General features: G+C 50.8%; 468 protein-coding genes, 21 pseudogenes, 1 riboswitch and 1 other annotated feature (2 of these 491 only partly in view). Of the genes and pseudogenes, 231 read left to right on the top strand and 258 right to left on the bottom strand.

Annotation, left to right across the window (positions count from 1 at the left end; genetic code table 11):
- The 34 genes and pseudogenes from traI (ESM_RS0117625) to traM (ESM_RS0117785) all read right to left on the bottom strand — a co-directional run.
- Positions 1-2,198, bottom strand: the 5' end (the start) of a protein-coding gene (traI, locus tag ESM_RS0117625) for a conjugative transfer relaxase/helicase TraI (protein WP_000948642.1). Its footprint begins 3,019 nt before the window's first position; the window shows 2,198 of its 5,217 coding nt (coding positions 1-2,198); it begins with the start codon at positions 2,196-2,198; its stop codon lies off the left edge, out of view.
- Positions 2,198-4,384 carry a type IV conjugative transfer system coupling protein TraD gene (gene traD / locus ESM_RS0117630; protein ID WP_000099426.1) on the bottom strand — a complete coding sequence of 729 codons (2,187 nt, stop codon included), beginning with the start codon at positions 4,382-4,384 and terminating at the stop codon, positions 2,198-2,200. The genes traI (ESM_RS0117625) and traD (ESM_RS0117630) overlap by 1 nt, the downstream gene beginning before the upstream one ends.
- A 40-nt stretch (positions 4,385-4,424) precedes the next feature.
- A complete protein-coding gene (locus ESM_RS0117635) occupies positions 4,425-4,793 on the bottom strand; it encodes a DUF2726 domain-containing protein (protein ID WP_237708211.1) in 369 nt (122 codons plus the stop codon).
- Between the two features lie 141 nt (positions 4,794-4,934).
- The gene (locus ESM_RS0117640; RefSeq protein WP_000235175.1) at positions 4,935-5,627 is read right to left on the bottom strand and encodes a hypothetical protein; all 693 of its coding nucleotides are present in this window, start codon (positions 5,625-5,627) and stop codon (positions 4,935-4,937) included.
- 127 nt (positions 5,628-5,754) lie between these two features.
- On the bottom strand, positions 5,755-6,492 hold the full coding sequence (gene traT, locus ESM_RS0117645; RefSeq protein WP_000926075.1) for a conjugal transfer complement resistance protein TraT: 738 nt from the start codon (positions 6,490-6,492) through the stop codon (positions 5,755-5,757).
- A gap of 71 nt (positions 6,493-6,563) precedes the next feature.
- Positions 6,564-7,457 carry a hypothetical protein gene (locus ESM_RS01000000125245; protein ID WP_001119421.1) on the bottom strand — a complete coding sequence of 298 codons (894 nt, stop codon included), beginning with the start codon at positions 7,455-7,457 and terminating at the stop codon, positions 6,564-6,566.
- A gap of 14 nt (positions 7,458-7,471) precedes the next feature.
- Positions 7,472-10,345 carry a conjugal transfer mating-pair stabilization protein TraG gene (gene traG, locus ESM_RS0117655; RefSeq protein WP_000063116.1) on the bottom strand — a complete coding sequence of 958 codons (2,874 nt, stop codon included), beginning with the start codon at positions 10,343-10,345 and terminating at the stop codon, positions 7,472-7,474.
- Entirely contained in the window at positions 10,345-11,751 is a 1,407-nt protein-coding gene (gene traH, locus ESM_RS0117660; RefSeq protein ID WP_024257697.1) for a conjugal transfer pilus assembly protein TraH, read from the bottom strand. Before traH (ESM_RS0117660) ends, traG (ESM_RS0117655) begins: the two co-directional genes overlap by 1 nt.
- 63 nt (positions 11,752-11,814) lie before the next feature.
- The gene (locus tag ESM_RS0117665; RefSeq protein ID WP_000159734.1) at positions 11,815-12,192 is read right to left on the bottom strand and encodes a hypothetical protein; all 378 of its coding nucleotides are present in this window, start codon (positions 12,190-12,192) and stop codon (positions 11,815-11,817) included.
- Between the two features lie 411 nt (positions 12,193-12,603).
- Positions 12,604-12,825, bottom strand: coding sequence for a hypothetical protein (locus ESM_RS0117675; RefSeq protein ID WP_000010053.1), 222 nt, complete (start codon positions 12,823-12,825; stop codon positions 12,604-12,606).
- 92 nt (positions 12,826-12,917) lie between these two features.
- Positions 12,918-13,037, bottom strand: a pseudogene (locus tag ESM_RS1000000129535) (type-F conjugative transfer system pilin assembly thiol-disulfide isomerase TrbB); the annotation flags it as partial.
- A 38-nt stretch (positions 13,038-13,075) separates the two neighbouring features.
- Entirely contained in the window at positions 13,076-13,465 is a 390-nt protein-coding gene (locus ESM_RS0117680) for a hypothetical protein (RefSeq protein ID WP_001202475.1), read from the bottom strand.
- Positions 13,462-14,037, bottom strand: coding sequence for a type-F conjugative transfer system pilin assembly thiol-disulfide isomerase TrbB (gene trbB / locus ESM_RS0117685; protein ID WP_000265824.1), 576 nt, complete (start codon positions 14,035-14,037; stop codon positions 13,462-13,464). The genes ESM_RS0117680 and trbB (ESM_RS0117685) overlap by 4 nt, the downstream gene beginning before the upstream one ends.
- Position 14,038: 1 nt before the next feature.
- The gene (locus tag ESM_RS0117690) at positions 14,039-14,311 is read right to left on the bottom strand and encodes a hypothetical protein (protein ID WP_000196433.1); all 273 of its coding nucleotides are present in this window, start codon (positions 14,309-14,311) and stop codon (positions 14,039-14,041) included.
- Between the two features lie 17 nt (positions 14,312-14,328).
- On the bottom strand, positions 14,329-15,114 hold the full coding sequence (traF, locus tag ESM_RS0117695) for a type-F conjugative transfer system pilin assembly protein TraF (RefSeq protein ID WP_000833559.1): 786 nt from the start codon (positions 15,112-15,114) through the stop codon (positions 14,329-14,331).
- A 1-nt stretch (position 15,115) separates the two neighbouring features.
- A complete protein-coding gene (gene traN, locus ESM_RS0117700; protein ID WP_000832271.1) occupies positions 15,116-17,050 on the bottom strand; it encodes a type-F conjugative transfer system mating-pair stabilization protein TraN in 1,935 nt (644 codons plus the stop codon).
- The gene (gene trbC / locus ESM_RS0117705) at positions 17,047-17,652 is read right to left on the bottom strand and encodes a type-F conjugative transfer system pilin assembly protein TrbC (RefSeq protein ID WP_000265505.1); all 606 of its coding nucleotides are present in this window, start codon (positions 17,650-17,652) and stop codon (positions 17,047-17,049) included. The genes traN (ESM_RS0117700) and trbC (ESM_RS0117705) overlap by 4 nt, the downstream gene beginning before the upstream one ends.
- A gap of 173 nt (positions 17,653-17,825) precedes the next feature.
- A pseudogene (locus tag ESM_RS01000000125250) lies at positions 17,826-18,137 on the bottom strand (conjugal transfer protein TrbD); the annotation flags it as partial.
- Positions 18,124-18,372, bottom strand: a pseudogene (locus ESM_RS1000000127910) (conjugal transfer protein TraP); the annotation flags it as partial. The pseudogenes ESM_RS1000000127910 and ESM_RS01000000125250, both read right to left, overlap by 14 nt.
- Positions 18,373-18,553: 181 nt before the next feature.
- A complete protein-coding gene (locus ESM_RS0117715; protein ID WP_000216829.1) occupies positions 18,554-19,039 on the bottom strand; it encodes a hypothetical protein in 486 nt (161 codons plus the stop codon).
- Between the two features lie 8 nt (positions 19,040-19,047).
- Entirely contained in the window at positions 19,048-20,043 is a 996-nt protein-coding gene (gene traU / locus ESM_RS0117720) for a conjugal transfer pilus assembly protein TraU (RefSeq protein ID WP_237708221.1), read from the bottom strand.
- Complete coding sequence (gene traW / locus ESM_RS0117725; protein WP_000871842.1) at positions 20,043-20,660, bottom strand: type-F conjugative transfer system protein TraW; 618 nt, start codon at positions 20,658-20,660, stop codon at positions 20,043-20,045. Before traW (ESM_RS0117725) ends, traU (ESM_RS0117720) begins: the two co-directional genes overlap by 1 nt.
- Entirely contained in the window at positions 20,657-20,881 is a 225-nt protein-coding gene (locus tag ESM_RS0117730) for a TraR/DksA C4-type zinc finger protein (protein ID WP_000752803.1), read from the bottom strand. Before ESM_RS0117730 ends, traW (ESM_RS0117725) begins: the two co-directional genes overlap by 4 nt.
- A gap of 2 nt (positions 20,882-20,883) precedes the next feature.
- Positions 20,884-21,300 carry a type-F conjugative transfer system protein TrbI gene (trbI, locus tag ESM_RS0117735; protein ID WP_000361870.1) on the bottom strand — a complete coding sequence of 139 codons (417 nt, stop codon included), beginning with the start codon at positions 21,298-21,300 and terminating at the stop codon, positions 20,884-20,886.
- Positions 21,279-23,918, bottom strand: a complete 2,640-nt coding sequence (traC, locus tag ESM_RS0117740; protein ID WP_000085829.1) for a type IV secretion system protein TraC — start codon at positions 23,916-23,918, stop codon at positions 21,279-21,281. The genes trbI (ESM_RS0117735) and traC (ESM_RS0117740) overlap by 22 nt, the downstream gene beginning before the upstream one ends.
- Complete coding sequence (gene traV, locus ESM_RS0117745) at positions 23,915-24,427, bottom strand: type IV conjugative transfer system lipoprotein TraV (protein WP_000699801.1); 513 nt, start codon at positions 24,425-24,427, stop codon at positions 23,915-23,917. The genes traC (ESM_RS0117740) and traV (ESM_RS0117745) overlap by 4 nt, the downstream gene beginning before the upstream one ends.
- An 11-nt stretch (positions 24,428-24,438) precedes the next feature.
- Positions 24,439-25,719 carry an F-type conjugal transfer pilus assembly protein TraB gene (traB, locus tag ESM_RS0117750; protein WP_237708222.1) on the bottom strand — a complete coding sequence of 427 codons (1,281 nt, stop codon included), beginning with the start codon at positions 25,717-25,719 and terminating at the stop codon, positions 24,439-24,441.
- Positions 25,608-26,543 carry a type-F conjugative transfer system secretin TraK gene (traK, locus tag ESM_RS01000000125255; RefSeq protein ID WP_010379555.1) on the bottom strand — a complete coding sequence of 312 codons (936 nt, stop codon included), beginning with the start codon at positions 26,541-26,543 and terminating at the stop codon, positions 25,608-25,610. Before traK (ESM_RS01000000125255) ends, traB (ESM_RS0117750) begins: the two co-directional genes overlap by 112 nt.
- A complete protein-coding gene (gene traE, locus ESM_RS0117760; RefSeq protein ID WP_000365869.1) occupies positions 26,518-27,096 on the bottom strand; it encodes a type IV conjugative transfer system protein TraE in 579 nt (192 codons plus the stop codon). Before traE (ESM_RS0117760) ends, traK (ESM_RS01000000125255) begins: the two co-directional genes overlap by 26 nt.
- Before the next feature lie 10 nt (positions 27,097-27,106).
- Positions 27,107-27,406, bottom strand: a complete 300-nt coding sequence (gene traL, locus ESM_RS0117765) for a type IV conjugative transfer system protein TraL (RefSeq protein ID WP_001204091.1) — start codon at positions 27,404-27,406, stop codon at positions 27,107-27,109.
- 30 nt (positions 27,407-27,436) lie between these two features.
- Positions 27,437-27,820: a type IV conjugative transfer system pilin TraA gene (locus ESM_RS0117770; protein ID WP_000829551.1), complete on the bottom strand. Its 384-nt coding sequence runs from the start codon at positions 27,818-27,820 to the stop codon at positions 27,437-27,439.
- 301 nt (positions 27,821-28,121) lie between these two features.
- Positions 28,122-28,328 (bottom strand): TraY domain-containing protein, encoded by a 207-nt coding sequence (locus tag ESM_RS0117775; RefSeq protein WP_001287348.1) that lies wholly within the window; start codon positions 28,326-28,328, stop codon positions 28,122-28,124.
- An 83-nt stretch (positions 28,329-28,411) separates the two neighbouring features.
- Entirely contained in the window at positions 28,412-29,143 is a 732-nt protein-coding gene (locus tag ESM_RS0117780) for a hypothetical protein (RefSeq protein ID WP_001062164.1), read from the bottom strand.
- A gap of 161 nt (positions 29,144-29,304) precedes the next feature.
- Positions 29,305-29,700, bottom strand: coding sequence for a conjugal transfer relaxosome DNA-binding protein TraM (gene traM, locus ESM_RS0117785; RefSeq protein WP_001137965.1), 396 nt, complete (start codon positions 29,698-29,700; stop codon positions 29,305-29,307).
- Between the two features lie 512 nt (positions 29,701-30,212).
- Here traM (ESM_RS0117785) and ESM_RS0117790 point away from each other — a divergent pair.
- From ESM_RS0117790 to ESM_RS0117810, 5 genes are all read left to right on the top strand, one after another.
- Positions 30,213-30,665, top strand: a complete 453-nt coding sequence (locus ESM_RS0117790; RefSeq protein ID WP_001469955.1) for a transglycosylase SLT domain-containing protein — start codon at positions 30,213-30,215, stop codon at positions 30,663-30,665.
- 86 nt (positions 30,666-30,751) lie between these two features.
- Positions 30,752-32,740: a biofilm formation regulator HmsP gene (gene hmsP / locus ESM_RS0117795; RefSeq protein WP_001266370.1), complete on the top strand. Its 1,989-nt coding sequence runs from the start codon at positions 30,752-30,754 to the stop codon at positions 32,738-32,740.
- A gap of 182 nt (positions 32,741-32,922) precedes the next feature.
- Positions 32,923-34,209, top strand: a complete 1,287-nt coding sequence (gene dctA, locus ESM_RS0117800; RefSeq protein WP_000858222.1) for a C4-dicarboxylate transporter DctC — start codon at positions 32,923-32,925, stop codon at positions 34,207-34,209.
- Positions 34,210-34,428: 219 nt separating this feature from the next.
- Positions 34,429-35,925: a M16 family metallopeptidase gene (locus ESM_RS0117805; protein WP_001163174.1), complete on the top strand. Its 1,497-nt coding sequence runs from the start codon at positions 34,429-34,431 to the stop codon at positions 35,923-35,925.
- Between the two features lie 182 nt (positions 35,926-36,107).
- Positions 36,108-36,638, top strand: coding sequence for a hypothetical protein (locus ESM_RS0117810; RefSeq protein ID WP_001269541.1), 531 nt, complete (start codon positions 36,108-36,110; stop codon positions 36,636-36,638).
- On the opposite strand, the gene ESM_RS0117815 is transcribed toward ESM_RS0117810, so the two are convergent.
- The 3 genes from ESM_RS0117815 to kdgK all read right to left on the bottom strand — a co-directional run bounded on the left by ESM_RS0117815 (position 36,616) and on the right by kdgK (position 40,865).
- A complete protein-coding gene (locus tag ESM_RS0117815) occupies positions 36,616-38,649 on the bottom strand; it encodes a hypothetical protein (protein WP_000950829.1) in 2,034 nt (677 codons plus the stop codon). The two genes, ESM_RS0117810 and ESM_RS0117815, sit on opposite strands and share 23 nt — an antisense overlap.
- Positions 38,636-39,841, bottom strand: coding sequence for a DUF3142 domain-containing protein (locus ESM_RS0117820; RefSeq protein WP_001115604.1), 1,206 nt, complete (start codon positions 39,839-39,841; stop codon positions 38,636-38,638). The genes ESM_RS0117815 and ESM_RS0117820 overlap by 14 nt, the downstream gene beginning before the upstream one ends.
- A 94-nt stretch (positions 39,842-39,935) precedes the next feature.
- The gene (gene kdgK / locus ESM_RS0117825; protein WP_001517301.1) at positions 39,936-40,865 is read right to left on the bottom strand and encodes a 2-dehydro-3-deoxygluconokinase; all 930 of its coding nucleotides are present in this window, start codon (positions 40,863-40,865) and stop codon (positions 39,936-39,938) included.
- A gap of 231 nt (positions 40,866-41,096) precedes the next feature.
- Between kdgK and pdeH the strand changes: the two genes are divergently transcribed.
- Both pdeH and ESM_RS0117835 read left to right on the top strand, forming a co-directional pair.
- Positions 41,097-41,864: a cyclic-guanylate-specific phosphodiesterase gene (gene pdeH, locus ESM_RS0117830; RefSeq protein WP_000621117.1), complete on the top strand. Its 768-nt coding sequence runs from the start codon at positions 41,097-41,099 to the stop codon at positions 41,862-41,864.
- A 69-nt stretch (positions 41,865-41,933) separates the two neighbouring features.
- Positions 41,934-43,994 (top strand): AsmA family protein, encoded by a 2,061-nt coding sequence (locus tag ESM_RS0117835; protein ID WP_010379568.1) that lies wholly within the window; start codon positions 41,934-41,936, stop codon positions 43,992-43,994.
- A 183-nt stretch (positions 43,995-44,177) separates the two neighbouring features.
- Here ESM_RS0117835 and ESM_RS0117840 read toward each other — a convergent pair whose 3' ends face one another.
- From ESM_RS0117840 to ESM_RS0117850, 3 genes are all read right to left on the bottom strand, one after another.
- Complete coding sequence (locus tag ESM_RS0117840; RefSeq protein WP_001149022.1) at positions 44,178-45,500, bottom strand: MFS transporter; 1,323 nt, start codon at positions 45,498-45,500, stop codon at positions 44,178-44,180.
- 410 nt (positions 45,501-45,910) lie between these two features.
- Positions 45,911-46,924: an inner membrane protein YhjD gene (gene yhjD / locus ESM_RS0117845; protein WP_000191245.1), complete on the bottom strand. Its 1,014-nt coding sequence runs from the start codon at positions 46,922-46,924 to the stop codon at positions 45,911-45,913.
- A gap of 48 nt (positions 46,925-46,972) precedes the next feature.
- Entirely contained in the window at positions 46,973-47,872 is a 900-nt protein-coding gene (locus ESM_RS0117850) for a LysR family transcriptional regulator (protein ID WP_032159445.1), read from the bottom strand.
- A gap of 518 nt (positions 47,873-48,390) precedes the next feature.
- Here ESM_RS0117850 and ESM_RS0117855 point away from each other — a divergent pair.
- A complete protein-coding gene (locus ESM_RS0117855; RefSeq protein WP_001165765.1) occupies positions 48,391-48,993 on the top strand; it encodes a helix-turn-helix transcriptional regulator in 603 nt (200 codons plus the stop codon).
- A gap of 51 nt (positions 48,994-49,044) precedes the next feature.
- Here ESM_RS0117855 and ESM_RS0117860 read toward each other — a convergent pair whose 3' ends face one another.
- Complete coding sequence (locus tag ESM_RS0117860) at positions 49,045-50,694, bottom strand: alpha,alpha-trehalase (protein ID WP_000934243.1); 1,650 nt, start codon at positions 50,692-50,694, stop codon at positions 49,045-49,047.
- Positions 50,695-51,189: 495 nt separating this feature from the next.
- Here ESM_RS0117860 and ESM_RS1000000127140 point away from each other — a divergent pair.
- From ESM_RS1000000127140 to ESM_RS1000000129160, 10 genes and pseudogenes are all read left to right on the top strand, one after another.
- Positions 51,190-51,480: pseudogene (locus ESM_RS1000000127140) on the top strand (pyridoxal-dependent decarboxylase); the annotation flags it as partial.
- 17 nt (positions 51,481-51,497) lie between these two features.
- Positions 51,498-52,037 (top strand): single-stranded DNA-binding protein, encoded by a 540-nt coding sequence (locus ESM_RS0117865; protein ID WP_000290855.1) that lies wholly within the window; start codon positions 51,498-51,500, stop codon positions 52,035-52,037.
- Positions 52,038-52,094: 57 nt separating this feature from the next.
- Positions 52,095-52,328 carry a DUF905 family protein gene (locus tag ESM_RS0117870; RefSeq protein ID WP_000005998.1) on the top strand — a complete coding sequence of 78 codons (234 nt, stop codon included), beginning with the start codon at positions 52,095-52,097 and terminating at the stop codon, positions 52,326-52,328.
- A 65-nt stretch (positions 52,329-52,393) separates the two neighbouring features.
- On the top strand, positions 52,394-54,352 hold the full coding sequence (locus ESM_RS0117875; protein ID WP_000117102.1) for a ParB/RepB/Spo0J family partition protein: 1,959 nt from the start codon (positions 52,394-52,396) through the stop codon (positions 54,350-54,352).
- 54 nt (positions 54,353-54,406) lie between these two features.
- Entirely contained in the window at positions 54,407-54,841 is a 435-nt protein-coding gene (gene psiB, locus ESM_RS0117880) for a conjugation system SOS inhibitor PsiB (protein WP_000845922.1), read from the top strand.
- Positions 54,838-55,600 (top strand): annotated as a pseudogene (locus ESM_RS0117885) (plasmid SOS inhibition protein A). Before psiB ends, ESM_RS0117885 begins: the two are co-directional and overlap by 4 nt.
- 173 nt (positions 55,601-55,773) lie before the next feature.
- Positions 55,774-55,926, top strand: a pseudogene (locus tag ESM_RS1000000129155) (DUF5431 family protein); the annotation flags it as partial.
- Entirely contained in the window at positions 55,871-55,993 is a 123-nt protein-coding gene (locus ESM_RS0117895) for a Hok/Gef family protein (RefSeq protein ID WP_223200913.1), read from the top strand. The pseudogene ESM_RS1000000129155 and the gene ESM_RS0117895, both read left to right, overlap by 56 nt.
- Before the next feature lie 372 nt (positions 55,994-56,365).
- Positions 56,366-56,662: a hypothetical protein gene (locus tag ESM_RS0117900; RefSeq protein WP_001272244.1), complete on the top strand. Its 297-nt coding sequence runs from the start codon at positions 56,366-56,368 to the stop codon at positions 56,660-56,662.
- 105 nt (positions 56,663-56,767) lie between these two features.
- Positions 56,768-57,611: pseudogene (locus tag ESM_RS1000000129160) on the top strand (DUF932 domain-containing protein).
- A gap of 190 nt (positions 57,612-57,801) precedes the next feature.
- Here the strand turns inward: ESM_RS1000000129160 and queG are convergent.
- On the bottom strand, positions 57,802-58,941 hold the full coding sequence (queG, locus tag ESM_RS0117910) for a tRNA epoxyqueuosine(34) reductase QueG (RefSeq protein WP_001294210.1): 1,140 nt from the start codon (positions 58,939-58,941) through the stop codon (positions 57,802-57,804).
- Here queG and nnr point away from each other — a divergent pair.
- From nnr to ESM_RS0118015, 21 genes are all read left to right on the top strand, one after another.
- Complete coding sequence (gene nnr / locus ESM_RS0117915) at positions 58,940-60,487, top strand: bifunctional ADP-dependent NAD(P)H-hydrate dehydratase/NAD(P)H-hydrate epimerase (protein ID WP_010379592.1); 1,548 nt, start codon at positions 58,940-58,942, stop codon at positions 60,485-60,487. The genes queG and nnr overlap by 2 nt on opposite strands.
- A complete protein-coding gene (tsaE, locus tag ESM_RS0117920) occupies positions 60,459-60,920 on the top strand; it encodes a tRNA (adenosine(37)-N6)-threonylcarbamoyltransferase complex ATPase subunit type 1 TsaE (RefSeq protein ID WP_000981973.1) in 462 nt (153 codons plus the stop codon). Before nnr ends, tsaE begins: the two co-directional genes overlap by 29 nt.
- Positions 60,921-60,938: 18 nt before the next feature.
- On the top strand, positions 60,939-62,276 hold the full coding sequence (gene amiB / locus ESM_RS0117925) for an N-acetylmuramoyl-L-alanine amidase AmiB (RefSeq protein WP_000990259.1): 1,338 nt from the start codon (positions 60,939-60,941) through the stop codon (positions 62,274-62,276).
- Between the two features lie 9 nt (positions 62,277-62,285).
- Positions 62,286-64,133, top strand: a complete 1,848-nt coding sequence (gene mutL / locus ESM_RS0117930) for a DNA mismatch repair endonuclease MutL (protein ID WP_001122492.1) — start codon at positions 62,286-62,288, stop codon at positions 64,131-64,133.
- Positions 64,126-65,076: a tRNA (adenosine(37)-N6)-dimethylallyltransferase MiaA gene (gene miaA / locus ESM_RS0117935; RefSeq protein WP_001280339.1), complete on the top strand. Its 951-nt coding sequence runs from the start codon at positions 64,126-64,128 to the stop codon at positions 65,074-65,076. The genes mutL and miaA overlap by 8 nt, the downstream gene beginning before the upstream one ends.
- 85 nt (positions 65,077-65,161) lie before the next feature.
- Positions 65,162-65,470 (top strand): RNA chaperone Hfq, encoded by a 309-nt coding sequence (gene hfq / locus ESM_RS0117940; RefSeq protein WP_001051887.1) that lies wholly within the window; start codon positions 65,162-65,164, stop codon positions 65,468-65,470.
- Between the two features lie 75 nt (positions 65,471-65,545).
- Positions 65,546-66,826, top strand: a complete 1,281-nt coding sequence (gene hflX / locus ESM_RS0117945; RefSeq protein ID WP_000460354.1) for a ribosome rescue GTPase HflX — start codon at positions 65,546-65,548, stop codon at positions 66,824-66,826.
- 86 nt (positions 66,827-66,912) lie between these two features.
- Positions 66,913-68,172, top strand: a complete 1,260-nt coding sequence (gene hflK, locus ESM_RS0117950; protein ID WP_000312488.1) for an FtsH protease activity modulator HflK — start codon at positions 66,913-66,915, stop codon at positions 68,170-68,172.
- Positions 68,173-68,174: 2 nt separating this feature from the next.
- A complete protein-coding gene (gene hflC, locus ESM_RS0117955; protein WP_001232407.1) occupies positions 68,175-69,179 on the top strand; it encodes a protease modulator HflC in 1,005 nt (334 codons plus the stop codon).
- Between the two features lie 77 nt (positions 69,180-69,256).
- The gene (locus ESM_RS1000000128525; RefSeq protein ID WP_237708212.1) at positions 69,257-69,457 is read left to right on the top strand and encodes a DUF2065 family protein; all 201 of its coding nucleotides are present in this window, start codon (positions 69,257-69,259) and stop codon (positions 69,455-69,457) included.
- Positions 69,458-69,560: 103 nt separating this feature from the next.
- Positions 69,561-70,859: an adenylosuccinate synthase gene (gene purA, locus ESM_RS0117965; protein WP_000527967.1), complete on the top strand. Its 1,299-nt coding sequence runs from the start codon at positions 69,561-69,563 to the stop codon at positions 70,857-70,859.
- A gap of 206 nt (positions 70,860-71,065) precedes the next feature.
- Positions 71,066-71,491 (top strand): nitric oxide-sensing transcriptional repressor NsrR, encoded by a 426-nt coding sequence (gene nsrR / locus ESM_RS0117970; protein ID WP_001177639.1) that lies wholly within the window; start codon positions 71,066-71,068, stop codon positions 71,489-71,491.
- 38 nt (positions 71,492-71,529) lie between these two features.
- Positions 71,530-73,971: a ribonuclease R gene (gene rnr, locus ESM_RS0117975; RefSeq protein WP_000076295.1), complete on the top strand. Its 2,442-nt coding sequence runs from the start codon at positions 71,530-71,532 to the stop codon at positions 73,969-73,971.
- A 179-nt stretch (positions 73,972-74,150) separates the two neighbouring features.
- Complete coding sequence (gene rlmB / locus ESM_RS0117980; RefSeq protein ID WP_001293269.1) at positions 74,151-74,882, top strand: 23S rRNA (guanosine(2251)-2'-O)-methyltransferase RlmB; 732 nt, start codon at positions 74,151-74,153, stop codon at positions 74,880-74,882.
- Between the two features lie 126 nt (positions 74,883-75,008).
- On the top strand, positions 75,009-75,410 hold the full coding sequence (locus tag ESM_RS0117985) for a DUF2170 family protein (protein ID WP_000220117.1): 402 nt from the start codon (positions 75,009-75,011) through the stop codon (positions 75,408-75,410).
- An 18-nt stretch (positions 75,411-75,428) separates the two neighbouring features.
- On the top strand, positions 75,429-76,127 hold the full coding sequence (locus ESM_RS0117990) for a PspA/IM30 family protein (RefSeq protein ID WP_000511941.1): 699 nt from the start codon (positions 75,429-75,431) through the stop codon (positions 76,125-76,127).
- Between the two features lie 50 nt (positions 76,128-76,177).
- Positions 76,178-76,837 carry a YjfK family protein gene (locus ESM_RS0117995; RefSeq protein WP_000012579.1) on the top strand — a complete coding sequence of 220 codons (660 nt, stop codon included), beginning with the start codon at positions 76,178-76,180 and terminating at the stop codon, positions 76,835-76,837.
- Between the two features lie 17 nt (positions 76,838-76,854).
- Positions 76,855-77,253 (top strand): DUF350 domain-containing protein, encoded by a 399-nt coding sequence (locus ESM_RS0118000; protein WP_000547750.1) that lies wholly within the window; start codon positions 76,855-76,857, stop codon positions 77,251-77,253.
- A 9-nt stretch (positions 77,254-77,262) separates the two neighbouring features.
- Complete coding sequence (locus ESM_RS0118005; protein ID WP_000101693.1) at positions 77,263-77,901, top strand: DUF1190 domain-containing protein; 639 nt, start codon at positions 77,263-77,265, stop codon at positions 77,899-77,901.
- A 2-nt stretch (positions 77,902-77,903) separates the two neighbouring features.
- Positions 77,904-79,067: a glutathionylspermidine synthase family protein gene (locus ESM_RS0118010; protein WP_000943972.1), complete on the top strand. Its 1,164-nt coding sequence runs from the start codon at positions 77,904-77,906 to the stop codon at positions 79,065-79,067.
- A gap of 83 nt (positions 79,068-79,150) precedes the next feature.
- A complete protein-coding gene (locus ESM_RS0118015; RefSeq protein ID WP_010379610.1) occupies positions 79,151-80,776 on the top strand; it encodes an isovaleryl-CoA dehydrogenase in 1,626 nt (541 codons plus the stop codon).
- A 90-nt stretch (positions 80,777-80,866) separates the two neighbouring features.
- On the opposite strand, the gene yjfN is transcribed toward ESM_RS0118015, so the two are convergent.
- Entirely contained in the window at positions 80,867-81,142 is a 276-nt protein-coding gene (gene yjfN, locus ESM_RS0118020) for a DUF1471 family protease activator YjfN (protein ID WP_001517630.1), read from the bottom strand.
- A 148-nt stretch (positions 81,143-81,290) separates the two neighbouring features.
- Positions 81,291-81,620 carry a biofilm peroxide resistance protein BsmA gene (gene bsmA, locus ESM_RS0118025; RefSeq protein WP_000254648.1) on the bottom strand — a complete coding sequence of 110 codons (330 nt, stop codon included), beginning with the start codon at positions 81,618-81,620 and terminating at the stop codon, positions 81,291-81,293.
- Between the two features lie 181 nt (positions 81,621-81,801).
- Here bsmA and yjfP point away from each other — a divergent pair, with 181 nt between their 5' ends.
- Positions 81,802-82,551 (top strand): esterase, encoded by a 750-nt coding sequence (gene yjfP / locus ESM_RS0118030; RefSeq protein WP_000571047.1) that lies wholly within the window; start codon positions 81,802-81,804, stop codon positions 82,549-82,551.
- Here the strand turns inward: yjfP and ulaR are convergent.
- Entirely contained in the window at positions 82,548-83,303 is a 756-nt protein-coding gene (ulaR, locus tag ESM_RS0118035; protein ID WP_000133636.1) for an HTH-type transcriptional regulator UlaR, read from the bottom strand. The genes yjfP and ulaR overlap by 4 nt on opposite strands.
- A gap of 107 nt (positions 83,304-83,410) precedes the next feature.
- Entirely contained in the window at positions 83,411-84,475 is a 1,065-nt protein-coding gene (gene ulaG / locus ESM_RS0118040; protein ID WP_001517631.1) for an L-ascorbate 6-phosphate lactonase, read from the bottom strand.
- Positions 84,476-84,829: 354 nt separating this feature from the next.
- Here ulaG and ulaA point away from each other — a divergent pair, with 354 nt between their 5' ends.
- The 6 genes from ulaA to ulaF are packed head-to-tail and all read left to right on the top strand — an operon-like array spanning position 84,830 to position 89,236.
- The gene (ulaA, locus tag ESM_RS0118045) at positions 84,830-86,227 is read left to right on the top strand and encodes a PTS ascorbate transporter subunit IIC (protein WP_001517632.1); all 1,398 of its coding nucleotides are present in this window, start codon (positions 84,830-84,832) and stop codon (positions 86,225-86,227) included.
- Between the two features lie 15 nt (positions 86,228-86,242).
- Positions 86,243-86,548: a PTS ascorbate transporter subunit IIB gene (ulaB, locus tag ESM_RS0118050; protein ID WP_000218363.1), complete on the top strand. Its 306-nt coding sequence runs from the start codon at positions 86,243-86,245 to the stop codon at positions 86,546-86,548.
- A 9-nt stretch (positions 86,549-86,557) separates the two neighbouring features.
- Positions 86,558-87,022, top strand: a complete 465-nt coding sequence (gene ulaC, locus ESM_RS0118055) for a PTS ascorbate transporter subunit IIA (RefSeq protein WP_000776497.1) — start codon at positions 86,558-86,560, stop codon at positions 87,020-87,022.
- A 13-nt stretch (positions 87,023-87,035) separates the two neighbouring features.
- Entirely contained in the window at positions 87,036-87,686 is a 651-nt protein-coding gene (gene ulaD, locus ESM_RS0118060; RefSeq protein WP_000056742.1) for a 3-keto-L-gulonate-6-phosphate decarboxylase UlaD, read from the top strand.
- Between the two features lie 9 nt (positions 87,687-87,695).
- The gene (ulaE, locus tag ESM_RS0118065; RefSeq protein WP_000949556.1) at positions 87,696-88,550 is read left to right on the top strand and encodes an L-ribulose-5-phosphate 3-epimerase UlaE; all 855 of its coding nucleotides are present in this window, start codon (positions 87,696-87,698) and stop codon (positions 88,548-88,550) included.
- On the top strand, positions 88,550-89,236 hold the full coding sequence (gene ulaF / locus ESM_RS0118070; protein WP_001170833.1) for an L-ribulose-5-phosphate 4-epimerase UlaF: 687 nt from the start codon (positions 88,550-88,552) through the stop codon (positions 89,234-89,236). The genes ulaE and ulaF overlap by 1 nt, the downstream gene beginning before the upstream one ends.
- A 129-nt stretch (positions 89,237-89,365) precedes the next feature.
- On the opposite strand, the gene yjfY is transcribed toward ulaF, so the two are convergent.
- The gene (gene yjfY, locus ESM_RS0118075; RefSeq protein ID WP_000492914.1) at positions 89,366-89,641 is read right to left on the bottom strand and encodes a DUF1471 family protein YjfY; all 276 of its coding nucleotides are present in this window, start codon (positions 89,639-89,641) and stop codon (positions 89,366-89,368) included.
- A 326-nt stretch (positions 89,642-89,967) separates the two neighbouring features.
- Between yjfY and rpsF the strand changes: the two genes are divergently transcribed.
- The 4 genes from rpsF to rplI are packed head-to-tail and all read left to right on the top strand — an operon-like array spanning position 89,968 to position 91,407.
- Positions 89,968-90,363 (top strand): 30S ribosomal protein S6, encoded by a 396-nt coding sequence (gene rpsF, locus ESM_RS0118080; RefSeq protein ID WP_001216676.1) that lies wholly within the window; start codon positions 89,968-89,970, stop codon positions 90,361-90,363.
- 6 nt (positions 90,364-90,369) lie between these two features.
- A complete protein-coding gene (gene priB, locus ESM_RS0118085) occupies positions 90,370-90,684 on the top strand; it encodes a primosomal replication protein N (protein ID WP_001517634.1) in 315 nt (104 codons plus the stop codon).
- A gap of 4 nt (positions 90,685-90,688) precedes the next feature.
- Positions 90,689-90,916: a 30S ribosomal protein S18 gene (rpsR, locus tag ESM_RS0118090; protein ID WP_000135199.1), complete on the top strand. Its 228-nt coding sequence runs from the start codon at positions 90,689-90,691 to the stop codon at positions 90,914-90,916.
- Positions 90,917-90,957: 41 nt separating this feature from the next.
- Positions 90,958-91,407, top strand: a complete 450-nt coding sequence (gene rplI, locus ESM_RS0118095; RefSeq protein ID WP_001196062.1) for a 50S ribosomal protein L9 — start codon at positions 90,958-90,960, stop codon at positions 91,405-91,407.
- A 100-nt stretch (positions 91,408-91,507) separates the two neighbouring features.
- On the opposite strand, the gene ESM_RS0118100 is transcribed toward rplI, so the two are convergent.
- The 6 genes from ESM_RS0118100 to ESM_RS0118125 all read right to left on the bottom strand — a co-directional run bounded on the left by ESM_RS0118100 (position 91,508) and on the right by ESM_RS0118125 (position 98,926).
- Complete coding sequence (locus tag ESM_RS0118100) at positions 91,508-92,785, bottom strand: MFS transporter (protein WP_001033611.1); 1,278 nt, start codon at positions 92,783-92,785, stop codon at positions 91,508-91,510.
- A 91-nt stretch (positions 92,786-92,876) separates the two neighbouring features.
- Positions 92,877-94,949 carry an FAD-dependent oxidoreductase gene (locus ESM_RS0118105; protein WP_000081831.1) on the bottom strand — a complete coding sequence of 691 codons (2,073 nt, stop codon included), beginning with the start codon at positions 94,947-94,949 and terminating at the stop codon, positions 92,877-92,879.
- Positions 94,946-96,487 carry an acyl CoA:acetate/3-ketoacid CoA transferase gene (locus ESM_RS0118110; protein ID WP_001226987.1) on the bottom strand — a complete coding sequence of 514 codons (1,542 nt, stop codon included), beginning with the start codon at positions 96,485-96,487 and terminating at the stop codon, positions 94,946-94,948. The genes ESM_RS0118105 and ESM_RS0118110 overlap by 4 nt, the downstream gene beginning before the upstream one ends.
- A gap of 9 nt (positions 96,488-96,496) precedes the next feature.
- Positions 96,497-97,273, bottom strand: coding sequence for an enoyl-CoA hydratase/isomerase family protein (locus tag ESM_RS0118115; protein WP_000999672.1), 777 nt, complete (start codon positions 97,271-97,273; stop codon positions 96,497-96,499).
- A gap of 9 nt (positions 97,274-97,282) precedes the next feature.
- Positions 97,283-98,125, bottom strand: coding sequence for a sugar phosphate isomerase/epimerase family protein (locus tag ESM_RS0118120; RefSeq protein ID WP_001205218.1), 843 nt, complete (start codon positions 98,123-98,125; stop codon positions 97,283-97,285).
- A gap of 9 nt (positions 98,126-98,134) precedes the next feature.
- A complete protein-coding gene (locus ESM_RS0118125; protein WP_000843394.1) occupies positions 98,135-98,926 on the bottom strand; it encodes a 3-ketoacyl-ACP reductase in 792 nt (263 codons plus the stop codon).
- Positions 98,927-99,136: 210 nt separating this feature from the next.
- Here ESM_RS0118125 and ESM_RS0118130 point away from each other — a divergent pair, with 210 nt between their 5' ends.
- Complete coding sequence (locus ESM_RS0118130) at positions 99,137-99,784, top strand: TetR/AcrR family transcriptional regulator (RefSeq protein WP_001517639.1); 648 nt, start codon at positions 99,137-99,139, stop codon at positions 99,782-99,784.
- Here ESM_RS0118130 and ytfB read toward each other — a convergent pair.
- The gene (ytfB, locus tag ESM_RS0118135; RefSeq protein ID WP_001119463.1) at positions 99,768-100,406 is read right to left on the bottom strand and encodes a cell division protein YtfB; all 639 of its coding nucleotides are present in this window, start codon (positions 100,404-100,406) and stop codon (positions 99,768-99,770) included. The genes ESM_RS0118130 and ytfB overlap by 17 nt on opposite strands.
- A 217-nt stretch (positions 100,407-100,623) precedes the next feature.
- Here ytfB and fklB point away from each other — a divergent pair, with 217 nt between their 5' ends.
- The 4 genes and pseudogenes from fklB to ESM_RS0118155 all read left to right on the top strand — a co-directional run bounded on the left by fklB (position 100,624) and on the right by ESM_RS0118155 (position 105,899).
- The gene (gene fklB, locus ESM_RS0118140; protein ID WP_000211229.1) at positions 100,624-101,244 is read left to right on the top strand and encodes an FKBP-type peptidyl-prolyl cis-trans isomerase; all 621 of its coding nucleotides are present in this window, start codon (positions 100,624-100,626) and stop codon (positions 101,242-101,244) included.
- 301 nt (positions 101,245-101,545) lie between these two features.
- A complete protein-coding gene (gene cycA / locus ESM_RS0118145; protein WP_000228359.1) occupies positions 101,546-102,949 on the top strand; it encodes a D-serine/D-alanine/glycine transporter in 1,404 nt (467 codons plus the stop codon).
- Positions 102,950-103,215: 266 nt separating this feature from the next.
- A pseudogene (locus ESM_RS1000000129540) lies at positions 103,216-104,373 on the top strand (hypothetical protein).
- A 32-nt stretch (positions 104,374-104,405) separates the two neighbouring features.
- On the top strand, positions 104,406-105,899 hold the full coding sequence (locus ESM_RS0118155; RefSeq protein WP_000944314.1) for a hypothetical protein: 1,494 nt from the start codon (positions 104,406-104,408) through the stop codon (positions 105,897-105,899).
- Positions 105,900-105,951: 52 nt separating this feature from the next.
- On the opposite strand, the gene ytfE is transcribed toward ESM_RS0118155, so the two are convergent.
- The 3 genes from ytfE to ESM_RS0118170 all read right to left on the bottom strand — a co-directional run bounded on the left by ytfE (position 105,952) and on the right by ESM_RS0118170 (position 108,656).
- Positions 105,952-106,614: an iron-sulfur cluster repair protein YtfE gene (gene ytfE, locus ESM_RS0118160; protein ID WP_000331472.1), complete on the bottom strand. Its 663-nt coding sequence runs from the start codon at positions 106,612-106,614 to the stop codon at positions 105,952-105,954.
- Between the two features lie 107 nt (positions 106,615-106,721).
- The gene (locus ESM_RS0118165) at positions 106,722-107,687 is read right to left on the bottom strand and encodes a DMT family transporter (protein WP_010379620.1); all 966 of its coding nucleotides are present in this window, start codon (positions 107,685-107,687) and stop codon (positions 106,722-106,724) included.
- Positions 107,688-107,795: 108 nt separating this feature from the next.
- Entirely contained in the window at positions 107,796-108,656 is an 861-nt protein-coding gene (locus tag ESM_RS0118170) for an SDR family oxidoreductase (RefSeq protein WP_000560543.1), read from the bottom strand.
- An 88-nt stretch (positions 108,657-108,744) separates the two neighbouring features.
- Here ESM_RS0118170 and ESM_RS0118175 point away from each other — a divergent pair, with 88 nt between their 5' ends.
- The gene (locus tag ESM_RS0118175; protein ID WP_010379622.1) at positions 108,745-109,125 is read left to right on the top strand and encodes a winged helix-turn-helix transcriptional regulator; all 381 of its coding nucleotides are present in this window, start codon (positions 108,745-108,747) and stop codon (positions 109,123-109,125) included.
- A 112-nt stretch (positions 109,126-109,237) separates the two neighbouring features.
- On the opposite strand, the gene cpdB is transcribed toward ESM_RS0118175, so the two are convergent.
- Complete coding sequence (gene cpdB, locus ESM_RS0118180) at positions 109,238-111,181, bottom strand: 2',3'-cyclic-nucleotide 2'-phosphodiesterase (protein WP_000589370.1); 1,944 nt, start codon at positions 111,179-111,181, stop codon at positions 109,238-109,240.
- A 171-nt stretch (positions 111,182-111,352) separates the two neighbouring features.
- On the opposite strand from cpdB, the gene cysQ reads away from it, so the two are divergent.
- On the top strand, positions 111,353-112,093 hold the full coding sequence (cysQ, locus tag ESM_RS0118185; RefSeq protein WP_000886881.1) for a 3'(2'),5'-bisphosphate nucleotidase CysQ: 741 nt from the start codon (positions 111,353-111,355) through the stop codon (positions 112,091-112,093).
- Here cysQ and ESM_RS0118190 read toward each other — a convergent pair.
- Complete coding sequence (locus ESM_RS0118190; RefSeq protein ID WP_000175266.1) at positions 112,083-112,640, bottom strand: YtfJ family protein; 558 nt, start codon at positions 112,638-112,640, stop codon at positions 112,083-112,085. The two genes, cysQ and ESM_RS0118190, sit on opposite strands and share 11 nt — an antisense overlap.
- A 324-nt stretch (positions 112,641-112,964) precedes the next feature.
- Here ESM_RS0118190 and ESM_RS0118195 point away from each other — a divergent pair, with 324 nt between their 5' ends.
- Complete coding sequence (locus tag ESM_RS0118195) at positions 112,965-113,171, top strand: DUF1107 domain-containing protein (RefSeq protein ID WP_000689228.1); 207 nt, start codon at positions 112,965-112,967, stop codon at positions 113,169-113,171.
- Between the two features lie 60 nt (positions 113,172-113,231).
- On the opposite strand, the gene ESM_RS0118200 is transcribed toward ESM_RS0118195, so the two are convergent.
- Complete coding sequence (locus tag ESM_RS0118200) at positions 113,232-114,581, bottom strand: hemolysin family protein (RefSeq protein ID WP_000935033.1); 1,350 nt, start codon at positions 114,579-114,581, stop codon at positions 113,232-113,234.
- A gap of 187 nt (positions 114,582-114,768) precedes the next feature.
- Positions 114,769-115,407 (bottom strand): peptide-methionine (S)-S-oxide reductase MsrA, encoded by a 639-nt coding sequence (gene msrA / locus ESM_RS0118205; RefSeq protein WP_000051462.1) that lies wholly within the window; start codon positions 115,405-115,407, stop codon positions 114,769-114,771.
- A gap of 205 nt (positions 115,408-115,612) precedes the next feature.
- On the opposite strand from msrA, the gene tamA reads away from it, so the two are divergent.
- From tamA to ESM_RS0118220, 3 genes are read left to right on the top strand one after another with little or no spacing between them, the layout of a single operon-like run.
- Positions 115,613-117,346 (top strand): autotransporter assembly complex protein TamA, encoded by a 1,734-nt coding sequence (tamA, locus tag ESM_RS0118210; RefSeq protein WP_001269290.1) that lies wholly within the window; start codon positions 115,613-115,615, stop codon positions 117,344-117,346.
- Positions 117,343-121,122: an autotransporter assembly complex protein TamB gene (tamB, locus tag ESM_RS0118215; RefSeq protein WP_000060863.1), complete on the top strand. Its 3,780-nt coding sequence runs from the start codon at positions 117,343-117,345 to the stop codon at positions 121,120-121,122. The genes tamA and tamB overlap by 4 nt, the downstream gene beginning before the upstream one ends.
- 2 nt (positions 121,123-121,124) lie before the next feature.
- On the top strand, positions 121,125-121,469 hold the full coding sequence (locus ESM_RS0118220) for a gamma-glutamylcyclotransferase family protein (protein ID WP_001219159.1): 345 nt from the start codon (positions 121,125-121,127) through the stop codon (positions 121,467-121,469).
- A gap of 282 nt (positions 121,470-121,751) precedes the next feature.
- On the opposite strand, the gene licT is transcribed toward ESM_RS0118220, so the two are convergent.
- The 4 genes from licT to ppa all read right to left on the bottom strand — a co-directional run bounded on the left by licT (position 121,752) and on the right by ppa (position 126,931).
- Positions 121,752-122,591, bottom strand: coding sequence for a BglG family transcription antiterminator LicT (licT, locus tag ESM_RS0118225; RefSeq protein WP_000636962.1), 840 nt, complete (start codon positions 122,589-122,591; stop codon positions 121,752-121,754).
- Complete coding sequence (locus ESM_RS0118230) at positions 122,588-124,012, bottom strand: glycoside hydrolase family 1 protein (protein ID WP_000640262.1); 1,425 nt, start codon at positions 124,010-124,012, stop codon at positions 122,588-122,590. Before ESM_RS0118230 ends, licT begins: the two co-directional genes overlap by 4 nt.
- Positions 124,009-125,889 carry a beta-glucoside-specific PTS transporter subunit IIABC gene (locus ESM_RS0118235; RefSeq protein ID WP_001108705.1) on the bottom strand — a complete coding sequence of 627 codons (1,881 nt, stop codon included), beginning with the start codon at positions 125,887-125,889 and terminating at the stop codon, positions 124,009-124,011. Before ESM_RS0118235 ends, ESM_RS0118230 begins: the two co-directional genes overlap by 4 nt.
- Positions 125,890-126,400: 511 nt before the next feature.
- A complete protein-coding gene (gene ppa / locus ESM_RS0118240) occupies positions 126,401-126,931 on the bottom strand; it encodes an inorganic diphosphatase (RefSeq protein WP_000055070.1) in 531 nt (176 codons plus the stop codon).
- Positions 126,932-127,239: 308 nt separating this feature from the next.
- On the opposite strand from ppa, the gene ytfQ reads away from it, so the two are divergent.
- The 5 genes from ytfQ to ESM_RS0118265 all read left to right on the top strand — a co-directional run bounded on the left by ytfQ (position 127,240) and on the right by ESM_RS0118265 (position 132,403).
- Positions 127,240-128,196, top strand: a complete 957-nt coding sequence (ytfQ, locus tag ESM_RS0118245) for a galactofuranose ABC transporter substrate-binding protein YtfQ (protein ID WP_000265933.1) — start codon at positions 127,240-127,242, stop codon at positions 128,194-128,196.
- A gap of 135 nt (positions 128,197-128,331) precedes the next feature.
- The gene (ytfR, locus tag ESM_RS0118250) at positions 128,332-129,834 is read left to right on the top strand and encodes a galactofuranose ABC transporter, ATP-binding protein YtfR (protein ID WP_000205820.1); all 1,503 of its coding nucleotides are present in this window, start codon (positions 128,332-128,334) and stop codon (positions 129,832-129,834) included.
- A gap of 13 nt (positions 129,835-129,847) precedes the next feature.
- Positions 129,848-130,870, top strand: a complete 1,023-nt coding sequence (gene ytfT, locus ESM_RS0118255) for a galactofuranose ABC transporter, ATP-binding protein YtfT (RefSeq protein WP_001468307.1) — start codon at positions 129,848-129,850, stop codon at positions 130,868-130,870.
- On the top strand, positions 130,857-131,861 hold the full coding sequence (gene yjfF, locus ESM_RS0118260; RefSeq protein WP_000595988.1) for a galactofuranose ABC transporter, permease protein YjfF: 1,005 nt from the start codon (positions 130,857-130,859) through the stop codon (positions 131,859-131,861). The genes ytfT and yjfF overlap by 14 nt, the downstream gene beginning before the upstream one ends.
- 26 nt (positions 131,862-131,887) lie before the next feature.
- Positions 131,888-132,403 (top strand): DUF2569 domain-containing protein, encoded by a 516-nt coding sequence (locus tag ESM_RS0118265; RefSeq protein ID WP_000263316.1) that lies wholly within the window; start codon positions 131,888-131,890, stop codon positions 132,401-132,403.
- 39 nt (positions 132,404-132,442) lie between these two features.
- Here the strand turns inward: ESM_RS0118265 and fbp are convergent, their stop codons facing one another.
- Complete coding sequence (gene fbp, locus ESM_RS0118270; protein ID WP_000853758.1) at positions 132,443-133,441, bottom strand: class 1 fructose-bisphosphatase; 999 nt, start codon at positions 133,439-133,441, stop codon at positions 132,443-132,445.
- A gap of 175 nt (positions 133,442-133,616) precedes the next feature.
- Between fbp and mpl the strand changes: the two genes are divergently transcribed.
- Positions 133,617-134,990, top strand: coding sequence for a UDP-N-acetylmuramate:L-alanyl-gamma-D-glutamyl-meso-diaminopimelate ligase (gene mpl / locus ESM_RS0118275; protein ID WP_001219774.1), 1,374 nt, complete (start codon positions 133,617-133,619; stop codon positions 134,988-134,990).
- Between the two features lie 179 nt (positions 134,991-135,169).
- Here the strand turns inward: mpl and yjgA are convergent, their stop codons facing one another.
- A complete protein-coding gene (gene yjgA, locus ESM_RS0118280; RefSeq protein ID WP_000166266.1) occupies positions 135,170-135,721 on the bottom strand; it encodes a ribosome biogenesis factor YjgA in 552 nt (183 codons plus the stop codon).
- A 93-nt stretch (positions 135,722-135,814) separates the two neighbouring features.
- Between yjgA and pmbA the strand changes: the two genes are divergently transcribed.
- The 4 genes and pseudogenes from pmbA (at position 135,815) to ESM_RS0118305 (ending at position 138,323) form a co-directional block, all read left to right on the top strand.
- Positions 135,815-137,167: a metalloprotease PmbA gene (gene pmbA, locus ESM_RS0118285; RefSeq protein ID WP_001162190.1), complete on the top strand. Its 1,353-nt coding sequence runs from the start codon at positions 135,815-135,817 to the stop codon at positions 137,165-137,167.
- Positions 137,168-137,225: 58 nt separating this feature from the next.
- Positions 137,226-137,612 (top strand): cytochrome b562, encoded by a 387-nt coding sequence (cybC, locus tag ESM_RS0118290; protein WP_001232260.1) that lies wholly within the window; start codon positions 137,226-137,228, stop codon positions 137,610-137,612.
- A gap of 189 nt (positions 137,613-137,801) precedes the next feature.
- The gene (locus ESM_RS0118300) at positions 137,802-138,044 is read left to right on the top strand and encodes a type II toxin-antitoxin system RelB/DinJ family antitoxin (protein WP_000212715.1); all 243 of its coding nucleotides are present in this window, start codon (positions 137,802-137,804) and stop codon (positions 138,042-138,044) included.
- Positions 138,034-138,323: pseudogene (locus ESM_RS0118305) on the top strand (type II toxin-antitoxin system RelE family toxin). Before ESM_RS0118300 ends, ESM_RS0118305 begins: the two are co-directional and overlap by 11 nt.
- Here the strand turns inward: ESM_RS0118305 and nrdG are convergent.
- From nrdG to treR, 5 genes are all read right to left on the bottom strand, one after another.
- Positions 138,324-138,788 (bottom strand): anaerobic ribonucleoside-triphosphate reductase-activating protein, encoded by a 465-nt coding sequence (gene nrdG / locus ESM_RS0118310; RefSeq protein WP_001106237.1) that lies wholly within the window; start codon positions 138,786-138,788, stop codon positions 138,324-138,326.
- A gap of 84 nt (positions 138,789-138,872) precedes the next feature.
- Positions 138,873-141,011, bottom strand: a complete 2,139-nt coding sequence (gene nrdD, locus ESM_RS0118315) for an anaerobic ribonucleoside-triphosphate reductase (RefSeq protein ID WP_000187807.1) — start codon at positions 141,009-141,011, stop codon at positions 138,873-138,875.
- A gap of 392 nt (positions 141,012-141,403) precedes the next feature.
- On the bottom strand, positions 141,404-143,059 hold the full coding sequence (treC, locus tag ESM_RS0118320; protein WP_001468311.1) for an alpha,alpha-phosphotrehalase: 1,656 nt from the start codon (positions 143,057-143,059) through the stop codon (positions 141,404-141,406).
- Positions 143,060-143,108: 49 nt separating this feature from the next.
- Positions 143,109-144,527: a PTS trehalose transporter subunit IIBC gene (gene treB, locus ESM_RS0118325; RefSeq protein ID WP_000049038.1), complete on the bottom strand. Its 1,419-nt coding sequence runs from the start codon at positions 144,525-144,527 to the stop codon at positions 143,109-143,111.
- Between the two features lie 121 nt (positions 144,528-144,648).
- Positions 144,649-145,596 carry a trehalose operon repressor TreR gene (gene treR, locus ESM_RS0118330; protein ID WP_001181341.1) on the bottom strand — a complete coding sequence of 316 codons (948 nt, stop codon included), beginning with the start codon at positions 145,594-145,596 and terminating at the stop codon, positions 144,649-144,651.
- Positions 145,597-145,769: 173 nt separating this feature from the next.
- Here treR and mgtL point away from each other — a divergent pair, with 173 nt between their 5' ends.
- Both mgtL and mgtA read left to right on the top strand, forming a co-directional pair.
- Positions 145,770-145,823: a mgtA regulatory leader peptide MgtL gene (gene mgtL, locus ESM_RS1000000128530; protein ID WP_001387276.1), complete on the top strand. Its 54-nt coding sequence runs from the start codon at positions 145,770-145,772 to the stop codon at positions 145,821-145,823.
- A gap of 142 nt (positions 145,824-145,965) precedes the next feature.
- A complete protein-coding gene (gene mgtA, locus ESM_RS0118335; protein ID WP_000471856.1) occupies positions 145,966-148,662 on the top strand; it encodes a magnesium-translocating P-type ATPase in 2,697 nt (898 codons plus the stop codon).
- Between the two features lie 44 nt (positions 148,663-148,706).
- Here mgtA and ESM_RS0118340 read toward each other — a convergent pair whose 3' ends face one another.
- The 5 genes from ESM_RS0118340 to pyrL form a co-directional block, all read right to left on the bottom strand.
- Positions 148,707-149,162 (bottom strand): transposase, encoded by a 456-nt coding sequence (locus tag ESM_RS0118340; RefSeq protein ID WP_001029764.1) that lies wholly within the window; start codon positions 149,160-149,162, stop codon positions 148,707-148,709.
- Positions 149,163-149,228: 66 nt separating this feature from the next.
- Positions 149,229-149,615, bottom strand: a complete 387-nt coding sequence (locus tag ESM_RS0118345) for an enamine/imine deaminase (RefSeq protein ID WP_000047542.1) — start codon at positions 149,613-149,615, stop codon at positions 149,229-149,231.
- Positions 149,616-149,687: 72 nt separating this feature from the next.
- Entirely contained in the window at positions 149,688-150,149 is a 462-nt protein-coding gene (pyrI, locus tag ESM_RS0118350; RefSeq protein WP_000148581.1) for an aspartate carbamoyltransferase regulatory subunit, read from the bottom strand.
- A 12-nt stretch (positions 150,150-150,161) separates the two neighbouring features.
- Positions 150,162-151,097: an aspartate carbamoyltransferase gene (gene pyrB, locus ESM_RS0118355; protein ID WP_000013036.1), complete on the bottom strand. Its 936-nt coding sequence runs from the start codon at positions 151,095-151,097 to the stop codon at positions 150,162-150,164.
- Positions 151,098-151,100: 3 nt separating this feature from the next.
- A complete protein-coding gene (gene pyrL, locus ESM_RS01000000125295; protein ID WP_032141493.1) occupies positions 151,101-151,235 on the bottom strand; it encodes a pyr operon leader peptide in 135 nt (44 codons plus the stop codon).
- A 262-nt stretch (positions 151,236-151,497) separates the two neighbouring features.
- Between pyrL and tabA the strand changes: the two genes are divergently transcribed.
- Complete coding sequence (gene tabA, locus ESM_RS0118360) at positions 151,498-151,950, top strand: toxin-antitoxin biofilm protein TabA (protein ID WP_000583473.1); 453 nt, start codon at positions 151,498-151,500, stop codon at positions 151,948-151,950.
- A gap of 45 nt (positions 151,951-151,995) precedes the next feature.
- Here tabA and argF read toward each other — a convergent pair whose 3' ends face one another.
- Positions 151,996-153,000, bottom strand: a complete 1,005-nt coding sequence (gene argF / locus ESM_RS0118365; RefSeq protein ID WP_000012892.1) for an ornithine carbamoyltransferase — start codon at positions 152,998-153,000, stop codon at positions 151,996-151,998.
- Positions 153,001-153,160: 160 nt separating this feature from the next.
- On the opposite strand from argF, the gene rraB reads away from it, so the two are divergent.
- A complete protein-coding gene (gene rraB, locus ESM_RS0118370; RefSeq protein WP_000002962.1) occupies positions 153,161-153,577 on the top strand; it encodes a ribonuclease E inhibitor RraB in 417 nt (138 codons plus the stop codon).
- Between the two features lie 45 nt (positions 153,578-153,622).
- Here rraB and ESM_RS0118375 read toward each other — a convergent pair whose 3' ends face one another.
- Positions 153,623-154,126, bottom strand: a complete 504-nt coding sequence (locus tag ESM_RS0118375; protein WP_001468314.1) for a GNAT family N-acetyltransferase — start codon at positions 154,124-154,126, stop codon at positions 153,623-153,625.
- A gap of 192 nt (positions 154,127-154,318) precedes the next feature.
- Between ESM_RS0118375 and ESM_RS0118380 the strand changes: the two genes are divergently transcribed.
- Positions 154,319-155,506, top strand: a complete 1,188-nt coding sequence (locus tag ESM_RS0118380) for a YjgN family protein (RefSeq protein ID WP_001014712.1) — start codon at positions 154,319-154,321, stop codon at positions 155,504-155,506.
- A 46-nt stretch (positions 155,507-155,552) separates the two neighbouring features.
- Here the strand turns inward: ESM_RS0118380 and valS are convergent, their stop codons facing one another.
- The 5 genes from valS to bioA form a co-directional block, all read right to left on the bottom strand.
- On the bottom strand, positions 155,553-158,408 hold the full coding sequence (valS, locus tag ESM_RS0118385; RefSeq protein ID WP_000416370.1) for a valine--tRNA ligase: 2,856 nt from the start codon (positions 158,406-158,408) through the stop codon (positions 155,553-155,555).
- Positions 158,408-158,851 (bottom strand): DNA polymerase III subunit chi, encoded by a 444-nt coding sequence (gene holC / locus ESM_RS0118390; RefSeq protein ID WP_000786399.1) that lies wholly within the window; start codon positions 158,849-158,851, stop codon positions 158,408-158,410. Before holC ends, valS begins: the two co-directional genes overlap by 1 nt.
- A gap of 64 nt (positions 158,852-158,915) precedes the next feature.
- A complete protein-coding gene (locus ESM_RS0118395; protein WP_001091591.1) occupies positions 158,916-160,199 on the bottom strand; it encodes a putative acyl-CoA thioester hydrolase in 1,284 nt (427 codons plus the stop codon).
- 151 nt (positions 160,200-160,350) lie between these two features.
- On the bottom strand, positions 160,351-160,827 hold the full coding sequence (locus tag ESM_RS0118400; protein ID WP_000767421.1) for a kinase inhibitor: 477 nt from the start codon (positions 160,825-160,827) through the stop codon (positions 160,351-160,353).
- A gap of 58 nt (positions 160,828-160,885) precedes the next feature.
- A complete protein-coding gene (gene bioA / locus ESM_RS0118405) occupies positions 160,886-162,175 on the bottom strand; it encodes an adenosylmethionine--8-amino-7-oxononanoate transaminase (protein WP_010379649.1) in 1,290 nt (429 codons plus the stop codon).
- Positions 162,176-162,261: 86 nt separating this feature from the next.
- Between bioA and bioB the strand changes: the two genes are divergently transcribed.
- The 5 genes from bioB (at position 162,262) to uvrB (ending at position 168,463) form a co-directional block, all read left to right on the top strand.
- Entirely contained in the window at positions 162,262-163,302 is a 1,041-nt protein-coding gene (bioB, locus tag ESM_RS0118410) for a biotin synthase BioB (protein WP_000951216.1), read from the top strand.
- Entirely contained in the window at positions 163,299-164,453 is a 1,155-nt protein-coding gene (bioF, locus tag ESM_RS0118415) for an 8-amino-7-oxononanoate synthase (protein WP_000220206.1), read from the top strand. The genes bioB and bioF overlap by 4 nt, the downstream gene beginning before the upstream one ends.
- A complete protein-coding gene (gene bioC, locus ESM_RS0118420) occupies positions 164,440-165,195 on the top strand; it encodes a malonyl-ACP O-methyltransferase BioC (RefSeq protein ID WP_000246810.1) in 756 nt (251 codons plus the stop codon). The genes bioF and bioC overlap by 14 nt, the downstream gene beginning before the upstream one ends.
- The gene (gene bioD / locus ESM_RS0118425; protein ID WP_000043999.1) at positions 165,188-165,868 is read left to right on the top strand and encodes a dethiobiotin synthase; all 681 of its coding nucleotides are present in this window, start codon (positions 165,188-165,190) and stop codon (positions 165,866-165,868) included. The genes bioC and bioD overlap by 8 nt, the downstream gene beginning before the upstream one ends.
- A 573-nt stretch (positions 165,869-166,441) precedes the next feature.
- A complete protein-coding gene (gene uvrB, locus ESM_RS0118430; protein WP_000042544.1) occupies positions 166,442-168,463 on the top strand; it encodes an excinuclease ABC subunit UvrB in 2,022 nt (673 codons plus the stop codon).
- Between the two features lie 192 nt (positions 168,464-168,655).
- On the opposite strand, the gene yvcK is transcribed toward uvrB, so the two are convergent.
- Positions 168,656-169,564, bottom strand: coding sequence for a uridine diphosphate-N-acetylglucosamine-binding protein YvcK (yvcK, locus tag ESM_RS0118435; RefSeq protein WP_001246027.1), 909 nt, complete (start codon positions 169,562-169,564; stop codon positions 168,656-168,658).
- Between the two features lie 264 nt (positions 169,565-169,828).
- Positions 169,829-169,973: riboswitch (molybdenum cofactor riboswitch) on the top strand.
- On the opposite strand from yvcK, the gene moaA reads away from it, so the two are divergent.
- From moaA to ESM_RS1000000129690, 7 genes and pseudogenes are all read left to right on the top strand, one after another.
- Positions 169,961-170,950, top strand: a complete 990-nt coding sequence (gene moaA / locus ESM_RS0118440) for a GTP 3',8-cyclase MoaA (protein WP_010379654.1) — start codon at positions 169,961-169,963, stop codon at positions 170,948-170,950. (Overlaps the previous riboswitch by 13 nt.)
- A gap of 21 nt (positions 170,951-170,971) precedes the next feature.
- Positions 170,972-171,484, top strand: coding sequence for a molybdenum cofactor biosynthesis protein B (moaB, locus tag ESM_RS0118445; RefSeq protein WP_000084628.1), 513 nt, complete (start codon positions 170,972-170,974; stop codon positions 171,482-171,484).
- 2 nt (positions 171,485-171,486) lie between these two features.
- Complete coding sequence (moaC, locus tag ESM_RS0118450; RefSeq protein ID WP_000080885.1) at positions 171,487-171,972, top strand: cyclic pyranopterin monophosphate synthase MoaC; 486 nt, start codon at positions 171,487-171,489, stop codon at positions 171,970-171,972.
- 18 nt (positions 171,973-171,990) lie between these two features.
- Positions 171,991-172,209 (top strand): molybdopterin synthase sulfur carrier subunit, encoded by a 219-nt coding sequence (gene moaD, locus ESM_RS0118455; RefSeq protein WP_001208764.1) that lies wholly within the window; start codon positions 171,991-171,993, stop codon positions 172,207-172,209.
- 1 nt (position 172,210) lies between these two features.
- Complete coding sequence (gene moaE / locus ESM_RS0118460) at positions 172,211-172,663, top strand: molybdopterin synthase catalytic subunit MoaE (RefSeq protein WP_000852287.1); 453 nt, start codon at positions 172,211-172,213, stop codon at positions 172,661-172,663.
- Between the two features lie 137 nt (positions 172,664-172,800).
- Positions 172,801-173,505, top strand: a complete 705-nt coding sequence (locus tag ESM_RS0118465; RefSeq protein WP_000373618.1) for a Bax inhibitor-1/YccA family protein — start codon at positions 172,801-172,803, stop codon at positions 173,503-173,505.
- Positions 173,506-173,719: 214 nt separating this feature from the next.
- Positions 173,720-173,836: pseudogene (locus ESM_RS1000000129690) on the top strand (Bax inhibitor-1/YccA family protein); the annotation flags it as partial.
- Positions 173,837-174,047: 211 nt separating this feature from the next.
- Here ESM_RS1000000129690 and ESM_RS0118470 read toward each other — a convergent pair.
- From ESM_RS0118470 to ESM_RS0118480, 3 genes are read right to left on the bottom strand one after another with little or no spacing between them, the layout of a single operon-like run.
- Complete coding sequence (locus ESM_RS0118470) at positions 174,048-175,004, bottom strand: lysylphosphatidylglycerol synthase domain-containing protein (RefSeq protein WP_000045470.1); 957 nt, start codon at positions 175,002-175,004, stop codon at positions 174,048-174,050.
- Complete coding sequence (gene clsB, locus ESM_RS0118475; RefSeq protein WP_000649633.1) at positions 175,004-176,245, bottom strand: cardiolipin synthase ClsB; 1,242 nt, start codon at positions 176,243-176,245, stop codon at positions 175,004-175,006. Before clsB ends, ESM_RS0118470 begins: the two co-directional genes overlap by 1 nt.
- Positions 176,242-177,003, bottom strand: a complete 762-nt coding sequence (locus ESM_RS0118480) for an endonuclease/exonuclease/phosphatase family protein (RefSeq protein ID WP_001113330.1) — start codon at positions 177,001-177,003, stop codon at positions 176,242-176,244. The genes clsB and ESM_RS0118480 overlap by 4 nt, the downstream gene beginning before the upstream one ends.
- Positions 177,004-177,135: 132 nt before the next feature.
- Here ESM_RS0118480 and ESM_RS0118485 point away from each other — a divergent pair, with 132 nt between their 5' ends.
- Positions 177,136-177,546 carry a YbhQ family protein gene (locus ESM_RS0118485; protein ID WP_000871975.1) on the top strand — a complete coding sequence of 137 codons (411 nt, stop codon included), beginning with the start codon at positions 177,136-177,138 and terminating at the stop codon, positions 177,544-177,546.
- Here the strand turns inward: ESM_RS0118485 and ESM_RS0118490 are convergent.
- The 5 genes from ESM_RS0118490 to cecR are packed head-to-tail and all read right to left on the bottom strand — an operon-like array spanning position 177,508 to position 183,149.
- Complete coding sequence (locus ESM_RS0118490; RefSeq protein ID WP_000469021.1) at positions 177,508-178,614, bottom strand: ABC transporter permease; 1,107 nt, start codon at positions 178,612-178,614, stop codon at positions 177,508-177,510. The two genes, ESM_RS0118485 and ESM_RS0118490, sit on opposite strands and share 39 nt — an antisense overlap.
- Before the next feature lie 10 nt (positions 178,615-178,624).
- Positions 178,625-179,758 carry an ABC transporter permease gene (locus tag ESM_RS0118495; RefSeq protein ID WP_000070110.1) on the bottom strand — a complete coding sequence of 378 codons (1,134 nt, stop codon included), beginning with the start codon at positions 179,756-179,758 and terminating at the stop codon, positions 178,625-178,627.
- Positions 179,751-181,487, bottom strand: coding sequence for an ATP-binding cassette domain-containing protein (locus tag ESM_RS0118500; protein ID WP_000997115.1), 1,737 nt, complete (start codon positions 181,485-181,487; stop codon positions 179,751-179,753). The genes ESM_RS0118495 and ESM_RS0118500 overlap by 8 nt, the downstream gene beginning before the upstream one ends.
- Positions 181,480-182,475 carry a secretion protein HlyD gene (gene hlyD / locus ESM_RS0118505; protein ID WP_001516038.1) on the bottom strand — a complete coding sequence of 332 codons (996 nt, stop codon included), beginning with the start codon at positions 182,473-182,475 and terminating at the stop codon, positions 181,480-181,482. The genes ESM_RS0118500 and hlyD overlap by 8 nt, the downstream gene beginning before the upstream one ends.
- 2 nt (positions 182,476-182,477) lie before the next feature.
- Positions 182,478-183,149: a DNA-binding transcriptional regulator CecR gene (gene cecR, locus ESM_RS0118510; protein WP_010379660.1), complete on the bottom strand. Its 672-nt coding sequence runs from the start codon at positions 183,147-183,149 to the stop codon at positions 182,478-182,480.
- A 228-nt stretch (positions 183,150-183,377) separates the two neighbouring features.
- On the opposite strand from cecR, the gene rhlE reads away from it, so the two are divergent.
- Entirely contained in the window at positions 183,378-184,742 is a 1,365-nt protein-coding gene (gene rhlE / locus ESM_RS0118515; protein ID WP_000007078.1) for an ATP-dependent RNA helicase RhlE, read from the top strand.
- A 233-nt stretch (positions 184,743-184,975) separates the two neighbouring features.
- Here the strand turns inward: rhlE and ESM_RS0118520 are convergent, their stop codons facing one another.
- Positions 184,976-185,458 (bottom strand): NADAR family protein, encoded by a 483-nt coding sequence (locus ESM_RS0118520; protein WP_072274915.1) that lies wholly within the window; start codon positions 185,456-185,458, stop codon positions 184,976-184,978.
- 119 nt (positions 185,459-185,577) lie between these two features.
- On the opposite strand from ESM_RS0118520, the gene dinG reads away from it, so the two are divergent.
- The 3 genes from dinG (at position 185,578) to ESM_RS0118535 (ending at position 189,938) form a co-directional block, all read left to right on the top strand.
- A complete protein-coding gene (gene dinG / locus ESM_RS0118525; protein WP_001218667.1) occupies positions 185,578-187,728 on the top strand; it encodes an ATP-dependent DNA helicase DinG in 2,151 nt (716 codons plus the stop codon).
- Between the two features lie 27 nt (positions 187,729-187,755).
- Positions 187,756-188,724, top strand: coding sequence for a DNA-binding protein YbiB (gene ybiB, locus ESM_RS0118530; RefSeq protein WP_000386506.1), 969 nt, complete (start codon positions 187,756-187,758; stop codon positions 188,722-188,724).
- Between the two features lie 140 nt (positions 188,725-188,864).
- Entirely contained in the window at positions 188,865-189,938 is a 1,074-nt protein-coding gene (locus tag ESM_RS0118535; protein ID WP_000146184.1) for a malate/lactate/ureidoglycolate dehydrogenase, read from the top strand.
- Positions 189,939-190,160: 222 nt separating this feature from the next.
- Here ESM_RS0118535 and ybiJ read toward each other — a convergent pair whose 3' ends face one another.
- The 5 genes from ybiJ to mcbA all read right to left on the bottom strand — a co-directional run bounded on the left by ybiJ (position 190,161) and on the right by mcbA (position 194,720).
- Positions 190,161-190,421 (bottom strand): DUF1471 family protein YbiJ, encoded by a 261-nt coding sequence (ybiJ, locus tag ESM_RS0118540; RefSeq protein ID WP_000849310.1) that lies wholly within the window; start codon positions 190,419-190,421, stop codon positions 190,161-190,163.
- Positions 190,422-190,684: 263 nt separating this feature from the next.
- Positions 190,685-190,951: a C4-type zinc finger protein YbiI gene (ybiI, locus tag ESM_RS0118545; protein ID WP_000146371.1), complete on the bottom strand. Its 267-nt coding sequence runs from the start codon at positions 190,949-190,951 to the stop codon at positions 190,685-190,687.
- Between the two features lie 73 nt (positions 190,952-191,024).
- The gene (ybiX, locus tag ESM_RS0118550) at positions 191,025-191,702 is read right to left on the bottom strand and encodes a PKHD-type hydroxylase YbiX (protein ID WP_000990187.1); all 678 of its coding nucleotides are present in this window, start codon (positions 191,700-191,702) and stop codon (positions 191,025-191,027) included.
- A gap of 211 nt (positions 191,703-191,913) precedes the next feature.
- Positions 191,914-194,196, bottom strand: coding sequence for a catecholate siderophore receptor Fiu (locus ESM_RS0118555; protein ID WP_000429983.1), 2,283 nt, complete (start codon positions 194,194-194,196; stop codon positions 191,914-191,916).
- Between the two features lie 263 nt (positions 194,197-194,459).
- Entirely contained in the window at positions 194,460-194,720 is a 261-nt protein-coding gene (gene mcbA / locus ESM_RS1000000128535; protein ID WP_001516045.1) for a DUF1471 family periplasmic protein McbA, read from the bottom strand.
- Positions 194,721-194,995: 275 nt separating this feature from the next.
- On the opposite strand from mcbA, the gene rlmF reads away from it, so the two are divergent.
- Complete coding sequence (gene rlmF, locus ESM_RS0118565) at positions 194,996-195,922, top strand: 23S rRNA (adenine(1618)-N(6))-methyltransferase RlmF (protein WP_010379667.1); 927 nt, start codon at positions 194,996-194,998, stop codon at positions 195,920-195,922.
- Here the strand turns inward: rlmF and ybiO are convergent.
- The 6 genes from ybiO to rhtA form a co-directional block, all read right to left on the bottom strand.
- Positions 195,919-198,144, bottom strand: coding sequence for a mechanosensitive channel protein (ybiO, locus tag ESM_RS0118570; RefSeq protein ID WP_001267202.1), 2,226 nt, complete (start codon positions 198,142-198,144; stop codon positions 195,919-195,921). The genes rlmF and ybiO overlap by 4 nt on opposite strands.
- Before the next feature lie 252 nt (positions 198,145-198,396).
- Positions 198,397-199,119: a glutamine ABC transporter ATP-binding protein GlnQ gene (glnQ, locus tag ESM_RS0118575; protein WP_000569100.1), complete on the bottom strand. Its 723-nt coding sequence runs from the start codon at positions 199,117-199,119 to the stop codon at positions 198,397-198,399.
- Positions 199,116-199,775 (bottom strand): glutamine ABC transporter permease GlnP, encoded by a 660-nt coding sequence (glnP, locus tag ESM_RS0118580; protein WP_001159054.1) that lies wholly within the window; start codon positions 199,773-199,775, stop codon positions 199,116-199,118. Before glnP ends, glnQ begins: the two co-directional genes overlap by 4 nt.
- A 108-nt stretch (positions 199,776-199,883) precedes the next feature.
- The gene (glnH, locus tag ESM_RS0118585; protein WP_000843858.1) at positions 199,884-200,630 is read right to left on the bottom strand and encodes a glutamine ABC transporter substrate-binding protein GlnH; all 747 of its coding nucleotides are present in this window, start codon (positions 200,628-200,630) and stop codon (positions 199,884-199,886) included.
- Positions 200,631-201,032: 402 nt separating this feature from the next.
- Positions 201,033-201,536 carry a DNA starvation/stationary phase protection protein Dps gene (gene dps / locus ESM_RS0118590; protein ID WP_000100800.1) on the bottom strand — a complete coding sequence of 168 codons (504 nt, stop codon included), beginning with the start codon at positions 201,534-201,536 and terminating at the stop codon, positions 201,033-201,035.
- A gap of 299 nt (positions 201,537-201,835) precedes the next feature.
- A complete protein-coding gene (gene rhtA / locus ESM_RS0118595) occupies positions 201,836-202,723 on the bottom strand; it encodes a threonine/homoserine exporter RhtA (protein ID WP_001119539.1) in 888 nt (295 codons plus the stop codon).
- Positions 202,724-202,956: 233 nt separating this feature from the next.
- On the opposite strand from rhtA, the gene ESM_RS1000000128540 reads away from it, so the two are divergent.
- Both ESM_RS1000000128540 and ompX read left to right on the top strand, forming a co-directional pair.
- On the top strand, positions 202,957-203,022 hold the full coding sequence (locus tag ESM_RS1000000128540; protein ID WP_120795379.1) for a protein YliM: 66 nt from the start codon (positions 202,957-202,959) through the stop codon (positions 203,020-203,022).
- A 52-nt stretch (positions 203,023-203,074) separates the two neighbouring features.
- Positions 203,075-203,590, top strand: coding sequence for an outer membrane protein OmpX (gene ompX / locus ESM_RS0118600; protein ID WP_001516050.1), 516 nt, complete (start codon positions 203,075-203,077; stop codon positions 203,588-203,590).
- 50 nt (positions 203,591-203,640) lie between these two features.
- Here the strand turns inward: ompX and opgE are convergent, their stop codons facing one another.
- Positions 203,641-205,224, bottom strand: coding sequence for a phosphoethanolamine transferase (gene opgE / locus ESM_RS0118605; protein ID WP_001054649.1), 1,584 nt, complete (start codon positions 205,222-205,224; stop codon positions 203,641-203,643).
- 267 nt (positions 205,225-205,491) lie between these two features.
- Positions 205,492-205,620 carry a manganase accumulation protein MntS gene (gene mntS, locus ESM_RS01000000125310; protein WP_001001759.1) on the bottom strand — a complete coding sequence of 43 codons (129 nt, stop codon included), beginning with the start codon at positions 205,618-205,620 and terminating at the stop codon, positions 205,492-205,494.
- Between the two features lie 185 nt (positions 205,621-205,805).
- Between mntS and mntR the strand changes: the two genes are divergently transcribed.
- Positions 205,806-206,273 carry a manganese-binding transcriptional regulator MntR gene (gene mntR, locus ESM_RS0118615; RefSeq protein WP_000091026.1) on the top strand — a complete coding sequence of 156 codons (468 nt, stop codon included), beginning with the start codon at positions 205,806-205,808 and terminating at the stop codon, positions 206,271-206,273.
- Positions 206,270-207,388, top strand: coding sequence for an anion transporter (locus ESM_RS0118620; RefSeq protein WP_000056401.1), 1,119 nt, complete (start codon positions 206,270-206,272; stop codon positions 207,386-207,388). Before mntR ends, ESM_RS0118620 begins: the two co-directional genes overlap by 4 nt.
- 57 nt (positions 207,389-207,445) lie before the next feature.
- On the opposite strand, the gene ldtB is transcribed toward ESM_RS0118620, so the two are convergent.
- On the bottom strand, positions 207,446-208,366 hold the full coding sequence (gene ldtB, locus ESM_RS0118625) for a L,D-transpeptidase (RefSeq protein WP_001056379.1): 921 nt from the start codon (positions 208,364-208,366) through the stop codon (positions 207,446-207,448).
- Positions 208,367-208,584: 218 nt separating this feature from the next.
- Here ldtB and ESM_RS0118630 point away from each other — a divergent pair, with 218 nt between their 5' ends.
- Positions 208,585-210,177: an ABC-F family ATPase gene (locus ESM_RS0118630; protein WP_000961451.1), complete on the top strand. Its 1,593-nt coding sequence runs from the start codon at positions 208,585-208,587 to the stop codon at positions 210,175-210,177.
- Between the two features lie 221 nt (positions 210,178-210,398).
- Here ESM_RS0118630 and ESM_RS0118640 read toward each other — a convergent pair whose 3' ends face one another.
- From ESM_RS0118640 to ESM_RS0118655, 4 genes are all read right to left on the bottom strand, one after another.
- Positions 210,399-211,658: a DUF1479 domain-containing protein gene (locus ESM_RS0118640; RefSeq protein ID WP_000144645.1), complete on the bottom strand. Its 1,260-nt coding sequence runs from the start codon at positions 211,656-211,658 to the stop codon at positions 210,399-210,401.
- Positions 211,659-211,808: 150 nt separating this feature from the next.
- A complete protein-coding gene (gene ybiV / locus ESM_RS0118645; RefSeq protein ID WP_000114282.1) occupies positions 211,809-212,624 on the bottom strand; it encodes a sugar-phosphatase YbiV in 816 nt (271 codons plus the stop codon).
- Between the two features lie 145 nt (positions 212,625-212,769).
- The gene (locus tag ESM_RS0118650; protein WP_000209339.1) at positions 212,770-215,202 is read right to left on the bottom strand and encodes a glycyl radical protein; all 2,433 of its coding nucleotides are present in this window, start codon (positions 215,200-215,202) and stop codon (positions 212,770-212,772) included.
- A gap of 5 nt (positions 215,203-215,207) precedes the next feature.
- Positions 215,208-216,107 (bottom strand): glycyl-radical enzyme activating protein, encoded by a 900-nt coding sequence (locus ESM_RS0118655; RefSeq protein ID WP_001516054.1) that lies wholly within the window; start codon positions 216,105-216,107, stop codon positions 215,208-215,210.
- 128 nt (positions 216,108-216,235) lie between these two features.
- Here ESM_RS0118655 and fsa point away from each other — a divergent pair, with 128 nt between their 5' ends.
- Entirely contained in the window at positions 216,236-216,898 is a 663-nt protein-coding gene (gene fsa, locus ESM_RS0118660) for a fructose-6-phosphate aldolase (protein ID WP_000424886.1), read from the top strand.
- Positions 216,899-216,966: 68 nt separating this feature from the next.
- Here the strand turns inward: fsa and ESM_RS1000000129430 are convergent, their stop codons facing one another.
- Genes ESM_RS1000000129430 through moeA form a run of 3 tightly spaced genes read right to left on the bottom strand, consistent with a single transcriptional unit; the run spans position 216,967 to position 219,070 of the window.
- On the bottom strand, positions 216,967-217,098 hold the full coding sequence (locus tag ESM_RS1000000129430) for a hypothetical protein (RefSeq protein ID WP_258291521.1): 132 nt from the start codon (positions 217,096-217,098) through the stop codon (positions 216,967-216,969).
- Positions 217,086-217,835 (bottom strand): molybdopterin-synthase adenylyltransferase MoeB, encoded by a 750-nt coding sequence (gene moeB / locus ESM_RS0118665; protein ID WP_000829226.1) that lies wholly within the window; start codon positions 217,833-217,835, stop codon positions 217,086-217,088. The genes ESM_RS1000000129430 and moeB overlap by 13 nt, the downstream gene beginning before the upstream one ends.
- Positions 217,835-219,070 carry a molybdopterin molybdotransferase MoeA gene (moeA, locus tag ESM_RS0118670; RefSeq protein ID WP_000397321.1) on the bottom strand — a complete coding sequence of 412 codons (1,236 nt, stop codon included), beginning with the start codon at positions 219,068-219,070 and terminating at the stop codon, positions 217,835-217,837. Before moeA ends, moeB begins: the two co-directional genes overlap by 1 nt.
- Positions 219,071-219,274: 204 nt before the next feature.
- On the opposite strand from moeA, the gene iaaA reads away from it, so the two are divergent.
- The 7 genes from iaaA to ESM_RS0118705 all read left to right on the top strand — a co-directional run bounded on the left by iaaA (position 219,275) and on the right by ESM_RS0118705 (position 229,370).
- The gene (gene iaaA / locus ESM_RS0118675) at positions 219,275-220,240 is read left to right on the top strand and encodes a beta-aspartyl-peptidase (RefSeq protein WP_000513756.1); all 966 of its coding nucleotides are present in this window, start codon (positions 219,275-219,277) and stop codon (positions 220,238-220,240) included.
- Entirely contained in the window at positions 220,227-222,098 is a 1,872-nt protein-coding gene (gene gsiA / locus ESM_RS0118680; RefSeq protein WP_010379674.1) for a glutathione ABC transporter ATP-binding protein GsiA, read from the top strand. Before iaaA ends, gsiA begins: the two co-directional genes overlap by 14 nt.
- 19 nt (positions 222,099-222,117) lie before the next feature.
- On the top strand, positions 222,118-223,656 hold the full coding sequence (gsiB, locus tag ESM_RS0118685; protein WP_000090123.1) for a glutathione ABC transporter substrate-binding protein GsiB: 1,539 nt from the start codon (positions 222,118-222,120) through the stop codon (positions 223,654-223,656).
- A gap of 17 nt (positions 223,657-223,673) precedes the next feature.
- Entirely contained in the window at positions 223,674-224,594 is a 921-nt protein-coding gene (gene gsiC / locus ESM_RS0118690) for a glutathione ABC transporter permease GsiC (RefSeq protein ID WP_000936055.1), read from the top strand.
- A gap of 2 nt (positions 224,595-224,596) precedes the next feature.
- Entirely contained in the window at positions 224,597-225,508 is a 912-nt protein-coding gene (gene gsiD, locus ESM_RS0118695; RefSeq protein WP_001236032.1) for a glutathione ABC transporter permease GsiD, read from the top strand.
- 177 nt (positions 225,509-225,685) lie between these two features.
- On the top strand, positions 225,686-228,034 hold the full coding sequence (locus tag ESM_RS0118700; protein ID WP_000950316.1) for a sensor domain-containing phosphodiesterase: 2,349 nt from the start codon (positions 225,686-225,688) through the stop codon (positions 228,032-228,034).
- Between the two features lie 7 nt (positions 228,035-228,041).
- A complete protein-coding gene (locus tag ESM_RS0118705; RefSeq protein ID WP_000086889.1) occupies positions 228,042-229,370 on the top strand; it encodes a GGDEF domain-containing protein in 1,329 nt (442 codons plus the stop codon).
- Positions 229,371-229,416: 46 nt separating this feature from the next.
- Here the strand turns inward: ESM_RS0118705 and rimO are convergent, their stop codons facing one another.
- From rimO to ESM_RS0118720, 3 genes are all read right to left on the bottom strand, one after another.
- Positions 229,417-230,742 (bottom strand): 30S ribosomal protein S12 methylthiotransferase RimO, encoded by a 1,326-nt coding sequence (gene rimO, locus ESM_RS0118710; protein WP_000049369.1) that lies wholly within the window; start codon positions 230,740-230,742, stop codon positions 229,417-229,419.
- A gap of 127 nt (positions 230,743-230,869) precedes the next feature.
- Positions 230,870-232,105 carry an oligosaccharide MFS transporter gene (locus ESM_RS0118715; protein ID WP_000926280.1) on the bottom strand — a complete coding sequence of 412 codons (1,236 nt, stop codon included), beginning with the start codon at positions 232,103-232,105 and terminating at the stop codon, positions 230,870-230,872.
- A 254-nt stretch (positions 232,106-232,359) separates the two neighbouring features.
- On the bottom strand, positions 232,360-233,442 hold the full coding sequence (locus ESM_RS0118720) for a LacI family DNA-binding transcriptional regulator (RefSeq protein WP_000849774.1): 1,083 nt from the start codon (positions 233,440-233,442) through the stop codon (positions 232,360-232,362).
- A gap of 233 nt (positions 233,443-233,675) precedes the next feature.
- On the opposite strand from ESM_RS0118720, the gene ESM_RS0118725 reads away from it, so the two are divergent.
- The 3 genes from ESM_RS0118725 to ESM_RS0118735 all read left to right on the top strand — a co-directional run bounded on the left by ESM_RS0118725 (position 233,676) and on the right by ESM_RS0118735 (position 237,447).
- Positions 233,676-235,730 (top strand): beta-galactosidase, encoded by a 2,055-nt coding sequence (locus ESM_RS0118725; RefSeq protein ID WP_000357592.1) that lies wholly within the window; start codon positions 233,676-233,678, stop codon positions 235,728-235,730.
- 104 nt (positions 235,731-235,834) lie between these two features.
- The gene (gene bssR, locus ESM_RS0118730; protein ID WP_000497146.1) at positions 235,835-236,218 is read left to right on the top strand and encodes a biofilm formation regulator BssR; all 384 of its coding nucleotides are present in this window, start codon (positions 235,835-235,837) and stop codon (positions 236,216-236,218) included.
- Positions 236,219-236,328: 110 nt separating this feature from the next.
- Positions 236,329-237,447 (top strand): PQQ-dependent sugar dehydrogenase, encoded by a 1,119-nt coding sequence (locus tag ESM_RS0118735; RefSeq protein ID WP_000286235.1) that lies wholly within the window; start codon positions 236,329-236,331, stop codon positions 237,445-237,447.
- On the opposite strand, the gene gstB is transcribed toward ESM_RS0118735, so the two are convergent.
- Positions 237,444-238,070, bottom strand: a complete 627-nt coding sequence (gene gstB / locus ESM_RS0118740) for a glutathione S-transferase GstB (protein ID WP_010379678.1) — start codon at positions 238,068-238,070, stop codon at positions 237,444-237,446. The two genes, ESM_RS0118735 and gstB, sit on opposite strands and share 4 nt — an antisense overlap.
- Before the next feature lie 245 nt (positions 238,071-238,315).
- Here gstB and dacC point away from each other — a divergent pair, with 245 nt between their 5' ends.
- A complete protein-coding gene (dacC, locus tag ESM_RS0118745; protein WP_001516066.1) occupies positions 238,316-239,518 on the top strand; it encodes a serine-type D-Ala-D-Ala carboxypeptidase in 1,203 nt (400 codons plus the stop codon).
- A 47-nt stretch (positions 239,519-239,565) separates the two neighbouring features.
- Here dacC and deoR read toward each other — a convergent pair whose 3' ends face one another.
- Positions 239,566-240,324 (bottom strand): DNA-binding transcriptional repressor DeoR, encoded by a 759-nt coding sequence (gene deoR / locus ESM_RS0118750; protein ID WP_000450142.1) that lies wholly within the window; start codon positions 240,322-240,324, stop codon positions 239,566-239,568.
- Between the two features lie 57 nt (positions 240,325-240,381).
- On the bottom strand, positions 240,382-240,978 hold the full coding sequence (ybjG, locus tag ESM_RS0118755) for an undecaprenyl-diphosphate phosphatase (RefSeq protein WP_000892326.1): 597 nt from the start codon (positions 240,976-240,978) through the stop codon (positions 240,382-240,384).
- Positions 240,979-241,263: 285 nt separating this feature from the next.
- Here ybjG and mdfA point away from each other — a divergent pair, with 285 nt between their 5' ends.
- The gene (gene mdfA / locus ESM_RS0118760; RefSeq protein WP_001516067.1) at positions 241,264-242,496 is read left to right on the top strand and encodes a multidrug efflux MFS transporter MdfA; all 1,233 of its coding nucleotides are present in this window, start codon (positions 241,264-241,266) and stop codon (positions 242,494-242,496) included.
- Positions 242,497-242,536: 40 nt separating this feature from the next.
- Here mdfA and ybjH read toward each other — a convergent pair whose 3' ends face one another.
- From ybjH to ESM_RS0118960, 41 genes and pseudogenes are all read right to left on the bottom strand, one after another.
- Positions 242,537-242,821, bottom strand: coding sequence for a protein YbjH (ybjH, locus tag ESM_RS0118765; RefSeq protein ID WP_010379680.1), 285 nt, complete (start codon positions 242,819-242,821; stop codon positions 242,537-242,539).
- 84 nt (positions 242,822-242,905) lie between these two features.
- Positions 242,906-243,211 (bottom strand): annotated as a pseudogene (locus ESM_RS0118770) (HAD hydrolase family protein); the annotation flags it as partial.
- A 126-nt stretch (positions 243,212-243,337) separates the two neighbouring features.
- Positions 243,338-244,063, bottom strand: a complete 726-nt coding sequence (locus ESM_RS0118775; protein WP_443134855.1) for a Mom family adenine methylcarbamoylation protein — start codon at positions 244,061-244,063, stop codon at positions 243,338-243,340.
- The gene (locus ESM_RS1000000127165) at positions 243,984-244,169 is read right to left on the bottom strand and encodes a Com family DNA-binding transcriptional regulator (protein ID WP_001372435.1); all 186 of its coding nucleotides are present in this window, start codon (positions 244,167-244,169) and stop codon (positions 243,984-243,986) included. Before ESM_RS1000000127165 ends, ESM_RS0118775 begins: the two co-directional genes overlap by 80 nt.
- Before the next feature lie 123 nt (positions 244,170-244,292).
- Positions 244,293-244,868, bottom strand: a complete 576-nt coding sequence (locus ESM_RS0118780; RefSeq protein ID WP_000701878.1) for a DUF4376 domain-containing protein — start codon at positions 244,866-244,868, stop codon at positions 244,293-244,295.
- 14 nt (positions 244,869-244,882) lie between these two features.
- Positions 244,883-248,005, bottom strand: coding sequence for a prophage tail fiber N-terminal domain-containing protein (locus ESM_RS01000000125320; protein ID WP_001135848.1), 3,123 nt, complete (start codon positions 248,003-248,005; stop codon positions 244,883-244,885).
- Positions 247,992-248,432, bottom strand: a complete 441-nt coding sequence (locus ESM_RS0118795) for a tail fiber assembly protein (RefSeq protein ID WP_000988326.1) — start codon at positions 248,430-248,432, stop codon at positions 247,992-247,994. The genes ESM_RS01000000125320 and ESM_RS0118795 overlap by 14 nt, the downstream gene beginning before the upstream one ends.
- Complete coding sequence (locus tag ESM_RS0118800; protein ID WP_000469175.1) at positions 248,432-249,319, bottom strand: gp53-like domain-containing protein; 888 nt, start codon at positions 249,317-249,319, stop codon at positions 248,432-248,434. The genes ESM_RS0118795 and ESM_RS0118800 overlap by 1 nt, the downstream gene beginning before the upstream one ends.
- 3 nt (positions 249,320-249,322) lie before the next feature.
- On the bottom strand, positions 249,323-249,907 hold the full coding sequence (locus tag ESM_RS0118805; protein ID WP_000951402.1) for a YmfQ family protein: 585 nt from the start codon (positions 249,905-249,907) through the stop codon (positions 249,323-249,325).
- On the bottom strand, positions 249,892-250,968 hold the full coding sequence (locus tag ESM_RS0118810) for a baseplate J/gp47 family protein (protein ID WP_001146188.1): 1,077 nt from the start codon (positions 250,966-250,968) through the stop codon (positions 249,892-249,894). The genes ESM_RS0118805 and ESM_RS0118810 overlap by 16 nt, the downstream gene beginning before the upstream one ends.
- Positions 250,958-251,410 (bottom strand): phage GP46 family protein, encoded by a 453-nt coding sequence (locus tag ESM_RS0118815; protein ID WP_000206926.1) that lies wholly within the window; start codon positions 251,408-251,410, stop codon positions 250,958-250,960. Before ESM_RS0118815 ends, ESM_RS0118810 begins: the two co-directional genes overlap by 11 nt.
- The gene (locus ESM_RS0118820; RefSeq protein ID WP_000523890.1) at positions 251,407-251,943 is read right to left on the bottom strand and encodes a phage baseplate assembly protein V; all 537 of its coding nucleotides are present in this window, start codon (positions 251,941-251,943) and stop codon (positions 251,407-251,409) included. The genes ESM_RS0118815 and ESM_RS0118820 overlap by 4 nt, the downstream gene beginning before the upstream one ends.
- The gene (locus ESM_RS0118825; protein ID WP_000446555.1) at positions 251,934-253,004 is read right to left on the bottom strand and encodes a phage baseplate assembly protein; all 1,071 of its coding nucleotides are present in this window, start codon (positions 253,002-253,004) and stop codon (positions 251,934-251,936) included. Before ESM_RS0118825 ends, ESM_RS0118820 begins: the two co-directional genes overlap by 10 nt.
- On the bottom strand, positions 253,004-253,255 hold the full coding sequence (locus tag ESM_RS1000000129180; protein WP_237708214.1) for a hypothetical protein: 252 nt from the start codon (positions 253,253-253,255) through the stop codon (positions 253,004-253,006). The genes ESM_RS0118825 and ESM_RS1000000129180 overlap by 1 nt, the downstream gene beginning before the upstream one ends.
- Entirely contained in the window at positions 253,198-254,277 is a 1,080-nt protein-coding gene (locus tag ESM_RS01000000125325; RefSeq protein ID WP_237708215.1) for a DNA circularization protein, read from the bottom strand. Before ESM_RS01000000125325 ends, ESM_RS1000000129180 begins: the two co-directional genes overlap by 58 nt.
- Complete coding sequence (locus ESM_RS0118835) at positions 254,277-256,133, bottom strand: hypothetical protein (protein WP_000190547.1); 1,857 nt, start codon at positions 256,131-256,133, stop codon at positions 254,277-254,279. The genes ESM_RS01000000125325 and ESM_RS0118835 overlap by 1 nt, the downstream gene beginning before the upstream one ends.
- 86 nt (positions 256,134-256,219) lie before the next feature.
- Positions 256,220-256,615, bottom strand: a complete 396-nt coding sequence (locus ESM_RS0118845) for a phage tail assembly protein (protein WP_000829451.1) — start codon at positions 256,613-256,615, stop codon at positions 256,220-256,222.
- 1 nt (position 256,616) lies between these two features.
- On the bottom strand, positions 256,617-256,973 hold the full coding sequence (locus ESM_RS0118850) for a phage tail tube protein (RefSeq protein ID WP_001062748.1): 357 nt from the start codon (positions 256,971-256,973) through the stop codon (positions 256,617-256,619).
- A 9-nt stretch (positions 256,974-256,982) separates the two neighbouring features.
- Positions 256,983-258,458, bottom strand: a complete 1,476-nt coding sequence (locus ESM_RS0118855; RefSeq protein ID WP_000052046.1) for a phage tail sheath subtilisin-like domain-containing protein — start codon at positions 258,456-258,458, stop codon at positions 256,983-256,985.
- A complete protein-coding gene (locus tag ESM_RS0118860; protein WP_000435845.1) occupies positions 258,458-258,643 on the bottom strand; it encodes a DUF2635 domain-containing protein in 186 nt (61 codons plus the stop codon). The genes ESM_RS0118855 and ESM_RS0118860 overlap by 1 nt, the downstream gene beginning before the upstream one ends.
- Complete coding sequence (locus tag ESM_RS0118865) at positions 258,624-259,235, bottom strand: hypothetical protein (protein ID WP_000139652.1); 612 nt, start codon at positions 259,233-259,235, stop codon at positions 258,624-258,626. The genes ESM_RS0118860 and ESM_RS0118865 overlap by 20 nt, the downstream gene beginning before the upstream one ends.
- The gene (locus tag ESM_RS0118870; protein ID WP_000513058.1) at positions 259,232-259,774 is read right to left on the bottom strand and encodes a phage virion morphogenesis protein; all 543 of its coding nucleotides are present in this window, start codon (positions 259,772-259,774) and stop codon (positions 259,232-259,234) included. The genes ESM_RS0118865 and ESM_RS0118870 overlap by 4 nt, the downstream gene beginning before the upstream one ends.
- Entirely contained in the window at positions 259,774-260,211 is a 438-nt protein-coding gene (locus ESM_RS0118875; RefSeq protein WP_000540583.1) for a gp436 family protein, read from the bottom strand. Before ESM_RS0118875 ends, ESM_RS0118870 begins: the two co-directional genes overlap by 1 nt.
- Positions 260,211-260,522 (bottom strand): hypothetical protein, encoded by a 312-nt coding sequence (locus tag ESM_RS0118880; RefSeq protein WP_001290368.1) that lies wholly within the window; start codon positions 260,520-260,522, stop codon positions 260,211-260,213. Before ESM_RS0118880 ends, ESM_RS0118875 begins: the two co-directional genes overlap by 1 nt.
- 81 nt (positions 260,523-260,603) lie before the next feature.
- A complete protein-coding gene (locus tag ESM_RS0118885) occupies positions 260,604-261,506 on the bottom strand; it encodes a Mu-like prophage major head subunit gpT family protein (RefSeq protein ID WP_000501477.1) in 903 nt (300 codons plus the stop codon).
- Positions 261,506-262,468: a phage protease gene (locus ESM_RS0118890; protein WP_001182210.1), complete on the bottom strand. Its 963-nt coding sequence runs from the start codon at positions 262,466-262,468 to the stop codon at positions 261,506-261,508. Before ESM_RS0118890 ends, ESM_RS0118885 begins: the two co-directional genes overlap by 1 nt.
- A 213-nt stretch (positions 262,469-262,681) precedes the next feature.
- Positions 262,682-263,446 (bottom strand): phage head morphogenesis protein, encoded by a 765-nt coding sequence (locus ESM_RS0118895; protein WP_001209365.1) that lies wholly within the window; start codon positions 263,444-263,446, stop codon positions 262,682-262,684.
- Positions 263,439-264,770, bottom strand: a complete 1,332-nt coding sequence (locus ESM_RS01000000125330; protein WP_237708216.1) for a DUF935 domain-containing protein — start codon at positions 264,768-264,770, stop codon at positions 263,439-263,441. Before ESM_RS01000000125330 ends, ESM_RS0118895 begins: the two co-directional genes overlap by 8 nt.
- Positions 264,719-265,009, bottom strand: coding sequence for a hypothetical protein (locus ESM_RS1000000129185; protein WP_001049974.1), 291 nt, complete (start codon positions 265,007-265,009; stop codon positions 264,719-264,721). The genes ESM_RS01000000125330 and ESM_RS1000000129185 overlap by 52 nt, the downstream gene beginning before the upstream one ends.
- Complete coding sequence (locus ESM_RS0118905; RefSeq protein ID WP_000192879.1) at positions 265,006-266,541, bottom strand: terminase large subunit domain-containing protein; 1,536 nt, start codon at positions 266,539-266,541, stop codon at positions 265,006-265,008. Before ESM_RS0118905 ends, ESM_RS1000000129185 begins: the two co-directional genes overlap by 4 nt.
- Positions 266,538-267,119 (bottom strand): DUF3486 family protein, encoded by a 582-nt coding sequence (locus ESM_RS0118910; protein ID WP_000426825.1) that lies wholly within the window; start codon positions 267,117-267,119, stop codon positions 266,538-266,540. Before ESM_RS0118910 ends, ESM_RS0118905 begins: the two co-directional genes overlap by 4 nt.
- 136 nt (positions 267,120-267,255) lie before the next feature.
- Entirely contained in the window at positions 267,256-267,555 is a 300-nt protein-coding gene (locus tag ESM_RS0118915; RefSeq protein ID WP_000101554.1) for a hypothetical protein, read from the bottom strand.
- 2 nt (positions 267,556-267,557) lie between these two features.
- Positions 267,558-267,845 (bottom strand): VpaChn25_0724 family phage protein, encoded by a 288-nt coding sequence (locus ESM_RS0118920; protein WP_024168521.1) that lies wholly within the window; start codon positions 267,843-267,845, stop codon positions 267,558-267,560.
- 5 nt (positions 267,846-267,850) lie between these two features.
- On the bottom strand, positions 267,851-268,156 hold the full coding sequence (locus tag ESM_RS0118925; protein WP_001372558.1) for a DUF2730 family protein: 306 nt from the start codon (positions 268,154-268,156) through the stop codon (positions 267,851-267,853).
- Positions 268,141-268,368 (bottom strand): TraR/DksA family transcriptional regulator, encoded by a 228-nt coding sequence (locus ESM_RS0118930; RefSeq protein WP_000128966.1) that lies wholly within the window; start codon positions 268,366-268,368, stop codon positions 268,141-268,143. The genes ESM_RS0118925 and ESM_RS0118930 overlap by 16 nt, the downstream gene beginning before the upstream one ends.
- Positions 268,365-268,973 (bottom strand): hypothetical protein, encoded by a 609-nt coding sequence (locus ESM_RS0118935; protein WP_000371428.1) that lies wholly within the window; start codon positions 268,971-268,973, stop codon positions 268,365-268,367. Before ESM_RS0118935 ends, ESM_RS0118930 begins: the two co-directional genes overlap by 4 nt.
- Complete coding sequence (locus ESM_RS0118940) at positions 268,961-269,371, bottom strand: hypothetical protein (protein WP_001033674.1); 411 nt, start codon at positions 269,369-269,371, stop codon at positions 268,961-268,963. Before ESM_RS0118940 ends, ESM_RS0118935 begins: the two co-directional genes overlap by 13 nt.
- On the bottom strand, positions 269,346-269,597 hold the full coding sequence (locus tag ESM_RS0118945; protein ID WP_000515805.1) for a hypothetical protein: 252 nt from the start codon (positions 269,595-269,597) through the stop codon (positions 269,346-269,348). The genes ESM_RS0118940 and ESM_RS0118945 overlap by 26 nt, the downstream gene beginning before the upstream one ends.
- A 1-nt stretch (position 269,598) precedes the next feature.
- Positions 269,599-270,195 (bottom strand): glycoside hydrolase family 108 protein, encoded by a 597-nt coding sequence (locus tag ESM_RS0118950; RefSeq protein WP_000431265.1) that lies wholly within the window; start codon positions 270,193-270,195, stop codon positions 269,599-269,601.
- Between the two features lie 85 nt (positions 270,196-270,280).
- Entirely contained in the window at positions 270,281-270,730 is a 450-nt protein-coding gene (locus ESM_RS0118955) for a Mor transcription activator family protein (RefSeq protein ID WP_000812146.1), read from the bottom strand.
- A complete protein-coding gene (locus ESM_RS0118960; protein ID WP_000091780.1) occupies positions 270,727-271,278 on the bottom strand; it encodes a gp16 family protein in 552 nt (183 codons plus the stop codon). The genes ESM_RS0118955 and ESM_RS0118960 overlap by 4 nt, the downstream gene beginning before the upstream one ends.
- Positions 271,279-271,308: 30 nt before the next feature.
- Between ESM_RS0118960 and ESM_RS0118965 the strand changes: the two genes are divergently transcribed.
- Positions 271,309-271,713 (top strand): DUF2513 domain-containing protein, encoded by a 405-nt coding sequence (locus ESM_RS0118965; protein WP_000687315.1) that lies wholly within the window; start codon positions 271,309-271,311, stop codon positions 271,711-271,713.
- Here ESM_RS0118965 and ESM_RS0118970 read toward each other — a convergent pair.
- The 11 genes from ESM_RS0118970 to ESM_RS0119020 form a co-directional block, all read right to left on the bottom strand.
- Positions 271,684-271,986, bottom strand: a complete 303-nt coding sequence (locus ESM_RS0118970) for a hypothetical protein (protein ID WP_024257700.1) — start codon at positions 271,984-271,986, stop codon at positions 271,684-271,686. The two genes, ESM_RS0118965 and ESM_RS0118970, sit on opposite strands and share 30 nt — an antisense overlap.
- A complete protein-coding gene (locus ESM_RS0118975; protein WP_000597367.1) occupies positions 271,964-272,161 on the bottom strand; it encodes a hypothetical protein in 198 nt (65 codons plus the stop codon). The genes ESM_RS0118970 and ESM_RS0118975 overlap by 23 nt, the downstream gene beginning before the upstream one ends.
- Positions 272,154-272,693: a hypothetical protein gene (locus tag ESM_RS0118980; RefSeq protein ID WP_000564254.1), complete on the bottom strand. Its 540-nt coding sequence runs from the start codon at positions 272,691-272,693 to the stop codon at positions 272,154-272,156. The genes ESM_RS0118975 and ESM_RS0118980 overlap by 8 nt, the downstream gene beginning before the upstream one ends.
- Positions 272,694-272,790: 97 nt before the next feature.
- Positions 272,791-273,315, bottom strand: coding sequence for a host-nuclease inhibitor Gam family protein (locus ESM_RS0118985; protein WP_001107927.1), 525 nt, complete (start codon positions 273,313-273,315; stop codon positions 272,791-272,793).
- A gap of 20 nt (positions 273,316-273,335) precedes the next feature.
- Positions 273,336-273,623, bottom strand: a complete 288-nt coding sequence (locus ESM_RS0118990) for a hypothetical protein (protein ID WP_010379699.1) — start codon at positions 273,621-273,623, stop codon at positions 273,336-273,338.
- Positions 273,624-273,635: 12 nt separating this feature from the next.
- Positions 273,636-274,055 (bottom strand): hypothetical protein, encoded by a 420-nt coding sequence (locus ESM_RS0118995; protein WP_001101159.1) that lies wholly within the window; start codon positions 274,053-274,055, stop codon positions 273,636-273,638.
- Between the two features lie 20 nt (positions 274,056-274,075).
- A complete protein-coding gene (locus tag ESM_RS0119000) occupies positions 274,076-274,345 on the bottom strand; it encodes a hypothetical protein (protein ID WP_001151276.1) in 270 nt (89 codons plus the stop codon).
- A gap of 244 nt (positions 274,346-274,589) precedes the next feature.
- Positions 274,590-274,817 carry a hypothetical protein gene (locus ESM_RS0119005; RefSeq protein ID WP_000987805.1) on the bottom strand — a complete coding sequence of 76 codons (228 nt, stop codon included), beginning with the start codon at positions 274,815-274,817 and terminating at the stop codon, positions 274,590-274,592.
- 12 nt (positions 274,818-274,829) lie between these two features.
- Positions 274,830-275,783 (bottom strand): AAA family ATPase, encoded by a 954-nt coding sequence (locus tag ESM_RS0119010; protein WP_000129606.1) that lies wholly within the window; start codon positions 275,781-275,783, stop codon positions 274,830-274,832.
- 75 nt (positions 275,784-275,858) lie between these two features.
- Complete coding sequence (locus ESM_RS0119015; RefSeq protein ID WP_000498154.1) at positions 275,859-277,946, bottom strand: Mu transposase C-terminal domain-containing protein; 2,088 nt, start codon at positions 277,944-277,946, stop codon at positions 275,859-275,861.
- Positions 277,947-277,948: 2 nt separating this feature from the next.
- Positions 277,949-278,185: a helix-turn-helix domain-containing protein gene (locus tag ESM_RS0119020; protein ID WP_000987080.1), complete on the bottom strand. Its 237-nt coding sequence runs from the start codon at positions 278,183-278,185 to the stop codon at positions 277,949-277,951.
- A gap of 140 nt (positions 278,186-278,325) precedes the next feature.
- Between ESM_RS0119020 and ESM_RS0119025 the strand changes: the two genes are divergently transcribed.
- Entirely contained in the window at positions 278,326-278,913 is a 588-nt protein-coding gene (locus tag ESM_RS0119025) for a helix-turn-helix domain-containing protein (protein WP_001017013.1), read from the top strand.
- Between the two features lie 244 nt (positions 278,914-279,157).
- On the opposite strand, the pseudogene ESM_RS01000000125340 reads toward ESM_RS0119025, so the two are convergent.
- Together ESM_RS01000000125340 and ESM_RS0119040 are read right to left on the bottom strand one after the other, a co-directional pair.
- Positions 279,158-279,673, bottom strand: a pseudogene (locus ESM_RS01000000125340) (HAD hydrolase family protein); the annotation flags it as partial.
- On the bottom strand, positions 279,673-280,881 hold the full coding sequence (locus ESM_RS0119040; RefSeq protein ID WP_010379705.1) for an MFS transporter: 1,209 nt from the start codon (positions 280,879-280,881) through the stop codon (positions 279,673-279,675). The pseudogene ESM_RS01000000125340 and the gene ESM_RS0119040, both read right to left, overlap by 1 nt.
- Positions 280,882-280,965: 84 nt before the next feature.
- Between ESM_RS0119040 and ESM_RS0119045 the strand changes: the two genes are divergently transcribed.
- Complete coding sequence (locus tag ESM_RS0119045; RefSeq protein WP_001250442.1) at positions 280,966-281,568, top strand: TetR/AcrR family transcriptional regulator; 603 nt, start codon at positions 280,966-280,968, stop codon at positions 281,566-281,568.
- Between the two features lie 173 nt (positions 281,569-281,741).
- Here ESM_RS0119045 and ESM_RS0119050 read toward each other — a convergent pair whose 3' ends face one another.
- From ESM_RS0119050 to ESM_RS0119060, 4 genes are all read right to left on the bottom strand, one after another.
- Positions 281,742-282,725 carry a DUF4917 family protein gene (locus tag ESM_RS0119050; RefSeq protein ID WP_024257701.1) on the bottom strand — a complete coding sequence of 328 codons (984 nt, stop codon included), beginning with the start codon at positions 282,723-282,725 and terminating at the stop codon, positions 281,742-281,744.
- A 107-nt stretch (positions 282,726-282,832) separates the two neighbouring features.
- Positions 282,833-283,852 (bottom strand): phage integrase, encoded by a 1,020-nt coding sequence (locus ESM_RS1000000129435; protein ID WP_010379706.1) that lies wholly within the window; start codon positions 283,850-283,852, stop codon positions 282,833-282,835.
- Positions 283,853-284,040: 188 nt separating this feature from the next.
- Positions 284,041-284,232, bottom strand: coding sequence for a hypothetical protein (locus tag ESM_RS1000000127170; RefSeq protein ID WP_001513672.1), 192 nt, complete (start codon positions 284,230-284,232; stop codon positions 284,041-284,043).
- A gap of 15 nt (positions 284,233-284,247) precedes the next feature.
- The gene (locus ESM_RS0119060; RefSeq protein ID WP_001047316.1) at positions 284,248-284,817 is read right to left on the bottom strand and encodes a phage repressor protein CI; all 570 of its coding nucleotides are present in this window, start codon (positions 284,815-284,817) and stop codon (positions 284,248-284,250) included.
- 125 nt (positions 284,818-284,942) lie between these two features.
- On the opposite strand from ESM_RS0119060, the gene ESM_RS0119065 reads away from it, so the two are divergent.
- The 10 genes and pseudogenes from ESM_RS0119065 (at position 284,943) to ESM_RS01000000125345 (ending at position 290,600) form a co-directional block, all read left to right on the top strand.
- Positions 284,943-285,164: a hypothetical protein gene (locus tag ESM_RS0119065; RefSeq protein WP_001260024.1), complete on the top strand. Its 222-nt coding sequence runs from the start codon at positions 284,943-284,945 to the stop codon at positions 285,162-285,164.
- A gap of 32 nt (positions 285,165-285,196) precedes the next feature.
- Entirely contained in the window at positions 285,197-285,706 is a 510-nt protein-coding gene (locus ESM_RS0119070) for a phage regulatory CII family protein (protein ID WP_000460893.1), read from the top strand.
- Between the two features lie 7 nt (positions 285,707-285,713).
- A complete protein-coding gene (locus ESM_RS1000000127175; RefSeq protein ID WP_000956180.1) occupies positions 285,714-285,914 on the top strand; it encodes a phage filamentation protein Fil family protein in 201 nt (66 codons plus the stop codon).
- On the top strand, positions 285,878-286,219 hold the full coding sequence (locus ESM_RS0119075; RefSeq protein WP_000963473.1) for a DUF5347 domain-containing protein: 342 nt from the start codon (positions 285,878-285,880) through the stop codon (positions 286,217-286,219). Before ESM_RS1000000127175 ends, ESM_RS0119075 begins: the two co-directional genes overlap by 37 nt.
- Before the next feature lie 67 nt (positions 286,220-286,286).
- Entirely contained in the window at positions 286,287-286,520 is a 234-nt protein-coding gene (locus ESM_RS0119080) for a DUF2732 family protein (protein ID WP_001244162.1), read from the top strand.
- On the top strand, positions 286,520-286,747 hold the full coding sequence (locus ESM_RS0119085) for a TraR/DksA family transcriptional regulator (RefSeq protein ID WP_000752613.1): 228 nt from the start codon (positions 286,520-286,522) through the stop codon (positions 286,745-286,747). The genes ESM_RS0119080 and ESM_RS0119085 overlap by 1 nt, the downstream gene beginning before the upstream one ends.
- Positions 286,744-287,601 carry a DNA adenine methylase gene (locus tag ESM_RS0119090; protein WP_000104173.1) on the top strand — a complete coding sequence of 286 codons (858 nt, stop codon included), beginning with the start codon at positions 286,744-286,746 and terminating at the stop codon, positions 287,599-287,601. The genes ESM_RS0119085 and ESM_RS0119090 overlap by 4 nt, the downstream gene beginning before the upstream one ends.
- A complete protein-coding gene (locus ESM_RS0119095) occupies positions 287,598-290,012 on the top strand; it encodes a replication endonuclease (RefSeq protein WP_000017615.1) in 2,415 nt (804 codons plus the stop codon). Before ESM_RS0119090 ends, ESM_RS0119095 begins: the two co-directional genes overlap by 4 nt.
- Positions 290,013-290,165: 153 nt before the next feature.
- Positions 290,166-290,355: pseudogene (locus tag ESM_RS1000000127180) on the top strand (hypothetical protein).
- Positions 290,356-290,365: 10 nt separating this feature from the next.
- A pseudogene (locus ESM_RS01000000125345) lies at positions 290,366-290,600 on the top strand (DinI-like family protein).
- Between the two features lie 175 nt (positions 290,601-290,775).
- Here ESM_RS01000000125345 and ESM_RS0119105 read toward each other — a convergent pair.
- Positions 290,776-291,834, bottom strand: coding sequence for a hypothetical protein (locus tag ESM_RS0119105; RefSeq protein WP_000883169.1), 1,059 nt, complete (start codon positions 291,832-291,834; stop codon positions 290,776-290,778).
- Between the two features lie 652 nt (positions 291,835-292,486).
- On the opposite strand from ESM_RS0119105, the gene ESM_RS0119110 reads away from it, so the two are divergent.
- On the top strand, positions 292,487-294,247 hold the full coding sequence (locus tag ESM_RS0119110) for a retron Ec67 family RNA-directed DNA polymerase/endonuclease (protein ID WP_000169432.1): 1,761 nt from the start codon (positions 292,487-292,489) through the stop codon (positions 294,245-294,247).
- Between the two features lie 41 nt (positions 294,248-294,288).
- Here ESM_RS0119110 and ESM_RS0119115 read toward each other — a convergent pair whose 3' ends face one another.
- Both ESM_RS0119115 and ESM_RS0119120 read right to left on the bottom strand, forming a co-directional pair.
- A complete protein-coding gene (locus ESM_RS0119115; protein WP_000520383.1) occupies positions 294,289-295,314 on the bottom strand; it encodes a phage portal protein in 1,026 nt (341 codons plus the stop codon).
- Positions 295,314-297,080, bottom strand: a complete 1,767-nt coding sequence (locus ESM_RS0119120; RefSeq protein ID WP_001098421.1) for a terminase ATPase subunit family protein — start codon at positions 297,078-297,080, stop codon at positions 295,314-295,316. The genes ESM_RS0119115 and ESM_RS0119120 overlap by 1 nt, the downstream gene beginning before the upstream one ends.
- Before the next feature lie 142 nt (positions 297,081-297,222).
- Here ESM_RS0119120 and ESM_RS0119125 point away from each other — a divergent pair, with 142 nt between their 5' ends.
- The 17 genes and pseudogenes from ESM_RS0119125 to ESM_RS1000000129545 form a co-directional block, all read left to right on the top strand.
- Entirely contained in the window at positions 297,223-298,056 is an 834-nt protein-coding gene (locus tag ESM_RS0119125) for a GPO family capsid scaffolding protein (RefSeq protein WP_000216240.1), read from the top strand.
- A 16-nt stretch (positions 298,057-298,072) separates the two neighbouring features.
- Positions 298,073-299,131 (top strand): phage major capsid protein, P2 family, encoded by a 1,059-nt coding sequence (locus ESM_RS0119130; protein WP_000742503.1) that lies wholly within the window; start codon positions 298,073-298,075, stop codon positions 299,129-299,131.
- A gap of 3 nt (positions 299,132-299,134) precedes the next feature.
- Complete coding sequence (locus tag ESM_RS0119135) at positions 299,135-299,785, top strand: phage terminase small subunit (protein WP_000059180.1); 651 nt, start codon at positions 299,135-299,137, stop codon at positions 299,783-299,785.
- 95 nt (positions 299,786-299,880) lie between these two features.
- Positions 299,881-300,345, top strand: a complete 465-nt coding sequence (locus ESM_RS0119140) for a head completion/stabilization protein (protein WP_000673523.1) — start codon at positions 299,881-299,883, stop codon at positions 300,343-300,345.
- Positions 300,345-300,548: a tail protein X gene (locus ESM_RS0119145; protein ID WP_000868175.1), complete on the top strand. Its 204-nt coding sequence runs from the start codon at positions 300,345-300,347 to the stop codon at positions 300,546-300,548. The genes ESM_RS0119140 and ESM_RS0119145 overlap by 1 nt, the downstream gene beginning before the upstream one ends.
- A gap of 3 nt (positions 300,549-300,551) precedes the next feature.
- Entirely contained in the window at positions 300,552-300,767 is a 216-nt protein-coding gene (locus ESM_RS0119150) for an HP1 family phage holin (RefSeq protein ID WP_000171577.1), read from the top strand.
- Positions 300,748-301,260, top strand: coding sequence for a lysozyme (locus ESM_RS0119155; protein ID WP_001069929.1), 513 nt, complete (start codon positions 300,748-300,750; stop codon positions 301,258-301,260). The genes ESM_RS0119150 and ESM_RS0119155 overlap by 20 nt, the downstream gene beginning before the upstream one ends.
- Before the next feature lies 1 nt (position 301,261).
- Positions 301,262-301,639, top strand: a complete 378-nt coding sequence (locus ESM_RS0119160) for a DNZ54_00345 family protein (RefSeq protein ID WP_000730952.1) — start codon at positions 301,262-301,264, stop codon at positions 301,637-301,639.
- Positions 301,636-302,064 carry an Rz-like lysis system protein LysB gene (gene lysB, locus ESM_RS0119165; protein ID WP_001080925.1) on the top strand — a complete coding sequence of 143 codons (429 nt, stop codon included), beginning with the start codon at positions 301,636-301,638 and terminating at the stop codon, positions 302,062-302,064. The genes ESM_RS0119160 and lysB overlap by 4 nt, the downstream gene beginning before the upstream one ends.
- Positions 301,949-302,197, top strand: coding sequence for an Rz1-like lysis system protein LysC (gene lysC, locus ESM_RS1000000129200; RefSeq protein WP_223704555.1), 249 nt, complete (start codon positions 301,949-301,951; stop codon positions 302,195-302,197). The genes lysB and lysC overlap by 116 nt, the downstream gene beginning before the upstream one ends.
- Positions 302,139-302,591, top strand: coding sequence for a phage tail protein (locus tag ESM_RS0119170; RefSeq protein WP_063069738.1), 453 nt, complete (start codon positions 302,139-302,141; stop codon positions 302,589-302,591). Before lysC ends, ESM_RS0119170 begins: the two co-directional genes overlap by 59 nt.
- A complete protein-coding gene (locus ESM_RS01000000125350; RefSeq protein ID WP_000829119.1) occupies positions 302,584-303,030 on the top strand; it encodes a phage virion morphogenesis protein in 447 nt (148 codons plus the stop codon). The genes ESM_RS0119170 and ESM_RS01000000125350 overlap by 8 nt, the downstream gene beginning before the upstream one ends.
- Before the next feature lie 68 nt (positions 303,031-303,098).
- Complete coding sequence (locus tag ESM_RS0119180; protein WP_000993739.1) at positions 303,099-303,677, top strand: phage baseplate assembly protein V; 579 nt, start codon at positions 303,099-303,101, stop codon at positions 303,675-303,677.
- Positions 303,674-304,033 (top strand): GPW/gp25 family protein, encoded by a 360-nt coding sequence (locus tag ESM_RS0119185; protein ID WP_000177597.1) that lies wholly within the window; start codon positions 303,674-303,676, stop codon positions 304,031-304,033. The genes ESM_RS0119180 and ESM_RS0119185 overlap by 4 nt, the downstream gene beginning before the upstream one ends.
- Positions 304,020-304,928 carry a baseplate assembly protein gene (locus ESM_RS0119190; protein ID WP_000268297.1) on the top strand — a complete coding sequence of 303 codons (909 nt, stop codon included), beginning with the start codon at positions 304,020-304,022 and terminating at the stop codon, positions 304,926-304,928. The genes ESM_RS0119185 and ESM_RS0119190 overlap by 14 nt, the downstream gene beginning before the upstream one ends.
- Positions 304,921-305,526 (top strand): phage tail protein I, encoded by a 606-nt coding sequence (locus tag ESM_RS0119195; RefSeq protein ID WP_001086841.1) that lies wholly within the window; start codon positions 304,921-304,923, stop codon positions 305,524-305,526. The genes ESM_RS0119190 and ESM_RS0119195 overlap by 8 nt, the downstream gene beginning before the upstream one ends.
- Positions 305,523-306,599 (top strand): annotated as a pseudogene (locus tag ESM_RS1000000129545) (phage tail protein); the annotation flags it as partial. The gene ESM_RS0119195 and the pseudogene ESM_RS1000000129545, both read left to right, overlap by 4 nt.
- Here ESM_RS1000000129545 and ESM_RS1000000127185 read toward each other — a convergent pair.
- The 17 genes and pseudogenes from ESM_RS1000000127185 to ESM_RS0119290 all read right to left on the bottom strand — a co-directional run.
- Positions 306,583-306,879: pseudogene (locus ESM_RS1000000127185) on the bottom strand (lysozyme); the annotation flags it as partial. The pseudogenes ESM_RS1000000129545 and ESM_RS1000000127185 sit on opposite strands and share 17 nt — an antisense overlap.
- Positions 306,863-307,186 (bottom strand): phage holin, lambda family, encoded by a 324-nt coding sequence (locus ESM_RS0119205; protein WP_000783734.1) that lies wholly within the window; start codon positions 307,184-307,186, stop codon positions 306,863-306,865. The pseudogene ESM_RS1000000127185 and the gene ESM_RS0119205, both read right to left, overlap by 17 nt.
- Before the next feature lie 597 nt (positions 307,187-307,783).
- Complete coding sequence (locus tag ESM_RS0119210; RefSeq protein WP_000512808.1) at positions 307,784-308,302, bottom strand: antiterminator Q family protein; 519 nt, start codon at positions 308,300-308,302, stop codon at positions 307,784-307,786.
- A complete protein-coding gene (locus ESM_RS0119215; protein ID WP_001271132.1) occupies positions 308,293-308,964 on the bottom strand; it encodes a serine/threonine protein phosphatase in 672 nt (223 codons plus the stop codon). The genes ESM_RS0119210 and ESM_RS0119215 overlap by 10 nt, the downstream gene beginning before the upstream one ends.
- The gene (locus tag ESM_RS0119220) at positions 308,942-309,148 is read right to left on the bottom strand and encodes a phage NinH family protein (protein WP_000144614.1); all 207 of its coding nucleotides are present in this window, start codon (positions 309,146-309,148) and stop codon (positions 308,942-308,944) included. Before ESM_RS0119220 ends, ESM_RS0119215 begins: the two co-directional genes overlap by 23 nt.
- Positions 309,145-309,756, bottom strand: a complete 612-nt coding sequence (locus tag ESM_RS0119225; protein ID WP_001108040.1) for a recombination protein NinG — start codon at positions 309,754-309,756, stop codon at positions 309,145-309,147. The genes ESM_RS0119220 and ESM_RS0119225 overlap by 4 nt, the downstream gene beginning before the upstream one ends.
- Positions 309,749-309,925: a protein NinF gene (locus ESM_RS0119230; RefSeq protein ID WP_000950975.1), complete on the bottom strand. Its 177-nt coding sequence runs from the start codon at positions 309,923-309,925 to the stop codon at positions 309,749-309,751. Before ESM_RS0119230 ends, ESM_RS0119225 begins: the two co-directional genes overlap by 8 nt.
- The gene (locus ESM_RS0119235) at positions 309,918-310,277 is read right to left on the bottom strand and encodes a phage protein NinX family protein (protein WP_010379765.1); all 360 of its coding nucleotides are present in this window, start codon (positions 310,275-310,277) and stop codon (positions 309,918-309,920) included. The genes ESM_RS0119230 and ESM_RS0119235 overlap by 8 nt, the downstream gene beginning before the upstream one ends.
- A gap of 2 nt (positions 310,278-310,279) precedes the next feature.
- Positions 310,280-310,456 carry a NinE family protein gene (locus ESM_RS0119240; protein WP_001254220.1) on the bottom strand — a complete coding sequence of 59 codons (177 nt, stop codon included), beginning with the start codon at positions 310,454-310,456 and terminating at the stop codon, positions 310,280-310,282.
- Positions 310,453-310,980, bottom strand: a complete 528-nt coding sequence (locus ESM_RS01000000125355; RefSeq protein WP_000153306.1) for a phage N-6-adenine-methyltransferase — start codon at positions 310,978-310,980, stop codon at positions 310,453-310,455. Before ESM_RS01000000125355 ends, ESM_RS0119240 begins: the two co-directional genes overlap by 4 nt.
- Positions 310,977-311,423 (bottom strand): recombination protein NinB, encoded by a 447-nt coding sequence (locus tag ESM_RS0119255; protein WP_010379768.1) that lies wholly within the window; start codon positions 311,421-311,423, stop codon positions 310,977-310,979. The genes ESM_RS01000000125355 and ESM_RS0119255 overlap by 4 nt, the downstream gene beginning before the upstream one ends.
- A gap of 7 nt (positions 311,424-311,430) precedes the next feature.
- On the bottom strand, positions 311,431-311,637 hold the full coding sequence (locus ESM_RS1000000128545) for a hypothetical protein (RefSeq protein ID WP_000818845.1): 207 nt from the start codon (positions 311,635-311,637) through the stop codon (positions 311,431-311,433).
- Between the two features lie 72 nt (positions 311,638-311,709).
- On the bottom strand, positions 311,710-313,086 hold the full coding sequence (locus ESM_RS0119270; protein ID WP_000806603.1) for a replicative DNA helicase: 1,377 nt from the start codon (positions 313,084-313,086) through the stop codon (positions 311,710-311,712).
- Positions 313,083-313,904, bottom strand: coding sequence for a replication protein (locus ESM_RS0119275; protein WP_000539358.1), 822 nt, complete (start codon positions 313,902-313,904; stop codon positions 313,083-313,085). Before ESM_RS0119275 ends, ESM_RS0119270 begins: the two co-directional genes overlap by 4 nt.
- On the bottom strand, positions 313,891-314,052 hold the full coding sequence (locus tag ESM_RS1000000128850; RefSeq protein ID WP_000166961.1) for a hypothetical protein: 162 nt from the start codon (positions 314,050-314,052) through the stop codon (positions 313,891-313,893). The genes ESM_RS0119275 and ESM_RS1000000128850 overlap by 14 nt, the downstream gene beginning before the upstream one ends.
- Positions 314,053-314,084: 32 nt before the next feature.
- On the bottom strand, positions 314,085-314,381 hold the full coding sequence (locus ESM_RS0119285; protein WP_000035949.1) for a CII family transcriptional regulator: 297 nt from the start codon (positions 314,379-314,381) through the stop codon (positions 314,085-314,087).
- A 115-nt stretch (positions 314,382-314,496) separates the two neighbouring features.
- The gene (locus ESM_RS0119290; protein ID WP_000276885.1) at positions 314,497-314,682 is read right to left on the bottom strand and encodes a Cro/CI family transcriptional regulator; all 186 of its coding nucleotides are present in this window, start codon (positions 314,680-314,682) and stop codon (positions 314,497-314,499) included.
- A gap of 80 nt (positions 314,683-314,762) precedes the next feature.
- Between ESM_RS0119290 and ESM_RS0119295 the strand changes: the two genes are divergently transcribed.
- Both ESM_RS0119295 and ESM_RS0119300 read left to right on the top strand, forming a co-directional pair.
- On the top strand, positions 314,763-315,413 hold the full coding sequence (locus ESM_RS0119295; protein WP_001095982.1) for a LexA family protein: 651 nt from the start codon (positions 314,763-314,765) through the stop codon (positions 315,411-315,413).
- 315 nt (positions 315,414-315,728) lie between these two features.
- Positions 315,729-316,001 (top strand): transcriptional antitermination N peptide, encoded by a 273-nt coding sequence (locus ESM_RS0119300; protein ID WP_000256571.1) that lies wholly within the window; start codon positions 315,729-315,731, stop codon positions 315,999-316,001.
- Positions 316,002-316,017: 16 nt separating this feature from the next.
- Here ESM_RS0119300 and ESM_RS0119305 read toward each other — a convergent pair whose 3' ends face one another.
- Positions 316,018-316,599: a super-infection exclusion protein B gene (locus tag ESM_RS0119305; protein ID WP_001066172.1), complete on the bottom strand. Its 582-nt coding sequence runs from the start codon at positions 316,597-316,599 to the stop codon at positions 316,018-316,020.
- 207 nt (positions 316,600-316,806) lie between these two features.
- Between ESM_RS0119305 and ESM_RS0119310 the strand changes: the two genes are divergently transcribed.
- From ESM_RS0119310 to ESM_RS0119400, 19 genes and pseudogenes are all read left to right on the top strand, one after another.
- A complete protein-coding gene (locus ESM_RS0119310; RefSeq protein WP_000095083.1) occupies positions 316,807-317,430 on the top strand; it encodes an Nmad5 family putative nucleotide modification protein in 624 nt (207 codons plus the stop codon).
- A 173-nt stretch (positions 317,431-317,603) separates the two neighbouring features.
- A complete protein-coding gene (locus tag ESM_RS0119325) occupies positions 317,604-318,572 on the top strand; it encodes a hypothetical protein (RefSeq protein ID WP_000005786.1) in 969 nt (322 codons plus the stop codon).
- 24 nt (positions 318,573-318,596) lie between these two features.
- Entirely contained in the window at positions 318,597-318,728 is a 132-nt protein-coding gene (locus ESM_RS0119330) for a protease FtsH-inhibitory lysogeny factor CIII (protein WP_000638547.1), read from the top strand.
- Complete coding sequence (gene kil / locus ESM_RS0119335; protein ID WP_001243351.1) at positions 318,713-318,865, top strand: host cell division inhibitory peptide Kil; 153 nt, start codon at positions 318,713-318,715, stop codon at positions 318,863-318,865. The genes ESM_RS0119330 and kil overlap by 16 nt, the downstream gene beginning before the upstream one ends.
- Positions 318,866-318,940: 75 nt before the next feature.
- The gene (locus ESM_RS1000000128730) at positions 318,941-319,111 is read left to right on the top strand and encodes a hypothetical protein (RefSeq protein ID WP_000050551.1); all 171 of its coding nucleotides are present in this window, start codon (positions 318,941-318,943) and stop codon (positions 319,109-319,111) included.
- A 10-nt stretch (positions 319,112-319,121) separates the two neighbouring features.
- Entirely contained in the window at positions 319,122-319,727 is a 606-nt protein-coding gene (locus tag ESM_RS0119345; protein ID WP_000031370.1) for an ERF family protein, read from the top strand.
- Entirely contained in the window at positions 319,727-320,110 is a 384-nt protein-coding gene (locus ESM_RS0119350; protein ID WP_000951325.1) for a hypothetical protein, read from the top strand. The genes ESM_RS0119345 and ESM_RS0119350 overlap by 1 nt, the downstream gene beginning before the upstream one ends.
- Positions 320,111-320,132: 22 nt before the next feature.
- Positions 320,133-320,429, top strand: a complete 297-nt coding sequence (locus ESM_RS0119355; RefSeq protein WP_001111336.1) for a phage anti-RecBCD protein — start codon at positions 320,133-320,135, stop codon at positions 320,427-320,429.
- A 10-nt stretch (positions 320,430-320,439) separates the two neighbouring features.
- Positions 320,440-320,604 (top strand): DUF2737 family protein, encoded by a 165-nt coding sequence (locus ESM_RS01000000125375; RefSeq protein WP_001214456.1) that lies wholly within the window; start codon positions 320,440-320,442, stop codon positions 320,602-320,604.
- A pseudogene (locus tag ESM_RS1000000129210) lies at positions 320,601-320,738 on the top strand (hypothetical protein); the annotation flags it as partial. The gene ESM_RS01000000125375 and the pseudogene ESM_RS1000000129210, both read left to right, overlap by 4 nt.
- Before the next feature lie 33 nt (positions 320,739-320,771).
- Positions 320,772-321,218, top strand: a complete 447-nt coding sequence (locus tag ESM_RS01000000125380; protein ID WP_237708223.1) for a hypothetical protein — start codon at positions 320,772-320,774, stop codon at positions 321,216-321,218.
- Positions 321,215-322,030, top strand: a complete 816-nt coding sequence (locus tag ESM_RS0119370) for an ead/Ea22-like family protein (protein ID WP_001289902.1) — start codon at positions 321,215-321,217, stop codon at positions 322,028-322,030. The genes ESM_RS01000000125380 and ESM_RS0119370 overlap by 4 nt, the downstream gene beginning before the upstream one ends.
- Position 322,031: 1 nt before the next feature.
- Entirely contained in the window at positions 322,032-322,223 is a 192-nt protein-coding gene (locus ESM_RS0119375) for a hypothetical protein (RefSeq protein ID WP_001014294.1), read from the top strand.
- Between the two features lie 2 nt (positions 322,224-322,225).
- Positions 322,226-322,369 (top strand): annotated as a pseudogene (locus ESM_RS1000000129215) (DUF551 domain-containing protein); the annotation flags it as partial.
- Positions 322,358-323,047: a DUF551 domain-containing protein gene (locus tag ESM_RS1000000128550; protein WP_237708224.1), complete on the top strand. Its 690-nt coding sequence runs from the start codon at positions 322,358-322,360 to the stop codon at positions 323,045-323,047. The pseudogene ESM_RS1000000129215 and the gene ESM_RS1000000128550, both read left to right, overlap by 12 nt.
- Positions 323,040-323,324, top strand: coding sequence for an ASCH domain-containing protein (locus ESM_RS0119385; protein ID WP_000002107.1), 285 nt, complete (start codon positions 323,040-323,042; stop codon positions 323,322-323,324). The genes ESM_RS1000000128550 and ESM_RS0119385 overlap by 8 nt, the downstream gene beginning before the upstream one ends.
- 72 nt (positions 323,325-323,396) lie before the next feature.
- A complete protein-coding gene (locus ESM_RS01000000125385; RefSeq protein WP_000545717.1) occupies positions 323,397-323,564 on the top strand; it encodes a hypothetical protein in 168 nt (55 codons plus the stop codon).
- A gap of 26 nt (positions 323,565-323,590) precedes the next feature.
- Positions 323,591-323,935, top strand: coding sequence for a hypothetical protein (locus ESM_RS0119395; protein WP_001281192.1), 345 nt, complete (start codon positions 323,591-323,593; stop codon positions 323,933-323,935).
- Between the two features lie 77 nt (positions 323,936-324,012).
- Positions 324,013-324,204, top strand: a complete 192-nt coding sequence (locus ESM_RS0119400) for a helix-turn-helix transcriptional regulator (RefSeq protein WP_000132739.1) — start codon at positions 324,013-324,015, stop codon at positions 324,202-324,204.
- Here the strand turns inward: ESM_RS0119400 and ESM_RS0119405 are convergent.
- A complete protein-coding gene (locus tag ESM_RS0119405) occupies positions 324,185-325,363 on the bottom strand; it encodes a tyrosine-type recombinase/integrase (RefSeq protein ID WP_001007945.1) in 1,179 nt (392 codons plus the stop codon). The genes ESM_RS0119400 and ESM_RS0119405 overlap by 20 nt on opposite strands.
- Positions 325,364-325,544: 181 nt before the next feature.
- Here ESM_RS0119405 and sbcB point away from each other — a divergent pair, with 181 nt between their 5' ends.
- Positions 325,545-326,969, top strand: a complete 1,425-nt coding sequence (gene sbcB, locus ESM_RS0119410; protein WP_000132555.1) for an exodeoxyribonuclease I — start codon at positions 325,545-325,547, stop codon at positions 326,967-326,969.
- A gap of 74 nt (positions 326,970-327,043) precedes the next feature.
- On the opposite strand, the gene plaP is transcribed toward sbcB, so the two are convergent.
- From plaP to ESM_RS0119425, 4 genes are all read right to left on the bottom strand, one after another.
- Positions 327,044-328,402 (bottom strand): putrescine/proton symporter PlaP, encoded by a 1,359-nt coding sequence (gene plaP / locus ESM_RS0119415; RefSeq protein WP_000019194.1) that lies wholly within the window; start codon positions 328,400-328,402, stop codon positions 327,044-327,046.
- Positions 328,392-328,454, bottom strand: a complete 63-nt coding sequence (gene yoeI, locus ESM_RS1000000128555) for a membrane protein YoeI (RefSeq protein ID WP_097433929.1) — start codon at positions 328,452-328,454, stop codon at positions 328,392-328,394. The genes plaP and yoeI overlap by 11 nt, the downstream gene beginning before the upstream one ends.
- A gap of 214 nt (positions 328,455-328,668) precedes the next feature.
- Complete coding sequence (locus ESM_RS0119420; protein ID WP_000803328.1) at positions 328,669-329,598, bottom strand: LysR substrate-binding domain-containing protein; 930 nt, start codon at positions 329,596-329,598, stop codon at positions 328,669-328,671.
- Positions 329,599-329,643: 45 nt separating this feature from the next.
- On the bottom strand, positions 329,644-330,468 hold the full coding sequence (locus tag ESM_RS0119425) for an SDR family oxidoreductase (RefSeq protein WP_000754761.1): 825 nt from the start codon (positions 330,466-330,468) through the stop codon (positions 329,644-329,646).
- Between the two features lie 426 nt (positions 330,469-330,894).
- Between ESM_RS0119425 and hisL the strand changes: the two genes are divergently transcribed.
- From hisL to hisIE, 9 genes are all read left to right on the top strand, one after another.
- Positions 330,895-330,945 carry a his operon leader peptide gene (hisL, locus tag ESM_RS1000000127190; protein ID WP_001364200.1) on the top strand — a complete coding sequence of 17 codons (51 nt, stop codon included), beginning with the start codon at positions 330,895-330,897 and terminating at the stop codon, positions 330,943-330,945.
- Positions 330,921-331,044, top strand: a sequence feature (His leader region). Its footprint overlaps the gene before it by 25 nt.
- A 46-nt stretch (positions 331,045-331,090) precedes the next feature.
- Positions 331,091-331,990 carry an ATP phosphoribosyltransferase gene (hisG, locus tag ESM_RS0119430; protein ID WP_000131781.1) on the top strand — a complete coding sequence of 300 codons (900 nt, stop codon included), beginning with the start codon at positions 331,091-331,093 and terminating at the stop codon, positions 331,988-331,990.
- A gap of 5 nt (positions 331,991-331,995) precedes the next feature.
- The gene (gene hisD, locus ESM_RS0119435; protein WP_000009579.1) at positions 331,996-333,300 is read left to right on the top strand and encodes a histidinol dehydrogenase; all 1,305 of its coding nucleotides are present in this window, start codon (positions 331,996-331,998) and stop codon (positions 333,298-333,300) included.
- On the top strand, positions 333,297-334,367 hold the full coding sequence (hisC, locus tag ESM_RS0119440; protein ID WP_000108968.1) for a histidinol-phosphate transaminase: 1,071 nt from the start codon (positions 333,297-333,299) through the stop codon (positions 334,365-334,367). Before hisD ends, hisC begins: the two co-directional genes overlap by 4 nt.
- Positions 334,367-335,434, top strand: coding sequence for a bifunctional histidinol-phosphatase/imidazoleglycerol-phosphate dehydratase HisB (gene hisB / locus ESM_RS0119445; RefSeq protein ID WP_000080113.1), 1,068 nt, complete (start codon positions 334,367-334,369; stop codon positions 335,432-335,434). Before hisC ends, hisB begins: the two co-directional genes overlap by 1 nt.
- Entirely contained in the window at positions 335,434-336,024 is a 591-nt protein-coding gene (hisH, locus tag ESM_RS0119450; RefSeq protein WP_001103560.1) for an imidazole glycerol phosphate synthase subunit HisH, read from the top strand. The genes hisB and hisH overlap by 1 nt, the downstream gene beginning before the upstream one ends.
- Entirely contained in the window at positions 336,024-336,761 is a 738-nt protein-coding gene (hisA, locus tag ESM_RS0119455; protein ID WP_000586477.1) for a 1-(5-phosphoribosyl)-5-[(5-phosphoribosylamino)methylideneamino]imidazole-4-carboxamide isomerase, read from the top strand. The genes hisH and hisA overlap by 1 nt, the downstream gene beginning before the upstream one ends.
- Positions 336,743-337,519 (top strand): imidazole glycerol phosphate synthase subunit HisF, encoded by a 777-nt coding sequence (gene hisF / locus ESM_RS0119460; protein ID WP_000880156.1) that lies wholly within the window; start codon positions 336,743-336,745, stop codon positions 337,517-337,519. Before hisA ends, hisF begins: the two co-directional genes overlap by 19 nt.
- Positions 337,513-338,124: a bifunctional phosphoribosyl-AMP cyclohydrolase/phosphoribosyl-ATP diphosphatase HisIE gene (gene hisIE, locus ESM_RS0119465; protein ID WP_000954922.1), complete on the top strand. Its 612-nt coding sequence runs from the start codon at positions 337,513-337,515 to the stop codon at positions 338,122-338,124. The genes hisF and hisIE overlap by 7 nt, the downstream gene beginning before the upstream one ends.
- A gap of 182 nt (positions 338,125-338,306) precedes the next feature.
- Here the strand turns inward: hisIE and wzzB are convergent, their stop codons facing one another.
- The 36 genes from wzzB to wza all read right to left on the bottom strand — a co-directional run bounded on the left by wzzB (position 338,307) and on the right by wza (position 378,848).
- Positions 338,307-339,284, bottom strand: coding sequence for an LPS O-antigen chain length determinant protein WzzB (gene wzzB, locus ESM_RS0119470; protein WP_001261965.1), 978 nt, complete (start codon positions 339,282-339,284; stop codon positions 338,307-338,309).
- A gap of 145 nt (positions 339,285-339,429) precedes the next feature.
- Complete coding sequence (gene ugd / locus ESM_RS0119475; RefSeq protein ID WP_000704841.1) at positions 339,430-340,596, bottom strand: UDP-glucose 6-dehydrogenase; 1,167 nt, start codon at positions 340,594-340,596, stop codon at positions 339,430-339,432.
- A 247-nt stretch (positions 340,597-340,843) separates the two neighbouring features.
- Positions 340,844-342,250, bottom strand: coding sequence for an NADP-dependent phosphogluconate dehydrogenase (gene gndA, locus ESM_RS0119480; RefSeq protein ID WP_000043462.1), 1,407 nt, complete (start codon positions 342,248-342,250; stop codon positions 340,844-340,846).
- A gap of 368 nt (positions 342,251-342,618) precedes the next feature.
- Positions 342,619-343,506 carry a hypothetical protein gene (locus ESM_RS0119485; RefSeq protein WP_000634713.1) on the bottom strand — a complete coding sequence of 296 codons (888 nt, stop codon included), beginning with the start codon at positions 343,504-343,506 and terminating at the stop codon, positions 342,619-342,621.
- Positions 343,503-344,744 (bottom strand): lipid II flippase MurJ, encoded by a 1,242-nt coding sequence (locus ESM_RS0119490; protein ID WP_001257277.1) that lies wholly within the window; start codon positions 344,742-344,744, stop codon positions 343,503-343,505. The genes ESM_RS0119485 and ESM_RS0119490 overlap by 4 nt, the downstream gene beginning before the upstream one ends.
- Positions 344,744-345,496 carry a hypothetical protein gene (locus ESM_RS0119495; protein ID WP_000716993.1) on the bottom strand — a complete coding sequence of 251 codons (753 nt, stop codon included), beginning with the start codon at positions 345,494-345,496 and terminating at the stop codon, positions 344,744-344,746. Before ESM_RS0119495 ends, ESM_RS0119490 begins: the two co-directional genes overlap by 1 nt.
- A 98-nt stretch (positions 345,497-345,594) precedes the next feature.
- Positions 345,595-346,626 carry an NAD-dependent epimerase/dehydratase family protein gene (locus ESM_RS0119500; RefSeq protein ID WP_000199140.1) on the bottom strand — a complete coding sequence of 344 codons (1,032 nt, stop codon included), beginning with the start codon at positions 346,624-346,626 and terminating at the stop codon, positions 345,595-345,597.
- 14 nt (positions 346,627-346,640) lie between these two features.
- Entirely contained in the window at positions 346,641-347,915 is a 1,275-nt protein-coding gene (gene tviB, locus ESM_RS0119505) for a Vi polysaccharide biosynthesis UDP-N-acetylglucosamine C-6 dehydrogenase TviB (RefSeq protein WP_001017961.1), read from the bottom strand.
- Positions 347,916-348,029: 114 nt separating this feature from the next.
- Positions 348,030-349,043, bottom strand: a complete 1,014-nt coding sequence (locus ESM_RS0119510; RefSeq protein WP_000500285.1) for an EpsG family protein — start codon at positions 349,041-349,043, stop codon at positions 348,030-348,032.
- 15 nt (positions 349,044-349,058) lie between these two features.
- Positions 349,059-349,802 carry a glycosyltransferase gene (locus tag ESM_RS0119515; RefSeq protein WP_000639407.1) on the bottom strand — a complete coding sequence of 248 codons (744 nt, stop codon included), beginning with the start codon at positions 349,800-349,802 and terminating at the stop codon, positions 349,059-349,061.
- Positions 349,799-350,767 carry a glycosyltransferase family 2 protein gene (locus tag ESM_RS0119520; protein ID WP_000018519.1) on the bottom strand — a complete coding sequence of 323 codons (969 nt, stop codon included), beginning with the start codon at positions 350,765-350,767 and terminating at the stop codon, positions 349,799-349,801. Before ESM_RS0119520 ends, ESM_RS0119515 begins: the two co-directional genes overlap by 4 nt.
- A gap of 70 nt (positions 350,768-350,837) precedes the next feature.
- On the bottom strand, positions 350,838-351,386 hold the full coding sequence (gene rfbC, locus ESM_RS0119525) for a dTDP-4-dehydrorhamnose 3,5-epimerase (protein ID WP_001100790.1): 549 nt from the start codon (positions 351,384-351,386) through the stop codon (positions 350,838-350,840).
- Positions 351,387-351,390: 4 nt separating this feature from the next.
- Positions 351,391-352,269, bottom strand: a complete 879-nt coding sequence (rfbA, locus tag ESM_RS0119530; RefSeq protein ID WP_000857510.1) for a glucose-1-phosphate thymidylyltransferase RfbA — start codon at positions 352,267-352,269, stop codon at positions 351,391-351,393.
- Between the two features lie 57 nt (positions 352,270-352,326).
- Positions 352,327-353,226 (bottom strand): dTDP-4-dehydrorhamnose reductase, encoded by a 900-nt coding sequence (rfbD, locus tag ESM_RS0119535; protein WP_001023651.1) that lies wholly within the window; start codon positions 353,224-353,226, stop codon positions 352,327-352,329.
- Positions 353,226-354,311, bottom strand: coding sequence for a dTDP-glucose 4,6-dehydratase (rfbB, locus tag ESM_RS0119540; RefSeq protein ID WP_000699457.1), 1,086 nt, complete (start codon positions 354,309-354,311; stop codon positions 353,226-353,228). Before rfbB ends, rfbD begins: the two co-directional genes overlap by 1 nt.
- 372 nt (positions 354,312-354,683) lie before the next feature.
- Positions 354,684-355,577, bottom strand: a complete 894-nt coding sequence (gene galF / locus ESM_RS0119545; protein WP_000183027.1) for a UTP--glucose-1-phosphate uridylyltransferase GalF — start codon at positions 355,575-355,577, stop codon at positions 354,684-354,686.
- A gap of 174 nt (positions 355,578-355,751) precedes the next feature.
- A complete protein-coding gene (gene wcaM / locus ESM_RS0119550; RefSeq protein ID WP_001116077.1) occupies positions 355,752-357,146 on the bottom strand; it encodes a colanic acid biosynthesis protein WcaM in 1,395 nt (464 codons plus the stop codon).
- 10 nt (positions 357,147-357,156) lie between these two features.
- Positions 357,157-358,377: a colanic acid biosynthesis glycosyltransferase WcaL gene (gene wcaL, locus ESM_RS0119555; RefSeq protein ID WP_000862700.1), complete on the bottom strand. Its 1,221-nt coding sequence runs from the start codon at positions 358,375-358,377 to the stop codon at positions 357,157-357,159.
- Complete coding sequence (wcaK, locus tag ESM_RS0119560) at positions 358,374-359,654, bottom strand: colanic acid biosynthesis pyruvyl transferase WcaK (RefSeq protein WP_000770842.1); 1,281 nt, start codon at positions 359,652-359,654, stop codon at positions 358,374-358,376. The genes wcaL and wcaK overlap by 4 nt, the downstream gene beginning before the upstream one ends.
- A 267-nt stretch (positions 359,655-359,921) precedes the next feature.
- Complete coding sequence (wzxC, locus tag ESM_RS0119565; protein ID WP_000058521.1) at positions 359,922-361,400, bottom strand: colanic acid undecaprenyl disphosphate flippase WzxC; 1,479 nt, start codon at positions 361,398-361,400, stop codon at positions 359,922-359,924.
- A gap of 1 nt (position 361,401) precedes the next feature.
- On the bottom strand, positions 361,402-362,796 hold the full coding sequence (gene wcaJ, locus ESM_RS0119570; RefSeq protein ID WP_000183151.1) for an undecaprenyl-phosphate glucose phosphotransferase: 1,395 nt from the start codon (positions 362,794-362,796) through the stop codon (positions 361,402-361,404).
- A gap of 54 nt (positions 362,797-362,850) precedes the next feature.
- Positions 362,851-364,221: a colanic acid biosynthesis phosphomannomutase CpsG gene (gene cpsG, locus ESM_RS0119575; protein WP_010379828.1), complete on the bottom strand. Its 1,371-nt coding sequence runs from the start codon at positions 364,219-364,221 to the stop codon at positions 362,851-362,853.
- A 334-nt stretch (positions 364,222-364,555) separates the two neighbouring features.
- The gene (cpsB, locus tag ESM_RS0119585; RefSeq protein WP_000079312.1) at positions 364,556-365,992 is read right to left on the bottom strand and encodes a mannose-1-phosphate guanyltransferase; all 1,437 of its coding nucleotides are present in this window, start codon (positions 365,990-365,992) and stop codon (positions 364,556-364,558) included.
- 2 nt (positions 365,993-365,994) lie between these two features.
- Positions 365,995-367,218 (bottom strand): colanic acid biosynthesis fucosyltransferase WcaI, encoded by a 1,224-nt coding sequence (wcaI, locus tag ESM_RS0119590; RefSeq protein WP_000699674.1) that lies wholly within the window; start codon positions 367,216-367,218, stop codon positions 365,995-365,997.
- Positions 367,215-367,694 carry a GDP-mannose mannosyl hydrolase gene (gmm, locus tag ESM_RS0119595; RefSeq protein ID WP_000479830.1) on the bottom strand — a complete coding sequence of 160 codons (480 nt, stop codon included), beginning with the start codon at positions 367,692-367,694 and terminating at the stop codon, positions 367,215-367,217. Before gmm ends, wcaI begins: the two co-directional genes overlap by 4 nt.
- A 2-nt stretch (positions 367,695-367,696) precedes the next feature.
- On the bottom strand, positions 367,697-368,662 hold the full coding sequence (gene fcl, locus ESM_RS0119600; protein WP_000043582.1) for a GDP-L-fucose synthase: 966 nt from the start codon (positions 368,660-368,662) through the stop codon (positions 367,697-367,699).
- Positions 368,663-368,664: 2 nt separating this feature from the next.
- Positions 368,665-369,786 (bottom strand): GDP-mannose 4,6-dehydratase, encoded by a 1,122-nt coding sequence (gene gmd, locus ESM_RS0119605; RefSeq protein WP_000048206.1) that lies wholly within the window; start codon positions 369,784-369,786, stop codon positions 368,665-368,667.
- A gap of 26 nt (positions 369,787-369,812) precedes the next feature.
- Positions 369,813-370,361 carry a colanic acid biosynthesis acetyltransferase WcaF gene (gene wcaF, locus ESM_RS0119610; RefSeq protein ID WP_001153571.1) on the bottom strand — a complete coding sequence of 183 codons (549 nt, stop codon included), beginning with the start codon at positions 370,359-370,361 and terminating at the stop codon, positions 369,813-369,815.
- A 15-nt stretch (positions 370,362-370,376) separates the two neighbouring features.
- Positions 370,377-371,123 (bottom strand): colanic acid biosynthesis glycosyltransferase WcaE, encoded by a 747-nt coding sequence (wcaE, locus tag ESM_RS0119615; protein WP_000927095.1) that lies wholly within the window; start codon positions 371,121-371,123, stop codon positions 370,377-370,379.
- A 125-nt stretch (positions 371,124-371,248) separates the two neighbouring features.
- Positions 371,249-372,469: a colanic acid polymerase WcaD gene (gene wcaD / locus ESM_RS0119620; RefSeq protein ID WP_000099000.1), complete on the bottom strand. Its 1,221-nt coding sequence runs from the start codon at positions 372,467-372,469 to the stop codon at positions 371,249-371,251.
- Entirely contained in the window at positions 372,444-373,661 is a 1,218-nt protein-coding gene (wcaC, locus tag ESM_RS0119625; protein WP_001023865.1) for a colanic acid biosynthesis glycosyltransferase WcaC, read from the bottom strand. The genes wcaD and wcaC overlap by 26 nt, the downstream gene beginning before the upstream one ends.
- Positions 373,658-374,146 carry a colanic acid biosynthesis acetyltransferase WcaB gene (wcaB, locus tag ESM_RS0119630; protein ID WP_000888754.1) on the bottom strand — a complete coding sequence of 163 codons (489 nt, stop codon included), beginning with the start codon at positions 374,144-374,146 and terminating at the stop codon, positions 373,658-373,660. The genes wcaC and wcaB overlap by 4 nt, the downstream gene beginning before the upstream one ends.
- 2 nt (positions 374,147-374,148) lie before the next feature.
- Entirely contained in the window at positions 374,149-374,988 is an 840-nt protein-coding gene (wcaA, locus tag ESM_RS0119635) for a colanic acid biosynthesis glycosyltransferase WcaA (protein ID WP_001516637.1), read from the bottom strand.
- 106 nt (positions 374,989-375,094) lie between these two features.
- On the bottom strand, positions 375,095-377,257 hold the full coding sequence (wzc, locus tag ESM_RS0119640) for a tyrosine-protein kinase Wzc (RefSeq protein WP_000137202.1): 2,163 nt from the start codon (positions 377,255-377,257) through the stop codon (positions 375,095-375,097).
- A gap of 2 nt (positions 377,258-377,259) precedes the next feature.
- Positions 377,260-377,703: a low molecular weight protein-tyrosine-phosphatase Wzb gene (gene wzb, locus ESM_RS0119645; RefSeq protein WP_000482894.1), complete on the bottom strand. Its 444-nt coding sequence runs from the start codon at positions 377,701-377,703 to the stop codon at positions 377,260-377,262.
- A 5-nt stretch (positions 377,704-377,708) separates the two neighbouring features.
- The gene (gene wza / locus ESM_RS0119650; RefSeq protein ID WP_000978108.1) at positions 377,709-378,848 is read right to left on the bottom strand and encodes a polysaccharide export protein Wza; all 1,140 of its coding nucleotides are present in this window, start codon (positions 378,846-378,848) and stop codon (positions 377,709-377,711) included.
- Between the two features lie 669 nt (positions 378,849-379,517).
- Between wza and ESM_RS0119655 the strand changes: the two genes are divergently transcribed.
- A complete protein-coding gene (locus ESM_RS0119655; RefSeq protein ID WP_000454698.1) occupies positions 379,518-381,101 on the top strand; it encodes a TerC family protein in 1,584 nt (527 codons plus the stop codon).
- 459 nt (positions 381,102-381,560) lie between these two features.
- Here the strand turns inward: ESM_RS0119655 and asmA are convergent, their stop codons facing one another.
- From asmA to udk, 3 genes are all read right to left on the bottom strand, one after another.
- Complete coding sequence (gene asmA / locus ESM_RS0119660) at positions 381,561-383,414, bottom strand: outer membrane assembly protein AsmA (RefSeq protein ID WP_001252379.1); 1,854 nt, start codon at positions 383,412-383,414, stop codon at positions 381,561-381,563.
- A 21-nt stretch (positions 383,415-383,435) separates the two neighbouring features.
- Positions 383,436-384,017: a dCTP deaminase gene (gene dcd, locus ESM_RS0119665; RefSeq protein ID WP_001234771.1), complete on the bottom strand. Its 582-nt coding sequence runs from the start codon at positions 384,015-384,017 to the stop codon at positions 383,436-383,438.
- A 91-nt stretch (positions 384,018-384,108) separates the two neighbouring features.
- A complete protein-coding gene (gene udk / locus ESM_RS0119670) occupies positions 384,109-384,750 on the bottom strand; it encodes a uridine kinase (protein ID WP_000132077.1) in 642 nt (213 codons plus the stop codon).
- Between the two features lie 318 nt (positions 384,751-385,068).
- Here udk and ESM_RS0119675 point away from each other — a divergent pair, with 318 nt between their 5' ends.
- Positions 385,069-388,386, top strand: coding sequence for a diguanylate cyclase (locus ESM_RS0119675; protein WP_000044736.1), 3,318 nt, complete (start codon positions 385,069-385,071; stop codon positions 388,384-388,386).
- Positions 388,387-388,456: 70 nt separating this feature from the next.
- Here the strand turns inward: ESM_RS0119675 and alkA are convergent, their stop codons facing one another.
- Positions 388,457-389,305: a DNA-3-methyladenine glycosylase 2 gene (gene alkA, locus ESM_RS0119680; protein ID WP_000288421.1), complete on the bottom strand. Its 849-nt coding sequence runs from the start codon at positions 389,303-389,305 to the stop codon at positions 388,457-388,459.
- A gap of 133 nt (positions 389,306-389,438) precedes the next feature.
- Between alkA and yegD the strand changes: the two genes are divergently transcribed.
- Complete coding sequence (gene yegD / locus ESM_RS0119690) at positions 389,439-390,791, top strand: molecular chaperone (RefSeq protein ID WP_000469721.1); 1,353 nt, start codon at positions 389,439-389,441, stop codon at positions 390,789-390,791.
- 12 nt (positions 390,792-390,803) lie between these two features.
- Here the strand turns inward: yegD and ESM_RS0119695 are convergent, their stop codons facing one another.
- The 4 genes from ESM_RS0119695 to ESM_RS1000000128570 form a co-directional block, all read right to left on the bottom strand.
- A complete protein-coding gene (locus ESM_RS0119695) occupies positions 390,804-392,744 on the bottom strand; it encodes a helix-hairpin-helix domain-containing protein (protein ID WP_001516643.1) in 1,941 nt (646 codons plus the stop codon).
- A complete protein-coding gene (locus tag ESM_RS0119700) occupies positions 392,741-393,502 on the bottom strand; it encodes a PP2C family serine/threonine-protein phosphatase (protein WP_000119089.1) in 762 nt (253 codons plus the stop codon). Before ESM_RS0119700 ends, ESM_RS0119695 begins: the two co-directional genes overlap by 4 nt.
- A complete protein-coding gene (locus ESM_RS0119705) occupies positions 393,499-394,158 on the bottom strand; it encodes a vWA domain-containing protein (RefSeq protein WP_000003146.1) in 660 nt (219 codons plus the stop codon). Before ESM_RS0119705 ends, ESM_RS0119700 begins: the two co-directional genes overlap by 4 nt.
- Positions 394,159-394,375: 217 nt before the next feature.
- Complete coding sequence (locus ESM_RS1000000128570; RefSeq protein WP_106907789.1) at positions 394,376-394,432, bottom strand: type I toxin-antitoxin system Ibs family toxin; 57 nt, start codon at positions 394,430-394,432, stop codon at positions 394,376-394,378.
- 279 nt (positions 394,433-394,711) lie between these two features.
- Between ESM_RS1000000128570 and mdtA the strand changes: the two genes are divergently transcribed.
- On the top strand, positions 394,712-395,959 hold the full coding sequence (gene mdtA, locus ESM_RS0119710; RefSeq protein ID WP_000679018.1) for a multidrug efflux RND transporter subunit MdtA: 1,248 nt from the start codon (positions 394,712-394,714) through the stop codon (positions 395,957-395,959).
- A pseudogene (locus tag ESM_RS0119715) lies at positions 395,959-396,585 on the top strand (efflux RND transporter permease subunit); the annotation flags it as partial. The gene mdtA and the pseudogene ESM_RS0119715, both read left to right, overlap by 1 nt.
- 12 nt (positions 396,586-396,597) lie before the next feature.
- Here ESM_RS0119715 and ESM_RS0119720 read toward each other — a convergent pair.
- Complete coding sequence (locus ESM_RS0119720) at positions 396,598-397,245, bottom strand: transglycosylase SLT domain-containing protein (protein WP_000614934.1); 648 nt, start codon at positions 397,243-397,245, stop codon at positions 396,598-396,600.
- A gap of 287 nt (positions 397,246-397,532) precedes the next feature.
- On the opposite strand from ESM_RS0119720, the gene traM (ESM_RS0119725) reads away from it, so the two are divergent.
- The 40 genes and pseudogenes from traM (ESM_RS0119725) to ESM_RS01000000125400 all read left to right on the top strand — a co-directional run bounded on the left by traM (ESM_RS0119725) (position 397,533) and on the right by ESM_RS01000000125400 (position 432,290).
- Entirely contained in the window at positions 397,533-397,916 is a 384-nt protein-coding gene (gene traM / locus ESM_RS0119725) for a conjugal transfer relaxosome DNA-binding protein TraM (protein ID WP_000124981.1), read from the top strand.
- A 190-nt stretch (positions 397,917-398,106) separates the two neighbouring features.
- Positions 398,107-398,793: a PAS domain-containing protein gene (locus ESM_RS0119730; protein ID WP_000332484.1), complete on the top strand. Its 687-nt coding sequence runs from the start codon at positions 398,107-398,109 to the stop codon at positions 398,791-398,793.
- A gap of 93 nt (positions 398,794-398,886) precedes the next feature.
- Positions 398,887-399,114 (top strand): conjugal transfer relaxosome protein TraY, encoded by a 228-nt coding sequence (traY, locus tag ESM_RS0119735; protein ID WP_001254386.1) that lies wholly within the window; start codon positions 398,887-398,889, stop codon positions 399,112-399,114.
- A gap of 33 nt (positions 399,115-399,147) precedes the next feature.
- The gene (traA, locus tag ESM_RS0119740) at positions 399,148-399,507 is read left to right on the top strand and encodes a type IV conjugative transfer system pilin TraA (protein WP_000340272.1); all 360 of its coding nucleotides are present in this window, start codon (positions 399,148-399,150) and stop codon (positions 399,505-399,507) included.
- A 14-nt stretch (positions 399,508-399,521) separates the two neighbouring features.
- On the top strand, positions 399,522-399,833 hold the full coding sequence (gene traL / locus ESM_RS0119745; protein ID WP_000012103.1) for a type IV conjugative transfer system protein TraL: 312 nt from the start codon (positions 399,522-399,524) through the stop codon (positions 399,831-399,833).
- A 21-nt stretch (positions 399,834-399,854) separates the two neighbouring features.
- On the top strand, positions 399,855-400,421 hold the full coding sequence (traE, locus tag ESM_RS0119750; protein ID WP_000399792.1) for a type IV conjugative transfer system protein TraE: 567 nt from the start codon (positions 399,855-399,857) through the stop codon (positions 400,419-400,421).
- Positions 400,408-401,136 (top strand): type-F conjugative transfer system secretin TraK, encoded by a 729-nt coding sequence (gene traK / locus ESM_RS0119755; RefSeq protein ID WP_001230798.1) that lies wholly within the window; start codon positions 400,408-400,410, stop codon positions 401,134-401,136. The genes traE (ESM_RS0119750) and traK (ESM_RS0119755) overlap by 14 nt, the downstream gene beginning before the upstream one ends.
- Positions 401,136-402,563 (top strand): F-type conjugal transfer pilus assembly protein TraB, encoded by a 1,428-nt coding sequence (gene traB, locus ESM_RS0119760; protein WP_000146657.1) that lies wholly within the window; start codon positions 401,136-401,138, stop codon positions 402,561-402,563. Before traK (ESM_RS0119755) ends, traB (ESM_RS0119760) begins: the two co-directional genes overlap by 1 nt.
- Positions 402,553-403,143: a conjugal transfer pilus-stabilizing protein TraP gene (gene traP, locus ESM_RS0119765; protein WP_000002784.1), complete on the top strand. Its 591-nt coding sequence runs from the start codon at positions 402,553-402,555 to the stop codon at positions 403,141-403,143. The genes traB (ESM_RS0119760) and traP overlap by 11 nt, the downstream gene beginning before the upstream one ends.
- A complete protein-coding gene (locus ESM_RS0119770) occupies positions 403,130-403,450 on the top strand; it encodes a conjugal transfer protein TrbD (RefSeq protein WP_001057307.1) in 321 nt (106 codons plus the stop codon). Before traP ends, ESM_RS0119770 begins: the two co-directional genes overlap by 14 nt.
- Positions 403,447-403,962: a type IV conjugative transfer system lipoprotein TraV gene (traV, locus tag ESM_RS0119775; protein ID WP_000809874.1), complete on the top strand. Its 516-nt coding sequence runs from the start codon at positions 403,447-403,449 to the stop codon at positions 403,960-403,962. The genes ESM_RS0119770 and traV (ESM_RS0119775) overlap by 4 nt, the downstream gene beginning before the upstream one ends.
- A gap of 134 nt (positions 403,963-404,096) precedes the next feature.
- Complete coding sequence (gene traR / locus ESM_RS1000000127210) at positions 404,097-404,318, top strand: conjugal transfer protein TraR (protein ID WP_001278695.1); 222 nt, start codon at positions 404,097-404,099, stop codon at positions 404,316-404,318.
- Entirely contained in the window at positions 404,311-404,787 is a 477-nt protein-coding gene (locus ESM_RS0119785) for a hypothetical protein (RefSeq protein WP_000549579.1), read from the top strand. The genes traR and ESM_RS0119785 overlap by 8 nt, the downstream gene beginning before the upstream one ends.
- Before the next feature lie 79 nt (positions 404,788-404,866).
- Positions 404,867-405,084 (top strand): annotated as a pseudogene (locus tag ESM_RS0119790) (hypothetical protein).
- Between the two features lie 27 nt (positions 405,085-405,111).
- Positions 405,112-405,459 (top strand): hypothetical protein, encoded by a 348-nt coding sequence (locus ESM_RS1000000128575; RefSeq protein ID WP_000802783.1) that lies wholly within the window; start codon positions 405,112-405,114, stop codon positions 405,457-405,459.
- 126 nt (positions 405,460-405,585) lie between these two features.
- On the top strand, positions 405,586-408,216 hold the full coding sequence (gene traC, locus ESM_RS0119800) for a type IV secretion system protein TraC (protein ID WP_000069764.1): 2,631 nt from the start codon (positions 405,586-405,588) through the stop codon (positions 408,214-408,216).
- Positions 408,213-408,599 (top strand): type-F conjugative transfer system protein TrbI, encoded by a 387-nt coding sequence (trbI, locus tag ESM_RS0119805; protein ID WP_000214097.1) that lies wholly within the window; start codon positions 408,213-408,215, stop codon positions 408,597-408,599. The genes traC (ESM_RS0119800) and trbI (ESM_RS0119805) overlap by 4 nt, the downstream gene beginning before the upstream one ends.
- Positions 408,596-409,228, top strand: coding sequence for a type-F conjugative transfer system protein TraW (gene traW, locus ESM_RS0119810; RefSeq protein WP_001203720.1), 633 nt, complete (start codon positions 408,596-408,598; stop codon positions 409,226-409,228). The genes trbI (ESM_RS0119805) and traW (ESM_RS0119810) overlap by 4 nt, the downstream gene beginning before the upstream one ends.
- Positions 409,225-410,217, top strand: coding sequence for a conjugal transfer pilus assembly protein TraU (gene traU / locus ESM_RS0119815; protein ID WP_000830854.1), 993 nt, complete (start codon positions 409,225-409,227; stop codon positions 410,215-410,217). Before traW (ESM_RS0119810) ends, traU (ESM_RS0119815) begins: the two co-directional genes overlap by 4 nt.
- An 8-nt stretch (positions 410,218-410,225) precedes the next feature.
- Positions 410,226-410,864 (top strand): type-F conjugative transfer system pilin assembly protein TrbC, encoded by a 639-nt coding sequence (trbC, locus tag ESM_RS0119820; RefSeq protein WP_000777692.1) that lies wholly within the window; start codon positions 410,226-410,228, stop codon positions 410,862-410,864.
- Complete coding sequence (gene traN / locus ESM_RS0119825; protein ID WP_000821843.1) at positions 410,861-412,669, top strand: type-F conjugative transfer system mating-pair stabilization protein TraN; 1,809 nt, start codon at positions 410,861-410,863, stop codon at positions 412,667-412,669. The genes trbC (ESM_RS0119820) and traN (ESM_RS0119825) overlap by 4 nt, the downstream gene beginning before the upstream one ends.
- 25 nt (positions 412,670-412,694) lie before the next feature.
- Entirely contained in the window at positions 412,695-412,952 is a 258-nt protein-coding gene (locus ESM_RS0119830) for a conjugal transfer protein TrbE (protein WP_000864328.1), read from the top strand.
- Positions 412,945-413,688, top strand: a complete 744-nt coding sequence (gene traF / locus ESM_RS0119835; RefSeq protein ID WP_001030390.1) for a type-F conjugative transfer system pilin assembly protein TraF — start codon at positions 412,945-412,947, stop codon at positions 413,686-413,688. Before ESM_RS0119830 ends, traF (ESM_RS0119835) begins: the two co-directional genes overlap by 8 nt.
- 15 nt (positions 413,689-413,703) lie before the next feature.
- The gene (gene trbA, locus ESM_RS0119840) at positions 413,704-414,051 is read left to right on the top strand and encodes a conjugal transfer protein TrbA (protein ID WP_001287679.1); all 348 of its coding nucleotides are present in this window, start codon (positions 413,704-413,706) and stop codon (positions 414,049-414,051) included.
- Positions 414,052-414,169: 118 nt separating this feature from the next.
- Positions 414,170-414,454, top strand: coding sequence for a type-F conjugative transfer system pilin chaperone TraQ (gene traQ / locus ESM_RS0119845; protein WP_000624110.1), 285 nt, complete (start codon positions 414,170-414,172; stop codon positions 414,452-414,454).
- Entirely contained in the window at positions 414,441-414,986 is a 546-nt protein-coding gene (gene trbB / locus ESM_RS0119850) for a type-F conjugative transfer system pilin assembly thiol-disulfide isomerase TrbB (RefSeq protein WP_000052618.1), read from the top strand. Before traQ ends, trbB (ESM_RS0119850) begins: the two co-directional genes overlap by 14 nt.
- The gene (gene trbJ / locus ESM_RS0119855) at positions 414,916-415,278 is read left to right on the top strand and encodes a P-type conjugative transfer protein TrbJ (protein WP_010379880.1); all 363 of its coding nucleotides are present in this window, start codon (positions 414,916-414,918) and stop codon (positions 415,276-415,278) included. Before trbB (ESM_RS0119850) ends, trbJ begins: the two co-directional genes overlap by 71 nt.
- The gene (traH, locus tag ESM_RS0119860) at positions 415,278-416,651 is read left to right on the top strand and encodes a conjugal transfer pilus assembly protein TraH (protein ID WP_001137358.1); all 1,374 of its coding nucleotides are present in this window, start codon (positions 415,278-415,280) and stop codon (positions 416,649-416,651) included. The genes trbJ and traH (ESM_RS0119860) overlap by 1 nt, the downstream gene beginning before the upstream one ends.
- Complete coding sequence (gene traG / locus ESM_RS0119865; protein WP_001007030.1) at positions 416,648-419,473, top strand: conjugal transfer mating-pair stabilization protein TraG; 2,826 nt, start codon at positions 416,648-416,650, stop codon at positions 419,471-419,473. The genes traH (ESM_RS0119860) and traG (ESM_RS0119865) overlap by 4 nt, the downstream gene beginning before the upstream one ends.
- Positions 419,470-419,979: a conjugal transfer entry exclusion protein TraS gene (gene traS, locus ESM_RS0119870; protein WP_000628099.1), complete on the top strand. Its 510-nt coding sequence runs from the start codon at positions 419,470-419,472 to the stop codon at positions 419,977-419,979. Before traG (ESM_RS0119865) ends, traS begins: the two co-directional genes overlap by 4 nt.
- A 13-nt stretch (positions 419,980-419,992) precedes the next feature.
- Positions 419,993-420,724 (top strand): conjugal transfer complement resistance protein TraT, encoded by a 732-nt coding sequence (gene traT / locus ESM_RS0119875; protein WP_000850424.1) that lies wholly within the window; start codon positions 419,993-419,995, stop codon positions 420,722-420,724.
- Between the two features lie 251 nt (positions 420,725-420,975).
- Positions 420,976-423,201 carry a type IV conjugative transfer system coupling protein TraD gene (gene traD, locus ESM_RS0119880; protein WP_000009363.1) on the top strand — a complete coding sequence of 742 codons (2,226 nt, stop codon included), beginning with the start codon at positions 420,976-420,978 and terminating at the stop codon, positions 423,199-423,201.
- Positions 423,201-428,471 carry a conjugative transfer relaxase/helicase TraI gene (traI, locus tag ESM_RS0119885; protein ID WP_000986976.1) on the top strand — a complete coding sequence of 1,757 codons (5,271 nt, stop codon included), beginning with the start codon at positions 423,201-423,203 and terminating at the stop codon, positions 428,469-428,471. The genes traD (ESM_RS0119880) and traI (ESM_RS0119885) overlap by 1 nt, the downstream gene beginning before the upstream one ends.
- A gap of 19 nt (positions 428,472-428,490) precedes the next feature.
- Entirely contained in the window at positions 428,491-429,237 is a 747-nt protein-coding gene (traX, locus tag ESM_RS0119890) for a conjugal transfer pilus acetylase TraX (RefSeq protein ID WP_000205754.1), read from the top strand.
- A gap of 54 nt (positions 429,238-429,291) precedes the next feature.
- Positions 429,292-429,852 carry a fertility inhibition protein FinO gene (locus ESM_RS0119895; RefSeq protein WP_000139344.1) on the top strand — a complete coding sequence of 187 codons (561 nt, stop codon included), beginning with the start codon at positions 429,292-429,294 and terminating at the stop codon, positions 429,850-429,852.
- 135 nt (positions 429,853-429,987) lie between these two features.
- Positions 429,988-430,200: an ANR family transcriptional regulator gene (locus ESM_RS01000000125390; protein ID WP_001299730.1), complete on the top strand. Its 213-nt coding sequence runs from the start codon at positions 429,988-429,990 to the stop codon at positions 430,198-430,200.
- A 245-nt stretch (positions 430,201-430,445) separates the two neighbouring features.
- On the top strand, positions 430,446-430,907 hold the full coding sequence (locus ESM_RS0119900; protein ID WP_000978818.1) for a thermonuclease family protein: 462 nt from the start codon (positions 430,446-430,448) through the stop codon (positions 430,905-430,907).
- A 45-nt stretch (positions 430,908-430,952) separates the two neighbouring features.
- Positions 430,953-431,162, top strand: a complete 210-nt coding sequence (gene hha / locus ESM_RS01000000125395) for a hemolysin expression modulator Hha (protein WP_021573170.1) — start codon at positions 430,953-430,955, stop codon at positions 431,160-431,162.
- 38 nt (positions 431,163-431,200) lie between these two features.
- On the top strand, positions 431,201-431,791 hold the full coding sequence (locus ESM_RS0119910) for a DUF2726 domain-containing protein (RefSeq protein WP_000766819.1): 591 nt from the start codon (positions 431,201-431,203) through the stop codon (positions 431,789-431,791).
- 238 nt (positions 431,792-432,029) lie between these two features.
- Complete coding sequence (locus ESM_RS01000000125400; RefSeq protein ID WP_000083819.1) at positions 432,030-432,290, top strand: replication regulatory protein RepA; 261 nt, start codon at positions 432,030-432,032, stop codon at positions 432,288-432,290.
- A gap of 218 nt (positions 432,291-432,508) precedes the next feature.
- On the opposite strand, the gene birA is transcribed toward ESM_RS01000000125400, so the two are convergent.
- From birA to metA, 5 genes are all read right to left on the bottom strand, one after another.
- A complete protein-coding gene (gene birA, locus ESM_RS0119920; protein WP_000654622.1) occupies positions 432,509-433,474 on the bottom strand; it encodes a bifunctional biotin--[acetyl-CoA-carboxylase] ligase/biotin operon repressor BirA in 966 nt (321 codons plus the stop codon).
- A complete protein-coding gene (gene murB, locus ESM_RS0119925) occupies positions 433,471-434,499 on the bottom strand; it encodes a UDP-N-acetylmuramate dehydrogenase (RefSeq protein WP_001016702.1) in 1,029 nt (342 codons plus the stop codon). The genes birA and murB overlap by 4 nt, the downstream gene beginning before the upstream one ends.
- Positions 434,500-434,604: 105 nt before the next feature.
- On the bottom strand, positions 434,605-435,909 hold the full coding sequence (aceA, locus tag ESM_RS0119930; RefSeq protein ID WP_000857846.1) for an isocitrate lyase: 1,305 nt from the start codon (positions 435,907-435,909) through the stop codon (positions 434,605-434,607).
- 29 nt (positions 435,910-435,938) lie between these two features.
- Positions 435,939-437,540, bottom strand: coding sequence for a malate synthase A (gene aceB / locus ESM_RS0119935; protein ID WP_000193602.1), 1,602 nt, complete (start codon positions 437,538-437,540; stop codon positions 435,939-435,941).
- A gap of 268 nt (positions 437,541-437,808) precedes the next feature.
- Positions 437,809-438,738 (bottom strand): homoserine O-acetyltransferase MetA, encoded by a 930-nt coding sequence (gene metA / locus ESM_RS0119940; protein WP_001122799.1) that lies wholly within the window; start codon positions 438,736-438,738, stop codon positions 437,809-437,811.
- A gap of 156 nt (positions 438,739-438,894) precedes the next feature.
- Between metA and ESM_RS0119945 the strand changes: the two genes are divergently transcribed.
- The 9 genes and pseudogenes from ESM_RS0119945 to yegS all read left to right on the top strand — a co-directional run bounded on the left by ESM_RS0119945 (position 438,895) and on the right by yegS (position 451,916).
- Positions 438,895-439,338 carry an acetyltransferase gene (locus ESM_RS0119945; RefSeq protein WP_000236743.1) on the top strand — a complete coding sequence of 148 codons (444 nt, stop codon included), beginning with the start codon at positions 438,895-438,897 and terminating at the stop codon, positions 439,336-439,338.
- Between the two features lie 49 nt (positions 439,339-439,387).
- A pseudogene (gene mdtB, locus ESM_RS0119950) lies at positions 439,388-441,901 on the top strand (multidrug efflux RND transporter permease subunit MdtB); the annotation flags it as partial.
- Positions 441,902-444,979: a multidrug efflux RND transporter permease subunit MdtC gene (mdtC, locus tag ESM_RS0119955; RefSeq protein ID WP_000667491.1), complete on the top strand. Its 3,078-nt coding sequence runs from the start codon at positions 441,902-441,904 to the stop codon at positions 444,977-444,979. It abuts the pseudogene before it with no gap.
- Entirely contained in the window at positions 444,980-446,395 is a 1,416-nt protein-coding gene (locus ESM_RS0119960; RefSeq protein ID WP_000130868.1) for an MFS transporter, read from the top strand. It abuts the gene before it with no gap.
- Positions 446,392-447,795, top strand: a complete 1,404-nt coding sequence (baeS, locus tag ESM_RS0119965; protein WP_000675181.1) for a two-component system sensor histidine kinase BaeS — start codon at positions 446,392-446,394, stop codon at positions 447,793-447,795. Before ESM_RS0119960 ends, baeS begins: the two co-directional genes overlap by 4 nt.
- Complete coding sequence (gene baeR / locus ESM_RS0119970; RefSeq protein WP_000137876.1) at positions 447,792-448,514, top strand: two-component system response regulator BaeR; 723 nt, start codon at positions 447,792-447,794, stop codon at positions 448,512-448,514. Before baeS ends, baeR begins: the two co-directional genes overlap by 4 nt.
- Before the next feature lie 207 nt (positions 448,515-448,721).
- Complete coding sequence (locus tag ESM_RS0119975; protein WP_001516646.1) at positions 448,722-449,054, top strand: YegP family protein; 333 nt, start codon at positions 448,722-448,724, stop codon at positions 449,052-449,054.
- Between the two features lie 343 nt (positions 449,055-449,397).
- Complete coding sequence (trhP, locus tag ESM_RS0119980; RefSeq protein WP_000476033.1) at positions 449,398-450,759, top strand: prephenate-dependent tRNA uridine(34) hydroxylase TrhP; 1,362 nt, start codon at positions 449,398-449,400, stop codon at positions 450,757-450,759.
- Positions 450,760-451,016: 257 nt separating this feature from the next.
- On the top strand, positions 451,017-451,916 hold the full coding sequence (gene yegS, locus ESM_RS0119985; RefSeq protein WP_000753102.1) for a lipid kinase YegS: 900 nt from the start codon (positions 451,017-451,019) through the stop codon (positions 451,914-451,916).
- Positions 451,917-452,031: 115 nt separating this feature from the next.
- Here the strand turns inward: yegS and fbaB are convergent, their stop codons facing one another.
- On the bottom strand, positions 452,032-453,084 hold the full coding sequence (gene fbaB, locus ESM_RS0119990; protein ID WP_000129564.1) for a class I fructose-bisphosphate aldolase: 1,053 nt from the start codon (positions 453,082-453,084) through the stop codon (positions 452,032-452,034).
- Between the two features lie 256 nt (positions 453,085-453,340).
- Here fbaB and ESM_RS0119995 point away from each other — a divergent pair, with 256 nt between their 5' ends.
- Genes ESM_RS0119995 through ESM_RS0120005 form a run of 3 tightly spaced genes read left to right on the top strand, consistent with a single transcriptional unit; the run spans position 453,341 to position 456,581 of the window.
- Positions 453,341-454,618: a nucleoside permease gene (locus ESM_RS0119995; protein ID WP_000858530.1), complete on the top strand. Its 1,278-nt coding sequence runs from the start codon at positions 453,341-453,343 to the stop codon at positions 454,616-454,618.
- Entirely contained in the window at positions 454,615-455,619 is a 1,005-nt protein-coding gene (locus ESM_RS0120000) for an ADP-ribosylglycohydrolase family protein (RefSeq protein WP_000846195.1), read from the top strand. The genes ESM_RS0119995 and ESM_RS0120000 overlap by 4 nt, the downstream gene beginning before the upstream one ends.
- Positions 455,616-456,581, top strand: coding sequence for a carbohydrate kinase family protein (locus tag ESM_RS0120005; RefSeq protein WP_000017152.1), 966 nt, complete (start codon positions 455,616-455,618; stop codon positions 456,579-456,581). Before ESM_RS0120000 ends, ESM_RS0120005 begins: the two co-directional genes overlap by 4 nt.
- Here the strand turns inward: ESM_RS0120005 and ESM_RS0120010 are convergent.
- Together ESM_RS0120010 and ESM_RS0120015 are read right to left on the bottom strand one after the other, a co-directional pair.
- A complete protein-coding gene (locus ESM_RS0120010; protein WP_000434029.1) occupies positions 456,555-457,301 on the bottom strand; it encodes a GntR family transcriptional regulator in 747 nt (248 codons plus the stop codon). The two genes, ESM_RS0120005 and ESM_RS0120010, sit on opposite strands and share 27 nt — an antisense overlap.
- A 45-nt stretch (positions 457,302-457,346) precedes the next feature.
- On the bottom strand, positions 457,347-457,821 hold the 3' end of the coding sequence (locus ESM_RS0120015) for an SWIM zinc finger family protein (RefSeq protein ID WP_000391260.1). It continues 869 nt past the right edge of the window; 475 of the gene's 1,344 nt are visible here — the last part of the coding sequence; its start codon lies beyond the right edge, outside the window; it ends in the stop codon at positions 457,347-457,349.

Raw genomic sequence — 457,821 nt, forward strand, 5'->3', positions numbered from 1 at the left:
GGAAGCGTCCCGGGCTGATACAACCGCCAGCTGCTGTCCATGTCCCGGACCTTTATCAGCTGACTTCTGCCTTTCTCATCCGTCAGCGTCAGTGTGCGACTGCGGGCCGTCACCCGGTCAATAGTGTAACGCTCAGACGTCCGGCGTTCTGCATCATACCGCTCCAGTATCTGTCCTTCCCGGTAGCTGTCCGTCAGTCTGCGGTTTTTACTGTCGAGGAACACCGGCGTCAGCGTGGATATCGTTACATCCCTGTCGCCCAGCGCTCCGGTCGCTTTCAGTGACTGACGGATGGCCTCCGTCAGCGCCCGCTGCTCACGACCGGGAGCCTGCGCCACCACACTCTCGCCCTGTGCATGCAGAACGGCATAATCCAGGGCCAGCTGTTCATAACGCTGCCGGCGGTCGCCGTGACTTATCACCGACACCCTGACGCCCCTGTCCGTTCCCCCCTGAAGCCGCGCCACACCGGCATCTTCCAGCGTGGCCAGCGCATTTCCGGTGCCCTTACGACCACCACCATCCATCAGCACCACCTGCACATTGTTACGCAACGCCTGGTCAAGCAGCGTGACAGTCTCCTTAACAGACAGTTTTTCCGCGCCGGCAATCACCAGCGTACTGTCATGCTTCAGCCCCTCCCCGGTCAGTAAATCCTTCCCGCTCACTTTTCCGTTCAGTCCCTGCTGCTCTGCCAGAAAAGCGGTCATCTTCCTGTCCGGTGCCATCACCTGCACCTGCCGCCCCTGACCTTCTGCCATCGCCACAACAGCCTGTATCTGCTCCCGCTGTGTCGCCATTCCCCGCCCGGTGCTGATAATGGCCACCGCAGACAGGGTGTCAGCCAGAACCGCAGCCGCGCCCTGCAGGGGCATTTCAGGCCGCATGGTCACCATTACCCGGTTTTCGCGCATCGCCTGCTGCGCCAGCTGCTGCACGCTCAGCTCATCGAGCAGATGAATGGAGGAGGTGAAAAGCCCTTTTTCCTTATCAAGTGGCACCAGTTCGCCGCTGCTGATGGCCTGCTCAATCCCGGCGCGAGCCAGGGCAATACTGCCCGGTTCAGCCTCCACCAGTGCCAGCGTCCTGCTCAGGACATCGGAGTAGGTAAACTGCGCCCTGCGGTCACTCAGCAGGGAGATGGCCTGTGACACAGCATCCCGCATCACTGACGGTACGGTCACGCCTTCACGCTGGCCAGAAGTGGATGAAGACGATGTCTCCCGCTGAGAATACCCTCCGGCTTCTCCTGACAAAACAGCCTGTTCCGGTTCAGAAACAGAACGTGCAGACTGCTGCAGGGCTTCCCGTTCTGCTGCTTTCTCCCGCAATGCCTGATAACTGAATCCTGTCCGGTCAATACGCTCATGCCACTCTGTCAGCAGCTCTTCTCTGTCCGGCTCTTTCTGTTTGGCACGACGGGTATCCAGCGCAGCCACACTGCGGGATTTAGCCGATGCATCATCCCCGACCGCTTCCCGGATTTGCTGACTGCGGGTTGAGAAAATATCGACCGGAACACCTTTAATCTCCCACAGACCATTTTTCCCGGTATCCACCGTCTCATAGCCCATCGCCTCAACCTGACGGCGCAATAAATTCAGTTGTATCTGCCCCAGAGCTAACTGGTTCGCATAAACAGCTTCAATAAATCCGTCTTTCCTGACCGTACCGCTTGCCAGCGTTCGCCAGCCACTTTCCGTTGGTGTCATATTCAGGAACAATGCATGGGTATGAAGTTGCGGATCCAGATTCCGTGAAGTGTCATGATTAAATGTGGCAATAACCGCTTTCTGTGTCAGTTGTGTCTCTGTCTCTCCCTCTTTCATCACCCGGCTGGAAACCAGCGATTCAACTTCTTTTAGCGTTTCACTTACTGCCCTGTTCCAGGCCTCCAGTAAACGATTCTCACCATACAGCGCAATCAGTACAGACACACTTTTGGGGGCAGAAAATGTCAGATCATAACCGCTGCGATGCACATTAATGCCGCCTTCCATTCTCTCCAGACTGACGCCATTGGGCAGACGTCCGGCAATCAGCTCATCCAGCCGGAAAGCATCCACCGGCCCTTCCAGTTGCAGCAATTTTGCCCCTTCCCCTAACCACCGGGACTGCATGCTGCCCAGAAAATAGTAGTTATCCTGCGATGTGTAATAGCCTGCGCCACCACCGGCAATGGGTGCAATACTCAGCATTACCAGTTCACCTCGCGGTCATCATCCTGTTCACGCGCTTCATTCGTCTGGTGACTCACCAGATTGCATTCATCCTGTCGCATTGCTTCCTGTGCCTGGCCTGAATCTCTGCAGAGTTCGTCATACCGCTCATCGTCCGGATACAGGATTTCCCCGGTTTCTTTGTCCACAATTTCAGTCAGCTCCGCCACAGGTGCCTTTTCTTCCACAGGGTTGCTCTCACCCGTCCCGCCTGTCATCGCAGCCGCTGTCCCCTGAGTCACCGCTGCAGCCAGTACCGGATTGTTAAGTGATTCTGCCTGTCCGGCCTGAGACGCCGTTTTGTTCTGTTCATCATCTTTTCTGACATCGCCCTGTGCAATCCTGTCCAGTAACGCAGCAATATCGCCGTCCTCATCCTCACGACGGGTAATTTCAGATTCAATCTCCGGGTCGAGGCTGTCATTAATGTCACGCAACAGCAGCTCTTCTGCGCAGTCCTTTATCTTTTCATAAGACATACGCATCCGGACGGCCGGATACTCACCGGGAAACGTGACATAGCAGTGGAGGTTGGGCAGTTTCTGGATATCGGTGTAGTTCACCAGATAGCGGTCTTCTTCCACCTTGCTGAAGGAGACACCGTCACGCACGGTATCCGCACCGTAGCTGTACTGCTCACTGAAAACCTTATCCCGCCGCTGGCCAATCTCACGCTGTACCCATTCCGCTTCCGTACTGGAAGGTGAACGGAAGAAATAACGGGTGTTCACCAGTCCCAGCATGGCATCGGCAAACTCTTTACCGTAGGTGTAGTCCATCTGTGCTTTGGCCTGAAACCCCAGCACAAAACAGCCTCCGAATTTACGGGCTTCAGCCAGTACGCCCGGCAGTTCCGGCAGTTTGTTCAGCGACGGAAGTTCGTCGTAGATAAACCAGATCCGACGATGCTGGTTCTCTCCCATCCCCAGCAGACAGTTAGCTGCCTGGGCCAGCCACATGGAAATTAACGGCTTCAGCGACTCATGCTGACGGGCATTACTGGTGACCCATAACCAGCCGTGTCGGGTGATCTGCGGATCGTTGACCGTACTCATCCATTCACGAATGGTGAACGGACGACGTCCGGTGCGTTCAATGCCCTGCAGATAGCGTAATGCCTTGACATAGTTGGTCAGCACACTGCGGATGGAGATGGCGGTCTTTTCCACCTTCTCTTCCACCAGGTTACTGGCCTCCGTTCCGGCCAGGTAGTCACGCAGGGCCTTCAGGTCGATCGCCAGTAACGTGCGCAGCAGGGCATTGTAGGAGTGAATACCATTCTTTTTCTGGCGATACGCCACGGCAGAAAAAATGGTGCGGGCAGAACTCTGCCAGAACGGATCTTCTTTTGTCCCCATCGGGATCAGCGTACTGGCTGCGCTGTCAAAATCGGGAATGGACTCAAATTCACGGAACATATCCCAGTATGCACAGCGGCGATCCAGTGCATTAAGCAGGACGTCATCCTGTTCACTGAAATGCTTTTTAATGAGCGAGCAGCCTTTATCGTAAATAATGGCCATATCGCCACGTGCCCGGATTTGCTTCAGCAGTTTATTGAGCGTGTTGGATTTACCGGCCCCCGGCGTGCCGTACATCATCAGATACTGCACTTCACTATTCAGCAGCAGAGGTAACTTATCGATACAGATGGATGAGGCTTCACCACGACGCCGCATTTCACGCGCCACCGCTTTCACATCATCTGTCAGTTCACGTCCACCAATACGTTCATCCTGAGCCTGTTTTTCCCCCAGACGTCGCAGAAAACGGAAAATCAGAAAGGCCAGCACGCCGACCGCCACAGAGGCCCAGAACAAAGCCAGATACAGCTCCTGGAGGAACATATTGCCGGCCCAGACCATATAATCGTCTTTCAGGATCTGCTCCGACGTTGCGTGCAACACCTGCCCGTTCCAGGGAATGTCATAGACAGGCGGAACCCGGTACAGCGCCTTTTCACCCCGGGCAGTAAGTGACAACCACCAGTACAGTCCGCCATTACGGATAGTTTCCCAGGGCAGACGCAACCAGAAAAATAGCGGCAAAAAAATAACGAAAAACCAGATTAACCAGAATGAAACGCGTTTGTTTACCTGCATGAACATATTCAGCATATAGCTGAATACCTGCCCACCCTGCGTGATATGTTTGGTTGAGCTCATATAAGTACCCGGTTATTAAAGAACATCAGAAAAATAAAAATCAGATATGGCGAATAATACTGGCGGCGACGTCATTCACCTGTTTAACAGAACGGGGCCGGTGCAACGGAATACCGGCCTGAATGACAACCAGATTAAATAACGCATCCCGGCGCTGACGTTCCGGGCGCAGATGAGAGCGATCATCCAGTTCGATAATGGCCCTGACGGTAAAATCCCGCTGATCCACAACCACATAATCACAGTGCCATTGCGAAATCTGCCGGAATAACCTTCTGTTCTCTGCCTCAGAGAACCCGGGGCAAACCTGAACCACATCAACCAGACGAACCTGCGCCATCACCAGCAAAGGGTATCCCGCCAGCGCGCGGCAGAGTTCACGAAAAAATTCACGTTCGCGCGCAGTCATAAAATGCTTTGACTGATAACAACGATGTTTTTTTAAAAGCCGGTCAATGTATTTCTGATTTCCTGTATATTTCTTCGTTCTTCCGGGAAGGGTCAGGATAAGCAGTATTACTGCCAGAAAAACAACATACTCCATTTATTATCAGTCTCCATTCATATTCCACGTATATCCCTCTCCCCGGAAAATATGCCCTCCGGCACGATAGCCGCAGTTCATCATGTGCAATGCTCTTTCAATTAATCCAATGACAAACTGAATATCTTTTCCGCTTTTATACTGAATTTGCAGACACAGGCGCTGATGTGTTTCCGGGCCGCCAGATTCTTTTGGTCGAAAAAAATATCCGCCTTCCGGGTTGATTCTTCCTGAAAGTATTTCGCCGGATTTTTCATCCAGGCAGGCAGAATGCAATGCCCAGGTCACATTATCCTCCTGAATCCCGTCAATACGGCTTATTCCCGGCATCCAGACCAGCTGTTGCCCATGCTGACGAATGATATCCCCGATCTGCTGACAAAGCTGTAACAATGGTAACGTATCCGGAGCCACAACAACGAGAGTAAGGAGATGGTACTCTTTTCGCGTTGAAAGACACGCAGAATAGTCATAACACTCAACAGCGTGATTTTCTTTATTTCTCCGAAAAAAGAACCAGGCAATTATCATTACCAGAATAAAAAAACATAAAACGGTCATTATACCAATATTATCATTAATAAAATCGACAAGGTTATATGCGGGTTTATTGATATATTGTATGTGCGTGGTTGGTATTGGTGTTTCATGAATATATTCTGGCGGCGCAACAAGTTTATCTTCTACAGGAGTAGCCATAGAAACTCCATTATGTGAACAGGTCAGACACTGCGAAAAGAGAAATTATTTTTTCGCTGTTGAATAAGATTTTGTGAAATGTCAGTAAAGGCATTCCCGCTGGCGGATTCAGCGGGAATCAGAAAAATTACAGAATATTAGCAATAGATTTTGCTAACTGATCTTCAAGAACCGGTTTGGCTTCTTCAAATTTCAGGTTAACTTTGTTGGCACTGGACACAATACGCGTCTGATATTTATGCTGGTTACCTGTTTCACTGCTGGTCTGCACTTTATAACCCGACGTTCCCTGCTTCAGCGCAGCCACATTGTCAGTCGTCACCTGCGCGGAAGTGCGCTCTGCGATCTGCACATCAGTTACCATGGTGTAGTTGATATCTTCCACCATCGCATCAGCCGCCATTCCCACAAGGCCGGCAGCCAGTCCTACCCCCAGCGTGGCACCGGCAGAATTGGAGTTATAGGCTGTAATGCCTGCCCCTAACGCCGCAGCCTGAACAGCCCCCTCGTACCCCCGACTCAGAAAGCCCTGTGCTTCCCGCAAATCCATTTTATCGGCTTTCAGTACGTTCGCCTGAATCCAGTAATGCGCGTCGGCAGGATTATTCACGATACGATAGCCTTTCGCCTGCACCTGGCTGTTAATTTTTCCCTGAAGGCCACTCATGTCCTTATCGGAAGTATTTTTGATTTGCAGATAAACGGTACGATCCGTGGAAGGTTCAAGCCAGATGGTTTCACTCATCTGGGTTTTGACTTCCAGATTACGCTTTTTAATTGCAGTGCTCATCGCACCACAGCCAGAAAGGAGAAACGCCCCCAGAACAACCGCAGCGATAAAGTTATTTTTACGATTTAATAACATAGATTTATCCTTAAACGAAAAACAATTGCGGATAACACCTCTGGGTTATCGCATTAATCGTACCTGTATTTTTACCAACGGTCATCCCAGCAATGATTATCGTGACTGTGATGATAATCATCTAAGTGATATTGATCATCATAAAAATGGGATGTTGTACCAAAAACATCTCCGTTAATATCAATCGTATCATTCATCATTGGTAGCCCTGATGCAGGATTGAAATTCATTATCCCGAATTCATTATTCTCCAATAACGAAGATGTGGCCGAATCATTTTCAAATGGCAAGGATATAACTGAACCAGATTCAAATGACATATGATCATCATAAAGTCCAGAGACTCTTCCCACAACATTACCATTCGTATTAAATGAATTATTTGCCATAGAGAAACCAGTTATCGGATTAACTCCATTATCACTGGGGCGCGACGTATTTCCTTTTGAATACCGTTTCCCCCACAGATAAAAAGAGACAATTCGAACAAAATTACCAGGATATAGTTTTCGCACTTTATAAGAAAAAATGCATGTAAATATCGCACCAGATAAGGCGAACGCAGCCCCTGAGAAAAGGACAAATTGCAGTTCAACCCCAACAGCAACAGCGATAACGACCAGAGCGACTCTGCAGGCATATAATACACATCGATTTTTAAGCTGTTCTGATTTTAAAATAATATCCGTTTCAGGTTCTATTTTCCTAAAAACATGTTGAATGGAGGATGTTTCTCCCAGTTCACCAATTGTAATAATTGCAGAGAAAAAGTGCGCAACCAGAAGACATACTAACCACCCCATAGCGTTTTCACCGTAAACCAGGGCTGCACAGATCATCATAAAAAATGATACAGAAATACAACATGCTGTTATCTGCACACCAAATTTACAACCAGGCCACATACGTAGCCTGTCATCTTTCCAGTTAAACGTTTTTAATTTTTCAGTTAATTGTCCTGGCATAACTCTCTCTTCTTTTATTTATCCTTCCACTTTGCAGCATCCCTCAGACGTTGCATATTCTCTTCATCTTTATCTGAATTCCAGGCACCTGATGGCGACAACGGCAAAGGCTTCTGCTTTTCTTTCTCCTGCGCCAGAGCCTCACCGAAAGCCTTTTCGCTCTCCTTATGCTGCCCCGCGAGCGTGTTCCGTTGTGTCTTCAGTTCCTGCTGAGATGATGCCATTTCCTGCTCATTTTTCAGCACCTGTGATTCCACAGTCTGACGGGTATCACGCACCTGTTTCTGGATCTGCTCTGCACGCTGAACCGATGCGCCGGAAGCCCGTTGCTGCATATCAGCAAAATTCTCTGCATACGCTCGCTTCAGGTCACTCTGCATATCCACGGCTGGCCCGACGCTGCCCATACCTTCTGAAGCCCGCAACCGGTTTTCCCTGAATTCCTGCTCCAGCTGGGGTTTCAGTTTCTCATCCACAAATGCCTGCGCCAGTTGTTCCCGCTCCGCCCGCAGTGACGGATTTCCGGCATCGGTCAGCACGGTCGTGGCACGTCCCGGAGCAGACTGATGCACATAGTTAACAAACTCCTGGCTGTAGTTGCTGTTAATGCTCGCACTGTTGTTTTCCGCATAACTGGCCATCTGAGCATATTCATGACTGCGGTTAAGTGCATCATTATACTGCTTAATCTGGCTCTGCAAATCGCTCAGGTTGCTGGCCAGTTGCTCAGACAGGGACGAAGAGGCATTGTCAGTATGGCTGCTGTTATCCGTCGTGCGATGGTTATTAATGACATCCATGGCATCACGCACATCTTTTGTTTCCTGTGCGGTCAGGCTACGGTCATGCCCTGTTTTTGAGCTGATATCTGAATTAATTCCATGAGACGACCTGTCGGAGCCTTTATAACTGAAATCAGCCTGGGCTTTGGCACTGAGAAAACCAAACAGTTTATCTTTACCAACGCTTCCTGATACACCTGCAGTAAAGTTGCCACTTTGAGACTTATCCAGCACCTCCGTAACCGCTTCAGACGTACTGATACCGGCACGTTTTGCCAGTGAATCAGCCACGCTGTTCAGTTTGTTGATGGCCTGTGTCAGTGTGGTGGCCCGGCTGCTGTCAGCCCCGCTTACCACCGTATCGCTGTTACCCCGCTGCTGCGCCCACTGCGTCAGCTGGCTGCCAACCAGCTGGCTGCCATGACTGATACTGTTACTGAGACTCTGCACCTGGCTTTCCGCTTCACGCTGTTGTGCCTGATAACTGCTGCTGAGCATGCGACCAAACTGGATATCCGTCGCCAGACTGGAAATCGCCGATTTACCATCATGCAGAATGCCACCACCCGCTGTTTTTGTTGTTGTCGCACCACTGGCATGCTGGGTCAGCATCTGACCGTCACGCACGGACTGGTTGGTGTCCCATTTAAAACCAGAGACATTCTCCATCTGCATGTTGTTAAACGCCCACGTACCGTCTGCAGCCTGAGAGGCAGCAGACGAGGCTGTGCTGTTAATGGATGAGCCCAGATAGTTCCCTGCCTGCGAAACCACGCGCCACAAACCGAAAACCAGACCGGCAGCAATAAACGGAATCGAATTTGACAACCAGGCCGCCATCAGCCCGATATCACTGTGAGTCTGCTGGATGGTGTTCAGGTTCGACAAAGAGAAGTTCATTCCCTTCGTTTCGCCTTTCAGGTAAAACGCCATCGCGTAGTTCAGAATGGCATACAGTGGTGGCCAGCTCTGCAGATAAACAAGGGAGAACACATAGCCTTTCAGTACCGGTAGTGTCAGACCATGAATGGTGGCCAGCAGAATGATTATCGGGAACATTCCGACCAGCATGGCCATCAGGACAGTATGCATCACCGGCACAAATGTGGCCGCCAGCCCGCCAGATGCTGCCCAGCTGAGGCGCATTTTGCTGTTCGATGACTGGTCCGCCATATTCACCAGACTGGCGACGTTGCCGCTGGCTGCCGTATGGGTGGTGATGCCCTGTTTTATGGCATTCATCACCACATTCTGGCGCAGGATTTCACTGGCATCCCGTCCGCCCTGATAGTAGAAGCCATAGCTGTCTGCCATCATCAGACCGAACAGCGTATCGGCGCTGGCACGGGGGCCAATGAAGCGGTTAACATAATAATCCCAGGTCTTTCCCCCCTTTCTTGTGTCCTCTTTCAGCTCACGCTTCAGCACATTGTTGGCCAGCGCCTCGCAGGTCTGGAACCCTGCCTGTGCCAGTTTGTTGTTGCGCGGCACAATCACGCCACGCAGCGGACTGGGTTTGCGGAAGATGATTTCATAAGGGTCAGATGACTGCATCAGTTCAGCCATGCTGTATTTGTGCGACAGCATAATGTCGCCGATTACACACTGCTGCACATACTCCTTCAGCAACGTCGCCAGGTCACTGTTCTGCGCCACCACATCCGTGGTGTTGGCCATCAGGGTGGCACCAAACAACATACCGGTTTTGCTGTATGCCACGGAATCCGGCGTATGGAACACGGAGTCATAAATTTTTGTCAGGGAGCCACCAATACCGGTGATAAACCGGAACGGCACCGACAACCCGGTCGGCACATTATCCACCCGCAGCACCAGTGTGGGATTCGTCATATCGATGATATGCACGGTACGTTTCGGAATAACCAGCACACTGGTTATCAGAATGAACACCGCAATAAACTTCAGCACCTCCTTCGGGTCATGCCCCCGGATATAAACGAAGAAAAGTGCCATCGCGGAGAAGAATCCCACTATATGAAACAGGGAGTCCCATGTGGATGTGCCGATAAGCGTGGCCACGCCATTAAATGCCGCCCGGAAGAACTCACCGCCACTCATGACATAAACGGTATCCACCATGCTCATCAGTTACCTCCTGTCGTCAGCTGTGCAGAGGATACAGATGTATAGTTCAGGTTCTGCTCATAACGACTCATCAGTTGCGTGGATACTTGCTGACGCAGATAGCCCATACGCTGCTCCAGCTCCATCAGCGTGTTAGCCTTCACATCCACCTGAGCCTGCAGTCCTTCCAGCTGACGGGAGGCTTCAGAGAAGTTTTCCCGTAACATCTTCATCTGTTCTTCCGGGAAGTTTTTACTGCCGGCCTGCACCCGGGCCTGACTCAGCAGTTCGTTCAGGTACTGCAGCAGGATGTCATAAGAAATGTAATCGGAAAGTGACGGGTAGAAAGTGGAGATGTTCAGCATTTGCGGGTCCACCAGGTAACGCAGAATGGGCACACTGGTACTTTCAATAAAGCCTTTTTCCTGACTGGTCAGCGGGTCATCACTGACCAGCTTGTCAGAGATATTCTTTATCATGTTCTGCACACGCTGGTTCAGACTGTTGTTCTGGCTGACCGTCACTGTGCGATTATTTGTTTTGGTGCATTTTTTAGTATCCGTGCAACCAAAAATAGTGGCCTGTCCTCCGTACATCAGTGCACGAATGAGTCCCTGATGATTAGCCTGCGGGCCAATAAATTTAATTTCACCTTTATCATCAAAAATCAGCGTTCCGGTGATGTTCATCACCAGCTCCATCAGCTCGGTATTGCCCTTCATCATGTCGTTCTTCTGCAGGATATCCCACATCAGATTACGGTCTTTCATCACCTGGTCTTTCATGTTTTCCGGTGCCTTATCCAGCACCTTATTCATCTGGCCACCTACCGTGCATCCCTGCCTCGAGGCGGCCCAGTCGGAGAACATATTGGTTTCACCGGCAATGTCCTGACAGATTTTCTGTGACTGTACGGTGTTCTTCGGCCACAGGCCGCCGATGATGCCCTGCGCGGCCTGACAGGAGGAGACATTCATGTTGTTGAGGTCGCTGGCCAGCTTCTGCATAAAATCCTTAACCTGTTTCATCCCCGGTACGGCAGTCTGCAGAGCCAGGTCAAAAAAGTACCCCACAGCGTTCCCCATCAGCTGCTTCACAAAACGCTCAATCTGTTCGCTGTTGATAAAGGAAAAGGAGCCCAGATAAGCATCAATACCACCACAACCGGCGGTAATATGCGGTGGAGTGAAGGAGGCTATCTGCAGGGTATTCACCTGATTGCGTAAGAACAGATTGCCGCCGGTGGCATAGCCTGCCGCCTGCCCCTGCCAGACAGCTGCGCGGGTGGCATTGCCCTCGAAGCCCAGCTTGTTGAAGAATTTGTTCAGGTCATTATTGACGTCAGCCTGCGCAGGCAACGCCAGCACAGCAGCAACCAGGCATGACAACGTTACCCGCCGGAGCAGGAAAGAAGATTTTCTGTTCATAATCGCAAGGACTTAAAATCGAAATGATGGGGGAAGGAGAAAAAACAGAGCAAATATCGGCACTCAATGGCTGACATTGTGCTTCTTACTCTCTCTGGACAAACGGTATTTCAGCAAACGTATTTTTATAGCCCCTGTAGAAAAAACAGCAGCAACTGCAAGTACATATGTCGCCCAAAAACCTGCACCGATAGCCCATAACGTCCAGGGGATGGCATACATCAACACATTCCACATCTGGCGATGAAACTGAGCAGCAGGCTCTTTTATCCAGTCATCGATCCACACGTCAAATATCAGGTGCATACTGTAGTACAGTAAACCACCCGCAACCAGAGTAACTAAACCATAATCTATATACACATCTGTCTTTTTATACCGTTTATTCATATCACTGGTAATTTGTTTGATTTTCTGTTGAATTGCTTGTTCCTTAGTCATTTAACTCCACCTTATCTTTCACTTATTAAAAATATCAACAAACACATCACTCCTGCCCCCATAATCAAAAGAATGGATATTTTTCATCTCTGTGCTTTCTCATTTCTGATAAATATTATCTACAACTACCCAAATCAGTAATATCCACTCATAAAAAACCATCCAGTTGCTGTCAGAGGAACCTGTATCCAGAACTGAGGAAACACGTAAAGAAATTTATCATCCAGTTTCTCGTCCTGAATATCTCTCTGTATCAGACCGGCCAGATAACAGGAAAGGTACTGGATAACAAACAGCGCTCCTGTCAGCGCCGGCAGTGGCCACTTCCACGCCTGTACCAGTAACATACCCGCACACTGCAGAACGACTGAAACAACCACACAACACCATAATACATATCTGCTGATTTTATTATGCGGTGAGATATTGCTGAAAAAAAGCAACCCCCATACAGATAAATGCGCATAAAAAAAGAAAAGCCATCATAAAGAAATATCTGAATGGCAGTGCTGTAATACGCCCCCATAAAAACACAAAAGCCAGATAATCCCTGCATATAATGTAAATGCCACCAACAAGGCTGACTGCTAACACCATATGCGCCATACAATATTGTAGTTTTCTGAAACTCATGCATCACTCCATTCAAAATACAGCTTCACCGGTAACGGAAGGCAATATTTAATTCAGACAGCGAGATATATTTTTATGCTCCTGCGGAATATTTATTTTTGTTTTTTCATTATTTCATGTTTTCCCTTCGCCGAAACAGCAAATCCCAGCGCCTCATCAATACGCTGCCTGAGAGTCTGCTCATCCACAATGCCACACAGCAACGGTAGGGTAATGGTAAGGAATTAATCAAAACTGCCACGCTGCGGTATTACCGGCTGACGTGCTGTTTTGCCCTCAATTTTCTGAAGATACGACAAATCCCTTCATACGTAATATCCAGTAACTGTCCCGCGACACCTGTCACAATAGCACCGCAACCAAGTGCATAGAAAGTCCAGGGAATAAGGTACATCACCAGATTGATGAGAGGTTTCAGTGTTGCATATTCCCCGATAATAACAGGGTCAGTAGCCATGCCAGCAATCCCTGTATCGCCGGTATGCTGCCCATATATTGCCGCAAACATTCCCTGCCATAACCAGTTACTTATCCAGCCAGCGATCAGAAACATGGCTCCACATATTATCAACACGATACATAGCTTTTCCGTGAACATCCGGATCTGCATATCCTTCTTTTTTTCACTCATGGCTCTCATTTTTCATCTCCTGTTTTACTCTTTACTCCCGTTCCGGCAGCATTCGCAAATCCCAGCCCTTCATCAATACGCTGCCTGAGCGTCTGCTCATCCACAATGCCATACAGCAATGGCAGTGTTTTCAGGGTATTCACTTCCACCAGGAACGCTGCCGGGGTCACCGGTCGTATATTGCTCCACATATCACGAATCACAGCTTCTGTTGCCGGAATGGCATCCGGGAAAGACGCATCTCCCATGCCGTCCAGGGTGTACGGGAAAACATCCAGCCCCATCTGTGCGGTCACGCGCTTCAGTAACGGGTCAAACTGCTGGCAGTAACCACAGCGTGACTGCATGAACAACACCAGTTTGTAGTTCTTCAGATTGACTACCCGGCCGTCCGGCAGACGGTAATCCCGGCGTTCAGGGGCTGCAGGAGCCACAGGTGATGAAGAAGTGACTGCCGTCTGCACCTGGCTGGCCTTACCCGGCGTTGTCTTGTGCGCTTCAAGCTGGCGCAGCTCTTCCAGCGTGGACGCCTGTGCACCGGCAGCAATCAGCAACACGCCCGTCAGGGCCTGCTTCCACATATCACTGCTCTCCTGCCGGTGCTGCGTGCCATTTCTTCCAGGCATGAACAGCAGCCAGCCCCAGACCGGATAATCCCATCGTCGCCCCGATAACAAATATCGCCAGTGCATCACGAGCCAGCGTCATCTGGTACAGGGCGTATGCCAGTTCATCACTGACAGCCTCTGCAGGCAGGGACAGAAGACCGGCCAGATAAAACCAGATAACGGAGGCAACCATCAGCGCCATTCCCGGGTACATCAGCAGATTTTCAGTAAAACGTTCGCGTGTCATACATCTCTCCGTTTCGTTCACGACCGTGGCGCAAAATCTGTCGCCACACTTAAAAATCGTTTCATCAGGTCATCCTGCGTCATAAAGCCATAAGCCAGCGGCTGGTAACGCTCTGCCCCCGGTTCAACCAGGAAAAGTGCCGGCAGATGCGTCACGCCCAGCCGCTGAGCCTGCCCGCTGTCAGGACGCGTCTGCGGCAGTGCCTCGCTCCGGGCACCGTCCATACTGACCGGAATCAGTGCAACGTTGTATTCATCAGAGAAACGCTGCACCACCTTTGCAAGCTCACCATCCAGCGCATCATTCCCCCGGTAAAAAAAGAACAGCCCGTACTGACTGGCCAGCTGACGAATGGCAGCCACCTGACGGTTCTGGTCAGCCTGTAACTGCAGCGGGACCGTGCTGTTGTAGTGGCTGTACTGCAGGTTGTAATCCAGCTCCGGATGCATCAGCAGGGATTTGGTGGCCACGGCACTGAAGCGACTGGCCTGACTGGTCCAGAAGTTCTGCATCTTCATGTAGGCCGTAAAATTCTCCACCGTCGGGTAGAGAATGGCGGTATTCAGCCGCTCCTCCGTCATTCGCTGAAGGACCTTCATCTGTGCTGTCGGAGGAAGAGATGTCAGGGGAACAGTGGCCGGTGGCGGCGTTTCCTCCTCATCCTGTTTCTGAGGTTCGTTGTACCAGTGCCAGCCCACTATTGGTTCGTCCACATAGGTACGGACCGGTTCACGTTGCGCACCTGTCTGACCGGATATCAGCAGACTTATTGTCGCAACCAGATACAGCATCGCCGACTTCATGTTATTGCCCCTTTCCTGCGGACTGCTGCAGCGCCGAAGCAACCTGCTCTTTCACACGTTCAGCCAGTTCACTGTCTGACGGAATGGTGGTGCCGGCATTCAGGTCACTGTAGAAGTTGCTGAAATCCATCCGGTCAAACCGCAGCGACTGCAGCTCTTCCACCGTGATGCCCCGGCAGTCAGGATGCTTTCCGCTGCCAAAACCGATACCCAGCTGCCCTTTGCGCCCCTGAGCCTGAACAATCTGTGCCAGCTTCGAATCAAACTGACAGTAGGCTTTCTTCTTCTGCAGGCACACACCCAGCGCCTTCTTCGAGCAGTATGTGCCGACATAAACGGTGAGCAGTTTTTCTTTGGCTTTCCCCAGCGCCTTTTCTTCACTGTCACAGTGTGCCAGCCCAATGCCCTGCCCCCAGCCGGAGTCCTTGCAGCAGTTGTTAAATCCGGCGATGGCCATCCGGCACTCCACTGGTTTGCCGGTGAACGCCCGGACATTCACATCATTCATGGCAGCCACATCCTGTGCCGCAGCCGTGACCGCTGCCAGCGCCGATACCGCCTTACCAAAACCATCAGATGTTCCGTTCTCAATGGCGTCACATTCACCATTTGCGCAAACCAGCTGACCACTGCATAACTGCGCTTCCCCGGTCACCTTTTTCTCGCAGGAGAAAGTCACTTCTTCCTGCAGGCAGGCGCTGCCACTCTTCTCCTGGCAGTTCACGCGCGATACCGTACAGGCCGGATTTTTCATATACACATCACAACTGCCGTTATCTGCCTCCTGTTTCAGATACGTGTCTTTCCAGGCCCAGCAGTCGCTGTAAACGGTATAGGTTTTCCCGTCGATATTAATCGTTCTGTTCCCTCCGGCTTCCGTACACTGACTTCCCTGCAGGACTTCTTCAGCCTTATTAAACGGGCAGGTTTCCACCCACTCCACAGAAGGCTTATGTTCGGTAACCTCAACATCCAGAGTCAGTGTTATTGTCACCTGCACAGAGGCCATGTTTTTTAAAAATTCAAAGGACTTTGATGCCTTCACCACAGGGAATGACTGCCCGGCTGAGACCTGCATATCCGTATCAAACGCCTGATGAATCCTGCCCCATCCATTTCGCACAGGATATGTGCAGTGTGAATTCTGCCCTCCCGTACAAATAGTATCCCTGCGGGGATACATCACAACGTCGACAGGAAAATCCCGCCCCATAAGACTGATGGTCTCTCTGACAGAAGCCTTACACTTTTCTGAAATGCTTTCCCGGTTACAGTTGCTGTTCCAGGGAATAATCAGACGTTCACCATCAATGGCAACGAGCAGCAGTCGCCCCTTTTCCGGGATACTCAGTGCACCGTTCCATTTCCAGTTTGTAGTGCTGTAATCAAGCGTGACAACCTTCTGGTAAGTTTTTCGCACTGTTTTCCGGACAACATTATCCTTTATGCTGGCCTTACGGGTGCAGGTCAGTTCCGCCGCCGGCGTTCGCTCACAGACATGCGACGTGATTTCCGTTTTACTGACATTCACAGTTTCACACTTGTCGTACGTACCATTCGTGACGATATCGGCTTTATCCTGGACATCAAAACCGCCACTGATAAATGGCGCATCCATAGAAATGGGGTCTTTGGGGCGATTCATGATGACTTCTGACGTCAGTTTTCCCACTTCCGAATTATTCAGGGCGCTGGCACCTGCGCTCTCGAGGCTGGCTGAGTTTGATGATGTCACTCCGCCGTAATGCGCCGATTCCGGCGGATTTTCGGTATAGCCGGGAATCACCTCTCCCGGCTTAAAGTTATTCAGAACACCTGAGCCATTTCCCTTCAGGTTGTCCGCAAACTGCTTCCCTGAACTGTATTTATCGCTGGCCTGCAATCCCGTTCCGAAGGTGGTCAGTGCTGCCAGCATCATCACGATAACGCGTTTCATCGTTCACTCTCCCTGAGAATCGCCTCAGCCACCGGAGCACATTCCCCTTCCTTCGCCACCCGCTCCAGCGCCGCTTTCAGGCGGATATTGCCGCGAATCAGGTCATACCGTTCACCACAGGTCACCACCAGTGCCGGCACGGATGTGATGCCGTATTTTGCAAACTGCATCGGGTCTATCTGAACACCGCCTGTATTTTTCTCCCGGGTAATACGGAATACGGCCTCTGCTGTTTTCCGGAAGTCATTGTCGATAAGCCCATTAACCAGTGCGGGGATACCCAGCGCCCGTGCTTCCGGCAGCATGCGAATCAGACCGTCTTCCGGTATGGAAAACGATAAAAAATACAGCGCACGCGGCGTTTTTTTACTGCGGGCGGATGCCTGCTGTGATTTTCGGGTCAGACTCTGTATCCACGCATCATTATGTTTTCCGGGCACTGGCTGCTGCAGAAACTCCGGTACAGTGGCCTGCCGGCGCAACATATCGCTCTGGTCACGCAGGGATTCAATAAAAGCCGCACTGTCCTGCGAAGCACAGACAATGCCGGGTGACAGCATGCAGGTCATGGCTATGCTGCACACAGAGACAATCTTCCACACAGTAATACTCCTGATTAGAATTCACGGAAAAACAGTCAAAAGCAGAGGATGAGGTATACTGGCAATAGCAGATATCACTGTTTGTTCTTTTTTAAGCAATCATCTGATAATGTTTTTTTCCTGAAGGCTGCCGGGGAGATATTCCTCAGTTCGTTAAATTCAGGCCACTTCACTTCTCCTTTTTTATTATTCCCCACAACAGAAGAAATGAGTTCAACCACCAGATTCGTTTTTCCTGAACAGGGTTGTCCGAAGACTACTGTATTTCCCACAGAAGAAAATAAACTCTTCGACATACCATTCTTCATCACACCAACAGCGGCTATATTAAAATTGTGCAACAACGATTCAGGAGTGAACTTCTTCGGCACCGAAAGAAATATTCCTGTAGTGCAGTTACTGAGAACAGCATGAGTAAAATTATCTAATCTGGTTTTATTTAACACAGAGCGAGCAGTGACAACATTAATATTACGAACATTCATTTTTATCTCCGTTGTTTCTGTTTGTTCTGTCATCAGAAAAATAAATATGGCATTCCCTGATTTTTCAGGCAGGGAAGCGTCTTCCGTAAGAAATTCCTTCAGGCGTTCGCCTGTGGCTGTCACCCTGACACTCTCCATTTTTCCTGACCATTCGGATATTCCCTGGTGATCGCAGCCAGCGAGACATACATCACGCCCATAATGCAACGACCAGTTGCATCAGTGAACGGTCAGTTGAAATGTACTGGCAATAGCGGACACTACTATTTGTTCTGCTTAATGCAATTCCAGAGCATCAGTGCATAGTGGAATGCCTTGAGGAAAAGGCAAAATATTCTATTAAACATAAAATATTTTACCACATTGCTAATAATAGCAATTACAAATCAGAACACGTTATTGAAGATGCAGCAGAATCAATCTGGGGTAATATCCTCATGTTGTTGGTTTCTGTTTCTATACTGATAATATCTCTCTGCAGAAAAGAAATAGCAGAAAAATATAATCACAATCGCCGGGGAAGTGGACATCATATCAAGTGAAAATGACGTATTAATCAGTTCTTCTGCATTATCGTACAAAACATATGCAGAATAATAACTAAAAAGTGTCGGAGCCAGGAGTCGGGTATGCAGCCAGATAATCATCTTCCAGCATATTCGCTCCCCTGGCCAGCCTCTGTATAGCCCCAGAGATGCAAGAGAAATGATTACACATGTTATGTAAGGCATCATCACAAACTGCACCCCCGTAAAATCCCCCATAATCTCCCCCTGCCCAAAAACACGAAACCGGGCAGGAGACTGGACCATAAAGAGATCGTATGCCCAGCAGGCTAATCCGATCACAAATCCCCAGGCTGTCAGCATATCCAGCCATTTCAGTATCGTTTTTACTGTCATTTTTCTACTCACAAAAACACGCAGTTACGTTTACGCCAGATCAGGTAGCCGTAGTTCTTTTTGGTATTGGGGGACGCATGACCGGCCTCCCAGGCCATCACCGTTCGCCCGAACGGGTGACAGGCTTTCGTATCCGGGTGCATGTTCACCATCTGATAGCGAAAACGGTCTTTCGGCATAATCGGCGAGTAATATTCCCTGCAGATTTTCTGATCCTCACCGATGCTGTTCAGGATCATCCCCTGACGATGCAGTTTGAACGCCATACGCTCCGATAACAGCACCGACGACTGTTGTGGGCTGAATTCATCTGAAATAAAACCGGTAAACGGGTACAGACTGCCGTGAGAGCCGGCACACCAGAACAACGCATTGATGGGTTTCCCCTTCACCGTTTTAATCGCATCTGCGGCACAGGCCCCCTGTGCAATCGGGTTAGCCACCACCAGAGCTTCCGGTGAAAGAATTAACGACAGCGCATCATCATCCCAGGTCGGATCAAGTTCAGACAGATACCCAATATCCAGATCGCCACGCTGCAGACAGGCAATCGACATGATGATATTCAGCCAGTATGTCAGCGGGTATTTGTACCAGTGCACATGATAAAAACCACCTGCCACGGGTTTATCCTCCTGACCGGCACCACCTGCCCCGACTTTTCCGACCGGAATATTGAAACCGCCCAGATTAACCATGCAGTACGGCGAACGGGTCACGTCCGTCAGCGCAAAAGGCTCCCAGTACCCGATCGCCATGCCGATGCGGTAACCAATCGGCACCAGAGGACAAATCTGCAGGGGCATGGACGGGTTATCCGTATCCGGTGCATCACCGTCAAAGACCGAAACATCTCCGATGCTCATCGGAAAAATGCACTCCCAGCAGATATCGCTGATCGGGTTAACAAAATTCCCGTCACACATTTTATCCTTGTCTTCTGCCAGCACATTTCCGGCGCACAGCCCCAGCGCAATCAAAGCGGCTGTCAGCGTCTTTCTTATCACGATTTTCCCTCCGGCATAGCTGCCGATGTGACAACCAGTGAACTCCCGTCCTGACGCACCACTGCCGGTATCCAGGTCAGCCCGAAGCGACGGCTCAGGGTGCCATCCTGATCAAAATAAATTCGCGTGTTCAGCGCCTTTGTGGCATCACGGATATTTCCCCCGACCAGTATCACCTTACGGTTCAGTTCTGCCGGCTGCTGCTTAAACCATGCCACCTGTCGTTCATCATCCGCATCCAGAAAATACAACGGACCGGCTAATGACACGGTATCCAGCGGGTTAATACGCTGTCCTTTACGGGCAAAAATGCGCCCGTTCTGATCTGCCATATCGGCTGTCACGCTCACTGTCGGATCAACACGGTGTGTGTGCGACCGGGTGTCTGTCTGCAGCCCCTCCACCGGCTTCGGACGCAGCGTGTTCTGCACCACCCGTTCCTTAAACTGCGTCTGCATCTCTGCCAGTTGCCCGCTGGCCTCCATGCTCTCCAGCCGTTGATGGATCAGGGAAAGCATGCTCTGCTCCTGCACCGGCCAGAGGTCACCCTGCACACCCAGATCCTTCGCCGCCAGCGGCAGGCTGATCAGCAGCCCGCACCACATCCACTTCACTGCCACCTCCTGTAATGGCGGGCCTGAATCTCCTGTACCTCCTGGCACCCCACGCATTTCCGCACACCCGGTATCAGCCGGCGACGTTCTGCCGGGACCGGCGCACCACACTCATCGCAGAACAGGGCACTGATGCCCGTTAACTGCTGACGGATACGTTGTATGCGATCGGCTTCCAGCATCGCCTGATGAGACTGAAAACGTTCGATTTCATCTGCCATACTCACTTCCCTTCCGCCATACGTGCAGCCACTGACTGCTGAATCTCTGCCGTAATATCTTCTGCTCCGCCCACAACGGCCGGCGCCACAATAATGACGGCCCGGTGATCGCGCTGATATGCCGTCAGACTGTCAGAGAGTGCGCGGTTAAAACGTGCAGTCAGCGCCTTTATCTGAGCTTCATCCAGTGCCTGCGCCGCAGCCTGTGACATAAAACTGTTCACGGTTCCGGCCATATCAAAACTGACCGTTTTTGGCTGGCGCCACTCTGTCAGTAACAGGGAGACCGCCGCATTCAGCACCATCATGCCTGCCACCACACCGGCGACAGGCTTCAGATAACGACGGCGACGGGAGCATTTAGCGGGGGATTTTTCCGGTGTAGCGGCAGAGGAAATCAGTGATTGTGTTTTATCCATTCCGTCAGTGTCTCCATTTCCTGCGGGAACTTACGCCAGGCCAGTTCTCCGATGATGTCGTGGATATCTTTACCGGCACGGAGTCCGGCTTCACGGTAGTCAAAATCTTCACCGTCAGACGAGAACATCACCCGGCTGATGGGGTCGAGCAGCAGACGATGGAAAGAAACCTGCCCGCCGTAACGCAACATGAAGGCACTGAAATGGGCCTCACGGGCTGCCGGAAAGCCCTCAATGACCTCCCTTTCAAACCGGTTAAACTGGTCCGGGTTATCCAGGCAGTATTTACGGAACGCATCGCGGTTCTGACGCAGGATGATTTTGAAGGAGGAGTTCGCCCAGGCCGCTTTCGCCGCGCCACTGGCTTTCTGCCCGTCAAAGTCTTCAATCCCCTGGGTGATGGTGATATAAGCCCCGTTGTATTTACGCGCCGTGCGGTACCCGTTCTCGATAAAGTCCTCGGCCCGCTTGTTGTCCTTCGACAGCAGCTTCCAGGCCTCATCAATCAGACAGACCTTGTGCTGCTGACGGTCGGAGAGATACATCCGCTGCTCAACGTAAATCATCATCGAGAACATCACGGCGGCCAGCAGGTCAGGCTTGTCCTTCAGCTCGCCCATCTCCAGCACGGAGAAACGCACGTTGTCATCCAGCGACGGCTTTTCACTGTTGAAGTAATCGCCGTAAATTCCCCAGGAGCAGTACTTTTCCAGCCCGACGATAATCTCATCCATACGCGAACGCACAGTGGTGGTGTCGCGATATTCCGGCTGCTCCAGCGCTTCCCGCATGTAGAGCACAATATCGTCAATCCGTGCGCTGTTCTTTTTGCGCAACCAGACTTCATGCACCGCTTTCAGCAACAGCGACATAAAGGTGTCGTCGCAGGTACCGGACGGGTTAGCCAGCACGACCAGCAGGTTACGGATACTTTCGGCAGACGCCGTAATATCCTTGATGTTGGCAAAGGGGTTGAAGCGCAGGTCGAGCGCGTTCAGATACACCCCGCCCACATTACGGCAGAGCCCCTTGTAGGAGTCCCCCATATCAAACACCCAGGCCCTGCCACCGCTGTCCAGCACCTGCCGAATGATGCCCTGCATCAGGAATGATTTACCGCCCCCGGAGGTACCGGTGACGGAGAGATTGTTGTTATCCGTATCCAGCCCCGCATTGCGGTCGAACAGGTTCAAAAAAGAAAGTTGGTTGCGGTAAGACGGTATGGGCAGCCCCTGCAGGCAGACCTGGTTATCCGCCACCACCGGCAGAATATTGGCCACATTGCTGGCCCGCGCCCGCTGAATAGCATTTGAACGGCAGATATCACTCCACAGCCCTTCCGGCATCATGAACGGAAAGACGGAGAGGTAATTACGCAGTTGCATAAACTCCGGCATGTACATTGACAGCCCGTTACGCCGGAAGGTGTTCAGCACCGTCATCTCCGTTTCCAGCGCCACTTCATCCCTGTCTTCACAGAACAGCGTGACGTTAAAGTAAAAACGCGCCAGTGAATCCTGGTTGGTGCTGAGGGATTCCCGCAGCCCGCCCCACTCCGCAGCCTGCTTTTTCACCGACGGCACAAACTTCGCAAAGGGGGAGTTGGCCTTTTTGTCCAGCTGGATAAACTTGCGGTTAGCCTCCCGCTGGGTGCCGGCCTGCTCCTCCACTTCCAGCGCCAGCGTCATTACAAACGGGCAGGAAATGGTGCACAGCGGGTCCGTGACGTTGCTGATATTGTCCCCCATCTGCCACAGGGCATACGGTTTCTCGGGATTTTTTTCCAGCATGAAATTAAGAATGCGTGTGCGCTCACGTTCACCACCACGTTGTGACTGCAGGCTCTGTTCAATGCGATCCGGATGCAGCATCAGCCGCAGGGAACGGTCAATACATTCTGTATTCAGCGGCTCAAACTCCGCCACATCCCCGCCCGGGGGTTCAGTATTGCCATGTCGGAAATTAGCCAGTTCGCGCACCAGAGAAACCAGCCCGTGTTTATCCACCCGCGTCGACCACAGGCCGGCAGAAGCCAGACCAGCCACTACACGGTTGGCCACCTGGTTCAGCTCCGTTTTCTTCTGTTCCGTCAGGCTGCTGACCTCTTCCGCATACGAGACAAACAGACGGTAATGGCGCAGCGTCAGCGGATAGCCTTTTTTATTGGCAAATTTTGTCAGGGCGGCCCGTTCATAATAGGCGCGGGTAATGGCATTGAATTCATCTGCCCGCTTTCCCTTCCAGCGGAAATCAGCCAGCCCACGCTCCAGCATCGGACGCACACAGGGAGAACCAACCAGCATGAATGTCAGCGGAACTTTACGGGGGATTTTATCCCGTAAAAAGTAATCCAGTGATTTACTGATGGCCTCATTGGCACCGGATAACGGCGCACACTCGAGGATAAACCCTGCCGTTCTGGCATTAATGAACAACTCACTGTCCGGATCATACCGGCGGTACGGCAGCAGACTGGCGAAAGACGGATAATCCATTTCATCCAGGATTTGCTGCGCCTGCTGGCTGCCATCCGGCGTTTTCCAGCCACCCAGCAGCTGCGACAGTAATACCTGCCAGCCTTTTACCTCCTGCTGTTCAGGTTGTCTTTCCCTGCTCACCCTTTATCCCCCTGCTGATGTAACCAGCGCGACGGCGTGACCTCAAAGGCCACCAGTGACGGCTGATGCCATACATCCTGTTCATCAGTCCAGGCGGCAATCCACATCCGGGCCGTTGTCGCCTGTAACCGGACGGGTTCCTGCGCCGCGCGCCGGGATTTCTGGCGTGTGCTGTCACCGTCAGTAACAATGCGGCTCCCCGTCGCTGTGTTTCCTGATGTCCGGGATGATACCGGTGAAGCCACTGAATCCGGTGCTCCTGCAGGTGTCTTTACGGCAAAAGGGACTGTTCTGGTTAAAGGTTGTGAACCGGAAGCGGCAAGGCGGGGAAGTGAGGACTGTTTTGTTGCTTCAGAACGTTCAGAGGATGACCGGGCTTTACTGTTCGCCTCATCCATTGTCATACAGCTGTTACTGGCTGTGGCACTGCAGTCAAATTCACTCTTCATTCCCGCACAACCACTCAGCAATAAAGCCAGTGCAACGGGTGTCAGATACAGAATCTTCATTTCTTTCTCCGTTATTTGGGCGTCTGTATGGCAGGCACCGTATCCCCGAGATTAAGTTCCTGCAGCATCTGCTGTGATACCTGAATACCGTTATCCACCACCGCTTTCGCCTGACGCGCCGGCGTGGATGCCTTGTCCTCGTCCGTGTACTTCAGCTGAAAACCTTCCTGAAATACCACCGTCACTTCCGTTCCTGCCCCTACAGGGATGACCGGGTGATACTGCTCTGCCCGCTTGATGTAATAATCACTCAGCGTTTTACCGACCTGCGATGCCCCGCCACCCAGCGCGCTGTTCATCACTGAACTGCCGGAAACCGAGGCCACAGCCCCCGCACCCGGTGTTTCCTGACCAATTTTGGCCACACCGCTGCCAATACCATCCACGGCACCGGCTGCAAATGCCCAGCCAATAATTTTGCCGTTACGCATGACCGGCTCACCTTTGATGCCGTTCTTCCCTTTAAAAGAAACATGGCCTTTAAAAGGCATATCAATCACATGCCCGTTTTTATGGCAGGAAAGACGATCGGTACGGATCAGCGCCCGCTCACTGGAGATATCGCCATAGGCCCCGGCAGTGACCATACAGCCTGTCAGATCATACGTTTTATCGTTGGGCATCCTGACCAGGCCGGTCAGGCGGAACTGCATCGGGGACGGATCGCTGTTACCGGTGACGGAGGCATTGGCATCGGCCCCTTCAATAACAACCGCCGGCGCAAAGCTGGCTGACGGGATATAAGGCAGAGGTGGTTTATTGCTGACAGCAGATTTTTCACCATAATCCACGGTCATTGAGGACAGACCTTTCTCAGGCTTTGGTGTCACCTGATACTGCGTGACCGGTGCCAGATTTACGTTCTCATTACCACTGCCCGGCGGGTAAAAGGTGGTTGGAGGTGGAACAGCCGCGCCCGGGCCAAAAGAAGGTGCAGGTTGCCCGGCGGGCAATTCCGGTGCGCTGTTTTCTTTCATCGCCTCCTGTTCGGCCCGCAGGATAGCCAGCTCATTCTCCTGCTCTTCAATTTTGGCCCGGTAGTCCTGCTCCCGCTGCTCCATTTTCGCCAGACGGGATTCAAAGGCTTTCAGCTTTTTTTCCGCCTCACTGGCGGTATGCTGAATATCTGCAACCGCCGCGTCTGACACCTTTTTATCGAAGGTCTGTGAGACCACACCAGTCATATTGGGCGGCGGCGCTTTTTGCTGCTGTGTCTGCGCTGCTTTTCCTGCATGCTGCGCGGAAGACAGATACCAGGCGGCCCCACCCACTGCACTGATCCCCAGACCAATAAGCGCCATTCTGAGGTTTTGTTTACGACGAACCAGCTGATTGATATTAGCCATCCCGCGCCCGTCTGTCCGACCATCACCCAGACATCGGTGGTCGCTCCGGGTAACAGGGTTTCTGCACGGGGATAAATCACCACGCTGCGCACACCCGGCGCACTGAACTGAGATTCAGATAACACTGCCGCATGTTGTTGCCTGTTGCTTATCCGGTAGCGATATACCCGCAGAAGATCACCACTCCACATGCCGTCTGCCCGGGCAACCAGTCCGGCAGGCAGTGAGAACACCGGCGCGGCCACGACCGGAGAAAAGACATATCCCGGGGGAATATCGCCTTTCATCAGCGTCCTTTGCACATCAACCAGCAACGCCACATAATCATGGCTGCGCTCCCAGGCGGCGGCAGCCTGGTGGCGAACCGGCCGCTCACTTATCAGATGTACCACCCGCCCGTCCCGGGCCTGAGGCTGCCCGATAACGGAGACCACCAGGCCACCTTCGGTACGGATATAAAACGTGAAGGGCGCGGTTTTCTCCGTCATCAGGATCACCCCACCATTTGCAATACCTGTCTGTCCGTACTCTCCGGTATTCGTGAAGGTTCCCTGCGCACTGTCCACACCCACAATACGGTCACCCGGAACAACCAGCAGGTTAGGCTGTGTGTTGCTCAGTGCAATACGGGCCTGTGCATCAGGCGACACAGGAACCTGTACGGGTTTCTGTGCCATCGGTGCGGCCTGTACGTTACCGGCCAGACCGCACAGCAATGCGGCCATCCCCGGAAGAGTCCGCCATTTATTTCGTTGGTTTTTCTTTCTCATTCACCAGTTCCTTAAATGACCGGATAGTTGTCATCCCGTCCCTGTAACCCAGTTCCAGCCGGTATGCCTTTTCTTCCGGCAATGCCTCGCGCCGTCCAATCCACGTCTTCAGCGTCCCCCTGAAATCCACCACCCCGGCATTCGGATACACATCAATCCCGGTCATATAAAACGCAGAGCTGGCATTGTTGGTAATGATCTGACTGGCTTCACCATCCAGAATCTCTTTCATCTGAGGGCGGGTTGTTGTATCGAAATAACGCAGCAGGGCCTGATGCTGGGCTTTTACCGATTCCGGCGTGACATTAAGTCGCAGGAACATCAACGATTCCGCCACCTGCTGCAGATAGCTGGCATCAGCCACATTACGGGACAGCGAAAACGGTTGATTAAAGAACATGGGGATATAGGTTTCTTTCTGCCCCCGCGCCAGATCTTCAATTCGTAACCAGGCAAGGACATTCGCGGCCAGACTCAGACCAAGAAAAAACAACAGGATGACAAATGTCAGGGATGTGAACTTCAGGGCTGAGCGATGTGCGCTCAGATCCATAAATCTCTCCTTATTTTAACCACAGTCGCCGGCATGACTCCGGCAGCACCTTAAACTGACTGTTCAGTCCTGGCAGATGCCAGTAACACATATTAAAAAGCCAGGATGTCCCCTTTCCCTTTTTGAAGTGGGTTAACGCAAACCAGAACAGAAGCCCGACAATCAAACCGGCCAGACTCTGGTTGAAGTAAATCCCGATACACGGTGGAGTCAGTCCAACGGTAGCCTCATCGAGAGGGATCCCGATGAGGCGTTTCTGTTCGGTCAGCGTCTGAGGGAAGATGTAACGTTCTTCCACGTCATCACGCATACCGTCATCTCCTGATAAAACGGAAGCAAATTAGCCACCAATCATGGAGAAGATAACCTTGGTCACCACGATAAATACCGGGATCAACACAAAGGTGGCGGGGTTGTGGTTACGCAGATAGAGCATGAATACCAGAAAAACTTCCGCGATCATGAAGTAGTACATCATCGTGGAGTCCTGACCAAAAGTCGCCTGGACGTCCGCTTTACCGGGAGCAGCCAGGTCCGTTGCCTGTGCCATTCCCTGTGCCGCCAGCCAGAGAGCCAGCGGCGCAGCCACATATTTTACCAGGGCTTTGGCAGTTGATTTATTAACAACAGCCAAACAACGTGACAACAACCCCGGCTTACGTTTTTTCGCAGACGTTGCCATAACATTATTTAAGACATTATTTAAAACAGTCATTTCAGCCATATAAATTCCTCTTTAACGGACAATAAAAAGTTATATGGGCGGAATTGCCCTCTGAATACCCGGGAGTGGATATTCAGAATGAAACTCCGGACTGCTTCAGACACGCTACCGCCCTCGGGTGCAAATCCGATCGTGACCGGGAAATACGGTCTGCGGGGCGCAAAAGTTCCTGCCCGTAAATAACAGGGCATGACAAATGCAAAAGAAGCTCTTTCTCCGCAAAAGACAAAAGAGTATTGCTGATATTTAAACTCCCGCTACGGAGAAAATGTGTAAATACAGTTTTAGAGAAAACAGAAAATCACTTGTCTTCTGGTAAAAGGATCTCCCAGTAACTGTTCTCTCCAAGAACAGGAACAGAATTCAAATGTTGAGTCAGACGTAATGTCGCTTCCAGGCTCTTTGATCGTCCTGCTGCTTTTGCAGCAGCAACAAGTTTTTCATTAGTTTCCCGACGAAGAAGAAGTGTTACTGAAACGACACTTTTTTTCTTCTTTGCTTCTGACATAAACCCCCCTCAGATAACTGAGAGGGAATGATTTCATAAAAAAAACATTTTAGCTAGCAGGACAATTGTCGAACATTTTTGATTTATATCAAGCAAACTTCATTTAATACTGGAGACATAGATATGCGTGGCGGAATAAATTTACTCCACTGATATAAGTCAGAAAGTAATATAAAGTTTTCATAATTTTCAACAATCAAATGCGTATATATTGTTGAAGCTCTTTTTTCTATCGCTTTTACATTAACATTCATAAATTCAGCGATACTTCTTTGTGACACTCTGGCAGACATTAGCCATGCGACAAGCCAGTCATCAGGATCAAGATCCAGGAAAGGATTAACACCATAGAATCGTTGGTGTTTGTATAATTCACTAATATTTTTCTTATTGATATTGCATATCGCATCTATTATTTTCCTCTCTGTCCCGAGAAAATGTAAAGTATCAATTTTTACATATACACCGTCGAGAAATGGTTTTAATGTGCAAATATAGGGACGCGTCCTGTCTATAGATAAAAGTGAAACCAACAATATTTTTATTTTATTCTCCGCAATAGTAAGACATTCATACTCTTTTAGCTTCCTATCGTAAAAACCGAATAAATTTCCAGGCTGATTCTGTAAAAACTCATCTTGACTTACATCATTCAGGGAACAAAAAACGCGCAGAAAATCATTACTGCAATCTAAAAATTGTCCATTGCTATTTTTAATGTACCAGATACCGCCTGTCTGGCGATGATATTGATAAAAATGTGAGGAAAGATCTTGAGATCCAGCAGGTAGATCAATAGAGTTGTGTTTAGCCATAACTAGTTCCTCCAAAGGTGGCTAGATTGTGGTTAGCCCTGGTAGCGGGAGTGCTATTCCCCTGCCAGGGCGACTCAGTTAAATTTTAAAAATAGTCAGATATCGCCAACTATTTTTTCAATGCAAATTTTATCAAACACCTTTTACAGGTTCAATATCTCTCATTCTTTTTCAGGAAAAAACTCCTGCAACGATTCCTTTATTTCCTGCTTAAACTTCGAAATCATCTCATGATAGTTATGACGCGAATCCGACTTTATTTCTGTTAAATCAAACATACAATTAAGAATAGCCTGAGTGGTAAGGCGACTCTTCATACATTCTTCCAGAAGTCGCTTACGAAACAATTCCTCATCAGTTAACCCGCCATTTTTTTCCTCTTCCTGTTCACGCTTTTTTAATTGCTGTACAACGCGTAATCCTGTCTCCAGCAATTCGGAACAGACACTTGACATATTAACATCAGCCGGAGTGGCTCCTTCAGCCAGTCTTTCATCAACAAGCTGACGAATACCATCAAGTGTTTTTTGTTTCATATAAACGTTTTGTCTCGGCATTAAATATTTCCTGCTACAAAATTACAGTGCCTGATGCAGCACCGTTTAAAAAACAAGCAACAGTGCTTGATCCAGCACCGCAGCACCATAACAGGCACTATAGCATCAATATCAGGCACTGTAAGCAGCACTGCACAGGCAAAATCCAGCCACAATCCAGCACCGTAACAGGCACCGTTACAGTGCCTATCTTTCAGTAACATTATGATTAATAAGAATTAGCACTGTAACAGTGCTGCTTACAGTGCCTGACCCAGCCACAAAGCAGCACTGTTACGGTGCTGCATATGACTGAAAATCGTAAACTTTGCCACATGAAATAATCTTAATACACTGATTCTAAAGAGAAATCATGCAAAACACAGTTTTGCGTGATGTGTGAGGAAAATACTTTCAGAGGAGAGATGAGGCAAAAAGCATCCCGGGGCTGATTCGGAATTTCGGGGCATTGCCTGTAAAGCACAAAAATGGCATGCTCACGCCATAGTATTGACACTATAAATAGTAAATGCATGCATAAGATTATCGCCATTATCCTCATAATGTTTGCAGGAAATACATATTCCTCTGACTGTTTTGAACTTGCTGGCAGAGATTACAAAATAGATCCCGATTTACTGAGAGCGATTTCATGGCATGAATCCCGTAACAGAGTTAATGCTATCGGCATTAACCCTGTTACGGGATATGGCTCCGGCCTGATGCAAATCGACTCCCAGCATTTTAAGGAGTTGTCACGTTACGGAATAAAACCGGAACACCTGGTTACAGACCCGTGCATGAATATTTATACCGGTGCGTATTACCTGGCAATAGCGTTCAAAAAGTGGGGCGTAACGTGGCGGGCTGTCGGTGCTTACAATGCCGGTTTTCGCAACACAGAGGAACAGGAACGACGCAGAAAAATTTATGCTACAAAAATACAGAACATTTATCGCAATATAAAGAACAAACGAGGTTACTGAAAGATGTTTTCAGATAGCGCCTCTCTTAATGCCGCTGCGATCGGGTATACTCGGGCGGCAATCTGGGATTTCCGGGGGGAGACAATTTGCGCGTTAGTCGCTCGTTAACAATTAAGCAGATGGCAATGGTGGCGGCCGTTGTCATGGTATTCGTTTTTGTTTTTTGCACTGTTTTGCTGTTTCATCTGGTACAGCAGAACCGCTATAACACGGCTACGCAACTGGAAAGCATTGCTCGCTCTGTCCGCGAACCCTTATCTTCCGCCATTTTGAAAGGTGATATTCCGCAGGCGGAAGCTATTCTTGCCAGCATAAAACCGGCGGGTGTGGTCAGCCGCGCCGATGTTGTATTACCTAACCAGTTCCAGGCGCTACGTAAAAGTTTTATTCCAGAGCGCCCGGTGCCAGTGATGTTCACCCGATTGTTTGAGTTACCGGTACAAATCTCGCTGGGCGTCTACTCGCTGGAGCGTCCGGCCACCCCGCAGCCGATTGCCTATCTGGTGTTACAGGCAGATTCCTTCCGCATGTACAAGTTCGTGATGAGCACCGTCTCTACGTTAGTGACCATTTACTTACTTTTGTCACTCATCCTGACGGTGGCGATTAGCTGGTGCATTAACCGACTGATATTACATCCTTTACGTAATATTGCTCGCGAACTAAACGCCATTCCACCGCAAGAGATTGTTGGTCATCAACTGGCCTTGCCGCGTCTGCATCAGGACGACGAAATCGGTATGCTGGTGCGCAGTTACAACCTTAATCAGCAATTGTTGCAGCGCCATTATGAAGAACAGTGCGAAAATGCGATGCGCTTCCCGGTGTCGGATTTGCCAAACAAAGCCTTGCTGATGGAGATGCTGGAGCAGGTGGTTGCACGTAAACAAACCACCGCACTGATGATCATCACTTGTGAAACGCTGCGTGATACCGCAGGCGTGCTGAAAGAGGCACAGCGGGAAATCCTGCTACTGACGCTGGTGGAGAAAATCAAATCTGTGCTGTCGCCACGCATGATCCTCGCACAGGTCAGCGGCTATGACTTCGCTGTTATCGCCAACGGCGTACAGGAGCCGTGGCACGCCATCACATTAGGTCAGCAAGTGCTTACTATCATGAGCGAGCGTTTGCCAATTGAACGTATTCAACTGCGTCCACACTGTAGCATTGGTGTGGCGATGTTCTATGGCGATCTTACTGCCGAACAACTTTATGGTCGTGCTATTTCAGCGGCGTTTACTGCTCGTCATAAAGGGAAGAATCAAATTCAGTTCTATGATCCGCAGCAGATGGAAGAAGCTCAACAGCGGCTGACGGAAGAGAGCGATATCCTTAATGCACTGGAAAATCATCAGTTTGCTATTTGGTTGCAGCCACAGGTGGAGATGACCAGTGGCAAATTAGTCAGTGCGGAAGTGTTGTTGCGTATCCAGCAACCGGATGGTAGTTGGGAATTGCCGGATGGGCTAATCGATCGAATTGAGTCCTGTGGACTGATGGTTACCGTTGGTCATTGGGTGCTGGAGGAGTCCTGTCGGCTGCTTGCCGCCTGGCAAGAGCGCGGCATTATGCTGCCGTTGTCGGTGAACCTCTCGGCGCTACAGCTTATGCACCCGAATATGGTGCCGGATATGCTGGAGTTGTTAACCCGCTATCGCATTCAGCCGGGAACGCTGATTCTGGAAGTGACAGAGAGTCGACGTATTGATGACCCGCAAGCGGCGGTGGCGATCCTCCGTCCGCTGCGAAATGCCGGAGTACAGGTGGCACTGGATGATTTCGGCATGGGTTACGCAGGGCTACGTCAGTTGCAGCATATGAAATCGTTGCCAATAGACGTGCTGAAAATCGACAAAATGTTCGTTGAAGGCTTGCCAGAAGATAGCAGCATGATTACCGCAATTATCATGCTGGCGCAAAGTCTGAACCTACAAATGATTGCCGAAGGCGTGGAGACTGAAGCGCAACGCGACTGGCTGGCAAAAGCGGGCGTGGGTATTGCCCAGGGCTTCCTTTTTGCACGGCCACTCCCCATTGAAATCTTCGAAGAGAGTTACCTGGAAGATAAATAACTACCCCAAACTGATTACAAAACTTTAAAAAGTGCTGGTTTGTGCGAGCCAGCTCAAACTTTTTAACCTTTTTGTTTCAATTATGATCCAGGTACATTTCTGTGATGTTGTCTGGGTGTTATTTTAAGGCCGCAGGTACACCATAACCTTACAAGACCTGTGGTTTTACTAAAGGACACCCTATGAAGACCTCTCTGTTTAAAAGCCTTTACTTTCAGGTCCTGACAGCGATAGCCATTGGTATTCTCCTTGGCCATTTCTATCCTGAAATAGGCGAGCAAATGAAACCGCTTGGCGACGGATTCGTTAAGCTCATTAAGATGATCATCGCTCCCGTCATCTTTTGTACTGTCGTAACTGGCATTGCGGGCATGGAAAGCATGAAGGCGGTCGGTCGTACCGGCGCTGTCGCACTGCTTTACTTTGAAGTTGTCAGTACCATCGCGCTGATTATTGGTCTTATCATCGTTAACGTCGTGCAGCCTGGTGCCGGAATGAACGTCGATCCGGCAAGTCTTGATGCGAAAGCGGTCGCGGTTTACGCCGCGCAGGCGAAAGATCAGGGCATTGTCGCCTTCATTATGGATGTCATCCCGGCGAGTGTTATTGGCGCATTTGCCAGCGGTAACATCCTGCAGGTGCTGTTGTTTGCCGTCCTGTTTGGTTTTGCGCTCCATCGTTTGGGTAGCAAAGGCCAACTGATTTTTAACGTTATCGAAAGTTTCTCACAGGTCATCTTCGGCATTATCAATATGATCATGCGCCTGGCACCCATTGGTGCGTTTGGGGCGATGGCGTTTACTATCGGTAAATACGGCGTCGGCACACTGGTGCAACTGGGGCAGCTCATTATCTGCTTCTACATCACCTGTATCCTGTTTGTGGTGCTGGTACTGGGTTCAATCGCTAAAGCGACCGGTTTCAGTATCTTCAAATTTATCCGTTATATCCGTGAAGAATTGCTGATTGTTCTGGGGACGTCTTCTTCCGAGTCAGCGCTGCCGCGTATGCTCGACAAGATGGAGAAACTCGGTTGCCGGAAATCGGTGGTGGGGTTGGTTATCCCAACAGGCTACTCGTTTAATCTTGACGGAACATCGATATACTTGACGATGGCGGCGGTGTTTATCGCCCAGGCCACCAACAGTGAGATGGATATCGTCCACCAAATCACGCTGTTAGTTGTGTTGCTGCTTTCTTCCAAAGGGGCGGCAGGGGTAACGGGCAGTGGCTTTATCGTGCTGGCGGCGACGCTTTCAGCCGTGGGTCATTTACCGGTGGCTGGTCTGGCGCTGATCCTCGGCATCGACCGCTTTATGTCGGAAGCTCGTGCGCTGACTAATCTTGTCGGTAATGGTGTCGCAACTATCGTGGTAGCGAAGTGGGTTAAAGAACTGGACCACAAAAAACTGGATGATGTGCTGAATAATCGTGCGCCGGATGGCAAAACGCACGAATTATCCTCTTAATCTCACTACTTATGCCCGCACTCCCTTCCCCGAGTGCGGGTGTTTGCGCATAATTGACCCCTGTGCCCGAACTGACCCCCTGGGTGAGTTCGGGTTTATTTCACTTCCTCCGTGACATTTTCATGTTCTTGCGGTCTAACACGAAGTGTTTTTAACGTCATTCAGACTGACCGACAACGGGCAGTCTTTTATTACCAGGATAGTTGATCAGGGGTTCACATGCAGGGCACAAAAATTCGACTTTTAGCGGGCGGTTTGCTGGTGATGGCCACTGCTGGCTATGTGCAGGCAGATGCGCTCCAGCCTGATCCAGCATGGCAACAGGGGACGCTCTCCAACGGTTTACAGTGGCAAGTGCTGACCACGCCTCAGCGTCCCAGCGATCGTGTTGAAATTCGCCTGCTGGTTAATACCGGTTCGCTCGCTGAAAGTACACAACAGAGCGGTTACAGCCACGCTATTCCTCGTATTGCGCTAACGCAAAGCGGTGGCCTGGAAGCAGCACAGGCACGTTCATTGTGGCAACAGGGGATCGACCCTAAGCGTCCAATGCCGCCGGTGATCGTCTCTTATGACACCACGCTGTTTAATCTTAGTTTGCCAAATAACCGTAACGACCTGCTGAAAGAAGCGCTCTCTTATCTGGCGAATACGACCGGCAAGCTGACCATCACGCCAGAAACGGTAAACCATGCGTTGCAAAGCCAGGACATGGTGGCAACCTGGCCAGCCGACACCAAAGAAGGCTGGTGGCGCTATCGTTTGAAAGGATCTACCTTGCTAGGTCACGATCCTGCTGATTCGCTGAAACAACCCGTTGAGGCGGCGAAAATTAAAGATTTCTACCAGAAATGGTACACCCCAGATGCTATGACGCTGCTGGTGGTGGGTAATGTTGATGCGCGCTCGGTTGTCGACCAAATCAACAAAACCTTTGGCGAATTGAAAGGCAAACGTGAAACACCGGCACCAGTGCCGACGCTTTCTCCGCTGCGCGCCGAAGCGGTAAGCATTATGACTGACGCAGTGCGTCAGGACCGGTTATCCATTATGTGGGATACGCCGTGGCAGCCGATTCGTGAGTCAGCGGCGCTCCTGCGCTACTGGCGTGCTGATCTGGCCCGTGAGGCGCTGTTCTGGCATGTTCAGCAAGCACTAAGCGCCAATAACAGCAAAGATATCGGCCTCGGTTTTGACTGCCGTGTGCTGTATCAGCGTGCGCAATGTGCCATCAACATCGAGTCGCCAAACGACAAACTGAACAGCAACCTGAATCTGGTTGCGCGTGAACTGGCGAAAGTTCGTGATAAAGGCCTGCCAGAAGAAGAGTTCAACGCTCTGGTTGCGCAAAAGAAACTGGAGTTACAGAAACTGTTTGCTGCTTATGCGCGAGCTGATACCGATATTCTGATGGGGCAGCGGATGCGTTCACTGCAAAATCAGGTCGTCGATATCGCGCCAGAGCAATATCAGAAACTGCGTCAGGATTTTCTTAACAGCCTGACGGTAGAAATGTTAAATCAGGATCTGCGTCAGCAGTTGTCGAACGACATGGCGTTAATTCTGCTGCAGCCGAAAGGTGAGCCGGAATTTAACATGAAAGGATTGCAGGCCGCCTGGGATCAAATCATGGCACCATCTACTGCGGCTGCCGCCACATCTGTAGCCGCAGATGATGTGCATCCTGAAGTGACGGATATTCCACCCGCACAGTGATAAATAACCCGGCAGCCTTTCTTCTGGCTGCCGGGATTAACGGTGACGAATAAGTTACCGTGATATACCCGCAGATATTTTTCCTGGCACGGTGGTAGCGTGCGGATAATCATTGACGGCTGTGGTTTATGTAAAAGTAAGCAACCACACGTTTGTGAACGTAACGTGCTAAAGGGATATAAATGCGCTACAAAGCCACACTATTCTTGCTGATAATGATTCTCAGCTTAACGGGTCTCTATTCCTGCAACAAAAACTTCCTCTTGCTATGGGATGCGAATAATATTTATGTCAGTACAAGAGATAATATCGATAAAGACAAGATAAAAATAGAATTCGGTATCAGCGTCAACACGATCAACCGAGAAACGGATGCTGAATTATTTGCTGACAGAGCGAAGTATACAATTCTCTTCGGCGGTAAACTGAAAAACAGGATGATAAACGAGTACGGCGAAAATGATTTTCTAATTACCTTCGATGACCGCTGCTATTTATCATTTCGGCAATTTAAAACCAACCGTCGACATCAGCATGATTATTATTTTGACTTCTTTAACAATAATGGGAATGCCTTCGTCACGGTCGAAATTAAAGGCGAAAATCCACTTAAATTTATGCGTAGCATGAATGATATGCGTCAGCAGTTTTCGCTAACCTATAAAGATAGTACTTCTCATCTCTGCAAGGTTATTTCTTCAGTTCCTTCCTGAATACCGGTTCTGGGCAATCACGACCAAAATGTGCCGCCCAGTCAAAAGCTTTACCGTTTTTCACGTAGCGTTGATAAATTAATGCTTCAGTTTCTGGATCAAGATATCTGACCCAACTTGCAGCATGGCATAACACGGCGGCCCATGCCTGGGTTTTGGGGTGAAGTAACCTGGCAGATTGTCCGGCCCATTCCGCAGCTTGCCAGCGGTAATGCAAAAAGTGATTATTTTTGTCAGGCACTGCATTAGCAACACGACGGTTTTCTTTCTCGCCTATCCAACTGCCATTATTAGTGTAGGTATAGGGTGTTGAATATGCGCCACTGGTAATAGCATAGTCGGGATACATTTCGTAGGCGATAAGTTCGATGCCATTATATCGTAATAATCTTGCAGCCTCGTATTGCGCCTGCGCACGTTGCTTATCAGGGATATTTTTATTTTTTGCTATTGCCATTAAATCAGCCAGTTTTTGTGCGCCCTGGCGATGATCAGGAATATCAAACCAATTGATGGCCTGCTGATATTGACCATGACGTATTAATCGTCTACCTAATAGCGCACGTACTTTAACGTCCGTTGGAATAATATCTGGCGAAAGATAATAATCGTAACGGCTATTATTTAAATCTACAGGCTTTAAAGGGTGCCGAGGTGCTGGTACGTTTTTTTCAACAAACGTCTGTAACTCCGGCAAGGTTAAAACGTTTTCTGCAACCCAGGCTAAATCGGCCCAATAGAGATCTTTAGCCTGGTAAAACAATGCGGTGGCCTGAAGATAATCATCGCGTTTCAATGCCACAATCGCTTGCTCACTGGCAATACGGCAAGATGGGATGGTAACTTTATCACCATGATAATAAGGGCTTTCCGGGTTCATACTTCCCCAGACTTCATCGGTAGTGAACAGCGGGGCTGCGCGAGCATAGTGACGCGTTGCCAGTGGAATATCTCCGGCTCGTAATGCCAGTTTTGCTTTTAACCATTCGCTTAAGCCACTTTCTGGTGCATCCTGCAACAGCGTTTGTGCTAACGAATAATTTCCTGCCCGATACGCCAGTGCTGCCAGTCGATCGCTATAACTAAATCCTTTAACCCTGTGTTGACTTAGCAACTTAATTAAACGGTCGCGATGCGTCGGACAGGTATAATCTACAAGGTCTTTAGTACAGGCTTCACTGACATATCCCCAGTCTTGACGAATAAATAGCTCTGCGATTACCAGTTGCTGAACCAGTGGAGCATCAATAATCGACTCCAGCAGTGATAAATTTTTCTCCCTGGTTATATACAGCGAAATCATCCGTAGCGAAGTTTTCCCGGAGGGCGAACCCTGAGCCGCTTGTTGGGCATAAATTTTTACTGCCGCAGCTATATTGCCTTTTCTCAGATAATAATGCCCAAGCTGACCGAGACTGGCGAGAGAGAGCAGTTCAGGATCGGCTGCTCCACTACGGACTTCTTCAATGATTTGCAGATAACGCTGTACGGCCTGCTCAGCAATCTGCTGATTAAAACCACCTTTATTGATTATAAGATCGAGATCGTCGCCAGCGGCATCAAATCCCCCTCTTGCCAGACTATATAACGTAGCAAGCCGCCATTCCCCTTGCTCTGTTTTCGGCAAGGCCAATAGTTGCTGAAAGTATGGGCTATCGTATTTTCCCTGATGAAAATCCTGAGCTCCTGAATAATAAAGTCTCTGCGCATCAGATAATGGCGTCTGCAATTTTTGTGCGATTTCCAGTGTCCGATTTTGCGCAGGAGGCTCAGCATCATTATCTGAATCTGTCTTCATTGCCTCAACGGGCTGCCATATTGGTAAACCAGGATCGCGTTTAACCAATTGTTGTACTTCAAAGACAAAACTGCCATTTGGCATTTCCAGCAGTGCGTTATTGCGGTCAGTTAACAGATGATTGGGAATAAATGGTCCACAGGCATTAACGTTTGTGCTAATTAGTGAGAGCAATACAACAATGGAAAGCTGCGATATTTTAGGGGATAACATTAAACTCTCCTTGTAGTCTTTGATTGCAGCGCGCCCATCCCAGCGGGCTGCTTTCTCCGGCGCGCAGTTGCCTGGCGCTTATCCTTACAAAATGCAGGCTGGATGAGTGAGGTTGCACCTGATAGTGGCTGGCTCCATCAACGAATGGGCAATCGGCATTGGGCAGAATTACTTGTTTCGGCAACGGCGCATCAATTTTTCCGCTGTTTTTAATAGCCAGATCAAAAAGTTGCTCGTCTGCATGTTGAGTAATTATTAACGACCAGCGTGGCGTCAGTGGTTTATGCCGAATCACGGCTTCCAGCGTCGTTAGTGACCAGGCGCGACGATCGCCTGCTAACGGTAGCCGAAACCATACCAGGCCCTGTAATCCACGTGGCGGTTGCTGTTTTAAATATTGAATGAAATCGGCAAGTGTCTGCGGCGACACACTGAGTTCACGCATCTCCCCAGCAACATATAACGGAGCTTCGCTCTCAACGCGATTATCACTGGTGAGCGCGGAACCGTAAGCGGGCAATGCAATGAAAAAAGGATGCGTAGTTTGCCTGGCATATTGCTTTACCCAACGTTGCGCCAGGCTGGCATCGAACAAGCCTTTTTCGGGCGACAGCACGTTATGTACCTGTAAAACCGAAGTATCCGCAATGCGCAATAATCGTGCGAGATGTGGTGATTCAAGCCAGGTGGGCAGGGCGGTTACGCTAAGTTTTATATTTGTGGGAAGCGTCTGATGTAACGCACTAAGTAGTATCAGATAGTCCGGCAATTTTGCTGTTGGCGCGTCATAATCAATTTCCACGCCTGCCAGCGTAATTCCTGCCTTTTGCCACTCACGTTGGGTTTGTTGAATATGCTGGATAATTTGCTGGTTATTAAGCTGTGTAAGCTGACCGTCGAGTCTCGCAACCAGCCAGACCGGGCGACCATCTTGCTGAATAAGCGAAGTATTCACCGCAAAATGTCGGATGCCTTCCTGCGGATGAAATTGCATCCCGAGTATGCGCAGCGTAGAGAAAAGTGGGTGGCTTCGTTTTAATGCCTCGTTATGTTCTGCCGTCCAGATGCGTTGCCAGATATAGACTTGCTGATCAAAGCGAAGCGGCTGTGAGGGGGGAAATAAAATATGCAGCCCGTAACCCAGGCAGATCAGAAGAAGTGAAGCTGCAAAAATCCTTTTGCAAAATGGCATATTGTCACGGCATAAAGATTACCAACAGGACGATAGTGTACTGCCGAAACTATTAACGGAGAACGAATATCTGCCCGTTCTCCGCCAAAAACCATTACGCTGGCATCGCCTCACGCGGGATAATCGCGCCGCGATACTGAATCACGGTGCTGGCAGTCAAATGCCCGCGTTTTGCCGCTTCTTCTGCACTGCCGCCGGTAAGGCGTACAGCCAAATAACCGGCGCTGAAAGAGTCGCCCGCAGCGGTGGTATCGATCACTTTTTCTTTCGGCAGTTTTACCGCTGGAACGTCTACTAACCCTTCGCCCACAATGGACACCAGGCAAGAATCTGCGCCGCGTTTCACCACCACTTCTTTCACGCCCGCGTTATGGGTACGCGCAATGACGTCTTCCACCGGCTGTTGACCCCACAGCGCATCTTCATCATCCAGCGTCAGGAAAGCGATGTCCGTGCATTCCAGCATTTGCTGGTAGACCTGCTGCGTCTCTTCTTTGCTGGCCCACAGGCGTGGACGGTAGTTATTGTCGAAAATTACTTTCCCGCCATTGGCGCGGCATTCGCGCAGCAGAGAAAGCAGTTTTTCGCGACTGGTGGGGCTTAAGATCGCCAGGCTAATGCCGCTCAGATAGAGATAATCAAAATTCGCCAGTTCTGCACAAATCGCCGCCGATTGCTCGCTCTCCAGCCAGAATTTGGCCGCGGCTTCGTTACGCCAGTAGTAGAAAGTCCGTTCGCCGGTGCTGTCGGTTTCAATGTAATAAAGACCCGGCAGACGGTTTTCCATCCGTTGGGTCAGGGAAGTATCGACGTTCTCTCCGTGCCAGGCGTCCAGCATCTGCTGACTAAAACTGTCCGTTCCCAGCGCCGTTACGTAATGAACGGTTAATGCCGCAGGATCGACCTGACGAGCGATGTAGACGGAAGTGTTCAGGGTATCGCCGCCGAAACCGCGCTTAACGTCTGCGCCTTTCTCGGAAAGCTCAATCATGCATTCGCCAATCACGGCAATCTTTTTGGACATAGTCGTGAACCTGATCTGTAAAAAATTAGCGTTAGTTTGCGCTGCGGTGGTTTGTTGGTCAACTATATTAAAACACTGTTCCATTATTTTTTTGAGCCAGAACGTATTCCTGAGAAATTCCGTCGTTGCGCGGGCAAATTAACTCCTCTCTGGCGGTAAAGTTCTGCCGTAGCGCGCCGATAATATTTGTCGAGTCCGGCCAGTATCACTTTTAAACACAGGACATCTTCGATGATAAGGCAGGTTATCCAGCGAATAAGCAACCCTGAAGCAAGCATCGAGAGCTTGCAGGAACGGCGTTTTTGGTTGCAATGTGAGCGAGCTTACACCTGGCAGCCGATTTACCAGACTTCCGGGCGATTGATGGCCGTGGAGCTTTTAACGGTTGTCACGCATCCCGATAATCCTTTGCAACGACTGCCGCCAGATCGTTATTTTGCCGAAATCACCGTCAGGCATCGGATGGATGTGGTGAAAGAACAGATTGATTTACTAGCGAAAAAAGCCGCGTTCTTTGCTGAGCACGGTCTGCTGGCATCGGTTAATATTGATGGTCCTACACTTCTCGCCCTGCGTCAGCGGCCGGAGATTTTACGCCAGATTGACCGTCTTCCCTGGCTGCGCTTTGAACTGGTGGAACACATCCGCCTGCCGAAAGATTCAACATTTGCCTCAATGTGCGAATTTGGCCCGCTGTGGCTGGATGATTTTGGCACCGGGATGGCAAACTTTTCTGCGCTAAGTGAAGTGCGTTATGACTACATCAAAATCGCTCGCGAGTTGTTTGTGATGCTGCGCCAGTCTCCGGAAGGCCGCACGCTCTTTTCCCAGCTTTTGCATTTGATGAACCGCTACTGCCGCGGCGTGATTGTCGAAGGTGTCGAGACTGAGGAAGAATGGGGCGATGTGCAAAATTCTCCCGCATTCGCTGCACAAGGCTGGTTTCTTTCGCGCCCTGCGCCGATAGAAACGCTGGATTCAGTGGCGCTGGCTCTGTAAGCCGCCTCATTTTTCGCCTGGCTGGACTATCTTTAGGACTGGCACAGGAAGAACATGAGGAAGCGAACTATGAGCAAGGCAGGCAAAATAACCGCTGCGATTTCAGGGGCTTTCTTGTTGTTGGTCGTCGTGGCGATCATTTTGATTGCGACTTTTGACTGGAATCGTCTCAAACCGACCATCAACCAGAAAGTCTCTGCGGAATTGAATCGCCCCTTCGCTATTCGTGGCGATCTGGGCGTGGTGTGGGAGCGGCAAAAACAAGAAACCGGCTGGCGTAGCTGGGTGCCGTGGCCTCATGTGCACGCAGAAGACATCATTCTCGGCAACCCGCCGGATATTCCCGAAGTAACGATGGTGCATTTGCCGCGCGTAGAAGCAACGCTGGCTCCGCTGGCGCTGCTGACCAAAACGGTCTGGTTGCCGTGGATCAAGCTGGAAAAGCCTGATGCGCGCCTGATTCGCCTCTCTGAAAAGAACAACAACTGGACGTTCAACCTCGGCAACGATGACAACAAAGACGCGAATGCAAAACCGTCGGCGTGGTCGTTTCGGCTGGATAATATTCTGTTCGATCAAGGGCGGATCGCTATTGATGACAAAGTAAGCAAAGTGGATCTGGAGATTTTCGTTGATCCGTTAGGCAAGCCGTTGCCGTTCAGCGAAGTGACCGGATCGAAAGGTAAAACGGATCAAGAAAAGGTGGGCGATTACGTTTTTGGCCTGAAAGCACAAGGGCGCTATAACGGCGAACCACTCATGGGGACGGGTAAAATTGGCGGTATGCTAGCGCTGCGTGGTGAAGGGACACCGTTTCCGGTGCAGGCTGATTTTCGCTCCGGTAACACCCGTGTCGCTTTTGATGGCGTGGTGAATGACCCAATGAAAATGGGCGGCGTCGATTTACGGCTTAAATTTTCTGGCGATTCGCTGGGTGATCTCTACGAACTGACCGGCGTTCTGTTGCCCGATACGCCGCCGTTTGAAACCGATGGCCGACTGGTAGCGAAAATCGACACTGAAAAATCGTCGGTCTTTGATTATCGCGGCTTTAACGGGCGCATTGGTGATAGCGATATTCACGGTTCTCTGGTCTACACCACCGGCAAACCACGACCAAAACTGGAAGGTGACGTCGAGTCGCGGCAGTTACGGCTGGCAGATCTGGGGCCGTTGATTGGCGTTGATTCCGGGAAAGGTGCGGAAAAGTCGAAACGGTCTGAACAGAAGAAGGGCGAAAAGAATGTTCAGCCTGCGGGCAAAGTGCTGCCATATGACCGCTTCGAAACCGATAAATGGGATGCGATGGATGCCGATGTCCGTTTTAAAGGTCGGCGCATTGAGCATGGCAGCAGTCTGCCGATTAGCGATCTTTCTACCCATATCATCCTCAAAAACGCCGACCTGCGCCTGCAACCGCTGAAATTTGGCATGGCGGGCGGCAGTATTGCGGCGAACATTCATCTGGAAGGGGATAAAAAACCGATGCAGGGTCGGGCGGATATTCAGGCTCGTCGGCTGAAACTGAAAGCGTTGATGCCGGATGTGGCGCTGATGCAGAAAACACTGGGTGAAATGAACGGCGATGCTGAACTGCGCGGTAGCGGCAACTCGGTGGCGGCGCTGCTGGGAAATAGTAATGGCAACCTGAAACTGTTGATGAATGACGGGCTGGTGAGCCGTAACCTGATGGAGATTGTCGGCTTGAACGTCGGTAACTACATTGTCGGTGCGATTTTTGGTGATGACGAGGTGCGGGTGAACTGCGCGGCGGCGAATCTGGATATTGCCAACGGCGTGGCGCGTCCGCAGATTTTTGCTTTCGATACTGAGAATGCGTTGATTAATGTTACCGGCACGGCAAGTTTTGCTTCGGAGCAACTGGATTTAACTGTCGATCCAGAGAGCAAAGGTATTCGGATTATCACGCTGCGTTCGCCGCTGTATGTCCGCGGAACGTTCAAAAATCCGCAGGCAGGGGTGAAAGCAGGGCCGTTGATTGCCCGTGGTGCTGTTGCGGCGGCACTGGCAACGCTGGTGACACCTGCGGCGGCATTACTGGCGTTGATATCACCTTCAGAAGGTGAAGCTAATCAGTGCCGGATGATTTTGTCGCAGATGAAGAAGTGATGATAATTGCCGGATGTCTGGCATCCGGCAATTAAACAGATTTAGATTGTTGGCAAAGTGTGCTTTGTTCATGCCGGATGCGGCGTGAACGCCTTATCCGGCCTACTAATCCTTGCGAATTCAATACATTGTATGGAAATTCAGGCCTGATAAGCGTAGCGCATCAGGCTTTTCACTCTCTTATTACAACGACTGATGTCGCGTCTCATGCGTCAGCAGCAGAGCGATTAGCGTCAAGCCGGCCATCGCCGCCAGATATAACCCTACCGCACCTAACCCGTAGTGAGTCTGCAGCCAGGCCGCGATATACGGTGCAACGGAAGCCCCGAGAATCGACGATACGTTGTAAGAGAATGATGCTCCGGTGTAACGCACTTCCGTTGGGAACAGCTCTGGCAACAGCGCGCCCATTGGCCCGAAGGTCAGCCCCATCAGACTTAACCCCAGCAGCAGGAAGGCAAAAACCAGAATCGGGTTGCCAGAACCGAGCAGTGGGTTAAAGGCGAACAGTGCGAACAGGATGATCAGTGTGGTGATGATTACCATGCTTTTACGACGACCAAAGGCATCAGCCAGCAACCCGGCTACCGGCACCATCACGCCAAAACCGATTACTGCCATCATCAGCATCCACAGCACTTCATTGCGCGGCAGGCCAAGCCCGACTGGCGCGGCGGCGGTACTGAAGGTCATTGAATAGACGGTCATGATGTAAAACAGCGTATAGGTCGCCAGCATGATAAAGGTGCCGAGTACCGTAACGCGTACGTGTTTGGTCAGCAGCGTACCCAGCGGGATCTTCACCTGCTTTTTCGCTTTAGCGACTTTCTCAAACACCGGCGACTCATGCAGCGACACGCGAACATACAGGCCGATAATCACCAGCACCGCCGAGAAGATAAACGGCACGCGCCAGCCCCAGCTCATAAACTGCTCGTCGGTTAGCAGCCAGGAAAGCAGCAGGAAAGTGCCGTTGGCAAAGAAGAAGCCAATCGGTGCGCCCAACTGCGGGAAGGAGCCATACAGCGCACGTTTACGCGGCGGCGCATTTTCGGTCGCCAGCAGCGCTGCGCCGCCCCATTCACCGCCTAATCCCAGGCCCTGACCAAATCGAGCCAGCGCCAGCAGCAGCGGGGCGAAAATACCAATCGTTGCGTAGCCAGGCAGCAGGCCGATGACCACCGTCGAAATTCCCATCGTTAGCAAAGAGGCGACCAGCGTCGCTTTACGCCCAACGCGATCGCCAAAATGACCAAACACGGCAGAGCCGATGGGGCGCGCGACGAAAGCGATAGCGAAGGTCGCGAGCGACTGTAGTGTCGCCGCCGCCGGATCGCCCTGCGGGAAGAAGATATGCGGGAATACAATAACGGCCGCAGTGGCGTAAATGTAGAAGTCGAAAAACTCAATGGCCGTGCCAATGAGGGAGGCGACAAGGACTTTATTACGCGAGTTGATCGGCGTGTATTCTTGCTCGTTGTCGAGTGTTGTGGCTGTTGCTTGCATAATCTTTTCTTATTTTTTGTCTAACGAATAGCCATATTACGCACAGCAAAAGTGATATTTCAATGTGTAACAAACCACGAAAACGACTAAAAACCAGGCAAAAAGGGGATAATGTTTAGGCTGGTGATTTTTCTTCTATGAAATGCTTCACATAATTTCATAAATAGTCGATAAAACTGGTTTTAGGTTAAATAAAAGTTACCAACTGGATTTATATGCTGAGCTTATGAGTTGGCATGAAATTGTTTGCTCCTGAAGCGATACTGAAGAGGCGCAGGGGGAAGAGTTTCAGGAGGTTATGTGCGCGTTATAGCCGGATGCGATGCTGGAGCATCTTACCCGGCCAGGGGGGAGCCAGACCGAATAAATTCGTAGGCCGGATAAAGCGTTTGCGCCGCATCCGGCATATTTTAATGTTGTGTTTTACCCGGCATTCGCGGGTCATCTTTGTACTCGGCGGTGGCAATCCACGCCGCGCAAAACAGCGTCAGACGGGCGAAGAAGTAGAAAAATGCCATCAGCCCCAGCACGGAACCAAAGGCTGCGCCGGAGGGGGATTTCATCAGCGATGGCAGGGTGTAGGTCATCACAATTTTAATCACTTCAAAACCAATAGCTGCGATGAATGTCCCGCGAATTAGCGCCTTTTTCCGTGGGCGGTGACGCGGCAGCCGCCAGAAGATCCAGAAGAAAAGCAGATAGTTGGCGAAGATGGAAATCGCCAGGCCAATCAATCGCCACGTCGGTTTCAGCCACTCAATGCTATTAAGGTGTAATGCGCTAATAATCATTTGCTGCGCAGAACCGGCAACGGAGGTGATTGAGAGCGTCACAATCAGCGCAATCAACAAGCCAATCAGCGAAATAAAATCACGCAGATATTTAACCCAGAATTTTTCTTGATCTTGCGGCGAACGTTCCCAGACATCACGCGACTGGGCGCGAATCGCTTCACGTAAATTGCCCATCCAGTTGATGCCGGAATAAAGTGCCACCGCCAGGCCAACAAGACCTACGGTAGTACGCTGCTGAACAGCGGTGTTGATGGTGTTTTTCAACGTGGCGGCAAGCGTTGGATCGCTGATGTTTTGCAGAATTTTGTCGAAGATATCCTGTAACAGCATCGGATGCGAAGCCAGCACAAAACCCCCAGCGGCAAACGACACCATCAAAATCGGGATCATCGACAAAAACGAGAAATAGGTGATCGCTGCGCCAAACTGATTACCCAGTCGATCGTTAAAGCGTTCAGTCGCGCGAATCAGGTGCGCGATGATCGGTTGGCGTTGGACTTTTTCGGCGGTGGTGGTGACAGTTTCCAGCACCTGGCTGACTTTGCCGCCTTTATCGCTATTATCCAGATGCTTAATCGGCTCATGCTCCAGATCCTGGGTGGGACGTTTGATCTCGTTTTCCTGCGTCATCCGCTCTTTAGTCCTTCAGTCGTTGTCTGTCTTAAAAAGTATAGTCTGTCAGTCCAGGTGCTCTTTCATTACGCCTGCGACCCACTGCATAAACAGGTTTACACGGCGGGAAAGCTCCCGACGCTGAGGGTAAACCAGGGAAATGGAGAGTGGAGCGGCGCGATAGCTGGGCAACACTTCAATAAGCCGTCCGGCGCGCAGGGCTTCGCGCACGGCGATGCGGGGGATCTGAATAATCCCCAGCCCCGCCAGACCGGCGGCGAGATAGGTTTCGCTACTGTTTACCGTCAACATGCCGCCGGACTTAAACCACTGGACGCCATGACCACTGGCAACCTCAAAACCCAATGGGTGCACGCCCAGATGTGGCGTGTAATGCACTACCGCGTGTGAAGTCAGATCGTCGGGATTTTGCGGATAACCAAAGCGCGTCAGATAGTGCGGACTGGCACAGTTGACCATCGTCAGTTTGCCGAGTGGACGGGTGATGAGTCCATCGTCGGGTAACGTACCTGTGCGAACCACACAATCAAAGCCATCATGAAGAATATCTACCTGACGGTCGCTGCTGCTTAATTCGAGTTCAATACCCGGATACTGATACAGAAAATCGGGTAACCGCGGCAGCAACAAATTTTTCGCCATTCCGACCGGGATATCGACGCGCAATTTACCGCTGATGCTGGTGGTATCCTGCAAAAACAGGCCGTCCAGTTCGTTGAGATTACTCAACACATCTTTCGCCCGTTGATAATAGGTCATACCATCCGGCGTCAGTTGTACCCGCCGCGTGGTACGCTGGAGGAGCTGGGTGCCAAGCTGGTTTTCCAGTGCCTGGATTTGACGCGAGACGCTACCTTTCGGCAGAGCAAAGAAATCTGCCGCGCGGGAAAAACTTTCCAGCTCCGCGACTTTGATGAACAACTGCATTGCGTGAATTTTATCCATTTCTTTGACCGATTGTTGTTCACAGCGAAACAGTAACGCGCATATCGCATTATTTATTGTTTTTTCTAACATCTAATGCATGATTTCACAACGGTGCAACGCAGAAAGTGAGGATATTTTAGAGAATAAAGGGTGGATTAGCGTTCCCTGAATAGAGAAATAACCAGCAGAAGGTCATAATTTTGACTCATTTCATAAAATGCACAAACAGCGTATTGCGGATTAGTGCGCAATCTAATCATTTTCTTTAACCGTAGACGTTATTAAAACGAGCGATAAATCTACTTTACTTGCCTGAATGCGGTGCAAAATATAAGGAATTCCTTAAGAATTTTTTAAATAGTGCCCTCGACATGTAATTTCGGGCATTTAGCTGTAACTATTTATATCGGTAACTATTTTCTACGTTTCATCTCTGTAGAATGGCCACCGCCAAATGGCGAATTCTTATTTTGTCTCTCGGGTAATACCCTTCCACTACTTAAGTCTTTTTAACGTATTCAGGTGGAGATTCAGTAATGCAAATAATCATGTTTGACAGGCAGTCAATATTTATTCATGGAATGAAAATCAGTTTACAACAGCGTATTCCAGGGGTAGGTATTCAGGGCGTCAGTCAGGCAGATGAGCTATGGCAAAGACTTGAAAGCTATCCCGAAGCCTTAGTGATGTTGGATGGCGATCAAGACGGTGAATTTTGCCAGTGGTTATTGCAAAAAACCGTGGTGCAATTTCCTGATATTAAAGTGTTAATCACGGCGACGGATTGCAACAAACGATGGTTGCAGGAGGTTATCCACTTTAATGTGATGGCCATTGTGCCGCGTGATTCAACCGTTGAGACGTTCGTATTGGCGGTAAACAGTGCGGTGATGGGCATGATGTTTCTGCCCGGCGACTGGCGAACAGCGCCGGAAAAAGAGTCGAAAGATCTCGCATCATTAAGCGCCCGCCAGCGGGAAATTTTAACCATGCTGGCGGCAGGCGAATCGAATAAAGAGATTGGCCGGGCGTTAAATATCAGCACCGGAACGGTAAAGGCGCATCTGGAATCGCTTTATCGACGTCTGGAAGTGAAAAACCGAACCCAGGCGGCAATGATGTTAAATATCTCCTCCTGAAGAGGATAATTTTACAGCCAGCAGGATATTAGCGGCTGGCTGTAAAAAATATTACGGTTCGCCGTATAAACCAATTAAACGGCGTGCCACACCGTTGGTCCAGCCAAACCCGTCCTGTAACGGATATTCACCGCCGCCGCCTTCGCGGGAGATACCATCGGCAATATGGTATTTCTCGATCAGTTTGTGGTGTTCCTGGTAGAACTGATTCACCGTCTTCAGCCAGCTACGAGCGATCTCATCACCCAGATGGTCATCTCCGTACATTTTAAATCCCTGAATCGCCATCCATTGTAACGGTGCCCAGCCGTTGGGTTTATCCCACTGCTCACCGGTTTCATACTCGCTTGCCAGAATCCCGCCAGGTGTCAGTAAACGGCTTCGCACGGCATTTGCCAGACGATCGGCCTGTTCGTGGTTTGCCATGCCGACATATAACGGCACGATGGCCGCAGCGGAAAAGAGAGCCTGTTGTTCGCGCCGCCAGTCGTAATCGCGGTAGATTCCGTTTTCATCATCCCAGAGATAACGGTTTACCGCATCGCGGCGGGCGCAGGCTTTCTGGCGAAACAGCGCTTCTGTCTCTTTATCACCTTTCAGCGCCGAGATGTTGGCGATGGTACTCTCCAGTTTAAACAGGAAAGCGTTCAGGTCGATGGGGATGAACTGGGTGGTGCGAATACTCGCCAGACGACCCGCGTCACGCAGCCAGCGGGAGGAGTAATCCCAGCCAGAAGCCGCGCCCGCACGTAAATCGCGATACACTTCGTTGGGGGGGCGACCGGAATGTTTTGCGGTTTCTACGTCCTCAAGCCAGGATTCGTCGCGCGGTGTGTCACGGTCATCCCAGTAGCGGTTAAGCAGCGAACCGTCCGGCATCCTAACAACATGGCGATAGGCCTGATTGGGGATCAGCGATTCTGCACCGTCCATCCAGAAGGCATATTCCATTTTCAGATGATCAAGATAACGGCGTGCGCCGCGTACCCCATCTTCTTCAAACAGCTCCACCATCAGAGCGAAAACCGGTGGCTGTGAGCGGCTCAAATAGTAGGTGCGGTTGCCGTTGGGGATGTGGCCGTAGTTTTCGATCATCCAGGCGAAGTTATCGGCCATGCATTTCAGTAAATCTTCGCGTCCGCTTTCCGCCAGCCCCAGCATGGTGAAATAGGAATCCCAGTAGTAGGTTTCGCTAAAACGGCCTCCGGGGACAATGTACGACTGCGGCAGCGCCAGCAGAGAAGACCACGGGATGTGATCTTGCGGTTCGCGGGTTAACACTGGCCATAGCTGGTCGATATGCTCTTTTAGTGAATTTTGTGGGTCCGATACATACTCGCTGGAGTAGACTTCCGGTAACCAGAAGTGATTTTCAACGAATCGGCGCAAGTCAAAATCACGGTGGCGGCGAACCTTACGGTAGCGGATTAATATATCCAGCGGGTCCATTTTCGGCGCACAATCGGGAAAGGTTTTACTGTCGGGGAAAATTTTTGCCGACTGAACATGTTCGAACAGTTCGAGATAGCGGTCAGCAGGCGTTAGCGCGTCAGAGGCAGGCAATCCCTCAATCATTTCGGGTTCTGGCTCTGCCTCGAGCATCTCATCCAGTTTTAATTCATACGGATCCAGCTCATAACAGAGATCGACTTCGATCGTCAGTTCGTCTGGATTAGGGGTTTGAATTTTCTGATTGAGCATAAGGATCCGACCTCCGAAATTCGTCGCTAATTATCGGGCTTTCCTTTAAGGGTAGTCATTCGTTCCGCCTGGTGGGCGACAAAGCGTGCGGTAGATCACGTTTATTAATGGAGAAAAAATATAACTCACTAATATTCAAAGAGAATATTATATATGTTGTTTCCCGTCATTCTTCACTTTCGGAATATTCATGTAATCTGTTGAGAAATCAGGATATGTCATTGTTGTTACGAATAAGAGTAGCGGCTACCTGTGTAACAATACAGAAGGTCACCAACTTTTTTGTAATTAAAATAAAAATTAATAAAGAAATGCCAAAATATACATTTGTTTTAATAAGCTATAAATATAATATTATTAGCGATAACTGATTATATAAATAACGTTATTTCACTCTTAGGATTTTGTTATTTAAATTACACCGGCAACTCCTTGCGTCTATTACAGATAAATCCTACTTTTTTATTGCCTTCAAATAAATTTAAGGAGTTCGAAATGGACCAGAAGTTGTTAACGGATTTCCGCTCAGAACTACTAGATTCACGTTTTGGCGCAAAGGCAATTTCCACTATCGCGGAATCGAAACGTTTTCCGCTGCATGAAATACGCGATGACATCGCATTCCAGATTATCAATGATGAATTATTTCTCGACGGTAACGCCCGTCAGAATCTGGCGACTTTCTGCCAGACCTGGGACGATGAAAATGTCCATAAATTGATGGATTTGTCGATAAATAAAAACTGGATCGACAAAGAAGAATACCCGCAATCTGCAGCAATTGACCCAGAAGGAGACACATTATGGCAGTTCGTGGAATTAACAAGGTTGTACTCATTGGTCGCCTGGGTAAAGACCCGGAAGTCCGTTACATCCCCAACGGGGGCGCAGTGGCAAACCTGCAGGTGGCCACGTCTGAAAGCTGGCGCGACAAACAGACGGGGGAGATGCGGGAGCAGACGGAATGGCACCGCGTGGTGCTGTTCGGCAAGCTCGCGGAAGTGGCAGGTGAATATCTGCGCAAGGGCGCGCAGGTCTACATCGAAGGTCAGCTTCGCACCCGTAGCTGGGAGGATAACGGTATCACCCGTTATGTCACCGAAATTCTTGTTAAGACCACGGGCACCATGCAGATGCTGGGACGTGCCGCAGGTGCTCAGACTCAGCCGGAAGAGGGGCAACAGTTCAGCGGTCAGCCTCAGCCGGAACCACAGTCGGAGGCCGGTACGAAAAAAGGAGGCGCAAAAACGAAAGGTCGTGGACGTAAAGCCGCGCAGCCGGAGCCTCAGCCGCAACCGCCGGAGGGGGAGGATTACGGGTTTTCAGACGATATCCCGTTCTGACTGGCCTGAATGTGATAACCGCCCCGCCCTGTGCGGGGCATCACCGGAGAGATGAGGATGAGCGAATATTTCAGAATACTTCAGGGGCTGCCTGATGGTCCTTTTACCCGCAAACATGCCGAAGCTGTTGCTGAACAGTACCGGAACGTCTTTATCGAGGATGACCACGGAGAACAGTTTCGCCTGGTTGTCCGTAATAACGGTGCAATGGTCTGGCGTACCTGGAATTTTGAGGACGGTGCCGGGTACTGGATGAACCATGTCATCCGGGATTTCGGGATTCTTAAGTAAGAGAGGTGCCGGACGGGGACACGTCCGGCAGACAATCATTATTACCGTTTTGGGAGGTACTAACTATGTCAGTTACAGAGTTTAAGGCAAAAACGGGGCGTAAATCCAGCCGTAAACCGTCAAAAGAGCAGGAGACTGCACTGTCTGCCCTGCTGGCGCAGACGGAGGAAGTGAGCGTGCCGCTGGCCTCACTGATTAAATCACCGCTGAATGTGCGCACGGTGCCGTATTCTGCGGAGTCCGTCAGCGAACTGGCAGGGTCCATTCAGGGCGTCGGCCTGCTGCAGAATCTGGTCGTGCATGCCCTGCCTGGTGACCGCTACGGTGTCGCCGCAGGTGGCCGCAGACTGGCAGCACTCAATATGCTGGCAGAGCGTGGCATCATTCCGGCTGACTGGCCTGTCCGCGTGAAAATTATTCCGCAGGAACTGGCGACGGCGGCATCGATGACCGAGAACGGTCATCGTCGGGATATGCATCCTGCCGAGCAGATTGCCGGATTCCGTGCAATGGCGCAGGAAGGCAAAACACCGGCACAAATCGGTGATTTGCTGGGCTATTCACCCCGCCACGTTCAGCGAATGCTGAAACTGGCAGACCTTGCGCCTGTCATCCTCGATGCGCTGGCAGAAGACCGCATCACCACCGAACACTGTCAGGCGCTGGCGCTGGAGAACGACACCGCGCGTCAGGTGCAGGTGTTTGAAGCCGCCTGCCAGTCAGGATGGGGTGGAAAACCGGAAGTACAGACCATTCGTCGTCTGGTGACTGAAAGTGAAGTGGCGGTGGCGGGGAACAGTAAATTCCGCTTCGTGGGGGCTGATGCCTTCTCGCCAGATGAACTGCGCACTGACCTGTTCAGCGACGACGAGGGTGGCTATGTGGACTGCGTTGCGCTCGATGCCGCCCTGCTGGAAAAACTCCAGGCTGTCGCTGAACACCTTCGGGAAGCCGAAGGCTGGGAATGGTGCGCCGGACGCATGGAGCCTGTCGGTGAGTGCCGTGAGGATGCCGGAACATACCGCTGTCTGCCGGAGCCGGAAGCGGTGCTGACGGAGGCGGAAGAAGAACGCCTGAACGAACTGATGACGCGTTACGACGCGCCGGAAAATCAGTGTGAGGAATCCGACTTGCTGGAAGCAGAAATGAAGCTGATGCGCTGCATGGCGAAGGTCAGAGCGTGGACGCCGGAGATGCGTGCCGGAAGCGGTGTGGTGGTGTCCTGGCGTTACGGTAATGTGTGTGTCCAGCGTGGTGTGCAGTTGCGCAGTGAGGATGACGTGGCTGACGACGCTGACCGCACGGAACAGGTGCAGGAGAAAGCGTCAGTGGAGGAAATCAGTCTGCCACTGCTGACGAAAATGTCTTCCGAACGCACGCTGGCAGTCCAGGCAGCACTGATGCAGCAACCGGACAAATCTCTGGCACTGCTGGCATGGACGCTCTGCCTGAATGTATTTGGCAGCGGAGCGTACAGTAAACCAGCACAAATCAGCCTGGAATGTAAACATTATTCGCTGACCAGCGATGCGCCATCGGGGAAGGAAGGTGCCGCATTCATGGCGATGATGGCAGAAAAAGCCCGTCTTGCTGCCCTGTTACCGGAGGGATGGGCATGGGATATGACGACGTTCCTGTCACTCAGCCAGGAGTTGCTGTTATCCCTGCTCAGTTTCTGCACCGCATGCAGCATCCACGGCGTTCAGACCCGTGAGTGTGGTCACACGTCACGCAGTCCGCTTGACCCGCTGGAAACCGCTATCGGATTCCACATGCGCGACTGGTGGCAGCCGACAAAAGCAAACTTCTTCGGACACCTGAAAAAGCCGCAGATTATCGCAGCCCTGAATGAGGCAGGACTGTCCGGTGCTGCACGGGACGCGGAGAAGATGAAGAAAGGCGATGCGGCTGAACATGCAGAGCACCATATGAAAGACAACCGCTGGGTGCCTGGCTGGATGTGTGCACCACGTCCACAGACGGATACCACTGAACGCACCGATAACCTGGCTGATGCCGCCTGATGAACAACCACACCGCCCCGCCGGAGACGGGGCGGCAGCAAGGGAGATACCGTGATGAAAACTGAACTGACCCTGAATGTATTACAGACCATGAACGCACAGGAATATGAAGATATCCGGGCTGCCGGAAGTGATGAACGCCGTGAGCTGACACACGCCGTGATGCGGGAGCTGGATGCGCCGGACAACTGGACGATGAACGGCGAGTACGGCAGCGAGTTTGGCGGATTTTTCCCCGTCCAGGTCCGTTTCACGCCTGCCCACGAACGTTTTCACCTGGCGTTATGTTCACCGGGTGACGTCTCTCAGGTCTGGGTGCTGGTTCTGGTGAATGCCGGTGGTGAGCCGTTTGCAGTGGTTCAGGTACAGCGACGGTTTGCACCGGAAGCCGTCAGCCATTCACTGGCACTGGCGGCGTCACTGGATGCGCAGGGGTACAGCGTTAACGACATCATCCATATCCTGATGGCGGAAGGAGGTCAGGTATGAGCGCACGTTCACAGGCACTGGTTCCCCTCAGTACAGAGCAACAGGCCGCATGGCGGGCGGTGGCGGAGACGGAAAAACGCCGCCATCAGGGAAACATGCTGGCGGAATATCCGTATGCGGGGGCATTTTTCCGCTGTCTGAACGGAAGCCGCAGGATATCGCTGTCTGACCTGCGATTTTTCATGCCATCCCTGACCGCAGAAGAACTGCGCGGCAACCGTTCTCAGTGGCTGTATGCCGTCGATGTGCTGATTGAAACACAGGGCGAGGTCTGCCTTCTTCCCCTTCCCGGTGATGCAGCAGAGCGGCTGTTCCCGTCGGTACGGTTCCGCGTCAGGGAGCGCAGTCGCCATAAATCCGCGCTGGTCATGCAGAAGTACAGCCGTCAGCAGGCACGGGAGGCAGAGCAGAAAGCCCGTGCGTACCAGGCGCTGGTCGCTCAGGCGGAAATCGAACTGGCATTCCATTCGCCGGAAACAGTCGGAAGCTGGCATGCACGCTGGAGTGACCGGGTGGCAGAGCATGACCTGGAAACCCTGTTCTGGCAGTGGGGCGAGCGTTTTCCGTCACTGGCCGGAATGGAACGCTGGCAGTGGCAGGATATGCCGTTCTGGCAGGTCATCGCGGAAGCCAGTCTGGCAGCCAGAGAGGCCGGTCATGCCGTCCGTGAGATGGAGCGATGGATGGTGCCGAACAAACTCAGGGAGGCAGCGTGATGCGGCAACAATCACACGGATTTCCCGTGAACGGTCTGAATGAGCGGGTTATTTTCAGGAAAAGTGAGTGTGGTCAGCGTGCAGGTATATGGGCTATGATGTGCCCGGCGCTTGAGGCTTTCTGCCTCATGACGTGAAGGTGGTTTGTTATCCTGTCGTGTGGCAGAAAGCAGAAAGCCCCGTAGTTAATTTTCATTAACCCACGAGGCCCACTGTATGTCTCATCCACGTCAGTATGGCCTCTTACCGTGCAAATTGCAAGGAGGAGTAAACCATGAAACTACCGGGAAACGCCCTTATCTGGTGCGTATTAATCGTGTGCTGCACGTTGTTGATATTCACACTCCTGACCCGGAATCGTCTGTGCGAAGTCCGGCTGAAGGACGGATACAGGGAGGTTACGGCAACAATGGCTTACGAATCCGGCGGTAAGTAGCAACCTGGAGGCGGGCGCAGGCCCGCCTTTTCAGGGCTGATGCTGGCCTGACTGCACTGAAGCGCCTTTATGAAGGGACTGCTGGTTTATCCGTTTTCCGGCAGTCCCTTTTTCCTTACTGGCATTGTGCGGGCATGAACAACCAGGCAGCCAGGAAGGCCGTTTCCCTTCGGGAACGGGGATGAACGCGCGCCTGCGGCGCCCGTTCTTCTCCCCCGCCTTCTCTGGTTATGGCCAGTCAGAAATCACATCACCTTCCCTGTGATTATTCTCTTTTCCCTCCTGTTCTGATTCTGATTACTGCTGCCCTGATTACTGTCTGTTTTGTTGTTCTCCTGCCTGTGTCTTTCCCGGGCCGATGCAGGAGGAATTATGAGCGCATTTTCTTTTAACACCACTTATCAGCCAACCGGCGATCAGCAGAAGGACGCAATCGCACAAATCGACATCATGCAGAGTCGTGCTGTTCAGGCAAATCTTGTATACCAGAGCAGCCTGGATGCGGAAACGCTGATGAAACAGTTAGGGCAAATCAATGATGAACTGGGGGCGCTGTTGGATAGCCTGGAAAATCACACGCCAGTTATCAGAAAAAAAGCCAGTGATTTGAGTGCACTGATGATGCTTTTCAGCCAACAGGCCGGTCAGCCCATGACCAGTCCGGTGTGATGATTTTTCCCCTGATTGTTGTCGATTTGTTAATAATAATCAGGGGCAGGAAATTAAGCGAAAAAATTTTTGACTTATTTTTTCTTTCAGCGAGGAGTGAATATTATGCGACTGGCTTCCCGTTTTGGCCGATATAATTCCATTCGCCGTGAGCGCCCGTTAACGGATGACGAATTAATGCAGTTTGTGCCGTCTGTTTTTTCTGATGACAAACATGAATCCCGGAGTGAGCGTTATACATATATCCCAACCATCAATATCATCAATAAGTTACGTGATGAAGGTTTCCAGCCGTTCTTTGCCTGTCAGAGTCGGGTTCGTGATTTGGGGCGTCGCGAATGCAGTAAACATATGTTACGTCTTCGCAGGGAAGGGCATATTAATGGGCAGGAAGTTCCTGAAATTATCCTGCTTAATTCACATGATGGTTCATCCAGTTATCAGATGATCCCCGGAATTTTTCGTTTTGTCTGCACAAATGGCCTGGTGTGCGGGAATAATTTTGGTGAAATCCGCATTCCGCATAAAGGCGATATTGTCGGGCAGGTTATCGAGGGAGCATATGAAGTGCTCGATGTCTTTGATAAGGTCACTGGCGCTAACAGAGGCGATGAAAGAAATTCATCTTAACAGTGACGAGCAACATTTATTTGGCAGGGCTGCACTGATGGTCAGGTATGAGGATGAAAATAAAACGCCAGTGACGCCTGAACAAATAATTACTCCCCGTCGTCGGGAGGATAAACAGAACGATCTCTGGACGACCTGGCAGCGGGTTCAGGAGAATATGATAAAAGGTGGATTACCGGGAAAAAGTGCCTCCGGTAAAAATACAAGGACAAGAGCCATTACAGGCATTGATGGTGACATCCTTCTCCTCTCAATAAAATATCCACAGCGACGCGATGCGTTATTGCTGGTTTTTGTTATCTCTGACAAACTCTTGTAAACAGAGTTATCCACAGTGTCGGGCTGTAATCTTAATTTCAGGAAAACTTCGCACGGTGAATAGTAATTTTTTAACGTGTTGATATTTAAGTTGAAAAATAAGGTTGTGATTTGTCGTATTGATCACTTGACGATTTTTTCTGGCTTGAATTGCAATGTGTTTTTAATTTTATTCACAAGCTGTGGATGAATCAGGCGTCACGTGGTAGGCCTTTTTCTATCACGCGAACCAGACGCTGTTTTTTCGGTAGTTGCACCTCGACCACGCAGGCATTTCGTCGCTCGATTTGCTGCGCAATCGCCCACTCTATGTGTTCATCGAGAAGTGGGTGTTCACCTTTCCGACTGTTCAGTGCAGCCAGAATCGCTTCATCCCAGGGCGCATTTCCTAGTGCTACGGCGATATTTCGCAGCCAGCGTAAGTGACCAATCCGCCTAATCGCTGATCCTTCCGTGACTTTTAAAAACTTCTCTTCGCTCCAGGCAAAAAGCTCAATGAGCTCCGGCGCATGTAACGGTTTACGCGGGCTGAAATCATCTTCAGTTGTCAGTTGTGAATAGCGATTCCACGGGCAGATAAGCTGACAATCATCGCAACCGTAAATACGGTTTCCCATTAATGGCCGTAGTTCTTCCGGGATTGCTCCTTCCAGTTCAATGGTGAGATAAGAGATACAGCGGCGAGCATCGACGGTATATGGTTCCACGATGGCTCCGGTCGGGCAAATCGTCATGCAGGCAACGCATTTACCACATCCTTCCTCAACCGGTTGATCCACAGGTAGCGGAATATCAACCAGCAGTTCGCCTAAAAAGAAGAACGAACCAGCTTCGCGATTAAGAATAAGTGAGTGCTTACCTGTCCAGCCAAGACCTGCTTTTTCAGCTAACGGACGCTCAAGAATAGGCGCAGAGTCGACAAACGGTCTAAAATTCAGCGAAACACAATGTTGCTGAATCATCTCGCCCAGCTTTTTGAGTCGGTTGCGCAGAAGTTTGTGATAGTCACGGCCCAGCGCATAACGGCTAACATAGCCGAGTTTGGGATTTTTCAGCGTGCTGGCAAATGCGGCGTTGGCAGGAAGATAATTCATCCGCACGCTGATCACGCGCAGTGTACCGGGCAATAACTCGTGGGGGCGGGCGCGCAGCATACCGTGACGCGCCATCCAGTCCATTTCGCCATGGTATTGTTTGTCCAGCCATGCTTGCAGTTTTGGCTCGGACTCGCTGAGATCGGTATCGGTAATACCTACTTGCTGAAAGCCCAGTTCCAGCCCCCACTGTTTAATTTTTTGCGCTAACTGATTGAGATCGAGGGGCTCTGACATGACGGACCATACAATGAAGAAAAACCCCGTAAGTATACCACACACCGTCTGGCACGCCGACGATATCCGCCGTGGCGAACGCGAGGCGGCGGATGCGCTGGGGCTAACGCTCTATGAACTGATGCTTCGTGCGGGGGAAGCCGCGTTTCAGGTGTGTCGTACCGCTTATCCTGACGCCCGTCATTGGCTGGTGCTGTGCGGTCATGGCAATAACGGTGGCGATGGGTATGTGGTCGCGCGGCGGGCAAAAGCCATCGGCATTGAGGTCACGCTGCTGGCCCAGGAGAGCGACAAACCGTTGCCAGAAGAGGCCGCACAAGCGCGCGATGCATGGTTAAACGCGGGAGGCGAGATTCATGCTTCGAATATTGTCTGGCCTGAGTCGGTGGATCTGATAGTTGATGCGCTGCTCGGCACCGGATTGCAGCAAGCGCCCCGTGAACCCATCAGTAAATTAATCGATCATGCCAATACTCATCCTGCGCCGATTGTGGCAGTTGATATTCCTTCCGGCCTGTTAGCACAAACCGGAGCCACGCCAGGTGCGGTGATCAACGCCTCTCACACCGTGACCTTTATTGCCCTGAAACCAGGCTTGCTAACCGGGAAAGCGCGGGATGTAACCGGGGATCTGCATTTTGACTCGCTGGGGCTGGATAGGTGGCTGGCAACTCAGGAGGCGAAAATTCAGCGCTTTTCCGCATCGCAACTTTCTCACTGGCTGAAACCGCGTCGCCCGACATCACATAAAGGCGATCACGGGCGACTGGTGATTATCGGTGGCGATCACGGCACGGCGGGCGCGATCCGTATGGCGGGCGAAGCGGCGCTGCGTGCTGGTGCTGGTTTGGTCAGAGTGCTGACGCGCAGTGAAAACATTGCGCCGTTGCTGACCGCGCGCCCGGAATTGATGGTATACGAACTGACTGCGGAATCCTTAGCTGATAGCCTGGAATGGGCCGATGTGGTGGTGATTGGCCCTGGTCTGGGTCAGCAAGAGTGGGGGAAAAAAGCCCTACAAAAAGTCGAGAATTTTCGCAAACCGATGTTGTGGGATGCCGATGCATTGAACCTGCTGGCAATCAATCCCGATAAGCGTCACAATCGCGTGATCACGCCGCATCCTGGCGAGGCTGCACGGTTGTTGGGCTGTTCCGTGGCTGAAATTGAAAGTGACCGCTTACATTACGCACAACGTCTGGTACAACGTTATGGTGGTGTAGCGGTGCTGAAAGGTGCCGGAACCGTGGTCGCTGCACATCCTGATGCGTTAGGTATTGTTGACGCCGGAAATGCAGGTATGGCCAGTGGCGGCATGGGCGATGTGCTCTCTGGTATTATTGGCGCATTGTTAGGGCAGAAACTGACGCCGTATGATGCTGCCTGTGCCGGTTGTGTTGCGCACGGTGCGGCGGCCGATGTGCTGGCAGCGCGTTTTGGTACGCGCGGGATGCTGGCAACCGATCTCTTTTCCACGCTACAGCGTATTGTTAACCCGGAAGTGACTGATAAAAACCATGATGAATCGAGTAATTCCGCTCCCTGACGAGCAGGCAACATTAGACCTGGGCGAACGGGTAGCTAAAGCCTGCGATGGCGCTACCGTAATCTATCTGTATGGCGATTTAGGTGCAGGTAAAACCACCTTCAGCCGGGGTTTTTTACAAGCTCTGGGCCATCAGGGTAATGTCAAAAGCCCCACCTATACGCTGGTCGAACCCTATACGCTCGACAAATTAATGGTTTATCACTTTGATTTGTACCGCCTTGCCGATCCCGAGGAGCTGGAGTTTATGGGGATCCGCGATTATTTTGCCCACGATGCCATCTGCCTGGTGGAATGGCCACAACAAGGTACAGGTGTTCTTCCTGACCCGGATGTCGAAATACACATTGATTATCAGGCACAAGGCCGTGAGGCGCGCGTGAGTGCTGTTTCCTCTGCGGGTGAATTGTTGCTGGCGCGTTTAGCCGGTTAACCTTTAAAAGGTGGCGGGATGATGTATCGCATCAAAAATTGGTTGGTGGCGGCATTGGTGCTGTTGTGCGCACAGGCTGGTGCCGCTACGCTCTCTGATATTCAGGTTTCTAATGGCAGTGAGCAGGCGCGGATAACGTTGAGTTTTATTGGCGATCCTGATTATGCCTTTAGCCATCAAAGCAAACGCACTGTGGCGCTGGATATTAAACAAACCGGTGTAATTCAGGGGCTACCGTTGTTGTTCAGTGGCAATAATTTGGTAAAAGCTATTCGCTCTGGCACGCCAAAAGATGCGCAAACGCTGCGGTTGGTGGTCGATCTTACCGAAAACGGTAAAACCGAAGCGGTGAAGCGGCAGAATGGTAGCAATTACACAGTCGTCTTTACGATTAACGCCGATGTACCGCCACCGCCCCCTCCGCCGCCTGTGGTTGCTAAACGCGTTGAAACACCTACGGTTGTCGCACCGCGCGTAAGTGAACCTGCGCGCAATCCGTTTAAAACTGAAAGCAACCGCACAACAGGTGTCATCAGCAGCAATACGGTAACGCGTCCGGCAGCGCGCGCGACGGCTAACACTGGCGATAAAATTGTCATCGCCATTGATGCCGGGCACGGCGGTCAGGACCCAGGCGCTATCGGCCCTGGCGGTACGCGGGAGAAAAATGTCACCATCGCCATTGCGCGTAAATTGCGTACTTTGCTCAATGCCGATCCGATGTTTAAGGGGGTTTTAACCCGTGACGGGGATTACTTTATTTCGGTGATGGGGCGTAGTGACGTCGCACGTAAGCAAAACGCCAATTTCCTCGTGTCGATTCACGCCGATGCCGCACCGAACCGCAGTGCCACCGGCGCTTCTGTATGGGTGCTCTCGAACCGTCGCGCAAACAGTGAAATGGCAAGCTGGCTGGAACAGCACGAGAAACAGTCAGAGTTGCTGGGCGGTGCTGGTGATGTGCTGGCAAACAGCCAGTCGGATCCGTACTTAAGCCAGGCAGTGCTGGATTTACAGTTCGGTCATTCCCAGCGGGTAGGGTATGATGTGGCGACCAGTATGATCAGCCAGTTACAACGCATTGGCGAAATTCATAAACGTCGACCAGAACACGCCAGCCTTGGCGTTCTGCGTTCGCCGGATATCCCGTCAGTACTGGTCGAAACCGGTTTTATCAGCAATAACAGCGAAGAGCGTTTGCTGGCGAGCGACGATTATCAACAGCAGTTAGCAGAAGCCATTTACAACGGCCTGCGCAATTATTTCCTTGCGCATCCGATGCAGTCTGCGCCGCAGGGCGCAACTGCGCAGACAGCCAGTACTGCCACGACGTCAGATCGCACGCTGCCAAACTAAGGATTATTGATGCCAATTCAGGTCTTACCGCCACAACTGGCGAACCAGATTGCCGCAGGTGAGGTGGTCGAGCGACCTGCGTCGGTAGTCAAAGAACTGGTGGAAAACAGCCTCGATGCGGGGGCGACGCGCATTGATATTGATATCGAACGTGGCGGGGCGAAACTTATCCGCATTCGTGATAACGGCTGCGGTATCAAAAAAGATGAACTGGCGCTGGCGCTGGCGCGTCATGCCACCAGTAAAATCGCCTCTCTGGACGATCTCGAAGCCATTATCAGCCTGGGCTTTCGCGGTGAGGCGTTGGCGAGTATCAGTTCGGTTTCCCGCCTGACACTCACTTCGCGCACCGCGGAACAGCAGGAAGCCTGGCAGGCTTATGCCGAAGGGCGTGATATGGATGTGACGGTTAAACCTGCTGCCCATCCGGTGGGAACGACGCTGGAAGTGTTGGATCTGTTCTACAACACCCCGGCGCGGCGCAAATTCATGCGCACCGAGAAAACGGAATTTAACCATATTGATGAGATTATCCGGCGTATTGCACTGGCGCGTTTCGATGTGACCATCAACCTGTCACATAACGGAAAAATCATGCGCCAGTACCGCGCGGTGCCGGAAGGCGGGCAAAAAGAGCGCCGTTTAGGGGCGATTTGTGGCACCGCTTTTCTCGAACATGCGCTGGCGATTGAATGGCAGCACGGTGACCTCACGCTGCACGGCTGGGTCGTAGATCCGACTCACACCACGCCCGCGCTGGCAGAAATTCAGTATTGCTACGTGAATGGGCGCATGATGCGCGATCGCCTGATCAATCACGCGATCCGCCAGGCCTGCGAAGATAAACTGGGGGCCGACCAACAACCGGCGTTTGTGTTGTATCTTGAGATCGACCCGCATCAGGTGGATGTTAACGTGCACCCTGCCAAACACGAAGTGCGTTTTCATCAGTCGCGCCTGGTGCATGATTTTATCTATCAGGGTGTGTTAAGCGTGCTGCAACAGCAACTGGAAACGCCTTTGCCGTTGGAGGGTAACGCTCAGCCAGCACCGCGTCCTGTACCAGAAAACCGCGTGGCAGCAGGGCGTAATCATTTTGCTGAACCGGCAGTTCGTGAGCCAGCAGCCCAGCGCTACTCTCCTGCTCCAGCAACAGGCAGCCGCCAGGCCGCTCCGTGGCCGAACGCACAGCCAGGCTACCAGAAACAGCAAGGCGAAGTGTATCGCCAGCTTTTGCAAACGCCTGCGCCAATGCACAAACCAAAAGCGTCAGAACCGCAGGAACTTACGCTGGCAGCGAATGGTCAAAGCTTTGGTCGGGTGCTGACTATCGTCCATTCTGACTGTGCGCTGCTGGAACGCGACGGCAAAATTTCACTTTTAGCCCTGCCGGTAGCGGAACGCTGGTTGCGTCAGGTGCAACTGACACCGGGTGAATCGCCAGTTTGCGCCCAGCCGTTGCTTATTCCGTTGCGGCTAAAAGTCTCTGGCGAAGAAAAATCGGCATTAGAAAAAGCGCAGTCTGCCCTGGCAGAGTTAGGCATTGAATATCAGTCCGATGCGCAGCATGTGACCATCAGGGCCGTGCCTTTACCCTTACGCCAACAAAATTTACAAATCTTGATTCCTGAACTGATAGGCTACCTGGCAAAGCAGTCCGTATTCGAACATGGCAATATTGCGCAGTGGATTGCACGAAATCTGACGAGCGAACATGCACAGTGGTCAATGGCACAAGCCATTACCCTACTGGCGGACGTAGAACGGTTATGTCCTCAGCTTGTGAAAACGCCGCCGGGTGGTCTGTTACAATCTGTTGATTTACATCCGGCGATAAAAGCCCTGAAAGATGAGTGATATCAGTAAGGCGAGCCTGCCTAAGGCAATTTTTTTGATGGGGCCAACGGCCTCCGGTAAAACGGCGCTGGCTATTGAGCTGCGTAAAATTTTACCAGTAGAGTTGATAAGCGTTGATTCTGCCCTTATTTACAAAGGGATGGATATCGGGACGGCGAAGCCGAACGCTGAAGAGTTACTCGCCGCGCCGCACCGATTGCTGGATATTCGCGATCCGTCGCAGGCTTATTCGGCTGCTGATTTTCGCCGCGATGCGCTGGCGGAAATGGCCGATATCACCGCGGCGGGGCGGATCCCGCTGTTGGTAGGCGGTACGATGTTGTATTTCAAGGCGTTACTGGAAGGGTTGTCGCCGCTACCGTCGGCGGACCCGGAAGTACGGGCCAGAATTGAGCAACAGGCGGCAGAGCAAGGTTGGGAGTCATTGCACCGTCAACTTCAGGAGATCGATCCGGTTGCGGCAGCAAGGATTCATCCAAATGATCCACAAAGGCTTTCCCGGGCACTGGAAGTTTTTTTCATTTCGGGTAAAACTTTAACGGAACTGACGCAAACGTCAGGAGACGCTCTACCGTATCAGGTGCATCAGTTCGCCATCGCCCCGGCGAGCCGTGAACTGCTCCATCAACGAATTGAGCAGCGTTTTCATCAGATGTTGGCTTCAGGTTTTGAAGCAGAAGTCCGGGCGCTTTTTGCCCGAGGAGATTTGCATACGGATTTGCCTTCCATTCGTTGCGTGGGTTATCGCCAGATGTGGTCTTACCTTGAAGGCGAAATCTCATACGATGAAATGGTTTATCGAGGTGTTTGCGCCACGAGACAGTTGGCGAAGCGGCAAATAACCTGGCTGCGTGGTTGGGAAGGGGTTCACTGGCTTGACAGTGAAAAACCAGAACAGGCGCGTGACGAAGTATTACAGGTTGTTGGTGCTATCGCAGGCTGAATGTGTACAATTGAGACGTATCGTGCGCAATTTTTTCAGAATCGAAAGGTTCAAAGTACAAATAAGCATATAAGGAAAAGAGAGAATGGCTAAGGGGCAATCTTTACAAGATCCGTTCCTGAACGCACTGCGTCGGGAACGTGTTCCAGTTTCTATTTATTTGGTGAATGGTATTAAGCTGCAAGGACAAATCGAGTCTTTTGATCAGTTCGTGATCCTGTTGAAAAACACGGTCAGCCAGATGGTTTATAAGCACGCGATTTCTACTGTTGTCCCGTCTCGCCCGGTTTCTCATCACAGTAACAACGCCGGTGGCAGTACCAGCAGTAACTACCATCATGGTAGCAGCGCGCAGAATACTTCCGCGCAACAGGACAGCGAAGAAACCGAATAAGGTTTTGGGCTGTTTTTTTACACGGGGAGCCAGCGATCCTGCGTTCCCCGCTGATCTATTTAGAGGGTTATACGCTTGTTTGACCGTTATGATGCTGGTGAGCAGGCGGTGCTGGTACACATCTATTTTACGCAAGACAAAGATATGGAAGACCTCCAGGAGTTTGAATCTCTGGTCTCTTCCGCCGGTGTCGAAGCATTGCAGGTGATTACCGGTAGCCGTAAAGCGCCGCACCCAAAGTATTTTGTTGGTGAAGGTAAAGCCGTTGAAATTGCGGAAGCCGTAAAAGCGACGGGTGCTTCGGTCGTTCTTTTTGACCATGCACTGAGTCCGGCGCAGGAGCGTAACCTGGAGCGTTTGTGCGAATGTCGTGTTATCGACCGCACTGGTCTTATTTTAGATATTTTCGCCCAACGTGCACGTACTCATGAGGGTAAGTTGCAGGTTGAGCTGGCGCAGTTGCGCCATCTGGCCACGCGCCTGGTGCGTGGTTGGACCCACCTTGAAAGACAGAAAGGCGGGATCGGTTTGCGTGGGCCGGGCGAAACCCAGCTCGAAACCGACCGTCGTTTGTTGCGTAATCGCATTGTGCAGATACAGTCGCGCCTGGAAAAAGTTGAAAAGCAGCGTGAGCAGGGGCGGCAATCGCGCATCAAAGCCGACGTTCCTACAGTTTCGCTGGTGGGATATACCAACGCCGGTAAATCTACCCTTTTCAATCGCATCACCGAAGCACGGGTTTATGCGGCAGACCAGTTGTTTGCCACCCTCGACCCTACGTTGCGGCGTATTGACGTCGCGGATGTCGGTGAAACCGTACTGGCGGATACCGTAGGGTTCATTCGCCACTTGCCGCACGATCTGGTGGCGGCGTTTAAAGCCACGTTGCAAGAGACGCGGCAAGCCACATTGCTGCTGCACGTCATTGATGCGGCAGATGTGCGCGTACAGGAGAACATCGAAGCGGTGAATACGGTTCTTGAAGAGATCGATGCTCACGAGATCCCAACCCTGCTGGTGATGAACAAGATCGATATGCTGGACGATTTCGAACCGCGTATTGATCGAGATGAAGAGAACAAACCGATTCGTGTCTGGCTTTCCGCGCAGACCGGAGCGGGGATACCACAGCTTTTTCAGGCTTTGACGGAGCGGCTTTCCGGTGAGGTGGCGCAGCATACATTGCGTTTGCCGCCGCAGGAAGGGCGTCTGAGAAGCCGTTTTTATCAGCTTCAGGCAATAGAAAAAGAGTGGATGGAGGAGGACGGCAGCGTAAGTCTGCAAGTTCGTATGCCGATCATTGACTGGCGTCGCCTCTGTAAACAAGAACCGGCGTTGATCGATTACCTGATCTAACCGGCAAAGCGTCTGAAGCGTGGAGTCATATCCTCTGGCGTCGAAAGACAACAGGGATCACCGCATAACAAATATGGAGCACAAACATGGCGTGGAATCAGCCCGGTAATAACGGACAAGACCGCGACCCGTGGGGAAGCAGCAAACCTGGCGGCAACTCTGAGGGAAATGGAAACAAAGGCGGTCGTGATCAAGGGCCACCTGATTTAGATGATATCTTCCGCAAACTGAGCAAAAAGCTCGGTGGACTGGGCGGCGGCAAAGGCACTGGATCTGGCGGTGGTAGTTCATCGCAAGGTCCGCGCCCGCAGCTTGGCGGTCGTGTCGTTACCATCGCAGCGGCAGCGATTGTCATTATCTGGGCGGCCAGTGGTTTCTACACCATTAAAGAAGCCGAACGTGGCGTGGTAACACGCTTTGGTAAATTCAGCCATCTGGTTGAGCCGGGTCTGAACTGGAAACCGACGTTTATCGACGAAGTCAAACCGGTGAACGTAGAAGCCGTGCGTGAACTGGCTGCTTCCGGTGTGATGCTGACGTCGGACGAAAACGTGGTGCGCGTTGAGATGAACGTGCAGTACCGCGTAACCAATCCGGAAAAATACCTGTATAGCGTGACCAGCCCGGATGACAGTCTGCGTCAGGCAACCGACAGCGCCCTGCGTGGAGTTATCGGTAAATACACCATGGACCGCATTCTGACGGAAGGTCGTACTGTGATTCGTAGCGATACCCAGCGCGAACTGGAAGAGACGATTCGTCCGTATGACATGGGTATCACGCTGCTGGACGTCAACTTCCAGGCCGCTCGTCCGCCGGAAGAAGTAAAAGCCGCGTTTGACGATGCGATTGCTGCGCGTGAAAACGAACAGCAATACATTCGTGAAGCAGAGGCGTATACCAACGAAGTTCAGCCGCGTGCGAACGGTCAGGCGCAACGTATCCTCGAAGAGGCGCGTGCGTACAAGGCTCAGACTATCCTGGAAGCCCAGGGTGAAGTGGCGCGCTTTGCTAAACTTCTGCCGGAATATAAAGCCGCGCCGGAAATTACTCGCGAGCGTCTGTATATCGAGACGATGGAAAAAGTGTTGGGTAACACCCGCAAAGTGCTGGTTAACGATAAAGGTGGCAACCTGATGGTTCTGCCGTTAGACCAGATGCTGAAAGGCGGCAACGCGCCTGCGGCGAAGAGCGACAACGGTGCCAGCAACCTGCTGCGTCTGCCGCCAGCCTCTTCCTCCACAACCAGTGGAGCAAGCAACACGTCGTCCACCAGTCAGGGCGATATTATGGACCAACGCCGCGCCAACGCGCAGCGTAACGACTACCAGCGTCAGGGGGAATAACGATGCGTAAGTCAGTTATCGCGATTATCATCATCGTGCTGGTAGTGCTTTACATGTCTGTCTTTGTCGTCAAAGAAGGTGAGCGCGGTATTACGCTGCGTTTTGGTAAGGTACTGCGTGACGATGACAACAAACCTCTGGTTTATGAACCGGGTCTGCATTTCAAGATACCGTTCATTGAAACGGTGAAAATGCTCGACGCACGTATTCAGACCATGGACAACCAGGCAGACCGCTTTGTGACCAAAGAGAAGAAAGACCTGATCGTCGACTCTTACATCAAATGGCGCATCAGCGATTTCAGCCGTTACTACCTGGCAACGGGCGGCGGCGATATTTCGCAAGCAGAAGTGCTGCTGAAACGTAAGTTCTCTGACCGTCTGCGTTCTGAAATTGGTCGTCTGGATGTGAAAGACATCGTCACTGATTCTCGTGGTCGTCTGACCCTCGAAGTGCGTGACGCGCTGAACTCTGGTTCTGCGGGGACGGAAGATGAAGTGTCTACGCCTGCGGCAGATAACGCTATCGCAGAAGCCGCTGAACGTGTAACGGCAGAGACTAAGGGCAAGGTTCCGGTCATCAACCCGAACAGTATGGCTGCGCTGGGTATTGAAGTTGTCGATGTGCGTATCAAGCAGATCAACCTGCCGACCGAAGTGTCTGAAGCGATTTACAACCGTATGCGCGCCGAGCGTGAAGCGGTAGCGCGTCGTCACCGTTCACAAGGTCAGGAAGAAGCGGAAAAACTGCGCGCGACTGCCGACTATGAAGTGACCAGAACGCTGGCAGAAGCAGAGCGTCAGGGTCGTATCATGCGCGGTGAAGGTGATGCCGAAGCGGCTAAACTGTTTGCTGATGCATTCAGCAAGGACCCAGACTTCTACGCGTTCATCCGTAGCCTGCGTGCCTACGAGAATAGCTTCTCCGGTAATCAGGACGTGATGGTCATGAGCCCGGACAGCGATTTCTTCCGCTACATGAAGACGCCGAGCTCCGCGACGCGTTAAGATAACGACCGCGGTACAGGTAAATAAAGCCACCGCATCCTCAGGGATGCCGGTGGTTTTCTTTTTCTATAAGGACAATGAATGAATTCGACAATCTGGCTGGCGCTTGCTCTGGTTTTGGTGCTGGAAGGTTTAGGGCCGATGCTTTACCCACAGGCGTGGAAGAAATGATCTCCGCGATGACCAATTTACCCGATAATATTTTACGCCGTTTTGGCGGTGGACTTGTGGTTGCGGGCGTTGTGGTCTACTACATGTTGAGGAAAACGATTGGCTGAGCAAAAAATAGACTGACTAAGGTCATTTTTGGATGCAAAAAGTGCTGTAACTCTGAAAAAGCGATGGTAGAATCCATTTTTAAGCAAACGGTGATTTTGAAAAATGGGTAACAACGTCGTCGTACTGGGCACCCAATGGGGTGACGAAGGTAAAGGTAAGATCGTCGATCTTCTGACTGAACGGGCTAAATATGTTGTACGCTACCAGGGCGGTCACAACGCAGGCCATACTCTCGTAATCAACGGTGAAAAAACCGTTCTCCATCTTATTCCATCAGGTATTCTTCGCGAGAATGTAACCAGCATCATCGGTAACGGTGTTGTGCTGTCTCCGGCTGCGCTGATGAAAGAGATGAAAGAACTGGAAGACCGTGGCATCCCCGTTCGTGAGCGTCTGCTGTTGTCTGAAGCATGTCCGCTGATCCTTGATTATCACGTGGCGCTGGATAACGCACGTGAGAAAGCGCGTGGTGCGAAAGCGATCGGCACCACGGGTCGTGGTATCGGGCCGGCCTACGAAGATAAAGTAGCACGTCGCGGTTTGCGTGTTGGCGACCTTTTCGACAAAGAAACCTTCGCTGAAAAACTGAAAGAAGTGATGGAATATCACAACTTCCAGTTGGTTAACTACTACAAAGTTGAAGCGGTTGATTACCAGAAAGTTCTGGATGATGTGATGGCGGTTGCTGACATCCTGACTTCTATGGTGGTTGACGTTTCTGACCTGCTCGACCAGGCGCGTCAACGTGGCGATTTCGTCATGTTCGAAGGTGCGCAGGGTACGCTGCTGGATATCGACCACGGTACTTATCCGTACGTAACTTCTTCCAACACCACTGCGGGTGGCGTGGCGACCGGTTCCGGCTTGGGGCCGCGTTATGTTGATTACGTTCTGGGTATCCTCAAAGCTTACTCCACTCGCGTTGGCGCAGGTCCGTTCCCGACTGAACTGTTTGATGAAACCGGCGAGTTCCTCTGCAAGCAGGGTAACGAATTTGGCGCGACAACGGGTCGTCGCCGTCGTACCGGCTGGTTGGACACCGTTGCTGTTCGTCGTGCGGTACAGTTGAACTCTCTGTCTGGCTTCTGCCTGACCAAACTGGACGTTCTGGACGGCCTGAAAGAGGTGAAACTCTGCGTGGCCTACCGTATGCCGGATGGTCGCGAAGTGACCACCACTCCGCTGGCAGCAGATGACTGGAAAGGCGTTGAGCCGATTTACGAAACCATGCCGGGTTGGTCTGAATCCACCTTTGGCGTGAAAGATCGTAGCGGTCTGCCGCAGGCAGCGCTGAACTACATCAAGCGTATTGAAGAGCTGACCGGTGTGCCGATCGATATCATCTCTACTGGTCCGGATCGTACTGAAACCATGATTCTGCGCGACCCGTTCGACGCGTAATTCTGGTACGCCCGGCAGATCTTTTGCCTGCCGGGCTAGCAGTGTGATACATTACTGTGTCGGGTAAGCCATTACGCTATCCGACACAGTGTTAAATCCTCGCTTTTTTCCTTCCCCAAACTGAAATAAATTAGCGACACAGCTTGTGGCTGGTTTATCATCAATGTAAATGTATTTTTTCCCGCTTTCCCTTTTTTGAGGTTGATGTGCAGTTAACGAGTTTCACTGATTACGGATTACGCGCGCTGATCTACATGGCATCATTGCCAGAAGGGCGGATGACCAGCATTTCTGAAGTGACTGACGTCTACGGCGTTTCCCGTAATCATATGGTCAAAATAATCAATCAACTTAGTCGTGCCGGCTACGTGACTGCTGTTCGTGGAAAAAATGGCGGCATTCGCCTGGGTAAACCGGCGAGTGCTATACGTATTGGTGATGTGGTGCGCGAGCTGGAACCCTTATCGTTGGTGAATTGCAGCAGTGAGTTTTGCCACATCACACCTGCCTGTCGGTTGAAGCAGGCACTTTCAAAGGCCGTGCAAAGTTTTCTTACGGAACTGGATAACTACACGCTTGCCGATTTGGTTGAAGAGAATCAACCGCTTTATAAATTATTGCTGGTGGAGTGACGAAAATCTTCATCAGAGATGACAACGGAGGAACCGAGATGTCACAAGATCCTTTCCAGGAACGCGAAGCTGAAAAATACGCGAATCCCATCCCTAGTCGGGAATTTATCCTCGAACATTTAACCAAACGTGAAAAACCGGCCAGCCGTGATGAGCTGGCGGTAGAGCTGCACATTGAAGGCGAAGAGCAGCTTGAAGGCCTGCGTCGTCGCCTGCGCGCGATGGAGCGCGACGGTCAACTGGTCTTCACTCGCCGTCAGTGCTATGCGCTGCCGGAACGTCTCGATCTGGTGAAAGGTACTGTTATTGGCCACCGTGATGGCTACGGCTTTCTGCGGGTTGAAGGGCGTAAAGATGATTTGTATCTTTCCAGCGAGCAGATGAAAACCTGCATTCATGGCGATCAGGTTCTGGCGCAACCGCTTGGTGCTGACCGTAAAGGCCGCCGTGAAGCGCGTATTGTCCGCGTACTGGTGCCAAAAACGAGCCAGATTGTGGGTCGTTACTTTACCGAAGCGGGCGTCGGCTTTGTGGTTCCTGACGACAGCCGTTTGAGCTTCGATATCTTAATCCCACCTGATCAGATCATGGGCGCACGCATGGGCTTTGTCGTTGTTGTCGAACTGACTCAACGCCCGACACGTCGTACCAAAGCGGTGGGTAAAATCGTCGAAGTACTTGGCGACAATATGGGCACCGGCATGGCGGTTGATATCGCCCTGCGCACCCATGAAATTCCGTACATCTGGCCGCAGGCTGTTGAGCAACAGGTTGCCGGGCTGAAAGAAGAAGTGCCGGAAGAGGCAAAAGCAGGCCGTGTCGATCTGCGTGATTTACCGTTGGTCACCATTGATGGCGAAGACGCCCGTGACTTTGACGATGCGGTTTACTGCGAGAAGAAACGCGGCGGTGGCTGGCGTTTATGGGTCGCAATTGCCGACGTCAGTTACTATGTGCGTCCACCAACACCGCTGGACAGAGAAGCACGTAACCGCGGTACGTCGGTCTACTTCCCGTCGCAGGTTATCCCGATGCTGCCGGAAGTACTCTCTAACGGCCTGTGCTCGCTCAATCCGCAGGTAGACCGCCTGTGTATGGTGTGCGAGATGACCATTTCGTCGAAAGGTCGCCTGACCGGCTATAAATTCTACGAAGCGGTGATGAGCTCTCATGCGCGTCTGACTTACACCAAAGTTTGGCATATTCTGCAGGGCGATCAGGAACTGCGTGAACAATACGCGCCGCTGGTTAAGCATCTCGAAGAGCTGCATAACCTCTATAAAGTGCTGGATAAAGCCCGCGAAGAGCGCGGTGGGATCTCGTTTGAGAGTGAAGAAGCGAAGTTTATTTTCAACGCTGAACGTCGTATTGAACGTATCGAACAGACTCAGCGTAACGACGCGCACAAATTAATTGAAGAGTGTATGATTCTGGCGAATATCTCGGCGGCGCGTTTCGTTGAGAAAGCCAAAGAACCGGCACTGTTCCGTATTCACGACAAGCCGAGCACCGAAGCGATTACCTCTTTCCGTTCAGTGCTGGCGGAACTGGGGCTGGAATTGCCGGGTGGTAACAAGCCAGAACCGCGCGACTACGCAGAACTGCTGGAGTCGGTTGCCGACCGTCCTGACGCAGAAATGCTACAAACCATGCTGCTGCGCTCAATGAAACAGGCGATTTACGATCCGGAAAACCGCGGTCACTTTGGTCTGGCATTGCAGTCTTATGCCCACTTTACCTCACCGATTCGTCGTTATCCTGACCTGACGCTGCATCGTGCCATTAAGTATCTGTTGGCGAAAGAGCAGGGGCATCAGGGGAACACGACTGAAACCGGTGGCTACCATTATTCAATGGAAGAGATGCTGCAACTGGGTCAGCACTGTTCGATGGCGGAACGTCGTGCCGATGAAGCAACGCGTGATGTGGCAGACTGGCTGAAGTGTGACTTTATGCTCGACCAGGTGGGCAACGTCTTTAAAGGCGTAATTTCCAGCGTCACTGGATTCGGTTTCTTTGTTCGCCTGGATGATCTGTTTATTGATGGCCTGGTCCACGTTTCTTCGCTGGATAACGACTACTATCGCTTTGATCAGGTTGGTCAACGTCTGATGGGGGAATCCAGCGGCCAGACTTATCGCCTGGGCGACCGCGTGGAAGTTCGCGTCGAAGCGGTTAATATGGACGAGCGCAAGATCGACTTTAGCCTGATCTCCAGCGAACGCGCGCCACGCAACGTCGGTAAAACGGCGCGCGAGAAAGCGAAAAAAGGTGATGTAGGTAAAAAAGCCGGTAAGCGTCGTCAGGTGGGCAAAAAGGTAAACTTTGAGCCAGACAGTGCTTTCCGTGGTGAGAAAAAAGCGAAGCCGAAAGCGGCGAAAAAAGACGCGAGAAAAGCGAAAAAGCCATCGGCTAAAACGCAGAAAATAGCTGCAGCGACCAAAGCGAAGCGTGCAGCGAAGAAAAAAGTAGCTGAGTGATCAAAACCCTCTTCAAAAAGAAGAGGGTCAGATTGCTGACAAAGTGCGCTTTGTTCATGCCGGATGCGGCGTGAACGCCTTATCAGGCCTACATAATCACGCAAATTCAATATATTGCAGAATCATGTAGGCCTGATAAGCGTAGCGTATCAGGCAAAACGTTAACAACGAGTACATTAATGAGCGAAATGATTTACGGCATCCACGCAGTGCAGGCCCTGCTGGAGCGCGCCCCTGAACGTTTTCAGGAAGTCTTTATTTTAAAAGGCCGTGAAGATAAACGTCTGTTACCGCTGATTCACGCCCTCGAATCTCATGGCGTGGTTATCCAGTTGGCAAATCGTCAATATCTCGACGAGAAAAGCGACGGTGCCGTGCATCAGGGCATTATCGCCCGCGTGAAGCCTGGACGTCAGTATCAGGAAAGCGATCTGCCGGATCTGATCGCTTCGCTCGAACAACCGTTCCTGCTGATCCTCGACGGCGTTACCGATCCACACAACCTCGGTGCGTGCCTGCGTAGCGCAGACGCCGCTGGCGTTCATGCGGTGATTGTACCGAAAGATCGTTCCGCTCAACTCAATGCAACGGCGAAAAAAGTGGCCTGTGGCGCGGCAGAAAGCGTTCCTCTGATTCGGGTGACTAACCTGGCGCGCACCATGCGTATGTTGCAGGAAGAGAATATCTGGATCGTCGGTACGGCGGGTGAAGCGGATCATACTCTCTATCAGAGCAAAATGACCGGGCGTCTGGCACTGGTGATGGGCGCGGAAGGTGAAGGCATGCGTCGCCTGACTCGTGAACATTGCGATGAGTTGATCAGCATCCCGATGGCAGGAAGCGTTTCTTCCCTGAACGTTTCGGTAGCGACCGGCATTTGTTTATTTGAAGCAGTACGCCAGCGTAGCTAATTCCTCTGAATTATGAAAAACCATCCATATTTGGATGGTTTTTTTTTACCTGGAGCTGGTAAGATAATTACGTGCTACAAATATTCATATTATTAATATTTTAACTTAATCACTATGGAATAATATATGACATGGAATCCGTTGGCGCTGGCGACGGCGCTGCAAACTGTACCTGAACAAAATATTGATATAACAAATAATGAAAACGCATTAATTATTAAAATGAATGATTATGGCGATTTGCAAATCAATATTCTTTTTACTTCCCGCCAGATGATTATCGAAACATTTATTTGCCCGGTAAGTTGTATCAGTAATCCAGATGAATTTAATACCTTCTTATTAAGAAATCAGAAGATTATGCCACTGTCATCGGTAGGGATCTCCAGTGTGGAGCAGGAAGAGTATTACATTGTTTTTGGTGCATTATCGCTTAACTCTTCCCTTGATGATCTCCTGCTGGAGATAACCACGCTGGTAGATAATGCATTGGATTTAGCTGAAATTACTGAAGAATATTCATATTAATCACGAAGACAGGTATTTATGGGGATTTTAAAAAGTTTATTTACATTAGGTAAGTCTTTTATTTCACAGGCGGAAGAATCCATTGAAGAAAACCAGGGTGTGCGGATGCTGGAACAACATATTCGCGACGCCAAAGCTGAACTGGATAAAGCCGGAAAATCACGCGTCGATCTGCTGGCGCGAGTGAAATTAAGTAACGATAAACTGAAAGATTTACGTGAGCGTAAAGCCACTCTGGAAGCCCGTGCGCTGGAAGCATTAAGTAAGAACGTCAACCCGTCGTTGATTAACGAAGTCGCTGAAGAAATCGCGCGCCTTGAGAATCTCATTACCGCTGAAGAGCAAGTGTTGTCGAATCTTGAAGTCTCCCGTGATGGTGTGGAAAAAGCGGTAACGGCAACGGCACAGCGTATTGCTCAATTTGAGCAACAGATGGAAGTCGTTAAGGCCACTGAAGCCATGCAGCGTGCGCAACAGGCAGTAACGACCTCTACCGTTGGAGCATCTTCCAGCGTCTCTACAGCGGCTGAATCCTTAAAACGCCTGCAAGCGCGTCAGGCCGAACGTCAGGCACGGCTGGATGCCGCTGCACAACTGGAGAAAGTGGCAGACGGCCGCGATCTCGACGAAAAACTGGCGGAAGCGGGGATTGGTGGAGTTAACAAAAGCAGTGCTCAGGATGTGCTGGCAAGGCTGCAACGCCAACAGGGTGAGTAATTTTTTTGCCAGCCTCACTAAAAGGCTGGCAGCTATTTTAAGGGTAAAATATGTCTGGTTTTTTCCAGCGCCTGTTTGGCAATGATGATAAGCCTGCTGTCGCTCGTGGTCCGCTGGGGTTGCATCTCCATAATGGTTTTACGCTCGATACGTTAGCGTTTCGTTTACTGGAAGATGAATTACTGATTGCGTTACCGGGGGAAGAATACACTGTAGCTGCAGCCAGTCGCATCGATCTGGGGGGCGGTAGTCAGATATTCCGTTACTACACTTCCGGTGATGAATTCCTGCAAATCAATACCACTGGCGGCGAAGACATTGATGACATTGATGATATCAAGCTCTTTGTCTATGAAGAGAGTTACGGTATCAGCAAAGAGAGCCACTGGCGCGAGGCAATTAATGCCAAAGCAATGGGGATGATGACCTTAAACTGGCAGGAAAAACGCTGGCAGCGATTTTTTAATAGCGAAGAACCAGGTAATATTGCGCCGGTCTACATGCTGGAAAAAATAGAAAATCAAAACCATACCAAATGGGAAGTGCATAACTTTATGATGGGTTACCAGCGACAGGTGACCGAAGATACTTACGAATATTTGCTGTTAAATGGTGAGGAATCCTTTAACGAACTCGGTGAACCGGAGTGGTTATTTTCGCGTGCGCTGGGTGTCGATATCCCACTAACATCACTTCATATTATTGGTTAATTACAGGGAAGTTTATAATGCATATTCTTGATTCACTCCTTGCTTTTAGCGCCTATTTTTTTATTGGCGTGGCTATGGTGATTATCTTTCTGTTTATTTATTCCAAAATTACTCCGCATAATGAATGGCAGTTAATCAAAAACAATAATATCGCGGCGTCACTGGCGTTCAGCGGGACATTGCTGGGTTATGTTATTCCATTATCCAGTGCGGCAATCAATGCGGTGAGTATTCCTGATTATTTTGCCTGGGGTGGGATCGCACTGGTGATTCAATTACTCATTTTTTCTGGCGTCAGACTTTATATACCCGCATTAAGCGACAAAATTATTAATCACAATACCGCCGCAGGAATGTTTATGGGAACCGCCGCGCTGGCTGGTGGTATTTTTAACGCAGCTTGTATGACATGGTAATGGACGATCATGGCCAGAAAACGCAAATCAAGAAATAGCAGTAAACCAGCTCACGGAGCCATCAGCCGTATTAATCGACCGAATAATCCCTTCGCGCCGCAGCGAAATCGCTACGCACATAAATACTTAACGTTGGCGCTAATGGGGGGAGCCGCTTTTTTCGTATTGAAAAGTTGTGGCGATAGTGGCGATGTCGATAACGACGGCGACGGAACGTTTTACTCGACAGTGCAGGATTGCATTGATGACGGTAATAATTCAGATATCTGTGCTCATGGCTGGAACAACGCCAAAGCGGCATTTTATGCCGATGTTCCGAAGAATATGACTCAGCAGAATTGTCAGTCTAAGTACGAAAATTGCTATTACGACAACGTCGAACAGAGTTGGCTCCCGGTCATTTCTGGATTTTTATTAAGTCGGGTTATTCGTAAAGATCGCGATGAGCAGTTTGTTTATAACAGTGGCGGCTCCTCTTATGCTTCGCGCCCCGTCTGGCGCAACACTTCCGGTGATTACTCCTGGCGCTCCGGTTCTGGCAAAAAAGAGTCTTACTCTTCGGGCGGCTTTACCACCAGAAAAGCATCAACCGTTTCTCGCGGCGGCTATGGTCGTTCTTCCAGCGCCCGTGGGCATTGGGGAGGCTAATCATGCTGAGACACAACGTTCCTGTGCGGCGGGATCTGGATCAGATCGCTGCCGATAACGGATTTGACTTTCATATCATCGACAATGAAATCTATTGGGATGAGAGTCGTGCTTATCGCTTTACCCTGCGGCAGATTGAAGAGCAGATCGAAAAACCGACTGCGGAACTGCATCAGATGTGCCTTGAGGTGGTGGATCGTGCGGTTAAAAATGAAGAGATCCTGACGCAACTGGCGATCCCCCCGCTGTACTGGGATGTAATTGCTGAAAGCTGGCGCGCGCGCGATCCTTCGCTGTATGGCCGTATGGATTTTGCCTGGTGTGGTAATGCGCCGGTGAAGTTGCTGGAGTACAACGCCGATACGCCGACCTCGCTGTATGAATCGGCTTATTTTCAGTGGTTGTGGCTGGAAGATGCCCGGCGCAGCGGCATTATTCCGCGTGACGCCGATCAGTACAATGTCATTCAGGAGCGTCTGATTTCGCGCTTTAGCGAGATTTATAGCCGTGAACCGTTTTATTTTTGTTGCTGTCAGGATACCGACGAAGACAGGACTACCGTGCTGTACTTGCAGGACTGCGCCCAGCAGGCAGGACAGGAATCGCGGTTTATCTATATTGAAGATCTCGGCCTGGGCGTCGGCGGTGTGCTGACCGATCTCGATGATAACGTCATCCAGCGTGCGTTTAAGCTGTATCCGCTGGAGTGGATGATGCGTGACGATAACGGCCCGCTGCTGCGCAAGCGTCGTGAGCAATGGGTGGAACCGTTATGGAAAAGTATCTTGAGCAACAAAGGGTTAATGCCGCTATTGTGGCGCTTTTTCCCTGGTCATCCTAATCTTCTGGCATCCTGGTTTGAGGGCGAGAAACCGCAGATTGCTGCGGGCGAAAGCTACGTGCGTAAACCGATCTACTCACGGGAAGGCGGTAACGTCACCATTTTTGACGGTCAGAACAACGTCGTTGACCATGCTGAGGGTGATTACGCCGATGAACCGATGATCTACCAGGCTTTTCAGCCTTTGCCGCGCTTTGGCGATAGCTACACATTGATTGGTAGCTGGATTGTCGATGATGAAGCGTGCGGTATGGGGATTCGCGAAGATAACACGCTGATCACTAAAGATACTTCGCGTTTTGTTCCGCATTACATTGCGGGTTAAGAATGTTTTAGCAATCTCTTTCTGTCAGGAATCCGTGGCAGTGACCATACTAATGGTGACTGCCATTGATGGAGGGAGACACAGTGCACTGGCAAACTCACACCGTTTTTAATCAACCGATACCTTTAAATAACAGCAATCTATACCTGTCCGATGGCGCGCTTTGCGAAGCGGTAACACGTGAAGGTGCGGGCTGGGATAGTGATTTTCTCGCCAGTATTGGTCAGCAGTTAGGGACGGCTGAATCCCTTGAACTGGGGCGACTGGCGAATGTGAATCCGCCAGAATTGTTGCGCTACGATGCTCAGGGACGCCGTCTGGACGATGTGCGTTTTCATCCGGCATGGCACTTGCTGATGCAGGCACTATGTACCAATCGGGTGCACAATCTGGCCTGGGAGGAAGATGCTCGTTCTGGCGCATTTGTGGCGCGCGCGGCGCGTTTTATGTTGCACGCACAGGTTGAGGCCGGATCGTTATGTCCGATAACCATGACTTTTGCCGCCACCCCATTGTTATTGCAGATGTTACCTGCACCATTCAAGGATTGGACCACGCCGCTGTTGAGCGATCGCTACGATTCCCATTTGCTGCCAGGCGGGCAAAAACGCGGTCTGTTGATTGGCATGGGAATGACAGAAAAGCAGGGCGGCTCTGATGTGATGAGCAATACTACCAGGGCAGAGCGTCTGGACGATGGTTCTTATCGGCTGGTGGGGCATAAATGGTTTTTCTCGGTGCCGCAAAGCGACGCGCATTTGGTGCTGGCACAGACCACGGGCGGATTGTCCTGCTTCTTTGTGCCGCGTTTTTTGCCTGATGGACAACGTAACGCGATTCGCCTGGAACGCCTGAAAGATAAGCTGGGCAATCGCTCTAATGCCAGTTGCGAAGTGGAGTTTCAGGATGCTATCGGCTGGCTGTTAGGCCAGGAGGGAGAAGGCATCCGCCTGATCCTGAAAATGGGCGGGATGACGCGTTTTGATTGCGCCCTGGGTAGCCATGCCATGATGCGCCGTGCATTTTCGCTGGCGATTTATCACGCTCATCAACGACATGTATTTGGCAATCCGTTGATCGAACAGCCCCTTATGCGTCATGTCTTAAGTCGCATGGCGCTTCAGCTTGAAGGGCAAACGGCGCTGTTGTTTCGTCTGGCACGGGCGTGGGATCGGCGTGCCGATGCTAAAGAAGCCCTGTGGGCGCGTTTATTTACGCCAGCAGCGAAGTTTGTGATTTGCAAAAGTGGCGTCCCATTTGTGGCCGAAGCGATGGAGGTGTTGGGCGGTATTGGCTATTGCGAGGAGAGCGAGTTGCCGCGGCTGTACCGGGAGATGCCGGTGAACAGTATCTGGGAAGGCTCCGGCAATATTATGTGTCTGGATGTGCTGCGCGTTCTTAATAAGCAGGCTGGCGTATACGAGTTATTGACGGAAGCGTTTATGGAAGTGAAAGGACAGGATCGCTATTTTGATCGCGCGGTTCGTCGTTTACAGCAGCAACTGCGCAAACCGTCTGAAGAGCTGGGGCGAGAGATTACTCATCATCTATTCTTGCTGGGTAGTGGCGCGCAAATGTTGAAATATGCTTCTCCGCCAATGGCGCAGGCGTGGTGTCAGATGATGTTAGATACGCGCGGTGGTGTGCGGTTGTCAGGGCAGATCCAGAATGATTTGTTACTGCGGGCGACTGGTGGTGTGTGTTTGTAAGCGTTTACGCTTAATGAAATATATAGAATTTATAGGCCGGATAGGGCGCTCGCGCCGCATCCGGCATTGTTCATTCGCTGTTGATAACACTCATGCATACAGTATCGCCTGTACACGCCAGTTATCGGGCTGCTGATCCTCGTACATGGTAATAATGCGATACCATGACGCCCCCTGTTCATCGGCCTTTAACGCCACGATACGTTCCACGTCCTGCGGATCCCCTGAAATATTGCTAACTGAGATCTGACCTATTTCATTCAGGCCCGTCACGCAGTCAGCACTGGCGAATTCTGCAGACTGTGCCGTGGCGCTCGCGGGACACGTAACTAATTGCAGCGAGGGTGAGGCAAGTAATTGTTTCATCGTCAGCTCCATTTTTCGTTTCCCCACATGTTGCAGGGCATTCCATCGCGGTAATAAACGCCCGAGCTTCCAGCCGGTAATTTATTGTGCACAGGTAAACGCATAGGGACGCAAAGCAATGTAAAGCTTACTGTATAAGTTGTCTGATTTATTTACGGTACAAAATGGCTTGTGAATACCACTGTCCTGTCACAATGGTTTCATCCACCATTACGACGACGTAATAATCAGCTTTTGCCGCGGCAGCTTTCGCTCTGATTTCTGCTAATGCGTCATCCGGTGAGCCACGGACCATTGTGCTTACCGTTCCAATTCGCTGTAGCCCTTGGGTTTGGTCGCGGCGAATTTCCTGCGGATGATCCGTTACTGGTGGCGCTGGCTGTGGCGTACCTTGCAGTGCGCTACAGGCGCTTAACATCAACACCAATAATAAACTGGCAAACCGGTAAACAACGCTATTACGTTTCCTGCTAACCATAGTGTAGTGCCTTATTAATTTAACTTTGGGGGAATGTTCCCGAATTGTTACCTGGTACGCGATTTTCGAATGAAAACGTGGTGAAAGCGTAACCCATATCTCAACATTATGAACTAATACTGCCAGCGGAAACTTGTGCTAAGGATTTCTTCATGTCATACCAGACAAAAAGGAGGAATAGATGATTGAATTAGAATCGCGCGTACTGGCAGATATTCCCGTTCTACATGCTTATCCCGTTGGGCAAAAAGAAACTCCGTTACCGTGCGTGATTTTTTATCACGGTTTTACTTCATCCAGTCTGGTGTATAGCTATTTTGCCGTTGCGCTGGCACAGGCCGGTATGCGGGTAATCATGCCAGACGCACCCGATCACGGTATCCGTTTTAGTGGCGACACACCGCGACGGTTAAATCAGTTCTGGCAAATATTGCGGCAAAATATGCAAGAATTTACGCCATTACGTGCGGCTATTGTTAAAGAAAACTGGCTGCTTGATGACCGTCTGGCAGTCGGCGGCGCATCGATGGGCGCGATGACGGCCTTGGGAATTACCGCTCGCCACTCCACGGTGAAATGTACCGCCAGCATGATGGGATCGGGCTATTTCACATCGCTTGCCCGTTCACTGTTTCCACCGCTGATACCTGAAACGGCAGCGCAGCAGCGCGAATTTAATAACATTATCGCTCCGCTGGTGGAGTGGGAAGCGACAAACCACCTGGAAGAGCTGGGAAACAGACCACTGCTCTTATGGCATGGTCTTGATGATGATGTCGTACCTGCCGACGAATCAGTACGTTTGCAGCAGGCACTAAGAGAAGCGGGGCTGGATAAACAGTTAACCTGTTCATGGCAGCCAGGCGTGCGTCATCGCATTACGCCAGAAGCGTTAGATGCCGCGGTGAAATTTTTCCGCCAGCATCTTTAAACGCGCAGAATGCTGACCCCTTGCGCTTCCAGTTGTTGCAGGATTTCCGGGTTAGCATTTTTGCCAGTGATCAGCATATCGATTTGATCGGCGCGGCTAAAGAGCATACCCGCGCGCTCACCAATCTTGCTGCTATCGACCAGAACCACCAGTTTCCCCACCACGCTCAGCATCTTCTGCTCTGCCATCGCTGTTAGCATATCGGTTTTATACAACCCTTCTGCCGTCAGCCCTTTGCCACTGGTAAACATCCAGTGGCCGGCATACAAGCTGTTCTCACTGCCCTGCGGGCTTAAGGTGATGGACTGGCTTTTATTGTACTGCCCGCCCATGATGATCACGCTCTCATGTTCCTGATCGATCAGGTAATTTGCCAGCGGTAAATAATTGGTGATGATTTGCACAGGCTTGCCACACATTTCCCTTCCGAGCAGGAATGCGGTGGAACCACAGTTGATGACCACACTTTCGCCCGGATTGACCAGTTGCGATGCCGCTTTGGCGATACGCACTTTTTCATCGTGGTTCTGTGCCTGGTGGAGATTCATTGGTGTCCAGCGAGGACGCTGTTGGGTGATGGCTTCCGCGCCATTGCGCACTTTTTTCAGTTTGCCGCTCTCGTCGAGTTTATTAATGTCCCGTCGTGCGGTAGCAGGCGAAATTCCCAGGCGCTCAACAACTTTCTCTACGGTCACAAAGCCCAATTGTGCGAGCATTTCCAGGAGAATTTGATGTCTTTGTGCTTCAGTCATGAGCTATTCCGATAAAATTTGATTTTTTTAGATGATATTTGAAATAGCCAGGAAATACTACGCCGGATAGCGGGAACATCTCCACGCTATCCGGTAAAAGCGACAGATTACAGGAACGATTTGAACGGCAGATCCGGTTCAATGGTGAAGCAATCGTCAAAACCACGCGGATAGTGGTATTCGAAGTTGTCTTTATCCAGCGGCCAGGTGAACTTGCCGCCAACCTGCCAGATAAACGGCTTAAAGCCATACTTCAGACGATCTTTTTTCATCTCCCACAGTACGCGAATTTCCTGCGGATCGGCCTGGAAGTTTGACCAGATATCGTGGTGGAACGGGATCACCACTTTTGCATTTAACGCTTCACCCATACGCAACATATCGGCGCTGGTCATTTTGTCGGTAATACCGCGCGGGTTCTCGCCGTAAGATCCTAACGCCACATCGATCTGATACTCATTACCATGTTTTGCATAGTAGTTGGAGTAGTGGGAGTCGCCGCTGTGATACAGGGAACCGCCCGGCGTTTTGAACAGATAGTTCACTGCGCGATCATCCATCCCGTCCGGCAGTACGCCAGCCGCTTTTTGATCCGCAGGCAGGGTAATCAGTGCAGTACGGTCGAACGCGTCAAGGGCATGAATTTCAATGTCTTTCACTTTTACCACATCGCCTGGTTTGACCACGATGCAGCGTTCTTTCGGCACGCCCCAGCCAATCCATAAATCCACACAGGTTTTCGGCCCGATAAATGGCACATCGTCGGCGCAGTTTTGCATTACGGCTGCAGCGACGTTCACGTCGATATGATCGTTGTGATCGTGAGTCGCCAGCACAGCGTCGATCTGGCGAATGGCAAACGGATCAAGGACAAATGGTGTGGTGCGCAGGTTCGGTTGCAGTTTTTTCACCCCAGCCATGCGCTGCATCTGGTGACCCTGTTTCATCAGTGGGTTACCGTGACTTTGTTTGCCAGTACCGCACCAGAAATCGACGCACACGTTGGTGCCGCCTTCCGATTTCAACCAGATCCCGGTGCAGCCGAGCCACCACATCGCAAAGGTGCCTGGTGCGACCTGTTCTTGCTCTATTTCTTCATTCAGCCAGCTACCCCATTCCGGGAAGGTGCTCAGGATCCAGGATTCACGGGTGATACTTTTCACTTTACTCATCGCCATTTACCTTCATGATAGTTCAATTTGAATCAATGTGTGATTGGTTTTGATTAATCCTGACACTGTTTTTTCAGGAAGGCAATGACCATTTTTTGACTTTTCACCGAAAGCGTTGTTGATGATTTTGAGTATGGAAAGATTTAAAGGAGTGTGTAATTTAATTAACTAAATGAATTTAAATGAGTAATTGTTTCGTCTTGTGAACACCATACTTTCTATGTGGAATTATTTGCGTGCCGCGTCACATTTAATCACAAATAATCTTGTTGTGATTATTTTTGAAAATTAGAGTGAGTGCACAACATTCCGGGTGTGCGGAATTCCCGGTTACCTCTTCTTCAGGAGATCGTTATGGAGATCCTCTACAGCATCTTTACCGTGTTCTTTAACCAGGTCATGACCAATGCCCCGTTATTGCTGGGTATTGTGACCTGCCTGGGCTACATCCTGCTGCGTAAAAGCGTCAGCGTGATTATCAAAGGCACCATCAAAACGATTATCGGTTTTATGTTGCTGCAAGCAGGGTCCGGCATCCTGACCAGCACTTTTAAACCGGTGGTGGCAAAAATGTCGGAAGTTTATGGCATTAATGGCGCGATTTCAGATACCTACGCATCGATGATGGCAACTATTGAGCGTATGGGCGATGCCTATAGCTGGGTGGGTTATGCGGTGTTGTTGGCACTGGCGCTAAACATCTGTTACGTGCTGCTGCGTCGCATTACTGGTATTCGCACCATCATGCTGACCGGCCACATCATGTTCCAACAGGCGGGTCTGATAGCTGTCACGCTGTTTATTTTCGGCTACTCCATGTGGACTACCATTATCTGCACTGCGATTCTGGTTTCGCTTTACTGGGGCATCACCTCCAACATGATGTACAAGCCGACTCAGGAAGTGACGGACGGCTGCGGTTTCTCCATCGGTCACCAACAGCAGTTTGCTTCCTGGCTTGCCTATAAGGTCGCGCCGTATTTGGGCAAAAAAGAGGAAAGCGTTGAAGACCTCAAATTGCCCGGTTGGCTGAACATTTTCCACGACAACATCGTCTCCACGGCGATTGTGATGACCATCTTCTTTGGTGCCATTCTGCTCTCTTTCGGTATCGATACCGTGCAGGCGATGGCAGGCAAAGTGAACTGGGTGGTGTACATCCTGCAAACCGGTTTCTCCTTTGCGGTGGCGATCTTCATCATTACTCAGGGAGTGCGCATGTTTGTCGCGGAACTCTCTGAAGCATTTAACGGTATCTCTCAGCGTCTGATCCCGGGTGCGGTTCTGGCGATTGACTGTGCGGCTATCTATAGCTTTGCGCCGAATGCCGTGGTCTGGGGCTTTATGTGGGGCACCATCGGGCAACTAATAGCGGTTGGTATTCTGGTCGCCTGCGGTTCCGCGATTCTGATCATTCCTGGTTTTATCCCGATGTTTTTCTCCAACGCCACCATCGGCGTATTCGCGAACCACTTCGGCGGCTGGCGTGCGGCGCTGAAGATTTGTCTGGTGATGGGGATGATTGAAATCTTTGGCTGCGTCTGGGCGGTGAAACTCACCGGTATGAGTGCCTGGATGGGCATGGCGGACTGGTCGATTCTGGCACCGCCGATGATGCAGGGCTTCTTCTCCATCGGTATCGCCTTTATGGCCGTCATCATCGTTATTGCATTGGCTTATATGTACTTCGCTGGCCGCGCGCTGCGCGCAGAAGAAGATGCAGAAAAACAACTGGCAGAACAGTCTGCTTAATAAGGAGTTTTGATTATGACCGTACGTATTCTGGCTGTGTGTGGCAACGGACAAGGCAGTTCCATGATCATGAAAATGAAAGTGGACCAGTTTTTAACCCAATCAAACATTGACCACACGGTAAATAGCTGCGCGGTTGGCGAGTACAAAAGCGAGTTGAGCGGCGCGGATATCATCATCGCTTCTACCCATATTGCGGGCGAAATCACTGTTACCGGCAACAAATATGTGGTTGGCGTGCGCAACATGCTCTCACCCACAGACTTTGGCCCGAAACTGCTGGAAGTGATCAAAGAACATTTCCCGCAGGACATGAAGTAAGGACGCGCCATGAAATTACGTGATTCGCTGGCAGAAAATAAATCTATCTGTTTGCAGGCAGAAGCAGAGACCTGGCAGGACGCGGTAAAAATTGGCGTTGACCTGCTGGTGGCGGCGGATGTTGTTGAGCCGCGTTACTACCAGGCGATTCTGGATGCGGTTGAACAGCACGGCCCGTACTTTGTGCTCGCGCCAGGCCTGGCAATGCCACACGGACGCCCGGAAGAGGGGGTTAAGAAAACCGGTTTTGCGCTGGTGACGTTGAAAAAGCCGCTGGAGTTCAACCACGAAGATAACGACCCGGTGGATATCCTCATCACGATGGCGGCAGTCGATGCCAATACTCATCAGGAAGTGGGCATCATGCAAATCGTCAACCTGTTTGAAGATGAAGAGAATTTCGACCGTTTACGCGCCTGCCGTACCGAGCAGGAAGTACTGGATTTAATTGACCGCACCAACGCGGCTGCTTAAGAAGGAATTGAAGATGTCATTACCCATGTTGCAAGTCGCGCTGGACAACCAGACTATGGATAGCGCCTATGAAACCACTCGTCTGATTGCTGAAGAAGTCGATATTATCGAAGTGGGCACCATTCTGTGTATGGGGGAAGGTGTGCGTGCGGTGCGCGATCTGAAAGCACTCTATCCACACAAGATTGTGCTGGCAGACGCCAAAATTGCTGATGCGGGCAAAATCCTTTCTCGTATGTGCTTTGAAGCCAACGCTGACTGGGTCACCGTGATTTGCTGTGCGGATATCAACACCGCCAAAGGCGCGCTGGATGTGGCAAAAGAGTTTAACGGCGACGTACAGATTGAGCTGACTGGTTTCTGGACCTGGGAACAGGCAGATGCATGGCGTGAAGCGGGCATCCAGCAGGTGGTGTATCACCGCAGCCGTGATGCGCAAGCAGCCGGTGTAGGCTGGGGCGAATCAGATATCGCCGCGATCAAACGCCTTTCTGATATGGGCTTCAAAGTAACCATTACCGGTGGCCTGGCGCTGGAAGATTTGCCACTGTTCAAAGGTATTCCGATTCATGTCTTTATCGCTGGTCGTAGCATCCGTGATGCCGCGTCTCCGGTTGAAGCTGCGCGTCAGTTCAAACGTTCCATCGCCCAACTGTGGGGCTAAGGAGCGGATATGTTGTCCAAACAAATCCCGCTTGGCATCTATGAAAAAGCACTCCCCACCGGGGAGTGCTGGTTGGAACGGCTGCAACTGGCAAAAACGTTGGGCTTCGATTTTGTTGAGATGTCAGTAGATGAAACGGACGCTCGCCTGTCTCGCCTTGACTGGAGCCGCGAACAACGTCTGACGCTGGTGAATGCGATTGTTGAAACTGGCGTGCGCGTACCGTCCATGTGCCTTTCTGCCCATCGTCGTTTTCCGCTGGGCAGCGAAGATGACACAGTGCGGGCGCAGGGGCTGGAGATTATGCGTAAAGCTATCCAGTTCGCCCAGGATGTCGGCATTCGCGTGATCCAACTGGCGGGCTATGACGTCTACTATCAGGAAGCCAATAACGAAACGCGTCGTCGTTTTCGCGAAGGGCTGAAAGAGAGTGTTGAGATGGCGAGCCGTGCGCAGGTGACGCTGGCGATGGAGATCATGGATTACCCGTTGATGAACTCCATCAGCAAGGCGCTGGGCTATGCACACTATCTCAACAACCCGTGGTTCCAGCTCTATCCGGATATCGGCAACCTGTCGGCGTGGGATAACGACGTGCAGATGGAATTACAGGCTGGAATAGGGCACATCGTCGCGGTGCATGTGAAAGACACCAAACCGGGCGTCTTTAAAAATGTGCCGTTTGGCGAAGGCGTGGTGGACTTCGAACGTTGCTTTGAAACGCTCAAACAGAGTGGTTATTGCGGGCCTTATCTGATTGAGATGTGGAGCGAAACGGCGGAAGACCCGGCGGCAGAAGTGGCGAAAGCGCGTGATTGGGTGAAAGCGCGCATGGCCAAAGCGGGCATGGTGGAGGCCGCATAATGCAAAAGCTGAAACAGCAGGTATTTGAAGCCAACATGGATCTGCCGCGTTACGGACTGGTGACCTTTACCTGGGGCAACGTCAGCGCCATTGATCGCGGACGCGGGCTGGTGGTAATTAAGCCCAGCGGCGTCGCCTACGAAACCATGCAAGTGGACGATATGGTGGTGGTTGACATGAGTGGCAATGTGGTGGAAGGGCAGTATCGTCCATCGTCAGACACTGCAACGCATCTCGAGCTTTACCGTCGTTATCCATCTCTCGGTGGAATCGTGCATACCCACTCAACCCATGCCACCGCATGGGCGCAGGCGGGGATGGCGATCCCGGCGTTAGGCACCACACACGCTGACTATTTCTTTGGCGATATTCCGTGTACGCGCGGATTAAGCGAAGAAGAGGTGCAGGGCGAGTATGAACTGAACACCGGCAAAGTGATCATCGAAACGCTGGGCGATGCCGAGCCGCTGCATACGCCAGGGATTGTGGTTTACCAGCACGGGCCGTTCGCCTGGGGTAAAGACGCTCATGATGCGGTGCATAATGCGGTGGTGATGGAAGAAGTGGCGAAAATGGCGTGGATTGCGCGCGGCATTAACCCGCAACTGAATCCCATCGATAGTTATCTGATGAATAAGCACTTTATGCGTAAGCATGGTCCCAACGCTTATTACGGGCAGAAGTAAAACACGCGCTGCGGAAATATCCTTCTTCGGGAGATAACTGGTCTGATTCCGCAGCCGTTTTTCATAAAAAAGCCCCCGGTGAAGGGGGCAATGCAAACTATGACAATGTTTCGTTGGTTATACCTGGTGCTAGCGATAAATATCCGCGCTGGCGTGCATGTTGCCGTTACTCCCCGGTTCCCGCATCAGAATCACGTGGTAGTACGTTGCGCCCTGCGCGTCGGTTTCTTCGTTTAATGCCTGACGTGCTTCACTTTCAGTGGCAAAGTTATGATTGATATAAATCACGCCTAAGCTCTGCACATCGTCCATATTTCTGGCCTGGTGGTTATTGATTTCAATGGCTGCCCATGTATTTGCACTTAGCAAAAGCACAGCCAGAAGGGCTAAAACACGACTGAACATAAATACCTCCTCGACGGCTGTCTTTGTATGCGCTCCTCTGTGATGATCTTCTGATTTAATTTTAATCAATGATAAAGAAGTTGATGGTGACCATTTCTGATGCAGTTGTTCAAAAAAACACCGTAATGGAATGTGATGAACTTCAAATCAGCGGGTTAGTACGATTTAGCGAAAGATGAGAATTATTTGTCGGCTGGCCTTGAGTTTAGCGGGGTATACCAGTACTATAACGCGTCATTTTTCAGCCGCCCTTTAACACGTTCCTTGCCTCCATGGGCTGCGGCTGACCCAGACAGGAGGCTGAATAATCCGTAAGGAGCAATTCGATGCGTCATTACGAAATCGTTTTTATGGTCCATCCTGACCAGAGCGAACAGGTTCCGGGCATGATCGAGCGCTACACTGCTGCCATCACTGGTGCAGAAGGCAAGATCCACCGTCTGGAAGACTGGGGCCGCCGTCAGCTGGCTTACCCGATCAACAAACTGCACAAAGCTCACTACGTTCTGATGAACGTTGAAGCGCCGCAGGAAGTGATCGATGAGCTGGAAACTACCTTCCGCTTCAACGACGCCGTTATCCGTAGCATGGTAATGCGTACTAAGCACGCCGTTACCGAAGCATCTCCGATGGTTAAAGCGAAAGACGAGCGCCGTGAGCGTCGCGATGATTTCGCAAACGAAACCGCTGATGATGCTGAAGCTGGGGATTCTGAAGAGTAATTTCTGATGACCAACCGTCTGGTGTTGTCCGGCACCGTGTGCAGGATGCCCCTTCGAAAGGTCAGTCCATCAGGAATTCCTCACTGCCAGTTCGTGCTTGAGCATCGTTCTGTGCAGGAGGAAGCCGGTTTTCATCGGCAGGCGTGGTGCCAAATGCCCGTTATTATTAGCGGACACGAAAACCAGGCCATTACTCACAGTATAACGGTCGGCAGTCGCATAACCGTTCAGGGGTTCATTTCATGCCACAAGGCAAAGAACGGTCTGAGCAAAATGGTTTTGCATGCCGAGCAGATTGAATTGATAGATTCTGGAGACTAGCCATATGGCACGTTATTTCCGTCGTCGCAAGTTCTGCCGTTTCACCGCGGAAGGCGTTCAAGAGATCGACTATAAAGATATCGCTACGCTGAAAAACTACATCACCGAAAGCGGTAAGATTGTCCCAAGCCGTATCACCGGGACCCGTGCAAAATACCAGCGTCAGCTGGCTCGCGCTATCAAACGCGCTCGCTACCTGTCCCTGCTGCCGTACACTGATCGCCATCAGTAATCGGTCACGGTCCATTAATACGACTTTGAGAGGATAAGGTAATGCAAGTTATTCTGCTTGATAAAGTAGCAAACCTGGGTAGCCTGGGTGATCAGGTAAATGTTAAAGCGGGCTACGCTCGTAACTTCCTGGTACCACAGGGTAAAGCTGTTCCAGCTACCAAGAAAAACATTGAATTCTTCGAAGCACGTCGCGCTGAACTGGAAGCTAAACTGGCTGAAGTTCTGGCAGCAGCTAATGCTCGCGCTGAGAAAATCAATGCACTGGAAACTGTTACCATCGCGTCTAAAGCTGGCGACGAAGGTAAACTGTTCGGTTCCATCGGTACTCGCGACATCGCTGACGCTGTAACTGCAGCAGGCGTTGAAGTGGCTAAGAGCGAAGTTCGTCTGCCGAACGGCGTTCTGCGTACCACTGGCGAACACGAAGTAAGCTTCCAGGTTCACAGCGAAGTATTCGCGAAAGTGATCGTAAACGTAGTAGCTGAATAATTCGTTATTCAACGAGACGTAAAAACGCCGGCCATGTGCCGGCGTTTTGCTTTATTGTTGAAGCGCCATAACCATAATTACAGCGCACTCATCTTAAATATTAGCTCGTAGCTAATTGTACGTGCGGTTCTTCATCTTTGACTTTGATAAGCGCCCACAGCGCAATTGCCCCCAGGATGTCAAAGAAAGCCAGAGCAATAAAGAACGGCGCGAAGCCGATAATGTGAACGAATGCCCCGATAAACAGGTTGAAAATCAACTGACCACTCCACGCACAGGCTCCCGCCATACCAACGGCGGTGGCAACTTCATCTTTTTTGAACAAATCGCCGCCCAGTGTTGCCGCAACAGTAGAAAGACATTGATGCGAGAACGCGCCAATACTAATCAGCAATACGGCAATGTAGGGATTTTCGACAATACTCACCAGGCCGATTGTCATCATAATGACCGCAGCAATAGTGAAGGTAATTCTTCGCGAGTTAATTAAACTCACGCCGCGATCGTGGAAGAACTTCGCCACAAAACCGCTGGCTAAACAGCCGAGGTCGCCCAGCAGGAAAGGTAGCCAGACAAACATGGCAATTTCTTTCAGGCTAAAATGCAGCGTTTCAACGAAGAATATAGGCACCCAGAAATTAATGGTTCCCCATGCCGGGTCTGCGAGAAAACGCGCGATGCCGATACCCCAGAAATTACGTTGGCTGAGGATATGTTTGATTGACGTTTTTTCTTTTTTACCTGTTTTAAGATGCTGCTCTTGTCCTGATTCAATATATTGACGCTCTTCATCAGAAAGGCGTTTGGCATCTTTCGGATCTTTATAACAAAAGAACCAAAATATAGCCGCGAGCAAAGCAAGGCTACCCGAGACAATAAACGCAAATTGCCAGCTATGAAACATAATGCACCAGGCAATCAGCGGTGGCGCAAGCATTGCACCGAGTGAAGTTCCCATATTGAAAACCCCCGTAGCCACACCGCGCTCTTTTGCCGGGAACCATGTTGATGCTGTTTTAACACCCGCCGGAATTGCCGATGCTTCGCTGAAACCCATCAGGGCGCGCATAAATGCCAGACCTGACCATGTTCCGGTCAGTGCATGACCCATTGTCGCCAGGCCCCAGATTGCGGCGCAAATCGCAAAGCTTAATTTCAGACCAACGGTATCAATAAAGAAACCCATCACCGGTTGCCCTAATGTATAGGCCAACTGGAACGCACTGACGATCCATGAATATTGCTCTTTGGTTATTCCGGTGGTCTCCATAATGGTTGGAGCCGCAATACCTAATGCAGTTCTGTCCAGATAATTGATTACAGTGATAAAACATACGAGGGCAATCATATGCCACCGATAATTCTTTATTTTATTCATGTTTAAACCTTTTAATTATATTAATAAACCCTGGTTGTTGGTATTTCCGTGTAATAGGTAATAAAGTCAGGTACAGAGAACATATTAAAAATTATTGTGTGTAAATCTCTCCATTCAGAAAATCTGGCCAGTTTTTTTCAAAGAAAATACCGTTAATATGCGGTTGTTTGCGTAAAGACTTAACTTCGGTAATAAAAGAACCTTGTGAATATTGAATCGTTAATTTGTGATTTTTATCGTCGGCTTGCTCAGAGCGAAAACGCCATTCTTCTTTTGCGCCGCGACGAGTTTGTGGCAGGCATTCGCCTTGCGGATCAATAACCATCCGCGCCCCACGACTGCCGCCACCTGCGTCAATATAATGTGTGAGTTGCGTTAAAACGGCGGCAGAAGCCAGCGCCATATGCCGCCACATAAATAATTCAGCAACTTCGCCTGCGTGGTTGATGGTTAAACCGTGTTGCTGGGCAAATTCACTCAACAGCAGGGCATCGCGGGTGGCGTGGCGAACTTTATCGGCATGACAAATAAATCCAGCGTAATCAGACATTCGCGTCTGGATTTTTTCTTTCACCGTTGCCAGCGTCATACCGTTTTCGTTTGCCAGCGCCTGGGTGATGACCTCTCTTACGGTAGTCAGGGGCGAAGCTACCCGTTGCGCGATATCTCCCTCAACAGACCGCATTTGCGTACAGCCAATAAAGCGCGCCAGGCGCACGGCAAAAACCTGCCCGGCATTCAGCGCTGCGCCGCCGGGGCGAGTGACGCCGTGAGTTCCGGCCACTTCTCCCACGGCAAAACAGCCGGGGAGAGAGGTTTGCCCCCAGATATCCACCTCAATGCCGCCGTTCATGTGTTGATTATTCATGGCGAACTGCAGTGGTTGCGTGGTGAGCCCGTAACCGTGCATCTGGTACAACGAGATAGACAGCGGATTCATTCGTTGCAGGCGTTCGATGGGCGATGGTGCCAGCGCGCCGTTGTTTTCCAGATACGCGTGAACGTCAGCATCCAGTCGCGCTAATGAGAATGGCAAATCACCAGGCACCGCTTCAGGATTGCGATTGAAATCCATAAACACCAGGCGGCCTGATTGCTGCTCTTTTGCCACCGCCATATCCAGCAGGCTGGAGCCAAAATCCATCACCCGTGTGGCGTGGAACGGCCACTGATAGCCTTTACGGAAGATATTTGAAGCCAGTTCCTGGGTAGTGCGATAGTAATCCGCAAGGAAATTATACTCGTTACCCTCTGTATCCACAGAATAGATATACGGGATCACCTGCACATAGGTGCCGGATAAATTCCACGGAAACGTGCTGCGCGGCGTACCTATACCAAACTGGCTTTCGGTCAGATTGGTTAGCGTCAAACCTTCTTCCAGCGCCAGCCCCAGCGAGCCAAAGCATTTATGCGGATAAACACTGTCGCGATAAAGCTCGCCCGGTCCGCCCGTTGCCAGTACCACATTGGGCGCAGTCACAATTGCCAGCCCCCACGGGTTATGGGCGCGGGAACCGGTTGCGAGGATAGCCCCCGCCACGCGATCTTCGCCATTCTCACCGCGTTGATGCAGCAGTTTAATCACCGTTGCACTGGTCAGCAGTGGAATGGAGAGGCGCTGCACTTCTTCCAGCAGCACTTTCACCATCAGGCGAGAAGTGCGTGGTCCACAGGACGTCGCGCGTCCGGCTTCGTCATGGTCGGTCTGATAACGGAGAATTGCGCCATAGCGATCTTCCGGCAATTCCAGACCAAGATATTGCAGCCCGCCAAGGGTATGCAGGGAACCGACCGCTTCGACATATGCCGTGTCGTGATCCATCGCGCCGCCGCTCGCCAGTGCCTCGGCCAGTTTTGCGAAGTTGTCGCCGTTGCCCGCAGTAGCAGCGGTAAACAGCGTCTGTTTATCGGAACCGGAGCAGGCTGACGTTCCCATGTATAACCCGGCGGTAGCAAGCAGCACATTTTGCTGGCGACGTTTCAGCTCAACCGCTGCACGTAATCCAGCCGCGCCGCTACCAACGACCAGTGCATCAACTTGCCAGGTTGGGTAATCAACATCCTCCACGGTGACAATTGAGTGCGGTTCTGCTGACGTAAAACCTTTCGGAAAGGTGACGTGCGTCAGCGCCTCGAGGATAGCGTCATCAGGCTGGCTCATGCGTCCTCCATCGGCGTAAACAGGCTACTTTCCATCAGACGCGGCTGCCTGATAATCGGACGGAAGGCCATGAACGGCAGAATGTCGCGGTCAATCTCCACGCCCGGGGCAATCTCAATTAATTCAACACCTTCTGTCGTTAACTGAAAAACCGCGCGTTCGGTGATGTACAGCACTTCCTGACCACTTTGCTGTGCGTAAGCGGCGCTAAAGGTGATTTTTTCCACCTGAGTAACCAGTTTGGGTATTTGACCTGACTGGGTGATATGCAGACCATCTGGCGTCACGTCGAGCTTGCTGCCTTTGGCGTCGAATGTGCCGCAGAACACCACTTTACGGGCATTTTGTGCAATTTCGAGGAAGCCGCCAGGGCCGATCAGATTGCCGTTCAGGTGTGAGACATTGACGTTACCGTGCTGATCCATCTCGCCCATGCCGAGGAAAGTAATATCAATGCCGCCGCCGCTGTAGAACTCGAATTGATCCAGCGAAGGGATAATCGCGTCAGCGTTACGGGCACAGCCGAAAAACGCGTCATCCAGCATCATGCCGTTATGCACGCCTTGCTCGACACTCAACCATAAACTTTGATAAGGAACACCTTCGCGCAGTGCAACCCCAGGAATACCGCCCGGAATACCAAAGCCAAAGTTGGTAGAAGCGCCAGCCACCAGTTCGCGTGCCGCCCGACGGGCAATCAGACGGCGCACCGGATGGCTAACCAGTTCAATAGCGCCGGTAGAACTCAGACGGCGATGCTGACCGCTAATTGTCAGGTCGTAGCCGCCAAGATAGGTTTGCGGTTGTTCGCGGTGCTCAACGATGCCATCGACCAGAATCCCCGGCAGCTTGACCCGGCGTGGTTCGATGGCGCCAGCTTCCAGCACATCGCGCACCTGGACGAATACTTTGCCGCCGCTGTTGTGTGCTGCCAGCGCCATCGAATAGCTATCCATATCAATCGCTTCTTCTTCGAGGCTAACGTTGCCACGCGGATCGGCATAAGTGCCGCGCAAAATGGCATAGTCCACTTTGAAAGGGCGATAGCGGAGTTTGGTTTCGCCATCAATTTCAATCAGTTCTACCAGATCGTCAGTGGTGCAAGCGTTCGACTTTCCGCCACCATTGCGTGGATCAACAAACGATCCCAGCCCTACGTGGGTAAAAAGCCCAGGACGTCCGGCACCGATCTCCCGCAGCAGTGCCTGAATTACACCGCCAGGAAAGCAATACGCTTCGATGGCGTTATTTTTTACCAACTCCTGCATTTTGGGGGACCAGGTAAAGTGTCCGGCAATTATGCGTTTGAGCATTTCGGCATGAGCGAGGCGGTTAGTGCCTTTGCTGTCGCGATCGCCAATGCCCAGCGAGTGGATTAGTGTCAGGTTGCGCGGGTGTCCGGTTTGCAGGAAACGCGCTTCAATGGCTGCCAGAATATGGTCAGCTTCCACCATGCCGCCGCCGTTACCGCTAATGGCAATGGTTGCGCCGTCCTGAATTTGCGCCGCCAGTGCCCCGGCGGTTGTTATCTTACGCATACAATTTCCTTATTGATTATGGAAGCTGACGCTGCCTTTTTCGGCAAATGCGCGCGTGGCTTGCTGGCAATCGTGGGTGGCGGACATTAATCCCGCCAGTAACTGGTGTGAGTAATCGGCATGTTTATTTTCCAGCGCCAGAATCAGTTGCTTAATATGCGCCAGCGCCACCGGGCCACATTTTTCCAGGTGCGCTAACTGATTCGCCATCCAGCTTTCTATCTGTTCTTTTTCTACCACTTCATCAATCAAATTCGCCGCCAGGGCTTCCTGCGCCGTCAGGCGTTTACCCAACATCAGCATCTGGCGACCAACCACCGGACCGACCTGATTAAGCACACGTTCGATGCCCATCCAGCCAGGCACCATGCCAAGCATCACTTCCGGGTTAGAGAGTTTTGCGCTGGGGCGAGCGATACGAATATCGCAGCACAAGGCAAGTTCAATACCGCCGCCGATGGTGTGACCGTTTAGATTCGCAACCGTTAATTGCGGTAAATTGCGTAGGCGATTAAAAACATCATTACCGCGTTTAATCCACTTTCTGCCCATATCTAATGGAGAATAAGTCGACCATGATTTAATATCGCCGCCCGCACAAAAGAATTTATCGCCGGTTGCGGTTAATTCGACTAATCGTAATGTGGTGTCGTTTTCAATTTCATTTAAATAATGATCGAGAGATTCAATCATCTCTTCATTAATGGCATGACATTTATCTTCACGGTTCAACGTCAGACGGCAGGAAGCCGCCGCTCTGCTGAACAGAACGGGTTGGTCATTCATGATCATTCCTTAACAATAATGCGCGATGCGATCGACGCTAATATCCAGCGTGCTGTTTATATCTTGCTGCCACCAGTACGGTGAGAATATTTCCAGCTCTATAGCGCCATTAAATCCGGCGTTTTCAACCAGGCGACGGATTGACGGAATATTGATGATGCCATCTCCCGGCATTCCCCGATCATTGACCAGATCGGTGGTTGGCACTAACCAGTCGGAAACATGAAATGCGAGAATTCGTTTTCCGGCACGCAGGATTTGGCTGGCCAGTTCCGGGTCCCACCAGACGTGGTAGACATCCACCGCCACGCCGAGACCAAACTCACCATCGGGATCGAGTTCATCACACCAGTCCAGTGCCTGGCGTAGCGTACACAAACAGGAACGATCGGCGGCAGTCATCGGGTGCAGTGGCTCCAGCGCAATTGGCACGCCGACTTCTTTCGAATGTGGCAGCAACTGGCGAATCCCTTGTTTCACCTGTTCCCGCGCCTCATACAGATCTTTTGTGCCAGTTGGTAACCCGCCAACCACCTGCATGTAACAGGCGGCGTTCAGCGCAGCGGCATCGTCCAGCGCCCGACGGTTATCATCTACTGCCAGTTTGCGCTCCGCCAGCGTCGGCGCGGTGTAATAGGTGCTACGACACAAACCGGAAACGCTCATGTTACTGGCGGCAAGCTGGCGGGCGATCTGCTGGAGATCTTCGCCCTGCAACTCTCTGCGCCAGGGGGCGAGCGCGCCGATACCGCGTGCGGCGCAGGCATCAATAATGGCGGGTAGCGGCATTTTATAGCCCAGCGTCGCGGTATTAATGCTGAATAAATCCGGGCGTTGTAACAGATCTCTCATGATTCAGCCTCAGAAGCGCGGCATACTTAAGCCGCCGTCGATAGCGACCGCCTGGCCACAGGTATAAATCAGTTTGCCTTCCGCCATTGCCCGTACTGTGGAGGCGATATCAGCCGGATAACCCCAGCGTCCCCACGGCACCAGACCTTTGGCAATTAATTCATCGTAATAGGCCGTTGCCGGAATGGTCATATCGGTTTTGATTAGGCCGGGGCGCACTTCATAGACGCCAATTTGTTCATTGCAAAGGCGAGCGGCAAACAGACGAGCAGCGGCAGAAACGGCGGTTTTGGCAATGGTATATTCGCCGCGATTCATCGCCAGCATGATAGCGTTGATTGAACTGACAAAAATAATCGAGCGGTGCGGTAGCTCCGCTTCCGGTTTCGGTTGTGCCAGTAAGCGTTTACTGAATGCCTGAGCGAGGAAAAACGGCGCACGGGTGTTAATGGCAATGTTTTGGTCGAAGCTGTCAGGCTCCAGGTCGAGAAGGTCACCGCGCTTTTTCACGGAAATCCCCGCGTTGTTGAGCAGACAGTCCAGACGCCCCCACTGGTTTTGCGCCGCGTCGAGCATCTCTTCATGCAGGGAGAGATCGCCAACATCGGCAGGGAAGCAAATCACTTCCACGCCTTCTGCCAGACATTCCTGTTGCGTGGCATGTAATTTTTCTACGCTGTCGGCATCGGGGCGATCGTTAATCAGCAGGTTAAAACCGCCACGAGCAAGTTCCAGCGCACAGCCTTTTCCAATACCACGTGCGGCTCCGGTAATCACGGCAACGGGACGAGTGGACTTCATACAATAACCCTCTTTTGAATATTGTTTCCTTGAGTGACGATTAGCTTGCGACGTGTGGAAAGAAAGATCAACCATCTGGTTGGTTGATCTGCGATAGCGATCACAGGGCATTTGATAACTCGATGAAAGTACGAGTTTTTGCCCTTTTTTCTGGAGCTGAAATCAAATCAGGTTATGATAGTAATCCTGAAGAGGTCGTGGGGAAGCGTTATGTATCTTGATACCAGCAACGTACAAAGCCTGAAGGAAAAACTATTATTATGTGCGGTTAATGAATTTGCCGAATATGGTTATGAAGGGGCCAGAGTCGATAATATCGTGAAGGCTGCGGAGTGCAGTAAACAGACGGTTTACCATCACTTTGGTAATAAAGAAAATTTATTTATCGAAGTGCTGGAATATACCTGGAATGATATTCGACAAAAAGAAAAATCCCTTGATGTTTCAGGTCTCCCTCCACAAAAAGCAATTGAAAAAATCATCGATTTTACCTGGGATTATTACATTGCTAATCCCTGGTTTTTAAAAATTGTGCATAGTGAAAACCAGAGCAAAGGTGTGCATTATGCAAAATCACAGCGTCTTCAGGAAATTAACCACGCGCATTTGCAGTTAATGGAATCCTTGTTGGCTGAAGGGAAGAAACTCAATATTTTTAAGCCTGATATCGACCCGTTGCAGGTGAATATCAATATTGCCGCGCTTGGAGGATATTATTTGATCAACCAGCATACGCTTGGCCTGGTTTATCACATCAGCATGGTTTCACCGCAAGCGCTGGAAGCCAGACGTAAGGTCATTAAAGAAACGATCCTTAGCTGGCTTCTGCTTGAACCTTCATCTACCGCGCACGAATAAAACTGCCATCTGGCTGGCGGGTAAACAGAACCTGTTGATTATTCTCCGTATCAATGGTTAAGCCCGTCACCACGCCGCTGGCGTTCTGGCGAATTTTCACTATCTGCCCATTTTGCAAATTACTCAGCGGTTTACCCACGCCTTCTACCTGCGCCATTGCATAGACATCAGTGGCGGGTAGACCGTGGTCGCGGAACAGTTGCGCCATCGTTTTGCCGGGTTCGACACGGTAAGAGCGCCACTGGTTGTCAATTCCGCTATCTGGCTGGAAAGGTTGTGTTTGTGCGGTTTGCGGCTGATCTTCAGGCTGACTTTCCTGTATCGGTTCAGGGGCGACCGGTGCCACCTGATCGGGATCATTTTGTGGGATGACTAATTGCGCCCGCAGTTGTTCTTCCGTCGGCGGTTGGGATTGCGACTGAATATCCAGTTGCGCTTCACGCGTCACCACCGGCGCGTCGGGCGTATCATCAGACGGAAGTAGAAAACCGACCACCAATACAATGGCGGCAATAATGATCCCCCGACGATGCATCGGCGGCAGCGGGTCCATGAAGCGAAAATTGTCCGGCGCGTGCCAGACTTTCTCCAGGGTTGGTTTTAGTTCAAAGCGCCCGGGCATGGTTTCCTCCTGCTCCGCGTCTTGTTCCTCAATCATAGCCTATGAATAAGCTAACGCTATGATGTCCGTGGTAAACCCGCTTTTATTATATTCATACGGGATATTGCTATTGTTTCTTTTTCCCCGTGATTTGTCATCATTCCCGCGACAAAGTTTTACCCAAAGTTGTGTGGCTGATATGCTGCCCGCTACTTTTTACCCTAAGAAAGGAAATACGATGACCACCCCAACTTTTGATACCATCGAAGCGCAAGCAAGCTACGGCATTGGTTTGCAGGTAGGGCAACAACTGAGTGAATCTGGTCTGGAAGGGTTACTGCCAGAAGCACTGGTTGCAGGCATTGCTGATGCGCTGGAAGGCAAACATCCGGCTGTTCCGGTTGATGTGGTGCACCGTGCGCTACGTGAAATCCACGAACGTGCCGATGCTGTTCGTCGTCAGCGTTTCCAGACGATGGCTGCCGAAGGTGTGAAATACCTTGAAGAAAACGCCAAAAAAGAGGGTGTGAACAGCACCGAATCTGGCCTGCAATTCCGCGTGATTAATCAGGGCGAAGGCGCAATTCCGGCACGTACCGACCGCGTTCGCGTTCATTACACCGGTAAACTGATCGACGGTACTGTATTTGACAGCTCCGTTGCCCGTGGCGAACCGGCTGAATTCCCGGTTAACGGCGTGATCCCCGGCTGGATTGAAGCACTGACTCTGATGCCGGTAGGTTCTAAATGGGAACTGACTATCCCGCAGGAACTGGCTTATGGCGAGCGTGGCGCTGGCGCGTCTATTCCTCCGTTCAGCACCCTGGTGTTTGAAGTCGAACTGCTGGAAATCCTCTAAGCAGCGCATTCTGTTCCCCTCGAGCCAGAGGGGAGCAGGCATTCAGCAATAAACCCTTCAGTTTGCCAAACGGCGCTATTTTGTGTTGCAAAGACCACGTAAGCGTGTATTTTTGTGAGCTATTTCGCGTTATCACCGTGATATGACACTCACTTTAAACATTAAATTAACATTAGATCTAAATCTTAGTATTCATCCCGCGCATTGTTACCTAATATCGATGAGTCCCGATACCGATTCGTCGTATCATAGACTGACAAAAGGCCGCAGAGCCTGAACAACACAGACAGGAAGAAAAAACATGGTAGATCAGGTAAAAGTCGTTGCCGATGATCAGGCTCCGGCTGAACAGTCGCTACGGCGCAATCTCACAAACCGGCATATTCAGCTTATTGCCATTGGCGGTGCCATAGGTACAGGGTTGTTTATGGGTTCCGGTAAAACAATTAGTCTTGCCGGGCCGTCGATCATTTTTGTTTATATGATCATCGGTTTTATGCTCTTTTTCGTGATGCGGGCAATGGGGGAGTTGCTGCTTTCGAATCTGGAATATAAATCTTTTAGTGACTTCGCTTCCGATTTATTGGGGCCGTGGGCGGGTTATTTCACTGGCTGGACTTATTGGTTCTGTTGGGTGGTAACCGGTATGGCGGATGTTGTGGCGATTACCGCTTACGCGCAGTTCTGGTTTCCAGGACTTTCCGACTGGGTGGCGTCGTTGTCGGTGATCATTCTGTTGCTGGTTCTTAATCTCGCCACCGTGAAAATGTTTGGTGAGATGGAGTTCTGGTTCGCGATGATCAAAATCGTCGCTATTGTGTCGCTGATTGTTGTCGGTCTGATTATGGTGATGATGCACTTCCAGTCACCGACTGGCGTAGAAGCGTCGTTTGCGCATTTGTGGAATGACGGCGGCTGGTTCCCGAAAGGCTTAAGCGGCTTCTTTGCCGGATTCCAGATAGCGGTTTTCGCTTTTGTGGGGATTGAGCTGGTCGGCACAACGGCTGCGGAAACCAAAGATCCAGAGAAATCACTGCCGCGTGCGATTAACTCCATTCCGATCCGCATCATTATGTTCTACGTCTTCGCGCTGATTGTGATTATGTCCGTGACGCCGTGGAGTTCAGTGGTCGCGGAGAAAAGCCCGTTTGTAGAACTGTTTGTGCTGGTGGGGCTGCCTGCGGCGGCAAGTGTGATTAACTTTGTGGTGCTGACCTCTGCGGCTTCTTCTGCTAACAGTGGCGTATTCTCTACCAGCCGTATGTTGTTTGGTCTGGCACAGGAAGGCGTCGCGCCGAAAGCGTTCGCTAAACTCTCTAAACGCGCAGTACCAGCGAAAGGGCTGACCTTCTCTTGTATCTGTCTGCTCGGCGGCGTGGTGATGTTGTATGTGAATCCAAGCGTGATTGGCGCGTTCACCATGATCACCACGGTTTCAGCGATTCTGTTTATGTTCGTCTGGACTATTATCCTTTGCTCGTACCTGGTGTATCGCAAACAGCGTCCACACCTGCATGAGAAGTCGATCTACAAGATGCCGCTCGGCAAGCTGATGTGCTGGGTATGTATGGCGTTTTTTGTGTTCGTTATCGTGCTGCTGACGCTGGAAGATGACACTCGCCAGGCGCTGCTGGTTACTCCGCTGTGGTTTATCGCGCTGGGGCTGGGCTGGTTGTTTATTGGTAAGAAACGTATAGCGAAGTAATGCTGCTAAGGCACCTGCGGGTGCCTTTCAGGCTGCAAAATTGCCTGATGCGCTACGCTTATCAGGCCTACGGGAGCTCTGCCATATATTGAATTTGCGTGCTTTTGTAGGCCGGATAAGGCGTTTACGCCGCATCCGGCATGAACAAAGCACACTTTGTCTGCAATCTCTTTTGTCTTTATACATTCCTAAAAATACTTCCCGTCATCGACAGCGCCCAGGCGCGGGCTTACCGTGAATCTTTGCCACTTATTGCAGAGTTCACTATGGCTAAGCACAGTTGGTTATTAATCGCCGCATTACCTCTCTCCATTTCACCTTCCTGGGGCGCAGATTTTTATTACCGCCAGCAGGAGAAAGGTACGGTTTACATTGCCGAATAGAAGGGGGAAAAAGATGAGATCCTCTCCGAATTACCAGATATTAATTTTTCCCACCTTTGGCGCATTGCCAATTTAGCCAATAAACAAGAAACCCGCTTACTGTCCGATTTTAATCCCGATAAGTTCGATTGCGATGATGAGGGGGATTGTCAGCATACCTGGCTCACCGATGGACGCACTGTCCTTTGGGCAGGCAAAGTCCTGACAAACCCATCCGGTAAACCTAATGTCGATGCCACCAGTTTTCAGGCATTCGGCGCTTTCGCTGCCGATAAACGCAGTATCTATTTTGATGGTCAGCGTACCGATGATAATAGCGGTGATAAGCAGGTGGATATGTCAACGCTGGAAGAGACGGACATCTGGAATTTACTGCGTGATAAAAATAGTCTTTGGCATAAAGGTCGCTGGTTGGGTCATGCCGATGGATTTCAAATCGTGCGGCATGATTCAGCCATACAATTTGTTGTGCTGACAAATTCGCAGGTAATTGTTAACGGTAAGCTTCTGCCCGCCGATCGCAAAACTTTTCAGATTAAACGTTGGATGCCTGGTGAACGGTTGGTTTATCGCGATAAAAGCGGCGAGCATGACTATGAGCTTGAGGATATTGAGTATCGCTGTGCGCCATTTAATAGTGGTCTGAATAATGTGTCCTGGCTCAAACATGAAGCCACTCCAGCGGGCAGTGACTGTGTTTATGAAACGCTGGTGGGGGTTGATCCGGAATATTTTTATCTGTTTGTTTGGGACACCGGTTTATATAAGAACCAAATTTATAAAGTAACAACCAACGCCTTGGGTGAAGGTGAATTGATTAATCTTAAGTCGGAGGAACTCTCCGACTCACTTGAAGCAGGTGGTTGGCGGAGATTAATTAATACGTATATATCTCCAGACGGGCAGCTTTACGCTCAACAAGCGACTGAAATTGTGAAAGAGCGTGCCCGGCAAGGTGAATGGCTGCGTTATAACCTGGGTGTGGGAGGATGGTCATCGGTGAAGCAACCTCCGAGCGGACTAAAACCCTTATTTAAATAACCTCTTCACACTAACAGCTTCAGGATGACGCTATGTTGCGAATTAAACCCCTTTGTCTCGCCCTGGCTTTATTTTCAACCACCTCACTAGCCTGCTCCGGTGTACCTTCTGCTGCGTTTTACTACCAGCCGTGGGGGCAAGGAACAAAATATAGCGTTGAAGATAGTGACGATTATGGACTCTATTTCCCGGATATTCATTTACCGCAGGTCAAGTTTAAGCAACTTCGCCGCGTACCCAACGGCACTGATGATAAATATGATTCTCCGGATAATATCAATAATGATTTTGTACAAGTGGATGCTGGCACTTATATCAGAACTAATGGCGGCTGGCGTTTCGACTGGTTGACTGATGGCCGTCATATTTTATGGGCAGGGAAAATAGTCCAGAACCCGCCGGGAACACCGAAAGTCGATGCCGCAACATTCCGTGCCTGGGGACGTTTTGCCGCTGATAAAGACAGCCTCTATTTTGATGGCGAACGCACGGATGATAACCGCGGCGAAAAGCAGGTTGATATGGATTCGCTGCAACAAGTCGGCGGTCGCGTTCGTTCAGGTGATTCTGCGGATGTGCTCAAAGATCGCCGCAATATTTATTTTCAAGGGCGTTGGTTAGGCAGTGCACAAGGGTATTCTATTCTTGGCGTTAAATCCTGGACACGTCGCCCCATTCTTTATTCACCTAATAGTTGTGAAAGCAAAAGTAATCCTGGACCGTGGGATACCATTTGGCGAACCCAATCGCAGGTCTTTGTGAATGGAGATGCCATCAATGCCGATCCGGATACCTTTCATCTTGTGCGCTGGATGGCCGGTTCACTACTGATTTATCGCGACAAAAACGGGGAGAAACGTTATTCGTTCGGGAAAGATTGCCGGAGTACGTTTGATCTACAGCGAGATAAAGTAACATGGTTGACGCGTGATGCTTCCCGGCGCGCTAATGACTGCCGGGTTGCGACCATTCCTGATGTTGATCCGGAATATTTTCGCCCGTTGACGCAGAATGTGGCGCAATATAAAGATTCGCTCTATCTGGTGAAGTATGTTTCTGGGGTCGAAAAAACGCTTTCGGTTATTCATTTACCCGACCCCAAACAAGAATTACAGGGAGGCGTTAATATTGTAGGGAATAAAGTTTATTTCATCGCGAGCGCTGATGTGACTATTTTCGATATTAATGGGCATTGGACGTGGTATAAAAGCCCCGATGGCACAACATTAAATTATTTGGCACATGATGACCGCTATACGTATTTTATTAACGAAGACACGGTTGAGCTCTTTGAACTGAAAGGCCAATGGACGTGGTTTAAATACGCCAATGGTCAATTATCAGATACCTTTGCTCATGATGACCATTATATTTATTACGTAGGAGATGGGTTGGTTCGTGATGCGAAGCGGCGTAATGAGACTCGACAACTCAATGCGGCGCATCTTGATAAAAACGGCAGTCTGCTTACCGTTGAAGGTAAGTACACCAGTTACAATAATGAATTGCTTCCACTGAGTGACTGAATCACTTAACAATCAACGATCCTGCTCATGTCAGGATCGTTGATCAAACAAATCACTCACCCGCCAGCGCGCGTGGGAACAGTACATTATTTTCCAGACTGATGTGCTCCATTAAATCATCAATCAGTTCATTAATACCGTTATACATCGCTTTCCAGGTGGTGCAGGCTTCCGGCGGCGGTGTGACGTTATTGGTAATGTGTTTGATAACCTCCAACAGCTCACCTGCTTCATCGTGTTCGCTTTCCATTACGCTGATTGGCCCCATCGCCTGGCTGCCCATGCCTTGTTTGATCATCGGGAAGAGGATCTGCTCTTCTTTCATCATGTGGCTGGAAAGCTCTTCATGCAGCATAGTCAGGTATTTTGTCAGCCCTTTTGGCACGCTCGGTTTGTCGGCGTGAACGCGCTCTACTTTGGTGGCTTGCAGGATCAACTCTGGCAGTTGTTCACGGTGACGATCGTGGTAGCGCACGATGATATGGTCGATGATTTCTGCCAGCGGCGCGCTACGCCAGTCTTTCTCAATCGGTTGTTCAGCAAGCTTTGCCAGTTCGGCTTCAATGACGTCAACATCCAGTTCTTTACGTGCCGCCGCGCGAGCCAGCGTCTGCTTACCGCCGCAGCAGTAATCCATATCATATTGACGAAACAGAGCCGAAGCGCGAGGAATAGAGAGCGCCAGTTCACCTAAAGGTTGGTCGCGATAAGCCATAGCTGATACCTCATTCTTAATAAGATAAGATGTATTTTAAATGCATCTTTAAGTTAAAAGCTATAACCCTTACGTAGCAGAGGATTATTTAACAGACTGGCAAGGTGTCAACTTTCAGAGACAGGTTCAGCTAAGGGTTTTTCCGGTTTTGCTCTGACTGCAATGATCACGCCGGCCACTAACAGCGCGATACCGCTCAGCGTCATCAGCGGTGGAATTTGTTGGCGGAGTAAAAAGGTGTACAGCAAACCTGCCAGCGTTTCGAAAACAATCAGCGGCCCGAGGATCACCGTCGGTAATCGCTGGCTGGCGACGTTCCAGCAAAGTGCGCCGACCCATGAGCAAAGCACGGCGATAGCAATCATCAGGCTAATAAAGGCCAGTGGACGGGAGCCAAAAGGTAGAGAGAAATCAGGCATTTGCGTATTCAGCCAGAAACAAGCAACAACATAACCGATGAGCGAAACCGGCAGCGTGACCAGCGCCTGCGCCGTCGCCCACATCATTGGATGTTTGTCTGGATTTTCCCGCAGCCAGCGGGCGTTGCGCAATGCATACCACGCCCAGCAAACCACGGAGACTAATGCCAGCATGACGCCTGAGGTATAACGTGCCCAGTCAAAATTGGGGAGACCGTGGTTTAACTCAGCAATATTTACACACGCAAGGCCGATACCAATACAAACCAGCGCCGGGGCGAGTTTCCCCCACGCGAGTTTGCCGTCGCGCTGGCTGTACAGCAAATTGGCAAAGACCGGGATAACCACTGGCAGGGTGCCGATAATCATCGTGGAAACAGGCGCGCCGGTTCGCTGAATGGCACTGGCAAGGCAAAAGTAATAGATGAGATTGCCCATCATGGTGAGCATTAGCGCGGTAAGCCAGTCGCGACGTGTCAACTGGCGCAGACGCACGCGCCCCAGCCAGGCAATGGGCAGTGCAATTAAACCTAATGCCAGATAGCGTCCCATTGATTGCAGCATCGCCGGGTATTCTGGAACGATCAACGGCCCGACAAAAATAAGCCCCCACATCAACCCTGCTAACAGGGCGTACAGCACGCCGCTAATCATCACTGGCATCCATTGGTCTGTCAGAAGAAATATTCAGGGAACAGAGATGGTTGCTCCCCGCATCCCGTCATTATCAGAGAGGATGCGGGAGGATGCCACTTTAATTAACTAGTTATTAACATTAAAAAGCGCGTTTACGCTTTCGGCTAATGTTGTTGTCGGGCGGCCAATCAGCGTGCTGAGTGTTTTGCTGTCATCAAACAGACCACCTTTTGATGCGCCAACGTCAGAGTCAGCCAGCATATCCGCCAGTCCGCCAGGAAGACCAACGCTTTTCAGCGCTGCGGCGAAATCGGCTTCGCTCATATTCTGGTAGATAACTGGTTTGCCGCTCTGTTTGGTCAGCTCTGCCGCTAACTGTGTCAGCGTCCAGGCGTTGTCGCCCGCCAGCTCATAGACTTTGCCTTCGTGACCTGCTTCGCTAATTACGCGTGCCGCAGCCTCTGCGTAATCTGCACGAGTTGCTGAGGCAATTTTGCCATCGCCCGCCGCACCAATAAATACGCCGTGTTCCAGTGCTGCCGGGGCGCTGGCGAGGTAGTTTTCAGTGTACCAGCCGTTGCGCAGCAGGGTATAAGCGATGCCAGAATCAGCCAGCATTTTCTCCGTCTCGATATGCTCAGCAGCCAGGCCGAGCGGGGAGGTGTCCGCATGTAACAGGCTGGTGTAGGCGATAAATTTCACGCCAGCCACCTTTGCTGCATTAATAACATTACGATGCTGCGAGGCACGCTGTCCCACTTCGCTGGAAGAGATCAGCAGCAATTTTTCCACGCCCTGTAGCGCAGATGTCAGTGCAGCTTCATCGCCGTAGTCAGCCTGACGCACGCTAATGCCTTGTGCGCTCAAAGCATGCGCTTTTTCCGGATTACGTGCGATAGCCACTATTTGGCTGGCAGAAACGGTTTGCAGCAAAGATTCAATTACATTGTGACCAAGCTGGCCGGTCGCGCCGGTGATTGCGATCATGAGAAATCTCCATTGGTTTGTCTTGTGTTTAAATACGCTAACACCTAAACTAACTTTTAGTAAGTACATACAAAAAGGTAAGTATGAAATGAGTCGGGTAAGCCTGTCGCAACAACTGAAAGAGGGAAACCTCTTCGCTGAGCAGTGTCCGTCGCGGGATGTGTTGAAACACGTTACCAGCCGTTGGGGGGTACTGATTCTGGTGGCGCTGCGCGAAGGCACTCATCGCTTTAGCGACTTGCGGCGTAAAATGGGCGGAGTGAGCGAAAAGATGCTCGCGCAGTCGTTACAGGCGCTGGAGCAGGATGGATTTGTTAACCGTATCGCGTATCCGGTGGTGCCGCCGCATGTGGAATATAGCCTCACACCGCTGGGTGAACAGGTCAGTGAAAAGGTTGCTGCACTGGCAGACTGGATTGAGTTGAATTTGCCAGAGGTGCTGGCGGCGCGGGATGAACGTGCGGCATAACTGCCGGAGACCTACGATTCGTGGTTTGTAGGGCGGATAAGACGCGTCAGCATCGCATCCGCCAGGAAGTGCCGGATGCGATGCATGATGTGTAGACCGAAAACGGTGTGTCTTACTTACTCAAATCCACCTGATAAATCGCAAACCCGATATCATCAGTCGCGACTTTATTCATTGGATACTGACCCTTCTCTTTAATAAAGTCTGCGGCTTTATCGGACGGGGACGTTTCAAAACGAATATCCAGTTTTTTATCACCGGCAATCGGCGCTAAACGCCAGTTATTATCTGCCGCTGGGTGAATTTCTCCTGCACGCTTCGACTCTTCAGCAATCCACGCTGCCAGCACCGAACGGTTCTCATCCGGCGACGCAAAGGCGATATGGCTGTCGCCTGTTCCGGCAAATTTGCCACCGTATGCACGATAATTATTGGTAGCAACCAGGAACATCGCGTCCGGATCAATCGGTTTACCATTAAAGGTCAGATTCTTAATCCTTTCCGCATTGGCATTAATCACCTGACATTCACCGTCATAGCGGGCTGGCTGGGTAACATCAATCTGATAATTCACGCCGTCAATCACATCAAAGTTATAGGTACGGAAGCCATCCCAGTTGATTAATGACTGCGGTTTAGTGCTGTTGGGATCTATCTGGTTAAACTGCCCGGCGGAGCACTCCAGCCACTCTTTAACTTCCTTGCCGCTGGCTTTTACCACAATCAGCGTATTGGGATAGAGATAGAGATCGGCGGCATTACGGAAAGTCAGTTGGCCTTTTTCCACTTCTACATAGCTGGCAGGATCGTTCTTGCGACCGCCAACTTTAAACGGCGCAGCGGCAGAGAGCACCGGCAGTTTTGCCAGATCCGGATCGCCCTGAATGTAATGTTCGACATACGCTTTTTGCGCGTTGTTCACCACCTGCACCGTCGGATCGTCCTGTACCAGCGCCAGATAGCTATACATATTGTCGGCGGATTTCCCGATAGGTTTGCTGACAAACTGGCGTGTGGCATCGTGATCGGCTTTCAGCGTTGCAACCAACTTGCTGTCTTCAGCGGCGAGTGATTTTTTATTGGCGACATCGTAAATCGGGCGAGCTTCCGCTTTTGCTTGCGTCACCTGCCATTTCCCGCTGTCATTATTGAGTTGCAGATCGACCACGCCGAGATGATCGCCCCACATGCCTGGCATTACCGCCGGAACACCGTTAATCGTACCTTTGGCGATATCTACGCCTTTGATATCAGCAAAATCTTTGCCCGGGAAGACGGCATGGGCATGACCAAACATAATGGCATCAACGCCCGGAATTTCACTGAGATAATAAACTGAGTTTTCCGCCATTACTTTATACGGATCGGCAGACAAACCAGAATGCGCCAGAACGACAACGACATCGGCACCTTTCTCGCGCATTTCCGGCACGTACTTGCGCACTGTTTCGGTAATATCGTTAACGGTAACTTTGCCGGATAAATTGGCTTTATCCCATCCCATAATCTGCGGTGGCACGACGCCGATATAGCCAATTTTCAGCGTTTGCTTTTTCCCGTCTTTATCGACTACTTCGGTGTCTTTAATTAAATACGGTGTAAACATCGGCTGGTTGGTTTTTACGTCAATGACATTGGCATTTACATAGGGGAATTTCGCCCCCGCCAGCGCGTTTTTCAGGTAATCCAGACCGTAATTAAATTCATGATTGCCGAGTGTACCGACGGTATAATCCAGCGTATTCAGCGCCTTATAGACCGGATGAATATCACCGGCTTTTAATCCTTTAGCCGACATGTAATCCGCCAGCGGGCTGCCCTGAATCAGGTCACCGTTATCGACCAACACGCTATTTTTCACTTCATTGCGCGCGTCATTAATCAGGCTCGCGGTGCGTACCAGCCCAAATTTTTCTGTGGATGTGTCTTTGTAATAATCGAAATCCATCATGTTGCTATGCAAATCAGAGGTTTCCATTATGCGTAGATCGACTGTTGCCGCATTCACGCTGGCAGCAATCAGCGTGGCCAGGAGCGTTGCGCTAAACTTAATCATAAGGGACATCCTTTTATGAACGAGAAGATGAAACGTCTTTCATACGGAGCGTGAAGGATGCCATAAATAATAAATCAGGAAACGATGACGCCATCACAGTTGGCGGATTCTATAGCGATGGGGTATAAGTAAAACAATAAGTTAACGCCGCTCACAGAGACGAGGTGGAGAATGTTAGATCAAGTATGCCAGCTTGCACGGATTGCGGGCGATGCCATTATGCAGGTCTACGACGGGACTAAACCGATGGACGTCGCCAACAAAGCAGATGACTCTCCGGTGACGGCGGCAGATATCGCCGCGCATACCGTAATCATGGAAGGATTACGTAAACTGACGCCGGATATCCCCGTTCTTTCTGAAGAAGATCCTCCCGGTTGGGAAGTCCGCCAGCACTGGCAACGTTACTGGCTGGTGGATCCGCTGGACGGCACCAAAGAGTTTATTAAACGAAATGGCGAATTTACCGTTAACATTGCGCTGATCGACAAAGGCAAACCGATATTAGGTGTGGTGTATGCGCCGGTAATGAACGTAATGTACAGCGCGGAGGAAGGAAAAGCCTGGAAAGAAGAGTGCGGCGTGCGCAAGCAGATTCAGGTACGCGACGCTCGCCCGCCTCTGGTTGTCATTAGCCGTTCCCATGCGGATGCGGAGCTGAAAGAGTATCTGCAACAGCTTGGCGAACACCAGACGACATCCATCGGTTCTTCACTGAAATTTTGCCTGGTGGCGGAAGGGCAGGCTCAGCTCTACCCGCGTTTTGGGCCAACCAATATTTGGGACACCGCTGCCGGTCATGCTGTGGCTGCCGCTGCCGGAGCACACGTCCACGACTGGCAGGGGAAACCGCTGGATTACACTCCGCGTGAATCCTTCCTGAATCCAGGGTTCCGGGTTTCTATTTATTAAGCAACTTATGCAGCAAGTCCATCACTTGCTGCACCTCTTCCTGAGTGAGCGCTCCATCTTTTGCCCATTGCACGCGACCGTCTTTATCCAGCACTGCAATGGCGGAACTCTCTTCATCCAACTGCCAGGCGCTGCGTGCGATGCCGTTGCTGTCGACAATAAACTGTGACCACGGATAGAGCTTTTTATTGCTCTCCAGGCTGCTACGTACAAACATACCTGAACCGGGGATAGCGTCGTCGGTGTTCACAATGGTGGTCGTCTGGTAGCGATCATGCGGCAGTTTTGCCGATTTAATCGCTTCAATCAGCGTCGCATTTTTCTCTTTTGCGGAGGTGCGACCGGCAATATGTTGCAGTACCCGCACTTTCCCCACTAACTGTGCGCTGTTCCAGGTATTGTAGCTAAACTGATCTTTATCAAGTACTAACTCGCCACGATCGGCAATGCCAACTGGTGGTACTCGCTGACCGGTTTCGAATTTATGCGCGGAGGCCATCATCGGCAGTAGCAAGCAAGTCAGCGCGAGAATCTTGCGTAGGGTCATAGTGTTTCCTTCTTATCGTATGCAGGTGATCCGACCACTTGGGGCGGACTTTTAATCATATGTGCTATTTATCGAATTTCCCGCAAGTGTGGTGCCAGTTTGCGGACAAGCGCACAAATCATATGAAAAATGAATGCTTATACTGAAGATTGTGGTTAGGCGAAAAGATAATTCTGAATAACTGTAACGTTAAGGTAAAAAACTTTATACACACTGGAAACATTGCAGCGATAGACTATAGTCATCAGGCATTAAAATTTGCGCCTCATAATAGTTGGGCCGATTGTGGCACCACAAAGGCGTAATACTCAGCAGGAGATAACAATGAAAATTTTCCAACGGTACAACCCACTGCAGGTGGCGAAGTACGTGAAAATCCTGTTCCGTGGACGGTTATACATCAAGGACGTTGGCGCTTTTGAATTTGATAAGGGTAAGATTCTTATCCCAAAAGTGAAGGATAAGCTGCATTTGTCAGTGATGTCCGAAGTTAACCGTCAGGTTATGCGTCTGCAAACAGAGATGGCTTAACCAGCGTGCTATGCAGTAATAAGACGGCTCCTGATTCAGGAGCCGTTGATGTTTCTGGGGTTATGCGACGCTTTCTTCTTTATTTTTATCTTTAGCGTCAGGCAGTTTCGGTGAAAGGGCGGTGGCTTTGTTGTCGATCCGCGTCACCAGCAGTTGGTCGATGCGGTAGTTATCGATATCCACCACTTCAAATTTGTAGCCGGAGAGTTTCACTGAATCGGTGCGTTTCGGGATCTTACGCAGCATAAACATCATAAAGCCGCCGATGGTTTCGTAGTTGCCCGACTGCGGGAACTCGTCAATATCCAGCACACGCATCACGTCGTCAATCGGCGTACCGCCATCGATTAGCCATGAGTTCTCATCACGCGCGACAATCTGTTCTTCCAGCCCCTGACCGACCAGATCGCCCATCAACGTGGTCATCACGTCGTTGAGGGTAATTATCCCCACCACCAGGGCGTACTCGTTCATGATTACCGCAAAGTCTTCGCCCGCAGCTTTAAAACTTTCCAGCGCCTCAGAGAGGGTCAGAGTGTCAGGCACGATCAGCGTGTTGCGAATCTGCACGCCGCTATTCAGTGCCAGGCTTTGATTGGCCAGCACGCGGTTCAGCAGATCTTTCGAGTCCACATAGCCGATGATGTGGTCGATATCTTCATTACAGACGAGGAATTTTGAGTGTGGATGCTCCGCCACTTTATTCTTCAGACTTTGCTCATCTTCATGGAGATCGAACCAAATCACGTTTTCACGCGGCGTCATGGAAGACGGCACGGTACGGGATTCCAGTTCAAACACGTTTTCGATCAGCTCGTGTTCCTGTTTACGCAGTACTCCAGCCAGTGCACCGGCTTCCACCACCGCGTAGATGTCATCAGAAGTGATGTCATCTTTACGTACCATCGGCAATTTAAAGATACGGAAGATCATGTTTGCCAGGCCGTTGAAAAACCACACCAGAGGGGTGCAGACGAACAGGCAGAAGCGCATCGGGTTGATGATACGCAAAGCCACAGCTTCTGGCGCAATCATACCGATGCGTTTCGGGGTTAAATCCGCAAACAGAATAAACATGCCAGTCACTAATGAGAAAGAGAGAATAAAGCTCAGTTGCTCAGAGAGTTCCGCTGATATATAGCGAGAGAACAGGCTGTTAAAAGCCGGAGAGAACGCCGCATCACCGACGATACCACCGAGTATCGCCACCGCGTTCAGACCAATTTGCACCACGGTAAAGAACATGCCGGGATTTTCCTGCATATCCAGAACGCGCTGGGCGTTTATATTGCCTTCATCAGCCAGCAGTTTAAGTTTGATTTTGCGTGAGGCGGCAAGCGAGATCTCGGACATCGAGAAGAACGCACTCACAGCGATCAAGCATAGTATGACTAAAATACTGTTTAACATATCTTATCCGACCGTTCAGGTCAGATCCTCGGAAGGGGAAGTTGATTAATTTGTGCGAAATACACATTGAAAGCCGGTTCGAAGAGAGTGAACCGACATTTTCAGTGGCTAGTATAGCGTAAGGTTCTGTAAAGTCGCCAGAGGGTTAAATTTTTGCTTCATTTCGCTTTAGTTCAGCCTTTTATTGCTACGCTTCAGGCGGCAGGCAAACGCCGATCCCACCAATTCCACAATAGCCATATGGGTTTTTGTGCAGATATTGTTGGTGGTCATCTTCGGCATAATAAAACGGTGTAGCGTTGGCGATCTCGGTGGTTATCTGGCGATCGTCACCGACGGTGAGCATTGCGGCCTGAAAACGTTCCAGACTGGCGCGGGCGGCAGCGTCCTGTTCTGGTGTCAGCGGGTAAATTGCGGAACGATACTGCGTGCCGTGGTCATTGCCCTGACGCATCCCTTGTGCGGGATCGTGATTCTCCCAGAATACCTGTAACAGTTGTTCGTAGCTGATCACTGACGGATCGTAAACCACGCGTACCGCTTCGGCGTGGCCGGTATCACCAGAACACACTTCCCGATAGGTCGGGTTTGGCGTGTAACCGCCGGTATAGCCTGCGGCAGTGCTGTAAACACCGGGAAGTTGCCAGAAAAGGCGTTCCACGCCCCAGAAACAGCCCATAGAAAAAATGGCGATCTCCATTCCGTCAGGCACATTGGTCATTGAGTGGCCGTTGACCGCATGCAATGTGGCTACAGGCATCGGGGTATTACGTCCAGGAAGGGCATCGGTGGGGGAAACCAGATGCTTTTTATCAAATAAACTCATAGTGTTGCTCTCCCGAAAGTCGGCCTTTGGGGATTAGGTTGTAACAAGAGACGTATTTGCACACAATAACCCCCGTGAATGTGTATAAAGTAAACCATAAGAAATATTTTGGGTTTAGTCTGCTTTTAAATCCATATGGCTGGATTTTTGTTAAGCCGTTTAACGGAGTTCCAGGGGCAGGAACAAAGGATATTCAGGAGAAAATGTGCGCTATATCCGACAGTTATGCTGTGTAAGCTTACTCTGCTTTAGTGGAGCTGCCGTCGCCGCGAACGTCCGTCTACAGGTCGAAGGGTTATCGGGGCAGCTAGAAAAGAACGTTCGTGCGCAGCTTTCTACGATTGAAAGTGATGAAGTTACGCCAGATCGGCGCTTTCGCGCACGTGTTGATGATGCCATCCGCGAAGGTCTGAAGGCGCTGGGCTATTACCAGCCGACCATTGAATTTGATCTCCGACCACCGCCAAAGAAGGGGCGGCAGGTGTTGATCGCCAAAGTCACGCCCGGCGTGCCGGTGTTGATTGGCGGCACTGATGTGGTTTTGCGCGGCGGTGCGCGGACTGATAAAGACTATTTGAAGTTGCTCGATACCCGCCCGGCTATAGGCACGGTGCTGAATCAGGGCGACTACGAAAATTTCAAAAAGTCCTTAACCAGCATCGCGTTGCGTAAAGGCTATTTCGATAGCGAATTTACCAAAGCACAGTTGGGTATCGCACTTGGCTTGCATAAAGCCTACTGGGATATTGATTACAACAGTGGCGAACGCTACCGCTTTGGGCATGTAACCTTCGAAGGTTCACAGATCCGCGATGAGTACCTGCAAAATCTGGTGCCGTTTAAAGAGGGCGATGAGTACGAATCTAAAGATCTGGCGGAACTGAACCGCCGTCTCTCCGCTACTGGTTGGTTTAACTCGGTGGTGGTTGCACCGCAGTTTGATAAAGCGCGAGAAACTAAAGTATTGCCACTGACTGGCGTCGTTTCGCCGCGCACGGAAAACACCATTGAAACCGGGGTCGGGTACTCAACGGACGTTGGCCCACGAGTTAAAGCCTCGTGGAAAAAGCCGTGGATGAACTCTTACGGTCACAGCCTGACCACCAGCACAAGTATCTCTGCACCGGAACAGACTCTCGATTTTAGTTATAAAATGCCGCTGCTTAAGAACCCACTGGAACAATACTATCTGGTACAGGGTGGTTTTAAGCGTACTGATCTGAATGATACCGAATCCGATTCCACCACCCTGGTTGCTTCCCGTTACTGGGATCTTTCCAGTGGCTGGCAGCGTGCCATTAACCTGCGCTGGAGTCTCGACCACTTTACTCAGGGTGAAATCACTAACACCACGATGCTGTTTTATCCTGGGGTCATGATTAGCCGGACGCGATCACGCGGCGGCCTGATGCCGACCTGGGGCGACTCGCAGCGTTACTCTATCGACTACTCCAACACCGCCTGGGGATCGGACGTCGATTTCTCCGTATTCCAGGCGCAGAACGTCTGGATCCGCACACTTTACGATCGCCATCGCTTTGTCACTCGCGGCACGCTGGGCTGGATTGAAACCGGTGACTTCGACAAAGTACCGCCGGATTTACGTTTCTTCGCCGGGGGCGACCGCAGTATTCGCGGCTATAAATACAAATCGATCGCTCCGAAATACGCCAATGGTGACCTGAAAGGGGCATCAAAGCTGATTACCGGATCGCTGGAGTATCAGTACAACGTGACCGGAAAATGGTGGGGCGCGGTGTTTGTCGATAGCGGCGAAGCGGTAAGCGATATTCGCCGCAGTGACTTTAAAACCGGCACCGGGGTTGGCGTGCGTTGGGAATCGCCGGTCGGGCCGATCAAGCTCGATTTCGCCGTTCCGGTCGCTGACAAAGACGAGCATGGTTTACAGTTTTACATCGGTCTGGGGCCAGAATTATGAGTTTATGGAAAAAAATCAGCCTCGGCGTAGTCATCGTTATTTTACTGTTGCTGGGATCAGTGGCGTTTCTGGTGGGCACCACCAGCGGCCTGCATCTGGTATTTAAAGCGGCAGACCGTTGGGTGCCAGGGCTGGATATTGGCAAGGTCACCGGTGGCTGGCGCGACCTTACCTTGTCTGACGTTCGTTATGAGCAGCCAGGCGTGGCGGTAAAAGCGGGCAATCTGCATCTGGCGGTCGGGCTGGAGTGCCTGTGGGACAGCAGTGTTTGTATTAACGATTTGGCACTGAAGGATATTCAGGTCAACATCGACAGTAAAAAAATGCCCCCTTCAGAGCAAGCGGAGGAAGAGGAAGATAGCGGGCCGCTGGATCTCTCTACGCCATATCCCATCACCCTGACGCGGGTAGCGCTGGATAACGTCAACATTAAGATTGATGACACTACGGTGTCGGTGATGGACTTCACCTCCGGTCTGAACTGGCAAGAGAAAACCCTGACCCTGAAACCGACATCGCTGAAAGGGCTGTTGATTGCCCTGCCGAAAGTGGCAGAAGTGGCGCAGGAAGAAGTTGTCGAACCGAAGATTGAAAATCCGCAGCCGGATGAAAAACCGCTGGGCGAAACGCTGAAAGATCTCTTTTCTCGCCCGGTATTACCGGAGATGACCGACGTACATTTGCCGCTCAACCTGAACATTGAAGAGTTTAAGGGTGAGCAACTGCGCGTGACGGGCGACACGGACATCACCGTGCACACCATGCTGCTGAAAGTCAGTAGCATCGATGGCAATACCAAACTGGACGCACTTGATATCGACTCTAATCAGGGGAGCGTTAATGCCAGTGGCACGGCGCAACTGTCCAATAACTGGCCGGTAGATATCACCCTCAATAGCACACTGAACGTGGAGCCACTAAAAGGCGAAAAAGTGAAGCTGAAAGTGGGTGGTGCGCTGCGCGAACAACTGGAGATTGGCGTTAATCTTTCCGGTCCGGTGGATATGGATCTGCGCGCCCAGACGCGGCTGGCAGAAGTTGGATTGCCGCTCAACGTGGAAGTAAACAGCAAACAGCTTTACTGGCCGTTTACTGGCGAGAAGCAGTATCAGGCGGATGATCTGAAACTGAAACTCACCGGAAAAATGACTGATTACACGCTCTCTATGCACATGGCGGTGAAGGGGCATGAGATCCCGCCAGCGACCATTACCCTCGATGCAAAGGGCAATGAACAGCAGGTTAATCTCGACAAACTTACCGTCGCAGCGCTGGAAGGGAAAACCGAGTTGAAAGCGTTACTCGACTGGCAGCAGGCGATTAGCTGGCGTGGTGAGTTAACGCTTAACGGCATTAACACTGCGAAAGAGTTCCCGGAGTGGCCGTCAAAACTCAATGGTTTGATCAAAACCCGAGGCAGCCTGTACGGCGGCACCTGGCAGATGGACGTACCAGAGTTGAAGCTGACCGGCAATGTTAAACAGAACAAAGTGAACGTTGACGGAACGCTGAAAGGCAACAGTTATATGCAGTGGACGATCCCAGGTCTGCATCTGGAACTGGGGCCAAACAGTGCCGAAGTGAAAGGCGAGTTGGGGGTAAAAGATCTCAATCTTGATGCCACCATCAACGCGCCGGGGCTGGATAATGCGCTACCAGGACTGGGTGGTACAGCGAAAGGGTTGGTGAAAGTTCGCGGTACTGTGGAAGCGCCACAACTACTGGCAGATATTACCGCGCGCGGTTTGCGTTGGCAGGAACTCTCCGTAGCGCAGGTTCGTGTGGAAGGCGATATCAAATCCACCGATCAGATTGCGGGTAAACTCGACGTGCGCGTTGAGCAAATCTCGCAGCCGGATGTGAATATCAACCTCGTCACTCTGAACGCGAAAGGCAGCGAAAAGCAGCACGAGTTACAACTGCGGATTCAGGGCGAGCCGGTTTCCGGGCAGCTCAATCTGGCAGGGAGTTTTGATCGCAAAGAAGAACGTTGGAAGGGAACACTTAGCAATACGCGCTTCCAGACGCCGGTCGGCCCGTGGTCGCTGACGCGTGATATCGCACTGGACTACCGCAATCAGGAGCAAAAAATCAGCATCGGGCCACACTGCTGGCTTAACCCGAATGCGGAACTGTGCGTGCCGCAAACCATTGATGCCGGGGCTGAAGGGCGTGCGGTGGTGAATCTCAACCGTTTCGACCTGGCAATGCTGAAGCCGTTTATGCCGGAAACCACTCAGGCCAGCGGTATCTTTACAGGTAAAGCGGATGTCGCCTGGGATACCACCAAAGAAGGGCTGCCGCAGGGCAGTGTTACTCTTTCCGGGCGTAACGTGCAGGTGACGCAAACCGTCAACGATGCGGCGCTGCCAGTAGCGTTTCAGACGCTGAACCTGACGGCGGAGTTGCGTAATAACCGTGCCGAGCTGGGCTGGACAATCCGTCTGACTAATAACGGTCAGTTTGATGGTCAGGTGCAGGTAACCGATCCACAAGGGCGGCGTAACCTCGGCGGCAACGTGAATATCCGTAACTTCAACCTCGCGATGGTAAACCCCATCTTTACGCGTGGTGAAAAAGCGGCGGGTATGGTGAGCGCCAACTTACGTCTGGGCGGTGATGTGCAGAGCCCGCAGTTGTTTGGTCAGCTCCAGGTCACTGGTGTGGATATCGATGGCAACTTTATGCCGTTTGATATGCAGCCGAGCCAGCTTGCGGTCAACTTTAACGGTATGCGCTCGACGCTGGCGGGCACTGTGCGAACCCAGCAGGGGGAAATTTACCTGAACGGTGATGCTGACTGGAGTCAGATTGAAAACTGGCGTGCGCGGGTGACGGCAAAAGGCAGTAAGGTGCGGATCACCGTACCGCCGATGGTGCGCATGGATGTGTCGCCAGATGTCGTATTCGAAGCCACACCAAGCCTGTTTACCCTCGATGGCCGCGTGGATGTACCGTGGGCGCGCATTGTGGTGCACGATCTACCGGAAAGTGCGGTGGGCGTCTCCAGCGATGTGGTAATGCTCAACGATAACCTGCAACCGGAGGAGGCGAAAACGGCATCGATTCCGATCAACAGCAACCTGATTGTTCACGTTGGCAACAATGTGCGCATTGATGCCTTCGGCCTGAAAGCGCGACTGACGGGCGATCTCAATGTCGTACAGGACAAACAAGGTCTGGGTCTGAACGGGCAGATCAACATTCCGGAAGGTCGCTTCCATGCCTATGGTCAGGATCTGATTGTGCGTAAAGGTGAACTGCTGTTCTCTGGCCCGCCGGATCAACCGTATCTCAATATCGAAGCGATTCGTAACCCGGATGCAACAGAAGACGACGTGATCGCCGGTGTTCGTGTCACCGGGCTGGCGGATGAGCCGAAAGCGGAGATCTTCTCTGACCCGGCGATGTCACAACAGGCGGCATTGTCCTACTTGTTACGCGGACAAGGGCTGGAGAGCGATCAGAGTGACAGCGCGGCGATGACCTCGATGCTGATTGGTCTGGGGGTTGCACAAAGTGGTCAGATTGTGGGTAAAATCGGTGAGACATTTGGCGTAAGTAATTTAGCGCTCGACACCGAGGGGGTAGGCGATTCCTCCCAGGTGGTGGTCAGCGGCTATGTATTACCAGGCCTACAAGTGAAATACGGCGTGGGGATATTTGACTCTATAGCAACACTCACGTTACGTTATCGCCTGATGCCGAAGCTATATCTGGAAGCCGTGTCTGGTGTAGACCAGGCACTGGATTTGCTCTATCAGTTCGAGTTTTAGCTATGCGAATATTTGTCTACGGCAGTTTACGCCACAAACAAGGCAACAGCCACTGGATGACCAATGCCCAGTTGCTGGGCGATTTCAGTATCGATAACTACCAGTTGTATAGCCTGGGCCACTATCCAGGCGCAGTTCCGGGGAACGGAACGGTACACGGTGAAGTTTATCGTATTGACAACGCCACGCTGGCCGAACTTGATGCCTTGCGCACCAGGGGCGGTGAATACGCGCGCCAGTTGATTCAGACGCCGTACGGGAGTGCATGGATGTACGTATATCAACGACCCGTCGATGGATTAAAGCTGATTGCAAGCGGCGACTGGTTAGACAGGGATAAGCCATAATTAAACACGCCACCTTCGGGTGGCGTTGTTTTTGCGAGACGACACGCATTCTGTTTTGTAACTTTCCCGCCTGTTTCTTTTCCTTCCGAGTCGCTTTCTATATCTGTTAACGCATAAAAAACGCTGCTGGTGTTCATTAATGCGCAGGGGTAAAACATCTCGCAATTTAAATGGTGAGAATGAGCAGGAGCGGCTTATTTCCAGCAAGCGGCTCTGAACAGGCAAGATGCGTTCTCAAAAGCAAATGTTATACGTCAATTTAAACGATTAGAGGCATCCTGTTTATGCATCAAGTCCAGTTATCCTCACCAGATGGACTGTGAGCCATAGCAGTTCGTTACCTCTGAGGGTGATACCGAGTTGAACCTTGATATAATCGCGGATCAGTAGCGTACATTGCCAGGCTTCTGGATACTCTTTAATCACTTGCACTAGCAGGAAACTGTCCCGCGAGCTATCCAGTTCTCCCTCCTGTAAACGCTGAAGGAAAAACTGCATATGGATAAGAAAACGTGAGTAATTAATCGATTCAGTGTCGATCTCCTGCTTAAAGTGGTACTGCACGAGATTAAAAATATCCTTCAACATTTTCACTGACTGCATGGTTTGCGCTACGTCGTCGCCTTCGCTCTGACCATTCACAAGATGAAAAGCGATATTCCCGGCTTCCTCTTCCGGTAGTTCAATACCGTACTGCTGGCGAATAATGGTTACAGCCTCGCTGGCGATGTGGAACTGTTGTGGATAAAACCGCCTGACCTCCGGTAGTAGGCGGTTTTGAATGGTGATCCCTTTGCGGCTGCGCTCGATGGCAAAAGCCAGGTGATCGGCAAGGGTAAAGAAAATCTGCTCACGAACTTTGCTCGAAAGCTGCATGTTGGCACGGGAAATAATCATCGCAGCCATTTCGATGACTTCATCCGGTATAGCGGAAAGTGCCTCAAGATAGCCGCTGCGTTCGTCAAGCGTCTGGGTTACAAATAGCTTCTCTATCTGCTCCGGGGCGATCTCGTCCCCGGGTCTGCTGTTGAAGCCAATACCTTTCCCCATGACGATAACTTCCCTGTTATCGTCATCAAGGGAGAGCACCAGGCTATTATTGAGCACCTTCTGAACAATCATCTCTGAGACTCGTTGTGGTTACCGTTTTGCGCGATGACATCCTTATACCACCAGAAACTGCGTTTGCGGATCCTTTGCAAACTCTTCAGATCATCCTCGCCGCGATCGACATAAATAAAACCGTAGCGCTTAGCGTATCCCTGGTGAGTGCTTACCACATCAATTGCTGCCCATGGGCAGTAGCCCATCAGCTCGACGCCGTCAGCAATTGCCAGACGCATTTGCTCAATGTGCGCCTCAAGAAAAGCGATACGGTAATCGTCATTCACCGTCCCATCATGCTCCAGCTTATCCGGTGCGCCCATACCGTTTTCGCTGATCAGAATCGGCAGGCCGTAGCGCTCGCACACTTTACGCAGCGTCAGGCGCAATCCCACCGGATCAACGACCCAGCCGTAAGGCGTTTTGCCGACCCACGGATTTTCCGCTGGCCGATAAACGCCCTCTTCGCCCAGCATAATTTGTTGATCGCCCGCGCGGGGGGCAACATCGGCACCATCGCCCCGGCTGGCAGCAATCGTCGCGGTTGAGTAGTAGTTAATGGCGATAAAATCCGGCCGCCCCTGCTGCAAAATCAGCGCATCTTCTGGCTGCATTTCCGGCGCGAGGCCGCGATCCTGCAAATACGCCCACGCCAGGGCGTTGTAGCGACCATGTACCGCTACATCTAAAAAACTCCAGCAGCGCAGCGTTTCCCAGTTATGCGCGGCAATAGCGTCTTCCGGTTTGCAACTTTCGGCGTACATCGAAGTGGTGTTTATCGCCGGGCCGATGCGCAGCCCAGGGAATTCGCGGTGGCACAGGGCGAAGATCTGCGCCTGAGCCAGCATCATATGATGATTCTGCTGGTACAGCGCCTTCTTATCCGGCAGTTCACGATTGGCGGGTACGCCAATCGCGCCGGGATGCAGGATCATGGTGTTCTGTTCGTTAATCGTCAGCCATAGCGGGACTTTATCGGCAAACTCGCTGAACAGCAGACGGGCGTAACGAACAAACGCCTCCCCGGTTTTGCGGTTCAGCCAGCCGCCTTTCAACTCCAGAGCCCAGGGCAAGTCGAAATGATACAACGTGACGATGGGGGTTATTCCGTGGCGTGTCAGGGCGTCGATCAGGCGGTGATAAAAGGCTAACCCGTCCGGATTCACCGGGCCATCACCGTCAGGTATCACCCGCGACCAGGCCACCGAAAAGCGGTAGGCCTTCAGCCCCATCTGCGCCATCAGCGCTACGTCTTCCTCCACGCGATGATAGTGATCGCTGGCAATGCGGAAGTCAGCCGTTCCCGGCGGATGGCTGAGCATGTCGACTACCGACGGTCCTTTACCGTCTTCATTCCACGCGCCCTCAACCTGATAGGCCGAAGTGGACGCGCCCCACAGAAAACCGTCCGGGAACTGCGTTTTCTTTTGATAAATCATACCTGCACCTCCTTAGCGGATTGCACCATCAGTTGTTCGCCGTAATCGACCTGCGCGGCGGTGGTAAGGCGCAGGGAGTGCTGCTCGTCGCCATTGACCACAATCACCGGGGTAATCAGGTCATACCCGGCCTGTTCGATGGCGGGGATATCAAAGCGGATTAGCTCCTGTCCGACCTCCACCTTATCGCCTACTTTCAGCGATGAGCTAAAGTGCTGGCCGTTAAGATTAACGGTATCGATACCGATATGGATCAGCAGCTCAAGTCCGCTTTCACTTTGTAAACCAACGGCGTGGCAGGAAGGTAGAAACATCATTACAGTACCGTTAAACGGCGCACGCAGAACCCCTTCCTGTGGTTGGATCGCCACGCCTTCTCCCAGCAGGCCACCGGAAAAGACATCATCATTCACTTCGTTCAGCGCCATCACCTGACCGCGCAGCGGGCTGAGTACTTCAATCTCACCCTCAATTTTCGGGCTAACGACAGGCTGCGGAGCCTCGCTGACCTCTTCTTGCTCTTCAGGCGTATCTTTAAAGGCGATAAACCAGGTCAGGGCAAAGGTTACTACGATAGAAATCGCACAGGTCACTAGCGCATGGACGATATTCATCGGGTTTTCACCGATAAACGCCGGCAGCGCCGCAAGTCCTGGGGAGACAAACGCATAGCGCACCAGACCGCTCACACCAGCATAAATCCCGGCGCAGCCGCCACCGATCATCGCGGCAATCAGTACCCGGCGGAACTTGAGTAATACCCCGTACAGTGCCGGTTCGGTGATCCCCAGCAGCGCGGTAAAGCCCGATGATGAGGCCAACTGGCGCAGGTTGTTATTTTTGGTTTTCAGCGCCACGCACAGCGTCGCCGCGCCCATTGCCACGTTTGACGCCAGCATTCCCGGTCCGTTGATCATCTCAAAACCGTTTTTACTCAACTGACCGGTAGCGATTGGCGTCATCGCCCAGGCGGTGCCGGTAATAATCAGGAAGGGTTGCAGAGCGCCCATCAGCATCGGAATTAACCAACTGGCGTGGCGATCAATAGCGCCCGCGCCAGCCGCCACCAGATCGTTAAGCAAAATACCCGCAGGGCCGACGAGCACCAGCGCCAGTGGCGCGGTGATCAACAGGATCAGCATCGGCTTAACAAAGAACTTAATGATCGACGGCGAAACCTTCTCCGCGAAGCGCTCCACCCACGACATCAGCCAGACCGTCAGAATAATCGGCAGCACTGACCCGGCGTAATCGGAAAGCAGGACGTTGATACCGACAAAATCAACCGCTTTCCCCGCTGCCAGCATCTGGCCGATGCCCGGATGCAGCAGTACGCCCGCGAGGGTCATCGCCAGAATCGGGTTACATTCAAATTTCAGCGATGCCCCGTAGGCCAGCAGCACTGGCAGGAAGAAGAAGGCCGCGTCGGCAATAATGTTGAGTAGCTGATAGGTTGAACTGGTTTCGCTAATCACGCCCGTTAGTTTGAGGATAGCCAGCAGTGCCTTGATCATCCCAGCGCCGGTAATGGCCGGGATCACTGGGGTGAAGGTGGTCGAAATCACGCTGATAATGCGTGCGATGATACCGGTGGGTTTAGCGTTTTTGCCACCGCTTGAGGGGCCTTTCTTCTCCGGCAGCGCCTTATTGAGCAGGCGATAAACCTGCTGCACCTCATTGCCGATAACAATCTGGAACTGACCGCCTTTCTCCACCACGCTTATCACGCCGGGGATAGCGCCAATCTGCGTATCGTTAACCTTTGCGCGATCGTTAAACTCCATGCGCAAGCGGGTCGCGCAGTGGGTGAGCATTCGGATATTCTCCGCACCACCCACCGAGTGGAGGATTTTGTCTGCTGTTTCGTTATAGTTCATAGTGTTCCCTGGGTTGAGGCAAAAAAAAAGACCAAAATAGAAATGCTCCCCTTGGCGGGAGAGCATTTCTATTTTGGTCTTGCCTGCTTTCGCAGTAGCACGCCATCATAGAAATGGGTTATTTCGACAGATTATCTAAGTGATGTTGTTGTCTTTCAATCGGTATAGAGAAAAAACGTGATCTGCATTGAATGAAATTATGACGGTTTCAGGTGAACCTCTATGTCTTACCCAAACACGTGTCTACCATTCATGTGATAAGAAGGGCTTTGTGCCTTACCAACACCGGGTTCGGTTGTTTTTTGCAAGACAAAACAGGTGTCAATATAAAATAAAAACCCTTACTAACCGAAGCCCGGTGTTCAGGGTTATTACGATATACTCGTCATGCTGCAAGTTGCATGTACTGTGTCTGCGTTCGCTCACCCCAGTCACTTACTTATGTAGGTGCCCGGGAATTCACTCGCTTGTCGCCTTCCTGCAACTTGAATTATTTAGAGTATACAAGAACTTATTTATTCTTTGCGCGCTCGAAGGAAGCAACGATTTCAGCTTTAGCGGCTTCAGCGTTTTCCCAACCTTCAACTTTCACCCACTTGCCTTTTTCGAGGTCTTTGTAGTGCTCGAAGAAGTGAGCGATCTGCGCTTTCAGCAGTTCCGGCAGATCGTTAACGTCTTTGATGTGATCGTATTCTTTGCTCAGCTTGCTGTGCGGAACCGCAATCAGTTTTGCATCTTCACCGGCTTCGTCGGTCATTTTCAGAACGCCAACCGGACGGCAACGGATCACAGAACCCGGCTGCAGCGGGTACGGAGTCGGGACCAGTACGTCAACCGGATCACCATCCAGAGACAGAGTGTGGTTGATGTAACCGTAGTTGCATGGATAGAACATTGCGGTGGACATGAAGCGGTCAACGAACAGTGCGCCGCTTTCTTTGTCGATTTCGTATTTGATCGGATCTGCGTTAGCCGGGATCTCAATAACAACGTAGATGTCTTCCGGCAGATCTTTACCCGCAGGGACGTTGAGTAAGCTCATGTCTGTTTCCTTTAAAATATGTGGCAAACAAGTGCCGAGTATTATAGCCAACTCGCGCCGAATGTCTTCGCTTGTTTTCGTCCTCTTTTTCCTTTTTCGCCAGCTTTAAGACGGTTTACAGAGCAGGAAAATCCATAACCGTAGCCGCATTTTTCATAGCGAGATGAAAGCGATTACAAACTTGTGATTAACGATGTATTTACTTTTTTGAAGTGTGAAGTAACGCAATCTGTTACATGACCGATTGTCTATAGTTTTTTCGCGAACATCTTTTAAACAATAATAATCACCCCGACGAGGACAACCCTATGTGGAAACGCTTACTTGTAGTCTCTGCGGTCTCAGCAGCCATGTCGTCTATGGCATTGGCCGCTCCCTTAACCGTAGGATTTTCGCAGGTCGGATCGGAGTCCGGCTGGCGTGCCGCAGAAACCAACGTGGCGAAAAGTGAGGCAGAAAAGCGCGGTATCACGCTAAAAATTGCCGATGGTCAGCAAAAGCAGGAAAACCAGATTAAAGCGGTACGTTCCTTCGTCGCACAAGGTGTGGATGCGATCTTTATCGCTCCGGTGGTGGCGACGGGCTGGGAACCAGTATTAAAAGAGGCGAAAGATGCCGAAATTCCGGTCTTTTTGCTCGACCGTTCCATCGATGTGAAAGACAAATCTCTCTATATGACGACCGTTACTGCTGACAACATTCTGGAAGGCAAGTTGATTGGTGACTGGCTGGTGAAAGAGGTCAACGGTAAACCGTGTAACGTGGTTGAGTTACAAGGCACCGTTGGGGCGAGCGTTGCCATCGACCGTAAGAAAGGTTTTGCCGAAGCTATTAAGAATGCGCCAAATATCAAAATTATCCGCTCGCAATCCGGTGATTTCACCCGTAGTAAAGGCAAAGAAGTTATGGAGAGCTTTATCAAAGCGGAAAACAACGGCAAAAATATCTGCATGGTTTACGCCCATAACGACGACATGGTAATAGGCGCGATTCAGGCGATTAAAGAAGCGGGTCTGAAGCCGGGCAAAGATATTCTGACAGGCTCTATCGACGGCGTGCCGGATATCTACAAAGCGATGATTGATGGTGAAGCGAATGCCAGTGTTGAACTGACGCCAAACATGGCAGGCCCAGCTTTCGACGCGCTGGAGAAATACAAGAAAGACGGCACCATGCCTGAAAAGCTGACGCTGACTAAGTCCACCCTTTATCTGCCTGATACCGCAAAAGAAGAGTTAGAGAAGAAGAAAAATATGGGGTATTGAGGCCTACAAACCGATGCCGACTGGTAGGTTGGATAAGGCGTTCACGCCGCATCCGGCATTTGTGCGCAGATGCCTGATGCGACGCTGGTGCGTCTTATCAGGCCTACCAGGAGCCCGCTTTACACTGGGAGAGCTATGACTACCGACCAACACCAGGAAATCCTCCGTACCGAAGGATTAAGCAAATTCTTCCCCGGCGTCAAAGCGTTAGATAACGTTGACTTCAGCTTGCGTCGTGGTGAAATTATGGCACTGCTTGGTGAAAACGGGGCAGGAAAATCGACGCTGATTAAAGCATTAACCGGCGTTTACCATGCCGATCGCGGCACAATCTGGCTGGAAGGCCAGGCCATCTCACCGAAAAACACAGCCCATGCACAACAGCTTGGCATCGGCACCGTCTACCAGGAAGTCAACCTGTTACCCAATATGTCGGTTGCCGACAATCTCTTTATCGGCCGTGAGCCCAAACGTTTCGGCTTGCTACGGCGCAAAGAGATGGAAAAGCGCGCAACCGGGTTAATGGCATCCTACGGTTTCTCCCTCGACGTGCGCGAACCGCTTAACCGTTTTTCGGTGGCAATGCAGCAAATCGTCGCCATTTGCCGGGCCATCGATCTCTCCGCCAAAGTGCTGATCCTTGATGAACCCACCGCCAGCCTCGACACCCAGGAAGTGGAACTACTGTTTGGCCTGATGCGCCAGCTTCGAGATCGCGGCGTCAGCCTGATCTTCGTCACTCACTTTCTCGATCAGGTATACCAGGTCAGTGATCGGATCACCGTCTTACGCAACGGCAGCTTTGTTGGCTGTCGGGAAACCCGCGAGCTTCCGCAGATCGAACTGGTGAAAATGATGCTGGGGCGTGAACTCGACACTCATGCGCTACAGCGTGCCGGGCGAACATTGTTGAGCGACAAACCTGTTGCCGAGTTTAACAATTACGGCAAGAAAGGGACGATCGCGCCGTTTGATCTGGAAATTCGTCCCGGCGAGATCGTCGGGTTGGCAGGTTTGCTGGGATCAGGACGTACAGAAACTGCGGAAGTGATCTTCGGTATCAAACCCGCCGACAGCGGCACAGCGTTGATCAAAGGTAAACCGCAAACCCTGCGATCGCCGCATCATGCATCGGTACTGGGTATTGGTTTCTGTCCGGAAGACCGGAAAACCGATGGCATTATTGCTGCCGCTTCGGTACGGGAAAATATCATCCTTGCCTTACAAGCCCAGCGCGGCTGGCTGCGACCGATTTCACGCAAAGAACAGCAGGAAATAGCAGAACGATTTATCCGCCAGCTCGGTATTCGCACCCCTTCTACGGAACAGCCGATAGAGTTCCTCTCTGGCGGTAATCAACAAAAAGTGTTGCTTTCACGCTGGCTGCTGACTCGTCCGCAATTTCTAATTCTCGACGAGCCAACGCGCGGTATTGACGTTGGTGCCCACGCCGAGATCATCCGCCTGATTGAAACGCTGTGCGCCGATGGTCTGGCACTGCTGGTGATCTCCTCGGAACTGGAAGAACTGGTGGGCTATGCCGATCGGGTGATCATCATGCGTGATCGTAAACAAGTGGCAGAGATCCCGCTGGCAGAGCTTTCCGTTCCGGCGATCATGAACGCCATTGCGGCGTAAGGAGAACAGTGTGATGCCTCAATCTCTCCCTGACACCGCGTCGTCGAAAAGGCGTTTTCGCTGGCCGACGGGAATGCCGCAACTGGCAGCGCTATTGCTGGTGCTGCTGGTCGATAGCCTGGTCGCCCCGCATTTCTGGCAGGTGGTGCTTCAGGATGGGCGTCTGTTCGGGAGTCCCATCGATATCCTTAACCGCGCGGCTCCCGTTGCGCTGCTGGCGATCGGCATGACGCTGGTGATCGCCACTGGCGGCATCGATCTTTCCGTAGGCGCGGTGATGGCTATTGCCGGAGCCACAACGGCCGCGATGACGGTAGCGGGGTATAGCGTGCCGATTGTGCTACTCAGTGCGTTAGGCACCGGCATTCTGGCTGGATTGTGGAATGGCATTCTGGTGGCGATCCTCAAAATTCAACCGTTTGTCGCCACTCTGATCCTGATGGTTGCCGGGCGCGGCGTGGCGCAACTGATCACCTCCGGACAGATCGTTACTTTCAACTCGCCAGATCTCTCCTGGTTCGGCAGCGGATCGCTGTTGTTCCTGCCAACGCCGGTCATTATTGCAGTGCTGACACTTCTTCTGTTTTGGTTGCTGGCTCGCAAAACGGCGCTGGGGATGTTTATTGAAGCTGTTGGCATCAACATTCGGGCAGCGAAAAATGCCGGAGTGAACACGCGGATCATCGTCATGCTCACCTATGTGTTGAGCGGGCTGTGTGCGGCGATTGCGGGCATTATCGTGGCGGCGGATATTCGCGGTGCCGACGCCAATAATGCTGGATTATGGCTGGAACTGGACGCCATTCTTGCGGTGGTGATCGGCGGTGGATCACTGATGGGCGGGCGCTTTAACCTGCTGCTCTCGGTGGTGGGGGCGCTGATTATTCAGGGAATGAATACCGGGATTTTGCTCTCGGGCTTTCCGCCGGAGATGAATCAGGTGGTGAAAGCGGTGGTGGTGCTTTGCGTGCTGATTGTTCAGTCGCAACGCTTTATCAGTCTGATTAAAGGAGTGCGTAGCCGTGATAAAACGTAACTTGCCACTGATGATCACCATCGGCGTCTTTGTGTTGGGCTATATCTACTGTCTGACGCAGTTTCCCGGTTTTGCCTCCACGCGGGTGATCTGCAATATCCTGACTGATAACGCTTTTCTGGGGATCATCGCTGTCGGCATGACCTTTGTGATCCTCTCCGGTGGGATCGATCTTTCTGTCGGTTCGGTGATCGCTTTTACCGGCGTGTTTCTGGCAAAGGTGATTGGTGACTTCGGCTTTTCGCCACTATTGGCCTTCCCGCTGGTACTGGTGATGGGCTGTGCCTTCGGCGCATTTATGGGGCTTCTGATCGACGCGCTGAAGATCCCGGCATTCATCATTACCCTGGCAGGAATGTTCTTTTTGCGCGGCGTCAGCTATCTCGTTTCGGAAGAGTCGATCCCGATTAACCATCCCATTTATGAAACGCTCTCAAGCCTGGCGTGGAAAATCCCCGGCGGTGGTCGCTTAAGCGCGATGGGGCTGCTGATGCTTGCGGTGGTGGTTATTGGTATTTTCCTCGCACATCGTACCCGTTTTGGTAATCAGGTATATGCCATTGGTGGCAACGCGACTTCGGCAAACCTGATGGGAATTTCTACTCGCAGCACCACTATTCGCATTTATATGCTCTCCACCGGACTGGCGACACTGGCGGGGATTGTCTTCTCTATTTACACCCAGGCCGGATACGCGCTGGCAGGCGTAGGTGTGGAACTGGACGCTATCGCCTCCGTGGTGATTGGCGGTACACTTTTAAGCGGCGGTGTTGGGACAGTATTAGGAACGCTTTTTGGCGTAGCGATTCAGGGACTCATTCAGACTTACATAAACTTTGACGGCACGATGAGTTCATGGTGGACGAAAATCGCCATCGGCATTTTGCTGTTTATTTTCATTGCATTACAGCGTGGGTTAACGGTGCTGTGGGAGAACCGTCAGAGTTCGCCAGTAATAAGAGTGAGTCCGGAAAATACAATAAAAGAGTAAATTTACTGATATACAAGGATATTTTTATGTGGGCAAAGGAAGGCGAGGATTTAAGTACAACATGCAAAAGTTGTGGAGTAGCTGTTTTACCACCTGACGATTATTGTAAAGGTTGTGCTGATAAAAAGCTTACGGGGATTGGAGGTTGGCTGTATTTACCTGCTATTTCTTTAGTGCTGGTGATTATTTCGAGCATTTATTCTTTTGTACGAACATGGGGGCTTGCTCAGGGCAGTCAGGAAGAACCGCTCAGAACTCTGCTTTATCTGGAAGTGGTCGGATGTGCCACGATATTTCTGTTGGTGAGTTATACTACTTTTTTGTTTTTTAATAAGAAACGCCAGCTTCCTCACTACTATATTGCCCTTCTTCTGGCGCTCTTCGCATTGAATGTTGCTGATATTTGGGGAGCAGTACAATTTCTTCATGCCACAATTGATCTTTCAGACGCATGGGGTGTGCTGAAAAATATCATTCATCTGGCTATCTGGGTTCCCTATTTCCGTGTCTCTAAACGCGTCAAATTAACTTTTGTTAATTAAAACGCAAAAACGCCGGACTGCTCCGGCGTTTTTAGACCATTACGCGTCCGGGAACTCACGGATAAAGCGTTCGACATCTTCAACCATATGGTCATTGCCGACGAAGAACGAACGGCGCTGATGCAGGGTTTCCGGGATGATATCCAGAATACGCTCTTTGCCATCGCTCGCTTTACCGCCTGCTTGTTCCGCCAGGAATGCCATTGGGTTGCATTCATACAGCAAACGCAGTTTACCGTCCGGGTGACTTGCGGTGCTTGGATAGAGATAAATGCCGCCTTTCAGCAGGTTACGGTGGAAATCCGCGACCAGTGAACCGATATAACGTGAGGTGTACGGGCGGTTGGTGGACTTATCTTCTTCCTGGCAGAATTTAATGTACTTCTTCACGCCGTTAGGAAACTTAATGTAGTTTCCTTCGTTGATGGAGTAGGTTGAGCCTTTCTCCGGGAAACGCATTTTTTCCTGACACAGACAGAAAACGCCGAGTGACGGATCATAAGTAAAGGCGTGGACGCCGCAGCCAGTGGTGTAAACCAGCATGGTAGAGGAGCCGTATACCACGTAACCTGCGGCAACCTGTTTATTACCAGGCTGGAGGAAATCCTCTTCCGTTACCGGCGTACCAACAGGCGTGACGCGGCGGTAGATGGAGAATATAGTACCGACAGAGACGTTAACATCGATGTTGGACGAGCCATCCAGGGGGTCCATCAGCACAACGTATTTTGCGTGTTCACACCCATCAAAGACGACAATCCCATCCTCTTCTTCAGATGCAATGCCCGCAACGATATCGCGCGCTTTCAATGCGGCTTTCAGTTTTTCATTAGCGAACAGGTCGAGTTTTTGTTGCACCTCGCCCTGCACATTCTCAGCACCGCTGGCACCCAGGATATCAACCAGTCCGGCTTTGTTGATATCTCTATGGATAATCTTGGCGCCCAGTTTTATTGCCGACAGCAAAGCAGTGAGCTCACCGGTAGCATGAGAAAACTCGTGCTGCTTTTCGACAATAAATTCACCTAACGTTTTCATAAAACTTTCCCTGCAATGTTTATGGAGTAAAGCGACCGCAACAATCTTAACAAATAATCTGAATGTTGCGCTCAGGTGAATCGCGCCAGCAAATTACGGATTATCCTGAAATGCGTTTCTCACTTGCCCGACATATGCGTAAAATGAGCGGTAGATTAAAAAAGGATAATGACGTATGCGCATTCATATTTTAGGAATTTGTGGCACGTTTATGGGTGGTCTGGCGATTCTGGCGCGCCAGTTGGGCCATGAAGTAACGGGTTCGGACGCCAATGTGTATCCGCCGATGAGCACCTTACTTGAGAAGCAAGGCATTGAACTGATTCAGGGTTTCGATGCCAGCCAGCTCGATCCGCAGCCGGATTTGGTGATTATTGGCAATGCCATGACCCGTGGAAATCCGTGTGTGGAAGCGGTACTGGAAAAAAACATTCCGTATATGTCAGGTCCACAGTGGCTGCACGATTTTGTGCTGCGTGACCGCTGGGTTCTGGCCGTTGCTGGTACACACGGCAAAACCACTACCGCGGGAATGGCGACCTGGATTCTGGAACAGTGCGGCTATAAACCGGGTTTTGTGATCGGCGGTGTACCTGGAAACTTTGAGGTTTCGGCGCGTCTGGGCGAAAGCGACTTCTTTGTTATCGAAGCGGATGAGTATGACTGCGCCTTCTTTGACAAACGTTCTAAGTTTGTTCATTACTGCCCGCGCACGCTGATCCTCAATAATCTTGAGTTTGATCACGCCGATATTTTCGACGACCTGAAAGCGATCCAGAAACAGTTCCACCATCTGGTACGTATTGTTCCGGGGCAGGGCCGTATTATCTGGCCGGAAAACGACATCAACCTGAAACAGACCATGGCGATGGGCTGCTGGAGCGAGCAGGAGCTGGTGGGCGAGCAGGGACACTGGCAGGCGAAAAAGCTGACCACCGACGCTTCCGAATGGGAAGTTTTGCTGGATGGTGAAAAAGTGGGTGAAGTGAAATGGTCGCTGGTGGGGGAACATAACATGCACAACGGCCTGATGGCGATTGCTGCGGCCCGTCATGTTGGTGTTGCTCCGGCAGATGCTGCTAATGCGCTGGGGTCATTTATCAACGCTCGTCGTCGTCTGGAACTGCGTGGTGAAGCAAATGGCGTGACGGTATATGACGATTTTGCCCATCACCCGACGGCAATTCTGGCAACGCTGGCGGCGCTGCGCGGTAAAGTTGGTGGTACGGCGCGTATTATTGCCGTGCTGGAACCACGCTCGAACACCATGAAGATGGGCGTCTGCAAAGATGATTTAGCACCGTCGTTAGGTCGTGCCGATGAAGTCTTCCTGTTGCAACCGGCGCATATTCCGTGGCAGGTAGCCGAAGTGGCGGAAGCCTGTATTCAGCCTGCACACTGGAGTGGTGATGTCGATGCGTTGGCAGATATGGTGGTGAAAACCGCCCAGCCTGGCGACCATATTCTGGTGATGAGCAACGGCGGTTTTGGTGGTATTCATCAGAAACTGCTGGATGGTCTGGCGAAGAAGGCGGAAGCCGCGCAGTAACCCTGAGACGTTTTATAAGGCCTACAGGGGCAACGTGCTTTTGTAGGCCGGATAAGGCGTTCACGCCGCATCCGGCATTTGAGCATAGCGCCTGATGCGACGCTTGACGCGTCTTATCAGGCCTACAGATCTGGCGGTGCACTGCATCCGGCAAACCATACTCACATCAGCAACAAAACTTACCCTTCGTTCTCCGCTAACTCACGCAGATACTGGAAAATCTGTCGTGCGGATTTCGGCGGCTTGTTCCCTTCTTTCTCTTTCTTCGCGTTGCGGATCAGAGCACGTAATTGCTGACGATCGGCATCTGGCCACAAGTTCAATACCTCAGCGATGGCATCATCACCGTGGTCGATCAAACGATCGCGCAGGTTTTCCAGTTTATGGAACAGCACAACCTGCTGGTTGTGGCGGTTTTTCAGCTTATCCAGCGCCTGACGGATCGGTTCTACATCGCGCTGGCGCAGCATCTTACCGATAAGCTGCAACTGGCGGCGGCGGCCTTCCATCTTAATACGCTGGGCTAACTCGATAGCTGCGCGCAGATCCGCATCTAGCGGGATCTTATCCAGCGCGTTTTTCCCCAGATCTACAATTTCCGCACCCAGGCGTTTTAACTCCTCGGCATCGCGTTTAATTTCACTTTTACTGACCCAGATAATTTCATCGTCTTCGTCTTCGATATCATCACCGGGAACGTCGTCGAGCCAGTCTTCGGGCTGCTTAGTCATGTCAGGCTCCTTAAAAAAAGAGGCTAATGTTACCAGTTAAGATGCGCACTGAAAAACGGTTCTCTGTTAGACTTCAGAGAAACTCTCTACATTATGGCACTTGCAATGAAAGTAATCTCTCAAGTTGAAGCGCAGCGCAAGATTCTGGAAGAAGCAGTTTCGACTGCGCTGGAGTTGGCCTCAGGCAAATCGGACGGTGCAGAAGTTGCCGTCAGCAAGACCACCGGCATTAGCGTAAGCACGCGTTATGGTGAAGTGGAGAATGTCGAATTCAATAGCGATGGCGCGCTGGGGATCACCGTTTATCACCAGAACCGCAAAGGTAGTGCATCATCCACCGATTTAAGCCCGCAGGCCATTGCCCGCACCGTACAGGCGGCGCTGGATATTGCCCGTTATACCTCGCCAGATCCCTACGCAGGCGTGGCAGATAAAGAGTTGCTGGCCTTTGACGCGCCTGATCTCGACTTGTTCCACCCTGCGGAAGTCTCTCCGGATGAAGCCATTGAACTGGCGGCCCGTGCTGAACAGGCTGCGTTAAAGGCGGACAAACGCATCACCAATACCGAAGGCGGCAGCTTTAACAGCCACTACGGGGTAAAAGTATTTGGTAACAGCCACGGCATGTTGCAGGGCTACTGTTCAACGCGCCATTCACTCTCCAGTTGCGTGATTGCCGAAGAGAACGGCGATATGGAGCGTGATTATGCCTACACCATTGGTCGCGCGATGAGCGATCTACAAACGCCGGAATGGGTCGGGGCAGACTGCGCCCGCCGTACTTTATCGCGCCTGTCACCGCGTAAACTCTCCACTATGAAAGCGCCGGTAATTTTTGCCAATGAAGTTGCCACGGGGCTGTTTGGTCATCTGGTCGGCGCGATTGCCGGTGGTGCGGTCTACCGCAAATCGACTTTTCTGCTCGACTCGCTCGGTAAACAAATTTTGCCTGACTGGCTGACCATTGAAGAACACCCGCATCTGCTAAAAGGGTTGGCATCCACGCCATTCGACAGTGAAGGTGTGCGCACCGAGCGTCGCGATATCATCAAAGATGGCATCCTGACTCAGTGGCTGCTGACTTCCTACTCTGCGCGCAAGCTGGGGCTGAAAAGTACCGGTCATGCGGGCGGTATCCACAACTGGCGTATTGCCGGGCAAGGTCTGAGCTTCGAGCAGATGCTCAAAGAGATGGGCACCGGGCTGGTGGTGACAGAATTGATGGGCCAGGGCGTGAGCGCAATTACCGGTGATTATTCCCGTGGTGCCGCGGGTTTCTGGGTAGAAAACGGCGAAATTCAGTATCCGGTTAGCGAAATCACCATCGCAGGTAATTTAAAAGATATGTGGCGCAATATTGTCACCGTCGGTAACGATATTGAAACACGCAGCAATATACAGTGTGGTTCTGTACTGTTGCCGGAGATGAAAATCGCCGGGCAGTAAAAAACTGGCGCGACCTGCCGCGCCGAATCTTAATAAGAAAAATGGAAGGAAGTGAGCAATGCGTAAAAGCCTGTTAGCTATTCTTGCAGTCTCCTCGTTGGTATTCAGTTCGGCGTCGTTTTCCGCTGATCTGGAAGGCAATATGGAAACCCTCAACGACAATTTAAAAGTGGTCGAAAAAGCGGATAACGCGGCGCAAGTCAAAGATGCGTTAACCAAAATGCGCGCCGCGGCGCTGGATGCGCAAAAAGCAACGCCGCCGAAGCTGGAAGGTAAATCGCCAGACAGTCCGGAAATGAAAGATTTCCGTCACGGTTTCGACATTCTGGTCGGCCAGATTGACGACGCGCTGAAGTTGGCGAACGAAGGTAAAGTCAAAGAAGCACAGGCCGCCGCAGAGCAACTGAAAACCACCCGCAACACCTATCACAAGAAGTATCGTTAATGCTGGATTGGGCGGTGAAACATCACCGCCCAACGCTCTTCTCCTTTCATAAATCCCACGCAGAATTTACTTTCAACACGACCATTGTCTTGTGCGTAGCCCCATTTTTGCGAGGCGTTTTCCATAAATGAATGTAATGCATATGTAATGCTATAATGCATTACACTTTTCGTAATTACCGGAGGCATAATGGCCACACTTAACGTCCGCCTGGATGACAAACTGAAAAATGAGGCTTATGCGGTGCTGGAAAAATTAAATATCACGCCTACTGAAGCAGTGCGACTGCTGTTTCAGTACGTTGCGGAAAATGGGCGAATGCCGGTAAAAACGCTCACTGTCAGTGATAGCGAAGAAGCCTTGTTACGCACTGTCAGGGAACGACTGGCCAACCCACAAGAGGCCATTAAGGTCCGACTGGATGAACTATGAGCTGGCCTTTGATCCGCGAGCGCTGAAAGAGTGGCAAAAGCTGGGCATGGCAGTCCGGGAACAATTTTAAAAAAGCTTGAGAATGTGCTGAAAAGGCCGAGCAATCCATCGGCTAAACTGCGGGATTTGCCGGACTGCTACAAAATTAAGCTTCGAACACTGGGATATCGTCTGGTCTATCAGGTCAATGATAACGTGTTGCTCGTGTTGGTGATAGCTATTGGTAAGAGAGAGAACTCAGCCGTTTATGATGAGGCGGATAAACGGCTGGATGAGTGATTACCGCAAATGATGCACCACCTGGTTGCTGCTACCGCGCCAGATCAGGGACGGATCTTTTAAATCCTGCACAAATTTGCCGTCGACCAGCACGTTAATCAAGTCAACAACCTGCATTTGCGCAGCATTGAGTTCGTCGAGTTTATAGCCTGTCCATACCCAGATATCTTTACCAGGGCACTCGGCGCGGATGCGTTGTACCAGTTTTAAAATATCCGGCACGTTTTGTGGGTGTAGCGGGTCGCCGCCGGAGAGGGAAATACCCTGGCGTTTGATGCGGGTGTCGTTCAGATCGTTGATGATCTGGTCTTCCATTTCTTTGGTAAACGGTTGACCGGAATTTACCCGCCAGGTGCTTTTGTTATAGCAGCCAGGACATTCATGGACGCACCCGGAGACAAACAGGGTGCAGCGAGTGCCGGGGCCGTTAACGATGTCGACAGGATAGTATTGATGGTAATTCATTTTTGCCTGGCTTATCAGTCCGCGTGTAGGCCGGATAAGACGCTTTCGCGTCGCATCCGGCATTTGCTTACCGCAGAGTGAAGATCAACCGATTTGCCCATTGCCCAAATGTTTAACGCGGCGCTTAACTTCTTCCTGCTTACCGGCGTTAAACGGACGCGCATCAGGACTGCCTAAATACCCGCACACGCGGCGAGTCACCGACACACGGGAGGTGTCATGGTTACCACATTTCGGGCAGGTAAAGCCTTTGCTGGTGCACTCAAACTCACCGGTAAAGCCACATTCGTAGCATTCATCGATCGGCGTGTTGGTGCCGTAATACGGCACATGCTGATAGCTGTAATCCCAGACATCTTCCAGCGCCTTCAGGTTGTGCTGAATATTTGGATACTCGCCGTAGCAAATGAAGCCACCGTTCGCCAGCGGCGGATAAGGCGCTTCAAAGTCGATCTTGTCGTACGGGTTAACCTTCTTCTCAACATCGAGGTGGAAACTGTTGGTGTAGTAACCTTTATCGGTCACGCCCGGCACCACGCCAAACTCCGCAGTATCAAGACGACAGAAGCGATCGCACAGGTTTTCACTCGGCGTACTGTAGAGGCTGAAACCGTAGCCGGTTTCTTCTTTCCACTGATCCACCGCCTGACGCAGACGTTCAACAATAGCAATACCTTTCGCACGCAGTTGCTCGTTGTCGTAAACATGTTCGCCGCCGAACAGCGCATTAATCGTTTCGTGGATCCCGATATAACCCAGCGAAATCGATGCACGACCGTTTTTGAAGATTTCAGAAACGTCGTCATCAGCATTCAGACGTACTCCACAGGCACCTTCCATATAGAGGATTGGAGCCACGCGCGCTTTCACGCCTTCCAGACGGGCGATACGGGTCATCAGCGCCTTACGCGCCAGCACCAGGCGTTCATCCAGCAGCTTCCAGAAGGTGGCTTCATCACCTTTTGCTTCCAGCGCAATACGCGGCAGGTTAAGGCTGATTACGCCGAGGTTGTTACGTCCATCGTGGATCTGCTCGCCGTTTTCGTTTTCCCACACGCCGAGGAAGCTGCGGCAACCCATTGGCGTTTTAAACGACCCGGTAACTTTAACCACCTGATCGTAGTTCAGAATGTCTGGATACATGCGCTTGCTTGCACACTCCAGTGCCAGTTGTTTGATGTCGTAGTTCGGATCGCCTTTTTTATGGTTCAGGCCATCGCGGATCGCAAACACCAGTTTCGGGAACACGGCAGTTTTACGGTTTTTACCGAGGCCCGCGATACGGTTACGCAGGATAGATTCCTGAATCAGACGCGACTCCCAGCTAGTACCCAGACCAAAGCCAAAGGTGACAAACGGCGTCTGACCGTTGGCTGTGTGCAGGGTATTCACTTCATATTCCAGCGACTGGAACGCGTCGTAGCACTCTTTGATGGTACGAGAGTTGGCGTAGCCTTCAGCGTCTGGAATGCTCCACTCTTCCGCTGTTTTACGGTGCTTGTTGTAGCTGGCAGTGACGAACGGTGCCAGAACTTCGTCGATACGGTTAATGGTGGTGCCGCCATAAATATGGCTGGCAACCTGGGCGATAATCTGTGCAGTTACTGCGGTTGCCGTAGAGATCGACTTCGGCGGTTCAATCTCGGCGTTCCCCATCTTAAAGCCCTGGGTCAACATACCTTTCAGGTCGATCAACATGCAGTTGAACATCGGGAAGAACGGCGAGTAATCGAGATCGTGGTAGTGAATATCGCCACGCTCATGCGCCTGAACCACGTCACGCGGCAGCAAATGCTGGCGTGCATAGTGTTTAGCAACAATCCCGGCCAGCAGGTCGCGCTGGGTCGGAATCACCTTGCTGTCTTTGTTGGCGTTTTCATTGAGCAACGAAGAGTTGGTCTGCTCGACCAGGCCACGGATCTCCTGGTTCAGGCGACCGCGTTTTTCACGTTCAATGTCGCGATCATGACGGTACTCGATGTAAGCACGAGCCAGTTGTTTGTACGGGCCAGACATGAGCTGGTTTTCAACTGCAGTCTGGATTTCGTTGATATCGACCTGGGTGCGGCCTTGCATTTGCTCGCTGACGACAGCGGCAACAGTGGCACAATAATCTGCATCATCGACTTCCGCTGCTTTAGCTGCACGCAGAATAGCTTCTTTGATGCGCTCTGATTTAAACGGCACTTTGCAGCCGTCTCGTTTCATCACATGCGGTGTCATGATCGCTCCATATTTTTAAGAACAGGTTATACACAGAAAATTGGGAAGTGCGCCCCGGTTTATTTGGCTCTTTTTACGGGGAGTTACAGCAGTCCCAATCTGCCTTATCCACAATTATGTCGGCTTAGTTGGTGTGTATCTTGATGCAAGTATAGTCGACGGATACAACATATTGGGTTGCGATGCATTTTAAAGTCTATATATAGTGCTTTGCATTAAGGATGTTTGAGTTTTTTTTGATTTAGCTCAAAGTAAAAAGCAGAGTGTACGGATGACGGGCGCTACAGCGATGTGTAAATTTTTAATAATTTTCTGTTTAAAAAACCAACAAAAACAATGTGCTGCCATGTAAGGCCCCGAAAATGCTCGCTTTACCGGGGCCAGGAGAAGAATTATCTCTGCAACCACCAGGCAGCCTCAAAAGGCCGTAATGTCATGGCTCCCGGTTGAGAGGAGGCTTCTTCATAGTTGTGCATTAACAGTTGCCAGTCGCCGCGGATTTGCCCTGGCTGCCAGGGTTGTATGTCGCGGCTAAGGTTGGCAATCACCAATAAGGTTTGCCCCTGCCATTCGCGGCGATAGCACCACAACGCAGGGCTGTTTGGCAGCAGATCCTGGTAATCGCCCCATGTCAGAATGGGTTCTTGTTTACGCAGCGCGATTAATTTCTGATAGGTGTAAAACACCGAAGATTCATCGGCCAGCGCGGCTTCCACGTTGATTTCCCGATAGTTATCACACACGGCAATCCACGGTTCGGCGGTAGTAAACCCGGCGTTATCGCCGTTGTTCCATTGCATTGGCGTGCGGCTGTTATCGCGGGACTTGCTGGCGAGGATCGCCAATAACTCTTCGGCGTCACACCCGCAGTTGCGCAGTTCGGCAAACATGTTGAGGCTTTCCACGTCGCGGTAATCGGTAATGCGTGTGAAATGCGGATTGGTCATGCCAATCTCTTCCCCCTGGTAAATATAAGGCGTTCCCTGCATACCATGCAGCACCATCGCCAGCATTTTTGCCGCAGGCTCTCGGTAGTCACCTTCATCGCCAAAGCGAGAAACAATGCGCGGCTGATCGTGGTTACACCAGAACAAAGCATTCCACGCGACGTTATGCATTCCCTGTTGCCAGTGGCGGAACAATGTTTTTAACGCTACAAAGTCAGGTTTAGCTAGCGTCCATTTTTCACCGCCGGGATAATCGACCTTCAGGTGATGAAAATTAAAGGTCATCGACAATTCACTGCCTGTCAGCGCCGCGTATCGCTGGCAATGTTCAAGGCTGGTGGAGGACATTTCACCTACGGTCATCAACCCGCGTGGTGTAAAGACATCACGGTTCATCTCGTGCAAAAACTCATGGACTCGTGGCCCGTCGGTGTAGAAGCGACGCCCGTCGCCATCCAGATCGTCAGGGAAGCGCGGGTCTTTGGAGATCAGATTCACCACATCCAGACGCAGCCCGTCTACCCCGCGATCGGCCCAGAACTCACAGACTTTTTTCAGTTCTGTGCGTACTGCTGGGTTTTCCCAGTTGAGATCGGCCTGTTCAGGTGCAAACAGATGCAAATAATACTGTTCGCTTTCTGCGTGCCAGCGCCAGGCATTGCCGCCGAATTTAGAACGCCAGTTATTTGGTGGTATTCCTGGTTTGCCGTCACGCCAGATATAAAACTGACGATAAGGGCTTTCTTTGTTCAGCGCCTCGCGAAACCAGGCGTGTTGGGTAGAAGTATGGTTAAACACCATATCAAGAATAATGCGAATACCGCGCGATTTCGCCTGCGCCACCAGTTCGTCAAAATCATCCAGCGTGCCATACGTGGGATCAATCGCCGTATAGTTCGCCACGTCGTAACCGTTATCGACCTGGGGAGAGACATAAAAGGGGGTCAACCAGATAGCATCGACCCCCAGTTTTTGTAGATAGTCGAGGCGCAGGGTGACTCCGCGCAGATCGCCGGTGCCGCTGCCGGTGGTGTCCTGAAAACTCTTTGGATAAATCTGGTAGATAACGCCGTTTTGCCACCAGTGGGGAAGATTAGTCATTAGGTTATTCCTGCAAATGCGAGGGGGCGCAAGTGCGCCCCGAAGAAAATTAAACAATTTCAAGCGTACCCAGGCGATATTTCCGCTGGTAGATAAACGAGGTGAGTACAATCGGAATGATGATGGCGATAGCCATTGCCAGCGCAAACACCTGCCAGTAGCTCGGCTGAATAGAGAGAATGCCCGGCAGACCGCCAACACCGATGCCGTTCGCCATGACGCCGTTCAGGCCGCATAACAATCCCGCCACACCAGAACCAATCATCGCGCACAGCATCGGGAAGCGATATTTCAGGTTGATGCCGTACATTGCCGGCTCTGTGACCCCAAGCCAGGCGGAGATCGCGGCAGGCACGGAGATCTCGCGTTCATTGTGCTTGCGGCTGGAAATGATAATACCTATCACGGCGGAGCCCTGAGCGATATTCGACAGTGCAATCAGCGGCCACACTGGCGTGCCACCCATGCTTTGAATCATCTGCAAATCAATAGCAAGCGTGGTCTGGTGTACGCCGGTGATCACCAACGGGGCGTACAGGAAGCCAAACAATGCCGCACCAATCGGCGCAAAGCTGCCGGTCATCAGGTGGCGTACCGCAAAGGCAACGCCATCGCCAATCATGCGGCCAAAGGGACCAATAAGTGCATGGGCAAGGAACACCGCGAGGATCAACGAACAGACAGGCACAACCACCAGATAGAGGTAATCTGGCACGATGCGCTTAAGGCGGGTTTCAATAACGCCAAGCGCCAGCCCGGCCAGCAGTGCCGGGATCACCTGTGCCTGATAGCCCACTTTAGCGATGCTGAACATGCCAAAGTCCCATACTTCTGGCACCTGCTGCCCGAGCAGATAGGCGTTCATCAATTGTGGAGAAACCAGCGTCACGCCAAGTACGATACCGAGAATCGGTGTGCCACCCATCTTTTTCACCGCTGACCAGCAGATTCCGACTGGCAGGTAGAAGAAGATCGCTTCACCGATCAACCACAAAAAATCGTAGATCGTTTTTAGAGAAGGGTACATTTGCGCCAGCGTCTGCCCGTTGCTCATGGGTAGATCGCCAATCACATTGCGAAAACCGAGGATCAAACCACCACTAATTAGCGCCGGTAGCAACGGGAAGAAGATCTCTGCGAAATGGGAGATCAACTGTTCATGCCATTTCATATTTTGCCGTGCAGCTTTTTTCACCTGCTCTTTATCGACCTGCGCCTGACCAGTCCTCGCCAACAGCGCTTTATAGTAATCGCCAACGTTGGTGCCAATGACCACCTGAAATTGCCCGGCATTGGTGAAGCAGCCTTTCACCATTGGTAATTGTTCAATTTCTTTCGGTCTGGCATTGGTCGGTTGGTTGAGGACAAAGCGCAGGCGTGTAATACAGTGGCTCACCGTCGCGATATTGTCGCGCCCGCCGACCAGTTCAATCAACTGGTCGATATCCGTTTGGTTCACTTTGCTCATCGTAAAGCCCCGTGGCAGATGACATATTTGGTTGATGGCAGAATATCGTGGGAAGAGAATATTAAAAATGGGAACGTTCCCGAAACGCAGCGAAGATCACAAATTATCGTTCAGTCAACGATCAGGAAAGGGTGGCGGGGATGACGATTTGTTGGGGTTCGCTGCGTCCGGTTACCTGCTCGATCAACTGGCAGGCCGCCTGGCGTCCGGCTTCAGCGTAGCCGGGATCAACGGTGACGATCTCCGGATGGAGGAACTTCATCAACGGCGTATTACCAACACTCGCCAACTGTAGAGTGTCAATGCGTTTCTCTTGCAGGTATTTACTTGCGCCAAGTGCCAGCGTGTCGGTTGCGCACAGCAACGCGGTGGTTTCAGGCGTAATCACTTTTTCCACGTTATCGTAGCCTTGCTTCATGGCAAGGCCCGGCAGAGCGGCGACGGGATGCAGTTTATGCGCTTTGCAAAATGCCAGATAGGCCTCATGGCGTCGCTTACCGGTAGTGACGTCACTGTGTGGCACGCCGAGATAGCTGATATTGCGGTGCCCCTGGTCATACAGTCGCTGCATCAGGATTTTGATCGCCCCTTCGTCGTCATAACAGACTGAAGCAAAGCCTTTTGCGTCACGTGCCATCAGCACCAGTGATGACTGCCAGTGGGCTAACATCTCTTCCGTTATGCCGGTAAAACCAAACAGCACCACGCCGTCAATATTACGACGTTTCAGAACGCCCAGATGCTCTGCGACCAATTGTGGTGAAAACTGGCTTTCCATCATGATTGGGTCGTAGCCCTGTTCATAGAATGCAGGCAGCATGGTCTGAACGGCGAGATTTTCTGACAACGAATCCAGACGGGTAACGATAATGGCGACGACTTTATCGCTTTGCCCACGCATGGCGCGTGCGGAGCGGGAAGGGGAAAATCCATGCTGATTCATCACTGCTTCCACGCGCTCACGTGTGCGCTGACTCACGCCGCTTTCGTTATTCAGCACCCGGGAAACCGTGGATTTCCCCACGCCGCTTAAGCGCGCGATGTCTTTGATGGTCAGCCGATTTTGCATCCTGTTGCCCCGTAACTTGCGGTTTAATTATTTGAGCCTAACTTTACCTGTGCATACCGCAATGGGCAAAGTCTGGTTTATCGTTGGTTTAGTTGTCTGCAGGTATTATATCGGCATAAATGCTACCAATATTATTGGATTCCTGGCGCTATTTTTCACTTACCGGAGGTTATATGGAACCTGATCCCACGCCTCTCCCTCGACGGAGATTAAAACTTTTCCGGTAAGCCTGTCTTTTCACGGCGTTACCGGATGCGTAAGGCCGTGACGTTTTAACGTCCCAGCTCATTTTTATTACCTTCAGGTAAGGCTTTGCAACGCCTGAAGATATTTTCTGCACCATGCTTACAGGGTGCGGAGGGACTTCCTATGTTTAAAGAAATTTTTACCCGGCTCATTCGCCATTTACCTTCTCGTCTGGTTCATCGCGATCCGTTGCCTGGCGCGCAACAGACAGCGAATATTCCGATCCCCCCTTCCTTAAGTGCGCATTGCCTGAAAATGGCGGTAATGCCAGAAGAGGAATTATGGAAAACCTTCGACACCCATCCGGAAGGGTTAAATCAGGCGGAAGTGGAATTAGCCCGCGAACAACATGGTGAAAATAAATTACCTGCGCAACAACCGTCTCCGTGGTGGGTACATTTGTGGGTCTGTTATCGCAACCCCTTTAATATATTGCTCACCATTCTCGGCGGTATTTCTTATGCCACGGAGGATTTATTTGCTGCAGGTGTGATCGCGTTAATGGTGGCTATTTCCACGCTGCTGAACTTTATTCAGGAAGCGCGTTCCACTAAAGCGGCAGATGCCCTGAAAGCGATGGTCAGCAATACCGCGACGGTGCTGCGTGTAATTAACGACAAAGGGGAAAATGGCTGGCTGGAGATCCCAATCGACCAGTTAGTGCCTGGCGATATTATTAAACTGGCGGCGGGGGATATGATCCCGGCCGATTTACGTATTTTGCAGGTGCGCGATCTGTTCATCGCTCAGGCGTCATTAACCGGTGAGTCTCTGCCTGTTGAAAAAGCAACAACTACCCGCCAGTCAGAGCACTGTAATCCGCTGGAGTGCGACACTTTGTGTTTTATGGGCACCACCGTGGTGAGCGGCACGGCACAAGCAATGGTGATTGCTACAGGTGCCAATACCTGGTTTGGTCAACTGGCGGGGCGTGTCAGCGAGCAGGAAAACGAGCCGAACGCCTTTCAACAAGGGATCAGCCGCGTCAGCATATTGTTGATTCGCTTTATGCTGGTGATGACGCCGGTGGTGCTGCTCATCAACGGTTACACCAAAGGTGACTGGTGGGAAGCAGCGCTGTTCGCGCTTTCGGTTGCGGTAGGCTTAACGCCGGAAATGTTGCCGATGATTGTCACTTCGACGCTGGCACGTGGCGCAGTCAAGCTGTCGAAACAGAAAGTGATCGTCAAACATCTGGATGCCATTCAGAACTTTGGCGCTATGGATATTCTGTGCACTGATAAAACAGGCACCCTGACGCAAGATAAAATTGTGCTGGAGAATCATACCGATATCTCCGGTAAAACCAGCGAGCGGGTGCTACATAGTGCGTGGTTGAACAGCCATTACCAGACTGGGCTTAAAAACCTGCTCGATACGGCGGTGCTGGAAGGCATCGATGAAGAGTCTGCCCGTCTGTTGGCCAGTCGTTGGCAGAAAGTGGATGAAATTCCGTTTGATTTCGAGCGCCGCCGGATGTCGGTAGTAGTGGCAGAAAATGCCGAACACCATCAACTGGTCTGCAAAGGCGCATTGCAGGAGATCCTCAATGTGTGTTCGCAAGTGCGTCACAATGGCGAGATTGTCCCGCTTGATGACACCATGTTACGCAAGATTAAACGGGTTACTGATACGCTGAACCGTCAGGGGCTGCGTGTGGTTGCGGTGGCGACGAAATACCTGCCAGCGCGTGAAGGAGATTACCAGCGGATTGATGAATCCGATCTGATCCTCGAAGGATATATCGCTTTTCTTGATCCGCCAAAAGAGACAACGGCTCCGGCTCTGCGGGCGTTAAAAGCCAGTGGAATTACCGTGAAGATCCTTACTGGCGACAGTGAGTTAGTGGCGGCGAAAGTGTGCCATGAAGTGGGGCTGGACGCAGGAGAAGTGGTTACTGGTAGTGATATTGAAACGCTAACTGACGACGAATTGGCAAATCTCGCGCAACGTACCACGCTGTTCGCGCGCCTGACGCCGATGCATAAAGAACGCATTGTGACCTTACTGAAGCGTGAAGGGCATGTGGTTGGCTTTATGGGCGATGGAATAAATGATGCGCCCGCCTTACGCGCTGCGGATATTGGAATTTCCGTGGACGGCGCGGTAGATATTGCTCGTGAAGCGGCTGATATCATCCTGCTGGAAAAAAGCCTGATGGTGCTGGAAGAGGGGGTTATTGAGGGACGTCGCACTTTCGCCAACATGCTGAAATACATCAAAATGACGGCGAGTTCTAACTTCGGTAATGTGTTCAGCGTGCTGGTGGCGAGTGCTTTCTTGCCTTTCCTGCCGATGTTGCCGTTACACTTGCTTATTCAGAACCTGCTGTACGATGTGTCACAGGTGGCGATCCCGTTTGATAATGTCGACGACGAGCAAATTCAAAAGCCGCAGCGCTGGAATCCGGCGGATCTGGGGCGCTTTATGATCTTCTTCGGACCGATCAGTTCGATCTTCGATATTCTGACGTTTTGCCTGATGTGGTGGGTATTCCATGCCAACACACCGGAAACGCAAACGCTGTTCCAGTCGGGCTGGTTTGTGGTGGGGTTACTGTCGCAAACGCTGATTGTACATATGATCCGCACCCGCCGTGTGCCGTTTATTCAGAGCCGCGCATCGTGGCCGTTAATGATCATGACCGTGATCGTGATGGTTGTGGGGATCGCGTTGCCGTTCTCGCCGCTGGCCAGTTATCTGCAACTGCAGGCGTTGCCGTTAAGCTATTTCCCGTGGCTAATTGCGATTCTGGCAGGGTATATGACATTAACGCAACTGGTGAAAGGGTTCTATAGCCGTCGTTACGGCTGGCAGTAAGCCAGTGATGAGACTGACCTGAAATATTCTTTCAGGTCGGTCACCTACGAAAAAATCTGCACAAAAAAATAGATTACTGCAAAAATAAAAAAACAAATAAACGTCCAGCTCAAATTATAAAGGGCGCTATAGCTTTTATTTACCGAACGAGAGAGATAGATGTCTTCTTTTTTAATGTGTCTGGAGGAGATGTTGCGATACAGGCGGATATAATAAACACAATAAAGTAATAAAGGCGGTATTACCCATCCACCTGTAGGCTTGCCAAATATAAGCGTGAGTATAATGGAGACAGCAAAGAAAAGCAGAAAGACGATTTGCGCTTTGGATTCTATTTTTTTTAATTCACTTCTTACGCCTTCTGCGTGCTGTTCTTGCCAGCGCCGCAGCGTACTAACACTAAATTGATAGTGTTCACATAAATCCTTATTAGGTGCACCCTTTTTTGACTGTTGTAAAATTTCAGCAATTTGTTCATCAGTGAAACGGGCTTTAGCCATCTTCAACCCTCCGTGGTTGAATCAGATAATCCAGGCGCGAAACCTGGATTATCTTTTTGAAAGAGATTAGCGACGAACAGCGATCGCTTCGATCTCAATCTTCACGTCTTTCGGCAGACGGGCAACTTCAACGCAAGAACGTGCCGGGAAGGTGGCATTGTGTTCGGTGAAGAAGGCTTCGTAAGTGGCATTTACGGTTGCGAAGTCGTTCAGATCTTTCACAAAAACGGTGGTTTTAACGATATCGCCCACTTTCAGGCCAGCCGCTTCCACGATCGCTTTTACGTTATCCAGAGACTGACGCGCCTGTGCGGCTACGTCTGCCGGAACTTCGCCCGTTTTCGGGTTTACCGGGATCTGACCGGAGGTGATGATCATACTGCCCAGATCAACGCCCTGAACATACGGACCGATAGCTGCGGGTGCATTTTCCGTCGCGATAGTTTTGCTCATGATTTCTCCTTTATTACAGCGGTAAAAAGTCTGGCTCATTATAGGGAGCCAGACTTTTATTACCAACCGCAATTAATTGGCCAGCACCACATTATGGGAAAACTCTTTTTCGCAGTATTTGCATTTGAGCGCGATATCATTGGCGCGTTTTCTCACTGCAAAGCTGGAAGAAACCGGTTCGGCATGGCTGATACAGTTGCTGTTCGGGCAGACCAGCACATTGTCGATGCGCTCCGGCAGGCTGGGGCGCGATTTGCCAACCACTTCATAGTTGTCGATACGGTTTACCGTGGCTTGCGGTGCATACAATGCCAGTTGGTCTACCTGATCTTCACTCAAAAAGGTATTTTCGATTTTGATCAGATCCTTGCGCCCCATCTCGCCAGAAGGCAGGTTCAGACCAATGGTGATGCGCTGATCCGTTTCGGTCAGCTTGAACAGACTCAACAGCTTAAAACCGATCTGGGCGGGGATATGGTCAATTACCGTGCCGCGTTTAATAGCTTCAACCTGCAATTTATTATCGTGTGTCATCTCTATTTCCCCTTACAGTACCAGATCGCGATTCAGAACCAGTGCCAGTAACGCCTGGCGAGCGAAAATTCCGTTACCTGCCTGCTGGAAGTACCAGGCGTGCGGCGTTTTATCAACATCTGTCGCAATCTCGTCAACGCGCGGCAGCGGATGCAGCACTTTCATATTGGCTTTGGCGTTGTGGAGATCGCTGGCGCGCAGGACAAACTGCGCTTTCACGTTGGCGTATTCAGACGGATCCAGGCGCTCTTTTTGCACGCGGGTCATATACAGAATATCCACTTCCGCCATCACTTCTTCGATGGCGCTATGCAGACTCCAGGCGATACCTTTTTCATCGAGCATATCCAGAATGTATTGCGGCATTGCCAACGCATCCGGGGCGATGAAGTAAAAACGGTTGCCGTCGAATTTTGCCAGCGCCTGGGTCAGAGAGTGCACGGTACGGCCATATTTCAGGTCACCGACCATTGCGACGTGGAGATTGTCCAGACGCCCCTGAGTTTCCTTAATCGTGAACAGATCCAGCAAGGTTTGCGTCGGATGTTGGTTGGAACCATCACCGGCATTCAGTACCGGTACATTGCCGGAAAACTCGGTGGCCAGGCGTGCCGCACCTTCCTGCGGGTGGCGCATCACAATCGCATCGACATAGGTACTAATAACCGAAATGGTATCGGCCAGCGTTTCCCCTTTTTTACCCAATGACGTGTTGGCGCTGTCGGAGAATCCCACCACGCTGGCACCCAGGCGGTGCATCGAGGTTTCGAAAGAGAGGCGGGTGCGGGTTGATGCTTCGAAGAAGCAACTGGCAATCACTTTATGTTTCAACAACTCTGGTTGCGGGTTTGCTTTCAGTTTCGCCGCTGTCGCCAGCACCAGATTAAGGTCATCGCGACTAAGGTCGTTTATGGAAATGATATGTTTTTGATATAGCGGATTAGCCATCTTTTATCTCCTGACGCCTGGGCAAAAAAAAGCCCCTCGATTGAGGGGCTGGGAATAGGTGATCAACGGGAAGAAAAACGGCAGGCCAGCGTCTTTTTTCAGACGCGGTAAGACAAAATGTCGAACACACTGAACCATACATCCTCCCGGCAAATTGTCCGGCATTATACTCAGCCAGAAAGTGGGATCAAGCGATTAATGCAAAAAACTCCCCAGGTAAACGATTGTTGTGAATTTATATGCTTTAAATTTGAATTTATAACATAAGGTGGGATGGCGCGGGAACGGGCAGGAAAATATGCGCTGGCGCAATCAGGCGGCAAAAAATACTGGTATGGCTATAAGGAATTACGTATAACAAGAGAAATGAAACAATGTTTTAATTGAGGAAAGGAAAGAAATGATCATCGGAAATATTCATAATCTCCAGCAATGGTTGCCGGAAGAGTTACGCCAGGCTATTGAGCATATTAAAGCGCACGTTACGGCAGAAACGCCAAAGGGTAAGCACGATATCGAAGGCAACCGTCTGTTTTATCTTATCTCTGAAGATATGACCGAGCCGTATGAAGCGCGTCGCGCAGAGTATCATGCTCGCTATCTCGACATTCAAATTGTGTTAAAAGGGCAGGAGGGCATGACCTTTAGCACGCAACCTGCGGGTACACCGGATACTGACTGGTTAGCAGATAAAGACATCGCCTTTTTGCCGGAAGGCGTTGAAGAGAAGACCGTCATCCTCAATGAAGGGGACTTTGTCGTGTTCTATCCGGGTGAAGTGCACAAGCCACTGTGCGCAGTGGGCGAGCCAGCCAGGGTTCGCAAAGCGGTTGTGAAGATGCAGATGGTATAAGCGGATTATACCGGTGGCGACGTTACGCCGCCTCCGGTACTGGTGTTATTTGGCAAGCGTCGCGACCATCACTGCTTTGATGGTATGCATACGGTTTTCCGCCTGATCAAAAACAATGCTGGCGGCAGATTCGAAGACCTCATCCGTCACTTCCATCCCACCATGCAGGCCAAATTCTTCTGCCATTTTCTTGCCAAGCGTGGTTTGATCGTCATGAAATGCGGGCAGACAGTGCAGGAATTTGACTTCGGGATTACCCGTCAACTGCATCATTTTGCTGTTTACCTGATAATCACGCAGCAGTGCAATACGTTCTGCCCATTTCTCTTTCGCTTCCCCCATCGACACCCACACATCGGTATAGATAAAGTCTGCGCCTTTAACGCCTGCCGCGATATCTTCTGTCAGTGTAATATTCCCGCCGTTCTGTTGTGCCAGCGCGCGACATTCCGCAACCAGCGAGGCTTCTGGCCAGCACGCCTGCGGTGCCACCAGGCGTAAATCCAGGCCAGTCAGCGCAGCAGCTTCCAGCATCGAATTGCCCATGTTGTTGCGGGCATCTCCGGCGTAGACCAGCGTCATTTCATTGAACGCTTTACCCGGTAAATATTCTTGCATGGTCAGCAGATCTGCCAGCAACTGCGTTGGATGGAATTCATTGGTCAGCCCGTTCCAGACCGGCACGCCAGCGTATTCTGCCAGCGTTTCGACGATCTCCTGACCATAGCCGCGATACTGAATACCGTCATACATGCGTCCAAGCACGCGGGCAGTATCTTTAATCGACTCTTTATGACCAATCTGGCTGCCGCTGGGGCCGAGATAAGTGACGCGAGCGCCCTGGTCATATGCGGCAACTTCGAAAGAGCATCGGGTACGTGTCGAGTCTTTTTCGAAGATGAGCGCGATGTTTTTACCCGTGAGTCTGGCTTCTTCAGTACCGTTTTTCTTATCGGCTTTCAGCTTCGCGGCTAACTGAAGCAGGCTGTTGATTTCAGCGGGTGTGAAATCGAGTAATTTCAGGAAATGCTTATGATAAAACCCGGACATAGATCCCTCCTGTGGCTAACGCCTAATGAATTAAAATTCAATTTATATGTATGAATATTCATTTGCAAGCCTGAGGCATAAATCTTTATCACAAAGGTGGAGGCAATGTCAGTGGTGTGTGACAATAAGAGTATCGGCAGGACATTAAGAGGAATAAGCCATGGCAAACCCGGAACAACTGGAAGAACAGCGTGAAGAAACGCGTTTGATTATTGAAGAATTACTGGAAGATGGTAGCGATCCAGACGCGCTGTACACCATCGAGCATCACCTTTCCGCAGACGATCTGGAAACCCTGGAAAAAGCGGCGGTTGAAGCATTTAAACTCGGCTATGAAGTGACCGATCCAGAAGAGCTGGAAGTGGAAGAGGGTGATATCGTGATTTGCTGTGACATCATCAGCGAATGCGCGTTGAATGCCGATCTGATCGATGCTCAGGTTGAGCAATTGATGAACCTGGCAGAGAAATTCGACGTTGAATACGACGGTTGGGGGACTTACTTTGAAGATCCTAACGGTGAAGAAGGCGACGATGAAGATTTTGTCGACGAAGATGATGACGGTGTTCGCCATTAATTAATTGATTAAAATGCCCGATAGCACACACTAGCGGGCATTTTTTTACAGTTCGCGCAGCATCCGCACTTCACAATCGACATGGCCCGTGCAGCCAAGCGCATAGTCGATATGTTGAAAACCTAAATGTTCATACAAACCAATCGCTTCTTTCAAAAAAGCGGTTGTTTCCAGATAGCAGCGTTTGAAGCCCATTTCTCGCGCCTGCTCCATCGCCATTAAGGCCAGTTTTTTTGCCAGCCCTTTGCCGCGAATAGCAGGAAGAAAATACATTTTTTGTAATTCGCAAATGTCTGACTCACTCCCGGTTAATGGCGCAATTCCGCCGCCGCCGACCACTTCGCCATGGTATTCAACCACCCAATACGCATGGCCAGGCTGACTGTACATTTGATACAGCTCGTCGAGATTGGGATCGGCAACGGTATAGCCTTTATCAGCGGTCAGACCGTACTCTGCGGACACCTGGCGGATGACACTGGCAATAGCAGGATTATCGGTGGCGGTAAGTTTGCGCAAACGGAGCGCGGGAGAAGCGACAACATTCATAGCATAGCTCAATTTCAAATGTATGATTTATAGCTCACTTTAATACCACCCTCGCTTATGCGGTGCAAGAAGAAGATAAATCAGAAAATATTAAGCATATATCTCTTTGAGAAGGCGTATTCTAGGCGTACCAGTATTATTGTACTGGATTTATTATCTGTATGAATGGAATTTATTTTAGGGATATAGTTCATGAATGGTGTAAACGTCGGGAAAGATAATCCTCGTCACGCATTTGTTTTTACAGGCAAGGGTGGTGAGTATTTTCTTATTTGTCTTGTGAATTTTTTACTGACAATTATTACTCTGGGAATATATGGGCCGTGGGCATTAGTGAAATGCCGTCGTTATATTTATCAACATGTGACACTCAAGGGGCAACCATTTAGTTATAAGGGAACAGGTGGTGCTATTTTTGTTAGCATGTTACTTATTATGATCGTTTATTTTTTCAGTATTTTTTGTTTTTCAGGCCAACACTTTGTGCTTGGTTTTTTCCTGTTTGCCCTCTTGATCTGCGGTATTCCTTGCATGGCAGTGAAGAGTCTGCAATATCAGGCGAACATGACCTCACTGAATGGTATTCGCTTTGGCTTTAACTGCTCCATGCTCCGTGCATGGTGGGTGATGTTAGGTCTGCCTGTTCTGTTGGCGTTAGCTTTTTGGTTAGCGCTATACCTTATTGCGCAAGTTATGACATCAATAGGAGGATTAGTCTTTAATTTAGTGGTGTTAAGTTTACTTTCAGCCGTCGGATTGGGTGTTGTCCACGGTATTACCTATAGCAAATGGATGCCGTTGCTGGGTAATAACGCGACCTTTGGCACTCATCAGTTCTCTATTAAGGTAAACGTAAAAGAATGCATTAAAGGATGTATGCTCGCAATATTGACCATGGTTCCTTTCATCATTGTCATTGGTATTATGATTGCGCCAGTATTTCAGCAATTAATGATGATGACTATGTTAGGGCGGGCTGGTGCGGGTAGTGATCTTATATTGCAATATTACCCGCAGATTATGGCTTCCTATTTCCTGTATTTTGTGGCGATTCTTGTTTTTGCCAGTTATCTCTATGCCACGTTACGCGGTCTGTTTCTGAATAATCTGACACTGGCAAATGGAACAATTCATTTCCATTCGTCTGTTACCACCTTCGGTATGCTTCTGCGCATGTTTGCGATATTAATGGGGGCTTCAATCACCTGTGGACTGGCTTATCCCTGGCTGAAAATGTGGATGGTTGGCTGGATTGCCAATAATACCCATGTTCAGGGTGACCTTGATTCGCTGGAATTAACCAATGATGACAAACCGCAGGATAGCGGGCCGTTAATGTGGATATCTCGCGGTATTATGCCGTATGTTCCGTTTATCTAAATAAAAAGGCCGGAGCATGCTCCGGCCTTCGTTTTCACGGTGGGTATTACAGCGCGGCGATAACCGCCTGCTGTTCAATCAGTTTCGCTTTCGCTTCCGCATAACCTTCCAGCTTCTCACGCTCTTTCGCGATAACCGCTTCCGGTGCGCGGGATACAAAGCCTTCGTTCGCCAGCTTGTTCTCGATGCGGCTGATTTCGCCTTCGATCTTCGCCACTTCTTTTGCCAGACGTGCCAGCTCATCTTCTTTATTGATGAGGCCAGCCATCGGGATCAGCAGCTCAGCACCGTCGACGATCTTAGTAACGGAAACCGGACCTTTGTCATCGGCAGGCAGCACAGTGATGCTTTCCAGACGCGCCAGTGTTTGCAGGAAGCCACGGTTTTCATTTACGCGACGCTCTGCATCCGCACTGCAACCACGCAGCAGAAGCTCCAGCGGTTTGCCCGGTGCGATGTTCATTTCCGCGCGGATGTTACGCACCGCAATGATCGCCTGTTTCAGCCACTCGGTGTCAGCCAGCGCCGCCTCATCAACCTGAGACGCATCGTACTGCGGGAACGGTTGCAGCATGATGGTGTCGGCAGTGATGCCGCACAGTACTTTCACACGCTGCCAGATGGTTTCGGTGATGAACGGAATGATCGGATGCGCGAGGCGCAGCAGACCTTCCAGCACGGTCACCAGCGTATGGCGAGTACCACGCAGTTCGGCTTCAGTTCCACCGTTCATTACCGGCTTGGTCAGCTCCAGATACCAGTCGCAGAACTGGTTCCAGGTGAACTCATACAAAATGCCTGCGGCGATATCGAAGCGGAAGCTATCCAGCGCTTCGCGGTACGCTTTGATGGTCTGGTTGAACTCCGCCAGGATCCAGCGGTCTGCCAGTGACAGGGTCATTTCGCCGCCGTTAAAGCCGCAATCCTGACCTTCAGTGTTCATCAGCACAAAGCGGCTGGCGTTCCACAGTTTGTTACAGAAGTTACGGTAACCTTCCAGACGCTTCATATCCCAGTTGATGTCACGACCGGTAGAAGCCAGCGCAGCCAGGGTGAAGCGCAGGGCGTCAGTACCGTGCGGCTCAATACCGTTCGGGAACTGCTTCTCGGTGCGCTTACGGATTTTATCCGCCAGTTGTGGCTGCATCATATTGCCGGTACGTTTTTCCAGCAGTTCTGGCAGCGAAATACCGTCGACCATATCCAGCGGGTCAATCACGTTACCCTTGGATTTGGACATCTTCTGGCCTTCGTCATCACGAATCAGACCGGTCATGTAAACGGTGTGGAACGGCACCTGCGGCTTGCCATTTTCATCTTTGATGAAATGCATGGTCATCATGATCATGCGGGCAATCCAGAAGAAGATGATGTCGAAGCCAGATACCATCACACTGGTCGGGTGGAACTGACGCAGGGCGTCGGTGTTTTCCGGCCAGCCAAGAGTAGAGAAGGTCCACAGCGCAGAGGAGAACCAGGTATCGAGAACGTCTTCGTCCTGACGCAGAGCGACGTCGGCGGCAAGGTTATTTTCCTTGCGCACTTCATCTTCGTTGCGGCCAACATAAACGTTACCCGCTTCGTCGTACCATGCCGGAATGCGGTGACCCCACCACAGTTGACGAGAGATACACCAGTCCTGAATATCACGCATCCAGGAGAAGTACATGTTTTCGTACTGCTTCGGTACGAACTGAATGTCGCCGTTCTCAACCGCTTCAACTGCCGGTTTCGCCAGTACATCGGCACGTACATACCACTGGTCGGTCAGCATCGGTTCGATAACTACGCCGCCACGGTCGCCGTAAGGAACAGTCAGGTCGTGCGGTTTAATCTCTTCCAGCAGGCCGAGGGCATCAACGGCAGCAACGATCGCTTTGCGTGCAGCAAAACGCTCCAGTTTCTGGAATTCTGCCGGGATCTCGCTGGAATAAACGTCAGATTCGTTACCTTTGGTATCGAACACCTGGGCGCTTTCACGGATATCACCGTCAAAGGTCAGGATGTTGATCATCGGCAGAGCGTGGCGTTTACCTACTTCATAGTCGTTAAAGTCGTGCGCCGGAGTGATCTTCACGCAGCCAGTGCCTTTTTCCATGTCGGCGTGTTCGTCGCCAACGATAGGAATACGACGGTTCACCAGCGGAAGAATGACATATTTGCCAATCAGATCTTTGTAACGCGGATCTTCCGGGTTAACAGCGACGCCGGTATCGCCCAGCAGAGTTTCCGGGCGGGTGGTCGCGACGACCAGATAATCTTTACCGTCTGCGGTTTTCGCGCCGTCAGCCAGCGGATAGCGGATGTGCCACATCGAACCTTTCGATTCGCGGTTTTCCACTTCCAGGTCAGAGATAGCGGTGCGCAGTTTCGGGTCCCAGTTGACCAGGCGTTTGCCACGGTAAATCAGGTCTTCTTTATACAGACGAACGAAAACTTCTTTCACCGCATTGGAAAGCCCTTCATCCATAGTGAAGCGCTCACGCTCCCAGTCGACGGAGTTGCCGAGACGACGCATCTGACGAGTAATGGTGCCGCCGGATTCCGCTTTCCATTCCCAGATTTTATCGATGAAGGCTTCGCGGCCATAGTCGTGACGGGTTTTACCTTCTTCTGCGGCAATCTTGCGCTCAACGACCATCTGGGTAGCGATCCCGGCGTGGTCAGTACCGACCTGCCACAGGGTATTTTTACCCTGCATGCGCTGATAGCGGATCATGGTATCCATGATGGTTTGCTGGAAGGCGTGACCCATATGCAAACTGCCGGTGACGTTCGGCGGCGGGATCATGATGCAGAAACTTTCCTGGCTTTCATCGCCATTAGGCTTAAAGTAGCCCTGCTTTTCCCAGTGCTCGTAAAGCGGCTGTTCGATATCTTGTGGGTTGTATGTCTTTTCCATTATTTCCAGGTTGCCGTATTCAGGTTGAAACCAGCCACGCGGTAGGCTTTATAGCGTTCGCGCGCCAGTTGTTTCAGAGAATCTTCATAAGGGACGAAGTCTACCACTTCTGTGAAAGCGGTGGCAAAATCTGCAAAGCTTGTTCGCAGACTAATCAATATATCGCGCGGGCTGCTGCTACGTTTTTGCGGCCAGGCGATCTCCACTGGCGCACCGCCGCGCGGTCCTTCTCCCGCTAAATTGTGCGGAACAAAACTTTCTGCCGGACGCGCCCACAGGGCTTCGTCCAGCCGGTAAGCCTGTTTTTCATCTTCACAGGCGATGAGCACGCGCTTACCGCTGCGCCAACGTTCTGCGGCAATTTCACACACCAGTTGCTCAACGGCGCTTAAGCCATCAACGGTGGTGTCATTGTCCAGAAGGTAGAACGTTGCGTTTTTCATATATGGGGCTTCTTGTGGTGGATTTAAATATGCATCAGGTAATACACCGAATAGTTAACAGCGCTTACTTCTTCGCCTCTGCAACCACTTTGCTACCCACGCCGCGGTTATTGTATTCCCACATACGGTTGTAGTTTGTGTCATTCAGATTGCGCTGCACTTCGTCATCATCATCAACGCTGCCGGTGTTACCCGCAAACGGACGATTAGAGATCACCGCATCGGCCCACGGTTTGACAGTGTTGAAGCCTTCGTTGATCACACTGTCACGGATTACCACCTGACCGTTGGTATTGGCATCAACATCCAGCGAGCGGCCTAATTGCGCGACACCATCACCAGAAGCATTGAAACGGCTGTTTACCGCGAGGAAACCGTAATAGATGTTAGACAGCGTCGCCGGTGCAAAAACATACGCTTCCTGCTGGGTACGAGAGTTCACCACGCGGAATTCGGTGTTATCGAACACCACTGCGCCACGACCGGAAACGATATCCACATCCCCTTCAATGTAGCTATTTGTCACCAGTGTACGCGGCTGGCGATTGGTTTCCAGACGGTTCTGCACACCGCTGTTGGTGACAAAGAAGGTATTCTGACGACCGAGAATATTGACGTTATTGATCTGCACTTTATCGCCATCGGTACGCAGCGCCACCGCCGGATGATTACCCGCATCTACGCTATCGCCCAGGGTGTTTTCGATGGTCAGATTTTGCAGTTGCAGACCATTGTTTTGCGACCAGAAGACCGCAGAACACAGTACACCGATACTGTCGCTGCGTTTGCTCTGGCAGCTATCGTACATATACCACGCTGGTTTACCTGGCATATATTTGCCGCGTGGGTTGACGTCGTGACGCCAGTCGGCAGGACTCATTCCACCATCAAGGGAAAGCCCAATTTTGACATCAATCGGTTTTTCACCCGTACCGTACAAAGTGATTCCACCCGGAGCTGCAGGAACGTAAACCGTGCCTTCATACTCACCTGGCAGCACGGCAATATACTGGCGCTTATTGGTGCGCTTGATAATTGCCGCATCCACCGCAGCCTGAATGGTCGTGTGCGTCACACCTTGTGTACCCGCTGGTCCAACAACAAAGTCAGGTTGCGCGGGCAGGGTAATCGGTGAAGGGTTCCACGCTGCAGCACCTGGCGTCAGTGAGGAGAAATAGTGCTGCGCATCGAAATTCTGCGCTTCTTTTGCCGACAGAATCGGGCGAGAAGACGTACCAGGCGCGGTTTGATCAGAAGGACGTTGATCGGGCGGTGTTGAGCTACAGGCGGTCAGCGTCACGCCAAAAGCCAGTGCCAGCGCCAGACGGGAAACTGAAAATGTGTTCACAGGTTGCTCCGGGCTTTGAAATGGAAAAATGAATCCGTTGAAGCCTGCTTTTTTATACTAACTTTAGCGAAACGGGAAGGTAAAAAGACAAAAAGTTGTTTTTAATACCTTTAAGTGATGCCAGATGGTATCGCGCCATCTGGCAGAGTATTTAACTGAACATCGCGGTAATCGAGGCACTTGCCAGAGAGTGGAAATGGACGTTAAAGCCGACCATCGCGCCGCTGGCACCTTCATCGACATCAATACGTTCTACATCCAGTGCGTGAACGGTAAAAATGTAGCGATGGGTTTCGCCTTTCGGTGGCGCAGCGCCATCGTATCCGGTTTTACCAAAATCGGTACGCGTCTGCAAAACACCGTCTGGTATAGCCACCAGATCAGAGCCAAACCCTTGCGGCAATACGCGGGTATCGGCAGGCAAGTTAACAACTACCCAGTGCCACCAGCCAGAACCCGTTGGCGCATCCGGATCGTAACAGGTGACAACAAAACTTTTGGTTCCCGCAGGAACGTCGTCCCACTCCAGGTGCGGCGAAATATTATCGCCATCATAGCCCATGCCATTAAAGACATGACGATGCGGTAACTTATCGCCATCGCGCAGATCATTACTGATGAGTTTCATGAACCCTCCTTTCTTGTTTGCAGAAAGTGTAGCCAGAAACACTCACGCTGACTTCTCGTTATTGGCAAAAAAATGTTTCATCCTGCACCGCTCGGTTAACGGCTGCCGTCAGGCGCTGTAACTGTTCCGGGCGAATAATATAGGGTGGCATCAGGTAGATAAGTTTGCCAAATGGCCGGATCCATACCCCCTGTTCGACGAAGAATTTTTGCAGAGCCGCCATATTTACCGGGCGTGTGGTTTCGACCACACCAATAGCCCCCAGCACGCGGACATCGGCAACCATTTCGGCGTCACGGGCGGGTGTGAGTTGCTCGCGTAGTTGTGCTTCAATAACCGCTACCTGCTGCTGCCAGTCGCCAGATTCGATAATCGTCAGGCTGGCGTTTGCTGCTGCGCAGGCCAGCGGATTACCCATAAAAGTTGGCCCATGCATAAAGCAGCCAGCTTCGCCGTTACTGATGGTTTCCGCAACCAGGCGCGTAGTGAGTGTGGCGGAAAGCGTCATTGTACCGCCCGTTAAGGCTTTGCCGAGACATAAAATATCCGGTGCGATACCCGCATGTTCGCAGGCAAAAAGTTTGCCGGTACGGCCAAAACCGGTGGCAATCTCGTCAGCAATCAGCAAGATACCTTCGCGATCGCACATTTTGCGGATTCGTTTTAACCACTCCGGATGGTACATACGCATCCCGCCTGCGCCCTGAACAATAGGTTCAATGATTACGGCAGCGATTTCATGACGATGCGCCGCCATTAGCCGCGCGAAGCCCACCATATCGCGCTCATCCCATTCGCCGTCCATACGGCTTTGCGGGGCGGGAGCAAACAAGTTTTCCGGCAGGTAGCCTTTCCACAGGCTGTGCATTGAGTTGTCCGGATCGCACACCGACATCGCGCCAAAGGTATCGCCATGATAACCATTGCGGAAGGTCAGAAAACGCTGGCGCGTTTCGCCTTTGGCCTGCCAGTACTGCAACGCCATCTTCATCGCCACTTCTACCGCCACGGAACCGGAGTCCGCGAGAAAAACGCACTCCAGCGATTCCGGCGTCATTGCCACCAGTTTGCGGCACAGCTCAATGGCTGGCGCATGGGTAATACCGCCAAACATCACGTGTGACATGGCATCAATTTGCGATTTCATCGCGGCATTGAGCTGTGGGTGATTGTAGCCGTGGATCGCCGCCCACCAGGAAGACATACCGTCAACCAGGCGTCTGGCGTCAGACAAAATCAGTTCGCAACCTTCTGCGCTCGCCACTGGATAAACCGGTAGTGGGGAGGTCATGGATGTGTACGGGTGCCAGATATGGCGTTGGTCAAAGGCAAGATCATCCGTTGTCATAATCGACTTGTAAACCAAATTGAAAAGTTTTAGGTTTACAAGTCTACACCGAATTAACAACAAAAAACACGTTTTGGAGAAGCCCCATGGCTCACCGCCCACGCTGGACATTGTCGCAAGTCACAGAATTATTTGAAAAACCATTACTGGATCTGCTGTTCGAAGCGCAGCAGGTTCACCGTCAGCATTTCGATCCTCGCCAGGTACAGGTCAGCACTTTGCTGTCGATTAAAACCGGCGCTTGTCCGGAAGATTGCAAATACTGCCCGCAAAGCTCTCGCTATAAAACCGGTCTGGAAGCTGAGCGGTTGATGGAAGTCGAACAGGTACTGGAATCAGCGCGCAAAGCGAAAGCGGCTGGCTCGACGCGCTTCTGCATGGGCGCGGCGTGGAAAAATCCGCACGAGCGCGATATGCCGTACCTGGAACAAATGGTGCAGGGGGTAAAAGCGATGGGCCTGGAAGCGTGTATGACGCTGGGCACGTTGAGCGAATCCCAGGCGCAGCGCCTCGCGAATGCCGGGCTGGATTACTACAACCACAACCTTGATACCTCGCCGGAGTTTTACGGCAACATCATCACTACACGCACTTATCAGGAGCGTCTTGATACGCTGGAAAAAGTGCGCGAAGCCGGGATCAAAGTCTGTTCTGGCGGCATTGTTGGTTTAGGTGAAACGGTGAAAGATCGCGCCGGATTATTGCTACAACTGGCGAATCTACCGACGCCACCGGAAAGTGTGCCGATCAACATGCTGGTGAAGGTGAAAGGCACGCCGCTGGCAGATAACGATGATGTCGATGCCTTTGATTTTATTCGTACCATTGCAGTGGCGCGGATCATGATGCCGACCTCATATGTGCGTCTTTCTGCCGGACGCGAGCAGATGAATGAACAGACTCAGGCGATGTGCTTTATGGCTGGGGCTAACTCGATTTTCTACGGCTGCAAATTGCTGACCACGCCGAATCCGGAAGAAGATAAAGACCTGCTACTGTTCCGCAAACTGGGGCTGAATCCGCAACAAACCGCCGTTCTGGCGGGCGATAACGAACAACAGCAGCGTCTGGAGCAGGCGCTGATGACCCCGGACACTGACGAATACTACAACGCGGCAGCCCTATGACCTGGCAGGAGAAAATCGACGCGGCGCTTGATGCGCGGCGCGAAGCTGATGCCCTGCGTCGTCGCTATCCGGTAGCGCAGGGAGCCGGACGCTGGCTGGTGGCAGATGGTCGCCAGTATCTGAACTTTTCCAGTAACGATTACCTCGGTTTGAGCCATCATCCGCACATCATCCGCGCCTGGCAGCAGGGCGCGGAACAATTTGGTGTCGGTAGCGGCGGTTCCGGGCATGTCAGCGGTTATAGCGTGGTGCATCAGGCGCTGGAAGAAGAACTGGCGGAGTGGCTGGGCTATTCGCGGGCGCTACTGTTTATCTCCGGTTTCGCTGCCAATCAGGCGGTCATTGCCGCGATGATGACGAAAGAGGATCGCATCGTTGCCGACCGTCTTAGTCATGCTTCGTTGCTGGAGGCTGCCAGTTTAAGTCCGGCGCAGCTTCGCCGTTTTAGCCATAACGATGTCACTCATCTGACGCGTCTGCTTACAGCCTCCTGTCCGGGGCAGCAACTGGTGGTGACAGAAGGCGTGTTTAGCATGGACGGTGATAGCGCGCCGTTGGCAGAAATCCAGCAAGTAGCGCAACAGCACAACGCCTGGTTAATGGTCGACGATGCCCACGGGACGGGCGTTATCGGTGAGCAGGGGCGCGGCAGTTGCTGGCAGCAAAAGATGAAACCAGAATTGTTGGTGGTGACTTTTGGCAAAGGATTTGGCGTCAGTGGGGCGGCGGTACTTTGCTCCGATAGCGTGGCAGATTATCTGTTGCAGTTTGCCCGCCATCTTATCTACAGCACCAGTATGCCGCCCGCTCAGGCGCAGGCATTACGTGCATCGCTGGCGGTGATTCGTAGCGAAGAGGGTGACGCACGGCGGGAAAAACTGGCGGATCTGATTGCACGTTTTCGTAGTGGAGTACAGGGTTCGCCATTTACTCTCGCGGACTCATGCAGTGCCATCCAGCCATTAATCGTTGGTGATAACGCTCGCGCGCTACGCCTGGCAGAAAACCTGCGTCAGCAAGGTTGCTGGGTGACGGCGATTCGCCCGCCAACCGTACCCGCTGGCACCGCGCGGCTGCGCCTGACTTTAACCGCAGGGCATGAAATACCGGATATCGACCGTCTGCTGGAGGTGCTGCATGGCAACGGTTAATAAGCAGGCCATTGCGGCGGCATTTGGTCGGGCAGCCTCACAGTATGAGCAACACGCAGAGTTGCAGCGCCAGAGTGCCGACGCCTTACTGGCAATGCTCCCACAACGCCAGTACGCCCGGGTGCTGGACGCTGGTTGCGGGTCTGGCTGGATGAGCCGCCGCTGGCGTGAACGTAGCGCACAGGTGACGGCACTGGATCTCTCTCCGCTTATGCTTGTACAGGCACGTCAGCAGGATGCCGCACATCATTACCTGACGGGGGATATCGAATCCTTACCGCTGGCGAACACGACGTTTGATCTCGCGTGGAGCAACCTTGCCGTGCAATGGTGCGCTGAATTATCTACGGCATTACGCGAGCTTTATCGGGTAGTGTGTCCTGGCGGAATTGTGGCGTTTACCACCCTGGCACAAGGCTCATTACCAGAGCTACATCAGGCATGGCAGGCTGTAGACGCACGCCCCCACGCTAATCACTTTTTACCGCCAGCAGAAATTGAACGGGCGTTGAAAGGTTTTCGTCATAAATACAATATTCAACCCATTACGCTGTGGTTTGATGACGCACTCAGCGCCATGCGTTCACTGAAAGGTATTGGTGCAACGCATCTTCACGAAGGGCGCGACCAGCGAGTATTAACACGTTCACAGTTACAGCGATTGCAACTGGCCTGGCCGCAACAACAGGGGCGATACCCTCTGACTTATCATCTTTTTTTGGGAGTGATTACTCGTGAGTAAACGCTTTTTTGTTACCGGGACGGACACCGAAGTGGGGAAAACCGTTGCCAGTTGTGCGCTTTTACAGGCCGCTAAGGCTGCAGGTTACCGGACAGCAGGTTATAAACCGGTGGCCTCCGGCAGCGAAATGACTGCAGAAGGTTTACGTAACAGCGACGCGCTGGCGTTACAGCGCAACAGCAGCTTGCACCTGGATTACGCTACGGTAAATCCTTACACCTTCGCTGAACCTACTTCGCCACATATCATCAGCGCGGAAGAGGGGAGACCGATTGAGCCGAAGGTAATGAGCGCCGGATTACGCGCGCTGGAGCAACAGGCTGACTGGGTGTTAGTGGAAGGCGCTGGTGGCTGGTTTACGCCGCTTTCTGCTACTTTTACTTTTGCCGATTGGGTGAAGAGCGAACAACTGCCGGTGATTCTGGTCGTTGGGATAAAACTGGGCTGCATTAATCACGCGATGCTGACAGCACAGGCAGTACAGCAGGCTGGACTCACTCTCGCAGGCTGGGTGGCAAACGATGTCACGCCGCCAGGCAAACGGCATGGCGAATATATGGCCACTCTCACACGAATGATTCCTGCACCGCTGCTGGGGGAAATCCCCTGGCTTGAGGAAAATCCAGAAAGTGCGTTAACTGGAAGATATATCACTCTCACTTCACTGAAGTAGCAAAAAATTGGTTGAATTGCGAGCGAGCTGGCGTTTTCAGTCGTCCGTAATTTAACCAATCAAAGGCTAAAAAAATCGCGAAAAAATTTTTACCCCTGCATTATACGATTAGTATGGGAATTGCCCAGGCGGCTGGACATAGGGGCTGCAGGCAGTTATCCACTATTCCTGTGGATAACCATGTGCATTAGAGTTAGAAAACGTAATGTAAGCGAGAGAATACGCGGCCTGCACGCAAATTGGCGCTAAAGACGGCTTAAAGAAATATATGTTATTTTTTAATTGGTTAGATAAATGCAATGGCTGTCAGGAAAGTGTCATCTCCTGCAATAAATCCGTCATCAGCCATCTTGACAAATGTTAAAAAAGCCATTGCTCTGGGGATAACCCTGCAACACTGGCGTTTTATCTCGTCACTGCGTCAATTTTGCCTACGGTTGACACCTTAGTTTACGGCGTAACAGAGATATTGTGGTGTGAGCCTGTTTTTTTATCCAGTGTTATTTGTTGGCATTATTAATCATGACGAGTAAAATTACACACCTGCCCGCCCACTCCTTCAGGTAGCGACTCATGAGTAAACCATTCAAACTGAATTCCGCGTTCAAACCTTCTGGCGATCAGCCGGAGGCGATTCGCCGCCTCAAAGAGGGGCTGGAGGATGGCCTCGCGCACCAGACTCTGCTCGGTGTGACGGGGTCGGGGAAAACCTTCACCATTGCTAATGTCATTGCTGATCTGCAACGCCCAACGATGGTGCTGGCACCCAACAAAACGCTGGCAGCGCAACTTTATGGTGAGATGAAAGAATTCTTCCCGGAAAACGCGGTGGAATACTTCGTCTCCTACTACGACTACTATCAGCCGGAAGCCTACGTACCAAGCTCTGATACGTTTATTGAGAAAGATGCCTCGGTAAACGAACATATTGAACAGATGCGTCTTTCAGCAACCAAAGCGTTGCTGGAGCGGCGGGATGTTATTGTTGTTGCGTCAGTTTCCGCTATTTATGGTCTGGGTGATCCTGATTTATATCTCAAAATGATGCTGCACCTCACGGTCGGCATGATTATCGACCAACGTGCGATCCTGCGTCGCCTGGCGGAGTTGCAATATACCCGCAATGACCAGGCATTCCAGCGCGGGACCTTCCGCGTGCGTGGTGAAGTGATCGACATTTTCCCGGCGGAGTCCGACGACATTGCGCTACGCGTGGAGCTGTTTGATGAAGAAGTTGAACGATTGTCGTTGTTTGATCCATTAACCGGGCAAATCGTTTCAACAGTCCCACGTTTTACCATCTACCCGAAAACGCACTATGTTACGCCGCGTGAACGCATTGTGCAGGCGATGGAAGAGATCAAAACAGAACTGGCGGACCGACGCAAAGTGCTGCTGGAAAACAATAAACTTTTGGAAGAGCAGCGTCTGACTCAACGAACCCAGTTTGATCTGGAGATGATGAATGAGCTGGGCTACTGTTCGGGGATTGAAAACTATTCGCGCTTTCTCTCCGGGCGTGGACCTGGCGAACCACCGCCGACGTTATTTGATTACCTGCCTGCCGATGGTCTGCTGGTGGTCGATGAATCTCACGTCACCATTCCACAAATTGGCGGAATGTATCGCGGTGACAGGGCGCGTAAAGAGACTCTGGTGGAGTATGGTTTCCGATTGCCATCGGCGCTGGATAACCGTCCGCTGAAATTTGAGGAGTTTGAAGCGCTGGCTCCGCAAACGATTTATGTTTCTGCGACGCCAGGTAACTACGAACTGGAGAAATCCGGTGGTGACGTGGTGGATCAGGTGGTGCGCCCGACTGGCTTGCTCGATCCGATTATCGAAGTGCGTCCGGTAGCGACCCAGGTCGATGATCTTCTTTCGGAGATTCGCCTGCGTGCGGCAATTAACGAACGCGTTCTGGTGACGACGTTGACCAAGCGAATGGCGGAAGATCTAACGGAATATCTGGAAGAACACGGTGAGCGCGTGCGTTATCTTCACTCCGACATTGATACCGTTGAGCGTATGGAGATTATCCGCGACTTGCGTCTGGGCGAGTTCGACGTACTGGTGGGGATCAACTTACTGCGTGAAGGTCTGGATATGCCGGAGGTCTCATTGGTGGCGATCCTCGATGCTGACAAAGAAGGGTTCCTGCGTTCAGAACGTTCGCTGATCCAGACCATTGGCCGTGCGGCGCGTAACATCAACGGCAAAGCGATTCTCTACGGTGATAAGATAACCCCGTCGATGGCGAAAGCGATTGGCGAAACGGAACGTCGTCGTGAGAAACAGCAGCGGTACAACGAAGAGCATGGTATTACGCCACAAGGTCTTAATAAAAAAGTGGTCGATATCCTGGCGCTGGGGCAGAACATTGCCAAAACCAAAGCGAAGGGCAGAGGGAAATCGCGCCCGATTGTTGAGCCGGATAATGTGCCGATGGATATGTCGCCAAAAGCGTTGCAGCAGAAAATCCATGAGCTGGAAGGGCAGATGATGAAACATGCGCAAAACCTCGAATTCGAAGAGGCGGCGCAAATCCGTGACCAGTTGCATCAGTTGCGTGAGCTGTTTATTGCCGCGTCGTGACGAGATGAAGAAGCAGGAATGTTCTTCTGGTTTGAGGCTAATGAGAACGCAAAATTGCCTGATGCGCTACGCTTATCAGGCCTACATGATCTCTGCAATATATTGAATTTGCGCGGCTTGTAGGCCGCATCCGGCATGGATAACGTGCACTTTGTCAGCAATATGAATCCGGAATTCTCTTCCGGCTTCCCGTTAACCCAATGCCTGTAACGCCTTTTCCAGTGCGTTATGTAACAACTGGCGGTCATGGCGATAGGGGATATCGCTGGCCTCCAGTACGTCCTGAATCACTATTCTGTCGCTGACCGCAGAAACATCCACTTTCGGCCCAACGACTACGGCATCAATCACTTTCTTCCCGACATACTGTTCCATAATCGCCAGCTTATTTTCCAGCTTCAGATTCGCCGCAGGCAGGCTCAATTCACGCCCCAGATTGCCGATATAAACCATCGGCGCTGGCGTGCGGCGTAATGCCTGTGCCATTTCCTTAAGCAGCAGAATTGGCATCAGGCTGGTATAAAAACTGCCAGGTCCGATAAGGATCAGATCTGCGTCATTGATAGCATGAACCGCTTCACGCGTTGCGGGCACATTCGGGGTTAAGAGCAATTCCTGAATTGGCGTAGTTAACTGGTCGATATTGACCTCGCCATAAACTTCATGCCCCTGATCGTCAATGGCCATCAGATCAACGGGATGCTCTGACATCGGAATTAATTGCGCGTCCACTTTCAACAGATTACGAATTAAATTGATGGCTTCCAGAGGCCGCACGCTAAGGTGATCCAGCGCCTTTAACATCAAGTTTCCGAGATTATGACCGGAAAGCTCGCCATTGCCGCCAAAACGGTATTCAAACATCGCGGAGGCGACGCTCGGTTCCGTTATCAGTTGGTTGAGGCAGTTGCGCATGTCGCCCCAGGCAATGCCGCCTTCTGAGCGGCGAATACGGCCTGTTGAACCGCCATTATCGGTGGTGGTGACAATGCCCGTTAAACGAGAGCCTAAAGATGAAAGTGATGAAAGAACGCGTCCTAATCCATGCCCTCCGCCGAGTGCAACAACACGATCAAGGTCAGCTAGCGTACGATTGCGCATATAGATTCCTGAAGTCAGATTATCCGCGCTACAGTAGCGCAACTGACAGGGAAACGGCAATTAACCTGCCAATATTGAGGATACAAATATTTTCTTCTACCTCTAAAGGACGAGGTTCGCTGTGCATCCCTGATGATGTATATCAAAGTAAAACCGTCATATTCCCTTATTCTGTAGCGAAATAGCACGATCATGACGCTATATATATGATTACATAGCGGAAAGTGTGAATGGTAAAAATCTCATTTACACGCTAGTATCGACATAACCACTAAACACTCTAGCCTCTGCACCTGGGTCAACTGATATGGTGCTTTGGCCGTGACAATGCTCATAAAGATTGCCACCAGGGCGAAGGAAGAAATGACTTCGCCTCCCGTATCTGGAAAGGTGTACATGGCTTCACAACTGACTGATGCATTTGCGCGTAAGTTTTATTACTTGCGCCTGTCGATTACCGATGTGTGTAACTTTCGTTGCACCTACTGCCTGCCGGATGGCTATAAGCCGAGCGGCGTCACCAATAAAGGCTTTCTGACCGTCGATGAAATTCGCCGGGTTACTCGCGCCTTCGCCAGTTTGGGCACCGAAAAAGTACGTCTGACAGGCGGTGAACCGTCTTTACGCCGCGACTTTACCGATATCATCGCAGCCGTGCGGGAAAACGACGCTATTCGTCAGATTGCGGTCACCACCAATGGTTACCGCCTGGAACGCGACGTGGCGAACTGGCGCGATGCCGGACTGACGGGGATTAACGTCAGTGTCGATAGCCTCGACGCTCGCCAGTTTTATGCTATTACCGGTCAGGATAAATTCAACCAGGTGATGGCGGGGATTGATGCCGCATTTGAAGCCGGGTTTGAGAAGGTCAAAGTCAATACCGTGCTGATGCGCGATGTCAATCATCACCAGCTCGACACCTTTCTGAACTGGATCCAGCATCGCCCCATCCAGTTACGTTTCATCGAACTGATGGAAACGGGCGAGGGTAGCGAACTTTTCCGTAAGCACCATATCTCTGGTCAGATTCTGCGTGACGAACTGCTGCGTCGCGGCTGGATCCATCAACTTCGTCAACGCAGCGACGGCCCCGCGCAAGTCTTTTGTCATCCGGATTACGCCGGAGAAATCGGCCTTATCATGCCGTATGAAAAAGATTTCTGCGCCACCTGCAACCGTCTGCGCGTCTCCTCCATTGGTAAACTCCATCTCTGCCTGTTTGGTGAAGGCGGCGTTAACCTGCGCGATCTGCTGGAAGATGATGCCCAGCAACAGGCGCTGGAAGTACGTATTTCAGCGGCGCTGCGGGAGAAAAAACAGACCCATTTCCTGCATCAAAATAACACCGGTATTACGCAAAACTTATCGTACATTGGCGGCTAAAACGTCAAAAGGAGAGATCAGATGAGTCAGGTAAGCACTGAATTTATCCCGACCCGTATTGCTATTCTTACGGTTTCTAATCGTCGCGGTGAAGAAGACGATACCTCCGGTCATTATCTGCGCGATTCGGCGCAGGAAGCGGGCCATCACATTGTCGATAAAGCGATTGTTAAAGAAAACCGCTACGCCATCCGCGCGCAGGTATCTGCGTGGATCGCCAGCGACGATGTGCAAGTGGTGCTGATTACTGGCGGCACCGGACTGACGGAAGGCGATCAGGCACCAGAAGCGTTGCTGCCGCTGTTCGATCGTGAAGTCGAAGGCTTCGGTGAAGTATTCCGTATGTTGTCATTCGAAGAGATTGGCACCGCAACGTTGCAATCTCGTGCGGTAGCGGGCGTTGCTAACAAGACACTGATTTTCGCTATGCCGGGTTCGACCAAAGCGTGCCGCACCGCATGGGAAAATATCATCGCGCCGCAACTGGATGCCCGTACACGTCCATGCAATTTCCATCCACATTTGAAGAAATAAGTATGTCGCAACTGACTCATATCAACGCCGCTGGCGAAGCGCACATGGTGGATGTCTCCGCCAAAGCGGAAACTGTACGTGAAGCACGGGCGGAAGCCTTTGTCACCATGCGCAGCGAGACGCTGGCGATGATCATCGATGGTCGTCACCACAAAGGCGACGTATTTGCCACCGCGCGGATTGCCGGTATTCAGGCGGCAAAACGTACATGGGATCTGATCCCACTGTGTCACCCGCTAATGCTCAGTAAAGTTGAAGTCAATTTGCAGGCAGAGCCGGAACACAATCGGGTACGTATAGAAACCTTATGCCGCCTGACCGGGAAAACCGGCGTCGAAATGGAAGCGTTAACCGCGGCCTCGGTGGCGGCGCTGACCATTTACGATATGTGTAAAGCCGTGCAAAAAGATATGGTGATTGGCCCGGTACGCCTGCTGGCGAAGAGCGGCGGCAAGTCGGGTGACTTTAAGGTGGAAGCGGATGATTAAAGTCTTTTTTTCGCCCAGGTGCGCGAGCTGGTGGGGACCGATGCAACCGACGTTGCCGCGGATTTTCCAACCGTTGAAGCGTTACGCCAGCACCTGGCAGCGCAGAGCGATCGTTGGGCGCTGGCGCTGGAAGATGGCAAATTACTGGCTGCCGTCAACCAGACGCTGGTGAGTTTCGACCATCCGCTAACTGACGGCGACGAAGTGGCTTTCTTCCCGCCGGTAACCGGAGGCTAAGATGGCTGAAACCAAAATTGTTGTCGGACCGCAGCCGTTCAGCGTAGGGGAAGAGTATCCGTGGCTGGCTGAGCGTGATGAAGACGGTGCGGTGGTCACCTTTACCGGTAAGGTGCGTAACCATAACCTGGGTGACAGCGTAAAAGCATTAACCCTCGAACACTATCCGGGAATGACTGAAAAAGCACTGGCGGAAATCGTTGATGAAGCGCGTAACCGCTGGCCGCTGGGGCGAGTCACGGTGATTCATCGTATTGGCGAATTATGGCCGGGTGATGAAATCGTTTTTGTCGGCGTTACCAGTGCGCATCGCAGTAGTGCGTTTGAGGCCGGGCAGTTTATTATGGATTATCTCAAAACCCGCGCACCGTTCTGGAAGCGCGAAGCTACGCCGGAAGGTGACCGCTGGGTCGAAGCGCGGGAGAGCGATCAGCAGGCAGCAAAACGCTGGTAGTTTTTTGTTGGCCGGATAAGGCATAGAGCTGCATCCGGCAATTTCACCGTACCGGACATACGTTTACGCTGCGGCGATGCACACCCTCATCATTTGCAGTATCCTTTAGATATTCCTTATATCTTCAGGAGATCTTCATGGACAGATTCCCACGTTCTGATTCAATCGTACAAGCCAGGACTGGCCTGCAAACCTATATGGCACAGGTCTATGGCTGGATGACCGTTGGCCTGTTGTTGACCGCGTTTGTTGCCTGGTATGCTGCTAACTCCGCCGCCGTGATGGAGCTGCTTTTCACCAACCGCATCTTTTTAATTGGTCTGGTAATAGCGCAATTAGCTCTGGTAATTGTGTTATCAGCGATGATTCAAAAGCTCAGCGCGGGTGTGACAACCATGCTCTTTATGCTTTATTCGGCGCTGACAGGTCTGACGCTTTCCAGCATTTTCATTGTCTACACCGCCGCCTCTATCGCCAGTACTTTCGTTGTTACCGCCGGAATGTTCGGTGCGATGAGTCTGTACGGCTACACCACGAAGCGCGATTTAAGCGGCTTCGGCAATATGCTGTTTATGGCGTTAATCGGCATTGTCATCGCCTCGCTGGTGAACTTCTGGCTGAAAAGCGAGGCGTTGATGTGGGTGGTGACCTATATCGGAGTGATTGTCTTTGTCGGCCTGACCGCCTATGACACCCAGAAACTGAAAAATATGGGTGAGCAGATTGATACCCGCGACACGTCGAACCTGCGCAAATATTCAATTCTTGGCGCATTAACGTTGTATCTCGACTTCATCAACCTGTTCCTGATGTTGCTGCGGATTTTTGGCAACCGCCGTTAATTCCGTTTCCCCTCCAAATCCCGGCCTGGCGTCGGGATTTTTTCTAATTAAAACGACAATGAATAAAAGCCTGTTATAAAATGCGCCCATGACATGGGGGCGCATCCATAAATATAATTTTTTGTATATATGGTTTAAGTAAAGATATCAATAAGATAAATGCTGCCATTGCAGGTGTAATGTATCTTTTTTTAATCTCTTTGGTGGTGATTGTCGTTGCGCTTTTATAGGGGCGTTAACTCTCTATTATTATTTTATCGGCTTCTTCGGGATTCTTGCAGCAATAGCTATAACACTTGTTTGGCAAAGGCATACGCGGTTTTTTCATTAGTCATAGAAAAATAGGTAAATTTCTTTCTTGGGTAAAATTGTGAGGAAACGCAATGAGCCCGATGCGCTACGCTTAGCAGGCACAGAGTGGAATTGTAATCTATTAATTTAGCCCGGTTTTGTAGGGCGGATAAGGCGTTCACGCCGCATCCGCCATGAACAAATAGCACGTTGCTAACAATCTGCACAAACCAAAAGAACTTAATCGAACTTCACATCGCCGCTTCATTTTTCGCCCGTAGCTTCTTCGCCTGACTTTCCAGCAACAGGTAACAGATCAGCGCCAGCAGCAGCGGGATAAAGTAATACAGCACACGGTAAGCGAGTAGGGCGGCGATAATTGTGCCTTTGGATGTATTCTCTCCTGCCAGTAGCGCGAGAAACACCGCTTCCAGCACGCCAATCCCCGCCGGAATATGCACGATGACACCAGCAATACTACTAACCAGTAACACGCCTAAGACAAAGAAATAATTCACGCTTTGGTCAAGTAACAGCCAGATAATTGCCCCCATCACCATCCAGTTAACGCTGGAAATCAGCATCTGAGCGAGGGCGAATTTCCATGAAGGCAGCACCAGCTTTTGCCCTTTGATGGTCATATGGCGGTGCTTCGCGAAAGCGCAAAACCATAAATAAACCGCGATAATCATCAGTAAGCCAATGCCGAGAATACGCAGCGTGGTTTGATCGACATACCAGTGATCCGGTAACTCCACCACGCCTGCGGTAAAAATAATCCCGGCTAATAAAATATAGCCCAGCCAGTTGGTGGTAATACTCAGCGAGAAAATGCGTGTGATGGTGCCGCCCGGTAATCCCAGACGCGAATAAAGGCGATAACGCATCCCAATCCCGCCGACCCAGGTACTGAGCGTCAGGTTGAAGGCATAGCAGATAAATGACACCAGCATCACCTGGCGCTTCGCCAGTTTGTGACCGCAGTAGAAACGGGCGAGCAGGTCATAGCAGCCGTAAATCAGATAACTGACGACCACCAGCCCGACCGCACTCAATAGCACAACGCGGTTATAGTCGCGGATGACCTTCCAGACCTCTTCCCAGTCCACTTTTTTGGCGTAGACCACCAGCAACACAATCACCGCGATAAAAAATAGCCAGGTAAGGATCTTCTTTGCTAAGCGCCAGCGAGGATGGGATTTACTCATCAGGGCTTTACCCCCGTATTTTCTGTTTCTACCCGATCCTGCGTTTCCATTGCCGGTTGCGCGGGCGGCTCAACCTGTGCCAGACGCGGCGTATGCGCCGGAAGCCAGCCCACCAGCGCCGGGAAGTGGCGCAAAAAGTGGAATGCCAGCACGCTTTTAGTCAGATTCCACCAGGTGCGTTTTGGCAGCATACTTTCATCTACCTGCCGACAATCGGCGGCGATGATGCCATTAAGATTGTCGCGTAGCGTCTGGTTAAAATTACGATCGTAGATGATGACGTTAGCTTCGAGATTCAGCGACAAACTGAGCGGATCGAGATTACTGGAGCCTACCGTCGCCCAGTGATCATCCATTAACGCCACTTTGCCGTGGAGCGGGCGGCGGCGATACTCAAACACTTGAACGCCGCCTTTAACCAGATAGTTATAGAGCAAACGCGCGCCAACCCTGACAATCGGCATATCCGGTTCACCCTGAATAATCAGTTTGATCCGCACCCCGCGCCGTGCCGCTTTACGTAAGGCGTGTAAAAATCGATAGCCGGGAAAGAAGTAGGCGTTGGCGATAATCACTTCCCGCCGCGCCTGAGTGAGCATTTTCAAATAGTGGCGCTCGATATCGCTGCGATGTTCTTCGTTATCGCGCCAGACCAGCAATACCTGCGCTTCCCCCGGTTGGCGGTTTTCTTCCGCTTTATGGTGACGTCGCCACCAGCGGCGTGCCGCGCTCTGCCCAGGCAAGTTTTCCAGCTCAAACTGCAGAATATCTTCAACAATCGGCCCTTCCAGCCGCACCGCGTAATCCTGTTTGGCCTGTGGGCCGTAGCTGGACATATGCTCGGCGGAGTAATTTATCCCGCCGATAAAGGCGATTCGTGTATCGATGACCACAATTTTGCGATGCATCCGGCGGAACACATTCGTGCGCATACCGAACAGGCGAGGACGAGGATCGTAATAACGAAATACCACGCCAGCCGCGGTCAGTTCGCTGACAAATTCATCGCTGAGATCTGGCGAACCATAGCCATCCAGCAAGACTTCCGCTTTAACCCCACGTTGCGCCGCTGCCAGCAGCGCCGCATGTAGCTGTTTGCCGACGTCATCTTCAAACCAGATAAATGTCTCAAGGATGATGCGTTGCTCTGCTTCGTTAATCGCTTTAAACACAGCAGGGTAATATTGCTCGCCGTTTTCCAGTAACTGAATCTTGTTCCCTTCGCGCCAACCACATTTCATAGATGGATCTCCACACTCAAAGGGGCATGGTCAGAAAGATGTCGCCAGGTCCGCAGCGGCAACGCTGTGGGCGCACTGGCACTGGCGTTTTTGACGTAAATCCTGTCCAGACGAAGAACGGGAAATTGCACCGGAAATGTTCGCGCCGGGCGTCCGTGGGCGCGGGTAAATATCTCATCCAGCCCAGCCTGTACTTTTAAGGGATGATTGGCTTTTTGCCGCCAGTCGTTGAAATCTCCCGCGACTAATACTGGTTCGCCGTTCGGTAGTTGATTCACCCATTCAGCAAGCATCGCAAGCTGCGCCTGACGGTGCGCCTCCCGCAAGCCGAGATGCACGCACATCACATGAATCGCTTTCCCCGTGACTGGCGGAACAATGCGGCAATAAAGCACGCCGCGCTTTTCCGCGCCATCGACCGAAACATCGCGATTCTCATAATGTTCAATGGGATAGCGTGATAGCACCGCGTTCCCGTGATGCCCTTCCGGGTATACAGCATTACGTCCGTAGGCAAAATCACTCCACATGGTGTCGGCAAGAAACTCGTAGTGCGAAGTATCGGGCCAGTTCTTCACATGCAGTGGATGGACTTCGTGCGCCCCCATCACTTCCTGCAGGCAGACGATATCGGCGCTGACGGCACGCACGGCGTCGCGAAGTTCCGGCAAAATGAAGCGTCGGTTAAATGCTGTAAAGCCTTTGTGAATATTGATGGTGAGCACCTTGAACGAAAAATGTTGTGTTTGGTCGGGCATAATTTTCCTGTTTTTGCCTCTTATCTCATTGAAATAGTGTAGTCGGCGTCACAAAAAGGTGCGGTCTTACGGAATTTTCCGTAAAGTTCGGTACTCTGAATTAGTAGAGATAAATTCTTCAGGAGAGAAGCCATGAAGTGGCAACAACGCGTTCGTGTCGCAACTGGCCTAAGTTGCTGGCAGATTATGTTGCATTTACTGGTAGTGGCGCTGCTGGTTATGGGCTGGATGAGTAAGACGCTGGTTCATGTCGGCGTAGGGTTATGCGTGCTGTATTGTGTAACAGTAGTGATGATGCTGGTGTTACAGCGTCATCCTGAGCAACGCTGGCGCGAGGTAGCAGATGTGCTGGAAGAGTTGACCACCACCTGGTATTTTGGCGCGGCGCTGATTGTGCTGTGGCTGTTGTCCCGCGTGCTGGAAAATAACTATTTGCTGGCAATTGCAGGGCTGGCGATCCTTGCCGGCCCGGCGGTAGTGTCGCTACTGGCGAAAGATAAAAAGTTACATCACCTTGCGTCTAAACATCGCGTACGCCGCTGATCCTGTTGTGGCCGTTATCACCAGTAACGGCCACAAACTATTCCACACAATATCCAGACTCGCATCCTTCAAATAGATCTGCTTGGTAATGTCTGTAAAGTGGCGGATAGGGTTAATCCACGTCAGGTTTTGCAGCCATACTGGCATGTTCTCCACCGGCGAAACGTAACCGGAAAGCAGGATTGCAGGCATCATAAAGACAAATACGCCGATAAACGCCTGCTGTTGCGTTGAACAAAGTGATGAAATCAACAGACCGAAGCCCACCAGCGATAAACCGTAAATCACCATCGTAAAGTAGAACAGCGCCAGCGAACCGGCGAAGGGGATTTGATACGCCCAGATACCAATCGCCAGCACAATGGTGGCCTGGAACGTGGCGACAATTAACGCAGGGACGGCTTTACCAATAAATATCTGCCAGGTGGTGAGGGGCGAAACCAGCAACTGATCGAGCGTTCCCTGTTCACGTTCGCGGGCAACAGAAAGCGAAGTGACGATCATTACGCCGATAGTGGTGATCATGGCGATCAGTGATGGCACCACGAACCATTTGTAGTCGAGGTTCGGGTTATACCAGTTGCGCACCACCAGCTCGCTGTTGTTTGGCTTCGGCTTTCCTTCCAGCAGCTCCTGCTGATAGTTTTTGACGATTTGTTGCAGGTAGTTAGCGGCGATTTGCGCACTGTTGGAGTTACGTCCGTCGAGAATTAATTGCAACGGCGCGGTCTGGAAGGTATCCAGTTTGCGCGAGAAATCAGGCGGGAAGCGCACCAGCAATAACGCCTTTTGCGTGTCGATGGTCGGGCGGATCTCCTGTGGACTTTTCAGCAGCAACACATGGGTAAAGGCGCTGGCGCGGGCAAAACGTTGGGTCAGTTCTACCGAATGTGCGCCGTTATCTTCGTCGTAAATGGCGATGGTGGCGTTGGTTACTTCCAGCGTGGCGGCGAACGGGAACAGGATCACCTGAATCAGCACGGGTAAAATCAGAATCGCGCGCGTCTGCGGTTCGCGCAGCAGCGACTGCAACTCTTTGCGAATTAACGTCCATAAGCGATGAAACATGCTCTTCTCCCTAATCCAGTCGACGTTTGGTTTTCAGCCACGTCAGACCGATAAACATCACCGCCGAAGCGATCAAAAACAGCACATTCACGACCAGCACTACCGGAATATTCCCGGCGAGAAACAGGCTTTGCAGGGTGCTGACGAAATAACGTGCGGGAATAATGTACGTCACCGCGCGGATCACCGCAGGCATACTGTCGATCTGAAAAATAAAGCCAGAGAGCATAATCGACGGCAAGAACGCGGCGTTCAGTGCGACTTGTGCGGCGTTGAACTGGTTGCGGGTAATCGTTGAAATCAGCAGCCCCATCCCCAGCGTACTGAGTAAAAACAGGCTGGAGATAAAAAACAGAATCAGCAGCGAACCGCGATATGGCACACCGAGAATAAATACCGACACCAGCATACACAGCAGCATTGCCAGCATGCCGAGGACGTAATAGGGGAGCAGCTTACACAGCAGCAGTTCCGTGCGGGTAATCTCCGTAGAGAGCAAAGCCTCCATAGTGCCGCGTTCCCACTCCCGCGCCACCACCAGCGAGGTGAGGATCGCGCCGATCACCGTCATGATAATGGTTACAGCACCGGGAATAATAAAGTGCTGGCTAATCGCCGCCGGGTTAAACCAGTAGCGAGTCTGGACATCAATAAGCGGCTCAAAAGTCTGCCCGTTGTCTTCCGCTTGCTGCATTTGCCAGATCTGCCAGATCCCTTCGACATAACCCTGCACAAAGTTGGCGGTATTTGGCTCGCTGCCGTCGGTAATCACCTGAATTGGCGCGGTAGCGTTGGCACGCTCCATCTGTTCCGCGAAATCCACCGGAATCACCACCAGACCACGAATTTTCCCCGCCTGCATTTTGGCGATTAATTCTTGGCGATTATCGCTGATAGTGGCGTCGATATAAGGTGAGCCTGTCATGGTGTGGGTGAAATCCAGCGCCGCTTCGCTACGCTGTTCAAGCAATATTCCGACCCTCAGCTTGCTGGAGTCGAGGTTAATGCCGTAGCCAAAAATAAACAGCAGCAACAGCGGGATCACCACCGCAATCAGCCAGCTACTCGGATCGCGAATGATCTGCCGCGTCTCTTTAACGCACAGCGCTCGCACGCGACGCCAGGACAGGATCGGATTACTCATTGCCATGCTCCTTATCCCAGTCGTGGATCAACTGAATAAAGGCTTGCTCCATCGTGGGGTCGGGTTGCTCATCATTGGCCGATTGCGCTTTCAAATCGTCCGGCGTGCCGCTGGCAATCAGTTTCCCGCGATACACCAGTCCGATGCGGTCGCAATATTCCGCTTCATCCATAAAGTGGGTGGTGACCATCACCGTGACACCTTTCTCTACCATGCTGTTGATATGTAGCCAAAACTCGCGGCGGGTGAGGGGATCGACGCCGGAAGTGGGTTCATCGAGAAACAGAATATCCGGTTCATGCATCAACGAGCAGGCCAGCGCCAGCCGCTGCTTAAAACCTAATGGCAGTTCATCGGTAGCATGTGAGGCAATGCTTTTCAGGCCGAACGCCTCGCTCATACGGGTGATTTTTTCAGTCTGCGCCCGACCGCGTAAGCCATACACGCCGGAGAAAAAGCGTAAATTCTGTTCGACTGTCAGGTTGCCATACAGCGAAAATTTTTGCGCCATATAGCCGAGATGCTGGCGCGCTTTACCGGAACTCTCTTTCAGATCCATTCCCAGCACCAGCGCCTGACCGGAGGTCGGCACCAGCAAGCCGCACATCATCTTAAAGGTGGTGGATTTCCCCGCACCGTTTGGCCCCAGCAAACCAAAGATTTCACCGCGTTTGACGGCAAAATTGACGTGATCGGTGGCGGCAAAATCGCCAAACTTCTTGGTCAGCTCTTTCGCTTCGATCACCGTCTCGTCCGGTGAGCCTTCTACCGTATGCAATATTGCGCCCAGCGGTGATTCTGAGGTTCCGGCACCGCCCAGCAAATCAATAAACGCATCTTCAAAGCGAGGTGTGGTTTCGTTGATGTTGATTTCCGGCATTCCGTCGGCGCGGCGAATATCGTCTGGTGTGGCCTCTTTTTTGAGGATCAGACGTACTGATTTCCCCTGAATCATCCCGTCGCTGACCTGCGGCAGTTTCAGCGTTCGTTGCAGCAGTTTGCGGTTGCTTTCGTGCGGGCTGGTCATCAGAAAGCTACGTCCGGCCATGGTTTGCGTCAGAGCCTTCGGTTCTCCCTGATACAGCAACTCACCTTCGTTCATCAGCAATACGTCACGGCACTGTTCGGCTTCATCGAGATATGAGGTACTCCAGAGGATCAGCATCCCTTCGCCTGCCAGTTCGTGCACCATCTGCCACAGCTCGCGCCGTGAGATGGGGTCTACGCCGACGCCGGGTTCATCGAGCAGTAACACTTTCGGCTCACCCACCAGGGTACAGGCCAGCCCGAGTTTTTGTTTCATCCCGCCAGAGAGCTTACCCGCCAGGCGTCCGGTAAATGGGCCAAGAGAAGTAAACTCCAGCAGGCGAGCAAACGTCTGTTTTCGCGCTTCACCGGTTACGCTGCGCAAATCCGCGTACAGATTAAGATTCTCCATCACCGTGAGATCTTCATACAGACCGAATTTCTGCGGCATATAGCCGAGCACCGCGTGTAACGCCGCGTCGTTTTTGATCGGATCAAAGCCAATGACCGTAGCACTGCCGTTGTCGGGTTTCAGTAACCCGGCCAGCATCCGCATCAACGTGGTTTTACCCGCGCCATCCGGCCCCACCAGCCCCGTAACATAACCGGCATGAATGGTACAGTTGAGCGGTGCGACGGCGGGCTTGTCCATACCCGGAAAGCGTTTTTCCAAGCCGTTTAGCGTGATAACGGCATCATTCATGTCCTGCCTCGTCACCGAATTGCACCGTTACTGGCATTCCCTGGCGTAACGCATCATCGGCGTCGGTCACCACAATCCGCAGGCGATAGACAAGGTCGGTGCGCAGATCCGGCGTTTCGACGGTTTTCGGGGTAAATTCAGCGGTTGGCGAAACGAAACCAATCTGCCCGTGATACGGCTTGTCCGGGCGACCATCGGTATAGAGCAGCACTTTGCGGCCCGGTTGGGCCTGGTCGAGATTGCGCTCATCGACATAGGCACGCACCCACACCGGACGCGTTAGTGAAACGGTAAACACCGTGCCACCTTCATTGAGCACTGTGCCAGGCTCTACCGCGCGGGTTAACAGCGTGCCATCAGAGGGGGCTACCAACGTTGAGTCCTGTAAATTCAGCTCCGCCTGCGCCAGTTGCGCCTGCGCCTGTTCGAGGCTGGCTTTCGCCTGGGCGATGTCCTGTTCACGGTTACCGGAACGGTACTGACGCAATTTATCCTGTGCTGATTTCAGCGTTGCCTGAGCCTGGTCGCGCGAGGAGCGGGCATTTTCCAGGTCGTTTGCCGAAATAGTGCGGCTTTTCCACAATCCTTGCTGACGAGCATAGAAATTCTGCGCATAGTCGTAAGCGGCCTGCGCCTGTTTTACGGCAGCGGCAGCCTGGGCGATTTCTTCATCGCGATAACCGGCAAGCATCAGATCATATTGTGCCTGCGCCACCGAAACGCCTGCTTTCGCCTGCATCAGCGCAATCTCATACGGCTTGTGATCCAGTTCGCCCAGCACTTGACCCGCTTTGATGGCATCACCTTCGTCTACCGCCAGAGATTCAACGCGACCACCGACACGGAAGCTAAGATTAACAGTGCGAATATCCACGTTGCCATACAGCGTCAGGCCGTTATCCTGGCGGCTTTGATACCACCAGTAGCCTCCGGCAACCACGGCGGCAAGTACCACTACCGCCAGTCCAATCACGACAGGTTTTTTCATCACTACAAACTCCTTTGCGATAATCCTTGCAAAATCAGGTCGATATGACAGGTTACCGTCTGGTTAATCAGTTCGGTCTTTTCTTCATCGAACGCGGTCCAGCCGGTACGTAACAGAATCGTTTCTTTGCCGAGACGAAACGCCAGAATCTCGCCAATCAGCGCATGAGTATGGAGGATCATGCGGGTATCGTTGGCGTCACAGCCGGTCCAGGCGGCAATCAAGCGTGTAAGGTGGCTGTGTAGCGGACTAATCACCTGTTCATGCACCAGATGGTAGGCCGCCGTGGGAGAGAGCTGCTCACGGGAGATAAACTTGCTGAGGTTGACGGTATCATCCTGGGTGAGCAGTTGAATCATGTTCCTGCAAGCGCGAAGGATCAGTTCGCGGATAGCGGCGCGATCCGGCTGTGGTTGTGCGAACAAGCGTTCGGCTTCCTCGGCGTGCGGACGGAACTGCTCGCCAATAAAATCGGCAATCCACTGGGCGCAGGCGAGGTATAAATCTTCTTTCGAACCGAAGTAATAGGTGATGGCTGCGATATTCTGCCCGGCCAGGGCGGCGATATCGCGGGTGGTGGCGTTCATTCCATACTCACCAAACTGTGCCAGTGCCGCAGCAATTAGCTGTTTTTTGGCCTGTTCACCTTTGGTTGTCATGGCAGGACTATTCATCGCACAGCCCATTCTTAATCAAATGATTGATTAAGATTATGACTCATTTTTAGCGTTGTCCAGTATGGCTAAGAATTTTAGCAACGCCAGTCACAGGGATAATTTATGCGCTGCGTCACAAAAACTGCTACACTCCGCTCCCTCATGACATTGTGGTTTTTGTCATTTTCCTTTTCAGTATCTCCCTGAAAACTACACCGGTAACGGTCGGGGCGGTTCGGAGTAGTTATGTCTTTCGATTCTTTGGGTTTAAGCCCTGATATCCTGCGCGCCGTTGCCGAGCAAGGTTACCGTGAACCCACCCCTATTCAGCAGCAGGCGATCCCCGCAGTACTGGAAGGCCGTGATCTGATGGCCAGTGCCCAGACCGGCACGGGTAAAACAGCGGGCTTTACGCTGCCGCTACTGCAACACCTGATTTCCCGTGAGCCGCACGCCAAAGGGCGTCGTCCGGTTCGTGCGTTGATCCTCACCCCGACCCGTGAACTGGCGGCGCAGATTGGCGAAAACGTCCGTGATTACAGCAAATACCTGAACATTCGTTCGCTGGTGGTGTTTGGCGGCGTCAGCATTAACCCGCAGATGATGAAACTGCGCGGCGGTGTTGATGTGCTGGTGGCAACGCCCGGGCGTCTGCTGGACCTGGAACACCAGAATGCGGTGAAACTGGATCAGATAGAAATCCTCGTCCTTGATGAAGCTGACCGTATGCTCGATATGGGCTTTATCCACGATATTCGCCGTGTGTTAACAAAGCTGCCCGCGAAACGCCAGAACCTGCTGTTCTCCGCGACTTTCTCTGACGAGATTAAAGCGCTGGCAGAAAAACTGCTGCATAACCCGCTAGAAATCGAAGTGGCGCGCCGTAATACCGCCTCTGAGCAAGTGACCCAGCACGTTCATTTTGTTGATAAGAAACGCAAACGGGAATTACTGTCGCACATGATTGGTAAAGGTAACTGGCAGCAGGTGCTGGTGTTTACACGTACCAAACATGGTGCCAACCATCTGGCAGAACAGCTAAATAAAGATGGCATCCGCAGTGCGGCGATCCACGGTAATAAATCGCAAGGTGCGCGTACTCGTGCGTTGGCCGATTTTAAATCGGGTGATATTCGTGTGCTGGTGGCGACCGATATCGCCGCGCGTGGCCTGGATATCGAAGAGTTGCCACACGTCGTCAACTATGAGCTGCCAAACGTACCGGAAGATTACGTGCACCGCATCGGGCGTACCGGTCGTGCCGCAGCCACCGGCGAAGCGTTATCGCTGGTGTGTGTTGATGAGCACAAACTGTTGCGCGATATCGAAAAACTGCTGAAAAAAGAGATCCCGCGTATCGCTGTTCCGGGCTATGAGCCGGACCCGTCAATTAAAGCCGAACCGATCCAGAACGGTCGCCAGCAACGCAGCGGCGGCGGTCGTGGGCAGAGCGGTGGTCGTAGTCAACAGCAACCGCGTCGCGCAGAAAGCGGTGCGAAGGCTGGTAACGCGAAGCCTGCAGCAAAACCGTCTCGTCGTCTTGGTGATGCCAAACCGGCAGGCGAGCAACAACGTCGCCGCCGTCCGCGTAAACCTGCCGCAGCTCAGTAATCTTTTATGCCGGGTAATGCCCGGCATCTGAGACTGATGACAAACGCAAAACTGCCTGATGCGCTACGCTTATCAGGCCTACGTGGTTCCTACAATATATTGAATTTTAACAACTTGTAGGCCGGATAAGGCGTTCGCGCCGCATCCGGCATATCACTACAAGCGCTAGTCAGCAATTTGCAAGCGCGGCAAAAAGATTTCTCTGTTTTACCGCCCACAAGCCACCCGATGCGTTACTTCTCCGCAGCCAATTGTTCGCGCAGCTCCATTAAAAGGTAGCCCAGGCGATTCTTGCCCTGACCATTACCGCCATCTCCCCAGTAAGCATCATTTTTCGTATGCTCAACCAGTTTCGCTGACGCGGTTGCCAGCAGGAGCGCGCGCAGTTCTGCGTGTTGTTCGAATTTAGCGCGAAGCGCTTTGCGCATCACCTCTTCTTTTATCGACTCCCAGTTTTTACGCAGGGGCTTAGAACGGTCACGCCCCATACGCGCGGCGATCATGGGTGAGGAAATCCGGCGGATCTCTTCGTGGTATTTTTCATCAAGGAACTTTTGTGCCTGAAAATAGTGTTCTGAGGTGGGCCAGGTTTTGCCGTCAATCTTGATGGCCCAGGCGGCAAAGTTAGAAAAATCCCCGTAGTCGTCACTGGTGCTGTAGAAATTTATGATGGTGTCTTGCATGACGTGTTGAATCCTTTGTTGTCGAACAGGAATTAGACCGTATTATCCTGGCGGTTATTGCGAGCCACTTTCCAGAAACAGAAAAATCATTACCCCTGAAAACTGAAAAATGCCACAATATTGGCTGTTTATACAGTATTTCAGGTTTTCTCATGGCATTAACCGCCGCGCTTAAAGCGCAAATTGCCGCCTGGTATAAGGCGCTTCAGGAACAGATCCCCGACTTTATTCCCCGTGCGCCGCAGCGGCAGATGATTGCGGATGTCGCCAAAACACTGGCCGGAGAAGAAGGGCGGCATCTGGCGATTGAAGCCCCCACCGGCGTTGGGAAAACGCTCTCCTATTTGATCCCCGGCATCGCCATTGCCCGCGAAGAGCAAAAAACGCTGGTGGTGAGTACCGCTAACGTGGCGTTGCAGGATCAGATCTACAGCAAAGATTTGCCGCTGCTGAAAAAGATCATTCCCGATCTAAAATTCACCGCCGCTTTCGGGCGTGGGCGCTACGTTTGCCCGCGTAACCTGACGGCGCTTGCCAGTACCGAACCCACACAACAGGATCTGCTCGCGTTTCTCGACGATGAACTGACACCGAACAATCAGGAAGAACAAAAACGTTGTGCAAAGCTGAAGGGCGATCTCGATACTTATAAATGGGATGGCCTGCGCGATCACACTGATATCGCCATTGATGACGATCTCTGGCGTCGTCTGAGTACCGACAAAGCCAGTTGCCTCAACCGTAACTGTTATTACTACCGCGAATGTCCGTTTTTTGTTGCCCGCCGGGAAATTCAGGAAGCGGAAGTGGTAGTGGCAAACCATGCGCTGGTGATGGCGGCGATGGAAAGCGAAGCGGTATTGCCAGAACCGAAAAATTTGCTGCTGGTGCTGGATGAAGGTCATCACCTGCCGGACGTGGCGCGGGATGCGCTGGAAATGAGCGCGGAAATTACTGCACCCTGGTATCGGCTACAACTGGATCTGTTCACAAAACTGGTCGCCACCTGCATGGAGCAGTTTCGCCCGAAGACCATTCCACCGCTGGCGATCCCTGAACGGTTGAATGCGCATTGTGAAGAGTTGTATGAGCTTATCGCCTCTTTAAACAACATCCTCAATCTCTATATGCCTGCCGGGCAAGAGGCAGAGCACCGTTTTGCGATGGGCGAATTGCCGGATGAAGTACTGGAGATCTGCCAGCGGCTGGCAAAACTGACCGAGATGCTGCGTGGTCTGGCTGAGTTATTCCTCAATGATTTAAGTGAGAAAACCGGTAGCCATGACATTGTGCGTTTGCATCGACTGATTTTGCAGATGAACCGCGCGCTGGGGATGTTTGAGGCGCAGAGCAAACTCTGGCGGCTGGCGTCTCTGGCGCAATCTTCTGGTGCGCCGGTAACCAAATGGGCGACGCGGGAAGAACGCGACGGGCAGCTACATCTCTGGTTTCACTGTGTGGGGATCCGCGTCAGCGATCAACTCGAAAGGCTGCTGTGGCGCAGTATTCCGCACATTATTATCACTTCTGCAACCTTGCGTTCGCTGAACAGTTTTTCGCGTTTGCAGGAGATGAGTGGGTTGAAAGAGAAAGCGGGCGATCGCTTTGTGGCGCTGGATTCCCCCTTCAACCACTGCGAACAGGGCAAAATTGTCATTCCGCAGATGCGTTATGAACCGTCCATTGACAACGAAGAGCAGCATATTGCCGAAATGGCGGCCTTTTTCCGTGAGCAGGTAGAGAGCAAAAAACATCTCGGCATGTTGGTGTTGTTTGCCAGCGGGCGGGCGATGCAGCGATTTCTCGACTATGTGACGGATTTACGTCTGATGTTGCTGGTGCAGGGCGATCAGCCTCGCTACCGCTTAGTTGAACTGCATCGTAAACGCGTTGCTAACGGTGAGCGCAGTGTATTGGTAGGTTTACAGTCTTTTGCCGAAGGCCTTGATCTGAAAGGTGACCTGCTAAGTCAGGTGCATATTCATAAAATCGCCTTTCCCCCCATCGACAGCCCGGTGGTGATCACCGAAGGCGAATGGCTAAAAAGTCTTAATCGTTATCCCTTTGAGGTACAAAGCCTGCCGAGCGCCTCGTTTAACCTGATTCAGCAAGTTGGGCGTCTGATTCGAAGCCACAGTTGCTGGGGTGAAGTGGTGATTTATGATAAACGCTTGTTAACCAAAAACTACGGCAAGCGGTTACTTGATGCCTTACCGGTGTTTCCGATTGAGCAACCCGAAGTCCCTGAAGGTATAGTTAAAAAGAAAGAAAAAGCAAAATCCCCACGCCGTCGGCGGCGTTAATGATGTGAGTCAGGTAAGGAGTCATAAATGGACTATCGCAAAATCATCAAAGAGATCGGGCGCGGCAAAAACCATGCGCGCGATTTAGACCAGGATACGGCGCGCGGCCTGTATGCCCATATGCTCAACGGTGAAGTACCTGACCTTGAGTTGGGCGGCGTATTGATGGCGCTGCGTATCAAAGGGGAAGGGGAAGCAGAGATGCTCGGCTTTTACGAAGCCATGCAAAATCACACCATCAAGTTGACGCCCCCTGTTGGCAAGCCGATTCCTGTTGTTATTCCCAGTTACAACGGTGCGCGTAAACAGGCCAACCTGACGCCATTGCTGGCGATCCTGCTGCACAAACTCGGTTTTCCAGTAGTGGTTCACGGTGTTAGCGAAGATCCGACCCGCGTGCTGAGCGAAACCATTTTCGAACTGATGGGGATTACGCCAACGCTGCACGGCGGCCAGGCGCAGGCGAAGCTCGACGAACATCAACCTGTGTTTATGCCTGTAGGCGCGTTTTGCCCGCCGCTGGAAAAACAACTGGCGATGCGCTGGCGGATGGGCGTGCGTAACAGTGCGCATACGCTGGCGAAACTGGCGACGCCATTTGCTGAAGGTGATGCGCTGCGTCTTTCCAGTGTTTCGCATCCGGAATATGTCGGGCGGGTGGCGAAATTCTTTAACGACATCGGTGGGAGGGCGCTGTTAATGCACGGCACCGAAGGCGAAGTGTATGCAAATCCGCAACGCTGTCCGCAAATCAATCTGATTGATCGCGAAGGAACGCGGGTGCTGTATGAAAAACAGGACGATGCAGGCAGTGAGCTACTGATACTGCCAGAAGCAAAAGACCCGGAAACCACCGCGAAGTGGATTGAGCGTTGTCTGGCAGGCAGCGAACCGATTCCCAAATCACTAAAAATCCAGATGGCTTGCTGCCTGGTGGCGGCGGGCGAAGTGGCATCCGTTAGCGATGGCCTGGCGCGCGTTAAGCAATCATTTTAATTTCTCCCCCTGCCGGATGATGAGCGTCATCCGGCCTTTACTCCACAGCAACATGAAATTGCAGCATATTTATTGACCTTCCCGCGTGCGGCGCGCAGCATAAAAAAGCAACAGGCATATAACATAAACAGGAGTTAACTATGGCAAGTGGTCATCGCTTTCATGCCCGGACGCTGCACAACTTTATTCTGACTGTGTTTCGTCAGATGGGTAGCGAGGAACAGGAAGCAAAACTAGTAGCAGATCATTTAATTGCGGCAAATCTGGCAGGGCATGATTCACATGGGATTGGCATGATCCCGAGCTATGTGCAGTCCTGGCGACTGGGTTCTTTGCAAATCAACCATCACGCTAAAATTGTCAAAGATGCGGGGGCAGTGGTCACGCTTGATGGTGATCGTGCATTCGGTCAGGTGGCGGCGTACGAGGCCATGACACTTGGCATTGAAAAAGCGCGTCAGCACGGAATTGCTGCTGTGGCACTGCGTAACTCTCATCATATCGGGCGTATCGGTTACTGGGCGGAACAGTGCGCAGCGGCGGGGTTTGTCTCTGTTCACTTTGTGAGCGTAGTGGGGATTCCGATGGTGGCACCGTTCCATGGTCGCGATCGTCGCTTCGGCACCAATCCGTTCTGCGTGGTCTTTCCACGAAAGGATAACTTCCCGCTGTTGCTTGATTATGCCACCAGCGCCATTGCATTTGGCAAAACCCGTGTCGCCTGGCATAAAGGTGTGCCCGTACCGCCAGGCTGCCTGATTGATGTTAACGGCGTGCCAACGACCAATCCGGCAGTGATGCAGGAGTCACCGTTGGGATCACTGCTGACCTTTGCCGAACATAAAGGTTATGCCCTGGCGGCGATGTGCGAAATTCTTGGTGGTGCGCTTTCCGGCGGCAAAACGACCCATCAGGAAACGTTACAAACCAGCCCCGATACCATTCTTAACTGTATGACCACCATCATCGTTAACCCGGAATTGTTCGGCGCGCCAGATTGTGCAGAGCAGACCGAAGCCTTTGCCGAGTGGGTGAAAGCTTCGCCGCATGATGAAGATAAGCCGATTTTGCTGCCAGGCGAATGGGAAGTGAATATGCGCCGTGAACGGCAGGAGCTGGGGATCCCGTTAGATGCCGGGAGCTGGCAGGCGATTTGTGACGCGGCGCGGCAAATTGGTGTACCAGAAGCGACGTTGCAGACTTTCTGCCAATAGTCAGCCAGCGAAAAAAAGCCCGTCCAGTGACGGACGGGCAAACAAGGGTAACATAGGATCAATGAGGGTTAGAGCACATGCGTCTGTCGGTAAACAGACAGGGAAATTCTTTTGCCGGATGCCGGTCAACGGTTCGGATTTTGTAGGCCTGATAAGACGCGGTAGCGTCGCATCAGGCACTTGTTGCCGGATATGGCGTAAACACCTTATACGACCTGTGAATTACTTATAGATAACCGCAGTTCCGCTTAATTTATTGTTGTTGGTGGCAGAAGTAATGCTGTATCCACTGGCACCAGCCGCCGCAGCTTTTTCTGCCAGTTTTGCTTCCAGCGCGTCGAGGGTGGATGCGCCATCGGCAGAAACTACGCCGATTTTATTCATGCTTTGTGCCTGGGATGCCGTTACCGGTTGTGCCGCGAACACGCCAAATGACAGAGTTGAAAGAGCCATAGCAGCAACAACAGTATTGATAGTTTTCATAATTAATCTCTCGCAGGTGATTTTGTTTAAGTGACGTTGTTTCGTCGATGTGATGAGTATCACGTTTTTTCACGAGAGATAAAATCGAAGAGAATTGACCGCCTTGTTCAAATAAATTGATTGATATCTAAGATGCTGATAATTCATCTATTTGTCGTGCTTATGATTCAATTTTGTACCGCGTGTCAGTTACGGCTGCGTTAAAGGCACGGAATGCCACGCAAAATGCAAATTATACTTGCTGTACTCCATGCCAGTTGTAGTTAACGTAACTGGCTGTCCTTCGATCCTCTGCGATTATATCCTGTATAAGAATGTTTTTGTAAATCTTTCTCCTGCTGGCAGTGGATGCATAAGCGCACGCCAGGAATGGCTTCCCGACGGGCCTGCGGGATGGGAGCACCGCACTCTTCACATTCATACAGGCTTTCACCACGCGGGATTTCATCCCGAGCGCGGGCAACCGCATCTTCAATTGTACTGTTGATCTGTTCGTTGACGGCGTCATCATTAGCCCAACCGGATGCCATATCATCCTCCCCATATCAATGCTTGTACAATTAAGTGTAGCTAATATAGGGACAAACTCCGGCAGTTCAATTGTCATATCTCCGACCATTCTCGCAGCAGATTGTGATAAAGATTGAGTAGCGACAGGATTTCTTCACCTTCACCAAAGCGGTTTTTCAGCGACTGAATGTTGTTGTCCAAATCGAACAGCATGGCGCGCTTTTTATCATCGCGGATCATCGACTGGATCCACATAAACGAGGCCACCCGCACGCCGCGCGTGACGGGCGTTACGCTGTGCAGGCTACTCGAAGGATACAACACCAGATCGCCTGCCGGGAGTTTTACCCGATGCTGCCCGAAGGTGTCATTGACGACCAGTTCGCCGCCTTCATAGCTTTGTGGATCGCTCAAAAACAGCGTCGCAGAAAGGTCTGTGCGCATCCAGCCGTTTTGCGGATGACTGCGTACTGCGCCATCCACATGAAAACCATAGGTTTCATTGTTCTGATAACGATTAAACAGCGGCGTGGATAGGGTACGCGGCAAGGCAGCGGCAAAGAACAGAGCATGTTGGTTAACCGCGTTAAGCACCTCAGTTTGCAATGCGGCATATAACGCGCTGCGGGTGTCCACTTGCTGATTGCTCTTAACTTGTGCGCCCTGCGCGCCAGTGGTGACACGACCATCAATCCATTCGGCTTGTTCCAGTTGTTCACGAAGACGCGCGACGTCCTGTGGCGATAACACGCCGGGAATGTGGTACATCATACAAGTTCTCCAAAAAGTGGGGCTTCACCCCACACCGATTTTTAACAGCAGGTGCTTTGTTCATGCCGGATGCGGCGTGAATGCCTTATCCGGCCTACCAAATGATGTGAACTCAACGTGTTGCACAACCTTGTAGGCCTGATAAGCGCAGCGCATCAGGCAGTCCTGTTCTCGCCATCAATCTTAGTAAGCCCTGCGCCCCATATCTGAATCAGAAATGCATATTGGCGGTGAGCAGGAAGGTTCTTGGCTCGCCTGGATGATAGCGGTAGCCGCTCTTGTTAATCGAGGCCACGTAATTGGTATCAAACAGGTTGTAGACGTTTAACTGGAAATCGAGGTTGCGATTGACGCGATAGCCCAATTTGGCATCGGCAACCCAATAACCTTCAGTAAACGCCGGAGTTCCCACCGCGCCGTCAGAACCTTTATGCATACTGCCGATATAGCGTGCGCCTGCACCAATGGAGATATCATCCGTTGCCTGATACTGGCTCCATAAGGTAAAGGCGTGTTCTGGCGTATACGGCAGTGATGACGAACCATCCTGAGCCACGTCCGCACCATTTTTAATGGTCGCTTTTTGCTGGGTATATCCGCCAATCACCTGCCATGCGGGAGTGATATTTCCAGCCACGGAAATCTCATAGCCTTCGACGCGCTTTTTACCGTACTGCGAGTAAGTCCCGTCGTCGTTTTGCTCAACTTCATTTTCGATATCGGTACGGAACAGCGCGGCAGTTAGTAGCAGGCGTTTATCCAGCACTTGCCATTTGGTGCCAATTTCGCTGGTCTTCGCTTTTTGCGGTTTAAAGTCGGTGCGGTTGGCGCTGTTACCGCTGCCAGACTGTGCAAGAGCGAAGTTGCTGCCGCCAGGCGGTTGTTGGGAAACAGCATAGTTGACGTAGACATTGCCATTTTCCGTCAGATGATACAGCGCCCCGGCTTTCCAGTTGACCAGATTGCCCGACCTGGCGGTGTCGACGGTGGTGACCGGAGAACCGTTTGCCGCGCCAGTTGGGCAGGTGACGGCACCGCGACCACTGCCGCCGCAGGCGGTAGCACTGTCATATTCAGTATGATAATTGTCCAGACGGATCCCGCCGTTCAGCTCAAAATCACGGGTGATTTGCAGCGTATCGAAGGCATAAATCGCGAAGGTATCTGTCTGACCGTTAGCATTGGCACCGTTGCGCGTCAGACTGCCAGGATGAATGCTGCTGTCAGGATGGTAAATGTTCACCGGCGGTAACGTCACCGGATTAACGCCGTAGTTGGTCTGCGTTTCGCGGGTAAATTCCACGCCGGTACTGACATCATGGGCGATTGAACCGGTATAGAACGCCGACGTCAGGTTAGTCTGGTTGGTGAGGATTTTATTACTCACATCTTTAGTATTCGCCGTGCGTGACCACGTCCAGCTATCCACATTGCTGGTGGGCTGGGTAATATTCGATGCTCCGCCCATAATCGCCGTCATCAGATAATCCTGCTTCACGCGCGACCAGCGGGTGGTATTACGAATGGTGGTGTTATCGCTGATGTCATGTTCAAAACGCATAGTGGCGGTATCGGTGGTCGAATCGTCGTAATCGGAGTCCGTACCATAAAAGTTATGCGTATCCACTTTACCGGAATGGTTCAGTGCCGCCGTTCCTGCAGAAGGTGCGGAATAACCCGGCAAACCAATGGTCGGAATGCCGCCGTCCGGCGTGTTGTGCTGGGTAACGTGTAAATAGTTGAGATACAAACGCGTCGACGTACCGAGGCCTAATGCCACGGAAGGGGCGACGCCGTAACGTTCATTTTTAACCTTATCGCGCCCGGCATCGTGCGTTTTTTCGCCCATCACATTCAGGCGCACTGCGCTGGTGTCACCAATCACCTGATTGACGTCCAGTGTGCCGCGACGGAACCAGGCGCTACCAATACTGGCAGAGGCGTCAATACCAGAGTCATTACGTGGCTGTTTACTGATCATATTGATCGAACCCGTCGGCGCGCTGCGTCCGTAATCGGTGCCGGATGGGCCTTTAATGACTTCCACCTGTTCGGTATTGAAAGTGTCACGTGAGACACTACCAATATCGCGGATGCCATCAATATAAATGCTGTTAGAGGTATCCGCACCGCGCATATAAATGGCGTCGCCGGTAGTGGAATTACCATTCTCACCGGCAAAAAATGCGCCCACGCCAGGTACGTTTTTTAGCGCGTCAGTAAGGTTGGTTGCGCCCTGATCTTTTATCACCTGTTCAGAAATCACCGTCATTGTGCGGGTGGTATCGATGACCGGGCGGGAGAATTTTGGATCGGCAGATTTAAGTGGCGCATAAAGCGAAGGCGTCGATGCCTCGACAACCAGTGTATCATCAGTGTTTTGTTGCCCTTCTGCGGCGAGAGCCTGTGGCACAGGCGTGATGCCGATACAAAGACCGGCAAAGAACGTGAGCGAATGAAAGGGTCTGGCAGGGAAATTGCGATTGTTTTCCATTTGGCAGGTGACTTTTTCTTATATGTTTAAATTTTCACTGTCACGAGAAAGCGTCTCTGCGGATGCGATGCCACTGTTAATCCCGTAATAGTAATCTTGAAGTGATAATAATTTTGATAAGCATTATCACTTGGCGCGATTTTCTATCACCCATTGCGTGAAAAATAAATACATTTATTTACATTGTGTTCATATTTGATGTTTTTTGCTTACAAAACAGGCGAAAACTGCATCCAGAGGCGAATGCAGTTGCGTTGGTGTGGTTATTTGTAGATGGTTGCAGTACCGAACATCTGATCATTTCCGCCTGCGGAATTAATGACATAACCTTTCGCGCCTTGTTCGCGCGCTTTTTCTGCCAGTTTTTCCTCCAGATCGCTTAGGTTAGATGCACCGGTTGCCGAAACGGTTCCGGCTGGCCGTAGTTGACCGCTGTCCTGGTTACTCAGAGGTTGCGCGGCATAAGCCGTGAAGGTGATTCCGCTCAGGACGGTGGCAAGCAGTAGTGCGAGGCACTTTTTCATAATGACATCCTCATAAATACAACGAGTAGTGCCTGATAAGTGTAGGTCGCCTGCGTGATGAGAATGACGCAAAAAATTGACAGAGATGTGCTTGTTTTTTGAACGATGTATTTTTACAAAACCAGACAAATCAATGACATGCAGGGGGCTGATTTTTATGGTGAATTGCTGAAAAATGCAGTCAGGTTAAGGTTTTGAGTCATGTTAAACGCAGCCAGATATTTACCCTGCCGCGTTATGCGGGTATCTTACGCCGCTGCTTAAAGGAGAATGCTATGTCCGCCCAGAAACCGGGGTTGCACCCGCGCAACCGTCATCACAGCCGCTACGATCTCGCCACGCTCTGTCAGGTGAATCCTGAACTGAAGCAATTTCTCACGCTTACCCCTGCCGGTGAGCAAAGCGTAGACTTCGCCAATCCGCTGGCGGTGAAGGCGCTCAACAAGGCGTTGCTGGCACATTTTTATGCCGTGGCGAACTGGGATATTCCTGACGGTTTTCTGTGTCCGCCAGTACCTGGCCGGGCGGATTATATTCATCATCTTGCCGATTTACTGGCTGAGGCGACCGGAACAATTCCGGCCAGTGCCAGCATTCTGGATATCGGCGTTGGCGCGAACTGTATTTATCCGCTGATTGGCGTACATGAATATGGCTGGCGTTTTACCGGTACTGAAACTAACAGTCAGGCGTTAAGCAGCGCGCAGGCGATCATCAGCGCCAATCCGGGGCTTAACCGCGCCATCCGCCTGCGTCGGCAAAAAGAGAATAGTGCTATTTTTAACGGCATTATCCATAAAAATGAGCAATATGACGCAACCTTGTGTAACCCGCCGTTCCACGACTCTGCCGCGGCAGCGCGTGCTGGTAGCGAGCGCAAACGGCGTAATCTCGGATTAAACAGAGACGATGCGTTGAACTTTGGCGGTCAGCAGCAGGAGCTGTGGTGCGAAGGCGGTGAAGTGGCTTTCATCAAAAAGATGATTGAAGAGAGTAAAGGCTTTGCGAAGCAGGTAATGTGGTTCACCTCGCTGGTTTCTCGTGGCGAAAACTTACCGCCGTTGTATCGTGCTCTGACGGATGTTGGCTCGGTGAAAGTGGTCAAAAAAGAGATGGCCCAGGGGCAAAAGCAGAGCCGCTTCATTGCCTGGACCTTTATGAACGACGAACAGCGTCGTCGTTTTGCCAATCGTCAGCGTTAAAGTGTCGGTTCTCCCGGTAGTAATGGTTCTGCCGGGGTAACGCCCGGAGCAGGCAGCACTTGATAAGTCTGAATCGGTGCGCGAACACCCGCCTGGTCGAAATGTTTTTTTACCTGGCTGTCGAGGGCAAAACGTACCGTCCACTGTTTGAGTGGCAGCGTGGTAAACGAAACACGCAGTGTAAACGCGGTATTGCTTAAGCCAACAATTCCGGCAAAGTTAGGTTCACCGATAATCAGCCCGCGAACTTCTTCATTTTCCATCACTTCCGCCACGGCATCTTTTAGCGCCTGATTGGCTTTATCGGCATCTTCATGACGATCAACATCGTAATTCGCCACCACAGAGCCAATGCCGCGGACAAAGTTGGCAAAGGTGGTTATCGAGGACCACGGAATAATGTGATAAGCCCCGGTATCCTGGCGCACGCCCACGGATCGAATCGACATGCGTTCAACCGTGCCGGTCAGCGGCCCGATGGTGACTAAATCTCCGGTATTCATGCCGTTTTCAAACTGAATAAACACCCCGGTAATAATATCTTTCACCAGCGTTTGCGAACCGAAGGAAATCGCCAGCCCTAACGCTCCGGCTCCTGCCAGTAGCGGCGCAATATTGACGCCAATTTCCGACAACACAATCATAATGGTGATGGTACTGATTACCACCGCCAGCGCGTTGCGAAACAGTGTCAGCAGGGTACGCGTGCGGGCGCTGGGCAGCGGGCGACCATGAATATCCGAAGCCAGCCGATTTTCGATCAAACTGGCGAGTACCGTCCAGCCAACTGCCGAGAAGAAAAGGATGAGAGCGATGCGGATCAGGATATCCACCGTTTTCTGCCCCGCGCCGTTTTGCAGCCAGTTCCAGAAATCGAACAGTCCCCAGGCGCTGAATAGTAGCATCACCGCTACGCACACTGTCAGAATACGTGCCGTTTTCAGCGCCGCCGACAGCCAGCCGTTCAGCCGTTTTTGCAGTTCCGGATAGTTACGCTGAGTGTGTGGCGAAAGGGTAATGGTTTTTGCCAGCCAGCGAGAAAACATACCGGAAACAAACGCCGCGATCCCAATAATCGCCAGGCTACGCACCGTCGCGCCCATCATAAATTTCAGGCTGTTTCCTGGGTCAAATAACGAGAAGAAAAACAGCACGATAAAATAGGCGCTTGCCAGCCAGTGCCACACCAGCGCAAAAGCACGAATAAACAGACTGAAAAAGGCCAGTGAGTGTTCCGCGAAGTTGAGCAAATGCTGGGTAATCTCTTTTTTATTACGGAATATCAGATACAACGCCCACACCGTCATACACAGCATGATGATGACGTTCGCAAGTGCCCCGATTTGCACATTCACCTGGTTTGAGATAATCGGTACAGCCACAATCAGGCCATAACCAATCAGGCCGCTTAGCCAGCTAAGGCGGCGGCACCAGTAGCGGGCACTCTCATCCTGAATAGAGAATGGACGCAGTTCAGCAACGTTCGGGCAGAAAATCAGGCGTAAAACAGCTTTGAAAAATTCAATCAGGGCGAAAGCATTGAGAAACAGACTCTGTTGAAAAGCAATGGTGCGGCTGCCCGCATTCAGGTTGTCGCTTAAAACCTGACCGACAAATAATGTCAGTGCCAGTAACAGCAGGTCGATAATAAACGCACCGATAATCATCGCCGGAAGCTGTAACCAGTTACTGCGCTCACGATTTTTCTGCCGCGCCCACAGACCCATTTTGCGATATAACGGCAGTGCGCACAGGCGAACCAGCCAGTAAAAACTAAACACTAAAACGGCCAGCATGGAAAAATGGGTAAGGGCGTTGCAGAAGGTTTGCGGATTAAACGGTTTATGTGGGGAGCCAGTAATATTGCGATAAAGTTGCCCGAAGCGTGCGGAGAGAGCTTCACCATAATGGCGACTGACTTCGGTCACCTTTTGTAGCACGGTTTGCTCTTCAACCAGCGTTGGCGGCACGATCTTCGGTACGGGTTCCGCGGGGGGCGTGGCGGCGACGGTGCGTAACTGATCGACTAACTCTTTGCGCGAGGTGTCATTATCCAGCACATCCGCCAGTGCACCATAGGCCGCTTTTTTTTGTTCAATATCCGGTTCCGGAGCCGGTTCAGTCGTTGGGGCCGTTGTCGTTGTGGTTGTAACGCCGGGTATGGATACCGCGTGGGCAGGTGCGCCCAGCAGGCAGAAGAGGATGAACAGGATCCACCGCATGACTCCTCCAGTGAGAAAATAGAGCAAAAAGATAAGTATAGATGCTGGGGGAGGGGGAATTTTAAATGAGAGGAATCTGGTGTTCCTCCCTTTCGGGTGAAAGGGAGGAAGGGATATTAAGCAGGTTGCTGATAACGTGCGGGCTTTTTTGCCGAATACGGCGTGAACGCTCCTACAAATTTATGCAATTTCAATAAGTTGCTATATATTCTGTAGGACTGGTAAGCGTAACGCATCAGGCAATGTGTCTTATTAAGAGACGTGCTGTAAAAATTCCTGCAAACGCTGGCTTGGCGGATTCTTGATCAACACCTGTGGATTGCCATCTTCCGCAATCCGGCCTTTGTCGATAAAGATAAGACGTGAAGCCACTTTTTCGGCAAAACCGATTTCGTGGGTTACGATCACCATCGTCATACCTTCCTCTGCCAGATCCTGCATGACCTTCAGCACTTCATGGCGCAGTTCCGGATCAAGAGCCGATGTCGGTTCATCGAACAACATCATTTTCGGCTTCACCGCCAGCGCACGGGCAATCGCCACACGCTGTTGCTGACCACCAGAAAGCTCGGAAGGGTAGTGATGCGCGCGTTCCGCGAGGCCAACTTTCGCCAGCAGTTCACGCGCCAGTTTTTCTGCGTCTTCTTTGTTTGCACCACGCACGCGCAGCGGGCCAAACATGACGTTTTCAAGCGCAGTCAGGTGCGGGAAGAGGTAAAACTGCTGGAACACCATGCCTGCTTCCTGGCGAATCAGACGCTCGTCAACTTTCGGATCGTTAACCTTCAGGCCATCGACAATCAGATCGCCGGAGGTGATTTCTTCCAGTTTGTTGATGCAGCGCAGCAGGGTCGATTTACCCGAACCGGATGGTCCGATAATCACCACCACTTCGCCCTGGCTAATGTTCAAATCGATATTGTGCAGCACCTGGGTTGGCCCAAAGTGCTTGGAGACGTTTTTAAATTCAATCACAGGATTTTCATCCTTCTTTCCAGACGACGCAGAACAAAGCTCAGCACCAGGGTAATAATCAGATAGAACACCGCTACGGCGCTCCAGATCTCAAGGGCGCGGAAGTTACCGGCAATAATTTCTTGTCCCTGACGGGTCAGTTCCGCCACGCCGATAACAATAAACAGCGAGGTGTCTTTAATGCTGATGATCCACTGGTTGCCCAGTGGCGGCAGCATACGGCGCAGTGCCAGCGGTAAAATCACGTAGCGAATGGTTTCCCAGCGTGAAAGACCGAGCGCCAGCCCGGCTTCACGAAAACCTTTGTGGATTGACAATACCGCTCCACGGGTAATTTCCGCGATGTACGCGCCGGAGTTGATCATGATGGTGACCACCGCCGCAGTAAACGGATCGATACGTAAGTCGTTAAACGCCATCGGCAGGGCGAAGTAGATAAACATTACCTGGACGACGATAGGTGTCCCGCGGATCACTTCAATAAAGACCAGCGCGACGTGGTTGGCTATCCAACCACCGAAGGTGCGTGCAAAACCAGCCGCCAGGCCGATCACCAGGCCGCCAGCCAGACCGAGGACAGAAATCCACAGAGTCATTTTAGCGCCTTCGATCAGAAGCGGAATGGCCGGCCAGATGGCACTCCAGTCAAACTGCATATGTTGTTCCTGTTACCGTGGTGTAAATACCCTGAGCCAGAAGACTGGCTGGGCGAAACGCAGGCCCGGTATGCAAAAGGCCACCGGGCCATAAATTAAAGGCAATAATTATTTCGGCTCAGTACCGAACCATTTTTTGTAGATTTCGTTGTAAGTTCCGTTCTCGCGCAGGGTTTTCAACGCGCCGTTGACCTTGTCACGCAGTTCGTCGCTACCTTTCGGGAACGCAATACCGTATTGCTGAGCTTCCAGGGAGTCACCTACCGCTTTGAACTGGCCGTTACCGGCGGTTTTGATGAAGTACAGAATGTTTGGTGTATCGTGCAAAACAGCGTCTGCGCGGTTGGTACCCAGTTCCATATAGGCGTTATCGATGTTCGGGAACTGACGCAGATCTTTGGTTTTGATGTTCGCTTTTGCGTAATCAACGGAACCCGTGCCGCTCTTCACTGCAACGACTTTACCGTCGAGATCTTTCACGCTTTTCACATCGTTATTGTTGGCTTTTACCATCACCAACAGGCCGCTTTTGTAGTAGCCGTCAGAGAAATCGATCGCTTTTTTACGCTCGTCGGTAATAGTGATGCCCGCCAGTGCCAGATCGATGTTTTTGGTTTGTAATGCCGGAATAATGCCGCTGAAATCCATCGGTTTCAGTTCGTAATCCAACTTCAGTTCTTTAGCAATTGCCGCCCACAGATCGACATCAAAGCCCACGTATTTGTCGCCCTGTTTAAATTCAAACGGAACGAAAGCGGTATCTGTCGCGACAACTAATTTTTTATCCGCGGCATGAGAAGAAACCGCAAAAGCCAGGGTCAGTGCAGCCAGTGAAACTTTTAATACAGACTTCATAGCATTTCCTTTTTTCTATCCACGGGACGATCCCCTGCGTGACATTCATATATATGAAAAAATCGTGCCAGTTTTGCAACCCGTTGATTTTTCGAGATGCGACGAAATCTTACTGCACGATCTATGGGGCAATGCCCCCAGATTGCACCATTCTGGGGCACCAAAGTGGTGCGCTAAAATTGTGCAGTCAGCACAATGATCATTTAGCGTAAATCCTGATGAAAAAACAATCTTTATGTAACGATTGTGTGATGTTGTGGATACAAAAAATTTACTTATTCAGCCGGGGACGGTAGATGAATGCACTAAAAAAGTGCATTAAGAAGGGCAGCAAAGCAAAACGGCCTCCTGTCAGGAAGCCGTTTCATTGCGTACTAAAGTTTTGAACCATCAGCGATGGATTTATTCGATGTTAGATTCGATAAACCACAGGAATTTATCCAGGTCGCGGGAAGCGGCGGTCAGAATATCCGCAGTGTCATCATCTTTTGCTTCCCCGATTGCTTTACGTACGTCATTGGCGACAATCGCGTAACGGTCTGCCAGTTCTTTCAGGTGATCCTGAACGTTGTGGATGTCCAGCGGGTAGCTTTTCAGCGGTGTTTTGCTATTGATAACTTGAGTGGTGCCAAGGGCAACGCCGCCCAGTTGTACCGCACGTTCCGCCATGGTATCCAGGTGATCAATCAGGGCTGTACGGAAGCCATCCAGCATTTCATGTACGGCAATGAAGTTAGCGCCGCGCATATTCCAGTGCGCTTGTTTAGTAATCAAAGAAAGATCAATAAACTGGATAACCTGACGATTTAGCAACTCTACTGTTGCTTTCTTCTCGCTGTCAGAGACATCGTTGCGGGTATAAAGCAGATTGGTCGCTTTTGATTTAACTAATTTAGCGGTACTCATAATTTCATATCCTCTTGATGTTATGTCCCAGCAATTAACGGGATTAAGTATAGCACCGGCTATGTATTTCGCTATTGTGGCTGTTCCTATCGCACTAATAGCGGTAATAAACGTGAAAAATAAAATCTGATATAAATTCAGTAAGTTATATGTAATGATAAGAACGATTCTTATTTATTTGTTCATCAGAAGCTTTCGGAATAAATATGCTTTTGTATAACCGGATATATAAGGCCGTAGCAGGTGAAAAAAAGCGGAATATTCTGCATGGTTATGCATAACCATGCAGAATTGTAAATTTAAGTAATATCTAATTCTTCTATTTTGTTCTCTTTGCGTGCTGTCAGCGTGGAGCCCATTGAAGCGGCAATGATAGCGCCGAGTGCCAGAAGCTGTATCGGCGTCAGCATCTCACCGAGGAAAATCATCCCGGAAATGGCGGCCAGCGCCGGTTCCATGCTCATCAGAGTGCCAAATGTTCGCGTCGGCAAACGGGTGAGGGCAATCATCTCCAGCGAGTAGGGCAGAGCGGTCGAGAGGATTGCGACAGCCAAACCCAATGGAACCACTGCCCAGTGCCAGAGAGCCTCTCCTGCCTGTAACGCGCCAATTGGCACGAAAATTAACGCTGCAATCAGCGAGCCAACTGCCACCGTTGCAGGGCCGTGTTCAGCACCCGCACGTTGCCCACTTAATATGTAGATAGCCCAACAAGCACCGGCACCGAGAGCCAGCGCACAGCCGGTTAAATCGACATGGGAAACATCTTGCCCCAGCGGCAGCAGGAACCACAGACCGAGCACTGCCAGCAAAACCCAAACGAAATCTACCGGACGACGCGAGGAGAACAGCGCCACCGCCAGTGGTCCGGTGAACTCCAGCGCAACCGCAATTCCTAGTGGTACGGTCTGAATAGAAAGATAAAAAAGATAGTTCATTCCACCCAGCGATACACCGTAAAACAACAGTGGCAACCGTTGTTCTTTGGCAAAACGCAGCCGCCACGGCTTAAAGAAAGCGATAAGAATCAGTGTCCCCAGAGCAAGACGCAGTGCAGTAACCCCGGGCGCGCCAACCAGTGGAAAAAGAGATTTTGCTAATGAGGCTCCACCCTGAATAGATGCCATGGCAACGAGCAATATTAATATCGGTAACCACACCGGCATTTTACGTAATGACCCTGGCATCATTTCTCCCATAAGTTTGTATAGTAAGGTAAAGCGTGGAGTGTACTGGATATACCGCAGGCTGGTTGAGCATTTGTTGAAAAATTTTTCCCCGTTTTGACTAAAATGCGCCAGGATTGATTGACTCATTAGTCTGATGATTAGGAATAATCTGGATGAGTGAGAGTGAAAATATGCGTAATACTTACGCAATTCACTGAAAAAATGATTTAAATTTAGATGGATAGCGGCATGTGGAAACGTTCTGTTACATGAAATGGCCCGTTAGACATCACAAATCGCGAAGAGTTTCCCATTAATTTTTGATATATTTAAAGCTTAGGACTTATTTGAATCACATTTGAGGTGGTTATGAAAAAAATTGCATGTCTTTCAGCACTGGCCGCAGTTCTGGCTTTCACCGCAGGTACTTCCGTAGCTGCTACTTCTACCGTTACTGGTGGTTATGCTCAGAGCGACGCTCAGGGCAAAATGAACAAAATGGGCGGTTTCAACCTGAAATACCGCTATGAAGAAGACAACAGCCCGCTGGGTGTGATCGGTTCTTTCACTTACACTGAAAAAAGTCGTACTAACAGTGCAGGCGATTACAACAAAACCCAGTACTACGGCATCACCGCAGGTCCGGCATACCGTATCAATGACTGGGCGAGTATCTATGGTGTAGTCGGTGTTGGTTACGGTAAATTCCAGGATACTAACTACCCGACCTTCAAACACGACACCAGCGACTACGGCTTCTCCTACGGTGCGGGTCTGCAGTTCAACCCAATCGAAAACGTTGCTCTGGACTTCTCTTACGAGCAGAGCCGTATTCGTAACGTTGACGTAGGCACCTGGATTGCCGGTGTTGGTTACCGCTTCTAATCACTTCGGTGATATAAAAAATCCGCCTCTCGGGGCGGATTTTTTTTGTCTCAAGATTTGGGATCGAATATATCGGTTCCGAGATGGTTGTAATCCACCTTCTGTAACTGGAAGTTTGTGATGTATATCGGCCCGGCTTTCTTTTCAGAAATAAACGGGTATTTGATGTTAATTTCCTTCGCTTTTATCCCCGTCCACTGTGAGAAAAAGCCTAAGAAGTCATTGGCTGAACGGCGTGCTTTAATTACCCGATGCGCTTTATCGTCGCTTGAAATGACCATAAAAGGCACCTGGAAATTTTGCTGATATTTATCGTCGTGAGCCAGATACTGGACTTCTTTACCGCGTTCCTTAAAGGCCAGACCGTGGTCAGAAAAGTAAACCATAGAGAAACTGTTACCGCTGTTGCGTAACTGGTCATAAAGTTTGCGCAGTAAGTCGTCCGTTTGCGTCATGGTGTAGAGATAGCATGACGTTTCTTTCGATTGTACGAAGGTTTCGTATTTGCCTTGTGTCCGGTCGCAGGCCTGCGGATGTGAGCCCATCAGATGTAAAACAATCAGTTGCGGTTGCGAGTGTTCTTCGGCCAACACCTGAGCGGTCATTTGCAGCAACGCTTCGTCTTTGGTGTTCTTATCGGCTTCAAAATTCCCTTCTTTCAGGAAGTACACTTCATCCGCACGTTTGGCGATGCTGGCGATGGCGGTATCGTATTCACCAATTTGTCCCTGATTGGAAAACCACCATGTCTGAAAACCCGCGCGGTTGGCAAGGGTGACAAAGTTATCCTGAAACTGTGGCTTGCCATCGACCACGCGGTTAAGCGTTAAGCCGAGCGATTTTTGCGTGGAACCACTGGCGGCAATGTAATCAGCAAAAATCAGGCCGTTAACGCTGCTGGCAAACGGGGTGTTGTTCCAGTGGCCGCCAAAGGCACCAAGCGCGTCGCGCCGCGCACTTTCACCGATCACCACCACATAAGTGTGGTATTTCGGCTTAACTGCCGTAATCGTCCAAGTGTCTTTCATCCCGGAAAGTTTCGCCATCCGTTCTTGCTCTTCAATTACCTCGTTATTGTTAACGATGACATCCTTAGCAAAACGAAATACCGGATAGCCAGTATCTTTCAGTTTAAATACGCCGCCCCAGGCCAGGTTTTGAACCGGAGCGACAAAAAATGTCGCCACGCTGAATACCAGGCACAGGCTGTCGAATTTATTCCAGCGCGCTTTTTCACTCTCTTTTTTTCGCCGGACAGCAATCACGCCGAGCGCAAAAATAAATAAGCCGACCAGATAGCTGTACCACGGAAAAATCGTCAGGATTTCAGTCGACTCTTCCATATTTGTGGAGTGCAATGCCAGCAATGTATTGAAGTTAGGCGCGCCGTAGGCCTGAGCAAAGGGGAAATAACAAGCTGCCACTAACGAACTGACGCCGATCAGGACTTTTTGCACGCGAGGCAATGTCCGCCATAGCAAAAGCAAAATAGCCGTAAACGCGGCGGTGTAGAGCAAACTGAAGGGATAGCCTAAGCCGAGATTAATTAATAGCGACTGTAAAAAGTAGAACGCAGTCCACGGGCTAAATACCCGGCTACGGGTAACAAGCGATTCTTTGAGGGTTAAATTCATATGCCACTATCGTAACAAACGCCATGTGCTCACCCTGGCGTCAAGGGTCAATACCTGCAAGAGTGCGAGAAGAGAGTGGAGTGGTCCGCATCCGCGAGCCGCAATATACGCAGGGCTGCAAGAAGATAGAGCGAGCCGCCGCTCAGGTCAACTACTGACGAAAAAATCTTTTGCGAAGAGGATAGCAAATCCGACAAAAAGTGGGGTTTTTCAAGCCAAACAATGTTTCTGCTAAAAGCTGGAGTGAAGCGGCGTACCGCGACGCCGCTATTTATTGGAGGGTTTATCCTGCTGCGGTTTGTTGTTGACCATATCGCACAACATCGAGAGCAGCATTAACCGCACTTTAAAGGGGGAGTAACTAAACACGCGTATACACCTCTTGAACTCATTCATAAGACCTCCTGACTTGCTAATCCCGTCGATCCATGAGGGATGATTGCATTACATACAGATATAGCACAGGCTATATTATATAGCTATTGCTAAAACGTTAAATTTTTGTGCCTTCACAACTCTGGTTTACAATGTGCGCACGAAATGAGAGCGCTATATATGTGTCACCATAATGAGGAAGCACAATGAGTCGTCGCGCAGGTACGCCAACAGTAAAAAAAGTGACGCAGTTAGTGAACGTGGAAGAGCACGTTGAAGGGTTTCGCCAGGTCAGAGAGGCACATCGTCGCGAGCTTATCGACGATTACGTTGAGCTGATTTCTGATTTGATTAGAGAAGTGGGAGAAGCACGTCAGGTTGATATGGCCGCCCGTCTGGGCGTCTCTCAACCGACGGTGGCTAAAATGCTCAAGCGGCTGGCAACAATGGGGCTAATTGAAATGATCCCCTGGCGAGGCGTGTTTTTGACTGCGGAAGGGGAAAAGCTAGCGCAGGAAAGCCGTGAGCGGCATCAGATTGTCGAAAATTTCTTGCTGGTGTTGGGCGTCAGCCCGGAAATCGCCCGTCGTGACGCGGAAGGTATGGAACACCATGTCAGTGAAGAGACGCTGGACGCCTTTCGTTTGTTTACCCAGAAACACGGTGCCAAATGAGCCTGCCTTTTTTACGCACGATACAAGGCGATCGCTTTTTTCAGTTATTAATTCTTGTTGGCATCGGATTAAGTTTTTTCGTTCCTTTCGCACCAAAGTCCTGGCCTGGCGCTATCGACTGGCACACCATCATCACCTTAAGTGGCCTGATGCTGCTGACCAAAGGTGTGGAGTTAAGCGGTTATTTTGATGTGCTGGGGCGTAAAATGGTGCGCCGTTTTGCCACTGAACGTCGACTGGCAATGTTTATGGTGCTGGCGGCGGCGCTACTTTCTACGTTTCTGACCAACGATGTTGCGCTGTTCATTGTTGTTCCGCTGACCATTACGCTAAAGAGACTGTGTGAGATCCCGGTTAATCGGTTGATTATATTCGAGGCGCTGGCGGTGAATGCCGGATCGCTGCTGACGCCGATAGGCAACCCGCAAAATATTCTTATCTGGGGACGCTCTGGCCTTTCGTTCGCCGGTTTTATTGCACAAATGGCACCGCTGGCTGGCGTGATGATGCTGACACTATTGCTGCTGTGCTGGTGTTGTTTCCCTGGAAGGGCGTTGCAGTATCATACTGGTACGCAAACGCCGGAGTGGAAGCCGCGACTGGTGTGGAGTTGTCTGGGACTGTATATCGTTTTTCTTACGGCGCTTGAGTTGAAACAAGAGCTATGGGGGCTGGTGATTGTAGCAGCGGGATTTGCGCTGCTGGCACGTCGCGTGGTGTTGAGTGTGGACTGGACGCTGCTGCTGGTGTTTATGGCGATGTTTATCGACGTCCATTTGCTGACCCAACTTCCAGCTTTACAGGGCGTGTTGAGTCACGTGAGTTATTTATCCGAACCCGGATTATGGCTAACGGCAATTGGTTTATCGCAGGTGATCAGTAATGTGCCGGGCACAATTTTGCTGCTGAACTATGTGCCGCCGTCGTTGTTACTGGCCTGGGCGGTAAATGTCGGGGGTTTTGGTTTGTTACCGGGATCGCTGGCAAATTTGATTGCACTGCGTATGGCGAACGATCATCGTATCTGGTGGCGTTTCCATCTCTATTCGATACCAATGCTGTTGTGGGCGGCGCTGGTAGGATACGTTTTGTTAGTTATGCTCCCGGTTGGATAAGCGCTGGAAAATAAAAAAGGCGGATTATCAGTCCGCCTTTTGCTTAAGTTTTGAAGATTAATTCAGACGAACTGGCATCCCGGAACGGTTTTGAATAGCCTGGTCCAGAACCGCCTGATCAACATCTGGCTGACCGGTCACGGTCTGTACGCTCTTCGTCAGGGTAATTGGTACAATTTCCTGACCTTCAAACTGAGCTTCGGTCGTAGACAGCGGGTTATGGACTTCAATATAACGGCTGCCGTCTGGCTCGGTGGTCGCTTTCACTGGTTCATCAATAAACTGTACGCGCGTACCAACAGGCACTTTCTCGAACAGGAATTTGATATCTTCGTTACGCAGACGCACACAACCGTGGCTTACACGCAGGCCGATACCAAAGTTGGCGTTGGTGCCGTGGATAGCGTACAGGCGACCGATGTACAGAGCGTACAGCCCCATTGGGTTATCCGGACCAGCCGGAACAACAGCCGGAAGCGGTTCGCCTGCTGCACGGTATTCCGCATGCATTTTGGCGGTCGGTGTCCAGGTCGGGCCGGCTTTCTTACGTTCTACTTTGGTGGTCCAGTTGATAGGCGTGTCTTTACCTAACTGACCAATCCCGATCGGCAGCACGATAACGGTGTTAGTCCCTTTCGGATAGTAATACAGACGCATCTCTGCGCTGTTAATTACAATACCTTCATGAACCGTGTCTGGCAGGATCAGTTGCTGCGGAATGTTCAAGACGGTGCCGCCTTTCGGCAGGAAGGTATCCACACCAGGGTTCGCTTCCATCATATTGGAAAGCCCCATCTGATACTCGGCCGCAAAATACTCCAGCGGCTGGGTATTGCCTTCTGGAATGGTGATCACCTGATTCTGACCAACCAGGCGACTCCCGTCGGTTGGCAGAGGATAAGTTACCGCTGACGCGGTACTGCAAAAGCCGACAACAGCGAAGGCCGCTGCGAATAACGTTTTCAATTTCATATTCATGTTAAGCGAGATTTCGTGCCTGGCAGGCCATTAGGTTGAGAATATTAGAGTATTGGAAGCGCATTATATGTTCATTCCTGCTAACAGTGAAATCAGATGTGTACGAAATCACATTTTTTGCCTTTGGGAAGAGTGTAGACCTTAAGCGGCGAGCGGGATCTTCTTTCAGACTTATGGCATAATACGCGGTTTGTCATATCTCTTTTCAGGATACGCCTGTGTTAGTTTCCAGTAACGTCACCATGCAGTTCGGCAGTAAGCCGTTGTTTGAAAACATTTCCGTCAAATTTGGCGGCGGCAACCGTTACGGCCTGATTGGCGCGAACGGTAGTGGTAAATCCACCTTTATGAAGATCCTCGGCGGCGACTTAGAGCCGACGCTGGGCAACGTTTCCCTCGATCCCAACGAGCGCATTGGTAAACTGCGCCAGGATCAATTTGCCTTTGAAGAGTTCACCGTGCTGGATACGGTGATCATGGGGCATAAAGAGTTGTGGGAAGTGAAACAGGAGCGCGACCGCATCTATGCTTTGCCGGAAATGAGCGAAGAAGATGGCTACAAAGTTGCCGATCTGGAAGTGAAATACGGCGAAATGGACGGTTACTCTGCGGAAGCACGCGCCGGTGAGCTGCTGCTTGGCGTGGGTATTCCAGTGGAGCAACACTACGGTCCAATGAGCGAAGTGGCTCCAGGCTGGAAACTGCGTGTGTTGCTGGCGCAGGCGCTGTTTGCCGATCCTGATATTCTCCTGCTCGACGAACCAACCAACAACCTGGACATCGATACCATTCGTTGGCTGGAGCAGGTGCTGAACGAGCGTGACAGCACCATGATCATCATTTCGCACGACCGTCACTTCCTCAATATGGTCTGTACGCACATGGCGGATTTGGATTACGGTGAGCTGCGCGTTTATCCGGGTAACTACGATGAGTACATGACGGCGGCGACCCAGGCACGCGAACGCCTGCTGGCTGATAACGCCAAGAAGAAAGCGCAGATTGCCGAGTTGCAGTCCTTTGTAAGCCGCTTTAGCGCCAACGCGTCGAAATCTCGTCAGGCGACTTCACGTGCGCGTCAGATTGATAAAATCAAACTGGAAGAGGTGAAAGCCTCCAGCCGTCAGAACCCGTTCATTCGTTTTGAGCAGGATAAGAAGCTGTTCCGTAATGCGCTGGAAGTAGAAGGCCTGACTAAAGGGTTTGATAACGGTCCGCTGTTTAAAAATATCAACCTGCTGCTGGAAGTGGGTGAAAAGCTGGCAGTACTCGGCACCAATGGCGTCGGTAAATCGACCCTGCTGAAAACGCTGGTAGGGGATCTGGAACCGGACAATGGTACTGTAAAATGGTCAGAAAATGCGCGTATTGGTTACTACGCACAGGATCATGAATATGAGTTCGATAATGATCTGACCGTGTTTGAATGGATGAGCCAGTGGAAACAGGAAGGCGATGACGAGCAGGCGGTACGCAGCATTCTCGGTCGTTTGTTGTTCAGCCAGGACGACATCAAAAAGCCTGCTAAAGTACTTTCCGGTGGTGAAAAAGGCCGTATGTTGTTTGGTAAGTTAATGATGCAGAAACCGAATATTCTGATCATGGACGAACCGACCAACCACCTGGATATGGAATCCATCGAGTCGCTGAACATGGCACTGGAACTGTATCAGGGCACGCTGATCTTTGTTTCTCACGACCGTGAGTTCGTAAGCTCCCTGGCGACCCGTATTCTGGAAATCACTCCGGAACGCGTGATCGACTTTAGCGGCAACTACGAAGATTATCTGCGTAGCAGAGGGATCGAGTAAGTTATTGCCCGTCACCCCGATACAGTCGGGGTGACGGCGGCTGAGGACAAACGCAAGATTGCCTGATGCGCTACGCTTATAAGGCCTACGCAGTCCCTGCAATATATTGAATCTGCAAGATTTTGTAGGTCGCATCCGGCATTAACAAAGCGCACGTTGTCAGCTCTCTGAGTAACATCGAACCGACTTCCTTAACCTCACTTCCACTAATCTATCAACTTTCACACGTCCATGCCCAGCGCGCGTTTACCGTGAACGTTCAGATCCTCCAGCGTAAAGCGGCCTTCCCAGTTTGCTTCATAATCTTCACGTGGGAAGTCACCCGGCGAGACGCCTTTTTCCAGTGCCTTTCTGACCTTGTGCGCATAAGCCCGGTTTTTCTCGCACATCGGCGCGGCGGGAATATACATCACGTTCCCCCAGCCTTGTTGATTGTCTACCGGCGCGACGGAGTGAATCACATCGCAGTGCCACCAGACGGAATCCCCTGCTGTTATTGCCGGAATTGACGTGAGTGCTTTTATCAACAATGGGTGCCATTTCTCTGAAATTGGCAGAACCTTACCAGGCGCGACACCGCACAGCTCGTCGTCCGGTACGTCATCCAGTAACGGACGCAGTAAAACGTATGCCATCGCTTCCGGGATTGGCACCACATGTAATAATCCCTGGCCAGGCAACATATCGGAGAGCGCCGTCCAGCCCTGAAACGTGCGGAACACCGAACATTTGGTGGTGTTATCTACGGTGTATTCTTCTACATCGGTACGATGCGCAGCATCCCACGGATCATAATCATCAAAATTACCGTTGAAAACATTGGCAAAAACGCGCTGATAAGCGGGTAATAGCCAGCGTTCCAGAGCACCAGAATCGGTGTGTGCGCCCAGACCTTTGGACGTCGTGCCTGGTGGGCGACGGCGAATTCTGTCCGGATAAATCACGCTGACATCGGGATCAAACCATTGTTTGCCGTTGCTTTCAGATTTCCACAGGCGGTTAAGGAAAGATTGAACCGCAGACATATTGTCGCTCTGCCGCGCTTGCATCTGCGCCTGTGACCAGTAAATGGGATAGATTTCGGGGCGAGAAGCCTCCAGCGAACCGAAAAAACTGTCGCCAGGACCTCTATACACATCATCAAAGTGATTGGCATCAAGGTAGTCGAGCATTGCGCGATCCCACGCCAGCGCCTGCTCACGAGGGAAATGGCCTTTTATTACCGCACAACCGCGGCGCTTAATTTCATTGCGAGTGACATTGTTTACTGTACCGGCTGCAATATCCCTATAAGAGATCTCCGGCCAAACCGGCAATCCTTGTGCTTTCAGGGCATCTATTTCTGCTACACGCGCTTCGATTTTTGCTGAGAGTTTATCGAAGACATGTTGCACATCACCGATCTGCTGTCGCAGCTCCGCTTTCATCTTACGGATAGCCGCTTTCGTATCTGTTGGCAGTGTCTCACAGGTAAAAGTCATATCAACCTCGCATCTTTCATTCGAAAGTAAAAATTATTACGATTGATACTTTAAGTTAAAAATAAGTTAACGCAAGATAAAAATTTTGAGTCACTGCACAAAGCGAGAAAAAAGAGAGAGGCCGGAGGGGGCGCTCCGGCCAGGGGAAGATTACTTATTGAAAGGATCTGTGTTATCCAGCACCGCCTGAATCACATTCAGCGCGCCGTCATGATTATTATCATCGATAGTGTAACGGGCGATGTGTTTAATGTTTTCCGCTGCATTGCCCATCGCAAAAGAATAACGCGCCATTTTCAGCATCTCTGCGTCGTTACCGCTGTCGCCAATTGCCACCACATTTTGCGGCGACAGATCCCAGCGTTTCAGTAACCGTGAAATGCCGTTCGCTTTATGCAGGCCGGGAATAATCAGGTCGATAAACCCAAAGCCACTGGTAACGGGTTTCATTATGCCGTCGAGCGCAACGTGCAGTTTGTCAACTACCAGCGGGATCTGCTCATCCGGCAGGTTAAGTGAAAACTTGAACAGAACATCATCAATGTCCTGATAATCTTTTACCGGTTTCAGGCGATGGTAGTGTTTTGCCATCAATGCAACGAATGATTCAGGGGCATTTTCACTGATGTATGCACTTTGCAGACCGCAGGCAACAAAATTGAGCTGTTTATCTTTCAGCAGTTCACCAATGACAATTCGAGATTCATGCGGGGTCAGTTCGCCGTGGAACAACTGCTTGCCATGTTCGTAGACCAGCGCGCCATTTTCCGCGACAAAAGAGATCTCATTCTTTAGCTCAGGAAAGAAGGAAATGAGCTGGTAATACTGGTTACCGCTGGCGACAACGAACTCGATGCCGCGCTTTTTCAGCTCCTGATATTGCGCCATAAAACGTGCCCGATTGTACGTTTTGGCATCGTTAAGAAAAGTACCGTCCATGTCTGTGACGATAACTTTTACGCTCATATGTGTGCTCCTGGCTCAAAAATGAAACCGTAACAGTGTAATAACAATGTGACGTGGAGCACAAATTATATTTCGAATGAAAGTAAGGGAGAATTGATTATGTGAATGATTTAGCCCGGTAACGACGGCTACCGGGCGGAGAGGACTACAGCATATGTTCGGTACGGGCGATGATATCGTCCTGAGCGTCAGGAGAGAGCGCGGTGAAGAAGGCGGAATAGCCTGCTACACGTACCACCAGATCGCGATACTGATCAGGATGTTTTTTTGCTTCCAGCAGTGTTTCGCGGGAAACGATGTTGTACTGAATATGCCAGCCTTTATGCACTTCGAAGAAGGTACGCAGCAGAACCATCAGCTTCTGCTTGTCGGACTCATTCTCCAGTGTCGCCGGATTCAGTTTCTGGTTGAGCAGTACACCACCAAGAATCGACGCCGTAGGCAGTTTACCTACCGAACCAATCACCGCCGTTGGGCCGAGGTGGTCGGTGCCGGAGGCCGGGCTTGCACCTTCCGCCAGAGGCGTATGTGCTTTACGCCCATCCGGTGTCGCCATCGTCTGTGCACCAAACGGTACGTTCGCGGAGATAGACGACGTACCTGCGTAATAGTTACCGCCAACCGGGCCACGACCGTAGCGCGGATTATGGTACTGCTTCAGTTCATCGATATAGGTCTGATAAGCGCGAGCCAGCAGTGTATCGACGGTATCATCGTCGTTGCCGTACTTCGGCGCGCCATTAATCAGACGCTGACGCAGTTGCTCGTGAGTCAGCCCTTCAAAGTCATCCGCCAGCGCGGCAGCAAGCTGTTGCTGACCAATCGCGCCTTGTTCAAACACCAGTTTTTTCACAGCGGCCAGGCTGTTACCCAGGTTGGCAATACCGACCTGTAAGCCAGAAACCCAGTCATATTTCGCGCCGCCTTGCTTAATACTTTTCGCTCGCTCAATGCAGTCATCCACCAGCGCCGAGCAGAGAATATCGTGTACGTTCTCTTCCAGCATGGTGTCGACGACATATTCGATTTCGATCGATTTGCGCGTGTAGTAACGGATTTGTGTATCCCACGCGTCCATGACTTCATCGAAGTTGTTGAAGTTACCCGCTGACAACGCTTTTTCTTGTGGCAGGAACACTTTGCCGCTGGTGGCATCACGACCACCTTCCAGCGCCGCCAGCATTACGCGGGCGAAGTTGATAAAGCTCATGCCGGTGCAGCGATAGCCCCATTTGCCGCCGACGGCAGTTTCGATACAGCCAATTGCCGCGTAATCGTAAGCGTCCTTCGGTTCAATACCGAGTTTAATAAATTCCGGGATCACGATTTCATCGTTGTTAAATGCCGGCATCCCGAAGCCACAGCGGATCACTTGCACGCAGGCATCGAGGAAATCGTTACTCATTCCCGCGTGGTAACGCACGCTGAGGTTAGGCTGAGTTGAACGCAGGCGACCACAGGATTCGAGGATTGCGTAGGAGAGCGGATTCACTGCATCCATCGGCTGACCATCAACCAGGTTTTGCCCACCGATGGTGACGTTCTGATACAGCGGGCTACCGGCAGAGGCTTTGGAGTGCGAACCGGAGCGGATTTTGTTCACTTCCAGCAACTTCAGCCAGCAGCTATGCAGCATCTCAATGGCGTGTTCACGATCCAGCGTCTGGTTGAGTTCAACGTCGCGACGATAGTACGGATAGAGATACTGATCCATACGACCAAACGATACCGAGTGACCGTTGGATTCGATCTGCAAAATCAACTGGATGAAATAGCATAATTGCAGCGCCTGCCAGAAAGTCTGCGGTGGCTGGTGGGCGATGAGATCGCAGTTTTCGGCCATTGCCAGCAGTTCATCGCGACGGCTTTCGCGGGTTTCGGTGGCTGCCATTTCACGCGCCAGGGCGGCGAAACGTTCAATGTGTTCACTGACTGCCACCAGCACGATATCAATGGCTTTCAGGAATTGCTCGCCGTGCAAATCTTCCAGTACCGTCAGGTTAATACGCGAGCGGCGCTCCGCCACTTTTTCGCGCAGACCATCAAGCCCTTTTTCCAGCAGCAGCGGGAAATTGACCGCCAGGTGCGCATCGCCGGAGGTCATATTGCCTTCCGCTTTAATGATGCCGGTTGCCAGCAGGCCTTTTTGCTCATCGGTAAACATGCCATAGCAGCGATCCTGTACGGTTTGACCGCGCCACCACGGGCAGACTTCATGTAGAACACGTTTGTTCTCTTCGCTCACCGCAAAACCAGCGCCGGGACGATCCGCCAGATCATCAATCTCTTTTTCGATCCACGACACGGTATATTCCGGGAAGATCGGCGCGGCGCGGACTTCGCTTGCCTGGTTGCCGATGATCAACTCATCGTGTTTGATCCAGATGGTGCGATTAGCCAGGTGATGCGCCAGCGCCAGCGCGCGACGAACCGGGATTGGCTTATCGAGATGTTGTTGATACATCTCGGTATAGTGCTGTGCGCGCTCGGTACAAACCGGTGGTTTCACAATATGTACCAGCGCATTTTTGTGCGCTTTAATGCGGTCGCTGAGCGTATCCAGTTTCAGTGTTGTCATGATTGTTATCCTCGTAAGGTCGCGGTTAACCCTTTCTGGCAGGCATACTGCTGGGCAAAGTCGAGCAGTTCTGGCGCATCAAGCGGTTTTTCCGGGGCGTCATAGGGCAGATTAAGTAAGTGATATTTGTTGATGCCCAGCGTGTGGTAGGGCAGGAAATGAATTTCACCAACCTGTAGTTCATCGGCGGCAAAATCGGTAATGGCTTTCACTGCGGTTTCATCGGCATTAAAGCCCTGAATCAGCGGTACGCGGATGATGATTTTTTTCCCTGCCGCCGCAAGTTTTTTCAGGTTATCCAACACTCTGGCGGCGTTACCGTCGGTCCATTGTTTAAACGGTGCGTCGGCAACGTGTTTTAAATCGGCAAGAAACAGATCGATATAAGGCAGGGAAGGCGCGATATATTTCCACGGCACATGCAGACAGGTTTCCACAGCGGTATGAATACCGGCTTCGTGGCTGGCTTGCAGTAACGCCGCCGCCATTTCCGGCTGCATAAACGGCTCCCCGCCAGAAAGCGTTAAACCGCCGCCGCTGCGATCGTAAAACGGTTTGTCGCGCAGGACGGTCGCCATGATCTCCTCAACGTTTTTTGTTTCACCGCATACGGTCAGTGCCTGAGTTGGGCAGCAGTCGGTCAGCGCGCTCAGATGCTCAGGCGTTAACTTTTCACGATGGATAAGTAAACCATTCAGCGCTCGCTCAATCACTTCCGGGGCCGCCTTAGCGCACAGCTCGCAGCCTTCCAGGCACAGACGTGCGTCATACAGCAGATCCTGCGTGCGGGCGCGGCTTTCCGGGTTCTGACACCAGCGGCAGCCCAATGAGCAGCCTTTAAGAAAAACTACGGTGCGGATACCGGGACCGTCGTGGGTCGAGTAGCGTTGAATATTGAAGATCATAGATGCCTCTCTGTTTCGTTCAAACATTAAATAGCTTTCGAATGAAAGTTAAATTGATGTGCATCAACTGTTCAGAGGGTTTTTTCGTGATAGTCTGATTTCATACAAAAGTACATTTGAGGATGGCTATGGAACTGTATCTGGATACTTCAGACGTTGCTGCAGTGAAGGCGCTGGCGCGCGTTTTCCCGTTGGCGGGTGTGACCACTAACCCAAGCATTATCGCTGCAGGCAAAAAGCCGCTGGAGGTTGTGCTTCCGGAACTTCACGAAGCGATGGGGGGGCAGGGGCGTTTGTTTGCCCAGGTAATGGCTACCACCGCTGAAGGCATGGTGAACGATGCACGCAAACTGCGTTCTATTATTGCGGATATCGTGGTTAAAGTACCGGTGACCGCCGAGGGGCTGGCAGCCATCAAGATGTTAAAGGCGGAAGGGATCCCAACGTTGGGCACGGCGGTGTATGGCGCGGCGCAAGGCCTGCTGTCAGCGCTGGCGGGTGCGGAATATGTTGCGCCTTACGTGAACCGTATTGATGCCCAGGGCGGAAGTGGTATTCAGACCGTGACCGATTTGCATCAGTTGCTGAAAATGCATGCACCACAGGCGAAAGTGCTGGCGGCGAGTTTCAAAACCCCGCGTCAGGCGCTGGACTGCTTACTGGCAGGATGTGAGTCAATCACGCTGCCGCTGGATGTTGCGCAGCAGATGATTAGCTATCCGGCGGTCGATGCCGCCGTGGCGAAGTTTGAGCAGGACTGGCAGGGGGCGTTTGGCCGGACGTCGATTTAACAGGACGTTCACCATCCTCAAAAATTGATTATGACGTGGCGGAGTGCACCGACGCCTGCCGCGTCTTATCAGGCCTGGAAATCTGCGCCCGAACCGTAGGCCAGATAAGGCGTTCGCGCCGCATCTGGCGTCTGGAGCAAATGCCCATGCGATGCCTGCCGCGTCTTATCAGGACTACAGGCGACAATTACAGTCCGCACACCTCACATCCAGGATTGCGCATCAGCTTCATTTCGCGAAACTGACAGGTCATCGCATCGTACATCACGATTTTCCCATTGGCAGGTTTGCCATAACCTGCCAGCAGTTTGATCGCTTCCATTGCCTGCAACGAACCAATTACGCCGATCAACGGAGCCATTACGCCTGCTTCCACGCAGGTTAACGCGTTTTCGCCAAACAGACGACTCAGGCAACGGTAGCACGGTTCACCATCCTGCCAGGTAAAGACGGTGATTTGACCTTCCATACGAATCGCCGCGCCAGAAACCAGCGGCACCTTTGCGGCAAAACAGCCCGCGTTAAGTTGATTACGCACCGTGACATTATCTGTACAGTCGAGCACCAGATTGTGTTTGGCAATCAACGCAGCAAGTTCAGCGTCGTCAAGCAGCGCATTCACCGGTGTAATTGCGATGTGAGGATTGATTCGCGCCAGTGCGTCACGGGCGGATTCAACCTTCGGTTGCCCGACCGTGGCATCACTGTGTAGTGTCTGACGTTGCAGATTCGAGAGCGAAACGGTGTCAAAGTCGAGCAACGTCAGGTTGCCGATGCCCGCACTTGCCAGATATTGCGATGCTGCACACCCCAGCCCGCCCAGGCCAACGACCAACACGCGAGAATCTTTCAGCGCTTCCTGACCGTCAAAATCAAAACCACGCAGGATGATTTGCCGGTTATAGCGCAGCATCTCCTGATCGCTGAGTTCCGCCATTACAAGCCCCCGAACAACGCGTTAAATGGCTCGACTTCTACCCATTCGCCCGCTTCTACATTTCCGCGATCGCGTTCCAGCACGATAAAACAGTTACCGAGACTAAAAGAACTAAAAATATGCGAACCCTGATGTCCGGTGGTCGACACTTCCAGTTCGCCGTTGGCGTTGCGTTGTAGCACGCCACGCTGGAAATCAAGACGTCCGGGGGATTTCTTCAGTCGAGATACTGTGCGTACGCGCTGACGCGCTGGCAGGCCGCTGGCGGTGTTGCCGCTTAATTTTGCCAGTAACGGTTGTACCAGTTGATAGAAAGTCAGCGTCGCAGAAACCGGGTTGCCCGGCAGGCCACAGAACCAGCTATTAGAGAGTTTGCCGAACGCAAACGGTTTGCCTGGTTTAATCGCCAGTTTCCAGAATGCGATTTCGCCCAGCTCTTCGAGAATGTTTTTGGTGTAATCCGCTTCACCAACCGAAACGCCGCCGGAACTGATCACCACATCCGCCTGATTGTCAGCTTCAATAAATGCCGCACGTAATGCGTTCGGGTCGTCACGGATAATCCCTAAGTTAATTACCTCGCAACCTAACTGTTCCAGCATCAGGTGCACGGCGAGACGGTTGGTATCGTAGATTTGACCATCACCCAGCGGCTGACCGGGTAACTGTAACTCATCACCCGTGGAAAATAGCGCCACACGCACTTTGCGAATCACCGGAACTTCGGCAATCCCCAACGAAGCAATCACGGGCAGTTCGGCAGTAGTCAGGCGAGTACCTGTCGGGAAAACAACTGCTCCCGCGGAGATATCCTCACCGCGTCGACGAATATTTTGCCCGCGACTTACTTCAGCGGTAAAACGTACGCCATTGTCCGTTTGTTCAGTCTGTTCCTGCATTACCACAGCTTCACAGCCTTCCGGCACCGGCGCGCCGGTCATAATACGAATACAGGTGCCAGCAGGCCACTCGCCATGATACGGCTGACCCGCAAACGACTTACCGGCGACGGGCAGTGGTTGACCGGAAGCGACATCGGCTAAACGAACCGCGTAGCCGTCCATTGCGGAGTTATCAAACCCAGGGACATCCAGCGGCGAAGTGACATCGCTTGCCAGAATGCGACCAAAACACTGTACCAGTGGCAGCGTTTCCTGGGTAGTCAGAGGGGTAACGCGAGAAAGCATCTCATTAAGCGCGGTGTCGAGCGGCATCAAACCGGTGGTAAATTCCATGAAAACACTCCTGCGGAGGCAAAATCGAATTTGCTTATTATGTCAGAAAAACGCCCCGGACTGTATGCCACCTCGGGCGTAGCGTGGGTTCCTGCCTTTACATGCCATATACATCTTTCTATATTCAAAAATTGAATGAGTAATTCATAAAAATTCTGATATTTATAGCAAAAGTGGCGAGCCACCCTTTAATGGACGAAAACTATGGGCAAAGCAGTCATTGCAATTCACGGTGGCGCAGGCGCAATTAGCCGCGCGCAGATGAGTCTGCAACAGGAATTACGCTACATTGAGGCGCTGTCTGCCATTGTTGAAACCGGGCAGAAAATGCTTGAAGCGGGCGAAAGTGCGCTGGATGTGGTAACAGAAGCTGTGCGCTTGCTGGAAGAGTGCCCACTATTTAACGCCGGTATTGGTGCTGTCTTCACCCGTGATGAAACTCATGAGCTGGATGCCTGTGTGATGGATGGTAACACCCTGAAAGCCGGTGCGGTCGCGGGCGTCAGTCATCTGCGCAATCCGATTCTTGCTGCCCGTCTGGTGATGGAGCAAAGCCCGCATGTGATGATGATTGGCGAAGGAGCGGAAAATTTTGCTTTTGCTCATGACATGGAACGCGTCTCGCCGGAGATTTTTTCTACGCCTTTGCGTTATGAACAACTGATGGCGGCGCGTGAGGAAGGGGAAATGATCCTCGACCATAGCGACGCACCGCTGGATGAAAAACAGAAAATGGGCACTGTGGGCGCTGTGGCGTTGGATCAATACGGCAACCTGGCGGCAGCCACGTCCACGGGGGGAATGACTAACAAATTACCCGGTCGGGTCGGTGACAGCCCGCTTGTCGGTGCCGGGTGCTACGCCAATAACGCCAGCGTGGCGGTTTCTTGTACCGGTACGGGCGAAGTCTTCATTCGTACGCTGGCGGCATATGACATCGCTGCGTTAATGGATTACGGCGGTTTAAGTCTCGCGGAAGCCTGCGAGCGGGTAGTGATGGAAAAACTCCCTGCGCTTGATGGCAGTGGTGGGTTAATCGCTATCGATCATGAAGGTAACGTCGCGTTACCGTTTAACACCGAAGGAATGTATCGCGCCTGGGGCTATGCAGGCGATACGCCAACCACCGGTATCTACCGTGAAAAAGGGGACACCGTTGCCACACAGTGATGAGCTTGATGCCGGTGATGTGCTGGCGGTTGAGAACCTCAATATTGCCTTTATACAAGACCTGCAGAAAATGGCTGCGGTTCGCGGCCTCTCTTTTAGTCTGCAACGCGGCGAGACGCTGGCGATTGTTGGCGAATCCGGTTCCGGCAAGTCAGTTACAGCACTGGCGTTGATGCGTCTGCTGGAACAGGCGGGCGGTTTGGTACAGTGCGATAAAATGCTGTTGCGGCGGCGCAGCCATGAGGTGATTGAGCTTAGTACGCAGAGCTCCGGGCAAATGCAGCATATACGCGGCGCAGATATAGCGATGATTTTCCAGGAGCCGATGACGTCGCTAAACCCGGTATTTACTGTGGGTGAGCAGATTGCTGAGTCTATCCGTTTGCATCAAAACGCCAGTCGTGAAGAAGCGATGGTGGAGGCGAAGCGGATGCTGGATCAGGTTCGCATTCCGGAAGCACAAACCATTCTTTCACGTTATCCCCATCAACTCTCCGGAGGGATGCGCCAGCGGGTCATGATCGCAATGGCACTGTCATGTCGCCCGGCGGTGCTGATTGCCGATGAGCCGACCACCGCGCTGGATGTCACCATCCAGGCGCAGATCCTGCAATTAATCAAAGTATTGCAAAAAGAGATGTCGATGGGCGTCATCTTTATCACTCACGATATGGGCGTGGTGGCAGAGATTGCCGATCGGGTGCTGGTGATGTATCAGGGCGAGGCGGTTGAAACGGGCAGCGTCGAACAGATATTTCATGCGCCGCAGCACCCCTATACCCGTGCACTGCTGGCTGCTGTTCCGCAGCTCGGCGCTATGAAAGGGCAAGATTATCCCCGTCGTTTTCCGCTGATATCACTTGAACATCCGGCTAAACAGGAAAGTCCTGTCGAACAGAAAACGGTGGTGGATGGCGAACCTGTTTTACAGGTGCGTAATCTGGTTACCCGTTTCCCTTTGCGTAGCGGGTTGTTGAATCGCGTAACGCGAGAAGTGCACGCCGTTGAGAAAGTCAGTTTTGATCTCAGGCCAGGTGAAACACTGTCGCTGGTGGGCGAGTCTGGCAGCGGTAAATCCACTACCGGACGGGCGCTGTTGCGTCTGGTCGAATCGCAGAGCGGCGAAATTATCTTTAACGGTCAGCGAATCGATACTCTCTCGCCCGGTAAACTTCAGTCGTTGCGCCGCAATATCCAGTTTATTTTTCAGGATCCTTACGCCTCGCTGGATCCTCGCCAGACCATCGGTGATTCGATTATCGAACCGCTGCGCGTACACGGTTTATTGCAGGGTAAAGAAGCTGCTGCACGCGTTGCGTGGTTGCTGGAGCGCGTTGGCCTGTTACCTGAACACGCATGGCGTTACCCGCATGAGTTTTCTGGTGGTCAGCGTCAGCGCATCTGCATTGCCCGTGCGTTGGCGCTGAATCCGAAAGTGATTATTGCCGATGAAGCCGTGTCGGCGCTGGATGTTTCTATTCGCGGGCAAATTATCAACCTGTTGCTTGATCTTCAGCGTGATTTCGGTATCGCGTATCTATTTATCTCCCACGATATGGCAGTCGTGGAGCGGATCAGTCATCGCGTGGCGGTGATGTATCTCGGGCAAATCGTTGAGATTGGCCCACGGCGCGCGATATTTGAAAATCCGCAGCACCCTTATACGCGTAAATTACTGGCGGCAGTTCCGGTGGCGGAACCGTCCCGACTGCGACCACGGCGCGTACTGTTGTCGGACGATCTTCCCAGCAATATTCATCTGCGTGGCGAAGAGGTTGCCACCGTCTCGTTACAATGCGTCGGACCGGGGCATTACGTCGCACAACCACAATCAGAATACGCATTCATGCGTAGATAACATTCAGGCGGAGAATAAAATGGCAAGAGCTGTACACCGTAGTGGGTTAGTGGCGCTGGGCATTGCCACAGCGTTGATGGCATCTTGTGCATTCGCTGCCAAAGATGTGATTGTGGCGGTGGGGTCGAACTTCACCACGCTCGATCCGTATGACGCGAATGACACGTTATCGCAGGCTGTGGCGAAATCGTTTTATCAGGGGCTGTTCGGTCTGGATAAAGAGATGAAGCTGAAAAATGTGCTGGCAGAGAGTTATACCGTCTCTGATGACGGCCTCACTTACACCGTGAAATTGCGCGAAGGGATTAAGTTCCAGGACGGCACTGACTTCAACGCTGCGGCGGTAAAAGCGAATCTGGATCGAGCCAGCGATCCGGCGAATCATCTTAAACGCTATAACTTGTACAAAAATATTGCCAAAACTGAAGCGGTCGATCCGACAACGGTGAAGATTACGCTCAAACAGCCGTTTTCCGCGTTTATTAATATTCTCGCTCATCCGGCGACAGCAATGATTTCACCTGCGGCACTGGAAAAATATGGTAAAGAGATCGGCTTTCATCCGGTCGGAACCGGGCCGTATGCGCTGGATACCTGGAATCAGACCGATTTTGTGAAAGTGAAGAAATTTGCGGGTTACTGGCAGCCCGGTCTGCCCAAACTGGACAGCATTACCTGGCGTCCGGTGGCGGACAACAACACCCGGGCGGCAATGTTGCAAACCGGTGAAGCGCAGTTTGCTTTCCCTATTCCTTATGAACAAGCCGCGTTACTGGAGAAGAACAAAAATATCGAGCTGATGGCCAGTCCGTCGATTATGCAGCGTTATATCAGCATGAACGTGACGCAAAAGCCGTTCGATAATCCGAAAGTGCGTGAGGCGCTGAATTACGCCATCAACCGTCAGGCGCTGGTTAAGGTGGCATTTGCAGGATATGCAACGCCAGCTACCGGTGTTGTACCTCCGAGTATTGCCTACGCGCAAAGTTATCAACCGTGGCCTTACAATCCGGCTAAAGCACGTGAGTTACTGAAAGAGGCGGGGTATCCCAACGGTTTCAGTACCACGCTGTGGTCATCACATAACCACAGCACCGCGCAGAAAGTGCTGCAATTTACCCAGCAGCAGTTAGCGCAGGTAGGGATTAAAGCCCAGGTGACGGCGATGGATGCCGGACAACGGGCGGCGGAAGTGGAAGGAAAAGGGCAGAAAGAGAGCAATGTGCGGATGTTCTACACGGGGTGGTCGGCATCGACCGGCGAAGCTGACTGGGCGCTTTCGCCGCTGTTTGCTTCGCAGAACTGGCCACCGACGCTGTTTAATACCGCGTTTTACAGCAATAAGCAGGTGGATGAAGACCTTGCTCAGGCACTGAAAACCAACGATCCGGCGGAAAAGGCACGCTTGTATAAGGCGGCGCAGGATATCATCTGGCAAGAATCGCCGTGGATCCCGCTGGTGGTAGAAAAACTGGTGTCGGCACACAGTAAAAAACTGACCGGTTTTTGGATCATGCCAGATACAGGCTTTAGCTTTGAAGACGCGGATTTGCAATAAGCAACGCAGGGAGTGGAATGCTTAATTACGTTATCAAACGCTTACTGGGATTGATCCCGACGCTGTTTATCGTCTCGGTGCTGGTGTTTTTGTTTGTCCATATGCTGCCCGGCGATCCGGCGCGATTGATTGCCGGCCCCGAAGCCGATGCTCAGGTTATCGAACTGGTGCGCCAGCAACTGGGGCTGGATCAGCCGCTGTATTACCAGTTCTGGCACTACATCAGCAACGCCGTACAGGGGGATTTTGGTCTGTCGATGGTGTCGCGTCGTCCGGTTGCCGATGAGATTGCCAGCCGCTTCATGCCTACATTGTGGCTGACTATTACCAGTATGGTTTGGGCGGTGATATTTGGTATGGCGGCGGGGATTGTGGCCGCCGTCTGGCGTAACCGTTGGCCGGATCGATTGAGCATGACCATCGCGGTATCGGGGATTTCCTTCCCGGCATTTGCGCTGGGGATGCTTTTGATTCAGGTGTTCTCCGTTGAGTTGGGGTGGCTGCCGACTGTTGGTGCAGACAGTTGGCAGCACTACATTTTACCCTCCCTGACACTTGGCGCAGCGGTGGCGGCGGTGATGGCGCGTTTTACCCGTGCTTCATTTGTCGATGTCTTAAGTGAAGATTATATGCGTACCGCGAGGGCGAAAGGGGTGAGCGAAACCTGGGTCATCCTCAAACATGGGTTACGTAATGCGATGATCCCGGTGGTTACCATGATGGGCTTACAGTTTGGCTTCTTGCTCGGCGGCTCCATTGTCGTGGAGAAAGTCTTTAACTGGCCCGGACTTGGACGTTTACTGGTCGATTCGGTAGAAATGCGTGATTACCCGGTGATTCAGGCAGAAATTATGCTTTTCTCGCTGGAATTTATTCTTATCAACTTAGTGGTGGATGTGCTTTACGCAGCCATTAACCCAGCTATCAGGTACAAGTAAGGATGCGATTATTTAACTGGCGACGTCAGGCGGTGTTAAACGCTATGCCACTGGTAAAACCTGACCAGGTACGTACACCGTGGCATGAGTTCTGGCGGCGTTTTCGTCGTCAGCATATGGCGATGAGCGCCGCATTGTTCGTTATCTTATTGATTATAGTGGCTGTTTTGGCGCGCTGGATCGCTCCTTATGACGCCGAAAATTATTTTGACTATGACAACCTGAATAACGGCCCCTCTTTGCAGCACTGGTTTGGCGTCGATTCACTGGGGCGCGACATTTTCAGCCGTGTCCTGGTGGGGGCGCAAATCTCGCTGGCGGCTGGCGTATTTGCGGTGTTTATTGGTGCGGCGATTGGGACGTTGCTGGGCTTGCTGGCAGGATATTATGAAGGCTGGTGGGACCGACTGATCATGCGCATTTGCGATGTGCTGTTTGCGTTTCCCGGTATTTTGCTGGCTATCGCTGTTGTCGCGGTGTTGGGAAGTGGCATTGCTAACGTGATTATCGCCGTCGCTATCTTTTCCATTCCGGCGTTTGCCCGATTGGTGCGCGGCAACACACTAGTGTTGAAACAGCAAACCTTTATTGAATCAGCACGCAGTATTGGTGCCAGCGATGTGACTATTTTGTTGCGTCACATCTTACCGGGGACAGTCTCTTCTATCGTCGTGTTCTTCACCATGCGTATTGGCACCTCGATTATTTCCGCCGCCAGCCTGTCGTTTCTCGGCCTTGGCGCGCAGCCGCCGACGCCAGAGTGGGGGGCGATGCTCAATGAAGCGAGAGCGGATATGGTTATCGCGCCGCATGTGGCGGTTTTTCCGGCACTGGCCATTTTTCTGACCGTGCTGGCTTTCAACTTGCTGGGCGATGGTTTACGCGATGCGCTGGACCCCAAAATTAAAGGATAATCACGGTTGAATATTGCTTGAAAGGGTTATCACCTCGCAGGAAATTATTGCCTGAAGCAAGTGTTGTAACTTTTTGCTGATTTTGTAGAATCTGGTCATTTAGTTAAAAAGTCGCTGTGGGGAACTATTTATGCAGCGGCACAGCGTACTGGCAGTTATTTTGTTAAATGTATTAACATGCTGAGTTTATACGAAAAGATAAAGATAAGGCTGATAATTTTATTTTTATTGGCTGCGCTGTCATTTATTGGTCTTTTTTTCATCATTAACTATCAGTTGGTATCGGAACGTGCGGTAAAACGTGCCGATAGCCGCTTTGAACTTATTCAAAAAAACGTTGGCTATTTCTTTAAAGATATTGAACGTTCGGCCCTGACGTTAAAAGACTCACTCTATTTGTTGAAAAACAGTGAGGAGATTAAACGTGCTGTTATTCTGAAAATGGAAATGATGCCATTTTTAGATTCAGTGGGACTGGTGCTGGATAATAATAAATATTATCTTTTTTCGCGGCGGGCGAACGATAAAATCGTTGTTTATCATCAGGAAAAGGTTAATGGACCGCTTATCGATGAGGCGGGGCGCGTTATTTTTTCCGATTTTAACCCGTCGCAACGTCCGTGGTCTGTATCCTCGGATGGCTCTGACAGTAGCTGGAATCCGGCATACAATTGCTTTGATCGCCCGGGTAAAAAATGTATTTCTTTTACGCTACGAATTAACGGCAAAGATCGTGATTTGCTGGCTGTTGATAAAATTCACGTCGATTTAAATTGGCGATATCTGAACGAATACCTTGATCAAATCAGCGCAACGGATGAAGTCCTGTTTCTGAAACAAGGTCATGAAATCATTGCCAAGAATCAACTCGCTCGCGAAAAATTGATTATTTATAATAGCGAAGATAGTTATAATATTATTGATTCTGTTGATACAGAATATATCGCAAGGAAATCGGCAGTTCCTAATAATCCATTGTTCGATATCTATTTTTATTATCCTACGGGGGATTTATTTAACGCATCAGACAAACTCTTTTATTTACCATTTGCTTTCATTATTATCGTATTGCTGGTGGTTTACTTAATGACTACCCGTGTGTTCCGTCGACAATTTTCCGAAATGACAACGCTGGTCAATACGCTGGAATTTTTACCCGACTCTGCGGATCAAATGCAGGCACTGAAAATTCGTGAAGGCGATGCAAAAGAGATTATCAGCATCAAAAATTCGATCGCGGAAATGAAAGATGCAGAAGTTGAGCGTTCAAATAAATTGCTCTCGCTGATCTCCTACGATCAGGAAAGCGGGTTTATCAAAAATATGGCGATTATTGAGTCAAACAATAATCAGTATCTGGCCGTTGGGATCATCAAACTGTGCGGACTGGAAGCCGTCGAAGCGGTGTTTGGCGTTGAGGAACGCAACAAAATCGTCAGGAAACTGTGTCAGCAAATTGCCGAGAAATACGCGCAATGTTGCGATATTGTGACATTCAATGCCGATCTCTATTTATTATTGTGTCGGGAAAATGTAGAGATTTTTACCCATAAGATCGCGATGATAAACGATTTCGACAGTAGCTTTGGCTACCGCAATCTGCGTATACATAAATCTGCCATTTGTGAACCTCTGAAAGGCGAAAATGCCTGGAGCTACGCAGAAAAACTAAAACTGGCGATTTCCAGTATCCGCGATCATATGTTCTCTGAATTTATTTTCTGTGATGATGAGAAACTCAGAGAAATTGAAGAAAATATCTGGATTGCGCGCAATATCCGTAATGCAATGGAAAAAGGCGAGCTATTTTTGGTCTATCAACCGATTGTTGATATTAATACCCGCGACATTCTGGGAGCTGAGGCGCTGTGCCGCTGGGTTTCAGCAGAGCGGGGGATAATCTCGCCGCTGAAGTTTATTGCTATCGCTGAAGATATCGGTTTTATCAATGAACTGGGTTATCAAATTATTAAAACGGCGATGGGGGAATTCAGACATTTTAGCCAGCGTGCGGAACTGCAGGAAGGTTTCTTACTGCATATTAATGTTTCGCCCTGGCAGTTAAACGAGCCACACTTTCATGCGCGTTTTACAGCTATTATGGAAGAACATGAGCTGAAAGCGAATAGCATCTGTATTGAGATCACTGAAACAGTGATTGAACGTATTAATGAACATTTTTATCTCAATATTGAACAACTGCGTCAACAAGGAGTACGGATATCGATTGATGACTTTGGTACAGGTTTGTCAAACCTGAAGCGTTTTTATGAAATTAATCCTGACAGCATAAAAGTAGACTCGCAATTTACCGGCGATATTTTCGGCACTGCGGGAAAAATTGTACGCATTATCTTCGACCTGGCCCGCTATAACCGGATCCCGGTAATTGCAGAAGGTGTTGAGAGCGAAGAGGTTGCGCGTGAATTAATCAAATTAGGGTGTATTCAGGCCCAGGGGTATCTATATCAGAAGCCGTTGCCATTCTCTGCCTGGGACAAAAGTGGAAAGTTAGTAAAAGAGTAGTTTAGGTATGTCCAGAATCAATAAATTCGTACTTACAGTCAGTCTGCTGATTTTTATCATGATTTCAGCAGTTGCCTGCGGGATCTATACCCAGATGGTAAAAGAACGGGTGTATGGCCTGAAACAGTCCGTTATTGATACTGCTTTTGCGGTGGCAAATATTGCCGAATATCGGCGCAGTGTGTCAATTGATCTCATTAACACGCTTAATCCGACTGAAGAACAACTGTTGGTTGGCTTGCGCACAGCTTACGCTGACTCGGTTTCACCTTCTTATTTGTATGATGTTGGTCCTTATCTGATTCCCAGCGACGAGTGTATTCAGGTTAAGGAGTATGAAAAAAATTATTGTGCAGATATTATGCAGGTTGTTAAGTATCGGCATGTCAAAAATACGGGGTTTATCTCTTTTGACGGTAAAACCTTCGTCTATTATCTCTATCCGGTTACTCACAACCGCAGTCTGATATTTTTGCTTGGGCTGGAACGATTTTCGTTACTCTCAAAGTCGCTGGCAATGGATAGCGAGAACCTGATGTTCTCTTTATTCAAAGGTGGCAAGCCAGTTGTTGGGGATGAATATAACGCGAAAAATGCCATCTTTACTGTTTCGGAAGCGATGGAACACTTCACTTATTTACCAACGGGGTTGTATGTCTTTGCTTATAAGAAGGATGTCTATTTTCAGGTTTGTACTTTAATTATTTTCTTTGCCGCATTAGTGGCAGCGATATCGGGGATAAGTTGCATGTATCTGGTACGCAGAGTCATTAATCGCGGCATCGTTGAGAAAGAGGCTATCATTAATAACCATTTTGACCGCGTGCTGGATGGTGGGCTTTTCTTCTCGGCGGCGGATGTCAAAAAACTCTACAGCATGTATAACTCAGCGTTTCTTGACGACCTGACGAAAGCAATGGGCAGAAAATCTTTTGATGAAGATTTAAAAGCCCTGCCGGAAAAAGGTGGCTATTTGTGCCTGTTTGACGTCGATAAATTCAAAAACATTAACGATACCTTCGGGCATTTGCTGGGCGATGAAGTGTTGATGAAGGTAGTGAAAATTCTCAAATCACAGATTCCGGTAGATAAAGGCAAAGTCTACCGCTTTGGCGGCGACGAATTTGCGGTGATTTATACCGGTGGTACTCTGGAAGAGTTGCTATCAATACTAAAAGAAATCGTCCATTTCCAGGTGGGGAGCATTAACTTAAGCACCAGTATCGGCGTGGCGCATTCAAATGAATGTACTACCGTTGAACGGCTGAAAATGCTGGCAGATGAGCGGCTGTATAAAAGTAAGAAAAACGGCAGGGCGCAGATTAGCTGGCAATAATGCTTATTAGCAGGCCGGGTGGGTAATTTGCCCGGCCTGACATTAATTAAACCCGACTCCCCCACAAATCGTACTCATCGGCGTGTTCGACTTTCACACGCACAATATCACCCGGCTTAACGTTGGTTTCACCATTGAGATAAACCGCGCCGTCGATTTCCGGTGCATCTGCCATACTGCGGCCAATCGCGCCTTCTTCGTCCACTTCGTCGATGATCACCAGAATTTCACGACCCACCTTCTCCTGCAGACGCTCGGCGGAAATCTGCTGTTGCAGTTGCATGAAGCGGTTCCAGCGTTCTTCTTTCACTTCTTCCGGAACCTGGTCAGGCAGGGCATTGGCATCAGCACCTTCAACCGGGCTGTATTTAAAGCAACCAACGCGATCCAGACGAGCTTCTTTCAGGAAATCGAGCAGCATCTGGAAATCTTCTTCCGTCTCGCCAGGGAAGCCGACAATAAAGGTTGAGCGCAGTGTCAGTTCCGGGCAAATTTCGCGCCACTGTTTAATGCGCGCCAGTTGGCGATCTACAGAACCCGGACGCTTCATCAGTTTGAGAATGCGCGGGCTGGCGTGCTGTAACGGAATATCCAGATACGGCAGAATTTTGCCTTCTGCCATCAACGGGATGACGTCATCCACATGCGGGTAAGGGTAAACGTAGTGCAGGCGCGTCCAGATCCCCAGTTTTGATAGCTGTTCGCACAGGCTGACCATGCTGGTTTTTACCGGTTCACCGTTATGGAAGCCAGTGCGGTGTTTTACATCAACACCATACGCGGAAGTATCCTGGGAGATCACCAGAATCTCTTTAACACCCGCATCAACCAGACGTTTCGCTTCACTTAACACTTCGCCAATCGGGCGGCTCACCAGATCGCCGCGCATAGACGGAATAATGCAGAAGGTGCAACGATGGTTACAGCCTTCGGAAATCTTCAGATAAGCATAATGACGCGGTGTCAGCTTAACACCTTGCTCCGGCACCAGGCTCAGGAATGGGTTGTGTTTCGGTTTTGGCACGTAGTGATGAACGTGTTCCAGAACCTGCTCGTAGCTATGAGGGCCGGTGATTTCCAGCACTTTTGGATGGACTTCGCGGATTTGATCTTCTTTCGCCCCCAGACAACCGGTCACAATTACCTTGCCGTTTTCATTCAACGCTTCGCCAATGGCTTCCAGTGATTCTTGCACCGCACTGTCAATAAAGCCGCAGGTGTTGACGATCACCATATCTGCGTCGTCATAGCTCGGTACTACATCATAACCTTCAGTGCGCAGTTCAGTCAGAATGCGCTCTGAATCGACGAGGTTTTTCGGACAGCCGAGGGAAACAAAGCCGATTTTCGGCTGGGGAGTTACTTTGCTCATAGCTTAAAAAATATTCAGTTACAGGAAAGGTCAGGGCAGGGATTCTACAGAGTTCTGGATAAAATTTGTATCGCAATCTGGTCAACCGGTGAGGAAAGCGCCCCAAATAAAGGGGCGCAAATGAGGATCATGCTACAGAATTTTCAGTTAGCGTCTCCGTAGGCTGGCTGCTGGATTTGTCCCGCAGCGTAAAGACCGAAATAAGCGTGAAGCAACCGGCAATAGCCCCCAGGATTAGATAGGTTTCAGTAAAGCCAATGGTGTCATACAGATAGCCTGCAATGGGTGAATAGATTGCTGTGGCGATGGATGCCACAAAAAGCACTAGCAGGTAGACCGTTGAAGAGAGTTTATGATCAAAGTTAGCCGCGATAAATTTAAACACAGACACCAGGATCAGTGGTTTTTCGATGGCGTGCATCATTTTAACGGCTGCAATCCACACCGGTCCCAGTTGGATTGCAGAACCGGCAATGCGTAACGACATAATGGTTCCGGCAATCACTAACGCCCATTTTGCACCAGTGCGGTTAACAAACCACGGCATCAGGCAGAGAAATAAGGTTTCTCCGCAGACCTGAACAGAAGCCAGAATTCCGTACCAGCGATTGCCTTCTTCTGGTGTCGGAAATTGCAGCGAAAAATACTGTGCGAACTGTTGATCGTAGGTGTCATAAATTTGTGTTACGAACAGAGTGAACATCAATAAAAACCAGAACTGACTATTTTTTGCCAGCTCAAGGGCATGGATGGCTTTCAGCGAATTGGTTTTTTCAATTTCGGCCTCGGTAAGTTCGATTTTGGTAAACATAAAGCAGATTGCGGCGATCACAATGGCGCAGCTTGCCAGCCAGAAAGAGAGATTAGGGTTGGTATCAATATATTTACCAACAATCCACGCGGCGGCGGCCCATCCCAGAGAGCCCCACATCCTTACGCGACCATATTCAAAATGATAACGACGCGAAACTTTATCTATCCAGGAATCCAGAACGCCACAGCCAGAATTAAAAATGATCCCCAGGTAAACGCCACCCAAAACAGCGCCCAGCCAGAAGTTATGAACCAGAAGCGGGGCATACACATAAATAAAGAATGGGCCTACGGGAAGTAATAATGCGACGAGGAGCCAGATGAGTTGTTTCTTAAGACCAAATTTATCGGAGATGAAACCGAAGAACGGCTGCATTAATAACGCAATGAAAGCATTAACGGAATAAAGTAATCCTGTGCGTGTGGCGGTAATTTCCAGATGCTGTGTCGTCCATATGACAAAAAATGCCATCGTTGCCGACCAGGCGAAGAGGTACAGAAAATCGAAAATACTGAGCAAAATATAATTACGTTTACCGGGCAATAACATAGCCATATCCTCAATCACTGGCGTTGGGTCATTTACCGTTGGCACAGGCATTAGCTGTGCTTACTGGTTATTGTTTTGGTATGCATCTCCGGAAATGTCATACGTTAACAATTTCATTTTTACTCTGGCCCTGACATTGATGATTAGGCAATGTGTTAAATGAATGTTTGAGATTTACATCACATTTATTGCTGATAATAAAAAAGATTTAGCGAAATGGATCACTAAATCTTCTTTATGAGAACGTATTACTTTTATGCCTTGCGTGTTAGCTCATCTGCCAGCGTGCGAAGGTGTTCGGCAATATTCATCAGATCAGCCTGTGGTGAGTGCAGAGGGCCAGCAGAATTACGCACGACCAGACGGCTGGGAAGGATGGTTGAAGAGCGGAGCATAGCTTGTGCATCGTCCGGCTGTAAAATTTGTTGAACGGCAATTTTCCCTTGCAAATCAAAGTCGATTGCGACGGTCGTCAGTGAAGGTTCAAAAAACGCACTCTCATAGGTGTCGTCATAGCCAATGACAGAAATATCCTGCGGGATTTTACGTTTTTGTTGATGTAAGGCGCTTAACGCACCCAACGCCATCTGATCGTTCGCGATCAGAAGAGCGGTCGCCTGTGGCGTTTCACGTAGCATCTGTAATGTCGCCAGATAGCCGCTTTGAGCGTCCCAGCTACCGTAATGTATGGCCAGCGGTGTCAGTTGGAGTGAGGCGAGGGTATCGCGCCAGGTATTGAGTCGTAACCGCGCCGGTACTGAATTTTCAGGGCCAGAGATCAAGCAAAATTGACGATGCCCCAAGTCGTAAAGATATTTTACGCTGGCGCGTGCACCTTCTGCGGGATTAAAGGTGACGTTAAACACCGGGCTATAAGGGTCCACGTCGAGAAACAGACACAATACATCACTGTTTTCAGCAACCAGAGTTTCAGCCAATGCCGTTTCCAGGGGGGCGTTGATAATAATCTTTGTTACCCGTTGTGCTTTTAAGTCATTAACTGCAGCCTGAATACCTTTAATATCAACATCATCAATCATCGATATCAGCACCTGATATCCCTGCTCCCCGGCATATTTTTTTACCGCCGCCGCAATTTGTGAAGGGGCATGTAGGGCGAGTGAGGTGGTGACCAGCCCCACCGTTTTGCTCTCTTTCCCTACCAACTGTTGAGCTACGCGATTTGGAACGTACTTAAGTTCGGCAATGGCTTGTTCAATTTTTTGACGTGTTTTGGCAGACACGTTCGCTGAATTGTTAAGCACCCGCGACACTGTCTGATAAGAAACATTGGCATGACGAGCAACATCGGCAAGGGTTGCAGCTTTGGTTTTCATATTCGCCCCGGCTAAAAGATTTGTCACAGTATACCGCAGTGAATGTCATACGTATCACGCTCACGTATTTCAGCGCATGTCTGCCAAACCGTGGAGCCTGTTTGAATGGAAAAACGCGTAGTTGCTCACATTTCTACCGGACACTTCTTGCATAACGAAGCAATTAATTACTAGATGACAGTATTGTGAACGAATAACATTTTTTGTCTGTTTAAAACAATTCAGGAGTCAGCATGGACAAGCATCCACCGATCATCCCCACAGCCCCGTGGTTACTTCATGGTGCCGATTACAATCCGGAACAATGGTTACATGTCCCTGGGATCCTGGAGAAAGATATTGCCATGATGCAACAGGCTGGTTGTAACACCATGTCGGTGGGCATCTTTAGCTGGTCAATGCTGGAACCCACAGAGGGGGAATATCGCTTTGACTGGCTGGATGAGGTGTTGGATAAACTTCATGCTGGCGGGATCTCTGTCTTCCTGGCAACCCCGAGCGGAGCCAAACCCGCCTGGCTTGCAGCACGTTATCCAGAGGTTCTGAGAGTTAGCGCGTCACGCGAGAAAATGCTTCACGGCGGTCGCCATAATCACTGCCTTTCTTCGCCAGTGTATAAAGAAAAAGTGACGCAAATTAACCGTAAGCTGGCGCAGCGATACGCGAATCATCCGGCGGTTCTGGGATGGCATATCAGTAATGAGTATGGCGGTGAGTGTCATTGTAACGGATGCCAACAGGCGTTTCGCCATTGGTTGCAGACTCGTTACACCACTCTTGAGGCACTTAATCAGGCATGGTGGACAGGCTTCTGGAGCCATACATACAGTGACTGGTCACAAATTGAGTCACCTTCTCCATTAGGTGAGATGTCTAACCACGGCCTGAATCTTGACTGGCGACGCTTTGTCACATCGCAGGTAAAAGAATTCTATCAAATGGAAGTCGCGCCGCTAAAAGCAGAACGGCCTGAGTTACCCGCGACGACCAATTTTATGTGGTATTTCAATGATTACAACTACTGGTCATTAGCTGAGGTTGTCGATTTTGTAAGTTGGGATAGCTATCCCATGTGGCACAAACAGGAAGATGAACGCGCCGTAGCTTGTAAAACAGCGATGTATCACGATCTGATGCGTACCTTGAAAAATAAACCGTTCATTCTGATGGAATCCACCCCCAGCCAGACAAGTTGGCAGCCAACCAGCAAATTGAAAAAGCCGGGAATGAACATTCTTTCTTCTTTACAGGCCGTCGCTCATGGCGCAGATGGCGTGCACTATTTTCAGTGGCGTAAGAGTCGCGGAGCCGTGGAGAAGTTTCATGGTGCGGTGGTTGATCACGTCGGTCATCTGGAGACGCGTACCGGGCGCGAAGTTATACAGCTAGGGCAACGACTGGCACATCTTAAGCAATTGGTCGGGACGAAAACTCAGGCTAAAGTTGCCATTATTTTCGACTGGGAAAACCGCTGGGCGGTTAATGATGCTGCCGGGCCGCGCAATTGCGGTATCCATTACGAACAAACGGTAGTGGATCATTACCGACCTTTCTGGGAGCAGGGGGTGGCGGTCGATATTATCAACGCTGATTGTGATCTTACGGGTTATCAATTAGTTATCGCTCCAATGCTCTATATGGTTCGCGATGGATTTGCTGATCGTGCCCGTGCCTATGTCGAAGCTGGTGGCAATTTTGTCACCACTTACTGGTCCGGGATTGTCAATGAAACTGATTTATGTCACCTGGGCGGTTTTCCTGGCCCGTTGCGTGACCTGATGGGCGTGTGGGCTGAAGAGATCGATAGCCTTAATGATTATCAGCATAACGAAGTTATCTGCGAGCCGAATGCCTATGGATTGCAAGGTAAATGGCAGGCAAGGGAATTATGTGCGGTTATTCACGCCGAAGGCGCACAGGTTCTGGCGCGCTATGGTGAGGATTTTTATGCAGGTACACCTGCGTTAACGGTAAATCACGTCGGACAGGGACGTGCTTTCTATGTGGCTTCGCGTAATGATGCGTCATTTCATCAAGCGTTTGCTGCGATGTTGATCAACTCACTTAATCTTCCAAAAGCCCTTGCGACTGAACTTCCTGTTGGCGTTATTGCAACGCGTCGGACAGACGGCAATCAGGAATGGGTTTTTGTACAAAATTACACTGCTCATGTACAAAATGTGGTGCTTCCTGGTGCATGGCGAGTGGCGGAAACAGGCAAGGCTTGTTCACAAGAATTAGAACTGGCACCCTGGGGATGCGAGGTACTGGAAAGAGAAATAATGTAAATTATTATTAATAAGATGTGAAGTATTGATCCTTGACAGCACTTTGTTCAAAAAGTAGCCATACTATTTAATTGCACTAAGGCTGCAAAGAGGAGGATCGAAGTATGTTCGTTGACAGACAGCGAAGCGATCTGCTTAATCGGTTGAACGATGCTCGAGTTGACCTCGCCGCATATGTGCGACTGAGGAAGGCCAAAGGATACATGTCCGTCAGCGAAAGCAATCATCTACGAGATAACTTTTTTAAACTGAATCGCGAACTGCACGATAAATCGCTGCGGTTGAATCTTCACCTGGATCAGGAAGAGTGGAATGCTCTTCACCATGCTGAAGAAGCATTAGCGACAGCCGCAGTATGTTTGATGAGTGGGTATCATGATTGCCCAACTTTTATTACCGTCAACGCCGATAAGCTTGAAAATTGTCTGATGAGCTTAACGCTGAGTATCCAGAGCCTGGAGAAGCACGCCATGCTTGAGCAGGCCTGAAAGCTAAGGGGGAGAAGGCGTCTCCCCCTTCATATTTAAGTTTATGTAAAAATAAATTTGTCACGCCCCTGACTGACTACGCTTTAAGCCAGAGTCAATCCGGAGGTGTTATGTATCGACAATCCTTTTACCTTGTGCCCCTTCTCTGTATTCCTTCCGCTCTTTGGGCGGCACCCGAAACGGTAAATGTCGAAGTACTGCAGGATAAACTCGACCATCCGTGGGCGCTGGCCTTCTTACCGGATAATCACGGCATGTTAATCACCCTGCGCGGCGGCGAGTTACGCCACTGGCAAGCAGGAAAAGGATTATCTGCGCCGCTTGCCGGTGTGCCGAAAGTCTGGGCGCACGGGCAGGGCGGTTTGCTGGATGTGGCATTAGCGCCTGATTTTGCCCAGTCGCGCCGTATCTGGTTAAGTTTTTCTGAAGTCGGTGATGATGGTAAAGCCGGAACTGCCGTAGGTTATGGCCGCTTAACTGATGACCTCGCAAAAGTGACGGACTTCCGCACCGTTTTTCGCCAGACGCCAAAACTTTCTACCGGTAATCATTTTGGCGGGCGGCTGGTATTCGATGGTAAAGGCTATCTGTATATTGGTCTGGGTGAAAACAATCAGCGCCCGACGGCGCAGGATCTGGATAAATTGCAGGGTAAATTAGTGCGCCTGACCGACCAGGGCGAGATCCCGGATGATAATCCCTTTGTGGAGGGGTCTGGTGTGCGAGCCGGGATCTGGTCTTATGGCATTCGTAACCCGCAAGGGATGGCGATGAATCCGTGGAGTAATACGCTGTGGTTGAATGAACACGGTCCGCGCGGCGGCGATGAAATTAATATCCCGGAAAAAGGTAAAAACTACGGTTGGCCGCTGGCAACCTGGGGGATGAATTACTCAGGTTTTAAAATACCGGAAGCGAAAGGGGAAATCGTCGCCGGGACTGAACAACCCATTTTTTACTGGAAGGATTCACCGGCGGTGAGCGGCATGGCCTTCTATAACAGCGACAAATTCCCCCAGTGGCGGCAAAAATTATTTATTGGCGCGCTGAAAGATAAAAATGTCATCGTGATGAGCGTTAAAGGCAACAAGGTGGCAGAAGATGGTCGCATATTAACGGACAGGAGGCAGCGAATTCGTGATGTTCGCAGCGGACCCGACGGTTATTTATACGTTCTGACCGACGAGTCCAATGGAGAATTACTCAAAGTTAGCCCACGCAATAATTAGCTAACAGGGATCATCACAACTTTACGCACCGCGGGGCGTTCGGTGAGTTGCTGATACCAGCGTTGCAGATTCGGACGTGGTGTCCAGGTCAGGCCAACGTTAAACAAATTGTAGATAAACGGCGCGATGGCAATGTCGCCCACACCAAATGCATCGCCGGAGAACCATTTCACTTTTGCCAACTCTGCATCGAGAAGGGCAAACAGGGCGTCGCATTCCTTGCAACTGGCGTCAATGGCGGCCTGATCGCGCTCTTCCGGTGGCGTTCTGACCAATCCCATCAGGATCCCTCGATGGGCATTACTGAGCGTCTGGTTTGCCCAGTCCATCCACTTTTCGGCTTCTGCGCGGCGTGCCGGTGAGTCGATCCATAAACGGTTTTGCCCGTACTGTGCTGCAAGGTAGCGGACAATGGCGTTTGATTCCCAAAGAATTAAATTACTTTCGTCGTCACGCAACAGCGGCACCAGCCCGTTAGGATTCATCGCCAGAAAATCGGCGTCATGGTTTACCCCAAACTCACGACCCGCCAAAATTTGCTCATAAGGTAGTTCCAGTTCTTCGAGCGTCAGCAACACTTTTTTAACGTTGGTTGAATTATTCCGACCCCACAGCGTAATCATAGTCACCCCTTTTATACAGGCAGCCACAGGCTGAACAGGATTCCGATGGTGAAGTAAAGTTAACTTTTAAGCAACAGTGAGTAAAAAAATGACACCAGAAGCAGCGAAGCGGCAGGATATTGCATAAACTTTAAAAACTTTACCAACTTACGGTTTCTTTAAGCTTGTGTGTGCGTTATTAATCACCGAACTTATCATACGGCGATATAACGTATTTTTTTTGAATGGATACTCGGGTGGCATTTATGACGCAATACTCCTCTTTCCTTCGTGGTCTTGCAGCGGGTTCTGCATTTTTATTCCTTTTTGCCCCAACGGCATTTGCGGCGGAACAGACCGTTGAAGCGCCGAGCGTGGATGCGCGTGCATGGATTTTAATGGATTATGCCAGCGGCAAAGTGCTGGCAGAAGGCAATGCGGATGAGAAACTGGACCCCGCAAGCCTGACTAAAATCATGACCAGCTATGTGGTTGGGCAGGCGCTTAAGGCCGATAAGATCAAACTCACCGATATGGTGACGGTCGGCAAAGATGCCTGGGCAACGGGCAATCCAGCGCTGCGCGGTTCATCGGTCATGTTTCTCAAACCGGGCGATCAGGTCTCTGTGGCGGATTTGAATAAAGGTGTGATCATTCAGTCCGGTAATGATGCCTGTATTGCACTGGCAGATTATGTTGCGGGCAGCCAGGAGTCATTTATTGGTTTGATGAATGGTTATGCGAAGAAACTGGGCCTGACCAACACCACCTTCCAGACGGTACACGGCCTGGATGCACCGGGGCAGTTTAGTACCGCACGCGATATGGCATTGCTGGGTAAAGCGTTAATTCACGATGTACCGGAAGAGTATGCCATTCATAAAGAGAAAGAGTTTACCTTTAACAAAATTCGCCAACCTAACCGTAATCGCCTGTTGTGGAGCAGTAACGTTAATGTTGATGGTATGAAGACCGGAACCACGGCAGGTGCGGGATACAATCTGGTCGCTTCGGCTACCCAGGGTGATATGCGTTTGATCTCTGTGGTGCTGGGGGCGAAAACTGACCGTATCCGTTTTAATGAGTCTGAGAAATTACTGACCTGGGGTTTCCGCTTCTTTGAAACCGTGACACCAATTAAACCTGATGCCACCTTTGTGACTCAGCGGGTTTGGTTTGGTGATAAGAGCGAAGTGAATCTCGGTGCCGGTGAAGGGGGATCGGTGACCATCCCTCGTGGGCAACTGAAAAACCTGAAAGCCAGTTACACGTTAACGGAACCGCAGCTTACCGCACCGCTGAAAAAAGGTCAGGTCGTCGGCACTATTGATTTCCAGCTTAACGGCAAGTCGATTGAACAGCGTCCGCTGATCGTGATGGAAAATGTGGAAGAGGGCGGATTCTTTGGTCGGATGTGGGACTTCGTAATGATGAAATTCCATCAGTGGTTCGGCGGCTGGTTCTCTTAATCTTCTGATGACCGGATGACGCGTTAACGTCATCCGGTTATGCATCATCAATACATCAACTTAATATGCTGCGTCTGTGCGTACTTCACATACTCATCTTCCGGGCAACGATCGCTTACCACAATATCAAATCGTTTCAGGTCACTCATGCGTGCCGGGCGTACCTTGCCAAACTTACTGTGGTCGACAACCAGCACATGCTTTTGCGCCATCGACATGGCCCAGTGTTTTACCGGCAACTCTTCAAGATTAAAACAGGTAGCACCTTTACTGATATGCACTCCGGCTGCGGAATAAAAAGCGATATCTGGACAGAAATTATTCAACGTCAACTGAAAATCGACGGGTTTAAAAATGGCGTTACTGGCATGAAATTCACCGCCGCAAAGAAACACCCGGCAATGGGGTTTCTCTTTCAGTGCCAGAAAGGTATTTAGTGAATAACAAACGGCGGTGAAAGGGATTTCATTATCTATCGCTTCAATAATCCACGGCGTGGTAGTGCCACAGTCAAAAAAGAGGGTCTGATCGGGTTCTACCAGCGTCGCAGCCAGTTTTGCCGCCCGGCGTTTTTCTTCCACCAGACGGGATTTTTGATCGCTTAACAGGTAATGGCTGGCACTGCGCGGTTCCAGAACGATATAACCGCCGAGTAATACGACGGGGGCGCTGTTGTTATTCAAATCGCGGCGAATCGTCATCTCTGAAACCCCGAGCAGGGTGGCGGCGTCCTTCAGATGTAACTTATCGCTGCGTTTTAATTCTTGCAGTAATTGCCCGATACGCTCTTCGCGACGTGTTTCCATAATCCCTCTGAATTGTTATTGAAGCGAGCCGCCTGATATTACACTTTTTATCCGAAATCAGCCACGCACCCAGCCTTTACGTATTGGTAAGGCGAAACAGATGCGATACCACAATTGCAGCCGCTGGTAGAGCCTGGATCCCACAGCTTGCCAGATAATCTGGGCGCTAAGGCAACCAATCATTCCCGCCAACAATCCACCAAGCATGTCCAGCGGCCAGTGAACACCGAGATAAACGCGCGACCAGGCAATAACTACCGCCAGTACCATGAGGATTGCTCCTGACCACAAACGATGCCAGCATAAAAATGCCAGCGCAAAGGTAAATATCACCGTGCCATGATCGCTCGGGAAAGAGTCATCTGCTGCATGATGCAGGAAGTTATAGCCGACATTCTCGACAAATGGACGGTCATGCGGAAACAGATGGCCCATCGTCCAGGAAACAAACAGACTGACCGCTAGCGCGATGGCGATTTTTATCACCAGTTGTCGTTGCGCCGTAAATCCCCATAGCCAAAGCACCGTAGCCAACAATGGCACCACGGTAATTAAATCTTTGGCAATAAAAATTGCTAACGAAATCATCCATGCGGATGAGTCTGGCGTCGCATTAATAAGAGAGAATAATGAATAATTCAGATTTTCCAGCATAACTTTCAGACTCAAAAGGTGATTAGTGGGCAGCCATCAGGCAAGTCGATGAGAATAAATCGCTTGTTAAACAGGGTAAAGCGGCATCGTCTTATTTACCTCAACCGGATTGGCTTACAGCAGAGAATGGTAACGCGAAGAAATTAAATAAAGCTTAAAGAAAGGGGGGCTATACTCGGAATAACGTAAGAATGTGCTTAACCGTGGTTTCAGCTACAAAATTTGCTTTCTCGTTTGCCTCGCTTTTATTAAAATTTGCGCGATTATTATTGGCGAAGAAATTGCATGCAAAATAAATTAGCAACAGGTGCCAGACTTGGGCGTCAGGCATTACTTTTCCCCCTCTGTCTGGTGCTCTACGAATTCTCGACCTATATCGGCAACGATATGATTCAACCCGGTATGCTCGCCGTGGTGGAGCAGTATCAGGCGGGTATTGACTGGGTTCCTACTTCGATGACCGCTTACCTGGCGGGAGGGATGTTTTTACAGTGGCTGTTAGGACCACTGTCGGATCGTATTGGTCGCCGTCCGGTAATGTTAGCTGGCGTGGTGTGGTTCATAATCACCTGCCTGGCGATATTACTGGCGCAAAACATTGAACAATTCACGCTGTTGCGCTTTCTACAGGGGATAAGCCTCTGTTTCATTGGCGCTGTGGGTTACGCCGCGATTCAGGAATCTTTTGAAGAGGCGGTTTGTATCAAGATCACCGCGCTGATGGCGAATGTGGCGCTGATTGCTCCGTTACTCGGGCCATTGGTGGGTGCCGCGTGGATTCATGTGTTGCCCTGGGAAGGGATGTTTGTGTTGTTTGCTGCATTGGCGGCGATCTCCTTCTTCGGTCTGCAACGTGCGATGCCAGAAACGGCTACGCGCATTGGCGAGAAACTGTCGCTGAAAGAGCTTGGTCGAGACTATAAGCTGGTACTGAAGAACAGCCGCTTTGTTGCAGGAGCGCTGGCGCTGGGATTTGTCAGTCTGCCGTTACTGGCGTGGATTGCCCAGTCACCGATTATCATCATCACCGGTGAACAGTTGAGTAGCTATGAATATGGTTTGCTGCAAGTGCCCATTTTCGGCGCGTTAATTGCGGGTAATTTGCTGCTGGCACGTCTGACCTCGCGCCGTACCGTACGTTCGCTGATTATTATGGGGGGCTGGCCGATTATGATTGGTCTGCTGGTCGCCGCAGCGGCCACGGTCATCTCATCGCACGCGTATTTATGGATGACCGCCGGGTTAAGTATTTATGCTTTTGGTATTGGTCTGGCGAATGCAGGGCTGGTGCGTTTAACGTTGTTCGCCAGTGATATGAGTAAAGGGACGGTATCGGCGGCGATGGGGATGTTGCAAATGCTGATCTTTACCGTAGGTATTGAGATCAGTAAACATGCCTGGCTGAATGGCGGTAATGGATTGTTTAATCTGTTTAATCTTGCCAACGGAGTTTTGTGGCTGCTGCTGATGTTTATCTTTTTAAAAGATAAACAAACAGGAAATTCTAACGACGGATAAGAAAATGCCTGGTTGTTTTATACAATCAGGCATTCAGGGATTAGTGGTGATGGTCGTCGATCTGATGTTCGATTACCATCCCTTCGCCTACGCTGGCAAGGTGACGGACATATGGATGTGCACGGTAAGCCGGAGCTGGCGTAGGGGCCACGTATACGGTTTGCGGCACGCTGGCAACGCTGACGGCTTGCGGAACGCTGACTGAATCAGGGACCACCACCACTTTGTATCCACTCGGCACATCAACGGTGACACTTTGTGCCATTGCCACACCAGTAAAACTCAACAGAAACGCGCCCAGCAGTACACATTTTTTCATCATCATTTCGCCTGAAATAATCCAGAAGGGTAATTTCCGCGGATTATGCATCCTTCATTCAGGCATTGTGTTGCCGGGCGTGCTGCCGTTTTATTGATTAAATGGCGCTTCGTGTTTAAGAACTTTATCGATAATGTCCAGTACGCCTTCATGGTTATTGGAGCCTGCACGGTATTTCGCCGCCGCTACGACTGCGTTGCCAGCATTTTCCATTGCAAAGCTAAAGCCCGCCTGACGCAGCATCTCAATATCATTACCGCCATCGCCAAAAACCACCACTTCGCTGTCGTCTATGTCCCATAATTTCTGGAGTTGACGCAGGCCATTGGCTTTATGTACGCCGGGGATAATCAAATCGATACTACCGTTGCCGGTATGGACTGGCACCATAATATCTAAAGCGCGCAAAATTATTCAAGATAGATATGGAATTCTTTCAAGATAAGCCAGAAGCGCACATATGGAAGTTATTCAAGATAAAACAGCGGCATTGGCCGCTGCTTTTTTATTCATTAAGTGGGCTCACTTCGGGTATGGCTGAACCCTGAATAGCTTGGTGTTTAGGCGCTTTTTTGCGCGCTTATTCAGGAATCTGATGTAGCGATACTGATTAAATTTGTGTACCACGGCCCGCTCCTTATTAGCCCGCAAATACACACCTCGTTGCCCTCCGCGCTTAATCGCGTTCATCGCTATCTCGTGATACCACTCGCCGTCCAGTTCGTAGAACGTGCTTTCGTGGCTGCCTATAAAATCAAAATTCGACGCCTGATATACCACGCCAGCACGTCCGCAGCGTTCATCTGCAAAGGACTGAACCCACTCCACTGACGGGTACAGTAACCTGATGGTTTTCAGCGCGTAGCTGATGGCCCGTGATTCAGAATTGCGGGGCATGTCGTCGTGTAGCCACATGCGGTTCAGTTCCATATAGCCCCGGTTATCCGTTTCCAGCACAACACGACGCCCTGAGCTGGGGTTAAGGGCATATCCCCACTGAAGAACGCCAACCAGATCACGTCCGCTGAATACGCCCAGATGCAGGTAGGAGTTATTCACAAAACGGCGGGAATAGTGTTTTGTCTGAATGATTGTGCGGGCCAGCCAGCAGGATATGGTTTCAACGCGCAGCTCCTTTGAACCATAGCCGACAATCCGGCCTTCATACTCAATAACGCAGGGTTTTGTCAGAATGCGTGATTTCTTCTCTTTTCCCACAATACAGCTCCGTGGGATGCTCTTTGGCATTCGATATGACAATGTAACGTTTACAGCGAGGACATTTTATTTCTATATGCTTAAAACCTCCTTTAAACAGTAATTTATTGCAGTTTTTACAGCGAACAGAGTCCATGATTCCCCCTGTGTAATAACCAGACATGAGCGCCCGGAGGGCTGGGGGTATTTAATCACAACCGATGCAAACCGACGATCGATATGATGTTATCGATCGTCATAAACTATACAAACTGATTATTTAACCACCGGGCGTTAACGCTCTTACCTCGTCCAGCGTGGACAGCCGGGAAAGCTGCTCCTTCATTTCACGCTGGCGCTGATAAATCTCGTTATTGCGATCGACCTGTGCCTGAACCATTGCTGTAAGCAGTTCATCCAGTTTCTGCATCGACAGTTTCACCTGCTGGTTTTCCGCATCGCCCCATACCATGGTTTTTCGCGCTGTGTCAGACTTTGATGCCATAACTGCCGGATAAAGACGAGCCATTGAGTCGGGGCCAGCGTTCCAGGTATGACCGTTCCATTCGAACGTGAACGGCAGTGCTTCCTGTTCTGTTCGCCACGCCTCGATTTCCCGCTTTTTGGCATCCTTCGCCGCGGCGATAAGTTCGGGTGTAATAGTGAACGGGGCGATTTCACCCCATTTGCCGCTCTGTAACTCTTCCCAGATGCGCTGGCCTGTCATTGCGGTATCATCCTGCATGGCGGTATACGGGACGAATTCCGTTTCACCTTCAAATAACACCTCGCAGTCAACCGCACCATTTTCAAGATAATGCGCGCTTCTGATGCCTTTTACCGCTCTGATTTTCATGTTTTATTTCCTCATTACTCAATGCGCATGAACAGACACACATATCCGGTATCTCCACTTGATGTGGTCGACCTGCTCCCTGACAGAGCCTGATAGCGCCCTGGAAATGCTCCATGACGTGGGTCCGCTGCGCAGAATTGCGGCGTTGAGACATAATTAGAAGCCTCACTCGCTTTGCAGGTGACAACCAGTGCTCCAAGCCGTGAGCCGGGAACAATATCGCCAAGCCCTATTTTTTTCTCTTTGTCATCTGCACTGCTCCCCCTGTAAACAGCAAGAATCGGCACACCCACTGCAGGATATTTGTAATATGAGTGCGTGCCGTTGCCCGCCGTCCTGGACAGCAGGAACGCCAGCGAATCGCCGTCGTAAATAATGGGGCTTACTGTTGCATTCCAGTTGTTTCCACTCCAGCGGTAAGTCAGGCGATGAATACTGTGCTCACCTTCGTAATACTGGTTAAAACACAGCAGTGTTTTGAATTTACGCGTTGTGTCCGATTCATCGTTATCAAAGGGCGACCACATCACATCAATGATGCCGTTAAATTTCGTGGTGCCCGCCAGCAGCGTGGAAGAGTCCGCAATACTGACCGCATAACGCCCCGGCGTGGCCTCTTTCAGCCATTCAGCAAAATCGGCCTGTCCGGTAAATGTCAGGGCATCGGTGCTGGTAAATGCCTGACCGAATCCATACATGCCGGACAGCGCCAGCCTGCCTGGTGTGCGGTCGCGGATATCGCTCTGGGGCTCCATCGTAGCAGCCGCTTTCAGCTCAAGCTCCGTGCGCATGGCTTCAGGCGTGTCCAGTGCCAGTAATGCGCGGGCTTTTTCTGACAGTTGCGCCAGTAAAATCCGGCCCTCTTCACTGAAATAAGGCAGCGTGTTTTCTTCCGGTATTATCTGGCTGACAGCCGTTAACACGTCATTAAGCGGCTGTTTACCCGCCAGCGCCTTAGTGACCGTCGTCGCAAAATTAGGGTCGTTGCCCAGCGCCGCTGCCAGTTCGTTCAGCGTATCCAGGGCTTCCGGGGACGAGTCAACCAGTGCGGCAAGCAGTTTGCGGACAAACTCCGCATTGGCTATTTCATTACCTGCTGCGTCATCTGGCGGGGTTGGTGTTGTCGGTGCTCCGGTCAGTGCCGGGCTTTTCAGGGGCGCGCGTGCTTCAATCTGTGCAATGAGTGAAGCCTCATCAACCTTCAGGTTTTCCCAGCCAACCAGATAACCACCACCTGATGCCACCGCGCAACGGTTATAATAAATATGACCATTAACACCGTAATAAATAATTATCTTATAGGCATACTCATCATTCGGGCTGGTTTTAGGTTGTGGCCAGATAATTTCAATAACACCGTTTGTCTGTATGCCAGGTACCACCACATTTGTGTCCGCAAATACGGTATAACGACCGGGCTTTGCTGTTTTTACCCACCTGAGAAAATCAGTCCCTGATTTAAATTCAATTCTGTCGCTACTGGAAAATATTTTCCCGAAACCGAACATGCCAGGAATCGCCAGTCGGCCTTCGGTGCGGTCATAAATATTCTCCTGTGCATCCTTTTGTGCTGCATTGCCAAGTTGTGGCGTCAGATTCGTCCAGGTGACCGGGGCGGAGATATTATCGCCACGAACGGTCATGAGTATCCGTCCGTCTTTTCCAAAAAACAGAACCAGCTTTGTTGCTGTCTGGCTGGTTTTATCGCCCCAGCCATTATCCAGCCAGATAATTTCTGTTATTCCGGTGGTTTCTTCCGTTCGCGTGGAAAAGGTGTAATACCGCCCCGGGTGCAGGTTGTGCGCAGTTCTGGCTACAGTCGCCATATCGCTGGCAATAATTGAACGCGCTCCGGCGTCCGTCATTCCGTAACCATACGCACCGGGAAGCGCAACACGGCCTTCCGTGCTGTCGTAAAGGTCTGTCTGAATATCCCTTACCGCTGCGCTTTTCAGCTCAAGCTCATTGCGCATGGCTTCCACTGTGGCCTGTGCCAGCAGTGACCGGGCTTTTTCTGACAGCGGAGACAGTGAAGCATTCCCGTCCTGATTAAAGCACAGAAGGTTATCTGCCCGCTCTTCCAGATTGCTGATAGCTGTCAGCACGTCGTTCAGCGGTTGTTTGCCTGCCAGCGCGTTCATGATTGTTGTCGCAAACTCCGGGTCATTGCCCAGCGCCGCTGCCAGCTCGTTCAGTGTGTCCAGGGCTTCCGGTGACGAGTCAACCAGTGCAGCAAGCAGTTTGCGGACAAAAGCCGCATTCGCTGTTTCCAGACCGGCAGCATCATCCGGTGGTGTTGGTGTGGTTGGCGTGCCGGTGAACGCCGGGCTGTCCAGTGGCGCTTTTGTTTTCGTCTCGTCCATGACGGTTTTGACAGCCTTTGGTGTGGCGGCCAGTTCTTCGCTGTCGTTGTCCGTATCACTACAGAGTTGCACCAGACCTTTTTCTGTCGTGGAAGCATTGCTTCCCTTCAGGTCATCAACTATCCGTTGTGCCTCGTCCCTGTGCTGTTTCGCGCTCTGCTCGCTTTTTGCTGCCGCTTCGGCGCTGGCTTTTGCCTCGCCGGTCAGCGTTGCTGCTTCACCGAGTTTATCGACCGCTTTCTGGACTATCTTATCGGCATCTTTGACCGCCTGTTCTGCCCGGGCGGCATTCTGGTTTGTTTCAGAGGCCAGCTCTTCAGCTTTCTGGACATTACTCGCAATTTCTTCTGCATCCTGCCGTATTTCCCCTGCGAGGGTTTCTGTATCCTGGCGGGCCTGTTCAGCAGCGTCCGCATGCTCTCTGGCTTTTTCTGCGCTTTGCTGCGCCTGTTGCGCCAGTTCCTCGAATTTCTTCAGGGCTTCCGGGCGCAGGTCAATATCGGTTGCCCCCAGAAAATCATTCAGCGAACCGTCTGTCGAATCTTCATAAACGCGAATGACACCGATTTCTGAAAGGCGCTGTGTGCTTTGTGTCAGGCGAACGCTGTACACACCCGGCAGAACGGGGAAGTCGTACTCCCCGCTCTGTGTGGTGACGTGGCTGAAAACACCTTTCAGAATCCCTGCGCGGTTGTGCAGGGAGGTCAGTGTAATGGTTGCGCCGCCCAGCGGTTCTCCCGTGGGCGTTTTAATCACACCTTTAAGCTGCGGCATCGGGACGCTCCGGCCAGTTGATGGAATTAAAGGAGGCTTCATCGGTAACGGTGCTTAAATCCAGCGCCTTCAGTGATTTGATATGCGCCATCCACCGCGCCAGACGGGCTTTATCGTCATCGCTGATGATTCCCAGTTCCAGCTCAGTTTTCCAGTCGGAGGTGATTTCCCTTGCTTCAGCCAGCAGGTGCTGGCGTTGCGTTTCCGCTTTCTGCTGCCAGTTAATTACGGGTTCTTTTAATACCGGATATCCGTTTTCGCCAGATACAATAATAAAACCGTCAGTCTGGCCCTGTAACAGTCTCTGATATTCTTCATCCGTGATTTCCTGTAAATCATTCGGCCACGTTCCCGCATTTTCATAATCACCCTGAAGGCCAGAATGATAAAAACCGTTTGTTGATGGGCTGAAATAAATAGTCATCATTAATACCCTATCGCTGTCCAGTACATAACGCCGTTATTCTCGCTGTTGAATGTCGCACCTGCTGCTGATAACGATTTCAGGGAAATAGAGTAATCAGCACGGGTGTATGCGTTGGTAATAGTGATGCTGGTACATGCTGACGGAAATGATATCGGAAACGTCAGCCCGGCACTGGCATTGCCGAGATACCCCCACTGAATAATCACCCCGGTGGACGTGTCCTTAAACCAGCCATTACCGGCTTTTGACGCCGTGTTTTTTTGCTGGTAACGGTTGTCACCTTCAGTTTGTGACATTCCCGCAGAAATCGTGATATCGCGGCTGCCATCAAACAGCACATTGTTAATCCTGCGGGCCGTCTGAAGGCGGGTTGCCGTTCCGGCGTTGCCGCTGATGTTGTTGATGGTGATATCCGACATCAGAGCCATGCCGTTGACCTTGCGGGTATTCGGTACGGCATTACTGGCTTTATTTACCGTGTCACGTAATGAAAGCGCATTGATAATTTCATCGGCTGTGGTTTTCCCGAGAATACCGCGCACAAACGCACTGAGCGGCGTTAATGCCATTGTGTCTTCGCCCGTAAAATACGGGAACGTATTATTCTGACCGGTTAATCCGGCAATAGCTCCGGCTGAACCACTGTTCGTAATAAACAGTTTTTTCAGCGCCGTCATAATCTGGTCGGTGGTGTTTTTATCCGGTTTGATATTTGCCTGCCGGAGAATTTCCAGCAGTTCAGACTGAATAATATTAAACCAGTCCGGCCCCGGATAGGTGGGCGGAATACCGTTCCCGCCTTCGGTGAAATAAAGCGTTGTTTTGCTTAATTCAGCCGCGACAGGTGGCATTACCGGTACACCCGTCGGGTTATCCACATGAAACATAAATTATTCTCCGGTGTAATAATATTCATATTCCGTGCCCGCCAGCCGGTAATGCTTCAGCAGGCATTCCAGCTCGCGGGTCCGTTCGCTGATTAATGGCGTCATGACGTCATCAATACAGGTAAACCGCCCGGCATCTTTATCCGGGACTTCAACTTTCAGCAGCCAGCGATACCGTGCCGGATGCAGCGGGTACATGCAGTCACGCAGGCAGTGGTGCGGCAGAACGGCCGTCACCTTAATGGTGAAGCCCAGCGCCGCCGCAGCGGCTTCAATCTGCCAGGTTGCCAGCCCGCCTTTGCGGCGGTATTTCTCCACCACGGCCCGGCGGCGGGCTTCCGTTGTGGTGGCGGCAATTCCGCATTCCGGCAGCGCCAGATATTGCTCCCACTCCGGCAACAGCTGGAGCGTGGTTTCCGGTCGCATCTCCACATGCAGACGCGAGGCGTCGTATTCAACGCGGGTCAGACGCTCTGCAAGCGCTCTTAAAAAACGGTTTAAATCCGCGTCGTTATCACGCGGCCATGCCTTACCCCGTGGCATGACCTGTTGCAGTGCGGTCAGCCATTCCGTCACGCTGTGAGCCATGTCACCTCCCCGATGGTGATAAGCTCATCCACATCACTGGTGGTGTCTTCCCCGATGTTGAGAAAGTAATCCGTAATGCCGGACGTCATACCGATGGCCGTGCGCAGCGAGGACACCGGCAGCATCTGACCGGGGGCCAGCGTTTTCTGTAATGCGGTCAGGTTTGCCCGGACGGCGTTCCTGTTCGCCTGGCTGTCCGGTGTCAGACGGATGGACAGGTCGAGCTTCTTCAGCCTGACCTGCACCGGCCAGACCTCGATGCCGCCCGGTTTACCCACCATCACGCCGGTGGCCGGGTGTTTGTGGCAGAACAGATACTGCTCCATTGTCTTCAGGTCGTCCCGTGTGGGGATAATGTCTTCACGGTCATCATAAAGCCATGCCAGCCCGACCGTGCCGGGGCCGTGCCACGCATCCCATGCCCACGCGCGGCTGACGCCCGGCACTTCACGCGCCCAGATGACGTAATCATGTAGTGCACCGCCCACCGGGGGATTGCGGCGCACATACAGCAGACGGTCCAGCAGCTCTGCGATGGATTCAATATCTGCGCCACCGGTGATGCCACTTTCAGTCACCGCGCCGGTGCTGCCCGTTCCGGGTAGCGGGGACAACAGAGTGAGCACGGCACCGGCAGCAAGATTGCCCGCCACACCGGCTTCTTCAGCCTGCACGATGACGGTGACCTCGCCGTCCTGTACCTCGCCGGATGTGAGTACCTGATACACCTGATTCGTGTCGGACTGCATCCGGGTTTCTGCCGGAATGGGGGACTGACTGGTGAAGGTCACCGGCCCGCTGGCAAAGGTGGCCTGCTTGCGGATAACCCCTTCATACGTTGCTGTTTTGATAATGGTTTCATCATCAGACGTAGTGGACGGAATTATCTGGTCCTTAATCCAGCTCTGGTGGTCGTATAAATCCCGGACCTGACTGCTGAATGACACGTTCAGCGCCTGCTCAACACTGACAGGCGGCAGCTTTTGCAGACCGAGTTCATACGCAATATCTTTTTCGCCGTCGGCAATCAGTTTGCCCAGCGTGGGGATTTCATACGGCATTAATGGTGGCCTCCCATCGGCGGGTGATTTCGATTGTGAGCGTGGTTTTGTCCGGGCGGGTTAACACCACCTGAAAGGCAATACGGTCAGGGACGATGATTCTGGCCGTGACGGTGGCGTTACGGGCGTAACCGGCCCGCAGCAGCGGTTGCATGGACAGCCGCGCGTAATCTTCCACGCGCAGGCGGACATCTTCCGTCAGCTTTTCACGCTCAAGCAGCCACAGGCGGGAACCCCACGAAAAATCGCTGTACGTGTCGCCCGGCCAGCCGCGCGGGTCGCCAGAGCCGTCAGGAATGACATCATCGTCATCAGCACGGGCATCGGTGAAAAGGCAGATAAGAACCTGAGTGACCAGCCCCTCATCCAGTGAGAGGCCGTTATGGGTGACGGTGATGTCACCCCGTGAGAGCATGTTATTCCAGCGGATTCCTGTCGTCATACGGGCGGTGATGTATTCTCATTGTCGCCGTCCTTATGAATGTGTTCGATGAATGATTTACCGTTGATTCTGACATCTTCAGTAAATTCACAGGGACCGACGAATTTCATTTGTTTACCGATAATATTCAGCAATTCGTCGGCGGTGAGATTTACCGTTTTCCCTGAAACGTTTAATTGTTCTCCTGTGATTTCAATGACGCCGTTTTCCTTCAGGGTGATGTGTGATTTGCCGTCCCGGTGATAAAGCCGGACATCGCCGGGGGACAGTCCTTTCGGGCGACATCGCTTGTCCTCCACCGCGATGGCAACCAGCCCGTCACGCCGTCCGCCAACGGCCAGCACAATGGCTTCAGAACCTTCCGGCGGAACGGAAGTAAACCCGTAGTTCTGGAAGCGTTCCACGTCGTCGTCAGTAGCATCTGCCAGCGTCTGGATTTGCAGATTCTGCCGCTCCAGACTGTCAGACACCATGCGGACAACGGCACGATCAACCAGCAGCCGCAGACGGCGGGCAATGGCGTTTAATCCCATGTGGCCACCGCCTTTGTTTTCTTCGTCTTCGCTTTCATTTCCGGCATATCCAGTGATTCAGGCGGAACCAGCGCCAGAACCGTCATCCGCCCCTGTGCGCCATCCGTCCAGGTCACCCCGGATATCAGCCAGGTGGTTTTCAGGTTCTGAATGCTGTCGTCGATATCGACAAGGCGGTTGGTCTGCCACAGCGGGCCGCTGTCGCCCTGTTCGCGCCAGCCTGCCACCGTGATTTCCGTCGTGCGGGATTCCCCCAGCATCCGGGCTTTGTACCATTCCCCGCGAATGCTGGCCCCGCCCACGGTCAGGCTGTCTTCATTGACCAGAATGCGCGGGCGGTAACGGTTAATTTCCGGGTCTTCGGTGATGTACTGGCGACCACCCACCATCGAGGCAGGCTGGCTGTCCCACAGTTTGCCACCGGCACTGGTGGTGCCCTTGATGATGTACTGGCTGTTACGCTCCCGCCAGCTGAAGCGCCCACGGGCAGCGAGGATATTTTTCCCCAGCACCAGTGACACACCCGCGCGAACGGAAGAGGCGCGGGTGATAATCAGGTTACCTGCGCCGTCAGACGTCAGCAGAACGCCGCGCTGTTTTGCCAGCCGGTCGAGCAGTTCAAAGCCCGTTTCACCCTGTTCCAGAACAACGGACGCAAACGCCTCCCCGGTCGGGGTTTCCGTGATGACGGTTATCCCGAACGGGCGGCAGACATCAGCCGCCACCTGTTCAAGCCGCACGCCTTTCCATTTCCCGGATGAATGCACCACAGAGCAGTCCACCAGGTCACCGGTTTTGTCGCGCCCCATGACGCGGATCTCCACGTTATCTGCGTCATAGCTGGGGATAAAATCATCAATATACCCCGTCAGCACGGTATCCGCGCCCAGCCTGACCGTGCAGGGTTGCCCCTCACGAATCACGCGCGGTGCCGCCGCTGACCAGCGGGTTGTCACACTGAGATCAAACTCACCGGCAATCGCCTTCAGGGAACGACTGACGGACATTTCCGTCCAGCCTTCCCACAATTTGCCGTCAACGGTAAGAATCACGGATTCCATCAGTCGGTAATCTCCACAGGTTGCGTTGGCAGTATGAATGACGGATGGCGCAGGCGGTTACGCTGCACGATTTCATCCCGTCGGCTGGTGTCACCATGCTCGCGCCATGCCAGCAATGCGGCAGATGTGGTTGTGGTCAGCGTCACCTGCCGGGTTTCCGGCAGACGGGCGGCACGCTCGCGGGCATCCGTAATCACGGCCTGCCGTAAATCGCGCAGCGTTCGCCACAATGCCCGCTGGTTATTTTCCACCCCGCCACCGCCTGCTCATGCAGTTCAGCCGCCAGCGTGTCACCGGCAGATAATGCCGCATCACTGGTATCGAACGTCATCGAGGCCACGGCATTTGCCTGTCCCAGCAGGGTTTCCAGCACAACCACCTGGCGGAAGTCGTCAATGTTCTTCTGCAGGCTGTCAGATACCGGCTGATAATCCGGTGACAGCCCGATAGCAAAGCCTATTTCACCGTCTGCCACGCTGCCGGGCTTCACGGTGATATCTTCCGGCAGTGCGCCGGTGGCAACCTGTCGGGCACGTTCTCCGGCCCACTGGTTGCGTAATGTCGTGTAAACCGCCAGTGCTTCGGGTGGTTCCGTCACCAGATCAACCACGCCGTCGATGAACGAGAACAGCTCACTGACCAGACGCCCCGGTGTGGCAATGATGGTTCCGGCCATCTCCTTAAAATGGTTCAGCCTGTCCATCCACTGATTCAGTGCTGCCGGTAACGTGGGCAGGTTAGCCACAAGGTTTTCCATATCGGCCAGAAAGCTGTCGGCCATCTCACCCAACCCGTCGAGTGCGCCGAACCAGTCGCCATCGTCAATGGCGGCTTTCACCGCATCAATGCCCGTCAGCACTTCCTGCTGCGTGTTATCCGCCGCAGACGGGAACAGGCGCTCGCCTGCCTCAAACACTTCAAAAGTGACATACGCAATGCCGTCTTCCTCCGTGCTGAGGCGATGGGTGACCTTGCCAACCTGTACGGTCTGTATCCCGAACCACGGGTGGATAAGCTCGCCGGGGCCGGGGGTATTGAGCGCGTCTAAAAGGGCGTTTAAATCATCCTGGAAGTTTTTACCCAGCAGCTTTGCGTTAATCTGCTGTTGACCGGGAACGGCCCCGTTATCATCAGTCCAGGCGGTTTCACGCCGGGGATACGCGCGGGGAATAGCCCTGCGGCCACCGGTGCCTTCCGTATCCACCAGAAAGAAGGGGACACCGCGAAACGAGGCATCGCGCAGCCCGTCCCATTTGCCGTTACTCATTGTCATTAACCCTGCTCCACACTGGTGACGCCAGCCTGCGCACTGAGTCTGACGCCGGGTTGATCCACTCTGACACTTTTCACGCGGGCGTCACCTTCCACCACCACGCGGATTTCCCCCTGCAATTGCTGCGGAAGGAAAGGATAATTCTGTGTGGGTTGCATACCTGCCCACGGTCGCGGGTCGGCAATGTTCTTGTCACCCAGCGAGTTGAACCAGTCCGTTACCTTACGCCAGACGGACTCGAGCGCTTTCTGATTGTCCTGACTCTGTTGCGCGAACTCACGCTCCCACAGGCTGGCACTGGTATCACCGGCAACGGATTTTGTAAGGCTGTCAACCTCACCCGGCAGGGCGTATTGCGTGGTCAGAAAATCGTAAAACTCCAGAGCACCGGCAATGATGCCAGCGCCTTTACCTGCCTTTCCTCCACGGTTACCCGGACCTCGTGGATTGCGAGGGTTACGGGGATTGCGCGATGGATCCGGTGTATCCGGCAGACCGCCGGTATTACCATTCATCCCGCCACTGCCCATATTAACCACATAAACCGGCATCACACCGGAGCCGAAAACATCCGTAATGCCACCAGGTATCCCTTTGCCTTTCCCTTTGGGATTCATGATGTCGTGGATGGTTTTACCGAACTGATACGTCTTTCTGATGGCGATAATGCCACCCAGCGCGATCGCCATATATTTACCGACCTGCAACCAGTTCTGGACAGTGTTCTGGTCCACGCTGTTGAGCGCATCCGCCAGGTCCTGAACGGGCTTTGCCAGTTGTCCTTCAGCAAAACGTTGCCATTCGTTATTCAGTGATTGCATCGCAGCATTAAAGCCTTCGGCATTGGTCTGTGCGGCCTTTTGCGTGGAACCCAGCTCAATCGTGCCGTAAATCATTTGTTCCATCAGTTGCCGGTTTTCAGGGTTAAGCAGCGCCTTAATTCCCTGCATCCCGGTCTGATCAAACACATCCTGAAGTTTCAGCGGGTCGTATCTGGCCCGTTTAAGGATTTCCATCATCAGTTCATAGGGCTTTTTGATGTCTTTTGTGCCTTTGACAAAAACGTCAATGCCGTTTTTTTTCAGGAACTCAATGTTCTTTTTGTCCGACAGGGAAGCATACATGGCCTGAATACTGGTTACCGTCTCATCAATGCTGCCTTTGTTTTTGGCGAACACCTGAGCAAATGCCCCCATCTGGGCAATGGCTTCCGGTCCCTGATCCTGAATGATGGAAAACAGTTTCGGGGCAGCGCGGGCAACATCGGCAACGCTTACAGACCCCACTGCGAACTGCGAATACAGCCTGTCCATCATGTTACTGACCGCATCAGCGCCCCGGACGTTTTTTTCCCAGAACTGGGCCATCAGTCCGGCGGCAACCTGACCGTCAACGCCGAACGCCTGCATGAACACCCCCATGTTGCGCAGGTTATCCATCACATACTGATAATCACCGGTTTTCCCCAGCAGGGCATCAACCCCTTCGCCGAGGGCTGATGCATCAATACGGATATCCTGCTGATTTGACACATCCCTGATCGCAGTTCTCAGCTCGCTGACCTGCTCTTCGGTCAGTTTTGCGTTGGTCCCCATACGCCGCATCTGGGCATCAAAATCCGCAACGCCTTTTACTGTCACGCTGCCCCCAAGCCCGGCTATGACCGCCGTGTAGCGGTTACCCAGCGCATCCAGACTGCGCCCGGCAGCCTCCGTTGTGGCTTTGACAAGGCGCATGGCCTTCTGGTTATTCCGGGCGAACTGCGACATATTTGCGCCGTATTGCCGGGCTTTGGCGGTCAGGTTCCCGGCAAGGTTGATCATGATTTCCGTGCTGAGACGGTTACCTGTTGCCATGCTGTTTCTCCAGTTGCTTTATCAGGCGGAACAGCTGCCGCAAGGGCAGCTGTTCCAGGTACTGAATACTGAATCTCTGGGACAGGTTAACCAGCAGGTTCATCAGTGCCGCCGCCAGCGGCATCAGTTCGCCCCCGCGTTGCCACCTCCTCAAGCATCTCATCCAGCGCAGCAGCTTTCGTGCTGATAAGCTCAAGGTCTGCCGGGTGGAGCATTCGCAGCTGTTTCATGTCCAGTGGGCCGGGAATGCTGCCGATGGCCGCAACCTGACGGCGCATCATCTCCAGCCCCATCAGCACTTCTGAGCAGTAGGCCACCGCCTTTCCGTTCCCGCCCATGACGACGCGTTCTGCGGCCAGTTGCGCATCAATCACATCACTGGCAGTCAGTTCGCGCAGCTTCACGGTTTTATGCAGGGTTTCATCTGCCGTGCCTTTGCCGGTCAGAAGCCCGTGTTTCAGTTCAAATTCCATTTCAGCCATGTCACACCTTCACGCATTTTTCACCGATAAAGTTGGCACTGATGGTGCCGGAATCCTCGTCCAGCTCCGCCGGGTTATCCGTGGCGGAACCCGTCATCATGTAGTTCAGGCCGTTGTCGCCGTAGAACATCACCGTGACATCTTCCCAGCTGCTGATTTCAATCACGTCCATATCCGCTGCCGCTGCAATGGTCACCTTGATGGACGGCGAGGCCATCTTGCTGGAGATGCCCCAGACCTTGCCGCCGCCCATATGCTGGGTGCGGCTGAAGCCGCCCGGGTTCAGCGTGGATTTCCCCTCGGTTTTAATTTCGCGGCCATTCACGCGAATGGTCGCCATGCCAAGAATTTTTGCCATGCGGCCCCCTTAAAGTTTGAACTGAATCAGGCCTGCCAGCACACGCAGCTGGTTCACCAGATTCGGGTGGCAGATAAAGTTCAGGCGGTTTTTATCGCTGCTGTCGCGTGTCACCTGAAGCGTGTCCTTGTAATCGCTGAAGTTCTCCACAAGGCCCGCCGGGAGAAGTTCGGTCTGGCAGATATCCAGCAGCTCTGCGGTGCACAGCTTCGGCGTCATCACCGGCTGCCCCGCATCCAGCGAGTCCAGCACGTCATCATCCGCCAGCTTGTGGCGCGGATAACGGTTCGTGAAACGGTTCTTGATGATGTAACGGATACGGCCCAGCGTGGCTGGTGACTGCACATCCAGGTACGACACATCCGCATCACCGTACTGGTTAACCCGGTACATGGTGATTTCTCGCTCGATGCAGACGTTATCACCGGCGTCCACCATGTGTGTGGCAATGCCGTCATGCAGCAGCAGGTTACGTTCCGGCATATCCCAGCGAACATTACGCGCAGGCGGCAGAATGCCGGTCAGAACCAGCGTCTGAAGCGGACGTGCCGGGTCAATGGCGAGGTAATACGCTGCCGTTGCGCCGTATGACGCGGCCCACATCCACGCCGGGTGCGGTGACAGGTTGGTGCCGATACAGCTAATCAGCCAGTCATTGCGGGTTTCACCAAACGTACCGGTTTCCCCGTGTGTGCCACGAAACGCCGTCCACAGCTGCGCTTCCATCATCTTGAGCGGCCCCCAGCGGTTCAGCAGTTCATCACGCAGGGTGTTCAGGCTTTTCGTGTCGGTGAACGGGGCGATGATATCGGTAAACCACTCCGGGCCGATGGCCGCAACGGCACCCGCCATTTCCGGTGTCCCGGTGCCGCCGGTAAACGCGGTGGCTGTCACCTTCACACCTGCCGGGAAGGCTTCTCCGGTGTAGTAGTTCAGGCGAACGTCGGCACCGTTGCCGGTGACGCCGTGCCAGTTCATGGTCAGCTCCACGGTATCCGTGGCATCATCCTTCACCGCAGCGGCCACCTGCGTGGCAGGCTTTTTCGTCACCGCATCAGCAATGGCTTTTGCAATGTTTTCCTTCGTGTCCCCGGCGCTCACGCTCACCTGAACGGAGACACCGTTAATCAGCAGCGCCATCGTTCCGGCCTCAGTCGCTGTACCCAGCACGGTCAGCGTGGCTTTTGCGGCAGCGCCTTCTGGCGCGGCAACCGGCATTGCCCAGGTTTCCGTGTACGTGTTGGCACGACGCAGCATTTTGAGCATTTCAGCCAGCATCGACCCTTTGCCATAAAGCTGGTCTGCCTGGCTGTCACTGGTGATGCGGGTCAGTGACAGGGCGTCTGCGCTGCCGGACGATACCGCATGGCCCATGACCAGAATTTTTCGGCTTTGCGCGGATGCACCATCCAGCGCCTGTGAATTGTCGATATCGATCCAGACAAGCGGGACGCGGATATCATCAGGAATTGAACCCAGCGACATTATTTTTTCCCTCTGGTTTTGTTGTTATTTTTCGTAAGTGTGGTTATTTCCACATCTCCCTCGGCTTCACGGCGCAGCCAGTAAGCGCAGACGTCGAGACGTTCCCCTTCCGGAGATAAATGCGCGCCATCCGGTTTACGGACACGGACGTTTTCCCGCGCTGGCTTAATCAGTTTCTGTTCCATCGTCACCCCGTACATGGATCACGTCGTTAATTTCAGTGTATTCACCGCTACGCAGCGTTGCCCCGAGGCGCAGGAAGTCCGGGAGCGCGGCGAGATCAATCTCTTCATCCAGCTGAAATTCCTGCTCCCACGTCACCGCCCACATGGTGACGCCCAGCCCGTCGAGGCTGGCGGAGTAAATGTTGTCTGCCCGCACATCAGCAGCCAGGCGTTCAGCCCCCATGCCCCCGGTGGCATCCGACGACAACAGGCGTTTGATCACCTTTCCGGCCAGCACTTCACAGCGCACGTCGCGGGAATACCCCCACGAATCCGTCGCCATGATGTAAGCCACCCAGGTGACCAGACCGGACAGTCCGCCGCGCGGGTTGATATCCCGGACACGCAGGGCAGCTATTCGGATACAGCCGGTACGACCGGACAGATAGCGCTTCACTTCTTCCGGGCTGTTGAACTGGCCGATGTGACGCTCCACCACGTCGGCCCGGTCAGGGGTTTTCCCCTGAAGTGCTGTTTTCAGCCAGGCCACAATGCGCTCTGCGGCCGCAACGGTGCTCCCCGGTGTGCGCAGTTCAGGGCGTTGTTCTGTCATGGCAGAACCTCCTTCCAGAAATGACTGATAACCTGTTGCAGCTCCTGCTGGTTGGCAGAAGACAGCCCCAGAAATTCTCGTTGCGGAATGTTCATCATGCGGTTATGTGCGCCGACGGTCTGCCAGACCGGATATTTCAGCGCCCGCCCGAAACACTGCGAGATAAGCCGTTTGTGGGCGCTGACCGGCACACTGCCGGAAAAGCCGTCATTCATGATGCGGGCATAATCCAGCGGTGAACCGATACGCACCACGCGGTTTTCCACGATGTACTGGATACTCTCCAGCAGATGGCCTTCACCGCGCAGCAGACTCTGGTTGCCGTGGCGGGTCTTTTTGTACCCGTCAGACCAGTCTGGCCAGCGTTCGCCACCCGGACTGGTTTTCTCATCGATGATGCGGCGGCGGGTCTGTGATTCCACCACCGCACCGATGCTCTCCAGCAGCTCTGCCTGCAATGAACCATCTGCCAGCTTTTCAACGGCGCGGCGGATATCCTCCAGACGCTGGTCACCGCTGACCTGTACAGAAATCCCCATCACAGCACCCCTTTCAGGTTGTTACGGGTGAACAGCCGGGCATTGGCACCCACCACAATGATTTTCCCGTGGTCGGTTTCTGCCGGGGTGGCATACGTTGGCAGACCCAGGTCACGGGTGCCGTTCGCCATCTCACGCAGGGTTTTAATGGCGTCGTCGTAGCGTTTCTGGATCAGCTCCGTGATTTGATTGTCACGCTCTGATAGCCAGTAAAACGCCAGCGATACCGCCACGCGTTGCAGCGGGCGCGGGATTTCCGTCACCCCCAGCGGCAGCTGGTAGCGGCGGGACAGAAACGAATCAATTTCCGCTTCGGCATCACTGATGGCCTGACGGATTTTGTCTTCATCCAGTTCGTTGGTTTCCCGGTTAATCGCCATGTTCCAGACAAGATTGCCGTCCGCGCGTAACAGGTCTTCCTGCGTGATATACCCCATCAGCCTTTCTCCGCTTCCCGGACAATCAGATTCGGCTCTGCCATCAGGCGGGTGGCAACCGCAGCGGTCACCGCCACATCCTCACCGGCATGTGACCAGAAACGGCCACAGCGCCAGAACCCGTTTTCAGACACGGCCCGGACGTTCAGCCGGACAGGGGCGTCACCCTGTACAGTAACCGGGTCTTCAGCCGGACGTGGTTCATTCGCCTGACCGTCAGCCACAATAACGTCTGCCAGCGGTGCCGGGTTTTCCTGTGCTGCGCTGTTCTTTGCGGCTTTCGCGCCTTTGGTTCCTGCTTTTTCACTCATGACTCTGCCTTTTAAAAGGCAGTTAAAAGGGCATTCACAGCGCCTTTTAACTGCGGGTTACAACAGATTACGGATGACGGGTTATGCCGGGGTGGTGATGAACGGACTGACCACGATGTCCACATCCTTGTACCAGATGTTGGAATCGCCGCCGTTAACCAGCATGGCGTCAATGATGCGCTTCGCGGCTGCACGGTTTTTCGGCCCCACCACAAGGGTGGTCGGGCGGATGCCCAGCGGTTCACCGTTGGTGGCCTTCATACCCAGCAGCAGATTGCTGGCCTTCTCGTAGTTCTCCGCTGTCAGTGCCGCACGGGAACCGACGGCGGTCTGCCAGAAGCCGAAGCCCGCATTGCAGCGACCGTCCACCCCGTAAAGGAACTCGTTATTCTTGAAGGTGTGCTCGCTGTTCAGATCATCCAGGGCTTCAAACTTAAAGGCGCGTCGCGTCTGCCAGATGATGGGTTTCAGTACCTGAGAATCATCAATCAGAAACCACGGTTCCCCCTGGTCTGATGCCGGGGTGCCGACAACGTTGCTGTATGTGCCGTCGCCCAGCGGGTGGTCTTCATCAAAGAAGTTCTGACCGTCAAAACACAGGGTGTTAAACCCGGCACACAGCAGGGGGTAACACAGCTTGTCCGGGAACTCCGACGTCTGGCGGCCATAGCGTTCAGCGATAATGCTGTACTGACCAATCTGATCGTCTTCAATGTGTTCGCGTTTAACGCGGATCGAACTTTCCCAGGTTTTGTTCGCAAGGGTGTAACCATAACCGTCCAGCGTTGCCATCTGACGGGCGCTGACCCATTCCTTAATCTCCGGTAAATCTTTCATCCAGCCGTAGGTATTGGAGGCGGACGAACTCGGGATTTCAGAGGCGATGCGCTGCCACTGTGGGGTGACACCACTCAGCCCACGGGTATAAGCGGCGCTCAGACAGGTGGTCAGCGCGTGAAGGACTTCGGAAGTGACTGCTCCCATCAGTTATTCTCCTGTTTCGGTTTAGCGGCGAGGAACTCTTCCCCGGTAATACCCATGCTGCGGCACATCGCCAGTTCGGCGTCGGTCAGTGTCTGCGCGGGTTTATCCTTGCCCTGGCTGGGCTTGTCGTTGTTCACCAGCGGCTGTGCACCTTTGGTGTATTCCGCAAACTGTTTGCGGCCTTCTTCCGTGCGGCAGGTGGCAAGGAACATGTCACGGTTTGCCGGGGCCACTTTTCCGGCTTCGATGGCCGCATCCACAAGCGCTTCTGCTTCCTTCTCCTCCAGTTGCTGAAGGCGTTGTTCTGCGGTTTCGGCACGGTTCAGTGCCAGATTGTGGGTTTCCACCGGTACAAACTTCGTCAGGTCAGGTGTCTGTGCGCGGTTCAGCGCCACCTGTTCGTTCTCCTGAAGTTGTTTAATGGCAGCCACGGTATCGTCCACCGTGGCAGATTCAGCCAGCCCAAGCAGGCCGGTGATTTGCACAGGTACTGTCATCGGGTTTTTCTCCGTATTCAGTGCAGGAAAGTCCAGGTTAGGTTTGTTGGTCAGCCCGACGCTGGACAGGCGCGTCACCACACCCTCCGCGTCAAAGAAAAACGCCGGGCTGTAATAGCGGTAACGGCGTTCGCTCAGCATCCACCGGGCGTACTCGCTCCAGACAACACGGCCTTCAATGGTGCCGCTGTCCGTCACGCGCAGTTCTTCCACCCAGCCATACGCCGGGGCTTCATCACCGCGTTGCCCTTTAATTTCGGTGGCGTGTTCAATGTCCACCGGAATTTTGATGTCGGACGAGCGGGTGACCACCTCATGCGGATTGCGGTTAATCCACGTCCGGCCATCGCGCCCGGTGAACTCACCCGCAGGGACGAGTTCAAGCCATTCCGGCAGTTGAGCAGGTGTCAGCTCAGGGATGGGTTCTGGCAGGGAAAAACACAGCGCCAGCAGTTCCGGTTGCATGTCAGTCTCCGTCGTTTGGGGTTACCGACGGTAAGTATGCGGAAGGCAGAAAAAAAGCCGGATTTACCGGCTTCACTGAAAACGGGGAAATACCCCCTTCAAAACCCCTTCAAAAACGCCACAGCATCTTCAAAAACGTCAGAATGCACATTCACGCCATCAGAATAAAAAACGCGTTTCTGATGCGTTTCAGGGGGATTTACGGCGGGAGGGTTACTCACTGTCAAAACGGGCCTGTTTTGTCGCCAGCTGGCGCGCCAGCTCCTGCTCACGGTTTATGCCGGGATTGTAGTTCCAGCCCGGATCAATCCCTTCCGGCACATCTTCCTCTTCGCCCGTGCGTTTGTTCACCCAGCGGACAGTTCTGATTTCCGGCGCTTCGGTGTGAATGGTGCCCTGTGCCGCCAGTTGCGCATATTCACCACGGCTGACCTGACGGATGGTGCATTTGCAGCCCCAGCCGTTAGGGGCGAAATGCGTCTGCCAGAACGGGTGGTCTACAGGCAGACACAGACGCGCCCATTTCACATGCTCCGCCCGGTGGTCGCGGGATGGCCCCAGCTCGTAAATCAGATACGGCATGGCCCGCTTTGTCCGTTGAATGCGTTCCCACTGGCCCGCCGCGCGGGCGGTGCGCATGTTGGTATCGTAAATCGTGCGGAGGCGGCGGTCGCTGCCCAGCTGTACGGTTCGGGTTTCGCCCGTCAGCGGATCATCCATCTCCTGTACGCCCCACCATCCGCGTTTTATCAGCAGCGGTTGCAGCGCCTCCCGGAACTCGCTGAACGTCTGCCCGCTTTGCAGGGCGTCTTCCACAAGGGCTTTCACATCCGACAACAAATCCAGTTGCAGCATTTTTGCCACGGTGAAGCTGTTCCGGTGTTCTTCCCGCCATACATCCCGGTAATCAAAACCGGGGCGCAGCTTCTTCGCCTTCAGCCACGCCAGCGCCTCTTTCGGGATGAGAGTTTCACGCATGACCGGTGTCCCCCAGCGCACGCGCCTTAAAGCACACCTCCGCCAGTTGCAGGGCAAAGTCGTCCGCGTTCAGCGTTTCCTGAAGCTCAGGCAGGCGTTTCAGAAAGTCATCAAAACTGTCGCATTCCTGCGCCAGTGTCAGCACCGGGTTCGTGAACGCCTCGCCGGTTTTCTGCCAGTCACGCAGGGCATCATCCACCATCTGTGCCAGTTCATCGGGGTGTTCCCGGTTCAGGGCGACGCGCTCGCGGTTCATCGCCACATCACCTGACATTCCGGCAGACACCGGATGCAGAACATCAGCCCCGTCGTCCGGTTCAGCCAGGCCGAACCGGTCCCGCAGCTCCGATTCCTGAACCCGCATCCCCCGGTCAATCAGCGGCACCAGAGCATCTGTCAGCGCCTTCAGATCTTCCGCTTCACTGATACGCAGAACAACACGGGGGTAGTGTTCCTGTGGCCCGTAGTTGGCCTCGATGTAGGGCCGCACCAGATATTCATTCAGCGTGTTAGCCAGCTGCCGCGCGTCCCAGCGCACAATGTCCATGCGCACCTGATTGTGCACGTCCGCCTGTGAACGCGAACTGCCGTTATCCGTGGTCATGGTCTGCCCCAGCACAGCCTTACTGATTTGCGCATCACACCATTCCGCCATTTCACGGAACAGTGCGCCGCCGTTATTCCGGCTGGCGGTTTCCTTCATTTCCAGTTGCATGGACTGCGGAATGGCACACCCGGCATCCGAGGCAATGGAAGCAATCGCATCAATCAGCACGCGGATTTGCTCCTCCGTGGCGTTGGGGCCGTATTTCCCCACCGTGACCGGAATGCCGAATTTTTCCGCAAATGCCCACCAGTCGCGCACGGTAAAGGATTTCAGCATGTACATCACCGCCACCAGACGGGCCAGACCGTTACGCAGCGGCAGACCGGATTTCAGACGCGGCTGGTGAACAATGAATTTTCCCGGTGTCAGCGGTACGCCATCCACCGGTTCATCGTCAGTCAGCAGGCGGAACTGGCGCAGCGTGGGTTTTTCGGCTTTCAGAAAACGGGGATCAACCCACTCATAATCACGGGGCACCCAGTGGTTGTTGCGGGTGTTCCACAAAATTTCACAGACCGCCACGCCTTTTCCCAGCCCGTCGAGCAGATCAAACATCAGCTCAGGGATTTGCGGTGCCTCCATCAGTGCACGGATGGCGTCCGCCAGTTGCACGTCAGCATCGTCATCACTGGCGGCCACCACCACCGGTTCGATACCCGCCACCGTCAGCTTGCGGGTGCGCAGTACCGAGGCGTAATGCAAATCGCGTTCTTCCATCTCTTCAGCAAGGTAAAAAAATCACGCGTGATGCCGTCAGTAGCATTGCGCAGAATGCCTGCCAGCCTGCCGGGGTTCAGCCCGGAGGCGACGCTGATACCCGGCGAGGCCGAACGCACACCGGCATGACGCGGACGGGCCTGTGCTTCGTTGAGCGCCTCTTTTTTCAGCGTGTCTTCCTCACCGGTTGCCGGGTTCAGCAGACGGCGAACGGCCCCGGCCAGTTGTTTCAGGTTCACAGTAAACCTCCCTCATTTTTCAGGCCGCGCGTCAGCTTCATCTGGCGGCGCGCGTTGCGTTCTTCCGGTTTCGCCGGGCGGTTCAGGCGGTGCAACTCGTAACGGTGGCAGTCATCCTTGCTGGCAAGGAAGCCCAGGAAAATGGCCACAGCGGCGTCGCCGTGACGTTTGTGACCGTCGCTGCCTTTGGTTCGTGAATCATCAATGCCGGGAACGCCACGCAGTAACTGAATGGCTCCGAGGTCATTGATCACGTCTTCATGCTTCGGAAGGATCAGCTCATCATCTTCAAACGCCGCACGGAAACGGGGCATGTTTTCGCGGTAAAACGCCACGGACAGCATCACCTGTTCCACTTCATCGCCGTACCGCTCTGCCGCCTGTTCTGCCAGATACTGACCATTCCCCCGCGCATCCATTTTGATGCCGTCACGGCGGGGCAGACGATCGCAAAGCCAGAACAGCACCTGCTCCTGCTGTTTAAACGGCACATTGCCAAGCTCAACCAGGAACGGCACCTCGCGGGTGGTGTCATCGTTCACCGTCACCGGGGCCAGTACGGTCAGGTCACCCGAACGCGCAAAGTCTTCCCCCAGACAGTGGCGCAGGTTCTTCGGGAGTTTTTCCAGTTCAGGGCGCACCACTGTTTCCAGCCATTCCCGGATATCTGCCCGGCGCTGGCTTTCCGTCAGTGCGTTAAATTCCGGTGTGCCGGTAAAGCGCAACACTTTCCCGGTGCCACGGGCCGCACGTTCACGCAGTGAGCGGGGGATATACGTGCCGCCGCCGTTTTTCGGGACGCAGTAATACTCCTCCAGCGCGTCTTCGCGGGTGGCGGTATTTCGCAGCAGGCCTTCTTTCCATTCCGCCTCGGCTTCCGGTGACCACACCATGCCGCGCACCTGACAGATACGTCGGTACAGCCCGTCATTGCAGGCGTCGTCCAGCGTGATGGTGTGAATGCTGTAATCTTTTTTGCCCGCGCGGCTTTCCTGAATAAGCTGATTAAACAGGTTGTCCACGCCGTCATGGGTGGAAATAAGGCGAATTTTGCCGCCCCATGTTTTCAGCGGCAGCACCGCCTTCAGCAGCTCGTCCAGTTTTTCATGGAACGCGGCCTCGTCGATGGTGACATTCCCCTGCATCCCGCGAATGTTGCTCGGGTTGCTGGACAGTGCCTTGACCTTAAAACCGCTGGCGAAGTACACGACGAACGTCAGAATGTCCTTGTCTTCGTCGGTGATCACTTCCTCGCAGATTTCTTCCGCTGCCGCATTAAACGCTTTCGCCCACATCGCCACGGCGTCGATAAATTCGCGGGCCATCTCCTTATTCGAACCGATATAAAAGTGATCGCGCCCGCCGTCTTCCTTCTTCAGCGATGCCGTCAGTGCCGCATCTGCCGCCTCCGCCCAGGTTAAACCGGTACGGCGGGATTTCTCGGCGATTTTCAGGTCGGCATCATCCGCCACCCAGCGTTTCTGATACGGCAGCAGAACATCATATTCACTGAACGTGTCCATTTGTGTCATGCGCTAATCCCCAGAATTTCACGTTTGATGGTGTCAGCCGCACCGCCCGACAGACCGCCCGTTCTGACCAGCTCTTCGGTTTTCTCTGCCATCTCCTGCGCAAACGCATCGCGGATCGCTTTCTCGCGTTTATGGCTGGTCATGGCTGCCACTTCCAGACGCTGGGCAACCAGCGCCAGTTGGCCCAGCGCCTTCGGTGCAACAGGTTTGTCGTCTTCTGCCATCGACATGGACGTTTCAAAGGCCAGCGTTTTTACAAACTCCATCAGCAGCTTGCCGACGTCTGATGTTGGCGCGGAACCCAGCTTTGCCGCCCAGACTTCGGCCATTTCGCGGGAGGCACGGATTTTTGCCCCGACTTTTTCCATGCGGATGGCGTAGCGGTTTAAGCCCGTCCGGCTTAACTGCATCTCTTCCGGCAGGTTATGTTCGTCAATCAGGGCATTGATGGCTTCGCGGATTTCTTCCTGCGTGTGCCGCTTTTCCCGCAGCATCTGATGCAACTGCTCCCGGATGCTGTCCGGGAGTAAATCCACTTTGGAAAGACGGCCACGGGTGGGGCGTTGTTCATTTTCCATGTGTGCGCTCCTGTTGCTCACTACGCTGTAAACTTTCGTATGCAGATTTCAGTGCGCCGTTCTGGATTTCCCGCCATGTCGGTTGTGCGCCAGACGGCGGAGTTCATCACGGGACGCTTTACTTATCGGATTCTTTTTACGGTTCACGACGGCCCCCGTCTTCAGTTCCCGGTGTTTTCAGACCGGCGTATATTTCTTCGCGAACGGAGCGGATATCCTTACCCAGCAGCTTCCACAGCCGCGCACATGCCGGTGATGAACGCAGGGCACGTTTCATGGGGGTATCCGGTGCATCCGGGTTCCAGGGCTTTCCGGTCTGTTGTTCATATGCACGGGCGATGGCGTTTTTCTCAATATCCGCGAGCACAAGACAGTACGCCAGCTGCCGCACGACGGCCCGTTCTCCGCGACTTAACGGCTTCAGTTTTCGGGCCATGCTCAGTCCCTCGCACGGGGTTTTTTAACGCCCGGAACGCTGGACAGGCCGTTTGCCACATCCTCGCCGCTGCCGGTGATTTCAGCCACGTAACAGCCGCCCACATCAGACAGACGAACCAGCCCCTGCTCGCGCAGCCATGCAAGCTGGGTGCGCACCACATCACGGGATACCTTATGACCGTAGGCCTGAAGGCAGGTCTGCAACACGGATTCATTCGCGCTGTCGCCACAATCCAGCAGGGAACGCAGCAACACCAGACGACGGTCTTCAGTGAGGATCTCTTTCATCGCCATTAATTTTTTTCCTTTAACTCGTTCTCTAATAACAAATCGCTGATGCGGGATACCTGGCGGATGGATGGCCCCAGCTCTTTGATTTCTCCCCGCAGGTTGCTGATATCCAGTTGCAGGCGGTGGAACTCATCACGATCAGGTAGCTGATGTACCTGGCTTTCCATCACCGACACGCGGGAACGCAGCAAATCAAACTCTTCGCGCTTGACGTAGGTCTTTGCCAGAATCAACTGAAGCAGGTTTATTCCTGTCATCAGCAATGCCCACAGAATGGGCCAGTTGGCTCTGATCATTTCCCAGGACACGTTTTCCTCCTGCGTTCCCGCATCTGCTGACAGTCAATACAGGTCACCACATCCGGCAGCGCCGCAAGGCGCTGTGCCGGAATAACGTTCCCGCAGTCATTGCAGAAGCCCCGGCTGTGGGGCGTTTCTTTTGTCCGTGTCTGCCAGGCTTTAACGACGCTCTGACGCTCGTTCAGAACCACTTCACTGATGCGATCGATTTCGTCGGTCATTTCGGCCCCGCAGACATTTTGTGACGGCTTGATTTGCTGTAACGGGCAAAGCCGTCAAGGGTTCTTACACCGAGATAGCCCAGCGCCGGGGTAAGCAACATCAGCGTGATATCCCAGTCCGGTGATGGCATATGCAGCGTGATACCTCTGGCACCGGCAATGGCTCCGGCAATCTGGCCGCAGGAGAGCAACAGCACATAGGCCAGACTGCTGTAACAGGAAAGGCGGGCCAGCAGCGGGCGTGTCTGGCGCACATAGCTGTCCGTGGCGTTGTCACCATTGCGGATGGTTTCCTGCTGTTCGTGGTGTGCGGCCTGCTGGTCAGCCAGCACTAGCTTCTGCCGTTCCACCTCCAGCTGTTGCAACTGAATTTTCAGGGTTTCCATCTGCATCAGTTGCTCCGGTGACAGCATCACCAGTTTTTGTTCCAGAATGCGTTGCTGTTCAGCCACCGGCAGGCTTTCCCGGACACTTTCCACCATACCGGCCACCGAGTCAGCGGCGGCAGATGTGCTGCCACCAAACCAGCGCCCGACGGAACGAATCAGCCCCGGCCCGGCTTTCAGCAGAACAGAGGCGATGCCTGAAAGGGTTAACGGATCCACGGGAAACCTCCATACAGATAACGCTGAAGACAGAGCAGACCGCCGCAACTGCCACCGCACAGCCAGAACACCGGATGCACCGGTGACATCATCATCAGCGTGCTGAAGACGCAGCAGAAATATCCCAGCGCCCAGACCACCCATGACCACACGATGATGTGGCGACCAAAAGCCCGGTAACGGACCTCAGGCAGCAGGCGAAATGGCACATTCCCGAGGCTTGCGCTGTATGAAAACAACACCACCCCGGCAAAGGACAACAACATCAGCACGAACGATCGCCAGCCACATAACATGCTGATGATGAACATGCAGAGTGTCAGTCCGGCCAGTGGCCACGGCGTTCTCATCAGTCGGGAACAAAGCAGCCAGTCACACAGTTTTAAAATTTTGTTCATTACCTTTTTCCACATTGAATTTTTCCCTGTACTTCTGGCACTGCCAGAAAATGTCCCGTGTATCCACGGAGTTCCAGCCACGCATGTAGTAGCTGGCGTGTGTGCCATCATGGCCGGTATAGTCCAGCGGTTTCGGGGGCGGGCCTCCGGCCATGCGGTGCAGAACCTCCTGACGCAGGCGGTCACGCCGCCCGGTTTTCAGTGAGGCATCCCAGCCTTTGCCCATATCACCCCCGCGTGGCGGACATGATGCCCAGAGGGGTATCGATGATTTCCAGACAGGCGTCGGTCAGTTTTTCCATGCGGTTAAACCAGCCGTTCAGGTATTTGCCCTGGGCGGGTTTTGATTTGATGATGTCGGCATAAAAGCGGGAACGACGGACAATGCAGCGGGCCAGCAGCCAGTCCGGGGAGGACAGGCTCACGGCCTTGCGGGTACGCGGGCCGATGATGCCGTCAGCATCCACATCAGCGGCTTCCTGCAAAATCCTGATGGCTTTTTTAACGCCATGCTGAACCGCCGCATCGAACACAAACATCGCCACGCCATCAGGCCACTGGTCACATCCGGCAGGCAGCCAGTAATCGCGCCAGTAAATCTGCGCAACCTGTTCGCGGGTTAAATCCTTAATGCGGGTATCCGGTTTGCCGTCACCGTTGACATCGGTTTTGCCGTCAATCACACCGTCGCGGCGGTCAGAAATGCCGTATTTGGTTTCACCGCCGCTGTCTGTGGGGTCATTGACATAGCCGCCTTCAATATCAGGACGCAGAATAAAATTCAGCGCATGTTCAAAGGCCGGGGAGAATTTTTGATTTTCCATAAAAGCACCTGTGAAGCAGATTTAAACGTGGTCTGCTTCATGGTGCCGGAGGCATAAAAAAAGCCGGATTTACCGGCTTCATTGATTAAGGGCGTCGTGGCGGACGACGAACGGGATGAGGCAGATTCGGGGAGTGGTAAAACAAATCCGGCTGGTATTTATTACGCTCCAGACGTCGCATCCGTTTGATGGCCTTGTAGACAGTTTTATATGTCACTCCGTAACGCTGAACCAGTTCAGGAATATTATGGCCGTTAAAATCACGCCAGATACGCATATCCCGGACAAGATTCTCCAGAATATTCCCCCTCGGAACATAAACCTGCATCCCGCCGATATGGCGACAAATCGCCACAACCAGCTCAAGGGAATGGGCAGGGTCTGCGCCAATCCGGGCCAGCTCTTTACGCAGCAGTGCGTTCAGTTCAGAAAGTAACGCCGGATAAGCGGTGTTTTCCTGATAATCATGAAGGTATTCCAGAACGCTGTCGTCCCGGAGGTCTTCGAATAAATCCTGCTCTTTCATCTGTTTCATACAGCAATTCTCCCGCTGTTTCGTGCGCGGGCATATGCACTGGTCATTGCATCATAGCCGCGCAGTTCCCGCCCGGTTTCGCTCACAGGTAAAGGCACACCATGTCGGACAAAGGCTTCCCGGATGCAGCGCATATGCCACTGTTTGAGCGTTTCGAGCACAACATGCAACGATTCCCCGTGACACCAGGCCAGCGTGGAAACACCCTGACCACCATTACGTCTGGCCGTCAGGCGTTCAACGTATTTGTCCAGCGCGGCGTCGCTGATATCGGAGACGAAACCATCAAGAAACATCTGCTGCCAGATTTTATAAATCTTCTCGCGCGGTGTGACATGCTCCTTAAAGCGACGGCGGGGATGTTTTTTCTGCTTCTTAAAACCGCGCTCTTTCATGGCATCGAGCACCTGTTCCAGTTGTGCGACAGTCAGTTCGCGGCAACTGGTCTTGCCTGTGCACTGCACCAGAAAGGCGCGGTAAGTGTCATCGTCGAGTTGTAGATCACGACGGGCAACATGAATTAACTTAATAAGCGATGTGCGACTCATTTTGTCACCTCTCATATTAAGGAATGAGATATGAAAATTGATTACGATGAACTGGCAAGAATCCTTGATACTTTCCTGAATGCAGACAGCGCATTTATTACCCTTAAGGATGTTGGAATCGACACAACCGACGATGAAGATAAACTGATATTTCATTTATTACTGCTCGTCGAAAATGGTCTTATCGGTAACAGAGAACTGCAAACTGGCACCCCGGAGTGCATCGGTCTGAAGTTCACCACAACAGGTATTGGCTGGCGAAACGTACCAATAAGGCTGACTCAGGACGGACATGATTTTGCCAATGCATTGCATCAAAAACCTATTCTTGAACGAATCAAAAAAGAATTTGCCGAAGCCCCGTTTGATGTTGTCAAAGACCTCGGCAAGGGGTTTTTAACTCAGTTATTTAAAAAGAAACTCGGTATTGAATAACTCCTTACTCATTCGCTGTAGCACATCAAGGGCGGCAACTGCCGCCACTTTATCCTGACCGGCAATGATTTTTCGTAATTCCTCAATAATCCAGGCATGGCTTAATGATTCAGCAATCATCGTGCGTTTTTCTGAAATTAAATTTTCTCTGGCCTGCTCATAGTGCTGGTATACAACATTATCCAGAAAATAATTTACATCTTGTTCTGACATGCCACTGGAAATTAAGGTTGCAGCCATTAAATCAGCATCAGTAATCATCTGTATTTTCATTTCGTAATACCTCTTCGCAATAAAAGACTTCATTGGGATAACGTTTTTGTATGCGCTCCATCACCTGCATACATGCCTGCTCTGTGGGCCAGATTTTTTCCGTTACCGGAATGGCATCGCAGGCATCATTCCCACAAGTGCCAACCAGCAGGACAAAGCCAATTGACTTAATCATGCTCGCTGATTTCCTGTGTTTCCGCCGGAACCGGTGAATAATCAAGAATGAGATAGCGCAGGACGTGGTCGGTGATATTCCAGCCACTGGAACCACAAATAAAGCGCCCCAGCCGGATATCGATATACGCCATCACAAAACGGGGCATCCCCTGTTTGCACATCTCGTCATCCACTTCAGCAACGATGTAAACCGACTCGCAGGTCAGTACGCCTGTCGCAAATTCTTTTGCCAGTGCCGGAATGGCATTGCCTTCCAGCCAGGGCAAAGAGCGGCGGAACGCGCACCATTGAGCATCATCAACAGCGGGGTGCTCCGTTGCGTTTCGTCTTACAGGAGGCGTCGGACGAGGGCGCGGAACGTCATAAAATCCGTTGCATTCAGTGAGAACTCCGGCATCAACCGCATCACGCAGGAAATACACCATTGAGGAAGGTGGCATCTTCATTTTTTCAGCCAGAACGCCACAGGTCAGACGCCCGTAACCCCGTAGTAATGTGCTGACACCGTTCAGAATTTTTGCATCAATCATTTTTATTTCTCAGATATCAGATTCAGGCGCGAGCAATCCCCTGACGCATCGCGCCATAATTAAAAGAAAGTGAATTAATTAAATATTCGTGGTGGTATTAAATACCGGCTTCCTGTTCAAACGGAATAATAGAAAAATCTTCAATACCTGATTTGACTGTAATTCCGGCAACACCTGCGACCGCTTTCGGTTCCAGTAAAATCGCTTCCTTGTTGATTTCCTGTTTCGTGCGAATAAAGCGTTGCAGGCCAAGACGCTCCAGCGTTTCCATCACCGCATCCACACCGCGAATACTTACCGATGGTGGGCGCTGACGCCATGACACATCACCGGTTACCAGGTTTGCCGTCTTCACCTTGCCGCCGTTCGTCAGTTCGTCACGGTTCGCTTCACACCACCCCTGAACGCCTTTTGAAAGGGTTTCAATACTGGTTTTAAGGGGTGCAATCTGTGAGGCGTATTTCTCCGTAATCTCAGCGATAGCGTCATTCATCTCCGTTTCAAGCCGTGCCGCTTCGCGTTGCAGGTCACCAATCCGGCGAATATCACATACCACGGCATCGCGGGATTGTGGAACATAAGCCGCTGCGGCGTTCTTGATTCGTTTTGCTGGTTTAGCCATATAAATAAAGCTCCTGTTAATTAATATTCGCTGTATACAATGCTGGATACAGCACGATTGCTTAATTCCATCTTTTGGGCTATCACATGAATAGCCACCCCTTCTTTATAAAGTTCACGACACAAATATTTGTCGTGCTCACTGACCCGGTATGCACACAACGATATTCCGTGCCTTCTGGCATGTGCCTGTAGGGCGGTTGGGGCAACGTTCAGTTTTTTCGCCATTTCCTCGACGGTCATTTTTCCGACACTGGCTTCGATAAATTCCCGGTCTTCGCGTGACCAGCGTTTACGCTTACACATCATTCCGGTCACCACTCAGTACAACAGGGGTTCGCGCAGTGATGCCGGAATATGCCGCAGCGATAACTGAACCGCTTTCAAGGCAAGGGAAGAATACGTCCCCTGCGTCCAGCCTTTCGCCATTTGCCGGTAATCGCGCCAGATGTTCTGCCACTGCTCCCGTGCGTCCGGGTCTGACGCGCTGATGTATTCGCGGTCCATGACGTATTCCCATAAATCCTCGTTAAACGCACCGCCAAACGTGATGGCATTAGAGATGTTTTCACCACAATAACGCGCACAAATGCTGTAATGGTCAAATGTAATCAGATAAGTAGTTTCACCATGCTCATAAACTTTGCGGGTGAAAATAAACTCGCGTAATTCACCACCGTTGTTATTGCGTTCCTGAATTCGGATTAATGCCTGAATTTCATTTCGGATTTTGACGTTCATTGTCAGCGTTCCTTTGTGAATTAATGTCTGGCTGCATTCGGGTTATAGCTGAATAATTCCCCCTCGGCTTCCAGCCCAAGCTCCTTGGCTGATTTCAACAACTCCTCGGTCGCTTTTTTAATGATTTCAGGAGCCATGCTCTTGATGATGCCTGCCATTACATCATGTGGCCCGGTCTGGTCCTCAGGTGAGGATTCTTCCAGTCGCACATTCATATTTACGGCAAAACCTCCATTTTCCTGAAACTCAATATTTCTTGTATTGTTAAATTCAAAGATTACTTTTGCCATTTTGTTTCACCTTATTGATTCTGAATAATTGTGCTGACCTTTACCTTCGCGCCTTCTACCTGTTTAAAGAAAACACCACTGCACCACGGGCAACATGTGAAAGAGTCCCATACTTCATTTTCGGGGGAACTTTGCGTCATAAGCTGTTCACCACATCCCGGGCATTTATATGTCGTCAAAGGCACTCCGTGGCGCTGACAATGTTTAACCCACTCAATATATTTTCCAGACCTGATACTCATCGTTATCTCCAGATAATCTGACAACCATTAAGACGGGCCGTCCATACTGAACGGGCAACCCCTGATTTATGCTCCATAATCCTGACAGCGTTTCTGACCAGCTCCGGTGGCGGGCAGGTGATTTCAAGTACCGGGCGGGCCACGCCCAGCCAGGATTCGTTGACGTGGCTGCCGCGCTCCTGTAACCAGGTCTTTACTTCCGTCGCCATTTTGATATTACGAGACATCATGGTTTGTGTTCCTTACTGCCAGTTCAGTAACTTAGGGTTGCTGTAAGCCTCCTTAAAAGCCGCTTTAATGTGACTTTTATTCAGGGATGAACCAGCACCTTTCGCCGCCAGCCACGCATGATTCAGTGTGTGAGTTAATACACGCAATCCCCCGGGCTTTTCGGCTACCCTCATCAACAGATCCAGCTCATCTTCCTGTGTTACTCCCCATGCTTTGGCTACAGCCATCACGTCGGTTTTTTTCACTTTGCGCAGTTGTTTCGTCATGGCAAAACGGCTGAACAGACGGGCCAGCTCATCAGTCCCACGACGGGTGGCATCCGCCATCTGTTTCGGGTTGCCAATTAAAACCATCCCCACGCCAGTGGCATCCTGAATGGCGCGTAATTGCTCCAGACCATCCACACTTAAGTGATCAGCTTCATCAATAATCAGCAGGGGGTTAACACGGCCACTAATTTCTTTACCACCGCCCAGTTTTCTGCGAATGGCGCGGGTTATATTCCCCTTATTTCTTCCCGGATTATTAATTTCCAGCGCATATGCTATTTCAAGGAGACATTCCGTAACGCTCGAATGTGCCGGAGCAAGCGTCACCATCCAGGCATTAGCTGTTTTGCGGCAATATTCCCGTGCAGCAAAAGTTTTGCCGACACCCGGTACGCCAACAACAACACTGATAATCCCGAGTGAGCGCACTGTTTTAAACAGCTCATGCAAATCACAAAATGTCTGGGTCTTCACAACGCCGGGGGCACCTGACAAATTCTGCCCTTTTTGCCAGACCCGATACCATTCCTGTAATTTGTCATGCATGCCTTCAACATTGCCTCTGTACTTTCCTTTACGAAGATCAGAAAGTGTTGCCGGAGACATTCCGGCCTCATCAGCAATATCTTCCTGGGACTTGTCGCCCTCGTTAATCAAAGCGTTAATAGTGTTGAAAACATCATCAATATCAGTCATAGTATCTCCTCCATCATTACAGATTTACTTTATTTTCCTTGTTTAACAGTCCGTTACCGCGGACTGTTTTTTTATTCAGGCCAGCGGATCATCTTCTTCCTGCATGGCAAAAAGCTTTTGCATCCCCAGTCTGAAATCGCGTTCAAATTCTTCGTCATGCTCTTCTTCATATTCCGGTTGCTGAACTGCCACCACATTCCCAACCGGGCGATAAACATTATCCAGCCAGGGTTCAGCTTGTTTGTGTTCCAGAATCTGAATACCTTCATCTTCAGCATCACGAATTTTTTCCTCAGCGCGTTTGCGCATTCCTTTAATACGCTGTTGCTGTTTGTGATATTCCGCACTGACAGGGAAGGCTGCGCGTTTATTGCCGTTCCATATCGCCTCACAGATAAAGCTGCCGTCCTTGCGACGTACCGTAATTCGCTCGGCGTCATGAATGTCATAACTGATAAGCACTTTGCGACCGTGTTCGTCACGCAACTCCGGCGCGTAGTAAATATTGTTCAGCCACTGGATTTCGCAGCGTCTTACTGGACGCTCCACCATCGGGCGGAACATGTCGCGCAGCTCAAGATCACTCAGCCACTCAATTTCGGTGTCTTCTTCTGCCAGGCGTTTTTTTCTGAACTCTGCCGGGCTGTAATGCCGCCCGTTCGGTTTCATCGGCAGCTCAGAATGCGGGCGGTTGTTGTACCATTCCACGCCTTCACGAATAGCCTCAATAAGCTCCGCCCACGATGGCAGCTCGCGCATTGCAGCTTTCTGGCGGTCGTTCAGAGGCTTGTCCTGTTGCAGGGCGTTAAACGCTGAACGCAGATCACGGTTAAGTACACGCAACGATTCCCGGTCAGCACCCTTGCCAAAATAGGTGCGATACCTCCTGGCTATACGCATCGGCAGTGTCCGGTTCAGGCGTTCAATAATGCCGCGCCCCTGTGGATTACCGGCAATACCTGTTGGGTGTTTAATCCCCAGGCGGGGCAGAATACCCACGACCTCTTTGTCCAGCATGTCAGCCGTTTCACCAGAACCGTTATCCGAGTAATACAGAAACGGTTTTCCGTGGTTGCGAATGCCGTGCTGTATCGCACCGGCAACGGCGAACACGTTCTCGGCAAGGTCAAGACTCCAGCCAACAACAAACCGGGTTCCACCGTCGATCACAAATGTGACTTCCGGTGAGAATGGACGCCCGTGGATCGGATGTGCACATTTCAGCTTCATACCGTGACCGTCACCAATCCAGACATAATTCACCGGCATAGCTGTCCAGTCGCGGCGGGTGAATCCTTCAAGCTGACGGTATTCACTGCCGGTAACGCGCCCTTTTTGTTTCACCACTTCCGGCAATTTCTTCATGGCATAACGAACCACATCGTAAGAGGGCATCACCTCCAGCATGTACGGTTCGTCCGCATGGCGACACTGCCATTCCGCGACAAAATCCTCGTAGGCTTCAGACATAGGTCTGCCGTTCACCTGGCGATACTGCGCCAGAAACTCAGGTAGCCAGCTAATTTGTTCCGGTTTTATTTCGTCGCGTTTTCCTGGTGCCAGTAACAGCAGCCGTTCTGCGGCGTTCTGTGACTGGTTGTACTTCAGCACCCACTGATAAAGTGGGTCACGACTGATGGTGCGATTAGCGCCACGTTTTGCATTGGCGTTAACTGCGGCCTGTTGCAGGCGTTCCGGTAGTTCACCTTTACGGGCTTTTTCGACAAGAAAGTTAATGGCTTTCAGTCGCCCGAGATCACCCTCGCTTTCCAGCTTCAGCACTTCCACTACCAGCGCAGCTCTTGCTTCAGATACCCGACGCTGATTTTCGGTCAGCGCATTCAGGCGTTCTTCCATCAGTTGTGGCGAACCGCGATATGCTTCGATTGCCTGGACAGCATCAGGATTGCGCGCCTTCCTGGTAACGACCTGAACTTCGGAAACGTTGTTCTCCGTAGCTACCAGTTGTTCCACATAACGTTCACGCAGCGCCTTTTGAGTCGCTTCCGGCAGACAATCAATGTGGTACTCAATGGCTTTTGTACCTGCTCGTTTGCGTCGAAAATGCTCTGATGAAGCCAATTTTTTTATAGTGTACCTCACACCTTGCGCACTTCCCGGCATACCAGGCAGCCCCACGAGTTCGTTGACAGACACAAACATTTTTACGCCACCTTACGAACGTAGCGGCTGGGCCAGATCTCCTCCGGAGCCACACCGATAGCATCAGCAATAATGCGCTCATACTTAGGGCATTTGCGGTACAAGGCATTCTTTAAAGAATCCTTGTTTAAACCTGCTTCAACTGATAGTGAACGCAAAGTAAAGCCTTTCACATGCACCGCAGCGACAACATGTGCCGGGTGCCAGTCCTGTTTTACAACTTCATTTATAGACATCATTCGTTTATCCTTAAAAGTTATCTGCGCGGATAACACCGCCGGATAATCTCTACAGATAAATATTTGATCACTACAAAAGAAAAGTAAAGGGCTTTAATCTCTTTCTTTGGTGATTTTTATCTACATAAGGATAAATACTTATGAATCATACAGTTAAGAGAAAAGAAAAAAACGATAAAAAAGAAAGTGATTTTTCTTTTCCAGCATTTCAAAAAGAAAGCATCAAGGAACGACTGGCAAAGTTAATGCGTGGTCGGTCTAAAACCGCAGTTGCGAAAGCGTGGGGGCTTCCATTCTCTACACTTAATAACTATTTTGAGAAAGATGCGATACCATCTCTACAAGTAGCTAGCCAGATAGCTTTTGCAGAAGGAGTAAGTATTGATTGGCTTGTTTTTGGTAAGGTAGAGGCAGAGTCGTTACATCCTCAAACAGATAACAACGCCCAGAACCAACCACTCGATATCACACAACAACGCCTCCTGGCTATTCTGAGTGCCCTGGAATCACCGGAGGCTGAGCGGTTGTCCAAACTCCTGGCACTAAATGGAGCCAAATACTTGTCGCGCTTACTGGAACCTGAGAACCAAGAGTTGATCCAATTAGAAGGGCGAAAACGAGCAGCGGCACTACTTCTAGATAATCTATCTGATGATAGAGTTAGAGAGATTTTGGCAGAAATTGAAGCTAGTAATCTCTCGCACAGTTTAAAAGCGAAGGCAGGTTGACTTCATTGGCCTGCCTTTAGAGCTTCTTTAAAATCAAATTTAGAGCCAATACTGATGTTTTGAAGGGCTTTCAAACTATCGAAAGGTACGGCGCGCCTATCTTGAATATGTTGTCGATTGTGGCGCATTGAACTTTTTTTGATGCCTCCTATCTTGAATCTAATAGACATCTAACTTATTGAATCCCATCAAATCCCGCCTTTTCTAATCTCTTCCCGGTTATCTTGAATAAATTACCTAGTCATATATCGCCAATAGAATCATGTAACTCTTTTTGCACTTGCGGAATCAGTTCGTCAGAGAGATTTAACCCAAACTTGAAGAAGATATCGTCGATATTGTCAAAGTTATCGACATATTCCAGGCGATGATAGTACATCTCCGCCACGGCCTTCATTTCGGCGTCATACTTTTTCAGGGTATAGGCGCTATTTTTTCCACAGGCAATAATTTCCACCTCCGGGCGCGTCAGTAAATGCTCCACAATAGTGGAAAATGCGTCCTTCGACAGTTCGCCATTAAAAACATCTTTGCCTTCGTTCACCACCCAGCCGCCGTTTTCCGCCACAAAGGCAATTTCATTGGCAATTTCGGGAAAGAACGAAATTAACTGATAATATTGATTTCCACTGGCGACCACAAAGCGAATACCTTGTGCTTTCATCTGCTGATACTGGGCCATAAACCGCTCACGGTTATAGGTTTTTTGATCGCTTAAGAAAGTACCGTCCATATCTACCGCAATTAATTTAATGCCCATCAACTATTCTCCATCGCAGTTTGCGTTTTTGTATCGGGTTTGGCGACGGCTTTAGCGACAATAGCCGCAAGAATAACCAGCGCCAGCACAACCAGCATTGCACTACGTAATCCATAATGTTCTCCGAGATAGCCCAGCAGTGGCGGCCCGACGAGGAATGCCAGATAACCCGTCGTTGCCACTACGCTGACACGGGTCGGCGCATCGGGGCCGGTATCGCTGGCGGCAGAAATGGTTAGTGGGAAGCCCAGAGAAGCGCCCAATCCCCAAAGCACAACAGACACCCCAGCGACCCATGCGCTATCGACAAAAATAATTAGTCCGATACCCAACGCACCCATCAAGGCACTGGCACGTACTACGGCAACGCGGCTGTAACGGTCGATGAACCAGCCACCGGTGAAGCGTCCAACGGTCATCCCCAATGTGAAACCGGCATAAATCAGTGAGCCTGACGTTGGACTAAAACCGTGGCCATCAACCATTAATAAGGGTAACCAATCGTTGGCAGAGCCTTCTGCAAAAGCCATTGCCAGTACTACGACACCAATCAACAGCAACTGGATGTCACGGTAAAAAGGCACACCTTTTTCGTCATGCTGCGAGCCATCGGCAGCGTTTTTGCCCGTACCACCAGGGATTGCCTTAATAGCAATATAAATAGGTGCGATGCCCGCCAGTGCCGCCAACAAAATATGTACAGTTGCCGGAACACCAAAGGCTGTCAACGCCATCCCGACACCAGCGCCTGCCAGCGTGCCCAGGCTATAAAAGCCGTGCATCATAGGCAAAACCGTTTTATTCATTTCTCGCTCAACGGCTGCGCCTTCAACGTTTATCGCCACTTCAGCGGAACCAAAACTGGCTCCAAAGACACCAAGACCAACGGCAAAGAGGACGGGGGATGTCAGCCAGAGCGCCAGACTTAATATCATCATCCCGATCAAAGCGCAGGACATAGTGACCAGAATGACATTACGCGTCCCAAAGCGTTTCACTAACCACGCCGAGCAGAGGATACCGCTCATCGAACCTATCGACAGGCCAAAGAGTACACCGCCCATTTCAGCGATAGAGACAGAGAGAATATCCCGAATTGCTGGCGTGCGGGTGGCCCAGGAAGCCATTAGCAGTCCTGGCAAAAAGAAGAACATAAACAACGCCCAGGTACGGCGTTTCAAGGCATTACGTGAAGAATTTACTGTCATAGATCACGTCAAAAAAAGAAGAGGGAAGACAACCTTAGCAAGGTTGTGTACATTTGTACACAATTGCAGAGAGAGGGTAAAAATATGCGCCGCGCTAATGATCCCCAACGGCGAGAAAAAATCATTCAGGCCACGCTGGAGGCAGTGAAACTTTACGGGATACATGCCGTTACGCACCGTAAAATCGCTACCCTCGCCGGAGTGCCGTTAGGATCAATGACCTACTATTTTTCAGGAATTGATGAGTTGTTGCTGGAAGCGTTTAGCCGTTTTACGCAGACGATGTCGCGGCAATATCAGGCTTTTTTTGATGATGTCAATGACGCCCCCAGCGCCTGCCAGGCCATAACAGACATGATCTACAGCTCGCAGGTCGCAACGCCGGATAACATGGAACTGATGTACCAGCTCTACGCATTGGCCAGCCGAAAACCGCTATTAAAAACGGTGATGCAAAACTGGATGCAGCGTAGTCAGCAAACGCTTGAACAATGGTTTGAACCGGAAACTGCCCGGGCGCTGGATGCTTTTATTGAAGGGATGAGTCTGCATTTTGTCACCGACCGTAAGCCGCTATCGCATGAGGAGATTTTGAGGATGGTGGAGCGAGTGGCAGGGCTGGAGATAAATTTCAGGCAACAAAAAAACCATTTATGTAAACGGGTTAATGAAAACAATAAGTTATAGTAAAAACAATAAGTTGGGTTGGTGGTCAGTGGTGGTTATTACGGGGTAATGCCAACCGCTGCCGCCACTTTGTCGCCACTTCAACTCATTAGGATCTATCTACTGTATTGGTAATATCGAATGTTAGGGTTTAAAATTTCATACTGTTATTATTTTGTATGTTATATTGGTTTTTATATTTCTCCCCAAATAGGGGTAGTTTCTGCTATAAAAAAATCAACACTACATCCTTCTTTTGACAAAAATCGCTGAGCATTTGCTTTGGCTTTTTTGTTGTTTTCATCATTTTCATTGCCATAAATACTGACAAATACTTTAGTTACTTTACTTTCTCGAATTTGATCAAATATATGCCTATCGTTCTCATCCATTGAATGTCCATATATAAATAATGTTCCTTTCAACTTACGTAGGGCACTGTAGCAGAAATTTAAATATGGATTGTGGAGAATTCTTTCTTTTTTCTTTTCACTTGTTGGCTCGGAAACAAAAAGAGGGAAAGCGCCTTCGTCTAAATTCATCTGAACCTGTTCGATAATAGTATTACCATTATCGCCATTTGCATGTTTCTTTATTGACGAGCCTTGCTCATACAAATGTAGAGCACCATGCAAGAAAAATACATTTTGATCAGTGTTATAGCGTTGCCATGTTCTCCCACTCCTAAAGCCATCATCTGTATCAAAGGTTAAAGGATCAAGGTTTTTTTTATTTCTAGCCCAATACATTAATAAATCATAGTTAAGTGTGAACAATCTTTCAAAATTAGATAAGAAAGACCTTGCGAAAGAAAATTGTCTATCTGATATTTGATGAGGATATGTCGGATGAGAATTAGAAATTGCATTTATTAGTGCCGTTTTCAGGGCTTCTTGATGTTCATTAATTAGGTTTATCATTTCACAATGAGGATCATAGTGTTTAATGATTCTATTTGCTGATGAAAGTTTATCCATTACTGACTCAAAATCAAATGTATTAAGCTCTTGAAACAGTTTTCTTATTAAATCGTCATGATCGCCAAAGTTGGCATTATCGAGAATACTTCTATAATTAAATATTTGTGGAGACCACGCTTGTGAAAAACCATTTCCCATCAGTAATGATGGTTTTTCCTCTTGTGGTAAGGAAGAGAGGGCTTGTGCAAATGTGTGCATAAATTATACTCATTTGTTACGTATCGATGGCCTGATTCTATTTTAGCTTTATAAAATATAAAAGTGACTTCATCACATTATGAGCAAGGCGGCTTTTTTGGTTGATGCTAAGCATTATTCATTGTAGCAAGTGGATTAAATCTAAGTGCCGTTTCAAGATGATCTGGGGCCAAGTGAGCATAACGCATAGTCATTTTTATATCGTGGTGTCCGAGAATTTTTTGTAAGGCCAGGATGTTTCCACCCGACATCATGAAGTGTGCTGCAAACGTATGGCGCAGAACGTGTGTCAGTTGACCGCGAGGGAGCACGATAGACGTTTTTTCCATCACGGATAAAAATTGAAAATAGCAGTCTGTGAAGAAATTGAACCCATCAAGCGCCATGATCTCTTCGTAAAGCTCTTTACTGATAGGGATGCTTCTGTTTTTCTTCCCCTTCGTTCTTACAAAGGTAATTCGGTATTTGGTCACTTGCGAGCGGGTAAGATTTATTGCTTCTCGCCAGCGTGCGCCTGTGCTTAGGCATATCTTGACTACCAGTGCCAGAATTGGGTCCTGACGTTTGCAATCAGCCAGCAGTTCAACAATCTGCTCATGGGTAAGCCATGCCATCTCTTTTTCTGCGATGGTGAATTTTCGCATGTTCTCCAGTGGGTTCGGATACGACCATTCGCCCAGGCGGGATAGTTCGCTAAAAACACTACTTAGATAGCTTTGCTCCAGGTTAATGGTGACCGGGCTTGCTCCTTTCTTCCATTTCTCGCTGAAGTAGATCTCACCTGTCAGGCGTTTATCTCGATAGTGGGCAAACATTTTAGAGGTTAGATCAGTTGCAAGGGGATTGCCCAGAGCGTCAACCATCAGCAGCAATTTGTCATAGACATGCTGCCCAGCAGTCAGTGATTTACCATGTAGTTTGAACCATAGCTCAACCACGTCTTTCAGTGTTCGACGATCCACTGATTCACCTAGCCAGGGCTTTGCTTCGGTTTCTTCCATCGTGTGACGCTCAAAAGCCAGTGCTTCGCCTTTGGTGGCGAATTGTTTACGCACACGACGCCCACTACGTCCGGCGGGGTAACATTCGCAAAGCCATTTTCCTGTGGTGAGTTTTCGTACAGCCATAAAAAATGCCCTCCAATAGAGAGCATTTTTACTGTATGTATAACCAGTGTCAATGTATGAAATCCTGCGACCATACATCTCACTGAAGCCATAATGAAGTAGGCTATTCTTTTTGCTATGTGAGCATGTAACTTTTGCGGTTAACCTGTGGCTCATTTTTATTTTAGGCGCAGATATAAAAGCAAAAGTTATCGTGAGTTTTTAGTACAGATTTTTTTGGATTTACTAATAGTTCCATCATTGCAAACGAATTTGCCATCAGAGGTACAGTGAGAAACACCTCCCTTTTTCCCTGAGCAGGGATAATTTCTAGCATAGGTAGCTAGTGGGTTTAATAACAAAGAACATGACAAAACCACAAAAAATACCTTACCAAGCATAATTTCCTCCCGGTACTATTTAACATACTTGACTGTTAAACTTATAATTTTACCAATTATTTCAATGTCTTCTATCTTGCATTCGAAGGCTCTGTTTCCACCCTCGACGAAGATTCTTCCACCGGGTAAACGAGTAATGTCACGGATCGTTATTTTGCCATCAATACTTATTACCCATTTACCATCACGTATATCATCAAATTCCTTATCACAAATAAATTCAGAATTATTATCTGTGATTACAAAAAGATTCTTGAATGCCGACGGTAGAAATTCTCTATCGAAAATATAAAAACCGTCTTCACACAAGGCCCCATCAGATAATACATATTTAGCAACTTCCATAGTATTTGTATTACCTGAAGTTTGCTTTGAACCATGCCCGGTTGTGAGCCAATTAAGCGAGGCGCCTGTTTCAAGGGCGCACTGGATTACCCATTCTGCTGGGAATGAGTCACGCATGTAGCGTGTGGCGAGTGTACTTTTAGAGATTCCTAAATGATCGCACAACGCCTGTCGAGTCTTGAATCCATAAGCTTCTACCATGCGCTCTATAGCGCCTCGTCCGCCTTTCTCCAAATTCATGGTCACTCCAAGTGAACTTTTATCTTGACGATTTCACCGTGCGATCGTATGTTTATGGTGTTCACAAAATACAAACGATCCGTATTCGTCCTGATTAATCATCATTAAACGAGGAATGTTGCATCATGAGAACTAACATTTCAATCACTCTTACCACGCCTCATGTGACTATTGAACGCTATAGCGAGCTGACAGGGCTATCCATCGATACCATCAATGACATGTTGGCTGATGGACGCCTTATCCGTCACCGTCTGCGCAAAGATAAAAAACGCGAAAAAGTGATGATCAACATAGCAGCAATGACCGTTGATGCGCTTTCAGAATGCAATCTAAACCTTAATTAGTTCGATTCTGAAATACATCAGAGGCATTGACCATGTTTGATTACCAAGTTTCCAAACATCCACATTTTGATGAAGCCTGTCGTGCATTCGCATTGCGCCACAACCTGGTGCAACTGGCAGAACGTGCTGGCATGAATGTGCAGATTCTGCGGAACAAGCTGAACCCAGCTCAACCTCATTTATTAACCGCACCAGAAATCTGGCTGCTTACCGATCTGACTGAAGATTCAACGCTGGTAGATGGTTTTCTGGCTCAGATTCACTGCCTGCCATGCGTACCGATTAATGAGGTTGCAAAAGAGAAACTGCCGCATTACGTCATGAGCGCAACTGCAGAGATCGGACGTGTTGCAGCAGGTGCGGTATCTGGTGATGTAAAAACTAGTGCCGGTCGTCGTGATGCTATCAGCAGCATTAACTCTGTAACACGACTGATGGCGCTGGCTGCTGTTTCATTGCAGGCCCGTTTACAGGCTAATCCTGCGATGGCGAGTGCAGTTGATACCGTGACTGGCCTCGGTGCTTCATTCGGTTTGCTGTGAGGTGCTTATGCTGACGAAAGAACCATCATTTGCATCGCTGCTGGTAAAACAAAGCCCGGCAATGCACTACGGTCACGGCTGGATCATGGGTGAGGATGGTAAACGCTGGCATCCGTGCCGTTCACAAGATGAATTGCTGGCAGAACTATCTACGAAAAAACGGGGGAACAAATGGCTATTGAAGGCGCTGCGGCTACTGTTCCATTAAGCCCCGGTGAACGCCTGAATGGACTTAATCACATAGCGGAATTAAGGGCGAAAGTTTTTGGCCTGAATATTGAGTCAGAGCTTGAGCGGTTTATTAAAGATATGCGTGATCCACGGGATATCAATAACGAACAAAATAAACGAGCACTGGCAGCCATATTCTTTATGGCAAAAATTCCGGCTGAACGTCATAGCATCAGCATCAATGAGCTGACCACTGACGAAAAGCGGGAGTTGATTAAAGCAATGAATCATTTTCGTGCAGTGGTGAGCTTATTTCCCAGACGGCTAACCATGCCGAATTAACCAACTAATGAAATTAATGGCGTAAACCCGCCGGGCATCCCTTTATCTAAATTCAGGAGAATTGATTATGCGTAATATTGAAATCCTCACGACTAAAACCGGACCGGATGATGCAGGGCTTAATATTTTACTGACAGAGGCTCGTCTGGAAGAACGCCGGGCAAGGGCTGAAGCAATGGCAGCTCGCCTTGATAGCCTGGCGTGTCATATCTCATCCCGTCAGCTAAACCACGTGGAAGCGGCAGAACTGCTGCGTGTGGCTGCTGAAGCAATCCAGAACGAAGCGCAGGAGATCCACTAATGGCTGATGCAATGGATCTCGTACAGCAGCGCGTTGAAGAAGAACGCCAGCGCCATATCCGTGCTGCCCGTGCCAAAACACCGGGCGTGTCTCGCGTGCTTTGCATTGAGTGTGAAGCGCCAATTCCGCCAGCACGCCGCCGTGCCATTCCGGGTGTGCAGCTTTGCATTACCTGCCAGGAAATTGCAGAGCTGAAAGGCAAACATTACAACGGAGGTGCTGTATGAGCACCATTCTGAAATGGGCGGGTAATAAAACCGCCATTATGTCCGAACTGAAAAAATACCTTCCTGCTGGCCCGCGACTGGTTGAACCTTTCGCGGGTTCTTGTGCTGTGATGATAGAGACGGATTACCCCAGCTATCTTGTTGCGGATATTAATCCTGATTTAATCAACCTCTATAAAAAGGTTGCTGCTGATTGCGAGGCGTTTATATCTCGTGCCAGAGCTTTATTTGAGGAAGCAAACAGTGAGCTGGCTTATTACAACATAAGGCAGGAGTTTAATTACTCAACTGAAATTACTGATTTCATGAAAGCGGTATATTTCCTGTATCTCAATCGTCACGGTTACCGTGGGTTATGTCGCTATAACAAGAGCGGGTATTTCAACATTCCCTACGGTAATTATAAAAATCCGTATTTCCCTGAAAAAGAAATTCGCGCATTTGCAGAGAAAGCCCAGCGATCAACGTTTATCTGCGCCAGCTTTGATGAAACGCTGGCGATGCTGCAGGTGGGGGATGTGGTGTATTGCGATCCGCCTTATGACGGTACGTTTTCCGGTTATCACACTGACGGCTTCACTGAAGATGACCAGTATCACCTGGCATCCGTTCTTGAACATCGGTCATCAGAAGGACATCCCGTCATTGTTTCTAACAGTGACACATCCCTGATCCGTTCGCTGTATCGCAATTTTACTCACCACTACATCAAGGCAAAACGCAGCATCAGTGTGGCAGCTGGTGATAGTAAATCTGCAACAGAAATCATTGCTGTTTCCGGGGCGCGCTGCTGGGTGGGATTTGATCCTTCGCGTGGCGTAGATAGTTCTGCTGTGTACGAGGTGCGTGTATGAGTCATGACGATATGAGCAACTCTAGCGGCTTTAACGAGGCCGCTGCATCATTTTCATGGAACGGCCCGAAAAAGGCCATTAACCCTTATCTGGACCCGGCGGAAGTTGCGCCGGAGTCTGCACTTTCAAACCTGATCACTCTGTATGTTGCCGATAACGAGCAGGAACAACTGCGCCGCGAGGCACTGAGTGAGCAGGTCTGGGAGCGTTATTTCTTTAATGAATCCCGTGATCCTGTCCAGCGCGAAATGGAGCAGGATAAGCTCATTAGCCGGGCAAAGCTGGCGCATGAGCAGCAGCGTTTTAATCCAGACATGGTCATTCTGGCTGACGTCAACGCCCAGCCTTCCCATATCAGCAAGCCGCTGATGCAACGTATTGAATACTTCAGCAGCTTGGGCAGGCCAAAGGCTTATTCCCGCTATTTGCGTGAGACGATTAAGCCATGTCTGGAACGACTGGAGCATGTACGCGACAGTCAGCTATCCACTTCTTTTCGCTTTATGGCAAGCCATGAAGGGCTGGACGGCCTGCTGATCCTGCCTGAAATGAGTCAGGATCAGGTGAAACGCCTGTCTACCCTTGTCGCTGCGCATATGAGCATGTGTCTTGATGCCGCTTGTGGTGATTTGTACGCCACCGATGATGTTAAGCCAGAAGAAATCCGCAAGACATGGGAAAAGGTGGCAGCGGAAACCCTACGTTTGGATGTCATCCCGCCTGCGTTTGAGCAACTCCGTCGGAAAAGAAACCGCCGTAAACCAGTGCCCTATGAACTCATTCCGGGCTCGCTGGCGCGTATGCTGTGCGCCGACTGGTGGTATCGGAAATTGTGGAAGATGCGTTGCGAATGGCGGGAAGAGCAGTTGCGTGCTGTCTGCCTGGTCAGCAAAAAAGCATCTCCCTATGTCAGCTATGAAGCTGTGATGCATAAACGTGAGCAGCGCCGTAAGTCGCTGGAGTTTTTCCGTTCTCATGAACTGGTGAACGAAGACGGAGACGCGCTGGATATGGAAGATGTGGTAAACGCCAGCTGCAGCAACCCGGCGCATCGCCGCAATGAGATGATGGCCTGTGTTAAAGGTCTGGAGCTTATCGCGGAAATGCGCGGTGACTGCGCCGTTTTCTACACCATTACCTGTCCGTCACGTTTCCATTCCACGCTCAATAACGGCAGACCCAACCCGACCTGGAAAAACGCGACGGTAAGACAAAGCAGCGATTATCTGGTCGGTATGTTTGCTGCATTTCGTAAGGCGATGCACAAAGCCGGGTTGCGCTGGTATGGCGTGCGGGTGGCTGAGCCGCATCACGACGGCACAGTTCACTGGCACCTGTTGTGTTTCATGCGCAAAAAAGACCGCCGCGCCATTACTGCATTGTTGCGTAAGTTTGCTATCCGTGAAGACCGCGAGGAGCTGGGCAATAACACGGGGCCGCGCTTTAAGTCTGAGCTGATTAACCCGCGCAAAGGAACGCCGACAAGCTACATAGCGAAATACATCAGTAAGAACATTGACGGGCGTGGTCTGGCTGGCGAGATCAGCAAGGAAACGGGTAAATCTCTTCGTGATAACGCTGAATACGTGAATGCCTGGGCGTCTTTGCATCGTGTTCAGCAATTCCGCTTCTTTGGTATTCCGGGGCGTCAGGCTTACCGTGAACTGCGATTGCTGGCTGGTCAGGCGGCAAGGCAGCAGGGTGACAAAAAAGCAGGTGTGCCGGTACTGGATAACCCGCGCCTTGATGCCATTCTGGCTGCTGCTGATGCTGGTTGTTTTGCCACCTATATCATGAAGCAGGGAGGTGTACTGGTTCCCCGTAAATATCACCTCATCAGAACCGCTTATGAAATTAACGAAGAGCCGACCGCCTATGGCGATCACGGTATTCGTATTTATGGCATCTGGTCACCCATTGCAGAGGGCAAGATCTGCACTCATGCAGTGAAGTGGAAAATGGTTCGTAAGGCCGTTGACGTTCAGGAGGCGGCAGCCGACCAGGGCGCTTGTGCCCCTTGGACTCGTGGCAATAACTGTCCCCTTGCTGAAAATTTGTACCAACAGGAGAAAGATAAATCAGCTGATGGGGACACCAGAACAGACATTACCCGCATGGATGACAAGGAGTTGCACGATTACCTGCACAGTATGAGCAAAAAAGAGCTCCGGGAACTGGCAGCAAGGTTACGCCTGGTTAAGCCGAAACGGCGTAAAGACTACAAACAGCGAATTACAGATCATCAGCGACAGCAGCTCGTCTATGAACTGAAGTCCAGAGGATTTGATGGCAGCGAGAAAGAGGTCGATTTACTCCTTCGCGGTGGCAGTATTCCGTCAGGAACAGGCCTGCGTATCTTCTATCGGAACCAGCGTTTGCAGGAAGATGATAAGTGGCGGAACCTGTATTAATTACGCGGGTTAACAATTCGTGCTCTTAATAATACCAGGCATATCAGGCTGATGAACGTAAAAAAACGTTTTACATCAGTAAGATTATTATATACTGTAAATATAAACAGTGGATATGCATACAGTATTGCTTGTGGTGTCATAGGAGGAAAAATGCAGGACTATTTTTTGGAGTCTTTGAAGCTCCAGCGCATTGATTTTTTTTCTTAAGCTTGTAGCGGCTAGTGAGTGTAGTGATGAAGAGAAGGGGCTGGCTTTGCAGTGGGTTTCTGAATTGACTGATGAACTCATGGCAAAAATCAGAACCCACGAATACAACCGCTCAATGGATGTCATCAGTTGAGGTGACTTTTATGCGCATTGAAATAATGATCGATAAAGAGCAGAAGATTAGCCAGTCTATCCTGGACGCCCTTGAATCCGAGCTTTACCGCAATTTGCGCCCCCTGTATCCAAAAACGGTAATTCGTATCCGCAAAGGTAGCTCTAACGGTGTGGAACTGACCGGACTGCAACTGGACGAAAGAAAGGAAGCAAGTGATGAAAATTATGCAGAAGGTGTGGGAAGACGATAGCTGGCTGCATTAAGAAACGTTGCCCCCAGTAGGGTTCATTCTGATGGGGGCTAGTTTGAGCAACGAGTGAAACGAGGCGTTAGGTGGGAGGCCATTTTGATAAGTTATCACCCACTTTATACCAATAACAGAACTGCGTAATAACTATTTACCTCGGGGGGGAGATGTGAGCCATACAAATTTCAGTATTAATTTTCAATTCCCTCCATTTTACAATGAGTTTTTTCCCAGAACTGTAATACAACAGGACTAGCCCACTCTGGCATCAGTGCGTTATTTAAAAAACTGAAAACATCATGAGACGCATCAGCATTTTTTCTAAGGAATTTCCAGCCTTTTCTAGTATTTATCTCAACAATACCTAACCCACCATCATCAAACATATGCATCTTGAATTCAGGATTGTTTACACCTAGAGATTTTATTTCTTTTATGTATGGACTATCTTCATCCATAAATATTTTCTCTATGTGCTTAGCACAATGATATATTTTATTTCGATAAGTTGATACGCTCACAGCGGTACGCGCTGTTGTTATTCCCATTCCTAATGGGGCATATGCTTTTCCATCCATCACTACGGGCAGATTTATTCCATTTTTTCTTAAGTTTGCAATATCTGAATCTGTAGTTGGATGAATACAAGCTAAGCCTGAAATACCTTTCATTTCAAATATTTCTGCTGCTTCTGGCCAGTTGCGTATGAATGTTTCTACCAAATCTCTTTGAGAAAAAAGATTTGGTTCTATGTTTTTATCATGATGTTTTATATCAATAAAAAGCACAGCGTTTGAGTACACCTTCAGGAATAATACCCACTCAGCACGATCTGAGTATTTTTTACTTGAACTTACTGGATTTAATGGCAGATGGAGGTGATGAATCCCCCAATCAGCCCATAGGTTATCCGTTCTTTTCGTCGCCTTTTTACCGCTTGTGTCATTGAATAATGTTAATGTTTTACTCTGATAAGGATTTACATCACCACCAGTAGTAAACAACATCTCGATTCTCTGCAATCCAACCCTTGCGCCATCGTGAATATTTTCAGGAAATCGATCTGATTTTAAAATTATTCGTTTTTGTGGAACAATGTAGCGTAAAAGAAAATCACACCACCTCAGTAGAGGATCGTGAAGATTTGAGTGCCCGGATTCATCATATAATAACCCAAATGCTTGAATTCCCTTCTCTGAAATTTCGTCAATATCTTTGATTAGATTAATATTTTTTCGTGCGTCCAACATACTAACTCCGTTTAAATATAATTTTTTAGTATTTCAGTTAATTAATATCTATACGCCGTTATAGCTGAATTTTCCGGTGATTTCAGGGCACATTAACCAATTTAGATAATACTATAGTAATGGTTGGGCTGATTTTTCAAGAACAAAAGTAATTTTCAAGCTTTGTAACATGTTGATTTTCCACTTTTCGCTCAAGCGAGCTTTCATCTTTGCAAGCCCATATGTTCGTTTTTCAAGCGATTATTCAGATACGTTAACTTCCCATGGCAGTGCATGACTATGCTGCATGAAATCGCATGATCGATCGAGGATCGTCTATGCTTAGACCAGCCAGAAATGGCGGGCTTTTGCTCATGTCATGCAGCTGCATGAAAACCACTGCATAAAGTGGGCAGGCGTGGCGGGGATACGAGGGCGCGCTATCACGTAAAATAGGCAAAATACTTCTGGAAAACAGAAAGTTGAAGTGATATGTTCATAAACACGCATGTAGGCAGATTTGTTGGTTGTGAATCGCAACCAGTGGCCTTAATGGCAGGAGGAATCGCCTCCCTAAAATCCTTGATTCAGAGCTATACGGCAGGTGTGCTGTGCGAAGGAGTGCCTGCATGCGTTTCTCCTTGGCCTTTTTTTCCTCTGGGATGAAGAAGAAATGACAAAAACATCTAAACTTGACGCACTTAGGGCTGCTACTTCACGTGAAGACTTGGCTAAAATTTTAGATGTTAAGTTGGTATTTTTAACTAACGTTCTATATAGAATCGGCTCGGATAATCAATACACTCAATTTACAATACCGAAGAAAGGAAAAGGGGTAAGGACTATTTCTGCACCTACAGACCGGTTGAAGGACATCCAACGAAGAATATGTGACTTACTTTCTGATTGTAGAGATGAGATCTTTGCTATAAGGAAAATTAGTAACAACTATTCCTTTGGTTTTGAGAGGGGAAAATCAATAATCCTAAATGCTTATAAGCATAGAGGCAAACAAATAATATTAAATATAGATCTTAAGGATTTTTTTGAAAGCTTTAATTTCGGACGAGTTAGAGGATATTTTCTTTCCAATCAGGATTTTTTATTAAATCCTGTGGTGGCAACGACACTTGCAAAAGCTGCATGCTATAATGGAACCCTCCCCCAGGGAAGTCCATGTTCTCCTATTATCTCAAATCTAATTTGCAATATTATGGATATGAGATTAGCTAAACTGGCTAAAAAATATGGATGTACTTATAGCAGATATGCTGATGATATAACAATTTCTACAAATAAAAATACATTTCCGTTAGAAATGGCTACTGTGCAACCTGAAGGGGTTGTTTTGGGAAAAGTTTTGGTAAAAGAAATAGAAAACTCTGGATTCGAAATAAATGATTCAAAGACTAGGCTTACGTATAAGACATCAAGGCAAGAAGTAACGGGACTTACAGTTAACAGAATCGTTAATATTGATAGATGTTATTATAAAAAAACTCGGGCGTTGGCACATGCTTTGTATCGTACAGGTGAATATAAAGTGCCAGATGAAAATGGTGTTTTAGTTTCAGGAGGTCTGGATAAACTTGAGGGGATGTTTGGTTTTATTGATCAAGTTGATAAGTTTAACAATATAAAGAAAAAACTGAACAAGCAACCTGATAGATATGTATTGACTAATGCGACTTTGCATGGTTTTAAATTAAAGTTGAATGCGCGAGAAAAAGCATATAGTAAATTTATTTACTATAAATTTTTTCATGGCAACACCTGTCCTACGATAATTACAGAAGGGAAGACTGATCGGATATATTTGAAGGCTGCTTTGCATTCTTTGGAGACATCATATCCTGAGTTGTTTAGAGAAAAAACAGATAGTAAAAAGAAAGAAATAAATCTTAATATATTTAAATCTAATGAAAAGACCAAATATTTTTTAGATCTTTCTGGGGGAACTGCAGATCTGAAAAAATTTGTAGAGCGTTATAAAAATAATTATGCTTCTTATTATGGTTCTGTTCCAAAACAGCCAGTGATTATGGTTCTTGATAATGATACAGGTCCAAGCGATTTACTTAATTTTCTGCGCAATAAAGTTAAAAGCTGCCCAGACGATGTAACTGAAATGAGAAAGATGAAATATATTCATGTTTTCTATAATTTATATATAGTTCTCACACCATTGAGTCCTTCCGGCGAACAAACTTCAATGGAGGATCTTTTCCCTAAAGATATTTTAGATATCAAGATTGATGGTAAGAAATTCAACAAAAATAATGATGGAGACTCAAAAACGGAATATGGGAAGCATATTTTTTCCATGAGGGTTGTTAGAGATAAAAAGCGGAAAATAGATTTTAAGGCATTTTGTTGTATTTTTGATGCTATAAAAGATATAAAGGAACATTATAAATTAATGTTAAATAGCTAATGAACAGCCCTAACGTTATGAACGCTAAGGCTGATTTTTCGTTAAAATTTATATGGTTTGAATTGTAATATATTATCTTCAAGCCATTTATTTAATTCCTGCATCCTTTTCTGTAAGGGTATTAATTCGTTCCTCACAAACACTAAACTCGCTTTTTCCACATCCCCAAACCCCCCGACATTATTTGGCATAATCCCCATCATTTGCGGCGGCACACGATGTGCTGCCATCATGTCATCCCGACTCACGTTCTTGATATTCAAAAACTCATCCTTCGCTGCGACCTCTGACAACGGGATAATCTGAAGTCCGTCCTTTTTGCCGTTAGGCGAGTACATAAACAGATTGCGGAAGTTGCCAGGGCCTTTGGCGCTTTTCATCGCATTGCGGAGGTTGTTCACATCCTCCTGGTTCTGCGCTGCATCGGTCATGTACATGATGAAGCCTGCATGACTGCCGTTAATGTAATACTTGCGGCGGAACAGCGTGGCGGACTCGTTGAGCAGAGCTGACGGAATGGCAGAAAGATAACCGGGCAGGCCGTAGATCTCCTGGTTGATGTCCGGTTCCATCAGATGAAAAATGTTGCCTTTCGTGAACTGATACGGCTGCGTAGTCATGCCGTATTGCACAAACCAGTAGGTATCCAGGTCTAACCCGCGTCGGGTGTATTTTGCCAGTGCAGGCTCAAGGGCGATAACTTCACCGAAGCGGTTCGTGCGTTTCTCCAGGTAGGCGTTACCAAAAACCAGATAGTCCTGTACAAAACGCGAAAAAGCCTGCTGGCTGAGCAGCGGGTGAGGGATGTAGGTGCTGGTCAGAATGTTGCACTTCACTGCAATCGGTGAGCTGTGATGCACGGCGGCGCGGAAGGTTCGCGCCAGTCCGTCGAAACTCACAGGCGGCTCATACCAACGATCCATCTGTACGCATTCCACATAGTCCAGCAGTTCGCGGCGGTCCAGAACAGGAACGGGATCACCGAAGCTGAATGCTTCGGCTGAAGTCTGGCTTTTATGCTGGCTCTGTTTCGTCGACGCAGCGCGGTTCTTCTTACTCTTTCCCATCAAAAAATCTCCACAATATTGCTGGTATTGGCGGACTCGCCCTGCAGCGGTTCGTTAAACAGTGCGTGCATTGTTGCCCAGGCCAGATCGGCATGGCTGGCTTCTTCGCTGCGGCTGGCTTCATAGGTCGGGCGGTTGCCACTGGCAGTGGTAGCGCGACGGATTGCCATAAATGACTGCGCAATGTCGGTGTGCCCGGCGTCAAACTCCAGACGGCGGTGGCTGATAATGTCGTAGGCCTTGAGTACCAGGGCGTTTTTAACGTTGGGGTTATAGACAAACTCCCTGACGGCAGGAAAAAACGCTTTCACGTTCTCGTAAACCCCGTGACCGACGCCGGTCGAGTCGATACCGATATAGGTCACGTTATACTGTTCGGTCAGTTTTTTGATGGCGTCAGCCTGGGCGCGGAAGTCCATCCCGCGCCACTGGTGACGCTCAAGAATGCGGAACTTACCACCCGGCACGGCTGGCGGAGCCACCACCACGCATCCGGCACTGTCGCCGTTCTGCGTACCTTTTGCCGGGTCATAACCGATCCACACTTCGTGCCAGCCAAACGGGCGCAGGGCCAGTGCATGAAAGTCGGTCCAGACTTCCCAGCTGTCCACCATGCACGCCTGCAGTTCGCTGAGCGGGAACACGGACGCGAGATCGTCCACGAACTCGCACATCAGCAGGTTCTGGTATTCGTCCGGGCTGTACTCCATGCGCAGCTGGTCGAGGTCGAACAGGTTACAGCCGCCGCGCACCGCATCTTCCACGGTGACTATCTGGCGGTATTGCCCGTCTGCGCACAGCAGGCCGGGGGCCAGATTGTTGTGGGACAGGTCGATGTCCACCTTATCGGCTTTGTTGCGCCCACGGTTAAACAGAGCACCGGACCAGAACGGATAAGCACTGTGTGTCAGGCTGGATGGCGTGGAAAAATAGGTTTGTCGCCATTTCTTGTGAATAGCCATCCCGGAAGCCACTTTGCGCAGCTCCTGGAATTTCGGTATCCAGAAATATTCATCCAGATACAGGTTGCCGTGATAACTCTGGGCCGTGCGGGCATTGGTGCCGAGGAAGTAAAGAGTGGCTCCGTTAGGAAGCACCATCGGATCGCCTTTTAGCTCCACCTCGACTTCTTTGGCGAAGTCGATGATGTATTGTTTAAAGACGTGGGCCTGAGCCTTACTGGCAGAAAGGAAAATCTGGTTACGTCCGGTAAGCAGGGCGTCAATCAGGGCTTCACGGGCAAAATAGAAGGTCGCGCCGATCTGGCGAGACTTCAGCAGGTTGCGGATGCGGTTGGTTTTTCCGGCTTCCCACCAGTGGCGCTGGTAGTTGAACATGGAGGAATGGAAGATTTCTTCCAGCTTCTCAATCTGCTCATCGGTGAAAACATTCTTTTCCGGCTGACGGCGTGGGCCTTTATTGCGGTTGGCGACGTTAGGGTTTAAGTCGGCTTCGTTGCCGCCATTGTTAAACTTGCCGATCCGCGCGTGGCGCTCAGACTGGCGCGCCAGCAGGTCAATCTCTTTGAAATCTTTCCCTTCTTTGTGCTCCTTCATGATGAGCTGGCAGTAGCGTGCGGCGGTGGTGAGCTGCATCTGATCCAGCGGCCCATAGTCACCCCACTTGTCGCGTTTTTTCCAGCTGTGAACGGTTGCAACTTTCTCGCCCAGCATTTCAGCAATGCGGGCTACGCGGTATCCCTGAAAGTACAGCAGCATGGCCTGCCGACGGGGATCGAGATCTGCGGGTGTCAGTGTGGTGTTCATGGCACAAACCTACAGCCTTGAATGAAGGCTTTCCCCGCCTGCGGTTTGTGTGGTTGTCGGTACAAATACCGCGCATTGTTTCACTGCCCCCATCACCGCAACCATAAGGCTCCAGTAAGTTTTTTCTAACGGAGCACGGCTCATGACAGTGAAAGCAAAGCGTTTTCGCATCGGGGTGGAAGGTGCCACCACCGACGGACGCGAAATCCAGCGTGAATGGCTGGAACAGATGGCAGCCAGCTACAACCCGGCGGTGTATACCGCGCTGATTAACCTTGAGCACATCAAGTCTTATCTGCCGGACAGCACCTTTAACCGCTACGGCAAGGTGACGGCGCTGTTTGCTGAAGAAATCACGGAAGGTCCGCTGGCAGGCAAGATGGCGCTGTATGCCGACGTTGAGCCAACGGAGTCCCTGGTGGAACTGGTGAAAAAAGGCCAGAAATTATTCACCTCTATGGAAGTCAGCCCGAAGTTCGCTGATACGGGCAAAGCCTACCTGGTCGGCCTGGCTGCCACTGATGACCCTGCCAGTCTGGGCACTGAAATGCTGACATTCAGCGCCAGTGCAGCCCATAACCCGCTGGCAAACCGCAAGCAGAATCCCGCCAATCTCTTTACCGCCGCAGAGGAAACGGTGATCGAACTGGAAGAAATCCAGGATGACAAACCGTCCCTGTTTGCCCGTGTCACGGCGCTGTTTACCAAAAAAGAGCAGTCCGATGACGCCCGGTTCTCTGATGTGCATAAGGCCGTGGAGCTGGTCGCCACTGAGCAGCAGAACCTGAGCGCACGCACCGAAAAATCCCTGTCTGAGCAGGAAGAACGCCTGTCTGAACTGGAGACTGCTCTGCAGGAGCAGCAAACCGCCTTTAACGAACTGGTGAATAAGCTGAGTCATGAAGACAGCCGCCAGGACTACCGCCAGCGTGCAACAGGCGGTAACGCCCCCGCTGACACTCTGACCAATTGCTGATGGAGCACAAAACCTGATGAAGAAGAATACCCGCTTTGCTTTTAACGCTTACCTGCAGCAGCTGGCGCGTCTGAACGGTGTGGCAGTTGAAGAACTGTCCAGCAAGTTCACCGTGGAGCCGTCTGTACAGCAGACGCTGGAAGACCAGATCCAGCAGTCCGCCGCTTTCCTGACGCTGATTAACGTCACGCCAGTGACTGAGCAGTCCGGTCAGTTGCTGGGGTTGGGTGTTGGTAGCACCATTGCCGGAACCACTGACACCACCGCGAAAGAGCGTGAACCTGTCGATCCTACGCTGATGGTCGATGTGGAATACAAATGCGAGCAGACCAACTTTGACACGGTACTGACCTACGCGAAGCTGGACCTGTGGGCGAAGTTTCAGGATTTCCAGGTGCGTATCCGTGACGCCATCGTGAAACGTCAGGCACTGGACCGCATCATGATCGGCTTTAACGGCGTGAAGCGTGCGAAAACCTCCAACCGTAGCGAAAACCCGCTGCTGCAGGATGTGAACAAAGGCTGGTTACAGAAAATCCGTGAGGATGCACCGGATCACGTCATGGGCAGCAGCACCACGGGCGGTGAAACCACACCGGGTGCGGTGAAAGTCGGTAAAGGTGGCGAATATGCCAACCTGGACGCCGTGGTGATGGATGCCGTCAATGAGCTTATCGACGTTGTCTACCAGGACGATGACGATCTGGTGGTGATTTGCGGGCGTGAACTGCTGTCTGACAAGTATTTCCCGCTGGTCAACAAAGAGCAGGAAAACAGTGAAAAACTGGCTGCCGATATGATCATCAGTCAGAAACGCATGGGTGGCCTGCAGGCGGTGCGTGCGCCGTTCTTCCCGCCGAATGCGCTGCTGATCACCCGTCTGGATAACCTGTCCATCTACTGGCAGGAAGACACCCGCCGCCGTTCAGTTATCGACAACCCGAAACGTGACCGGATTGAAAATTTTGAATCCGTTAACGAAGCCTATGTGGTTGAGGACTATCGCTGCGCTGCACTGGTGGAAAATATCCAGATTGGTGACTTCAGCGCCGCCGCAGCAGAAACCGGAGCGTAATTCATGAGCCTGAGTCCCGCACGGCAGCATCGCCTGCGCGTTCAGGCTGAACAGGCCGCCCGTGAGGGCGGCAGCGTTCGCCACGCGTTGGGCTATGACCTGATGCTGCTGCAACTGGCGGAAGACCGCCGCCGTCTCAAGGGCGTTCAGTCCACGGTCAAAAAAGCGGAAATCAAGGTGGAACTGCTGCCGAAATACGCCGCCTGGGCAGAGGGTGTCCTGGCTAGCGGAGGCGCGCAACAGGATGACGTGCTGATGTACGTGATGCTGTGGCGCATTGATGCCGGAGATTATGCCGGGGCGCTGGAGATCGGGCGTCACGCCCTGCGTCATGGCTGGGTGATGCCGTTGGGTAACCGCAACGTGCAGACCGTGCTGGCAGAGGAAATGGCAGACGCGGCGCAGAGCGCAATGCTTGCCGTTACCGGCTTTGATGCCGATCTGTTGCTGCAGACGCTGGAGCTGACAGACGGTCTGGATATGCCGGACCAGTCACGGGCGCGTCTGCATAAAGCGATTGGCGCTGTCCTGAGTGAAACTAATCCGGCTTCCGCCCTTAATCATCTCAACCATGCGTTACAGCTCGATCCCCGCTGTGGCGTGAAAAAAGACAAACAGCAGCTGGAGCGCAGACTGCGCAATGACAGCCGCTGACAGAACGTGCCCCCGCGCACGGGCGGCACGGGGTGGCGAAAGGCACTGCCACATCAAAACCCCGTCCACCGCCCTTTATTTCAGGAGAAAGCAGCATGAAGTTTGTTGCGCCAGAACAGGCACCGGAACAGGCGGAAATCATCAGAAATACGCCGTTCTGGCCTGATGTGGACCTGTCGGAGTTTCGCAGTGTCATGCGCACTGACGGCACGGTGACGCAGCCGCGTTTAAAGCAGGTTGCGCTGTCGGCAATTTCGGAGGTTAACGCAGAGCTGTATGAGTTTCGCAGACGCCAGCAGATGCTGGGGTATGCCTCGCTGGCAGAGGTTCCGGCGGAACAGCTGGACGGCAAAAGTGAGCGCATTCAGCACTATTTCAACGCGGTTTACTGCTGGGCACGCGCCATGCTCAACGAACGATACCAAGACTATGACGCCACGGCATCCGGTGTGAAGCGGGGCGAGGAACTGGCGGAAGCCAGCGGTGATTTATGGCGTGACGCCCGCTGGGCCATCAGCCGGGTACAGGACGCGCCGCACTGCACAGTGGAGCTTATCTGATGAAAGTGCGTGCGCATCAGTATGACACGGTGGACGCGCTTTGCTGGCGTCATTACGGGCGCACGCAGGGTGTCACGGAGCAGGTACTGAAGGCAAATCCGGGGCTTGCCGAATATGGCCCCTTTTTACCTCACGGGCTGCAGGTGGAGCTGCCGGACATTCCGACAACCACCACCGTGCAGACCGTCCAGCTATGGGACTGAATTATGACGCTTGAGCGAGTCAGCGCCTTTATCACGTATTGCATCGCCGTCGTGCTGGCCTGGCTGGGCGATTTGTCCATCAAGGATGCCTCAACGCTGGGCGGCCTGATGATCGGTGTGCTGATGCTGGCTATCAACTGGTACTACAAACACAAAGCCTACCAGCTTCTGCGCGACGGGCAGATCACGCGGGAGGACTATGAATCCATCAATCGTTAAACGCTGCCTTGTCGGGACCGTGCTGGCTATTGCTGCCACGCTGCCGGGTTTTCAGCAGCTTCACACCTCCGTGGAGGGACTGAAACTGATTGCCGATTACGAAGGCTGTCGTCTGCAGCCGTATCAGTGCAGCGCGGGTGTATGGACTGACGGCATTGGTAATACGTCGGGCGTCATTCCCGGCAAAACCATTACGGAACGACAGGCAGCAGAAGGGCTTATCTCCAACGTGCTGCGTGTGGAGCGGGCGCTGGAAAGATGTGTGAAGCAACAGCCGCCACAAAAGGTGTATGACTCGGTGGTGTCGTTTGCCTTCAACGTGGGGACAGGCAATGCCTGCAGCTCCACGCTGGTGAAATTGCTCAATCAGCGGCGCTGGGCGGATGCGTGCCGACAGTTGCCGCGCTGGGTTTATGTGAAAGGTGTGTTTAATCAGGGGCTGGATAACCGCCGTGCGCGGGAGATGGCCTGGTGTTTACAGGGAGCAAACTGAGATGAAAAAGAAAGTAATTAGCGGGCTGTTTCTGATGTTATGGATGGGGCTGTTAATCGAAGCAATGGTGTATCCGCAGGGGATTTTTCCGGTACTGGCAGCGTCCGGTGTCTGGGTAGCCTGTCTGCTGACATGGGCGGTAATTCCGGTAGCACTGGCTGCGTTAATTAAGAATGGCCCGCTCTGGCAGGAGTTGAGGGCATCTTTGCTGAAGACAATTACCCGAAAAGAAAACGTATTTATCAGCTGGGTGATGCGATTGCTGATTGTCGTCAGTCTCGCCTGGACGGGGTGGGCTATTACCCTGGTCTTTTATCTGCTGACCGTTATTGCCTTCTGGATGACCCGTAATCAGATTGCGCAACAGGTATCAGCATGAACCGGTTGCTGCTGGTTGTGCTGGCGTTATTACTGGCGGCGCTGGGCTGGCAGACGTGGCGGCTGGCTGATGCCAGCCAGACCATCAGCACGCAGGCAGACGAGCTGCAGAGCAAAAGCCAGGCACTGGCAAAGAGCAACAGCCAGCTTATCAGCCTGTCCATTCTGACTGAAACCAATAACCGGGAGCAGGCGCGGCTCTATGCCGAAGCAGAACAGACCAGCGCGCTGCTGAGACAACGACAACACCGGATCGGGGAACTGAAACGTGAGAACGAGGATTTACGCCGCTGGGCTGATACTCCTTTGCCTGCTGACATTATCCGGCTGCGGAAACGTCCGGCATTCACCGGAGGTGCAGCTTACCGTCAGTGGTTGTCCGCGAGTGACGCCGTGTCGGCTGGATCAGGCAACGCCGCGCACTAACGGTGATCTGAACGCGTTGCTGGATGAAACGGAGGCCGCCTGGGCGGTCTGTGCAGACAAAGTGGACATGATTATTGCGTGTCAGGAGCGAAACAGTGAACAAACCACAATCCCTGCGCCACGCCCTCAATAAAGCGGTGCCTTATGTCCGCAATAACCCGGACAAACTGCATCTGTTTGTGGATAACGGTTCGCTGGTTGCCACGGGGGCCAGCTCCATGTCATGGGAGTACCGCTATACCCTGAACGTGGTGATAGAGGATTTCAGCGGCGACCAGAATCTGCTGATGGCCCCGGTTTTACTGTGGCTGCGGGATAACCAGCCCGATGCCATCAATAACCCGGCGTTACGGGAAAAGCTATTCACCTTTGAGGTGGATATTCTGCGCAACGATGTCTGTGATATCAGCCTTAACCTGCAACTGACGGAGCGTGTGCTGGTCAGCACTGACGGCGGTGTGTCGAGCGTTGAAGCTGTAGCAGAACCCGATGAACCTGAAGAAATGTGGACGGTGAAACGTGGCTGAACTGCAGAAGGTGGACGACTGGCTTAGTGCCTTGCTGGCGAATCTGGAGCCAGCCGCAAGAAGCCGCATGATGCGCCAGCTGGCGCAGGAACTGCGCCGGACACAGCAGCAGAATATCAGGATGCAGCGCAACCCTGACGGCAGCAGCTATGAACCGCGACGGGTAACAGCACGCAGTAAAAAAGGCCGTATCAAACGTCAGATGTTTGCAAAGCTGCGCACCACAAAATACCTGAAAACTGCCGCCAGCGCCGACTCTGCCAGCGTGCAGTTTGAAGGCAAGGTACAGCGTATTGCCCGTGTTCACCATTACGGCCTGCGTGATCGCGTCAGTCGCAAAGGACCGGAGGTCCGTTACGCAGAGCGCCGCCTGCTGGGTGTAAATGATGATGTTGAGGCAATGACCCGCGACATGATTCTGCAATGGCTGGCGGGGTGATCTTTGTATCAGCACTGATACAAGTTGCAGCACTGCCGCCTTTCTTCCCCTGATGGCAACCTTTCCCTATGAACGCACAATTAACCGAAATCATGCGCCTTATCACCAACCTGATCCGCATAGGTGTAGTCACCGAAGTGGACAGGGCAAATTGGCTGTGTCGGGTGAAAACTGGCGACCTCGAAACCAACTGGATTAACTGGCTGACACTGCGCGCGGGCAAATCGCGCACCTGGTGGAAACCGTCTGTGGGTGAGCAGGTTGTGCTGTTCAGCCTTGGCGGCAATCTGGAAACCGCGTTTGCCCTGCCTGCGGTCTACTCAAACCAGTTTCCGCCACCTTCAGGCTCTGAGGACGGCAACGTGACGGAATACCCGGACGGCGGCTGGTTTGAATACGAACCCGCCACCGGGCGCTGGTATGTCAGGGGCATCAAATCAATGGTCATTGAGGCCGCTGACAATATCACCCTGAAAACCAGTGAGTTTGTGCTGGAGGCTGACCGCACGCGTATTAACAGCGAAGTGGTGATCAATGGTGGCGTTACCCAGGGCGGCGGAGCGATGAGCTCTAACGGGATTGTGGTTGATGCGCATCAGCATACTGGCGTCCTGAAGGGCGGTGATACAACCGGAGGCCCGGTATGACGCTTTATAGCGGGATGAACAATACCAGCGGCAAAGTCATTACTGATATTGATCATCTGCGCCAGTCGGTGCGGGACATTCTGCTGACACCGCAGGGTAGCCGCATTGCCCGCCGGGAATATGGTTCCCTCCTGTCGGTTTTAATAGATCAGCCACAAAATCCGGCATTACGCCTGCAGGTCATGTCGGCAGTGTATGTGGCGCTGAGTCGCTGGGAGCCACGGCTGACGCTGGATTCCATCACCATCAACAGCAACTTTGACGGTTCTATGGTGGTGGAGCTGACCGGGCGGCGGAATAACGGTGTGCCTGTGTCCCTTTCCGTATCAACAGGAGCAGAGAATGGCAGTGATTGACCTTTCGCAGTTGCCTGCACCGCAGATTGTGGATGTGCCGGACTTTGAGACGCTGCTTGCCGAACGCAAGGCAGAATTTGTGGCGCTTCATCCGAAAGATGAGCAGGAAGCCGTGATCCGCACGCTGGAACTGGAATCTGAACCCGTCACTAAATTGTTGCAGGAGAACGCTTACCGTGAGTTGCTTCTGCGCCAGCGCATTAACGAAGCCGCGCAGGCGGTGATGGTGGCTTACGCGATGGGCGGCGATCTTGACCAGCTCGCTGCCAACTACAACGTGACACGCCTGACGGTGACGCCTGCTGATAATGATGCTGTGCCGCCTGTTGCGGCTGTGATGGAAAGTGATGAAGCGTTACGCCTGCGTGTGCCTGCAGCCTTTGAAGGGCTTTCTGTTGCGGGGCCAACTGCAGCTTATGAATTTCATGCCCGAAGCGCCGACGGTCGGGTGGCGGATGCCAGTGCAACCAGCCCGGCACCTGCAGAGGTGGTGCTGACTGTCCTTAGCCGCGAAGGCGATGGAACTGCAGAAAAAGACCTGCTGGATGTGGTGGAAAAAGCTCTGAACAGTGAGAACGTCCGCCCGGTGGCTGACCGTCTGACGGTTCGCAGCGCAGAAATCATCCCGTACCGAGTGGAAGCCACCATTTTTCTCTATCCGGGGCCGGAAGCAGAGCCGGTAATGGCAGCGGCAAAAGCCAGCCTGCAGAAGTACATCGCCAGTCAGACGCGGCTTGGTCGGGATATTCGCCGTAGCGCCATCTTTGCCGCCCTGCATGTTGAGGGAGTGCAGCGTGTGGAGCTGGCTTCGCCACTGGCGGATGTGGTCCTGAACAAAACACAGGCGGCATCATGTACGCAGTGGAGCGTGACCAACGGAGGAACGGATGAATAGTCTGCTGCCACCGGGTTCAACTTCACTGGAGCGACGACTGGCGCAAACCTGCAGTGGGATTTCTGATCTGCAGGTGCCGCTGCGTGACTTGTGGAATCCGGCAACCTGTCCGGTCAGTTTCCTGCCTTATCTCGCCTGGGCGTTCTCTGTGGATCGCTGGGACGAGAGCTGGACAGAAAGCGTCAAGCGCCAGGTGGTGAAGGATGCTTTTTATATTCATCAGCATAAAGGGACCACCAGTGCCGTGCGGAGGGTGGTGGAGCCGTTCGGCTTTCTGATCCGCATTATTGAGTGGTGGCAGACCGGAGAGACACCGGGCACGTTTCGTCTGGATATCGGCGTGCAGGACCAGGGCATCACTGAAGATACCTATCTGGAACTTGAGCGACTGATAAGCGATGCCAAACCATGTAGCCGTCACATGATCGGCATGTCCATCAACCTGCAGACCAGCGGCCCGCATTGGGTGGGAGTCGCCAGCTATCTTGGCGAAGAAATCACGATCTATCCGTATATCAACGAAACGATTATTTCCGGTGGCACCGCGCATGAAGGCGGGGCGGTCCATGTTATTGACACAATGAGAGTGAATCCATGAGCACAAAATTTTATACCCTGCTGACGGATATTGGCGCGGCGAAACTTGCCAGCGCCGCCGCGCTCGGTGTGCCGCTAAAAATTACCCATATGGCGGTGGGCGATGGTGGCGGAACATTGCCGACGCCAGACTCAAAGCAGACTGTACTGGTAAATGAGAAACGCCGGGCTGCGCTGAATATGCTCTATATCGACCCGCAGAACAGCAGCCAGATTATTGCTGAACAGGTGATCCCTGAAAACGAGGGCGGTTGGTGGATACGTGAAGTGGGCCTGTTTGATGAGTCCGGAGCATTGATTGCCGTGGGCAACTGCCCGGAAAGCTATAAGCCGCAACTGGCTGAAGGCAGCGGGCGCACCCAGACCGTGCGCATGGTGCTGATTACCAGCAGTACGGACAATATCACCCTGAAAATCGACCCTGCTGTAGTGCTGGCAACCCGTAAATACGTGGATGATGAAGTCCTGGAATTAAAGCTGTATGTGGATGACCAGATGAGAAACCACATTGCCGCACAAGATCCTCATACCCAGTATGCGCAGAAACATAATCCGACATTTACCGGAGAACCAAAAGCGCCGACGCCTGCAGCAGGAAATAACACCACGCGGATTGCGACCACTGAGTTTGTTCAGGCCGCTATTACTGCTCTGATTAACGGTGCGCCAGCCACGCTGGACACACTGAAAGAAATTGCCGCAGCCATTAACAATGACCCGAAATTCAGTACCACCATTAACAATGCGCTGGCACTAAAAGCACCGCTGTCGAGTCCGGCACTCACCGGAACGCCAACAGCACCTACTGCGGCACAGTCGGTCAACAATACACAGATTGCCACTACAGCTTTTGTGAAATCAGCGATTGCAGCAATGGTGGGTTCTGCACCTGCGGCACTGGATACACTGAACGAACTGGCGGCGGCGCTGGGGAATGACCCGAACTTTGCCACGACAATGCTTAATGCACTGGCAGGTAAACAACCGCTGGACAATACGCTGACTAATTTGAGTGGAAAGGATGTAGCTGGTCTTCTCACATACCTTGGTTTGGGAGAAGCTGTTGCAGTGCCACAGCGTCCTGGCTTTTCGGAGAAAAGTCTTTCAGGCCAAGCTGCTTACGATAGGCATCCCACCAACGGGAAAGAAGCTGGTAACGTCCGGCGGCTGTTGATTTGAGTTTTGGGTTTAGCGTGACAAGTTTGCGAGGGTGATCGGAGTAATCAGTGAATAGCTCTCCGCCAACAATGACGTCATAACCATGATTTCTGGTTTTCTGACGTCCGTTATCAGTTCCCTCTGACCACGCCAGCATATCGAGGAACGCCTTACGTTGATTATTGATTTCCACCATCTTCTACTCCGGCTTTTTTAGCAGCGAAGCGTTTGATAAGCGAACCAATCGAGTCAGTACCGATGTAGCCGATGAACACGCTCGTTATATAAGCGAGATTGCTACTTAGTCCGGCGAAGTCGAGAAGGTCACGAATGAACCAGGCGATAATGGCGCACATCGTTGCGTCGATTACTGTTTTTGTAAACGCACCGCCATTATATCTGCCGCGAAGGTACGCCATTGCAAACGCAAGGATTGCCCCGATGCCTTGTTCCTTTGCCGCGAGAATAGCGGCTAACAGGTCATGTTTTTCTGGCATCTTCATGTCTTACCCCCAATAAGGGGATTTGCTCTATTTAATTAGGAATAAGGTCGATTACTGATAGAACAAATCCAGGCTACTGTGTTTAGTAATCAGATTTGTTCGTGACCGATATGCACGGGCAAAACGGCAGGAGGTTGTTAGCGCGACCTCCTGTCACCCGCTTTCACGAAGATCATGTGTAGAAGGCCGCAGCGTAACTATCACTGATGAATTCAGGACAGCCAGTGGCTACGGCTCAGTTTGGGTTGTGGCGGTCGGTGCTGAACTCCGACTTAATGGCGATAGGCGTGTACCGACGCCTCGTTTTACTTCCTCCGCTTTCACGGCTTCACCCTAGACCAGCTTTACGAAATCCTCGTAAACCTAACCGCGGCAGATATGACCGGCACGGTGTGCCATATCACGGACCGGCGGGTATCTCGTTCACCTGATTAACGCATCAGCCTGCGTATTCACCACAACGATAAGAGCACTGCGCGGCACCTTTAACCAATTCCGCGAGGTCTGCGGGTTCAATGCTCTTACCTGTTGTGCAAACAAAAAAAGCCACCGTTGCAACTTAAGAGTCACTAACGGCAGCTTACCTTCTAATTATGGCTAAATGGATAATTGCATGTCAAGGCTTTTAACAGCAACATGCTTAACTTTCTCAACACGTTTACGCATTTTGAAAGCATTTTGCATTGGTTGGTACAAAACAAATAACGACGCTTTCAGGATGTCGTCAATTTCGTTTCTACAGGTTGCCAGTGAAGGTTTTCTCCATCCATCGCCACCACGTCCACACATCTTGCGTGGCTTTGCAGTCGCGTGATAGTAGGATGCAATTGCTCGCTTAGATGAACCATGAGCGTAGTAGCTGAGGAGGATGCCAAAGGCTTTCTTGTCAATGTACATGACGGAATCGACGACCTGAGAAATCAACATTCCATCATCATCATTGCACATTGGCCTTGTCATAACTCTTCCCGGCTCTACGCTCTCCATGAACTTCGCTATTACGCTGCTCATGCGCTTTTCCAGACGACCTGAATAAACCCATGCGCCCCACAGCTCAAGCCAGCCATTCAGCCACTCGTGCTGCTCTTTGGTGAGGTTTAGTTCTCTTATGCCCATACGCCTTCTCCCTGTACCTGAATCAATGTGAGGTTTCCGCAGAACACTGCGCCGGTATCGATATACATCTGGTTGGCAAATTTGAGTGGTTTCACTGCTGGCGTATGACCAAAGATGAACGTGTCCGCGCCTTTAATTTCTTTCACGATCCCGTCTTGTGAGTTGCTGATTCGTTTGCGGTTCCAGATTACCTGCTGATGATCAACTGGCTTTCCAAACTCGTATTCGTCAAAGGGATAATCGGCGTGGCAGATGACATATTTTTTATCTTTGCTCACCAGTTCGATGATTAATGGAAGTTCTTCTGCTTTATGGGCAAGAGCTTTAGCCAGAGTTTCTTTGTCGTAATCGAGATTAAAGAACCAACTACCGCCATTAAGCAGCCAGTGATTGACGTTTCCACGCTCTGATAAGCCATCAATCATCATTTGCTCATGGTTTCCACGTACAGCTCGGAACCAGGGGAATGTGATTAATTCCAGACATTCGACGTTCTCTGTACCGCGATCGACCAAATCGCCAACCGAGATAAGCAGGTCTTTTTTGGTGTCGAATCCTATCGTCTCCAGTTTTTTCATCAGGTTCGTGTAGCATCCGTGCAGATCGCCAACTACCCAAATATTTCGGTATTTGCTGCCATCAATTTTTTCGTAATAGCGCATCTCTTTCACTCCATCCGCGATGAACCATGAGAACGTCGTTGACTATGGCGTGCATTTTCCCGTCTTTATCATCAACGTATTTTCTGACCGTACCGCGACTACATTTCAGTCTGCGTGCTACTTCTGTCTGGTTTCCGTATGCTTCAACAAGCATGTCTGGAATGGTTTTTACTGAGAACGTCATGCGGCCTCACTTCTGCTATTTCTCAGGTCTTTGAGTTTCTGCTGATACTCCGCCTTGATGGACCTGCACTCTTCGACAGTCCAGCGATGGCGGCTATGGTTTGATTCGATTTCGTCTACTGCTTCCTGCCCGATGCGGCTAATCAGTTCGACGCGATACGGAACGAGATTTCCGCTTTTGTGCTGGTTGCACACCACGCATTGCTTGTGAATATTGCGTTCATCAAATCGGAGTTGAGGTGCCGCAGCAGTTGTCCGGTAATGTCCAGCATCCCACTGAGCAGACGTGAGCGTTCCGCACGAGATACATGGTAAGTCGCGGTCTCTTTCTCTGATGAAGGCGTTTACGGCTTGTTGGGCTTGTTTAATCCAGTAACTGCGGGGCTTTAAGGCGAGTTTTCGAATCTTCAGTTTATCTTTCTGTTTCTGCTCCTCTCGTCGTCGTTTCTTCTCTGCTGCTTTTTCCGCTTTTTCGCGTTCTTTACTTCGTCGTTCGAGTGCTATTTTGGTTCCACACTCTGGAGAGCACCACCACTGATTAGCGAATGCAGGGTGAAACCATTCCCGGCATTCATCGTTTTTACATCGTCTTCGCGCTGGTTTAGCCATCGTCTTCTTCCTCGTACATTGAGCTATTCGGATCGCTCATCAGTTCTGCGCAGCAATCGGAGCACACGTGAACTTCCAGCACATGCAGCTTCTGACCGCAGTTAGCGCACGTTAAAGCCCGCTCGACGCTTTCTTTCTGGTATTGAAGGGATTGGGATGGGCTAAGCATTATTGGCGTCCTGCATCATGAGAAAGACAATCATGGCAGCGCGGAGTGGGTTTTCATCTTGATTCATATGATATGGGGTACTATCACTGCCAACTTTTCTATGCGCTGCCTTCCATAATCCATTTTCTGGCGCTGGAATAATGCCAATTCTGTTCTCTACGATAATCGGCTCTGCGTCTGATGGGCTTTTACAGTAATCAACCGTTTTTATTGCATAACCAGTTTCGTCATCCCACTCAACACCAACGATTGATGTTCCCAACTTTGCGATTTCGCAATCTTCGGGAGCAAATCCACAGCAAATTGCCACTCGCTTGTTAATTTCAAAATCACTTAACTGTGAATAATCCATTGTCATTTCCTCGCACGATGTCTTAGCCACCGGATATCCCACAGATGAGCCGTGTAATTGAAGGTTTTTACGTCAGATTCTTTTGGGATTGGCTTGCGTTTATTTCTGGAGCGTTTCGTTGGAAGGTATTTGCAGTTTTCGCAGATGATGTCGGTGAAACTTCGTCGCTGTCGCCTCATGCCGCCCTCCTGACGCCCTGCCCGATCGCCATCAATGCCGCTTTGGATACGGTAGTAAACATCCGTCGAGGACTGATGAACGGTCGCCAAATCAGCAGCATGGAGCCTTTGCTGTTTCCCTTCTTCTCCAGCCCTGTCGATGGTTCGATAAAATTAATCCGTCCATCAGTGATGATGCGAACTTCGTCAACACTCTCCAGAGCCTTGCTGAACCATCCGACTGACATATCCTCTGGCACAAGCATAACTACCGTCTGTCGCTGTTGTATGCACTGCTCAGCGGCTTTTTCCACCCACGGCCTGATATTGCTGTACGGTGGGTTATTCCAGATTGCACCGTGGCTTATCCACTCAGAATTTAGCGCGTCGTCGGCCTCAGTTAGCCAGTGAGCGCACAGAGCATTTTTGTCGCTCGCTGCCGAGTCCAGCCAGAATCCAAACTCAATATCCAGCGCATCAAAAAGCCAAAGCGGCGTTTGCCAGCAGTCCTTGTCGTGTGATGGCGTATTTGATTTGATAGTCATGCAGCCTTCCCTTTTCGTTGTGACCATTCATACTCTCGCCTGGAGTCATCACTCCACCGCACGTTGCGCTCTGAGCCGAACCAGAACATGATTTCGATAAGCTCAGTCATGTTGGCCTTTCGCATTTTGCTAGTACGCACGCCAAGCATGACAACGCCACCGTCGATACCAGGCGCACTTCTTTGCTCCATTTTTTTGGTCTTAAGCCACAGGGCAGTGAACAGATCTTTCCAGTCCTCCGGCGCAAGTCTCTCTCCATGCCAAAGCACCTGACGCGATACGTCCTGCAATAACGCCCACATAAGGCGGTTTTGAGGATTACTCCGCTTGGCTTCTTTAACGTGGACTTCGTGAGGTGACTTGTCGTCGATGGGGAGTGAGAGTATTGCGTCTATGACATTGTTTCTGATTGCTTCGTTGCGAAGCATGTATATTTGCTTCATCGTTACCTCAACTAACAAAACGCCACGCCATTTTTGCTACAGCGACAGGCATAACACCGATAATCACCCACAGGAAAATGCTACCGAAAAGCACACCCACCAGGTCTTTACCTTCGCCTACCAACCGGACAAAACTTCCGACAACCACAATGAACGTCGACACCATCCACATAGCACCGAGAATCCTCAATGCAGAGAAAATTAACTCAGCCACGATTTACTCTCCCCCAAATAAAAAGGCCTGCGATTACCAGCAGGCCTGTTACAAGCTCAGTGATGTAGATGGTCATACGTCAGCCCCTTGTGCATATCGCCTGCCACGTGCAGCGGGTGCATTTGATGTTGTGCAAATCTGTCTGGCTTCATCCTGGTCACATGCAACAAAGTGTCCGTTACAGAACCGCTGGTAAACCGTACCAAGCGAGCCAAAACGGTTTTTCGTCACAATGATTTCAGCAAATGGCGCGGCGCTACTGTTCTCGTCATATACCGCTTCCCGATAGAGCATGATGATTGAGTCTGCGTCCTGCTCAATGCTTCCTGAATCACGCAAATCTGCGTTTGTCGGGCGTTTGTTTGGTCGCTTCTCAACATCGCGCGAAAGCTGACTCAGGGAGATAACCGGTGTTTTCAGGTCTTTCGCCATCGCCTTCAGGCTTCCGGAGATGTGAGCAATTGCGAGGTCGTTGCGGTCTGCTTTCGGCTTCTCAATCAGGCCAAGATAATCCGCCATGATGAGTGAGAGGTTTGGATTTTCCTGTTTGTGCCGTTCTGCGATTGAGCGTATTTCTTCGACCGATAACCGCGAGGCATCGACTACCCATACATCCAAATCCGCAAGCTGACTCATGCCGTTAGCAACACGCGCCCAGCCTTCGTCATCCATCGATGCAGGATTTCGCAGTACGCTAACCGACATCCTCCCGGCGTTGGCAATGCTTCGCTCTGCAATCTGCAATGCGCTCATTTCCATCGAGAAAATCAACACTCCGCGCCGGACGTCAGAACCAGGAATAACGCGGCTTGCAACGCCTTCGGCAATCTTCAGCGCCAGTTCGGTTTTCCCCATACCAGGACGAGCAGCGATTATCACAAGGTCTTCCGCGTTCATCCCTCCGGTGATGGCGTCAAGTTCTTCGATTCCGGTCTTCAGGGTATCTGACTCTTCTCCGTTCCTCAGACGCCTGTCAAGCGTGTCAGTGTAGTCGGTGATGATTTCCCCTAACCGTACAGGTTTAACCTCGTCACGGGGCTTTCTGATAGCTGAAAGACGCTTTACAAGCTCGTCCATCGCCTGACTCGATGTATCGATGGTTCCGCTCTGAATTGGTTCACGCATTTCATCCATGATTTCCAGCACCAGACGGCGGTGATAGTTATCCGCGACCATTCCGGCATATCCCTTCAGGTTTGCGGCACTCGGGCAGTTTTTGCTGGTCATCAGGATTGACGTGAAATGCTCCTCTCCGCACTCCTCGGCAACCATCAGCGCGTCGATTAGGTTTCTGTTTCGCGCCTGCTTGCGGATAACCTCGAAGGCTTTCCGGTAGAGCGGAATTGAAAACGCTTCCGGCTCAAGCGTTGCCAGAACGTCACTGGCAGTTGGTGTTAATCCACCAATCAGCAAGCCACCGATAACGCTCGCTTCGATATCCTGTTTCATGCAATCCCCCTGTCTGCAAACTTCCCTTCCCGAACTCCCGTTAACGAATCTTCCCTCAGCAGGTAATCAAAATCTGCCGTCCAGCCCGTGTCGTTGTCTCCGAAGTAAAACGGCTTGGCCTGATGCACAAACGCCCTGACATACGCTCTGAAACCGTCCACGTTTGGCGTTTTCAGTTGCGGGATGATTTTCTTCAGGCGGCGTTTGCGTTTCTCGTTGACCGCAACAGCGTGTGGAAGCCTGTCACCGACTTCGGTGTTGTAGGCGTTGAGGAAGGATTCGTAGTCGATTCGTTCTGCCTTGCGACGTTCAGGTTTAACCTGCCCATCGCCGCCCCCGTTAGGGGGTAAGGGGGTATTTGTATTTATTGTCTTTTGTATATTGTCTTTTGTGTTTAGCTGACTTGGCTTATACCCATTAGCCGACTTGGCTAATGTTTTATTAGCTGTTTTAGCTAATGTTAAGCTGCCCTGGCTAATCCACTGAGAAACCACCTTGTTCACTCCGATTTTCACGCCATCAGCAATGAGGAATTTACGCTCGATAAGCTGGCGCTTGGCAGCGCAAACATGAGTGTGATGAATACCTGTCATGGCTGCTATCTGCGTGTTTGTGAGTCGATCCATCGGCTTATTGAATCCGTATGTCTTGCGCATGATAGCGAGCATCACCTTCAACTGCCGGACGGTTAAATCAGCCATCAGCAGACTGTCGGTAATCTCGTTAGCAACGCGCATGAAACCATCTTCGGTATCTGCCACGCGATGCTCCACGACCTCAAGTTGAGGCCTGTAATCAGCTAACTTAACGACGCCCATGTTTCACTCCTGCTTTGGCTAGTCTGTAAACACCAACAAGGCGCTCTGCGAACGCCCTGTTATTTGCTGCGGCTACCACTAATCCCTCAGGTGAATCAGGGTGTCGAATCTCTTCTTTTTCCTGGTATTTCTTACGACGTTTTGTCATAATGACTCCTGTGGATTGATCCAGTAATTCCCTCAGAATTGCATATCAATTTGCTTAGAGTCCCCGGCGGCCACCGGGGATTTTTTCTTTGTGATTTCATCAAGCGCATACTTAAAAGCCCTGCTAATCGGACTGATGTCTGATGCCATTCCGAAAGCACACAAGACCGAAGCAATAAATCTCCAGTCCGTTCTGCTTATCTTCGATTCATGACAGCCAATCATCTTTGCCAGACCGCGCTGGGTAAGCGTTGACAGGTTGATGAGTAAATCAGTTTCAGCGCGATCAATTTCTCGCTGTGTTGGCTTGCTGTAGCTTGCTTGTGCCATTTGTTAATTTTCCTATATTGATATTGAGTTATAGCGGCACACCCAATGGATTTGCCGCTGATGTTTGCTCACCCGGTTAGAGGTGAAAGGCCAGAACTGTTAAAGAGCAATTTGCTTATGCCGCTTGGCGGTAAGCACTTTCTTGATACTTCAGGGCGCCAGCTGTAACGATTTCCAATCGATAGGCGTCTTTCTCTGGGATAACTTCTTTCCACTGAGAGACTGCTGCATCGCTAATGCCTAGTGCTTTAGCAACAGCACGCTGGGTTCCGAAGTGGTCAATAACATCTTTTTTGTACATAGACTCGCTCCGAAATTAAAGAACACTTAAATTATCCACCAAAGGAATCTTAAGTCAAGTTTATTTAAGATGTCTTAACTATGAATACACAACTGATGGGTGAGCGTATTCGCGCTCGCAGAAAAGAACTCAAGATTAGGCAGGCTGCCCTTGGCAAGATGGTTGGCGTGTCTAATGTTGCTATTTCCCAATGGGAGCGATCTGAAACTGAGCCCAATGGCGAAAACCTATTGGCCTTAGCCAAGGCTTTGCAGTGCTCCCCTGATTACCTGTTGAAAGGAGAGGATAGTCTTTCAAACATTGCCTATCACAGCAGGCATGATCCAAGAGGTTCGTATCCTCTAATTAGTTGGGTAAGCGCAGGATGTTGGATGGAAGCTGTAGAGCCATATCATAGGCGTGCAATAGATAACTGGTACGACACAACGGTAGATTGTTCTGAAGACTCTTTTTGGCTCGACGTTAAAGGCGATTCAATGACTGCCCCGGCAGGACTGAGTATTCCTGAGGGGATGATTATTCTCGTCGACCCAGAAGTCGAACCACGTAATGGAAAGCTGGTAGTCGCCAAACTTGAAGGAGAAAACGAGGCGACATTCAAAAAGTTAGTTATTGATGCCGGTAGAAAATTCCTGAAACCACTCAATCCACAATACCCAATGATTGAAATCAATGGGAACTGTAAAATCATTGGCGTTGTCGTTGATGCCAAGCTAGCAAACCTTCCTTAAGGGGCTTTCGCCCCTTTTTTTATTTCCCGTTAAAAATCAAAGACAAACTAAATTCACGCCCATAAAATTAAGTTTTCTTCAAAAATGCACTTGACCAATAAATTAAGAAGTCTTAAATTTAAGCCATCAGCAGGACGCTGGAAGCCAAACGGAACAGATTGGCAGGCTCTTTAACATCGACGGACTCTCAACCTAACCGTTGAGACCAGAACTTGAGTGGTTTTGGGGATGGCGCGAATTGCAGCTGCAAGACAGCGATCGAGAAGATAAGCACCTCGACGCGTCATGCGCCAAAGCCACTTAAAGGAGACCATCATGGTAACCATTGTCTGGAAAGAATCCAAAGGTACGGCAAAAAGCCGCTACAAAGCTCGCAGAGCAGAACTTATTGCCGAGCGACGCAGTAATGAAGCACTGGCGCGAAAAATTGCGCTAAAGCTCTCTGGTTGCGTCAGAGCAGACAAAGCAGCATCACTAGGAAGCCTTTGCTGCAAGAAGGCAGATGAATGCAGTGGAAGTATTTGCCTGCCAAATGTAGCTCTTTACGCGGCAGGCTATCGGAAATCAAAACAACTGACAGCAAGATGATAAATTAATTTGCTAATTACTTGTTTTTGCCGTGCTTATCCTGAGCGATAAGTTCATCCATAAGACTGTCTTTCTTCCCAGCAAACCTAATGTAGCACTCATTTCTATAGCGTTCTGGGATAACAAAACGGTCGATTTCAGGATATCCAGTAGCAGAAGGTATCCGAATAAGAAGCCCTTTTTCGAGCAATGAGATTGCTTCAGGGCTTCCCTTTTCCGTTTGTAGCTGGTTATTAGCGACTACAGCGAGTGCCAAATACGCTCTTTCTCCAAGAGTTAACGAATCAAACAAATCTTGCACGTATTTCTCTTCTTTAGATTTGCGCTTCTGAGCAGCGAATACCTCAATTCTTTCAGTCACAGCGTGATAAGCGGAATTAACAACGCCGTTAAGCACATAGCTAACGCAAAACAACAGGATGTAATACATCCAGTAATGAGGAAGGATTTCTGGATTATGCAGGTTTATCCATTCTTTTACGCTTACCGGCATAACAATAATCAATATGATCAGGATGATTAGCATATGAATCAACTGTTTAAGTGTCATTCCTTGCAGGAAAAAATGCATTAGTTCCTGCCACCATGAGTTGTTCATCGGCGTTTCTCTTTTGCTCTCTGTAGGGGTGAATAGAGTTTATCCGATTTCTCGCTGTAGGGGTACACGAGAACCACCGAGCCTGATGTGGTTAAAAGACAGGCACAATCTTTACTACCGCAAGCCACGCAGTGAAATGGGTGTGACTTGTGTTGGTCGCCAGAAAATGAAATTAGGCAGCAAACCACTTATTTGAGAGGAATTAATATGTCATCAATCCGCTTAACTACGAGAATGAAAGAGGGAATCGCTCGTAACGCTTTAATTAAGTCTGGGGTTTTCACTGAACTTGAAGAAGTAACAAAGTTAAAGAACCAGCTTGCACTTGACGCCAGAGTTATTGCGTTTGGCGGTAAAAAGAAAACTGAGGAAGTGGATCATTTATATTCCAAGTTAGTAGCTATAAGTGAAGAACTTGGAAAACTGGGATGTTCATTTTACTCATACGATGTTCGTTCTACTTCAATTTATCTGACTGTATCTGGCAGAAGGGTTGGATGGCATTCATATGGGAAAGACGGCAACGGCGAAGATATATTGCTCCCTACTCCGACCAAAGATAAATGCATGTTTGACGCAGAGCACGAAATAACAAAAAGGTTTGATGAAATCTGCGCATTGCAACAAAAACTTGAAGCCAAGAAAAAGGATATCGAATCAAATGTATGGGCTGCTTTGAACTCAGTCACAACAGTTAAGCGACTTATTGAGGTTTGGCCTGAAAGCAAAGAATTGCTACCAAAAGAAGCAGATAAAGCAAGTACAGCACTTCCTGCTTTACGGGTAGAAGATTTGAATAAGATGATTGGACTTCCTTCCGAGGCCGCATAGTCGGCCTTTATTTTTAGCATAAACAACAGAATAAACACAGCACTGTGTATTCATTCCAACGAGTGAATACACGGAGCAATGTCGCTCGTAACTAAACAGGAGCCGACTTGTTCTGATTATTGGAAATCTTCTTTGCCCTCCAGTGTGAGGGCGATTTTTTTGATGGAGGATATATGAGTGAAGTAACAGATTTAGTTGTTATTGAAAAAGCAAATGCAATGACTGTATTTCAGTCTGCCGACCAGATTGAAGAAATCCTTCAAAAGGTTGAACGTGAAGTTATGTCCTTTGTGCCTGATATCACAACGGCAAAGGGCAGAAAGGAGATCGCTTCTCTGGCGTATAAAGTTGCGCAGACGAAAACATATCTCGATGGTCTTGGCAAAGACCTTGTTGCTGAACTGAAGGAAATTCCAAAGCTAATTGATGCCAACCGCAAGACAGTGCGTGATCGCCTTGATGAGCTGAAAGCCAAGGCACGCCAGCCTCTTACTGATTATGAGGAAGAACAGGCGCGGATTAAAGCTGAAGAAGAAGCTAAGGCAGCAGCTGAAGCTCTCGCAAAGCAAATTGAGTCTGACCATGAAATAGCGATTTTGATGGATCGCGAATTTGACCGCCAAAGAGAAGAGGCAAGACTCAAAGCGGAGCAGGAAAAGCGAGAGCATGAAGAACGCTTAAAAAGAGAAGCTGAAGAGAAAGCCAGAGCAGAAGCCGAAGCAAAGGCAAAAGCCGAAATTGAAGCAGCAGCAAGGCGAGAAGCAGAAGCTAAGGCCGCAGCGGAACGTGCAGAGCGTGAACGCATTGAAGCAGAGCAACGAGCACAGCGCGAAGCAAAAGAGGCAGCAGAACGAGCTGAAAGAGAAAAGCAGGCGGCAATTGAAGCAGAACGCCGAAAAGCACAGGAGGAGGCTGAACGAATCCGGCGCGAGGCTGAAGCAAAAGAGCAAGCCAGAATAGCAGAAGAAAAAAGAATCAAGGAAGAAGAAGAGCGTAGAGCAAAGGATAAAGCTCACCGGAAAGAAGTAAATAACAAAATACTTGCTGACCTTATCAAGGTTGGCGCACCAGAAGATGTTGCTAAAAATATCATAACAGCCATCGTAAAAGGCGAAGTATTCGCAACAAAAATAACCTACTAATAAAACCAACATAAGGAACCACCCATGATTTACGCAATCGCGGGAGGCGCTCGCATGGGTGCCTTCCAACTAAATGAATCTTTACTTGAACGAATCACCCGTAAATTACGTGACGGATGGAAAAGAGTTGAGGTCTTATTATGCGCAATGAAATAGCCATCAATCACCAGATGCTTCGTGCAGCACAAAACAAAGCAGTAATAGCCATCTTTATTGGTGATTCAAAAATGTGGCTTGAAGCAAATAAAGCGATGAAATCAGCTATCAACCTTCCGTGGTATCGCAGGAAATGAGTTTTACAGATAACTGGTCAGACGAAGAATTCATTCGTCAGATGAAAGATTTAATCGGTAACGAAGGAGATATTCATGTCACTTGCAACCACGGTGAAGGAGAGCAAGTTACAGAGACGCATGTACACGCAGAAAGCTCTCTGGTATCGCCATAATGGCGACCGCGAAGGAATGCGGGTATGCCTTAATTTGTCCAGAGTCGAAGTATTAAATCAGCGTTATTTCCTTGGGCCGTGTCCATTCTGAGAACAATCATATGAGCAAAGAATTTTACGCAAGACTGGCAGCTATTCAGGAGAATCTGAACGCGCCAAAGAATCAGTACAACTCATTCGGTAAATATAAATACAGAAGCTGCGAAGACATTCTTGAAGGCGTTAAGCCGTTACTGAATGGTCTGTTTTTATCAATCAGCGATGAAGTTGTGTTGATTGGTGATCGGTATTACGTGAAAGCCACGGCAACTATTACCGATGGCGAAAACAGTCATACAGCAACCGCTCTTGCACGAGAGGAAGAAAGCAAGAAAGGAATGGATTCTGCACAAGTTACGGGAGCTACAAGCTCTTATGCACGCAAGTATTGCCTCAATGGTTTATTCGGCATTGATGATGCGAAAGATGCAGATACCGACGAGCATAAACATCAGCAGAACGCAGCAGCAAAGCAATCAAAACCATCACCTACGCCTGAACAGGTTCTAAAAGCATTCACTGACGCAGCAATGCAGAAAAACACCGTGGAAGAGCTTAAACAGGCGTTCGCCAAAGCGTGGAAGATGCTCGAAGGCACACCGGAGCAGCACAAAGCGCAGGACGTTTACAACATCAGACGAGACGAATTAGAAGGAGCGGCTGCTTAATGGCACATTCGATTACTGTAAGACTAAACAAACCCGCAAGAGAGTTTCAGGCCGGGGAAAATATCGGATTCAACATCCGTGCTGGCGTTCAGTATTACGATCGCCAGACAAAAAAGAAAGAATGGACAAACTACAGCGCCGTTGTATTTGCCAAGCCGGGAGCGCAAGCGGATTACTATCGTAGCGTTCTGGTTGAAGGTGGCATTGTGGAAATTACCGGAGAAAACATCAGGGTTGATGTTTATCAGGGGCAAAATGGTCAATCAATCACTCTTGAATTACTGAATGCAAAGATTGGATTTGCAACTTCAGGAAACAGCCAACAGCAACAAAGTAGCAATCATCAAAATCATCCTGAATACGACGATTCAATTCCCTTCTAAATTAGCAAATAAGGATTCCATTATGCCAGCGCCTCAGTATGGTGCGGATGACCCGCGCCGCTGTTCCGGCAATTCCGTATCGGAGGTGCTGGATAAATTCAGGAAAAACTACGACCGGATAATGTCTCTACCGCAGGAAACGAAAGAGGAAAAGGAATTTCGCCATTGTATATGGCTTGCAGAGAAAGAAGAGCGCGAGCGAATTTACCAGACATCAATCCGACCATTCCGCAAAGCCACATATACCCACTTCCCTGAATATATCGACCCGCGCCTGCGTAATTACCGATCACGCTATGGCGCTATCAGTAATGACTGAGGAATTTACCATGAGAGGACTTGCATACAATCCCGGCATTCTTCCGGCAGAAATGATTATTCGCCAACGCGTAAAGCCAATGCCATCGAGAGAGGAATTGCTTAAGAGAAATTCTTTTCCTTCAGTGAATCAAAACAAATATCTGAATGCGATGTGGCGGAGTGGCAAGAAATGAAACAAATGTCACTAATTGAGATGGATGGTTTTCTGAAAGGTAAATGCATCCCACGAGATCTAAAGGTTAACGAAACAAACGCTGAATATCTGGTGCGTAAATTTGCTGAAGCGGAGGCCAAGTGCGCGGAGCTGGCGGCGGAGAATGCGGGGCTGAAGGCCGGGGCTATGTATTTCTCATATGGCTCTGAATTTAGTTTCGAGTGTCACAAAACTGCTGAGGAGGCTATCGCTGCTGCTGAGGCTGCAATTGACGACTATAGAGGCGATGCTTGCGATGGATGGAGCGAAGAGGTCGAAAGCATTTGCTGGGGGGTAATTATTCAGCAGGCAACCAAGGTCGGTGAACGCAAGAAGAGGAAATGCGACAGAGTATCACCATGGATTGAAAGAGTTTGTGATTATGAGCTTCGACCTAATGTCGAAACCCCAGCCACCGACGCTTTCCTGGCTGAAGTCCGGGCGCAGGGGGTAGAGATGTACGCAGATAACCTCGACAACGCAGCAGACGACGCAGAACGAGGTGGTTTTGATTATGCCGTTAAGTTTCTACGCAGTGAAGCGTCTGGTGTACGTTTGTTCGCCGACCAGCTTCGCAAAGGAGGCAACCAGTGAGCGAAATTAATTACCAGGCACTGCGTGAGGCGGCGGAACGTGCAATTCCAGCAATGGAACGCCTGTTAATGTTGCCAGTTGATGATGATTTGTTAAGTGAACAGGAACTTAAAGATTACGGTGTGGATATTGATGCGCTCAACGCCTTCAAGCTTCTGGCAGGGCCAGAAACCGTGCTGGCACTGCTGGATGAACGGGAAAGAAACCAGCAATACATCAAACGCCGCGACCAGGAAAACGAAATGATGGTTGATGCCATGCACGCGGCTATTGCCCTGACAAGTGTTGGAATAGACCTGGACGATTACGACGAATGCGTCTTGCGACTACATGAATGGGGCGCTTTACCTGACTATTGCATTGCGCTTTATGTGGATTTCGTTCACGGAATTGTATCGAAAAACAAACTTCTGGATTTTGGTTATATCAACGGTGCACCGGTATGGACGTTGCGTGATGAGCTGGAAGCAGCAAAATCAAAACTCAACGAGCAGCGTGAGTATTACGAAGGTGTTATCTCGGATGGAAGTAAGCGTATTGCTGAACTGGAAGCACGGGAAATAAAACCAGCCAAAGGTGAAGTTCTTGTCGTTGTTTCTGGTTTTACTGGTTGCGGAAAAAGCGCCATTGCCGGGGAAATAGAAATCGCGATGAAGGCTATTGGTGTACCGGTTCAGTGGACTAATGGCGATGCGGAAAAGCGCATGACAGGAGCTGACTGGCTGACAGCGATTGAGATGTACAAACCAACAGTGCGCATCGTGGAAGTTAATGTGCCACGCGCCGCTGGCATTCGCATCAAAGGAGAGTGAGATGAACGGACAGATATCAATTGTTCGACCAGGAGCATGTGACGATCGCGAAATACGAATGATTATTCGTCTGGCGATGGGGAAAACAATAACAGCTCTCATTACTCCAGAAAATCTCGCATTAGCTTTAACCGGAAAGTCAGACCTGCCAGTGGAGCTAAAACTGCGAAATGTTGAGATTAAGGTGAAATAGCCATGACCACTATTACCAAAGAACGTATTGAATTGTTCATTAAAAATCCGCTTGAAAACGGGCTTACTCGTGGCGAACAAATGGAACTGGCACGAATTGCACTGGCATCACTGGAAGCAGATCCAGTTGCTTATATTTTCAAACATCCTGCCGGGAAATTATTCTGGGCTTTAACGGATGAAAGCAATAAAGAGCAAGCGGACGTTATTCCTGTTTATGCTGCCGCGCCTGCGTCGGTTGTGCCGGATAATGCATCAGAGCCTCTTGCTTATGCTTACAAAGAGCTTACGCCTGAGATTATGAGCAACCATTTAGCTGTATTCGAGCGATATGGAATAGCCCCAAACGATAGCTCTACCACAATTCATGCACTGCGAATCGCGCTGGATGGCATAGAGCGGAGCGACGCGATGCTTCATGGTGCCGAACCTGTAAGCCAAACTTACAAGTTGCCAGTTAATACACCTTGCAAAGATGCGCCAGCCCATATCTGGCTGCAAACGGCTGGAGTATGGCCAGAAGATGGCGAGTTAAGCGAATTAACGTGGCGCAGCCACAATCAGCACCATGATGACACGCTATATGTTCGAGCTGACTTGGTAAATGGCAACTCTCCGGTAACTCCGGATGGTTGGATAAGCTGTAGTGAGCGAATGCCGGATAAGTTAATTCCGGTAATGGTCATGTATGAAGACGGTGAGATGTGGTCTGCAATGTGGAATGGTAATCGCTGGGATGATGGCACCGAATATCCGGATCCGCACTCAGTTACGCACTGGCGTGAAATGCCAGCAGCACCGAAGCAGGAGGTTAACCGTGGCTAACCTGCAACTTGCCGTCAAAGGTGAATACTTCGATGCCATGATTCGCGGAGAGAAAACGGAAGAGTATCGCCTGTGTAATGACTACTGGAATAAGCGAATTATGTTCAGGGAGTATGACCGCCTGATTATCACAAAGGGATATCCGAAGCGCGACGATTCCAGCCGTAGAATTGATGTTCCGTATGACGGATATGAAATCAAGACAATCACACATCCGCACTTCGGCGATAAACCGGTAAAGGTGTTCGCGATAAAGGTGAATATCGGCAATGAATAACAATCCTCGAACTCGCGGGGATTTCTTTTATCTGAACTCGCTACGGCGGGTTTTGTTTTATGGAGATGATAAATGCACTTTCGAGTCACAGGTGAATGGAATGGAGAGCCATTCGACAGAGTTATCGAAGCAGAGGATATCAATGACTGCTATAACCACTGGATGATATGGGCGCAGATAGCACATGCAGAAGTAACCAATATTCAAATTGAAGAACTGAATGAACACCAAACCGCCTGATGGCGGTTTTTTATTGGAGACAAGAAATGTCAGATTTGGCTATGAAGGTTTTGAAATGGCAATCGACTGGCGATGTCGGCATCAGTAGCGCAACTCTTGCCTCAATCGCATGTGGACTGAAAAAGAATATCTATGGTCATCACTTCGGCGCTCCACATGACGCAGCCGATTTCCGACGATGCGTTGCACTGGTTGAGCAGATCCCAGAAATCAGAGATTCATTCGACAAGGTTGCAAAGCGCGTTCCGGCATTCAAAGGAATCCTCAACGAATGGGATTCCCTCGTTGCTCTGTTGAAGTCTGAAATGAAGATACACGGAAACAAAGCACCAGAGACTTACAGAAGAATCAGCGAGCTACGCAAGGACTAACGCCTCACACTCGATGAGGCCTGTACATATCTGATAGAGCCGCTATATGGCGGTTTCTTTTTGCCTGGAGAATTAAGATGACCGATACCAGCCTGATTCCTGAGAAAGAAGTGATGAACAAGCTCGGTGTTTCATCACGTCAGACAATCTGGAACTATACCAAACGGCACGGATTTCCGAAGCCAGTCAGAACCCACCCCAAATCATACCTTCGTGAAGCTGTTGAAGGGTGGATTCTTAACGGTGGCGTTAATCAGAAATGCTCCTGATGTGCCAGAACAATTTATCAGCGTGAAGCTCATACGCTTTGCGCTGAGCCTCTATCCAATCGTGTTTATTGTATACGGACATTATCCCGCCAAGTTCATGACCGAGCATTCGCTCAGTAACATGAGGCTCGACATTCATCTCGGACAGACGTGTAACAAGCGTTCTTCTGAAATCATGTGTTCGCCAGTAACCTAGATCCATCCCTCCCCTTATTCTATTTACGAATCGGTTGGCTGCAGCGATGCTGATCGGTTTGTTTATGTCTTCTCCAGGGAAAAGAACATCATTGTACGTTGTCATGGCCTTTTCGAGGAAAGGCTTAATTTGTTCGAAGATTGGACGGCGGATAACATTACCCATCTTGCTATGCTCTTTCGGTACGGTCCATACGTTGTCCAGCAGGTCAAATTCTGTCTTTGTTGCCAGCCTAAGCTCTGAGAGCCTCGCCCCCCACAGCATAAGCATCTGATGAAGGAGCTTATTTGACGTAGACGCACGGCTTCTTTCAATAGCAAGCCAAATCTTAGCCAGTTCGTGATACGACAGTACCCGATCCCCTACCTCAGCGCGGGAGCCGAAGTCCCTTGGTTGGATGCTCATAATTGCGCAACTATCTATCAACTGACGCCGCATGCACCAACTTATTGCTGATCTTAGTTGACTTAGCACCTGCCTTGCTCGGCGTGGATTATCTCTTTCTTCTTCGGTAAGCAGGTCAACCCATTGCTTAACCGTGATAGAAGATGCCGGACGATTAGGAAAGGCGTCATGCATGCGCTTCATAACCGTTGATCGGTAAAGTGCCTGGGTCTTTTCTCTGAGAGTTGTAGAGACGTAGTTGTCGAACCAGTAGTCGAGACACTGAGCGACCGTCATGGAGTTCTCCACCTTCTCTTCAAAATAGGTGCGTGGATCCGTTCCTGAGAAATAGAGCTTTCGCAAGTCAGCAGTGATCTGTCTGGCATCCTTCAAAGACAGGGATGGGTATCGACCAAGCCCAAGTCGATTAGGCTTGCCATCCCAGCGATAGCGGTACTGGAACTGGATGACCCCCTTCGGTGAAATTCGTACGCTGAGGCCATCGGCATCAGCCACTTCTTGTGGGCCCGAATATGGTTTACCATAAATAGTACGCAGTTTTGTGTCGCTTATAGCCATAAATAATATTTGGTACGCTCAGAAATAATAGTTTGGTACACATCTGGTACACAATATCACATGGACAACAGCGCACAGTAAACAACTATATTTGACGTTCGTAGACATACTCAGGTGAAAAAATGGTTGTTTTTCGAGTTATAACAGACAGTTAATTAACTACAGTGGACAATGCTAGACAATGACAGACACAGATAAACAACCTACCTTCCTCTTTCACGATTACGAAACCTTTGGCACGCACCCCGCGTTAGATCGCCCTGCGCAGTTTGCCGCCATTCGCACCGATAGCGAATTCAATATCATTGGCGAACCAGAAGTCTTTTACTGCAAACCTGCTGATGATTATTTACCTCAACCAGGGGCGGTGTTAATCACCGGCATCACACCGCAGGAAGCACGGGCGAAAGGAGAAAACGAAGCCGCCTTTGCCGCCCGCATCCACTCGCTTTTTACCGTACCGAAAACCTGCATTCTTGGTTACAACAATGTGCGTTTCGACGACGAAGTCACGCGCAATGTTTTTTATCGTAATTTCTACGATCCCTATGCCTGGAGCTGGCAGCATGATAACTCTCGCTGGGATCTGCTGGACGTCATGCGTGCCTGTTATGCCCTACGTCCGGAGGGGATCAACTGGCCTGAAAATGATGACGGTCTGCCGAGTTTTCGTCTTGAACATTTAACCAAAGCGAATGGTATAGAGCATAGCAACGCCCACGATGCGATGGCCGATGTATACGCCACTATCGCGATGGCGAAGCTGGTGAAAACGCGTCAGCCACGCCTGTTTGATTATCTCTTTACCCATCGTAATAAGCACAAACTGATGGCATTGATTGATGTGCCACAGATGAAACCACTGGTGCACGTTTCCGGCATGTTTGGTGCGTGGCGCGGCAATACCAGTTGGGTTGCGCCGCTGGCGTGGCATCCTGAAAATCGCAATGCCGTGATTATGGTGGATTTAGCTGGAGATATTTCGCCATTACTGGAACTGGATAGCGACATGCTGCGCGAGCGTCTGTATACCGCAAAAGCCGATCTGGGCAATAACGCCGCAGTCCCGGTTAAGCTGGTGCATATTAATAAATGTCCGGTGCTGGCACAGGCGAATACACTTCGCCCGGAGGATGCCGACCGTCTGGGAATTAATCGTCAGCATTGCCTTGATAACCTGAAAATTTTGCGTGAAAACCCGCAAGTGCGCGAAAAAGTGGTGGCAATATTTGCTGAAGCCGAACCGTTTATGCCTTCAGATAACGTGGATGCCCAGCTTTATAATGGCTTTTTCAGTGACGCCGATCGCGCGGCAATGAAAATTGTGCTGGAAACCGAGCCACGTAACTTACCGGCACTGGATATCACCTTTGTCGATAAACGCATAGAGAAGCTGTTGTTCAATTATCGGGCGCGTAACTTCCCCGGCACGTTAGATTACGCCGAACAGCAACGCTGGCTGGAGCATCGCCGTCAGGTCTTCACTCCAGAGTTTTTGCAAGGCTATGCTGATGAACTGCAGATGCTGGCGCAGCAATATGCCGATGATAAAGAGAAAGTGGCACTGTTAAAGGCGCTTTGGCAGTACGCGGAAGAGATCGTCTGATACAAAAAAGCCGGAGCGTTAAACTCCGGCTTTTTGAGACTTACCGGATGATGACACCACCCGGTTTTATAAAATTATGCAACGTCTTCGTACTGCGGAACCGGGTTGCGGAAGCTCTTAGTTACGCAAGCCAGGTAAATCAGACCGATAGCCGCCCAGATCAGCCCCAGAACCATCGAGCTTTCTTCCAGGTTAACCCACAGCGCACCAACGGTCAGCGCACCACACATCGGCAGGAACAGATACTGGAAGTGATCTTTCAGCGTCTTGTTACGCTTCTCACGGATCCAGAACTGCGAGATAACCGACAGGTTGACGAAGGTGAACGCCACCAGCGCACCAAAGTTAATCAGCGCCGTTGCCATTACCAGGTCAAAGTTGATTGCCAGCAGAGCAATCGCACCAACCAGGATGATGTTCATCGCCGGAGTACGCCATTTCGGGTGTACATAACCGAAGAAACTTTTCGGGAACACGCCGTCACGCCCCATCACGTACATCAGACGCGCTACGCCTGCGTGCGCCGCCATACCAGACGCCAGTACGGTAATGGTGGAGAAGATCAGCGCGCCAACCTGGAACGCTTTACCCGCAACATACAGCATGATTTCAGGCTGTGACGCATCCGGATCTTTAAAGCGAGAGATATCCGGGAAGTACAGTTGCAGGAAGTAGGTCGCAAAGATGAAGATCATACCGCCAATCAGCGCGGTCAGGAAAATCGCACGCGGGATCACGCGCTCTGCATCTTTGGTTTCTTCCGACAGGTTGCTGATGCCGTCAAAACCGGTAAAGGAGAAGCACAGGATCGTCGCACCGGTAATCATCGGGATGACATGCGCATCGCCAGACCAGAACGGACGGGTGCTCGCCAGCGTACCAGCGCCTTCACCTTCAAATACGCCGTAGACCACCATGCCCAGAATCACCGCGATCAGCACAATCTGCAACACCACAATGACGGTGTTGAAGTTCGCTACGGATTTCAGGCTACGCAGGTTAAAGGCAGTCATAAAGGCCACCAGCGCCACCACAAACATCCACGATGGGATGGAAGGCACCAGAGCTTCAAAATAGATTTTCGCCAACAGGATGTTGATCATCGGCGCGAACAGATAGTCGAGCAGAGAAGACCAACCCACCATAAAGCCAACGGTCGGGCTAATAGATTTCTGGGCGTAAGTGTACGCAGAGCCAGCAGAAGGATAGCGGCGAACCAACTTCCCGTAGCTCAGAGCCGTGAACAGGATCGCAATCAATGCGAACGCATAGGCTGTCGGCACATGACCATCCGTGAGGCCTGAAACGATACCAAAAGTATCAAACAGCGTCATCGGCTGCATATAGGCAAGACCCATCATTACAACCGGAACTAACGTAAGCGTTTTACGCAATTCCACGCGAGAGGTGTTTGGAGTAACGTTATGCGACATGGTTATTCTCCTTTACGGTGATAACCGTCGCGTAAGCAAAAAATTGCCCCATTTTTTTGGATTCCTCAGCGACAACAACTGTCGATTTTTAGTAAATATCTATCCGGTACGAAGCCCGGCCTCTTGGTATGAATGATTGGTTTGAAGCAAAAAATAACCGACGCGGATAAAACGTCGGTTTTTAGTCATTTTTTGACAGCGGCGCATTGTGCCTAAATGGGGGGTAAATGACAAGAGAATGAGGGGCTTGACAGATGATTTTTTATTTAAATGGCTGATTTTCCGTCACCAGATTTTGCATAAACACCGGCGATAGCACTATTTGCTAAAATCTCGTCTCGCCACCACGCACTGGCAAGCCCTGCGGTTTGTTCGTTCCAGCCAATCCAGACAGGTTCAAAGAGGGTTTGCGCGACCACTTTCTTCTCGATTAATGCACCACTATCAAGAAAGCGTTGCGCCAGATAACGGGGTAAATAACCACAACCAAGACCACTGATTTGCAGCTCCAGCTTGGTTTTAAAATCAAATACGGTAATAGCTTCTTGTTCATCAAGTATTTGTGAAGCTGTAGACGCGGCTGCCTGCGCAGTGTCACCGACGACTATCGCCCGATATCGTTTAATGATTCGTCGATTTAACGGTTCTTCTTCCAGCGCTAACGGATGATGGGGTGCCACAACGAACACTTGCTCCAGATCACCCAGACGAGAAAAACCAAATTCGCTGGAAGATGGCGGCTCGTGCATAGCGCCGACAATAATATCTGCCCGGCCCTGGGTCAGCGCCTCCCAGGAACCACCGAGCACGCCATTGATAAATTTCAACCGCGTTACACTGTGATGTTGATAAAAGAGTTCAATAAGCGGCGCAAGCAGAGAAAAAGGAAAGGTGTCATCAACCCCGATAATCAGCTCGTTCTCCCAGCCTTCGTGAAGTTTTATTGCCTGTTTTTCCAGCTCATGAACAGTGTGAAGAATTTCCCGCCCTTTCTCTAATAACATTTTTCCGGTGCGGGTGAATTTAGCGCGGTGACCGCTGCGATCAAGCAATTGAATATTAAGATCACTTTCCAGCTTATGAACGGTGTAACTCAGCGCAGACGGCGTCTTGTACAGTTTGGCTGACGCCGCCGCAAAACTGCCCTCTTTTTCTAAGGCATCGAGGATCATCAACACATCCAGCAGTGGTTTCATACACGCCCCCTTGCGGTGTATGCGGCATTCTGCTGGCGTGATGCTTTACTCCAGCGGCATTACCAGTGGATCGGGATACTGGTATTCAAATCCCAATTCATTACAGATCCGGCTGCCATCAATAATTTTACCTTTGCCGCTGTCCAGGCTGTTTCTGAACTGCGGAGGTTCCAGCCCCAGTAAACGGGCCATCTGCGGATAGAAAACATTACGCGCAGGGTGAGCTGGCGCACATATATTATAGATGTGTCCGCCTTTAGGTGCCTGTAACAACAGAGTGATAGCGCCAATAACATCTTCCAGGTGAACTAAATTGACACCATATTCACCGTCTGGCGCAGTTTTTCCGGCAAAGAAGCGCCCTGGATGACGCCCCGGCCCCACCAGGCCAGCAAGACGCAAAATATCGACCGAAGTACCAGGTAAATTGTGCAGCCAGTCTTCGAGTTCTTTTAACACTCGTCCACTGTTGGTCACGGGATTGCGTGGTGTGGTTTCTTTTACTATGCCTTGCGCATCGCCATAGACAGAGGTTGAACTGGTGAAAATAATGCGGGGAATATGGTGAGCCAGCGCGCTGTCTACCAGCTCTTGCACTGCCTGCAAATAGAACTCGTCGCCAGGACCGCTGCGCCGTGCCGGAAGCGTAATGACCAACGCATCAGCATCCATCAGGGCATCCAGATCGTCAGAATCGCAAACTAACTCGGGTTCCATGCGAAGCGTATAGCTATCAATCCCACTCATTCGGGCCGCTTCGACGCCATCTTGTGTGGTTTTACTCCCGGTGACTTGCCAGCCCCGCGCTGAAAGTGACATCGCCAGCGGCATACCTAACCACCCTAACCCGACAATTGCGACCTTTTTCATCCGTTTTCTCCTGATACACCTTAGATCTATAAGGCTACGCCAGCGTATCAAAACTGACAATTCATTCTATGAATGAATCGAATCTGTTAGCAAATGTACAATTGCCTGATGCGCTCCGCTTATCAGGCCTACAAAAACACCAATATATTGAATTTAGGCAACATTTGTAGGCCAGATAAGGCGTTCACGCCGCATCCGGCATGAACAAAGGCCACTTTAGTTACAGAACACAATGTTCTTGAGGGCTTTAAAGACATATTTTCACGATTACTTTTTTTAACGTAGTCACTCTTAGCGCCCTTCTTTCCCTGCTCATTCATTAAACAAATCTATCGCCGCAAAATATATAAAAAAGCCCTTGCTTTCTATCGTGAAAGTGGTTTAGGTTAAAAGGCATCAGTTGAATAAACATTCACAGAGATTTTTATGACACGCGTTCAATTTAAACACCACCATCATCACCATCATCCTGACTAGTCTTTCAGGCGATGTGTGCTGGAAGACATTCAGATCTTCCAGTGGTGCATGAACGCATGAGAAAGCCCCCGGAAGATCACCTTCCGGGGGCTTTTTTATTGCGCGGTTGATAACGATTCAGACAGGTTAAAAGAGGAATAAGAAAATGACAGACAACACTCGTTTACGCATAGCTATGCAAAAATCCGGCCGTTTAAGTGATGATTCACGCGAATTGCTGGCGCGCTGCGGCATTAAAATTAATCTTCACACCCAGCGCCTGATCGCGATGGCAGAAAACATGCCGATTGATATTCTGCGCGTGCGTGACGACGACATTCCCGGTCTGGTAATGGATGGCGTGGTAGACCTCGGGATCATCGGTGAGAACGTACTGGAAGAAGAGTTGCTCAACCGCCGCGCCCAGGGTGAAGATCCGCGCTACTTTACCCTGCGCCGTCTTGATTTCGGTGGCTGTCGCCTTTCACTGGCAACGCCCGTTGATGAAGCCTGGGACGGCCCGCTCTCCTTAAACGGTAAACGTATCGCCACCTCTTATCCTCACTTGCTCAAGCGTTATCTCGACCAGAAAGGTATCTCTTTCAAATCCTGCTTATTGAACGGTTCTGTCGAAGTTGCCCCGCGCGCCGGACTGGCGGATGCGATTTGCGATCTGGTTTCCACCGGTGCCACCCTGGAAGCCAACGGCCTGCGCGAAGTGGAAGTTATCTACCGCTCGAAAGCCTGCCTGATCCAGCGCGATGGTGAAATGGAAGAATCCAAACAGCAACTAATCGACAAGCTACTGACCCGTATTCAGGGCGTAATTCAGGCGCGTGAATCGAAATACATCATGATGCATGCACCAACCGAGCGTCTGGATGATGTCATCGCCCTGCTGCCAGGTGCCGAACGACCAACCATTCTGCCGCTGGCGGGTGATCAACAGCGCGTCGCCATGCACATGGTGAGTAGCGAAACCCTGTTCTGGGAAACGATGGAAAAACTGAAGGAACTGGGCGCGAGTTCGATTCTGGTCCTGCCAATTGAGAAGATGATGGAGTAATAGCCATGAGCTTTAACACAATCATTGACTGGAATAACTGTACTGCGGAGCAACAACGCCAACTGTTAATGCGCCCGGCGATCTCCGCCTCTGAAAGCATCACCCGTATCGTCCGTGAAATTTTAGATAACGTGAAAGCACGCGGCGATGACGCCTTACGGGAATACAGCGCGAAGTTTGATAAAACCAAGGTTACCGCGCTGAAAGTGTCTGCTGAAGAAATCGCCGCAGCCTGCGAACGCCTGAGCGACGACCTGAAACAGGCGATGGCGGTAGCAGTAAAGAACATTGAAACCTTCCACAATGCGCAAAAACTGCCGACGGTAGATGTCGAAACCCAGCCAGGCGTACGTTGCCAGCAAGTCACCCGCCCGGTAGCTTCAGTGGGTTTGTATATTCCTGGCGGCTCTGCCCCACTCTTCTCAACCGTATTAATGCTGGCGACTCCAGCGCGTATTGCCGGTTGTAATAAAGTGGTGCTGTGCTCACCGCCGCCGATTGCCGATGAGATCCTCTACGCGGCGCAACTGTGCGGCGTGCAGGACGTGTTTAACGTCGGTGGCGCACAAGCCATTGCCGCACTGGCCTTTGGTACTGAATCCGTGCCGAAAGTGGACAAAATTTTCGGACCGGGTAACGCCTTTGTGACTGAGGCGAAACGTCAGGTGAGCCAGCGTCTGGACGGTGCAGCAATCGATATGCCCGCAGGCCCGTCGGAAGTGCTGGTGATTGCCGATAGCGGCGCAACGCCGGACTTCGTGGCTTCAGATTTGCTCTCTCAGGCTGAGCACGGCCCGGATTCACAGGTGATCTTACTGACGCCCGACGCCGATATGGCACGCCGCGTTGCCGAAGCTGTAGAACGTCAACTTGCAGAGTTACCGCGTGCTGAAACTGCACGCCAGGCACTGCTCACCAGCCGCCTGATTGTGACCAACGATTTAGCGCAGTGCGTGACAATCTCCAATCAGTACGGCCCGGAACACCTGATTATTCAAACCCGCAACGCCCGCGAACTGGTCGATAGCATCACCAGCGCCGGTTCGGTATTTCTTGGTGACTGGTCACCGGAATCGGCAGGTGACTACGCCTCCGGCACCAACCACGTGCTGCCGACTTACGGTTACACCGCCACCTGTTCCAGCCTCGGACTGGCGGATTTCCAGAAGCGCATGACCGTGCAGGAATTGTCGAAAGAGGGTTTCTCTGCGTTGGCTTCGACCATTGAAACGCTGGCTACCGCCGAACGCCTGACAGCCCACAAAAATGCCGTGACTTTACGTGTCAACGCCCTTAAGGAGCAAGCATGAGCACCGTGACTATTACCGATTTAGCGCGTGAAAACGTCCGCAACCTGACGCCATATCAGTCAGCGCGTCGACTGGGCGGTAACGGCGATGTCTGGCTGAACGCCAACGAATATCCTACAGCCGTGGAGTTTCAGCTCACTCAGCAAACGCTCAACCGCTATCCGGAATGTCAGCCAAAAGCGGTTATTGAAAATTACGCGCAATATGCCGGCGTAAAACCGGAACAAGTGCTGGTCAGCCGCGGCGCAGACGAAGGCATTGAACTACTGATTCGCGCCTTTTGTGAACCGGGTAAAGATGCCATCCTCTATTGCCCGCCAACGTACGGCATGTATAGCGTCAGCGCCGAAACCATTGGCGTCGAGTGTCGCACGGTGCCGACGCTGGAAAACTGGCAACTGGACTTGCAGGGGATTTCCGACAAGCTGGACGGCGTGAAAGTGGTTTATGTTTGCAGCCCTAACAACCCGACCGGGCAACTGATCAATCCGCAAGATTTTCGCACTCTGCTGGAGTTAACCCGCGGAAAAGCCATTGTGGTTGCCGATGAAGCCTATATTGAGTTTTGCCCGCAGGCATCGCTGGCGGGCTGGCTGGCGGAATATCCACACCTGGCTATTTTGCGCACCCTTTCGAAAGCTTTTGCTCTGGCGGGTCTCCGTTGTGGGTTTACGCTGGCAAACGAAGAAGTCATCAACCTGCTGATGAAAGTGATCGCCCCCTACCCACTCTCAACGCCGGTTGCCGACATTGCGGCACAGGCGTTAAGCCCGCAGGGGATCGTCGCCATGCGCGAACGAGTGGCGCAAATTATTGCAGAACGCGAATACCTGATTGCCGCACTGAAAGAGATCCCCTGCGTGGGGCAGGTTTTCGACTCCGAAACCAACTACATTCTGGCGCGCTTTAAAGCCTCCAGCGCAGTGTTTAAATCTTTGTGGGATCAGGGCATTATCTTACGTGATCAGAATAAACAACCCTCTTTAAGCGGCTGCCTGCGAATTACCGTCGGAACCCGTGAAGAAAGCCAGCGCGTCATTGACGCCTTACGTGCGGAGCAAGTTTGATGAGTCAGAAGTATCTTTTTATCGATCGCGATGGAACCCTGATTAGCGAGCCGCCGAGTGATTTTCAGGTGGACCGTTTTGACAAACTCGCCTTTGAACCGGGCGTGATCCCGGAACTGCTGAAGCTGCAAAAAGCAGGCTATAAGCTGGTGATGATCACCAACCAGGATGGTCTTGGAACACAAAGTTTCCCGCAGGCGGATTTCGATGGCCCGCACAATCTGATGATGCAGATCTTTACCTCGCAAGGCGTGCAGTTTGATGAAGTGCTGATTTGCCCGCACCTGCCCGACGATGAATGTGACTGCCGCAAGCCGAAGGTAAAACTGGTGGAGCGTTATCTCGCTGAGCAGGCGATGGATCGCGCCAGCAGTTACGTGATTGGCGATCGTGCGACCGATATTCAACTTGCTGAAAACATGGGTATTAATGGTTTACGCTACAACCGCGAAACCCTGAACTGGCCGATGATTGGTGAGCAACTCACTAAACGCGATCGTTATGCCCACGTAGTGCGCAACACTAAAGAGACACAGATTGACGTTCAGGTATGGCTGGATCGCGAAGGTGGCAGCAAGATTAACACTGGTGTTGGTTTCTTTGATCACATGCTGGATCAGATTGCCACCCACGGCGGTTTCCGTATGGAAATCAACGTTAAAGGCGATCTCTATATTGACGATCACCACACCGTCGAAGATACCGGGCTGGCGCTGGGCGAAGCGTTAAAAATTGCCCTTGGCGACAAACGCGGCATCTGCCGGTTTGGTTTTGTCTTGCCGATGGATGAATGCCTCGCACGCTGCGCGCTGGATATCTCTGGTCGCCCGCACCTGGAATATAAAGCTGAGTTTACCTACCAGCGCGTGGGCGATCTCAGCACCGAAATGATCGAACACTTCTTCCGTTCGCTCTCATACACCATGGGCGTGACCCTGCACCTGAAAACCAAAGGTAAAAACGATCACCACCGTGTAGAGAGCCTGTTCAAAGCCTTTGGTCGCACCCTGCGCCAGGCCATCCGCGTGGAAGGTGACACCCTGCCCTCGTCGAAAGGAGTGCTGTAATGAACGTGGTGATCCTTGATACCGGCTGCGCCAACCTGAACTCGGTGAAGTCTGCCATTGCGCGTCACGGCTATGAACCAAAGGTCAGCCGTGACCCGGACGTCGTGTTGCTGGCCGATAAACTTTTTTTACCTGGCGTCGGCACTGCACAAGCGGCGATGGATCAGGTGCGTGAGCGCGAGCTGTTTGATCTCATCAAAGCCTGTACTCAACCGGTGCTGGGCATCTGTTTAGGAATGCAACTGCTGGGGCGACGCAGCGAAGAGAGCAACGGCGTCGATTTGCTGGGCATCATCGACGAGGATGTACCGAAAATGACCGACTTTGGTCTGCCATTGCCGCATATGGGCTGGAACCGCGTTTACCCACAGGCTGGCAACCGCCTGTTTCAGGGGATTGAAGACGGCGCGTACTTTTACTTTGTTCACAGCTACGCCATGCCGGTCAATCCGTGGACCATCGCCCAGTGCAACTACGGCGAACCGTTCACCGCGGCGGTACAAAAAGATAACTTCTATGGCGTGCAGTTCCACCCGGAACGCTCCGGTGCCGCTGGCGCTAAGTTGCTGAAAAACTTCCTGGAGATGTGATGATTATTCCGGCATTAGATTTAATCGACGGCACCGTGGTGCGTCTCCATCAGGGCGATTACGGCAAGCAGCGTGATTATGGCAACGACCCGCTGCCGCGCTTACAGGATTACGCCGCCCAAGGTGCTGAAGTGCTGCACCTGGTGGATCTGACCGGGGCAAAAAATCCGGCTAAACGTCAAATCCCGCTGATTAAAACCCTGGTCGCGGGCGTTAACGTTCCGGTGCAGGTTGGCGGCGGCGTGCGTAGCGAAGAAGACGTGGCGGCGTTACTGGAAGCAGGCGTTGCGCGCGTGGTGGTTGGCTCCACCGCGGTGAAATCACCTGATGTGGTGAAAGGCTGGTTTGAACGCTTCGGAGCCGATGCGTTAGTGCTGGCGCTGGATGTCCGTATTGACGAGCAAGGCAACAAACAGGTGGCGGTCAGCGGCTGGCAAGAGAACTCAGGCGTTTCGCTGGAACAACTGGTGGAAACCTATCTGCCCGTCGGCCTGAAACATGTGCTGTGTACCGATATCTCGCGCGACGGCACGCTGGCAGGTTCTAACGTCTCTTTATATGAAGAAGTGTGCGCCAGATATCCACAGGTGGCGTTTCAGTCCTCCGGCGGTATTGGCAACATTGAAGATGTCGCGGCTCTGCGTGGCACTGGCGTGCGCGGCGTAATAGTTGGCCGGGCATTACTGGAAGGTAAATTCACCGTGAAGGAGGCCATCGCATGCTGGCAAAACGCATAATTCCGTGTCTTGACGTTCGTGATGGTCAGGTGGTGAAAGGCGTACAGTTTCGCAACCATGAAATCATTGGCGATATTGTGCCGCTGGCAAAACGCTACGCCGAAGAAGGTGCAGACGAACTGGTGTTCTACGATATCACCGCTTCCAGCGATGGCCGCGTGGTAGATAAAAGCTGGGTATCTCGCGTGGCGGAAGTGATCGACATTCCGTTCTGCGTGGCGGGTGGGATTAAGTCGCTGGATGACGCCGCGAAAATTCTTTCCTTTGGCGCGGATAAAATCTCCATCAACTCCCCTGCACTGGCCGATCCGACATTGATCACCCGTCTGGCAGATCGTTTTGGCGTGCAGTGTATTGTGGTCGGTATTGATACCTGGTACGACGCCGAAACCGGCAAATATCACGTTAATCAATATACCGGCGATGAAAGCCGTACCCGCGTTACGCAGTGGGAAACGCTCGACTGGGTACAGGAAGTGCAAAAACGCGGAGCCGGAGAAATCGTCCTCAACATGATGAATCAGGACGGCGTGCGTAACGGTTACGACCTCGAACAACTGAAAAAAGTGCGTGAAGTTTGCCACGTCCCGCTGATTGCCTCCGGTGGCGCAGGCACTATGGAACACTTCCTTGAAGCCTTCCGCGATGCCGACGTTGACGGCGCGCTGGCAGCTTCCGTATTCCACAAACAAATAATCAATATTGGTGAATTAAAAGCGTACCTGGCAACACAGGGCGTGGAGATCAGGATATGTTAACAGAACAACAACGCCGCGAACTGGACTGGGAAAAAACCGACGGACTGATGCCAGTGATTGTGCAACACGCGGTATCTGGCGAAGTGTTAATGCTGGGCTACATGAACCCGCAAGCGCTGGATAAAACCATCGAAAGCGGCAAAGTCACTTTTTTCTCACGCACCAAACAGCGACTGTGGACTAAAGGTGAAACGTCGGGGAACTTCCTCAACGTAGTCAGCATTGCACCGGACTGCGACAACGACACCCTGCTGGTGCTGGCGAATCCCATCGGCCCAACCTGCCACAAAGGCACCAGCAGTTGTTTTGGCGATACCGCTCACCAGTGGTTGTTTCTCTACCAGCTTGAACAACTGCTCGCTGAACGCAAATCTGCCGATCCGGAAACCTCCTACACCGCCAAACTGTATGCCAGTGGCACCAAACGCATCGCGCAGAAAGTAGGAGAAGAAGGCGTGGAAACCGCACTGGCCGCGACAGTACATGACCGCTTTGAGCTGACTAACGAGGCGTCTGACTTGATGTATCACCTGCTGGTGTTGTTGCAGGATCAGGATCTGGATTTAACGACGGTGATTGAAAACCTGCGCAAACGGCATCAGTGAGTTACGGGGTAAGCGGATGCGATATTGTTGTCGCATCCGGAGCCATTGCCCGATGCGCAAGCTTATCGTGCCTACACATTCTCTCTGCACACGCAGGCTGGATAAGATGCGCCAGCATCACATTCGGCAAAAAAATGGGCAAGGTGTCACCACCCTGCCCATTTTGTTTAAAACCGAAAAGATTACTTCGCGTTGTAATTACGCAGCGCATTACGTCCCAGCACAATCCCCGCGCCAACCATACCGCCCAGCAGCACAGCCAGAATCAGAGTGATAGACTTTTTCGGGCTATCGCGACGCACAGGTAACGTCGGTTTCATAACATAGCGATAAGCATGAATATCAAGATCATCAGCCTTCAGACTTTCAATATCCAGCAGGTTTTGACGAGTCTGATAGTAACCAGGCGAGAAAACCAGCGGACGGGTCGCCTCGTGCTTAATCATCGACTCCAGCGCTTCGCTCCCCAACAGGAACATCGTATCTTGCGTCACGTCCTGCGTCTGTTGAATCTGCGGCTTTGCGACCTGCGCCTGATTCGCATACTGCAACGCTTCCTGAATCTGACGGATACGCAGATCTTTCTGCTCCTGTGCCACCACTTCCTGCGTCTTCAAAGAATCCTGCAAGTTTTTCACACGCAGTGCGATGTTGTCTTTCAGGTCTTTTTCCAGCTCTTCATTCACCTGTTCATCAACTTGCTGAATATATTGAGCTAGCTGTTTCTGCGCACCTTCAGGCGTTTGCCCGACATAAGAAACAACCAGGGGTAATGGCTGGTTTTTAACAGAAGGTTCGATAGTCAGTTTTTCGGGTTCTTCCTGATTATCCAGCGTTTCTGCTAATGCAGAAAATGTCGTACTGAAACGACCAACTAACGTCGCCTGGATATCAGACACTTTCGGCGCAGCCGTACCATAAATCACATTCATGGCATTGTTATAACCCGCGATTTGTCCCACATCAGGTTGAGTAACGATAGCTGTGGAAGTCCATTTTTCTTTGGCAACGGCCAGATACCCTATTGCCAGGGCAATCGCTACAATGACAGAGATGATGATAGTCATCTTGCCACGCCACAACTGCACCAGTAAATCAATCAAATCAATCTGTTCCGGGTCATGGTTTTGCCCAGGAATATTATTATTTTCAACTCTCATCATTACCCTAACTGACGGAAAATTTCAGGTTCGCATAGTGTAGCGATAATCTTCATGAATGCTATAGGATAAGTGATAAAAATAATGAATTATTACGTGGGTAACAAAAGACAATCAGGGCGAAAATCGCCCTGATTACAGAAGGTTAGTCGCTGCCAAACAAATCGCGGGTGTAGACCTTGTCTGCCACATCCTTAAGCTCTTCTGCCATTCGGTTGGAAATAATAACGTCGGCTTGTTGTTTGAAGGTGGCGAGATCACGTTCCAGGCGAGAGTTGAAGAATGAGTCTTCTTTCATCACCGGCTCATAAATGATCACCTCCACACCTTTCGCCTTGATACGCTTCATAATCCCCTGAATGGAAGACGCGCGGAAGTTATCTGAACCGCTCTTCATAATCAGACGATATATTCCTACTACTTTAGGTTTACGCGACAAGATAGCATCAGCAATAAAATCTTTACGCGTGCGGTTAGCATCAACAATTGCCGAGATCAGGTTATTCGGCACAGACTGGTAGTTCGCCAGTAACTGTTTAGTATCTTTCGGCAGACAATAACCACCATAACCAAATGACGGATTGTTATAGTGATTACCTATGCGCGGGTCGAGACAAACGCCTTCGATAATCTGACGCGTATTCAGACCTAAACTTTCTGCATAGCTATCCAGCTCGTTAAAGTACGCCACACGCATTGCCAGGTAGGTATTAGCGAAAAGTTTAATCGCTTCTGCTTCAGTGGAGTCGGTAAACAGAGTCGGGATATTTTGCTTAATCGCGCCTTCCTGTAATAACGCAGCAAAGCGTTCTGCGCGTTCTGAACGCTCACCGATGACAATACGTGACGGATGAAGGTTATCGTAAAGGGCTTTACCTTCCCGGAGGAATTCTGGGGAGAAAATGATGTTCTCAGTATTGAATTTTTTTTGCATCGTGACCGTAAAACCTACCGGAACCGTGGACTTGATAACCATTACTGCATAAGGGTTTATTTCTGTAACATCTTTAATGACAGATTCTACGCTAGATGTATTGAAATAATTGGTTTTAGGATCATAATCAGTCGGGGTTGCGATGATTACGTAATCAGCATTCCGGTAGGCTTCTTTTTTATCTAATGTGGCATTAAAACGTATTTTGTCTGATTGCAAAAATTGCTGAATTTCTTTATCAACAATAGGAGATATCTTATCATTCAGCATAGCAACGCGTGACGGTAAAATATCTAATGCCACAACCTCATGATTTTGTGCGATTAGAAGTCCGTTTGACAAGCCTACATAGCCAGTACCGGAAATGGTGATTTTCATTTCATGCTCTCAGAATTAACTTAACTGTGAATCATGATGTTTTTAGCATCCTGATAAGAGTTAAAAGTTTTAACGCTACGATGATGACTGGTCAACGCAACGAAAAACAATTCAGATTTTCTTTATGAGAGTAGCTGATATTTATTAGGTCAATATTAAGCAGTAAAATTTAGTCTATAAGATAATTGGTAAAAAAAAGCCCGGCGCAATATACGCCGGGCCTCAATTTATTGTTGGTTAGATCAGATTAATCCAGCCATTCGGTATGGAACACACCTTCTTTATCAATGCGCTTATAAGTATGCGCACCGAAATAGTCACGCTGTGCCTGGATCAGGTTCGCTGGCAGCACTGCGGCACGATAGCTGTCATAGTAAGCAACCGCTGCAGAGAAGGTTGGTACTGGTATGCCGTTCTGCACTGCATAAGCAACTACATCACGCAGCGCTTGCTGGTAGTCGTCGGCAATTTTCTTAAAATACGGGGCTAACAGCAGGTTAGCGATCTGCGGATTTTCAGCGTAAGCATCGGTGATTTTCTGCAGGAACTGCGCACGGATGATGCAGCCAGCACGGAAAATCTTCGCGATTTCGCCGTAATTCAGATCCCAGTTGTACTCTTCAGACGCGGCACGCAGTTGAGAGAAGCCCTGAGCGTAAGAAACAATTTTGCCCAGATACAGCGCACGGCGAACTTTCTCGATGAATTCAGCTTTGTTACCTGCTGGCTGTGCTTGTGGGCCAGACAGTACTTTAGACGCGGCAACGCGCTGATCTTTGAGAGAAGAGATATAACGTGCAAACACTGATTCAGTGATCAGCGACAGAGGCTCACCGAGATCCAGTGCACTCTGGCTGGTCCACTTACCAGTACCTTTGTTTGCTGCTTCATCCAGGATCACATCAACCAGGTAGTTACCGTCTTCATCTTTTTTGGTGAAGATGTCTTTAGTGATGTCGATCAGGTAGCTGCTCAGTTCACCGTTATTCCACTCGGTAAAGGTCTGCGCCAGTTCTTCGTTGGAGAGATTCAGGCCACCTTTCAGCAGAGAATAGGCTTCAGCAATCAGTTGCATATCACCGTATTCAATACCGTTGTGAACCATCTTCACATAGTGACCCGCGCCATCAGCGCCGATGTAGGTTACACAAGGTTCACCATCTTCCGCCACTGCAGCAATTTTGGTAAGGATTGGCGCAACCAGTTCATAGGCTTCCTTCTGACCACCAGGCATGATGGAAGGGCCTTTCAGCGCGCCCTCTTCACCACCGGAAACACCCGTACCGATGAAGTTAAAGCCTTCTGCGGAAAGCTCACGGTTGCGACGAATAGTATCCTGGAAGAAGGTGTTACCACCATCAATAATGATGTCACCTTTATCGAGATATGGCTTGAGGGAATCAATAGCAGCATCCGTGCCTGCACCTGCTTTCACCATTAACAGGATGCGACGAGGCGTTTCAAGAGATTCAACAAACTCTTTCACCGTATAGTAAGGAACCAGTTTCTTGCCTGGATTTTCAGCAATCACTTCTTCCGTCTTTTCACGGGAACGGTTGAAAATAGAGACGGTATAACCACGGCTTTCGATGTTGAGCGCAAGGTTGCGTCCCATCACTGCCATACCGACTACGCCGATCTGTTGCTTTGACATTGTGTACTCCTGTCAGGGTGAGAAACTATCGTCAATAATAGTCCAAATAGATCTATGTATTAGATCGTAGATTTCGTGAATAAAAGCCATAATTTAAATGAAACATCTGATATTAAATTAGATGTCTCATTTAAATTATAATTATTTTACAGATAAACCAACTCACTTATACTGGTCGCTCACATCCCCCATTAATAAATGAAAAATAATAATAATTAATTAAAATTTCTAAGTAGCAATAGTTTATAATTTCAACTGCGAATAATTTATATTTAATTTATAAGAGTGCGTCAATATTAGTCGAGATATGTTTTATATTATTAAAAGAGATTCGCGCAACGATCCAAGTTAATTTGATGCAATGCGTACTAAGTTAGTTTTTTAAAGATATTAGAGGCTTTGTATTTTTCTAATATAACATTCTCCACATGTTTGTATGGTAAACGCATAAATTCCTCAAAATCAGATGTGTACAGGTCATTCGGATTTTCAAAAATGAAAATCCTAGATTTATCATAAAAATCACAATTCATCAAATCAATATTGTTCGATATTAATTTTCTTGAATAAAAAATAGATTCCAAAGCACGCAATGTTAATCCAACTTGTCCGGTTTTATTTACTTCAAGAATATACTTATTCTCTTGTACTTTATTTATATTCTCTTGATAACTTATAACACGATTACTATAAAAATCCGAATGCTTATGAGAAGTTTCATCTCTAATAACAAAGAAAGATGATTTAATGCCATGATAACTAAGAGCTTGACTAATAGAATCAATTATTGATAATCTGTTTTTATCTAGCCCAACAAAATAACAACTATTATTTGTGAGTGAGCTACTTTTATGAACCTGAGACAATGGAAATATTTGCCGCATATGCTTAAATTTATACTTATCGCACTGAATTTTATCAAAGGAATATACTTCATCAAAACTCTCCTTAAAAGCCAAGGCTGTTTCAGATGTAATTATATTTCTAATAACCAAGATTTTTTTTTGCTGAAATAAATCTAAATGCCTATGGTAGCCATAGCCATCTGAATCTTTAAAAATCAGAATAGCATCAGATGGTAACGCTGAACTATGTAACTTTAAAAATGATCTTATAAGATTAAATCTTGTGATTTTGTTTAATCGAAAAAACAATCGTCCTTCTGGATAGGTAATGTTTTTTATTTCGAAATGATTTCTGAGTTGCTGTATCATCATACGGTCATAATCTGCCGTCCAGCCAAAAAAAACTATCATTTAAGCCTCAATATGATAATTAAAAACATAGCCGACATATTTATCAAAGAATATGCACTACTAGCGAAGGCTAGCCCATAAATCCCGGCATAATGATAAGATATGAATTTGAATGGAATAAAAATAGTAAATGTTACAATTGATAAACAAGAAGGCGTTTTGGTGTCACCTTTAGAATAAAAACTTGAAGATACGAGCGTTGCAATGAAATCACCAATGAACCCACCGAATAATGCCATAGTTAACCACCAAATAGTATGGGGATCAAATTTCTGAAGGTTAACCATTTGCAAAACAAAAGTTATTATCTGTTTTCCTGATATGAAGAATAAAAAATATAGAAATAGAGTCAAGGCAATTAAAATAAAAACCTTTTTCATTAACCAGTATTTAAAAATTTTATTCTCCCGAACGGCAAGCTTATTCATCATTGTTATATCAGGAATAATTATTGTTTTAGTGAAAATCAAGTTTGCCATTGAAAGTAATTGCTGGACTAAAACAAAAAGAGAGAGCGCCCCGGCAACTGAATAAGAAAGTATATGTCTATCAATAATGGGGCCTGATTTATAATAGACAGAGCCTAAAATTAAATATTTAATGCGAGAAAAAGATCCTTTGATATCTATATCGTTAAAAGATAGTTTAACTGGCCCTCCTATTTTCAGAATTTGTATAACAAATGTCAAAAATATTTTTGCTGCATAAATATACGAAACAGCCAACACGCCATAAGAAGTTATAGCAGGAAAAACAAACGGAAATACAATTAAAGAACATATTGCGGGTATAGCTTCCGCAGATATAAATTTTGAGTTTGCATTGAAAAAGGCAGTAAATATTGCTGATGCAATTGAAAAGGGAATTACGATAAATTGAACCGAAATGATATGTTGCGCTAGAGATAATGTTTTTCCATCAAAACCAGAAAATACATATCCTAACCATAATGGACTGAAGAGTGCTAATGGTAAAACTATAAATGCTGAGCCTATTGAAAATAAGTATACCTGCTCCCAAAGATCTTTTAAAACACATTTTGAAGATACAAATAATGGAACCAATACATTCGTTAGAGAACTGACTAATACAGACAAGATAACAGAAGGTATAGTCATACCGGCAAATAAAGCATCTGTATCGCTAGAAGGCCCTATTTTAATCAGTGTTATTAACTGAATAAGAACAATAAATAATAAGTTAGAAACAGAAAAAATAAATAAATATAAAGAACGCATTATATTCCTTTCATACTATGCAATTTCGAGTATATTTTCATTTTAAGAGCAATATAGATCTTACTCATAATTGATATTTTATTTTTGTGTGGATAAAGAACAAAAATTCCTTTCCCCGTTCTAATATCATTAACACCAATTTCCCTACAACACAACCCATTTTCTTTAAGAGCAATTGAAAAATAAAATTGATCTCGCCTTATATTTTTAAAATACAGGTCAAACCATGTTTTAAATAAATCATCTAGCTTTTTATTTCTTTTTTTCCTTATCAGAATACCACATTCAAAACCAACTTTTTCATTTAGATAATCTTTTAGTTTATGCTTTATCTTATACATGTCATACAAACCTATACGAGAAAAAACAAAACAATTTTCAATTTCCTCTCTGATAGTTGAATTTTTAAAATGTGGGTAAGCATATAAATAATGATCATCAATAATGATTTTTTTTATTAAATTAGCTAAATAACCATTGATTATAATATTACCATCAAGGTATATACTATAGTCATAATCGTCAAATATAGTTGGCACACCCATTTTATAATACCGATTTTCCACAGCCGGAGAATCAAATTTTCTTGAAATTTGTATTAGTGTCCATGTATTTGGTACATCTATATACTGGTCAGAAATGAGAAAATGGTCAAAACATAAAGAATCTGTACTTTCTGCTATCTTAAGGCTATCCAATGTTATTGGATCATAATCTCCAATTAAAACTTTATAGATTGCTATTTTTTTCATTTTATATACTTAACATATATGAGAGCAATAAGTAATAAATGCAATATATTTTGGCAGATAATCTGCCAAAATATAAAATAACAAATTAGAATTATATGTCATTCTGCATTTTTGAATAAGTTTATATACCAAGGCATGGCCTTTCTTAAGCCAGCTATAATATCAAACTGAGGTTGATAACCGAGCATTTCTTTAGCTTTGCTAATATCAGCTAGCGAATGTCTAACATCACCTTTGCGGAAATCCCGATATATAACATTCCCGGCATAACATATTCCATTTCTTCCTAGATGACTTTTTATCAATTCTACTAATTCGTTTAATGATGTTCTCTCACCGTAAGCAACGTTATAAATTTCTCCTTTTGCACTTTCATCTGCTGTAGCTGCGAGAATGTTCATTTGAACAGTATTTTCAATAAATGAAAAATCTCTACTAGTTTCCCCATCACCATTGATATAAATGTCTTCATCCATGAGCATTGCAGATACCCATTTGGGTATTACTGCGGCATAAGCGCCATTTGGATCTTGCCTTTTACCAAACACATTAAAATATCTCAATCCAATGCTTTTAAAACCATAAGTTTTTGCGAAAACTTCCGCATATAATTCATTTACATATTTTGTAATTGCATAGGGAGATAATGGTTTACCAATTGTATGTTCTATTTTAGGTAGTCCGGTATGATCGCCGTATGTTGAACTTGATGCGGCAAAAATAAAACTTTCTACATTTCTGCTCTTGGCAGCTTGTAACATATTCAAGAAGCCAGAGATATTAACTTCATTAGTTGTTATAGGATCATTAATTGAACGTGGCACAGACCCAAGTGCAGCCTGATGCAATACATAGTCAACATTATCGACGGCCCTCATACATGTCTCAAAATCACGTATGTCACCTTCGATCATCGTAAATTTTTTCCATGCTTCAGGTGTAACGATCCGCTCAACTTCGTCGAGATTTCGCTGATGTCCTGTAGCAAAATTATCCAACCCAACCACTGTCTGGTTTAAATTTAAAAGCGTTTCAAGTAAATTAGAACCAATGAAACCCGCAACCCCTGTTATTAACCAAGTTTTAGGCTTAACTTTTAATTTCTCTATAATTTTTTCATATCTAGTCATAGATATTCACCTAGTTAAAGTCTAATTGTTGTATCTGATTTATTAAGAATATATTTTAAATCATATATCACACTTTTTGTGGCTTGAAGTTCCCTGATTTCATTTTTATGCATTTTTTTAAATTGCTCATGGGCGACAGCAAAAATTATGCCATCATATTTCTTAGAAGGTTTAGTGGTATAAATTTTTATACCATATTCCTGCGATGCCTCATCTTCACTTACCCAAGGGTCATAAACATCAACATTTACATTATAGTCTTTTAATTCTGATACTATATCGATAATTTTCGTGTTGCGAATATCAGGACAATTTTCTTTAAAAGATAACCCCATAATTAAAATATTTGCATTATCTATCAGAATACCTGCCTTAATCATTTCCTTTATAAGCTGTGATGCAACATAACGTGCCATATCATCATTAATACGTCTACCAGCTAAAATAACTTCTGGATGATAACCAATTTCTTGAGCTTTATGAGTTAAATAATATGGGTCAACCCCGATACAATGGCCACCAACCAAACCAGGACGAAAAGGTAGAAAATTCCATTTAGTACCAGCAGCTTTTAAAACATCTTCAGTATCAATACCTAATTTATTGAAGATGATGGCCAATTCGTTTATTAACGCAATATTAAGATCTCGCTGCGTATTTTCAATTACCTTAGCAGCCTCAGCCACCTTAATAGATGATGCTTTGTATGTTCCAGCTGTTATAATTGAGGAGTAAAGTTCATCCACAAACGTTGCTACTTCTGGTGTTGAACCAGAAGTCACTTTCTTAATGGTTGTTACTCTATGATGTTTATCTCCGGGATTGATTCGCTCAGGACTATAACCTATAAAAAAATCCTTATTGTAAACTAATCCAGAACCATCTTCAATCTGAGGAACACAAATTTCCTCTGTTGCACCAGGATAGACTGTCGATTCAAATATAATTATATCGCCATTCTTGATAACCTTGCTTAACATTTTCGAAGCACTAACCAAGGGACTTAAGTCCGGCCGTTTATATTTATCAATTGGAGTAGGCACAGTAACAATAAATATATTACAAGCCTTGAGTGTCTCAATTTCACATGAATAGCGAAGAAATTTCGCGCTGGCAAGCTCATCAGCAGCACACTCCAGCGTACTATCTATTTGTTTTTTCAATTCGTCAATTCTGTTTTGTTTAATATCAAAACCAACCGTATTATATTTTTTCCCGAATTCTACCGCCAAAGGCAGACCAACATATCCAAGACCAATGATGCCTATTGTTATATTATCAATGTTCATAGAAATTCTCACTATTCACTCATATTTTAAGATATAAACAACCAATTATAAAAAAACACAATGCAAGAACATTTATATTATTCAGATACTATAAAAATACAACCCCCAACCAAGTTAAATAAATTTATATGGCATAATCACTTGAGCAATATTATATGTCATATATAATTGCAATGCTGAAAAAAATGTCACGCAAATAAGATAGACCCATCTTTGGTTTTTTATAATTTTATTATACACCCTTCCTATTAACAAAATTTGGTATATTAAAAAAAACTCACTAATTCTAAAAGATAGCACTGGAAAATGAAGGAATATATAGAATGATATTATTGACACTCCATAAAGTTTATAACAAAGGTTAAATAATCCATCATCATTCAGCCCTTTAGAGAAACTAAAAATAACAAATATGATTAAATTTATAATAGAAAGAATACTATATGGATTTACTTTAAAATCTGAATTTACACTCAAATAAACCAAATAATTAGCGGGTACATGTAATGTAATAAATAATGATGTAAGAATGCTTTTAATATCTAGTGCAGAAAATAGAATTGATAAAACAACAGCCCCAAGCCATATAGCACTATTTGCATATCTCTTATTGAAGATAAAAACTATCAAAAACATGATAGCGCTATAATGAAACAAAAAACCTACAAAAATGTAAAATAAACTTAATTTGTTTTTCTCGTTAATTCGATAGAACAATGCTATTAGGCAAAATGCAATTGCAACACCGGCTCTAATTTGTGTTAAATCCAATAGCAAATAAAGTTTAGAACAATACACAAGAAAAAATACCGAAATCGGGATGTTTAATTTAATTAACGCATTGTATTTAACCAGTACAGAGATAATTGCAAAAATCAAAAAACTTAATGTTATTGGCTGGTTTAATAGAAAAGACAATCTGAATATTATCTTGGATAACGGCTCAGTATATAATGAAGACGTTGTCAGATAATATCCATTCAAATAATTAAAATAATCCTGACTTACACCCGGCGCTATGAATCCAGCAATGATAATAGCAGCCAATACAATAATACTATTACCTATTTTCCCTTTTGCAATAAAAGCAGATGTAGATACATAAAAAAGCATTAACCAATAAAACATATATTATTCACTTATTTAATATTTTGAAATGAGACAATATCGTATAATGCTTTGAAGGTGCCACAAGAAATGTTTTGAAAACAAACGTCGGTTATTATGCGCAGCAAAGTGCAGTGCTTTCACCTCATTAATATAAAAAACCTTTTCACCTGTAACTGAATGAATACGACGACATAAATCCAAGTCTTCACAATACATAAAATAATGTTCATCAAATCCGCCTATCCGTTCATAGACTTCAACTAAAATCATTAAGAACGAACCTGAAGCCCAATCCACATATTGGTTATCATTTATATTCGACTTATCAATAATAGTCCGGTTTTTACCGAATATATAAGATTCAATAAAATCGAAAAAACTAGGATAAAAACGAATGTTATTATCATAGGTATTTCCCTCTTTCATCAAATTTATTGTTGATACCTTAACTCTTTTTTTCTTTATTAGAGATATAGCTTGTTCTAATTCTTTATCCTCTATATACACATCAGGATTTAAAACTAAAAAATATTCATCATCCCTCATCGAAAGCTTATTTTTGGCAAATTGAAAGTTTTGATTATTATTTTCACCGAATCCTTTTTTTTCATCATTCTTCAAATACCAAATACCATTACTCTTACAGAAATTTTCAAGAAGAACCTCTCCTGTATTATCTGTAATGATGATATTGTATTTTTTACTTAATTTTTCCACACTGCCCAGTTGCAATATAACATTGGCATGATTATGTGATACTATTGATATATATATCATTTTGATCCTTGGTGCTGAAGCATTAGATAATAAAGGCCGACTGTTTTAATTAATGTCGATTTTCTTAAGTCATACTTGCGCATCAAAGAAAATATAACGAATAAATTATCACTACCAAAAAAACACTTATTCCACGCTTTTATTTTATCTTTTGTATTTTGTGGTAAATTCTCATCAAACTTTTCAGAGAATGCATTCATTTGCAATATTGTTTCTTTTAGATTTTTTTCTGCTTTTTGTTTTAACTTATAAAAATCCTTTGCGATTTCAATGAGTCCATTTTTTTTTGCACCTACCTGGTTATTTCCATGTTGCCTATATTTTATTAATTTATCTTTTAAAAAATAAACTTCCCCATGCAATGTTGCAACCAACAAAAGCCACCAATCATGCATAATGCATTCATCTGGGAGAGGTAATGCCATTGAAATTAATTTTTTATTGAAAAACATAGTACAGCCAGGTGCCACATTTTGAATTAAAAGATTGTTAATGTTTTTATGCCAATCATATGGTATTGATTGATACTCTTGAAATGACTCTGCAATAAGATTTAAATCTCTATCAACCACCTCAAGATCACTAAAAATCAGAAAAGATTTTTCTTCATTACACTTTTTTCTTGCATCCATACAAGCCAATAATTTTTCATTATTCCATACATCATCTTGGTCTGAAAGCATCACATATTCTGATTTAGATGCTAATATACCACGTTCGAAATTTTTGACCGGCCCCAAATTTCTATCTGTTGCATTTTTAAGTATGCATAGTTTTTCTCTTGGAACAATGGCTTTTATTATTTCCAATGTACGATCCGTTGAATTATCATCGCAAACAATAATACTATTAACATATATATCAAAGCCTGACATGTTAAGTATTGATTTTATTTGCTCTGAAATATATTTTTCGCCATTATAAGTTGCAAGCACTATGTCAACAGAATTATTTTTGTGAGACATTATATTTATAAATACCTAACCAATTATTATAAAGAGATATTTTATGATGTGAAATATTTTCTTTGAATACTTATTCAAAACATTGACAGTTTTGAAAAATAGGATGTTGCTGATCTTTATTTGACAAGTTTAATTCATTTTTTCTAGGCCAAATAATAGATAGATTCTCATCATTCCAAATAATCCCCCTATCACTCTCAGGATGATAATAATTCGTCGTCTTATAAACAAACTCCGCCGTCTCACTCAGCACCAAAAAACCATGTGCAAATCCTTCAGGTATCCACAACTGACGCTTATTCTCAGCAGATAAATTCACCCCAACCCACTTACCAAAAGTAGGTGAAGATTTACGAATATCAACAGCTACATCAAAAACTTCACCAACAACGCAGCGCACCAATTTTCCTTGTGCATAAGGTTCTAATTGATAATGTAGCCCGCGTAAAACACCTTTACTAGACTTCGAATGGTTATCCTGAACAAATTCAACCTTACGGCCTACAGCTTCTTCAAATACTTTCTGGTTAAAGCTCTCAAAAAAGAAGCCACGCTCATCGCCAAAAACTTTTGGTTCAAAAATCAGCACATCAGGAATTTCTGTTTTAATTACGTTCATTTTATTAATAACCTTTAATCATTTTCAGCAGATACTGACCATAAGCATTTTTTTTCAGCGGTTCAGCTAACACTTTCACCTGTTCTGCATCAATAAATCCTTTACGATAAGCAATCTCTTCCGGGCAAGATACTTTTAATCCCTGACGCTCTTCAATTGTAGCAATGAAGTTACTTGCTTCAATCAGGCTTTGATGTGTCCCCGTGTCCAGCCAGGCATAACCACGTCCCATCATGGCAACAGATAAACGCCCCTGTTCCATATAGATACGGTTAATATCTGTAATTTCCAGCTCGCCACGTGCAGAAGGCTTAAGATTTTTCGCCATTTCTACAACGTCATTATCATAGAAATATAGCCCAGTTACAGCGAAGTTACTTTTTGGCTCTAACGGTTTTTCTTCAAGGCTAATGGCTGTACCGTTTTTATCAAACTCCACGACACCATAGCGTTCTGGATCATTTACGTGATAGGCAAATACCGTTGCACCGCTTTCTTTATTAACAGCAGTTTCCATTAACTTCGGCAAGTCATGTCCATAGAAGATATTATCGCCAAGTACGAGTGCACAATCATCACCACCAATAAAATCTTCACCAATGATAAACGCTTGCGCCAGGCCATCCGGGCTCGGTTGTACTTTATACTGTAGATTAAGCCCCCACTGGCTCCCGTCCCCCAACAATTGTTGGAAACGCGGTGTATCCTGTGGCGTACTGATAATCAGAATATCGCGAATACCCGCCAGCATCAGCGTAGAGAGCGGATAATAGATCATCGGCTTATCATAAATAGGCAGGAGTTGTTTACTCACTGCCATAGTCACAGGATAAAGACGAGTACCTGATCCGCCAGCTAAAATAATGCCTTTACGCGTTTTCATTTCACCATTCCTTTTAATTTATCACGCCCAATATCATTGGCGAGATACAATAAATTTTTAAATTGCTGTAGTTGTAAATAATTCATTGAGCATACGTTTCACGCCCACCTGCCATTCAGGCAAGATAAGAGCAAAGTTCTGCTGAAATTTTTCTGTATTAAGACGAGAATTATGAGGGCGGCGGGCTGGAGTAGGATAAGCCGATGTCGGCACGGCGTTAAGTTTGTTAAGAGCAAGGTTAATCCCCGCTTTGCGCGCCTCTTCAAATACAAGAGCGGCATAATCGTGCCAGGTTGTTGTACCGCCAGCAACCAGATGGTACAAACCAGCAACTTCTGGTTTGTTTACTGCCACGCGAATGGCATGAGCGGTGCAATCGGCCAGCAATTCAGCTCCCGTTGGTGCACCAAATTGATCGTTTATCACAGCCAACTCTTCGCGTTCTTTTGCCAGACGCAACATCGTTTTAGCGAAGTTATTTCCCTTACCTGCATAGACCCAACTGGTACGGAAAATAAGGTGCTTCGCGCAATGTTCTTGTAATGCTTTTTCTCCGGCTAATTTTGTTTCACCGTAAACATTTAGCGGTGCTGTTGCATCCGTTTCCAGCCATGGCGCGTCACCGCTGCCAGGGAAAACGTAATCAGTGGAGTAGTGTATAACCCAGGCTCCAACTTCATTAGCTGCCTTTGCTATCGCTTCGACGCTTGTCGCGTTAAGTAATTGTGCGAAATCCGGTTCTGATTCCGCTTTGTCTACTGCAGTGTGAGCAGCAGCATTAACAATAACATCAGGGCGAATTTTTTTGACAGTCTCAGCCACACCTTCGGGGTTGCTGAAATCGCCACAATAATCAGTGGAGTGAACATCAAGAGCAATCAGATTACCCAGGGGAGCCAGAGAACGCTGCAGTTCCCACCCCACCTGCCCTGTTTTGCCGAAAAGAAGGATATTCATTACTGACGCCCCTCATAGTTCTGTTCAATCCATGACTGATAAGCACCGCTTTTCACATTCTCAACCCAATTTGTATTAGCCAGATACCATTCCACCGTTTTACGAATCCCACTCTCAAACGTTTCTTGCGGTTTCCAGCCCAATTCGCGGCTAATTTTATCGGCATCAATGGCATAACGGCGATCATGTCCCGGGCGGTCAGCGACATAAGTAATTTGCTCACGATAAGATTTTTCTTTCGGTACAATTTCATCCAACAAATCACAAATCGTGAGCACTACATCGATATTTTTCTTTTCGTTGTGTCCACCAATGTTATAAGTTTCACCCGCTTTACCTTCGGTTACGACGGTATATAACGCACGAGCATGATCCTCTACATACAACCAGTCGCGAATTTGATCCCCTTTACCATAAATAGGTAATGCCTTACCTTCCAGCGCATTAAGAATGACCAACGGAATCAATTTTTCTGGAAAGTGATAAGGACCGTAGTTATTCGAGCAGTTAGTCACAATGGTCGGCAAACCATAGGTGCGTTTCCACGCGCGGACTAAATGATCGCTGGATGCTTTGGATGCGGAATAAGGACTGCTTGGCGCGTAAGCTGTCGTCTCAGTAAATAAGGGTAATTCTTCTGTATTATTTACTTCATCAGGATGAGGTAAATCACCATAGACTTCATCAGTAGAAATATGATGGAAGCGGAAATTGTTTTTCTTTTCATCATCCAATGCAGACCAGTAATTACGAGCTGCTTCTAAAAGGACGTAAGTCCCCACAATATTGGTTTCAATAAAGGCTGCCGGGCCAGTTATTGAACGGTCAACGTGGCTCTCTGCCGCCAGGTGCATCACCGCGTCTGGCTGATGCTGTGAAAAAATACGAGCCATTGCTACGGCATCGCAGATGTCTGCATGTTCAAATGAATAACGTTCAGAATCAGAAACTTCAGCGAGTGATTCCAGGTTTCCGGCGTATGTTAATTTATCGACATTAACAACACTGTCCTGCGTATTATTTATAATGTGACGAACTACAGCAGAACCAATAAATCCTGCGCCACCAGTAACGAGTATCTTCACTTTTTTATTCCATATAGCTATAGAGCATGCTGTGAAATAAGCGGCTCTCAGTTTGATTAATAGAGGTATTAATGCACGCTACCGCCCCTGGCTTTACAGCTACCAGAGCACTGCATACATGCCTACGATGTGACGAGCGTTACCCACTCGCGCTAAACCCGAAAAATTCAAACGCTAATTGTCTTACCAATCCGCTCTGGAAACAAGGAAAATCCTGGAAAAGTTTGACTAAAATCCTATTGCTAACTCATTGTTATTCTGAAAGTTTATAAAGCAATAACGGCAGGAAGATTCGCAGCAAATTACTTTCGCCACGAATCTTCACTGCCGTTATGATTTTCTTATTAACCGTTACATCCGGTCAGATTTTCATTATTCGCTTAACAGCTTCTCAATACCTTTGCGGAACTTCGCCCCTTCTTTCAGGTTACGCAGCCCATACTTCACAAACGCCTGCATATAGCCCATTTTTTTACCGCAGTCGTAGCTGTCACCGGTCATTAACATGGCATCAACGGCTTGTTTTTTAGCCAGTTCAGCAATGGCATCTGTCAACTGTATACGTCCCCATGCACCTGGCTGAGTGCGTTCCAGTTCAGGCCAAATATCGGCAGAAAGCACATAACGACCTACGGCCATTATGTCTGAGTCCAGCGTCTGCGGCTGATCCGGTTTTTCAATAAATTCAACAATACGGCTAACTTTGCCTTCACGGTCCAGCGGCTCTTTGGTCTGGATGACGGAGTATTCAGAGAGGTCGCCCGGCATACGTTTTGCCAGTACCTGGCTGCGGCCCGTTTCGTTAAAGCGCGCAATCATGGCAGCAAGGTTGTAACGCAGCGGATCGGCGCTGGCGTCGTCAATAACAACGTCTGGCAACACCACGACAAACGGATTGTCGCCAATGGCTGGTCGCGCGCACAAAATGGAGTGGCCTAAACCTAAAGGTTCACCCTGACGCACGTTCATAATGGTCACGCCCGGCGGACAGATGGACTGCACTTCCGCCAGCAGTTGACGCTTCACGCGCTGTTCAAGGAGAGATTCTAATTCATATGAGGTGTCGAAGTGGTTTTCGACCGCGTTCTTGGACGCATGAGTTACCAGGAGGATTTCTTTGATCCCTGCAGCCACAATCTCGTCAACAATGCACTGAATCATTGGCTTGTCGACGATCGGTAGCATCTCTTTAGGAATCGCCTTAGTGGCAGGCAACATATGCATCCCAAGACCCGCTACAGGAATAACTGCTTTTAAATTCGTCATTATTTCATCCACCTGTAAAATGGTTGCTGAATTATAGCTTGTTCGATTTTTTTCGCCAGCATCAATTACCCTGAACTGATGACTGATTTACTTCCGATGTTACGCCGCTTCGCTCAGGATTGCAGTAGCGTTATTCTTAAGTATGGCTCCATTTTTCCAGGAATGGTCGCAATTCTACTTCCCCCGTTCCGGCAATCTAAAGTTAATCTTTTCCACATTAACAATGTGGTAATTAATCCTGTCGATATCGACTGAACTTTGTCCTTTTTCATTCACCGAATGAACATTGGCCAGTGACAGTAAGGTCTCGTTCTTTGCCATAAATGTGCCACGAACGTCTTTACGCAAGTCGAAGTTCATGGTCAATGCTGGCCCCACAGAGGATTCCTGCATCACTTTGATATTTCGCATAAAAAGATGTTGCGGTTTGTTGTGCAGTTCCAGCGACGCACACTTCATTTCAATGTTGGTCAGCGCCACAAAAGAAGTTGCATTGCCTGCCGAAATTTGTATTCCGCGCAATTTCCAGGCAAGGTGAGTATTATCAAGGTGAATATTATTCAGTTTGAAATTTTGCGGTATGGAGAGATACCTGCCTTTAATGACACCGTAGCCGATTAACATTCCGGCACTATTAACCATTTCTATCTGGTCAATAACAAAGTTATCACATCCATATATCGCAACTGTGGCATTATCAATACCCGCTTTCTTACTGAAATCCGGCGTAATATTACGCGCTTTGATATTACGGATAATGAAATGCTTGCCATTTTCAACATGAATTAGTTGCCGACAATCAGAGCCAGTGATATTCGCTACGACAAAGTTTTTCACTGCCTGGTCTTCCGGATAGTTGTTATCGTAAGTACTTCCCGCAAGGCCTATGCCAATACCCCAGTTGATTTTGCCATTAGTACAGTTGATGCGTTCTATTACGTGGTCGGAAATTAAAATATCGCGGTCGTTAATCGCCACATTCCATTCGATGGCGTCGCCCTGTAAATCGCTGAACTTACAATGGGTGATGTTGGCACCGATAATCTGGTTATGAAATCCCTGGCGTAAGATGGCGTAGTTGGCGTGGCTGACCGTGAGGTTGTCAATGACCAGATTGCGCATGACCCGCTTGTTTTTGCCGCCAATATAGATCTGCGTCACCGGGCCAAAACCGCTCATCGCCAGGTCTTTAATGACGCAATCAGAACCGCGCACATCCAGGGTGATGTTATGCATACTACCGCCCTTCCCCCCTGTCACCTGGCTGCCGTCCTGTAAGACAAATCGCCCTCTGCCGTTGCCGCGCAGGCTACCGAGGATGTGTAACGTTTTACCGGGAGGGATGAAGATGCCGGTGTTGATGTTGTCGCAAACAAATCCGCCAGGCACAACGACCGTTTGCCCTTCGCTGAAAGCCTGTTTAAACGAGGCTATCCAGTCTTTGGAATTGTAGTCATTGATGTTAACGCTTTGTCGGGCGGGAATTGCACGGGCAAAAGGAGTATGGAGGAAAGCAAGCGCGGAGCCTGCCGTCAGGAAGGTACGTCGGGAGACCTTTTTAAATGGCATACGTTCTCCTCTATAAAGCCTGCAACAAGCTGGCGAGTTCTCGGTTAATCACCTGCTGGTTAAAATCGTGTTCGACTTTTTCGCGAGCGCGTTTGACGACCGGAGCCAGTTTGTCGGCGTCCAGTTGGCTAAACGCCGCCAGTCGTTGCGCCAGTGCGCGAGCATCGTTCTCAGGCACCAGCCAGCCGGATTTATCGGCCTCCACCAGTTCCGGTATTCCGCTATGCAGAGTAGAAACCACCGGAATGCCAACGGCCATCGCTTCCATTAGCGCCACCGGAATACCTTCCATATCGCCGTCCGCGCCCGTAACCGATGGCAGCAGGAAGACATCCGCGTCGTCGAGCATCGCCTTCACTTCGTGGCTCGGTTTAAACCCCGGCATCTCCACCATATCTTCCAGTTGATACTGTTCGATGAGCGTGCGTAAACGCCGCTCCCACGGGCCGATGCCGAGGATGCGATAGCGAAACGCCACACCCTGCTCTTTCAACTGACGGCAGGCTTCGATCGCCACATGCAGGCCTTTTTTCTCGGTTAAGCGTGCGACGGAAATGATTTCCAGCGGCGTTGCGGGTGCTTTCACCGGACGCGGGCTAAAGCGCGTCATGTCCACGCCCATACGCGATACGGCGATTTTTTCTCTGGGGCAGCCCATTTTTTGCAGCCTTCCGGCCCACAGTTCGCTTATTGGTAACATCAGCTCGCCACGGCGAAACAGTTGTTGATATTCGGGAGTGTAGTGGTTGAGCACTTCCCGACTGGAGATATCAATGCCGTGGAAGATAGTGGCGATTTTGCCGCGAATCACCCCCAGTTCACGCAATTTGGCTGCGGTTACCCCCGCAGGGCCAAAATGAGCGATGAACACATCGGCGTGAAACGGTGTTGCAACCCGGCCGCAAATGGCAGACAAAATCAGGTTTCGTGACTCAGCGCCATAGCGTTTGATGTTAAGCGCCTGCCAGGTGTTTTTACGATGAATGCCGCGTAAGGTCTGGCTGGCACGATGGCGTAGTTTCGCTACTTTGCCCTGAGGTTCGTCCTGTAACCAGCGAGTTTTAGCGGCAAGGTTGTATTGCGTCCATGCCGCATGGGTGTTTTGCGTATCGCCTTTTTGCAGCGCGACAATCTCCACCTCAAAGCCCATATCAATAAACGCAGTAATTTGGTTGAGGACGAAGGTTTCCGACGACAGCGGGAATTTCAGTAAAAAGAAGCCAACCTTCATTTCGCCTCCCCGATGCGTTCCAGTACAGACTGCACCATCTGCATTCCTGCCTGGCGTTCGCGACTGACGGCTTCGCTAAGTCGCGCGTTCAGCGCCGGAAGCTGGCCTAAGGTATCCGCAACCATCGCTTGCAGGCTGCCGTCTAATAAATGACGAATATCCATCGCCATCTCCGGCAGCCCCAGTTGTTGCATAATCCCGGCGGATTTATGTTCGTAGTTGATAGCAATTGCCGGAGTGGCAAAGTTCATAGAGATAATGGCGGAGTGCAGGCGCGTACCGACAGTGAGTTCACAGGCAGCGAGAATTTTGCCCATTTCCAGATCGTTAAGTTCATCCATCACCACGTGGTAACGGGAAGGATCGCTGATGTGCTGGCGCAGGTTGAGCGCCACCATGCGGTCATCTTTGTTGTAGCTGTCGATGCCCGTACAGGTGGAAAGCGCAATGACCTGATACCCTTCGTCGAGAATGCGATTGACCACCCCGGCAAAGGCTTGTTCATACGCTTGTTGAGTGGTGCCGAGGCGTTTATCGAACGGTGCCAGTTCGCGCAGAGTAATTGCCACGGTTTTCTGTTGGGATGCGACGCCCAGCCAGTGTTGGACGGCGTAGCTGGCGGTGTAATCTTCAGTGTGATGATCGACCAGCCAGGCGGTATCGACGCCGTGTTCGACTTTTGCGGTAGTGATATTGCTGCGTTTCATCAGCTCAAGGCTGACCGATTCGCGCAGGATCAATGCATCGCAGTGACCAAAAACGTAGTTAGCCAGTTGGTTAAATTGCTCATCCTGGAACGGGCCGACGCTGTGACCAATCATAAACAGCGGCTTTTTCGCCATAAAGGTGCACAGGGCGTGTTCAAACTGCGGTACGCCGTAGAGATCGACAAAAAACGAACCGCCGACCTGAATAATGGCGTCGTAACCTGATAGCAAGCGCACGAAGTCGGTAAATCCCTGGGCGATGGCAATATTACGCAGCTTGCCGGTGTCGGTGACGCGAGAGAGCAATACCTGGTGTTGGTAGCGGCGACGGAGGACTTTTTTTACGCGCCCGACAACGCCCGCCGCGCTGTTGTATTGTTTCATTTGCAGGAACAGCGGATCACCCATTACCGGGCGGTTAAGCAGCCAGGAAGAACTGACCGGATAGCGGCTCATAACGTCCACTTCTGCGTGAGGATTGAGGATGTTGATGGCATCAAGTAAGCCGCGCAGGATGGCGCTGTCGCCGCGGTTGCCGCAAGTGTGGTTGCCCAGAATAAGTAATTTCATTTTTTCCTCATAAATTTGATGCCAGGTGAGGTTGTGTTCGTTGCCGCTTTTTGCCTGATGCGACGCTGACGCGTCTTATCAGGCCTACAAGATCCGGGCACTGAACCGTAGGCCGGATAAGGCGTTTTACGCCGCATCCGGCATTCAACGCCTGATGCGACGCTGACGCGTCTTATCAGGCCTACAAAATCCGAGCACTGAACCGTAGGCCGGATAAGGCGTTTTACGCCGCATCCGGCAACCGTTGCCGGAACCGAAAACAACAACTCACCCCGCCCGTAAAAGCATTTTCATTTTTTCGCTGCGACAAAACTGACGCTTCACTTCCACCACCAGCGGATGGCGCGACAGCACAATCATCACCACAAACGCCAGTGCGCCTGCGGTAATTTGCACCGCCAGCAGCGTCCCCAGTGCCAGTTGCCCTTTCAGCACCACGCCCAGCACATAACTGATCACCAGCGTCGGTAATGAGAGATAAAACGGTAGCCACAAGCTCAGGATGTACTGCCGATAACTGGAGCCGAGCACCGGTTTAATCATCACGAAATAACTCAGCACAGTGTTGATAATCTGCACCAGCAGGAAGCCCAGCGTGACGCCGATTGCGCCCGCCGTCTGCCCACCAATAACAATCGCCGGAATAAACAGAAATGTTTTGAATACATTGAATTTAAAGCTGATATCGACCCGCGCTTTCGCCATCAGCAGTGAACCAATCGGGTTACCCACTGAACGCAGTAGCCCCACCACGCACAGCAATTGCAGCACCGGAATGATGCTGTTCCATTTCTCACCAAATACCAGCGGCACAAAATTATTGGCTACCACCATCAATCCCAACAGCGCTGGAAAGTTGATAATCCCCACCACCGACAGCAGCTTGTAGAAGTTGACGCGCAGCTTTTCGGTGTCGTCCTGAATTTTGGCGAACGCTGGAAACAGCACGCGGGTGATTATCGGGTTCAACTTCATCGGCGGTACAACAGCCACGTTGTACGCCAGGTTGTAGCCCCCCGCCACGCCCGCGCCGAGAATACGTGCCAGCACCAGCGTTGAAAGGTTGGTATTGAGATAGTTGATGATGCTGTCTGCCGTCAGCCAGGCACCAAAGCGTAAGTTTGGTGCCACCGACGCCAGCGAAAAATGCAGGCCGGGACGATAAATTTTACGGCCAAAGTAGCCAAACAGCAGCGTTCTCACCGCACTATTGACCAGATAACCAAGGATTGCGGTCATCGCCAGTGGCCAGAAATGAGCGCTAACCACCGTAAAGGTAAAGCCCGCCAGCACGGCGCTGGTTTCGATCATGCCGATCTTGTTGAACTCCAGTTCCTTCTGCATCAACGCGCGGAACTGTTGCCCGTGGGGGATCACCACAAACGCCAGCGACAATGTTTTAATCAACGGCACCAAATCCGGGTTATTCAGCACGCCACCAATGGCGTCACTCAACAAAAACACCGCCGCGCACACCACGATCCCTAGCCCAACGTTCAGCCAGTACAGTGTGGTGAGTTCAAGGTGACTGATTTCTTTCCGCTGAATAATGGAGTTGGCGATGCCGAAGTCAGAAAGCGTATCTGCCAGCGTAATGATCACCAGCGACACGGTAAGCAGGCCGAACTGATGGTTATCGATAATCCGCGCCAACACGGTCATCTGTACCAGTCCCAGGCCGATGATGATCACCGTGGCAATCGCTGACCACTTCGCGCCACTGATGGTTTTTTCACGTAAGCTCATATCAATATGCCGCTTTGTTAACGAAGCCCTTGAACACCGTCAGGAAAACGATCCGGATATCGAACCAGACGCTCCATTCGCGGATATACTCAAGGTCAAACTCGACGCGTTTTTCCATTTTCTCCAGCGTGTCGGTCTCGCCGCGCCAGCCGTTAATCTGCGCCCAACCGGTAATGCCTGGTTTCACTTTATGGCGCAGCATGTAGCCTTCAATGAGCTGGCGATATTGTTCGTTATGCGCCACCGCGTGCGGGCGCGGACCAACAATCGACATTCCTCCCGTCAGCACATTGATAAATTGCGGCAGTTCATCCAGCGAGGTTCGACGTAGAAAGTTCCCCACTCTGGTCACACGCGGATCGTTTTGTGTCGCCTGGGTCACGACGTTGTCATTTTCCATCACTTTCATAGAGCGAAACTTCCACACTTTGATCGGCTTGCCATCCATGCCATAGCGGGTCTGGCGGAAAATTATTGGCCCAGGGGAACTCAGTTTCACTGCCAGGGCAATGCAGCACAGCACCGGGGAGATCAGCAGTAAGATCAAGGTAGCCAGCACAATATCTTCAGCGCGTTTGATCAGGCGGTTAACCCCAGAAAGCGGCGTGTCGTACAGCGGCACCACCGGTACGCCGTTCATCTCTTCGATACGTGAATGGAGAATGTTGAAAGTAAATACATCGGGGATCAGCAGCACCGAACAGGTGGTGTCTGCCAACGCATGTACCAGCTTTTTCACTCGCGCGCCGTCGCACATCTGCATGGCGATATAGACGTTATGAATCTTGCCCGCTTTAGCGTCCTCAACCAGTTGTTGCAGGTTGCCTGCCCAGTCATTAGAAACGCCGCCCGGCTTCGGATCGTGGTATACGCCCACCACTTCAAACCCCAGCCACGGCTGATTACGGAAGCTCTCGATCAGCATTTGTCCGGCGGCTAAGTCCCCCGCCACCGCGACCATGCGTTTGTTATAGCCATGATTACGCAACCATCCCGCACCGATACGAATGCATGAACGGCAAACCACCAGTCCGATGCTGGTCAGCAGATACCACGCCAGCCAGACCTTCAGTTGCGTATCGAAATCATTATTAAACGCCACCAGTCCGGCGCTAAAAATCACGCTTAGCGTCCAGTTTTGTAGCAGCAGGGCAAATTCTGTCGTTGCCCGAACACCGCGCCAGGAGCGATAAAAATCGGTGATGCCGCCCAACATCTGGAACACCACCAGCGTAATCAGCGCCACCAACAGATGCATGTAGAAGAATGACCGCCCGCTCACTTCGCAAACCAGCCATAGCCCGGCAAACATGATGGTGATATCTGAAAAGCGTTGCACCATAGAGATTAACGATGCATTGGTTTTCGCTCGCTCGCGCTTTTTTAGATTTGTCATCGTTGTTCCTGTTATTAGCCCCTTACCCGCAATGGGGTAAGGGAAAAACAGACATTACTCGTTCAGCAACGTCAGCAGAGTGCGCGTTCGCGCTTCCATCAGCGGCACATCGCCGCGCGATTCCACATTCAGCCGCACCACCGGTTCAGTGTTGGAGGAGCGCAGATTGAAACGCCAGTCGGCAAAGGTCATGCTGATACCGTCGGTGCGATCCACCGCCAGCGCCTCGCGGCTAAAGTGCTGTTCGACGCGGTTAATTGCCTCAACGGGTTGCGCCAGCTTGCTGTTGATCTCCCCACTTGCCGGAAATGCCGTCATGCGGTCACGCACCAGTTCACCAAGTGTTTTCCCTTTCAGGCACACCAGTTCGGCTACCAGCAGCCACGGGATCATGCCGCTGTCGCAATAAGCAAAATCACGGAAATAGTGATGGGCGCTCATTTCGCCACCGTAGATGGCGTCTTCCTTGCGCATACGTTCTTTAATAAAGGCGTGTCCGGTTTTCGACATCACCGGCGTACCGCCTGCAGCGGTCACCACATCGACGGTATTCCAGGAGAGACGCGGATCGTGGATGATCTTCGCGCCAGGATTTTTTTCGAGGAACGCTTCTGCCAGCAGGCCGACGATGTAGTAGCCCTCGATAAACTGCCCTTTTTCGTCGAACAGGAAGCAGCGGTCGAAATCGCCATCAAAGGCAATACCCATGTCCGCACCGTGTTTGATAACCGCATTACGCGTATCGTCGCGGCATTCCGGCAGCAGCGGATTAGGAATACCGTTGGGGAAATTGCCGTCTGGCGTGTTGTGCACCTTGATTAATTCCACGGGGGCGTCGAGTGCTTTCAGACGATCTTCGATAGCATCCACCACCGGCCCCGCAGCGCCGTTACCGGCGTTGATCACCAGCTTGAGCGGCGTGAGGTTTTTGTGGTTGATATAACCGAACAGGTGATCAACGTAAGCGTCACGCAGGTTGATTTGCTGATAGCGACCACGTGTTGTTTCATCGACAGGCGGAAAGTCATTGGCTTCCGCCAGACGCTGGACGTCGCGCAGTCCGGTATCGCCGCTGATCGGGCGAGCCCCTTCGCGCACCAGTTTCATGCCGTTGTAATCCATCGGATTATGGCTGGCGGTGACTTCGATACCGCCATCTACGCCGAGATGGAACGTGGCAAAATAGATCTCTTCGGTGCCTGACATGCCGATATCCAGCACATCGACGCCCGCGTCCTGTAAACCTTTTGCCAGCGCCAGTTTTAAGGTTTCACTGGTGAGGCGGACATCACCACCTAATACAATGGTTTTCGGTTTAAGAAATTCGCCATAGGCGCGACCAATGCGCCAGGCAATATCTTCATTCAGTTCTTCGCCTAATTTTCCGCGAATATCGTAGGCTTTAAAGCAGGTTAATTTTTTCATGTCGATACCCTTTTTCAGGCAATAGTTGGCCCTGACCGAAGCGGCCAATTTTGTTTTTGTCGTTATTTACATCGCGATTCGGCATTCATTGCCTGATGCGACGCTACCGCGTCTTATCAGGCCTACAAAACCCGAACCACAGGTCGGATAAGGCGTTCACGCCGCATCCGACAGCCAGCGCCTGATGCGACGCTACCGCGTCTTATCAGGCCTACAAAATCCGAACCACAGGTCGGATAAGGCGTTCACGCCGCATCCGACAGCCAGCGCCTGATGCGACGCTACCGCGCCTTATCAGGCCTACAAAACCCGAACCACAGGTCGGATAAGGCGTTTACACCCGTCCGTAGCGATCCGAAAAACGCACCACATCATCCTCTTCGAGATAAGAGCCGGAGCGCACTTCAATTAAATCGAGCGGAATTTTCCCCGGATTTTCCAGGCAATGCGTCGCCCCCAGCGGAATATAAATGGACTCGTTTTCACCAAGCAGTTTGATATCACCGTCAATGGTGACTTTTGCCGTTCCCGCCACCACCACCCAGTGTTCTGCCCGGTGATGGTGCATCTGTACCGACAACCCCTCGCCCGGTTTCACGGTGATGCGTTTCACCTGGTAGCGGTCGCCTGCGTCGATAGAGTCATATTTGCCCCACGGGCGGTACACTTCGCGATGCACCCGATGCTCATGACGACCATCAGCTTTGATCTGCTCGACCACTTTTTTCACATCCTGCACCGCGTTCCGATCGGCAATCAACACCGCGTCTTTGGTCTGCACCACGACCAGATCTTTCACCCCAACGGTGGTCACCAGGCCAGATTCGGCATACACATAGCTGTTTTCGGTTTTGTGATTAATCACGTCGCCGTGGCAAACATTGCCCTCGGCGGTGTGTGCGCTGATCTCCCATAATGAGGACCAGGAACCGACATCGCTCCAGCCCGCATCCATCGGCACCACAACGGCATCTGCCGTGCGTTCCATGACCGCGTAATCCACCGACTCTTCCGGGCAGGCGAGAAACGCTTCTTCATCCACACGAATAAAATCGAGATCCGGATCGATGGCGCTCATCGCTTTTTCACAGGCGTCGAGAATATCCGGACGATATTTTTTCAGTTCTTCGAGATAGCGTCCGGCGCGGAACAGGAACATGCCGCTGTTCCAGTAATAATCACCGTTTGCCACATAGCCCTGCGCGGTTTCCAGATTCGGTTTTTCGACAAACTGCGCCACTTCAAAGGCCACCATATCCTGCTCGCCGGGGGAAACGTCGCCGCGACGAATATAGCCATAACCGGTTTCAGGTAGATCCGGCACAATGCCGAAGGTCACCAGCTTGCCCGCTTCGGCATACGGCATGGCATTACGCACGGCGCTGCGAAAAGCGTCCTCATCGGCAATCACATGATCCGCCGCCAGCACCAGCATTAACGGGTCGCTCTCGGGGCTATGGCGTTTTGTCGCCAGTGCCGCCAGCGCAATGGCGGGCGCGGTGTTGCGCCCTACCGGTTCGAGAATAATGTTCTCGGTGAGTTTGTTTAGTTGACGCAATTGCTCCGCGACAATAAAACGATGTTGCTCATTGCAAATCACCACCGGGCTTTCGCACTCCACGCCGTTCAGGCGGCAGATGGTGGTTTGCAGCATGGTGAGATCACCTTTCAGGCATAAAAACTGCTTGGGGTAAAGTACGCGGGAAAGCGGCCATAAGCGGCTACCGGAGCCACCTGCCATCACCACAGGATAGAGTTTCGACTGCGCCATAATTATCCCCGAATATCATTTATAAATTGACGTAACACGTTCTCTTTATCGAGCGTGCGTTCGGCATATTCACGTGCCACCGTGTTGTGTCTGGGCAGCAGGAGCGCCTGGCGGATCCCCGCCACCAGCGCCTCTACCGATTCCGGTTCTACGCAAACCGCAATACCTGGAAAGGTGGCGCAAAGCTGCCCCAGTTCTGTGTGGGCTTCTGCGGTAATCACCGCGTTACCGCCTGCCGCCAGAATATTGGTCAGTTTCGACGGCAATACGGCATCTGCCGCGCCGCGTTTTTGCACTACCAGATGGCAATCGCCCATCTTCAGCAGCGCGGGCAAGGCTTTATACGATTGCAGCGGGAAAAATTGCATGTTGCGCAGTCCACGCTGCTGCGCCATTTTTTCCAGCCGCGCTTTGCCGCCGCCCTGCCCGACAATGGCAAAAATCAACGGTTCATCGCGCAGGCGATCGGCGGCTTCAATAACGTTTTCCAGCCCCTGCTTTTCGCCAATATTGCCGGAGTAAAGAATGATTTTTTTGTTATCCGGCAGACCAAGCTGGTTACGAAGGGCGTCGACATCGGCCTGTGCAACGTGCTGAAAACGGGCGATTTCCGACCAGTTGGGGAAGAAGATGACTTTTTCCGCCGCCACGCCTTTTTCGATGGCTTTATTCATCATCGAGCGTGAAATCGTGGAGACATTATCAACGTTGTGCAGCCCGCTACGTTCGAACGCTGTTGCCAGGCGGGCCACTTTGCCGCCGTTGCCTTTTCCGGCAAGACCCAGCCCCAGCATGGCGTCCACTTCGTAATCCTGAATATGCAGCACGGTGCGCGCGCCAGAGAGTTTTGCCAGCAGGCGCATTCCCGGCGTGCAAAACAGCGTTGGCACCACGCCGATAATGCGATCCGGCCTCCAGCGGCGTTGCGCCATCAGCGGGAAGAAACTGCTGACGGCAAAACTGCCAAGATGCAAAAGGCGTTTCAGGGTACTGGGCTGTTCTGGCACATACAGCGGGCAGCGCCACACCGTGGCTGCGCCCTCTTCCCGTTTGTACCGCCAGGCGGAATAGTTCTCGCCCACCTGCCACTGCGGATAGTAAGGCGGCGCGGTAATGACCCGCACTTCATGACCTTGTGCTGCCAGCCATTCCACCATCTCGCCAGTGTATTTGCCGATACCGGTTAGCTCTGGCGAGTAGTTAATGCCGTAGACCAGAATTTTCATAAGCCAGGCACTCCGGCACGCTTCTCAGCGAGAAAATAGGCGCGGCTGTTCGCATGAACATCGTCACTGGCCAGCAGCGCGTCCGCCGTCAACCAGCGGTAATCGTCATGCTGTTCGTCCGGCAGCAACAGCTCTTCTTCCGCTACCCTGAAGCGAAAACCGAGCACCACATAGTGGGTGGTGAAATCTGTACCGGAGAAGTTATCGTCATAAAAATGCTGCCAGACGCCGTAAAACTGGCCTGCTTTCATCGGCAGTCGCAGCCCCAGTTCCGCCAGCGTCAGCCGCTCAAATGCGGCTTCCAGCGTTTCATCCTTCTGCACGCGCCCTCCCGGCACAAACCAGTAACCCTGCGCCGGGCGGTTGGTTCTTTTGCCAAGCAGGAACTCGCCGCGGCTGTTCTCGACAATAAAGTCGAGAGAGACAAGCGGGGTCGAGCGCACTACTGTGGCAAAGTCTTCCTGACGTAAAAACATCATTACCCCCGAAAACGCTCTTGATTCTCAAGAAACCACTGGTAGGTGCTGGCAAGCCCCGCCTCCAGTGAGATTTCGTGATACCAGCCAAGTTGATGCAGGCGTGTCACATCCAACAGTTTGCGCGGCGTGCCGTCCGGTTTGCTGGCGTCGAAAACTACCCGACCTTTGTAGCCCACCACTTTAGCGATAGTTTGCGCCAGCTCGCGGATGGTGCAGTCAACGCCGGTGCCGACGTTAATGTGCGACAGCATCGGCTGGGTGTTCTCCAACCAGACTTCGTGCGCCAGCTCCATCACATGAATGCTCGCCGCCGCCATATCATCGACATGCAGAAATTCGCGCATCGGTGTGCCGCTGCCCCACACCACCACGTCCGGCGCATTCTGTGCTGTCGCCTCGTGGAAGCGGCGCAGCAATGCAGGGATCACGTGCGAGTGACTCGGGTGGAAGTTGTCATGTGGCCCGTACAGGTTGGTCGGCATGACCGAGCGGTAATCGCGTCCATATTGGCGGTTGTATGATTCGCACAGTTTGATCCCGGCGATTTTGGCAATCGCGTAGGGCTCATTGGTCGGCTCCAGCGTCCCCTGTAACAACTCGCTTTCTGCCATCGGCTGTTTTGCCAGTTTTGGGTAGATGCAGGACGAACCGAGAAAGAGCAGTTTGTTCACGTCGTTCTGATGCGCGGCGTGAATGATGTTGCTCTCAATCATCATGTTCTGGTAGATGAAATCCGCCGGATAAGTATTGTTGGCAACAATGCCGCCCACTTTCGCCGCCGCCAGATACACCTGGTCAATGCGCTCACTGGCAAAGAAATCATCCACCGCGCGGCTGTCCAGCAGGTTCAGTTCGTCGCGGGTAAGCAATACCAGTTCCACATCGCCGCGCTGTTCGAGCTGGCGCTTGATGGCGGAACCGACCATCCCGCGATGGCCAGCGATAAAAATACGTTGTTTACTCATGCTTAAGACTCCAGCGCGATCGCCACGTCGTAGCCGTGAGATTTCAGCAGAGAGTGTTTTTTCGCTGCCTCAAGGTCGTTAGCCACCATTTCAGAGACCATCTCTTTGAGGGTGATTTCCGGTTTCCAGCCCAGTTTTTCGTGCGCTTTGGTCGGATCACCGAGCAGCGTTTCAACTTCAGCCGGACGGAAGTAACGTGGGTCAACGGCGATAATTACATCACCCGGTTTTACGCCTGGTGCGTCATGCCCGGTGACGGAAACCACTATGCCCTTCTCTTCAACGCCCGTGCCTTCAAAGCGCAGTTTGATACCCAGTTGTGCCGCCGCCATTTCCACAAACTGGCGCACGGAGTACTGAACGCCGGTCGCGATAACGAAATCTTCTGGCTGTTCCTGTTGCAGCATCATCCACTGCATTTTTACGTAATCTTTGGCATGACCCCAGTCACGCAGGGAATCCATATTGCCGAGGTACAGGCAGGACTCCAGCCCCTGAGCGATGTTGGCGATTGCGCGGGTAATTTTGCGGGTGACGAAGGTTTCGCCACGGCGCGGCGATTCATGATTAAACAGAATGCCGTTGCAGGCGTACATGCCATAGGATTCGCGGTAGTTGACGGTTATCCAGTAGGCGTACAGTTTGGCGACCGCATACGGAGAGCGCGGGTAGAACGGCGTAGTCTCTTTCTGTGGAATTTCCTGCACCAGACCGTACAGTTCAGAGGTGGAAGCCTGATAGAAACGGGTTTTCTTTTCCAGACCGAGGAAGCGGATCGCCTCCAGCAGACGCAGCGTGCCCATCGCGTCAACGTCTGCGGTATATTCCGGTGATTCAAAAGAAACCGCAACGTGGCTCATCGCGCCCAGGTTGTACACTTCGTCCGGCTGTACTTCACGCAAAATGCGCGTCAGGTTGGAGGTATCACTCAGGTCGCCATAATGCAGATGGAATTTCGGATTGCAGGTGTGTGGATCCTGATAAATATGATCCACGCGCTCGGTATTGAATGACGATGCGCGGCGCTTAATACCATGCACCTCGTAACCTTTCTCCAGCAGCAGTTCTGCCAGGTAAGAACCATCTTGTCCGGTTACGCCGGTGATGAGAGCGACTTTTGACATGTCTTATTCCTCTGTATTTTTTGAATTTATTCAGTTTCAACGCGTTTGCGTATCACCACTGCGGGGTTCCCCCGGCAAACCACATTTGCCGGAAGCGATTTAAAAACACTGCTTCGCGCACCTACGACGGTGCCGTCGGCAATAGTGACGCCGGGCGCGACAAAAACATCCGTCGCCAGCCAGCATTTCTCGCCAATCACAATTGGCAAGGCGTTAATAGTGAAATAGTCACTTGCGTGATCATGACTGCCGGTACACAAATAACTTTTTTGTGAAATTACCGAATGAGCGCCAATGGTAATTTCGCCAAGGGTATATAAATTAACCTCATCACCGATCCACGCGTAATCACCTAAAGTTAATTTCCATGGATAAGTAATTTTTACTGACGGGCGAATAACTACGTTTTTTCCTATTTTTGCGCCAAATAAACGTAACAAAAATGCCCGCCAGCGATACAATACTTGCGGTGACCAGGCAAATAATGTTGCCTGTACCGCCCACCATAATTGCACTTTAATCGCGTTGCCGCCCCGGAACCCTTTCGGCACCGAGAACCCACTTAAATCCTGCATCGTTTTCCCTTATATTCAGCTTTTGTTATATAAGGCTTTCGTCTTTGAGGTAGTACGCTGGCGTAAATGCCAGGATAATTCAGCCCAGAAGCCAGGCACATGTAATATTTGTCGTTGTACTTTTTTGGCGTCTGCACACAATTCCATATTATTGGTGGTAGAAATTCCACCCATGGAAAATTCAGACACCAGGCCATTGAGTTTTTTAAATGCGTAACCGGCCTTATACATTTTGGCCGCCAGCGCGTAATCGGAAGAAACTTTATATTCCAGATCATAGCGCCATTTTTTCAGACCAGAAACCGGGAAAAATATCGCCTGATGACTGGCGGGCAGACTGTGATAAATATACCAGCCAGGTTTGGCGCTACGTTTAATTTTATGGCCATCGCCAAAATCCAGCAGCGCATCGCCAGTGACCATCACGTTATCTTGTTGTGTTTTTAACTTACGCACAAAATTCGCGGCATTCGGGTGAAAGATATCGCCCGAGTTGAGAAACAAAGCAAATTTGCCTTGCGCCATCGCAATGCCTTTGTTCATGGCGTCGTAGATGCCGTTATCTGGCTCACTGACAAAGCGTAAGTTATTAACACCATTCAGATTCTCCAGATACTCACGGCTGCCGTCGTTCGAACCGCCATCGACAACAATCCATTCGAAGCTGATATCCTCCGCCTGCGCCAGATGCGTCAGGGAGGCGTGTGTTTTAACTATCCCTTCGAGATTACGAAACGCGACGGTGATTATGCTAAGCAACATGTTCTTACCTCGTAATACCCGTCATACTTCAAGCTGCATGTGCGTTGGTTTTCCTCGCTCCCCCCAGTCACGTACTCGTGTACGCTCCTGGGATTCGCTGTGTCACCAACTTCCTGCAACTCGAATTATTTAGGGTGTATATTTAACGCTTTTCGCAAAATAAACGGACAGACGATTAAAAATGCATATTCCGGGCTAAATATTGAACCGGTAAAAAACAGCGACACCGGAGTAAAAAGATATAATTGCACGCGAAAATTGCGGTTATCACCAAAAGCGTTGAGCATCATTTTTATCACTTTCCCCATGTACCACAGCGATAAAAACACCGCGAACCAGGAAAAATAAATAATCAGCAGATATAAACCATTGTCTATGGTTTTTCCGACATCCGCACCGTTAAATATTCCGAATGATGCGACATATTCATAAAGTGAGCCAAATCTGACCACACCGTCAATATGGGTCAAAGAATAACCGACCATCACCAGCGGACCAACAATACGATAATACGATGACGATCCTTCCGTACCTAAATCTCCCAGACGGGTGGAAATATAAGGAAACGCAATGACCACACCAACCAGGAATACAGCCAAAGAAATCAATGCCAGCGGTAATTTTTTCTTAATCGCCTCTTTATTCAGATACTGAAATGCCCACTCCAGCAAATAAAACAGGATAAAGGTCATAACCCCTGAAAACGATCCAGATAATATTATCCCTGCGAGAATCATAGCATCGGTTTTAGGGGTTTTGATACCAAACTGTTTGATACTGAGCCAAATTGAGATTAATGCCAGAGCGAAAAATGCTGGTTCGAAATAAAGTGCCGTGGTGCGCTTGCCACCGAATTTAATGAAATTCAGTACATAGCTGTTACTGTAAATCAGGTATTTCGAAATCGACTCCATAATACTGCTGCCGCCAGTAAGGATAATTTGCGCCATCTCCACCGCCGCCAGCGCCACCACCAGCCCAACCACCAAATAAAAGAAGCGTAATATCTTGCGGTGGTTGTGTGGCGAAATGGTTTTAAAGCGAATGCTCCACACCATGCCAATAATGATCACGATATAGACAAACAGCATCGTCGAGGTAACGTATTTGCTGGCATCCAAAGACTGACCAAACAGGTAGTTAAACGCCGTGAGTCCCGCACCAATCCCTAACGCTATCATCAATTTTTTAACGCTGATGCGCTCTAAAAACAGCAACAACAAGACAGGCAAAAAGGTGACGATGGTGATGGGAAAACTTTCGCCAAGCTGGGCGATTTTGACGTTAACCAGCAGGTAAATCAGCGGCAACAGCAGGTAGCTACAGATCCTGATAGAACTTGACATACTCCTCCAGCATCTGTTGTCCACTGTAGGCGGTGCGACTGCGCTGGCTGAACCCGGTAAGTGTGGTGCCAAATATCGCCTGCGCGATTTCTGGTTTACTTAACTGCACCAGTTGCAGCACTTCTTCTTCGCTGACGGTTTTACCGCCAGACTTTTGCAGCACTTCCCACGCCGCGTCGCTGTGAGTGGCAATCACCGGCACACCGATGGATAACGCTTCACACAAAATCAGCGGGTAGTTATCGACGCGAGAGCTAAATACCAGCGCATCCATTTGATTAAGCGCACTCATCAGCTTACGTTTGTCGGTTTCAAAACCGTGATTGACCACGTTGCCTGCGCTAAACGGCGAGAACTTACCGAAGGTATGAAGTTCGATTTTATCGCCCAGCGCCATCATTTCGCGTACCAGTCGCTGGTTAGTTTTGCCGTCATAACGCAGGTCATGCGCCACCACAGCGATTTTCGGCTTGCCCTGGGTTTCGCGCACCGGTGGCAGTTCCGCCAGAATTGCCTCGGTTGCCACGTCAATCCCGTTATTGATAATCCGGCAACGTCCAGGCCCGTACAGACTATTGAAAGCGTCAGCCACATGCTGGCTGGGGGAAATAAACTGACAGCCCAGCGCCAGCATCTCACGGAACAACTGGCGTTTGCCTGTAACTCGCTGGTGCGCGCGATCAACCTTCACCGGCGGATAGTTATTTAGAGTCGGGCATTTCTGACAGCCCGTTTTCCAGCCTTCACAACCGTCGGTAAAGGCGCAGCGTCCGGTGACACTCCAGTGGTCGTGCAGCGTCCAGAGCAGAGTGACATCTGGCTTGTGGTTTTTCACTTTTTCGCAAAATCTCACCACGTTGTTGAGATTCAACCAGTAACTGTGCAGGACATGAAAATGCAGCACCACTGGCCCCTGCGTGCGGGTAATGGTGCGATATAACGCATTAAAATTGCCGAACACGTCGCGGTTAAACAGTGGAAACAGTGCGATATTCGCCATCGCCGTCAGGCGTGGGGTGTGTTTAATCACCTGCGGATAGTTTTGATGGCTGACACTCTCTTTGCCGCCCTTGCCGTAGCCGTAGACAAAATGTGACGCCAGCCCCTGTTGCAGTGCGCGCTGGTGGAGATCTAACGCCACGCCTGCCGCCCCGCCCTCCGCCAGCCGCACATTAAATTGCAAAATATTCATTTAATTACCTTCACTCGCGCTTTTTCTCCCACCACCAGCGCGTTGTCCGGGACAGCATCGAGCACCACGCTGCCCGCGCCGACAGTCACGTTGTGACCAATGGTGATATCGCCAAGAATAATGACATTGGCACCGAGTTCGACGCCGTTGCCAATTTGGGGGCACGCCATGTTGTCGGCTCCTCGATTGCCAATAGTGACGCCGTGGCGAATGGTGAAATCATCCCCCGCCACCACGTTTTTATTGATCACCACCGCGTAGCCGTGATGGATGGTAAAACGACGTCCGATGGTCGCGGCAGCCTGGATTTCATAACCGAAAAAGCATTCAGTGATAATGCGATACAGCACCAGCAGCGGAACCGCCCACAGATTGTTGAGGACGTTCTTTTTGCGCCACACCGAGCAAAAATGGGCAACGCGATAGGCGAGAACCATGCAGCACGGGCGGAGACTCCAGCTATTGGCGCGCAGATCTTCCAGCATCCTTAGCGCCCCCGCAGCCCGTCCGCCAGACGTTTACCATTGCGCACTGACAACAGTGTCAGCAAAGTGCGCCAGGTCATGTGCTTATTGCGGATTTGATAGAGGGTAAACAGTTGATACTTTTTGCTGGCGCGGTCGAATTTGTCTTTGTGCTTGCGGTAAAAATGGAAGTATCCGGAGAATTTTTTCGGTGACGAGGTGATCTGCATTTCGCCGTGATTGATATGCAGGATCTGCGTCGCCTCTTCCACTTTCCACGGTTCGCCATACTCCACCACCATCCGCAGGAAGATGTCGTAATCCTGTGCTGCTTTCAGTTCGGTATCGAACAAGCACTCTTTGAAACGCCACGCCCAGGTAAAAACCTGATTGCCGATGATGTTGCGCTTGTAGAACAGGCGGCGTGAATACGGCGATTTAGGATACAGCGGCAGGCTTGCCGGTTGGGAATAGACTTCGCCCTGGCAAACGTAGTCGTTAGCGTACAAAAAGGCGTGAGTGACCAGTTGCTGTTTATGGGCGAGGAAGACACTCAGGCGGTTGGGTGTCCACTCGTCATCGTCATCGATCCCGGTGATGTATTCCCCTTGAGCCAGCATAATCGCCTGGTTGCGTACCGCGCAGGCTCCGTTGTTAATATCGTTGTGAATGTAGGTGATGCGTGGGTCATTGAGGGCTGTGACGTATTGTTGCAACTGTTCCCAGGACGTAGAGCAATCATCAACGATGATCATCTCCCAGTTGCTGTAGTCCTGGCGCAGGACCGATTTGATCGCCCGAATCGCCAGTTGTTGGCGGTTCCAGGTCGGCATATAGATTGAGATCAGCGGATTTTCTTTCATAGTTTGTTCTCCCGGCTTATGAGCTGGTTTGCTTGCCGGATGCGGCGTGAACGCCTTATCCGGCCTACGGGGCGGTGCGAATGCAGGTATCGGGAAACCGACCTCGTTATTTTGCATCCGACTTATATTCATATTCGTAGTAGCCATAATCCTGATACGCACTGGCGCGGCGGAAGATGGAGTTCAGAATCACCCCTTTCACCGTAATCCCGTTTTGCTCAAAACGGCTGAGGCTGGTTTCCACTTCTTTCAAGGTGTTGACCGCATAACGCGCCACCATCAAGGTGGTTCCGACATGACGCCCGACAATTGCCGCATCGGTCACTGCCAGAATCGGCGGCGTATCAATCAACACCAGGTCGTAGTTTTTACTCGCCCAGCTCACCAGTTCGGCAAAGCGTTCGCTCATCAGAAGTTCAGACGGATTCGGCGGCACCTGACCGCGCGGGATCAGGTCAAAATTAGGAATCGAAGTGGGTTTGGCACTGGCCGCAATATCACCCTTGCCAATCAGTAGCTCCGACAGGCCATTGACGTTATTGGTGCCGAGTAACTCGTGGGTATAGCCTTTGCGCATATCGCAGTCGATCAACAACACCCGTTTATTGGTCTGACTGATCACCGCGGCAAGGTTGGCACAGACAAAGGTTTTACCAATTGACGGGCTAACCCCGGTCAGCATCAGCACATTATTTTGCGCCTGCATCATCGCGAAGTGCAGGCTGGTACGCAGACTGCGGACGGCTTCAATCGCCAGATCGGTTGGATTCCCCACCGCCAACAACTGGCTCTGTTTGTAGCGTTTAATACCTTTAATCGTTTTGACACTATCGCGTGCTTTCTGCCATTCCGACAGTGGAATGCTGGCGTAAACGCTGATGCCATGTTCTTCCAGCACCTGTGGGCTTTCAATACCGCGATTAAACAGTGAGCGCAGCAACACGCCAACAATGGAGAGCATCAGGCCGAGGATAATCGCACCAAGAATAATCAACCCTTTCTTCGGTTTCAGTACACCAGGCTGGGTGATTGCCGGGTCAACAATACGTACATCACCGACGGTACTGGCTTCAGTAATTTTCAGCTCCTGCTCTTTATTCAGCAGTTGCATATAGACCTGTTGACCAGATTCCACATCGCGGGTCAGGCGCACAATCTCTTGCTGAGTTTTCGGCATCGCCGTCACCCGGCCGTTAAGTTTGGCTTTTTCGTCTTCCAGTGCCTGACGTTTCTCCAGCAAGGTACGGTAGGCCGGGTGGACTTTGGTATACAGTTTGGAGATTTCCGCCTCTTTAAAGGTCAGTTCGTTAAGCTGTGCGTCGATGTTGACCATCGAATCGAGCACTGCTTTTGCTTCCAGCGGTAAATCGACGGAATCTTTATCCTGACGGAAGGCATTCAGTTTGTTTTCAGCGACATCAAGGCGGCTGCGCACTTCCGGCAACTGCTGTGCGAGGAAGGCGAGGCTTTTCGACGCTTCTGCCGACTTACGTTCAATATTTTGTTCCTGATAGTTACGGGCGATGCTGTTAAGAATGTCGCGGATCTGTTCGCGATCTTCACCGGTATAAGTCAGGCTAAGTACACCAGCGTCTTTGCCGTTCTCCGTTACCGTCAGGCTATTTTGCAGTTGATTAATCATCCCGAGCGTGGAGTATTTCGTAACCGTAAACGCACTGCCCGGACTGGCGTGAATGGCTTCGACCATCAGCGCGACGCCCTCTTTTTTCAGCATCTGGCCTGCTTGCCCACGGGCGCTAAAGCCACCATCACTGATCAGGGTGTAGTTTTTGTTGTCCAGAACGTTAAGCGTAAATACCTGATCCGCCATCTCTTTTGGACGGTTAAAGGTGGTCACTTTCACCGTCTCGTTCTGGCGTCCCATCAGACGATCCCAACCCGCACCGAAAATCGGGAACGTGTTTTTGCTCACCGCAATATCAAGGTCGAGATCGTCAACCGTTTTGCCGAGCACCAGACGCGATCGAATCAACTGGATCTCGGCGTCCGATGCTGGCGGTTTGTTGGCTAACGCCGAACCGATGTCCTGCACCAGCGAATTACCGCCACTTTGTTCGATTTGAACCAGTGCATCGGCGCTGTAAATCGGCGTGGCGAAGAAGGTGTAAATCACGGCACAGAGGGCGAATACGGCAGTGATGCCAAGCACCCACCAGCGTGCTTCAATGACGGTGCCGACCAGACGACCAATATCGATTTCATCACTGCCCGTTACCGGAGCGGCATGTTGTTTTACTTTTTCTGTCATTCTTATACCTGCTCTGCGTTCAATGCCTGCGCCCACTGGCGGGCAGACCGTTCAAGTAATGTGTACACCGCTGCAAACGTTTCCCGACTTTTGCGATAGGGGTCGGGGATTTCACATTCGTTATCCCAGTGACCAAACAGCATCACTTTGCCGCGCATCTCCGGCGCTATCTCGCATAAACGGGCGATATGGCGCTTTTCCATGGTCAAAATCAGGTCGTAGTTGCGACACAGGCGGCGGCTGATTTGCCGGGCGCAGTGACCTTCCAGAGACAGTTGATGTTCTGCGGCGACGCTGATGGCGGTAGGATCAGCGCCTTTACCTACCAACGCACCGAGCCCAGCGGACTCCACTTTCAGCTCAGGGTGATAACGTTGCAGTAAGCGCTCCGCCGTCGGGGAGCGGCAAATATTGCCGACGCAGACAACTAAGATGTTGTTAAACATGACGATTACCAGTTATGAATGTCGCTGGCTGTATCCGTCATGTAACGGACACCGCTAATAGTTGGCAGCAACTGATTGATCAGGCGGTTCCAGCGGGAAACCGGGGCGGTGGTGACATACACCACGTCGTAAGGCTGGAGGCGGAATTCCGTCGCCATCACCAGCGAAGTGGCATCGGACATATCCAACTGGTAGATGTTGGCAATCTTGCCGCCGCGCCCGCCCTCGCCTTTCAGTGGACGAATGACAAAGATGCCGCTGGCGTTAGAGGTGGTCATATCAATACCTTCGGCATTGCCCAGGGCTTCAGTCAGGGTCATGCCGCTAAAGTCCATTTTCAGGGTGCTCTGTTTCTTCACTTCGCCCATCACGAACACTTTCAGATCGTCATTACGCGGCACGTAAAGAATATCGCCCGGATAAAGCAGTCGGTTCTGGTTGAGATCGCCGTTTTGCATCAGCGCCTGCAAAGAAATACGTTCTTCGCGGCCATTGTGTGTCAGAACGACGTTGCGCCAGTCGGCGGTGTCGGTCAGGCCACCAGCGGCGTTAATGGCATCGAGAATGGTCAGCGGCACGTTGGTAATGGCCTGCTGACCGGATTTATTCACCTGGCCGGAGATATAGGCTTTTTGCGAACGGAAGGCGGCGATATTAACGTCCACCTGCGGGTCAGCGATGTATGTCGCTAAGCGGCGGGTAATATCACTGCGAATTTCAGCGAGAGTTTTGCCCACCACGTGAACCTTGCCAATATACGGATAGAACATGGTGCCGTCAGGCTGTACCCAGTTACCGGCATCGCTGGAGCTGCGGTACTGACCGGCAGGCGTGGTGAGTTCAGGGTGATCCCAGACAGTGACGTTAAGAACATCGCCAGGTCCAACACGATACTGGTAATTAGCAATCTCACTTTCCAGCGTCATATTAGGGCGCGCCACGTTGGGGCGTGGGCGTAATTGATCAACCAGACGTGGGGTAAGCGGATAAACATTCACCATTTTGTCGAGATCGAAATCAGCGTCCTGCTGTTTGATGACGTCTTTACCCATCGTAGACATATTGCTGCCCGGAAGTACTGTGCAACCGCTTATCAAGGTTACTGACACCAATAATGGCATCAATTTCATTTTGGATTTCATCATTGTTTATTTATCACTTTGGCAGAGTCATTATCCTGTGCATTATTCGTCGCAATATCACTATGCACATTTACCTTGCAGTTAATTGAATAAAAATTTAACTGGCATCAGTCCTAAAAAAATTGATTTCATCCGCAGGCTATTGACAGAATAATTCAGACTCATCGTTCAGGCATCCAGACACGCTACCGCCCCTGGCTTTTTAGCTACCAATACACTGATTTGGTTCAAATTTTACAACCCTTTCACCATGCAACAGTCTATGTGAAAGCATTATTCCGGAAATTATTTCCCCGACTATAAGATAGCATTATGGTAATTAAATATTTGCTCTCCAATAATTCAGGAAGAAGTGTTACAGCTAAAGGAATAGCAGGCAAGGTAACAAATCGGTAATTGACTATTTTTAAGAATTATATGAAGGCTATTTTTTGTATCTTTTAGGAGTTTCTTTATATTGACAATATTTAATATACCACCTCCATATGCGATATTTCTTAAATATATTTGCGATAAGAGAGTTATTTTCAACACAAAATAAAGGGGATTGATTACCGGATTCATTGTGAATAAAAATCTGATAAGTCATGCCTGAGCATTGCAATTTGGCGCATCATTATCCATGATCGAATTGTGACATTTGTCATACAACGAATAGGTATTGCACTTACTATGGAATGGATTGCCGATCCGTCTATCTGGGCCGGGTTAATCACGCTGATAGTGATCGAACTGGTCCTCGGTATTGATAACCTGGTCTTTATTGCCATCCTCGCAGAAAAACTACCGCCGAAGCAGCGCGACCGCGCACGAGTTACCGGACTACTGCTGGCAATGTTAATGCGCCTGTTACTGCTGGCGTCAATCTCCTGGCTGGTCACTCTGACCCAACCGCTGTTTAGCTTCCGCTCGTTTACCTTTAGCGCCCGCGACTTAATCATGCTGTTCGGTGGTTTCTTCCTGCTGTTCAAAGCTACGATGGAGCTGAACGAACGGCTGGAAGGGAAAGACAGCAATAACCCCACACAACGCAAAGGAGCGAAGTTCTGGGGCGTGGTGACGCAGATAGTCGTGCTGGACGCCATCTTCTCTCTCGACTCGGTGATTACCGCCGTTGGGATGGTCGATCATTTACTGGTAATGATGGCCGCCGTCGTTATCGCTATCAGTCTGATGCTGATGGCCAGCAAGCCGTTAACTCAGTTCGTTAATAGCCACCCAACCATCGTTATACTGTGCTTAAGTTTCCTGTTGATGATTGGCTTTAGCCTGGTCGCGGAAGGTTTCGGATTCGCCATTCCGAAGGGGTATTTGTACGCTGCTATTGGTTTCTCAGTGATGATCGAGGCGCTCAACCAGTTAGCCATCTTTAACCGACGCCGTTTTCTTTCCGCCAACCAGACGCTGCGTCAGCGCACAACCGAAGCAGTGATGCGCCTGTTAAGCGGGCAAAAAGAAGATGCAGAACTGGATGCCGAAACCGCGTCAATGCTGGTGGATCATGATAATCAGCAAATCTTTAATCCGCAGGAGCGGCGGATGATCGAGCGGGTACTCAATCTGAATCAGCGTACCGTCAGCAGCATTATGACCTCACGTCACGATATTGAGCATATTGATCTCAACGCCCCGGAAGAAGAGATCCGCCGGTTACTGGAGCGAAATCAGCACACGCGTCTGGTCGTTACCGACGGTGACGACGCCGAAGATTTGCTCGGTGTTGTTCACGTTATCGACCTGCTGCAACAGTCGCTGCGCGGTGAACCGCTCAACCTGCGGGTGTTAATTCGCCAGCCGCTGGTATTTCCGGAAACCTTGCCATTGTTACCTGCCCTCGAGCAGTTCCGTAACGCTCGCACGCACTTTGCTTTTGTGGTGGATGAGTTTGGCTCAGTGGAAGGGATTGTGACATTAAGTGACGTCACCGAAACCATCGCCGGGAACCTGCCGAACGAAGTGGAAGAGATCGACGCCCGTCATGATATTCAGAAAAACGCCGACGGCTCCTGGACGGCGAATGGCCATATGCCGCTGGAAGATCTGGTGCAATATGTGCCGCTGCCGCTGGACGAGAAGCGTGAATATCACACCATTGCCGGGCTGCTGATGGAATATTTGCAGCGCATTCCACAACCTGGCGAAGAAGTACAGGTAGGGGATTATTTGCTCAAAACGTTGCAGGTGGAGAGCCATCGCGTACAGAAGGTGCAGATTATTCCGCTGCATAAGGAAGATAATTTGGAGTATGAGGTGTGAGGGCATGTAGGCCTGATAAGACGCGTAAAGCGTCGCATCAGGCGTTTCATTCAACCGGGAGAGTATGTGACATTGAAGGCTGTTCCGTTCACTTTATGTTCCTCGCTACTTTGGAACGCTCAAGCCGGTGAACGTGCCAGGGTGGCTCAATCGCCACCACCCTGGCAACCCGGGCTCCCGGCGGTAAATCGCCGCTGGCGCGGTCCCCTCATCTTATTCCTTTCGGCTATCGGGTACGGGCGCGAGGTAACATCCCTGTAAAACGCGCCCTCAGCCCACATCCATGTGGGCTGCCCCGGCCTACAGGAAACGATTCGGCGATTTACAGCCGGACCAACACCCTCGCTGAAATACCTTACTTTTACTGATGATTCATCTTTGCTGAAAGTAATCTACGTGATTGCCTGATGCGACGCTTTACGCGTCTTATCAGGCCTACAAATTATGTCATCTGGAAACTTACATCTTCTCCAGCAACTTCTTCACATCTTTACCATTGCGGGAGTCTTTATTGCGCTCAGCCCAGTCGTTCAGGCGACGTTTGGCTTCGTCCTGTAACTGTTTACGCAGCAACTGATCCACTTGCAGACTGTAATTGAGTTGCTGCCAGTTGCCATAAACCCGCAGCGGAACCGGTGTTTCTTTGAAGAATTCAACCAGCTTGCTTTCTCCGTTCCAGCCGCCAACGACACGAATATCAAACTGGGTGTCACAGGTTTGCTCTGCCAAATTCAACGTACCAGCCCCTGTCAGCGCCAGCACTGGCGATTCACCCTGCATGTCGTTTAACGTCACGACGCCATTATTTAGCGTCAAATCCGTCGTAAAACGGTCAAGCCGTGTCACATTATCGAAGTTTTCAGCAGCCTTCACATCACCGCCGTTACGTTCTACCGCCTGCTGGATCATCTGCTGGAAGTTCATCCCTTCCATGCGCGTGTCGGCCATTTCAACATGCGCCTTCCCTTGCCAATTATGGCGGAAATCTTCCGCATCAATGTCAGCACCGGAGAAATCACCGGCCAGCGACATTTTGCCGGTCAACGAAATCGGATAGTTAAACGCCTTCAGAATAGTGCCAATCTCAACGTTTTCCAGCCGGGGTTGAAAGGATATCCGCGGATTTTTTACCGTCGAGTCCAGCGTGCCCGGCAGCGAAACTTGCCCACCGTTGAGTTTGCCTTGCAGTTGGATAATCTCCAACAAGCCCGACTTGTTGGTCATTTGCGTGGCGACATCGGTAAAATTCATTCCGCGCCAACGCACGTTATCAGCCTGCAACAATATATCGGCGGCAAAACCTTTTAACCCCTGGTAGGCTGGCTCATCAATACGCGAGGAAATAACGGGACGTGGTAACGTTGGTTGATTCTGCCCCTGCTGCGCAGCACCGATTTCACCGTTAACTGTTTCATTAAGCGGGATTAAGTTATCGAGATTAAGCTGCGGGAATTGCAGTCTTAACAACCATTCCGGCTTCTCTGTCAGCGTGACCTGCGCTTGCCCACTGAGCGTACTGTCGTTAGCGGTCAAATTGATTTGATGAAATGACAGACGTTTATGTGGCTCTTGCCACTGGGCCTGGAAACTCCCCTGCCCCTGAATACCTTGTTTTGGCAAGTCTGCGCCCTGCAACTGCCAGTTAATTTGTTCAATAGCCGCCGTTAAATCTTGCGGATAATCAGAGGCATCCACCGTGCCTTTGAGAGATAACGTGAGATCGCGCTGGTCGCGATTAACCCGCCCGGAGAACTCAAACGAGCCACGATGTTGGGGATCTTGCTCCATTTGCAGACGGATATTGCGAATCGTCACCTGCTCGTCATTTTCATGCTGGAACACCAGCACACTGTCAGCTACCTTCAGGCTGGAGATATCAAACGACCAGCCGCGACCTTCTGACAGCTCCGGCAACGTATTATCGCGCGGCGCAACGGGGGCATCTTCACTCCGCACCGCTTCTGTCTGCGGCGTCAGTTGAATGACTGCGCCTTTCAGCATCACCTGCTTAACGCTCAGTTGATGGCTCAGTAGCGGTAAAAGCGCCACATCAAGGCGCATATTATCGGCTCGTACCAGCGGCTGGCTGGCACCCTGGGCGGTAAGGGACATGCGCCCGGAGAGAATACTAAGTTGCGGCCAGACGTGCCAACGCAGTGGCCCGTCCAACTGCAATTGATAGCCGCTACGCGCAGCAACCTGCTTGACCATATAGTCGCGGAAATCATTCGGATTCACCAGCAACACTAGCGCAGATAACCCGGCCACCAGCACGACCAGGAGTATCATCAGCGTCGTCAGAAATCGTCTCATGGAATCCTCAATGGGCCTGAATTAGTCTTTATCGATTCGACTGGCGACCGCGCCCTGCTGGTTGCGATATTTCGCATCTTCACGGCGGTTGTATGGACGCGCTGCCGGGCCGGAAAGCGGCTCAAAGCTCAGCGCGCCAATTAACATCCCCGGGCGCAGCGCCAACGGCAGTTTACCGGAGTTGTAAAACTCCAGCACAATGCAGCCAGACCAGCCCGGATCGATACGGTGTGCGGTGACGTGCACCATCAGCCCTAAACGCGCCAGTGAAGAACGCCCGTCCAGCCAGCCCACTAAATCAGCAGGCAAGGTTACCGACTCCAGCGTCACCGCCAGCGCCAGCTCACCTGGATGAAGAAAAAACGCCTCGTTTTCATCGAGCACGATCTCATCGCTCATCACGCGATCAAGGGCCGCGCTCACTTCGTCTTTAGGACCGCTCAGATCGATAAACGCTGCCGTGTGGCCCCGGAAGGTACGAAATTTATTGCCCAGGCGCACATCCACCGTCGCGCCATTAATACGTTCCACCGGCGGACGTGGGTTGATCGACAAACGGCCTTCATCAAGCCAGGCTTCAATATCTCGGTCACACAGACGCATGGCATTTTCTCCTTTCGCGCATCACTCCCTTAACGCCTTTTACGTCAAGGGCATACCAGGTTATCACTGAACGGTACACAATTTACCAGGCTTATTCAAAGAACTGACTTATTTTCGCTTTCAATATATCGATCGCGATGCGGTTTTTACCGCCGCGCGGCACGATAATGTCGGCATATTGTTTGGAAGGTTCAATGAATTGCAGGAACATTGGGCGCACGGTTTTTTGATATTGCGCCATCACCGAATCCATCGAACGCCCGCGCTCGTTAACATCGCGCTTGATGCGGCGCATCAGGCAGATATCCAGCGGGGTATCAACAAAAATGGAGAAGTTGAGTTCGTCACGTAAACGCGCATCCGTCAGCAGCAAAATGCCTTCGAGAATGATGACTTTCTTCGGTTCAACCTTCACCGTTTCTTTCATACGCGTATGTTCAACATAGCTGTAAACCGGCAGGTCAATAGCCGAACCACGTTTCAGCGCTTGTAAATGCTCAAGCAGCAGACTGTGATCCATCGCACTCGGATGGTCGTAGTTGGTCTTAACGCGTTCTTCCATCGACAGATGGCTTTGATCTTTGTAGTAGCAGTCTTCCGGAATAACGCCGATGTGTTCATCACCCACTTGTTCACGTAATTCACGATAAAGGGTACTGGCAATGAGACTCTTGCCGGAAGCCGATGCGCCAGCGATACCGATAATGACGCACTGATGAGACTGATCAGTCATAAATTTAGCGACCTGATTAACCTGGATGTTAGGAAGGGGGTGCCGAAGCACCAAACGCGGCAATTATAGGGATTTCATCCGCCTGATACCAGTCGAATAGCGTTGCCGCACATTTAGAGTTAATTGTTGACGATCCATTCCCTGACGCAAATTTAATTGTTTGCTTTTAACGCAATGTGAAAGATGTTATGTCCGGTTGTGCAAATTACCGCCCATTACGTCACTTTATGAACAAACCGCATATAAAATGTAAAACTTTTGTACTAGCATAAACACAGATACTAATGCTGGCGACCTGGCCATATGGATAGAGCGGTAATGAGTAAACGATCACAACGTGTTTTAATTACCCTGCCTCATCCACTGCTTCACCTCGTCAGTTTAGGTTTAGTCTCGTTTATCTTTACCCTCTTCTCACTTGAACTTTCGCAGTTTGGTAGCCAGCTTGCGCCGCTGTGGTTTCCGACGTCCATTATGATGGTGGCGTTTTACCGCCATGCCGGGCGGATGTGGCCGGGAATCGCATTGGCCTGCTCGCTGGGAAATGTCGCCGCATCTGTACTGCTTTTTTCTACCAGTTCGCTCAATATGACCTGGACGACCATCAACATTATTGAGGCCGTCGTGGGCGCAATGCTGCTGCGTAAATTATTACCGTGGTATAACCCACTACAAAATCTGGCTGACTGGCTACGTCTGGCATTTGGCAGCGCTATCGTGCCACCTGTATTGGGCGGCGTGCTGGTTGTCTTGCTGGTTCCAGACGACGATCCACTTAAAGCATTTCTGATCTGGGTGCTTTCCGAATCAATCGGCGCACTGGCGCTAGTCCCGCTGGGATTGTTGTTTAAGCCACACTATCTATTGCGCCATCGCGACCCGCGGTTGCTGTTTGAGACGCTGTTAACGTTATCCATCACGCTGGCGTTAAGCTGGCTCTCGATGCGGTATCTGCCGTGGCCTTTTACTTTCATTATTGTGCTGCTGATGTGGAGCGCCGTGCGTTTGCCACGGATGGAAGCCTTTTTGATTTTTCTTGCCACGGTGATGATGGTGTCGCTGATGTTGGCAGCCGATCCGGCTTTACTCGCCACGCCGCGAACCTACCTGATGAGCCATATGCCGTGGCTGCCATTTTTGCTGATCCTGCTGCCCGCCAACATCATGACCATGGTGATGTATGCCTTTCGCGCTGAACGCAAGCATATTTCCGAAAGCGAAACCCGCTTTCGGAATGCGATGGAGTATTCCGCCATCGGCATGGCGTTAGTGGGTATCGAAGGGCAATGGCTGCAATCCAACAAATCGCTATGCCAGTTTCTTGGTTACAGCCAGGAAGAGCTGCGTGCCATTACCTTTCAACAACTTACCTGGCCGGAAGATCTCAATAAAGATCTGCAACACGTTGAGAAGTTGATCAGCGGTGAAATAAACACCTATTCAATGGAAAAACGCTACTACAACCGTAATGGCGACGTTGTCTGGGCGTTGCTTGCCGTCTCACTGGTACGCCACACCGATGGCACACCACTCTATTTTATTGCCCAGATTGAAGACATAAACGATCTCAAACGCACCGAACAGATCAACAAACGTCTGATGGAACGGATAACACTGGCTAACGAAGCCGGTGGCATTGGCATCTGGGAGTGGGAGCTGAAGCCTAACATCTTCAGTTGGGATAAGCGGATGTTCGAGCTGTATGAAATTCCGTCACATGTCAAACCGAACTGGCAGGTGTGGTACGACTGTGTGCTGCCAGAAGATCGCGGGCACGCCGAGAAAGTGATTCGCGATTCATTGCAGGCTCGTTTGCCTTTTAAACTGGAATTTCGCATTACCGTAAAAGATGGCATCCGCCATATTCGCGCCCTCGCCAATCGTGTGCTGAATAAAGAGGGCGAAGTCGAGCGCCTGCTCGGCATTAATATTGATATGACCGAAGTGAAACAGCTCAATGAGGCGCTGTTTCAGGAAAAAGAGCGCCTGCACATTACGCTGGATTCCATCGGTGAAGCCGTGGTCTGTATTGATATGGCGATGAAAATCACCTTTATGAATCCGGTTGCCGAGAAGATGAGCGGCTGGACGCAAGAAGAGGCGTTGGGTGTTCCGCTACTCACGGTGTTGCAAATTACATTTGGTGATAATGGTCCCTTAATGGAGAACATTTACAGTGCCGACACGTCGCGTTCCGCTATCGAACAAGATGTCGTTCTCCACTGCCGTAGCGGCGGCAGCTACGACGTCCATTACAGCATTACGCCGCTAAGTACCCTTGATGGCAGCAATATTGGTTCGGTGCTGGTAATTCAGGACGTCACCGAATCACGCAAAATGCTGCGCCAGCTTAGCTACAGCGCCTCCCATGATACCCTGACACATCTCGCCAACCGTGCCAGTTTTGAGAAGCAGTTGCGGATACTTTTGCAGACGGTAAGCAGTACGCATCAACGACATGCTCTGGTGTTTATCGATCTTGATCGCTTTAAAGCCGTAAATGACAGCGCCGGGCACGCGGCAGGTGATGCCCTGCTGCGAGAACTGGCATCGCTGATGTTAAACCTGTTGCGCTCCAGTGACGTGCTGGCGCGGCTCGGCGGTGATGAATTTGGTCTTTTACTACCTGACTGTAATGTTGAAAGTGCCCGCTTTATCGCGACACGCATTATCAGCACGATTAATGACTACCACTTTATGTGGGAAGGCCGTGTGCATCGGGTTGGAGCCAGCGCAGGAATTACACTGATCGATGACAGCAATCATCAGGCGGCAGATGTGATGTCGCAGGCCGATATCGCCTGTTATGCTTCAAAAAATGCGGGCCGCGGCCAGGTGACGGTTTACGAACCACAGCAAGTTACCGCACATAGCGCACAGGCAGCGATGTCACCCGATGATCCGTGGATGATGATTAAAGAGAATCATCTGCTGCTGATCGCCCACGGCGTCGCTTCTCCGCGAATTCCGGAAACGCGTAATCTGTGGCTGATTTCGCTTAAGCTCTGGAGTCGTAACGGCGAGGTTATTAACGAACTGACATTTCGCCGTAGCTTCAGTGATCCGATGCTCAATCTCGCCCTTGATCGCCGGGTATTGCATGAATTTTTCCAACAGGCAGCAAACGCAGTTGCCAGTAAAGGCTTAAGCATCGCCCTTCCCCTTTCCGTTACCGGTTTAAGCAACACCACGCTGGTGGATGAACTGCTTGAACAACTGGAAAATAGCCCACTACAACCACGGTTATTACATCTGATTATTCCGGCAGAAACCATTTTCGACCACGCAGAAAATATGCACAAACTGCGGCTGGCGGGCTGCCGGATCGTGCTCAGTCAGGTGGGACGCGACCTGCAAATCTTCAACGCACTGAACGCGAATATGGCAGATTATCTGCTACTCGACGACGAGTTATGCGCCAGCGTACAAGGCAATTTGATGGATGAAATGCTGATTTCGATCATTCAGGGTCACGCCCGGCGGCTGGGATTGAAAACCATCGCCGGGCCAGTAACGCTGCCGCTGGTAATGGATACGCTTTCTGGCATCGGCGTCGATCTGATTTATGGCGAGGTGATTGCCGATGCCCAACCGCTGGATTTGCTGGTTAATAGCAGTTATTTCGCAATTAACTGAGTATTTTGCCGCCCCCATCGCCTGATGCGTCTACAATTCATCCATTTCGTCGGCCGCCCGGCGACCAGCATCATGCTTCATCTGGTTGCCAGCCTTCCGTATACCAGATATGCAACAGCGCATAAGAACGCCAGGGTTTCCAGCGTTCGGCATAACGGCGGATTTGTGCCGGCGTCATTCCCGGAAATCGCTGTTTAATTAAATAATCATCCGGTAGAAAAACATCTTTCGCTTGCCAGCCGCGCAAGGCGAAATAATTCGCCGTCCAGCGCCCGATTCCAGGAAAGGTTTGCAGCGTTTTCATCGCCTGCTCAACATCACCGGGCATTGTTATCGGTAAGGAGCCATCCAGTACCGCATTTGCCAGATGGATCAACGCCTCTGCCCGTTTCAGCGGCATCCCCAACGCTTTTAGCGCCTGCGAGTCGGCTGCTGCCAGCCGTTGAGGCGTGGGAAAGCAGATATAATCCGGGAAATCATCCAGACGTTCGCCATAAAGCTGCACCACTTTGGCGGTCAATTTCGCCGCCATCGCCACGCTCACCAGTTGGCCTAAAATGGCGCGCACGCCCTGTTCAAAAGCATCAACACAGCCAGGTAAACGCAATCCCGGCCGCGCCGCGCCTAACTCACCTAACGCCCCATTAACAATCTGCGGATTACATTGCAGATCAAACAGGCGGCTTATTTTCGCCAGGCACTCGGTCGCCACTGGTTCTAATCCCGAACTTAAGTTCACTTGCAACGTATTATTTTCGACATCAGGAACCACCGTTATCATGCCCCGATGTTCGCCCACTGCCAGACTGCGGGCATAATAATTGTCAGCGACCGTTTCCACACCGCTCACCGCACGAGTGGCAAGAAATCCCAACATCCACGACCAGTCATACGGCGGTTGCCAGTTCAGGGTATACATTACATCTCCTTTTTTATCCGCTTTCAGCATAAACGTTATTCAGACGCAGCGCTTTGCTTTCATATTCCGGTTGTCGCGGCGACAACATTTCGCTAAAGTCACGCCCCTTCTTCACCGGCATGGGGATTATTTCGTGTTTATTGGTTTTGATTACGGTACAGCAAACTGTTCAGTAGCGGTGATGCGTGACGGTAAACCACAGTTGCTGAAAATGGAAAATGACAGCTCGCTGCTGCCTTCAATGCTTTGCGCACCAACGCGTGAAGCGGTAAGCGAATGGCTGTACCGCCATCATGATGTTCCGGCAAACGACGATGAAACGCAGGCGCTGCTGCGTCGGGCGATTCGTTACAACCGCGAAGAAGATATCGATGTTACGGCGAAAAGCGTGCAGTTCGGTCTTTCCTCACTGGCGCAGTACATTGATGATCCGGAAGAAGTGTGGTTTGTGAAATCACCGAAATCGTTCCTCGGAGCCAGCGGTTTAAAACCGCAGCAGGTGGCGCTGTTTGAAGATCTGGTCTGCGCAATGATGTTACACATTCGCCAACAAGCACAAGCGCAGTTACCTGAAGCGATTACCCAAGCGGTGATTGGCCGTCCAATTAACTTCCAGGGGCTGGGTGGCGATGAAGCTAACGCCCAGGCGCAGGGGATCCTCGAACGTGCGGCGAAGCGTGCCGGGTTCAAGGATGTGGTATTCCAGTACGAACCGGTGGCAGCCGGGCTGGATTACGAAGCGACCTTGCAGGAAGAAAAACGTGTACTGGTGGTGGATATCGGTGGCGGTACGACTGACTGTTCATTGTTGCTTATGGGCCCCCAGTGGCGTTCGCGCCTGGATCGTGAAGCCAGTCTGCTTGGTCACAGTGGCTGCCGTATTGGCGGTAACGATCTGGATATCGCACTGGCGTTTAAACACCTGATGCCACTGCTGGGCATGGGTGGCGATACAGAAAAAGGTATCGCCCTGCCGATTCTGCCGTGGTGGAATGCGGTCGCCATCAACGACGTACCTGCGCAAAGCGATTTCTACAGTAGCGCCAATGGTCGTCTGCTTAATGATTTAGTACGAGATGCCCGCGAACCGGAAAAAGTTGCCCTGTTGCAGAAAGTCTGGCGGCAACGTTTAAGTTATCGCCTGGTACGCTGCGCAGAAGAGAGCAAAATTGCGCTTTCCAGTGAAGTTGAAACTCGCGCGTCGCTGCCATTTATCCGCGACGAACTGGCTACGCTGATTAGCCAGCAAGGGTTGGAGAGCGCCCTCAACCAGCCGTTGGCGCGGATTCTGGAACAGGTGCAACTGGCGCTGGATAACGCCCAGGAAAAACCGGACGTCATCTATCTGACTGGTGGTAGCGCCCGCTCGCCGCTGATTAAAAAGGCACTGGCGGAACAGTTGCCGGGGATTCCGATTGCTGGCGGCGATGACTTTGGCTCCGTCACCGCCGGACTGGCACGCTGGGCGGAAGTGGTATTTCGTTAAATGAAGGATGGCTCAGCAACGGCTTAAATCTGCCTGCACCTGAGCCAGTTTCTCCGCCGCCTGACGTAACGGTTCCAGCAACGGCATAGTCCGTGCAGAAGCATGAAGACGGAAACGCTGCAACTCTGTCGCGCCGACAGTCAACGCCGATTCCAGTCGATGTCGTTTGGCGGCAATTTTCGCCATTACCGCCTGCCTGTCTGCTGGCGTTACCGCTTCATTCGGCCTGAACACAAATCGGCGTTCGCAGCTCGCTTTCCAGTCAATGACAGCCTGGGTCAGATGGTCGCCAAACCCTTTCACTTGCTTAACGCCGCGTCGGGTAACATCCGCCGCCGTTTCAATACCAAAGGAACGTAACGCCGCTTTACGAGCCGTGCCAACGCCTGGAATCGACGCGGTATCAATAAAAAATCCTTCGAGGAATTTGTGCTTCTGGCGTTCCCGTGCTGTGTCATGGAGTGCTGCCAACGCTTGCGTTTCTTCTTCCGGCAGACCGAGAAGCTCGCTCTTCATTTTTTCGAGCATCGTCCGTTTAGCGATAAAACCCTCCAGCCCACCTGCCTGCTGGATCTGGTTAACTAAATGGTCATAGTCCATTTTTGCGCTATTAAACGCCTCACGGCGTCGTTGGACTTCTGCTTTGTACGCTTTGCTTGCCAGACTGCCAATAATCCAGATAGCCGCCAGCACGGGAACCAAAATGATATAGCGCGGTTCCGCCTGAAGACCGCAAAGTAACAGCGATAACGCTGACAACGCGATCTCAATCAGAATGATGTATTTACTCCTTAGTACCCCAACAGGAAGCAGCCTGCCAGTAAGTTGGAAATGTCCCGGTAATGGTAACTGTAATGCTGGCGGTGGCACTGACGCCATTACCATCGCCCAGACTTTCGCCAGCACAAAATTTCCGCCGGTGGTAATGACCTCTTCACCGGGATCAATAAAATAGATAACGCCTTGATTATCGAGCACACACCACGGGCAGTCAGTTAAATGATCCGGGTAAATATGCATTGCTGAAACGGTACATTTCTTTAACTGTTGGCGTAGAGAATCAAGTGCCGCTACCCATGTTTTTGCCGTCGGACGCGCGGTTGCCACGCCACTTTCGGTGAACGCCTGCTGAAACAGCGCTTCAATATGGGTTGGTAGAATCGATAACGGAATAGATCGTGGCGGCGGTTTTAATCCTCGTTGCTGACTGTCCGACGCGTAGGCATAACGGAAATGGGCAATATCCGTCTCCAGCGCATTACCCGCTTCAGGTATAAGCGGCACACCGGAATAAGGATGACGCCCACCAAATAAGACGTGAAAAATCAGCAACGCAAGGCCAAAATTATCGTGATTCACTGTGCGTTCAAAGCCAACAAATGACGGCAAGCTTTGCAGTTCTGGCGGCGTAAAATGCGACACGCCGACTTCGCATAAATGCAGCGTGCCATTGGCGTTAATCTGAAAGGAATCACTGTCGATCAATACAACTTTGCTATCGCGGCCTACCATAAAGCTATTCTGGTTTACGTCACCCACGACATGCCCGTGCTCGTGAATCGTAGCAAAAGATGAAGCTATATTACGCGCAACATAGAGTAGAAAATCCCACGCACAATGAGGGTAACTCTGGCGACGATGTGCCGGGCTATAGATCATATGAATCGGTTCTTTACCTGAAACCTTTGGCATCATAAAACCGATGGTTTTTCCGCCGCGCCCGGCGTGAAGCGTTGCCTGCGGCCAGGCGACATAATTCAGCAACTGCGCATCAACTGTCGCCGCCATAAAGGCAAGTTTGTCCTGTTTTAAGGCGGGTGGCGGCGTGTGATAAATCTTGGCGACGCTATCGACAAACTCCTCAATATCATAAACCGCACCTTCGCCACCTTTGCCCAGTTCACGGTCTGGCGTAACGCACTCGCCAGTAGCGGTATACAAGGTTGATTTCATGGTAACCAAATAGCCAGCGCCAGCGTTTTATCATCGTTCGTGCGTTCATTTACTGCCTCACTGAACAAAAATTGCTTCAATAAATCTGGCAGTAAATCGTATTGTTCAGGCGTAGCTGATTTGAGTCCATTGAAAAATGGCGCAAAGAAAGGCTCATGGGGCACGTTATCCAGCATATTTAATGCCAGCCGTTGAATGCCATCCGTAAATGTTGCCACTTTTACCGCCCGTTCAGTGCAGGTGTAAGTTTCCAGTCTGGAAACGGCATCTTCATCGGTAACGAAGTGCGTCATATTGGCATATTCACCCACCATCGGCATGAGCGGCAGTTGCAGGCCGTGACCAAAATCCACCACCACGCCACCATCGCCAATCTGCATAATCAAGGTGCCGTTAGCCGATGAAATCAATCCCAGAAACGTGCAGGCAAAATCGCGAACCGCTAATTCTTTGGCTTCAGCCTCGGCAAAAAGTCGCTGACGAATAGACAGCACAATATCCGTGGCGAGGACGTCATTAAGCCCTAATTCCCCGCCCTGCACTTTCTGCAACATATAAGCCATCGCTTCATTGACAGCAAGCATCGCGCCTTCACCACCCAGCGACACGCTACCTGCGCCATCAGCAAGAAACACCACCAGTAATGGCTGCTGGTCTTTTAGCCAGACAACCTGCATCTGGCAGGCATCCTGGCAAGGCAAGCCTGAGCTGATGTGCGACGTTCCGACGGCAGATGCATAAACCAGGCGCCAACTCACACTGACGTCCAACCTTTCGGTGCTTCCAGTACAACTTCCGTTCCCGGCGTGGAACGGGAAACCGAACGTAGCGAACTGGATAACCAACTAAACAATTCGCGGAATTGTAATCCTTGCAGTGTCAAAGGCTGGCGGACGCTGATTTGTGCCAGGGTCTTCATATCAGCCCCCTGAACACCAATGGTGAAAAAGGCAAACTTCTTAGCGTCTTCCCCCTGAAACACTTTGTGGGCGGCAGTCTGCCACTCATCGGTTGGCGCGCCATCGGTGATCAGGAAAATCCACGGACGATAATAGGAGATACCATTGGCACGATACTCCCGCTTACGTTCCTCAACCATATTCAAGGCTTTGGTAATGGCTGCGCCCATGGGTGTATCGCCCTGAGCAAACAGGATGGGCGGGAAAAAGTTAGCGGCGCTGGTAAATGGTTGTTCCACATACACCGGGCCAAAAGTCACAATACCCAGTTCGACTCTTTTTAATGCCAGCGGATCGGCAAGCAGTTCATCGCGAAAGGTAACCAATCCGGCGTTAAGTTCATTAATGGGTTTGCCGTTCATCGAACCAGAAACATCCAGCAGCAAAATGCAGGGGCAACGTGGTTCCGGATTACTGGCAAAATCGCTGGTGGCAAAGGTGATTTGTTCGCTCATAAGAGATCCTTTCTTAGAGAATTATTAAGGTTCGGTATCATACCGACTGCAATAATGAATTAAGAGCAGGTGAAACAACTTTCAGAATTCAGTCCAACTGCGTAGATAATTTTGCTATTCGCCTCGCAAGAACGAGGTCTTATAGATTGACAGTAAGGGGGGAGTGACATACTTTCAGGAGTGAGGGTTGAGCGGGGTTTCCCCCGCCCTGGTAGTCTTAGTAAGCCGGTAAGCTAATGACTAAGAGCACCACGATGATGATCCATTTCATCATGACCCTTTCCTTCTTTAAGGCCCCTTCTTCGGGAGGGGCTTTCCCGTTTCAGCATCCCGCTGAAATCGTCGGCTTACCTCCTTATCGCCACGCACGTAGTCTATCGCTAACCTGCAGATAAAATAGTTTCACATGTTATTACTGGATGCGCGCTCGCAAAGTGCACAACCATTCAGACGATTCGCGAAACTGTTTCATAATTCCTCCATTTTTCTCCCTGATTAGCTGGCTACACTAGTATCATTCCGCGAAACGTTTCAGGAAGAGAAACTCTTAACGATGAAAGGCAGTTATAAATCCCGTTGGGTAATCGTAATCGTGGTGGTTATCGCCGCCATCGCCGCATTCTGGTTCTGGCAAGGCCGCAATGAATCCCAGAGCGCAGCGCCAGGTGCGACGAAGCAAGCGCAGCAGCCGCCAGCCGGTGGCCGTCGTGGTATGCGCTCCGGACCGCTGGCTCCCGTGCAGGCAGCAACTGCCGTTGAACAGGCAGTTCCGCGTTATCTCACCGGGCTTGGCACCATTACCGCTGCAAACACCGTCACAGTGCGCAGTCGCGTTGACGGCCAGTTGATGGCGTTGCATTTTCAGGAAGGTCAGCAGGTAAAAGCGGGAGATTTACTGGCTGAGATTGATCCCAGCCAGTTCAAAGTTGCACTGGCCCAGGCACAAGGACAACTGGCAAAAGATAAAGCCACACTTGCCAATGCCCGCCGTGATTTGGCGCGTTATCAACAACTGGCAAAAACCAACCTCGTTTCCCGTCAGGAACTGGATGCCCAACAGGCACTGGTCAGTGAAACCGAAGGCACCATTAAGGCGGATGAAGCCAGCGTTGCCAGCGCACAACTGCAACTCGACTGGAGTCGCATCACCGCACCAGTCGATGGTCGGGTTGGCCTGAAACAGGTTGATGTCGGTAACCAAATCTCCAGCGGCGATACCACTGGCATTGTGGTGATCACCCAGACGCATCCTATCGATCTGGTATTTACTCTACCGGAAAGCGATATCGCCACCGTTGTGCAGGCACAAAAATCCGGAAAACCGCTGGTTGTTGAAGCCTGGGATCGCACCAACTCGAAGAAATTAAGTGAAGGTACGCTGTTAAGTCTCGATAACCAAATCGACGCCACCACTGGCACCATCAAAGTAAAAGCACGCTTTAATAATCAGGATGATGCGCTGTTCCCCAACCAGTTTGTTAACGCCCGCATGTTAGTGGACACTGAACAAAACGCCGTGGTGATCCCAACCGCTGCACTGCAAATGGGTAACGAAGGTCACTTTGTCTGGGTGCTGAATAGCGAAAACAAAGTCAGCAAGCATCTGGTGACACCGGGCATTCAGGACAGCCAGAAAGTGGTGATCCGCGCAGGTATTTCCGCAGGCGATCGGGTAGTGACGGACGGCATTGACCGCCTGACCGAAGGGGCGAAAGTGGAAGTGGTTGAAGCGCAAGGCACAAGCACACCAGAAGAGAAAGCCACCAGCCGCGAATATGCGAAAAAAGGAGCGCGCTCCTGATGCAGGTGTTACCTCCGAGCAGCACAGGCGGCCCGTCGCGCCTGTTTATTATGCGTCCTGTCGCCACCACGCTGCTGATGGTAGCGATCTTACTCGCCGGGATTATTGGCTACCGCACCCTGCCCGTTTCGGCGTTGCCGGAAGTGGATTATCCGACGATTCAGGTGGTTACGCTTTACCCCGGTGCCAGCCCGGATGTGATGACCTCTGCCGTTACCGCGCCACTTGAACGCCAGTTCGGGCAAATGTCCGGACTGAAACAGATGTCGTCGCAAAGTTCCGGCGGCGCGTCGGTCATCACTTTACAGTTCCAGCTAACATTACCGCTGGACGTTGCCGAGCAGGAAGTGCAGGCCGCAATTAACGCCGCCACTAACCTGTTACCAGGCGATCTGCCTAACCCACCGGTTTACAGCAAAGTGAATCCGGCAGATCCGCCGATCATGACGCTTGCCGTTACCTCAACCGCCATGCCGATGACGCAGGTGGAAGATATGGTAGAAACCCGCGTGGCGCAGAAAATCTCGCAGATTTCCGGCGTCGGGCTGGTAACGCTTTCCGGCGGTCAGCGTCCGGCCGTTCGCGTCAAACTTAACGCTCAGGCGATTGCCGCCCGATATCTGACAATGTCTGTAAGATTAATTGTTCTGCACGCTGTTAATTTCAGGAAGTGATTTCTTCGTGGTCGGAACCTGGATGCCTTTACTGCTCTTTATCCCGGTGTAAATCCGGTAAACCTCTGATGCGTAGGCAAGACGTCTCTGGTTCTGGCGTTCGGTCTTCCTGAATCCAGCATTGTATGCACCAACGGCCTCCCAGGAGACGCCCCATTTTTTAAAGGCTATTGCCAGATAATAAGCACCGGTATAAATGTTCATGCAGGGATCTGTTGTCAGATGTTCCGGCTTAATTCCATAGCGGGCCAGTTCGTTAAAATGCTGGGAATCTACCTGCATCAGTCCGCTGCCATATCCCGTTACCGGATTAATACCGATGGCATTAACCCGGTAACGGGATTCTTTCCATGATATTGCTCTCAGTAAATCAGGATCTATTTTGTAATCCCGGCCTGCAAGATCAAAGCAATCAGTGGCATGGCAGATCTCATTTATAAACATCAGGCAGATGGCTAACATCCATTTTTTCATTTTTCCACCTCTGGTGACTTTATCCGTAAATAATTTAACCCACTCCACAAAAAGGCTCAACAGGTTGGTGGTTCTCACCACCAAAAGCACCACACCCCACGCAAAAACAAGTTTTTGCTGATTTGCTTTTTGAATCATTAGCTTATGTTTTAAATAATGTATTTTAATTTATTTTACATTATTAAATAGGGTCGTTGACGACCCTATGGCGACCCTATGGCGACCCTATGGCGACCCTTGTTAGGGTCAGTACTGACAAATTTTATGAAAAACATTTGGATATATTAGGGCCGCCCCTAGCAGCGCCGTGCGTTTTTTTATAGTATGACCCTAGGGGCGCTGCTAGGGGTGCTCTTCTTTTTTCAGACCAAACTATGAGTAAATGAAATAAAACTCTTATTTCAGAATATAAAAGGTACTGTCTTATGGCCAGAGTAAATCTGTATATCAGTAATGAGGTTCATGAAAAAATTAACATGATTGTTGAAAAGCGTCGTCAGGAGGGAGCAAGAGATAAAGATATAAGCCTTTCAGGAACTGCTTCAATGCTTCTTGAATTGGGGCTTCGCGTATATGATGCACAGATGGAGCGTAAAGAGTCTGCGTTTAACCAGACAGAGTTTAATAAACTTCTTCTTGAATGTGTTGTAAAAACACAGTCAACGGTGGCAAAGATTTTAGGTATTGAGTCTCTCAGTCCTCATGTCTCCGGAAACCCGAAGTTTGAATATGCCAGTATGGTTGACGATATCAGAGAGAAAGTGTCTGTTGAGATGGACCGGTTTTTTCCAAAAAATGATGATGAATAAATGAAAATGAAGTTTGAGTTGGTTCAAATATAAGAATTTTTATGATTCAAAAAGATGACAATACGTCAGATAATTAGTATATTAATTACGTGGTTAATGCCACGTTAAAAATTGAAACTGAAAATCGCCGATGCAGGGAGTTCAGACCTCCCTGCATCGACTGTCCATAGAATCCTTAACGGAGGTTCCTATGTGTGCGCTGGATCGTAGAGAAAGGCCACTTAACAGTCAATCTGTAAATAAATACATCCTTAACGTTCAGAATATCTACAGAAATTCTCCCGTTCCGGTTTGTGTCCGTAACAAAAACCGGAAAATCCTTTATGCCAATGGGGCTTTTATTGAACTCTTTTCCAGAGAAGATAAACCCTTATCCGGAGAGAGTTATATACGTCTGCAGGTTGAAATTTTTCTTTCATCACTTGAACTGGAATGCCAGGCTCTTGGACATGGCTCTGCATTTTGTCGTCGTTTTAATTTTCATGGCGAAATCTATCAGATAAGGATGGAGAATGTTTCTTTTTATAATGACGAATCTGTTGTTTTATGGCAAATTAATCCGTTTCCTGATTATCCATTTTTTGCGTTAAATCAGAGTGGAAGTAATACAAATACTTCTGACAAATTAACGATATGGAATGATCTTTCCCCCGGGACATTGCTTGTTTTCTCTTTTTATATGCTGGGTGTTGGTCATGCAACAATTGCCAGAGAATTGGGTATTACAGACAGAGCATCTGAGGATCGAATTAAACCAGTCAAACGGAAAATAAAAGAATTTTTTGAACACTTTGATTTATTTAGAGTGTCATGTATCTATAAAGGGGAAATAGATTCGCTATTAAATATAATTCGTGAATTTTATAGCGTTAAGTAAATGTTAAATAAGACACGCCAATTTTGGCGTGTTTTTTTTCGTCGGTTTCTGTGCAATCATAATTTTATTAGTCGGGAAACAGAGGTGAATTGAGTGAGGAGGCGTAACGCGAGAGGCGGTATAAGCAGAACGGTCTCGGTGTATCTCGATGAAGATACAAATAACCGACTTATTAAGGCCAAAGATCGTAGTGGAAGAAGTAAAACGATAGAAGTCCAGATCCGTCTCAGAGATCATCTGAAACGATTTCCTGATTTCTATAACGAAGAAATATTCAGGGAGGTGACCGAAGAGAGCGAGTCAACATTTAAAGAACTTTAGTTTTTATCTATCAATATTAAACAGAGGAATCATATGGACGCCGTTTTAAGTGTTCAGGGTGCTTCTGCGCCCGTCAAAAAGAAGTCGTTTTTTTCTAAATTCACTCGTCTGAATATGCTTCGCCTGGCTCGCGCTGTGATCCCGGCTGCTGTTCTGATGATGTTCTTCCCGCAACTGGCAATGGCAGCACAGGGCCAGGACCTGATGGCAAGCGGTAACACCACGGTTAAGGCGACCTTCGGTAAGGACTCCAGTGTTGTTAAATGGGTCGTTCTGGCTGAAGTTCTGGTCGGTGCGGTCATGTACATGATGACCAAAAACGTCAAGTTCCTGGCCGGTTTTGCCATCATCTCTGTATTTATTGCTGTGGGTATGGCCGTCGTTGGCCTCTGACAGGAAATAAAACGATGTCGGGAGACGAGAATAAACTTAAGAAATATCGTTTCCCGGAAACACTGACCAACCAGAGCCGCTGGTTTGGCCTGCCACTGGATGAACTGATCCCCGCAGCAATCTGTATTGGCTGGGGTATCACAACAGCGAAATATCTGTTCGGTATTGGTGCAGCGGTTCTGGTTTATTTCGGGATTAAAAAACTGAAAAAAGGGCGGGGCAGTTCCTGGTTACGTGACCTGATTTACTGGTATATGCCAACAGCCCTGCTGCGCGGTATTTTTCATAATGTTCCCGATTCGTGTTTCCGGCAGTGGATTAAATAGAACTGATACCAGGATTGTTATATGGAACACGGTGCCCGTTTAAGTACCAGTCGTGTAATGGCCATCGCCTTTATATTTATGTCAGTGCTTATTGTTCTCAGCCTCTCTGTTAACGTCATTCAGGGGGTGAATAACTACCGTCTTCAGAATGAGCAACGCACTGCCGTGACGCCAATGGCATTTAATGCCCCCTTTGCCGTGTCACAGAACAGTGCCGACGCCTCTTATTTACAGCAGATGGCGCTGTCATTTATTGCCCTCCGTCTGAATGTTTCATCAGAAACCGTCGATGCCTCACATCAGGCGCTTCTGCAATATATCCGCCCGGGCGCACAGAACCAGATGAAAGTTATTCTGGCTGAAGAAGCGAAGCGTATTAAAAACGATAACGTGAACTCAGCCTTTTTCCAGACCAGTGTTCGTGTCTGGCCTCAGTATGGCCGTGTGGAAATTCGTGGTGTGCTTAAAACCTGGATTGGTGATTCAAAACCTTTCACTGATATTAAACATTACATCCTTATTCTGAAGCGGGAAAACGGGGTGACCTGGCTGGATAATTTCGGGGAAACAGACGATGAGAAAAAATAATACGGCAATAATATTCGGCAGCCTGTTTTTTTCCTGCAGCGTGATGGCCGCAAACGGTACGCTGGCCCCCACCGTGGTGCCAATGGTGAACGGTGGTCAGGCCAGTATTGCCATCAGCAATACCAGCCCGAATCTGTTTACCGTTCCCGGTGACCGGATTATCGCCGTGAACAGTCTGGATGGTGCCCTGACCAATAATGAGCAGACCGCCTCCGGCGGTGTGGTGGTGGCCACCGTCAACAAAAAGCCCTTTACGTTCATTCTGGAAACAGAACGTGGTCTGAATCTTTCCATTCAGGCCGTTCCCCGTGAAGGCGCGGGGCGTACCATTCAGCTGGTCAGTGACCTGCGCGGAACCGGAGAAGAAGCCGGTGCGTGGGAAACGTCCACGCCTTACGAATCCCTGCTTGTGACCATCAGCCAGGCCGTCCGTGGCGGAAAATTACCTGCAGGCTGGTATCAGGTCCCGGTGACAAAAGAAACCCTGCAGACCCCGGCGGGGCTGTCTTCAGTGGCAGATGCTGTATGGACGGGGAATCACCTGAAGATGATCCGCTTTGCCGTGGAAAATAAAACGCTGTCTGCCCTGAATATCCGGGAAAGTGACTTCTGGCAGCCGGGAACCCGTGCCGTGATGTTCAGCCAGCCTGCCAGCCAGTTACTGGCAGGTGCGCGCATGGATGTGTATGTCATCCGTGACGGGGAGGGCAACTGATGGCCAGTATCAATACCATTGTGAAACGCAAGCAGTACCTGTGGCTGGGGATTGTGGTTGTCGGTGCAGCCTCCGCGATTGGTGGGGCACTGTATCTGTCTGATGTGGACATGTCCGGTAACGGTGAAACCGTGGCTGAACAGGAGCCTGTGCCGGATATGACCGGTGTGGTGGATACGACCTTTGATGACAAGGTGCGTCAGCATGCCACCACAGAGATGCAGGTGACGGCAGCGCAGATGCAGAAGCAGTATGAGGAAATCCGTCGTGAGCTGGATGTCCTGAACAAACAGCGCGGTGATGACCAGCGTCGTATTGAAAAGCTGGGACAGGACAATGCTGCACTGGCAGAGCAGGTGAAAGCCCTGGGTGCAAATCCTGTCACCGCGACCGGTGAGCCAGTACCGCAGACGCCAGCCTCACCGCCCGGCCCGGAAGGCGAACCACAACCAGGAAACACACCCGTATCTTTCCCGCCGCAGGGCAGCGTTGCTGTTCCACCGCCGACGGCGTTTTATCCCGGGAATGGTGTCACGCCACCACCGCAGGTGACGTACCAGTCTGTACCGGTGCCTAACCGGATACAGCGTAAGGTGTTCACCCGTAATGAGGGAAAACAGGGACCATCACTGCCGTACATTCCGTCAGGAAGTTTTGCGAAAGCCATGCTGATTGAAGGAGCGGATGCCAATGCCTCAGTCACCGGTAATGAATCCACGGTGCCGATGCAGCTGCGTATCACCGGTCTGGTGGAAATGCCGAACAGCAAAACGTATGACGCAACGGGATGTTTTGTGGGGCTGGAAGCCTGGGGGGATGTGTCCAGTGAACGTGCCATTGTACGCACCCGCAATATCAGCTGCCTGAAGGACGGCAAAACTATTGATATGCCGATTAAGGGGCATGTCAGCTTCCGGGGTAAAAACGGTATCAAGGGCGAAGTGGTGATGCGTAACGGCAAAATCCTCGGCTGGGCATGGGGCGCGGGATTTGTTGACGGTATCGGTCAGGGAATGGAGCGTGCTTCCCAGCCGGCTGTCGGGCTGGGTGCCACTGCTGCTTACGGGGCCGGCGATGTCCTTAAAATGGGTATCGGTGGCGGCGCATCGAAAGCCGCACAGACGCTCAGTGACTACTACATCAAACGTGCCGAACAGTATCACCCGGTGATACCGATTGGTGCGGGCAACGAAGTGACCGTGGTGTTCCAGGACGGCTTCCAGCTGAAAACCGTGGAAGAGATGGCGCTGGAGCGCACGCAGAACAGAGCGGAAGAAGATAATCCGGAAAGTCCGGTTCCTGTTCCGCCATCAGCTGAAAGTCATCTTAACGGCTTTAATACTGACCAGATGCTGAAGCAGCTGGGCAACCTGAATCCGCAGCAGTTTATGTCCGGCAGCCAGGGAGGAGGCAACGATGGCAAATAATATGTCGTCCCGTCAGGCGTGCCATGCCGCCCGGTATGTTGTCGCCCGGGTTCTGCGAGGACTGTTCTGGTGTCTGAAGTACACCGTCATTCTGCCACTGGCCACAATGGCCCTGATGGCTCTGTTTGTTTTATGGAAGGACAACACCACGCCGGGGAAATTACTGGTTAAGGAGATTAACTTCGTAAGACAAACAGCACCTGCCGGACAGTTCCCGGTCAGTGAATGCTGGTTTTCTTCCTCTGATTCTTCAGGCAGATCAGAAATACAGGATATCTGCCATTACCGCGCGGCTGATGCTGCAGATTATGTCAGGGAGACTGACCGGTCACTGATGCAACTGGTCACCGCATTATGGGCAACACTGGCACTGATGTATGTCTCGCTGGCAGCGATCACCGGGAAATATCCGGTGCTGCCCGGAAAAATGAAATGTATCCGGGTGGTAACCGCAGATGAATATCTGAAGGACGTTTATACGGAAGACGCTTCCCTGCCGGGAAAAATCAGGAAATGCCATGTTTATTTCCCTGATGACCGAACAAACAGAAGCAACGGAGATAAAAATGAACATGCGTAATATTAATGTTATTACAGCCCGCGTTGTGCCGGATAAAAACGTATCAGATGATTTTATGCATGCTGTTCTCAGTAACTGCACCACAAAAATAGTTCTTCCTGCTCCGAAGGTGTTCAGTTCTGAATCATTGCCGCACAATTTTAATATGGCTGCTGTCGGTGTGATGAAGAAGGGAATGTCGATGAGCTTATTTTCTTCTCCGGGAAATACAGTGGTCTCCGGACATCCCTGTGCAGGGAAAACAAATCTGACAGCAGAGTTAATTTCTGCTGTTGTGGGGAGTAATAAAAAAGGAGAAGGGCAATGAAACAGATTTCTTTATTTATTCCTCTGCTGGGAACCTTATTACTTTCCGGCTGCGCAGGAACAAATACGGAATTTGAGTGTAACGCCACCACATCCGATACCTGTATGACGATGGAGCAGGCCAATGAGAAGGCCAAAAAACTGGAGCAGTCCTCAGAAGCAAAGCCGGTTGCGGCATCACTGCCGCGCCTGGCTGAAGGGAACTTCCGGACAATGCCGGTGCAGACCATCACCGCGACCACCCCGTCCGGCAGCAGACCTGCGGTGACGACACTTCCGGAGCAGAAACTGCTGACACCTCGCCCGCTGTTTACTGCAGCCCGGGAAGTGAAAACGGTTGTCCCGGTCAGTTCAGTTGCGCCGGTAACGCCTCCCCGTCCGTTAAGAACGGGTGAGCAGACGGCAGCATTATGGATAGCGCCTTATATTGATAACCAGGATGTTTATCATCAGCCATCCAGCGTGTTTTTTGTTATTAAACCGTCTGCGTGGGGAAAACCACGTATTAATTAACTGGCCCTGAAGTTGTATATCAGCCGGCAATGCCGGTGGGCTTTCTGTATTCATAATCTGCCTGTAAAACGAGTGCCCTGTGCGTGAAAAGGGATGGGCGGTAGCGTGTCAGAACATGTCGGGAGGAATATTCCGTGAGTGATGAAGCCGATGAAGCATATTCAGTGACAGAACAACTGACCATGACAGGAATAAACCGGATACGCCAGAAAATAAATGTTCATGGTATTCCTGTTTATCTTTGTGAAGCATGCGGAAATCCTATTCCGGAAGCCCGGCGGAAAATATTTCCCGGTGTGACGTTGTGCGTTGAATGTCAGGCGTATCAGGAAAGGCAGAGGAAACACTATGCATAAATCAGAAAATGAAAAAATAGATTTTATTCTGGATGAGCATGAGCGGATATTCAGAAAACAGGGTTCTTTGTGTATGGCACTGGGTAAGGGCTTTTTAGTTATAGCTATTCTTTGTGGTGTTGCCACATTCTGTGTTTCTGGCCTGTATCTGAAATCCCTGTGCCTGTCTGTTGCCTGCTGTTGTGGGGTATTCAGTCGTATTTTTAATTATTACAGCGTACCGGAGGAATCACGCATGGTACTCAGTCGTCAGGAATTACTCCGGCTTATGCGTCTGACTGAAGACGTACCAGATGTGAGACAGGAACTGCTTAACCGTTTGTTGTCCGGTAAAAAACTGACTGGTCGGGATGAAAAGGATATCCGGCGTCTCTGGCAGGAGAAAGTGGATGCAATGCAGGAGTCTGCCACCCGTCAGCGTGAACAGGATACTATTCGGAAGTTTACTGGAGGGAATAAATCCGAATGAGAATCTGCAGTGTTTTATGACCTCATAAGTTAACTGAAGGGATATTCAGTGATTAATATACAAGCGGAGGTAATAAAGAATGCATACCTTTATTTTTCTTGTGCTGATAAAAATATTAACGGTGGCGGAAGCTGGAATATTACACCCATGCCAAATACGGATGTATGCGTGCAGGTTCTTCGGACAATCGAAGCGCACGGAGGCAGGGGCTTAGGAAATACAGGGGAGTGTATTGAAGTTAAAACAAATGAACCTTTGAACAACGTGATGGAAACACTGAATGGTGGTGGGCAATGAGTGCTTACTGCTTCGAAGGAAAATGAAATGAAGCCGATATATTTAAAATATTTTCTGTCTTTTGTATTTGTTGGTGTTATGGCTATGATTGTATGTATTCCTTTTTACATCGTTTACCTTGCGCAACAACCTGCAACACCAGAACAACTGACAGAGATTTTACAGGAAACTCCCTGTGCAGCAGAAGCATTTCAGGAGACACTTAATTATCAGTCTGAACCTTTAACCATTGGTAAGGCAAATAAAATCGCATCAGAATGCAGAAAAAGAAATGAAATGGCAGAGGCGCGACGGGTAAGAGAAAATGAGCGCAATAAAATACGCGAAAAACAACTTCAGGCATTAAATGATGCTCATTCAGTAAAGGAACGTTAATCCTGGTTTCCTGTTAAAAGCCTCCATTTCTTATTTTGTGCTGTGGTTTTAAGAATGGCACTGCGTGATATATCCACGGCCACAGACTGATATTTTCCTTTTTTAAACGTACTAAGGAATACTCATATGAGTAATAACCCACTTGAGGCCGTCACTCAGGCGGTGAACTCCCTTGTCACCGCACTGAAACTGCCTGACGAATCCGCAAAGGCCAATGAAGTTCTGGGCGAAATGAGCTTCCCGCAGTTCAGTCGTCTGCTGCCGTACCGTGATTACAACCAGGAATCCGGTCTGTTCATGAATGACACCACGATGGGCTTTATGCTGGAAGCCATTCCCATCAATGGGGCGAATGAGTCCATTGTGGAGGCCCTCGATCACATGCTGCGCACCAAACTGCCGCGCGGGGTGCCGTTCTGCATCCATCTGATGTCCAGTCAGCTGGTTGGTGACAGGATTGAATACGGGCTGCGTGAGTTCTCCTGGTCGGGTGAACAGGCTGAACGGTTTAACGCCATTACCCGGGCTTATTATATGAATGCGGCAGCGACACAGTTTCCGCTGCCGGAGGGGATGAATCTGCCCCTGACCCTGCGCCATTACCGGGTATTCTTCTCGTACTGTTCTCCCTCGAAGAAAAAAAGCCGGGCTGATATTCTGGAAATGGAAAACCTGGTGAAAATCATCCGGGCGTCGTTACAGGGGGCCAGTATCACCACACAGGCGGTGGATGCACAGGCCTTTATCGATATTGTCGGGGAGATGATTAACCATAACCCGGACTCCCTGTATCCGAAAAGACGTCAGCTGGACCCGTATTCTGATCTGAATTATCAGTGTGTGGAGGACAGTTTTGACCTGAAAGTCCGGGCGGATTACCTGACGCTGGGCCTGCGTGAGAAGGGCAGGAACAGCACGGCCCGCATCCTGAATTTCCATCTGGCCCGTAACCCGGAAATCGCCTTCCTGTGGAACATGGCCGACAACTACAGCAACCTGCTGAACCCGGAACTGTCCATCTCCTGTCCGTTCATCCTGACGCTGACTCTGGTGGTGGAAGACCAGGTGAAAACCCACAGCGAAGCCAACCTGAAGTACATGGACCTGGAGAAAAAGTCGAAGACCTCCTATGCCAAATGGTTTCCGTCCGTGGAGAAAGAGGCGAAGGAGTGGGGGGAACTGCGTCAGCGGCTGGGCTCCGGTCAGTCCTCTGTCGTGTCCTACTTCCTCAACATCACAGCCTTCTGCAAGGACAATAATGAAACGGCACTGGAAGTGGAGCAGGACATCCTGAACAGCTTCCGTAAAAACGGTTTTGAGCTGATTTCACCGCGCTTTAACCACATGCGCAATTTCCTGACCTGTCTGCCCTTTATGGCCGGGAAAGGGTTGTTTAAACAGCTGAAAGAGGCCGGAGTGGTTCAGCGCGCAGAGAGCTTTAATGTTGCCAACCTGATGCCGTTAGTGGCGGATAACCCCCTGACACCGGCAGGTCTGCTGGCACCCACCTACCGTAACCAGCTGGCGTTTATCGATATTTTCTTCCGGGGGATGAATAACACCAACTACAACATGGCGGTCTGTGGCACCTCCGGGGCTGGTAAAACCGGGCTGATACAGCCACTTATCCGCAGCGTGCTGGACTCCGGAGGCTTTGCCGTGGTGTTCGACATGGGGGATGGATACAAGTCCCTGTGTGAGAACATGGGCGGGGTGTATCTGGACGGTGAAACCCTGCGCTTTAACCCGTTTGCGAACATCACCGATATTGACCAGTCAGCGGAGCGTGTCCGCGACCAGCTGTCGGTGATGGCCAGCCCCAACGGTAACCTGGATGAAGTGCATGAAGGTCTGCTGTTGCAGGCGGTCAGAGCCTCCTGGCTGGCCAAAGAGAACAGAGCACGTATTGATGACGTGGTGGATTTCCTGAAAAACGCCAGTGACAGCGAGCAGTATGCCGAGTCACCGACTATCCGCAGCCGTCTGGACGAAATGATTGTGCTGCTTGACCAGTACACTGCCAACGGCACTTACGGCCAGTATTTTAACTCTGATGAGCCGTCCCTGCGGGATGACGCAAAAATGGTGGTGCTGGAGCTGGGCGGACTGGAAGACCGTCCGTCACTGCTGGTTGCGGTGATGTTCTCCCTGATTATCTACATCGAGAACAGGATGTACCGCACGCCGCGTAACCTCAAGAAACTGAACGTTATTGATGAAGGCTGGCGTCTGCTGGACTTCAAAAATCACAAGGTCGGTGAATTTATTGAGAAAGGCTACCGTACCGCCCGCCGTCATACCGGTGCCTATATCACCATCACACAGAACATCGTCGACTTTGACTCTGACAAGGCCTCCAGTGCGGCCCGTGCAGCATGGGGTAACTCCTCCTACAAAATTATCCTCAAACAGAGTGCGAAGGAGTTCGCGAAATACAACCAGCTGTATCCGGACCAGTTCCTGCCACTGCAGCGCGACATGATTGGTAAGTTTGGTGCGGCCAAAGACCAGTGGTTCAGTTCCTTCCTGCTGCAGGTGGAGAACCACTCCTCCTGGCACCGTCTGTTTGTGGACCCGTTAAGCCGCGCCATGTACAGCTCTGACGGCCCGGATTTTGAGTTTGTGCAGCAGAAGCGTAAAGAGGGGCTGAGTATTCATGAGGCGGTGTGGCAGCTGGCGTGGAAGAAGTCAGGGCCGGAGATGGCTTCGCTGGAAGCCTGGCTGGAAGAACATGAGAAATACAGGAGTGTTGCATGACCACAACGCAAAAAACGACTGACGTTACAGCCCGTCGACGCAGCCACTGGTGGTGGACGGTGCCGGGATGTCTGGCAATGGTGTTACTGAACGCAGCCATCAGTTACGGCATTGTCAGACTGAACGCACCGGTGACTGTCGCCTTCAACATGAAACAGACCGTGGATGCGTTTTTTGACAGCGCCAGTCAGAAACAACTGTCAGAAGCACAGTCAAAAGCCCTTTCAGCGCGTTTTAACACGGCACTGGAAGCCAGCCTGCAGGCATGGCAGCAGAAACACCACGCGGTCATTCTGGTGTCGCCTGCCGTGGTACAGGGGGCTCCGGATATCACCCGGGAAATCCAGCAGGATATCGCCCGGCGAATGAGGGCGGAGCCATGAGATGCCGGGGGCTGATTGCCCTGCTGATATGGGGGCAGAGTGTGGCCGCCGCCGATCTTGGTACCTGGGGCGATCTGTGGCCGGTAAAGGAGCCGGACATGCTGACGGTGATCATGCAGCGCCTGACGGCACTGGAGCAGTCCGGTGAGATGGGCCGGAAAATGGATGCCTTTAAGGAGCGGGTGATCCGTAACAGCCTGCGGCCCCCTGCCGTGCCCGGTATCGGACGCACGGAGAAATACGGCAGCCGGTTGTTTGACCCGTCCGTCAGACTGGCTGCGGATATCCGGGATAACGAAGGGCGGGTGTTTGCCCGTCAGGGTGAAGTGATGAATCCGCTGCAGTATGTTCCTTTTAACCAGACGCTGTATTTCATCAATGGCGATGATCCGGCGCAGGTGGCCTGGATGAAACGCCAGACGCCGCCCACACTGGAGAGCAAAATTATCCTCGTGCAGGGCAGTATCCCGGAGATGCAGAAGTCTCTGGACAGCCGTGTTTACTTTGACCAGAACGGTGTGCTCTGCCAGCGCCTCGGCATTGATCAGGTCCCGGCACGGGTGAGCGCCGTTCCCGGCGATCGCTTCCTGAAGGTGGAATTTATTCCGGCAGAGGAGGGCAGAAAATGAAGCGAAGCCTGTGGATGCTGATGTTATTCCTTCTCGCCGGTCATGTCCCTGCAGCGTCTGCGGATTCTGCCTGTGAGGGGCGTTTTGTAAACCCGATCACGGATATCTGCTGGAGCTGTATTTTCCCGCTCTCGCTGGGCAGTATCAAAGTCAGTCAGGGTAAGGTCCCCGATACGGCGAACCCGTCGATGCCCATTCAGATTTGTCCGGCACCGCCGCCGCTGTTCAGGCGTATCGGGCTGGCCATTGGTTACTGGGAGCCGATGGCGCTGACGGACGTCACCCGGTCACCGGGATGCATGGTGAACCTGGGCTTCAGCCTGCCGGCTTTTGGTAAAACGGCACAGGGAACGGCGAAAAAAGATGAGAAGCAGGTGAACGGGGCGTTCTATCACGTTCACTGGTACAAATACCCGCTGACGTACTGGCTTAACATCATCACATCGCTGGGCTGTCTGGAAGGTGGTGACCTGGATATCGCTTATCTTTCTGAAATTGACCCCACCTGGACGGACAGCAGCCTGACCACCATTCTCAATCCGGAAGCTGTCATCTTTGCCAATCCGATAGCACAGGGGGCCTGTGCAGCAGATGCCATTGCCAGCGCCTTTAATATGCCTCTCGATGTTCTGTTCTGGTGTGCCGGTTCGCAGGGCAGTATGTACCCGTTCAATGGCTGGGTGAGTAATGAGTCCAGTCCGTTGCAGTCCTCCCTGCTGGTCAGTGAACGCATGGCGTTCAAGCTGCACCGTCAGGGCATGATTATGGAAACCATCGGGAAAAATAACGCCGTCTGTAATGAATATCCGTCCCCAATCCTGCCCAAAGAACGCTGGCGTTACCAGATGGTGAATATGTACCCGGACAGCGGACAGTGCCACCCGTTCGGGCGCAGTGTGACCCGCTGGGAAACCGGGAAAAATCCGCCCAATACAAAGAAAAACTTCGGCTACCTGATGTGGCGTAAACGTAACTGTGTCTTCCTGTGAGGTGAATGATGAAGCTGAGTATGAAATCTCTGGCAGCACTGCTGATGATGCTGAACGGGGCGGTTATGGCGTCAGAAAACGTGAACACTCCTGAAAACCGCCAGTTCCTGAAGCAGCAGGAAAATTTAAGCAGACAACTGCGTGAAAAACCTGACCATCAGCTGAAAGCCTGGGCGGAGAAACAGGTGCTGGAAAACCCCCTTCAGCGTTCAGATAACCATTTCCTGGATGAGCTGGTTCGTAAACAGCAGGCTTCGCAGGACGGGAAACCCCGGCAGGGTGCTCTGTATTTTGTGTCGTTTTCCATTCCCGAAGAGGGGCTGAAACGAATGCTGGGCGAAACCCGGCACTACGGTATACCCGCCACACTGCGGGGCATGGTGAACAATGACCTGAAGACCACCGCTGAAGCCGTGCTGTCCCTGGTGAAAGACGGCGCGACTGATGGTGTTCAGATCGACCCGACGCTGTTTTCACAGTACGGCATTCGCAGTGTACCGGCACTGGTGGTGTTCTGCAGTCAGGGATACGACATCATCCGGGGAAACCTGCGGGTCGGCCAGGCGCTGGAGAAAGTGGCCGCCACGGGTGACTGCCGGCAGGTGGCTCATGATTTACTGGCAGGGAAAGGAGATTCCGGGAAATGAAACGTATTTTACCTCTGATACTGGCTCTGGTTGCCGGCATGGCACAGGCTGACAGCAACAGTGATTACCGGGCCGGTTCTGATTTTGCTCACCAGATCAAAGGACAGGGAAGCAGCAGTATTCAGGGCTTTAAGCCACAGGAGAGTATCCCCGGCTATAACGCGAATCCGGACGAGACAAAATACTACGGTGGCGTGACTGCCGGCGGGGATGGCGGCCTGAAAAATGACGGCACCACGGAATGGGCGACCGGTGAAACCGGAAAAACCATCACAGAGTCATTCATGAACAAGCCGAAAGACATTCTTTCACCGGATGCACCGTTTATCCAGACCGGCAGGGATGTGGTGAACCGGGCTGACAGCATTGTGGGAAACACCGGGCAGCAGTGCAGTGCGCAGGAGATTAGCCGGAGTGAATACACGAATTACACCTGTGAGAGGGATTTACAGGTGGAGCAGTACTGCACACGAACTGCCCGTATGGAGCTGCAGGGGAGTACCACATGGGAAACCCGGACGCTGGAGTATGAAATGAGTCAGCTACCTGCACGTGAAGTGAATGGTCAGTATGTTGTCTCCATTACCTCTCCCGTTACCGGTGAAATTGTCGATGCGCATTACAGCTGGAGTCGTACTTACCTGCAGAAGAGTGTACCTATGACAATTACAGTACTGGGAACCCCACTGAGCTGGAATGCCAAATACTCAGCAGATGCCTCATTTACACCAGTACAGAAAACACTGACTGCCGGTGTTGCTTTTACGTCATCTCACCCCGTCCGGGTCGGGAATACAAAATTCAGACGTCATACGGCAATGAAGCTGCGTCTGGTTGTCAGGGTAAAAAAAGCCTCGTACACCCCGTATGTTGTCTGGTCTGAAAGCTGCCCGTTCAGCAAGGAGCTGGGGAAACTGACAAAAACAGAATGTACGGAGGCTGGCGGGAACAGGACGCTGGTGAAAGATGGTCAGTCATACAGCATGTACCAGAGCTGCTGGGCATACCGGGACACGTATGTCACACAGTCAGCAGACAAGGGAACCTGTCAGACCTACACCGACAATCCTGCCTGTACCCTGGTGTCACACCAGTGCGCCTTTTACTCCGAAGAAGGTGCCTGTCTGCATGAATATGCCACGTACTCCTGTGAGTCAAAAACATCCGGGAAAGTGATGGTCTGTGGGGGAGACGTCTTCTGTCTCGATGGCGAATGCGATAAGGCTCAGAGCGGGAAGAGTAATGATTTTGCCGAAGCCGTTTCTCAGCTGGCGGCACTGGCCGCAGCAGGTAAGGATGTTGCGGCGCTGAACGGGGTGGATGTCCGTGCTTTCACCGGTCAGGCGAAATTTTGTAAGAAGGCTGCAGCCGGATACAGCAACTGCTGTAAGGACAGCGGCTGGGGGCAGGATATCGGGCTGGCCAAATGCAGCAGTGATGAAAAAGCCCTGGCTAAAGCAAAATCAAACAAACTGACCGTCAGTGTCGGAGAGTTCTGTTCGAAGAAAGTGCTGGGTGTCTGCCTGGAGAAAAAACGCAGTTACTGTCAGTTTGATTCGAAGCTGGCGCAGATAGTCCAGCAGCAGGGGCGCAACGGACAGCTGCGTATCAGTTTTGGCAGTGCGAAGCATCCTGACTGTCGGGGGATTACGGTTGATGAGCTGCAGAAAATTCAGTTCGACAGACTGGATTTCACTAACTTCTACGAAGACCTGATGAATAACCAGAAAATCCCGGACAGTGGTGTTCTGACGCAGAAAGTGAAAGAGCAGATTGCTGACCAGCTGAAACAGGCAGGACAGTAAGGTATGGAAAATAACCGGGGAAATGATGAAAGTCATATTCACGTCGAACCGTTTTATTGATTTTCTTATCCGGCTTTTGATTACAGCGATTGTCATTTCCCCGGTAATTATCTGGTCGTGGGATACGGTAAAAGAAACCACAGCAGGTGAGATGCTTGCTGCCTGTTTTGTTATTTTTTACTCCGGTGTGCTCCTGTTTATTCTGTATTTTTGTTTTTCTGCCCTGACTGACCTGCAGAAATCTGATGAAAGAAAAAGTGATGAAAGGAATGAAGATGAATAAAGCATTACTGCCACTGTTACTCTGCTGCTTTATTTTTCCGGCGTCAGGGAAAGATGCAGGCTGGCAGTGGTATAACGAGAAAATAAATCCAAAGGAAAAAGAAAATAAACCTGTACCTGCAGTCCCACGTCAGGAGCCGGATATTATGCAGAAACTGGCCGCACTGCAGACGGCAACAAAGCGGGCGCTGTACGAAGCTATTCTGTATCCCGGCGTGGATAATTTTGTGAAATATTTCCGGCTGCAGAATTACTGGACTCAGCAGGCCGGGCTTTTCACCATGAGCGCCAAAAAAGCCATGCTGGCGCATCCCGAACTGGACTATAACCTGCAGTACAGCCATTACAACGGCACGGTACGGAACCAGCTGGCGGCAGACCAGGCGCAGCAGCGACAGGCTATTGCGAAACTGGCTGAACACTACGGCATCATGTTTTTTTACCGGGGGCAGGACCCCATCGACGGGCAGCTGGCGCAGGTCATTAATGGCTTCAGGGATACCTATGGTCTGAGTGTTATTCCCGTTTCCGTGGATGGTGTGATTAATCCGCTGTTGCCGGATTCCCGGACTGACCAGGGGCAGGCGCAGCGCCTCGGCGTGAAATATTTCCCGGCCATGATGCTGGTTGACCCGAAACAGGGCAGTGTTCGTCCGTTATCATACGGTTTTATTTCGCAGGACGACCTGGCAAAACAGTTCCTGAACGTTTCTGAAGATTTTAAACCCAATTTTTAATCGCGGATTTGATTTATGAGTGAAGATTGTTTGAAAATGTTTACAGGTGTTGTTCTGTTAATGTTTGTCATTATTGCCGGTTATTTCTTTTCTGAGCGTAATGACAGGAAAATGTTTCTCCTGAGCTCACTGGTTTTCCTTGTTATTAATATCGCGTGTTTATATGTGCTGACTGCCAGTCTCTGGTTTCTGTGTGGTGCAATTATGAATCAGGGCGCAGCAATGGTTGTTCCAATGGTTATTGGCTCATTACCGAACGTTACGAGCTTCGACGGGTTCAGAAGAATATTTATCTGTATTATGTTGTCATCAGTATGGTCCGGAGTGATGTGGTTTTTTATAAGGGGGCTTATGACAGGCTAAGTCATATAAAACGGTAATAAAAACCATACAAAATAATGAGGTTGATCTGATTAATATCACACAAACGCGAATATTACAGACATAAATACTCTCATGTAAATAATAACCGGAGTTTAACATGATAAGTAAACGCAGATTCTCTTTACCCCGGCTTGATATTACGGGAATGTGGGTATTTTCCCTGGGTGTCTGGTTTCATATCGTCGCCCGTCTTGTTTACAGCAAACCCTGGATGGCTTTTTTTCTGGCGGAGTTGATTGCGGCCATCCTTGTGCTGTTCGGCGCATACCAGGTGCTGGATGCATGGATTGCCCGTGTCAGCCGGGAAGAGCGTGAGGCACTGGAAGCCAGGCAACAGGCCATGATGGAAGGGCAGCAGGAGGGCAGACATGTCTCTCATTAAATCACTGTTGTTCACCCTGTTGCTGGCAGCCGCTGCCGTGCAGGCCTCCACCCGGGATGAAATTGAACGACTCTGGAATCCGCAGGGCATGGCCGCGCAGCCTGCACAACCGGCAGCAGGCACGTCAGCCAGGACAGAAAAGCCAGCCCCCCGCTGGTTCCGCCTCAGCAACGGCAGGCAGGTTAACCTGGCCGACTGGAAGGTGGTGCTGTTTATGCAGGGGCATTGCCCTTACTGTCACCAGTTTGACCCGGTACTGAAACAGCTGGCACAGCAGTACGGCTTTTCCGTTTTTCCCTACACCCTGGATGGTCAGGGGGATACGGCCTTTCCGGAGGCATTGCCGGTGCCACCGGACGTGATGCAGACCTTCTTCCCTAATATCCCGGTGGCCACACCGACCACCTTCCTGGTCAACGTCAACACGCTTGAGGCATTACCGCTTTTACAGGGGGCAACGGATGCCGCCGGTTTTATGGCGCGGATGGATACCGTTCTGCAGATGTACGGAGGAAAAAAAGGTGCGAAATAAGCAGGTGGTGTTACTCATTGCCGGAATATCCGGCATCGCGACGGGAATAATCGTCAGCCTGAATATCCCCTTTATCCATCAGGGGCTTTTTTATCCCGCCAGCCCTGTAGAAATTGTCGTTTCGCTGTGCCTTACCTTTTCTGTTTCTGTTGTGTTTTTTGTGGGGGCAATTGTGGGATGGATTTCGGTGTCTGAAATATATTACAGCCGCAGGACTGGACGGAAATATCGGGATATTCCTGCTGAAATGTCGTATGCGCCGGGAGAACAAATTAAGGGAGGGCAAGAATGATGCCACGCATTAAACCTCTTCTGGTTCTTTGTGCTGCTTTACTGACGGTCACACCCGCAGCGTCAGCGGATGTGAACAGCGACATGAATCAGTTCTTTAACAAGCTGGGCTTCGCCTCCAATACCACACAGCCGGGCGTCTGGCAGGGGCAGGCCGCCGGTTATGCTTACGGTGGCTCCCTGTATGCCCGTACTCAGGTCAAAAATGTTCAGCTGATTTCCATGACGCTGCCGGATATCAATGCCGGATGTGGCGGCATCGACGCCTATCTCGGCTCGTTCAGTTTTATTAATGGCGAGCAGCTGCAGCGTTTTGTTAAGCAGATTATGAGCAATGCTGCCGGTTACTTTTTTGACCTTGCCCTGCAGACAACGGTGCCGGAAATCAAAACCGCAAAAGACTTCCTGCAGAAAATGGCAAGCGACATTAACAGTATGAACCTCAGTTCCTGCCAGGCGGCACAGGGGATAATCGGCGGGCTTTTCCCCCGGACGCAGGTGTCCCAGCAGAAAGTCTGTCAGGACATTGCCGGTGAGAGCAATATTTTTGCTGACTGGGCGGCTTCCCGGCAGGGATGTACCGTTGGCGGGAAATCTGACAGTGTCAGGGATAAAGCCAGCGACAAGGATAAGGAGCGGGTGACCAAAAACATCAACATCATGTGGAATGCGCTTTCCAAAAACAGAATGTTTGACGGCAACAAAGAGCTGAAAGAGTTTGTGATGACGCTGACCGGCTCACTGGTGTTTGGTCCTAACGGCGAAATCACACCCTTGTCAGCCAGAACCACTGACCGCTCAATTATCCGGGCCATGATGGAAGGCGGCACAGCAAAAATTTATCACTGCAACGATTCTGATAAATGCCTGAAAGTGGTGGCAGACACACCGGTGACCATCAGCCGGGATAATGCACTGAAGTCTCAGATTACTAAACTTCTGGCCAGCATTCAGAACAAGGCGGTCAGTGACACGCCTCTGGATGACAAGGAAAAAGGCTTTATTTCCAGTACCACCATCCCCGTCTTCAAATACCTGGTTGACCCGCAAATGCTCGGTGTTTCCAACAGTATGATTTACCAGCTGACGGACTATATCGGTTACGACATCCTGCTGCAGTACATTCAGGAGCTGATACAGCAGGCCCGGGCGATGGTGGCCACAGGAAATTATGACGAAGCAGTTATCGAACATATTAACGACAACATGAATGATGCCACCCGGCAGATTGCGGCGTTTCAGTCACAGGTGCAGGTACAGCAGGATGCGCTGCTGGTTGTCGATCGTCAGATGAGCTACATGCGTCAGCAGCTTTCCGCCCGCATGCTCAGTCGTTACCAGAACAACTATCACTTCGGAGGGAGCACGTTGTGAATGAAGTTTATGTGATTGCCGGTGGTGAGTGGTTGCGGAATAACCTGAATGCCATTGCCGCCTTTATGGGAACCAGAACGTGGGATTCCATTGAAAAAATTGCGCTCACATTGTCTGTTCTCGCGGTGGCCGTGATGTGGGTACAGCGGCACAACGTGATGGATTTGCTGGGCTGGGTGGCCGTGTTTGTACTTATCAGCCTGCTGGTTAATGTCCGCACATCGGTGCAGATTATTGATAACAGTGACCTGGTCAAAGTTCACCGGGTGGATAATGTGCCGGTCGGACTGGCGATGCCACTTTCACTGACGACCCGTATCGGGCATGCAATGGTGGCCAGTTACGAGATGATCTTCACGCAACCGGACAGTGTCACCTACAGCAAAACGGGGATGCTGTTTGGCGCAGAACTGGTATCAAAAAGCACCGACTTTTTGTCCCGGAATCCGGAAATCGCCAATCTTTTCCAGGATTATGTGCAGAACTGCGTGATGGGGGATATTTACCTGAACCACAAATACACGCTGGAGGAGCTGATGGCCTCCGCTGATCCCTACACGCTGATTTTTTCCCGCCCCAGCCCGCTGCGGGGCGTTTATGACAGCAATAATAATTTCGTGACCTGTAAGGACGCTTCGGTTTCGCTGAAAGACAAGCTGAATCTGGACACACAGAGTGGCGGAAAAACCTGGCATTATTATGCCCAGCAGCTATTTGGTGGACGCCCTGATCCTAACCTGCTGTTCAGTACGCTGATTGGCGACAGTTACAGTTACTTCTATGGCTCAAGTAAATCAGCCAGCCAGATCATCCGCCAGAATGTCACCATCAATGCGCTGAAGGAGGGGATCACCAGTTATGCCGCACGTAATGGTGATTCGGCCAGCCTGGTGAATCTGGCCACCACATCATCGATGGAGAAGCAACGTCTGGCACATGTCTCCATCGGTCATGTGGCGATGCGGACACTGCCCATGACGCAGACCATCCTGACGGGGATCGCCATCGGTATTTTCCCGCTCCTGGTACTGGCGGCTGTCTTCAACAAACTGACGCTGTCCGTCCTGAAAGGCTATGTGTTTGCCCTGATGTGGTTGCAGTCATGGCCAATGTTGTACGCCATTCTGAACAGCGCCATGACATTTTATGCAAAGCAGAATGGTGCACCGGTGGTGCTCTCGGAAATTTCACAGATACAGCTGAAATACTCCGATCTGGCTTCCACTGCCGGGTATCTTTCCATGATGATCCCGCCATTATCCTGGATGATGGTCAGGGGACTCGGGGCCGGATTTTCCAGTGTGTACAGCCATTTCGCTTCCTCTGCTATCAGCCCGACTGCCAGTGCGGCAGGCAGTGTGGTTGACGGTAATTACTCCTACGGCAACATGCAGACGGAAAACGTGAACGGATTCAGCTGGAGCACCAACAGCACCACGTCGTTTGGTCAGATGATGTACCAGACCGGCAGTGGCGCAACCGCCACACAGACCCGTGACGGTAATATGGTGATGGATGCAAGCGGAGCGATGTCCCGTTTACCGGTCGGTATCAATGCAACGCGTCAGATTGCGGCGGCACAACAGGAAATGGCCCGGGAAGCATCGAACAGAGCAGAAAGTGCCCTGCATGGGTTCAGCAGCAGTATTGCCAGTGCCTGGAACACGCTCAGTCAGTTTGGTTCTAACCGGGGGAGCAGTGATTCTGTCACCGGTGGTGCTGACAGCACGATGAGTGCTCAGGACTCCATGATGGCCAGCCGTATGCGCAGTGCAGTGGAAAGCTATGCGAAGGCGCATAATATCAGTAATGAGCAGGCGACTCAGGAACTGGCATCAACAAGTACCAGGCTATCTGGTGGAATGTATGCTGATGCTCATGCTGAATGGGGGGTTAAACCTAAAATTCTTGGTGTTGGTGGTGGGGTAGGCATCAGAGGTGGATTTAAGGGGAGCCTGGATGCAACGGATGATGACTCACATTCAGCAAGTAGTGGCAGCAGGGCTACCCATGATGCTCGCCATGATATCGATGCTAAAGCCAGTAAGGACTTTAAAGAGGCCAGCGATTACTTTACCAGTCGCAAAGTCAGTGAATCCGGCAGCCATACTGACAATAATGCCGATTCCCGCGTGGACCAGTTGTCTGCAGCCCTGAACTCAGCGAAACAGAGTTACGACCAGTACACGACGAATATGACCCGCAGCCATGAATATGCTGAAATGGCATCCCGTACTGAAAGCATGAGTGGGCAGATGAGCGAAGATTTGTCGCAACAGTTTGCACAGTATGTGATGAAACACGCACCGCAGGATGCCGAAGCTATTCTGACAAACACCAGTTCACCGGAGATTGCAGAACGCCGTCGGGCGATGGCATGGTCTTTTGTTCAGGAACAGGTGCAGCCTGGTGTTGATAATGCCTGGCGTGAATCCCGTGGGGATATTGGTAAAGGAATGGAGAGCGTACCTTCGGGTGGTGGCAGCCAGGATATTATTGCTGACCATCAGGGGCATCAGGCCATTATTGATCAAAGAACGCAGGACAGTAATATCCGTAATGATGTAAAACATCAGGTTGATAATATGGTCACAGAATATAAAGGGAATATCGGAGATACTCAGAATAGTATTCATGGCGAAGAAAATATTGTAGACAGACAATATTCAGAGTTAAAAAATAATCACAAACAGGAAGAAATTCAACAAAACAACAGATATAATGAAGAAAATAAACGACAGAAATTAATGCCAACACCGTCTGAAGATGCGTTAAAACAGATGGTGGATGATAAGAAAGAACGATTGAAGGGGCCATTATGATCACTCACTATGATATAAAAATGGAGATGCAAAAACTAAAGGAGGTACTCTCTGTAGAGGGTGTTAATATCCCATCATTATTACAAGTCATAAAACCGGGAACTTATGTGTTTTTATGGGTTTTATTATGGCCAACTTTTCTGCGTTTAGTATCGGTTAAAAGTGATGTCAGGGATGTTGGCTTTGATATATGTGCTAGTGGAATGATGGGGTTCCTGCTTTTTGTGGCTATTACAAATGGAATGATGTTATACCTTGCGATTCCTGATAGTTTCAGAAAGGATTCAAAAATAATAAATTTTATGTATTCTAAGAGTAAGACATATATTTTGTTGTTTTTGATTGTTTTTTCTATGGTTTCATTTATGCATTCTATCTTATATGTTTTTGCACTAATGATTACATTCATATTATTTTTCTTGGTGTATACCATAGATATAAATCGTTATAATCTCTCAGCTATAGCCTCAGTAATAGGACTGTTCAAAAAAGAGTCTGTTAGTTAAAAGGATATTTTGGATGAAAACAAAAAAATTGATGATGGTTGCACTGGTCAGTTCCACTCTGGCTCTTTCAGGGTGTGGTGCGATGAGCACAGCAATCAAGAAGCGTAACCTTGAGGTGAAGACTCAGATGAGTGAGACCATCTGGCTTGAACCCGCCAGCGAACGCACGGTATTTCTGCAGATCAAAAACACGTCTGATAAAGACATGAGTGGGCTGCAGGGCAAAATTGCTGATGCTGTGAAAGCAAAAGGATATCAGGTGGTGACTTCTCCGGATAAAGCCTACTACTGGATTCAGGCGAATGTGCTGAAGGCCGATAAGATGGATCTGCGGGAGTCTCAGGGATGGCTGAACCGTGGTTATGAAGGCGCAGCAGTTGGTGCAGCGTTAGGTGCCGGTATCACCGGATATAATTCCAGTTCTGCCGGTGCCACACTCGGTGTGGGCCTTGCTGCCGGTCTGGTGGGTATGGCTGCAGATGCGATGGTGGAAGATGTGAACTATACCATGATCACGGATGTGCAGATTGCAGAGCGTACTAAGGCAACGGTGACAACGGATAATGTTGCCGCCCTGCGTCAGGGCACATCAGGTGCGAAAATTCAGACCAGTACTGAAACAGGTAACCAGCATAAATACCAGACCCGTGTGGTCTCAAATGCGAACAAGGTTAACCTGAAATTTGAAGAGGCGAAGCCTGTTCTCGAAGACCAGCTGGCCAAATCAATCGCAAATATTCTCTGATTATCTTCCGGAGGCTGGTCTGACCGGCCTCCTGACTGACGCCTCGCTTTGCTCGTTGTCCAACCCCGGAAAGAAATAAAATAAATTTTATTTCTCCCCGGCGTTTCCGAAATAAATATGAAAACACTGAGCGGTTGTGCAAATTCTTTGTGCGACCGTGAAGTGTTGCCGGCGAAGCCGGAATTTAACGGTTATTAATCTTTTCATCATTAATAATCAGTCCGACTGACTTTTTTCTTCGGAATATCATCATGAGTTTTAACGCAAAGGATATGACCCAGGGCGGTCAGATTGCGTCCATGCGTATCCGCATGTTCAGCCAGATCGCCAATATCATGCTTTACTGCCTGTTTATTTTTTTCTGGATACTCGTTGGTCTGGTTTTATGGGTAAAAATAAGCTGGCAGACGTTTGTGAACGGCTGTATTTACTGGTGGTGTACCACGCTGGAAGGCATGCGGGATTTAATCAAGTCCCAGCCGGTCTATGAGATCCAGTATTACGGCAAAACCTTCCGGATGAATGCTGCTCAGGTACTGCATGATAAATATATGATCTGGTGCGGAGAGCAGCTATGGTCCGCATTCGTTCTGGCCACAGTTGTGGCACTGGTTATTTGCCTGATTACCTTCTTTGTTGTCTCCTGGATTCTGGGGCGTCAGGGTAAACAACAGAGCGAAAATGAAGTCACAGGTGGTCGTCAGCTGACAGACAATCCGAAAGACGTTGCCCGGATGCTGAAAAAAGACGGCAAGGACTCCGATATACGGATTGGCGACCTGCCGATTATCCGGGATTCTGAAATCCAGAACTTCTGTCTGCACGGCACGGTCGGGGCCGGTAAGTCGGAAGTTATCCGTCGTCTGGCCAACTACGCCCGTCAGCGTGGAGATATGGTGGTGATTTATGACCGTTCAGGGGAATTTGTTAAAAGTTACTATGATCCCTCCATCGATAAAATCCTGAATCCGCTGGATGCCCGCTGTGCCGCCTGGGATTTGTGGAAGGAGTGCCTGACACAGCCGGATTTTGATAATACCGCGAACACGCTGATCCCGATGGGCACAAAAGAGGACCCGTTCTGGCAGGGTTCAGGACGTACCATTTTTGCGGAAGCGGCGTACCTGATGCGTAATGACCCCAACCGCAGCTACAGCAAACTGGTGGACACACTGCTTTCGATCAAAATCGAAAAACTGCGTACCTTCCTGCGTAATTCACCGGCGGCCAACCTGGTGGAAGAGAAAATTGAGAAAACGGCGATTTCCATCCGTGCTGTGCTGACCAACTACGTGAAAGCCATCCGTTATCTGCAGGGGATTGAGCATAACGGTGAGTCTTTTACCATCCGTGACTGGATGCGTGGTGTCCGGGAAGATCAGAAAAACGGCTGGCTGTTTATCTCGTCGAATGCCGACACCCATGCCTCCCTGAAGCCGGTGATCTCCATGTGGCTGTCCATTGCCATTCGTGGTCTGCTGGCAATGGGAGAAAACCGTAACCGTCGTGTGTGGTTTTTCTGTGATGAGCTACCCACGTTACACAAACTGCCGGACCTGGTGGAGATCCTGCCGGAAGCCCGTAAGTTCGGTGGCTGTTATGTATTTGGTATCCAGTCCTATGCCCAGCTGGAAGATATCTACGGTGAGAAAGCGGCTGCCACGCTGTTTGACGTCATGAACACCCGTGCCTTTTTCCGTTCTCCCAGCCATAAGATTGCAGAGTTCGCTGCCGGTGAGATTGGTGAGAAAGAGCACCTGAAAGCCAGCGAGCAGTATTCCTACGGTGCTGATCCGGTACGTGACGGGGTATCGACCGGTAAGGATATGGAGCGCCAGACGCTGGTCAGTTATTCCGACATTCAGTCTCTGCCGGATCTGACCTGTTATGTCACCCTGCCCGGACCGTATCCGGCAGTAAAACTCTCACTGAAATATCAGGCACGTCCGAAGGTTGCCCCTGAGTTTATTCCGCGTGACATCAACCCGGAAATGGAGAACCGCCTGAGCGCCGTACTTGCCGCAAGGGAAGCAGAAGGTCGTCAGATGGCCAGCCTCTTCGAACCGGATGTGCCGGAAGTTGTTTCCGGAGAAGACGTGACTCAGGCTGAACAGCCGCAACAGCCGCAACAGCCGCAACAGCCGCAACAGCCGCAACAGCCGCAACAGCCGCAACAGCCGCAACAGCCGCAACAGCCGGTGTCTCCTGCCATCAACGATAAGAAGTCAGATTCAGGTGTGAATGTTCCGGCAGGGGGGATCGAGCAGGAGCTGAAAATGAAACCGGAAGAAGAGATGGAACAGCAACTGCCACCCGGGATCAGTGAATCCGGTGAAGTGGTGGATATGGCCGCTTATGAGGCATGGCAACAGGAAAATCATCCGGACATCCAGCAGCAGATGCAGCGCCGTGAAGAGGTGAACATTAATGTGCACCGGGAGCGTGGGGAGGATGTTGAGCCGGGAGATGATTTCTGATGATGAGTATCGCGCAGGTCAGATCGGCCGGAAGTGCCGGTAACTATTATACCGACAAGGATAATTACTATGTACTGGGCAGCATGGGAGAACGCTGGGCCGGCAGGGGGGCTGAACAGCTGGGACTGCAGGGCAGTGTCGATAAGGATGTTTTTACCCGTCTTCTGGAGGGAAGGCTGCCGGACGGAGCGGATCTAAGCCGCATGCAGGATGGCAGTAATAAGCATCGTCCCGGCTACGACCTGACCTTCTCCGCCCCCAAAAGTGTCTCCATGATGGCCATGTTAGGTGGCGATAAGCGCCTGATTGATGCACATAACCAGGCCGTGGACTTTGCTGTTCGTCAGGTGGAGGCGCTGGCCTCCACACGGGTGATGACGGACGGACAGTCAGAAACGGTGCTGACCGGTAATCTGGTGATGGCACTGTTTAACCACGACACCAGTCGCGATCAGGAACCACAGTTACACACGCATGCGGTGGTGGCTAATGTCACGCAGCATAACGGCGAATGGAAGACACTGAGCAGTGACAAAGTGGGGAAAACGGGGTTCATTGAGAATGTGTACGCTAATCAGATTGCCTTTGGCAGGCTCTACCGGGAAAAACTGAAAGAGCAGGTTGAGGCGCTGGGCTATGAAACCGAAGTGGTGGGTAAGCACGGTATGTGGGAGATGCCGGGCGTACCGGTGGAGGCCTTTTCCGGACGCTCACAGGCAATCCGGGAGGCCGTCGGGGAAGATGCCTCGCTGAAATCCCGGGATGTGGCGGCACTGGATACGCGAAAATCCAAACAGCACGTCGATCCTGAAGTCAGAATGGCTGAATGGATGCAGACGCTGAAGGAAACCGGGTTCGACATCCGGGCATATCGTGACGCGGCGGATCAGCGTGCGGAGACCCGCACGCAGGCGCCCGGGGCTGTTTCACAGGAGGGGCCGGATGTGCAGCAGGCGGTGACACAGGCCATTGCCGGATTAAGTGAACGAAAAGTGCAGTTTACGTACACGGACGTGCTGGCCAGAACGGTCGGCATACTGCCGCCGGAAAATGGTGTGATTGAACGGGCACGCGCCGGTATCGATGAGGCCATCAGCCGTGAGCAGCTTATCCCCCTCGATCGTGAGAAGGGGCTGTTCACGTCCGGGATTCATGTGCTCGATGAGCTGTCAGTCCGGGCACTCAGTCGTGACATCATGAAACAGAACCGGGTGACCGTACATCCGGAGAAAAGTGTCCCCCGGACGGCCGGTTACAGCGATGCCGTCAGTGTTCTGGCACAGGATCGCCCGTCGCTGGCCATTGTGTCCGGGCAGGGCGGTGCAGCCGGGCAGCGTGAGCGGGTGGCTGAACTGGTCATGATGGCCCGGGAGCAGGGGCGGGAGGTGCAGATTATCGCTGCTGACCGTCGCTCGCAGATGAACCTGAAGCAGGATGAACGGCTGTCCGGTGAGCTGATAACCGGACGTCGTCAGCTGCTGGAAGGCATGGCCTTCACGCCGGGCAGTACTGTTATCGTTGACCAGGGCGAAAAACTCTCCCTGAAAGAGACGTTAACCCTGCTGGATGGTGCCGCACGTCATAACGTACAGGTCCTGATAACCGACAGCGGGCAGCGAACCGGTACAGGCAGTGCACTGATGGCCATGAAGGATGCCGGGGTGAACACATATCGCTGGCAGGGGGGAGAACAGCGGCTGGCAACCATCATCAGTGAACCGGACCGTAATGTCCGCTATGCCCGGCTGGCCGGGGATTTTGCGGCCAGCGTGAAAGCCGGAGAAGAGAGCGTGGCACAGGTCAGCGGGGTACGGGAACAGGCCATACTGACGCAGGCCATTCGCAGTGAGCTGAAAACACAGGGCGTGCTCGGACACCCGGAGGTAACCATGACCGCCCTGTCACCGGTCTGGCTGGACAGCCGGAGCCGTTATCTGCGGGATATGTACCGCCCGGGGATGGTGATGGAGCAGTGGAACCCGGAGACACGCAGTCATGACCGCTATGTTATCGACCGGGTGACGGCGCAGAGTCACAGCCTGACCCTGCGGGATGCGCAGGGCGAAACGCAGGTGGTGCGTATTTCCTCCCTGGACAGCAGCTGGTCGCTGTTCCGGCCGGAAAAAATGCCGGTGGCAGACGGCGAGCGTCTGAGGGTGACAGGGAAAATTCCCGGACTTCGCGTCTCCGGCGGTGACCGCCTGCAGGTGACATCCGTCAGTGAAGATGCGATGACGGTTGTTGTGCCGGGGCGGGCTGAACCGGCCTCCCTGCCTGTGAGCGACTCACCATTCACGGCACTGAAGCTGGAGAATGGCTGGGTGGAAACGCCCGGGCATTCCGTCAGTGACAGTGCGACGGTTTTTGCCTCCGTCACACAGATGGCAATGGACAATGCCACCCTGAACGGTCTGGCCCGCAGCGGTCGTGATGTCCGGCTGTATTCCTCACTGGATGAAACCCGTACTGCGGAAAAACTTGCCCGCCATCCCTCCTTTACGGTGGTTTCCGAGCAGATAAAGGCGCGTGCCGGTGAGACATCGCTGGAAACCGCTATCAGTCTGCAGAAAGCCGGGCTTCACACGCCGGCACAGCAGGCTATTCATCTGGCCCTTCCTGTGCTGGAAAGTAAAAACCTGGCCTTCAGCATGGTGGACCTGCTGACAGAGGCGAAGTCGTTTGCTGCAGAAGGAACCAGTTTTGTTGACCTGGGACGGGAAATCGATGCGCAGATAAAACGGGGCGATTTGCTGCATGTGGATGTGGCAAAAGGCTATGGCACAGACCTGCTGGTTTCCCGTGCGTCGTATGAGGCTGAAAAGAGCATTCTTCGCCATATTCTCGAAGGTAAGGAGGCGGTCACGCCGCTGATGGAGAGAGTACCTGGCGAACTCATGGAGAAACTGACATCAGGACAGCGTGCCGCCACCCGCATGATACTGGAAACGTCCGACCGTTTCACGGTGGTGCAGGGCTATGCCGGCGTGGGTAAGACCACACAGTTCCGGGCGGTGATGTCAGCCGTGAACATGCTGCCGGAGAGTGAGCGTCCCCGTGTCGTTGGGCTGGGGCCCACGCACCGTGCGGTCGGGGAGATGCGCAGCGCCGGCGTGGATGCACAGACACTGGCGTCATTTCTGCATGACACGCAGCTGCAGCAGCGCAGCGGAGAAACACCGGATTTCAGCAACACGCTGTTCCTGCTCGATGAGAGCTCAATGGTGGGCAATACCGACATGGCACGGGCATACGCCCTGATTGCGGCAGGTGGCGGTCGTGCTGTGGCCAGTGGTGACACGGACCAGCTGCAGGCCATTGCGCCCGGTCAGCCTTTCCGTCTCCAGCAGACGCGCAGTGCTGCCGATGTGGCCATCATGAAGGAGATTGTGCGTCAGACGCCGGAACTGCGGGAGGCGGTATACAGCCTGATTAACCGGGATGTGGAAAGGGCACTGTCCGGGCTTGAGAGTGTGAAACCGTCTCAGGTTCCCCGTCAGGAGAGCGCATGGGCACCGGAGCACTCCGTGACGGAGTTCAGTCACAGCCAGGAAGCGAAACTGGCAGAAGCGCAGCAGAAGGCGATGCTGAAAGGCGAGGCTTTTCCTGATGTCCCCATGACACTGTATGAAGCCATTGTCCGCGACTATACCGGCAGGACACCGGAAGCACGGGAGCAGACGCTGATTGTCACGCACCTGAATGAGGACCGGCGCGTACTGAACAGCATGATTCATGATGCACGGGAAAAGGCCGGTGAGCTGGGGAAAGAGCAGGTCATGGTGCCTGTCCTGAACACAGCGAATATACGCGACGGAGAGCTGCGTCGTCTCTCCACCTGGGAGACACATCGGGACGCACTTGCCCTGGTGGATAATGTGTATCACCGGATTGCCGGTATCAGCAAGGATGACGGGCTGATAACCCTGCAGGATGCGGAAGGTAACACGCGGCTGATTTCGCCCCGGGAGGCGGTGGCTGAAGGCGTCACACTGTACACTCCGGACACCATCCGGGTGGGGACCGGTGACCGGATGCGCTTCACGAAGAGTGACCGGGAGCGTGGTTATGTGGCCAACAGCGTCTGGACGGTGACAGCGGTTTCCGGTGACAGTGTCACGCTGTCGGACGGACAGCAGACCCGGGTGATTCGCCCCGGCCAGGAGCGGGCAGAGCAACATATTGACCTGGCCTATGCCATCACTGCCCACGGTGCACAGGGGGCAAGTGAAACCTTTGCCATTGCGCTTGAAGGCACGGAAGGTAACCGGAAACAGATGGCCGGCTTTGAGTCAGCCTACGTGGCCCTGTCGCGTATGAAGCAGCATGTGCAGGTGTACACCGATAACCGTCAGGGCTGGACGGATGCCATCAACAATGCCGTACAGAAAGGAACTGCCCACGATGTGTTTGAGCCGAAACCGGACCGGGAGGTCATGAATGCAGAGCGGCTGTTCAGTACGGCGCGGGAGCTGCGGGACGTGGCGGCAGGCCGAGCCGTTCTTCGTCAGGCGGGGCTGGCCGGGGGAGACAGTCCTGCACGGTTTATTGCTCCGGGACGTAAATATCCACAACCGTATGTGGCACTGCCGGCGTTTGACCGTAACGGCAAGTCTGCCGGTATCTGGCTGAACCCGCTGACCTCGGATGACGGAAACGGGCTGCGGGGATTCAGTGGTGAAGGCCGTGTGAAGGGCAGCGGGGATGCGCAGTTCGTGGCCCTGCAGGGCAGCCGTAACGGAGAAAGCCTGCTGGCTGATAATATGCAGGATGGTGTCCGGATTGCCCGTGATAATCCTGACAGTGGTGTGGTGGTAAGAATCGCCGGTGAAGGCCGTCCGTGGAATCCCGGTGCCATAACCGGTGGCCGCGTGTGGGGGGATATCCCGGACAACAGCGTCCAGCCGGGAGCCGGAAATGGCGAACCGGTCACGGCAGAGGTGCTGGCACAGCGGCAGGCTGAAGAGGCCATCCGCCGTGAAACGGAACGCCGTGCAGATGAAATTGTCCGTAAAATGGCAGAGAACAAACCTGACCTGCCGGATGGCAAAACAGAGCTGGCTGTCAGGGAAATTGCCGGGCAGGAGCGTGACCGGGCTGCCATAACTGAACGGGAAGCTGCGCTGCCGGAGAGTGTGCTGCGTGAATCACAACGGGAGCGGGAAGCTGTCCGGGAGGTTGCCCGGGAAAATCTGCTGCAGGAGCGACTGCAGCAGATGGAGCGGGATATGGTTCGTGACCTGCAGAAAGAGAAAACCCTGGGCGGAGACTGATACAGGAAGATAAACGCTGATGACAACGGATAACACGAACACGACACGTAACGATTCACTGGCTGCCCGGACCGATACCTGGTTGCAGTCGTTGCTGGTCTGGTCACCCGGACAGCGGGATATCATCAAAACGGTGGCACTGGTGCTGATGGTACTGGACCACGCAAACCGCATTCTGCATCTGGATCAGACGTGGATGTTTCTGGCCGGGCGTGGAGCCTTTCCGTTGTTTGCCCTGGTGTGGGGGCTGAATCTGTCCCGCCATGCGCATATCAGGCAACCGGCCATTAACCGGCTGTGGGGCTGGGCGGTGATTGCCCAGTTCGCATATTATCTGGCCGGCTTTCCCTGGTATGAGGGGAATATCCTGTTTGCCTTTGCAGTGGCGGCACAGGTGCTGACATGGTGTGAAACGCGCAGCCTGTGGCGTACTGCAGCGGCCATTCTCATGATGGCACTGTGGGGGCCTTTGTCCGGCACCAGTTACGGCATTGCCGGGCTGCTGATGCTGGCAGTCAGCCACCGGCTGTACCGGGCGGAAGACAGAACGGAACGTCTGGCGCTGGTTGCATGCCTGCTGGCCGTGATTCCGGCGCTTAACCTTGCTACCAGTGATGCGGCGGCTGTAGCCGGCCTTGTGATGACGGTGCTGACCGTTGGTCTGGTGTCCTGTGCAGGGAAATCATTACCCCGTTTCTGGCCCGGAGATTTTTTCCCGACGTTCTATGCCTGTCATCTGGCTGTGCTGGGCGTTCTGGCGCTGTAACGGGTGTGGTATCTTTGACCGTAACAGGATGATTCGTCAGAGGCAGAACACAGCATGACAGAGCAGAAGCGACCGGTACTGACACTGAAGCGGAAAACAGAAGGAGAGACGCCTGTCCGCAGCCGGAAAACCATCATCAATGTCACCACGCCACCAAAATGGAAGGTGAAAAAGCAGAAGCTGGCGGAGAAAGCGGCCCGGGAAGCTGAGCTGGCGGCAAAAAAAGCGCAGGCCAGACAGGCACTGTCCATTTATCTGAACCTGCCCACGCTGGATGAGGCCGTGAATACCCTGAAGCCCTGGTGGCCGGGATTATTTGACGGTGACACCCCCCGGCTTCTGGCCTGCGGTATCCGGGACGTGTTACTGGAAGACGTGGCGCAGCGGAATATCCCGCTCTCGCATAAAAAACTGCGCAGGGCGCTGAAGGCCATCACCCGTTCAGAAAGCTATCTGTGTGCCATGAAAGCCGGTGCCTGCCGGTATGACACGGAAGGGTATGTGACGGAGCATATTTCTCAGGAGGAGGAAGCGTATGCGGCAGGGCGTCTGGAGAAAATTCGCCGCCAGAACCGGACAAAGGCAGAACTTCAGGCCGTGCTTGATGGGAAATAAAAAAAGCCTCCCCGGAAACCGGGGAGGCTGAAACAATAAGGCTTAAAAGGAAATAACTTCCGTACCCGAAAGGAAGCCAGTCCACTGAATTATTTACCACAATAATACTGACGACTAAAAGGGAGGAGCAGAAAAATGAATGGATTCAGAAACAGTTCACGGAACGGTCAGGTCTGGCGTTACCAGCGTGCCGGCGGGCGGGCCGTTATTCTGGAGGTCAGTGGACGCTGGATGGAAGCGGCAGAAGCATGGCGACGGGCTGCCTGCATAGCTCCCCGGACAGACTGGCAACAGTTTGCCCGGAAAAGGGCTGAACACTGCCACCGGCGCTGCCGGGGAAGGGTGTAACGAAAAAAGCAGCCTTCATTACACCAGAAGTCAGAAGGCTGAAAGGAGTTTATGAGATTTGCTTTTTTTAATATCCGGTCGGGCAGTATGACCGGACAGTTCTGAGTAGCACAGAGTTTTTTCCGTATTAAGTCGTGATTTTATATTTTGTGATTTATTTCACAAAATAAGGTGTTATTCATTGTGTGCTGCAATATTCAGGATGCCTGAAATACAGGTGCCATTTATCTGATATGGAGAATAACATGATGAAATATATTCCACTGGTATTATTTATCTTTTCATGGCCGGTATTGTCTGCAGATATTCATGGACGGGTTGTTCGTGTACTGGACGGTGATACCATCGAGGTCATGGACTCACGGAAGGCGGTGCGGATCAGGCTGGTAAATATTGATGCACCGGAAAAGAAACAGGATTATGGCCGGTGGTCAACAGACATGATGAAATCACTGGTCGCAGGAAAAACGGTTACCGTCACATATTTTCAGCGAGATCGTTATGGTCGTATTCTCGGGCAGGTTTATGCACCAGACGGAATGAATATTAATCAGTTTATGGTTCGGGCCGGGGCTGCCTGGGTATATGAGCAGTACAACACAGATCCCGTGCTGCCTGTCCTTCAGAACGAAGCCAGACAACAAAAACGTGGGCTCTGGTCAGATGCTGATCCGGTTCCCCCCTGGATATGGAGGCACCGTAAATAAAGCGATGGCAATCCTATCATTCATTTGTTCTCAGCGGGAATAAAAATGGCAAAAACAAAACAGGAATGGCTGTATCAGTTACGGCGATGTTCATCAGTCAATACGCTGGAAAAAATTATTCATAAAAACAGAGACAGTTTATCAAACAGTGAACGTGAGTCATTTAATTCAGCAGCAGACCACTGGTTGGCGGAGTTAATCACCGGAAAGTTATATGACAGGATACCAAAAGAGATATGGAAATATGTAAGGTAATAATTCATCAATAATTAATTGCCAGGAGCAGATAAATAATGAAGTTGATTATTTTTATTCTCATTGTTCTGATTATTGCAGCGTTACTTATCCGGATTATCCTCAGAAGTGTAAATCAGCATTCTCCTTTGCTGATGCAGTTGCATGCGGCAGGTATACGGACCGGTGATGCAGAGCGAATACTGTCCAGCGGTGAATACTGGCAACGTCAGAAGACGCTGCTGACAGAAAGGGAAGTCAGTTTTATGAAAGGACTGTTCAGAATTGTGGATATGAAACGGTGGTATCTGTGTCCGCAGGTACGGGTCGCGGATATCGTCCAGCTGAACGGGAATATCCGGCCACGATCACGCCAGTGGTGGCAGTTATTCAGGATGGTGTCTCAGTGGCATGTTGATGTGGTTATCGTTGAGCGGCGTTCGTTCAGTATTGTTGCAGCAGTAGAGCTGGATGATGCCAGCCATTTACGACCGGAACGCAGACGCCGGGATATTCTTCTGGAAGAGGTTCTGAGGCAGGCTGGTATTCCGTTGCTCAGAAGCCACGATACCAGAAAACTGCTGCAGATGACCGGAGAATGGCTGAATACAACAGGGGCTGATCAGCTGTCACCGGAACATCGTAGCTGACGCCTTCGCGTTGCTCAGTTGTCCAACCCCGGAAACGGGAAAAAGCAAGTTTTCCCCGCTCCCGGCGTTTCCATAACTGAAAACCTACTATTTCACAGTTTAAATCACATTAAACGACAGTAATCCCCGTTGATTTGTGCGCCAACACAGATCTTCGTCACAATTCTCAAGTCGCTGATTTCAAAAAACTGTAGTATCCTCTGCGAAACGATCCCTGTTTGAGTATTGAGGAGGCGAGATGTCGCAGACAGAAAATGCAGTGACTTCCTCATTGAGTCAAAAGCGGTTTGTGCGCAGAGGTAAGCCTATGACTGACTCTGAGAAACAAATGGCCGCTGTTGCAAGAAAACGTCTTACACACAAAGAGATAAAAGTTTTTGTCAAAAATCCTCTGAAAGATCTCATGGTTGAGTACTGCGAGAGAGAGGGGATAACACAGGCTCAGTTCGTTGAGAAAATCATCAAAGATGAACTGCAGAGACTGGATATACTAAAGTAAAGACTTTACTTTGTGGCGTAGCATGCTAGATTACTGATCGTTTAAGGAATTTTATGGCTGGCCACGCCATAAGGTGGCAGGGAACTGGTTCTGATGTGGATTTACAGGAGCCAGAAAAGTGAAAACCCCGATAATCTTCTTTAACTTTGGCGAGTGAGAAAGATTATCGGGGCTAACAAGAAACTGCATAGAAGCTGTTGCTCTATTGCTCCCTTTTTTTATTTATCTGCGCTTCGTAGCGATATTTCACCGCCCATCCAGGGTTTAATTATCCCATCCTGTTCAAGCAATAATGCACCTTGGTTATCTATCCCGCGCGAAATCCCAAATATTTCTTTATCACCAATGATAAGTTTCACTGGGCGATTAATAAAATTATCCAGTTTTTCCCAACGAGCCAAATAAGGAGTAAGTCCTTCTTGCTCGAAGAGTTCCAGCGCCGCCCGTAATTCACGTATAAGCGTGGCTGCCAGAGTATTACGATCCAGATTGATCCCCGCTTCTTGCAAGGTGATCCATCCCTGATTAACGACACTCTCTTCGACTCGACGCATGGCCATGTTGATCCCGGCACCGATGACAATTTGTGCCGCATCGCCGGTTTTGCCCGTCAGTTCAACGAGAATACCCGCCAGCTTGCGATCCTGCAGATAGAGGTCGTTTGGCCATTTAACACGAACTTTATCAGCTCCCAGCGTGCGTAGTACTTCCGCCATCACGATACCGATAACCAGGCTTAAACCAATCGCCGCAGCAGGGCCTTGCTCCAGACGCCAGAACATTGATAAATATAAGTTTGCGCCAAAAGGAGAAAACCATTTCCGCCCACGGCGACCACGACCCGCTTGCTGATATTCTGCGACACAGGCATCGCCCGATTTAAGCTCTCCTATACGGTCAAGGAGGTACTGGTTCGTAGAATCAATCACCGGTAACACTGCAACATTACCACCATCCAGGTGACTCAATATCTGTTCGGCATTAAGTAACTGGATTGGTTCAGGCAGGCTGTATCCTTTGCCCGGAACGGTAAATACATCAACACCCCAGTCACGCAGTGTCTGAATGTGTTTATTAATAGCCGCCCGACTCATTCCCAACGTTTCACCCAGTTGCTCGCCGGAGTGAAATTCGCCGTTCGCTAACAGGGCGATCAATTTCAGTGGAACAGTATTATCCTTCATGAAATTGTCTCCACTGCGCTCACTTCACCTGATGCACCAATAAAGCGGACTTCGGGTTCAAGCCAGACGTTAAATCTTTCACCGACTTTCTGCCTTACGTGATGTGCCAGTTGTACGACGTCTTCACTTTTCGCATTGCCTTCATTAATAAGAACTAGCGCCTGTTGACGATGTACCGCAGCCCCGCCAATCTGTGCCCCTTTTAGCTGACACTGATCGATGAGCCAGCCAGCAGCCAGTTTTACTGAACCATCCGCCTGGAGGTAATTAGGTGCCGTTGGAAATTGTGCCAGTAACGCTTTAGCCATTTCGACTGAAACAACAGGATTTTTGAAGAAACTACCGGCATTACCGTTCACTTTTGGATCGGGAAGTTTTGTAGTTCTCATATGACACACCGCATCAAATACTTGCTGTGGTGTCACCGTTGAAGGCTCCAGACGAGTTAAGTCACCATAGGTCAGTACAGGTTGCCACTCTTTTGGCAGGCGCAGACCTACGGCTACAATGGCGAAGCGATCCTGATATTCATGCTTAAAAATACTGTCACGATAACCAAAACGACACTCTTTAGCTGTTAAGCGCACTTGCTTGCCTGTCGTCAGTTCAACGCAGTCAACATAATCGCAAACTCGCTGTAATTCTACGCCATAAGCACCAATATTCTGGATAGGCGATGAGCCGACACAGCCCGGAATTAATGCCAGATTTTCCAGACCGGGCATACCTTGCTGCAAAGTGTATTTCACCAGATGATGCCAGTTTTCTCCCGCCCCAACATGTAAATACCAAGCATCAGGCGTATCGTTAATTTCAATACCTTTGATCCGGTTGATAATCACCGTTCCGCAGTAATCTTCCAGGAAAAGTACGTTACTTCCTTCACCCAGAATAAGAACTGGCTGTCCTTCTGCGGTTGCATGCTGCCAGGCATTGAGTAGTTGTTTTTCGTCTTCCACGCATACAATGTGCTTCGCATTGCGATCAATGCCGAAGGTGTTCCAGGGTTTTAAGGAGTGGTTCATAGCTGCTTTCCTGATGCAAAAACGTGGCTAGTTTACCGTATCTGCGGGGGGATGGCTTGTAGATATAACGACAGGAAGAGTTTTCCAACAACAATTGTCGGTTGCTTAGAACTGCGATTCTTCGGTAGAGCCGGTCAGTGCGGTAACCGACGATGTGCCACCCTGAATAATGGTCGTCACTTTATCGAAATAACCCGTACCCACTTCCTGCTGGTGAGAAACGAAGGTGTAGCCATCTTTCGCAGCAGCAAATTCCGGCTGCTGCACTTTCTCAACATAATGCTTCATCCCCTCGCCCTGCGCATAGGCGTTTGCCAGGTCGAACATGTTGAACCACATGCTGTGGATACCCGCCAGGGTGATAAACTGGAATTTGTAACCCATATCCGACAATTGCTGCTGGAAGCTGGCAATAGTTTTGTCGTCGAGATTTTTCTGCCAGTTGAACGACGGCGAGCAGTTGTAGGCTAACAGCTTGCCTGGATATTTCGCATGAATAGCGTCGGCAAAACGGCGCGCCAGTTCCAGATCTGGCGTAGAGGTTTCACACCAAACCAGGTCAGCATACGGCGCATAAGCCAGGCCACGGCTGATAGCTTGTTCAATGCCCGCATGGGTACGGAAGAAACCTTCATTAGTGCGTTCACCAGTGATGAATTCGCTGTCGTACGGATCGCAATCGGAGGTGATCAGATCCGCCGCATCGGCATCGGTACGAGCAACCAACAGGGTCGGAACTCCTGTAACATCCGCAGCCAGACGCGCCGCGACCAGTTTCTGGATCGCTTCCTGGGTTGGCACCAGCACTTTACCGCCCATGTGACCGCATTTTTTCACTGACGCCAACTGATCTTCGAAGTGAACTGCCGCTGCACCGGCTTCAATCATCGCTTTCATCAGCTCAAAAGCATTCAGGACACCACCAAAACCGGCTTCAGCATCGGCAACGATCGGCAGGAAATAATCAACATAACGCGGATCGCCCGGCTCAATACCTGCGGACCACTGGATCTGATCAGCTCGACGGAAGGTGTTATTGATCCGCTCCACTACCGCTGGCACTGAATTTGCCGGATAAAGTGACTGGTCCGGATACATGCTGGCCGCCAGGTTAGCATCCGCCGCTACCTGCCAGCCAGACAGGTAAACCGCTTCAATACCCGCTTTCGCCTGTTGCAGCGCCTGACCGCCAGTCAGTGCGCCGAGGCTGTTGATATAGCCTTTTTTCGATTCACCGTGCAGCAGTCGCCACATTTTTGCCGCGCCCAGTTGTGCCAGCGTGCATTCCGGATTGACCGAGCCGCGTAATTTCACCACGTCCTCCGCGCTGTATGGGCGGGTAATACCTTCCCAGCGCGGTTGAGTCCACTCTTTCTGTAATTCTTCAATTTGTTGTGTACGGGTTTTCATGTGCAGATGCTCCATAGTTATGTGGTGGTTTACGCTAACAGGCGGTAGCCTGGCAGGGTCAGGAAATCAATTAACTCATCGGAAGTGGTGATCTGTTCCATCAGGCGAGCAGCATCATCGAAGCGCCCACTATTGAAACGTTGTTCGCCCAATTCATGGGCAATCTCTTTCATCTCTTCAGCCAACATCTGGCGGAACAGTGCTTTGGTCACCGGTTTGCCATTGCTCAACGTTTTTTGATGGTGGATCCATTGCCAGATAGAGGTGCGGGAAATCTCTGCCGTTGCTGCGTCTTCCATCAGACCATAAATCGGCACACAGCCGTTGCCGGAGATCCATGCTTCGATGTACTGCACGGCCACACGAATATTGGCGCGCATGCCTTCTTCGGTACGCTCACCGTCACAAGGAGCCAGCAGTTGTTCGGCAGTAACCGGTGCATCTTGCTCGCGCAGGACTTCTAACTGGTTTTTACGAGAGCCGAGGATGTCGTTAAATACCGCCATTGCGGTATCAGCAAGGCCTGGATGGGCGATCCACGTACCATCGTGACCGTTGTTGGCTTCTAGTGCTTTATCCGCTTTTACCTTGTTGAGCACCTGATTATTGCGCTCTTCATCTTTACTCGGGATAAAGGCCGCCATGCCGCCCATCGCGAATGCACCGCGTTTATGGCAGGTTTTAATCAGCAGACGTGAATAGGCACTGAGGAACGGTTTATCCATTGTCACTGCCTGGCGATCTGGCAGGACGCGATCGGGATAGTTTTTTAATGTTTTGATATAGCTAAAGATGTAATCCCAGCGACCGCAGTTCAGACCGACAATATGGTCGCGCAGTGCGTGAAGGATTTCATCCATCTGGAATACAGCAGGCAAGGTTTCAATGAGTAACGTTGCCTTGATGGTGCCGCGCGGCAGGTTAAAGCGACCTTCTGCGTAAGTGAAGACTTCGCTCCACCATGCAGCTTCCTGCCAGGACTGAGTTTTTGGCAGATAAAAATAAGGACCACTGCCCTTTGCCAGCAGCGCCTGGTAGTTGTGGAAGAAGTAGAGAGCAAAATCAAACAGGCTGCCAGGGATTGCTTCACCACGCCAGGTAACATGTTTTTCCGGCAAGTGCAGGCCGCGTACCCGACAAATCAAAACCGCCGGATTGGGCTTGAGTTGATAAATTTTACCTGCTTCGTTGGTGTAACTGATGGTGCCGTTAACCGCATCGCGCAGGTTAATTTGCCCGTCGATCACTTTGTTCCAGTCCGGGGCCAGTGAATCCTCGAAGTCAGCCATGAAGACTTTCACATTAGCGTTTAGCGCGTTAATCACCATCTTGCGCTCAACGGGTCCGGTTATCTCTACCCGGCGATCTTGTAAGTCCGCAGGAATTCCGCGAATCTTCCAATTACTTTCTCGAATGGAAGTTGTTTCCGAAATAAAATCAGGCAACGTCCCGTTATCGATATCCTGCTGTTGCTGAATGCGCGCTGCCAGAAGTTTATTGCGTTGTGGCGTAAAATGCGTCACCAGCTCAGTCAGAAATTCTACCGCTTCGGCGGTGAGAACTTGCTTCTCCTGCTCGCCATACGGCCTTATGAAAGCCAGTTCATCGGTTGTTGTTGCCTGTTGAGTCATCGTGCAGCTCCTCGTCATGGATCCGAATACTTCCCCACTGTGAACGAAGGATCGTTGTGCGCTTTTCGTTCAGCACAACTAAGACTACTCATTTAAAATGCAAAATCAAAAACAATTTCCATTTTTAATTTAATTATCAATTAACTTATTGATAACAATAATAATAAAATTAATTCACTTGATGAGTGACGTTTCAGAAATAAAAAAGGCACCCGAAGGTGCCTGATGTAATGTGCTGAATCGCTTAACGATCGATCGCCGCAGAAGATTAATCCAGCGTTGGATTCATGTGGCGTAGATCGTATGGCGTAATCTGGTAGACGTAATAGTTGAGCCAGTTGGTAAACAGCAAATTACCGTGACTACGCCAGCTCGCACACGGTTTGTTTTGCGGATCGTTATGCGGGAAATAGTTATACGGTACATCCGGAGTTAGTCCGGCTTCTACATCGCGGAAATATTCCTGCGCCAGTGTTTGCGCATCGTATTCGGGATGGCCCGTCACAAAGGCAATGCGCTTGTCTTTGCTGGCAAACAAATACGCATCCCCTTCTTCTGTCTCTGCCAGAATCTCCAGATCGGTGTAATCACGAATCAACGCTGCCGGAAAGTCTGCATATCGCGAATGCGGTGCCAGAAATGAATCATCAAATCCACGCGTCAGAAGCGCATGAGGATGGAGAATGTGGTGCTCGTATACACCCGAAAGTTTGTCGGTGCGGGTTTGCTTGGGTATACCGTAGAGAATATTAAGCGCGGCCTGAACCGCCCAACAGACAAATAATGTCGAGGTGACGTGATCTCTCGACCACTCCAATACCTGTTTGATCTGCGGCCAGTAAGCGACGTCATTAAACTCCACCAGACCCAGCGGCGCTCCAGTTACAATCAGACCATCAAAGTTCTGTTCCTGTATATCTTCAAAGTTGCAGTAGAAGTTGTTCAGATGCTCTGCAGGCGTGTTGCGCGACTCGCGAGAATCGATGCGCAACAACTGAATATCGACCTGCAAAGGAGAGTTTGAAAGCAGGCGTAAAAACTGATTTTCAGTTTCGATCTTCTTCGGCATCAGGTTAAGGATAAGCACCTTTAGCGGACGAATTTCCTGACCAGACGCGCGCGAAGTTGTCATCACAAAGACGTTTTCTTCACGCAAGAAATTGACGGCGGGTAGCTCGTCCGGCACACGAATCGGCATAACCTGATTACCTCACTACATACGTTCAAACGTTTAGACATCCAGATAGCTGAAGATAACCAGAAAATTCGCCAATGTCGAGCCTGCATGTTCAAGGTGAGAAAGTTTCAAGAAAAAGGCTGAGTTAGAATATAAGCATGAATAAAAGGAGTGGAAATGGTTATTAGAATTCGCCGTTCACGGCATGAGGAAGGGGAAAAACTGGTTTCGATCTGGGGTCGTTCTGTCGATGCTACCCACCATTTTTTGTCTGCAGACTATCGGGTCGAACTGGAAGAGCTGGTGAGTTCGTTTCTGCCAGAAGCACCGCTGTGGGTTGCGGTTAATGAGCGGGATCAACCGATTGGGTTTATGTTGCTAAGCGGGCAGCATATGGATGCGCTATTTGTCGATTCTGATGCGCGCGGGTATGGCGTAGGTCGACTACAGGTGGAACATGCGCTCTCGATGGCCACGGAACTGACAACCAACGTTAATGAGCAAAATGAGCAAGCAGTAGGATTCTATAAGAAGATGGGATTTAAAGTTACCGGGCGTTCGGAAGTCGACGAGCTGGGGAAACCGTATCCGCTACTGAATCTGGCGTATGTGGGGGAATAATGCGCTGCTGACCCCTACCGTAACCCTGCGCAGGACAGATAAGGCTCGCCAGCATCTCGGCCTGACCAGCGAAACTGTACGCACAGCTATTACTGGCGCGAACGTTAACTCAGCTAAAGGTAGCCTCGACGGCCCCTCCCGCGCAGTCACGCTTTCCGCAAACGATCAAATGCAGTCTGCGGAAGAGTACCGTCAGTTAATTATCGCGTACCAGAACGGCGCGCCGATTCGTCTTGGCGATGTCGCTACCGTAGAACAAGGGGCGGAAAACACCTGGCTTGGTGCGTGGGCGAATAAAGAACAAGCCATCGTCATGAATGTTCAGCGCCAGCCTGGCGCTAACATTATCTCCACCGCTGACAGCATTCGTCAGATGCTGCCGCAGCTCACTGAGAGTCTGCCGAAATCGGTAAAAGTGACGGTGCTTTCTGACCGCACCACCAATATCCGCGCATCGGTCGACGATACCCAGTTTGAGCTGATGATGGCTATCGCGCTGGTGGTGATGATTATCTACCTGTTTCTACGAAATATTCCGGCAACCATCATTCCTGGCGTCGCGGTGCCGCTGTCGTTAATCGGCACCTTCGCGGTCATGGTATTTCTCGATTTCTCGATCAATAACCTGACCCTGATGGCGTTAACCATCGCCACCGGGTTTGTGGTCGATGATGCCATCGTGGTGATCGAAAACATTTCGCGCTATATCGAAAAAGGTGAAAAACCGCTGGCAGCGGCGCTCAAGGGTGCAGGCGAAATCGGCTTTACCATTATCTCGCTGACCTTCTCGCTGATTGCAGTGCTGATCCCATTGCTGTTTATGGGCGATATCGTCGGGCGACTGTTCCGCGAATTTGCCATTACTCTGGCAGTAGCGATTTTGATCTCAGCCGTCGTGTCGCTGACCCTGACGCCGATGATGTGCGCGCGGATGCTTAGCCAGGAGTCGCTGCGTAAACAGAACCGCTTCTCCCGCGCCTCGGAAAAAATGTTCGAGCGGATAATCGCCGCCTATGGTCGCGGACTTACGAAGGTGCTGAATCATCCGTGGCTGACCTTAAGCGTGGCGCTCAGTACGCTGCTGCTTAGCGTGCTGCTGTGGGTGTTTATTCCAAAAGGCTTCTTCCCGGTGCAAGACAACGGCATTATTCAGGGCACCTTGCAGGCACCGCAATCCAGCTCCTTTGCCAATATGGCCCAGCGGCAACGCCAGGTCGCGGAGGTGATTTTGCAGGACCCGGCAGTGCAAAGCCTGACCTCATTTGTGGGCGTTGATGGCACTAACCCGTCGCTGAACAGTGCGCGTTTGCAGATCAATCTGAAACCGCTGGATGAGCGTGATGATCGGGTACAAAAAGTTATCGCCCGTTTGCAAACGGCGGTAGATAAAGTGCCGGGCGTCGATCTCTTCCTGCAGCCAACGCAGGATCTGACCATCGATACTCAGGTCAGCCGCACGCAGTACCAGTTTACATTGCAGGCCACGTCTCTGGATGCGCTCAGTACCTGGGTGCCGCAGCTAATGGAAAAACTCCAGCAACTGCCGCAGCTTTCTGATGTCTCCAGCGACTGGCAGGACAAAGGACTGGTGGCGTATGTTAACGTTGATCGCGACAGCGCCAGCCGTCTGGGGATCAGCATGGCGGATGTTGATAACGCCCTGTACAACGCCTTTGGTCAGCGGCTAATTTCGACGATTTATACTCAGGCCAACCAGTATCGCGTGGTGCTGGAGCACAACACTGAAAACACACCAGGGCTGGCGGCGCTGGATACCATTCGCCTGACCAGCAGCGACGGCGGCGTAGTGCCACTCAGCTCGATAGCTAAAATTGAGCAGCGTTTTGCGCCGCTCTCCATCAACCATCTGGATCAGTTCCCGGTAACGACCATCTCCTTTAACGTGCCGGATAACTATTCACTGGGCGATGCGGTGCAGGCGATTATGGATACCGAGAAGACGCTAAATCTGCCAGTGGATATCACCACGCAATTCCAGGGTAGTACCCTCGCCTTCCAGTCGGCATTGGGTAGCACTGTCTGGCTGATTGTCGCGGCAGTGGTGGCGATGTATATCGTGCTCGGTATTCTGTACGAAAGCTTTATTCACCCGATCACTATTCTCTCGACGTTGCCAACGGCAGGTGTCGGCGCATTGCTGGCGTTGCTGATTGCCGGTAGTGAGCTGGATGTGATCGCCATTATCGGCATTATTTTGCTGATCGGTATTGTGAAGAAAAACGCCATCATGATGATCGACTTCGCGCTGGCCGCTGAGCGCGAGCAAGGCATGTCACCGCGAGATGCCATCTACCAGGCCTGCCTGCTGCGTTTTCGGCCGATCCTGATGACCACGCTGGCAGCGCTGCTCGGTGCATTGCCGCTGATGTTGAGTACCGGAGTCGGCGCGGAACTGCGTCGTCCGTTAGGTATCGGCATGGTCGGCGGTCTGGTTGTCAGTCAGGTGCTGACGCTGTTCACCACGCCGGTGATTTATCTGCTGTTCGACCGCCTGGCATTGTGGACCAAAAGCCGCTTTGCCCGCCATGAAGAGGAGGCGTAAGTGAAGTTTTTTGCCCTCTTCATTTACCGCCCGGTGGCGACGATTTTACTGTCGGTTGCCATTACCCTTTGCGGCATACTGGGCTTCCGTATGCTGCCGGTCGCCCCGCTGCCGCAGGTCGATTTTCCGGTAATTATGGTCAGCGCCTCGCTGCCCGGTGCGTCGCCAGAGACGATGGCGTCTTCCGTTGCCACACCGCTGGAACGCTCGCTTGGGCGCATTGCCGGGGTCAGTGAAATGACCTCCAGCAGTTCGCTCGGCAGCACGCGTATCATTTTGCAGTTTGATTTTGACCGGGATATCAACGGCGCGGCGCGCGATGTACAGGCGGCGATCAACGCCGCCCAAAGTCTGCTGCCCAGTGGGATGCCAAGCCGTCCGACTTATCGCAAAGCGAACCCGTCGGATGCACCAATTATGATCCTGACGCTGACGTCCGATACTTATTCGCAGGGGGAACTGTACGATTTTGCCTCGACGCAACTGGCTCCGACAATTGCACAAATCGACGGCGTCGGTGATGTCGATGTCGGCGGCAGCTCGCTGCCTGCGGTGCGCGTCGGGCTGAATCCACAGGCGCTGTTTAATCAGGGCGTGTCGCTGGACGATGTGCGCACCGCCATCAGCAATGCCAACGTGCGTAAACCGCAGGGGGCGCTGGAAGATGACACTCACCGCTGGCAGATCCAGACCAACGATGAGCTGAAAACTGCCGCCGAATACCAGCCGTTGATTATTCATTACAACAACGGCGGCGCGGTTCGTCTGGGTGATGTGGCAACGGTAACCGACTCAGTACAGGATGTGCGCAACGCCGGGATGACCAACGCCAAACCGGCTATTTTGTTGATGATCCGCAAACTGCCGGAAGCCAATATCATCCAGACGGTAGACAGCATCCGGGCGAAATTACCGGAGTTACAGGAGACAATCCCGGCGGCGATTGATCTGCAAATAGCTCAGGATCGCTCCCCCACCATTCGCGCCTCGCTGGAAGAAGTCGAGCAGACGCTGATTATTTCGGTGGCGCTGGTTATTTTAGTGGTCTTTTTGTTCCTGCGTTCAGGTCGGGCGACGATCATTCCTGCGGTTGCAGTGCCGGTTTCGCTGATTGGCACCTTTGCAGCGATGTATCTTTGCGGTTTCAGTCTCAATAACCTGTCGCTGATGGCACTCACCATCGCTACTGGCTTTGTAGTCGATGACGCCATCGTGGTGCTGGAAAACATTGCCCGTCATCTGGAAGCGGGAATGAAACCGCTACAGGCCGCACTGCAAGGCACCCGCGAAGTCGGTTTTACAGTTCTGTCGATGAGCCTGTCACTGGTAGCTGTGTTCCTGCCGCTGTTGTTGATGGGCGGCTTGCCGGGGCGCTTGTTACGCGAGTTTGCCGTGACGCTTTCGGTGGCGATAGGTATTTCACTGCTGGTTTCCCTGACGCTGACGCCGATGATGTGCGGCTGGATGCTGAAAGCCAGCAAGCCGCGTGAGCAAACACGGTTACGCGGTTTTGGCCGGATGCTGGTTGCACTGCAACAAGGCTACGGCAAGTCGCTGAAATGGGTTCTCAATCACACCCGTCTGGTAGGCGTAGTGCTGCTTGGCACCATTGCGCTGAATATCTGGCTGTATATCTCGATCCCGAAAACTTTCTTCCCGGAGCAGGACACCGGCGTACTGATGGGCGGGATACAGGCCGATCAGAGCATTTCGTTTCAGGCGATGCGCGGTAAGTTGCAGGACTTCATGAAAATTATCCGTGATGACCCGGCGGTGGATAATGTCACTGGCTTTACCGGTGGCTCGCGAGTTAACAGCGGAATGATGTTTATCACGCTGAAACCGCGCGATGAACGCAGCGAAACCGCCCAGCAAATTATCGACCGTCTGCGCGTGAAGCTGGCGAAAGAGCCAGGGGCGAATCTGTTCCTGATGGCGGTACAGGATATTCGCGTTGGCGGACGTCAGTCGAACGCCAGCTACCAGTACACGTTATTGTCTGACGATCTGGCAGCACTGCGCGAATGGGAGCCGAAAATCCGCAAAAAACTGGCGACGTTGCCGGAACTGGCGGACGTTAACTCTGACCAGCAAGACAACGGCGCGGAGATGAACCTGGTTTACGACCGCGACACGATGGCGCGATTGGGAATCGACGTGCAGGCCGCTAACAGCCTGCTGAATAACGCCTTCGGTCAGCGGCAAATCTCGACCATTTACCAGCCAATGAACCAGTATAAAGTGGTGATGGAAGTTGATCCGCGCTATACCCAGGACATCAGCGCGCTGGAAAAAATGTTCGTCATTAATAACGAAGGCAAAGCGATCCCGCTGTCATATTTCGCTAAATGGCAACCGGCGAATGCGCCGCTGTCAGTGAATCATCAGGGACTGTCCGCAGCCTCAACCATCTCGTTCAACCTGCCGACCGGGAAATCACTCTCGGACGCCAGTGCGGCAATCGACCGCGCAATGACGCAGCTTGGCGTACCTTCCACGGTGCGCGGCAGTTTTGCCGGAACGGCGCAGGTATTCCAGGAGACGATGAATTCGCAGGTGATCCTGATTATCGCGGCCATCGCCACGGTGTATATCGTGCTGGGGATGTTGTACGAGAGTTACGTGCATCCGCTGACCATTCTCTCCACCCTGCCCTCGGCGGGCGTTGGAGCGCTACTGGCGCTGGAGCTGTTTAATGCTCCGTTCAGCTTGGTCGCCCTGATAGGGATTATGCTATTAATCGGCATCGTGAAGAAAAACGCCATCATGATGGTCGATTTTGCGCTTGAAGCCCAACGCCACGCTAATCTGACGCCGCAGGAGGCCATTTTCCAGGCCTGCCTGCTGCGTTTTCGCCCGATAATGATGACGACCCTGGCGGCGCTGTTTGGCGCGCTGCCGCTGGTATTGTCGGGCGGCGATGGCTCGGAACTGCGGCAACCATTGGGGATCACCATTGTCGGCGGCCTGGTGATGAGTCAGCTCCTGACGCTGTATACCACGCCGGTGGTGTATCTCTTTTTCGACCGTCTGCGACTGCGTTTTTCGCGAAAATCTAAAGAAACGGTAACCGAGTAAATGACAGATCTTCCCGACAGCACCCGCTGGCAATTGTGGATTGTGGCTTTCGGCTTCTTTATGCAGTCGCTGGATACCACCATCGTTAACACTGCCCTTCCCTCAATGGCGCAAAGCCTGGGGGAAAGCCCGCTGCATATGCACATGGTCATTGTCTCTTATGTGCTGACCGTGGCGGTGATGCTGCCTGCCAGCGGCTGGCTGGCGGACAAAGTCGGCGTGCGCAATATTTTCTTTACCGCTATTGTCCTGTTTACCCTTGGTTCACTGTTTTGCGCGCTTTCCGGCACCCTTAATGAACTGTTGCTGGCGCGCGCATTGCAGGGCGTGGGCGGTGCGATGATGGTGCCGGTTGGCAGGTTGACGGTGATGAAAATTGTTCCGCGCGAGCAATATATGGCGGCGATGACCTTTGTGACGCTGCCTGGCCAGGTTGGCCCACTGCTTGGCCCGGCGCTGGGCGGACTGCTGGTGGAGTACGCGTCATGGCACTGGATCTTTTTGATCAACATTCCGGTTGGAATTATCGGCGCGATCGCCACACTAATGTTAATGCCGAACTACACCATGCAGACGCGGCGCTTTGATCTCTCCGGCTTTCTGTTGCTGGCGGTTGGCATGGCGGTATTAACGCTGGCGCTGGATGGCAGTAAAGGTACGGGCTTATCGCCGCTGGCGATTGCTGGCCTGGTTGCTGTTGGCGTGGTGGCGCTTATGCTTTATCTCATACATGCCAGAAATAACGCCCGCGCCCTGTTCAGCCTGAAACTGTTCCGCACCCGTACCTTTTCGTTGGGCCTGGCGGGGAGCTTCGCCGGACGTATCGGCAGCGGTATGTTGCCCTTTATGACGCCGGTTTTCTTGCAGATTGGTCTCGGCTTCTCACCCTTTCATGCCGGATTGATGATGATCCCAATGGTGCTCGGCAGCATGGGGATGAAGCGGATAGTCGTGCAGGTAGTGAACCGCTTTGGTTATCGTCGGGTACTGGTGGCGACTACGCTGGGCCTGTCGCTGGTCACACTGCTGTTTATGGCCACCGCGCTGCTTGGCTGGTACTACGTTTTACCATTCGTTCTGTTTTTACAAGGGATGGTCAACTCAACGCGTTTTTCCTCCATGAACACGCTGACACTGAAAGATCTGCCGGACAAACTGGCAAGCAGTGGCAACAGTCTGCTGTCGATGATTATGCAATTGTCGATGAGTATCGGCGTGACCATCGCCGGGCTGTTGCTTGGGCTTTTTGGTTCGCAGCATGTCAGCGTCGACAGCGGTGCCACACAAACCGTCTTTATGTACACCTGGCTAAGCATGGCGTTTCTTATCGCCCTTCCGGCGTTCATCTTTGCCAGAGTTCCGAACGATACACATCAAAATGTGGCTATTTCGCGGCGCAAAAGGAGCACTGAATGAAGTTCTGGCGGCCCGGCATTACCGGCAAACTGTTTCTGGCGATCTTCGCCACCTGCATCGTCTTGCTGATCACGATGCACTGGGCGGTGCGTATCAGTTTTGAGCGCGGCTTTATCGATTACATTAAGCATGGCAATGAGCAACGGCTGCAAATGCTTGGCGACGCACTTGGCGAGCAGTACGCCCAGCATGGCAACTGGCGCTTCCTGCGTAACAACGATCGTTTTGTGTTTCAGATCCTGCGTTCACTTGAACATGATAGCAACGACGATAAGCCCGGCCCCGGTATGCCGCCGCACGGCTGGCGCACCCAGTTCTGGGTGGTCGATCAAAATAACAAAGTGCTGGTTGGCCCTCGCTCACCTATTCCACCGGACGGCACACGGCGGCCTATTCTGGTCAATGGTCTGGAAGTCGGCGCGGTGATCGCCTCCCCTGTCGAGCGGCTGACCCGCAATACCGATATCAATTTTGATAAGCAACAACGGCAAACCAGTTGGCTGATTGTGGCTTTATCTACTTTACTGGCAGCGCTGGCGACGTTCCCACTGGCACGCGGCTTGCTGGCACCGGTAAAACGGTTAGTTGACGGCACGCACAAACTGGCAGCAGGTGATTTCACCACTCGCGTGACGCCCACCAGCGAAGACGAACTGGGCAAACTGGCACAGGACTTCAACCAGCTCGCCAGTACGCTGGAGAAAAACCAGCAGATGCGCCGCGATTTTATGGCCGACATTTCTCACGAACTGCGCACGCCTTTAGCGGTACTGCGCGGCGAACTGGAAGCCATCCAGGATGGTGTACGTAAATTCACGCCAGAGACAGTGGCTTCTTTACAGGCGGAGGTCGGAACGTTGACTAAACTGGTCGACGATCTCCATCAGTTGTCGATGTCTGATGAAGGCGCTCTCGCCTACCAGAAAGCAACGGTGGATCTCGTTCCACTACTTGAAGTCGCGGGCGGCGCATTTCGCGAACGTTTCGCCAGTCGTGGGTTGACTCTGCAATTCTCCTTGCCGGACAGCATTACCGTATTTGGCGATCGCGATCGTTTAATGCAGTTGTTTAATAACTTACTGGAAAACAGCCTGCGCTACACCGACAGTGGCGGTGGCCTGCATATTTCCGCCGAACAGCACGACAAAATGGTGCATCTGACCTTTGCCGACAGCGCACCGGGAGTCAGCGACGATCAGTTACAAAAATTGTTTGAGCGTTTTTATCGCACGGAAGGTTCCCGCAACCGTGCCAGCGGCGGCTCCGGGCTGGGGTTGGCAATTTGCCTGAACATTGTTGAAGCACATAATGGTCGCATTGTTGCCGCCCATTCGCCTTTTGGCGGGGTTAGCATTACAGTAGAGTTACCGCTGGAACGGGATTTACAGAGAGAAGTATGACCGAGTTACCTATCGACGAAAACACGCCGCGTATTTTGATCGTGGAAGATGAACCCAAACTGGGGCAGTTGCTCATTGATTATCTGCGTGCCGCAAGCTATGCGCCGACGTTGATTAGCCACGGCGATCAGGTACTGCCGTATGTGCGCCAGACGCCACCGGATCTGATCCTGTTAGATCTGATGCTACCAGGCACCGATGGTCTGACACTGTGTCGGGAGATTCGTCGTTTTTCTGATATTCCCATTGTTATGGTGACAGCGAAAATCGAAGAGATCGACCGCCTGCTGGGGCTGGAAATCGGTGCTGATGATTACATCTGTAAACCGTATAGCCCGCGGGAAGTGGTAGCGCGCGTCAAAACTATATTGCGTCGTTGCAAACCGCAGCGTGAGTTGCAACAGCAAGATGCAGAAAGCCCGTTAATTATCGACGAAGGTCGTTTTCAGGCTTCGTGGCGCGGCAAAATGCTTGATCTGACCCCTGCGGAATTTCGCCTGCTGAAAACACTCTCCCATGAACCGGGAAAAGTGTTCTCCCGCGAGCAGTTACTCAATCATCTTTATGACGACTACCGCGTAGTGACCGACCGTACCATCGATAGCCACATTAAAAACCTGCGCCGCAAGCTGGAAGCACTGGACGAAGAGCAGTCATTTATCCGCGCCGTTTACGGTGTCGGTTATCGCTGGGAAGCCGATGCCTGCCGCATTGTTTAACGTATCTTTGCCCTCGCGAGGGCTGAATTCCTTGTTTATTAATCCGTCATGCCCCTCTCTGAAAGGAGCTGTCTCTTGATCAGGAGATCTGATCAAGAGACAGCTCCTTTAGGGGGGTATTCCCCTGATTGGCAACCTTATGAATATCACCCATACTTAAATCGTTACATACTGTTTTCAATACGCAATTTCAATCAAGGAGTCATTATGGCTGGTTGGTTTGAACTCAATAAGAGCAGTGATAATCAGTTCCGGTTTGTGTTAAAAGCGGGTAACGGTGAGACTATTCTCACCAGCGAACTGTATACCTCAAAAGCCGCTGCGGAAAAGGGCATTGCCTCTGTGCAAAGCAACAGCCCGCAGGATGAACGCTATGAGAAAAAAACAGCGAGCAACGGCAAATTTTATTTCAATCTGAAAGCCGCTAATCATCAGATAATCGGCTCCAGTCAAATGTACGCCACCGCTCAATCACGCGAAATCGGAATTGCCTCAGTAAAAAACAATGGCGTAAGCCAGACTGTGAAAGATAAGACTTAATTGTTATGCCGGGCGCGGATAACGCGCCCGGCTTTATTTCTAATAAACACTTACTTATTGATGCTAAGGATCAATCCGCGCCATTAAAATAATGGGAAGATAAGTTTCATATCAGGTGAAAGAATTTTTGTTCTTCTTTTTGAACGCCACGTTATTTATTTCCTGCAAGTGCCGAAGAAATTATCGTTATTCGCATCCTTACCAAAACCAGGAGACGACCAGACATTTGCACTGGAGCCAACCCCACCGATTGCGCTACAATGCCCGCCCTTAAAGTGGGGACACTCCCCTAACCGCTTCATCAGGTGAAGCGGATCTGACCTGTCATCAGAACGAGAGAATTATGTTTAAACCGGAACTCCTTTCCCCGGCGGGAACGCTGAAAAATATGCGTTACGCTTTCGCTTATGGCGCAGATGCTGTTTATGCGGGGCAACCGCGTTACTCCCTGCGTGTGCGCAACAACGAATTTAACCACGAAAATCTCCAGCTCGGCATCAATGAAGCCCACGCGCTGGGGAAAAAGTTTTATGTCGTGGTCAACATTGCGCCACACAATGCCAAGCTAAAAACCTTTATCCGTGATCTGAAACCGGTGGTGGAAATGGGGCCGGACGCACTGATTATGTCCGATCCGGGGCTGATTATGCTGGTGCGTGAACACTTCCCTGAAATGCCGATCCACCTTTCCGTGCAGGCCAACGCCGTAAACTGGGCGACGGTGAAATTCTGGCAGCAAATGGGGTTGACCCGCGTGATCCTCTCCCGCGAGCTGTCGCTGGAAGAGATTGAAGAGATCCGCAATCAGGTTCCGGATATGGAGCTTGAAATCTTCGTTCACGGCGCGCTGTGCATGGCCTACTCCGGCCGCTGCCTGCTCTCTGGCTACATCAACAAACGCGATCCAAACCAGGGCACCTGCACCAACGCCTGCCGTTGGGAGTACAACGTGCAGGAAGGGAAAGAAGATGACGTTGGCAACATCGTACACAAATACGAGCCGATTCCGGTGCAAAACGTCGAGCCGACGCTGGGTATCGGTGCGCCAACCGACAAAGTGTTTATGATCGAAGAAGCCCAGCGCCCGGGCGAGTATATGACCGCGTTTGAAGATGAGCACGGCACTTACATCATGAACTCGAAAGATCTGCGCGCCATCGCCCATGTTGAACGCCTGACCAAAATGGGCGTGCATTCGCTGAAAATCGAAGGCCGCACTAAATCTTTCTACTATTGTGCACGTACCGCGCAGGTTTATCGTAAAGCTATCGATGACGCCGCTGCGGGCAAACCGTTCGACACCAGCCTGCTGGAAACACTGGAAGGCCTGGCGCATCGTGGTTACACCGAAGGTTTCCTGCGTCGTCATACTCACGACGATTACCAGAACTACGAATACGGTTATTCCGTTTCTGACCGCCAGCAGTTTGTTGGAGAGTTTACCGGTGAGCGTAAAGGCTCTCTGGCAGCCGTAGCGGTGAAAAATAAATTCTCCGTTGGCGACAGCCTGGAACTGATGACGCCACAGGGCAATATCAACTTTACCCTTGAGCACATGGAAAACGCCAAAGGTGAAGCGATGCCGGTCGCGCCTGGCGATGGCTATACCGTGTGGCTCCCGGTTCCGCAGGATCTCGAGCTGAATTACGCACTGCTGATGCGTAATTTCTCCGGGGAAACCACGCGTAACCCGCACGGTAAGTGATTCATTTCGATTATTTTTCCCCGGATAGAAAATTCTTAGAAACCGATCACATACGGCTGCATTTATTAAGGTTATTATCTGTTTCGCTGAAAAACATAACCCATAAAATGCTAGCTGTACCAGGAACCACCTCCTTAGCCTGTGTAATCTCCCTTACACGGGCTTATTTTTTTGTACCACGCTTTCATCCTGTTCTGACTCCGCCTTTTCTTTTCTGCTCTACACTATCTACAGACCAATCATAAAGGCAGACGACCATGGCAGATTTTCCCGCCAGCTTACTGATTCTTAACGGCAAAAGTGCTGGCAATGAGATATTGCGCGAAGCGATTATGCTGTTGCGTGAGGAAGGAATGACGATCCATGTACGAACCACCTGGGAGAAAGATGATGCCGCGCGTTATGTTGCTGAAGCCCGTCAGCTTGGCGTTGCAACGGTAATTGCCGGAGGTGGAGATGGCACTATTAATGAAGTCTCCACGGCATTGATTCAGTGCGAAGGTGATGACATTCCTGCTTTGGGAATATTGCCGCTAGGTACAGCGAACGATTTTGCCACCAGTGTGGGTATTCCTGAAGCGCTGGATAAGGCACTTAAACTGGCAATTGCCGGTAACGCCATTGCGATTGATATGGCGCAGGTCAACAAACAAACCTGTTTTATCAACATGGCGACGGGCGGATTTGGTACGCGCATTACCACCGAAACACCGGAGAAATTAAAAGCCGCGCTGGGTGGCGTCTCTTACATCATTCACGGCTTAATGCGCATGGATACGTTGCAACCGGACCGCTGTGAAATCCGTGGTGAAAATTTTCACTGGCAAGGCGATGCGCTGGTTATTGGTATTGGCAACGGGCGTCAGGCCGGTGGCGGTCAGCAACTGTGCCCGAATGCGCTGATTAACGATGGGTTATTGCAACTGCGTATTTTCACCGGTGACGAAATTCTTCCCGCTCTCTTCTCAACCTTAAAACCTGATGAAGAAAACCCGAATATTGTTGAAGGCGCTTCGGCGTGGTTCGAGATACAAGCGCCGCATGAAATCACCTTTAACCTTGATGGCGAACCATTAAGTGGCCAACGTTTTCATATAGAAATACTTCCGGCGGCGTTGCGTTGTCGATTACCGCCGGACTGCCCGTTATTGCGCTAGTCAAAAATTTATTCTCTCCTGAACAGGGGTACATCAATTTTTGCCGGATGCGGTGCGCACGCCTTATCCGGCCTACGGGAGGTGTGTTGTTCGCAGGCCAGATAAATGAAGCGTATCAGGCAATCGTAATTTTGCTATCGAGATAAACGTCCTGCACGGCGTTAATCAGTTTCACGCCGTCGGCCATCGATTTCTTGAACGCTTTACGCCCGAGAATCAGCCCCATTCCGCCCGCGCGTTTGTTGATAACCGCAGTACGCACCGCATCGCTAAGGTCGGTTTCACCGCCCGCGGCACCGCCGGAGTTAATCAGCCCTGCGCGGCCCATATAACAGTTAGCTAACTGATAACGCACCAGGTCAATCGGGTTTTCGCTGGTTAACTTGCTGTAAACGCGATCGTCGGTATAACCGTAATTAATCGCTTTATAGCCGCCGTTATTCTCCGCCATTTTTTGTTTGACAATATCCGCGCCAATGGTCGCCGCCAGATGGTTCGCCTGACCGGTCAGGTCAGCGGAAACATGGTAATCGATGCCCTCTTTCTTAAAGGCGGAGTTGCGCAAATAAGCCCACAGCACGGTCACCATGCCCAGCTCATGTGCACGTTCAAAGGCCGCAGAAATTTCTTCAATCTGCCGACGTGACTCTTGCGAGCCAAAATAGATGGTCGCGCCAACTGCCACTGCTCCCATGTTGAACGCCTGCTCTACACTGGCATACAGCGTTTGATCGTAGGTGTTTGGGTAACTTAGCGTCTCGTTGTGGTTGAGTTTGACGAGGAATGGAATGCGGTGAGCGTAACGCCGCGATACCGATGCCAGCACGCCATAAGTTGACGCCACACAGTTACAGCCCGCTTCTATCGCCAGTTCAACAATATTTTTCGGGTCGAAATAGAGCGGGTTAGCAGCAAATGAAGCCCCCGCGGAGTGCTCGACCCCCTGGTCAACCGGCAGAATAGAAAGATACCCGGTTCCGGCCAGACGCCCGGTGTTATACAGCGTCTGCATATTACGCAGCACCGCTGGCGGACGATTATTGTCAATCATCACGCGGTCTACGTAGTCATGTCCGGGGAGATAAAGCTGGTCAGAAGGAATAGTCATACAACGATGCTGTAAAAGGTTGTCGGCATCTTTGCCAAGCAACTGCGCAATATCTGTCATTACTATGCTCCCGTAAATTCCGATTGGATATCGGCTATGGATTGTCCTGGCCCACCTTTTGCGGGCAATTATAATCCTGGTCGTTATGAGCTATTTTTTCCATCTTTCGGCTGTTTTTTCAGCGTTTCCTGTTGGCACGACTCATCAGAAAAAGTGTTACCACGGTCAAGATTTCACCACAAAGGTATTTAAAAGGTATCATCAAATGGTATTGTCAGCGCGTACCTTACATTACCTGTCATGAAGGAATCAAAAGATGAAAACAACAGCAAAGCTGTCGTTCATGATGTTTGTTGAATGGTTTATCTGGGGCGCGTGGTTTGTACCATTGTGGCTGTGGTTAAGTAAAAGCGGGTTTAGTGCCGGAGAAATTAGCTGGTCGTATGCCTGTACCGCCATCGCGGCGATCCTGTCCCCTATTCTGGTTGGCTCCATCACTGACCGCTTTTTCTCGGCGCAGAAAGTGCTGGCTGTATTGATGTTCGCTGGTGCAGTGCTGATGTATTTCGCTGCGCAACAGACCACTTTTGCCGGATTCTTCCCGTTACTGCTGGCCTACTCGCTAACCTATATGCCGACCATTGCACTGACTAATAGCATCGCCTTTGCCAACGTGCCAGATGTGGAACGTGATTTCCCACGCATTCGTGTGATGGGTACTATCGGCTGGATTGCCTCTGGTCTGGCATGTGGATTCTTGCCGCAAATGCTGGGTTATGCCGATATCTCACCGACTAATATTCCGCTGCTGATTACCGCCGGAAGTTCTGCTCTGCTCGGTGTGTTTGCATGTTTCCTGCCCGACACACCACCAAAAAGCACTGGCAAAATGGATATTAAAGTCATGCTTGGCCTGGATGCACTGATCCTGCTGCGCGATAAAAACTTCCTCGTCTTTTTCTTCTGTTCATTCCTGTTTGCTATGCCGCTGGCGTTCTATTACATCTTTGCCAACGGTTATCTGACCGAAGTCGGTATGAAAAACGCGACCGGCTGGATGACGCTCGGCCAGTTCTCTGAAATCTTCTTTATGCTGGCATTGCCGTTTTTCACCAAACGATTTGGTATCAAAAAGGTATTATTACTTGGTCTGGTCACCGCTGCGATTCGTTATGGCTTCTTTATTTACGGCAGCGCGGATGAATATTTCACCTACGCACTATTGTTCCTCGGTATTTTGCTGCACGGCGTAAGTTACGATTTTTACTACGTTACCGCATACATCTATGTCGACAAAAAAGCCTCCGTGCACATGCGTACTGCCGCGCAGGGATTGATTACGCTCTGCTGCCAGGGTTTCGGTAGTTTGCTCGGCTATCGTCTTGGCGGCGTGATGATGGAAATGATGTTCGCTTATCAGGAACCAGTCAACGGGCTGACCTTCAACTGGGCCGGGATATGGACTTTCGGTGCGGTGATGATTGCCATTATCGCCGTGCTGTTCATGATTTTTTTCCGCGAATCCGACAACGAAATTACGGCTATTAGGGTCGATGATCGCGATATTGCGTTGACACAAGGGGAAGCAAAATGAAAACAGAACGTATTCTCGGTGCTCTTTACGGGCAGGCGTTAGGGGATGCGATGGGGATGCCCTCCGAGCTTTGGCCGCGCAGCCGCGTCAAAGCGCATTTTGGCTGGATTGACCGTTTTCTGCCCGGCCCAAAGGAGAATAACGCGGCCTGTTATTTTAACCGCGCCGAATTTACCGACGACACCTCGATGGCGCTGTGCCTGGCGGATGCGTTGCTGGAACGCGAAGGCGAGATCGACCCGGATCTGATTGGGCGTAAAATCCTCGACTGGGCACTGCGTTTCGACGCCTTCAACAAAAACGTGCTTGGCCCGACCTCAAAAATTGCGCTTAACGCCATTCGCGACGGTAAACCCGTCGCTGAACTGGAAAACAACGGCGTGACTAACGGTGCGGCGATGCGCGTCTCACCATTGGGGTGTTTACTCCCGGCGCGTGATGTTGATTCCTTTATTGATGATGTGGCGCTGGCGTCCAGCCCGACCCATAAATCCGATCTGGCGATTGCGGGGGCGGTGGTTATTGCATGGGCGATTTCTCGTGCCATTGACGGCGAAAGCTGGTCAGCGATTGTTGATTCTCTACCCTCGATTGCGCGACATGCTCAACAAAAACGCATCACTACCTTCAGCGCCTCACTGGCGGCACGTCTGGAGATTGCACTAAAAATCGTTCGTCACGCCGACGGCACCGAATCTGCCAGCGAACAGCTATATCAAGTGATTGGCGCAGGCACCAGCACTATTGAGTCCGTTCCGTGCGCCATTGCGCTGGTTGAACTGGCACAAACCGATCCGAACCGCTGCGCTATTCTGTGCGCCAATCTTGGTGGTGACACTGACACCATCGGCGCTATGGCGACGGCGATTTGTGGCGCATTGCATGGCGTAAATGCTATCGATCCGGCATTAAAGGCTGAGCTGGATGCGGTTAATCAGCTTGATTTCAACCGCTATGCCACGGCGCTGGCGAAGTATCGCCAACAACGGGAGGCGGTATGAGCGGCACCAGGTTACACACGCTGCTGTCGCAATTAACTACGCGTCAACCGGTGATGGTTGTCGGTGCGGCTGTCATTGATGTGATCGCTGACGCTTACGCCCTGCCCTGGCGCGGGTGCGATATCGAACTGAAACAGCAGAGCGTAAATGTTGGCGGCTGTGCGCTGAACATTGCCGTGACGTTAAAGCGCCTCGGTATAGAAGCGGATAACGCCCTGCCGCTCGGTCAGGGGGTGTGGTCGGAGATTATTCGTAACCGGATGGCAAAAGAGGGATTGCTCAGCCTGCTCGATAACGCCGAAGGCGATAACGGCTGGTGTCTGGCGCTGGTTGAACCTGATGGTGAACGTACCTTTATGTCGTTCAGCGGTGTGGAAAATCAGTGGAATAGCCAGTGGCTGACGCGATTAACCGTTGCACCAAATAGCCTGCTCTATTTTTCCGGTTATCAACTGGCCTCGCCCTGTGGCGAATTGTTAGTGGAATGGCTGGAAGGACTGCAAGACGTGACGCCGTTTATTGATTTCGGCCCGCGGATTGACGATATCCCGGATGCATTGCTTGCGCGCATCATGGCCTGTCGGCCACTGGTGTCGCTCAATCGCCAGGAAGCTGAGATTGCCGCCGAACGTTTTGCTTTATCCGCAAATATCACAATGCTTGGCACGCAATGGCAGGAGAAATTTGCCGCGCCGCTGATCGTTCGTCTCGATAAAGAAGGCGCGTGGTATTTCAGCAACAACGCTTCTGATTGCGTTCCGGCATTTCCAACGCAAGTCGTGGACACTATTGGCGCAGGTGATAGCCATGCTGGTGGCGTGCTTGCCGGACTGGCCTCCGGTCTCCCACTGGCAGACGCCGTATTGCTGGGCAATGCGGTAGCGTCGTGGGTTGTCGGACATCGCGGCGGTGATTGCGCGCCAACGCGCGAAGAACTACTCCTCACACACAAAAACGTATAGATCGCTGCGACAGTGGCTGATGCTGTACTCAATAGGCCGTTGCTGTTGGTCAAGCGCCACTTGCTTGATCACCAGCACCGGTATTTTGCTATCTAACTGAATATGTGACTGAAACTCGGCATCCGGCATTCGGGCGCTAACGCGGGAACGGGTGCGCAGGGGAAAGATACGCTGACTGCGGAAATAGTCATAGAGAGAAATACCGATGGCATCAACATCATGAATTAAATGCACTGGAACCCACGACTCTTCTATCGATACCGCTTCTTCATCCACATAGCGAATACGCTTAAGCAAGAAGACATCGCTGCCCGCGGCAATCGCCAGTTGCTGCGCAACTTCTTCGGGACACTTTACCACTCGCTTATTAACCCACAACGTATCGGGTTTTTTCCCACGCAACACCACCTGCTGAGAAAAACCTCGCGCTTCTTTCAACGAGTATTCGAAGATGTTGTTGATCTGCGTTCCGTAGCCACGCGAACGCGTCACCACTCCCTCTTCTTCCAGCGCCTGCATCGCCTTGCGCACCGTAATGCGCGAAACGCCGGTTAACTGACTTAAATCACGCTCGCCGGGCAAAATATTTCCATGCTCCAGCACCCCACTGCGCACGGCATTTTTTACCGTTTCGGCAAACTTAATATAAAGCGGCGTGTTGTCCGCCGCTAAAATACGTTCGTTCAGTTGAGCGATAAGCTGGGTATGCGCTTGTTCCATTTGTCTTTTTCCTGCCGGGGAGTCTGGTAGGAGTATATCACGCACCTATTGCCTTAGCAGTTTCTTCACCGCCAGCACATGTTTGCACGGCCCTCTTTCGCCCTGATATTTACTGAACCATTCACAGGTACAGCGTTCACCATTTGCATCGAGAATGACGGTATGTCGTACCCCACTTCCTTCAACTCGCGCCTCTGTTCTGGCTGGCTGCTGGCTAATAATTTCAACTTTGTTCTCTTGCAGTAATTTATCTGCCCCTTTCAGACGGGGATTCAGAGTCATTATGCGGGAGAGTTTGAACGGCAACTGGCGATAAAAATATGCATTATCGGTAAGGTCATAACCCAGTAATCCCATTGCCGCCAGTTGCGCGGCCAGGGTGTCGGTTTTTCCCAGCCACTGACTGCCACCAGAAGCAAAAAATGCCGGGCTAATGGTCTGGTTGGCCTGTGCATGCTCATCAAAAATAGTCAGCCAACTCTCATCAATCCCCTCATTTAGCGCATCCAGCGTCGCCCCT

The sequence above is a fragment of the Escherichia sp. TW09308 genome (assembly GCF_000208565.1).
GTDB classification, from domain to species: domain Bacteria; phylum Pseudomonadota; class Gammaproteobacteria; order Enterobacterales; family Enterobacteriaceae; genus Escherichia; species Escherichia marmotae.

Bases quoted from the DNA above. Each gene is read 5' to 3' on its own strand.
- traD (WP_000099426.1), bottom strand. From the start codon at position 4,384: ATGAGCTCAACCAAACATATCACGCAGGGTGGGCAGGTATTCAGCTAT.
- ESM_RS0117635 (WP_237708211.1), bottom strand. From the start codon at position 4,793: ATGACTGCGCGCGAACGTGAATTTTTTCGTGAACTCTGCCGCGCGCTG.
- ESM_RS0117640 (WP_000235175.1), bottom strand. From the start codon at position 5,627: ATGGCTACTCCTGTAGAAGATAAACTTGTTGCGCCGCCAGAATATATT.
- traT (WP_000926075.1), bottom strand. From the start codon at position 6,492: ATGTTATTAAATCGTAAAAATAACTTTATCGCTGCGGTTGTTCTGGGG.
- ESM_RS01000000125245 (WP_001119421.1), bottom strand. From the start codon at position 7,457: ATGCCAGGACAATTAACTGAAAAATTAAAAACGTTTAACTGGAAAGAT.
- traG (WP_000063116.1), bottom strand. From the start codon at position 10,345: ATGAGCATGGTGGATACCGTTTATGTCATGAGTGGCGGTGAGTTCTTC.
- traH (WP_024257697.1), bottom strand. From the start codon at position 11,751: ATGAACAGAAAATCTTCTTTCCTGCTCCGGCGGGTAACGTTGTCATGC.
- ESM_RS0117665 (WP_000159734.1), bottom strand. From the start codon at position 12,192: ATGACTAAGGAACAAGCAATTCAACAGAAAATCAAACAAATTACCAGT.
- ESM_RS0117675 (WP_000010053.1), bottom strand. From the start codon at position 12,825: ATGAGTTTCAGAAAACTACAATATTGTATGGCGCATATGGTGTTAGCA.
- ESM_RS0117680 (WP_001202475.1), bottom strand. From the start codon at position 13,465: ATGAGAGCCATGAGTGAAAAAAAGAAGGATATGCAGATCCGGATGTTC.
- trbB (WP_000265824.1), bottom strand. From the start codon at position 14,037: ATGTGGAAGCAGGCCCTGACGGGCGTGTTGCTGATTGCTGCCGGTGCA.
- ESM_RS0117690 (WP_000196433.1), bottom strand. From the start codon at position 14,311: ATGACACGCGAACGTTTTACTGAAAATCTGCTGATGTACCCGGGAATG.
- traF (WP_000833559.1), bottom strand. From the start codon at position 15,114: ATGAAGTCGGCGATGCTGTATCTGGTTGCGACAATAAGTCTGCTGATA.
- traN (WP_000832271.1), bottom strand. From the start codon at position 17,050: ATGAAACGCGTTATCGTGATGATGCTGGCAGCACTGACCACCTTCGGA.
- ESM_RS0117715 (WP_000216829.1), bottom strand. From the start codon at position 19,039: ATGACAGTAAAAACGATACTGAAATGGCTGGATATGCTGACAGCCTGG.
- ESM_RS0117730 (WP_000752803.1), bottom strand. From the start codon at position 20,881: ATGGCAGATGAAATCGAACGTTTTCAGTCTCATCAGGCGATGCTGGAA.
- trbI (WP_000361870.1), bottom strand. From the start codon at position 21,300: ATGGATAAAACACAATCACTGATTTCCTCTGCCGCTACACCGGAAAAA.
- traV (WP_000699801.1), bottom strand. From the start codon at position 24,427: ATGAAGATTCTGTATCTGACACCCGTTGCACTGGCTTTATTGCTGAGT.
- traK (WP_010379555.1), bottom strand. From the start codon at position 26,543: ATGAGAAAGAAAAACCAACGAAATAAATGGCGGACTCTTCCGGGGATG.
- traE (WP_000365869.1), bottom strand. From the start codon at position 27,096: ATGGATCTGAGCGCACATCGCTCAGCCCTGAAGTTCACATCCCTGACA.
- traL (WP_001204091.1), bottom strand. From the start codon at position 27,406: ATGCGTGATGACGTGGAAGAACGTTACATCTTCCCTCAGACGCTGACC.
- ESM_RS0117770 (WP_000829551.1), bottom strand. From the start codon at position 27,820: ATGGCTGAAATGACTGTTTTAAATAATGTCTTAAATAATGTTATGGCA.
- ESM_RS0117775 (WP_001287348.1), bottom strand. From the start codon at position 28,328: ATGTCAGAAGCAAAGAAGAAAAAAAGTGTCGTTTCAGTAACACTTCTT.
- ESM_RS0117780 (WP_001062164.1), bottom strand. From the start codon at position 29,143: ATGGCTAAACACAACTCTATTGATCTACCTGCTGGATCTCAAGATCTT.
- traM (WP_001137965.1), bottom strand. From the start codon at position 29,700: ATGCCGAGACAAAACGTTTATATGAAACAAAAAACACTTGATGGTATT.
- ESM_RS0117790 (WP_001469955.1), top strand. From the start codon at position 30,213: ATGCATAAGATTATCGCCATTATCCTCATAATGTTTGCAGGAAATACA.
- dctA (WP_000858222.1), top strand. From the start codon at position 32,923: ATGAAGACCTCTCTGTTTAAAAGCCTTTACTTTCAGGTCCTGACAGCG.
- ESM_RS0117805 (WP_001163174.1), top strand. From the start codon at position 34,429: ATGCAGGGCACAAAAATTCGACTTTTAGCGGGCGGTTTGCTGGTGATG.
- ESM_RS0117810 (WP_001269541.1), top strand. From the start codon at position 36,108: ATGCGCTACAAAGCCACACTATTCTTGCTGATAATGATTCTCAGCTTA.
- ESM_RS0117815 (WP_000950829.1), bottom strand. From the start codon at position 38,649: ATGTTATCCCCTAAAATATCGCAGCTTTCCATTGTTGTATTGCTCTCA.
- ESM_RS0117820 (WP_001115604.1), bottom strand. From the start codon at position 39,841: ATGCCATTTTGCAAAAGGATTTTTGCAGCTTCACTTCTTCTGATCTGC.
- kdgK (WP_001517301.1), bottom strand. From the start codon at position 40,865: ATGTCCAAAAAGATTGCCGTGATTGGCGAATGCATGATTGAGCTTTCC.
- pdeH (WP_000621117.1), top strand. From the start codon at position 41,097: ATGATAAGGCAGGTTATCCAGCGAATAAGCAACCCTGAAGCAAGCATC.
- ESM_RS0117835 (WP_010379568.1), top strand. From the start codon at position 41,934: ATGAGCAAGGCAGGCAAAATAACCGCTGCGATTTCAGGGGCTTTCTTG.
- ESM_RS0117840 (WP_001149022.1), bottom strand. From the start codon at position 45,500: ATGCAAGCAACAGCCACAACACTCGACAACGAGCAAGAATACACGCCG.
- yhjD (WP_000191245.1), bottom strand. From the start codon at position 46,924: ATGACGCAGGAAAACGAGATCAAACGTCCCACCCAGGATCTGGAGCAT.
- ESM_RS0117850 (WP_032159445.1), bottom strand. From the start codon at position 47,872: ATGGATAAAATTCACGCAATGCAGTTGTTCATCAAAGTCGCGGAGCTG.
- ESM_RS0117855 (WP_001165765.1), top strand. From the start codon at position 48,391: ATGCAAATAATCATGTTTGACAGGCAGTCAATATTTATTCATGGAATG.
- ESM_RS0117860 (WP_000934243.1), bottom strand. From the start codon at position 50,694: ATGCTCAATCAGAAAATTCAAACCCCTAATCCAGACGAACTGACGATC.
- ESM_RS0117865 (WP_000290855.1), top strand. From the start codon at position 51,498: ATGGCAGTTCGTGGAATTAACAAGGTTGTACTCATTGGTCGCCTGGGT.
- ESM_RS0117870 (WP_000005998.1), top strand. From the start codon at position 52,095: ATGAGCGAATATTTCAGAATACTTCAGGGGCTGCCTGATGGTCCTTTT.
- ESM_RS0117875 (WP_000117102.1), top strand. From the start codon at position 52,394: ATGTCAGTTACAGAGTTTAAGGCAAAAACGGGGCGTAAATCCAGCCGT.
- psiB (WP_000845922.1), top strand. From the start codon at position 54,407: ATGAAAACTGAACTGACCCTGAATGTATTACAGACCATGAACGCACAG.
- ESM_RS0117900 (WP_001272244.1), top strand. From the start codon at position 56,366: ATGAGCGCATTTTCTTTTAACACCACTTATCAGCCAACCGGCGATCAG.
- nnr (WP_010379592.1), top strand. From the start codon at position 58,940: ATGACGGACCATACAATGAAGAAAAACCCCGTAAGTATACCACACACC.
- queG (WP_001294210.1), bottom strand. From the start codon at position 58,941: ATGTCAGAGCCCCTCGATCTCAATCAGTTAGCGCAAAAAATTAAACAG.
- tsaE (WP_000981973.1), top strand. From the start codon at position 60,459: ATGATGAATCGAGTAATTCCGCTCCCTGACGAGCAGGCAACATTAGAC.
- amiB (WP_000990259.1), top strand. From the start codon at position 60,939: ATGATGTATCGCATCAAAAATTGGTTGGTGGCGGCATTGGTGCTGTTG.
- mutL (WP_001122492.1), top strand. From the start codon at position 62,286: ATGCCAATTCAGGTCTTACCGCCACAACTGGCGAACCAGATTGCCGCA.
- miaA (WP_001280339.1), top strand. From the start codon at position 64,126: ATGAGTGATATCAGTAAGGCGAGCCTGCCTAAGGCAATTTTTTTGATG.
- hfq (WP_001051887.1), top strand. From the start codon at position 65,162: ATGGCTAAGGGGCAATCTTTACAAGATCCGTTCCTGAACGCACTGCGT.
- hflK (WP_000312488.1), top strand. From the start codon at position 66,913: ATGGCGTGGAATCAGCCCGGTAATAACGGACAAGACCGCGACCCGTGG.
- hflC (WP_001232407.1), top strand. From the start codon at position 68,175: ATGCGTAAGTCAGTTATCGCGATTATCATCATCGTGCTGGTAGTGCTT.
- ESM_RS1000000128525 (WP_237708212.1), top strand. From the start codon at position 69,257: ATGAATGAATTCGACAATCTGGCTGGCGCTTGCTCTGGTTTTGGTGCT.
- purA (WP_000527967.1), top strand. From the start codon at position 69,561: ATGGGTAACAACGTCGTCGTACTGGGCACCCAATGGGGTGACGAAGGT.
- rnr (WP_000076295.1), top strand. From the start codon at position 71,530: ATGTCACAAGATCCTTTCCAGGAACGCGAAGCTGAAAAATACGCGAAT.
- rlmB (WP_001293269.1), top strand. From the start codon at position 74,151: ATGAGCGAAATGATTTACGGCATCCACGCAGTGCAGGCCCTGCTGGAG.
- ESM_RS0117985 (WP_000220117.1), top strand. From the start codon at position 75,009: ATGACATGGAATCCGTTGGCGCTGGCGACGGCGCTGCAAACTGTACCT.
- ESM_RS0117990 (WP_000511941.1), top strand. From the start codon at position 75,429: ATGGGGATTTTAAAAAGTTTATTTACATTAGGTAAGTCTTTTATTTCA.
- ESM_RS0117995 (WP_000012579.1), top strand. From the start codon at position 76,178: ATGTCTGGTTTTTTCCAGCGCCTGTTTGGCAATGATGATAAGCCTGCT.
- ESM_RS0118000 (WP_000547750.1), top strand. From the start codon at position 76,855: ATGCATATTCTTGATTCACTCCTTGCTTTTAGCGCCTATTTTTTTATT.
- ESM_RS0118005 (WP_000101693.1), top strand. From the start codon at position 77,263: ATGGCCAGAAAACGCAAATCAAGAAATAGCAGTAAACCAGCTCACGGA.
- ESM_RS0118010 (WP_000943972.1), top strand. From the start codon at position 77,904: ATGCTGAGACACAACGTTCCTGTGCGGCGGGATCTGGATCAGATCGCT.
- yjfN (WP_001517630.1), bottom strand. From the start codon at position 81,142: ATGAAACAATTACTTGCCTCACCCTCGCTGCAATTAGTTACGTGTCCC.
- bsmA (WP_000254648.1), bottom strand. From the start codon at position 81,620: ATGGTTAGCAGGAAACGTAATAGCGTTGTTTACCGGTTTGCCAGTTTA.
- yjfP (WP_000571047.1), top strand. From the start codon at position 81,802: ATGATTGAATTAGAATCGCGCGTACTGGCAGATATTCCCGTTCTACAT.
- ulaR (WP_000133636.1), bottom strand. From the start codon at position 83,303: ATGACTGAAGCACAAAGACATCAAATTCTCCTGGAAATGCTCGCACAA.
- ulaG (WP_001517631.1), bottom strand. From the start codon at position 84,475: ATGAGTAAAGTGAAAAGTATCACCCGTGAATCCTGGATCCTGAGCACC.
- ulaA (WP_001517632.1), top strand. From the start codon at position 84,830: ATGGAGATCCTCTACAGCATCTTTACCGTGTTCTTTAACCAGGTCATG.
- ulaB (WP_000218363.1), top strand. From the start codon at position 86,243: ATGACCGTACGTATTCTGGCTGTGTGTGGCAACGGACAAGGCAGTTCC.
- ulaC (WP_000776497.1), top strand. From the start codon at position 86,558: ATGAAATTACGTGATTCGCTGGCAGAAAATAAATCTATCTGTTTGCAG.
- ulaD (WP_000056742.1), top strand. From the start codon at position 87,036: ATGTCATTACCCATGTTGCAAGTCGCGCTGGACAACCAGACTATGGAT.
- ulaE (WP_000949556.1), top strand. From the start codon at position 87,696: ATGTTGTCCAAACAAATCCCGCTTGGCATCTATGAAAAAGCACTCCCC.
- ulaF (WP_001170833.1), top strand. From the start codon at position 88,550: ATGCAAAAGCTGAAACAGCAGGTATTTGAAGCCAACATGGATCTGCCG.
- yjfY (WP_000492914.1), bottom strand. From the start codon at position 89,641: ATGTTCAGTCGTGTTTTAGCCCTTCTGGCTGTGCTTTTGCTAAGTGCA.
- rpsF (WP_001216676.1), top strand. From the start codon at position 89,968: ATGCGTCATTACGAAATCGTTTTTATGGTCCATCCTGACCAGAGCGAA.
- priB (WP_001517634.1), top strand. From the start codon at position 90,370: ATGACCAACCGTCTGGTGTTGTCCGGCACCGTGTGCAGGATGCCCCTT.
- rpsR (WP_000135199.1), top strand. From the start codon at position 90,689: ATGGCACGTTATTTCCGTCGTCGCAAGTTCTGCCGTTTCACCGCGGAA.
- rplI (WP_001196062.1), top strand. From the start codon at position 90,958: ATGCAAGTTATTCTGCTTGATAAAGTAGCAAACCTGGGTAGCCTGGGT.
- ESM_RS0118100 (WP_001033611.1), bottom strand. From the start codon at position 92,785: ATGAATAAAATAAAGAATTATCGGTGGCATATGATTGCCCTCGTATGT.
- ESM_RS0118105 (WP_000081831.1), bottom strand. From the start codon at position 94,949: ATGAGCCAGCCTGATGACGCTATCCTCGAGGCGCTGACGCACGTCACC.
- ESM_RS0118110 (WP_001226987.1), bottom strand. From the start codon at position 96,487: ATGCGTAAGATAACAACCGCCGGGGCACTGGCGGCGCAAATTCAGGAC.
- ESM_RS0118115 (WP_000999672.1), bottom strand. From the start codon at position 97,273: ATGAATGACCAACCCGTTCTGTTCAGCAGAGCGGCGGCTTCCTGCCGT.
- ESM_RS0118120 (WP_001205218.1), bottom strand. From the start codon at position 98,125: ATGAGAGATCTGTTACAACGCCCGGATTTATTCAGCATTAATACCGCG.
- ESM_RS0118125 (WP_000843394.1), bottom strand. From the start codon at position 98,926: ATGAAGTCCACTCGTCCCGTTGCCGTGATTACCGGAGCCGCACGTGGT.
- ESM_RS0118130 (WP_001517639.1), top strand. From the start codon at position 99,137: ATGTATCTTGATACCAGCAACGTACAAAGCCTGAAGGAAAAACTATTA.
- ytfB (WP_001119463.1), bottom strand. From the start codon at position 100,406: ATGCCCGGGCGCTTTGAACTAAAACCAACCCTGGAGAAAGTCTGGCAC.
- fklB (WP_000211229.1), top strand. From the start codon at position 100,624: ATGACCACCCCAACTTTTGATACCATCGAAGCGCAAGCAAGCTACGGC.
- cycA (WP_000228359.1), top strand. From the start codon at position 101,546: ATGGTAGATCAGGTAAAAGTCGTTGCCGATGATCAGGCTCCGGCTGAA.
- ESM_RS0118155 (WP_000944314.1), top strand. From the start codon at position 104,406: ATGTTGCGAATTAAACCCCTTTGTCTCGCCCTGGCTTTATTTTCAACC.
- ytfE (WP_000331472.1), bottom strand. From the start codon at position 106,614: ATGGCTTATCGCGACCAACCTTTAGGTGAACTGGCGCTCTCTATTCCT.
- ESM_RS0118165 (WP_010379620.1), bottom strand. From the start codon at position 107,687: ATGATTAGCGGCGTGCTGTACGCCCTGTTAGCAGGGTTGATGTGGGGG.
- ESM_RS0118170 (WP_000560543.1), bottom strand. From the start codon at position 108,656: ATGATCGCAATCACCGGCGCGACCGGCCAGCTTGGTCACAATGTAATT.
- ESM_RS0118175 (WP_010379622.1), top strand. From the start codon at position 108,745: ATGAGTCGGGTAAGCCTGTCGCAACAACTGAAAGAGGGAAACCTCTTC.
- cpdB (WP_000589370.1), bottom strand. From the start codon at position 111,181: ATGATTAAGTTTAGCGCAACGCTCCTGGCCACGCTGATTGCTGCCAGC.
- cysQ (WP_000886881.1), top strand. From the start codon at position 111,353: ATGTTAGATCAAGTATGCCAGCTTGCACGGATTGCGGGCGATGCCATT.
- ESM_RS0118190 (WP_000175266.1), bottom strand. From the start codon at position 112,640: ATGACCCTACGCAAGATTCTCGCGCTGACTTGCTTGCTACTGCCGATG.
- ESM_RS0118195 (WP_000689228.1), top strand. From the start codon at position 112,965: ATGAAAATTTTCCAACGGTACAACCCACTGCAGGTGGCGAAGTACGTG.
- ESM_RS0118200 (WP_000935033.1), bottom strand. From the start codon at position 114,581: ATGTTAAACAGTATTTTAGTCATACTATGCTTGATCGCTGTGAGTGCG.
- msrA (WP_000051462.1), bottom strand. From the start codon at position 115,407: ATGAGTTTATTTGATAAAAAGCATCTGGTTTCCCCCACCGATGCCCTT.
- tamB (WP_000060863.1), top strand. From the start codon at position 117,343: ATGAGTTTATGGAAAAAAATCAGCCTCGGCGTAGTCATCGTTATTTTA.
- ESM_RS0118220 (WP_001219159.1), top strand. From the start codon at position 121,125: ATGCGAATATTTGTCTACGGCAGTTTACGCCACAAACAAGGCAACAGC.
- licT (WP_000636962.1), bottom strand. From the start codon at position 122,591: ATGATTGTTCAGAAGGTGCTCAATAATAGCCTGGTGCTCTCCCTTGAT.
- ESM_RS0118230 (WP_000640262.1), bottom strand. From the start codon at position 124,012: ATGATTTATCAAAAGAAAACGCAGTTCCCGGACGGTTTTCTGTGGGGC.
- ESM_RS0118235 (WP_001108705.1), bottom strand. From the start codon at position 125,889: ATGAACTATAACGAAACAGCAGACAAAATCCTCCACTCGGTGGGTGGT.
- ppa (WP_000055070.1), bottom strand. From the start codon at position 126,931: ATGAGCTTACTCAACGTCCCTGCGGGTAAAGATCTGCCGGAAGACATC.
- ytfQ (WP_000265933.1), top strand. From the start codon at position 127,240: ATGTGGAAACGCTTACTTGTAGTCTCTGCGGTCTCAGCAGCCATGTCG.
- ytfR (WP_000205820.1), top strand. From the start codon at position 128,332: ATGACTACCGACCAACACCAGGAAATCCTCCGTACCGAAGGATTAAGC.
- ytfT (WP_001468307.1), top strand. From the start codon at position 129,848: ATGCCTCAATCTCTCCCTGACACCGCGTCGTCGAAAAGGCGTTTTCGC.
- ESM_RS0118265 (WP_000263316.1), top strand. From the start codon at position 131,888: ATGTGGGCAAAGGAAGGCGAGGATTTAAGTACAACATGCAAAAGTTGT.
- fbp (WP_000853758.1), bottom strand. From the start codon at position 133,441: ATGAAAACGTTAGGTGAATTTATTGTCGAAAAGCAGCACGAGTTTTCT.
- mpl (WP_001219774.1), top strand. From the start codon at position 133,617: ATGCGCATTCATATTTTAGGAATTTGTGGCACGTTTATGGGTGGTCTG.
- yjgA (WP_000166266.1), bottom strand. From the start codon at position 135,721: ATGACTAAGCAGCCCGAAGACTGGCTCGACGACGTTCCCGGTGATGAT.
- pmbA (WP_001162190.1), top strand. From the start codon at position 135,815: ATGGCACTTGCAATGAAAGTAATCTCTCAAGTTGAAGCGCAGCGCAAG.
- cybC (WP_001232260.1), top strand. From the start codon at position 137,226: ATGCGTAAAAGCCTGTTAGCTATTCTTGCAGTCTCCTCGTTGGTATTC.
- ESM_RS0118300 (WP_000212715.1), top strand. From the start codon at position 137,802: ATGGCCACACTTAACGTCCGCCTGGATGACAAACTGAAAAATGAGGCT.
- nrdG (WP_001106237.1), bottom strand. From the start codon at position 138,788: ATGAATTACCATCAATACTATCCTGTCGACATCGTTAACGGCCCCGGC.
- nrdD (WP_000187807.1), bottom strand. From the start codon at position 141,011: ATGACACCGCATGTGATGAAACGAGACGGCTGCAAAGTGCCGTTTAAA.
- treC (WP_001468311.1), bottom strand. From the start codon at position 143,059: ATGACTAATCTTCCCCACTGGTGGCAAAACGGCGTTATCTACCAGATT.
- treB (WP_000049038.1), bottom strand. From the start codon at position 144,527: ATGAGCAAAGTGAACCAAACGGATATCGACCAGTTGATTGAACTGGTC.
- treR (WP_001181341.1), bottom strand. From the start codon at position 145,596: ATGCAAAATCGGCTGACCATCAAAGACATCGCGCGCTTAAGCGGCGTG.
- mgtA (WP_000471856.1), top strand. From the start codon at position 145,966: ATGTTTAAAGAAATTTTTACCCGGCTCATTCGCCATTTACCTTCTCGT.
- ESM_RS0118340 (WP_001029764.1), bottom strand. From the start codon at position 149,162: ATGGCTAAAGCCCGTTTCACTGATGAACAAATTGCTGAAATTTTACAA.
- ESM_RS0118345 (WP_000047542.1), bottom strand. From the start codon at position 149,615: ATGAGCAAAACTATCGCGACGGAAAATGCACCCGCAGCTATCGGTCCG.
- pyrI (WP_000148581.1), bottom strand. From the start codon at position 150,149: ATGACACACGATAATAAATTGCAGGTTGAAGCTATTAAACGCGGCACG.
- pyrB (WP_000013036.1), bottom strand. From the start codon at position 151,097: ATGGCTAATCCGCTATATCAAAAACATATCATTTCCATAAACGACCTT.
- pyrL (WP_032141493.1), bottom strand. From the start codon at position 151,235: ATGGTTCAGTGTGTTCGACATTTTGTCTTACCGCGTCTGAAAAAAGAC.
- tabA (WP_000583473.1), top strand. From the start codon at position 151,498: ATGATCATCGGAAATATTCATAATCTCCAGCAATGGTTGCCGGAAGAG.
- argF (WP_000012892.1), bottom strand. From the start codon at position 153,000: ATGTCCGGGTTTTATCATAAGCATTTCCTGAAATTACTCGATTTCACA.
- rraB (WP_000002962.1), top strand. From the start codon at position 153,161: ATGGCAAACCCGGAACAACTGGAAGAACAGCGTGAAGAAACGCGTTTG.
- ESM_RS0118375 (WP_001468314.1), bottom strand. From the start codon at position 154,126: ATGAATGTTGTCGCTTCTCCCGCGCTCCGTTTGCGCAAACTTACCGCC.
- ESM_RS0118380 (WP_001014712.1), top strand. From the start codon at position 154,319: ATGAATGGTGTAAACGTCGGGAAAGATAATCCTCGTCACGCATTTGTT.
- valS (WP_000416370.1), bottom strand. From the start codon at position 158,408: ATGGAAAAGACATACAACCCACAAGATATCGAACAGCCGCTTTACGAG.
- holC (WP_000786399.1), bottom strand. From the start codon at position 158,851: ATGAAAAACGCAACGTTCTACCTTCTGGACAATGACACCACCGTTGAT.
- ESM_RS0118400 (WP_000767421.1), bottom strand. From the start codon at position 160,827: ATGAAACTCATCAGTAATGATCTGCGCGATGGCGATAAGTTACCGCAT.
- bioA (WP_010379649.1), bottom strand. From the start codon at position 162,175: ATGACAACGGATGATCTTGCCTTTGACCAACGCCATATCTGGCACCCG.
- bioB (WP_000951216.1), top strand. From the start codon at position 162,262: ATGGCTCACCGCCCACGCTGGACATTGTCGCAAGTCACAGAATTATTT.
- bioF (WP_000220206.1), top strand. From the start codon at position 163,299: ATGACCTGGCAGGAGAAAATCGACGCGGCGCTTGATGCGCGGCGCGAA.
- bioC (WP_000246810.1), top strand. From the start codon at position 164,440: ATGGCAACGGTTAATAAGCAGGCCATTGCGGCGGCATTTGGTCGGGCA.
- uvrB (WP_000042544.1), top strand. From the start codon at position 166,442: ATGAGTAAACCATTCAAACTGAATTCCGCGTTCAAACCTTCTGGCGAT.
- yvcK (WP_001246027.1), bottom strand. From the start codon at position 169,564: ATGCGCAATCGTACGCTAGCTGACCTTGATCGTGTTGTTGCACTCGGC.
- moaA (WP_010379654.1), top strand. From the start codon at position 169,961: ATGGCTTCACAACTGACTGATGCATTTGCGCGTAAGTTTTATTACTTG.
- moaB (WP_000084628.1), top strand. From the start codon at position 170,972: ATGAGTCAGGTAAGCACTGAATTTATCCCGACCCGTATTGCTATTCTT.
- moaC (WP_000080885.1), top strand. From the start codon at position 171,487: ATGTCGCAACTGACTCATATCAACGCCGCTGGCGAAGCGCACATGGTG.
- moaE (WP_000852287.1), top strand. From the start codon at position 172,211: ATGGCTGAAACCAAAATTGTTGTCGGACCGCAGCCGTTCAGCGTAGGG.
- ESM_RS0118465 (WP_000373618.1), top strand. From the start codon at position 172,801: ATGGACAGATTCCCACGTTCTGATTCAATCGTACAAGCCAGGACTGGC.
- ESM_RS0118470 (WP_000045470.1), bottom strand. From the start codon at position 175,004: ATGAGTAAATCCCATCCTCGCTGGCGCTTAGCAAAGAAGATCCTTACC.
- clsB (WP_000649633.1), bottom strand. From the start codon at position 176,245: ATGAAATGTGGTTGGCGCGAAGGGAACAAGATTCAGTTACTGGAAAAC.
- ESM_RS0118480 (WP_001113330.1), bottom strand. From the start codon at position 177,003: ATGCCCGACCAAACACAACATTTTTCGTTCAAGGTGCTCACCATCAAT.
- ESM_RS0118485 (WP_000871975.1), top strand. From the start codon at position 177,136: ATGAAGTGGCAACAACGCGTTCGTGTCGCAACTGGCCTAAGTTGCTGG.
- ESM_RS0118490 (WP_000469021.1), bottom strand. From the start codon at position 178,614: ATGTTTCATCGCTTATGGACGTTAATTCGCAAAGAGTTGCAGTCGCTG.
- ESM_RS0118495 (WP_000070110.1), bottom strand. From the start codon at position 179,758: ATGAGTAATCCGATCCTGTCCTGGCGTCGCGTGCGAGCGCTGTGCGTT.
- ESM_RS0118500 (WP_000997115.1), bottom strand. From the start codon at position 181,487: ATGAATGATGCCGTTATCACGCTAAACGGCTTGGAAAAACGCTTTCCG.
- hlyD (WP_001516038.1), bottom strand. From the start codon at position 182,475: ATGAAAAAACCTGTCGTGATTGGACTGGCGGTAGTGGTACTTGCCGCC.
- cecR (WP_010379660.1), bottom strand. From the start codon at position 183,149: ATGAATAGTCCTGCCATGACAACCAAAGGTGAACAGGCCAAAAAACAG.
- rhlE (WP_000007078.1), top strand. From the start codon at position 183,378: ATGTCTTTCGATTCTTTGGGTTTAAGCCCTGATATCCTGCGCGCCGTT.
- dinG (WP_001218667.1), top strand. From the start codon at position 185,578: ATGGCATTAACCGCCGCGCTTAAAGCGCAAATTGCCGCCTGGTATAAG.
- ybiB (WP_000386506.1), top strand. From the start codon at position 187,756: ATGGACTATCGCAAAATCATCAAAGAGATCGGGCGCGGCAAAAACCAT.
- ESM_RS0118535 (WP_000146184.1), top strand. From the start codon at position 188,865: ATGGCAAGTGGTCATCGCTTTCATGCCCGGACGCTGCACAACTTTATT.
- ybiJ (WP_000849310.1), bottom strand. From the start codon at position 190,421: ATGAAAACTATCAATACTGTTGTTGCTGCTATGGCTCTTTCAACTCTG.
- ybiI (WP_000146371.1), bottom strand. From the start codon at position 190,951: ATGGCATCCGGTTGGGCTAATGATGACGCCGTCAACGAACAGATCAAC.
- ybiX (WP_000990187.1), bottom strand. From the start codon at position 191,702: ATGATGTACCACATTCCCGGCGTGTTATCGCCACAGGACGTCGCGCGT.
- ESM_RS0118555 (WP_000429983.1), bottom strand. From the start codon at position 194,196: ATGGAAAACAATCGCAATTTCCCTGCCAGACCCTTTCATTCGCTCACG.
- mcbA (WP_001516045.1), bottom strand. From the start codon at position 194,720: ATGAAAAAGTGCCTCGCACTACTGCTTGCCACCGTCCTGAGCGGAATC.
- rlmF (WP_010379667.1), top strand. From the start codon at position 194,996: ATGTCCGCCCAGAAACCGGGGTTGCACCCGCGCAACCGTCATCACAGC.
- ybiO (WP_001267202.1), bottom strand. From the start codon at position 198,144: ATGCGGTGGATCCTGTTCATCCTCTTCTGCCTGCTGGGCGCACCTGCC.
- glnP (WP_001159054.1), bottom strand. From the start codon at position 199,775: ATGCAGTTTGACTGGAGTGCCATCTGGCCGGCCATTCCGCTTCTGATC.
- glnH (WP_000843858.1), bottom strand. From the start codon at position 200,630: ATGAAGTCTGTATTAAAAGTTTCACTGGCTGCACTGACCCTGGCTTTT.
- dps (WP_000100800.1), bottom strand. From the start codon at position 201,536: ATGAGTACCGCTAAATTAGTTAAATCAAAAGCGACCAATCTGCTTTAT.
- rhtA (WP_001119539.1), bottom strand. From the start codon at position 202,723: ATGCCAGGGTCATTACGTAAAATGCCGGTGTGGTTACCGATATTAATA.
- ompX (WP_001516050.1), top strand. From the start codon at position 203,075: ATGAAAAAAATTGCATGTCTTTCAGCACTGGCCGCAGTTCTGGCTTTC.
- opgE (WP_001054649.1), bottom strand. From the start codon at position 205,224: ATGAATTTAACCCTCAAAGAATCGCTTGTTACCCGTAGCCGGGTATTT.
- mntS (WP_001001759.1), bottom strand. From the start codon at position 205,620: ATGAATGAGTTCAAGAGGTGTATACGCGTGTTTAGTTACTCCCCCTTT.
- mntR (WP_000091026.1), top strand. From the start codon at position 205,806: ATGAGTCGTCGCGCAGGTACGCCAACAGTAAAAAAAGTGACGCAGTTA.
- ESM_RS0118620 (WP_000056401.1), top strand. From the start codon at position 206,270: ATGAGCCTGCCTTTTTTACGCACGATACAAGGCGATCGCTTTTTTCAG.
- ldtB (WP_001056379.1), bottom strand. From the start codon at position 208,366: ATGAATATGAAATTGAAAACGTTATTCGCAGCGGCCTTCGCTGTTGTC.
- ESM_RS0118640 (WP_000144645.1), bottom strand. From the start codon at position 211,658: ATGACTTTTACCTGTGAGACACTGCCAACAGATACGAAAGCGGCTATC.
- ybiV (WP_000114282.1), bottom strand. From the start codon at position 212,624: ATGAGCGTAAAAGTTATCGTCACAGACATGGACGGTACTTTTCTTAAC.
- ESM_RS0118650 (WP_000209339.1), bottom strand. From the start codon at position 215,202: ATGACAACACTGAAACTGGATACGCTCAGCGACCGCATTAAAGCGCAC.
- ESM_RS0118655 (WP_001516054.1), bottom strand. From the start codon at position 216,107: ATGATCTTCAATATTCAACGCTACTCGACCCACGACGGTCCCGGTATC.
- fsa (WP_000424886.1), top strand. From the start codon at position 216,236: ATGGAACTGTATCTGGATACTTCAGACGTTGCTGCAGTGAAGGCGCTG.
- moeB (WP_000829226.1), bottom strand. From the start codon at position 217,835: ATGGCGGAACTCAGCGATCAGGAGATGCTGCGCTATAACCGGCAAATC.
- moeA (WP_000397321.1), bottom strand. From the start codon at position 219,070: ATGGAATTTACCACCGGTTTGATGCCGCTCGACACCGCGCTTAATGAG.
- iaaA (WP_000513756.1), top strand. From the start codon at position 219,275: ATGGGCAAAGCAGTCATTGCAATTCACGGTGGCGCAGGCGCAATTAGC.
- gsiB (WP_000090123.1), top strand. From the start codon at position 222,118: ATGGCAAGAGCTGTACACCGTAGTGGGTTAGTGGCGCTGGGCATTGCC.
- gsiC (WP_000936055.1), top strand. From the start codon at position 223,674: ATGCTTAATTACGTTATCAAACGCTTACTGGGATTGATCCCGACGCTG.
- gsiD (WP_001236032.1), top strand. From the start codon at position 224,597: ATGCGATTATTTAACTGGCGACGTCAGGCGGTGTTAAACGCTATGCCA.
- ESM_RS0118700 (WP_000950316.1), top strand. From the start codon at position 225,686: ATGCTGAGTTTATACGAAAAGATAAAGATAAGGCTGATAATTTTATTT.
- ESM_RS0118705 (WP_000086889.1), top strand. From the start codon at position 228,042: ATGTCCAGAATCAATAAATTCGTACTTACAGTCAGTCTGCTGATTTTT.
- rimO (WP_000049369.1), bottom strand. From the start codon at position 230,742: ATGAGCAAAGTAACTCCCCAGCCGAAAATCGGCTTTGTTTCCCTCGGC.
- ESM_RS0118715 (WP_000926280.1), bottom strand. From the start codon at position 232,105: ATGTTATTGCCCGGTAAACGTAATTATATTTTGCTCAGTATTTTCGAT.
- ESM_RS0118720 (WP_000849774.1), bottom strand. From the start codon at position 233,442: ATGAAAACCAAAGCTGCAACCCTTGCCGATGTTGCTCGTCATGCCAAT.
- ESM_RS0118725 (WP_000357592.1), top strand. From the start codon at position 233,676: ATGGACAAGCATCCACCGATCATCCCCACAGCCCCGTGGTTACTTCAT.
- bssR (WP_000497146.1), top strand. From the start codon at position 235,835: ATGTTCGTTGACAGACAGCGAAGCGATCTGCTTAATCGGTTGAACGAT.
- ESM_RS0118735 (WP_000286235.1), top strand. From the start codon at position 236,329: ATGTATCGACAATCCTTTTACCTTGTGCCCCTTCTCTGTATTCCTTCC.
- gstB (WP_010379678.1), bottom strand. From the start codon at position 238,070: ATGATTACGCTGTGGGGTCGGAATAATTCAACCAACGTTAAAAAAGTG.
- dacC (WP_001516066.1), top strand. From the start codon at position 238,316: ATGACGCAATACTCCTCTTTCCTTCGTGGTCTTGCAGCGGGTTCTGCA.
- deoR (WP_000450142.1), bottom strand. From the start codon at position 240,324: ATGGAAACACGTCGCGAAGAGCGTATCGGGCAATTACTGCAAGAATTA.
- ybjG (WP_000892326.1), bottom strand. From the start codon at position 240,978: ATGCTGGAAAATCTGAATTATTCATTATTCTCTCTTATTAATGCGACG.
- mdfA (WP_001516067.1), top strand. From the start codon at position 241,264: ATGCAAAATAAATTAGCAACAGGTGCCAGACTTGGGCGTCAGGCATTA.
- ybjH (WP_010379680.1), bottom strand. From the start codon at position 242,821: ATGATGATGAAAAAATGTGTACTGCTGGGCGCGTTTCTGTTGAGTTTT.
- ESM_RS0118775 (WP_443134855.1), bottom strand. From the start codon at position 244,063: ATGCCAAAGAGCATCCCACGGAGCTGTATTGTGGGAAAAGAGAAGAAA.
- ESM_RS1000000127165 (WP_001372435.1), bottom strand. From the start codon at position 244,169: ATGGACTCTGTTCGCTGTAAAAACTGCAATAAATTACTGTTTAAAGGA.
- ESM_RS0118780 (WP_000701878.1), bottom strand. From the start codon at position 244,868: ATGAAAATCAGAGCGGTAAAAGGCATCAGAAGCGCGCATTATCTTGAA.
- ESM_RS01000000125320 (WP_001135848.1), bottom strand. From the start codon at position 248,005: ATGCCGCAGCTTAAAGGTGTGATTAAAACGCCCACGGGAGAACCGCTG.
- ESM_RS0118795 (WP_000988326.1), bottom strand. From the start codon at position 248,432: ATGATGACTATTTATTTCAGCCCATCAACAAACGGTTTTTATCATTCT.
- ESM_RS0118800 (WP_000469175.1), bottom strand. From the start codon at position 249,319: ATGTTTCATGTGGATAACCCGACGGGTGTACCGGTAATGCCACCTGTC.
- ESM_RS0118805 (WP_000951402.1), bottom strand. From the start codon at position 249,907: ATGGCTCACAGCGTGACGGAATGGCTGACCGCACTGCAACAGGTCATG.
- ESM_RS0118810 (WP_001146188.1), bottom strand. From the start codon at position 250,968: ATGCCGTATGAAATCCCCACGCTGGGCAAACTGATTGCCGACGGCGAA.
- ESM_RS0118815 (WP_000206926.1), bottom strand. From the start codon at position 251,410: ATGACGACAGGAATCCGCTGGAATAACATGCTCTCACGGGGTGACATC.
- ESM_RS0118820 (WP_000523890.1), bottom strand. From the start codon at position 251,943: ATGGGATTAAACGCCATTGCCCGCCGTCTGCGGCTGCTGGTTGATCGT.
- ESM_RS0118825 (WP_000446555.1), bottom strand. From the start codon at position 253,004: ATGGAATCCGTGATTCTTACCGTTGACGGCAAATTGTGGGAAGGCTGG.
- ESM_RS01000000125325 (WP_237708215.1), bottom strand. From the start codon at position 254,277: ATGACAATGAGTAACGGCAAATGGGACGGGCTGCGCGATGCCTCGTTT.
- ESM_RS0118835 (WP_000190547.1), bottom strand. From the start codon at position 256,133: ATGGCAACAGGTAACCGTCTCAGCACGGAAATCATGATCAACCTTGCC.
- ESM_RS0118845 (WP_000829451.1), bottom strand. From the start codon at position 256,615: ATGGCTGAAATGGAATTTGAACTGAAACACGGGCTTCTGACCGGCAAA.
- ESM_RS0118850 (WP_001062748.1), bottom strand. From the start codon at position 256,973: ATGGCAAAAATTCTTGGCATGGCGACCATTCGCGTGAATGGCCGCGAA.
- ESM_RS0118855 (WP_000052046.1), bottom strand. From the start codon at position 258,458: ATGTCGCTGGGTTCAATTCCTGATGATATCCGCGTCCCGCTTGTCTGG.
- ESM_RS0118860 (WP_000435845.1), bottom strand. From the start codon at position 258,643: ATGGAACAGAAACTGATTAAGCCAGCGCGGGAAAACGTCCGTGTCCGT.
- ESM_RS0118865 (WP_000139652.1), bottom strand. From the start codon at position 259,235: ATGACAGAACAACGCCCTGAACTGCGCACACCGGGGAGCACCGTTGCG.
- ESM_RS0118870 (WP_000513058.1), bottom strand. From the start codon at position 259,774: ATGGGGATTTCTGTACAGGTCAGCGGTGACCAGCGTCTGGAGGATATC.
- ESM_RS0118875 (WP_000540583.1), bottom strand. From the start codon at position 260,211: ATGGGGTATATCACGCAGGAAGACCTGTTACGCGCGGACGGCAATCTT.
- ESM_RS0118880 (WP_001290368.1), bottom strand. From the start codon at position 260,522: ATGAGTGAAAAAGCAGGAACCAAAGGCGCGAAAGCCGCAAAGAACAGC.
- ESM_RS0118885 (WP_000501477.1), bottom strand. From the start codon at position 261,506: ATGGGAGCAGTCACTTCCGAAGTCCTTCACGCGCTGACCACCTGTCTG.
- ESM_RS0118890 (WP_001182210.1), bottom strand. From the start codon at position 262,468: ATGCAACCGGAACTGCTGGCGCTGTGTTTTTCCCTGCCAGAACCCATC.
- ESM_RS0118895 (WP_001209365.1), bottom strand. From the start codon at position 263,446: ATGCGTGAAACTCTCATCCCGAAAGAGGCGCTGGCGTGGCTGAAGGCG.
- ESM_RS01000000125330 (WP_237708216.1), bottom strand. From the start codon at position 264,770: ATGGAAGAACGCGATTTGCATTACGCCTCGGTACTGCGCACCCGCAAG.
- ESM_RS0118905 (WP_000192879.1), bottom strand. From the start codon at position 266,541: ATGACACAAATGGACACGTTCAGTGAATATGATGTTCTGCTGCCGTAT.
- ESM_RS0118910 (WP_000426825.1), bottom strand. From the start codon at position 267,119: ATGGAAAATGAACAACGCCCCACCCGTGGCCGTCTTTCCAAAGTGGAT.
- ESM_RS0118915 (WP_000101554.1), bottom strand. From the start codon at position 267,555: ATGGCCCGAAAACTGAAGCCGTTAAGTCGCGGAGAACGGGCCGTCGTG.
- ESM_RS0118920 (WP_024168521.1), bottom strand. From the start codon at position 267,845: ATGAAAGAGATCCTCACTGAAGACCGTCGTCTGGTGTTGCTGCGTTCC.
- ESM_RS0118930 (WP_000128966.1), bottom strand. From the start codon at position 268,368: ATGACCGACGAAATCGATCGCATCAGTGAAGTGGTTCTGAACGAGCGT.
- ESM_RS0118940 (WP_001033674.1), bottom strand. From the start codon at position 269,371: ATGAACAAAATTTTAAAACTGTGTGACTGGCTGCTTTGTTCCCGACTG.
- ESM_RS0118945 (WP_000515805.1), bottom strand. From the start codon at position 269,597: ATGGGCAAAGGCTGGGATGCCTCACTGAAAACCGGGCGGCGTGACCGC.
- ESM_RS0118950 (WP_000431265.1), bottom strand. From the start codon at position 270,195: ATGGAAAATCAAAAATTCTCCCCGGCCTTTGAACATGCGCTGAATTTT.
- ESM_RS0118955 (WP_000812146.1), bottom strand. From the start codon at position 270,730: ATGAAACAGATGAAAGAGCAGGATTTATTCGAAGACCTCCGGGACGAC.
- ESM_RS0118960 (WP_000091780.1), bottom strand. From the start codon at position 271,278: ATGAGTCGCACATCGCTTATTAAGTTAATTCATGTTGCCCGTCGTGAT.
- ESM_RS0118965 (WP_000687315.1), top strand. From the start codon at position 271,309: ATGAAAATTGATTACGATGAACTGGCAAGAATCCTTGATACTTTCCTG.
- ESM_RS0118970 (WP_024257700.1), bottom strand. From the start codon at position 271,986: ATGAAAATACAGATGATTACTGATGCTGATTTAATGGCTGCAACCTTA.
- ESM_RS0118975 (WP_000597367.1), bottom strand. From the start codon at position 272,161: ATGATTAAGTCAATTGGCTTTGTCCTGCTGGTTGGCACTTGTGGGAAT.
- ESM_RS0118980 (WP_000564254.1), bottom strand. From the start codon at position 272,693: ATGATTGATGCAAAAATTCTGAACGGTGTCAGCACATTACTACGGGGT.
- ESM_RS0118985 (WP_001107927.1), bottom strand. From the start codon at position 273,315: ATGGCTAAACCAGCAAAACGAATCAAGAACGCCGCAGCGGCTTATGTT.
- ESM_RS0118990 (WP_010379699.1), bottom strand. From the start codon at position 273,623: ATGATGTGTAAGCGTAAACGCTGGTCACGCGAAGACCGGGAATTTATC.
- ESM_RS0118995 (WP_001101159.1), bottom strand. From the start codon at position 274,055: ATGAACGTCAAAATCCGAAATGAAATTCAGGCATTAATCCGAATTCAG.
- ESM_RS0119000 (WP_001151276.1), bottom strand. From the start codon at position 274,345: ATGGCAAAAGTAATCTTTGAATTTAACAATACAAGAAATATTGAGTTT.
- ESM_RS0119005 (WP_000987805.1), bottom strand. From the start codon at position 274,817: ATGATGTCTCGTAATATCAAAATGGCGACGGAAGTAAAGACCTGGTTA.
- ESM_RS0119010 (WP_000129606.1), bottom strand. From the start codon at position 275,783: ATGACTGATATTGATGATGTTTTCAACACTATTAACGCTTTGATTAAC.
- ESM_RS0119015 (WP_000498154.1), bottom strand. From the start codon at position 277,946: ATGTTTGTGTCTGTCAACGAACTCGTGGGGCTGCCTGGTATGCCGGGA.
- ESM_RS0119020 (WP_000987080.1), bottom strand. From the start codon at position 278,185: ATGATGTCTATAAATGAAGTTGTAAAACAGGACTGGCACCCGGCACAT.
- ESM_RS0119025 (WP_001017013.1), top strand. From the start codon at position 278,326: ATGAATCATACAGTTAAGAGAAAAGAAAAAAACGATAAAAAAGAAAGT.
- ESM_RS0119040 (WP_010379705.1), bottom strand. From the start codon at position 280,881: ATGACAGTAAATTCTTCACGTAATGCCTTGAAACGCCGTACCTGGGCG.
- ESM_RS0119045 (WP_001250442.1), top strand. From the start codon at position 280,966: ATGCGCCGCGCTAATGATCCCCAACGGCGAGAAAAAATCATTCAGGCC.
- ESM_RS0119050 (WP_024257701.1), bottom strand. From the start codon at position 282,725: ATGCACACATTTGCACAAGCCCTCTCTTCCTTACCACAAGAGGAAAAA.
- ESM_RS1000000129435 (WP_010379706.1), bottom strand. From the start codon at position 283,852: ATGGCTGTACGAAAACTCACCACAGGAAAATGGCTTTGCGAATGTTAC.
- ESM_RS1000000127170 (WP_001513672.1), bottom strand. From the start codon at position 284,232: ATGCTTGGTAAGGTATTTTTTGTGGTTTTGTCATGTTCTTTGTTATTA.
- ESM_RS0119060 (WP_001047316.1), bottom strand. From the start codon at position 284,817: ATGAATTTGGAGAAAGGCGGACGAGGCGCTATAGAGCGCATGGTAGAA.
- ESM_RS0119065 (WP_001260024.1), top strand. From the start codon at position 284,943: ATGAGAACTAACATTTCAATCACTCTTACCACGCCTCATGTGACTATT.
- ESM_RS0119070 (WP_000460893.1), top strand. From the start codon at position 285,197: ATGTTTGATTACCAAGTTTCCAAACATCCACATTTTGATGAAGCCTGT.
- ESM_RS1000000127175 (WP_000956180.1), top strand. From the start codon at position 285,714: ATGCTGACGAAAGAACCATCATTTGCATCGCTGCTGGTAAAACAAAGC.
- ESM_RS0119075 (WP_000963473.1), top strand. From the start codon at position 285,878: ATGGCTATTGAAGGCGCTGCGGCTACTGTTCCATTAAGCCCCGGTGAA.
- ESM_RS0119080 (WP_001244162.1), top strand. From the start codon at position 286,287: ATGCGTAATATTGAAATCCTCACGACTAAAACCGGACCGGATGATGCA.
- ESM_RS0119085 (WP_000752613.1), top strand. From the start codon at position 286,520: ATGGCTGATGCAATGGATCTCGTACAGCAGCGCGTTGAAGAAGAACGC.
- ESM_RS0119090 (WP_000104173.1), top strand. From the start codon at position 286,744: ATGAGCACCATTCTGAAATGGGCGGGTAATAAAACCGCCATTATGTCC.
- ESM_RS0119095 (WP_000017615.1), top strand. From the start codon at position 287,598: ATGAGTCATGACGATATGAGCAACTCTAGCGGCTTTAACGAGGCCGCT.
- ESM_RS0119105 (WP_000883169.1), bottom strand. From the start codon at position 291,834: ATGTTGGACGCACGAAAAAATATTAATCTAATCAAAGATATTGACGAA.
- ESM_RS0119110 (WP_000169432.1), top strand. From the start codon at position 292,487: ATGACAAAAACATCTAAACTTGACGCACTTAGGGCTGCTACTTCACGT.
- ESM_RS0119115 (WP_000520383.1), bottom strand. From the start codon at position 295,314: ATGGGAAAGAGTAAGAAGAACCGCGCTGCGTCGACGAAACAGAGCCAG.
- ESM_RS0119120 (WP_001098421.1), bottom strand. From the start codon at position 297,080: ATGAACACCACACTGACACCCGCAGATCTCGATCCCCGTCGGCAGGCC.
- ESM_RS0119125 (WP_000216240.1), top strand. From the start codon at position 297,223: ATGACAGTGAAAGCAAAGCGTTTTCGCATCGGGGTGGAAGGTGCCACC.
- ESM_RS0119130 (WP_000742503.1), top strand. From the start codon at position 298,073: ATGAAGAAGAATACCCGCTTTGCTTTTAACGCTTACCTGCAGCAGCTG.
- ESM_RS0119135 (WP_000059180.1), top strand. From the start codon at position 299,135: ATGAGCCTGAGTCCCGCACGGCAGCATCGCCTGCGCGTTCAGGCTGAA.
- ESM_RS0119140 (WP_000673523.1), top strand. From the start codon at position 299,881: ATGAAGTTTGTTGCGCCAGAACAGGCACCGGAACAGGCGGAAATCATC.
- ESM_RS0119145 (WP_000868175.1), top strand. From the start codon at position 300,345: ATGAAAGTGCGTGCGCATCAGTATGACACGGTGGACGCGCTTTGCTGG.
- ESM_RS0119150 (WP_000171577.1), top strand. From the start codon at position 300,552: ATGACGCTTGAGCGAGTCAGCGCCTTTATCACGTATTGCATCGCCGTC.
- ESM_RS0119155 (WP_001069929.1), top strand. From the start codon at position 300,748: ATGAATCCATCAATCGTTAAACGCTGCCTTGTCGGGACCGTGCTGGCT.
- ESM_RS0119160 (WP_000730952.1), top strand. From the start codon at position 301,262: ATGAAAAAGAAAGTAATTAGCGGGCTGTTTCTGATGTTATGGATGGGG.
- lysB (WP_001080925.1), top strand. From the start codon at position 301,636: ATGAACCGGTTGCTGCTGGTTGTGCTGGCGTTATTACTGGCGGCGCTG.
- ESM_RS0119180 (WP_000993739.1), top strand. From the start codon at position 303,099: ATGAACGCACAATTAACCGAAATCATGCGCCTTATCACCAACCTGATC.
- ESM_RS0119185 (WP_000177597.1), top strand. From the start codon at position 303,674: ATGACGCTTTATAGCGGGATGAACAATACCAGCGGCAAAGTCATTACT.
- ESM_RS0119190 (WP_000268297.1), top strand. From the start codon at position 304,020: ATGGCAGTGATTGACCTTTCGCAGTTGCCTGCACCGCAGATTGTGGAT.
- ESM_RS0119195 (WP_001086841.1), top strand. From the start codon at position 304,921: ATGAATAGTCTGCTGCCACCGGGTTCAACTTCACTGGAGCGACGACTG.
- ESM_RS0119205 (WP_000783734.1), bottom strand. From the start codon at position 307,186: ATGAAGATGCCAGAAAAACATGACCTGTTAGCCGCTATTCTCGCGGCA.
- ESM_RS0119210 (WP_000512808.1), bottom strand. From the start codon at position 308,302: ATGGGCATAAGAGAACTAAACCTCACCAAAGAGCAGCACGAGTGGCTG.
- ESM_RS0119215 (WP_001271132.1), bottom strand. From the start codon at position 308,964: ATGCGCTATTACGAAAAAATTGATGGCAGCAAATACCGAAATATTTGG.
- ESM_RS0119220 (WP_000144614.1), bottom strand. From the start codon at position 309,148: ATGACGTTCTCAGTAAAAACCATTCCAGACATGCTTGTTGAAGCATAC.
- ESM_RS0119225 (WP_001108040.1), bottom strand. From the start codon at position 309,756: ATGGCTAAACCAGCGCGAAGACGATGTAAAAACGATGAATGCCGGGAA.
- ESM_RS0119230 (WP_000950975.1), bottom strand. From the start codon at position 309,925: ATGCTTAGCCCATCCCAATCCCTTCAATACCAGAAAGAAAGCGTCGAG.
- ESM_RS0119235 (WP_010379765.1), bottom strand. From the start codon at position 310,277: ATGGATTATTCACAGTTAAGTGATTTTGAAATTAACAAGCGAGTGGCA.
- ESM_RS0119240 (WP_001254220.1), bottom strand. From the start codon at position 310,456: ATGAGGCGACAGCGACGAAGTTTCACCGACATCATCTGCGAAAACTGC.
- ESM_RS01000000125355 (WP_000153306.1), bottom strand. From the start codon at position 310,980: ATGACTATCAAATCAAATACGCCATCACACGACAAGGACTGCTGGCAA.
- ESM_RS0119255 (WP_010379768.1), bottom strand. From the start codon at position 311,423: ATGAAGCAAATATACATGCTTCGCAACGAAGCAATCAGAAACAATGTC.
- ESM_RS0119270 (WP_000806603.1), bottom strand. From the start codon at position 313,086: ATGAAACAGGATATCGAAGCGAGCGTTATCGGTGGCTTGCTGATTGGT.
- ESM_RS0119275 (WP_000539358.1), bottom strand. From the start codon at position 313,904: ATGGGCGTCGTTAAGTTAGCTGATTACAGGCCTCAACTTGAGGTCGTG.
- ESM_RS1000000128850 (WP_000166961.1), bottom strand. From the start codon at position 314,052: ATGACAAAACGTCGTAAGAAATACCAGGAAAAAGAAGAGATTCGACAC.
- ESM_RS0119285 (WP_000035949.1), bottom strand. From the start codon at position 314,381: ATGGCACAAGCAAGCTACAGCAAGCCAACACAGCGAGAAATTGATCGC.
- ESM_RS0119290 (WP_000276885.1), bottom strand. From the start codon at position 314,682: ATGTACAAAAAAGATGTTATTGACCACTTCGGAACCCAGCGTGCTGTT.
- ESM_RS0119295 (WP_001095982.1), top strand. From the start codon at position 314,763: ATGAATACACAACTGATGGGTGAGCGTATTCGCGCTCGCAGAAAAGAA.
- ESM_RS0119300 (WP_000256571.1), top strand. From the start codon at position 315,729: ATGGTAACCATTGTCTGGAAAGAATCCAAAGGTACGGCAAAAAGCCGC.
- ESM_RS0119305 (WP_001066172.1), bottom strand. From the start codon at position 316,599: ATGAACAACTCATGGTGGCAGGAACTAATGCATTTTTTCCTGCAAGGA.
- ESM_RS0119310 (WP_000095083.1), top strand. From the start codon at position 316,807: ATGTCATCAATCCGCTTAACTACGAGAATGAAAGAGGGAATCGCTCGT.
- ESM_RS0119325 (WP_000005786.1), top strand. From the start codon at position 317,604: ATGAGTGAAGTAACAGATTTAGTTGTTATTGAAAAAGCAAATGCAATG.
- ESM_RS0119330 (WP_000638547.1), top strand. From the start codon at position 318,597: ATGATTTACGCAATCGCGGGAGGCGCTCGCATGGGTGCCTTCCAACTA.
- kil (WP_001243351.1), top strand. From the start codon at position 318,713: ATGCGCAATGAAATAGCCATCAATCACCAGATGCTTCGTGCAGCACAA.
- ESM_RS1000000128730 (WP_000050551.1), top strand. From the start codon at position 318,941: ATGTCACTTGCAACCACGGTGAAGGAGAGCAAGTTACAGAGACGCATG.
- ESM_RS0119345 (WP_000031370.1), top strand. From the start codon at position 319,122: ATGAGCAAAGAATTTTACGCAAGACTGGCAGCTATTCAGGAGAATCTG.
- ESM_RS0119350 (WP_000951325.1), top strand. From the start codon at position 319,727: ATGGCACATTCGATTACTGTAAGACTAAACAAACCCGCAAGAGAGTTT.
- ESM_RS0119355 (WP_001111336.1), top strand. From the start codon at position 320,133: ATGCCAGCGCCTCAGTATGGTGCGGATGACCCGCGCCGCTGTTCCGGC.
- ESM_RS01000000125375 (WP_001214456.1), top strand. From the start codon at position 320,440: ATGAGAGGACTTGCATACAATCCCGGCATTCTTCCGGCAGAAATGATT.
- ESM_RS01000000125380 (WP_237708223.1), top strand. From the start codon at position 320,772: ATGTATTTCTCATATGGCTCTGAATTTAGTTTCGAGTGTCACAAAACT.
- ESM_RS0119375 (WP_001014294.1), top strand. From the start codon at position 322,032: ATGAACGGACAGATATCAATTGTTCGACCAGGAGCATGTGACGATCGC.
- ESM_RS01000000125385 (WP_000545717.1), top strand. From the start codon at position 323,397: ATGCACTTTCGAGTCACAGGTGAATGGAATGGAGAGCCATTCGACAGA.
- ESM_RS0119395 (WP_001281192.1), top strand. From the start codon at position 323,591: ATGTCAGATTTGGCTATGAAGGTTTTGAAATGGCAATCGACTGGCGAT.
- ESM_RS0119400 (WP_000132739.1), top strand. From the start codon at position 324,013: ATGACCGATACCAGCCTGATTCCTGAGAAAGAAGTGATGAACAAGCTC.
- ESM_RS0119405 (WP_001007945.1), bottom strand. From the start codon at position 325,363: ATGGCTATAAGCGACACAAAACTGCGTACTATTTATGGTAAACCATAT.
- sbcB (WP_000132555.1), top strand. From the start codon at position 325,545: ATGACAGACACAGATAAACAACCTACCTTCCTCTTTCACGATTACGAA.
- plaP (WP_000019194.1), bottom strand. From the start codon at position 328,402: ATGTCGCATAACGTTACTCCAAACACCTCTCGCGTGGAATTGCGTAAA.
- ESM_RS0119420 (WP_000803328.1), bottom strand. From the start codon at position 329,598: ATGAAACCACTGCTGGATGTGTTGATGATCCTCGATGCCTTAGAAAAA.
- ESM_RS0119425 (WP_000754761.1), bottom strand. From the start codon at position 330,468: ATGAAAAAGGTCGCAATTGTCGGGTTAGGGTGGTTAGGTATGCCGCTG.
- hisG (WP_000131781.1), top strand. From the start codon at position 331,091: ATGACAGACAACACTCGTTTACGCATAGCTATGCAAAAATCCGGCCGT.
- hisD (WP_000009579.1), top strand. From the start codon at position 331,996: ATGAGCTTTAACACAATCATTGACTGGAATAACTGTACTGCGGAGCAA.
- hisC (WP_000108968.1), top strand. From the start codon at position 333,297: ATGAGCACCGTGACTATTACCGATTTAGCGCGTGAAAACGTCCGCAAC.
- hisB (WP_000080113.1), top strand. From the start codon at position 334,367: ATGAGTCAGAAGTATCTTTTTATCGATCGCGATGGAACCCTGATTAGC.
- hisH (WP_001103560.1), top strand. From the start codon at position 335,434: ATGAACGTGGTGATCCTTGATACCGGCTGCGCCAACCTGAACTCGGTG.
- hisA (WP_000586477.1), top strand. From the start codon at position 336,024: ATGATTATTCCGGCATTAGATTTAATCGACGGCACCGTGGTGCGTCTC.
- hisF (WP_000880156.1), top strand. From the start codon at position 336,743: ATGCTGGCAAAACGCATAATTCCGTGTCTTGACGTTCGTGATGGTCAG.
- hisIE (WP_000954922.1), top strand. From the start codon at position 337,513: ATGTTAACAGAACAACAACGCCGCGAACTGGACTGGGAAAAAACCGAC.
- wzzB (WP_001261965.1), bottom strand. From the start codon at position 339,284: ATGAGAGTTGAAAATAATAATATTCCTGGGCAAAACCATGACCCGGAA.
- ugd (WP_000704841.1), bottom strand. From the start codon at position 340,596: ATGAAAATCACCATTTCCGGTACTGGCTATGTAGGCTTGTCAAACGGA.
- gndA (WP_000043462.1), bottom strand. From the start codon at position 342,250: ATGTCAAAGCAACAGATCGGCGTAGTCGGTATGGCAGTGATGGGACGC.
- ESM_RS0119485 (WP_000634713.1), bottom strand. From the start codon at position 343,506: ATGATAGTTTTTTTTGGCTGGACGGCAGATTATGACCGTATGATGATA.
- ESM_RS0119490 (WP_001257277.1), bottom strand. From the start codon at position 344,744: ATGCGTTCTTTATATTTATTTATTTTTTCTGTTTCTAACTTATTATTT.
- ESM_RS0119495 (WP_000716993.1), bottom strand. From the start codon at position 345,496: ATGAAAAAAATAGCAATCTATAAAGTTTTAATTGGAGATTATGATCCA.
- ESM_RS0119500 (WP_000199140.1), bottom strand. From the start codon at position 346,626: ATGACTAGATATGAAAAAATTATAGAGAAATTAAAAGTTAAGCCTAAA.
- tviB (WP_001017961.1), bottom strand. From the start codon at position 347,915: ATGAACATTGATAATATAACAATAGGCATCATTGGTCTTGGATATGTT.
- ESM_RS0119510 (WP_000500285.1), bottom strand. From the start codon at position 349,043: ATGTTTTATTGGTTAATGCTTTTTTATGTATCTACATCTGCTTTTATT.
- ESM_RS0119515 (WP_000639407.1), bottom strand. From the start codon at position 349,802: ATGATATATATATCAATAGTATCACATAATCATGCCAATGTTATATTG.
- ESM_RS0119520 (WP_000018519.1), bottom strand. From the start codon at position 350,767: ATGTCTCACAAAAATAATTCTGTTGACATAGTGCTTGCAACTTATAAT.
- rfbC (WP_001100790.1), bottom strand. From the start codon at position 351,386: ATGAACGTAATTAAAACAGAAATTCCTGATGTGCTGATTTTTGAACCA.
- rfbA (WP_000857510.1), bottom strand. From the start codon at position 352,269: ATGAAAACGCGTAAAGGCATTATTTTAGCTGGCGGATCAGGTACTCGT.
- rfbD (WP_001023651.1), bottom strand. From the start codon at position 353,226: ATGAATATCCTTCTTTTCGGCAAAACAGGGCAGGTGGGGTGGGAACTG.
- galF (WP_000183027.1), bottom strand. From the start codon at position 355,577: ATGACGAATTTAAAAGCAGTTATTCCTGTAGCGGGTCTTGGGATGCAT.
- wcaM (WP_001116077.1), bottom strand. From the start codon at position 357,146: ATGCCATTTAAAAAGGTCTCCCGACGTACCTTCCTGACGGCAGGCTCC.
- wcaL (WP_000862700.1), bottom strand. From the start codon at position 358,377: ATGAAGGTTGGCTTCTTTTTACTGAAATTCCCGCTGTCGTCGGAAACC.
- wcaK (WP_000770842.1), bottom strand. From the start codon at position 359,654: ATGAAATTACTTATTCTGGGCAACCACACTTGCGGCAACCGCGGCGAC.
- wzxC (WP_000058521.1), bottom strand. From the start codon at position 361,400: ATGAGCTTACGTGAAAAAACCATCAGTGGCGCGAAGTGGTCAGCGATT.
- wcaJ (WP_000183151.1), bottom strand. From the start codon at position 362,796: ATGACAAATCTAAAAAAGCGCGAGCGAGCGAAAACCAATGCATCGTTA.
- cpsG (WP_010379828.1), bottom strand. From the start codon at position 364,221: ATGAAAAAATTAACCTGCTTTAAAGCCTACGATATTCGCGGAAAATTA.
- cpsB (WP_000079312.1), bottom strand. From the start codon at position 365,992: ATGGCGCAGTCGAAACTCTATCCTGTGGTGATGGCAGGTGGCTCCGGT.
- wcaI (WP_000699674.1), bottom strand. From the start codon at position 367,218: ATGAAAATTCTGGTCTACGGCATTAACTACTCGCCAGAGCTAACCGGT.
- gmm (WP_000479830.1), bottom strand. From the start codon at position 367,694: ATGTTTTTACGTCAGGAAGACTTTGCCACAGTAGTGCGCTCGACCCCG.
- fcl (WP_000043582.1), bottom strand. From the start codon at position 368,662: ATGAGTAAACAACGTATTTTTATCGCTGGCCATCGCGGGATGGTCGGT.
- gmd (WP_000048206.1), bottom strand. From the start codon at position 369,786: ATGTCAAAAGTCGCTCTCATCACCGGCGTAACCGGACAAGATGGTTCT.
- wcaF (WP_001153571.1), bottom strand. From the start codon at position 370,361: ATGCAGGATTTAAGTGGGTTCTCGGTGCCGAAAGGGTTCCGGGGCGGC.
- wcaE (WP_000927095.1), bottom strand. From the start codon at position 371,123: ATGTTGCTTAGCATAATCACCGTCGCGTTTCGTAATCTCGAAGGGATA.
- wcaD (WP_000099000.1), bottom strand. From the start codon at position 372,469: ATGTCAAGTTCTATCAGGATCTGTAGCTACCTGCTGTTGCCGCTGATT.
- wcaC (WP_001023865.1), bottom strand. From the start codon at position 373,661: ATGAATATTTTGCAATTTAATGTGCGGCTGGCGGAGGGCGGGGCGGCA.
- wcaB (WP_000888754.1), bottom strand. From the start codon at position 374,146: ATGCTGGAAGATCTGCGCGCCAATAGCTGGAGTCTCCGCCCGTGCTGC.
- wcaA (WP_001516637.1), bottom strand. From the start codon at position 374,988: ATGAAAGAAAATCCGCTGATCTCAATCTATATGCCGACCTGGAACCGC.
- wzc (WP_000137202.1), bottom strand. From the start codon at position 377,257: ATGACAGAAAAAGTAAAACAACATGCCGCTCCGGTAACGGGCAGTGAT.
- wzb (WP_000482894.1), bottom strand. From the start codon at position 377,703: ATGTTTAACAACATCTTAGTTGTCTGCGTCGGCAATATTTGCCGCTCC.
- wza (WP_000978108.1), bottom strand. From the start codon at position 378,848: ATGATGAAATCCAAAATGAAATTGATGCCATTATTGGTGTCAGTAACC.
- ESM_RS0119655 (WP_000454698.1), top strand. From the start codon at position 379,518: ATGGAATGGATTGCCGATCCGTCTATCTGGGCCGGGTTAATCACGCTG.
- asmA (WP_001252379.1), bottom strand. From the start codon at position 383,414: ATGAGACGATTTCTGACGACGCTGATGATACTCCTGGTCGTGCTGGTG.
- dcd (WP_001234771.1), bottom strand. From the start codon at position 384,017: ATGCGTCTGTGTGACCGAGATATTGAAGCCTGGCTTGATGAAGGCCGT.
- udk (WP_000132077.1), bottom strand. From the start codon at position 384,750: ATGACTGATCAGTCTCATCAGTGCGTCATTATCGGTATCGCTGGCGCA.
- ESM_RS0119675 (WP_000044736.1), top strand. From the start codon at position 385,069: ATGAGTAAACGATCACAACGTGTTTTAATTACCCTGCCTCATCCACTG.
- alkA (WP_000288421.1), bottom strand. From the start codon at position 389,305: ATGTATACCCTGAACTGGCAACCGCCGTATGACTGGTCGTGGATGTTG.
- ESM_RS0119695 (WP_001516643.1), bottom strand. From the start codon at position 392,744: ATGAAATCAACCTTGTATACCGCTACTGGCGAGTGCGTTACGCCAGAC.
- ESM_RS0119705 (WP_000003146.1), bottom strand. From the start codon at position 394,158: ATGAGCGAACAAATCACCTTTGCCACCAGCGATTTTGCCAGTAATCCG.
- mdtA (WP_000679018.1), top strand. From the start codon at position 394,712: ATGAAAGGCAGTTATAAATCCCGTTGGGTAATCGTAATCGTGGTGGTT.
- ESM_RS0119720 (WP_000614934.1), bottom strand. From the start codon at position 397,245: ATGATTCAAAAAGCAAATCAGCAAAAACTTGTTTTTGCGTGGGGTGTG.
- traM (WP_000124981.1), top strand. From the start codon at position 397,533: ATGGCCAGAGTAAATCTGTATATCAGTAATGAGGTTCATGAAAAAATT.
- ESM_RS0119730 (WP_000332484.1), top strand. From the start codon at position 398,107: ATGTGTGCGCTGGATCGTAGAGAAAGGCCACTTAACAGTCAATCTGTA.
- traA (WP_000340272.1), top strand. From the start codon at position 399,148: ATGGACGCCGTTTTAAGTGTTCAGGGTGCTTCTGCGCCCGTCAAAAAG.
- traL (WP_000012103.1), top strand. From the start codon at position 399,522: ATGTCGGGAGACGAGAATAAACTTAAGAAATATCGTTTCCCGGAAACA.
- traE (WP_000399792.1), top strand. From the start codon at position 399,855: ATGGAACACGGTGCCCGTTTAAGTACCAGTCGTGTAATGGCCATCGCC.
- traK (WP_001230798.1), top strand. From the start codon at position 400,408: ATGAGAAAAAATAATACGGCAATAATATTCGGCAGCCTGTTTTTTTCC.
- traB (WP_000146657.1), top strand. From the start codon at position 401,136: ATGGCCAGTATCAATACCATTGTGAAACGCAAGCAGTACCTGTGGCTG.
- traP (WP_000002784.1), top strand. From the start codon at position 402,553: ATGGCAAATAATATGTCGTCCCGTCAGGCGTGCCATGCCGCCCGGTAT.
- ESM_RS0119770 (WP_001057307.1), top strand. From the start codon at position 403,130: ATGAACATGCGTAATATTAATGTTATTACAGCCCGCGTTGTGCCGGAT.
- traV (WP_000809874.1), top strand. From the start codon at position 403,447: ATGAAACAGATTTCTTTATTTATTCCTCTGCTGGGAACCTTATTACTT.
- ESM_RS0119785 (WP_000549579.1), top strand. From the start codon at position 404,311: ATGCATAAATCAGAAAATGAAAAAATAGATTTTATTCTGGATGAGCAT.
- ESM_RS1000000128575 (WP_000802783.1), top strand. From the start codon at position 405,112: ATGAAGCCGATATATTTAAAATATTTTCTGTCTTTTGTATTTGTTGGT.
- traC (WP_000069764.1), top strand. From the start codon at position 405,586: ATGAGTAATAACCCACTTGAGGCCGTCACTCAGGCGGTGAACTCCCTT.
- trbI (WP_000214097.1), top strand. From the start codon at position 408,213: ATGACCACAACGCAAAAAACGACTGACGTTACAGCCCGTCGACGCAGC.
- traW (WP_001203720.1), top strand. From the start codon at position 408,596: ATGAGATGCCGGGGGCTGATTGCCCTGCTGATATGGGGGCAGAGTGTG.
- traU (WP_000830854.1), top strand. From the start codon at position 409,225: ATGAAGCGAAGCCTGTGGATGCTGATGTTATTCCTTCTCGCCGGTCAT.
- trbC (WP_000777692.1), top strand. From the start codon at position 410,226: ATGAAGCTGAGTATGAAATCTCTGGCAGCACTGCTGATGATGCTGAAC.
- traN (WP_000821843.1), top strand. From the start codon at position 410,861: ATGAAACGTATTTTACCTCTGATACTGGCTCTGGTTGCCGGCATGGCA.
- ESM_RS0119830 (WP_000864328.1), top strand. From the start codon at position 412,695: ATGAAAGTCATATTCACGTCGAACCGTTTTATTGATTTTCTTATCCGG.
- traF (WP_001030390.1), top strand. From the start codon at position 412,945: ATGAATAAAGCATTACTGCCACTGTTACTCTGCTGCTTTATTTTTCCG.
- trbA (WP_001287679.1), top strand. From the start codon at position 413,704: ATGAGTGAAGATTGTTTGAAAATGTTTACAGGTGTTGTTCTGTTAATG.
- traQ (WP_000624110.1), top strand. From the start codon at position 414,170: ATGATAAGTAAACGCAGATTCTCTTTACCCCGGCTTGATATTACGGGA.
- trbB (WP_000052618.1), top strand. From the start codon at position 414,441: ATGTCTCTCATTAAATCACTGTTGTTCACCCTGTTGCTGGCAGCCGCT.
- trbJ (WP_010379880.1), top strand. From the start codon at position 414,916: ATGCCGCCGGTTTTATGGCGCGGATGGATACCGTTCTGCAGATGTACG.
- traH (WP_001137358.1), top strand. From the start codon at position 415,278: ATGCCACGCATTAAACCTCTTCTGGTTCTTTGTGCTGCTTTACTGACG.
- traS (WP_000628099.1), top strand. From the start codon at position 419,470: ATGATCACTCACTATGATATAAAAATGGAGATGCAAAAACTAAAGGAG.
- traT (WP_000850424.1), top strand. From the start codon at position 419,993: ATGAAAACAAAAAAATTGATGATGGTTGCACTGGTCAGTTCCACTCTG.
- traD (WP_000009363.1), top strand. From the start codon at position 420,976: ATGAGTTTTAACGCAAAGGATATGACCCAGGGCGGTCAGATTGCGTCC.
- traI (WP_000986976.1), top strand. From the start codon at position 423,201: ATGATGAGTATCGCGCAGGTCAGATCGGCCGGAAGTGCCGGTAACTAT.
- traX (WP_000205754.1), top strand. From the start codon at position 428,491: ATGACAACGGATAACACGAACACGACACGTAACGATTCACTGGCTGCC.
- ESM_RS0119895 (WP_000139344.1), top strand. From the start codon at position 429,292: ATGACAGAGCAGAAGCGACCGGTACTGACACTGAAGCGGAAAACAGAA.
- ESM_RS01000000125390 (WP_001299730.1), top strand. From the start codon at position 429,988: ATGAATGGATTCAGAAACAGTTCACGGAACGGTCAGGTCTGGCGTTAC.
- ESM_RS0119900 (WP_000978818.1), top strand. From the start codon at position 430,446: ATGATGAAATATATTCCACTGGTATTATTTATCTTTTCATGGCCGGTA.
- hha (WP_021573170.1), top strand. From the start codon at position 430,953: ATGGCAAAAACAAAACAGGAATGGCTGTATCAGTTACGGCGATGTTCA.
- ESM_RS0119910 (WP_000766819.1), top strand. From the start codon at position 431,201: ATGAAGTTGATTATTTTTATTCTCATTGTTCTGATTATTGCAGCGTTA.
- ESM_RS01000000125400 (WP_000083819.1), top strand. From the start codon at position 432,030: ATGTCGCAGACAGAAAATGCAGTGACTTCCTCATTGAGTCAAAAGCGG.
- birA (WP_000654622.1), bottom strand. From the start codon at position 433,474: ATGAAGGATAATACTGTTCCACTGAAATTGATCGCCCTGTTAGCGAAC.
- murB (WP_001016702.1), bottom strand. From the start codon at position 434,499: ATGAACCACTCCTTAAAACCCTGGAACACCTTCGGCATTGATCGCAAT.
- aceA (WP_000857846.1), bottom strand. From the start codon at position 435,909: ATGAAAACCCGTACACAACAAATTGAAGAATTACAGAAAGAGTGGACT.
- aceB (WP_000193602.1), bottom strand. From the start codon at position 437,540: ATGACTCAACAGGCAACAACAACCGATGAACTGGCTTTCATAAGGCCG.
- metA (WP_001122799.1), bottom strand. From the start codon at position 438,738: ATGCCGATTCGTGTGCCGGACGAGCTACCCGCCGTCAATTTCTTGCGT.
- ESM_RS0119945 (WP_000236743.1), top strand. From the start codon at position 438,895: ATGGTTATTAGAATTCGCCGTTCACGGCATGAGGAAGGGGAAAAACTG.
- ESM_RS0119960 (WP_000130868.1), top strand. From the start codon at position 444,980: ATGACAGATCTTCCCGACAGCACCCGCTGGCAATTGTGGATTGTGGCT.
- baeS (WP_000675181.1), top strand. From the start codon at position 446,392: ATGAAGTTCTGGCGGCCCGGCATTACCGGCAAACTGTTTCTGGCGATC.
- baeR (WP_000137876.1), top strand. From the start codon at position 447,792: ATGACCGAGTTACCTATCGACGAAAACACGCCGCGTATTTTGATCGTG.
- ESM_RS0119975 (WP_001516646.1), top strand. From the start codon at position 448,722: ATGGCTGGTTGGTTTGAACTCAATAAGAGCAGTGATAATCAGTTCCGG.
- trhP (WP_000476033.1), top strand. From the start codon at position 449,398: ATGTTTAAACCGGAACTCCTTTCCCCGGCGGGAACGCTGAAAAATATG.
- yegS (WP_000753102.1), top strand. From the start codon at position 451,017: ATGGCAGATTTTCCCGCCAGCTTACTGATTCTTAACGGCAAAAGTGCT.
- fbaB (WP_000129564.1), bottom strand. From the start codon at position 453,084: ATGACAGATATTGCGCAGTTGCTTGGCAAAGATGCCGACAACCTTTTA.
- ESM_RS0119995 (WP_000858530.1), top strand. From the start codon at position 453,341: ATGAAAACAACAGCAAAGCTGTCGTTCATGATGTTTGTTGAATGGTTT.
- ESM_RS0120000 (WP_000846195.1), top strand. From the start codon at position 454,615: ATGAAAACAGAACGTATTCTCGGTGCTCTTTACGGGCAGGCGTTAGGG.
- ESM_RS0120005 (WP_000017152.1), top strand. From the start codon at position 455,616: ATGAGCGGCACCAGGTTACACACGCTGCTGTCGCAATTAACTACGCGT.
- ESM_RS0120010 (WP_000434029.1), bottom strand. From the start codon at position 457,301: ATGGAACAAGCGCATACCCAGCTTATCGCTCAACTGAACGAACGTATT.